Source organism: Pseudomonas sp. LBUM1643 (assembly GCF_059716215.1).
On the sequence record NZ_CP166813.1, the window covers coordinates 3958780 to 4417222 of the forward strand.

The window sequence follows — 458443 nt, forward strand, 5'->3', positions numbered from 1 at the left end:
TTGGCGAAGGCATTCTCGGTGGCGTGTACATCAGGATATACCCGCCCCATCAGATATTGCACGGTGAAAACAGCCAGGCCAACTGGCTGGAACGCATTAACCAATACTGGTTCTGGGATGACGACAAAGAACTGATGCCCAAGGAAAAGGCCCTGCAGTGCATCATCATTGGCGACACCTACGACGGTGACGAACTCATCATTCACCCTGGCGATCCTGAGCGCATCTATGTGTTGCCGCGCCATAGCGAAGCCGCGCTGGTTGCCGGCCACGGGCTGGTGGAAGCCATTGAATGGCTGTGCAGTTCAAACATCCTGACAGAAGCCTTTACCGAGCGGGATTTCGAACCGTTTGACAGTCTAGGCGAAGCCTCTTAATGCATCACAGGCCCCGGTAAACGCATTGCAGGAAAACAGGATGGATCACCGGTCGAAGGTGTTTGAAAATTTTGTAGCTCTGTTTAATACATGGCCAAACTCCCTCGGCCAACTGAAATTCAACGAGGCCCCAGCCAATATTTCTGCCATCGCAGAAGTCCCTAAAAGCGGGGTAATGCGCGATTATTTCGAACGGATAGGCTTCTCTGCTCGACCGATGATCGGTGCGGACTTCGGCTTGCAGCTTTACGGTCCCGAGAACTTGGCAAAAGCGCAACAAGGCTGGCATACCATGGAGAACGAAGATCCGGCATGGGGATGGAAGGACGGCTTCACGGTCTTTGCCGATCGAAATGGCGATGTGCTGGTTTTTGATCGCGGCGATGAGCATTCGCCGATCTTCGGCTCGATTCAGAAAAGGTCGTTCAAGGTAGCGGCAGACATACTGTCGTTGATCGGCGCGTTGCAGGCGGGCATATCCGTGCAAGTTCAGGAATTCAACGACGAAACAATCGATGAAGAGCAGAACTACAAACCCGCCTTCCTGCACAGAGTCAGGGAGGTTGTGGGCACCGTTGCAGGTGCAGACGTGGACGGATTCATGAAGTTCTTTTTTGAATAAGTGGGCTAAAAACCCTTCATCTGGTGCATCCGAATGAACGTGCGTTACACAGAAAAAAACCCGCCTGCAGACGTTGAAAAGATCACCCGCACAGCGCAGCAGCTATCCATCAACCCAGGTTCATGGATAACCAGATTCTGGTGGTCCTGCGACGGCGCAATGATCGAAGACCTCGTAAAAATCTATTCGACGGATGAAATAGCCGAGCGTCAACAGACATACGAAATAGCCGAGTACTTCCCCGGGTATCTGTTGATCGGTGATGACTCAGGCGGCCGACTGATACTGGTGGACAGATCTGCGATAGAACGTTTTTATCTGCTGGACTCGGGATGCCCGTCCATCACCGACGGGCTGACCTTTTCATCCATGGATGCCTTGATCAAAGAAGTTGTGGGCTAATCAATTTCGCAAGGACTTCCCGAACCCAGAGGTCTACGGATTCGCGTTGTATTCAGACGCCGCTGCGCGAAGCCTGGCACCGGCCTTTAGTACCAAAGACCACCTGACACATGGTCAGGCTGAAAACCCCACCCTTGAGCGGGCCGGCGAATTCAAATCGTCGCCTGGAGCAACACTCGCACGGGTGAGGTATCGATGTAGATAAAAGGGTATCGAAACACAACCACAATTTGCAATCTGACTGTTGTTACCCCATTGGCCTCAAGTTCAAGGAAGAATACTGCGATGTACGCTAACGCTTCCAGCTCAGGGCATGTCTATGGATCAAGGACCTTTCAATGAATCTGCCACAGTTCACCTACCACCCAGACCCAGTTATAAGCGGCTCGGTACAACCCTCCACAAACACCTGCATCAGCTGCGACCAGGCTCGTGGCTACATCTATGTGGGGCCGGTATACGCCGCTGAAGATTACGAAGCCTGCATCTGTCCCTGGTGCATTGCCGATGGGAGCGTTCACCGACGGCTCGGCGCAACCTTCATTGATGAAGACAGCATTGGACTGGATGCTGAAGAAGAACTCGATGAAGCGCTGGTCGCCGAGTTGAGCCAGCGCACACCCGGTTTTAATGGCTGGCAGCAGGAGCGGTGGTTTACCCATTGCAATGACGCAGGCGCGTTCATCGGCAAGGCAGGCTATGCAGAGCTGCTTGCGTTAGGGGCAGAAGCAATAACTGCCGTACAGGACGCGACGGGGCTGGAGGATGGGCCTCAATGGCACACATTCTTCAGTGCACTGAACAAGGACCACGGCCCTACCGCCTACCTCTTCAGATGCCGCCATTGCTCTGCGTTGGGTGCCTATCAAGACAACCATTGAACGAAAAACCAAGCGCATTGAGTCCGATCCAAGTAGTCATGTGCTTTTGGCTGACTTCGGCCACCGCCAATTTCGAGGGAGTATCGAGTGGATTTACGAACTTTGCTATTAAGCGGCGACTATCAGTATGAAGGCGATGCGCCAGCTGCGGAATCTTCCATCGCAGCCCTAGTCGCCGCAACTCCCGCTTCGTTGCCGTGTGAGTATGTGGAGTTGCTTCGGCTGAGCGACGGCGGCGAAGCACATATGTTGGGACATCCAGGATATGTCCGTATTTGGCCGGCGTTGAAAGCGATCGAGAACAATCGTGATTACGAGGTTGAAAAGTGGTTGCCAGGATTTATTGGGTTTGGCGATAACGGTGGCCCAGAGATGGTCGGGTTCGATACGCGCTCCGGACCACCTTTCCGAGTGTGCTCAATAATGTTTGCTCCAATGGAGTGGGAAGGCGCCATGGGTGAAGTACCCAATTTCGGTATATTTATTCGGCAGTTGCTAAAGCAAGGACAATCAGCAGATCCAGATGAATGCGGCGGCGAGAGCAACGAATGAAGAGAAGCGTTCCGAAAGCTTGTCGTGCCGGGTGGCGATCCGACGAAAATGCTTGATGCGGCAGAAGAAGCGTTCGACCACATAACGCGATAAAAAAAAGCTACACCGCACCGAACACTCCAGATCTATCGTCTACTTTTAGTTAAGCCATTCGTTTTTTTGAGGAAAAAATATGCGAATTGTCATCCCTTCGGTTGCTGTTCTTGCACTGTTCGGCTGTGCGACGAACTCAGGCATCGTTGACCTCGGAGGAGGCAATTATGTTTACGAAAAGGAGGACTCGATGGCCTATAACGGTAGCTCGGTGAAGGTAGAGATACTAAAAGAGGCTGCTGCGTTTTGTAAAAAACAAGGCAAGCAACTTTCTGTACAAAGCTCATCTGCGAAACCTTATGACCCTTACTCTTCGTATGCCGGTGCGGAAGTACAATTTAGCTGCATTTAATCTGCCTGCCCTTCCTAACGAACGCTATGAATGGAGTTGGCTAGAAGCTGGATTAGCCAGCATCACAACATTATTCAACGTCCGCTATGGTCGATTGCAGCCCTCGCGACGGGCAGCAATCGGCCAGAAGCAGCCTCTCGGGATTGATCCCTTTTCACCCAAAAGAGACATACGTCTTGCGCCAAAGCGGCCATACCCATCCATAGATGATACTGATGGCTGACTGTTCACAGGCATGGATGGGCGGTCAATACTCTCTTTTGATTGAGGCGTCCAAAGAGCCTTGTTGGCCTTCACAAAAGAGCCGCCTGTATGCAGAGGGTGACGTGTGCAGCTGGCTTGCAAAGTGTTGACGCAGTGACAGCGCGGTGCCAAAGCCTACCTCGCTCGCAACGCGCTCAATCGACAAATCCGTGGTTTCCAGTAACTGCTGTGCCCTCGCAATACGCTCGGCAGCCAGCCACTTGACGAAGGTGGTGCCCGTAGCCTCACGAAACCGTCGGGTGAAGGTTCTCCGGCTCATGCGCGCTATGTCGGCCAATACATCCAGCGACAGCGGCTCCGACAAATGCTCGCGTGCCCACTCCAGCACGCCGGGTAAACGGTTCTCGCTGGGCAGTGCAGGCACCGGCTGCTCTATGTATTGCGCTTGTCCCCCCTGGCGGTGCGGTGGAGTCACCAGCAGCCTCGCCACGCGGTTGGCAACGTCAGCACCATGGCGCTGACGCACAAGGTTCAAGCAGCAGTCAATCGCCGCAACCGTCCCTGCAGACGTAATGACGTTGGCGTCGTCCACATAAAGCACGTCAGGGAGAAAGTTCGCCAGCGGAAAGCGCTTGGCGAAGAGGTCGCGGCAGGCCCAATGGGTCGTCGCGCGCCGCCCGTCCAATAAGCCTGCATCACCCAGCACGAAGGCGCCCAGGCACAGGCCGACCACCTGGGCACCGCGAGCGTGGGCTTTGCGCAGGGCGTTCGACAGGACAGCGGGGGCAACGTTTTCGGGATGGTTCCAAGCAGGAACGATGACAAGGTCGGCATCCTCCATGGCGTCGAGGCCGCCAGGCACCTCAATCTCCATGCCTTGGTCGCAACGAACACGGCCAGGCGTCGGCGCGCAGTACCGCACTTCGTACGGAGGCAGTCCGCTGGGTGCCGGCGCCACGCCGAACACGATGCCAGGCACCGAGAGGTGAAAGAGGCTGACACCTTCGAAAGCAAGCACTGCGACACGGACGGGCTGCATGGAGCCTCCAGAAACAAGTGAACAAAAAAAAAAAAAAAATGGCCCAATTATACCTATCAATGTCATTTGGGCCAATGGTGCAAAATCCTGCCGATCCGCAAAATTGACCTCACCGCACAAACGAAACCTCTATTGCGCGCAATCAGCAAATTATTGAAAAGGAAAACCCCATGAAAGTCTTGAACCCTTTGCACAGCGGCATTGCCCTGAGTGGCATCGCTATGCTCCTCGCCTGCGGCACCGCCTACTCTGGCACCAGCGACCCGGCAGCGTCCACGTCTGTGGCGAACGCAGTCCAAGTCCAGCAAATTCGCAACGCTACCGTCAAGATCGACTTCTCTGGCACCACGTTTCTGGTCGATCCCATGCTCTCAGCCAAGGGTGGGTTCCCAGGCTTTCCAGGTACCTACCGTAGTGAATTGCGCAACCCATTGGTAGACCTGCCTTTCTCGGTTGATGAGGTGTTGAACAGCGTCGAAGCCGTCGTAGTGACCCACACCCACACGGACCACTGGGATGAAGCTGCGCAAAAGCAGATTCCCAAGAACATGCCTGTGTTTGTGCAAAACGAAGTCGATGCCAAAACAATTCGGGGTCAAGGCTTTAAGGATGTGCGTGTCCTCAAGGGCACAACCACGTTCAACGGCGTGAAGCTGAGCAAGACCGGCGGCCAGCACGGCAGTGATTTGTGGTTTGCAGACCCTGAACGTGCTGAAGCGATGGGCCCCGTCATGGGCGTCGTGTTTTCTGCTCCCAAAGCCAAAACGGTCTATGTCGCCGGCGACACCGTATGGCGCCCGGAAGTGGATCGAGCATTGAAGCAGCACAAGCCAGACGTGGTGATCCTGAACACGGGCAACGCTCTCATGAGCGGTTTTGAGGAGCATCCCATCATCATGGGCAAGCAAGACACACTGCAAGCCACCAAGGCAGCGCCTAATGCGGCCATCGTTGCCGTACACATGGATGTCGTGAACCACATGTCGCTCGGCCGTAAGGAATTACGCGCTTTTGTGCAAGAAAACAAAATTCAGGATCGGGTTATGATTCCTGAGGATGGTGAGTCCATGAAGTTCTGATGAAACAAGGCTGCCTAAAAATTTAGGCAGCCTCTCAGACTCTACAAATGACTTCATCGACCAAACACCTCAAGACTGCTTACATTGCCTGATACGGCATGACCACTTCCCTGCGTTCATTGCTCTGTCTCGGGGTCCGCACAAGTTTTAAAAGTGACGAGAAACCGACGGCCCAAAAGTCTGCTTTTGGCGATGCTGGAGGTCAGGTCAGAAGGTCCGGTTGTGGCCGTTTACTACCGGTACTGACCGGCAGCTATGGGTCGTTTTCTGCCTCTCGCGACGGGCTGAAATCGGCCAAAAGCAGTCACTCCAGACAGCGCTACGAACGAACGCGCGCTATGTTCGCCAGCGAACAGACGAACAGCCCTCCAAGTCAGCACACTCAAGCTGAAAAGCTACGTCCTCCCAGCGCTGCTCGGTACTGCAGCTATGCGTTGGTGCACCTATAAAAAGTACGCAATTGTATGATGCGATTCAGGCTCAGGACCTTATGAACAGCATATGGACACGCCTACAGAAGGTACTTTACCGCTGGCCCGGCGCATGGCGAACCCGTCTGTTTCCCCCACCTCGATTCAAATACGAGCCAATTTTGCGCTCGGAGCTTTTCAGTGCCGATCAGATGGCCAGTCACGGCATCGCCCTGGCCGGGCAGCATCGCCTGACAACGCTGTCCGCAAAGGATTCGATGCTACACAGGCTCGATGATAACGAGGAGCTGCTCAAACGCAGCAGCACGGCGTTGGCCAACGCGCAAGTGTCCAGCCGACGAGTAACGCCGGCGGCGGAATGGCTGCTGGACAATTACTATTTGATCGAGGAAAACATTCGCACCGCCCGAACGCACCTGCCCAAAGGTTATAGCCGTGAGTTGCCACGCCTGATCAATGGCCCGTCGGCAGGGCTGCCTCGCGTCTATGACATCGCGCTGGAGACCATCTCCCACGGCGACGGTCGAGTCGATGAGGAAAGCCTGAGCCGCTTCATTTTTTCCTATCAGACCGTGATGCCTCTGGCGCTGGGCGAACTGTGGGCGATACCGATCATGCTGCGACTGGCGTTGATCGAAAACCTGCGGCGAGTGGCCTCCAGGGTCATGGCCAACGCCAACGAGCGCAATCTGGCCGATGACTGGGCCGAACACCTGATCGAAACCTCGGAACGAGACATCAAAAGCGTGGTGCTGACCGTTGCCGACATGGCCCGCTCCGCACCGCCGATGACTGCCGCCTTTGTCGCCGAATTCACCCGCCGCCTGCAGGGCCAGAGCGCAGCGCTGGCCCTGGCGCTGAACTGGATGGAGCAGACGCTGAGTGAGACAGGCTCCAGCATCGAACGCCAGGTGCAGCTCGATGCGCAACAACAGGCAGCGGATCAGGTGTCGATTGGTAACAGCATCGGCAGTTTGCGCCTCCTGTCCGCCACGGACTGGCGCGAGTTCGTCGAGTCTTTGAGTCATGTCGAGCAGATTCTCACTGAAGACCCGGCAGAAATTTACCTGGCGATGGATTTCAGTACCCGCGACAGCTACCGGCATGTCATAGAACGCCTTGCCCGAAGAAGTCCCCAGCACTCGGAAATCCAGGTTGCCCGCGCCGCGATCCAGCTTGCCGCGGCCGGAACCGCTTCATTCCCCTGCGAGTTGCTGGCCCGCCATGTCGGGTATTACCTGATCAGCGCAGGGCTGCCGACGCTGGAGCTACGACTCAAGGCCAGGGTGCCGCTTCATGAGCGCTGGAAACGGTTGTTGCAGCAGTCGCCGCTGATGTTTTATCTAGCGCCGGTGGCTGTTCTGACGCTCATCTTCGCCTGGCCTTTACTGGCCTCCGCGCAGCGCGACGGGATGCCCGATGTGGCGCTTCTGATGATGGCGATTCCCTGCCTGATCATGACCAGCCGACTGGCGATCAGCCTGATCAACTGGTTGGTGACATTCAGTTTGTTGCCGACGACGCTGCCGAAAATGGATTTTGCCAACGGTATTCCCGATTGCGCGCGAAGCCTGGTGGTGATTCCGACGCTGATCGCCAGCCTGGCCGATGTGGACGAACTGGTGGAAGGTCTTGAAGTGCGGTTTCTCGCCAACCGCGACAGCAACCTGTATTTCGCGTTGCTCAGTGATTTTCTGGATGCGCCTGAAGAGGCTCAGCCGCAAGACGCCGAACTGCTCACACAGGCCTCCCGTGCAATCACCCTGCTCAACCGAAAATACGAGGACGGACTCAGCGACCGATTTTTTCTACTGCATCGGCCGCGTCGCTGGAACGCCAGCGAACGCGTGTGGATGGGCCACGAGCGCAAACGCGGCAAGCTGATTGAACTCAACGCCCTGTTGCGTGGCCATGGAGAGGAGCGCTTCAACGCCATCGTCGGCGACATCAGGCCATTGCGCGGGGTGCGATACGTGATCACGCTGGACACCGACACCCTGCTGCCGCGCGATGTCGCTCGCCAATGTGTGGCGGCCATGATGCACCCGTTGAATCGTCCGTTGTTCGACAGTGACGGTGAGCAGATCATTTCCGGCTACGCAGTGTTGCAACCGCGAGTGGGCATCAGCCTGACCAGCGCCACGCGTTCGATCTACGCCAGGCTGTTTGGAAGTGATGCCGGCGTCGATCCCTACACTCGGACAATATCCGACGTTTATCAGGACCTGTTCCACCAAGGTTCCTTCATAGGCAAGGGCATCTACGACGTGGACGCGTTCACCTGCGCCTTGGAAGGTTGCTTGCCGGATAACCAGATTCTCAGCCACGACCTGATCGAAGGGTGTTATGCACGATCCGGCCTGCTCAGCGACGTGCAAGTCTACGAGCAGTATCCCTCGCGTTACGGTGCCGATGTCAAACGACGGCATCGCTGGGTTCGCGGCGACTGGCAACTGCTGCCGTGGACATTGCCCTGGGCGCGCAACGCCGACGGCAAGTGGGTGCGCAACAGGCTGAGCGTCATGGCACGATGGAAGATTCTGGACAATCTGCGACGTAGCCTGGAACCGCTGGCGCTGTTGCTGATGTTCGCATGGGGCTGGTTTGCCAGCAGTCAGCCAATGAACTGGACCCTGACAGTCATCGGGTTGATGGTGATTCAACCGTTGCTGCGAGCGTTGACCGATCTGATGCAGCCCCCCGTTGTTAATGTGCCGTATGGACAATACCTCAGGGCTCTGCTGGGTGATTTGGCACAAGACCTCGCCCGGGCAGGTCTGACGCTCGCCTGGCTGCCCTTCGAGATGTTCTACAGCGCTGACGCCATCCTGCGCTCGCTCTGGCGAATCGGCTTCAGCAGACGCCGGCTGTTGCAATGGCAGCCCTCGCGCGAGGTGGAGCGCACCACCGAAAACCAGCTGCCCGGCCTCTATCGCCAGATGTGGATCGAGCCCGTGTCGGCCCTGATCTCACTGGCGCTGCTGGTGAAGGATCCCCAGACGCTGGCCATCGCCAGTCCGCTGCTGCTGTCTTGGTTAGCGGGCCCCTGGATCGCTTGGTGGCTCAGTTCGGCACCCAAGCAGTCGGTGTTCGCACCGTCGACGGATGATTTGCGCTTCCTGAGGTTGCTGGCGCGCAAGACCTGGGCGTTCTTCGATCAATACGTCGGGCCCGAGGATCACTGGCTGCCACCGGATAACGTGCAGGAAGAACCCAGACCTGCCATTGCCCATCGCACCTCGCCGACCAATTTGGGCATGTCACTGCTCGCCCACCTGGCCGCTCACGATTTCGCCTACCTGAGCACTGAACGACTGCTGTCCCGGCTTGCGGCATCACTTGAAAGCATGGACGGTCTGGAGCGTTATCGGCAGCATTTCTATAACTGGTACGACACGCAGACCCTCGAGCCGCTGCGTCCGCATTACGTCTCCACCGTCGACAGCGGCAACCTGGCAGGCCTGCTGCTGACCTTGAGCACCGGCATTGCGAAGCTGGCAGACGCCCCGATGTTCGGCCCTGCCGTGATCAATGGCCTGCGCGATACCCTGGATATCCTTGCAGATGCCCAACGCGCCTCGGGGGCGGATGAATACGCCCTGCCATTGAGGAAAGGCCTTGAACCGGTCACGCAAATTGCGAACCCTGATGCGCTGGCAGACCTGCTGCAGACGGCTCGCGTCATGGTCACCAGCCAGCCAGCGGACATCGACGAAGAAAGCCTCTACTGGCGAGAAGCGTTCATCCGTCAATGCATCGACTGGACAGAAGAACTGCAGCGTTATCGCCTCCCTGCCCCCTCGGTCACGATTGAATCGCCTCGCACCTTGCGTCAACTGGCCGACCTGAACCCCGCCGACTGGGCCGCCGAGCATCATCCTGAGATCGAGCGGGTCCGCAGTGGCGCCGCGCAGCGTCTGGAAACCCTGAAGCGTGTGGCGTTATTGGCGACGACGTTGGCGCAGATGGATTTTTCGCTGCTTTACGACAATCAGCGTGACCTGTTTGTCATCGGTTACAACGCCGAGGAACGCAGGCTCGACACCGGTTACTACGACCTGCTGGCGTCCGAGGTGCGGCTGACCAATTACGTGGCCATCGCTCAAGGACAAATCCCCCAACGCGCCTGGTTCACCTTGGGAAGGCTGCTGAGTGAAAACGCCGGCGTACCGACGTTACTGTCCTGGTCGGGTTCGATGTTCGAATACCTGATGCCCATGCTGGTGATGCCCAACTTCGAGGGCAGTCTGCTGGACCAGACTTGCCGCGCCGCCGTGTCGGTGCAGATCGAACAGGGCAACAGGCTGGGTATTCCCTGGGGCGTTTCGGAGTCGGGTTACTCCACCGTCGACGCGCACTTCAATTATCAATACCGCGCCTTTGGCGTTCAGGCCCTGGGGCTCCAACGCGGGCTGAGCAATGACGTCGTGATAGCGCCCTACGCCAGCGTCCTGGCGTTGATGGTCGATGCCGATGCGGCCTGCAAGAACCTGCAACGCCTCGCCCTGCAGGGCTCCGCTGGACGTTTCGGTCTGTATGAAGCCGTGGATTACACCGAGGCCCGCTTACCGCGCGGCCAACACTTCGTCGTAGTCCGGTCGTTCATGGCTCACCACCAGGGCATGAGCATGCTGGCCTTGACCAGCCGACTGCTCGATCAACCCATGCAACAGCGATTTGAGGCCGACCCGGCGCTGCGATCAGCCCTGCTGCTGCTACAGGAACGGGTGCCGAAATCCGCCGCGCCGTACCTGCAGACCGCACAATCACCAGTACTCGGCGATGTCGGCCAAGGCCAGGATACGGGGCTTCGGGTGTTCTCCGATCCGGGGCGCAAGCGTCCGGCCGTGCAGTTGCTCTCCAACGGTCGCTACCACGTCATGCTGACCAGCGGCGGCGGTGGTTACAGCCGCCGTCATGAAATGGCGATCACCCGTTGGCAGGAGGACACCTCACAGGACAATTGGGGGATGTTCTGCTACCTGCGCGACGTCCAGAGCAACACGGTCTGGTCGGCGGCGCATCAACCGACGATGCATCAACCCGAGAGCCACGAGGCGATTTTCTGCGATTCCCGTGCAGAGTTCCGTGCGCGCAACCTGGATTTCGACACGCATATGGAGATTGTTGTCTCGCCTGAAGACGACATCGAACTGCGCCGCCTGCATGTCACCAACCGAGCATCATCGGCCAAGACACTGGAGATCACCACTTACGCCGAAGTGGTGCTGACAACCCCGGTCAGCGACGCGATGCACCCGGCGTTCAGCAAGCTGTTCGTGCAGACCGAATTACTGCCTGCGCTTCAGGCCATAGTCTGTAGCCGCCGCCCCCGGGCGAGCGATGAACCGACACCGTGGATGTGCCACTTGCTGGCGGCACACGGGGTGGACATCGATGCGATCTCGTACGAAACCGATCGCGCCCGGTTCATCGGCCGAGGACGCAGCCTTGTGTCACCTGCCGCCCTTGATGCCGATTGCCAGCGCTTGTCAGGCAGTGCAGGCCCGGTGCTCGACCCGGTGATCGCGATTCGCTGCAGGATTACCCTGCAACCCGGACAACAGGCCACCATCGACCTGGTCACCGGTGTCGCTGACAGCCGTGATGACTGCCTTTACCTCATCAACAAATACCGCGACCGCCACCTCGCCGACCGCGTGTTCGATCTGTCCTGGACCCATAGCCAGGTGCTTCTGCGTCAGCTCAACGCCTCGTTGTCCGATGCCCGTCTGTTCGAGCAGATGGCCTCGTCATTGCTTTACGCGAACGCCTCGATGCGCGCCAACCATGCGGTGCTGATTGCCAATCGCCGCAATCAGTCGGGGCTGTGGGGGCAGGCCATTTCTGGCGACCTGCCCATCGTGTTGCTGCAAATCCAGAGCCTGGACAACATCGCCCTCGTGCAGCAATTGATTCAGGCCCACGCCTACTGGCGGCAAAAAGGGTTGGTGGTCGATTTGTTGATCTGGAACGAAGATCAGGCGGGTTATCGCCAGCAACTGCAAGACGCGATCCTGGGCCTTATCACCTCAGGCAGTGAAGCCACTCTACTGGATCGTCCGGGCGGGATTTTCGTGCGCCCCGCGCAGCAGATATCGAATGAAGATCGCGTGCTGTTCCTATCGGTTGCCAGGCTGGTGCTGAGCGAAGATCTGGGCAGCCTGGCGGAACAGATTCATCGCCGCAAAGTATCACCGGTGCACGCGCCGTTTGTGGCGACCCGGCAATTTCAGGCTCGGCCCGCATTGGTACGACCGAACCGTCCCTTCCTGCTGTTGAGCAACGAATATGGCGGCTTCAGCGCCGATGGCGGTGAGTACATCATCACCGGGCTCGCGCCCGATCCGACACCCGCGCCCTGGGTCAACGTGATCGCCAATGCACACCTCGGCACGGTGGTCTCGGAAGCTGGCAGTGCCTATACCTGGGCCGAAAACGCCCATGAATTTCGCCTGACGCCCTGGCACAACGATCCGGTCACCGATCGCAGCGGCGAAGCCATTTACCTGCGTGATGAAGAGACCGGGCACTTCTGGTCTGCAGCGCCTCAACCCTGCCCCGGACAAGGCCCGTACCAGACCCGTCACGGTTTCGGTTACAGCGTATTCGAGCATGAAGAAGACGGCATTTACAGCGAGCTGTGGATCTACGTGGCGCTGGATGCGCCAATCAAATTCTCTCGGCTAGTGTTGAGCAACCGCTCGGGACGCCGCCGGTCATTGTCGGTCACCGGGTATGTGGAATGGGTGCTGGGCGATCTGCGCAGCAAATCGGCGATGCACGTGGTCAGCCAATCGGATCCCTCCAGCGGGGCCTTCTTCGCCCGCAACGCCTATTCGTTGGAGTTTTCCGAGCGGGTGGCGTTCTTTGACACCGACACGATCGATCACGGTGTCAGCGGTGACCGTACTGAATTCATCGGCCGCAATGGCACCCTCGCCTCACCGGCAGCGATGCAGCATGCCGGTCTGTCCGGGCGCATGGGCGGTGGTCTGGACCCTTGTGCCGCCCTGCAAGTGTCGATCGACCTCGGCGAGGGCGATACCCGGGAAGTCATTCTGCGCCTGGGGGCAGCGTCTTCCAGTAACGCCGCCACCCAGCTGGTGCAGCGTTATCGGGGCAGCCTGGTGGCCGCCGAGGAATTGCATAAAGTACGGGAACACTGGCGCTCATTGCTCGGGGCGATTCGTATTGAAACGGGGGCGCCTGAGGTCGACGTCATGGTCAACGGCTGGTTGATGTATCAGGTCATCGCGTGCCGTTTCGAAGCCCGAAGCGGCTACTACCAGTCGGGTGGCGCCATCGGTTTTCGCGATCAGTTACAGGACAGCATGGCGATGATCCATGCCGATCCGGCAGCCGTGCGCGCGCACCTGTTGCTGTGCGCCAGCCATCAGTATGAGGAAGGCGATGTGCAACACTGGTGGCACCCGCCGATGAATCGAGGGGTCCGCACCGCTTGCTCCGACGACTTTTTGTGGCTGGTGGCCGCCACCAACCGCTATGTCGAAATGACCGCGGATGTGGGTGTACTGGAAGAGGACGCCGGGTATCTGGAAGGACGCCAACTGGTGGCCGGCGAAGAGTCCTACTATGACCTCCCCGGTGTATCGCCCCTGCGAGAGTCCCTGTATCAACATTGCGTGCGAGCCATCGAACACAGCCTGCGCCGCGGTCATCACGGATTGCCGCTGATGGGCTCTGGTGACTGGAACGACGGCATGAATCGCGTCGGCCACCTGGGTGCGGGTGAAAGTGTCTGGCTGGGCTTCTTCAGCTATCAGGTGCTGGAGCAATTTGCAGTGACCGCTCGCCTGCACGGTGATCACGCATTTGCCAAACGCTGCAACGACAGCGCGGTGACACTGCAACGCAACCTCGACCAGACTGCCTGGGACGGCGCCTGGTATCGCCGTGCCTGGTTCGATGACGGACAAATGCTCGGCTCGGCGAGCAATGAAGAATGTCGTATCGATTCCATTGCTCAAAGCTGGTCAGTGCTCTCGGGGGCCGGCTCTGCCGTCCGCCAGATCAAGGCCATGCAGGCATTGGATGAGCATCTGATCAAACGTGACATCCGCGCCGTGCTGCTGCTGGATCCCCCGTTTGACAAGGGCGCCCTGGATCCCGGCTACATCAAGGGCTACGTGCCTGGCGTGCGCGAGAACGGAGGTCAGTACACGCATGCTGCCGTTTGGACGGGTATGGCTTTTGCACAGTTGGGTGAAGCCGGCAAAGCCTGGGAACTGTTGAATCTGATCAACCCCGCCACCCCTGCCAACAACGCTAAAATCGACACCTATAAGGTCGAGCCTTATGTCATGGCGGCGGATGTCTACGGCGCGGCGCCCCATGCCGGTCGAGGTGGCTGGACCTGGTACACCGGTTCAGCGGGCTGGATGTACCGGCTGATAGTCGAGTCGTTATTGGGCGTACAACGCAGCGGCCGCACGCTCAGAATCGAACCGCTGATACCCGTCGACTGGCCGGGCTTTATCTTGCACTACCGCTTCGGCAAAACCCTTTACCACTTTGATGTGCGTCAGGGCAGTTCGACCTTCACCTCCATGACACTCGATGGCCAGCCATTGATTAACGCTGCGCTGATACTTGATGACGGAGGTCTGGAGCATTGGGTGCGGGTAGATTGTCGCGCCCGGTCGCCCAGGCCTCAGGCGCTGGAATACGAACATGCCGCCGATGAATAGACATTGATCACCAGCCTTGGCATGCATGGGAGTACCCTGAGCCGGTACACCCCTGTTCCGCCACGGATGCTCTGTCATGCTTGCCTCGCCCAATCCAAGCCACAATCATTTACTGGCGGCACTCCCGGCCGTCGACCTCCAGCGTCTTGCTCCGCACCTGGAGCAGGTAAGTCTGGCGCTGGGCCATGTGCTATATGAACCGGGGGACACCTTGCGACACGTTTACTTTCCGACCGACGCCATCGTTTCCCTGCTGCATGTCACGGAAAACGGCTCGTCAGCGGAAATCGCCGTGGTCGGAAACGAGGGTTTGATCGGCATTGCGCTATTCATGGGCGGCGAAAGCACCTCCAGTCGGGCGGTGGTGCAAAGTGCCGGAATTGCCTTTCGCCTGCCAGGGCAACAGCTCAAGAAAGAGTTCAACCGGCATGGCGATCTGCTTCTGCTGATGCTGCGTTACACCCAGGCGCTGATCACGCAGATGTCACAGACCGCCCTGTGCAATCGCCATCATTCAATCGATCAGCAATTGTGTCGATGGCTGCTGTTGTCGCTGGATCGTCTGCATGGCAATCACCTGAACATGACCCAGGAGCTGATCGCCAACATGCTGGGCGTGCGCCGAGAAGGCGTCACGGAAGCGGCTGGCAAACTGCAGCGTCAAGGCGTCATCGAGTACAGCCGAGGCCAGATCACGGTTCTGGATAGAGCGCGCCTTGAACGACTCAGCTGCGAGTGTTACCTCGTGGTCAAGACCGAAACCGATCGGCTGTTGCATTACACCCGTCGTCAAGACGAGTGAAGCGTTCGAATTGAATGCCGGCAGCAATACCGGCTGTCCCTTAAACCTGTCGACGAGCGGATAGTGCGCCCGCTAACCTCGCATAAGGATGCTCGTTGCGGGTTCGCCGTTGCGGTTCGCGACCGCTGAACGAAGGGGGGCGCAACTGCACAGTTACAATACTTGATGGACACCGCCACTCGGGCTTCAGCAATCTCGGCAATGCATTCAACAGATAACGAGGCGATGCACGGCTTGGCGATGAATATGGGATTTACCAGAAGAATGGATGATCAGCAGGGGCCGCAGATTCTTCAACAGCAGCGGACGCGGGGAAATCGTTTCGATATCAGTGAATGGATAGAAATTCACGAACTTGACTTCACTGGTCAAGGCGCGGTTTTGCGTCAGTTCCAACGTACTGCCATGAGGGATACGGATGCCGCGTGGCGTGCGATAGAAGTCCCAAAATTCGCGAGTTACCGGGTCGGTTTCCTTGCCAGGCTGCGCAGGCAGATAGTTCGGAAATTGCAATGTTCCGGTAGAGAACTCGTCATAGCGTTGCTCGGCGGCTTTGGCGAGCATGGCCTGGCGTTGCTCGACAGTCACTGAGTGCCTTAGACCCTGATGGGGAACAGCGCCCATGTCGTACATGCTGACGGTGGCCACGGCTTTCAAACGCAGATCCATCTTGGCCGCACTGATGGCGAAGCCACCGCTGCCACAGATACCCAGTCCGCCGATACGGTTGCGATCGATAAAGTCTCGCGTGCCAAGGTAGGCAACGGCGCCACTTAACGAGGTAACGTTAGGCAATCGGCACCTTTACGAGAAAAGTGGTGCCTTGCTCCAAATCAGAAATAACGTCGATGGATCCTTTATGTGAGGAGACGATTTCTGAAGCAATAAAAAGGCCCAAGCCCAGCCCCTCTGAAGGGGTGTGATCGACAATCGAATGTTGCGAAAACCGCCCCATGGGATTGAAGATAAACGGCAGTATATCCTCTGGTATTGGCTCGCCGCCATTCTTGACGCTAAAGAGCGCGAAGCCGTCAGAGGCCGCTAACTCAACCAGTATAGGAGACTGGGCTTCCCCGTGTTGTACAGCATTGCTGATTATGTTGGAGAACACTTGCTCCATACGTGGCCCATCAAATCTGCCTACGATCGGAGCCTTCGCTGTGAACACCACACTGGCTTCAGGATGAAACGCGCGGATTTCTTCGACGATGCGTACGCATAGCGGCGACAGGTCTAATTCTACTGTTTTGACGGGAATTCCTGGGCCCATTTGGCAACGTGTTAGATCTAACAAATCGCCGTAAGCGTCCGGCGAACACGGCTCGGCGAGTCAATAACACATGTCTCCAGCGTGGGCACGGAGAACTCCGGGTAGCCTTCCATTGGGGTGATGAAACCGAAGATGGGCCGAGCCTTCCCCGCTGGATACCCGCGCATAGCCGATGCTATGTGCGGTCGGGGGGCCGAGAGCCTGTCCCAATCGGATTTATGCCGCGGCTCCCACTTCTTCATGCGCACGCGATCGACCCAGCAAAGCGAACACTAGCAGCGCAGTCAGTGCCGAAGATGCAGCCAGGATGTACAAGACCCAGCGGAATGCCCGGTCGTAGGTCGCCAGCAGCAAGACGCGCTCGCCGCTGACAAGGGCACTGGCATGCGCCAGATCGCCGAGCGCGGCGCGATTGGCGGCCTCGATCACAACGGCTGGATCGGCCGCGGCTAAAGTGCCGAGCAATCCGCCCTGAATTAAGAACGCCAGCATCGCGCCCGCCACCGCGATGGCAATCCCATCGGCCGAAACACGCACGCAGTTGAAGATGCCGGTCGCCATACCTGCACGTTCTGTCTCCACCACGCTCACGGCCATGCCATCCATCAGCCCCCAAGGCAGGCCAATGCCTGCGCCGATCAACGCCAGCGGCGCTACCAGCGCAGGGCCGGCCCCGCCGGACAACACCTGACCCACCCAGACCAGTCCGGCCGCCACCAGCAGCAGCCCGACGCCAGACAGCATGCCGGAGGTGAACCAGCGCGACAACAACGCGGTAAGGAACGGCACGACCAGCAGCGGCGCAGCTAGGGCGATCATCATTTGGCCCGCTTCCAATGCGCTCAGTCCGTCGATTCCGATGAAGCGGCCCGGCAGCATCACGATCAGTGTGACAAAGAAGAAGGCCGGCGATGCGGCCAACACCTGCACACCGACGAAGCGCCCACTGCCGAATAACGAAAGGTCGAGCATCGGGCGCGCGACACGGCGTTCGATGCGTACAAATGCGATGAATAGCACGACTGAGGCCAATAACGTGCCGAGCACCGAAGCGCTGCGCCAGCCTTCTTCCGGCGCCAGCAGGATGCCGTAGGTGAACAAGCTCAGCGCGGCGGTGAAGCTGAGGGCGCCGGGCCAGTCCAGGCCGGTAGAGTCTGGGTCTCGGGACTCTGTGGCGCTGACCCACACCAGCAGGAAACCGGCCACGCCGATCAGCGCCGTCGCCAGGAACACCCAGCGCCAGCCCGCCACCTCCACCAGCCAGCCTGCCGCCAGCGGGCCGAAGGCCAGGCCGATGCCAAACGTGGTGCCGAGCAGGCTGAACACACGTGTACGGATCGGGCCGTGGAAGGTCTGTGCCAGCGAGGACATGGCGCCCGCGAAGGCGGCTGCGCCGCCCAGCCCTTGCGCCAGGCGCAGCCCGTCGATCCAGCCGACCGTCGGCGCCAGCGGGATTAAGAACGTTATCAGCACGAATAGCGCCAGGCCGACCAGCCACACGCGCTTGCGGCCATAGGTGTCGGTCAGGCTGCCGGCCGCCATCATGGCGCTACCGTAGGTCAGGATGTAGCCGTTGACCACCCAGTTCAGTTGCACCGCCGTCCCGCCCAGTTCCTGACTGATGGACGGCAGCACGACGGCCGGCCCGGTGAAGCACAGCGGGATCAGGATGCCGGTAAGGCAGGCGGCAAGCAGTTGCAGCAAGTCGCGTCCGGTGGTACCGCTTGTGGCGGTCAGGGCTTGTGTCATGGGAAACATCCGCAAAGAGTCATTAGAGGGTCAGGCAGGCGTCCCATATCTCGAAAGCCAAGACAGCCGCATCCAACCTGTGCAGCCGTCAGAGTAAGTGCGGGCTCGATTAAGAAAAATGGGCTAAGGTTCCGAACATATCGGACAAATTTTCTTAGAACGGTGAAGAATGGACTCCCTCAATGGCATCGCGTTCTTCGTGCAGGCGGCGGAAGCCCGTAGCTTTTCGGAAGCCGGGCGCGTGCTCGGCGTCTCGTCTTCCGCCGTGGGCAAGAGCGTGGCCCGGCTGGAGGAGCGGCTGGGCGTGCGCCTGCTCCACCGCAGCACGCGCAGTATCACGCTGACCGCCGAGGGCACGCTGTTCCTGGAGCGTTGCCGGCGCATCCTCTGCGAGGTCGAGGCGGCGGAATTGGAACTGTCGGAAACCCGGCAAGCGCCCCAAGGCAAGCTGCGCGTGAGCATGCCGCTGGTAGGCAGCTTGGTCATGCCGGCGCTGACGGCCTTCATGCACCGCTACCCCGCCATCGAACTGGACGTGGATTTCTCGGATCGGATGGTCGATGTAATCGAGGACGGATTCGATGCCGTCATTCGCACCGGAGAGCCGACTGATTCCCGGTTGATGTCCCGTGCACTGGGCACTTTCAAGCTGCTGCTAGTTGCCTCGCCCCGGTACTTCACCGCGCGCGGCACTCCGCGCGAGCCCGCCGACCTGACGGGCCACGCCTGCCTGCAACATAAGTTCCCGAGTACCGGCAAGTTCGAGTCGTGGCCCTTGCGCAGGCAGGAGGGCGAGGCAGAACCCGTCCTCTTGGCCTCGATGGTATGCAACACCACCGAGGCCCTGTTTCACGTCGCCCGCGATGGCCTTGGAATCGCCTGCCTGCCGGACTTCATGGTGCGTGATGCCATTGCGGCCGGCGAACTGGTGACGGTGCTGGACGACTTCAACCAGCATCAGGGCACCTTCCGCATGCTTTGGCCATCGAGCAAGCACCGGGCGCCGAAGCTGCGCGCATTCATCGATTTCATGGGCGCGGAGCTTTTCAAAACTTGATCCGGACTGGGCCACGTAAGCGCCGATGCCCATCACCTGCGCCAATCCAGGAACTTCGACGCGATGCGCTGACGCCTGCCGCGTCTGCTAAAGCATCAGTGCGATCCCCAGGCCCACGGCAACCGTCAGCGTGCCGTCAACGCACTTTGCGAAAGTCAGATAGGCACCCACTGATGTGGCAACAGTTGCCCAATCTCACTCGCGCGCTGAGTTGGCAGGCGCGTGAGTACATCCTTCAAATAGGCATACGGATCATGCCCGTTGAGCCGCGCAGACTGGATCAAGCTCATGATCGCTGCCGCCCGTTTGCCGCTGCGCAACGAACCCGCAAAGAGCCAGTTCTTGCGCCCAAGTGCCCACGGACGGATCTGGTTCTCGCACCAATTATTGTCGATGGGTACGGCCCCGTCATCGAGGTAGCGCGACAGCGCTGCCCAGCGTTTCAGGCTGTAATCCAACGCTCTGCTGATAGCCGAACCCTCGGGCACAAGATCTCGCTGGGCGTTCATCCAGGCATGCAGCGCATCCATCACCGGGACGGCTTTTTCTTTCCGTATTCGACGCCTTAAATCCGGTTCAAGGTCGCGCACTTCACTTTCGATTTCGTACAGCAACTGGATGGAACGCAGGGCTTGCTCGGCGAGCTGGCTCTTGTTAGTGGCGTGCAGCTCGAAGAACTTGCGCCGCGCATGAGCCATGCAGCCGATCTCGGTCACGCCGAGTTCGAAGCTAGCTTTGTAACCGCCAAAATCATCGCAGACTAGCTTGCCACTCCAGTCTTGCAGGAAGCTGCGAGCATGCTCACCGGCACGGCTGGGGCTGAAGTCGTAGACGACAGCTGCCGTTTCGCAGAATTGGCTGGTGGCGTAGGCCCAAACATAGGAGCGGTGGGTTTTCTTTGAGCCTGGCGCGAGCATCTGTACCGGTGTTTCATCGGCGTGGACGACCTGCTGCCCGAGCACTACGTCGCGTAGTGCATCGACCAAAGGCTGCAACTGCACGCCCGTCAAACCTACCCATTGAGCCAACGTTGAACGTGGAATCGCCAAGCCAGCACGACCAATAATCGACTCTTGACGGTAAAGCGGAAGATGGTCAGCAAACTTCGCGATCATGACGTGGGCCAGCAACCCGGCCGTCGGGATGCCCTTGTCGATGACCTGCGCCGGAACGGGTGCCTGGATCAGCTTTTCGCAGTCATCGCATACCCACTTGCCACGGACATGGCGTTCAACGGTAAAGACGCCGGGCGTGTAGTCCAGCTTTTCGCTGATGTCTTCACCGATGCGCTTGAGTACGCAGCCACATTGGCAGTGAGTGTTGTCCGGTTCATGGTGGATCAACGTGCGCGGAAACTCTGCCGGCAATGCAGTGCGTTTGGGCTTCTGCTTTTTTTCGGTTGGTGCTGGAGCCGTTTGCAAGGCTTGAAGCTCAGCCTCAATCGTCGCGATATCGGTATCGATCAGATCATCGAGCAAGCTGGCCTGCTCAGGATTCATCTGCTCGCTGCGCTTGGCAAACTTCAAGCGCTTGAGCTGCGCAATCTCGTGGGTCAGCTTCTCGATCACCGTTTGATCTCGGGTGATCTTCTTGCCCATGGTGTCGACTTGCGACAGTAACTGCGCAGCGAATGCACGCAGTTGGTCAGGGGTCATTTGATCGAGATTGGGTGAAGAAGTCATGCCTTGGATTTTACCAAAGCAGACCGCTCGCAACAGCAGCCAAGAAGCAAATTACAGTTTTTAAAGCAGTGTGATTGCCCCGCCAGTTCCAACACGTTGCCAAGGCAGGCCGAGCACCAAGGCCCGAAGTTGCTCGGCATCCAGCTCCACTTCGCGACCTTGTCGAATGCCTGGCCAGTGAAACTTGCCCTGGTTCAACCGGCGTGCAGCCAGCCAAACGCCAATCCCATCGTGTATCAGCACTTTTATGCGATTGGCGCGGCGATTGGCAAACAGATAAGCGCAGTGCGGCTTCGCCGCACCGAACACCGCAACCACCCGCGCCAGCGCGGTTTCAGTGCCAGCGCGCATATCCATGGGCTCGGTGGCGAGCCAGATAGAGTCGATGCGGATCATCGCAACAGGTCTCGAAGAAAGGTCGCGCAAGCGGCTGCGCTGTTGGCTGGCCAGTTCACTTTGATCGTGCCGCGCGGGTGTGGGATTTCGAGGCAGATAGTCAATGACGCGGCTTCCGACCTTGCCCCGATAGGCTGCATGGGCAGCGGAATGAAAGCAGGTTGCAGCGCCATGGTTTTCTGCGTTTGCACTCGAATCCATTTATGGACGAGGTTCGCGTTGAGGCTGTGGGTCAGCGCAACATTGGCAATCGAGGCACCGTGCTGGGCACACTCTTGAATGACCTGGGCCTTGAAGGATTTGGAGTAGGAACGGCGTTGTGGCTGCATGAAAGACCCGCTTAAAAGGCTAGAACTGGTGTCCACTTAAATTTAAGTGCACACCATGTCTTGGCTTTGCAGGCCGGGATAGATGACTTCGCCGGACGGATACAATGGTCTCAAGCAAATACTCCCGGAGCACACTCATCAGGCGAAAGGAATCAAAGCTAGCCTCCGCATCTGATTTTTCCTTAAAAGCTTCCGCCTGCTCGGGAGTTTTGCGCCGGTATCGACATCCTTCACGGTCTATCGCTTCGCCATAGAAAACATCGCCATCAGGATTGGTAAGCCTCACTACCCAGGTCATAGCAGCTCCAACGAGCACCTAGCGTCAGCCTCAAACATGAGGTGAAACACAGTTGGGATCAGCCTCGGCAGGCGTACTTAGAAATGCGTCCCAAAGTGCATACGCATTGCGCTGTCTCTTGGCCGCCAGATCCCATTCATGCCCTGAGACACATTTTGATGCAACCAGTGTCATCATTCGCATCGTAGCGGCGTCAAGCTCAATCAAAAGCTCGTGAGCCTTGATCCTGAAATCTTTGATCGATGCCATTGTCATTTCCTCGCCTGGAAGTTGAGCTTATGAACAGATGTCTCATAGGCAGTTGAGTATGACGATTCGAAAATCATTCAAGCGGCCCGACCGCCGGCTTTCTGAATTACTCCAAAGAAATCTGTCACAGCTAATCACCGGCGCAGGGGCATGAATCCATCAGCGAAGTACAAGGCGCTGCATGGTTTAGGATTTACCAGCAGAAATGATGACCAGCGTGGGCCGCAAATTTTTCATGAGGACATTTTGGCGCCCTAATATGCTGACAATTCCCGCTTTGAGGGTTGATAAAAGCGGACGCGAATGTCTGGTGAGCTACGCGGGCCGACCGAGCAAGATAGCTTAGGCGAGGCAACTAGCCGATGACTGTGACCGCTGAGATTTGATCTCGAATTTCTATGACTTATCGCTTTCATAACGGGAAAGTAGCCTTGAATGTTGTCCCTACATCAATTTTGGAGGTAACTGAAACCGTGCCACCGTGTGCCTTCACGATTTCGCTTACGATGAAAAGCCCCAGACCTACGCTGCGGGTGTCCTGAGGTAGATTGACGCCGCGAGTCATCGGACTGAAGACAGTGGCAAGGAAGTCCGGAGGAATCGGTTTCCCCCAGTTGTGCACCATCAACTCAAAGCCCAGTTCCGTAATGGAGGATGTAACCGTCACGGGACGATTTTCCGCACCGTAAGTGACTGCGTTAGAAATTAAGTTACCTGCCAATTGCGCAAGCCTATCGCCGTCCGCACTACACAAACCGTTGCCATGTGTTGAATGGACAAGCTCTCGTTTGGGATAAACAATTCTGAGTTGCTCGACGGTTCCTGCAATGAGCAGATGAAGATCGGTGGTCGCTTTCGTAATTCCGATACCACGCCCTATGCGCGCCTGCGTGAAATCCAACAAATCGTTGATGAGCCTGCGCGCTCTTTGCGCCGCTTCCTGAGCGTGACGAACAAATTTTTGCTGCTTCGGCGTCAGTCCCTGGCGATCAAGCATTTCCGTGACCATCGATATCACCGAGAGAGGATTACGCAGATCGTGACTTACGATCCCGATCATTTGCTCGGAAAAAAGGGCGCGGTCTTCAGCCGCAGCTTGCTCACGTTTTACGTCGGTTATGTCATGAAGGATGCCAACAAACTGTACAAGCTTATTATCGGGATCGAATGCGGCGCGACCAGTTGAGAGCACAGTACGCTGAACGCCGTCAATTCCGTTTAATCGGTAGATGCAGCGATACTCCTGAGCTACCGACTCAAGAGCCGCCGAAAAGAGTCCGGCTTCCCGCTGCTGGTCTTGGGGCTCAATGAAGCTTGAGTAAGCGGTTGCGGAAACAAACTGGCTTAACGGGTAACCAAGCAGGCGCGCGACGCTCTCATCGTAACGGCGCTCGCGTGTCACAGGGTCGACATCCCAGACATGCATCTGGGCAGATTCTAACGCAATCCGCAGCCTGGCATCGGCTACCGAAAGATCTCGCTGGAGGGCTAAGTGTGCTTCAAGTGAATCCTCCGCCTGCCGCTTGGAAATCAATACTTCTTGCTCGAATCGGTGCCTCTCGATCACCACAAATGCCGAAACCTCATCGAAAGTGCCACCTGGGTGCTCTCTTCTTCTCACGTTGAGAATCATCGGCACTTTTTTTCCGTCAGACGTTGCAAACTCAAGCTTTACCTCGGAAATGGAACCTTGCATTTCCAATAAAGGTATCCAATGAGTTTGATGAAAAATTCGCCCTCCGATGGTAAGCAATTCTTGCAGCTTACGATGGCCAATTAGCTGGTCTTTCGGGTATCCCAGCCATTCGCAAAAAGTGGTGTTCGCCCTAAGGATTACGCCAGCCTTGCTCGTGATAATCAGGGCACAGGGAGCGTGCTCATAAAGTGAGTCAGCACCAGGAAGCGAGTCGGCATCAGCCTGCATCAGCAATTCGACTCTGGACGCTTTCAATAAAGCTTTGGATCGCATTGATGCAGAGATCCGGAGCGCTGAGGTGCGGACAGTGGCCCATGTTTTCAATCACCTCAAGTCGATTATCTGGAATCACCTTATGAAGGTATTGACCAACCTCTACAGGCGCGATGATGTCCTCGGACGACTGAATAATCAGTGCTGGCGCCTGCAGCTTGGCAACGTCTCTGCGATTGTCCGAAAGGAATGTCACCCTCGCGAATCGCTTCGCAATGTCTGGGTCTGTCTGGCAGAAACTGTTAGTCAACTCGACGCCAAGGTGTGGTTGTCCAGGCGCGCCCATGATGACGGGAGCCATGGAACTCGACCAGCCAAGGTAATTGCTTTCCAAAGTCTCCAAAAGAGAGTCGATGTCTTCCCGGCTGAATCCGCCGAAGTAATCACCATCGTTGATATAGGAGGGAGAAGGCCCAACCATCACATGCGCGCCGATAAGGCCCGGACGCATATTGGCGGCGATTACTCCAGCCATAGCACTGACTGAATGCCCCACAAATATGACCGGGCCGCAGGCAAACTCGTCGATGATTTCGACGATGTCCTGTGCGTACCCTTTCAAAGTTGAGTATCTAGCAACATCGTAAGCCGAAAGGTCAGACTTGCCACACCCTACAACGTCGAAAAGAATGGTTTGATAGCTTTCTGAAAAAGCTGGTTCAACCAGTCTCCACATATTCTGATCGCATCCAAAACCGTGCGCAAAAACAAGAGTGGCAGGGCCAGAACCTCGGACACGGACGTTGTTGCGAATTTGTACAGACATTTTTGTTCCTGCGTCGATGGGCAATGGAATCGTTGAAGCGGGTTTTAGCAGTCTACGTCGTGCGCCACAACTGCCGCTGACACGTCTGCATTGAATCGCTGGATACCGACTGAAGGACGGCATACCTTCTTCCCCCGAGGTCGTTAGGCACGTTCATACAAGCACGACGTTCATTGAATCGTTATAGGTAACGGGCGATCAAAGGGGCAGGAATAGACATCAGACATACAAGACGCCAATGAATTCATTTGAGCGGATGGCGAGCAGTAAGCGTCCAGTATCACACCTTGTCACCCGGGGCTGAGCCGACGCGACTCACTGGACAGTAAGCGTTTTGCATCTAAAGCTTTCCCTTCCGGCGGAAGCTCCGAATCTCGCAACTGATTGGCCGGCCACAGAACCGGCCCTCCCAAAGCTGGAAGACCAAATTGCGGGTCAAGGGCGCACGACATCTCCAGCAGCGCTATCTGATTTTTCCACCGAACCAGCCTTGCTCCATCCATCACAATAATTTCACATTTATCGGTATACGGTGGTGACAGCTCCTTTAGTGACTCCTGGCCCGCTCCCCCATCGCGGGCCTTTTTTTTGTGCCGAAGAAAGGGACCAGTTGCGAAGCGCTCTCCAGTGCTTGGCTCCTCATGTAGCTCTGACGGGCTAGGCTTTCCCTAAAATAGCTTTGTTCACGAGTGGAACAGCAGTATTCCGTATACACCGTCAGCGAGGATCCCGCTGGTTATCCATCACCGCATTATCCGTTTCTTCCCGCACCCGCCCAGGATCTAACCCGGCGTCGTCATCATCAAGCGGACGCTCGCCTTCATTATCCGGAAGCTCGTCAATCCCCTCCTCTTTCATCGGGTCAACTTCAGTGCGCCCCGGACTCAATGGATCAGGTGACGTGGGCATTGGGTCATCCTCACCCATACCGCCTTGCAGCTTCGAATCGCTATTCATACACACCTCTCAGTACCCTCAGTGGTGAGGGTAATAGCTTGGAGAGGGTTTGGATTTCGAGTGTTCGATTTATCGGCTTACCAATCGTCGACATCCTGCCATTCAGCCTTTCAGTCATCTCGATGGAACGTTGCGCCAAATCCCATCATCTATCGCAACACCAGCGAATCTGAGGGCTTCATCATGATTGACCCAGCAACCGGTATGAAGGCGGGCGAGCGTTACATCGTAGAAAGTCTCGAACGCACACTACATTTCCCAGGCTTCTTCCTCGACGGGAAATATTACCTTTGCCCCGAATTAATGACGGCCATAGGTTGGCTAGAAGGACAGCAGTTTTATTACGATGAGCTTGATCCCACGGGTAAGCCGGTATTTCCCAATCGACTCGCCGGCACTGTCGAAGCCCTCACCCTGATTCTCGCGGACGGTGCGCGTTTGCCGTTAAACGAAATGCCATACAAAGCAGATATGGACTCCACTGACAACTCAATCAGCCTTGATCCATCGTCTTCAGGAAATCCACCTAGTCCGGCAAGCGATCAGCAGAGAGTCGTGAGCAGCAGGCGATCAGGCAAGCATCCATATTCAATACTCCTGGCGGCGGGCGCTGCGCTGATCGTGGGTATATTGCTTGGAGTTAAACAAAGTAAACGCCGTGCTATCCGAAAATTCCGGTAGTCATCAATCGTGAATCCCTCTAAACCAGAGCCCTTGGAAGATCGGAGGTGAGAAATGAATCTGATGACACCTGACGGGCGTTACTTCGTTGTCAAAGGCCAGCTATGTCGATGTTCCAATCCATCGCTGAACGAAGATGCGCCAGCGCCTCGTGGATGAGCTCAGGACTGCTCGACGAGAGGTGAAGGAAGCCAAAGCTTCGAGCGACACAACTTAGATCCACTTGGCTCGGAAAAAGCATAAAGGGCAATGGTAGCGCTCGGTGAATGAGGCCCTGTTTAGTGGGAGGATGGCAATCGTGACATCAACATGCGCCAAGTCACCAATTCGCCCCATGCTGGGTGGTTCAGCTCGGTTCATGAATGTGAAGTCTCGGGGTCGAGCCGGGCTTAAGCCCGTAGGAGCGATAGCCGTAGTAGATTTAGCTCCACAGTCTAACAATTCACCTGTTGAAACTCACACAAGAACTCCCCTCTGCACTCGGTCGATAAGATCGAGCACCGCGATCGTCTCAACCCTCGTCCTTAACATCTCCAGTGGGCGCTTTGAACCGAGCCCTCGAGACGGCGAGTTCATTCATTCCGTTGCAGCGGCGACGTCGTCCTCGAACAGGGTGAAGGCTTTCACAAAGACAGCAATCAATTCCCTCAAAGGATCGCTTTCAACGGTGCTGAAGCGACCCGTTTTTGCCCGACGTGCTAGTGATGCCGGGGATACGGCGATGGCCTGAGAAATGACCTTTCGCTCGACCTGCAGAATGCTCGTCATCCGATAGAGACACTCGAAAGGAAGCCCCCCGTGTATGAGGTCATGAAAGGGTGTGCCGCGCGAGGGCAGTCCTAAGGTTGACCAAATATTCCGAGACGTTGGTGGGCTTCGTCGGTACTCTTTGATCGATGACAACATCTGTACCTCCATCAGAAAACCTGAAGCTTAGGCGGGCCCTGCTGGGCCGAAGCATCGAGTGTAGGAAATTGCTCGATCCGGCACCTGCTGCAAACCCCTGCTTCATGCGGTGTGGTGGGATTCCGTCATAACTTGTCTCAGCTTAAGCCCGCCCAATTCTTGAAATCGTCTCTTTTTACCGGTACTTGTAAGTCAACCATCTCATGCACGGAAAGCAACCATGCACGCAAGATTTAGAGTGATTGAGACCACCACACTGGACGATGGAGGCAAGCTATACAGGGTTGTCGACCTTGTTGAAGAGTGAATGCCTATAGCGCAGTCACGGATTGCCTTTCCGAAAAGACGTCTTGAAGCCACTCAAGGTTAAGCCGCTGACACTCCACCTCGGCTTCTAACCGGGTCTGATAGGTAGTCTTCAGCCGAAGCTTCTCCTCATTGTCATAGAGGCTGAAGCCTATAGGTGCAGTCTGGCAGTAAAAGCGCGATCCGTTACGCATTGATCCCGTTTCCGTTGGGATTGCAGGGACAACAACAAATCTCGAAATCATCTTCACATCCTCTCCAAGCACCTCCTCACTAATAGCGGCTATAGGCCACCATCACAAGCGACCGCAGTCAATTTCCGATGAGAAGCACGAGTGGAAGCATCGTAAAAAAGGTTTAGAGTTTGATCATCCCTTCCGGGTAGAGCAGCAAATGGCAGTTTTGCATCGGTTCATCCTGCAGGCGGAAGCCACGGCGAAAGCGCGGTACACAAGACTGGATGGATTGGTTCAAATTGAAAATTCCGTCATCGGGTGCGCCGTAAAACGTTGCACCATTTGGGTTACTCGATGCGTAGGGTGCGCAGTGCGCACCAGCAAACGCCTGGGGTCACTGGTGCGTATGCTGACCCAATGCGTCCGTCATCCGCGCGGTTCACTTGACTATCCCACGGAGCCAGACACGTTCGGCCGTCACCGTGTGATACGGCGCGCGCTCCAGTTCGTAGGCCATGCTCATGCATGAGGTCTGCTTTGGGACTGGAAACCCCGGCGTACCGGGGCTCGGATGATCAGCGGTTGGCGAAATACAGGGTGACTTCGAAACCAAGGCGCATGTCGGTGAAGTTGGGTTTAGTCCACATGGGTAGATCCTCTTTTTATTGGCGCCGGCACATGCCGACAGGTAGAGTTAATCACGAGGCCCGCCCTCCCCGAATGATACTTCCGGAGGAGTTGCGGCCCTGATTTTGAAGCGGGTGCACGACAGTTGCTCGCCCTCCCGCTACAGCTGTCGCATTTCTGCGACGACTACGAAAACCACCGCCGATTCCGCTGATCAAGGGCGCGGCGCTCAAGCGCGGGCCCTGCAGCGGTGTGGCCCGACGCCGGCATATGCTTTGCTGGGTGGCTGCTGTCGACGGATGGATGACTGCACGCAACGTCGTAAGAGGCTATGGTTGCAACATTCGCCAGGCCTGCGGCCAAGGCCGACCACAACAACAAGATGCCGGTGCGCGACTCGCCACGCCGGCCACATGGAGCGCCCATGCCCCTGCATGCAGTGGAAACCAGCCCCAGCGAACTCGCTGCCTTCGTCAGCGATCACTTCCCCGAACGCAGCATCCTCCCGGACGGGCTGATCGCCCAGTCGTGGTACCGCAGCGTCACCCAGCACAACCTCAACCCGCGCGGGCGCTGCATCAAGAACATCCTCTCCGCCGAGGAAATTCGCCTGCACCAGGCCCAGCACGAGGAGTACCTGAAGGTCGCCAGCCAGGGCGTCACCGGCCTGGCCAAGCGTGTGGTAAAGGCCGGTTTCGCCGTGCTGCTCAGCGACGAACATGGCATTACCCTCGATGCGCGCCTGCCCAGCAAACGTGACCCGTACACCGAGTCCGGGCTGATCGTCGGCGCGCGTTGGGACGAATCGGTGGCCGGTACCAACGGCATCGGTACCACCTTGGCCGCAGCTCAGGCGATGACTATCCACCGCGAGGAACACTTCCTCACTTCGAACTTCCGCCTGAGCTGCTCGGTGTCCCCGATCTTCGACGCCCAAGGCCATCTGCGCGGTTGCCTCAACGCTACCTGCCTGAACAGCGACGGGCCGAAGGAAGCGCAGTACCTGACTCTGCAACTGGTGATCATGTACGCGCGGCTGATCGAAAACGCGCACTTTCGCCAGAGCTACCGCGACGGCCTGACCCTGGCGATCAAGCCGCGCGACGACATCACTGATCTGGTCAACGAACAGTTGCTGGCCCTCGACGACCAGGGCCGGGTAATCGGTGCCAACCACGCCGCCTTCGTCGCCCTTGATCACACAGGGCATAATCTGCTCGGCCGGCGCATTGACAGTCTGCTGCCGGTCGGCGTGGATGAACTCCTCAGCCTCACCAGTGGCGGCGCCCGTGGCGTACTGCTGCGAACGCTGGACGAGCAGGCGCTGGTGGATGTCGGGCTTCGAATCCCGGCCGGTCGCCTGCCCCCCGCTCCGCCGGCAGCAAGCCGCAGGCATCTTCCGGTCGGCAACCACCCGGACCTCAACCAGCTCGGAGGCAGCGACGCGCAACTGCAGCAGGGCGTACGGCGCATTCGCAAGGTGATAGACAAGGGCATCCCGATCCTCATCACCGGCGAGACCGGCACTGGCAAGGAAGCCTTCGCACGCGCCATCCACCAGGCCAGCAGTCGTCGCGCCGGGCCGTTCGTGGCGCTCAACTGCGCGGCGATCCCGGAAACCCTGATCGAGAGCGAACTGTTCGGCTACCGCAGCGGTAGCTTCACCGGCGCCAACAAAAAGGGCATGAAGGGCAAGCTGGAACTGGCCAACGGCGGCACACTGTTCCTTGATGAGATCGGCGATATGCCGGCGCATCTGCAGACCCGTCTGCTGCGCGTGCTGGCCGAGCGCGAGATTTCCCCACTTGGCGCCGAAGCGCCGGTGGAGCTGGATGTGCAGGTGGTATCGGCAACGCACCAGGACCTCGGCCAGATGATCCACGCCAAGCAGTTCCGCGAAGACCTGTTCTACCGTCTCAGCGGCATGACCCTCGCCCTGCCGGCTTTGCGCGAACGCAGCGATCGCAGCGAGCTGATCGATACCCTGCTCGCCGCCCAGCCGGGCACCAGCAACCTGCGTCTGGATGCCCAAGCTCGTCAGCGCCTGCATACCTACTCCTGGCCGGGCAACATCCGCCAGCTGCTCAATGCCCTGCGCTACGCCGTGGCACTGGGCGAGGATGGTCGTATCGATATCGATTGCCTGCCTGCCGAACTGCATAACCTTGACCTCACCGATCTGAGTCCAACTTCTGACAATTTCGCCAGCCTGGCTGATCACTTGGGCGACGCCGAAGCGCGCCACCTGTACGCGGCGCTGCGTCAGCACCGCTGGAACATTAGCGCAGCCGCCGACTCGTTCGGCATTTCGCGCTCGACCCTGTACCGCAAGATGAAGAAGCACGGCATCGTCCAGCCCAACGAGCTGTTCTAGCCGGCCCTCCTTTGTGATTCGCAGGGTGCGCCTTACACACCGGGCAGGCCCGCGCAGCCCCTCGGCGCGCGCGGCACAAGCCTACGATTCGAACCGCTCCTTTTGCCTGACGTCGCACGCAACGCCAGGCAAAAGGAGCGGAGTCCGGCCGAAGCCTTTCTCCACTCAATTCACGTGCCCTTTGGTTCCTGCCCGTATGCCACATGGATCATGAGTGAGTCCCCGCGGCAGACCGCGATGTATCCGTGCATCTCGGCTTCCTGCCCCACCTCCACTTAGGGCCGGCGCAGGCACGGCCCTTCCCTTCACGCCTGCATGTACACCACATGGGTATGAGTAAACTCGTACAACCCGTGCTTGCCATCCGCGCCGCCGATGCCAGATTTGCGCGTGCCGGCGTGGAAGCCCTGCATGGCCTCGAAGTTTTCGCGGTTGACGTAGGTTTCGCCGAAGTCGATCTCGCGACTGGCCTTGAGCGCCGCACCCAGGCTGCGGGTGTAGATCGACGAGGTCAGGCCGTACTCGCTGTCGTTGGCGAGGGCGATGGCCTCATCGAGATCTTCGACAATCTGAATCGGCAGCACCGGACCGAAAATTTCCTTGCGCATGATCTCCATGTCCGCGCTGCAGCCAGCGAGCACGGTCGGCTGGTAGTGGAAGCCCTTGCCCTTGTCCGCAACACTGCCGCCGGTGATGACCTGGGCACCGTGGCCGATCGCGGTCTTGACCATCTGCGCGACCTTGTCCAGGCCGGCCTGGTTGATCAGCGGGCCCATGTCCAGGTCATTGTCCACCGACGGGTCGCCGTAGCGCGTGGCGGCCATGGCCGAGGCGATCTTGTCGATGAACTGGTCAGCGACCTTGCGCTCGACGTAGACACGCTCGGCGCAGTTGCACACCTGCCCGGTGTTGATCACACGCGACGCGGTGATGGCGGTCACGGCCAGCTCAAGATCGGCATCTGCGAGGACGATGGCCGGTGCCTTGCCACCCAGTTCCAGGTTCAGCTTGGTGATGTTTGGCGCGGCAGCGGCCATGATCCGCGAGCCGGTGCCGACACTGCCGGTGAAGCTGATCAGGTCGATGCCGGCGTGGCTGGTCAGCACACTGCCGGCACCCGCACCGGTGCCGCTGACGACGTTGAATACACCCGGCGGCAGATCGGTTTCGGCCACCAGTTTGGCGAACTCGAAGCAGTTGATCGGAGTTTCTTCGCTCGGTTTGATGACGATGGTGTTGCCGGTGATCAGCGCCGGCGCCATCTTGCGGGCGATGAGGAAGAACGGGAAGTTCCACGGCAAGATGCCAGCAACCACGCCCAGCGGCTTGCGCAGCAGGAAGATGTGTTCGTTGACCCGGTCGCTGGTCAGCACTTCCCCTTCGAGACGGCGCGCCCACTCAGCCATGTAGTCGAGGTAATCGGCGGTGAAGTTGACTTCCACCAGCGCCAGCGCCGGCACTTTGCCCTGCTCGCGGGTAATGATGCGCGCCAGGCGCTCGGCGTTGTCTCGCACCTTTCTGGCGATTTGGCGCAGGTAGCCGGCACGTTCGATGGCCGGCTTGGCCGCCCAGCCGCGTTGCGCCTTGCGCGCAGCGGCGATGGCCCGCCCGACCTGCTCACCGCTGGCGTCCGGCACCCGGGCCAGCAGCGCGGCATCGGCCGGGTTGTACACCTCGATCAGGCTATCGCTGCCGACGAAGGTGTTGTCGATATAATTCTGGTAGGTAATCTCGCTCATGATCCGGTCTCGCTATTGCTTAAATTCGGGGGGATTCAGGGCAGACGAGCGCACCTCGCGGCGCGCCCGTTCGGTGGTTTACTGCGCGGTGAACTTGTCCCAGGCGCCGCCTTCGGTCTTAAGGTCGTGGGCACGCTTGATCAAGTACTGATGGATCTGGTCGACCTCCTTGGCATCGAAGGCTTCGGCGAACGACGGCATGCCGTCCGGTACGCGACCGCCATACACGATGCCCAGGAACATCTGGTGCTTGTCGGTGGTGAGCTTGCGCAGATCCGGCAGCACGCCGCCGCTGACCGCGTGGATGCCGTGGCATTGCGAGCAGTGGCCGTCGTATAGCTTGGCGCCGGCTTCCACAGTGGCCGCATCGGCAATCAGCGGTGGCGGTTCCGGGGTGTCCGCTGGTGGTGCCGGTTCCTGTAGCTTGGCGATGCCACCAAGCTTGTAGGTCAGCACCTGAGAAAACGGCTGCACGCCGGCGCGCAGGGACAGAGCCCCGGCGAAGGTGGAGAAGGCGCCGCCCCAGCCGGCCATGAAGGTCACGTATTGCTCACCGTCCACCGAGTAGGTTATCGGTGCGGCCATCACACCGCTGGCGGCCGGCTGCTCCCAGAGTTTCTTGCCAGTGTCGGCCGCGTAGGCGATCACCCGACCGTCGGAACTGCCCTCGAATACCAGGTTGCCAGCAGTGCTCAGGGTGCCTCCGTTGAAGATGGTCACGTACGGCACTTCCCAGGCCGGCTCCTGCTTCACCGGGTCCCAGGCAATCAGCTTGCCAGACCACGTCTTGGCCATTTCCAGCAGGCCGTCCGGACCTTCGGGCATCATTCCGGTCTTCAGGCCGAGCTGGTACACGCTCTTGAATGGGTTGCGCTTGGGCGCATCCGGGATGTGCTCGTAGTAAGCGGACATGATGTGCGCGGGGATGTACACCAGGCCAGTCTTCGGGTTATACGACATCGGGTGCCAGTCGTGAGCGCCCCAGAATGCCGGGGTCACCAGGTTGCGCTTGCCGTTCTTCCAGTAAGCGGCGTTTTCCTCGTCGACGATGGGCCGGCCGGTCTTCATGTCCATGCCCTTGGTCCAGTTCTGCGGGACGATGCCCTTGGCCGAGAGCAGCTCGCCGGTGGCGCGGTCGATGACGTAGAAGAAGCCGTTTTTCGGCGCCTGCATCAGCACCTTGCGCTGTTTACCCTTGATCTCCAGTTCGGCGAGGATCATGTGCTGGGTGGCAGTGAAGTCCCAGGCATCGCCCGGCGTGGTCTGGTAGTGCCAGACGTATTCACCAGTGTCGGCGTTGACTGCGACGATAGACGAAAGGAACAGGTTGTCGCCCTTGGCCTGGCTGCGCCATTTCGGGTCCCACAGCGAACCGTTGCCGACACCGATGTAGAGCAGGTTCAGCTCCGGGTCGAAGGCAAAAGAGTCCCAGGCGGTGCCGCCACCGCCCTGCTCAACGAAGGCGTCGCCGTACCAGGTCTTGGCGGCGATTTCCATGCCCTTGCCTTCTGGCGGCAGCTTGGGGTCGCCGGGTACGGTGAAGAAGCGCCAGGCCTGCTTACCGCTCTCAGCGTCGTAGGCGGTGACGTAGCCACGCACGCCGAACTCGGCGCCGCCGTTGCCGATAATCACCTTGCCGTTTACCACACGCGGCGCGCCGGTGATGGTGTAGCTGCGCTTGTGGTCGTTGCGCGTATCGACCGACCAGACCTTCTTGCCGGTTTTGGCGTCGATGGCTTCCAGGCGGCCGTCAAGCACGCCGACGTAGACCTTGCCGTTCCACACCGCGACGCCGCGATTGACCGCGTCACAGCAGGCCTCACCGGCCCGAGAGCGGTCCGACTGCGGGTCGTACTTCCAGATCTGTTTGCCATTGCGTGCATCCAGCGCATAGACCACCGAAAACGGCCCGGTGGTGTACATCACGCCGTCGACAACGATGGGCGTGGCCTCCACGCCGCGGTCGAGGTCGAGTTTGTAGCTCCAGGCCAAGCCGAGCTGGCCGACGTTGCCGTCGTTGATGTTTTCCAACGGGCTGTAGCGCTGTTCGTCGTAAGTACGCCCGTGGCTCATCCAGTTACCCGGTTCGTCGTCGGCAGCGATGATGCGCTTGCCATCGACATTGGCTGGCACGTCGGCAGCCCAGGCAGGGGTTACCAACACACCGAGCAACAGGGCGGTCAAAAGGGGTTTGAGCGGAACGCCTGCGGGGGTGAGCCGAGAGGCGACGTGCGAAGTCAGGCCAATCTGTGTCATGGGGGTCTCCCGATTCTTATTAGGTGCCGGCGTCAGCGCGCTCCGGTATCAGGGATAGAGCAACCACCATGCCAGCGCCTCCAAATCGGCCAGACACCAGCATTCATGGGGCCTGTACAGTTTTATTGGGGGGCAAATGGAGAACCTGTGACTGCGACAGGTGTCGCACCAGGCGCGGCAGGTGTCGCGCGCATGAAGCAGGCAGGAGGGATAACACGTTCAATAATGTGGCCGGTCAGGACCGTATCCGGGCATCGTCATGACAGTGCTCGAAGGCAGTGCTAACGACATCAGCCAGCGTCTGCAAAATCGCGAAATCGACGTGGTCTTACTCGAAACCCGCCGCGTCGAAACCACTTGGGACTCAGTACTGCTTGGCACCGATGCAATGCTGCTGTGCATGAACGAACAGCATCCGCTGGTCGGCCAACCCTTATTCGAAGCGCACCAGTTACGGGACGAGGACATGGTGGTGTTTGATAAGACCTTTCTGCTACGTCATCTGCTCGATGCGTACTGTGACGCCGGCGGCGTGAAATATCGGATCGCCCTGCAAAGCAATTTCGGTTCCCTGGTGATCAAGGCGACACGTGACGGCATGGGCATTTTCCAACCTGCTGCGCTCCGTGCAACGACGTGAAAACGACGTGAAACGGGGATTCTGGGGGTGCCGTTCCGGCCGGCACAAACCATGAGTTTCAGCCTTTGCTGACGCGTCAGTGAGTACTTCGGCGAATCAGCGGTTTACCGAGTGAGCCCAGAAGGCAGGCTTTTTCAATAGACCAGTGGACTGAGAGAGTATTTGCGAGGCATTGGTTTACCGAGTTCGCCCCGCAATTGAAGTTCGATTCAGATGGAATTCGCCCTTTTCGACTGTCAGCTTCGGGTCGAATTTAGCCAGTCTCGACAGGCAGAAAGCGGCCAATAGCAACCGTTCCGCGGTAGGTAAGATCGAAGGCCAAAAAAACGGCGTACCAATTCGATCTCCCTGGCTGATGCGCTCACGATTCTCATGGTCCAGGCCCAGACGTGTTCGGCTTTTCATACAGCAAGCACGTGTGGCGAAGTCCTAACACGCTGACGGATGAGGTACTTTTAAAACAGCACTCTAGGATGCTGTTCAATGAATAGTTGGTCGCACTTTTTTTAATGAGCAGCGCGGCTATTTCGACTACGCCCGAACTGACCCGGTGTAGCGCCCATGATTGACTTGTACACCCGGGTCAAATGCGGCTGATCGGCGAAACCAGAAGCCATCGCTACCTCAGCCAGACCCAGGCCTGTTCTCAATAGTTTGTGCGCTCGTCGCACCCGTGCCTGTAGTTGATATACGTGCGGTGTCACCCCACATTTCTGACGGAACGCCCTCATCAGCTGGAACGATGGCAATCCGGTCAATTTGGAGAGGTCATCAAGCGTCACTTTGTCCGACAGATTTTCATCAAGATAGGAACGCGCAAGGGTGATCGCTGACGGCTCAGAGCAGGTCGTGTCAGGCAACCACATTCGACTGCCGTGCACCGTGAGCAAACGGATGATTATTTCAGTGATTCGGGACTGGCGCTCAAGCGACGAACAATGAGTCTCCGAGAGACGATGAAGTTCCAGAAGGTTTGTAGTCAGCACGGGATCTTCAATCACCGGACTGGCAAACATCGGTAGCCCGGATATCCCGAAGGTGCTCATGGCTATCTCCAGAAACACGTGCGGATGGATATGCAACGTTCGGCACAACCAACCGCCCGTATCTGGCCGTCCGCAATGGAGATCGTCTGGATTAATCAAGACAAAACTTCCGCGCCTGGCGATGCCGTCTGAACGGAGAGTTCTCAGATGAACGCCTCCGGCAAGCACCACCCCCAGACTGAGTTCTTCATGGGTATGCCACGGATAGCGATGGTCGAAGTAGGCGCCTTTTAACAGCTCGGCGTCGTAAAGATCCACCATCGTCCAGACATTGACGGAATTCTTTCCGGCATCGGTACCGAAATCATCATGCACGAAGCCTTTCTCCTGCCATCGGGGTTATGAAACCAGGCGATTGTACGCAGATGCAAATGTACTGGCCTGCAAGATTCTTCAAGATCTATCGGGAAATGCTCGGCTAATCTCTGTGACCTCTATAGCAGTCGTAGCTTTCATTTGTTAGCACCTGCACAACACCCATAAAAAAATCCATTGCTGGAGCATCTGTCATGGCGAGCGTTACGCGCGCGTACTGTTTACCAAACGCTGAACATTCGGATAAACAAAACGACGTAGGAGAAGTGGGCGGACTGACACTTTGGCGGCAACGGCTGGCCAAGCAAATGATCGTGGATAATTTGGGCGGCGATCTAACCGTGGTGCAGTTAGCCGTAGCCTGCGCGATGTCACGCAGTCATTTTTCCAGGGCGTTCAAACGCAGTATGGGCTTGGCGCCGCAGGACTGGATCAACCGCCAGCGCATCACCCAGGCAAAGCACATGATTGTCGATTCCGATATGACGCTTACGCAAATCAGTGCCGAATGTGGATTCTGCGATCAGGCGCATTTTTGTCGCAGCTTTCTGAAAGTCGAGGGGATTAATCCAAGCGCCTGGCGTGTTGGGGGGGCTTCAGGTGACCAACAGGGGGATAGTAAGGACGTACTTGATTCAGTCGCCTGTTAAGTTCGTCGGACTTCGTCAGGATGGGCTTGATTGTACGCACCACCACCAGGCTGAATTGTTGCACGCTGATGAACAAGCTTGGACCGCGCTACGCGAAGGGAGGGGCACGGGAGACTGACTGCGCTTTCTCAGATAGGACTAAGGGGTAAAATCGCTCGAAGTTGGCCGATTTATCCTGTAGCCACCTCAGCTGTGGGTCGATCTCTGCCCGTCGCCAAGGGCGGCAAACAACCCAGATGTGCCCGTGGCGACAGGCAGAAATCGGCCAGAAACATCCGTTGAGCGCCTACGGAACTAGGGACGATTCATCTTCAGAGTTTCCCTAGAGCATTAGCGTGCATATTTTCAGTTGCCTGATAGTCTCCAGGATTATCTAAAAGAAACCGGTATGACGATAAAAGGCTACTTCTCTACTGCGGTCTGCGCTTGTGTACTTTCTTGCATGACGCTGCGCTCTAGCGCCGAGAATCTGGTGATCTATGGCGACAATAGCTATCCGCCGATTATTTACCTAGATCACGATCAGCCCGCTGGAATCTTGCCGGCGATCTTCGCCAGATTGGAAAAAGATACCGGCGATACCTATGAGCTGCGCTTACTGCCGTGGAAGCGAGCATTGAAGAATGCAAAAAATAGCAACGGCGGCATCACCAATATTTCGCGTAACAAGGCGCGCGAAAAATTCTACGATTTCTCACTACCGATTTACGACGACGACATCAGTTTGGTGGTTTTGAAAGGCCACGAGTTTGACTTCAATACGCTCAAAGACTTGCAGGGTAAGCAGCTCGGCGGCCTGTCTGGTGCCAGCTATGGTGAAGACGTTGACCAGGCCATCAGTAACGGCGAGCTGCGTGTTGAACGTGAACACGGTGAGCAATCGAGGCTGCTAAAGTTACTGGTCGGCCGCATAGATGTGGCGATTATTGGCAATGGCGTTTCCGGGCTTGAGGTAATCCTGGCCTCGGACCCTAGGCTGAAGGCCAATCGAAGCCAATTTTTGCTGTTACCCAAACCGCTGGTTCGCGATTCTCTGCATTTGGCCTTTAGCAAAGCTATGAAATTGCAGCCAGCACTGGAACGCTTCAATAAGGCGCTAGTGGCGCTAAAGCAAACAGATGAATATCAGCAATTGGTCCAGTCGGCCACCGCAGTGTTGATGTTGAAGCCCTTACGCACGGCCTGCTCGAATTGCTGGTGAATCTAAAGGTCGCGCGGATGGCATTTGACGTCCGCTTTTGGCCCAGAGTGTGTAAAAACGCTTTCGTATCTTGAGTGCGTCAACCAAGCGCTCCTGGCCGATGCGATTGCCCAAGCGTTTGCCGTGATAAGCATTACTGACGTTCCAAAGCGGTTATGGCGGTTTAGCGCCTTCTGGAGCAGAGAAAACCGAGGCTTTACGCTGCCATCGCCTTCAGCAAGCTTGCTGTACCGATGATGTTCATAACCCGCTTCATGTTGTAGGCGAGTACATTCAGACTCATCTCCGCGCTTACCCCGACCAATTTGCGCGTCAGGAAATGCGTTGAGCCCATCCATTGTTTGAGCGTCCCGAAGGGATGCTCAACTGTCCTTTTTCGGATTCGCACCATGTCCGGAGTATGGTTCAACCGACGCTGCATTTCGTCCAGCACCGCTTCATGTTCCCAGCGTCTTACTCGACGATTTTTGCTCGGCGTGCACTGCGTTTTCAGCGCGCAGCCCTGGCATTTCGAACTCCAATAACAGTGCATATTCATGCCTTTCTCAATACTGGAGAAGCGCCAGGGCAGCGCCTCTCCCGCCGGACAGATGTATTCGTTTTTCGTCGCGTCGTAAACGAAAGCATCTTTGTTGAATCGACCATCCGCCTTGGCGCTTGAAGTCATCGGCTTTGGCACGTAGGCAGTGATGTCCGCGTCGTGACAGGCAAGGATTTCTTCACTCTTGAAGTAACCTCGGTCAGCTACCACCGCCAGCGTTTCCGACGCCATGGCATCGCGAGCCTGCTTCGCCATCGAGCTGAGTTGATCGCGGTCGGAACCGAAGTTGGTGACCTCATGAGCAACGATCAAATGGTTCTGGGTATCGACCGCTGTTTGCACGTTGTAGCCGACGATTCGCGTGCCGCGCGTCATCATGGAGCGGGCGTCTGGATCGGTCAGTGAAACCTGTTTATCCGGCGATTCGTTGAGCTGGATTTCTATCGCTTGAAGCTCTTTCATTTGCGTCTTCAGCTTGGCAATTTTCTCTTCTAGCCTCACGGCGCTTCGCTCGGAGGCTGTTGGTTCTTGCCGATCGGCAGCATCGAGTGCCGTCAGGTAACGGTTGATGCTCGATTCAATTTCTTCCATTCGCCCCTTCAGTTTGGCGCTGGTGAAATTGCGGTCGCGGTTGTTGACTGCTTTGAATTTACTGCCATCGATGGCGACCAGATTTTCTCCGAACAGCCCCAACTGCTGACAGAGCACAACGAACTGGCGACAGACGCCTCGGATGGCCTTGCTGTTGTCTTTTCGGAAGTTGGCGATGGTCTTGAAATCCGGCATCAAACGCCCGGTCAGCCACATCAGTTCGACGTTGCGCTGGGCTTCTCGCTCCAAACGTCGGCTTGACTGGATGCGGTTGAGATAGCCGTAGCTGTAGATCTTCAGCAGGATCGCGGGGTGGTAAGCAGGCCGGCCAGTATCAGCTGGAATGGCACTTTCAAAACCCAGATTGACCAGGTCGAGTTCGTCGACAAAGAAGTCGACTATGCGCACCGGATTGGTGTCGCATACGTAGTCGTCGAGGCTCTCGGGAAGTAAGGTGCCTTGGCCTCGATGTTCACCTTGGATAAAGCGCTTCATGGGGGCGATCCCTGCGATGAAATCCACAGAAATCATAGCAAGGGTTCGCGGAGGCGTTTTTACACACTCTGGGCCGATTACTGTCCTTCACAAGAGGCAGCTATGTGGCGCTCGCTTCTATCAGAAAGAAATCATTCCGGTGTCATGAGCACCGTAAGCGTCATCGAGATGAACTCCTCATTTTTGCTGATCGTTTCCAGCGCTCCACGCACGTTGCCTCCAACCTCGCGCGATTCACGCTGCTCGATCCCAAATTGCAATCTCCATTATCGCGGCTTCGAGAGGCAACTGGTTTTGACTGATTTTGAAAAGTAGGGAGGGGAGTAGATCTGCGTTTGACATCGTAAATCCTCCTTGGAAAATACGAACATCGGTCGATATTTTTCGTAGTTCGCGCTACCTGCAGCGACTCTGTGGGTTTAGCTGCGTCTAGAATGTCTGGCTTACCCGTATATCAATGGATAGGTATCGTGTGAACAGCGTGCGGGATATCGAGGAGCGCATGATTAGCTTCCTCCAAAGCCAAGCCCATGTGACGCCTCTCGATGGTCATGTTCCTCAACCTGACCGGGTCAAAATCGCCGATTATTTGTTCTTCAACAAGCGAGCGGTTGTCGAACTCAAAACGCTGAAGATTGACCCGAAAGATAAGATTTTGGATGGTGCCAAATCGCTAATGGAGTCTGACGATTTTCCACTGATCTTTGGTGCCTATGACCTTGAAACTGCGATGAAGAACACACCGGGAGGGCAAGAGCATCTAGACAAAATTTTTTCTAGCGCAACCAGAATGGTTGAGGGGGTGCTTAGAAATGCCAAACAGCAGATTGCCTCATCCAAAAGGCTATTGAGTCTTGATCCCGACACCCCAGGGATCGCGCTCATATTGAATGACACCGTTGAGAGCATTCCTGCCTCTCGGCTCGCTGACAAGTTCAGCTCACGGCTCACTGGTGATGGCAAATATCCTGGCCGGTTCTCGGAGATTGATTTTATTATTTTGATCCAGACTACCTACCGGCTACAGCTAGGTGCTGGAGGATCAACGCGCCTGCCGACCTTCATTTATAAGCAATCCCTTCAACGCTCATCGCCATCATGAAATTGAGCAAGAAATTCAAAGTTTTCTGCGCGCTTGGGCCGACTCGCAGGGGCATAATTATGAAAGTACGAGTGAAACGTCCAATCTCAAATTTGAGCATAACCACGGCCCTCGGCTGGCTCCCCAGTCGTTACAGGAGTTGGTTGAGGCGGAGTACCGAATGCATAGGTATATGCAGGAATGGAGCGAAGAGAGGCTGATCACAAATGGAAAGAACGTGATTCAGAAAATGCTTCCCATATTCCTCAAGGGTGCAGAAAAGTCCTCAGAAACAGATTCGCATCTTTACATAAAGCAATTTACGGAGCTGCTTGAAGAGGGGCGGATGAGGGGGTTTGATTTTAACCAAATTCTAAAAGAGATCCCTCGGGCCACATAGTCACTATCCTTCTATTGCTTTGATTCTGAGTACTGTCGTAGTAGAGCATTTGGCGTGCCTAGCTGTGGCGCGGATTCCTAGGCCGGCCTCTAACAGTCCTTACACTCGCTTGTGTAAATCGGCATCTGGTGGTCGACCCTGGTACTTGCCGGCGGTCTTGGCCTTCTCGATGCTCTGGGCTTGGCGGTCGCGGCGTTGCCCGATGCTCAGTCCTAAACTAGCGGGTAGATCAGGCGGCAAATCAATGATGACGTCGCGACTTCCATCCGCAGGGTCTTGGCATTTAACTGTCCAGCGTTGGGCTTCGGTCATGATGTTACTCACACTTTTGTTTTGGCGGGGACGTTTCGTCTTCGCAATGTTTTCGCAAGCTGAAGCGTGATGCTGACCGCTGAGGATTCCCTCTGGCCGTTTTCTGCCTGCGGCGACGGGCTGAAAACGGCATAAGCGGTCGGAGGTTGCATACCTATTTCAGGACTAGACGTTTAACTTTATTGAGGACCGTTCAGCAGTACCCATTGCTGGTTTTGCACACTGACAAGCGCACGAGCGCGTTGGTCGTGCCCGAAATGGTCAGTTGGGCTTAAGTTGTAAACCCCATGGGTACCAACAACGTTGTCGGTTTTTTCCAGCTGATCACGCAAGCTTTGGCGGAACTCGGGGCTCCCGGGCTGAGCGGCTTGCAGTGCGCCAGGTATTACGGCTTCTACCAGACGCATGGCGTCATACAAATAGGCTCCAAAAGGAGAAAGGCTATTGGGACCAAACTGTGCTTCATAGCTTTGGGCGTATTGGCTCGCGATAGCCTTGGAGGGATGATTGGCCGGTAGCTTGTCCCACACCACTACCGGACCGACGGGCAGGATGGCCCCATCGAGGGCTTTGCCCCCGATCCGCAGGAAGGCGCTATTGGCAGCGCCATGAGTGTGGTAAATCGCGCCCTTGTAGCCGAGCCTGCGCAGTTCGGTATGGGGCAGCGCAGCAGGAGCGCCGGCAGCACCGATCAGCACTGCGTCAGGTCGTGTGCCGATCACTTTCAACGCTTGGCCACTGACAGAGGAGTCAGTACGGTTGAAACGCTCATCGCGCACCAGTGTGATACCGGCTGCGGGAGCCAGTTCGCCGAGGGCCTTGAACCAGTCCTCACCCCAGACGTCGTTGAAGCCGATGTAGCCCAGTGTTTTTACGCCGTTGTGCTGCATGTGCTCGATGAGCGCCTTGGCCATGAGGGTATTGGTTTGAGCGATCGTGAAGATCCAGCGATTTTCGTTGTTTGGCGGGACGTAAGGAGCAAGGGCGATCTGCGCTGTGCTGCTTTCCTTGGCGACTTGGGCGACCGCCGAGGAGGTTGGCACCGTGGTGGAACCGATCAGCAGGTCAACCGCATTTTCGCTCACCAGTTTGCGAGCGTTTTTGGTGGCCGCGGTACTGTCGCTACCGTCGTCCAGGACGATGTAATTAACGGTTTGCCCGGCGATCTGTTTGGGCAGTAGTTGCACGGTATTACGCTCTGGAATGCCCAGGGAGGCACCAGGTCCGGTTGTCGAAAGGATGATGCCGATCGAGAGGTCGGCATGCGCTGCTGTTGTCATCGATGCAGCTAAACACAAGGCAATGTGGCGTTTCATGGAAGCTCCAGGTGGTTTTGTTGTTGTTCTATTTGCGGGGGACTTTGATCCGCAGGTTTTTGCTTTTATCAAGCATCGACCGCCTCGGTTTTTGGGGGGCCGAATGCAGTGGGTTTACGGCCCAGGTAGGTCTCGATGACTTTGGGATTCTGCGCCAGGTCTTCAGCTCGACCTTCCAGAACCAGTTCCCCCAGTTCCATGACATACCCGTAGTCCGAAATCTTGAGCGCGGCTCTTGCGTTTTGCTCCACCAAGAGGATCGAAACGCCGCTGCGTCGCAGGTTCTGGATAATCGAGAACGTCTCGTTGATCACCCTCGGAGCTAGACCCAGGCTGGGCTCGTCAAGCATCAGCAATCGGGGTTTGCCCATCAACGCGCGCCCAATGGCAAGCATCTGCCGCTCGCCGCCCGAGAGGGTGCAGGCTGCCTGCTGGCGACGTTCATGCAGTCGTGGAAATAACCCGAACACCTCATCGAGGCCTTGGGCGTGATCCCGCAGCCCGCGACAGTGGCGGCTGAACGCGCCCAGTCGCAGGTTGTCCTCCACGCTCATCGGGCCGAACAGTTCGCGGCTTTCCGGCACCAGCGCCATGCCCATGCCAACGCGTTGCGCAACGCCCTTGTGGGCCAACAGCGGGTGGCCCAAGTAGCGCACTTCGCCGGTAGCGGGCAGCAAACCCATCAGGGCTGCCATCAAGGTGGTTTTACCCGCTCCATTGGGGCCGATCAGGCTGACGATCTGACCTTCCTCGACATGCAGGTCGAGTTTGCGCACGGCTTCGACCTTGCCATGACTGACCGACAAATTACGTACTTGCAGTAGATGGCTCATTCCACTCCTCCGAGATAAGCGGCCAGCACCGCCGGGTTGTCCTGTATTTCATCGGGGGTCCCGGCAGCAAGGCGCTGGCCGAACTCCATCACCACGACGTGGTCAGCCAGGCGCATGACGAAGTCCATGTCGTGCTCCACCAACAGCACGCCCAGGCCTTCGCCGCGCAATTGTTCGAGCAGACCGGCCAACGCTTGTTTTTCGCCATAGCGCAGACCCGCCGCGGGCTCGTCGAGGAGCAACAGCAAGGGATCGCTGCACAGGGCCCGAGCGATCTCGACAATGCGCTGCTGTCCCAGAGCGAGGCTGCCGGCAGGGGTGTGGATGAATTGACCCAGTCCGACGCGTTCGATTTGTCGCGCGGCTTCGGCCAGAATCCGTTTTTCTTCCTCGCGCTCTGCGTGCAGCAGTGAACGCAGGAGTCCTGCATTTGCCCGGCTATGGGCGCCTAGAGCGACATTCTCCAGAACACTCATTTGCGGCAGCAGGCGCACGTGCTGGAAGGTGCGGCTCACGCCCAATCTGGCGATTTTGCGTGGCGGGAGGCCATCGATGCGCTGGCCCAGAAACAGGATCTGGCCGGCAGTGGGAGGTAATACCCCCGACAACAGGTTGAACAATGTGGACTTGCCCGCGCCGTTCGGGCCGATCAGCGCTGTGATTTCGCCTGATTTGACCGCTAGGCTCATATCATTATTTGCGACAAGCCCGCCGAAACGCTTCACCAGGCCTTCGGCTATCAGCAGCGGGGAGCCATTCGTGGGTGGCTGGCGCCGAGGCAATCTAGTTGCATCGGCGAGGGGCAGGATGGAAGCGCGAAGTGTCGGCAGGCGATTGCGCAAAAGTGGCATCAGACCTTCCCGGGCATACTGCAGTACAAGAATCACCAGCAGACCGAAGAAAATCATTTCGAAGTTGTCGGCGTGCCCGAACAACAGCGGCAACACGTCTTGCAGCACCTGCTTGATCAAAGTCACCAGCGCTGCGCCAACCAGCGCGCCCCATAGGCTCGCAGTGCCGCCCAGGACGATCATGAACAGGTATTCGATACCCATGTTTACCGAAAAAGGTGTCGGGTTGACCACGCGTTGCATGTGCGCATAGAGCCAGCCGGAGAGCGAAGCGAGCAAGGCTGCCAGCACGAACGCGATCAATTTGCTGCGTGCCGTGTCCACACCCATGGCCTCGGCCATGCCGCCAGCTTCTTTAAGACTGCGGATTGCGCGACCCTGCCGACTGTGCAAGAGATTGTCGAGCAGCCAGAGGCTGGCGATCAGCAAGGCTGCGATCAGTAGGCTGAAATCTGCTGCGCTGTCGATCCGCCAGCCAAACAAAGCGATTGTCGGCAGATCTTGGATGCCGCCAAAACCTCCCAGCCCCGGCAAATTGCCAAACAGGTAATAGATCGCCAACCCCCAGGCCAGGGTGCCGATGGGCAAGTAGTGACCCGCCAGGCGCAGGGTCAACAGGCCGAGTATCAAGGCGACGACCAAGGTCATACTCAAGCCGGCCAGAAGCCCTAGCCAGGGTGATAAATCCAGCGTGGTACTGAGCACTGCGGTGGCATAAGCCCCGATGCCGACGAATGCTGCCTGGCCGAACGACGTCAGGCCACAGACCCCCGTCAGCAACACCAGGCCCAATGCAACCAGGCTGTACAAACCGATGTAGTTAAACAGGCTAACGTAAAAGGACGGCAATACCTGAGGGGCAATACAGGCCGCCAAGAACAGAAGCAACAGTGGTATGAGACGACGGGCCATTAGTGTTGCTCCTCGATGTTGGGGTGTTTCAGCGAAAGCCAGAGCAACACGGGTATGACCAGCGTAAACACGATGACCTCCTTGTAAGCCGATGCCCCGAAGGTTGCGAAACTCTCCAGCAGGCCTACCAGGAAGGCACCTGCGGCGGCCAATGGATAGCTGATCAGACCGCCAATGATTGCGGCAACGAAGCCCTTGAGGCTGATGAGAAAACCGGAGTCGTAATACAAGGTTGTCAGTGGGCCGATGAGGATGCCGCAAATGGCCCCGATGAAGGCTGCCAGCGCAAAAGCGCTCTTGCCGGCGAGTTGAGTGGGGATGCCCACCAGTTGCGCGCCTGTGCGGTTGAATGCAGTGGCTCGCAGGGCTTTGCCATACAAACTGCGGCCAAAGAAAACGTAAAGCAGGCCGATCAACAGCAACGCACAACCCACCACCAGCAGACTTTGCAGGCTGATCGACAGTTCACCGAACATCAGACCGGCATCACTGTAAGCCTCGGTTCGCACGCCTTCAGCACCGAACATCCACAGGGCCACACCGATCAGCACGATGTGCACAGCGACTGAAATGATCAGCAGCAGTAACACCGAACTTTGGGCGACGCGCTGATAAACCAGGCGATATAGCAGCGGTCCCAACGGTGTCACGATTGCCAGTGCAAAGATGATTTTTATCAAGCCAGGAAGGCTTTGCAGGTCAAAAGTCTTAAGCATGACAAGCAATGCAAATGGCAGTGTCAGGTAGCTGAGCGCGATTCGTGGCAATTGCCATGGTTGCCGGTGTTTCAATGCGATTGCACTGTCGAGCAGGCACGCCGCGATTGAGCAACCGATCAGCAACCACAACGTGCCAGGCAAAAGGCCGGACTGGAGCGTGGCTAGTGTCAGGGCGCTGAAGGTCACGAACTCGCCCTGGAACACCAGGATCGTCCGAGTAACCGAAAACACCAGAACCAGTGCCAGAGCCACCAATGCATAAATGGCGCCTGTGGTCAGCCCGTCCTGGGTAAGAAATGCCAGTATTGAAAAGTCCATGAGTGATCCTCAGTGGAATGCGAGCAGGACGGATGTGGCTTCGGAGTGCGGAGCGCTGTAGGTGCAATAACCGGAAGGACGGCTAGGGAGAGGCGCCGCGACCATTCGATTTCGATGTGTCGGAACGTCGTATACACGCTGCTGCATGATCAGTAATCCAATGTTGTTGTTCTTGTTGTTCTTGTTGTTGTGGTGGTGGGGAGCGGCCAGGCGCTTGATGGCGCCCGTTCGGCCAGTCGCTGCCTGGACTACCAGAGCGCCAAGGTGTAGTCGATGTTCACCCGTGTCTCGTTGTCATCGCGGAAGGAAGCCGCCGGGGCGAAATCGTTGCGATACCAGGCATGACGCAGACGTACGCTGACCCCTTTGAAAGTGCCCGACTGCACGACATAGGACAGCTCGACATCTTTTTCGCTTTCACTGAGGCCATCGCCACCCAAAGCCGTCGGCAGTTGGATATTGCTGCCTTCCAGGTAGCGCACCATGCCTTTGAGGCCCGGCACTGCGACGCCCGCAAAGTCGTAGTCGTAGCGCACTTGCCAACTGCGCTCCTTGGGGTTGAGGAACTCGGAACTGAGCGACCCTTCGGACACTACCAGGGGTTCGGTCCCGGTCAGATAAGGCATGGCGGTAGCGCCGTTAAGCTGCATATAACCGGCCCCCAGGCTGTGGGCGCCCACCGAATAAGTGAACATCATCCCCAGATTGCGGTTGTCGACATGCCCAGCCTTGGCCGCGCCGTCTTCCCCTGTGATGAAATAGCGCACATCCGTCTTCAGCTTCCCGGGACCGATAGGCTGTATCTGCTCGAAGCCGAAGTAGTCCTTGCGATACATTTCGTCCAGCACAGCGTGGTAGTACTTCAGGGTCAGGCTATCGGACCATTTGTAATCACCGCCCAGAAAGACGAACCGGTCCGATTCTGCGGTGGGGTTGAAACGGCCGTTGGGCGATGCGACGGTCATTTTTTGGTAACTGGTGGAATCGCGCAGGTTGATGCGGTCCAACCAGCCGACACTCAACGTCAGGTTGTCCAGATCCTGCGAACGCAAATAGGCACCACGAAAGGTCTGCGGCAACAAGCGTGTGGGGCTGGCGAAGGCGATCGGCAGGAACGTACTGATGGTCCCGGCTTGCAGTTCCGTCTTCGATATTTTCATTTTTCCGGTCAGTCCGAGCTCCGAATAATCGTCGCGTGGCTCTCGGCTGGGCACGTCGTACGGTAGCAAACCTGTGCCCGTACGATCCGGCGATGAATCGAGCTTGACACCCAACAGCCCCATGGCATCGATACCGAAACCCACAGGCCCCGGGGTGAAGCCCGAACTGTATTTGAGAATAAAGCCCTGGGCCCACTCGCGGGCTGCCGATTGCGCGGACGTGCCTTTGTAGTCGCGATCGAAGTAGTAATTGCGCATCGTCAGACTGGCTTTACTGTCTTCGACAAAACCGGCTGCCCTTACTTGCCCAGCAAGAACGGAGAGAACAAAACAAACAGCGATACTCGAGGGAACGCGAACTTGAGCTTTCATGGTTTTCTCTATTTTTATTAGTATTGAACGGGTCCTTACTGCTGGCGTGTCCCTGCCCCCGAACCTGTTGAGCGACCACGCAGGCGTGCCCAATAAAGTTCGGGTGTAGCTCGTTCTAATCCGTTAGTTAACGTTGTTGCGGTTATACGAATGCATCAGCGTAGAAATTGGTTTCCAGCAACTCTCGCTGCCCGATAAAGTCTCGACGGGCGGAATCCACAACGATCGGTGCCCCACAGGCATACACTTCAAAGCGCTTCAACGAAGCAAAGTCGGACAGGACCTGCTGGTGTACAAATCCACAAGCGCCTTGCCACTGACAGGCATCGTTCGGTTCCGAGAGCACCGGGATGTAATTCAACCAGGGTAATTCGGCCTGCCACTCGAGCAACTGCTCGTGATGGTAGAGATCCTTGCGCTGCCGTCCTCCCCAATAGAGATAAACCGGACGTGTGTTATTTCCCCGTTCACGCAGTTGCTCAAGCAACGCCTTGATCGGCGCAAAACCGGTACCACTGGCGAGAAAGATCATCGGTTGATCGTTCTCACGCAGATAGAAAGAACCGTAAGGACCTTCCAGACGAAGCAGTTCGCGCGGCTTCAACGCATTGAATACATGCCCGCTAAAACTGCCCCCTGGCATATGACGGATATGCCACTCAAGTTGATTGTCCACTGTCGAATGTGTAGCCATTGAATAACTGCGACGACTGCCGTCCTTGAGCAATACTTGCGCATATTGGCCGGGGTAATAGTTGAACGTGACCGTAGGCGGCAACATCAGTCGAACGACGATGACATCGTCGGCGACCTTTTCGATGCTGGCCACGCGGGCGGCCGTCTGCTGAATCGAAATACCGCGAAGTTCGGTCACTTCCGGGGCATCAATGACCAGGTCCGAGGTCGCTTTGGCACAGCAGAACAAAGCGAGTCCGGCAGCACGTTCCTCTTCGCTCAGAACCTCCAGCGGACTGTTGGCATGATCGACACTGCCGCTCACCACCCTGCCCTTGCAACTGCCACACGTCCCTTCACGGCAACTGTGCTTTAGCATCAGCCCGTCCGCCAACGCACCATCCAGGATGGTCTTGCCCGCATCCAGATCGAATTGTTGCCCAGCTGGTTGAATATCTACGTGATAGGTCATGGCATTTGCTCATTCACTGTGTGATGAAAAATTAACGGCGCCGGGCCGTCTGCAGATCGAGCGCGACATCGACGATCATGTCTTCCTGGCCGCCGACCATCCGGCGTTTGCCCAGTTCGACGAGGATGTCGAGGGTTTTGAGGCCGTACTTCGCGGCGGCGATTTCGGCGTGGCGCAGGAAGCTTGAGTAAACCCCGGCATAACCCAGCGCCAGGGTTTCGCGATCCACCCGTACCGGACGGTCTTGCAACGGACGAACGATGTCGTCGGCGGCGTCCATCAGCGTGTAAAGGTCGGTACCGTGGTTCCAGCCCAGGCGTTCAGCGGCGGCAATGAACACTTCCAGCGGCGCGTTGCCGGCACCGGCGCCCATACCGGCGAGGCTGGCGTCGATGCGGTCGCAACCTTCCTCGACCGCGGTGATCGAGTTCGCCACGCCCAGGCTCAAGTTGTGGTGGGCGTGCATGCCGGTCTCGGTTTCCGGTTTGAGCACGGCTTTGAACGCACGGAAGCGGTCGCGGATGTCCTGCATGTTCATCGCACCACCGGAGTCGGCCATGTACACGCAGGTGGCGCCGTAGCTTTCCATCAGCTTGGCTTGGGCGGCCAACTGCTCGGCCGGGATCATGTGGCTCATCATCAGGAAACCGACGGTGTCCATGCCCAGCTCACGGGCGTACTCGATGTGCTGTTTCGACACATCCGCTTCGGTGCAGTGAGTGGCGATGCGCACCACCCGGGCTCCGGCGTTGTACGCGGCTTTCAGGTCGTGCACCGTGCCGATGCCCGGCAACAACAGGGTGGTGATCTTGGCGTGGCTGATGACGTCGGCGGCCGCTTCGATCCACTCCAGGTCGGTGTGCGCGGCGAAGCCATAGTTAAAGCTCGACCCTTGCAGACCGTCACCATGGGCGACCTCGATCGAGTCGACCTTGGCCTTGTCCAGGGCGCGGGCGATGTCCTGCACGTTCTGCAGCGAATATTGGTGACGCACCGCGTGGCTGCCGTCGCGCAGGGTCACGTCGGAGATATAGAGTTTTTTGCCGGGGTTAAAAGTCATGTCGGTTTCCTCAGGCGTTCAGCATCGACTGCGCCATGCGCTCGGCGGTGGCCAAGGCTGCGGAGGTCATGATGTCGAGATTACCGGCGTAGGCCGGCAGGTAATGGGCGGCGCCTTCGACTTCGAGGAACACCGAAGTTTTCAGCCCGGAGAACGTGCCCAGGCCCGGAATGTGCAGCGGAGTGTCTTCAGGGATAACGTCGAACTGCACGTGTTGTTTCAGGCGATAACCTGGCACATAGGCCTGTACGGCAACGGCCATCTCGAGAATGGACGCCTCGACCTCAGCCTGATCGGCTGCCTCGGACAACACAAACACCGTGTCGCGCATCATCAGCGGGGGCTCGGCCGGGTTCATCACGATGATCGCCTTGCCCTTGGCCGCGCCGCCGATCACTTCGATGGCCTTGGAGGTGGTTTCGGTGAATTCGTCAATGTTGGCGCGAGTGCCGGGGCCGGCCGATTTGCTGGCAATCGAGGCGACGATTTCGGCGTAGTGCACCTTCGCAACACGTGACACGGCGGCGACCATCGGGATCGTTGCTTGCCCGCCACAAGTGACCATGTTGACGTTGAGCTGAGCGAGGTTCTGCTCCAGGTTGACCACCGGCACGCAGTACGGGCCAATGGCCGCGGGCGTCAGGTCAATCAGGCGGATGCCGGGTTTGATCGAGCGCAAAAACGCGTCGTTCTTCACATGGGCGCCAGCCGAAGTGGCATCGAACACGAAGTCGATGTCCTTGAACGCGTCCAGGCGAGTCAGGCCTTCAACGCCTTCGTGGGTGGTGGCCACGCCCATGCGCTGGGCACGGGCCAGGCCATCGGAGGCCGGGTCGATGCCGACCATGACGGCCATTTCCAGGTGTTTGGCGTTGCGCAGGATCTTGATCATCAGGTCGGTGCCGATGTTGCCGGAACCGATGATGGCGACTTTCATTTTTCTGGAACTCATTTTCTTTCTCCATAAGCTTCGTCGAGAAGGATCACGGCCGGGTCCAACGTTTCGGCATACAGACGCTTGACCGCATCAGAACGCAGGCCAAGTGCAGCGCGTTGGTTGATGTAACCTTTGTCAGTAATCTCCCCATCATCGAGGCTCGGCGGTGAGTCGAGGATGACCATGCGCACGGCATGCTGCGAGGACGCAGGAAACTGCTGGGCCAGTGTTTGCAAGCCCACACTCAGGGCCCTGCGAACGGCAGGTTCCAGAGCCAGTTGCTCAGCGGTCATGCGCTTGCCGGGGGCTCCGGACAAGGCGCGCAACGCCGGCGTCGGATAGATCAATGCGCCAATAAGGTCTTGATCGTGACCGCAAATCACACAGTCAGAAGCGTAAGGTGCCAAGGCACTCACCAGCCGTGGGCGCAACGTGCCGACGGAAACCCACGTGCCCGTGGTCAACTTGAAGTCTTCGGTGACCCGCCCGTCAAACACGATGCCCTTCTCCGGGCGCTCGGGATCGAGCAGTCGACCGGCATCGCCAATCTGATAGAAGCCCTGTTCATCGAACGCCTCAAGGCTGCCTTGCGGGTCATTGAGATACTGCTGAAACACTGAGGGTCCGCGCACACGCATTTCCAGCTTGTCGCCGCTGGGCACAAACTTGATCTCTACGCCCGGTACTGGCAGGCCGATGTTGCCTGGCTTGTCCAAACGGTAATGAACATTGGTGAGCACTGGAGAGGTCTCGGTCGCGCCCCATTCGCTGGTAAAGAAAAGGGGCTTGTCCCGCACCTTTTCCGCACAGGCCATCAACCGGTCCCACGTATTCTGTGGCAAAGCCGCAGCGGCATAGAACAGCATGTCCAGGCGACCGAAAAGTGCGTGCGCCAACTCCTCGTCGCGCTCCAGGTAAGGCAGTAGCGCTTCATAGCCACGAGGGACGTTGAAAAACACCGTTGGCTGGACGGATTTGATATTTTCCACCGTCCGCTCGATGCGCCCGGTCACCGGCAAACCATCATCGATATAGAGCGTGCCGCCATTGCGCAGCACCATATTGAAGTTATGGTTCGCGGCGAAGGTATGACTCCACGGCAGCCAATCCACCACGACCATTTCACTGCCTTCGATGAAGCGCCAGCATTGGGCGATCGATTGCTGGTTGGCGCACAGCATGCGATGGGTATTGATCACCACCTTAGGCGTACCAGTGGAGCCGGAGGTCAGCATATAGCGAGCGGGGACATCGCCATCGAGACGCTGAAAAGTCTCCATGACCTGCGCACTTTCGCCCCGGTAAAGCATGGGCAGCGGTAGCGCGCCAGGAACGGCCTGGGCGTTGCGCGCAACCACGACGGGACAGTCCGGTTGGATCAATTCGATGGTGCGGCGATAGGTGTCGCCATCATTGATGAAGATCAACGCGGGTTGCAGCTGCGCCACGATAGACTTGAGCTTGCTGCAACCGCTCTGTGTATTGCGCGAATAAGCGACCGAAACGGTGGCCACCGCAATCCCGACATGCATGGCTGCCAGCGTAATCAAAGCCTGGTCGATGTCGTTCTCCGACAACACCAGCACCGGTCGACCGGGCACCGTATCGAGCTCCAGCAAACCCTGGGCCAGCGCGCCGACGCGTTGGCGAACCTCGCTGTAGTTCAAGGTGAACCAGACGCCATTGCGACGCTCGGCCAAATAAGGGCGCAGTGGAGCCTCGCGCGCCCATTGCTCCAGCCACTCGCCGATACAACGGGCATAGGGTTGCAGTTGTTCAGCGGATCGCAGTATGAAACTACCCGCCTCACCTGGCTCGACAGTCACGTGAGCAGGTGCCAACTTGGCAGGATCGTCGAAAAAGTCGTACACGGCACGCCCTCACGAGATCAACAGACAGGTCTGCTGTCTCATCATCATTATTTTTGTTGTTTCGGTGCCGGTTTATCAACCCGGCACCCTTTCGCATGACGCCAAACGATCAGCGACCTTCACTTCATACGAATCGGCAGCTCACTTCACCCAGCCGGGTCAGTTTCAAGCGCAGGCTGTCACCGGTGGTCACGGGCACCATGGGGCCCAAGGCTCCGGATAACAGCACGTCGCCTGCACGCAGTGGCCGGCCAAATTCGGCCATGGTCCGCGCCAGCCACAGGCAGGCGTCCAGCGGGTTGCCGAGGCAAGCTGCGCCCACACCGGTCGACGCCTGAGCACCATTTTGTTCCAGCAGCATGCCTTCCAGCGCAAGGTCCAGATTGGCCAGGCGCACGGGACTCTTGCCCAGGACGTAGAGGCCCGAGGAAGCATTGTCGGCCACCGTATCGACCAAGGTGATTTTCCAGTTCTCAATCGCCGAATCGACAATTTCCAGCGCCGGCACCAGGTACTCCACCGCGCTCATCAGCTCGCCCAGGGTGGTGTCCGGATTGGGCAAGTCACGCCCCAACACAAAAGCGATCTCACCCTCGGCCTTGGGCTGAATCAGGCGGGAGCTGTCGATGGCCTCGCCATCGCCGTATTCCATATCGGCAAACAACATGCCGAAGTCTGGCTGATCGACGCCCAACTGTTCTTGCACGGCCAGTGAGGTCAAGCCGATTTTACGCCCGCTGAGGCGACGCCCGGCGGCCAGCGCAGCCTGGGTATTGAGTTCCTGTACGGCATAAGCATCAGCCAGCGTGGAAATCTGGAAGCGCTCGGAGATGCGCCCGCAGGGGGTTCGTGTCATGCGCGCTTGCGCCAAAGCCGAGGCGGCAGCCTGAATGGAATCGTGGTTCATGGAGTAGCTCCTCAACAATTGGTAGTCACCGCTCAATGCGAACGTTGCTGACTGGTCAGGTAACCCTGATGCAACTCATCGACCAGCTCGGCGACGCTGTAGCTGCGCTTGATCTGCCCTACACCCTGCCCCGCTGACCACACGTGTTTCCACGCTTTGTTGGCGGAGGCAATGTCACCGGAAAAATCGATACGCGTGTTGTTCTCGGCGTCTGGGTCAATACCGGCCTTTTCCAGGGAAGGTTTCATCCAGGTCGCGAGTACGCCACTGACCGCTTTGGTGGTAGCCACGTCATCTATAGAGCAGTCGACCAGCATGTCCCGGTAGGCGTTTTCGACCAGGCTCTCGTGGGCCGCGACCAAACGAGTACCCACTAGGGCAAAATCGCAGCCCAGAACTTGCGCCGCATGGATGTCGCGCCCATTCGAAACAGCGCCGGCCAAGCCGAGCGGCCCGTCCCAGAACTCGCGGACTTCAGCGACGAAGGCAAAAGGGTTGTAGCTGCCGGTATGGCCGCCGGCACCGTTACAGACCAACACCAGACCATCGACCCCCGCATCGACCGCCTTGCGTGCCAGGGCCGGAGTGATGACGTCAGCGATCACTACGCCGCCATAACCGTGGACCGTGTCCAGCACGCGCTTGGGGCTACCCAGGGCCGTGGAAACGATCTGCGGCTGATAGTGTTTGACCAGCTCCAACTCGGCGTCAAACCGATCATAGGTGCTGTGCACGATCATGTTCAGCATCCAGGGTGCCCAGATCTGGCCATGTGTTTTCGCGGCCTCACGCTCGACAACGATCTGAGTCAGCCACTGGTCCAGTTGCTCGACGGTGCGCGCATTGGGCGCCGGCAGGCTGCCGACGATGCCTGCCTGACAGCAGGCATTGACCAGCTGTGGCCCGGAAACCAGAAACATCGGCGCGGCCAGCACCGGCAAAGGTAAGCCAGCAAACAGATCCAGCAACTTCTGTTGGGGTGCACTCAAGGAACGGCTATTGACGCTCATCGGTCTTTTCTCTTGTTATGGATTACACGGACAGGCCTGGCATCAGACCTTTCTGTGACTGGCCGCGCCCGGGCTGCGGACTTCCCAGCCACCATCGCTGTGGATGATGTTGGCGGTGGTCAACCCTGAGTTTTCACGGGAGGCCAACAGCACATAATGGCCCGTGTGATCTTCCGGTTCCGCGATGCGCTGAAGCGGCACCGCCTGCGCAGCGCCTTGCTCGAAACCCGGGATCTGGTTGAGCGGGACACTGCGCGTATTGAGCCCATCCAGACTCTTCATAGGCGTATTGGTCGCCCCTGGCGCTACACCATTGACGCGGATGTCCGGTGCCAATTCGTAGGCCAGCTGACGGATCATGCCGACCAGCGCATGTTTGGCAGTGACATAGAGAATGCCCCCACCGCCGGCATAAAAAGCACTATTGGACAGGGTGAAAATCATGCTGCCGCGACTGGCGCGCAAGGCATCAGTACTGCATCGTGCGCCCAGCATGTAGCCTTGAACATTGATGGCGAACAAGCGCTGAAATGCACTTTCAAAATCTTCAGGGGCTATACGGTCCAGGCGAGTGAAGTAATCAAACACCGCCGCATTGCCGACAAACGTGTCGAGCTTGCCGAACGCATTCAGTGTGGCCGCCACCGCGCGTTGATTGTCTTCATATTTCGAGACATCGCCCTGCACCGTGATGATGGCGTCGCCCAGTTCGCTGCGCAGTGCGCTCAGCTGTTCGTCGTCACGCGCCATGACGCACACCCGTGCGCCTTCGTTCACATAACGTCGAACGATGGCGCTACCGATGCCGCCAGTGCCGCCAGTGACCAATGCTGCTTGTCCTTCGAGCCAACCCATGTGCGTATCCTCAGAGGAAAGTGTTGATGTTCTTGCACAACAACATCGCGTTTGGAATCAGGATCTTGCGCTTCAGCAACTTCAGTCCGTCGGCTTCGCGGCGCAACACATCCTCACGGCGCCCGACCAATTGATGGGACTCGTCCAGCCCACGGCTGCGGATGTTCATGAAGCAAGAGAACGCAATGAACTCGCCCTCCTGTTCACCGGCAAATACCTCGATATTGCTGATCAGGTGAACGTTGCGCGTCGGTGGATTTTCAGCCCAGGCCGACGGCTGCTTGAACCGTGCGACCCGACGCTGAAGATCGCGCATGCCGTCGTCGAAGAAGGCCATGTGTTCCAGTCTGTAGGGGCCAGACTTGTCTTCGCGTCGGCGGTTCTCGATACCGGGCATCCAATAGTGGATGGTCTCGCTGAGCGACTGCAGCCACTCATCCCAGGACTCGTTGTCGAGCAGGCGAGCCTCACGCAACAAAAAGGCCTCGACGGCGCGTTTGTCTTCGAATGCAACGGGTTGTTCCATTGGCAAAGCATTCATTTCGGTCCCCTCAACGCATCTTGCCGTTACGATCTGGTACGTCCGCCCAGGTGGGCGATTGCAACAGGTCTTTCCAGCGCTGATAGAACGCGCGCGAGTTGCATTCGTTGAGTTGCCCCTTGAAGACATTGCCAGGCAGTTCGCTGTTTTCGATGCGCGTATCCATGCCAAGGCCGACGTACAAATCCTGATAGCGCGTGACCATCCCGCGGCTGGTCTTGGTGCAGTACTCCCAGTTCTCGCCGTCGTCCATTTCGAATACGCCGGTCGGAGAGAAGGTCATCATCGCGCCACGGCGCCATTTGTCCTTGATGTCCTGTGGTGCATTTTTGTTGACGATGACCCAGGTAAACAGCTCTATCTTGTGGGGCCCTCGCGGTTGCCAGATGCGAACCGTGTTCTGCCCCGGCAAGAAAGAGAAGTTGGGGAACACGGTGAACGATGAAATCGAACCGATCAGCTTGGAGCGGAACTCGCCCAGACGCTCCGCCACTTTCGGGCGCAATACGTGCAGGTATTTGTTGATGTCTTTTTCGCCCAGGGTTGCAGCGTTGCCCACCACATCGGTGGCGAACTCGTAGCCGTGGCCATTCCAGTTCACTGAATACGATTCGGGAAGGTCGCCGACATTGGCCACCGGCCCGCCGAGCATGGCCTTGGCCGCGGAGTCGTGTGTCCAGCCACCGTGGAGAATGTCGCCGACGAAGTTTTCAGCCGCGACCTTCCAGTTGCATTCGATGGTTGAACGGATGCAACCACCGAGAAACTCACTGCCGCCCTCGTCCATGTCGAGCATGACATCCAGGTACCAGGTCATTGGCCCCAGGTACTCTTCAAGTGTCGGTGCATCGTCGGCAAAGGTGGCAAATACCAGGCCCTTGTAGGTCGCAACACGTGCTTCGCGCAGTCCATGTTTTGACTTGTCGAAATTGCTTTCCTCATAGCACTTGGATTCGTGCATACCCAGCAACCGGCCGCCATCGGCACCGAATGACCAGCCGTGGTAGTTGCAGATAAAACCACGCGCATTACCCGCCTCGGCGAAACAGATCTTGTTGCCACGGTGTGGGCAGGCATTGAGGAATACCTTGAGCGATGCGTCCTTCTGGCGTACCACCAGGACCTCGTCCTCGCCCATGCTGGTGGCGAGATAGTCACCCGACTTCGGCAACTGCGATTCATGGGCGACGAACAGCCAGCAACGCGCGAAAATCTTCTCGAGTTCTTGTTCGTAGATGGCCTGATCCCAGAACACCTTGCCGGACAAGCGGCCTTCCTCCATGTCGCATACCCGGTCAAGGTTGGGCAGGCTGGGTGTAGGCTCAATGGTTCTGAGTGGTATATGTTTGCAGTTATCCATTGTTCTGGACTCACAAGGAATACGGGTGGAAAGACAGGCCTTCGTGCCGGGCGTCAGGCGTCAGCCAGTGCGGCATCGCTGGCATGTTCGAGGTCGGCGAAAACCTCTTTGTCGGTAACGATGATCCGGTACGTGCGAAGGTGCTTTTCACAGGGGAAGGTCACTGCTTCGCCCGTCCGGATATCAAACTGCCCCCAATGCACCGGGCAGGTGATCAGGTGGTCTTCCAGATCGCCTTCTGCCAGGGAAGCCGTGGCGTGTGTGCACATGTCAGAGGTGGCATAGAACGTGCCGCCCAGGTTGTACACACAGATATCTTCTGCAGCGCCATGGCTGACTTTTTTCAACTCACCTGGCGACAGTTCATCGCGCTGGCACAGCAATACTCGGCTCATGACTTTTCCTCACCAGCAAACAGTTGCAAGAAACCCAACCCGGTGACCCAGGCAGGCACGGCTTCATAGGCGATGACTTCACCGGCCGGATTGGCGACGGCAGCCATGGCGCAGGCGAAATTGCGGATTTCCATGGCGCCATTGCCGGCGCGGCGCAAAATCTCTTCATCCGAATAGGCGCATAGCGCTTGCAGATCGCCGTTGACGCCGTGAGCAAGAATCTCTCGGTCGAAGTCCTCGGCCACCCGGCCCATTTCCGCCGTCCCTACCCAGTGGCTGATGCCGCCGCTACCGATAATGACGACGCGCTCGTCAGCATCGAACGACTCCACCGCCGCACGGATCTGGCGACCCAGGTCGGCAGCTCGCTTGAGCGAAATGTATGGGTCCACGCCACAGGCCAGGTACACAGGAATAGTCGGCAACTCTCGACCGAGAATCTGCTCAGCCGGCTTGACCGTCAGCTGATGTGGAATCGAGAACGAGTGATCCACGGTGAAGCTGCGCGCCACTGTCCAGTCGATGCCCTGCCCTTCGCCATGCGAGACGATATGACCGGCCAGTTGTTCCTGGTTGCGCACCACACCTCGTTCCAGCCCCGGCAACCGATCCAGTGGACCATCGACATCACCGGTACCGATGACATAGCGCGGCAGGCACTGGGTGCCGAACAGGATGTAATGATCGCAGCCGACGATGATCACCGAGGTCGGCGCCAACTGCGCCAGGCGCTGGGCACATTGCTCGTATGCATCCCAGACCGCATCACCTTGGGCCTGCGGCGGCGCGTTGGGGGCGACGAACATGACCGGGTCATGCGGCATCCAGAAACCACCTACTATCTTGCCCATCGGATCACCCCTTGAGTGCGGCGGAGAAAGCCGCGCGTTGTTCGTCGGTTGCACCCAGGCGCTGCTTGTACAGCGACATGCTTCGCTGAGGTGCCAACTCCTGCCAGAAGCCCATGGTCAACATCGGATTGACCCCGACCGCTTGCAGAGCGGCGACATCGAAACCCACGACCATTTCAACTTCTTCTTCACTCAATGCGAAACGCCCGAGAAAGCCTTTGGGGTCTTCGCGAAAACGCTCTTTGGAGGCGCGATCAACTGAGAGTTGCCACAGCGCTCGCTCCAGTAGATTTCGGCTCATGTCGGATCACTCGCTCAGGAAGTCGCGAACCAGCGCCACGAAGCGACGCGGTTGCTCGCTTTGCACCCAGTGGCCGCAACGGCCGAACAGATGCAAATCGGCATTCGGTACGCTATTGGCGATCAGCATTCCGCAGGAGGGCGGCACCACGCGATCTTCACGGCCATGCACGACCAGGGTCGGCGCGATGATCTTGGCCAATGCCGCGGCAGGGAAACCCTTGACCAGCGTTTCGCCCTCGGCGGCTGGCTTGGGAATGAGCTTGCGCAAGGCTTCCTGGGAACCGGCGCGGGCACTGGCTTCGTAACGCGCCTTGACCAGCTCGGGTGTGATCAAGGCCTCGTCGTATGGGAACAGCGCCATCAGCCGCTGCATGTTTTCCAGGGATGGTTCGTACTCCCATGCACCGCGTAGCCCCGGCGTCTGCACGAATTCACCGGCAGGCGTTCCCAACAGGACCAGCTTGTCGACCCGCTCCGGGGCGAACACCGCCAGGCCAATGGCGACCGCGCCGCCAAAGGAATTGCCGACGAAAGAGGCCTTGGCAATATCCAGCGCATCCATGATGCCGACCAGGTGGTTGACCCACAATTTGATGTCGTACTTGGCCTCTTCCTGGAACTCGGTGAAACCGAAACCGGCAATGTCCGGCACGATGACCCGCCATTTGTCAGAGAAGGCCGACATGCTCCGGGACCAGTTGGTCCAGCCCGAAACGCCAGGACCGGAGCCATGGAGCAGAAACAGAGCATCGCCCTGACCTGCTTCGTGATAGTTGGTCTTGTGTCCTGCTGCCAGCAGGGTTTTTCCAATACCGTCCATAAGGCCTCCGGTTGTTTTTATTTATGAAGATACAGATGTGTATCTGTATGCTAGAGAGGAAACCCAGGCACGTCAACACGCAAAATACAGACATGTATGTCTGTATTGGGCGCAGAATCAGGTGCTAGAGCGGGAAAATGATTTTTCTTGTAGGATACATAGCTGTATCTTTATGATGAACGGTCAGCCGTATACAAAAAGAACTGTTCAATACACCTGTGAATTGCGGCTGCCTGGAAAGCCGCCAGGCGTTAGAATGTTTTTCCTTGCCCGAGGCGCCCTACCCGCCCCCGGCACTCATCCAGTTGGTTGGACAAGGCCCTAGCACAATGTCAACACGCACCAGTCTCACTCGAGAAGATTGGATTCATGCCGCACAGCATGTCCTGGTTACCAGCGGCGTAGACGCCGTTCGGGTCGACACTTTGGCCAAGGAGTTGAAGATCACCCGTGGCAGCTTTTACTACCACTTCAAAAGCCGTGGTGAATTACTCGAAGGCATTCTGGGCAACTGGCGGTCCCGTGCGACCGAGGATGTCATCCTTCAACTGCGTACCGCGCACACTTCACCGCTCCAGCAATTGCAACGCTTGCTAGAGCTGCCCTCCCACGGCCAGACCGCTCGCGAAGCCGCCGCCATTGAATTGGGGATACGCGCCTGGGCACGCCGGGACGATAAAGCCCGGCAAGCCATCGACGAAGTCGACCGCTATCGCCTGAACTATATCGAGGGCCTTCTGATACAAGCTGACGTGACGCAGAGCGAAGCCTGCGATCGCGCTTATCTGATCTATGCCTATCAAATCAGCTTGTCATTGCTGCACAGCGAAGACACTGCGCAAGACCGCAAGGATCGCAGCGCTCGCATGGCACGCATTCTGATTCCTGAATTACTACCTGCGTGACATGGACAGCGGTGGCCCCACACACATTCAGGCACTAATAGGCGCTCCCCCCTGAAACCCAGGGAAGAATGAACCCTGCAAATACCTCTCGTGCGCCGTACAGAACAGACGTTGCGGCCGGACTACCAAGTCAGCACCGGCGAACATGTGATGAGGAATTATCGACAGGCAGGCAAGGCCCCGGATAGGCGCTGGTGGCGAACGGGCTTTTCAGCAAAACCGCAAAACAGAACCCTGTGAGTTGACTGTCAGACGCAGGCGACATCAACCCAATTGAACCTGGATCTGTTTCACTACGCCCTGCATCGCGGGCAGATAACGGCGCGCAGCTTCCTCAATGGGCATCGCCTTGGCGATGTAGACCAGATTCAGGCAGCCCATCACCCGCTCCTCGTGCATGACCGGGATCGCAATGGCGGCGATCTTGCGCTCCTTGCCCCAGTGTGAATTGTTTTCGCCATACCCCTTCGCCAAGGTGTGTTCCACCAGTCGCTCGACAAAACGACGGTCGGCGGCCAGCGGTGATTGTTCATCTTCGCGGCCGATCATCAATTCGATCAGCTCTTCCCGCTCGGCGGGTGGGCAGAACGCAAAGTATGCACGTCCGGTCGCGGTCATCAGCAACGGCAGGCGCCGGCCAACCATGGATCGGTGAAACGACAGGCGGCTGAAGCGATGGGTGGTCTCGCGAATGACCATGGCATCGCCGTCCAGCGTGCACAGGTCGGTCGGCCAGATGACTTCCTGCAACAACTCGCCGAGCAAGGGGGCGGCGATGGAGGAAATCCATTGTTCATCGCGAAAACCTTCACTGAGTTCGCGAACTTTCAGCGTCAATCGATAGCTGTCATCCGACTCGCTACGCCGTACATAACCTTCAGCCTGCAAGGTCTCCAACAGCCTGCGCACGGTGGTGCGGTGCAGCCCGCTCTGCTCCGCCAGTTGCGCGGTGCTGGCGCCGCCGTCGAAGCGGTTCAAGCCGTTGATCAGTGCAAGACCTCGCATCAGGCCACGCACGGCTTTGTATTCGGTCTCGCTCATGTTTTGGTCCTTTATTGTTGTAAATCAATCATGTGCACTCAGTGCACACTAACAAGGGTTGTCGTTGTCGACCAGCCTTGTGATTTCCATACTGCGCCCAACAAGAAATCCAAAAGCGCTGTACGGAGATGACCATGAGTTCTGCACCCACTCCATCCACATTGGACCTGACCACCGACGTCGCCATCGTTGGTGCCGGACCTGTCGGCTTGATGATCGCCAATTACCTGGGCCAATGTGGTGTGAACGTCACCTTGGTGGAAAAGCTCGACAGCCTGATCGACTACCCCCGCGCCATCGGTCTGGACGACGAAAGCCTGCGTACTTTCCAGGCCGTCGGCCTGGCCGACAACGTGCTGCCGCACACCACTCCCTGGCACGCCATGCGCTTCCTGACCCCCAGGGGTCGCTGCTTTGCCGATATACAGCCCAAGACCGATGAGTTCGGATGGTCGCGCCGCAACGCCTTCATCCAGCCCTTGGCCGACCGCGTACTGTTCGAAGGCCTGCAGCGCTTTGACAACGTCAAGGTGCTGTTCGGCCGTGAGCTCGAAGGCTTCGAACACAATGACAGCGGCGTAGTGCTGAACCTCAAGGATCAGAACGGTCGCGGTGAGCGCCTTCAGGCCCGTTATCTGATTGGTTGCGACGGTGGCAACAGTCTGGTGCGACGCAGTCTGAACATCAGTTTCGAGGGTAAGACCGCGCCTAATCAGTGGATCGTTGTCGACATCGCCAACGACCCGCTGAGCACGCCCCATGTTTACCTGTGCTGCGACCCGGTGCGCCCTTACGTTTCAGCCGCCCTGCCCCACGCTGTTCGCCGTTTCGAATTCATGGTCATGCCTGGCGAGACCGAAGCCGAACTGAGCAAACCCGAGAACATGCGCAAGCTGCTGGCCAAGGTGCTGCCAAATCCGGATCGCATCGAATTGATCCGCAGCCGCGTCTATACCCACAACGCTCGCCTGGCCGGTCGGTTCCGTGAGGGCCGGGTGCTGCTGGCCGGCGATGCCGCGCACATCATGCCGGTATGGCAGGGACAGGGTTACAACAGCGGCATGCGCGACGCCTCCAACTTGGCCTGGAAACTGTCACTGGTGATCAAAGGCCTGGCCGCCGACAGCCTGCTCGACAGCTATGAACAGGAACGCCGTGACCACGCCAAGGCGATGATCGACCTTTCGGTGCTGGCCGGCCACGTGCTGGCACCGCCAAAACGCTGGCAAGGCACCTTGCGTGATGGTTTGTCGTGGCTGCTCAACTATGTGCCGCCCGTCAAACGCTACTTCGTGGAAATGCGCTTCAAGCCGATGCCGCAATACACCGAGGGCGCCTTGATCGTACCCGGCGAAAAAGGCTCACCCGTGGGCAAGATGTTCATTCAGCCCCGGGTACTGACCGAAGCTGGCGAAACCGTGTTGCTGGATGAGGTGATCGGCGAGAACTTCGCGATTATCGCCTGGGGCTGCGACCCGACCTGGGGCCTGACGCCTGCACAGATCGATCAATGGCAAGCACTAGGCACGCGTTTTATCCAGGTACTGCCGGACGTCCAACTCAAAGCCGCCAGTGACGTCAGCCAAGGGGTGATCCGCATCGGTGACAGCACCGGCCGCCTCAAGGAATGGTTCGCCCGCGGTTCGGCCTCGATTGCCCTGGTGCGTCCGGATCGCTTCCTTGCCGGCCTGGCCATTCCGCAAACCGTCGGCCAGGCCTGTGATGAATTGGCCCTGGCCATCAAGGCCCTGCCGCAACCCGAAGTGGCGATCCCCGCCAGCAAGGTGGCCTGACATGAGCGCTTATCTGCATTGCCTATCCCATACGCCGTTGGTGGGCTACGTCGATCCGACGCCCGACGTGCTGGCCGAGGTCGAGGGCATGATCGCTGATGCCCGTGAGCGCATCGCCCGCTTCGAGCCGGAGCTGATCGTGCTCTTCGGCCCCGACCACTACAACGGCTTTTTCTACGACGTGATGCCGGCCTTCTGCATCGGCATGGCCGCCCACGCCATCGGTGATTTCGACACCGCCGCCGGCCCCTTGGACGTGCCCAAAACGCTGGCCGAATCCTGCGCCCAGGCGGTCCTGGATGCCGGTGTCGACGCTGCCGTTTCCTATCGCATGCAGGTCGACCACGCGTTCGCCCAACCGCTGGAGCTGTTGCTGGGCGGTTTAAGGGAATGCCCGGTGATTCCGGTGTTCATCAATTCGGTCGCCGTGCCGTTGCCCGGCTTCAAGCGTGCTCGCCTGCTCGGTGAAGCGATCGGCCAGTGGGCGCAGTCGCTGAACAAGCGCGTGCTGTTCCTGGCTTCCGGGGGACTGTCCCATCAACCTCCGGTGCCGGAACTGGCCAAGGTCGATGCGCGTATGGCCGATCGACTGATGGGCAGCGGTCGCCAATTGCCGGCTGATGAGCGACAGGCGCGCCAGGAGCGCGTGATCCAGGCCGCCCGGGATTTCGTTGAAGACCAACGCAGTCTGCATCCGCTTAATCCCACGTGGGATCAGCAGTTTCTCGACACCCTGGAACAGGGTCGCCTGAGCGACCTCGATGCCCTGGGCAATGACGAACTGTCGTCACTGGCCGGCAAGTCCACTCACGAAGTGAAAACCTGGGTCGCCGCCTTCGCGGCCCTTTGCGCCTTCGGCCCTTATCAGACCGAAGGGCGCTACTACCGTCCGATTCCCGAATGGATCGCAGGCTTCGCCGCCCTTGGCGCCCAGCCGCTGAACAACAACCACTGAATCTGAGGAACACTGCCATGACTGCCACTGCGCCAGCTTTCACCGAAGCCTCTACCAGCCGTTTTGTCGACATCAGCGAAGGCGAGTTGAAGCTGCGACTGCATTACAACGACGTGGGTCAGGGAGCCGAGACCGTGGTCATGCTCCACGGTTCCGGACCCGGTGCCAGCGGTTGGGCCAATTTCCATCGCAACATCGAACCGTTGGTTACCGCCGGTTTCCGCGTGATCCTGATGGATTGCCCGGGCTGGAGCAAAAGTGACCCGATTGTTTGCGACAGCTCGCGCTCAGACCTCAACGCCCGTGCCCTCAAGGGGCTGGTTGATGCGCTGGATCTGGACCGTGTGCACATCATCGGCAACTCCATGGGCGGCCACAGCACCGTAGCCTTCGCCCTCGCCTACCCTGAGCGCATCGGCAAACTGATACTGATGGGCGGCGGCACCGGCGGCCCAAGCGCCTTCGTGCCGCAACCTACCGAAGGCATCAAGCTGATCGGCGCGCTGTACCGCGAACCGACCATTGAAAACCTGAAGAAGATGATGAACGTCTTCGTCTTCGACGCCAGCAGTCTGACCGAAGAGTTATTCCAGACCCGCCTGGACAACATCCTGGCGCGCCGCGATCACCTGGAAAATTTCGTCAAGAGCAGCACCCTCAATCCCAAGCAATTCCCGGACTTCAGCCACCGCCTGCACGAAATCACCGCCCAGACGCTGCTCGTCTGGGGCCGCGAAGATCGCTTCGTGCCCATGGACACCGGCCTGCGCCTGCTGGCCGGCCTGCCCCAGGCACAACTGCACGTGTTCAATCGCTGCGGCCACTGGGCCCAGTGGGAACACGCCGAGACCTTCAACCGCATGGTCCTGGACTTCCTGACCCACTGATCACCGAGGCTGACATGAACCCTATTCAAGACACCCTGGAACAGCTCGCCGCCGACCTGCGTCAGGCCGAAGCCCGCAACGAAGCCATTGCGCCCCTGCGCGAGCAGATCGGCGAAGACAACGCCGAGGCCGCTTACACCATCCAGCGGCTCAACGTCGCCCACGGCGTGGCCAGCGGCCGACGTGTAGTCGGGCGCAAGATCGGCCTGACCAATCCCAAGGTGCAGGCGCAGTTGGGCGTCGACCAACCGGACTTCGGCACCCTGTTCGCCGACATGTGCTACGGCGACAACGAAAGCGTGCCCGTAGATCGTGTGCTGCAACCGAAGATCGAGGCGGAAATAGCCTTGATCCTCGACCGCGATCTGCCCCGGGCCGACACCACGTTCGCCGATGTGATGGCGGCCACCGGCTGGGTCGTCCCGGCACTGGAAATCGTTGGTAGCCGGGTGCAGAACTGGAACATCCGCTTCGTCGATACCGTGGCTGACAACGCCTCCAGTGGCTGCTTTGTATTGGGTGGCCCGGCTCGACGTATCGATGGGCTCGACCTGCGCCAGGCCAGCATGCGCATGACCCGCAATGGCGAAGAAGTGTCCAGCGGCAGTGGCGCCGAATGCCTCGGCCATCCACTCAATGCGGCCGTGTGGCTGGCCTGCACCATGGCTCGCCTGGGTGATCCGCTGCGGGCGGGCGACATTATTCTCACCGGCGCACTCGGTCCGATGGTGCCGGTCGCTGCCGGTGATCGTTTCGAGGCAGAGATCGAAGGCCTTGGCCGGGTTGGTGTGGACTTCACTGCCGAGTGATCGGCGATTTGCGTGCAAATGAGGCATCAACAATGAACAAACTCAAAGTCGCCATCATCGGTTCCGGCAACATCGGCACCGACCTGATGATCAAGATCCTGCGCAACGCCAAACACCTGGAAATGGCCGTCATGGTCGGCATCGACCCGGCCTCCGATGGCCTGGCCCGTGCCCAGCGCATGGGCGTGGCCACCACCCACGAAGGCGTTGAAGGCCTGACTCGCCTGGACGCGTTCAAGGACATCGACTTCGTGTTCGATGCCACTTCGGCTGGCGCCCATGTGAAGAACGACGCGTTTCTGCGCTCGATCAAACCCGGCATCCGCCTGATTGACCTGACGCCCGCGGCCATTGGCCCGTACTGCGTGCCGGTGGTCAACCTGGAGCAGAACCTCGCTCAGCTCAACGTCAACATGGTCACTTGTGGCGGGCAAGCAACGATCCCGATGGTCGCCGCCGTGTCACGTGTTGCGAAGGTGCACTACGCCGAAATCGTCGCCTCGATTGCCAGCAAATCGGCCGGCCCCGGCACTCGCGCCAACATTGACGAATTCACCGAAACCACCTCCAAGGCCATCGAAGTGATCGGCGGCGCGGCCAAGGGCAAGGCGATCATCGTGATGAACCCGGCCGAGCCCCCGCTGATGATGCGCGACACGGTGTTTGTGTTGTCCGAGGCAGCCGATCAGGCTGAGGTCGAGGCGTCCATTCTCGAGATGGCCGTTGCCGTACAGGCCTATGTGCCAGGTTATCGCCTGAAACAACACGTGCAGTTCGACGTTATCCCTGAAGACACTCCGCTGCACATTCCGGGCCTGGGCACGTTCTCCGGGCTGAAAACTTCGGTGTTCCTCGAAGTCGAAGGCGCCGCCCATTACCTGCCGGCCTACGCCGGTAATCTCGACATCATGACCTCCGCAGCCTTGGCCACCGCCGAGCGCATGGCGCAGTCGATGCTGAACGCCTGAGGAAACCGACATGACTTTTAACCCCGGCAAAAAACTCTATATCTCCGACGTGACCCTGCGCGACGGCAGCCACGCGGTGCGTCACCAATATTCGCTGCAGAACGTGCAGGACATCGCCCGCGCCCTGGACAAGGCCAAGGTCGACTCGATCGAGGTCGCCCATGGTGACGGTCTGCAAGGGTCGAGCTTTAACTATGGCTTCGCCGCGCACACCGACCTGGAGTGGATCGAAGCGGCCGCCGACGTCATCAGCCACGCCAAGATCACCACCCTGTTGTTGCCGGGCATCGGCACGGTGCACGACCTGAAAGCCGCGTACAACGCCGGAGCCCGGGTGGTGCGCATCGCCACTCACTGCACCGAAGCGGATGTGTCGAAACAGCACATCGAGTACGCCCGTGAGCTGGGCATGGACACCGTCGGTTTCCTGATGATGAGCCACATGATCCCGGCCGAGCAGTTGGCCGCCCAAGCCAAGCTGATGGAAAGCTACGGCGCCACCTGCGTGTACATGGCCGACTCCGGTGGTGCGATGAACATGCAGGACATCCGCGACCGCTTCCGTGCGTTCAAAGCCGTGCTCAAACCGGAAACCGAGACCGGCATGCACGCCCACCACAACTTGAGCCTGGGCGTGGCGAACTCGATCACCGCGGTCGAGGAAGGTTGCGACCGCATCGACGCCAGCCTCGCCGGCATGGGCGCCGGTGCCGGCAACGCGCCGCTGGAAGTGTTCATCGCCGCCGCTGAACGCCTGGGCTGGAACCACGGTACCGACCTTTACACGCTGATGGACGCCGCCGACGACATCGTTCGTCCGTTGCAAGACCGTCCGGTACGGGTGGATCGCGAAACCCTGGCGCTGGGTTATGCCGGGGTTTACTCAAGCTTCCTGCGCCACGCTGAAATCGCCGCTACCAAGTACGGCCTCAAGACCCTCGACATCCTCGTCGAGCTGGGCAAGCGCCGGATGGTCGGCGGTCAGGAAGACATGATCGTCGACGTGGCGCTGGATCTGCTCAAACGCTGAACCGCGCATCACCCCCGGCTGGTCGCCCACGTAGCGGCCGGACGGGTTTGCTTTGCCCACTACAACAATAAAACGGGTATTCCATATGACATCGCTAAACGTGATAACACCGTTACACATGGCGCGGACCATCGGTCTGTGTTTCCTCGTCGCGCTAATGGAAGGCCTGGACCTGCAAGCCTCGGGGATCGCCGCCCAAGGTATGGCGGCGGCTTTCCAACTGGATAAATTACACATGGGCTGGGTCTTCAGCGCCGGCATTTTCGGCTTGCTGCCCGGTGCCTTCCTAGGCGGCTTGCTGGCTGATCGTATCGGCCGTAAACGTGTATTGATGGCGTCGGTAGCCCTGTTCGGATTGTTCTCGCTGGTCACGACCATGGCCTGGGACTTCAACAGCCTGCTGGTCGCCCGTTGCCTGACGGGTGTGGGATTGGGCGCTGCTTTGCCAAATTTGATCGCCCTTAGCAGCGAAGTGGCTGGCCCACGCCTGCGTGGCACCGCCGTGAGCCTGATGTATTGCGGTGTGCCGCTGGGTGCTGCGCTGGCGGCCTGCATTGGCATCGCCGATCTGACCGGTGGCTGGCAGGTGGTGTTCTACGTCGGCGGCGTCGTACCTCTGTTGATCTTGCCGATGCTGGGGCTTTACCTGCCGGAGTCGGCGCTGTTTCGCAGCATCAAGGACACGGCGCCCGTCAGTGTGGTCCAGGGTCTGTTCCGCGATGGCGCAGCGCTGCCAACGGCAATGATCTGGGTCAGCTACTTCTTTACCCTGATGGTGGTTTACATCCTGATCAACTGGCTGCCCAGCTTGCTTATCGGTCAGGGTTTCAGCGGTCGCCAGGCCAGTTGGGTGATGCTGGCGCTGCAAATTGGCGCAGCGACCGGCACCTTGCTGCTGGGCTGGGTCATGGACCGCTTGCCGGCCTGGGCGCTGTCGGCACTGATCTATCTCGGCATTCTCGCTTCGCTGACCGCCTTGGGTCTGGCCAGTCAGCTGCAGAGCATGCTGGTGGCCGGGTTCGTTGCCGGCTTTTTCGCCACGGGCGGGCAATGCGTGCTGTATGCCCTGGCACCGCATTTCTATCGTCCGTCCGTGCGTGCGACAGGTGTCGGCTGCGCGGTCGCCATCGGCCGATTGGGCGCCATGAGCGGCCCGTTGGTGGCCGGCAAGATGCTCGCCTTGGGCACCGGCACCACCGGGGTGATGCTGGCCTCGGCACCGGGGATTGTCATAGCGGCGCTGGCGATGTTTTACCTGTCAGTGCGGCGCAACGGCTCGCAAGCCGACTGACTTTCTACCCGTTACACCCCGCGTCGCGATGGGCGCGGGCTTATTCCAACAACAATAAAAGTGAACACTGCCATGCTCAGGAATTCTCTTGGGGCGCTCAGCGCCGGCGCCTGCGTTTTATCCCTTGGTCAGGCTTGCGCCAGCGGTTTTGTCGACGACAGCCACGCCGATCTGGTGATGCGCAACTATTACTTTGACCGCAATTACGTGAATGCCACGCCTCAGGCCGCCGCCCGCGAATGGGCGCAGGGCTTCATTCTCAATGTGCGTTCCGGTTTTACGGAAGGGCCGGTGGGGTTCGGCCTTGATGCTCAAGGTTTGCTGGGTGTGCGCCTGGATTCCTCACGCGCTCGCACCGGTACCGGCCTGCTACCGTTTAGCGGCACCACCCGTGAGCCAGCCGATGAATATTCGGAGCTGGGCCTGACGGCCAAAGTCAGGGCGTCGAAAAGCGAGCTGCAATTGGGCACCATCAGCACGTTCCTTCCGATCGCTTTCGCCAGCCCTACTCGCCTGCTGCCACAGACGTTTCGCGGCGCGTACCTTAAGTCCCAGGAAATCGACAAGCTGACCCTGCACGTCGGCTGGCTCGACCGCATCAACCTACGTGACTCCACCGACTACCAGAAAATGTCGGTGGCCTCGCCCAACGGGCGCTTCAAGGGTGCGGCTGAGTCCGACCGCTTTTCATTCCTCGGAGGCGACTACGCCTGGTCACCGCAACTGACGCTGAAGTACTACCACGCAGAACTCGCGGACCTGTACCGCAAGGACTTCTATGGCTTTGTCGACAATCGGCCGATGGGCCCCGGCAGCCTGAAAAGCGACTTCCGCCTGTTTGTCACGGGTGAGGACGGCGCGGCCAAAGCAGGCACAGTGGACAACCGCAACGCCGCCCTGATGCTGACGTACAGCCTGGGAGCCCACAAATTCGGCGCCGGCTACATGCAACTGAGCGGCAAGACAGGCATGCCGTACCTGTTCGGCACCGAGCCGTTGGTGATCACCGAGGGCTCCCTGAGCTCCGACTTTCTGAATCCCAAGGAGCGCAGCTGGCAGGTGCGCTATGACTACAACTTTGTCGCCCTGGGTCTGCCCGGACTCAATGGCGTGCTGCGCTACGTTAGCGGCGATAATATCGAGTTGCCCAAGTTGGGCGGCAGCAACCTGAAAGAAAGCGAAAAGGACATCGAACTGAACTATGTGCTTCAGGGCACGCCTCTCAAAGGCCTGGCCCTGCGGGTGCGCAACGCCTGGTACCGCAACGACTTCAGCGCCCAGGCCAGCCATCGGGATGACAATGAGCTGCGGGTGAATGTCGATTACACATGGAAGTTATGGTGAGTTCCCGCCGGTTCCCGGGTGAGGCGCCAATACTTGCATCACGAAGATGCGCGTACACCGTCACTGGATCAAGCCGCCTCCATAGGCCAGATTCATGGTTTGCAGGTAGCGCCAAGCGCTTGCTGCAGATCGATTTCGGCTCGTCGTGACCGGCAGAAATCGGCCAAAAGCGGACGGTCGCGACAAGCAGCTATGGGCAAAAGCAGACGATCACCGGAATCAGCCCGCGTATACCCAGGCTCCGCTCTCCTGGCTTACGCAGAAAGCTAGCCATACCTTTTTTCGCTTTCGGCCAAGACGGCCTCAAGCTTGGTGAGCGCGGCATCGAAGTCGATGTTCTGGATTGCTCGCGAAACCGGCACAAGCGCCTGAGCCAAGGCCAGGCCTTCAGCGCTCAGACGTTCGATCAGCGCATCAAGCAGATCGCCTGCCTCTGAATCGCAGTCCAGCAGCAGTTGGCGCAGTTTGCCCAGCATTGCAGTGGTCTCGGCTGATGGGGGTACGCTGGGCCGGCTCGCGGGGGCTTGCGATACGGTCGCCGACGCCACTCCCTGCAGCCCTGCGAGCACCGGATGGAGCACGGCAAGTGTCTTTGCAAGCAAAACCCCAATCTTCTCGTCGCTTGCGCCTTGCGTGCAGGCTTGCTCTAGCGCCGCTGCGGCGGAGGCTACGTCCATCGCGCCGATATTGCCCGCCACGCCGCGTAGGGTGTGCGCACAGCGGATCGCCGCATTGGCTTCGCTGCGGTCCTGCCGGGCCTGGGCAAAGCTCTCGGCAAAGTGGGCTTGGCCCGTGGCGAACTTGGTTAACAGACGCCGGTACAAGGCCATGTTCTGCTGTGAGGTGGTCAGGCCAGCTTGTACGTCGATGCCGGGTAGAGGCGGCAGTTCTTCAGCCGCGGACGACGGCACAAAGACGCCAAGGGGTTGAGGCCTCGCCGGCTTGATCCACTTCGCCATACAGCCCAACATATCGTCCACTCGCAGCGGCTTTGCGATGTGATCCGTCATGCCCGCAGCGATGACCTTTTCGCGGTCACCCGCCATCGCGTTGGCCGTCATCGCAATGATCGGAAGTTGAGCGAACTGCGGCTGTGCACGCAGATGACGCGTCGCTTCGTAGCCATCCATCACGGGCATCTGGCAATCCATCAACACGCCGTCGAAGACGCTGTCGCGCGCCAAGATGTCCAGCGCCTCCTGGCCATGCTGGGCCAGAACCACTTCGATGCCGGCCTGGCCCAGAAGCTCCTGCGCCAGTTCCTGATTCAAGTCATTGTCCTCTACCAACAGAACGCGGGCGCCGCGCAGTTGCGCGGTGAGTTGTTGTTGTCCCTGGGCCTTCGATTCAGCGCGGCTGTGCAAAATCCGTCCCTTGCCCAGTGCCTCACCCACGGCTTCAAGAAGGGTCGAGGCCGTGATCGGCTTGGTCAGCACCGCGCTGAGGTGGGTGCCAGTACTGAGCGCCGAGCTCACGGCCTCATCGCGACCGAAGGCGGTCACCATAATGGCCGCGGGGCCGGTCACGTGGTCCAGGGCCTGAATCCGGCGTACCGCTTCGACGCCGTCCATGCCGGGCATCTTCCAGTCCATCAGGACGAGTTGATAGTCCAATTGCCGCTCATGGGCGGCCTGGATCATGCGCAGACTTTCCGCGCCGTCATGTGCCACATCCACCTCCAAGCCGAAATGGCGCGACATGGTGGAAAGAATCTCGCGCGCAGCAGCATTGTCGTCAACTACCAAGGTGCGAACCCCGAGCAATTCCTCGGCGCAGAACATGCGCCGCGGCATCGGCTCAGCCTGCAGGCCGAAGCGGGCCTGGAAGTGAAAGATCGAGCCGCGACCCGGTTCGCTCTCCACCCAGATGCGCCCATTCATCAGCTCCACCAGCGTGCGCGAGATCGCCAAGCCGAGACCCGTGCCGCCGTACCTGCGCGTGGTGGAGCTGTCGGCCTGGCTGAAAGACTGGAACAGTCTGGCGCACTGCTCGGGTGTCATGCCTATGCCGGTGTCGCGGACCCAGCCATGCAGATCAACCTCGCCGCACTCCTGGCTGGCGACCTCAATGCCGAGGATGACTTCGCCGTGCTCGGTGAATTTGAGCGCGTTGCTGCACAGATTGACCAGCACCTGGCCCAGGCGCAGCGGATCTCCCACGAGAGCGGTCGGCACATCGACCCCGCAGTTGAACAAGAGCTCCAGGCCTTTGTCCTCCGCCTTCATGCCGATCAGATTGGCCACATGGTCCAAGACATCCTCGAGCCGGAAATCCACCTGCTCAATGGACATCTTGCCGGCCTCGATCTTTGAGAAATCGAGGATGTCATTGATGATGCCCAGCAGGTTCTCTGCCGAGCGGTGCACCTTCTCCACATAGTTGCGCTGTTTCTTGTCCAGCGCGGTTTGTAGGGCGAGGTGCGACATGCCGATGATCGCGTTCATCGGTGTGCGGATTTCGTGGCTCATATTGGCCAGGAAATCGCTCTTGGCTTTGGTAGCTCCCTCGGCGATCTCCGTAGCCTTGACCAGCTCCTGCTGGATCCTGATGTATTCAGTCACGTCCTGGGTGACGCCATACATGTCCGTGGCCTTGCCATCCGCGTCGCAGAACACCGTGCCATAGGCATGAATCCAGACAATGCGTCCGTCGATTGGGCGCTTATAGGCGAAAATGGAATCATAGGCCGGAACCTTGCCGTCAATGGCATCCTGGAAGTTTTGTCCTGTTGCTGCGGCATGTGCCGGGTCGCCGGCGGCGACATTGGCGAGCCAGTCCTCGGCCACGCGATAGCGGAAGTTTTCGTTCGGAATGTCGCCAAAAATGTCAGCCGCACGCTTGGACGAGTTGTACCAACCGGAGCCATCGAGCGGGACATGCCAGTAGCCCGACCGGGTCAGGCCCAAGGCCTGATCGCTGAGGAAATTGATTCTCCTGAGCTCTTCCTCTGCCCGGTTGCTCTCCGTGAGGTCGGTCTGGGTGCCCACGATTCGAATGGCCTGCCCCGAATCGTCACGCTCAACAACCTGGCCCTTAGCCATGACCCAGGTCCACTCACCGGAAGTGTTCTTCAACCGAAATTTGCTCCGGAAATCAGATTGCGGCCCAGCAACGACATGCGCCAGGCCTGCTTCCACGCTGGAAGCGTCTTCCGGATGGAGGATGGCCTTGAAGCGTTCATAGGTGTGCCCGTATAGGACATCCAGGTCCTCGGGCAGATAGCCCACCATGGTCGACCAGGTCGCATTGGTGTAAAGCTCGCCGGTGACGGCATTCAAGTCCCACAGGCCGATATTGCTGCTGCTCAGGGCGAGGTCCAAGCGCTGTTCGCTGATCGCCAATGCACTGGCCATCGCGCGAAACTCGGTAATGTCATGAATCCAGCTGATCAGTTCTACCGTTCCCTCCTGAACCAGGCGGTTGGCACTAACCAATACGTTGCGCGACTGGCCATCCTGCCCCACCAGCTCGGCCTCATAGTTCTTGACGATGCCATCCCGCCCCAGCAGCGCGACGAGATTCTCGCGGCTCCGGGCGGTCTGCCACAGCGACGCCATATTGCTTTGGAGCAGCTCCTCCTTGCTCAGGCCAATCAACTGCGTCATCTGGTGGTTTGCGAAGATGGAGTGCCCATCCTCGGTGGAAATGGCAACAGCCACGGGGCTGTTCTCCAGTATTTGCTGAAGGCGTTGCCGCTCATTGCTGAGCATCTGCTCCGCGGTCTTACGTTCGGTAATGTCCTCCAGCATCCACACCGTGCCCTTGGACAAGTCGTTGAAGTCTATGGCCGCTCCACTGGCTTGGCACCAGAAGCGCGTGCCGTCAGCACGCACCAGCACCTGCTCGCGCCGGTATATTTCGCCACGCCCAAGTCGTTCGTAGATGGCTCGTCCTTCCTCGGCAAATTGTTCGTCCGAGGGATACCAGGCGCGCGTGGATTGGCCAATCTGCGCGCCTTCGTGAGTTCGAAACAGCGCATCGAGATTGCGGTTGCTGCGTACGATGGTGCGAGCTCTGATGAAGACGATGCCCAGTGTTGCGGAATCGAATATCGCCGACTGCTCAGCGTTGGCGATGCGCACAGCTTCTTCGTTCTTCTGCCGTTCCGTCACGTCATAAATCCAGCTAACCAAGAGGCTGGCCTCGCCTTGCCAACTACGGCTGGTGCTGACCAGCACGGAGTGAGCTTCGCCGTCCTTGCCCACCAGTTCCGTCTCGAAGTCCTTGACGATGCCTTCGCGGCGCAGCCGTTCGACAAACTGCTCGATGCTCTGCGGATGCTTCCACAACGAAAAGCTGTTGCCTGCCAACAGCTCTTCCATAGACCGGCCCAGCAGCTGCGTCATCTGATGATTCGCAAAAACGGCGTTGCCATCTTCCGAGCTGATGACGACGCCCACCGGACTGTTTTCGAGGATCTGCAGCAGCCGCTCTCGTTCGTCGGCAAGCGCGTGCTCCGCGGCTCTGCGTGCCGTGACGTCACTCAGCACCCACACCGAACCCTTGCTCAGGTCCTGAGGGTCGATGGCCGAGCCGCTGAGTTCGCACCAGAAGCTCGTTCCATCGGTCCGCGACAGTTCCTGTTCACGCTGGTAAGTGGCCCCGGTTGATAACTGTGCGTAGACCTCGTCGAGGCTCTGGACAAAGGCCTCCTCTGAGTCGTACCAGGAGCGAGCAGACTTGCCGATTTGCCCACCGGGCCCGCAGCGGAACAGCGCATCGCATTGGCTGTTGCAACGCACGATGACCGCGCTCTTGAAAAATACAATGCCGAACGTGGCAGCCTCGAACATTGCCGTCTGTTCAGCGTTGGCAGTGCGCGTGGCTTGCGTCAGTGCCGCTTGCTGCTGAAGATTGCGTTCGATCGTATTGGCCATTTGGCGCAGTACCAACGCAACCGCTGCGCAGAGCAGGAAGACGGCCAGCAGGCCTAGGCCGACGATGGAGTTGCGGATCGTAGCCTCGGCCTCGGCTTCGAGGCCCGCGCGATACGGATCCAGCGCGCTGACCAAACGCTCGACCGCCGCGCGGTTGTTTTCATAGTGCGCCGTGAGACGCCGATAGGATTGGTTGATGGTTGCCGTGTCATCGTGCGTCAGAGCCGGCAGAAAGACGGTCTCCCATTCGGTGAAGAAAGCATCGGCGGGCGTGAACACGTCACGGTTGATGTTGTCCTTCAACGACTGCGGAAGTTGGCTATGGGCCCACTGTCGCTGTCCGCTGTAGAAGCGCTCGCGCTGCTGTTCCAGCCGCGCAATCAACTCGGGGCGCTCGGCCGGGGCGGCGCCGCGCAACTGATTCGCGACGAAGAAGCTCTCGATGATGTACTGCGGCGGCGGAAGGACATCTGCTTCGAGGTTCTCGCCGGCGAGAATTCGGCCGTACAGGTCGCCGTTAACTGCGACCATATTCAGCGCGCGGTAGGACCAAAGAGACAGTACCAGCAAGGCGGCGACCACACCGGCCAGCAGCAAGCCAAACTGCGTCTTGATGGACCTCCTGTGCAACGGAATCTGATTCATGGTCTTTGTTCCGAACAATTGGGTGGTAGTGCAGTTCTCGAGAACGATCCCGATCGGAAGGTCCGCTGTCGACTTTCAGAGAATCGGCCGCTTTTCTCTGCGCTTGGCAATAGGCGAACTCGTGCGGGTTGGTTTCGCGGCCCTGCTTGCGGTGGGAGTCATTCAGTCGGCGAAGCTGCCGTCGCCCTTGGCCAGGGCCAGGTCTTGCGCCTTCTGGGCGATGTCCGCATCGGAATCAACAAAGCGTTCCGCGATCCGCCGAAACTCCTCTGCCAGAGCGAGGAACACGTCGAGGATGTCCGGATCGAAATGCGAGCCGCGGCCCTCGCGCATGATGCCCAGCGCCTGCTCGTGCGACATTCCGTCCTTGTAAACGCGACGGCTGATCAATGCGTCATAGACGTCGGCGACGGCCATGATCCGGGCCGACAGTGGGATCGCTTCGCCAGACAGGCCTTGCGGATAGCCGCTGCCATCCCACTTTTCCTGGTGGCTGTAGGCGATCTCCTTGGCACATTGCAGGAACTCCACGGGCACGCCGAGCATGTCCTCAGCATGCTGGATGGCGTCGCGGCCCAGTGTGGTGTGCCGTTTCATGATCTCGAATTCGTGTGGCTCGAAGCGACCCGGTTTTAGCAAGATGCGGTCCGGGATCCCGATCTTGCCGATATCGTGCAGTGGCGCCGACTTAAACAGTAAGTCGATCCTGTGATCGGAGAGCTGCTCACGCAATCGGGGGACCCGCTCGCGCAAGGCCTGGGCCAGTACGCGCACATAATTCTGGGTGCGCCGGATGTGGTTGCCGGTCTCGTTGTCGCGCGTTTCGGCAAGCGAGGCCATGGCCAGGATGGTGACGTCTTGGATCGCGGTGATCTCGCGCGCACGCTTTTGCACCTCTTCTTCGAGGAACTTGTTCTGGTCGCGCAAAAAGTCAGCCCCGGCCTTGGCCTGCAGTTGGGTGGCGACTCGAGCCAACACGATGGGCGGATTGATCGGCTTGGTGATGAAGTCTGCCGCACCCAGCGCCAGACCTCGTTCCTCGTCTGCCGTGCTGGTCATAGCGGTCAGAAAGATAATCGGAACGTGCTGCGTGGCCGGATCGGCCTTGAGCTGAAGGCAGACCTCGTAACCAGACAGGCCGGGCATCATCACGTCGAGCAAGATTAGGTCCGGTACCTCACCGCGCGCAATCGCCAGGCCCTTCTCGCCGGAGCCGCAAAGCTTGATCCGGTATTGATCCTTCAGCAGGCCGGACAGTAGCCAGAGGTTGTCGGGCGAGTCATCAATCGCAAGAATAGTGGGCTTTTCGGAGAAGCCGAAATTGCTTGATGTTGTCATCACCGCTCCTTCTGAGGCGTCGGTCTCTTGGCCGTCATGCAGACTATTCCGTAATGCCAAATGAATGACAAGGCCGCGCCAAGCCTCTTGGACATGAATTGTTCCAAGCCCCCTGGGTTACGCTGCCCCCGTCAGATGGACACTGAGAGCGAGGACCGTTTCCGCGATGATGGACGTAGCTCCGCTGAAATCACGCACACGAGTGCTGGTGGTGATGACAGCGATGCCATGTCCAAGGTCACGGCCGATCATCTGCGTGGAGGTGGTGTCGAGCGGATCATGACCGCGAGGCATGTGCCCAAGGCCTTACCCTATCTGAATATAGCCTAGCAATTGGGCGGCGATGTGTGAGAAGTCGCGATCCCACGACGTTTTTAGGCCTAAGGATCTCATTGAAGCCGTTGCCGCCCTCACAATGCGCCAGCGGGCAATGGCTAGGGGTGGCCTAAGGCGCTCAGAATTTCCTCTCCAGAGGATTTTGTTGATCGTTCAACCCGTCGGAATCACGGCAGCTCGCCGCAGCTCGCTCGCCCAAAATTAGCATGCGCACCAAGCGGTGGTCAGGCTAACGCAATGGTGCGCACAGCACACCCTACGGGGGTAGCGTTTCCAGGTGAACTGGATGTCTGCTTCTGGCCGGTCGCAGCCTGCTCTCGAAGTGCCGCAACCGACTCTTGGCGGACACTCACCTAGGCTTCTTTTCTGGCATCACAATGTTCGCCTCGATCTTTTTCCCCATGCTGATGCGCGGTTCGGTCGAGTAGCCCAGAAACTCGTAAAAGGTTTTGACGCTTTCATCTGTGCTGACGATTTGCAGGTTGATTTTCATGCAGCCACGTACAGTCAAGGCGTCCTCAGCATGATGCACAAGTTTTGCGCCAAGGCCCTTTCGACGATGTGCGGGATGCACCGCAACCGAGTACAGCCAGCCACGATGGCCGTCGTATCCCGCGAGAACGGTGCCGACAACCTCATTTCCTGCCAATGCGACAAAAAAGAGACCGTCCTTAACGGCTAGTTTTTTGTCGATAGCAAGGCTGGGGGTGTTATGCGCGGTTTCGTAACCGAAAACGTTTTCCCAGAGATCCACGACACAAGGGCGATGGTGTTCATTTGAGTAGTGGGCAATAACATCCATGGTGTAGCCCTCGAGTTGAAGGGGCTGACGCTAGCGCCTTGAAATGGGTAATGTCCACTGTCTCTTTTTGGCCGTTTTCAGCCGGTCGCGACAGGCAGAAATCGGCCAAAAGCAGGCGCTCGTGAGCATCTCTTACGACACCAAGAGTGCGATGTCGCTCCAGCTTTTCACTCAACCTGAATGGCTCCGAAGCAGAATTGGCGTTAGCATTCCATTAACTTGGTATAAATAGATTGTTTTTCGGATCAGGGTCGCATTGTGGAAAAGCTAAAACGCCTTCAAAGCGGAATAGAAGGGCTCGATGCTCTGCTCAAGGGCGGGCTGGTCGAGGGGGCTTCATACATAATCCAGGGACGCCCGGGGTCTGGAAAAACCATCCTCGCGAACCAGCTTGGGTTTCATCATGCGAATAACGGGGGGCGGGTTCTGGTCGCCACCCTGTTGGCTGAATCGCATGACCGTCTTTTTCAGTTTCTTTCTACCCTTAGCTTTTTCGACTCATCTAAGGTCGGCGTCGAAATTCAGTTTGTCAGTGCTTTTGACACCTTGGAAAACGAAGGCCTGGATGAGGTTGTGAAGCTGCTTCGACGCGAAATAAGCCGCCAGAAAGCCACGGTCATGGTCGTAGATGGTTTGCTCAATGCGCGGTCGAAAGCTGATTCGCCCATCGATACCAAGAAATTCATTTCAGAGCTGCAAGGTCATGCTGCTTTCGCTGGTTGCACGGTGCTGTTTCTTACCAGCTCTCGCCTCGACGATGGCAGTCCTGAGCACACCATGGTTGACGGCGTGATAGAGATGGGTGAGGAGCTATATGGCACTCGTTCAGTGCGTCGAATTCAGCTTCGTAAAACTCGCGGCAGCTCCGCAATGACTGGTCTTCACGAGTGTGAAATAACCGAAAATGGCTTGGTGGTTTACCCACGACTTGAAAGTCTCTACAGCCACCCGTCGTCCCCCGACAGCGCCGACATGACCCGTATCGCCAGTGGAATTGAATCACTGGACGACATCTTAGGCGGAGGCTTGCACAGTTCCAGTGTGACTCTGGTAATAGGCCCGTCCGGGATTGGTAAAACAACACTGGGCCTCAAATTTCTGGCTGAGTCGACTGTGGAGGCGCCGGGTCTACATTTTGGTTTCTACGAAAGCCCACAACGGTTGCGACTCAAAGGCCAATCCCTGGGTATCGATATCAAAAAAATGGAAGACAGCGGCGCCCTGAGCATTGCTTGGCAGCCTACTACTGAGGGATTGCTGGATGGGTTGGGTGCACGACTACTGAGTCTTGTTGAAGAAAAGGGCATCAAGCGCCTGTTCATCGATAGCCTTAGTGGTATGACGCGAGTCTCGACAAATCCGGCGCGGATTACTGACTTCTTCAGCGCTTTGATGAACGAACTGCGATCCAGGGGCGTTACGGTATTTGCCTCTTGGGAAATGCGCGATCTTTTTGGCTCCGAGGTCAGCGCACCGAACTCTGATCTGTCCAGTATCGTCGACAACCTCATGCTCATGCGGTTCTCTGAGAATCAGTCTGAACTAAGAAGGACGCTTTCCATTCTTAAGGTACGAGACAGCTCTTACGACCCTTCGCGCTTCGAGGTCGTCATTCGTGATCAAGACGTTTTCCTGAAAAAGGCTTCAAGATATGAACCATCAGTCCCCGCTGAGTCATCGCCCGGTTCAACATCTTAAGCCTTTGTGCGGGTTGAATTAACATGACAACCATCCTGGTCGTCGACGACGAGTATTTGATCGCTGACATTCTCAGCTTCGCGCTGGAGGATGAAGGGTTCATGGTGGTAACGGCGAGTAATGGTCGAAAAGGACTTGAGGTGCTGGATAGAGAACGGCCTGCCTTGGTCATTACCGACTTTATGATGCCGGTCATGGACGGCCTGGAATTCGCCACAGCTGTCCGAGCCCTTCCTTCCAACAATCATTTGCCGATCATCTTGATGAGCGGTGCTCAGGCGCACATCGGTATGCAGAGATCGGACCTGTTTGATGCGGTGTTGGCAAAGCCATTCGACATTGACTTGATGATTGCCGAAGTTAGAAAGCTACTATCTTCGAAATAGTCAACAATACTTCGATGCACGTTCTGGACGTGGATAAATTCGTTTGCTTGCCCCTTCTGCCCTATGTGAGCAACCATTTATCTTATTTCGTGCGGATTGAAGGATTCTTCCAGACGCGCCATTAACTGATGGATCAGCGCGGTTTACTGTGAGTTCCCCCAAGCCCGCCCACGTGGGCTTTTTCATGTTAGGCAACAGCAGTTAGTGGGATGAACGTTTCTGGGTCGCTTGTAGACGATGAGCCGAAAGCGATCCCATTCAAGCGGCTGCTTCTGGCCGTTTTCTGCCCGTCGCCACCGTCCGCTTCGGGTCGATTCCACGGAGAGCGAAATGCTTGCTAGCTGGTCTCGCGTCACTGTTGGCGTTGATCACGAAGGCCTTACCACGCTGACCTTCGTATGGGGTTGGTTGTCGGGAGCCACAGGTGGGGGTGAATCCAGCTACGTCGAGCTTCCCGACTAGCCATTCAACGTTGCGACGGTGTCGAAGACCACAAAAAAACGGGCACCTTCAAGGTGCCCGTTTTTATTTACTCCGACGCCTGCGCCCGTATACGTTTTCCAATCACTTCCATCAAATCACAACCATCACGCAGTGGAATGGCCAGCAGTTTTGAAAAGTCCGCCAGCACGACAGTGTCGCAACCAATCTCGGCGCGGAAGGCGATGTTTTCCAGCACCTGCGTGACCGTGCGAATGCGGTAATGGGCCATGGCCTGGAGGACGTCGAGTGGGGCTTGGGTATCGATGAGCAGCGCAGCCGGAATCTCGTCGAGTCCGGAAAGGGGGGTGTATCTGTCCATAGGTAAAACTCCGATCAAGCAAAAGTTGACTGCCCCCAATCGTCGCCAAACGAATGGGTGACAGCTGTACGCAGGTTGGCGAACCGGGATCGGAAAACCGGCAGACCCGAAGGTCTCCCGCGCACAGCTGCCATAAAGGACAGCTTTTGCGAGCGTGCAACAGCACCTGCAAAAAGCACAGAGCTGTCGCACCCGATCGATCAAGTCGCCAAACCTGAATCGCCATTGTGGGCGACGGGGCGGACTATAAGCTTCATCGGAACAGCGGGCAAGGTCAGGTCCAATCAGCAAAGAGGAAGTGGCCGACTACCTGCGCTTCAGCGGTGCCGCCAACTTTCGTTGCTCATTCAAAAGTTCGACGGGCTACACACCAAACCTGATCCGCCCCCGCTCACCGTCCCTTCACCAGCGCAACTCACGCTCTGGGATGTGAGGTTTTCGCATCTGCCTAAAAAAGATTGCCGATCATTGTCAGGTGACTTTTTTACGCCTATCTTGAATAAAACCTATACAACAAACTAAATTTCGTACAACTTTTTCGCTATCGATTGACCTTTACGCATCAATGCTAGGCGCCTTTCGCGACAGTTCGACGACACGCCAAGAGTTCCTGCAAATCATTGGACGGCGACAGAACTGTACAGATACTGCCAACTGTACAACCACATAGTTCGCCAATTCACCCTCATCACCTGTGCACTCAGGAAGTAAGGCAATGACCCGATTACTGTTGTTACTGACACTGGTACTCAGCGTCGCGAGCTGCGGCAGCGTGGACGTCGCCCGTTATGCGGATCAAAAACCAGCATTGGATCTGGCGCATTTTTTCAGCCAGCCCGTCAAAGCCTGGGGGATGTTTCAGAAGCGCGGTGGTGAGGTGGCCAAGCGTTTCGAGGTCAATATCGTCAGCCGTCGTGAGGGCAACAACCTGATTCTCGACGAGCGCTTCCTGTACAGCGACGGCACCCGCCAACGCCGTGTCTGGACCCTGACGCCTGAGGGCCAGGGCCGCTGGAGCGGGCGCGCGGACGATGTGGTGGGTGTCGCCGAGGGCCAGGTCGCTGGCAACACGTTGCACTGGCGTTATCGCCTGAACCTGCCGGTCGACGACTCGACCTACGAAATGAGCATGGACGACTGGATGTACTTGATGGACGAGGACACCTTGATCAACCGCACCAGCATGTCCAAGTTCGGGGTAGAGGTCGGTCAGGTGACGTTGTTCTTTCGTCGCCAGGGCGCCGGAGCGAGTCCATGAACCACGCGTTGTCCATGGTCTCGCTTGGCGAGGGTTATCGCGCGCTGGTGATCGGCGCCAGTGGAGCCCTCGGCACGGCTTTTTGCGCAGCTCAAACAGGATCTGCGCTGTGCCGGGGTTCGCGCGTTGGGGCGCCGTACCCTCCCCGCGCTAGACCTTGAACGACCCGAGACGATTGTCAGCGCCGCCGCCGAACTGGCCCGCGTTCGACCGCACAGACGCTTGCTCAGTCTGCACCCAGGCACGGTGGTGTCGCTCATTCAAGCGCTGCGGCGCAATTGCAATGAGTAGGCTAAGGTTCAAGCGGGCGCGTGCCCTGACGTCCGTGAATGGCAAAAACAACAAAAGGATAGGTTATGCACTCCTCCGCTATTTCTCGTCCGGCTGCGCCTGGTCGGTCGCTGCTTCTCTCGCTGGGTCTGCTCGCTGCGGGTATATCCTCGGGCGCATGGGCTGACGATTATCCCCACGCCCAGGAACCGATTGGCACCGTGGAGCAGATCTATGACGGCGCCATGCTCCCCGATCTGGCAGTCAGTACCTACCGGAACATAGACCGGCTGTTCCCTACCCACAGGATCAAAGCCGGCGATCACCCGTATGCGCTGCCGAAATCGGACAAACAATTGCCCAACGTTCGCTTCACTGTCGGAGACAAAAAGTACGACCTGTATGACTTCGTCGCACTGGACAGCATCACGGCGATGCTCGTGCTCAAGGACGGCAAGATCGTGTTCGAGACCTACCAGCGCGGCAACACCGAGAAAACCCGGTGGATGTCGATGTCGATGGCCAAGTCCATCACCTCCACGCTGGCGGCTGCAGCGATCAAAGACGGCCTTATCAAGGGCCTCGATGCGCAAGTGGTGGATTACGTTCCCGAGCTCAAGGGCAGCGCCTATGAAGGCGTGACGGTGCGCAACGTGCTGATGATGTCTTCGGGCGTGAAGTGGAACGAGACCTACACCGATCCGGCGTCTGATCGTCGCGCGCTCCTCAAGGCGCAGATATCGCAGAAACCACGTTCGGCCATGGCGTTGATGGCAAGTTTGCCGCGAGCGGCTGAGCCCGGCACGGTCAACAATTACAGCACTGGCGAAACGCAGGTACTCGGCGAGATTGTTCGTGGCGCTGTGAAGATGCCACTGGCCGACTATCTATCGCAGAAGATCTGGCAGCCGTTCGGTATGGAGAGCGATGCCCGGTGGTGGCTCGATTCGCCTGACGGCGTCGAAATCGGTGGCAGCGGTATCAGCGCCACTTTGCGCGATTATGGACGCTTCGGGCTGTTTTTCATGAATGGCGGCAAGATCAATGGCGAGTCAATTCTGCCCGAGGGCTGGGTCAAGGAGGCGACGCTGCCGACCACCCTCAAAGGCGGCAAGTCCCTGGACTACGGCTACATGTGGTGGACGGCGTGGACCGAGCCTTCGGTGAAAGACGGCGCTTATTCGGCGGTCGGTATCCAGGGCCAGAATATCTACGTCAACCCCGCCAATAACGTGGTGATTGTCACCTTCGGTGCCCAGCCAAAGCCGGTTGATAAAGAGCCGATCGACCCGATGGCATTCTTCGATGCCGTGGTAGCTGCGTTGAAGTAACCTTGCCCGTCGGATGACGTTAATCTCATCCGACGGAAGACTGCAGCAACTGTGGTGTTACGCCTGATGCGCTGGGCCTGTAAGGCCTCGCGTATATTCGCGCCTGAAACGTATGAGCACGATGCTGGAAAGGCAAAAACCTGGCGGAGCCGCCTTGGTCTCTCCAGGGTCAGGGAAGAGGTCGGCGAGTTTCATGAGGTTCTTTTTTGAATGAGCGACTCGGGCCAGATAAACAACGATTTTCACCGAGATATTCAGGTAGCGTGCAAGAAGGCCATCGAGCAATTTCGCAAAGCGCATCCCACTGCAGATGTCTGTGGTTTTGCGCTGTACTCAGACGCCGACGCGCGAACGCTGGTACCGTCGTTCAACACGGCTGATCACTTGGCGCGCGTGCAGGCTGAGGAACCTTCTGAGCAGACGTACTTCAAATGGTCGCCTGCTGAATGGAGTCATGAAGCGTTCGGTGGCGAACATTTCAACGCCCTGTCGAGCCTGTTGTGGGACTTGGCTGATTCAGTTCCCAACGAGGATTTTGAACGGCACCGTGCGCTTGTCTTCGAGCACTGTGTTGCGGCCTTGAAGCCGCTGACGACGTGCGCGTTCGAGAACGCCATTTATGTATTCGCAGTCTCTGACTTTCAAAGCGTGCCGGAAGAAATCGACTGGATTACGCAACTCAATACCCCCGAGCAGGCCTTCGAATTCAAGACTTGGTTAGAGCAGGTCGAGGGATGAAAGGCATGCATTTAGCAAGGATGCCATGCAAAGTTGCTTGAACTGAGCAAAGACGCCATCGCCGCCGTACATGACTCAACCGGACTGGAGGACGGTGCGCAGTGGCATGCGCTCTACACTGCCTTGAACAAGGATCATGGCCCTACTGCCTACCTGTTCAAATGTCGCCACTGCGCCACGCTGCGCGCTTATCAAGACAACCATTGACGCCCAAAATTGAAGCCTATGAATAAAACCGAATGGCCAGCCCTTAAGCTCAGGCTTAAAAAGTACTTCGCAATTATCTTCATGCTCTGCTTCGTGGGGGCGCTTACCTATGGCTACGTGCACAAACCGGAGCTTCCTCCGCAAATAGTCCTCAAGCAAAACTTCATACCTGGGGAGTGGCTTTATATCGTCGAGGAGGCCAGGGACCGTTCAGACCCCAAATCGCTAAAGTTCTATATGGATCACCGTGAATCGACTGACGAAGCGATGAAGGTGCTCCTGGGCAAGACCCCGCCCTTCCTTGTCTCGGACACCGACTTGAAAGACGTGGTCATCCAACCCGTTGCCAACGGCCTGCACATCAAACTCAAAGGCGCGGTCAGCACTTACCGGAGCAATCTCTACCTGAAGGACGGCGACACTTACACCACCTACCGTGTCAGCCTCGAACAGGTCGAAACCCGACCGCCCTTGCCGAGCGGTCGGTAAGCTTGTTTCAGCAAGGCGATCACCGCGCAGACGAGCATGATCGCCAGTGCCGGCCACTCCCTCGTTAGCGCCAATGCTCCCGGTGCGTGAACAGGTCGGATTTACAGCCAAACCCTAATAGCGTTCCCACGCGGAGCATGGGAACGATCACTCAGTCAAACCCGCACGTTACGCCCTGGCAATGACGTGCGCTGACTGTTTTCCCAGTTCTCCACCAGCCCCACCGGCACATCCGCCGCCGGCAACATATTCATCCCGCGCACCAGATCCGACGCCCGCTCGGCGAGCATGATGGTCGGCGCATTGAGGTTGCCATTCGGTTCGGTCGGGAACACCGACGAGTCGATCACCCGCAACCCCTGGATGCCATGCACCCGCAACTCGGAATCCACCACCGCCATGTCGTCCTCGCCCATGCGGCACGAGCCACACGGATGGTAGGTGCTTTCGAGGTTGTCACGGACAAAGGCATCGAGGTCCTCATCACTGGTCACCAGCGCTCCGGGAGCGATTTCGCCGTCGCGGAAACGGTCCATGGCTTTCTGGCCGATGATCTCCCGGGTCAGGCGGATGCAGCGGCGGAAGCCTTCGCGATCCTCTTCGCGCTCCAGGTAGTTGAAGCGGATTTCCGGATGCTCGTACGGATCGGCCGAACGCACCCGCACATAACCCCGGCTTTTCGGTTTGTTCGGGCCCGTCAGCACCATGAAACCGTGGCCCTTGATCGGCTTGTTGCCGTCGTAGCGCATCGCTGCCGGCAGGAAGTGGAACTGAATGTCCGGCCAGCGCAGGCCCTTCTCGGAGCGGATGAAACCACCGGCCTCGAAGTGGTTGGTGGCGCCCAGGCCATCCTTGAACAGCAGCCAGCGCAAGCCGATCATCAGTTTGCTCAACGGGTCCATCTTGCTGTTGAGGGTCACCGGTTCCTTGCAGCCGAACTGGATGTACACCTCGGCGTGATCCTGCAGGTTCTCCCCTACCCCCGGCAGGTCATGGCGCACGCCGATCCCGGCCTTGCGCAAAACCTCGGCCGGGCCAATGCCCGAGCGTTGCAGCAGGTGCGGCGAGCCGATCGGCCCGGACGAGATCAGCACTTCGCGGTCGCAGTACACCTGATGGGTCTTGCCACCGTGGTCATACAGGACCCCCACCGCGCGCTTGCCTTCGAGGATGATCTGGCGGGTCATCGCATGGGTGATCACCGTCAGGTTCGGACGGTCCATCGCCGGACGCAGGTAAGCGTTGGCCGTGGAACAGCGCACACCGTTCTTCACGGTCATGTGCATTGCCCCGAAACCTTCCTGCATGTAGCCGTTGCAATCTTCGGTCTTGATGTAACCCGCCTCGGCACCGGCTTCGATCCAAGCCCCGTACAGCGGGTTCTTCATGTTGTTGCCGTTGGTGGTACGCAGCGGCCCGGTCTGCCCGCGATAGCTGTCGCCACCAGACTCGTAGCTTTCGGCACGCTTGAAATACGGCAGGCAGTTTTTGTAGCCCCAGCCCTGGGCGCCGAGGGATTCCCACTCGTCGAAATCCAGCGCGTGGCCGCGGATGTACACCAGGCCATTGATCGATGACGAACCACCCAGGACCTTGCCCCGCGGGCAGTGAATGCGCCGACCATTGAGGTAGGTTTCCGGCTCGGTTTCGTAGCGCCAGTTGTACTTTTTGGTGTTCATCGGAATCGAGAATGCGCTGGGCATCTGGATCACTACGCTCTTGTCACTGCCGCCGAATTCCAGGACCAGCACCGAGGTGGCCGGGTCTTCGCTCAAGCGGTTGGCCAACACACAACCTGCCGAGCCTGCGCCAATGATGATGTAGTCGTATTTTTGCGTGGTCATGATGATCTCCCGACCGTCGATTCAGTGAATACCGGCAGCGATTGCTTGTGCGTCAGGGTGTCGCCGGTGGTGTATTGCGGGGAGTGTTTCTCGATCTGCTGGATCACCGCTTCTTCGCGTTTCAGATCAATCGAGCGGCTCAGCCAGTAGTACGCCAGGCCCGAGACGATCAGCCCCACCAGCCAGGCGATGTCGATGCTGCCCAGCGCCTTGGCCAGCGGGCCGACATAGACTTCGCGCTGCTCGACGCCGTCGTAGATGTAGAAGAACGGGATCATCGAGATGAAGCCGATGGCATAGGCGGCGATACCGCGCAGGCCCCAGCTGCCGTAGATGTTGCCGTGGGGCATGAAGAAGTGCGGGATGGCGTAGCGGCCCTTGCGCACGAAGAAGTAGTCGGTGAGGTTGACCGAGGTCCAGGGCACCAGGAAGTACAGCATCACCACCAGGTAGATACCGAGCACCGACAGGCCTTTGCCGGAACTCTGGATGCTCAGGGCCACGCCCAGTTGCAGCAGGATCACGAACGCGATGGCGAGGATCCGCGCCTTGCGGGTCGGCTCGATGTGCTTGATCGAATCCACACAGGTCAGGGTGGTCAGCTTGGCGCTGTAGATGTTCATCGCGATCACCGGCAGGAACGCCAGGATGGTCACCACCACGACCGCGGTGCCGATCAGCGGCGACACGGTGTTGCCGACTTGACCCAAGGCCACCAGCACATCGGTTGAGTGCAGGTGATCGGCCAGCCAGCCGCCGACGGAAATCATCCAGGCACCGGACAGCGAAGCGCCGAGAAACACCACGGCAATCAGCTTGCCACTGGAGGTGTTCTTCGGCAGGTAACGTGAGTAGTCCGACACGTACGGGGCATAGGCGATGTTGTAGCTCGCCGCCGCCGCGAACTGCGCGATAAAACCGGTCCAGTTGAAGCCCAGCGGCGCCCGGGCGACCTCGCCTGGTGCCAGTGCCGGCAGCACCGCATCCGGCACCCAGCCCATCACCACCGCCAGGGTCACCAGGCCGTACAACGGCAGCGACAGGTACAACGCCCATTTGAAACTGCGGTGCATCCAGTCATGGCCGAGGATGGCCAACACCGCCGCCGGGAGGGTCACCGCCACCGCGATCACCGCGGGGTTGAAACCAAACAGCGTGTGCAGGCCCTGCATCATCAGGACCAGGTTGACGATGTTGAACCCTGCGAACACAAACAGCGTCGCCAGCAGCACCAGGATCACTCCGCGGTAACCGAATTGCGCACGGGACTGGATCATCTGCGGCAAGCCAAGGTGCGGGCCCTGCGAACCGTGAAACGCCATGAACAGCGCACCGAACATGATGCCCAAGGTGCCGGCGAGCGTGGTCCAGAGCGCGGTCAGGCCGACGCTCGGGCCGACGAAACCGATGGTCATGGTGAAGAAGGTGAAGTTGCCGAGAAACCAGAACGGACCCTGGCTCGACAGTTTGTCGGTGCGTTCGTCCTCGGGGATGAAGTCAATCGAATGCCCCTCGACGACGGATTTGTCATCGAGGGAGGACACACTCGTGGCGGACTTGGCGTTTGTGTTCATGATGGACTCTTATTGTTGGAAGATCATGACGAGATAACCGCATTCTTTCGGGTGAACGATGCCTGATGGGCCTCCTTGCCGTTCTCGATTGGCGAATATTCCTCGATCCCTGTAGGAGCTGCCGCAGGCTGCGATCTTTTGATCTTGATCTTGAAAAAAACAAGATCAAAAGATTGCAGCCTGCGGCAGCTCTTACATGGGCCGGGGTCAGCCCGGTAAGGTGATCCACACCGCCTTGGTTTCGAGCAGATAATCGAGCTGCTCGGCGCCCAGGTCCTTGCCGAACCCGGACTGCTTGTAGCCACCGAACGGCATCGACGGGTCGAGGGTGCCGTGGGCATTGACGTAAACAGAGCCGGCCTTGAGCCGTGGAATCAGGCAGTGCACCTTGCCCAGGTCATTGGAATACAGGGCGGCTGCCAGGCCATAGAGCGAGTCATTGGCCAGGGCAAGCGCCTCTTCCTCATCATCGAACGGCGCGGTCACCAGCACCGGCCCGAAGATTTCTTCCTGGACGATGCGCATGTCGTTGCGGCAGTGGGCAAAGATGGTCGGTTCGACGAAGAAACCAGGGCCATCGACGGCTTGGCCGCCGTAGACCAGTTCGGCGCCTTCAGCCTTGCCCGTCTCGATGTACTCGGTCACGCGCTGCTTTTGCAGGGCCGACACCAGTGGGCCGATGAAGCAGTCCGGGTCCAGGCCCGGGGCCATTTTCAAGGTGCGTGTGTAGGCGATCAGCTCACTCAGGAATTGCTCGTAGACGCTGCTATGAATATAGGCCCGCGTGCCGGCGTCGCATACCTGCCCGGAGTTGAAAAACACCCCGTTGGCGACCGCTTGTGCCGCCGCCGGAATATCGGCATCGGCAAACACGATGACCGGTGATTTTCCGCCGAGTTCGAGGGTCAGTCGCTTCATCTCGTCCAGCGCCGCGCGGCCAACGGTAATGCCCACCGGGGTCGAACCGGTGAAGGTCAGTTTGTCGATGCCGGGGTGGGTGGCCATGGCCGCGCCAACCACGCTGCCGCGTCCGGTGACGATGTTGATCACTCCGTCCGGAATGCCCGCTTCTTGCACCAGTTCTGCGAAACGCAGAGCCGACAGCGAGGTCAGTTCGGCGGGTTTGACCACCACGGTGCAACCGGTGGCCAGCGCCGCGCCGAGTTTCCAGGCCATGGTTTGCAGCGGGAAGTTCCACGGCACGATGGCACCGACCACACCCACCGCTTCCTTGCGGGTATAGGCCAGGTAATTGCCCGGCAGCGACGGCTCGACCGTACGCCCGTGGAGCTTGGTCGCCCAACCAGCGAAATAGCGCAAGGTATCAACGGTGCCCTGGATGTCGACGTCTTTGGCGAAGGCGACCGACTTGCCCATGTCGATCGATTCGATTTCCGCCAGTTCGGCGGCGTTCTGTTCGATCAAATCCGCCAGGCGCTGGATCAGGCGTTCGCGCTGCGCCGGTTTGGCCTGGCTCCATGCGCCACCGTCGAACTGCGCACGGGCAGCTTGCACGGCGCGGTCCAGATCAACAGTAGTGCCCATCGGAATACGGGTGATCAGGCCTTCGGTCGATGGCTCGATGACGTCGGAAGTCTGGCCGTCACTGGCTTCGACCCAGGCACCGCCGATGAACATCTTCTGCACCTTGCTGAGGAAGGTCTGGGTGGCTTCGCTGACGCCGAATTTCTGCAGGTAACTCTTGACGATCGTGTCCATATTTATTCTCTCTGCCCGGCAGTCAGGTCCTGCCGGGACTCTGTGGTTTCGATGATCAGGCTGGCGTGGTTTCGCTGGCGGCGGCCGCCCGCACCTTGCCCCGCTCGTGGAAGATGAAACCGATACTGTTGAGCAGCAGTTGCGCGGCGAGGATCGAGGTCATGCCGGTCGGGTCGTACACCGGTGCAACTTCCACCAGGTCCATACCGACGATGTTGCCCTTGCTGCGCTTGGCCAGGGCCTGGATGATTTCCAGCACTTCGTAGTAGAGGAAGCCGCCGTGGCTCGGGGTGCCGGTACCCGGGGCGATGGACGGGTCGAAGCCGTCGATGTCGATGGTGATGTAGTAGTTGATGTTCTGCGGGATCAGCGCCAGTACACCGTCGACGCCGAGGCGACGCACATCGCGCACCGAGAGGATCTTCGAACCGGCTTCGTGGGCCGCTTCGTAGTCGTCGCGGTTGGACGACGAGACATTGCGGATGCCCATCTGGGTCATTCCGACGATGTGGTTCATTTCCGAGGCGCGACGCAGCGGGTTGCCGTGGCCGTAACGCACGCCGTGGCGCTCGTCGACGAAATCCAGGTGCGCATCGAAGTGGATGATGTGAATCGGGCCCCGGCCTTCGAAGGCCTTGATCACCGGCGCGTGAACCGAGTGATCGCCGCCGAGCACCACTGGCATCACACCGGCATCGAGAATCTTGCGCACGGCGTATTCGGTGTTCTTGTTACTGGTGACCATGTCGGTGTGGACGATGTCGGCATCACCGACATCGACCATGCGCACGTCCGAGGCGGTGAGGTACATCACGTCATCTTCGTGGTCATAGGCGCCGGCGTGGCCGAAGGAAAACAGCGTCGATGCTTCGCGAATACCGCGTGGTCCGAAGCGTGCCCCGGAGCGCCACTGGGTACCCATGTCGTTGGGCACGCCAAGCACCGCGACGTCGGCATCCAGGGCATCCCAGTCGGTGCACACCGGGGATTTGCCAAAGGTGCAATGACCCACGAATGGCAGGTTCAGACGACCGGATTCATAACCGTTGTTCGACATTTCTAGCCTCTCCACTTCTTGTTATCGGCTTGGCGGAACTGCAAGGCGACCGCCGTTGAAAGAGACTATGGGCGCAGGTTTTCGTGGAAAAAATGCCAAACATCAGATACTCATATCGGCATTACCGATGCATCCACAGGCCGGAGGTCAACGTGATTCAACTGCACGATGTCGATCTGAAGTTGCTCAGGGTGTTTGCCACCATTGTCCGCTGCGGCGGCTTCTCGGCCGCCCAGGCGGCGTTGAATGCCGGGCAGTCGACCATCAGCGAACAAATGACCCATCTGGAAACGCGCCTTGGGGTCAAACTCTGCCAGCGCGGGCGCAGCGGTTTCCGCTTGACCGAGCAAGGGGTGGCGATTCACGAGGCCACCCAGCGCCTGCTGTCGGCGGTGGAAAATTTCTGCATGGACGCCGACGTGCTCAAGCAGCACATCAGCGGCAAGCTCAACCTGGGCATCATCGACACCACCATCACCGACCCGGACTCGCCCATTCCGCGCACCACCCAACGCTTCGTATCGCGCGGGCATGATGTGCACCTGAACGTGTATGTCGGCACCCCGGCCGAACTGGAGGAACGGGTGCTCGACGGCCGCTTGCACCTGGCCATCGGGCACTTTCCGATCCATGTGCCGGGCCTGCTGCAATCGCCGCTGTATCAGGAAGCACTGGGGCTGTATTGCGGGCGCCGGCATCCGCTATACGGGAGCAAGGCTGAGGGCGAGGAACTGCTCGAAGAAGTCGCGGCCGGGCGCATCGTCGTGCGCGGCTACATGCAGCAATACGACCTCGAACACCTGGGCGTGAGCAAGGCCGCCGCCACCGTGGACAACATCGAAGCCACGGCGATCCTGATCATTTCCGGCGCCTACCTGGGTTTCCTGCCGGAGCACTTCGCCGCCCAATGGGTCAAGAGTGGCGAGATGCACCAGTTGGCCCCGGAGAGTCTGCGCTTGCGATCACCCTTCGACGTGATCACCCGACGCGGCGTGGCAGCGCCGCCGATCCTCCAGGCGTTCCTCGAAGACCTGGCGGCCAGTGCACGCAAACCGTCTAACGGATGACGTGACACTCGCCAAATTCAAATTCGCCCCGGCATACTGATTTTCGTTTGCCAATCTTGCAGGTCCGTCATGCGCATCCACGTCACCTTCATCGACCGCGTCGGCATCACCCAGGAAGTGCTGGCCCTGCTCGGCGGACGCAGCTTCAACCTTGATGCCGTGGAGATGGTGCCGCCGAACGTCTACATCGATGCCCCGACCCTCGGCGCCGAAGTACTGGAAGAGTTGCGCGAGGCACTGTTCGGCGTGCGCGGCGTGCAGGCGGTGACCATGGTCGACATCCTTCCCGGGCAACGTCGACGCCTGCAACTGGATGCCCTGCTCGCCGCCAGCTCCGACCCGGTGCTGGCGGTGGATGATCGCGGTCACGTACTGCTGGCCAATCCAGCGTTGATCGCTTTGTGCGGTCGCGAACCGGCCGGTGAATCGCTGAGCGCGCTGTTCGACGATGCCGAGTTGCAACGCACCTTGATCGCCCACCATTTCCGCCTGCCCATGCACGAGGTCAGCCTCGGCGGCCACACCCTGCTGCTCGATGCCATGCCGATCACCGACGCCGGCGCCCTGCTCACCCTGTATCAACCCAACCGCATCGGCGAACGCCTTTCGGCGCTGCACCATGATCACGCCGAAGGTTTCGATGCGCTGCTCGGTGACTCACTGCCGATTCGCTCGCTCAAGGCCCGCGCGCAACGGGTGGCGGCCCTCGATGCGCCGCTGTTGATCCAGGGCGAAACCGGCACCGGTAAGGAACTGGTGGCCCGCGCCTGCCACGCGATCAGCGGGCGGCGTGAGAAGCCATTCCTGGCCCTCAACTGCGCGGCGCTGCCCGAGAGCCTGGCCGAAAGCGAGCTGTTCGGCTACGCCCCCGGCGCGTTCACCGGCGCGCAACGGGGCGGCAAGCTCGGGCTGCTGGAATTGGCCGACCAGGGCACGGTGTTTCTCGACGAAGTCGGCGAAATGTCGCCGTATCTGCAAGCCAAGTTGCTGCGTTTCCTCAGCGATGGCTGCTTCCGTCGCGTCGGTGGCGATCGTGAGGTCAAAGTCAACGTGCGGATCCTCAGTGCGACTCACCGCGACCTGGAAAAAATGGTCAGCGAAGGGCACTTTCGCGAAGACCTGTTCTACCGTCTCAATGTGCTCAACCTGCAAGTACCGCCGCTGCGCGAACGTGGCCACGACATCCTGTTGATGGCCCAGCACTTCATGCAGCAGGCCTGCGCGCAGATTCAGCGCCCGGTCTGTCGCCTGGCGCCCAGCACCTTTCCCGCCCTGCTCGGCAACCGCTGGCCGGGTAACGTACGGCAACTGCAGAACGTGATCTTTCGCGCGGCGGCGATTTGCGAAAATCCGCTGGTGGACATCGACGATCTCGACATTGCACGCACGGCGGTAGAGCGCAAGAACGATGGCGAGGTGGGCAGCCTGGAAGAAGCGGTGGGAGGGTTTGAAAGGAATTTGCTGGAACAGCTTTACCAAAGTTATCCGTCCAGCCGACTGCTCGCGGCGCGGTTGCAAACCTCCCACAGTGCGATTGCCATTCGACTGCGCAAGTACGGCATACCCAACAAAACTTAAACACTGACGCGATCCCCTGTAGGAGCTGCCGCAGGCTGCGATCTTTTGATCTTGATCTTTGGTGGCAGGGGGAAAATCAAGATCAAAAGATCGCAGCCTGCGGCAGCTCCTACAGGGGGATGTGTGTAAATCAATACAGCGTATCGAAATCAAGACAAAACTCGCTCCACCTGCCTGTTCCGGGCTTCGGACCTTTCCCCTTGTATGTCTGTATTGATTTCAATACGGAATCAGTACTCTAAACATCCAAAAATCAATACAACTACTTGATTTAAAACAATTAAATAAGATTGGCATTGCCTTTGCTATCTCTCCTCCAGCCAAGCTTGCTTCCCGACACGAGCCTGCCGAATCGTCATCCGCCACCTGTAGCGGTTGAGTCAGAACAATGAGGAGTTGATATGAGCGAATTGCGTTTTACCGTCGAACACGAATGGCTGCGCACCGAAGCTGACGGCAGCGTCACCGTTGGCATCACCGCGTTTGCGCAACAGGCGCTGGGGGATGTGGTGTTTGTTCAAGTGCCTGAGTTGGGAAGCTTCCGCGCCGGTGCTGAAGTGTCGGTGGTGGAATCGGTGAAAGCCGCCAGCAGCATCAGCATGCCGCTGGACGGCGAGATGCTGGAAGTGAACTCGGTGTTGGACAACAGCCCGGATCTGGTCAACGAAGATCCGCTGGGCGAAGGCTGGTTCTTCCGTTTCAAACCCGCTGACGCTGCCGCTGTCGGCCAACTGCTGGATCAGACCGCCTACGACCGTCTGATCCAAGACCAAACCGACGCGTGAGGGCTGCCCATGACCACTCTCATCGACACCCATGACGAATTCATCGCCCGCCACATCGGCCCGCGTTCCGGCGATGAGCAAGCCATGCTCAACAGCCTCGGCTTTGATTCCCTGGAAGCCTTGAGCGCCAGCGTTATCCCGGAAAGCATCAAAGGCACCAGCGTCCTGGGCATGGACGACGGTTTGAGCGAAGCCGACGCCCTGGCGTTGATCAAAGGCATCGCGGCCAAAAACCAGCTGTTCAAAACCTATATCGGCCAGGGTTACTACGGTACGCACACGCCGTCGCCGATCCTGCGCAACCTGCTGGAAAACCCGGCCTGGTACACCGCTTACACCCCGTACCAACCGGAAATTTCCCAGGGCCGTCTCGAAGCGCTGTTGAACTTCCAGACCCTGATCAGCGACCTGACCGGCCTGCCGATTGCCAACGCTTCGCTGCTGGATGAAGCCACCGCGGCTGCCGAAGCCATGACCTTCTGCAAGCGCCTGAGCAAGAACAAAGGCAGCCACGCGTTCTTCGCGTCCGTGCATTGCCACCCGCAAACCCTGGATGTATTGCGTACCCGCGCCGAGCCGTTGGGCATCGACGTGGTCGTCGGCGACGAGCAAACACTGACTGACGTGACGCCATTCTTCGGCGCCCTGCTGCAGTATCCGGCGAGTAACGGCGACCTGTTCGATTACCGCGAGCTGACCGAGCGCTTCCACGCGGCCAACGCACTGGTGGCGGTCGCGGCTGACCTGTTGGCCCTGACGGTGCTGACCCCTCCGGGCGAATTCGGTGCTGACGTCGCCATCGGCAGCGCGCAACGCTTCGGCGTACCGCTGGGTTTCGGTGGCCCGCACGCCGCGTTTTTCTCCACTAAAGACGCGTTCAAGCGCGACATGCCTGGCCGTCTGGTCGGTGTCTCGGTGGACCGTTTCGGCAAGCCGGCCTTGCGCCTGGCGATGCAGACCCGCGAGCAACATATCCGCCGTGAGAAAGCCACCAGCAACATCTGCACCGCACAAGTGTTGTTGGCCAACATCGCCAGCATGTACGCCGTGTACCACGGCCCGAAGGGCCTGACGCAGATTGCCCAGCGCATTCATCACCTGACCGCGATTCTGGCCAAGGGCTTGAACGCTTTGGGTCTGAGCGCTGAACAGGACAGCTTCTTCGATACGCTGACGATCAACACCGGCGCGCAAACGACAGCCGTGCATAGCAAGGCGCACGCGCAGAAAATCAACCTGCGCGTGGTCGATGGCGAACGTCTGGGCCTGTCCCTCGACGAAACCACTTCCCAAGCCGACGTTGAAAGCCTGTGGAGCCTGCTGGCCGACGGCAAGGCGCTGCCAGACTTCGCCGCCCTCGCCGAGTCGATCGTCAGCACGATCCCGGCCTCGCTGGTTCGCCAGTCGCCGATCCTCAGCCACCCGGTGTTCAACCGTTATCACTCCGAAACCGAGCTGATGCGCTACCTGCGCAAGCTGGCCGACAAGGACCTGGCCCTGGATCGCACCATGATCCCGCTGGGTTCGTGCACCATGAAGCTCAACGCCGCCAGCGAAATGATTCCGGTCACCTGGGCTGAATTCGGTGCGCTGCACCCGTTCGCCCCGGCCGAGCAAAGTGCCGGCTACCAGCAGTTGACCGATGAGTTGGAGGCCATGCTCTGCGCTGCCACCGGGTACGACTCGATCTCGCTGCAACCGAACGCCGGTTCCCAGGGTGAGTACGCTGGCCTGCTGGCCATCCGTGCGTACCACCAGAGCCGTGGCGAAGACCGTCGCGACATCTGCCTGATCCCGTCGTCCGCCCACGGCACCAACCCGGCAACTGCCAATATGGCCGGCATGCGCGTGGTTGTGACCGCCTGCGATGCTCGCGGCAACGTCGACATCGAAGACCTGCGTGCCAAGGCCATCGAGCACCGCGAACACCTCGCCGCGCTGATGATCACCTACCCGTCGACCCACGGTGTGTTCGAAGAAGGCATCCGCGAAATCTGCGGGATCATTCATGACAACGGTGGCCAGGTGTACATCGACGGCGCCAACATGAACGCGATGGTTGGCTTGTGCGCGCCGGGCAAGTTCGGCGGCGACGTGTCCCACTTGAACCTGCACAAAACCTTCTGCATTCCCCACGGCGGTGGCGGCCCGGGCGTCGGCCCGATTGGCGTGAAAGCGCACCTGACGCCGTTCCTGCCGGGCCACGCCCAGATGGAACGCAAAGAAGGCGCGGTCTGCGCGGCACCGTTCGGCAGCGCAAGCATTTTGCCGATCACCTGGATGTACATTCGCATGATGGGCGGCGCCGGCCTCAAGCGCGCTTCGCAGTTGGCGATCCTGAATGCCAACTACATCTCCCGTCGTCTCGAAGAGCACTATCCCGTGCTGTACACCGGCGCCAACGGCCTGGTGGCCCACGAGTGCATCCTCGACCTGCGTCCATTGAAAGACAGCAGCGGCATCAGCGTCGATGACGTGGCCAAGCGCCTGATCGACTTCGGTTTCCACGCGCCCACCATGTCGTTCCCGGTGGCCGGCACGTTGATGATCGAACCGACCGAAAGCGAATCCAAAGAAGAACTGGACCGCTTCTGCGACGCCATGATCCGCATCCGCGAAGAGATTCGTGCAGTGGAGAACGGCACGCTGGACAAGGACGACAACCCGCTGAAAAACGCCCCGCACACCGCTGCGGAGCTGGTCGGCGAGTGGTCGCATCCGTATAGCCGCGAGCAAGCGGTTTACCCACTTGACACCTTGATCGACGGCAAATACTGGCCGCCCGTAGGCCGCGTCGACAACGTCTTCGGTGACCGCAACCTGATTTGCGCCTGCCCTTCAATCGCCGACTACGCATAACCCCCTGTAGGAGCGAGCTTGCTCGCGATGGACGTGAAGCTGACGCGTTTCGTCAGAAAGCCAACGTCATCGTTAGCGACCATCGCGAGCAAGCTCGCTCCTACAGGTCGACCCCATTTGAGAACAACAGAGGACTTTCACCATGTTCAGCAAGCACGACCAGATCAAAGGCTACGACGACCAACTGCTGGCGGCGATGAACGCCGAGGACGCACGGCAGGAACACCACATCGAGCTTATCGCTTCGGAAAACTACACCAGCCGACGGGTGATGGAAGCCCAGGGCAGCGGCCTGACCAACAAGTACGCCGAAGGGTATCCGGGCAAGCGTTACTACGGCGGCTGCGAGCATGTGGATGTGGTCGAACAACTGGCCATCGACCGCGCCAAACAGCTGTTCGGCGCCGACTACGCCAATGTCCAGCCGCACTCCGGCAGCCAGGCCAACGCGGCGGTTTACCTGGCGTTGCTACAGGCCGGCGACACCGTGCTGGGCATGAGCCTGGCCCACGGTGGTCACCTGACCCACGGCGCCAAGGTGAGTTTTTCCGGCAAGCTCTACAACGCCGTGCAATACGGCATCGACACCTCGACCGGGTTGATCGACTACGACGAAGTCGAACGCCTGGCCGTCGAGCACCAGCCGAAAATGATCATCGCCGGTTTCTCCGCTTACTCGAAGACCCTCGACTTCCCGCGCTTCCGCAAAATTGCCGACAAGGTGGGCGCCTACCTGTTCGTGGACATGGCTCACGTCGCCGGGCTGGTCGCCACCGGTCTGTACCCGAACCCGCTGCCCTACGCCGACGTGGTCACCACCACGACCCACAAGACCCTGCGCGGTCCACGCGGTGGCCTGATCCTGGCCAAGGCCAATGCGGAACTCGAGAAAAAGCTCAACGCCGCCGTGTTCCCCGGTGGTCAGGGCGGCCCGCTGATGCATGTGATCGCGGCCAAGGCCGTGTGCTTCAAGGAAGCGCTGGAGCCGGCGTTCAAGACGTATCAGACGCAGGTAATCCGCAACGCCCAGGCAATGGCGCAAGTCTTTACCGAACGCGGTTACGATGTGGTGTCCGGTGGCACCGACAACCACCTGTTCCTGGTCAGCCTGATCCGCCAGGGCCTGACCGGCAAGGACGCCGACGCGGCCCTGAGCCGTGCCGGTATCACCGTGAACAAGAACGCCGTGCCCAATGATCCGCAGTCGCCGTTCGTGACCTCGGGCTTGCGCATCGGCACCCCGGCGATCACCAGCCGCGGTTTCAAGGAAGCTCAGAGCATCGAGCTGGCCGGCTGGATCTGCGACATCCTCGACCACCTTGGCGATGCCGATGTCGAGGCTCAGGTCGCCCGCCAGGCTGCCGCGATGTGCAGCGATTTCCCGGTCTACCGCGACTGATCGCACATCACAAAACCCTGTAGGAGCGAGCCTGCTCGCGATGGCGGCATGACAGTCAGCATTGATATCGACTGACACGGCCTCATCGCGAGCAAGCTCGCTCCCACAGGTTCCGTGTCCTGCCTGATTAGCTGCCTGCACAAGGAAAAACCATGACTGCCATTGTTGAAGCAGCGCAAAAAAAAAGCCCCGCCAAAGTGGAGGTCGGCACCAAGCTACGCGGCGCAGAAAAGGTCGCGCGGATTCCAGTGAAAATCATCCCCACCGATGAATTCCCGCGCAAACCCGAATGGATCCGGGTACGCATGCCGACCTCCCCCGAGGTCGACCGGATCAAGCAATTGCTGCGCAAACACAAGCTGCACAGCGTCTGCGAAGAAGCCTCGTGCCCGAACCTGGGCGAGTGTTTTTCAGGAGGCACCGCGACCTTCATGATCATGGGTGACATCTGCACCCGGCGCTGCCCGTTCTGCGATGTCGGCCACGGACGGCCGAAACCGCTGGACGTCAACGAGCCAACCAACCTCGCCGTGGCCATCGCCGAACTGCGCCTCAAATACGTGGTGATCACCTCGGTGGACCGCGACGACCTGCGCGACGGAGGCGCCCAACACTTCGTCGACTGCCTGCGCGAGATCCGCAAGCTGTCGCCGGGCATCCAGCTGGAAACCCTGGTGCCGGACTATCGCGGACGGATGGACGTCGCCCTGGCTATCACCGCGTGCGAGCCTCCAGACGTGTTCAACCACAACCTGGAAACCGTGCCGCGCCTGTATAAAGCTGCGCGACCGGGCTCGGATTTCGAGTGGTCGCTGGACCTGCTGCAGAACTTCAAGCACCAGGTGCCGCAGGTCCCGACCAAATCCGGTCTGATGCTGGGTCTCGGAGAAACCGACGACGAAGTCATAGCGGTCATGCGGCGGATGCGCGAGCACGACATCGACATGCTCACCCTCGGCCAGTACCTGCAACCCTCGCGCAGCCACTTGCCGGTGCAGCGTTTCGTGCACCCGGATATGTTTGCGTGGTTTGCCGAGGAAGGCGCGCGGATGGGCTTCAAGAACGTCGCATCCGGGCCCTTGGTGCGTTCCTCGTATCATGCCGACCAGCAGTATGGGGTTGGTAGTCGGGTGCCACTGGTGGGGGTAAATCCAGCTACGTCGAACCTCCCGCCTAGTCTTTCAACGCTGCGAAATGTATGAGCAATGTGTGTAAAGGCATCGGCGATGCTCTTGGTGTCGCCTTGGCGATCATCGGCCGTCAAAGTCGATGAATTTTGATATGAAGCCCCTCCTGCTCCTCGGGAACCCGAAAATAGCTTGTGATCAAATCAAACTCCGCGTCGGTCGCCGCGAACTCATGCTCTGCGCGGCCATTACGACGATGTAGCCGGTCTCGGCAAATATCATCGTCCACTTCGATGTAGTGGAGGCAGTGGTCAGCCTCGGCGGCTTCGGCCAAACCGCGCAACCATTGACGATCCCCGACTGTATTGGCAGGGAAATCCAGGACCACGCTGACGCCTGCATTCAGCACATCGATAACAAGCGGGCCCACAACCTCCCGAATCTGATGTGCAAGTCTTACATAGTCGGCGACTGACTTGATTTGGTCAGGATAAAGCCGTGAGAGCCAACGATCTTCACTCAGCAGAATCGTCGAATGCTCGGCAGCCAGAGACTGAGCCAGCGTGGATTTGCCGGATGCAATTTTGCCAGACATGAGATGAAGTGTTGGTGTGGGCACGGGACGTTTCCTTATTGTCGAATACTGATGAGGATAATCGGAACGGTTGCAACCCGAAAGAATGCCCGAGGCAATGGCTTTCACGGAGCGCTGGCTGAGATGAGCGACTGAGTGTGAGCGTGGTTGTTTGCTTAATGCAAAGGGGCCCGAGTGGACGGCGCTCTGGCACCTGGGGTAGGTTTCGTATCCGCTTGTATTTTGGGCTCCACGACCATGACTGATCGTCAGATCATTGTTCCAGACAGCATGAAACTGCTCTGCGAGCAGGCTGGTTATGCGCCAGCGGTAAAGGTAGGAAAAACGCTCTACTGCGCAGGTCAGGTAGGCCGGACGCCGGAATTAACGGTTATCGAAGATCCTGAGCAGCAGTTTTTAGCCGCGTGGGAGAATCTGCGGCTCGTCCTGGCAGCCGGTGGCTGCGAATTTAAGGATGTCGTCGAAATGACGACGTATCACGTCGATATGCAACGCCACATGCCAATCTTCAGACAAGTGAAGGATGAGGTCTTTCCGAGGGGCACGTGTGCATGGACATGCATAGGTGTCGCGGAACTGGCTCGACCGGGCCTGCTCGTGGAGATCAAATGCATCGCCGTGCAGCGATAATTTCTTAGATCGCCACGTAAATATGTGGAGCCGCCATACAATGTCAGAAGCCCCTCACAACCCCGACTTCAACCGACTGAACGCCCGCGTCAACGCGCGGTTGAACGCCTTCCCATTATCGTTCTTGCTGTACAACGTCGCCTTCACCGCTTGCGAAGGATACGTTCCCGGATCATTGCGAATCGCTGGATCGATCAAGCCATCCGCCGCCGTAATTGCGTTGGCGTAGTGAATGGTGTCCGTGATCGGCGCGATCACTTCAGGCATCATCAGGTAGTCCATCAACGCCAGCGCCGCCTCGGGATGCGGTGCATCCTTGGGGATGACCATGGCGTCAAACCAGATCAATGTGCCTTCCCTGGGTATCCGGTAGTTCAGCGTAAAGGGTTTTTTTGCGGCCTGAGCCTGGGCCTCTGCGATCGCCACGTTGCCGTTCCACGACATCGCCACACAGGTGTTGCCGTTGGCGAGGTCGCTAATGTTCAGGTCGTTGTCGAAATAGCGAATGTACGGACGTATCTTCGCCAATTGCTGTTCCGCCAGTTTCAGGTCATCAAGGTTTTGGCGGTTGATGTCCAGGCCCATGTACTTCATGACCGCTGCGAATACTTCGTTAGGGTCATTCAGCAAGCTGACGCCGCAATCGGCAAATTTCGACACCACGGCCGGATCGAACAGCATCGCCCAACTGTCCCGTGGCGCATCGGGGAGGCGCTTTTCAACCGCCTCGTCCTGGTAGCCGACGCCCGTCGTGCCCCAGGCATAAATGCCGGCGTAACGATTGCCCGGATCGAACGCCGCCATGTGCTGGCGGAATTCATCACCGACGCCTTGGAAATGTGGCAGTTGCTTGTGGTCCAGCGTCTGGATCGCGCCGCTCTGGATCGCTCGGGACAGGTGTTGCCCGGCCGTCAGTACCAGGTCATAGCCGCTGCGACCGGTCAGCAGTTTGGTCTCGGCGGTTTCCAGTGAGTCAAAATGATCGGCTACCACATGAATGCCGGTCTTTTTCTCGAAGTTGGTCAGTGTGTCCGGCGCCAGGTACTCGCCCCAGATGTACAGATTGACCACCGGTCTGGCCGTTTCGGCTGCCTGCACGCACAGGGGTGCCAGCACCAGCAAAAGCGCTTGAGTCAGTGTGTGCAGGCCCATATTCATACCCCTTTGCCGGCGTATTGCGGCATGGTGATGCAGGCGACGTTGCCACCGCCGAGGAGGATTTCCCGGGAATTTTCGATGCCGACGATTTTGTGCTGCGGGAACAGTTCGGCGAGCGTCGCCATCGCGACTTGATCACTACGATCACCAAACAGCGGCACCACAATCGAGGTGTTGCCGGCGTAGTAATTGATGTACGACGCGCAGATTTGCGTTCCAGCCTGACGCGTATGCGTGCTCTCTTGCTGATCCAGGCCTTCGGCTTCTTCAGCGGTCCATTCCAGCACGTCCGGTTGCGGGAGTTTGTGCACGATCAGTTCACGGCCGCGGCTGTCGCGGGTGCTGCGCAGAATGTCGTAGGCCTCTTGATAGATTTCCCACTGCGGGTCATCGCGGTTGTCGGTCCATTGCAGCACCACTTCGCCCGGACGGACGAAGCACGCGAGGTCATCGATGTGCCCGTCGGTTTCGTCGAATTTGCAGCCACGTGGCAGCCAGATGACTTGCTCGGCGCCCAGGTAATCGGTCAGGCGGCGAGTGACTTCCTCCTTGCCCAGATGCTGATTACGATTGCGGTTGAGCAAGCATTGCTCGGTGGTGAGGACACTGCCTTGGCCGTCAGTCTGGATGCCACCCAGTTCGGCAATCAACGGTGCGCGATAACGGTCGAAACGTTCGATTTCGAGGATTTTGCTGGCGATCTGATCATCCTTGTCCCAGGGGTAGTACAAACCACCGTCGAGGCCGCCGTAAGCGTTGAATTCGAAATCAACGCCGCGCACTTCGCCGCTGTTGTCATTGACCACAAAGCACGGGCCGCTGTCGCGGAACCAAGTGTCGTTGCAGGTCATCTCCACCACACGCACTTGCGGCGGCAATTGGCGACGTGCTGTGGCGAATTGCGCGGCCGAGGCGCAGACGGTGACCGGTTCGCTGTGTGAGATGGCGGTGACAATTTGCACCCAGACTTTCTGTGCGGGCTTGGCGCCGTTGCGCCAGACGTCGGTACGCTCCGGCCAGCCGAGCCAGCAGCCGGACTTGTTTTCGAATTCGCCGGGCAAGCGAAAACCGTCTTGCTTGGGGGTGGAGTCGAGCAAACGTGCCATGGTCAAACCTCATCAGCCGGGATTGGAATGACCACAGGCTATGGTCGCCGACACCCTTCCCGCCAACGATGATTATTGCGGAACAGTTGAATTCAACTCATCAATCAGTCAGTTGATCATTGAACCACTCCAGCATCTGCGCCACCGCCGGGCGCTCCAGCCGCACCCGCTCGCACACGAGCGCGTATTGCCCGAGGGCGGTCATGCTGGAAGTGAACGGCCGGACCAGTCGACCGCTCAGCAAATCTTCCTGCGCCGTCAGGTTATCGCCCATGGCCACGCCCTGCCCTTGCGCTGCCGCTTCCAACGCCAGGCCTGCGTGGGCGAAATACAGCTGGCGCTCTGGCCGCTGATCACCGGCATGACTGGTCAACCAGGCGGTCCAGGTTTTGCCATCCTGATCGTCGTGCAGCAAGCAATGGCGTGCCAGATCCCTGGGCGTCTTCAGCGTGCCCTGGTTGAACAGGCCGGGACTGCACACCGGGAAGAACTGCAACGCCGGCAATGGCCTGACGAAATACGCGCTGCTGTCCACCGGACCGGTGCCGTAAGTGATCGCCAGGTCGATGTCTTCCCCTGGCGCAGTCGCATCAATCGGTTGTTCGTAGAGGTGCAGCGTGATGTGCGGATAGCGCGCGTAGAAATCCGTGAGGCGGCTCATCAACCATTTTTGCGCCAGCTCGGCGGTGACGGCCAGGCGCAACACAGCCAGCGATGACGGGTCGCGCAACTCATCGCAGGCGTCACCGATCAGTTCAAAGGCCTGCTGCAAGCTTTGCATCAGTCTGCCGGCAGCCATTGTCGGGCGGATTTGCCGGCCTTCGCGGATGAACAGCGAAACGCCCAACTGTTCTTCGAGTTGGCGGATTTGATGGCTGACAGCACTGTCAGTCACACACAATTCGGTGGCAGCCCGGCCGAAGTGCGCATGACGGGCGGCGCATTCGAAGGTTCGCAGTGCTGCCAGTGAAGGTAGTCGTCGCATAAGCCAGCCCCGGTAGTGGAGCGCGCATGCTGCCTTGGCTGTTCGCGGACGTCCATCAGGTTGTATGGCTTTGCGTCAACCGTGAAGTCATAAGCCAGCAACGGGGCAACGCTGAACGATGATCGGCCGGCCAGAAGCTTTCTCTCGAACAGGTCTACAAATGTGCGGCCGGCTCAGTCATTGGAAGCCTGACCAGAAAAGTGGTGCCGCCACTCCAGTCAGAGCTGACATCGATTGATCCGTTATGTGAGGCCACAACCTCTGAGGCGATAAACAGGCCCAAGCCCAGCCCCTCTGTCGGCCCGTGATCAATTGCAGATCGCTGAGAGAAACGACCCAAAGGGTTGAATATAAACGGGAGAACGTCTTCTGGTATGGGCTCACCGCTGTTGTGAACGGTGAAAATAGCGCCGTCTTCCGAGGCCTTTAACTCCACCTTGATCGGGAGTTGATTATCGCCATGCTGTACAGCGTTGCTGATTATGTTCGAGAAGACCTGTTCCATTCTGGCGCCATCGAATTGCCCTTGAACTGGAGTCTTCGCTTCGAACAGGACCACGGCCTCTGGATAAAACGCTCGGATTTCTTCGACAACACGTTCGCAAACGCGCGAGAGATCTAAATCCGCCTTCTTGACGGGAATGCCTGGGCCCATTTGGCAGCGGGTCAAATCAAGCAGGTCTCCAACAATTTGGCTCGCGCGCCGCACGCTTGTGTATATCTGGTTGGCAACCTTGGTATTCCGTTCTCCAGCCCCTTCCGAGCGCCTCAACATGTCGGCACCCAGCAAGATCGCTCCAAGCGGAGTGCGCAGATCGTGGCCGAGAATGCCTAAAAATACGTTGCGTGACGCCTCAACCGCGCGTGAATAACTGGCGATGGATTCGGCGAGAGCCTGATCGATGGCCTCGTGGAATCGGGTCATGTCGTCGACATTGATCGGCGTGCCATCCTTCACTTGCCTCATCCATTGACTGACGACACTCGTTCTCAGTGCTCGATATTCCGACACCATTTGATCGATCGTGAAACCTGCCATCAACCGCGTAATTGCATGCGTTTCAGCTGCTGTTTCTTCATCGTTTACCGGGGCTTGGCCTTGAGACTTGGCAGCTTGCTCTCGCTTCGTCTGCTTTGTCCGCAGGTCACTCACAATTGCCCGCAACATTTGTTCGGCATGATCTCGCAGAGCTTCACTATCGAGGTCCTCACCCGGCGTATCGATAGTTCTGGCGAAATCTTCCCAAGCCTGCAGAATCGGCTCAAGGTTCTCAAGAATGAAATCAGACAGGCGCATGTCAATAATCCTAATGGGAGGCGATGCAGACGCCGGCAGGAGAGCGAGGCTGCGCAGATTGGGTGTGGGCGGGTGTCAGCAGTGTAGGAGGTTGTGTATGGCTTTTAAAGCTCGGTCCGTTTCAGGCCCGCCTGGTCGATACGCACGATCAAGGCATCAACAGCTTTAACACCGACCCTGATCTCTTGCGTCCATTGCCAGGGGCACCCCTGCGCAAAAGTGACGTACTTCATCCTGTCACCTGGTTCTTCTATCAAGCCCCGACTGCCTGTCAGGGCTTGCCTCGTTTCAAACAATTTTCTCCCGCAAACCCGCGCTCGACTCACGAACCACAAGTGTGGCCATCGGCGCATCAATGCGCTGACGCTGGTCGGTGCCAGATTCGTTTATCTGTTCGAACAGCAACTCGATGGCCAGCGCAGCCACCTCTTCCAGGTGCATGTTCAGTGCCGTCAGGGGCGGCGTACATTCCCGCGCGCGGAAGCCGTCATAACGGGTGACCACCTTCACATCCTGCGGCACCTTCAGACCTTTTTCGTTCAGCGCCTGCACCGCGCCAATCGCGAACGCATCGACCGGCACGCATAGACCATCCAGGTCCGGATACTCGTCCAGCAATTGCGCACAGGCAGCAGCGCCGGCCGCTTCGCCCCCCGCTTCGTCGGCGCGAACGATCGCCGGGGTCAGGCCATGGGTCGTGCAATAGGCGCGATACGCTTGTTCCATGTCGAGGTAGGAATGCCGGGATTGAATTCCGATCACCAGGCCGATCCGTTTCGCGCCCTGCTCGTGCAAATGATCGAGCAGCAAGGCGCCCGCCGCTGCGCCATGCATGTCGATATACGGCAAGTCGAAACCGGCCTCGGGCTGGCGTCCGATCGATACCAGTTTCACCCCTCTTTTACGCAAGCGCGCGATGTGCGGGTCGTTGGCGACCGGCTCGATGATCACTGCGCCGTCGATATCCAGCGTATCCAGCAAGGCCTTGGCCTCGTCCATGGGCGGCACCAGCACCAGTGCCACGCCCCGACGCAGGGCCGCTTCCGTCGCGGTCGCCGCGATCTCCATCAGAAAGCCCAGGCGCGAGGATCCTCCTGCTACGGCAAAGGGCATCGAGGACAGCAGCGCAATGGCATTGGCCTTGCCGGTGCGCAGGCGCTGGGCGCGCAGATTGGGGGTATAGCCAAGGCTGGCGGCGACTTCTTTGACTCGCGCGCGGGTCACCGGATCGACCTGGCCGCGGTCATTAAGCGCGTGGGAAACGGTGGTGCGCGACACGCCGGCAGCGTCCGCGACGTCGGCAATGGTAGGGCGGTGGTTGTCGTTATTTGGCATCGGTTGGGGCAACTCAGTCAGCAATGCTGCCGAGTTATACGCGCACCGACGGTTCTCGGCCACTCAGGGACATCGGCGACGGATGGACCGTTGACAGTCTTTCAGAACGGGAATACATTTCACCCAAATCGATTTGGGCACATCACAAAATCGATTTGGTTTGGGATTTACCTGCACGATCCCGACCGAAACTACGTGACGTTTAAAACAATAATCAAAAAGCCGTTGATGCTGGCTTTACGTAGAGGTGGGATATGCCGGATAACAAGAAAAACCCCGTTTCCCCTGTTGATGAGCGACTGCCCTGGCGGCAGCTGCTGATTTTTGGCGCGCAGCATGTGCTGGTGATGGCGGCCTCGCCAGTTGCGTCGGTCTTCCTGATGGCCACGGCGTTGGGCTTTTCCAGCGAGCTGACCCTGCAATTACTTAGCGCGACCTTTTTGGTTTGCGGGCTGGGTACGCTTATCCAGTCGTTAGGATTGCGCGGCTGTGGCGCGCGCTTGCCCTTCATCATGCTCCCCGGTGGGGCGCCGATCATGTTGTTCATCCTGATCGCCCAGCAAAACGGCGTGGCCACTGCGTCCGGGGCGGTCATTCTGACGGGCGTCTTCTACTTCGTGGTATTGCCGATCTTTCGCCGGCTGCTGCGTTTCTTTCCCTCGGTGGTGGTTGGCACGATGCTGCTGCTGGTGTCCGTCAACCTGATCAAGCTGTCGGGCGAGCTGATCGTCGGCCGGTCTGGCAGCGCCGACTTCGCCGCCCCGCAGCAACTGCTGCTGGCGTTCTCGACGATCGTCATCACGGTGCTGTGTTCTCGTCTGTTGCGTGGAACGCTCGGCCAGTTATCCATCTTGCTCGGACTGGTCGGCGGCAGTCTGCTGGCGGTCGCCCTGGGCGCTTTTGACAGCTCCCAGTTGAGCTGGTTGCCATTGCTGAGCCTGCCGGCACTCATGCCGTTCGGCGTGCCTCAATTCGATCTGTTTGCCTCGATTCCGTTGATGCTTTTTTGTCTGGTGTCCATGGTTGAAGCAACGGGGCAAACCGTGGCGATCAGCGAAGCCGTGGACAAGCCGCTGGATATCAACAGGGACGTCACCCGCACCATTCGCGGCGACGCCCTGGCGTCCATCCTCGGCGGATTCATGGGCACTTCTTTGATCATCACCAGCGGCGAAAACATCGGCGTCATCCGTGCCACCCACGTTCGCTCGCGCTACGTCACCGCGGTGTCCGGCGTATTGCTTCTGCTGTTTGCGCTACTGGCGCCCCTGGCGCGGTTGATCGGCGGCGTACCGGAAGCGGTCGTCGGCGGCACCAGCCTGATCGTGTTCGCCATCGTCGGCACCATGGGCATCGACATGCTGCGCAAAGTGGACCTGCGGCACCACGGCAACATGTACGTGGTGTCCGTTGCCCTGGCGGTGGGCTTGCTGCCGATTCTGGTGCCTGGGGTCTACAGCCATTTCCCGAACGGCCTGGCCGGGCTGCTCGGCAATGGCGTCGCCATGGGCGCCGTCACCGCCGCCGTGATGAATTTCCTCTTCCATTGTGTGGGTCGCCAGGACAAAGCCGCGGACGCCAAGGCCAAGCTGACTCACTCACCACACTCTCACTAAGGTTGCTCCATGGATCGCACAGTTACTACGCACCTGCCCTCTTCTCCTGAACAACTGCTTGCACCGCAGCAGCTGTTGGCACCGGACTGGCTGATGTTGCCGCAAGGCCCGCAGCGCGATCAGGCCGTGCTGGTGGTCGAGGGCAAATTCGCCGACGTCGGACCGCTGCCAGTGTTGCAGGCGCGTTATCCCGCGCATCAGGTGCGGCGTCTTGAACAGCAGTTGTTGATGCCGGGGTTCATCGATACCCATCACCATCTCAGCCAGAGTTTCGGCAAAGGCCTGGTGTTCGGCGAACCCTCGGAAATTTTTCGCCGGGTATGGATTCCCCTCGAGGGCTCGCTCGATTCGGAGTTGCTGTACCTGACGAGCAAACTCGCGGCGTTTGAATCCCTGCGCGGCGGCTTCACCACGGTGTGCGATGCCGGCACGCGCTCGATGGAAGGCGTCGAAGCCATCGCCAAGGCCGTTCATGAAGTCGGCATCCGCTGCGTACTGGCGAAGACCTGCAACGACATTCAAGGCAAGCAGGTGCTGGATGCGCGGCAGATTCTCGCGGTGGCGGAACGGCATTTGTCCCAGTGGAATAACGACGCGCTGATCACGCCTTCGCTGGCCGTGCCCATTCCTGAAATCGCCACTGACTCGACCCTCAACGCGGTCTACCGCTTATGCGAAGAGTCCGGTCGGGTGTTCCAGAGCCACGTCAACGAGCACCTGGTCGCCGTCGAACGCTCCCTGGAACTCTACGGCGTCAGGCCCTTGGAGCAACTGCACCGTGCCGGCGCGCTCGGCCCGGCGGCGCTGCTGGCCCACGCGACATTACTGACGCCGAACGAGATCTGCCTGTTGCGTGATAGCGGCGCCGCAGTGAGTTACAACCCGGTAGCCAGCGCCTGGAAAGGCAATGCCGTGGCCCAGGCGCACCTGATGCACTGCCTGGGCATCCCGGTGGCCCTGGGGACGGACGGCACCCGCGGCGACGGCTTCCGCCTGCTGGATTACGCCGAAGCCGCCCAGCGTTTTGCCCACGGTATCGCCGTCGGGGATTCGGTCTGCGGCGGTGGGCAACTGTGGCTCGACATGGGCACCAAAAACGCTGCGCAGGCGCTCCACCTCGGCCAACTCACCGGACAGATTGCGCCCGGCCACGCCGCTGATTTCCTGCTGGTGGACCTCGCGGTGCCGGAACTGCTGCCGTCCTGGAACCTGACATGGGACCTGGTGCGCCTGGCGAACAGGGATCAGATCCACGCCGTCGTGGTGCAGGGCAAGGTTCGTCTGTGGCAAGGCTGGCCGACCGACTGGGACGCCCGTGAACTGATGCGTCAGGTCGATGCGCTGGCACGGGACATCGTCAGCCAGGCGCCGATCCACAAAGTCCATCCACTGCCCTCCGTGGCTTAACACTTTTCGTGATTGGGTAAAAGATGACCTTACCATTCGACCCGCTCTACCTCATTGCGCTTGCCGTTGCGTGCGGTGCGCTTATCCAGGGGACAACGGGCATGGGCTTCGCCCTCATTGTTGCGCCGGTGATGGGCTTGCTGGCGCCAGAATCCCTGCCGGTCAGCCTGTTGATTCTGATGTTGCCCTTGAACGCGGCGATCGCCTGGCGCGAGCGTGAGGCGATCGACTTCCGGGGCAGTTCGTGGATTACCGTCGGGCGTTTTGTCGGTACGTTCGGCGGCGTCTGGATACTGTTCTGGCTGCCGCTCTCACAACTCAACGTGCTGATAGGCCTGTCGACGATCGCCGCGTGCCTGGCGACCTGGATGGCGCCCTCCTTCGTACCGGGACGCCGTGCGCTGATTTCCACCGGACTGATCACCGGCATCACCGAAACGGCCACCGGCGTCGGCGGCCCGCCGTTGGCGCTGGTGTATCAGCACTCGCCGGTGGCCACTTTGCGAGGCTCGGTCGCCCTGTGCTTCCTGGTAGGCGAAGTGATTTCCCTGGTGGTGCTTGCGCTGGGCGGGCATTTGCACGCCGCGCAGGTGACACCGGTATTGAGCCTGTGCCTGCCCTTGGCGCTTGGTGTGATAGCCAGCCATTGGGCCCGGCACTTCATCAATGAAGCGCGTCTGCGCCGATTTGTCCTGATATTCGCCTTCGTGTCCGGATCACTGTTACTGGTGCAATAACCACCGAGTCGTTTTAGCGGCTCGTTCAGGGCCGCTGCCGCACGCCATTCAATTTGAACTCACTGCATTCGCGCTGACGGATGCAGCGGATTTCTACAGCCAGAAATTGGATAAAAACAATAATGAAAATGACCGCCAATCTTCGAATCGCCCTCACGCTTTCCATCGTCGGCACGCTGCCAGTCAAGGCAATTGCAGCCGGTTTAATCGACGACGCCAGTGCTACCCTCAACCTGAGAAACTTCTACATCAACCGCAACTTTTCCAACCCGGCATCGCCCCAGGGCAAGGCCGAAGAGTGGACTCAGAGTTTCATTCTCGACGCCCGCTCCGGATTCACTCAAGGCGCAGTAGGCTTCGGCGTGGATGCCCTGGGGCTCTACTCGATCAAGCTGGATGGCGGTAAGGGCAGTGGCGGCACGCAGCTGTTGCCGATCGATCACGACGGGCGTCCCGCTGACGATTTCGGTCGCCTGGCGCTGGCCGGAAAAATGAAAATCAGCAAGACCGAACTCAAAGTTGGAGAGTGGATGCCGGTGCTGCCGATCCTGCGCTCCGACGATGGTCGTTCGCTGCCGCAGACGTTCGAGGGGGGGCAAATCACGTCACGAGAGATCGAGGACCTGACCCTGTACGGCGGTCAGTTTCGCCAGAACAGCCCGCGCAACGACGCCAGCCAGCAGGACATGTTCATGCTGAGCAAAACGGCTTTCGTCTCTGACCGCTTCAATTTCGTCGGCGGTGAATACAGCTTCAACGACAAGCGCACGATGGTTGGCGTGTGGAACGCCGAACTCAAAGACATCTACCAGCAGCAATACCTGCAGGTCGTCCATAGCCAACCGCTGGGCGCCTGGACCCTGGGCGCCAATCTTGGCTATTTTCAGGGCCGCGAAAACGGCAGCGCCCGCGCGGGCGAACTGGACAACCGCACGATGTCGGCATTGCTGTCCGCTCGATATGGCGGCAGTACGTTCTATGTCGGTTTGCAGAAACTCGCCGGCGATGACCCCTGGATGCGCGTCAATGGCACCGCCGGTATTTCACTGGCCAACGACAGCTTCAACAACACCTACGACAACGCCAGGGAACAGTCATGGCAACTGCGCCACGACTACAACTTCGTCGCGCTCGGCATACCCGGCCTGGTGTTGATGAATCGCTATGTCAGCGGCGACAACGTGCACATCGGCACGGTCACCGATGGCAAGGAGTGGGGGCGCGAAACCGAGCTGGCGTACACCGTACAGAGCGGTTCATTGAAGAACCTCAACGTGCGCCTGCGCAACGCCAGCATCCGCCGCGATTACAGCAGCAACGAGTTCGATGACAATCGGGTGATCGTCAACTATCCGTTCAGTCTGTTTTGAGATAACGCGTTTTACGCACATGGAGATGACGTTGGCCGGGTAAACTTGTTGTCCGCCAGAACAACAACGCCCGGCACCAGACCGGGTTTCAGGATGAGCACGATGAGCCGAATCCGCCACATCTGCCTGATGGCAACCTATAACGAGTGGATGAACGCAAAGATCTACGAGGCCGCCAGAAGCCTGCCAGATGACGAGCTTTCTGCGGACAGGAAAGCGTTTTTTGGCTCAATTCTCGGCACGCTGAATCACTTGGTGGCCGGCGATACCGTCTGGCTGCAGCGATTCGCCAGGCACCCGGCAAACCACCTGGCTCTGCAGCCCATTCTTCAGCGCCCTACCCCCACTCGCCTCGACCAATTGCTGTACCCCAATATCCGCGAGCTTTCCGCACAACGCGTGTGGCTCGATCAGATTATTGTCGAGTGGTCTCGCTCCATTGCAGAGTCAGAACTGGATCACGTCCTCAGTTACGCCAGCATGAAGGGAGTACCGGCCGACAAGGACTTTTATGGCCTGGTCATGCACTTCTTCAACCACCAAACGCACCACCGCGGACAAGTCACGACCTTGCTTTCACAGGCGGGCGTCGACGTAGGTGATACGGACCTGGTCATCCTCATCCCCTCCGGGCACACCCCATAGCATCCGCGCACACCCCGCCCCTGTAGCAGCTGGCGAAGCCTGCGTTGGGGCGCGAAGCGGCCCTGCTTTTCAAGCAAACACCAAAGCGTCCGGAAAGCGACCGCTTCGGTCGAGCGCGACCCCGGAGCGAACGCAGCCTTCGGCAGCTGCTACACAAACCCGCACACACCCCGCCCCCTGTAGCAGCTGAGTTTGAGCCAACTGCTGATCGCGCCCTGCCCCCCCCAGAAAGTTGCCCACCAGCGGACAGGCTGACGTGATGTTGCTAATCTGACGCGTCGACTGCTCAGGACAAACGGCACATGGAAATTGCCCCGCACTTCATCGTTCATGAAACCGACCACTGGATTATCAACCACCACCTGGCGAGCGCACTCCCCGGCTACCTGATGTTGAGTACGAAGGTGCGAACCACATCACTGACTCAGCTATCCCCCGATGCGCTTGCAGAGTTGGGCGTTCTGCTCGCCAGGACCCAGCAGATCATCGAGCAGCAGCTCGCGCCCAAGCGCCTCTACATCGGGCGCTTTGGCCATGAGCCGGGTTGGCCCCTGCACTTTCATTTCATACCGGTCTATCAATGGGTCGAAGACCTGTTCTGGAACGATGCCCGCTATCGGCTACTGCAGAACTTTGCCTACGCTGAAGACGCTCTGTCATCCACTGACGGCGCAGAGTTGACCTTGTTTATCTGGCGAGAATTTGGTGAAAACCCGGTACCACCAGAGACTCAAGGCCCCTCTGTTGACGAGGTGATCAGAGAGTTGCGTGGCGCTTTTCTATGATGGGCTCAATCCGTAAATTGAAGTCCCGTGAATCTACAGATCCGTGATCACCGTCCCGGCGATGGTACTGGCGAATCCAACGCCGAATACGCTTGCAGGGGTCGTAAATCCAGCCTGCCGATCACCGTCCAACACTCTTCTTGCCGCCTCAACCGCCGCCTGCGGCGTGAAGGTGTAGCCGTTGACCGTCTCGATCACTGAACGCAGCACGCTACCGTCAGCACCGGTCACTTGCGCCACTGCGCGGGCACGATTGGCGTCACGTTCCTGCGCGCTGGGGCCATCGGGTAACTGTGACAAATCACCTTCGGGAAAGGCATCACCGGCGACATGCACGAACATCGCAATGTTCGGTATAAGTGTCGAATGCCAGGCGGTCACCAGATCACCGAATGACAATGGCGCACACGGAACCGGGCCGTCTCCGAAATCAAACTGGCGTGGCTGCGCGTCCGGTGTCGGGACAAGCTCCCCGTCGATTCGCCTCAGCACCCCTGCGCCGATGATCTCGCTGACGCTCATCGCCGAACCTCGGGACATCGACCCCGGGACCTGCAGCGCAATACTCAACGCCACGGGATTCGCGACGCGCCGTGCAATATGCACAGCCAGGCTGTCGGTGGGGACAACATCCCAGCCAACGCCCGGCAACAGCATCACGCCTGATGATGCCGCGTCGGAACCCAAGCGCTCGGCCAGCCGATAGACATTGATCTCGGCCGTGATGTCCAGGTAATCGACACCGGCTTCAATACACGCGGCCATCAAGGCAGGCGCCGTGTGCGCAAAAGGACCCGCGAAGTTCAGCAATACACGGATGCCAGACAGCGATTGCACCGAGTCGGGGCCCGCCTCGAACACGCGCCAGGGAACGTCCAGTTGTGCAGCAAGATCGACCAGCTGTTGGCGATTGCGGCCAGCTATTTCGAACGGCAAGCCGAGCGCCTTGGCCCGTTGTGCAGCCATGCGACCGGTATAGCCCGTCGCGCCATAGATCAGGAGAGTGTTCATTGGACGTGCTGCCAGTTCTTGTAGACGAATTCCAGGCTGTACCCGTCCGGGTCCAGCACATTGGCGGCGTAGTAATCGGGGTCGTAGTGCAAACGCGCGCCGGGGGCACCGTTGCCGACAGCGCCATGGGCCATCGCGGCGGCATGGGCGGCCTCCACTTCGGCCTTGCTACGTGCCACAAATCCGACGTGTACGGCTTGCCCCTCCACTACGCCTTCGCGCAACCAGAAGAATATCCGGCCATTGGCGCCAAAGCCTTTCAGATCGGGATGCCCGGGCGGGCCATCCTTGCCGTCGTAGTCCAGCCGCGCAGTAATGTCCAGCGGCGCAAGGGTTGCCTCGTAGAAACGGATGGAGCGAGAGATGTCGCTGACGGACAGAAAAATGTGATCCAGCATGGTGTGGCCCTCGATGGTTCAGATGATGTAGCCGCCCGCGACTTCGATGCTCTGCGCATTGATCCAGGCGCCCTCTGGCGACAGCAACATGGCGATGACTCGCGCCACGTCATCGGGCTCGCCCACTCGGCCCAGTGCCGTTTGCCCGGCCAACAGGGCTTCAAACTCATCATTGAGCCCGCCCCCCAACCCGGTACGAATCGCTCCCGGTGAAACCGCATTGGCCCTGATGCGGCGTTCACCGAATTCCTTGGCCATGTAACGCGTGAGTACTTCCAGGCCGCCTTTGAAAGCCGCATAAGGCGCAACCCCTGCGGTGGCCACTCGCGTGGTGGCGCTGGTGAGGTTGACGATGCTCGCGTTCTCTTCAAGCAACGGCAGCAAGGCCTGAGTCAGAAAGAACGGCCCCTTGAGATGGACATTGAAAAGACCATCGAACTGCGCCTCGCTGACCGACGCCAGTGGATTGAACAGGCCGTAGCCCGCGTTGTTCACCAGGCCTGAGAGGGTACTGGCGCCCCAAGTGGTCTCGAGGCTCACGACAACTGCCTTGCGAAATGCCTTGAAGCTGGCGACATTGGCAACGTCGAGTTTCAGCGCAACTGCTTTGCCGCCTGCCTGGTCGATACGCCGCACCACAGCGTCTGCAGCGTCCGGACGCGTGTTGTAGGTGAGGATGACCCCCATGCCACGCTGAGCTGCATGCTCCGCCGCACTGGCGCCTATGCCACGACTGCCACCGGTAATGACGATAACGCCCATGTGCCCGCTCCTCTATCGATTGAATGAGCCTCCACGGTAAAGGACAGCGTCTTCGCCAGCGTGGCGGTTCCTGCTCGAAACCTGCCTGTTTCTGCTTTTTGCTTGCGCTGGACATCCTCGCCACGTCAGCATGCCAACCATGAACAGCCCACTGAATGAACTCCGCGCCTTGGCCGCCAACGCCGAAAACCGTCGTACGGAGACGGGAATTCCCCGCGTCGCCATGGTCCAGGGCGAGATCCCCGAGCACATGCTCGCGGCGGTCTACGACCCGATGATCAACCTGATCCTGCAAGGCAGCAAAACCATGACCGTGGGTGACCGCACACTGCGGTACGACCCGTCGACCTACTTCGTCATGTCCATCGAACTGCCCGCCGTGGGCTCGGTGCACCCTGCCACCACCGGCGAGCCCTACCTGGCTGTCAGCCTGACGCTTGATCCCCTGGTGTTATCCACGCTGCTCGCGGACTTGCCCAAACCTGCTGGTCGTCACGACAACGATCCTGGCTTCTCGGTCGCCGCCACCACGCCCGAGTTGATGGACGCCTGGGTACGGATGTTGCGATTGATGGGCAAGCCTGAGGATATCGCGGCGTTGGCGCCCGCCTACGAACGCGAGATTCTCTTCCGCGTTTTACAGGGGCCGCATGGCTGGATGTTGCGGGAAATCGCAGCGCCCGACACGGCCATGGCCAGGGTGAACCAGGCCATTCAGTGGATTCGCCGCGACTTCGCCCATCCCATCCGGGTGGAGAGCCTGGCGCAACGAGCGGCCATGAGCGTCTCGGCCTTCCATCGCCACTTTAAGGCGGTCACGACCCTGAGCCCCTTGCAGTATCAGAAGCGAGTACGCCTGCTTCAGGCGCGGATGCTCATGCTTGCCAGTGCCAAAAGTGTCACGACGGCGGCATTCGAGGTGGGCTATGAGAGCGCGACCCAATTCAGCCGCGACTACGCGCGAGTGTTCGGACTTCCCCCCGCGAAAGATGCGGGGAGAATCCGGGAGGCGACAAAGGCCTGACAAGAATTGCGCCTCTGTTGTGTTGTTCCGAGAGCCACTGTTAAACATTGGCAATGGCACTGGCAGGCTGCTCCACCATTACCTCCACAAGGAAACCCAAATGCCACCCGGAAAACGTGAACTGGCGCGGATCGAACGCCGGTTGATTATCACGCTTACTGAAGCGTGCGAAACAGCAAAAGGTGAAATCAAGGGCTTTACCTGGCTCACCCACACGGCGGACCTGAATGCGTTGGCGCAAACCCTGAAGGTCATTTGGGTGTTCGAAACCGAGGCTGACAGAGAGCTCGCCAAGGTCGACGCAAAGATGCGCATCTTTGAGCTGACGGCCATCGCGTTGAGTGAGGCCGACATCGATCTGAAGCCTTCCGATCGCAATGTCCGCTTCGATTCCGAGCAAGCGTGCCAACGCATCCACGGTGGCGACTGGAACGCTCGCCTGGCTCAATCGCGCGGGGCCAAAGGTGGCTGACAGTGGCGAAAGAACCCTACGTCTACGTGCGAAACGGCGCTTCATCAATGCCAGAGGTGCTTGCTGAATTCGACCGATGGTTGATTCGGTTTGATAAACGTTATCTTCACCTGGACTCCGGTGGTGACAATTACGATGGTTTTATTGTTGACGCTGACCGGGTGGAAGCAACCATTGAGCTGGCCGGTCGTGCGGGTATTAAAGTCAGTCTTGAGACCTTCTGACGCTGACAGTGCCTATACGAAAATGGGCGATGCGACGACCGTAGTTCCAGGGTTGACGGGACTTGGAAAGCCTTTCGGCAGCGGTCAGGCGTCGCGGAACCCGCCTCGTCAAAAGCGTCTAAGGTTCATAGAGACATCCCGCCCTTGCGAAGGAACAACTCATGCCCAGAACTCGCTCACTCATTGCCGCGTTTACCTGTCTCACGCTCATCTGCGGCTCAGCAACTGCATTGGCCGATCCCGGTAATGGGAAGGGCCAGGGAAACGGCCAGGGCAATCAGCAAAACGGCCAAGTCCATGGCAATCAGCAAGGGCATGGAAACAAAGGTAAAAACGCTGGGGGCGATTGGGATCATGGCCCAAGCGTTAATCACGGTAGCGTGCTCGGCATTGTGGGCGACTATCGAAACTACTGGAGCGCAGGGCCTGCTTTACCACCCGGCATTCAAAAGAACCTCGCGAGGGGCAAACCGCTTCCACCCGGAATTGCAAAGAAGCTCGATGGTCGATTGGTCGGCAGGCTGCCTCATTACGATGGATACGAATGGCAGCAAGCGGGCACCGACCTGATACTGGTCGCGCTGGCAACCGGGCTCATCTACGAAGTTCTCAACGGTGCATTTGAGTAGCACACGGCGGAGATTGCGGTCGGCGGTAAACGATCAACCCGCAACGCATCAACGACCAGTGAAAACGCTTGGGAAGGTTGTCGACGGCTGGGGTAGTACAGATGAAAGCCGCCGAAGGGTTCACACCAGTCCTCCAGTACCCGAACAAGCCGTCCTTCGGTCAGATGCGGGGCAAACTCGTCCTCGGGCAGATAGGCGATGCCCAGCCCACTCACCGCAGCATCGGCGATATGGGTGGTGGAGTTGAATATCAACTGGCCGTCTACACGAACCTTGAGCTTCTTGCCCAGGCGTTCGAATTCCCATGCATCCACGCCGTCATAGGTGGGAAAACGGATATCGATACAGCGGTGTGCTGCCAGATCGCGAGGGTGTACCGGGGCGGGGTGTTTCGCAAAATAGCCTGGCGCAGCCACTACAGCCATTCGTATCGGCGGGCCAATGGGGACAGCGATCATATTTTGGGCCACCGTGTCGCTGAAGCGCACGCCGGCATCGAAGCGGTCGGCGACGATATCGCGAAAGCCATAGTTGATATCGAATTCCAGCTTGATATCCGGGTACATCTGTAGCAACGGCGCCAACTTGGGCAGCAGGGTTGTCTTGATCACGTTGTCGCCGCAGGTAATGCGTACCGTCCCGGCCGGCTTGTCGCGCAGCTCGGTCAACGCTTCCACTTCTGCCTCGATTTCATCGAAGCGATGGCCCACTGCGTCCAGCAACCGCTCCCCCGCCGCTGTCAGCGATACGCTGCGCGTGGTGCGGGTAAGCAAGCGGATTTTCAGACGCGCTTCCAGTGCGGACACCACCTGGCTCACTGCCGATTGCGTCACTCCAAGCTGTACCGCTGCGCGGGTAAAGCTGCCCACCCGCGCCACGGTCACGAAAGCCAGCAGATCATTGAAATTGGGTTTGGCCATGGCGGGCAGCTCGACTTATTGATTAGTCATACTTATATCTTTATTAAGCATTCATTAGCTAATCAAAATCTCATTATTGCGTAACACTACTCCGCACCCAGCCTCTCGCCATGAAGAGGAGCGAGCCTCGCGCTGCGTCACCTTCAGCTTTTCCTCAAAAGGACGCTCCCATGAAAAGACTTCTCGTCATGCTCGGGTTGCTAATCAGTTCATTCACCGCGTCAGGAGCCGATATGCCTAACGATGCCGATAATTTCTTTAAAAGTGACCAGGTGACCCTGCAAAAGGTCAGCTTCAAGAATCAGTACCAGCCCAACGCAGGCCAAGTCGATCAGTACGATCGCGTCGACCTGATTACTTTCGCACAGCTGACCCGATTTTTTCAGGACCACCTGAAATGACTGCTGACGTCCACCTGCCAACCAACACCTTGAGCGAGACAGGTAAGCGTACCGGTCATTGGGGTGGCGTTTATGCAATGACGCTATGCGTATTCGCGCTGATCGCCTCGGAGTTCATGCCCGTTAGCCTGCTGACACCATTGGCGAACGACCTGCAGGTCAGCCAGGGCTTGGCGGGCCAGGGGCTTGCCATCTCTGGCGCGTTTGCGGTGTTGGCGAGCCTGTCGATCAGCTGGATCGCCGGCACCCTGAACAGAAAGACCCTACTGCTGGCCTTGACCGGTTTGATGGCCCTATCGGGGTTCATTGTGGCCCTTGCCCCGAACTACCTGATCTACATGACTGGGCGAGCCCTGATCGGCGTCGTGATTGGCGGGTTTTGGTCGATGTCGGCAGCCACTGCAATGCGCCTGGTGCCGGCTGCGCAGGTGCCCAGGGCACTGGCCGTTTTCAACGGAGGCAACGCCTTGGCGACGGTGGTGGCGGCGCCACTGGGCAGTTATTTGGGCTCGATTGTGGGATGGCGAGGTGCGTTCTTGTGCTTGGTGCCGGTGGCGTTGATTGCGCTGGTTTGGCAGTGGATTAGCCTGCCAGACATGCCAGCACAGAAGCGTTCGCCGGGCGCTGGCAATGTTTTCAAACTGCTGAAAAATCGCAAGGTGGCGTTGGGCATGGCCGCCGCGGGCTTGTTTTTTATGGGCCAATTTACGCTGTTCACCTACCTGCGCCCGTTTCTGGAAACGGTCACCCAGGTCAGCGTGCCCATTCTTTCTCTGCTGCTATTGGTGATAGGCGTCGCTGGCTTTTGCGGCACAGCGCTGATCGGTGTAGTCCTCAAGCGCAGTCTATACGGCACCTTAAGTACCATCTCACTACTGATGGCGGTTATCGCAGCAGCCCTGATTCCTGCAGGCACCTGGGTTATCGCTGTAGCGGTATTGCTCGGACTTTGGGGCTTTATCGCGACGGCAGCACCAGTGGGCTGGTGGAGCTGGATTGCAAATGCCTTGCCTGATCATGCAGAGGCCGGCGGCGGCCTGATGGTGGCGATTGTTCAATTGGCTATCGCAGTGGGCTCTACCGTCGGCGGGGTACTGTTTGACGCGCTCGGCTACCAGAGCACGTTTATCGCCAGCGCCGCGATGTTGATGCTAGCCGCGTTGCTGACCTTTCTAACCGCTCGTTCGCCGGTTCCGCACACCCGATGACCCCTCTATTCCAAGGAGCAAGGCCATGTTTATCGATCGTCCCTCTGGTTGGAAGAGCCTCTGGTTCGCGGCCTTGATACCTTTTGCCCTATCGGCTTTGCCCCTTGCTGCTGCGACAGATTCGGAGAAAAAGAGGGTGACTGAACAAACCCTGACTGCAAAACAACTGGCTGTCGCCCCTGTCGGCGCCAGCATGGCCAGCGGCGATATGCCCCGTTTGCGCGATGCACTCAATCGCGGTCTCGATGCCGGTCTGACGATTAGTGAGTGCAAGGAAATCCTGGTCCAGCTTTATGCGTATGCCGGGTTCCCGCGCAGCCTCAATGCGCTTTCGCAACTGATGAGCGTGTTGCAAGAGCGCGAGACACGCGGCACTCACGACGAACCGGGACGGGAACCGGGCCCTGTGCCGTCGGGGCATGCTTTGCTCGAACTGGGTACAGACAATCAAACCCGTCTGGTGGGTGCACCGGTCTCAGGACCGCTGTTTGAGTTCGCCCCTGCGATTGACCAGTTTCTGAAGGTTCACCTGTTCGGCGATATCTTCGCCCGAGACAACCTCGATTGGGTTGCTCGTGAACTGGCCACTGTCGGGGCACTTGCCGCGATGCCAGGGCTAGAGGCGCAGTTGGAGTCGCACCTGAAGATCAGTATGAATGTTGGCCTCACGGCGCAGCAGTTGAACCAAGTGGCTAGCGAACTCAAACACCGTGGTGACCAGGGTGCGGCCGAGCGCATTGTTTTGGCCCTGGAAAAAATCAGAGGCTGACCAGGCCACCGATGGCGAGGGGCTATCCAGCGGGACTCTGCATTGCCAGATGTTCGGTCAGTTCAAGGCCCACTGAGATCATCCCAATGGGAGGAACGCCAATCGCACTGATGAAGTAGTCCAACACCAAGCGAACCTTCTGCGAGCGGAGTCGATTCTCGGGGGAATCAAACGATGTACGTTTACACGCTCTTGCCCTCGCCGGGATGGACTAAAATCGGTGATCCGACAGGAGTGATCGTCATGCGCAGTTTTTCAATTCAACGTATAGACCATGTTGTACTTCGGGTGCAGGACATTGAGCGCAGCCTCGCGTTTTACACATCAGTCCTGGGATGTGAGGTCAACAAGCGCCGTGACGACCTTGGGATGATTCACCTGAGCGCAGGCACATCCATGATTGACCTGGTTGATGTGAACGGGCCGATCGGTCGTCAGGGTGGTCAGCCGGCGGGCAAGCAAGGACACAACGTCGATCACGTCTGCCTTCGGGTTGAGCCGTTTGATGAACAGGCTATCCTCCACCACTTGGCGGAGAGCGGTGTATCCGCTGAGAAGGCGGAGATGCGCTATGGCGCAGAGGGAACAGGATTGTCCATTTACCTCAATGACCCGGATGATAATCAAATCGAGCTGAAAGGCCCTGCTGTGCAATCTTGATGAAAATCGCCAGCCGATGAACGTGTAAACGTCGCCATATTGAACCACGCCCGAACTGATGAGAAAGCCGGAACTATCATCCAGAAGCAGACATTCCTCTCAGACGCGTTCGACCCAAAGAAGCCCTTGAGGTATGTTTTGCTGGTTATTGGCATTCATGGAGGATTCTGACTGATGGCACGCGTGGGATTGGTACTGACACCCGGTTTTGCGGACTGGGAATATGCGTTCATTGCGGGTACTGGCACTCCGTTTTACGGGATCGACGTCAGGTTTTTTGCTCCCTCTACGGGACAGTTCAGCTCTCAGGGTGGACTGGCGGTCACTGTCGATGGCAGCTTGCAACAATGCCTGGATTGGAAACCGGACGTGGTTGTCGTTATTGGTGGAATGATCTGGGAAGGTGCAGAAGCACCGGACATTCGAGGCTTTCTTCAAGCCAGTCATTCAGGTGGAGCGACAATTGCCGGTATCTGTGGGGGAACGCTGGCACTTGCCAGGGCCGGGCTTCTCGACACGGTTCCTCATACCTCGAACAGCGCTGATTTCTTACAACAGAACGCCTTGAATTATGAAGGCCGCGCGCTGTTTCAAAACAGTTTGGTAGCCGTGGTCGCAGACCGCATCATCACTGCCCCAGGCCCTGCCCCGGTTAGCTTCACCTGCGCAGTGTTCGACAGTGCCGGGCTATCTTCAGAGATCGTTACTCAGTTCAGGTCAATGCTGGCAGCAGAACATCGGTGACCGCGTCGCCCCAGCATGTCGGGCACATTCTCAGGAGATGATTTATGAGCGCTGATGACGTGCCCGTGGGGCAAGTGATACGAGGCTACGTAACCTTTCTGGGGAGTGAGGGACCGTGGATCGGAGCAAGGTTCATGAGCTTCAGCTATAGCGTCAATGGCAAGCGGTATCACAGGTCTCTCAACGAAACCATTGACGCGTGGTCAACCGAAACCCTCAATAAAGCCTCGTACGGGTTGAAGGTCGGCGACCCGGTTTCGGTCTGGTGCTCTCTCAGCGACCCGCAAGTGTGTTGCATCGGAGAACAACCCGCCGAAAAACCAGCATTGTTGCGTTTGATTGAGTCTTTGGCACCGTTCGGTTTTTTATGAAATCGATCCACACAGTTCAGGCCGAAGTCCTGTTTTGTGCTGGTTTCTGAGGAATTTGCTGTGGGGTTGCACGGATCATTCGATGCCTGAATCTCGGCGCCAATGGTCGATTCAGCCAATAGCCGCCATCCACGAACGGACGCTAGCATCACTCTGCGGCAGATTGGAATCGGCCGATAGCGGCCTTGTAAGCGGCCTCACTACACTTGAAGGAATCGATCGGGCCGGCATGGGCTAAAGGCGCTGGATACCTTGTCGTCGATGATTTCCTCGCTGGCAAGACGTCCCACTATCGCCGCCAAAGTGACTCCAGGATGCATGACACACACATAGACGCCGCCCACTTTTGGCAGATAACCGATGATGGGTAGGCCATCCGCAGGAATGGGCCTGAGTCCGACACAAGCCAATTGCACATCGATGGAACCCGTCCCATGGAGTTGGTTCCGGATTGTCTTGGCAGTTCGAAGCGCTATCGCTGCGGGCTGATTCTCAATGGCGTCGTCCAGATAATCTTCTGCTGCCAGCAACGCACCCTCCGCACTTTGTCGCACTTCCATCTCAGCGCTGGATATGAGGGTGTGCACGAGGTCGGGTTGAGACTTGTAACGGATGAGAATGGCAGGCGAGGCTTCTATTGGAAGAGACACCGCAAGCTTATCTGTCAATGTCGTGATGCCTGTTCCGGCCGCAAGTACGACCACATCAGCATCGATGATACCCAATGTCGTTTCAACGCCCGTCACCGTGGCGCCCCGGGTTACAAAGCCCAGAACACGCGTCTGAGTGAGAATCTTCGCCCCATTTGCCTGGGCACCTGCGATCAACGCATGGGTCGCTGCCACTGCGTCCAGCGCCCCTTCATCAGCCGCATACACAGCAGATTGAGGAGGATTCTTGAGATTTGGTTCAAGGCCGAGAATCTGCGATCGATCTACCAGATTTGCCGAAACCTGATGACCTGAAGCTGGCAGCGCTTCACTTGCCGTCGCGTTGAAAGACAAAGCACCTGTCCATCGTATGTTCAGGTCAGGTAACCGGGATTCGAGTTGACGATAGGCCTTGATTGCAGCTGCGCGCAGTTCTGCAATGGGGTCGGGTTTTCCGTGTTGGGTGTTGATCCATGCGAATGAAGTTCCAGTCACTCCCGACGCGATATCTTCAGCCTCAACCACGGTGATATTTGCGCCTTTATCAGCCAAATGATACGCCAGCGAAGCACCCACGATGCCTGCACCAATGACAACGACTCGTTTGTCCTGAGCATTTCCCATATCAACCTCCATTCTGTCGACCTGCCCATGGTACGACGGCTGGAGCATTTCACCAGCTGAAAACCTGATCGTTCAGAGCGCGGTTTCAGTGTCTGCTCCTGGTCGGCTGCGGCCCTTCGCGACAGTCAGAAAACGGCCAATAGCGGACATTACTGACTATTCATAGTCTTGGAGTTTCAAAAAATATGTTCTAACTTCATTTGTGCTGATTACTGAATATTTCTGAACATGCTGCATTGGGAAAGTTAAATCAGAACTTTCCGACCTTATTAGCACTACGCATGAAATCGACAAACGCACGCAGCTTGCCTGGCATGTGTTTACGATGGGGGTAGTAAAGATGAAACGCATCGTCCATGCCGCTGTGCTGCTTCAATATCTGACTAAGCGTACCGTTTTCTAACGCTTGCTTCGCGAAGTCCTCGAAAACGAACCCAATGCCTTGGCCTTGTATTGCCGCATCAAGGACGGATCTCATTTCGTCAAAAATAAAACGCCCTTGAATATCGATTTGAACCATTTGCCCGCCATCTTCGAACTTCCATTCAAAGAATCTTCCGCCAACTGAATACCGCTGGCGAATGCAGTTGTGCTTCAGCAGTTGCTCCAGCGTCTGCGGCTCAACCCGCGTGCTGAAGTAATCCGGCGCAGCCACCACAATTCTTTTTTGTGCCGCTCCCAACTGTACCGCGACCATGTCGTTTTGCACTCTTTTCCCCATGCGCATGCCGATATCGAAACCGGCATTAACGATATCGCCAAGTTGGTTATCCAGTGATACCTCGACATTAATCAGCGGGAATTTTTCCATGAAGGCGGTTAGATGCGGTTCGATCAAGATGCGGTATGCAACGTACGAAGAGTTGAGGCGTACTGTGCCAGATGGTTGATCAGTCGCGAGCAAGACTTGTGACAAGGAATCTCTAATCAAAGCAAGCGCAGGTGCTAATGCTGCGTTCAATGACGCGCCGGCCTCGGTCAGGCTGACACTGCGTGTTGTTCGATTGAATAGCCGCACATTGAGTTGCGCTTCCACACTTTTGATCGTGCGTGATACCGCAGTTGGCGTGACACCGATTTCTGCGGCGGCGCGAGCGAAGTTCAAATGTCTGGCGGCAGCCTCAAAGGTTAAAAGACCGGGAAAATGCACCGACGGTGAAGGAAGTGAACTCTCTATGCCCTCAGAGCGCGTCGGGCTCTGCATTATGACTTTTTTGCTCATACTGTATCTACACCTATGACTATTTACGTCATTATCATTGACCTCCATAGTTGATATAGCAAGGAGTTTCATCCGGCAGAACAGTTATCACTAGGAATCACAATGACGCTCAACAGTCCATCAACGGATCTTTTCACTCCAATGACTTTAGGAGCCTTATCTCTGGCTAACCGTATTGTCATGGCCCCGTTAACGCGCAGCCGCATGGGGCCAAAAGGCGTACCCAACGAAATGCACGCTCGCTACTACGCACAACGTGCCAGCGCCGGTCTGATCATTAGTGAAGCGACCAATATTTCCGCGCAAGCGCGTGGGTATGCATTGACGCCAGGCATCTGGACTGAAGAGCACGTAGCAGGCTGGAAACAGGTAACAGATGCGGTGCATGCCGCTGGTGGACTTATTGTTTGCCAACTGTGGCATGTGGGGCGCTTCTCGCATGTGGACCTGCAGCCCGATGGCACGGCACCGGTAGCGCCCTCGGCGATTAAAGCCGAAGGCCAGACCTTCACTGAAACTGGAATGATGGACGTCTCCATGCCGCGAGCGCTGGAAACATCCGAAATCCCAGGCATTATCGAGCAGTACCGACACGCCGCCGCATGCGCAAAACGCGCCGGCTTTGATGGTGTTGAAGTGCACTCTGCCAATAGCTATTTGCTCGATCAGTTCCTGCGCGACTCTACCAATCAGCGAACCGACCAATATGGTGGTTCGATTGAGAATCGCACACGACTCACGCTGGAAGTAACCGCCGCAGTCGTCGAGATCTGGGGTCATGACCGCGTTGGCATTCGCCTCTCTCCCGTGACGCCAGATGCCGGCAACACGCCCTTGGACAGCCAGGTAATGCAAACCTATGGCTATCTGATTGAGCAACTGAATCGCTTCCAGCTCGCCTATATGCATTTTGTCGAGGGCGCCACCGCTACGTCACGCACTGTTCCCGAGAACGTAGATCTCGATGCGTTACGTGCACGGTTCAAAGGCCCATACATCGGCAACAACAATTACGACATCGAACTGGCCGTTACCCGCCGTGCTGAAGGCAAGGTCGATGCAGTGGCTTTTGGTCGCCCGTTTATTGCTAATCCGGATTTGGTGCGTCGATTAAAAGAAGGTGCAGAACTCGCTGTTGCGCCACGCGAAACCTATTACGGTAACGGCGCAAAGGGTTACACCGATTGGCCTACGCTCGCAGGATAAGCCAACTGAGCAACACTTCAAAAGTGAGACCTTTGGCCCCAGCGGTGGACGCCGCTGCGGATGGTCGCAGGGGTTGATCTCAATGCCGGCCAAAAGTGGCCGGTTTTTTTAACATGACTCGAATTACAACCAGGAGTACAAGCATGAACAAACCTACTTATGTGCCGGAATATCAAGCCATCGTCGAGGTACTGAACAAATACAACGAAGGCTGCAAGCAGGCCAAAAGCAGCATCATGAAGCCAGCTTTCAGTGAGCAAGCAACGATGTTTAGCGTCGATGGCGACGGTAAGCTGACCGGCGGCCCGATTCAGACATTGTTCGATGGCATTGACAGCGCGTTCCGCCCGTCTCCTGAAGCTCAAGGTGTAATCGTCAAAATCGACATCGTAGGCACCGCTGCCAGCGCGCGCATCGACACCAATGACGTATCGGGCTTTTGCTTTACAGATTTCTTCAACCTGCTGAAAGTCGATGGCAAGTGGACGGTCGTCAGCAAGATCTTCCACACCCACGTCGCGCCTTGAATATCTACCTTCCTTGAGCACGCGGCAGATGAGGCTTTCAACCCTATCTGTCGTGTTTTTATTTGCAGCCGAGCGGCGCTGCACCTGTGCGTCCGGCACACCGCCTGAAATCCGCTGACTTCGATCGCCTAACCGCAGGCGAACAAAGTAATAAAACAGGCCGCTATTTAATGACGCACACACTCAGGCGATAAAAAGGAAAAATCATGAAACCTCTCACCCCCGATTTCGCCCTGTCCGTCGTGGCCCTGTCGCTTGGTAGCGTCTCTGCGGCCGAACGGCCCGGCGTCGAACACAACGTAGCAAAATTCTTGCAGTCCCTTGAGGGCGGCCAGACGCTCGACAGCATGTCGCCGACCGATGCCCGCGCAGCGCTGGCGGGTGCCCAGGCCGCCTCCAACGTGGCCTTGCCGGCAGCTGAGGTCAGCGAGAAGACAATTCGTATCAATGACAGCGACCTGAAACTTACCATCGTGCGCCCGGCCGGCAGCCAACAGAAGACCCTGCCCGTGTTCATGTACTTCCACGGCGGCGGCTGGGTGCTGGGCGACTTCCCAACACACGAACGGCTGGTGCGTGACCTGGTGGCAGGCTCTGGCGCGGTGGCGGTGTTCGTTAACTACAGCCTGTCGCCTGAGGCGGGATACGGCGTTGCCATCGAGCAAGCCTATGCCGCAACCAAATGGGTGGCCGAGCATGGCCAGGCGATCAACGTCGACGGCAAGCGCCTGGCCGTAGCGGGTAACAGCGCAGGTGGCAACCTGGCCGCAGCTGTTGCCCTGATGGCGAACGAGAAAGGCTCACCTGCACTGCGTTCGCAGGTATTGCTGTGCCCGGTAACGGATGCAAACTTCGACACGCCGTCGTACAAGGAGTTTGCCAGCGGCTACTTCCTGACCAAAGATCTCATGGTGTGGTTCTGGGACAACTACACAACCGACGCCGAGGCACGCAAGCAGATTTACGCATCGCCGCTGCAGGCGACGCGCGAGCAGTTGAAAGGCTTGCCGCCAACGTTGATCCAGACTGCTGAATTCGATGTCCTGCGCGATGAAGCCGAAGCTTACGGCCGCAAGCTCGACGCTGCGGGTGTGCAGGTGAGGTCGGTGCGCTACAACGGCATGATTCACGATTTTGGGCTATCGAACGCGTTCAACCATCTGCCGGCAGCGCAAAGCGCGATCACGCAAGCATCACAAGAACTCAAAACGAACCTAAGCCAGTAATTGCAAAACGAATGAACCCGCAGGTCACGGCAACGCTGCGGCATTCATGACAAAAAACACGCCACTCATTTCATCGCGAGGCTACAGCGGCACAAAGTGTCTCGCGATGTCGCTGCGTTTTTTTGCAGCTGAACATTAATCAGCACATGCAACCCTTAGTTAGGAGCAACTAAATGAAAACAACTATTCTCAAGGCCTTATTTTTCGTGGCAATGGTTACCAGCCTAAGCGCGACTGCTCAAGCAGAAGAACTACCGCGCGACCAACACGCTATCAGTAGTAAAGCCATGAACAACCCTACCTATGTACAAGAATACCAAGCCATCACCGAAGTGCTAAGCAAGTACATCGAGGGCTGCAAGCAAGCCAAGAGCAGCATCATGAAGCCCGCATTCAGCAAGAATGCAACGATGTACAGCGTCGGCGCCGATGGCCAGCTGGTAGGCGGCCCGATTCAAAGCCTCTTCGATGGGATCGACAAGGATTTCCGACCCTCTCCTAACGCACAAGCCGCTATCACCAGCATCAATATCGTCGGTACCGCGGCGAGTGCTCGCATCGACGCCAACGACATGTCAGGTATTTCCTTCACAGACTTCTTTCATCTGCTGAAGGTCGCTGGCAAGTGGACTGTGGTTAGCAAGATTTACTACACACATCCAAATCCACAATCAGCGCGCTCAATTCACAAGCACATCTAAAAGAACAAATCATAACCAAGAAGCTACGACACGCATCGAAGCACTTTCAATTACACCGATCAATACAAGGCATCAGCCATACAGGGGCGTAAAGTGAAACTACGGTGCATCAATCCGGCATCACATATTGCCCGTGCGCTTATAGAAGCGATGAATACGACCAGCCATTCGTAGCGGGATGCTCAGCATGGCTGGCCTGCAAACTGATTACTGAGCCACATAACCAGCAGACGTACGATCTGTTTATTGGCGAGATCGTTGGCGCATGGTCAGATACCCGTGTATTCAAGAATCGGCATTGGCAATTCGAAAAAGCGGATCCCGCTTTAAGAAGTCTGCATTACATCGCCGGAGGGCATTTCTATGGCATTGGCGACGCACTATTAGTCCCCAATCCGACAAAACCATTCTGAAATTGGCTTTGTAAATGCGTGTGGTTAATGTCCGTTTTTGGCCGATTCTGTCGAAAACAGTCGGGCTTGGTTTCCGTAGCTGAAAAGTACGCGTTCGAGATTAAAATCTTTATTTTGAGGAGAGGTTTCCGGGGTCAGATTTCACATAGCAGCGTGCCCTTGATTCCACTCGATCAAGGGCCCGAAGCAGAGATGCTGCTTTTCCAAAAGCGCAAGAGGCGGTCGATTTAACACCGGAGCAGGAGATCCAATTTGCGCATATTCGTATGGCCCATGACCGGCTGCTTTGGGTCCAGAGTGTGTAAAAACGAAAGCCGTCAGAGTCGCAAGCGAATAAATCAACATTGCTGCTGCAGGTAACTAGTAGTACCCAAGCGTTTGCAACGTTCTGGCAAGATTCAGGACAGGCTGTAATTTTTCATCAAGTAACGTCCACCACTCGTGCTCAACCCATTCACCAGTCTCTATCTGGTGCATGGGTGGCATCCAATCTTTATGTCGATCGAAAACATCCGGGATGGCTCGCGCCAGGGCTGATAGTTCATTTTGGGTAAAGCCCATTTTTTGAAGCTCAACGGCCTTCGCCAGCGCCTTACGATAATCTTCAACGTAAGTCATCGCTGGAGTGGAACTAGCGACCCGTATCAGTTCGGGCAATGCTGACTCCAGTTTCTTAAGCTGACTCAATCTATCCGCGTTCGTGTAACGGTATTCAGCCATTGTGATTCCCCTACTATCTGTTGCTCGGTGCTCGCTCAAGTACCCGCGAAACCTGATGTGAATCCAATCACAAATGACGCGGTCAATATGGCATCTATGCCTACTACCACCGCAGCAAAAACTACAGTGACCAGCGACGCTGGAGCATTGAACGAATGCTACAGCACCATTGGCGATCAACCCCGGACAGCGTTGTAGTCTTGCCTTGAGCGTAAGACTCGCGAAGTCACGTCACAAATGAATATCGCCTACAAAAAACTGAAAGCCAAGACAAAGGAAATCGATTCGAGTGCGACGGCCAAAGCCCTTGCCTCGCTATTCGCCTCTCAGAAGGCTTTCGAAAAATTCAAGGATGCTCAGTGTCAATGGGAAGGTGACTCGGCGATGGACGGCTCGGGCGCTGGAGATATTTTAAGTTCTTGCAAAGTCGATTTGATGCGCTTCAGAACCAAGCAACTTTCCGATTGGATTTATTGACATAGACGGCTGGCTATCCCACTAACGAGAACCAGCTCGCCATTGAAGCAGCCATCATAGAGCTATCGAGCAGGGGTTGAGGCGCGCGGTTCGGCCGACTTGCAAGACCCGCGCTTCAACGTTAAGGTCTGCGTCATGACTACACCACGCAGCAAATCGACCACCACCCTCACGACCGCCACAGGCGGGTCGCGGGGGGTTGTGTGAGTTAAAACAACGCATTACCCGAAGACCCGCCAGCAATGGACCGGGTCTTTTTTTTGCCCTGGATTTTTTGGCACAACCGTAAGGAAACGCACATGTATGCACTACTGATTCTCGACATGCAGGTAGGCCTCGTTCACGGCCCGGACAGGCCCAGGGGCGGTGAAGCGCTTTTAGGCACATTGAATAGGCTGATGAGTAACGCGCGGGAGGCCGGTGCCCCCATCTTTCTCGCCCGCCACCTCGGTCCGGTTGGCTCCCCTATCGAGCCGGGCAGTCCGCTCACCGAGCTTGTCCAGGAGTTGCAGCTGATGGGAGACGAAGTGATTTTCGAGAAAAATCGTCCCAACGCCTTTGCAGCGACTGAGCTGGCCTATCAGCTACGCGAACGCGGCTGTGAAGGCATCGTCGTGACCGGCATGAAAACTCAATACTGCGTAGACAGTACTTGCCGCGCCGCCCGGGATTTGGGTTTCGACGCTGTGCTCATCGCCGATGGACATACCTGCTCTGATACGCCAACGCTCAAAGCTGAGGCCATCATTGCCCACCACAATGCAACGTTGGCGGGGCCATTCTGCCGGGTCGTCCAGGCTGAGGAATGGCGTTTCTCGAGACAGACCGCCAACGGCCATTGACCGACACCCCGTCCATGCCGCCGCCCTGAATCCATAAGGCTTGGAAAACCTTCCGTTTCCCCTTTTCAACGAGGAGAATCGATCCAGACAGCCTCCCAAACTCCCTCCTGATTGAGCTTGGGCATCATTGAGCAGGGAGTTGGACACATGAACTGGAAGGAAGGTCTGAGACAATCGGGTGTACTGGCCGCGCTCGGGGCCGCCGTGCTATTCGGTGCCGGTACACCGCTGGCGAAACTGCTGCTGGACAGTGTCAGTCCCTGGCTGCTGGCAGGTTTGCTTTATCTGGGTTCCGGACTTGGAATGACGCTATATCGAGTGCTGAGCCGCGCGCCCGGCGTGCGTCTGCCGCGCCATGAAGTGCTCTGGTTCGCCGGTGCAATTGCGGCGGGTGGTGTTGCCGGGCCGGTTTTGCTGATGGTGGGATTAACGGGCATGCCTGCCTCGGGGGCATCACTGCTGCTTAATGCCGAAGGTGTGTTTACCGCCCTGCTCGCGTGGTTTGCCTTCAAAGAGAACTTTGACCGGCGTATTGCGCTGGGCATGGTCGCCATCGTGGCCGGCGCGCTGGTTCTGAGTTGGCCCACTGAAGCGAGCTTTGCCGGGTTGTGGCCAGCACTGGCGGTCCTTGGCGCCTGCTTTGCCTGGGGCATTGATAACAACCTGACTCGCAAGGTGTCCCTGACGGACGCAACCTGGATTGCCTCGGTCAAGGGTTTGGTCGCGGGTTCAGTCAACCTGGTCCTGGCTTTTTGTGTGGGGGCGACGTTACCGCCACTGCCCAACCTGGCAGGAGCCCTGGTCGTAGGCTTTCTGGCCTATGGCGTCAGCCTGGCGTTGTTCGTCATCGGCTTGCGCCATCTGGGCACCGCCCGTACGGGCGCTTACTTCTCGGTGGCACCGTTTTTAGGGACATTGCTGGCCGTCGCCATGGGCGATCCCGTCACGCTACCGCTGCTGATTGCCGGATCGCTAATGGCCATTGGCATTTGGCTACACCTCACGGAACGCCATGAACACGAGCATCGGCATGAGGTCATGGAGCACAACCACGAGCATGCACACGACGAACACCATCAACATGATCACGATGAACCCGTCGCGCCCGGCACGAAGCACCAACATTGGCACAAGCACGAGCCAATGAAGCACACCCACCTGCACTTTCCAGACGCGCACCACAGGCATGAACATTGAGTGCGATTGAAGACAGCCCAAAGGCGAACCTCTCCAGCCGGGCAAGCGTGTTCGTTTTTTGCCGCGTCATACATGAAGCCATCGTTATTGAAACCCCCGCCTGCTTCTGCTTCAGAGGTCATCGGCGGGGGCAGTATCGATTGCTGCCTGCCACAACCGGCTGAAACCGCAAGCTACTGCCCGGCAAAAACAACACCGACCTTCCTTGCATACTGCAACCACGCATCCTTGAGCCGTTGTACCGTCTCTGGTCTGGAGGCAGCCAGGTCCGCGGTTTCGCCGCGATCCTGTGCCAAATCAAATAATTGCCATTGCAATGGTTGCGCGTTTTCACCAAAGCCTGTCTGGGGTCGAAGGCCCAACAGCTTAAGATTTCCCTCTCGATAATAGGCATTACCAAACAGTTCGCCAGCCAGGCTGTCAGTAGTGTGCGGGCTGCCATTACCGGTAAGCATTGGCAGCATTGATTTACCAGTGATCGGGTGTTTACGCGCATCCGTTGGCGCTTCGCTTGGCAATGCGATACCCGCCAGCTCTAAAAAGGTCGGGGCCAGGTCATCTACTCGCGCAACGCCGCGCTCCATGCCTTGGCGACGCAGGACCTTGGGCAACTGGATGATCGCCGGCACGCTGATACCGCCCTCTGCGGTGGTGCCTTTGAACAAGTGGAATGGCGCTGCGCTAACCTCAGCCCAGCGCAAGCCATAGTCGATCTGAGAACCCTTTTGTCCGAGGTTGGCAAAGCTATTGTCAGTGAGTGCGCCCGGCGGATAGAACTGTGCATGGTTCTCCCCCGCCGCACCGTTGTCCGACATGAACACGATCAAGGTATTGTCGTATTGCCCGCTTTGACGCAAGTAATCGATCAGTCGGCCAATGTTATGGTCGAGGTTATCGACCATGGCGGCATAAATTTCCATCTTGCGCGCTTCAATTCGCTGCTGCTCAGGGCTCATTTGTTGCCACCCTGGCAGCTTGGGATTAACCGGCAGTGGCTGCGCAGGTCGGGCATCGTTGGCCATGACACCGAGGCTTTTCATACGCTGGATACGCGCCACGCGCACGCTGTCATAGCCCTGATCAAATCGTCCCTGGTACTTGTCGAGATATTCCTTGGGCGCTTGCAGTGGCCAGTGCGGCGAGGTGTAAGCGGCGTAGGCAAAAAACGGCTTACCGTCCTTTTTGCTGTTTTGCAGGTAACTGATCAGCTTGTCGGTGTAGAAATCCGTGGAGTAAAAGTTGTCCGGCAGCCCCACGGCCTTACCGTTTTCGCGATAGTGCACTTGCTCAAGCTTGCTGGGGTCTACGCTGGCAGGTTTAAAGTGCGATGCGCCGCCCTCGAGCAGGGTGAAAGACTGCTCGAAGCCGCGATGATCCGGGCCTTGATCCGCCTCAAGGCCCAGGTGCCATTTGCCCACCATCAACGTGCTGTAGCCGCCCTTTTTCAGCAGTTCGGCTATCGAGTACGAGTGCTGGTTCAGATAGCCCTCGTAGCCCGGCTTGCCACGTTGGAACGGTTGCAACGCTTCAGCCATGGTGCCGAGTCCGACCAGGTGATTGTCGGTGCCGGACATCAGCATCGAGCGTGTGATCGAACAGGTCGGCGCCGCGTACATGTTGGTGAACTGCAACCCGTCTCTGGCCAGTTGATCCAGGGTTGGTGTGCTGATTTCGCCGCCATAACTGCCCAGGTCGGAATACCCCAGGTCATCCGCCAAAATCAGCAAAATATTCGGCTGCGCCGTATCAGCACTAGCCGCCAGGACCAGACTGCTGCCCAGCGCCAGCGCTGTCGCCAGTAATGTTTCAGGCAGACAAAAAAGTGGCATGTTCTTTTCTCTTATTGTGTTGGTCCGAGGCCTGTTTCTGCATTTTCCACAGGCGCCTTACTCTTCGAATATCGCCACTGCCCGAACAAACCCGGCCGATGCGTGCTTGATCTTGTAAGGGAAACACGACACCACGAAGCCACTCGATGGCAGGGACTCCAGGTTGGCCAGTTTTTCCATTTGCCCATACCCGATATCGCGTCCGGCCTTGTGCCCTTCCCAAATAATCGAGGCATCGCCGTCGGCTGCAAAACGTTCACGGGTGTACTTGAACGGTGCATCCCAACTCCAGGCGTCGGTGCCTACGACACGCACCCCTCGCTCAAGCAGATACATCGTGGCTTCACGACCGATGCCGACGCCGGCATCGAGATATCCCGGCTGGCCGAACAACGCGCCGGCACGGGTGTTGATCAGCACGATGTCCAATGGCTGCAACGCGTGGCCAATGCGCGCGAGTTCAGCTTCTATTTCGTCAGCGGTCACCACATGACCATCGACCATGTGCCGAAAATCCAGTTTCACACCGGGTTGCAGGCACCAATCGAGCGGCAGCTCATCGATACCAAAAGCCGGCTGCCCCCCATTGGTGGTCGACGCGTAATGCCAAGGCGCATCCATGTGCGTACCGCTGTGTGTAGTGATGTGCAGTCGCTCTGCGGCCCAGGATTCGTTGCCCGGCATCTGCTCAAGTTGCAAGCCTGGAAACATTGCGGCCATTTCGGGCCATCCTTGCTGGTGATCCATGTAATCGATCTTCGGCAGTAACGGTGGCGGATCGGTGTAGGGGTTATTGTCGAGTGTGACCGAGAGGTCGACGAGACGACGTTTTGGCTTAGTTGGCTGCGACATGAAACGTGTCTCCGTTCAGTGGCGAATGTCGGGAATTCGAAGGATTAAGGGCATTGCGGACCAGCGTTGCAGCATTGCGGTCATGGTTGAAACCGGCGGCGCGCGCCTGCGGCGTTTTCAATGGCGGCATACGTCCGAACAATGCTTCCAGCCTGGCGTCGGGCGCATGGCTGATCAATGCGCGGCGCTCTTGCCCATAGCGCTCAGCCAATGCGTCGATGACCTGGGCAATCGACAAATGCAGCACCGGCAACTGCCATACACGCTGTGCCGCGAGCAAGGTACCTTCCAGTTCTGCAGCGTGGATCAGGTTGTTCACGCAACAGCGGGAGGACATCCACCACGCTGTTGCCTCTGGTGAGACCGGGCATTGATAGGGCTCATCTTCAGCAAAGGCCCGCATCAGGTCGCTCATGAATGCAGAGCGCAACCCATTGGGTTCGCGAGGCCGGGCGACGATGCCAGGCAGGCGCAACACACGACCGTCAACATCTCCCCGTCGGGCAAGGTCACTGATGACGCTTTCCACCATGGCTTTGTGGGTGCCATAGGACAATTCGGGATGCAGTTCGGCTGTCTCGTTCATTCGCGCGGGAAGAACCCCGCCGTACACCGCAACACTGCTCGCATACACCAAAACTGGCGGCCGGGTTTTGTTGCGCAGTTGGTTGAGCAATTCCAGGCTGGCCAGCAGATTGACCTGGTAACCGAGTTCGTAATGCTCTTCTGCGGCGCCACCTGGAACACTGACCAGATGGAATACCACATCAATGCCGTCGGCCAATACCCGACGCATCAAGGCCGGATCAGTCACGCTGCCGAAATGACGGCGAAGACGTGTGTCCTCCGGCAAGTCCTGCAAGTCTTTATCCAGTACCAGCAACGAACCAATGGCCTGCCCTCGCAAGCTGCCAACCGCCAGCAGGCAACGCACCAGCTCACGCCCGACAAACCCATTGGCACCGGTAATCAACACACGCATATGCCGCTCCTCAGTCCTGAGCCTGAACGACGCACTGATCGATTGCACCGAACAGCGACTGGCCATCGCTGCCCGTGACATCCATGTGCACGCGGTCTCCAAAGCGCATGTAGCCGGTCTGAGCGGCACCATGCTCAATCATCTCGATGGCGCGACGCTCGGCGATGCATGCCGATCCCGCGCTTCTTTCGGCATTGGAGACCGTTCCGGAACCCATCAGCGTACCTGCACGCAGTCTTCGAGTGAGCGCGGCGTGAGCGATTAACTGACCGAAACTGAAGTTCATCTGCCCGCCGTGCGGATGACCAAACCACTGGCCATTCCAGTGCACCTGCAAAGGCAAATGCACACGGCCGTCGCGCCAGGCATTGCCCAATTCGTCCGGTGTGATGGCCAGCGGAGCGAAGCTGGAGGACGGTTTGGCCTGCAAGAATCCAAAACCCGTACTCATTTCCCGAGGGGCCAGGGCGCGCAAACTGACGTCGTTAATTTGCAGGATCAGCTTGATGTGTTGCTGCGCCTGCTCGGCGTCGCAGCCCATAGGCACATCATCCACCAGCACCACAAACTCGCCTTCGAAGTCGATGCCCTGACTCTCGCTCGGCAAAGCGATATCGTCGCGTGCGCCAATGAAATCGTCGCCGGCCCCCTGGTACATCAGCGGCGTGCGTTCGACCCCGTCGATGGGATCGAGATTGAACGCTTTCTGCATCAGCGCACCGTGGCTGAGAAAGGCCGAGCCATCGCACCATTGATAAGCACGGGGTAATGGCGCCATCGCCTGGGCGGGGTCGAAGGTAAAGGCATCCGCCGCCTCGCCCGCATTCAACTGCTTCGACAGCAGCTGCAAGCGAGGCTCGGCGCTACTCCAGTTTTCGATGGCCTCTTGCAGGGTAAGCGCCACAGAACTGGCATCCAGCGCCCAGGCAAGATCCCGCGAGACCACCACGAGCTGACCATCGCGATTGCCGTTTTTCAGGGTGGCGAGCTTCATGCCGATGCTCCCTTGAGGTTGCTCAATTCAGCGGCATAGCGCCCGTCGAGCAGGATGAAGACCATGCGCGCCATCGCTTCGGTGCGGTTGCTCCAGGCGTGATTGGTGCCGCGTTGAACCACCACATCGCCGCGTTTGAGGTGCACCTCCTCCTCATCCAGCACCAGCCACACTTCACCTTCGGTGACGATGCCGTAGTCGAGGGTCTCGGTGCGGTGCATCAACTTATGTTTGGAGTCACGTTGGCCGGTGCCTGCATGGACTTCACCTATTTCGGCGAAGACCGCCGCGGCATCGTCGGCGCTGACCTGGTTCTGCACGCTGTCCGGTGGAATATCCACCACCCGGATGACACTGCCCCGTGCCACGGGGCTGAGTTGCAATGGCTTGCTGCTTGGATCACTGGCGTTGTCGAGCAAAGCGGGGCTGGCAGTACTGTTCCACAGTTCATAAAACACCGTGCCCGGCACCGCCGTTAGCGGGAAAACGTTAGGCGTCGGCCCGTTGCTGGCGATGATGGCCTGGCCCTGCTGATCGTGACCGGTGACCACTCGTTTGAATTCAGGAAGCGCTTGCATGGAAAATCCTCGTTCAGTTTTCGTCGGCGATGGTCGTGCCACCGGCCCGGTTTGCGTCGTGCAGCAGACCACCAAGCCTGGGCACGGCCAGACAAAACACCGCCACCAGCAGTTGCAGGCTACCCACGATGGCCAATGCCAGAGGAAGCGCCGTGGAGTCACCACGGGTGATGCCAAGAACAACGAGAGGGCTGATAAATTCGCCGGCAAAGATGGCGGCGGTGAAACACCCGGCCGCCCGCCCGCGGTGATGGAAACTGACGTGTGACATGATCCAGGTGATCAAAGTCGGCAGCATCAATCCGATGCCCAGACCATTGATCGTCACTGCAACCACGACCTGCATATGGCTTGTGGCAGCCGCCATCAACAACCCGCCGATGCCCGCCAGTGCGTAGGCAACGAGCAGCAGGTACTGCCCACGAAACCCGCTGAACAAACGAAAACTCAGCGCACCGACGAGCACGCCCAGTTGGTTGGCCCCCATGGTCATGCCGATTTGTTGCGGAGCATCCACATGCAGCAGATTAAGCAGATAGCCGGCCTGTACCGGCACGATGAACAAGCTCAAACCGGCCAATAACGACAACACATACAGGGGCGTAAGCACGCGCCACGGAAATTTCCCGGTCGACAATGGCTGCTTCGGTTGCTCAGGCTGCGTGCGGGCTTGCGGCTCCCACAGCTGCCAGGCCATCAGCGGCAGAAAAATCAGCCCCACCGCGTACAACGCAAACGGCGTACGCCAGTCGTTTTGCCCCAGGAAGCCACCCAACGCGATGAACGCCGCCGCCGACAACGACGTCGCAACCATCTGCAAGGCAAACAGACGCTCGCGTTTGGCACCGCTGTAGTAGTCGCCCATCAGCGTGGTGCAGCAGGTCATGATGCCCGCCTCAGCCAAACCAATGCCCGCCCGACTCAGCACGATAGCCTGCAGCGAGTCGAGCCATAGCGGCAACACGCCACAGAGGACATACAGCACCATGCTCGCCAGCAATAACGGCTTACGCCCCAGTCGATCGGCAATCAGCCCGGCGAACGGCGCCAGCAACGCAATCACCAATGCCGGCAGCGTCAGTACGATAGGGACCAGCACGGCGCTGCCGTCTACGCTTGCAAAATGCGCCTGCATCCTCGGCAACACAGGGGCCAGCAACACGGCGCCCAACACTGGCAAGCAGCTGCCCAACAGCAGCAACAGCGATTGCGCCAGTCCGGCTTGCCGGACCGGCTTTACGAAGGTATCAGCGACCAAGACAGTGCTCCTTGTTTTCCAGGTGTTGAACGTCCGCAACCACTGCCCTCCCAGGACCCGCCACGATGTGTATCGGCGTAACAGCCCCCTGCACCTTGCGGCGCGCGGGTAGCAGGAAGTACGCCAGCGCCGGCAGCAACACCAAAGCGCCGACCATGTTCCAGACAAACATGAAGGCCAGCAGCACGCCCATGTCGGCCTGGAACTTGATGGGTGAAAACGTCCAGGTCGCTACACCGATGGCCAAGGTGATACCGGTCAGCATCACCACCTTGCCGGTGGAAACCAGTGCGCGGTAATACGCTTCGGACAGGCTCGCCCCCTGACGCAGATGGCCCAGGAGAATGCTCATCACGTACAACGCATAGTCGACGCCGATGCCGACACCCAAGGCGATGACCGGCAGCGTCGCGACTTTGACCCCGATGTTCAGCCAGACCATCAAGGCTTCGCAGAGGATGGACGTCAGCATTAGCGGAATCACCGCACAAAGCGTTGCGCGCCAGGAACGGAAAGTAATCAGGCACAGCACAATGACCGCGCCGTAGACCCACACGAGCATCTCGCGGTTGGCTTGCTTGACCACGATGTTGGTCGCCGCTTCGATGCCGGCGTTGCCTGCCGCCAGGAGGAATTGCACTTCCCCGGTGTTGTTCTCGGCGGCAAATTTTTCCACGTGGTCGACCAGGCGGGTCAGCGTTTCGGCCTTGTGGTCGGTGAGATAGGCGTACAAGGTCAACAGGCTGCAATCTTCGTTGTACAAGCCCCGCGGCGCGCTGGCGGTAATCATATTGAGCATCGCCTGATTGTTCTGCAGCTCGTACCACTTGGGATTGCCTTCACTAAGGCCCACCAGCATCCGCCGGTTCAGCAACGCCAGTGAATTGGTCGAATCAACGCCCGGCAAGGCGCGCAGTTGCCAGTCCAGGGCATCGACTTTAGCCAGGATGTCGTAGCGCGCACAGTTGCTGGCCGGGGTTTTCACCATCACCGCGAACAGGTCGCTGCTGGCGCCGTAATGACGAGTGAGAAAGGCATCGTCCTGGTTGTAGCGCGAGTCCGCACGCAACTCCGGTGCACCGGCGTCGAGGTCACCGATTTTCAGTTGCAGGCTGACCAGGAAGCCGACGACTGCCAATGCGAGGCTGATGGCGATGCACAGGCTGGCCCAACGCCGATGAGTGAACAGGTCCAGAAAACGCCAGAACGCATGGCGCGTCTGACCCGTTTGCTCGGCTTGCTCACTTTTGAGGCTCAGTTGCGCGGCGCGGGGCGTCACACCGACATAAGAGAGCAACACCGGCAGCAAAATCAGGTTGGTGAAAATCAGCACGGCCACGCCGATACTCGCGATCACCGCGAGGTCTTGAATGACCTGGATTTTGATCAACATCAGCACCGCAAAACCCACGGCATCGCACAGCAGCGCTGTCAGCCCGGCAAGGAACAGGCGTCGAAAGGTGAATCGCGCAGCCACCACCCGGTGCATGCCACGCCCGATGTCCTGCATGATGCCGTTCATTTTCTGCGCGCCGTGGCTCATACCAATGGCAAACACCAGAAACGGCACCAACACGGAATACGGGTCCAGCTGGTAGTTCAGCAATGGCAGCAACCCGAGCTGCCAGACCACCGCCACCAGCGAGCACAGCACCACCAGCAGCGTACTGCGCAGGCAGCGGGTGTACCAGAACAGCACGGCGGTGGTGATCAGGATCGCGACGGCGAAGAACAGCAGGATCTGCTTCAGGCCGGCAATCAGATCGCCGACTTTTTTCGCGAAACCGGTGATACGAATGTCGATGTTATCGCTTTGATAAGTGCTGCGCAGCGTCTCCAGTTGCCCGGACAAAACCGCGTAATCCAGCGGCCTTCCGTCTGAAGTGGCGGCCAGTAGCGGCACGTAAATGATGCTGGAGGTCTGGTCGAGGGCTACCAGTTGGCCAAGCTCGTTAGAGCGCTGCACATTGCGCCGCAGCGCATCGAGGTTAGCAGCGGTGCCGCTGTAGTCATCCGGTATCACCGGGCCGCCATCAAGACCCTCTTCAGTCACCGCGACCCAGCGCGTGGCCGGTGTCCACAGCGACTTCATGTACGCTCGATCGACACCCGGCATCAGGTAGAGTTTGTCGCTCAGGGCTTGCAGGGTTTTCAGGTACTCGGCGTCGTAGATATCGCCGTGTTTGTTGGCTACGACGATCCGCAGTGCGTTGCCTAAACCCGTGAGCTGTTTCTGATGCTCAAGATAATTCGCAATGTAGGGCTGCTGCGTGGGGATCATCTTTTCGAAGCTGGCATTGAGCTCGATACGAGTGGCTTGATAACCCAGCACCAGGGTCGTCAGTACACATAACACAAGGACCCACAGGCGGTGATTGAACAGCGTGCGTTCTACCACTGAACCGGAGCGTGGATCGAAATTCGCCAGGCTTGCCGTGGCGTTGTCGAAAGACTTCATAACCTCACTCCGAAGCGTTGGCGACTGACGGCGACAGGCGCGTCAATCCAGTGAAACCCGCCAGCGTCAGGCTGCCATCGGCGGCCTGGATAACGCTGGAGACGGGCTTGCCGAGCGGTTTGCCATAGGGCACAAGCGTTGCGCCGGACGGGTTGTCGGTGCGAAACAAGGCGCCACTCTGATTGACCAGCAACAACTGGCCGTCGTCGGTGCGAATGGCATCGCTGAAAGACACCGGCATCGAGACCGGTGCAGGCTGAAAGCTTTGGCCCAGGTCACTCGAGACAAACGCATTGCCCTTTAACCCGGCCACCAGCAACACACCGTTGTCGCCCGTTTGCGCGGTGAAGAAGCTCCCGGTGTAAGGACTGTCCAACTGCGTGAATGAATGGCCGGCATCGTCGGAGCGAGCGAGGTAGCCCTGCTCGCCCGCCAGAAACCAGTGTTGTCCCTGTCGAGTGATCGCAGACAAGTGCGCACCCATCGGGTTATCAATGTTCCCCATGATGGAATGCCAGGTGGTGCCGCCATCGTCGGTTCGAAAGGCAAGGCCATACGCACCCACGATCAGGCCGTGTCGGTCGTCAACAAATTGCACAGCGAGAAACGGCTTGTCAGCCCCCTCGCTGACCAGTCGTTCAGCCGTTTGCACCCGTGCAGCGGCGGCAACCTGATCGTTGGCCGATGGCTGTTGCTCACGAGCGCTTACCAGCTCCAGCTGTGCGGCACGCAGGCCATCGAGTTGCACCACCCAGTGCTCTCCACCGTCATGCGTGACCAATACAACACCCGCGTGCCCGACGGCCCAGCCCGTAAGGGCGTCGACAAACTGCACGGCCGTCAGGCTGACGGAAACCGGTACCGCCGCTTGACGCCAGCTCACGCCGTGGTCATCGGAAAGCAGCACGATGCCCCGCTCACCCACCGCCACCAGCCGCGCATCCGCCCGAGCCAGGTCCAGCAGCACCGCTGATTTCGCTTGCGGCGCCTGCATTGCCGGTGTATCGAGCGTGTCGCCCACCGATGCGGCATGCGCCAAGCCCCATGGCAATGCCATCAGACACATCAGCCGACCAACCACCTGACAGATTCTGTTCATTACCGACCTCGAAAAACCTTTTGAAACCGGATCAGGGTTCGTAAACCGCGACCCGGTCTTTCTCAACGAACGCCGGCACCCGCCATCGCCGCCGGTGAAAACTCGGAGGCCTTGTAGCGATCAACCATGCCGTACTGTTCCGACTGGCCGGTGTAGACGTTCTGGATAAACCAGGCGCCGGAGGTCAGGTCGTAGAAGCCCGAGGACAACTGCGCTTGTGCGGGCAGGTCAGGGAGTACCGCCGGCAACGACCACAACGTCTTGGCCAGTTGGCCGTTGGCATCCCAACGGTCGCCCAACATGGCTTGCCAGGTGTCCTCATCAAGGTAGTAGCGGCCCTTTGGCAACTGGTGACGCTTGCCCGGTGCCAGGTCCGCTTCCACGACCCACACCCGGTGCAGCTCCCAGCGCACGTAATCTGGATTCATGTGGTGAGCGAGAAACAGGTCTTCCGGTTTGGCGGCGGTTTGCACCTTGTTCGTGTTGTAGGGGATGTACATCTCCTGCTTACCCACGAGCTTCCAGTTGAAGCGGTCAATGCGGCCCTGGAACACGCTCAATTCGTCGAACGACATCACCCCGGCAGTCGCAGGTGTCGGCGTATCGCAGCAGGCATTGGGCAATTTGCGCACACGGCGTTGGCCGGTCAGATAAACGTGCGCCTGGGACAGATCGCCGTTGATGTTGGTGCGCCCCATGATCTGCTCGCCAGCGCGCAATGGCGGACCGACGTTGAGCAGTCGGAATAGCCAGTAATCACCGGCAAACGATTCCGGCGTCCCATCCTGGTAGTAATACGGCATCTCCTGAATGGCCTGACCGTCGGTCGTCATGACCTGCTTGCCGTCTGCAGTCATCAGGTAATGACGGAAATGCATCGATACCGAGGTGCCACGCCAATTCAGTACGTGGTTCCACATGGCTTCGGCGCCGTTTTGCGGGATCGGAAACGGAATGCCGCCAAACGCGCCTTGAGGTACCGGACCAGCGCTGCTGTCCACCAGTTTGGCGCGCGTGGCGTTTTTCAGGGTGTTGTCATACACCCATTGCGGTGCGGCAGCAGTACGACGTGTCGGGTAAACGTCGATGCGATACGTGTCCGGGAAACGCTTGAACATCTCCTTGGTGCCATCGCTGAGTTTGCCAGCGTATTGGGCGAGATTTTTTGACGTGATGCTGAACAACGGCTTGTCTGCCGCGAACGGATCGCTACGCTTGCCGCCTTCCTTGTACGACGGGTCGACCTTGGTGTAACCACCGTCCCAGGCGGGAATCGAGCCGTCAGCGTTACCGGCGCGCTCGGCACCGAACGGTGTCAGGCTTTTCGACAGCTTGGCCGCGTCTTCAGCCGTTGCGGCCAGCGTGACCTGGCTGAAAATGGCCAGGCTACCCAGCAGTGCGAAGCAAAGCGCTTTGAGCTTGAAAGCTCCGATTTTCTTGTTGTGAGTCATGCGCAAGTCCTCTTAAAACGTGGTCTTGACGGAGAAAGCCAGGTAGTCCCGGTCTTTCAGCGATTGCTTGTAGTTGAACTGGCTGGCCGCATTGAGGTTGGTGTCCTCGGCGCCGTAGAAATGCGTGTAGGTCAGGCCGGCGGTAACGCGATCCAGGTAGGTCGCGGTAATACCGATGTTCATATCGCCGCCGTTGTCCGGGCCGAAGGAGCTGACCACGGCCGATTTACCCAGCGGGAAGTAGCTGAGACCGACAGGGATACTGATATCGATACCGGAGAAGAACTGGCGATAAGTCGGGGTGTACACCACCTTGAAACCAAGGCCGTCATCGGTGGCATTGGGATCGAGGGCGGCACGGTTCTTCGTGACGTTCAGGAGTCGGTTCCAGGCGATCTCACCGACCAGCCCCGACTCCCTTGCGATGAAGTTCGGCCCGAACGAGGCCAGGACGTTGAGGTTGACGTGAGCCGTACGGCCGACCGCGTAGAGCGCATCGTCATCGTTGTCAGCGACCACGCCAGGCAGGACGGTTTGACCGTTGGAAACCAGCGGCATGTTCCAGCGCATCGAGGCTTCACCGGCGAAGCTGTATTCGTCGACAGTAGTCGAAAAACTCGCTCCAAAGGCGCGAATGTCCTCCGGGTACACCCAGTAGTATTCGCCGATCTGGCCGGTACTGAAGTTCGGCGTACCGGTGGACGGCTTGAGGTACAGCTTGGGTGTTTTGTCGTGATACTGAATCGCGTACAGGCCGTACTCCACCGTTTCCGCGCTGTACTTCAATTGCAGGCCACCCTGCCCCGAACTTCTCGCTTCCTTGTCATTGCCATGGAAGAACGCTGCCGGGCTGCCGGGATTGCCACCGAGGAAAGCAGGAAATGGCGCTCCCACGATCAAGCGTTCGTTGCCTTCACCAATGGTGTCGCTGGTGGAGAAGTAACTGCCGGCCCCCGGCAGGCGCGTCTCTTCCCACTCGAGTTGGTAGTAAGCGCCAAGCGACACATCATCTGTCAGCTGGAGGGTCCCCGACAGTTGATTGACCGGGCGGGTAATTTCCTTGAACTGGGTGTTCGGCACGGACTGCGCCTTCACCACATCGACCGGGCCCATGCCACCGGCAATGCCGTTGGCACCGAAGAACAGGCTCTCGCCCCAGATCAATCCGTGGCGCCCGACACGCACGGACGTGGCGTGATCGGCCAGCTCACCGTTCCAGTACACGAACGCATCGAGCAATTCGCCGTCGCCGCCGTGCAGGTGACGGGTGTCGTCGGTGAATTCGTCGTAGGCCACCGACCGCGCGTTGGCCCGTGCCGGGTCGTCATTATCGTTGTCGTGCTGGTATTCGGTGTCGTACCAGGCGGCGCCGCTGAGGCGTGCGCCGACGTTTTTGAACGACATATCGAGCTCGGAGAGGATGTCCGTGCGATTGGAAATCAGACCCTTTTTGAAGGCCCGATCGCCATCGTCCTGATTGAGTGCCACCTGCCCCTCGGTCAGTTTGCTGCTGGGATTCTGGGTTCGCCAGGCGGCGCTGTACTTCACCGTGTTATCCCAGCGCAGGTTGAAATCCGGATTGCCGGTATCCACCTGAAAGGCATGGACAGCCTGGCTGCACAGCACCAACGCTGCGGCCAATGTGAAACCAAAGGGTGCAGACGTGCAGACCGGGCGGCGCGCAAGCGTCGCAGTCGTGGAACTAACCATCGCGTTAACCTCTTGTTTTTATAGTGGTAACAGCTGTGGGTGAAGGATCTTTTGGATCAGATGGGCTCTGCCGTGCGCGCCAGCATCTGCTTGACCAGGCCGATGCGGTCGAATGCACGGTCGTGTTGCATTTCCTTGTCCCCAGCCAGTACAGAGCTCTCGCTAATGTACTTGCAGCGCTCGAAACGGCGCGTCATGAAGCGCTGGAGCTGTTGCTCGACGCTGCCGTCGCGGGTCAGTTCTTCACTGAGCACGATGGCGTCTTCGATCGCCATACCGGCCCCTTGACCAAGGTGCGGCGTAGTCGCGTGTGCAGCGTCGCCAATCAGCAGGACGCGACTGCGATACCAGGGCTCATCGACAAAGACCACCTCCATCGGCTTGTAAACCACTTGGCTGCTGTCGGTGATTTGTTCGCGCAGCTCACCGATGAGGCCGGTGAAACCCTGTAGGCGTTGGCGCATCTGATCGGCCAGCGTCGCCGGGTCCATCCACGGGTTGGACGGTTCGTGGGACGTGAGAAACAGGTACATCAGGTCACCAGCCAGCGGCACCAGGCCGGCGTTGCCTTCGGCGCTCTGGTAGTTGGCGAGGTGATCGATCTGCGGATCACGCGGGAAGTTGTAGCGCCACACCGACTGGCCGGTGAAACGCGGGGTGTAGGTGTCACCGAACAGCAAATCGCGAACCCTGGAGAACAGACCGTCGGCGCCGACCACCAGGTCGTAGGCAGCGCTAGTGCCATCGGTGAACACTACATCGACGCTGTCGCCTTTATCGTCCAGGGATTCAACGCTCAGACCCAGGCGTACTTGCGCGCCCAGTTCCAGCGCCGTTTCACTGAGGACCTTGTGCAACGCCAGGCGTGAAATGCCAACGTTGGCCGGGTACGCTGGCCCTGCCAGTCGTTGACCGGGGATGCGCGCCAGTTGCTGGCCGCCAGGGCCATAGATGGCGACGTCCTCGAAGGCATACGCCGCATCGAGATACCCATCCAGCACACCCAGCTTGGCCATCTCGCGGACAACGTTGCTTTGCTGGATGATCCCGACGCCGTACACCGTCCACTCCGACTTGAGTTCGATCAGATCGACCTCAATGCCCTTGCGCCGCAGTGCAATGGCGGCACACAAGCCACCAATACCACCGCCCACGATCAGAACTTTGTTCACTGCACTCATGGTTTTCTCACTTTTTTATTCTTGTGATTCGATACAGCGTCGGGCACTGCGTCGTTAGGTCCAGCTTCCCGTCAAAGCAGGGATTTGACTAATCGCGAGTAGGGATGCGATGTATCTCCAAACGCGATACCTCAAGGTGGGTCGATGCGCACTCGGTGCCGGGCATTTGCAGCACCAGCCAGCCCTCCTCCAAACGCCACTGCAACGCCTCCAGTGTCTGGCCCAGACAGGGGCCGTAGACGCATTCACCCGTGCTCGGCAGAAACTGTGCACCGTGCGCGTAACAGACAATCAACTGGCCGTCGGCCGATAAAAAACGATCCTTGCGGTACTCCAGGCGCACGTCCAGATGCGGGCAGCTGTTGCGATAAATCCGCACCTGCCCCTCGTGCACCAAGGCAAAAACACTGTCCCTGCCGCGCTGCAATGGATCGAATCCGCGGGCCTGCCCTTCCACTAGCTCGTCCAGCCGGCACAGGAAAAAATCACTTTGGCTCCTGGCTGACATCTGCACTCAACCTTGCTTGGGTGGTGGACCGCCGGGCGCCCATTTTTCTTTTGAGCTGAACAGAAACAGTTGCGAGTTATCGGCTGACAACGGTGCGCGACGGGCCTCCCAGGCGTCATCGTGTTTGTCCATGTCGGCGTCGTATTCAATATGGCAACCGAGCGGACTGTTGAAGTACCAGAACCAGTTGGAGCCAAAGAGGTGACGGCCAGGGCCCCAGAAACTGGTCCAGCCTTTTTGCTCGAAACGAGTACCGGCCAACAGCACTTCGGTGCCACTGCCCATGTGAAAAGTGAAGTGCTCGCAGCCCTTCATGTGTGGCGGGGTCTGAATCATGAACAGGCAATGGTGATCATCGGAACCTGCCGGGCGCATGAACGGGCCGGCGCCGATGAAGGTGTCCGTGGTCCGAAAGCCCAGGCGCTCGGCATAGAACGCTTCGGCCTTGGCCGCGTCGGGGACGAAATACACCACGTGGGACAAGGTGCGTGGCACCGCGCTCATGTCGAGGGTGATACCGGGCTGGTTCAGCGGGCGTTGTGGCGCATGACCGGCGGCGTTGGTCAGGTCGTCCGGGGCGTCGTACGCCTTGCGCACGGTGACCTGGAAAGCGATCGCGAATCCCATGTCATCGACGCTGTGCAGCACGCCATTTTCCCGGGAGACCTGGCGGTCTCGCGCCAACTCGTCCTCGATGGCGTCGAGGTCCGCCGCGCTGGCAACGCCGTAGACGGTTTCGCGAATCGACGGCGCCGGGCCAATGGCAACCGGCAAGGCTGGATCGTCCGCACGGCGAATGATCACGGCCGTGCCGTCCAGTGCTTCAAAACGCCCGCCATCGCTGTCGACGTCAACCGGCGCAAGGCCATAGTCACGCAGGCAATCGGTACAGGCTTGGATGTCATCGACGCCAAAGATCAGGGCATCAAGGCCAATGATGTTCATGGCTTACCACTCCATTGAAATTATGATCCGGATACTGCTCGACCAGGCCGTTCAGCTGCGCATGGAATCCGGTGGTGGTGTCGGCCAGAGGTCCGACTGCGGCGAAGATTGACGCGCGGTTTGGCAACTGACTAATCGCGAGTGGGGATGCGACCTATCGGCAAACGCGATACCTGATGGCGCGGGATGACCGCGTGAAGACGGGGTTGACGGGACGATCAATTCACCGGAATGTATCGTGAAAATAAATACAACAGTGGGCATGCCTGATGCGCTTCAACCACCTGGATCTCAATCTGTTGGTGGCACTTGATGTATTGCTCGAAGAGCAGAACATCACCCGTGCCGCCGAACGCCTGCACATGACTCAATCCGCAACCAGTGGCGTGCTCGGACGTCTGCGCAGTTATTTCGAAGACGAACTGTTGGTGCAGGTGGGGCGCAAGATGCAGCCCACGCCCTATGCCCAGGAGCTCGCCAAACCGATCCGCGAAGTGCTGCTGACGATTCAGTCCTCAATCACCGCCAAGCCGGTGTTCGACCCCACCACCAGCAAGCGCCATTTTCGGCTGGTGACCTCGGATTACCTGATCAGCGTGCTGTTTGCCCAGGTGATCCAGAAGATCCATCAGGAAGCGCCGAACATCACATTCGAGATGCTTGGCCCTGGTGACAACTCCGGTGAATTACTGGTTCGCGGCGAAGTCGACCTGATGATCGTGCCTGAGCGCTACATCATCGAGGGTCACCCTCACAAGCTGCTGTTCGAAGAAGAACACGTCTGCGTGGTGTGGAACGGCAATACTCAGGTCGGCGATAGCTTGAGCCTTGAACAGTACATGGACATGGGCCACGTCTCCGTCGGTTTCGGTCGCACCCGGCACTTGAGCATCGAAGAGTGGTTCATGAATCAATACGGCTTCAACCGCCGTATCGAGGTCATCACCAATGACTTCAACACCCTGCCGCAACTGGTCGTCGGCACTCAACGCATCGCCACCATGCACCAGCGTCTGGCGCGGTTGTATGCCGAACACCTGCCGCTGCGCATCCTCAATCCTCCCGTGAAAATTCCTGTCATGCGCGAGGTCATGCTGTGGCACCGCAGCGTGGACGGCGATCCGATGCACCGCTGGTTGCGCGAGCGAATCAGCGAATTCATCCAGCATCTGGAGCACGATCATATCGCCGCGCGCGATACCTCTCATCCTGAGTCACGATTGGTCAATTAGCCGGAGCGTCCTTAACGTGTCTTGTTAATGCTCAAGGCAACCATAAGGACAACAACAATCATGTTCCGTTATTTCCCGAACAATTACGTGTGGAATCTCTCCGTCGACCTGGCCATCGAGATGGGCGCCCGCATGGGTGAAATCGAAGAGATGTGTGCGCCGCTGCAGGAAGCCGCCCAGCAGCCCGACGCCGCCGGGACCAAGGCGTTTCGCGAAACCTGGGCCAAGATGGCCGACAAACTCTGCGGCCTGGCCGAGGAAGACGAAGGTAATGGTCGTCTTCTTTCCGCTGGCGAAAAGTACAACCGCGCTGCCACTTATTACCTCACTTGCGAACGACTTCAGGCCCACGGCGCGCCTGGCCGTACCGAGTTGTACCAGCGCTTTTTGCAGACCTTCAAACGCGGTATCGAACTGTCGCGAGAGAACTGCGAGCGCGTTGAAATCCCCTACGAGGGCAAACACATTTCCGGTTTGCTGGTGCGTGCAGAAGGCGTAACCGGTCCCGCCCCGATCCTGGTGCAGGTCAATGGACTGGACTCTACCAAAGAAATGAAATATCGCGTCGGACTGCCGGCGTGGTTGGCAAAACGCGGTGTCTCATCGTTGATCATCGACCAGCCCGGGACAGGCGAAGCCCTGCGCTTGCACAATCTGATTGCCCGTTTCGACAGCGAGCACTGGGCCAGTCGCGTAGTCGACTGGCTGGAGACCCGTAGGGACGTGGATGCCAAACGAATTGGCCTGGAAGGTGTTTCACTGGGCGGCTATTACTGCCCGCGTGCAGTGGCGTTCGAACCACGGTTTGCCTGCGGTGTGGTGTGGGGCGCCAACCATGACTGGCGCGATGTGCAAAAACGTCGCCTGGAGAAAGAAGGCAGCTTCCCCGTCCCGCACTATTGGACGCACGTGCGCTGGGTGTGGGGTGCAAAGGATATGGATGAGTTCATGGCCATTGCCGAGAACGTGCACCTGGACGGCGTACTGGACCGCATCAAGGTTCCGTTCTTGGTGACCCACGGTGAAAAGGATTCGCAGATCCCGCTAAAGTGGGCACAACGCACTTACGAGCAACTGGTCAACAGCCCAAAACGTGAACTTAAAATCTTTACCGAACGCGAAGGCGGCGTGCAGCACTCCAGCTTTGATAACAGCATCAACGCGGGTCACTACATTGCTGACTGGATTGCCGAAACCTTAGGGGGCCACACCGCTTAAAGCGCTTCACACTACACAAAAACGCCGGAAAGCCCTGGGGCTCTCCGGCGTTTTTTCACTGATCGGTAAGTGGATTCAGTTGGGTGCTCGTGTGCCGTGGAACGAGGTGATCTGCCATCCTTGCGCGCCAAACGCCCAGACCTGCGTGGCAAAACCTTCTCCTCGAATCGACTGGTCATCGCCGCGCTTGCGCAAGGTGTTGCACTGCGAACCGGTCATGACCGCCAGATGATCGCCATAAAAGCGGATCAACAGCTCACCTCGCTCAATGTCCAGATACTCCACGGCACATTTCGCGTACTCCAGATACTCCGGCTTGCCCTGCACCAGGCCCGTGGTGTGGACGTACACCAGATCATCGGCGAACAGCTGCGCGACACGCGAATAATCTTCCTCTACTAATGCCCGACGGCGTTCTTGCTCAAGTGCCAGGAGTTCGGCTTTTACGGTTGCGGTGGTCATTGGACTGCACTCAGTAAGTGATGAGCGCGCACCTTAGACGCTCGATCGGGCTCTTAAAAAATCGCCGATCACGATGCCAGCCATCGTGACTCGCGATACCCGCCACCTGATGGTATTCATCGCCGCAAAACCACGGCAGTGCTGCGCCGCAGCACGTATCGACGCCATCAATACTCGAGCATTGATACAAGTTGCTGGTGGCTACCAGGGTCCTGCCCTAGCTTCGCTTTGCATAACAATCCGCAAAGTGAAAACGCCATGTCTGCCCTGCACCTGAAATGCCAGACCCTGTTCGACGGTACTGGCCTGAAAACCCGTCAACAGCAAACCCTGATCGTGGAAAACGGCCTGCTGTCGTATGTGGGACCGACCGCCCTCGCCCCGCAGCTGCAACCGGGAGACAACCTGCTGGACGCCGGCGATAGCTTTGTCATGCCGGGTCTGGTGGATGTGCACACCCATCTGGCTTTCGGCAACGCGCAAAGCGAAGAAGACATTGATATCTGGACCAGTGACGAATTCCGCGCATTGCGTGGCATGTTCTTCGCCCAACATGTGCTGGCCGCCGGCGTGACCAGCATGGTCTGTCCGGGTGATAGCGGCCAACTCAGCATCGCGGTGCGCAACGCGATCGCTGCCGGTTTGTTCGAGGGCCCGCGGATTGCTGCCAGCAGCCGGGTCATCACCAATCGACAGAGCCTCAACGACTGGTTCCCGAGCCGCGTAGGCGCTCCGGAATATTTCACTGCGCGCCTGGTGACCAGCCGCAGCGAAGCGTTGGCTGAAATCCGCAAACAGGCCAAGGATGGCGTGGACCTGATAAAAATTGCCATGGACGGCACGCACCGCCGGCCAAATGGCGAAATCATCGCCGCGTTCACTGCCGAAGAAACCCATGAGATGGTGCAAGAAGCCCATCGCCTGGGCTGCAAAGTGGCGACCCATGCCTATGGCCGTGAGGCGGTGATGTACGCCGCACGCGCCGGTGTCGACCTGGTGTTTCATGCCTTTTACATGGACGACGCGTGTATCGAGGCTCTGCTCCAAGCCGGCAGCATCCTTGCGCCGACCATGACCTTCCCGCAAAACACCGTGGACTTCTGCCAACCCCACGACCCGGCCATCAGCACCGGTTACGCTGGCTACTGTGCCCGCACCCTGGAAATCGGTTCGGCAGTGCTCAAACGTGCCAAGGCCGCTGGCGTGCCTTTCGCGTGTGGCAGCGATAGCGGCTTCGCGGTAACGCCTTACGGGGAGTGGCACGCGCGTGAGCTGGAACTGTTGGTCACCCGACTGGGCTTCACGCCGGCAGAAGCGTTGTATGCCGCCACGGCGGTCGGTGCACGCTGCATGCCTCGCGGTGAGACGATCGGTTCCCTCGAAGTGGGCAAGCAAGCGGACTTTTTGCTACTCGACGGTTCCCCCTTGCACGATATCCGCATTTTACAAGACCGCTCTCGCCTGAAAGCCGTGTACAAGGCTGGCCAGCCTGCGCGTATGGAACGCAGCCCCTACAACCCCAAACAGGTATCCGATTTCAACTCGTTGAAATGGACTGACCTGTACACGCGAGACCGCGTAACCCAATTGGGCAAGTGGGCACAATGAGGATCAACACCATGCAGCAACTCGACTTGATGACCGCCACCGACCTCGCCAGTAACGCCATCCGCATCGCCCGGGAAACGGGCATCAACCCCCTGGCGGTCGCCGTGCTGGATGCCGCGGGTCATCCGTTGGCTGTCTTGCGTGATGAAGGTGCGAGTTTCCTTCGACCACAAATCGCCACTGGCAAGGCACGGGGTTGCCTGGGAATGGGCTTTGGCGGACGCGAACTTGCCCGGCGCGCGCAAGCGATGCCGGCGTTCTTCGATGCCATCAACAGCCTGACCGGCGGCGGGGTAATACCCGTCGCCGGCGGCGTGCTGATCCGCAACGCCGAAGGACTGATTCTGGGCGCCATTGGCATCAGCGGTGACACCTCGGACAACGACGAACGATGCGCCTTGCACGCTATTGCACTGGCTACGCTAGTGGCGGACAACGGTGATCAGATCGTGCGCTGATCAAGCAACGCGGCCTGCTCCGACAACAGGCCGCGAAACCAGAACATGGCCGGGTCATGGTCCTGATAAGGATGCCACTGCAGGACTTGAACGGCGTCGGGAAATGCGAGCGGTGCCGGGAGAATACGCAGTGGATAATGTTGGGCGAAGCGCTGCGCCTGTCGTCGAAATACGGTGGCAATGCGTGAAGTACCGATGATGAATTCCGGTATCAATACGAAGCTTTCAAGAGCCACCGCCACTCGACGTTGAACACCCAACTCATGCAAATGCGCTGCGTCCATCGCCAGGTTTCGGCCATCGGCAAATTCACGAACCACGTGCTCAGCGTTGCAGTAATCGTCCAGGCTCAAACCGTCGCGGAACCGGGTTTGCCCAGCGCAGACGATGCAACAGAGCTGGTCGTTCATCAGCGGTACATGGGGGTAAGCCGGATTCAATCGTCGCTGAGGCACAATCACACAATCACTGCGGCGATAATCGAGCGCTTCGCTGACCACGTCGCCGTCACGCGGTACAGGCATGTCCCGCAAACTCAAGCGCACGCCAGGTGCGATTCGAGCCAGTTCAAGACTGACGGCTGGCAGCAGCACCCCGGCCACGTAGTCGGAAGCCACCAAAGTGAAGTGCCGAACGCAGCTGGCCGGTTCAAAGTTGACCGGTGCATCGACAATTTCCCGGGTCAGTGCCAACGCTTCACGCACTTTTGGAAGCAGCGCCAGACCTAATGCAGTGGGCTCCAGTCGCCGCCCAACCTGGGCCAGCAATGGATCATTGAAATGCTCACGTAAACGTCCTAGCGCCGAACTGGTTGCCGATTGCCCCAGGCACAATCGCTCGGCAGCCCTGCTGACGCTGCATTCACTCAGCAAGGCTTCCAGCGCGACAAGCAAGTTCAAGTCAAGGCGTCGATAACGCATGTTGTGTCCAGTTTTGGTTGATCGGCCGCCATGCCCATCGTGCAGATCAGATCAGAACCAGACCGAAGCCGAGCGACAATTTGCCACCGACACTGAGACGGTTCAGCAAAGCACCCAATAGAGGGCTTCTGACTTGCTCGACCTGGACGCGGCGATAAAGCGATTAGCCATCGACTGAGCCCCTTTATTGTTTTAATTGGGGTCAAAGTTTGACGTGACACAGGGGGGCTGACCAATCGCTTGTCGGGATGCGACCTATCGGTAATCGCGATACCTGAAAAGCTGGAGAGCGCGTCGCCGAGGCGAAGCGTCAAACGTCCTGCGGGTCGTATTCGTTCACGTTGGCGACTTGGGAATGCAGCCGGCCCAACAACTCGACGAGGGTGTCCACTTCCGAAGCAGAGAGCCCGCTGAGCAAGCGCCGCTCTCGCTCCAGTGCAACCTTCAATACTCGTTCATGCAAGGCTTTGCCGCTGTCCGTCAAGCTGACGGTGTAGCGCCGCGCATCCGTCGAATCCACTTGGCTACGAATGTGCCCTGCTGCTTCCAGGGACTGGAGTGAGCGACTGACCGCGCTCTTGTCGAGCCCGATCGTCTGACAGATTCGGTTGGCGGTGATGTCATTTTCAACGGCGAGCATCGAAAGCATCCGCCACTCGACCACACCGATACCGAAGTGTTTGCGATAGCAATGCGAGGCCCCGGCAGAGAGTTTGTTGGACAAAAAATTCAACAGGGCTGGGACATAACGCGTCAGGTTCAGTTGGGATTCTGCGGACATTCAGTGAACACCTATCGGCGGAGCTTTTGAATATTAGTTGACACCGCAACTAAATAATCGGAGGATTTCTCAACCGAACGTCACGGGCGATTCGCTGCATGATATGCCGTCGCCGTGCCTCATAAAAATAATTATCAGGTGTTGGTCATGAAGTCCTCCAATCTCATCGACTCTTCCTTCCTCGTTCCAGCGCCCGGCTGATCCGTCCCCGGCCAGAGCTCTCACCGACGCTTTTTTTCAGCAGCCACTTCAGTGTGGAGGGACAAGTCATGCTTCAAGTCAACGTCACTCGCAAAGCAGACGAAGCCGAAGGCATCTGCAGTTTCGAATTATGTGCGGCCGATGGCAGTACGCTGCCAGCGTTCGAGGCCGGGGCCCATATCGACATTCACATTGCCGATGGCCTCACCCGACAGTACTCCTTGTGCAACGACCCAAGGGAACGTCACCGCTACCTGATCAGTGTTCTCAAGGACCCGAGCTCACGGGGCGGCTCCATAGCCATGCACGAGCAGGTACGGTCGGGGCAAACGCTGACCATCAGCGCTCCGCGTAACCTTTTTCCGCTTGATAGCTCGGCGCAACGACACCTGCTGTTTGGCGGAGGTATCGGTATAACCCCCATGCTGGCCATGGCTTGGGAGCTATCACATCAAGGGGCCGACTTCGAGTTGCACTACTGCTTCCGATCAAGCCAACGCGCTGCGTTCGTGCAGATGCTTGCTCAGACCCCATTCGCTGATCGCATAAGGTTGCATGACGACAGCGGCCCCCAGATCCAGAAGCTCGATGCGTCTGCCCTGCTGAAAGCCCCGGATGACGTCACCCATCTTTATGTGTGCGGGCCGGCCGGATTCATGAATTACATCCTCGATGCCGCGCATAGCGCTGGCTGGCCGCAGGACCGGGTACACAAAGAGTTCTTCGCCGCGGACCCTGTTGATCAAAGCGCCAATGCGCCCTTCGAAGTTGAATTGGCAAGCAGTGGCCAGGTTTTTTGGATCCCTGCCGAACGTACGGTGTTCGAAGTGCTCGACGAGGCTGGCATAGCGATCGAGTCATCTTGCGAACAAGGCGTTTGCGGCACCTGCGTAACCCGCGTACTGAAGGGTATTCCAGAACATCGGGACAAATTCCTGACGGTAGCCGAACACGCCGCAAACGACCGCTTTACCCCCTGCTGCTCACGCGCCAGATCATCGCGCCTTGTTATCGATCTGTGATTTCAAAAAACAACAACATCAACCGTGCCTTCTGGAGAACACCATGAACACCTCCACTCTCCAACACCTTGCCGAAGAAATTCCGGCGCCTGCCTTGCCCAGCTTTCCCCTCAACCAGTGGTACGTCGCCGCCCTGGGTTGGGAGTTGAAGGACAAACCGGTGGGTCGGACATTGCTCAACAAGCCTGTGGTGCTGTTTCGCAAAGCCAACGGCGAGGTCGCGGCGCTGGAGGACCGCTGCTGCCACAGGGCAATGCCACTGTCGCACGGCACGCTCGAAGCATCGGGCATTCGTTGCGGCTATCACGGGTTGCTGTTCGATGACCTTGGAAAATGCGTCGAAATTCCGGGTCAGGACAAAGTCCCGAGCAAGGCCAAGGTTCCTGCTTATCACGTACGTGAGCAGGACCAGATCGTGTGGATCTGGTTTGGCAGCGTGACTCAACCTGAGCCGAACTGTGAGCCACCGATTTACCAGGTTCACAGCAACGGCAAATACCTGTTTGACGGCAGCGTGTACCACTACGATGCGCCTTATCAACTGATTCACGACAATCTGATGGACTTGAGTCACCTGGGGTATGTCCATCTGCACACCATCGGTGGCAACGCCAGCATTCACATGAATGCGCGGATGAATGTGGAGAGTGAAGACAACGTCGTACGGGTCGTGCGCCACATGCCCGACTCTGTTCCACCACCGACCTACACCGCCGCCTACCCCTTCAAAGGCAACGTGGACCGCTGGCAAGAAATCGAATTTCACGTCAGTCATCTGCGTATCTGGACCGGTGCGGTGGATGCCGGTACCGACTCACTGGATAACCCCGATCGCGGCGGCTTCCACATGCGCGGATTCCACGGCGTAACGCCAGAGACCGACACCACCACTCACTACTTCTGGACCATTGCAACCAACCCGGCGAGTGACCCGGAAGCCATCAAGGCCAAGGTCGTTGAACAAACCATCCTGACCTTCGATGAAGACAAGGAAGTGATTGAAGCCCAATACCAGAACATGTGTCGGTTCGGTGCGCGCCCGATGATCGACATACACGTCGATGTCGGCGCCAATCGCGCCCGCCGGATCATTGAGCAACTTCGCCAATCCACCTGTTGAGTCCGTCAAACCAGACTCAACGCTCCCGGAATTTTTGCTGCTCCGAAGGCAGCACTTTGCACCGCTACATAACAACAACATTCCTCGAGGGAAAAAAGCATGTCAGGCAATCGTGGTGTGGTGTATCTCGGCGCTGGCAAGGTCGAAGTACAAAAAATCGACTATCCGAAAATGCAGGACCCGCGCGGTCGCAAGATCGAACATGGGGTCATTCTCAAAGTTATTTCCACCAACATCTGCGGCTCCGACCAGCACATGGTGCGCGGTCGCACAACGGCTCAAACCGGCCTGGTGCTGGGCCATGAGATCACCGGTGAAGTGATCGAGAAAGGCAGCGACGTCGAGAACCTGAAAATCGGTGACCTGGTGTCCGTACCGTTCAACGTGGCTTGCGGGCGCTGCCGTTCCTGCAAGGAACAACACACCGGCGTCTGCCTGACCGTCAACCCGGCCCGTCCCGGTGGTGCTTACGGTTATGTCGACATGGGCGACTGGACCGGTGGCCAGGCCGAATATGTGCTGGTGCCATACGCCGACTTCAACCTGCTGAAACTGCCGGATCGCGACAAGGCCATGGAGAAAATCCGTGACCTGACGTGCCTCTCCGACATCCTGCCGACCGGTTACCACGGTGCCGTCACTGCCGGCGTCGGCCCGGGCAGTACTGTTTACATTGCTGGCGCTGGTCCTGTCGGCCTGGCCGCTGCCGCCTCGGCGCGTCTGCTCGGTGCAGCGGTGGTGATCATCGGCGACGTCAACACCATTCGCCTGGCCCACGCCAAGGCGCAAGGGTTTGAAATCGTCGACCTGTCCAAAGACGCGCCGCTGCACGAACAGATCGCCGCACTGCTGGGCGAACCGGAAGTGGATTGCGCAGTGGACTGCGTCGGCTTCGAAGCTCGCGGCCACGGCCATGACGGCGTCAAACACGAAGCCCCGGCTACCGTGCTCAACTCGCTGATGGGCGTGGTGCGGGTTGCCGGCAAAATCGGCATCCCTGGCCTCTACGTCACTGAAGACCCGGGCGCTGTCGACGCTGCCGCAAAAATGGGCAGCCTGAGCATTCGCTTCGGCCTCGGCTGGGCTAAATCCCACAGCTTCCACACCGGCCAGACCCCGGTCATGAAGTACAACCGCCAACTAATGCAGGCAATCATGTGGGACCGCATCAACATCGCCGAAGTGGTGGGCGTGCAGGTCATCAGCCTGGATCAGGCGCCTGAGGGATATGGCGAGTTCGATGCCGGTGTGCCGAAGAAGTTTGTGATCGATCCACACACATCTTTCAGCGTGCCCTGAATGACAGGCTTCCCGACCGGACCAGGCGCGCCCGCGTCCTGAACCCGTCGCCGCCCCGGAGCCGTGTAGCAGGCTCCGAGGCGCCTTGCATGTACCACTGACCAACAAAAACAAAAAGGTATCGACATGTACACACTGCACCCCTTGCATAGCAGGGCGGCTTCGGCTGCCCGTCGTTCACAGCATTTCTCTACCCACAGCTGCGGAGTCTGACGCCATGAGCCAGACGATTGGACAACAGCTGGACGAGAAACCCATGGTCAGCTTCCAGTGGGGCGTGATTGCGCTCTGCTTTCTGATCAACATGCTGGATGGCTTCGATGTATTGGTGATGGCCTTCACCGCGGCGTCCATTTCCGCCGAATGGGGCCTGAGCGGTATTCACCTCGGCTACCTGCTCAGTGCAGGGCTTGTCGGAATGGCAATCGGCTCGTTGTTCATTGCCCCCTGGGCTGATCGCTTCGGTCGACGTCCACTCATTCTGTTGTGTGTGGGTATCACCGGGCTCGGCATGCTGGCATCTTCGAAGGCGACGTCAGCCGAGATGCTCGCGGTGTTGCGCCTGATTACCGGACTCGGCATCGGTGGCATCCTGGCGAGCAGCTATGTCATTGCGGGAGAGTACGCCAACAAGAAATGGCGCAGTCTGGCCATCAGCCTGCAATCAACGGCCTACGCACTGGGCGCAACGATCGGCGGCCTCATCGCGGCGCAGATCATTCCGTCCCTGGGTTGGCGTTCGGTGTTCTTTTACGGTGGCGTAACAACGCTGCTGATCCTGCCGATCCTTGCATTATGGCTACCCGAGTCCCTGGCTTTCCTGTTGTCTCGCCAACCCAGGCGCGCGCTGGTGCGTATCAATGTCCTGCTGCAGCGAGTAGCGATCACTGCGCTGGAACAGTTACCCGCGGCGTTGCGCGAATCCAGGAAACCGCTACGCGCCACGTTTGCCGAGCTCTTCTCGCCGGCTCTGCTGCGTTCAACCTTGCTGGTGTGGAGCGCGTTCTTTCTGGTGATGTTCGGTTTCTATTTCGTGATGAGCTGGACGCCGAGGCTACTGGTTTCGGCCGGTTTGTCGAACACCCAGGGAATCACTGGGGGTGTACTACTCAACGTCGGTGGCATTCTCGGCACTTCGCTGATCGGTCTGCTGGCGGCGCGCTTTCGTTTATCCCAAGTACTAATGACCTACCTGCTGGTCAATGCAGTATTGCTGGCCGTCTTTGTGCAATTCACTGCCAACCTGACGCTGGCCTTCGCCCTGGTGTTACTGATCGGTATTTTTGTCAACGGCTGCGTCGCCGGGCTGTATGCACTTACCCCTGGCATCTACAACGCCACCCAGCGCGTTACTGGCTTGGGTTGGGGCATCGGCATCGGGCGCGTCGGTGCGATTCTCTCGCCATTAGTGGCTGGCCGACTGATCGATGCGCAGTGGCAGCCAGCCGACCTTTACCTGTTATTCGCCCTGTCCTTCGTCCTCGCCGCCCTCGCCGTTTGGCTCTTAAAACCGCAAAAAATGCTCCAGCTCAACACCGTCAGTAACACCTGAGTCGACCGTCCATAACAATAAAAGCAGGACACATCACATGCAAAAAACCCTTGAATGGCCTTGGCGTTGCAGCCTGGGCATGGCGATAGCCTTTGCGTCTTCCACCGCCTGCGCAGGGTTCGTGGACGATAGCAGCGCGACCCTTACCACGCGCAATTACTATCTGGACCGGGACTACAAAGGCGACAGCCCTTATTCGGCCGCTCGCGAGTGGGCACAGGGATTCATCCTCAAAGCCAACTCCGGATTTACCGGCGGGACCGTCGGCTTCGGCGTTGATCTCACGGGGATGTTAGGACTCAAACTTGACTCGTCGCCCAATCGGACCGGCACTCAACTCCTGCCTTTTGACCCGACGACCCGAAAGGCCGAAGACGAATATTCTGAACTGGGCGTGGCGCTCAAGGCGAAAATCTCAAAGACCCGGTTATCCGTTGGAACGCAGTTCCCTGCCCTGCCGGTCATCACCGCGAGCCCTGCTCGTTTGGTTCCGCAATCCTTTCGCGGCGCGTACGCGATTTCCGATGACATCAATGGCCTTACGTTACACACGGGTCGAATGGATCGAGTGAACCTGCGTGATTCCACTGACTATCAGCCAATCACACTGGCGTCGCCCAATGGCCGCTTCAAAAAGGGCGCCAGCTCGGAGCGTTTTGACTTCATTGGCGGCGACTATCAGTGGTCTGACACGTTAACCCTTCGCTATTTTCACGCCGAGTTAAAGGACCTGTACACCCAGGACTTTGGGGGAGGCATCCACGTGCTTCCCCTCGGCCCAGGCAAACTGAAGACAGATGTGCGGGTCTATAACAGTCAAGAAAATGGCCATGCCGAAGCCGGCAAGGTAGACAACTTGAACGTCGGAGCCATGTTCAGCTACCAGGTCGCTGCCCATACCCTGGGAATGGGTTACATGCACCAGACAGGCGACACGGCAATGGCCTACATCGCCGGCGGGGAGCCAACAGTGCTCAGCGACGGCACCATGAGTGCGGACTTCGTTAACCCGAAGGAGCGGACCTGGGTGGTGCGGTATGACTACAACTTCGCGGCCGTCGGTTTGCCGGGGTTGACCGGCATGGCCCGCTATCTGAGGGGGAGTAACATCGACCTGCCACACTTGGGAGGTAGCAATCTGACAGAGTCGTCGAAGGATCTCGAGTTGGCTTATGTCATACAGTCAGGCCCGGCAAAGGGTCTCGCTCTGCGCCTGCGCCATGCGTTTTATCGCAATGAGCAGAGCGAGGAATCGACATTCCGGAGTGATAACGAAACCCGGATTAACGTCGACTACACGCTTAAAGTCTGGTAGTTGATGGTAAAAACCACACGCGAGATCAAGGCATGCCAGTGCATTGACAGGGAAGCGATTTAGCTGGCCGGCTTTACGGCGGGGGACTTGCGATAGATCGTCTAGCCTGTTCCCTGTACCTGCCGGACACTCGCTCCAAAACGCCATCGCCTGGCGCTACTCCTGCGTCAGACCGGGTCTTCAGCCCGGCCTCAAATAAACGCCAATTCTGCTCGCGCCCCACGCACCGCAGCCATGTGCTGCTCGGTTTGGGGCAGCAGGTAGCTGAAGAAAAACCCGGCTGTTTCAAGTTTAACGGCACGCAGTGGATCGTCCTCAGGCAATTGCCGCGAGACCCGAGCCGCCCGCGCCCAGGCCAGCGCGAGCAGGGTCAGGCCGCAAAGCTGAAGGAAACTCCCTGCAGCTCGATACGGGTACTCAATATCTTTGAGTGATCGTTCACGCACCTCGCGAACCAGCACGTGAAGCTCACCACACAGCTTCACCAATTGCTCAGCAAAGCCGGCGCACTGTGGCGTTTCGGCGCCCTGCCTGGACTCTTCGCGCAATTGCGCCAGCAACAGGTCAAATGTTTGGCCCTGGTCGCCCAACACCTTGCGTAACAGCAGGTCGTTGGCCTGAATCTCGTTGCTGCCTTCGTAAATCATGGCGATGCGGCTGTCACGCAGTGTTTGCTCGATGGCAAATTCGCAGACGTAACCGTAACCACCAAACACCTGCAAGGCGTTGCTGGCCTGGCGAAAACCCTGTTCGGTAAAAAACGCCTTAATGATCGGTGTCAGCAGTTGCGCCAGTTGCCCGGCTTGTTGTCGAGCCAGTAGCTGTGGGTCATGTTCGGACTGGTCCAACAGGTGCGCGGCCCAATAGCCAATAGCGCGCATGCCTTCGCTGGTGGCGCGTAATTCGAGCAGGACGCGGCGCATTGCCGGATGGTAGTGGATCGGGTCGGCTGCCTGCGCCACAACCCCGGCCGGTCTTGACGGTGCGCGCATCTGCAGCCGTTCACTGGCGTAGCTACGACAGTTCTGCCAGGCCGCTTCGCTGTGCCCAAGACCCTGTAGGCCTACATGAAGACGTGCTGAATTCATCATCACGAACATCGCCTTCAGACCATGATTGACCTCGCCAATCAACCAGCCCTGAGCCGCTTCGAACACCATGGAACAGGTGGAACTGCCCTTAATCCCCATCTTGTGCTCGATACCGTTGCAGGCCACACCGTTGGCCTGACCCTGACTCAATAACTTCGGCACCAGAAACAGCGAAATCCCGTGGCTGCCAGTTGGCGCTCCCGGCACGCGAGCCAGCACCAGATGCAGGATGTTTTTGGTGAGGTCGTGCTCGCCGCCAGAGATAAACAGCTTGTTGCCGCTGAGCCGATAACTGCCGTCGTCCTGGGGTTCGGCGCGACAGCGTAGCAGGCCGACATCACTGCCAGCCTGGGGCTCAGTCAGGCACATGGTGGCCAGGCTTTCGCCACTAATTATTGCGGGAAGAAAGCGCTCCTGCAGCCACGCGTCTGCGTGGACCTTCAGACAAAGATAAGCGCCGTGGGCAATGCCGGTGTACATGGCCCAAGCGTGGTTACTGGCGTACAGCATCTCTTGCAGTGCCGCGTCGAGCACTTGCGGCAAGCCTTGTCCACCGAGCGCTTCGGCACAGGCCAGGGCCGGCCAACCGCCTTCGACATAAGCCCGATAGGCATCGGCAAAGCCATCCGGAGTGGTGACCTGCCCCTCGGCCAAACGGCAACCCTGACGATCTCCAATGCTGTTTAACGGCGCCAGGATGTCACTACTGAAACGCCCGGCCTCCTTCAGCACCTGCACGGCCAGCGGTAAATCCAGCGCCTTGAATACCGAACTCCGACGCCACGCCTTGGGCGCCTGCAGCCAGTGCTCAAGAACAAATTGCATATCGCGCAAGGGCGCCTGATAGCTCCACATGTGAAACCTCATAGGGTAGAGAACAAGTGACATCCGTCGTTACGAGTGGGCTACTAATGTCGCACGTGCCAGGACGGGTTCTCGATCAGCAGGGCCATGCCCTGCCCGCCACCGACACAGGCTGCGGCAATCCCATAGCGCAAATTGTGCTCGCGCAGCTGCCGGGACAAGGTCAATACCAGGCGCAGACCACTGGCTGCCAACGGGTGACCGAGGGCCAGCGAGCCGCCCTGGACGTTGAGAAGGGAGCGGTCCAGCTCCAACTCCTGAGCCACGGCGAGGACCTGGGCTGCCTGGGCTTCGTTGATTTCAAAGCGGCCAATCTGATTCAGGCTCAGGCCGCTGCGCTGCGCCAACAGACGAATCGCCCGTGCAGGACCGATGCCCATGAACTCCGGCGCCACCCCCACCACAGCGCTGGCCCGCAGCAAGGCTAACGGCGTATCGCGGCTAGCCGAAGCAGGTCCGACCAGCGCCGCTGCCGCACCATCAACTACCGCACAGCTGTTTCCGGCGGTCTGTACGCCTCCCTCGTGCACGGCGCGCAGCCGGGCCAAGGCGGCCAAATTTCCGTGTCGTGGGTGGCTGTCGTCACTTACCGAGTCGACACCACGTGGCAGGCGAATACTTCGAGATTGATAGCCTTTGAGTTCAAAGATTTGAGGAACTACATCAACAATCTCAGGCGCCAACCATCCTGCCCGCTGCGCCGCAAACGCCCGCTGATGGCTGGCATAGGCGTAGGCGTCCACGGCCTCGCGACTCAGCCCATAGCGCCGCGCCAGATTGTCGGCGGTGGCGATCATGTCCACCCCGGGAGCCGGGTCGTACAATGCTTCCCAGAGAAAGTCCTTGAACTGCACCCCGGCGCCAAGACGGAAACCGCCGCGATGGGTATAGGCCGCGATCGGATTGCGTGACATTGATTCGGTAGCCACGCACAGCGCCAGTTGCATGTCGCCATCCAGTTGCCTGGCGGCCTGGTGCAGCAGTTCGAATCCGGTGGCGCAGATACGCTGCACGCCCAGTGCCGGAACCGATTGCGCCACACCGCTATAGAGACCGATATGCCGTGGCAGCAGATAGGCATCGAAGCTGGCCTGGGCCATGGAACCCGCCAGCACGCTGTCTACCGCCAGCGGATCGACACCGCAACGCGCCAGTACTTCGCGCCCGACCTTGATGCCCAAGTCAATCGGCGAGACCTCGGCCAGCGCACCACCGAGGTCGACCCACGGCGTTCGCACCGCATCGAAAATCGCCGCGTCGGCATAGGCCGAGTACTGCCCGCCACTGTTCATGACTTCGCGCCGGCGCGCAGGATCGTCGGATCGAGACCGCGATACAGGGCCTCGACCTGCTCCGCGCGCCACTGCAACACCGCTCGCTGATTGATCGAACCCTTGTCGGTGATTTCTCCGCGATCAATGGAGGCCGGCTCGTCGAGCAAGGCAATCCACTCCAGGCGACTGGCATTGCCGCCGGCTTCGCGATTGAGCCGCTGCAACCAATCGACGAACCACTCGCGTACCGGTGCGCTTGCCAACACCTGGGCGTCGCTGGCACGGGTCGTCAGCCCCGCCAGGCCTCGGCATTCGTACATTCGCGGGAACACCAGCGCGCCGAGGCACTCACGGTCCGGCGCGGTCACCACCAGGTCCTGGACATAGGGTGAACCTTCCAGTACCGCACGATTGCGCAGCGGGCCGACACTGACGAACACCCCTGAAGACAGCTTGAAGTCCTCGGCGATGCGTCCATCGAACATCAACCCCAGTTGCGGGTCATGCGGGTTGGCTAACTTGAGCGCATCACCGGAACAGTAAAAGCCTTGTTCGTCGAACACCTCGGCCGTCTGCTGCGGCGACCGCCAGTAACCGGGCATGATGTGCGGCCCACGAAAGCGCCCTTCCAGCTTGCCGTCCTTCGGTACCAGACGGACCTCACAACCCGGCGCCGGCAAGCCGATATAACCGGCCATGGACAATGGCCCGGTAGTAAAAGTGCAGGATGGCGCGGCCTCGGTCATACCGAGCCCGGCCATCATCCGAATGCGTTCGCCACAGTGTTGTTCGGCTACCCGGTCCAGGCGATCCCAGACGCTTTGCGACAGCCCGGCAGCGGCGAAGAAGAACAGGCTGACGCGCTTGAAAAAACACGCCCGTAGCTCCGCGTCCTGTTCCAGGGCCGAGACCAGTTCTTCCCAGCCCTTGGGCACGGTCAGGTAGGCGGTGGGAGATATCTCCTTGAGGTTGCGCAGAGTCTGGGCAAACCCCTGCGCGGTAGGTTTACCGTCGTCCAGGTAAAAACTGCCGCCGTTGTAGAGCACGATGCCGAGGTTGTGGCTGCCGCCAAAAGTGTGGTTCCACGGCAGCCAGTCCACCAGCACCGGAGGCTCTTCGCCGAACACCGGAAAAGTCTGCAACAGCATCTGCTGATTGGCGCAGAGCATGCGTTGCGTGGTGATGACTGCCTTGGGCAGCTTGGTCGAGCCGGAAGTGAATAGAAATTTTGCAATGCTGTCCGGGCCGGTGGCGGCAAAAGCGGCTTCAGCCTCGGCGCCGCCAGGTTGTTCAAGCAAGCTGGAAAAGCTCGCCTGGCGGCGACCCGTGACTTGGCCACGGACGTTAATCAATGGCGTATCGGCTGGTAACACGGCGTCGATGGCGCGCTGGTACACTGGGGCGTCACTGACGAAAACAAGGCCTGGTTGCAGCAGGTCGCAAACGTGGCGCAGCTTGGAGAAATCCTGGGACAACAGCGAATAGGCCGGCGACACCGGGCAGTAGGGAATGCCCGCATACATGGCACCGAAGGCGACTTGCAAATGCTCGATGTCATTGCCCGAGAGTAGCACCAGGGGCTTATCGGCCGACAGACCATAGCGCAGCAGGCCTTGGGCGATAGCCCGGACACTGTCGAGCATTTGCGCGTAACTCACCCGACGCCATTCACCGTCGGCCTGGCGGGCGGCGATAAAGGTTTGCTCGGGACGCACTTGAGCCCAATGCACCAGACGGTCGAGCAACCGCCTGGGCATCTCGGCCAACGGTTCCAGGGAGCGCATGTGCAGTACACCCTGCTGCTCCGTAACTTCGACCGGCGCGCAACCGATGGACACGTGGCGATAGCGCAGTGCGCTGGCTTCGGCATGTGATTGCAAATTGAATTCGGAACTCAAGTGCTTGTTCTCCGTCGAGGCACGCTAAATCAAGCCACACACCGGTGACTCATCGTTAGCGTGGCAGCCGATGGCTGCAGCCTTGTTATTGTTATTTCGGCCTTGCACGCGAGCGATTCGCTTCCGGGGAAGTCGATGCCCGACGTGGCGACGCCTATTCAGATCGGGTAGTGCCGCGGTCCATTCTGCAAGGTGACCCAACGCAACTGGGTGAAATGCTCAATGGATGCCTTGCCACCGAAACTTCCGTAACCGCTGGACTTGACCCCGCCGAAAGGCATTTGCGCTTCGTCGTGCACGGTCGGGCCGTTGATATGACAGATGCCCGACTCGACTCGTTGGGCCAAGGCGAGGGCTCGTCCGCAATCGCGGCTGAAAATCGCCGCCGACAAACCGAACTCGGAGTCGTTGGCCAAGTGCAGCAGTGCTTCGTCCCCCTCACCGCGCAGCACCACGGCCACCGGTCCGAACGACTCCTCGCGGTACAGACGCATGCTCGCGTCGACGCCGTCGAGCAGGGTCGGCTGCAAAATGCTGCCGTCCAGTTGCCCGCCGACCACCAGTCGCGCCCCCTTGGCCAAGGCATCGTCGATCAACCCCTTGATGCGCATACCGGCGCTTGCGTCTACCAGCGAACCTAACACTGAGCCCGCAGCCGCAGGATCGCCCGCGCGCAGGGTGGCAACCTTGGCCGCCAACTTGGCGACAAAAGCCTCGGCAACCTTGGCATCGACGATAAGGCGCTCGGTGGACATGCAGATCTGCCCCTGATTGAAATAGGCGCCAAAGGCGGCCGCCTCAACCGCAGCATCCAGATCGGCATCATCGAGTACCAGCAACGGTGCCTTGCCGCCCAGTTCCAGCAAAGCCGGTTTAAGGTGGCGCGCACAGAGTTCGCCGACAATGCGTCCGACATGTGTCGAGCCCGTGAAATTGACCCGTCGCACCGCCGGGTTGGCGATCAACCGCTCGACAATCGCCGCGGCATCCGCTGGTGCGTTACTGATGACATTGACGACGCCATCGCCCAAGCCTGCGTCTTGTAATACCTGGCCGATCAAACGGTGCACCGCAGGGCTAAGTTCGGAGGCCTTGAGCACTACGGTGTTGCCGCAAGCCAATGGCATGGCGATTGCGCGTGTGGCAAGAATCACCGGGGCGTTCCATGGCGCGATGCCCAACACTACGCCGCAGGGTTGGCGCAGGGCCATGGCGAAACTGCCCGGCACATCCGAGGGGATGACTTCGCCATTGATCTGAGTGGTCATCGACGCCGCTTCACGCAGCATATTGGCCGCCAGCCGCACGTTGAACGCGTACCAGTTGGACATCGCGCCGGTCTCGCCTGCTGCCTCGATGAACTCGGCACTGCGCGCTTGCAATTGTTCGGCAGCCTTGAGCATACGGGTTCGACGTTCATTGGGTGCCAGCGCAGCCCAAACGGGAAACGCCGTCTGCGCAGCGGCCACCGCGGCGTCGGCATCTTCCAGGGTGGCGGCCGCTACCCGCGATACCAACTCGCCGGTCACCGGGTTACGGCGCTCGAAGGTTCGACTGTCACGAGCGTGGCACGACTGGCCGCCAATCAGCAGGGGCACGTCCAGCATGGTGATTCCTCTTTATAGACTTTAACGGGAATGCATAGGAACGATTTGAACGTAGCACCTCAGCGTTTGTACGCTTGCAGGCCTGGCTTGATGCTCTTGTCGTCGAGGAATTGCTTCATGCCTTGTTCACGGCCGCCTTCGGTGTCAAGCAGGCGTGACTGATCGAGCTTGGCATACAGGTAATCCTCGTTCTGCTCCCAGGTCAGTTCACGGCAGCGTTTGAAACCATGCTTGGCCGCTCGCAGTACCACCGGGTTTTTCTCCAGCAGATTACGCGCCAGCTCCACGGTGACTTCGCGCAGTTGCACCAGAGGTACGCTTTCATTGACCAGGCCCATCTGCGCGGCTTTCTGCCCACCAAATGTCTTGCCCGTCATGATGTAGTAAAGCGACTGGCGATGGCCCACGGTGTCGGCCATGGCCTTGCTTACCAGGTTGCCCGGCGGGATACCCCAGTTGATTTCCGAAAGACCGAATGTCGCTTCGTCAGCGCAAATCGCCAGGTCGCAGGCCACCAGGGGGCTGAAGCCGCCACCGAAACACCAGCCGTTGACCATGGCTATGGTCGGCTTGGCGTACATGCGCAACAGTTTCCATTGCCATTGCGAGGCTTCACGGCGGATTTTTTCCTGAAGAATCTCCGGGCCAGCGTCCACCTCGCGGAAGTATTCCTTGAGATCCATCCCGGCAGTCCAGGCTTCGCCCGCACCGGTCAGCACCAGTACACCGGCGTCCGGATCCTGCTCCAGCGTTTCCAGAACATCGATCATCTCGCGGTTCAGGGTCGGGCTCATGGCGTTGCGTTTTTCCGGACGGTTGAGGATGACCCACGCGATGCCTTCCTCGATTTCCACTTTGACCGTTGTCCAGCGACCTTCGTAATTACTCATGACGATGCTCTCTTGTTCTGGGAGTGAAGATGACTGGAAATTAAATCACCAAATTAGTTATGTCAATTAACTATTAATATAATTAACCATTTTTTGTCCCACTGAAAGCCCCCGATTTTTAGACGCCAAGCAACATTGGTCATAGCAATCACCGGTCAACGCCGGCAAAATCGATAGCCTTGTTAACTCCCAATACTCAGGACTCACCTGCAATGGCCAAGCCCTCCCCCCTCGCCGAATCGATCGAGGCACCGTCGACCAACGTCGAGATGCAGGCACCTCTCGATTCGGCGCTGAACGACCTGATCGGCTATGCCATGCGCCGCGCGCAACTCAAACTGTTCCAGAACCTCATTAGCCGCCTGTCGGCCCACGATCTGCGACCCGCTCAATTCTCGGCCCTGGCGATCATCAATCAGAACCCAGGCCTGATGCAGGCAGATCTGGCACGGGCACTGACCATCGAGCCGCCCCAAGTAGTGCCGCTGCTCAATAAACTGGAAAGCCGTGCGTTGGCAGTGCGCGTGCGTTGCAAGCCAGACAAGCGCTCTTATGGGATTTTTCTTAGCAAGACCGGCGAGACCCTGCTCAAGGAACTGAATCAGATCGCCGCGCAAAGCGACCTGGACGCCACCGCAGCCCTGGACAATCAAGAACGTGAAGAGCTACTGCGTCTGCTGAAGAAGATTTATCAGGAGTGACGGCGCAGCGCCGACACGCCCCCTCAAAAAAAGGAACGTGCCGGTGAGAGACCTGGACGACCCACGGGTTACCAGATCGGCAAGGTGTAGATCACCAGAAACCGGGTCTGGTTTTCATCGCGAAATGCAGCACCGGTCGGGAAATCATTGCGGTAGATCGCCTTGCGCGCCACCAGTGCAACGTCTTTCAGCGGACCGCTCTGCACCACGTAGCCCAGCTCCATCTGAAACTCACGCTCCTTGCGGTCCTCGGCGTTGAAGGCTTGCAGCTCGATATTGTCAGCGCGCAGATAACGCAACCGGCCTCTCAGCCCGGGGACTCCGGACGCGGCAAAGTCATAGTCATAGATGGCCTGCCACGTGCGCTCCTTGGCATTGAGAAAGTCCGACGCCATGGTCAGCTCACTCATCCCCATCAACTCTGTCCCAGAGATGTAGGGTGTCGCCGTGTCGCCACTGGAATGCATATAGCCGACACCAAAACGGTGCCCGCCATATCGGTAGCTGAACAGTCCAGAGACGTTGCGATTGTCCACTTCACCTGCTTTGGAACTGCCGTCCTCGCGACTGAAAAAACTGCGCAGGTCGCTGGTCAATACCCCCCCGCCCAGCGGCAAGTCATGCAATAACGCAAACGTGTCCTGCTGATACAAGTCGCTCACCTCGGCGTGGTAAACACGCAGGCTCAGCGCCTTGTTGACCTGATAATCGCCGCCCAGATAAGCCATGTGCGAGGTCGTGGCAGCAGCGTTGAATCTCCGATTGGGCGCAGCGATGGTCATCGCCTCATAGTTCGTGGAATTGCGCTTATCGATGCGATCGATGTACCCGGTGTTCAACGTCAGGCCATCGATGTCCCTGGAGCTGAGAGTAGTACCGCGAAAGGTTTGGGGCAGCAGTCGCGAGGGACTGGCAAAAGCAAAGGGCAGGAAGATCGACACATCCCCGGACTTCACCGTGGTTTGAGCAAAACGCAGCTTGCCGGTCGGTGCCAGGCGCGAATAGTCATTCGCCGCTCGGTTGTCGCTGGCCGACACCGGCAACAACTCGGTGCCGCTACGATCCGGCGCGGAGTCGAGCTTGACCCCCAGCAGCCCCCGAACGTCCAGTCCGAAACCCAGCGGCCCTTCGGTAAATCCCGATTCCATGTTCATGATGAAACCCTGAGCCCACTCCTGGGCAGCGGTCTTGGTTCCATCGTCTTTGTATTGGCGATCCAGGTAGTAATTACGCAGGGTCAAGGTGCCATGGCTGTCTTCGATAAAGCCCCCGGCGCGGAGCTGGGTGGGCAGAACGCTTAAACCGAGCAGTGCCAGGAGCAACCCTCGGTTGATACCAGGCACACAGGTGGCTGGCGTCGTCGCAACGGTGTCCAGAGGGAGTTTTGGCATGTTTGTTTTCCATTTTTATTATTGTTAGTGCTGCCAGGGAGCGCTGTGCAACCGGCTTCGCGAACAGAGAATGGAAACAGCCAATGACACCTGTCAATCGTAAATGACCGATAATCGAACATTAATATTATTATCTATTTTTATGATTAACTATTGATCAGAACCTATCTTATTGATTTAGCTGAAATTTTTACTGTTTTTTCAAATTTTATTGGAGCGCTTCATCTTTTAGTTATCTTTGTTATCTTAATAATCAGCAGCCAACTTCAGCCCCAGCGCGATGTGGCGGCTCGACTCCACAAAAAAAATAACAATGAGGTTCATCCATGGACAGTCCATCGCGTCGTTCGACGCTGACAATCGCTTTGTGCTTTATCGTTGCGCTGATCGAGGGTTTCGATCTGCAGGCCGCCGGCACCACTGCCGCCGGGCTGCGCCAGAGTTTTGCCCTGGACCCGAAGATGATGGGGTGGGTGTTCAGCGCCGGTATCATCGGCCTGCTGCCCGGGGCATTTTTTGGCGGCTGGATCGCCGATCGCATCGGCCGCAAGAAAATCCTCGTCGGTGCAGTGCTGCTGTTCGGCTTGTTTTCCCTTTGCACTGCCTATGTCGGGAGCTACTCCAGCCTGTTGCTGGTGCGCTTCATGACCGGTTTGGGCCTGGGTGCCGCCCTGCCCAACCTTATAGCCTTGTGCGCCGAGGCCGTGAGCGAACGCAACCGCGGCACCGCCATCAGCGTCATGTATTGCGGCGTGCCCCTGGGCGGCGCGCTCGCTGCGGTAGTGGCGATGTTTTCCAGCGAACACTGGCAAACCACCTTCATCATCGGCGGCCTGGTGCCCTTGCTGGTGGTACCGCTGATGGCACTGCTGCTGCCCGAGTCCACCGCCTTCCGCCAGCAAAATTCCGCAACTGGCATCCCAAGGCCCTCCACCGCACAGGCGCTGTTCGGCGAAGGCCGCACACGCAACACGCTTGCCTTATGGATGAGCTATTTCTTCACCTTGACCGTGATGTACATGCTGCTCAACTGGCTCCCTTCATTACTGCTGGAACAGGGCTTCAGCAAACCACAGGCGGGCATGATCCAGATGCTGTTCAACATCGGTGGCGCCCTCGGCTCGCTGCTCGGCGGCCTGCTTCTGGACCGTTGCAACGGACTGAAGGTCGTGCTGTTCGTGTATGTCGGATTGCTGGCGGCGCTGGCCGGGGTCGGCCTGTCTATCGGCATCGTGTCAATGTCGATCGCAGGGTTTGCCGCCGGGCTTTTCGTCATGGCTGCGCAACTGGTGCTCTATGCCCTGGCACCACCGTCCTACCCGACCGCAGTGCGTGCCACCGGCGTCGGCGCGGCCGTGGCCATTGGTCGCTTGGGTTCAGTGGCAGGCCCCTTGGCCGCCGGGCAACTCCTTGCCGCCGGTGCCGGCACTACTGGCGTGCTGTTGGCGACTTCACCCGGACTGGTGATCGCCGCCTTGTCGATCATCACCGTGATCGCCCGCTCCAGTTCTACCACTGAAGCACCACTGAATACCGCCAATTGAGCCCCCCTTCGAAGTTTTCAACTTTCTAGCGAAATCAGGCGGTTTCACAACCGCCGTCCTCTCTTGAGCGTCAACGTGCGCCGGCCTTTACGCAGCGCCAATGGATCCTTTCGAAGCAACATCCATACATGATCGATAATCGAACACTTTATGTTTAATATAACTATCTGTTTTTAAACGTATTTATATATCTATAAGACAAAATACAACAACAACCTTTCCGCAATCACTTTTCAATGGATCCATAAATTGATTGACTGGCGCCACACGGTGTCAGGTGTAGCGCCTGCCCGCTCATAAAAATAACAAGGGTGTCGTGATGAGTGATTTCTCAATCGGGTCCAAGCTTCGGCTTGCATCCAGCTTCGTGTGCCTTTCTCGCTTTACCTTTACCCAGCCTCATATCGAGGGGCAGCCATGAGTGTCGACCTGAAGAGCGTACTGGATGAGCAGCCAATGGCGCGTTTCCAATGGCTGGCCGTGGGAATCTGTATTGTCCTGAACATGATCGATGGCTTCGACGTGCTGGTGATGGCCTTCACGGCCTCATCGGTATCCGCGGAATGGGGCTTGAACGGTGCACAAATCGGCCTGTTATTGAGTGCCGGACTGTTTGGCATGGCGGCAGGCTCTCTGTTCATTGCCCCATGGGCGGATCGCTTTGGTCGTCGGCCGCTGATCCTCTTTTGCTTGCTGCTCTCGGGGGTCGGCATGCTGTTGTCAGCCCTGAGCCAGACGCCCGTACAACTGGCGCTACTGCGTGGGCTGACCGGCCTGGGTATTGGCGGAATACTGGCCAGCAGTAACGTGATTGCCAGTGAGTACGCTAGTAAACGCTGGCGAGGGTTGGCAGTGAGCCTGCAATCCACTGGTTATGCCTTGGGCGCGACGCTTGGGGGCTTGTTGTCGGTATGGCTGCTGACGCACTTTGGCTGGCGATCGGTATTCATCTTTGGTGGCGCCGCGACCTTGGCGGTGATTCCCCTGGTGTTGCTGTACTTACCTGAGTCGCTGGACTTTCTGATCGCCCGCCGCCCCGAGAATGCCTTGGTGCGCATCAATCGACTGGCCGCCCGCCTGGGCCAGCCCGTACTGCGCGAGTTGCCCGTCGCCACCTTGGCGCCGACTTCTGGCCGCGGCCGCCTGGCGCAGTTGCTCTCGCCTGATTCACGGCGCACTACCCTGCTGATCTGGTTGTTGTTTTTCCTGGTGATGTTCGGCTTCTACTTCGTGATGAGCTGGACGCCGAAGCTGCTGGTCTCGGCAGGGCTATCGGCACAGCAAGGCATCAGCGGCGGCGTACTGCTGAGCGTCGGCGGAATCTTTGGCGCCGCGCTGATTGGCGGCCTGGCCTCGCGCTGGCGGCTGACTCGCGTGCTGTCGCTGTTCATGCTGATTACCGCAGGGCTGCTGGTACTGTTCGTCGGCTCCGCTTCATCGGTATCGATGGCACTCGGCCTGGGTCTACTGATCGGGCTGTTCGCCAACGGTTGCGTGGCTGGCTTGTACGCCTTGTCGCCGATTGTCTATGACGCGTCGGTGCGCGCGACGGGGGTTGGTTGGGGCATCGGTATCGGACGCATTGGCGCGATTCTTTCGCCGACCGTCGCAGGACTGTTGCTAGACAGCGGCTGGCAACCCCTGCACCTGTATGGGGTGTTTGCCGTGGTTTTCGTCATCGCCGCCGCTGTGCTTCTGGCATTGCGGCCTGCCGCCCAGCCACAGCCTGGCGCCCAACTCAGCCGGGCCTGACACCTGTGCAATGAGGTAGCGGGGGCCGCCCCCGCTACTGACTACATCCTCCAGGAAAAAAAACAATAATGACTTACTTTTCTCTCCCTCCCCGGGCGCTGCTCGGCGGTGCAATCGCGCTTGCCCTGATTCCTTCGGCGCACGCTGAAAGCGGTGGTTTTTTTGAGGATTCCAAGACCAGCCTGATGCTGCGAAATTACTATTTCAATCGTGATTTCAACGATCCTGGCGCCAGCAAGAGCAAGATCGAAGAATGGGCCCAGGGCGCGATCCTCAAGTTCAGTTCCGGTTATACCCCAGGCTTTGTCGGCTTTGGCCTTGATGGTATCGCGATGCTGGGCGTCAAGCTTGACAGCGGCCCGCAACGCAGCGGTTCGGAGCTGCTACCGGTGCAGGACGATGGACACTCCGCCGATGACTACGGGCGCGCGGGACTGGCAGCAAAAATGCGTATTTCCGACACAGAACTGATGCTAGGCGAGCTCATGCCGGATATTCCCCTACTGCGCTACGATGACGGACGCCTGCTGCCACAGACCTTTCAGGGCGCCATGCTGGTGTCCCGGGAGCTTCCCGGCCTGAACCTGCAGGCAGGTCAATACACCGCTGTGAGCCTGCGCAACTCTTCAGACATGCAAGACCTCTCGGCTTGGGCTGCACCCACCGTCATGTCGGACAGCTTCAACTATGCGGGTGCCGAATACCGCTTCAACGAACAACGGACCCTGATCGGCGCCTGGCACGCGCAGCTCGAAGACATCTATCAGCAAAGCTACCTGAACCTGCTGCATAAAGAGAAATTCGGTGACTGGACCCTCGGCGCGAACCTGGGCTATTTCAACGACAAGGATGACGGCAGAGCCCTGATCGGCAATGTGCAAAGCCATACCGCCTACGGATTGTTCTCGGCCAATCTGGGTGGCCACACGCTGTACCTGGGGTTGCAAAAGGTCAGCGGCGATACCGGCTGGATGTCCGTATATGGCAGCAGCGGGCGCACCCTTGGCAACGACATGTTCAACGGCAACTTCAGTAACGCCGACGAGCGCTCCTGGCAGGTCCGTTACGACTACAACTTCGTCGCCGTCGGCATCCCAGGCTTGCTGCTGATGACCCGCTACGGTCATGGCGACAACGCCAGCACCAAGGCCGGCAGCAATGGCAAGGAATGGGAACGTGACACCGAGGTCAGCTACACCCTGCAAAGTGGCCCGCTGAAAAACCTCAGCATGCGGGTCAACAACGCTACCAACCGTCGTAGTTTCAACAGCGACTTCGATCAGACCCGCGTGATCGTCAGCTACCCGTTGTCACTCTGATCCTATTGCCCGGGGGCGCTTGTCGCCCCTGCATCTCCCCCCTCCTTGCGTTACTATGGCGAACCCCCTCTGGAAGTCGCCTGCATGAGCAAACCGGGTCAAATGGTGCTAGTCGCACTGCGAAAAATGATCGCCTCGGGCGAGCTGGCGGCCGGCGAACGGCTGATGGAGATTCCGACGGCGGAACGCTTCGGCGTCTCGCGCATGCCGGTGCGCATGGCCTTCCTTACCCTGGAACAGGAAGGCTTGCTGGTGCGCCATGGTGGACGGGGCTATCAGGTGCGCTCGGTGAGTGCCGAAGATATCGCCGGCGCCGTGGAAGTGCGCGGAGTTCTGGAAGGTCTGGCGGCTCGGCAGAGCGCTGAACGCGGATTGAGTGAACAAGCACAGGCGGCGCTGCGCGAATGCCTGGTGGAAGGCGATACCTTGTTCGAAAAGGGCTACGTGACTGAAGAAGACCTCGAGGTATTCCATGACCTCAACATGCGCTTTCACCATGTGATCGTCGAAAGCAGCGCCAACCCGGCGATTGCCGAAGCCTTGGCGCGCAACGACCATCGTCCCTTTGCTTCAGTGTCAGCGCTGGCGATCGACCGGCAGGATATGGCACGTGAATACCGGCGCTTCAACTTCGCGCACATGCAACATCACTCGGTCTTCGACGCACTGGTCAGCCGCCAGGGCGCACGCGCTGAGGCCATCATGCGTGAACACGCCAATGCCACACTGAGATACGCCGAGGTATTCGGTGCGATCAGCAACACCGATCGGATGAAGGTGATCGCGCGGGGCGAATGATTGACTGGTTCAGAGGTCCAGCACCAATAGCGCCGACCTGGACCTTGAGCAACAGGGCGTAAATTGATCATTTGCCGCTTGCTCTGCCTCGGTAAGGAACAGGTCACGGTGATCCGGCACCCCCTCCAGCACTCGGGTCAGACAGGTTCCGCAGATGCCCTGCTCGCAGGAAAGCGCAATCTCGACGCCGTGACTTTCCAGCACCTGGACCACCGTCTTGTCGGCCGGAATGTCGAACACCTGCCCGCTACTGCCTAGCTTGATCTGGAACGCCCCGTCGGCGGCGGTATCCACCGGCGCCGCGGCGAAGTATTCCCGGTGCAACTGCCCATCGCTCCATCCCTGAGCCCTCGCGCTGTCAAGTACATGCTGCATGAAACCTGACGGACCGCAGACGTACAGATGCAAATCAGGCCGCGGATTGGCCAGGACCCTGGCAGCATCCAGTCGCGAATCGGCTTGCTCATCGAAGTGCAAATGCACGCGATCGGCAAAGGATGCCCCTTTGAGTCGCTCGACAAAAGCCGCCCGTTCACTGGAGCGAGCACAATAGTGCAGCTCAAAATCGGCTCCGTGGTGGGCCAGTTGCTCGGCCATGCACAGAATTGGGGTAATGCCGATACCGCCTGCAAACAACAGGCTGCGCCGCCCCTCGGCCACCAGCGGGAACAGGTTGCGCGGCTCACTGATGAACAGCCGATCTCCGCTGTTGATCAGCTCATGCAGACTCTGGGAACCGCCACGCGAGGCGACGTCTTTGAGCACGCCAATCAGGTAGCGGTGGCGCTCTTGCGGGTGATTGCACAGCGAGTACTGGCGGATAAGTCCGCCGGGCAGGTGCAAGTCGATATGGGCCCCGGCGCTGAAGCCGGGCAATAGCCCACCTTGGGCACAGGTCAACTCGTAGCTGCAGATATCCAGCGCTTCGTAGTTGCGGGATGTCACGACGACTTCAATCATGGCGCACCTTCAAGACTGGCCACCGCAGTGGCCATGAGCAAGATCAATGGGAGTGGACTGGCGTAGCGCTCAAGGGCGCTGCCCTTCGCTATTTGGTCGTGGCAATCAGCTCGACAGACGGCGCTCGCTCGCGGGCGATGAGGCGTTCCAGCACGCGCCGGGATTGCACACCACCGGCATCGATATTGAGCTTGAGCAGGTTGCGTTCGGGATTGGCCAGCAGATTTTTCTGCTGCTGTTCGAGCATGTCGAGGTCTTCGCTGAAGATCTTGCCCTGGCCCTCTCGGATGGTGGCCGTCAGTGCTTCGTCGCGGGGATTGAAATTGCGCGCCATCCCCCAGAAGTACCAGATTGACGTGTCGGTCTCCGGGGTAATGAAGTCGACCACGATACTGGCCGCCTTGTACTGCGGCTCGGCGTTGTAACCGCCCTTGCCGGCGTGGGCTACGCCCACCTCGATTAACACGTGACTGGGCGGACTGAAACGGCAGATCTGCCAACGGTCTACAGGCACGTCGTCGGCCAGATTGTTGCCACGCAGGGCCATGCGCCAGAACGGCGGCGCCATGATGTTTTCCATGTGCCGCGCGGTGACCACCTCGTCACCCTGGACAGTGGTGACCGGCGCCACTTCATCGATCTCTTTCTGGCCAATACTCGAGGCGTGCACGTAGGTTTCGTGGGTGAGATCCATCAGGTTATCGATCATCAGTCGATAGTCGCAATTGATATGGAACATCCCACCGCCGTAGGCCCACTCATCACTGACAGCCCATTCCAAATGATGGATCAGTGCAGGATCAGCCTTGTCCTGCTCCCCAGGCCAGACCCAAATGAAACCGTAACGCTCTTCAACCGCGTAAGTCTTGTTGCACGGAAAGCCCCGTACGCGCTGACCTGGCATTTCGACGGTCTTGCCATCACAGCCCATGACCAGGCCGTGGTAGCCACAGACCAGGTTGCCATTGTCGACATAACCAAGGGAAAGGGGCGCGCCGCGATGCGGGCAAAAATCCTCGACGGCGGCAACGCGCCCTTCAAGGCCTCGATAGAAAACGATTTTCTCACCGCATATTCGCCGCCCCAATGGCTTTGAGGCGATCTCGTCGGGGGTGCAGGCAACATACCAGGTGTTTTTTGGATACATGCAGATCTCCAGCACAGGCTTGTTATTATGGATCCATTAAATTGCATAATCCTAACCGAAGTCAACATAAACGCTTTATAAATAATTTAATGGATCCATAGATAATAATTGGGTGTGAGACATCCCCCTTGCCGGGTTGGCAATGACGAGGCTGCAATTCGAGATCGCAGTAAACACGGCGCACTGAATGACGCATTCGACGCTGTAAGCGTGAAGCAGGATTGGAGGAAGTGCAGGCACGACTGGTGAGCGCGCAAGAGACACTGAGAATGCGAACCGAATGACGAGATCCATTCGGACGCTAATTTTATGGATGGGGTTGCCGCATTTCCTGGGATTCTCAATGCGCACAACAAAGGTGTACCGACATACCAGTTGACTAATGGAGAGCCCTTCATCGCAGGCAACCACTGATGTGCTCAGGAGCGTCCTGAATGGCGGCTTGGGGTCGAAACCAGCCCTTCGCGACAGACAGCATTCAGCCAAAAGCGGTCTTTCACGACGGCCATTTAAGACGTGCGGACGACCCATCAATGCCAGAGCTCACGATTGTTCCAGTAAGGCAAACCGCCTATTGATAGTGCACCCAAAAATGTTTTGGTCACTTCAACATCACAAGTACCCGGAAATATTATCTTACGCCTCCGCTTACATCCGGTGATGTTCCAGCAAGAAGTCCACGAACAACCGCACCCGCGCCGGCATTGCCGAGCCACCTGCGAACACCGCATGAATCGGTTCCTGGTCGCCAGGGTTCCAGGCTTCCAGCAGTGGTATCAGATCACCGCGCTGCAGATCCTCGCTCACGCTGAACTCGCCGATACGCGCAATGCCGGCACCTACTCGCGCGAGTTGTGCCAGCGCTTCACCACTGCTGCATTCGATGTTGCCGCTGACCTTCAGGGAAAACTCTTTTCCTTCGCGGATGAACGGCCAGTTGGGTTCGGCACGCCGGAAGTTGAAGCGCAGGCAGTTGTGCCGTAGCAGGTCTTCTGGTTCCTCGGGGATGCCGTGGCGCTGCAGATACTCGGGCGATGCCACCACTACCTGGCCGGTGTCGCCGATCCTGCGCGCGGTCAGCGGGCTGTCGGGCAGATGGCCAAAGCGTACCGCCACGTCGGCCTGCCCGCCGAGAATGTCGACCACTTCATCGCCGAGGGTGAGGTCGACGACGATGTTCGGGTAAAGGGCGCTGAATGCTGCCACCAAGGGAACGATGGCCAGCCGCCCATGGCCAAGGGCGGCGCTGACCCGCAATCGCCCCCTGGGTACGCCCTGGTCGGCGATGGCTTCTTCGACCTCGGCCATGTCGGCCAGGATACGTCGGGCGCCGCGCAGGAAAGCCTCGCCCTCGGCGGTGAAGGTGATCGCTCGGGTGGTGCGCAACAGCAGGCGGGTGCCAAGACGTTGTTCGGTACGCGCGATGATCCGGCTGACCGCCGAGGGCGTCAGCCCCAAGGCACGCGCCGCGGCCGACAGGCTGCCTTCCTGCGCCACGGTGGAGAACACGTCCATTTCTCCTGACCTGCCGTTGAAATCCATTTGTGCTCCTTACGCAAAGGTGATTGCCAGAAATGACGTCTAGTGCCTTAAAAGCTTGGATCGTAGCATTGGCGGCATAGATAAGGAGCCTTCCTTGCGTATCAATCCACCACTTGTCGCACTCGCCATTGGTGCCTTTGGCATCGGCGTTACCGAGTTCGCCCCCATGGGCATGTTGCCGGGCATCGCTGCGGATCTGGGCGTTTCCATTCCCGCCGCAGGTCTGTTGGTCAGTGCTTACGCCTTGGGTGTATTGCTCGGAGCGCCGCTGATGACCCTGACCACCGGCAGGATTCCCCGACGCTATCTGCTGATCGGACTCATGGCGATTTTCACCCTGGGCAATCTGATGTCAGCCCTGGCCACCGATTACTACAGCCTCATGGTCGCCAGAGTGGTGACCTCACTGAACCACGGTGCGTTCTTTGGGGTTGGCTCCATCGTCGCCGCCAGCGTGGTCGCCCCGGAGAAACGTGCCGGGGCGGTTGCGGCAATGTTCATGGGCCTGACTCTGGCGACCATCGGCGGTGTGCCGCTGGCCGCGTGGTTTGGCGAATTGTTCGGCTGGCGCACCGCTTTCTGGGGAATTACCGGCCTCGGCGTGATGACCATGGCCGCGCTGTGGTTTGCCCTGCCTAACCTGAAGACGCCGCAAAGCGTCGGTGTAATGGCCGAAATTCGGGTACTGGGCCGTGGCCCGGTGCTGGGGGCGCTGGCCCTGACCGTAGTCGGCTCGAGTGCAATGTTTACCGTCTTCACCTACATCGCGCCGATCCTCAGCAGCGAGACCCATGCGTCCACCGCCTACATCACCGCCATGCTGGTGCTGTTCGGTGTGGGGTTGACGCTGGGCAACACGTGGGGCGGCAAGGCCGCTGACCGCTCGATAGATCGCACCCTGATCGTTTCGCTGAGCGTGCTGATTCTCGTCTTGCTGGCGTTCACCGTACTGATGCGTTGGCCGCTGCCGACCGCCGTTGCCATCCTGATATGGGGTATCGCCAGCTTCGCCCTGGTGCCGCCGCTGCAGATGCGCGTCATGGAGGCTGCCAAGGACGCGCCCAATCTGGCCTCGGCGATGAACATCGGTGCCTTCAATTTCGGCAACGCGATCGGTGCAGCACTCGGGGGAGCGGTGATCAATGCCGGGCTGGGTTATCCGGCGATTTCCCTGGCCGGAGCGGCAATGGCGGGTCTGGGGCTGCTGATGGTATTGGCGTTTACCTGGCGTTCCAGATCGATTGCAGCGGCGGTGGCGTGACGATGATGTGAGGGGGCTGTTAGTCAACCTTGATGAATGACGATTAGACCAGCTCGAGCGCGCTGTGCTGGCCAACCCCTTTATTGCCGGTGAGTGCTTCACCGCTGCGGACGTGTATGTCGGCTCGCACATCGGCTGGGGACTTGCCATGAACACGTTGCCGCCCAGGGCCGCTTTTCTCGCCTACGCCGAGAAAGTCACCGGCCGCGACGCGTATCAACGAGCGGCAGCAAAGGAAGAGGCGCTGCTTGCCGCGGGCTGATTAACGGAAATTGCCGGAGAGCCATCCGAAGGAGCTATGCACGGGCCGCCGCCTGCAAAAGCTCCTTCGCCCGCAACGCGATGGATGACAAGTAGCCGCGCCGCCAGACCATACCGATGGGGCAACGGATGTGCTCCGAGCGAATCGGCAGCATCACTACGTTGGCGGGCAGGCTTTCCGGTAACACCGCATGGGAATTGATCATGCTCACCAACGGCATGCGTGACACGGCCAACAGCAGTGCCGGCAGGTTGTTCGATTCCAGTACCAGATTCGGCAAGGCAATCGCCTCCAACGCAAAGGCACGCTCGAGCTGCACACGCGCAAATTCCTGCTTGCTTGAGCCAGCCCATTGGCAACCGGCCAAATCGCCCATCGACACACTCTGCAAGGTCGCCAGCGGATGCTGATCGTTTACGACAATTCGATAGTCGTCTTCAAGCAGATGCAGCATGTCCAAGCTGGGGTCCGTCCGCTCGGGCAAGGGCAACAACGCTAGTTCGACATCGCCGTTGGCCACTGAATCCAGCAGGGCGTCGCTGAAACCTGAGACAAAATTGATGCGCGCCGCAGGCCGCTCCTTGATCAAGCGAGGTAACAGTGAACCCAGGGCAAAATTCGCCGCCGCCGGGGTGGCACCGATACGCAGTAACCCCGCATGGCCACCGGCGACATCACGCGCTTCCTGCAAAGCGACTTCCAACTCGCGCGAGATGGCACGACTGCGCACGAGAAAGGCCGTGCCGGCGTCCGTCAGCTCGATCCCGCGTGAAGAGCGCAAGAGCAATTTGACCCCCAAACGTCGCTCCAGCCGTTGCACTGATTTGGTCAATGCCGGTTGTGACACGCCCAGGCGCTCGGCAGCACGAGCCAGGCTGCCGGCGCTAGCCACGGTAGAAAAATAAACCAGGTCGTCCTCAAGCATCGCCATCCCATTTGGTTATTGCAAAGTGGTTCGTATGTTATTTCAGTTTATAGCCTGGCGCGCTCATGATTGTTTCCCTGTCTGCCCTAATCAACCGGAGCCGCCACCATGAGCAGCCAATCGCTTCTCGATATGCCCCATCCAACCACCAGCCTGCGGGGCCTCGTCAGTGATGCCGAGTGGGCCGCACGGGTGGAATTAGCAGCGGCCTATCGGCTGTACGCCCACTTCGGCTGGGATGACTTGGTCTTTACCCATATCTCGTGTCGGGTGCCCGGCGAGGCCGGCCATTTCCTGATCAACCCCTACGGCTATCTGTTCGACGAAATTACGGCGAGCAGCCTGGTCAAGGTCGATTACCAGGGGCGCCACGTGGCCGACTCACCCCATGACGTAAACCCCGCGGGCTTCACCATTCACAGTGCCGTGCACGCGGCTCGACCGGATGCCCATTGTGTGATGCACGCCCATTCCATCAATGGTTGCGCCGTTTCGGCACAAACGGGTGGCTTGTTGCCGTTGTCGCAGCAGTCGCTATTCGTGCTCGCCTCCCTGGCTTACCACGACTACGAAGGCGTAGCGCTGAACGACGATGAAAAGCCCCGCTTGGTCGAGCACTTCGGCGACCGCACCTTCCTGATGCTGCGCAATCACGGCTTGCTGACCGTAGGCGCCAGTGTGGCCGATGCCTTCCTGGCGATGTATGTGTTCGAAGCCGCCTGCATGATCCAGGTACGCGCTTTGTCTGGCGGCGTGCCGGTAGCGCCAATTGGGGAAGATGTTTTGGCGGGCATAGCCGCTCAAGCCAAGCAGGTAACCCATGGCCTGGGCGGAGCACTGGCCTGGCCAGGACTGCTGCGTCGGCTTGACCGCATCGATCCCGGCTTTCGCCTTTGACAGGAGCCCCGCATGAAACCAACTCTACAAGCCGCCTTTCACCATATGCGCGACGGTACGCTAGACGATTGGCGCGTGATTGCAGACGAGCAAAAACTGCATGCGCTCAAACTACCCGACCGCCTGCTTGACCACCTGCGCTTGCTGAATGGTGACTATGGTGGTTTCACCGTAGATCGGCTGACCCATAGCCTGCAAACAGCGACCCTGGCGCACCTCGATGGCAAAGATGATGAGTACGTGGTGTGCGCATTGCTGCACGACATTGGCGACACGCTCGCCAACTACAACCACGCGGACATGGCGGCGGTCATCCTGCAGCCATTTGTCAGCATGGAAAATCACTGGATGATTGCCAACCACGGGTTGTTTCAAGGCTATTATTTTTTTGAACACCTCGGGCTGGATCGTCACTCACGTGATCGTTTTTCGCACTTGCCTGACCTGTACCAGCGGACTGTCGAATTTTGCGAAAAATATGATGCAGCGGCTTTCGACCCAACCGCACACACTCTGCCGCTGGAGTTTTTCGAACCCCTGTTACGCCGGGTGATGGCTACGCCCAAACGCAGCATCTATATGGAATCAAACCGTAGCTGACAGCGCAGTCTTGCGCTCACGCTTTAACGCCCTAATCACAACGATCGCGCCGCAACGACGGCGCTTGGGAGATTGCCTTGTCTGGTGACCAACTCGCGACGGTATTGATGCCGCTGTTGCTGGCATTAATCATGTTTTCACTCGGACTGGGCCTGGTGCCCGCCGACTTCCGGAGGATCGCCGCACAACCACGCGCATTCCTGCTCGGCTTCGCCTGCCATTTCGTTCTGCTGCCCTTGGTCTGTTTTGCCTTGCTATCGATGTTTCCACTGCCGGGCGCAATCGCCGTTGGTTTTATGCTGATTGCGGCATGCCCGACCGGTACGACGTCCAATCTGCTGACCTATATCGCCCGCGGAGATGTGGCTCTGGCGCTCAGCTTTACCGCCGCCGCCAGCCTGATGACCATCATCACGTTGCCGTTGATTGTGACCCTTGCCATGGGGCATTTTCTGGGCGCGCACCAGCAAATCGACTTTCCGGTTGGCTTCATGATGATTCAAGTCTTCGCAATGCTCGGATTACCGGTCGCGCTGGGCATGCTGGCTCGCCGCGTTTGGCCGCGCGCGGCGCAGCGCTTCGAACCGCTGGCGACACGGCTATCGACGCTGGCTTTCGCGATCATCGTAGTCGGCGCGCTGGTGAAAAACTGGAGCCTGTTCGAACAGAACTTTAGTGTGGTGGCACCACTGGCCTTGGCACTCAACGTACTGATGCTGATCCTCGGCTTTGTAGTGGCCAAACTGGGGCGCCTGGAACGCCGTCAGGCCGTCACCATTGCCATAGAAACGGCGATGCAGAACGCCACACTTGCCATCGTCATCGGCAGCACGGTGTTGCGAGACGATGCACTGGTTGTCCCTGCCGCGATCTACGGCGTACTGATGTATGTGGGCGGCCTAGTTTTCGCGTTTACTGTGCGCAGAAGTTACGCCCCTGTTGCGGCAGAAAAAGCGGATGGGTCTATTGCTCCACGCTAGACCAATGGCGCCAACGCGATCATTACCCCCCTCGCATCACCCAAATTTGCAGCACACCTGCGGAGCTTTGCCATGTCAAACACTACACCGGACTTCACCGAGCGCCTGCTTACCGATGCCGGAATCCGCGAAGGGATGCGCGTACTGGACGTCGGCTGTGGTTCTGGCGATGTCACGTACTTGCTTGCGCGCCTGGTCGGCAGCACCGGGGCGGTGGTTGGTGCGGATCACGACGCCAGCGCACTTGCCATTGCACGTCAACGCAACGCCCCACGGCACCATGCCCACCCTACGTTTATCGATAGCGATCTGCTCGGACTTGCCGAGTCGCTTGGCGTGTTTGACGCAATCGTTGGTCGGCGGGTGTTGATGTATCAGGCTGATACTGTCGCTGCTGTGCGAGCGCTTGCGCAACATCTGAGGCCTGGAGGCACTATCGTATTTCAAGAGCACGACACCACTCTGGTTCCTGCGAGCCTGGACGGATTTCTTCTACACAAAAAAGCCCAGGGCTGGATACAACACATGATCGAGCGTGAAGGGGCTGATCTGCATATCGGCTTCAACCTTCATCGCATATTTACCCAGGCCGGTTTAGCCGTGGAAGCGGTACGCGGAGAATGCCTTATACAAACGTCCAGCAGCCCATACGCGCTGGGACATATCGTGCGAGCCTGCCTGCCGCGAATCCTTGCACACGGCGTTGCCACCGCAGAAGAGGTCGAAATAGAAACCCTGCAAGCGCGATTAGACGATGAGCGCACCCAATCTCAAGGTATCTATATCGGAGACATGATCTTCGGCGCTTGGGCGAAAAATCGCATTGAGGGGAGTAGCCGAGTTTGACCGATAGCCACCAGCCCCAATCGCCGCGATAGGCCACTAACGGCCGTTCTACTGCAAGTTTCGACGTACGTGTTTGACTGGTTCGATTGACGGCTACCAATCGAGAAAACGGGACCGATTAATTTGCCCTACTCCAAAAGTCCGCTTCTGGCCTATTGCCGATGAAAAGCGGCACACCCTGGGTGGTGAAGGCAGCACGTTCAACGCTCAGAGACTAAACATGCGCTGGTTCGCATAAAAGTCAGAAAGATGCGTCCGGTAGCGTAGTCTGGGACTTCGCTCGGCAGTCCAGTGCTTCGGCTCATGGCTCGGAGAGTCCACTTTCATAAAGGAAGCACCCCATGCGCCTGGCTGATTTCATCCTGCAAAACATGGAACCCATCCTTCAGCAGTGGGAAGACTTCGCCAGGACGCTGACGCCTGCCGCCGAGGGAATGGATACGCTGGCCTTGAGAGATCACGCAGAGCAGATGCTGCGGACCATTGCCGTTGATCTCCAAACCGCCCAGAGCCCTGAAGCAAGGATACTGAGATCCCATGGAAATGCGCCCCGATCAAAAGACATTACCTCAGCGCAAACACACGCAGACGTCCGACATGCTTCGGGCTTTACCATCGGACAGGTGATTGCAGAGTACAGAGCCCTGCGTACCAGCGTGCTCGCGTTGTGGCTGCCGCCTGACCATGTGTCCAGGGATCAGGAAGTTCACGATGTCATTCGATTCAATGAAGCCATTGATCAGGCGCTTGCAGAGTCTGTGGTGACTTACGCCACGGCGGTAGAGACCGCGAGAAACGTGTTTCTCGGCGTGCTCGGTCACGACTTGAGAAGTCCTCTGGGTGCCGTACTGCTCAGCGCTGAAGTGCTTTTGCGCGCGGGGGATCTCCCGCCCAAATCCACCAAAAACGTGTCGCGTATTTATACGAGCGTAAAGCGCTCGATAAAAATCGTGGGCGATCTTCTGGACTTCACCCGCACTCAATTAGGATCCGGAATCCCGATACGTATTGAACGCGATGACCTCGTGGATACGTGTAAAGCAATGGTTGAAGAAGCCAAAGCGTATCACCCGGACCGACAGATAGAATTGCTGTCGGAATACACCCTGCCCTGGCGGTTCGATAAATCCAGAATTGAACAGGTGATCGCCAACCTGATCGGGAACGCGATTCAGCACGGAGAGGCTGACAGCCCGGTCACCGTCACGCTAAAAACTCTCGATGGATATGCATTGCTGTCTGTCCATAATGCCGGACTTCCGATTGAGGACAGCGCCAAGGCAAACCTCTTCAGTCCGTTGATTCGCCACCTGCCAGGCGGCGTCGAATACGGCGCTGATGCGGGGCTCGGGCTAGGACTCTATATAGCCTCAGCGATCGTAAGCGCCCATCAAGGCAGCATTGAAGTCGAGTCGAAAGCCGGTAGTGGTACGACGTTTACGGTTCGTATTCCATCGGTTGTCAATTAGGTGGGCGTGGCGCGAGCCTCGTGCAACGAAAAAATGCGCCCCCCTTGTCTGATCCAAAAACAGGTGAGCGCAGCGGTTTTCACGTATTGGTTTTCAGCTTGGTCCACAGCCGAGTAGTCAACCGCGCGATGGAAGCCGGTAGATCCTCGACGGTGAACAACTTGTCCATGACGTCTTTCGGCGGGTAGATAGCCAGGTCCTCTTTCACCGCTGGCACCACATAAGCATCGGCCGCCGCATTGGGGTTGGCGTAGTGGATGCTGTTGCTGATGTTGGCGATCACTTGCGGGGTCAGCAAGTAGTTCATGTAGGTGTAGCCGTTCTTCTCATGAGGCGCATTCTTGGGCATCACCACCATGTCAAACCACAGTGTCGAACCTTCTTGCGGAATCGAGTAGGCAATGTCGATTCCGTTTTTGGCTTCCTTGGCGCTGGCGGCGGCCTGCACGATGTCGCCGTTGAAACCGATCACCGCGCAGACGTTACCGTTGGCCAGATCGCTGATGTACTTCGAGGCGTGGAAATACTGCACGTAAGGCCGGATCTTGAGCAGCGCCTGCTCGGCTTTCTTGTAGTCCTGCGGCTCGTGGCTGTGGGGTGGCAGCCCCAGGTAGTTGAGCGTGATCGGCAGGACTTGCGTCGGGTTGTCGATGATCGCCACGCCGCATTCGCTGAGTTTCTTGATGTTGGCTTCGTCGAAAAACAGGCTCCAGGAACGGGTCACGTCGGTATTGCCGAAGAGGGCCTTGATCTTCTCTACGTTGTAGCCGATGCCGGCGGTGCCCCACATGTACGGATAGCCGTACTGGTTGCCGGGATCGTTGACTTGCAGTTTTTGCATCAGCGCCGGGTCAAGGTTTTTCCAGTTCGGCAGCTGGCTGCGATCAAGCTTCTGGATCGCACCGGCCTTGATCAGGCGGGACAGGAAGTGGTTCGACGGGCTGACCACGTCATACCCGGTGTTACCCGTCATCAACTTGGACTCCAGCACTTCGTTGCTGTCGTGGATGTCGTAGGTGGCCTTGATCCCTGTTTCCTTGGTGAAACTGGTCAGGGTGTCGTCGGCAATGTAGCCGTTCCAATTGGAAATATTGACGGTTTCGTCAGCGTAAGCGCCCGCGCAAAACGTCGAGAGAAGTGCCACCAGGGAAACTGTGTTGACGCGCATGTTCGATCACCTTCGTTATGAAGTGCTTTTATTGTGGGTGTTAACGGGGTTTCAGACTTCTGATCTGGCTCGAGCGGCCTCGACGCGCATGCGCAGCATGGCACCGATGTCGAGAAAAGGTTTGGGCGGGAGCCAGCCGGGCTGGGCGCGCTCGATGACCGAATGCAGCATCGGTGATTCGGCTCCGGATGCCAGTTCCGCCAGCAACCGGCCCCAAAGCGTGCCGCGCGCTACGCCGGAGCCATTGCACCCGGCCACGGCGAACACGCCCTCCTCGACCTTGCCAAAGTACGGTTGGCCGGAGCGTGAAGCGCTGAGGTGTCCGGTCCAGGTGTACTGGATGTCCTGCTCGCCAAGCATCGGAAAACGGCGCTGAAGACCCAGCACATGGTGCTTGCGGCGAGTGGACAACTGCGCGAGAGACAAGTCGTTTGAACGGTACTCCGCGGTATTGCGAATCATCACCCGACGATCCGGGGTCAATCGCACCGTGGCACCCAGTGGCCGGGTGGACAGCACGCCCCATGGCTCGACGGCACCGAGTGCCTGGAACTCTTCGTCACTGAGTGGCCGCGTCAAACTGGCGCTCAGTTCCATCGGGAAAGTACCGCTGTCGCTGATACCGGCGCGGGAGATGAAGGCATTCAGGCAAATCACCACCTGCTTGGCTTCAATGCTGCCATGACGACCGTTGGCGCGAATGCGGCCGTGGCTCGTACGCTCCAGACCGGTGATCTCGGTGTTTTCGAACAGCGTTACGTTCTCCGGGAGGGCGTCGAGCAAACCTTTCACGTATTTCGCCGGTTGCAGCAGCGCATTGCCATTGCCGCACCAGATCGCGGCCTGGTAGTGCCGGGTGCCCAGCTTCTGCACGAGTTGCTCACCCTGCAGAAACTGCGCAGAAGCGCCTACGGCCCTCAGTGTTTGCAGCTTGGCCTCGACATCGGTCAATTTGCGCGGATCGCTGACCGCGAAAAAATAACCCGATTCACGGAAATCGCACTCGATGCCATGTTGGGCAATGCGTTTGCGCACTTCGTCGCTGGCAGCGCGAGAAATCGAGGTGTCCACCTGAAAGCCGGCAAATCCTGCGTTGCCCTGAAGTTCAGCAGTGGCCGGGTGTTCATGGGCCACGACGAAACCTGAATTGCGCGCGGACGCCCCTTGCGCGGCCCGTTGCCGGTCGACAATGACGATGCGCGCCTGGGGATGCATTTCCGCGAGTGCGTGAGCGGCACACAGCCCGGTGATGCCGGCGCCGATGACCAGCCAATCTGCCTGCTGCCGACCACTCAGTGGGTCGCGAGCCGGTGAATCCCCGGCCTGTGCAATCCAGCCACATACGTTTTCCATGCATCACCTCTTTGACTGTCTTTGGCCACCCACCCGATTACGTTAGCTCATGCAAAATTCGCATGACTGGTTGGAGATGACGGTAGCTATGACTAGAATCTAAAGGGTGATCACGGCGACAACCAACGTTATTAAATCATCAAGGCATTCAGAAAACGCATGGATAAAATTCGCCACCTTCCTTCGCTCCAAGGCTTGCAGGCATTGGTGGAAGTTGCAGGCTCCGGCAGCTTTACGCAAGCAGCGCAGACGCTGTGCCTGACCCAAAGCGCGGTGAGCCGGCAAATTCAGCAATTGGAGAATCACTTTGGCGTTTCGATGTTCCTGCGCAACAGTCGCAGCCTTCGACTGACGCCGGAGGGCGAACAGGTACTCGCGAGTGCGCGGCATATCCTCGAACAGCTGAAAAGCCTCGAGGATCGCCTGGCACCGCAAAAGCGCCCGTTCCGTATCCGCATGCACGTGTCGCTCGCGGTTCGTTGGTTGCTGCCAAAGTTGAGCGACTTCTATCGCCGTCACCCGGACGTTTCCCTGTCGATCGAAACCGTGGCGACCGAGATCGTCGAGCCGGCCAGCGACAGCGACGCCTACATCCTTTATCTCCCCGAGCCATCGAGCGATCCCTCCTGCCTGACGTTATTCGAGGAAGCGCTGGTGCCGGTGTGCGCCCCCGGCTTTGGCAACTCAACCCATCCCCTGGAATCAGTGGACGATCTTGTACGCTACCCCCTGCTCCATCGTTCGGCGGACAAGCAAGCATGGATTGATTGGCTGGCAGCCAATAACGGCAAGTCGCTGGAGGACTACCGGCACATCCACTTCAACCTTGATGAGTTGGCGCTCGATGCCGCGGCGCGAGGTCTGGGAGTGGCCATGACCGACATGACCTTGGCAGAAGAGTCTATCGAACGAGGAGTGTTGCTTATCCCGTTCGGCCGCCCCTTGAGGACCAGAGGAGTCTATTCGCTGTGCCCTCAACCATCAGCCGCGTCTCATCCAGCGTGCTCGCTGATCATGGGATGGTTCGCCCAGCAGGCCGGGCAGCACCAGGGCGAACATTGAGTTTTACGCCCATCTCAGATCAATACTGCTCACTCAAGAAGAGCTTCAGGCGTGCACTCAAGAAGAGCTTCAGGTGTGCTCAATACTGTTCAGGCGTGCTCAATACTGTGGCGAGGGGATTTATCCCCGTTCGGCTGCGCAGCAGTCGTAGAACCACCACATGCGGTGTACCTGACACCCCTCGGTTGCAGGTTCTGGGGCAGCTTCGCAGCCCAACGGGGATAAATCCCCTCACCACAGATAAATCCCCTCGCCACAGATAAATCCCCTTACCACAGGTGTAGGGCCAAACTAGCTCACTAGCTCACTAGCTCACTACGATCGATCAGTTAACCACTCCCGGCCAACCCGCCTGATGCAAGGCTTTGAGCAGCGTCTCACTGTCCAGTCCCGGCACGGCATGGCCGTTACCTTCCGCGGTATCCGCAGCTAACAAGGCATTGATAATGGCTTCTTCCACCGCTTCAGTGGCAGCCAGGAACAACTCGCTGATGTGGTCGTTGTTGACCATGCTCAGGTGGTCGGTGGTGGGCGCGCGCTTGCGCTCATAAGCGGCCGGTGGCACCTGGTTACCGGTGGCAAAGGCGATGAAGATGTCGCCGCTGTGGTCTTCATTCCCCCCGCCGGTACGGGCGAGACCGAGGCTGGCACGTTGCGCCAGCCGCGTACATTGGTGCGGCAACAACGGCGCGTCGGTGGCCAGGCACACGACGATCGAACCCATGCCCGGGTGCGGCAGCGAAGCCTTGAGGAACGGCGAGTCGATCTGTTCCATGTAGCGTCCGACCGGGTAGCCGTCGACGCGCAGTTCGTTGCGGATGCCGTGGTTGGCCTGAACGATGGCGCCAACGGTCCAGCCGCCCTGCGCAGCACTCAGACGCCGTGACGCCGTGCCAATGCCGCCCTTGAATTCGTGGCAGATCATGCCGCTGCCGCCACCGACATTGCCCTCAGCGACCGGACCACCCACCGCCGAGTGCACCGCTTCAGCCACGTGTTCGACCTTGACGTGAAAGCCGTTGATGTCGTTGAGCAAACCGTCGAAGGTCTCCAGCACCACCGGCATGTTCCAGTAGAGCCGCCCGTCCTCCGGTTGCTGCTCGCGGTCCACCACGATCAGTCCATCACGCACCACGCCAAGGCTGTGGGTGTTGGTGAAGGCAATCGGGCTGGTCAACAGGCCGGCCTCGCGAATCCACTCCAGGCCGGTGGCGTCGCCGTTGCCGTTCAACACATGGACGCCGGCAAAACACGGTTGCTGGCTGGTGGAACCGGCACGCGGTTCGATGACCGTGACACCCGTCAGGATGTCGCGGCCGTTCGCGGTGCGTCCTCGCACATTGCTGTGACCGACCCGTACCCCCGGCACATCGGTGATGGCATTGAGGGGACCGGGTTGCAGTTGGCCGAACTGAATATTCAAATCGCGGGCACGTGGCTTCATCGTCTCTTTCATGACCTTTCTCGTGTTTGATTTTTTAATGACGGGCCTGGCTGACCATCAGCAGAATCGTGTCTACCATCAAGCGCCGGTCTTGACCGTGTTCCAGGTGCGGGTTCGTACGCGTTCCATCTTCAGCGGGAGGGGTTCCAGCGGGAACAGCGTGTCCAGGACCTCCTTGGACGGATACACCCCTGGGTTGTCGCGGATCTTCTTCTCGACAAGCGCGGTGGCATCCTTGTTGGCGTTCGGGTAGCTCAGGTAGTTGGATGACTCGGCGATGACTTCGGGGCGCAGCATGTAGTTGATGAAGGCCAGGCCTTGCTCCGGGTTCGGCGCATCGTTGAGCTGCACCAGACTCTCCACCCACACCGGGGCACCTTCGCGAGGAATGCTGTAGACGAGCTTGCGATCGTTGCCCGCCAGCTCGGAGGCTTTCTGCGCATCGGCGACGCCACCCGCCCAGCCCAGCACGACGCAGATGTTGCCATTGGCCAGATCAGAGATGAACTTGGACGAATCGAAGTAGACGATGTGGGGACGCAGTTTCAGCAGCAGCGCCTGGGCTTTTTTGTAATCGTCCGGGTTCTGGCTGTTGTAGGGCAGTCCAAGGTAGTGCAACGCGATGGGAATGACCTCGCTGGGAGCGTCCAGCATGGCCACACCGCATTGACTGAGTTTGGCCAGGTTTTCTTCCTTGAAAATCAGGTCCCAGGAGTTAACCGGCGCATCGGGACCGAGTATCGATTTGACCTTGTCCGCGTCATAGCCGATGCCCGTGGTACCCCACAAATAAGGGGCCGCATAGTTGTTTGCGGGGTCGTTGCTCTGCAACTTGGCAAGGATATCGGGATCAAGGTGCGACCAGTTGGGCAGCTTCGAGCGATCTAGTTTTTTCAGAACGCCCGCCTTGATCAGGTTCGGTAGCAGGTCACCACTCGCCACCACAACGTCGTAGCCACTGCGGCCAGCCATAAGCTTGCTTTGCATGACGTCGCTGTTGTCGAACACATCGTACACAGCGCTGACGCCCGCTTCTTTTTCGAAGTCTTTCATGGTGTTCGGGGCGATGTAGTCATACCAGTTGTAGATATGAACACTGCGCTTGTCAGCCTCGTCGGCTTCGGCGCAGACCAGGCCGAAACTGAACAGCGAGACCAGCGCAAATTGCATACAGCGAATGGGTTTCATGGGGATGCTCCAGAGCGTTAGCGCCGAGTCCAGGGATCCGGACACTGCTCCTGCTGGTGTGTGAATTATTGTTGTGGCAGCGTCAAAATCGGCGGTGAGACGCAACACTCGCTGTGGCGCGGTGCCCCCTCGCGCCTGCATCAAGGAATCAATAGTTCCCGTCGTCCATCCTCGTGTTCGATCTGTTCGCCGCTCAGATGCAGGCGCCGATCACGCAGGTAGTCGTAGTCACAGCGGGCGGTGCGGAGCAAATCCAGGTCCAGCTCCACCACCTGACGGCACTCTTCACGCCCTGCTTCGAACAAGGTGCGTCCGAAGGGATCGATGGCGGCACTGCCACCGGCAAAAACCAGGCCTTCATCGCCGCCGCCGACTCGATTGACCATCACTGCAAATGTCTGGTTTTCCTGAGCTCGGGCCATGATCGCGGTGCGGTGGACAGGGCCGTAAGGGTCCATGTTGCCGTTAGTCACCAGGATCAACTCGGCGCCAAGCTGGCCAAGCGCCCGGGCACTCTCCGGCAACTCAATGTCGTAACAGATCAGAATGCCCACCCGGATACCCTTCCAGAGCGCAGTGACATAACGGTCTCCTGGTTGGAACAGGCCGCGCTCCGACGGCCAAAGGTGCGTCTTGCGATAACTCAAGGCGATCCCTTCCGGGGTCACCAGCAAGGACGTGTTGTAGAAGGTGCCGGCGTCATTCTCGGCCAGCCCCACCACGACTGAGACATTCCGTTCGCGTACGGCGCGTTGCACGGCCTGCACGCTTGGCCCGTTCAGCGGCTCGGCGACTTCAGGGAGCTGTTGCGCGCTGGCAAACCCCATCAACTGGGTCTCTGGAAAAATCAGCAGATCGGTATCCGCTGCGCAGGTAGCGATGGCCTGCAGCGTACGCTCCAGGTTATAAGCGGTATCGCCATCGCGACCGTTAATTTGTACAAGCTCAATCTTCATCGGTGATCCTTCCACGTGTCTGTAAACTCGCAATCGCCAACCTGAAAGCACCCGCCAGGGCTGAATGGAGTATGGAGAGCCATAAAGCGGAAAGTAATCACATCGATGGGGTAACCCCGTATGGGTAGAAACGTGAGCATTACCTTGCAGGACATGGCCTGGCACCAGGCGATTGGCAGGCTGATCGAGGCACTCGACCGTCCCGGTTTCTGGCTGGCCCTGGTGCGTCAGTTGGACAGGTATATCCCGGTGGACAGCTGGGTCGTGCTGATTTTCAGTAATGGCCGTCCGCAGGTGCTCGCAGAATGCCCGGGCAAGGATGGCGGACCGGACCCGCTCTTTCAGGATTACCTCAAAGGCCTGTATCTGCTCGACCCCTTTTACCTGGCCAATCGGGAAGCACCGCAAAACGGTTTGTTCTGGCTGGCCGATGTGGCGCCGGAGTGCTTCGAACAAACCGATTACTACCAGCGCTACTTCCGCCTCAATGTCGTTGCCGACGAAGTCCATATCAACGTCCAGCTCGACGCGGAGCGCACCCTAAGCCTGTCGTTGGGAAGTGAATGTCGCTTCAGTGCAGAGCAGACCGCGCTACTCACACTCATTCAACCCTGGGTTGGCGCTTTGATGCGTCAACGCATGGCGTTTGAGCGCGAGACGCTGGAGCAGAACGCGTCGCCGACACCGAGCTGGCAGAGCATGCTGGACTCCACTGACCAACAGCTGGAAACACCGCTTTCCGCCCGCGAACTGGAAGTCGGCCGGCTGATGCTCAGCGGCTGCTCGAACAAGGAAATCGCGCGCAAGCTGGCAATTTCTGCGGAGACGGTGAAGGTCCATCGCAAGCACATGTACAGCAAGCTCGGCATCAAATCCCAGACCGAGCTGTTTGCACTGTTCTTGAACGCGCAAAGCTGAGACCGTCGCTTCACGAGGGTGTCATTTCAGGTGAGCGGTTCACCCGACGTGAACATCAATTCCCACGGTAAGTGGAAAAGCCATACGGGCTGAGCAGCAACGGAATGTGGTAGTGCGGGACCGTGCCGTCCACTTCGAAAATGACCGGGACTTCCGGAAAGAAGCTGGCGATCTTGTGGGCGGTGAACCACTCACCGGTTTTGAACGTGACGCGGTAAATGCCTTTCTCCAGCGCCTTGCCCTCTGGATAGAACGCCGGGATACGCCCTTGTTCGTTGGTCGATGCGGTATTGAGCATCTCCCAGCCCTGGCCATTCTTCTTTTCCAGGGTCACGTTAACGGCCGGGGAAGGCAGTCCGTCCTGCAGGTTCAGCACGTGAACGCTCAGGGGATTGGCCGCTGCCGATGCCAGCGAGGACAGAACGCTCAATACGGCGCCTGCAAAAAACAACTTCAATACTTTCATGTTTATCTCTTCAGTGAGTGGCCGGTAAGATTTTTGCAACGGCGGCAAGTGCGCAGCCTTCGTCGAATGCAGCCCCGCCGGCACCCGCGACACCGAGCGCGCCGACAACTTCTCCCTCGAACAGCAACGGCACACCGCCGCCGAGCAGCAGTAGCTCATTCACTGTATTGAGGTTTTCGGCGTCCGCCGTACTGCGGGCACGCTCGGCCAATAGCCGGGTGGGCGTCTTGGTCGACAGGGCGGTATAGGCCTTGCGTTGAGCCGCCAGGGTGTTGTGCGGGCCGACGTTGTCGTCGCGTTGCAGGGCGACCAGATTGCCGCCACGGTCGACGACCGCCACCACACCGGTTCTCCCCTGCGCATGGCAGGCCGACAACGCCGCATTGGCCAGATTATTGGCCGTCGCCAACGTGACATCCTTGCGCTGTGCAACCTGAGCATCGGTGGCCGCGACGGCAAACGTAGAGCCCATCGCCAATGCGAGCAGCAATGGGGTTGATCCGGTGATACGCATGCTTTTTCCCTTGGCTGAGTCTGGCTGAACAACAGGCCGGGATAATGAACCGCTTGCTCCGTCAGAATGATTGCCTGCGGATTACCAATTTGTAATGTGCAAACACAGCAGATCGGCCTAGCCTGTATCCCGGTTCCGGAGGAAAAAATGCGTATCCTTGTCGTTGAAGATGAAGCGAAAACTGCCGACTATCTGCACAAAGCGTTGAGTGAGTCCGGCTATCGGGTGGAGATCGCCCTGAATGGTCTGGATGGCCAGCATCTGGTGCAGGAAAGTGAATACGACCTGATCATTCTTGACGTGATGCTGCCGGGCCTGGACGGTTGGCAGTTACTGCAGATCATCCGGCGCAAGTGGCAGACGCCGGTGTTGTTTCTCACCGCTCGCGATGCCATCGATGATCGGGTCAAGGGGCTGGAACTGGGCGCCGATGATTACCTGGTCAAACCCTTTTCCTACGCAGAACTCCTGGCCCGCGTGCGCACCTTGCTGCGCCGGGGTCCGCCCCGGGAGGTCGAGCAGTTCCAAGTGGCCGATTTGAGTCTGGATCTGTTGCGGCGCAAGGTCACTCGCAACGGCCAGCGCCTCACCCTGACCAACAAAGAATTTGCGCTGCTGCATCTGTTGCTCAATCGGGAGGGAGAGGTGCTCTCGCGCTCGCTGATTGCCTCGCAGATCTGGCAGATGAACTTCGACAGCGACACCAACGTGGTGGACGTGGCCATCCGCCGACTGCGGGCCAAGGTCGACGACCCTTTCCAGCTCAAGCTGATCCATACCGTTCGCGGCATTGGCTACCTGCTTGAGGTGCAATCTTGAAACTAATGCCCCGCGCCCTGAGTCTGCGCCTGGCCGCCATGTTCGCGCTGGTCAGTATGCTGTTGATGGGCGCTATCGGGTTTTATCTGTATGAGTCGTTGCAGCGTGAGATCGCCTGGCGCGATGACCAGGCTCTGCTCGGACGCTTGCAACGCATGCAAGCGTTGATCAGCGACAGCGACAGTATCGAAGCGCTACGCGCCCGCCCCAAGCTCTACGAAAACATGCTGGGCAACCGTGACAACCTGCTGTGGATTGTCGATGACGCTGGCAAGGTGTTGATTGAAATCAACCCTGCCCATTTACCGCTGCCCTCCTTGCAAGCGGCCCCAGTGGCGCAACTGGGTGACGGTCATTACGCTGAGCCCGTCCGGCTTGCCTGGCTGGATGTGGTCAACGGCGACCGCCCTCTGACCCTGATCGCCGCCAAGCTGCTGAGTGAGCGAGAGCAGATGCTTGGCGCTTACCGACTCAAACTTTGGCTGGCCCTGTCCGTCGGTGCCCTGCTCGCCTTTGCGCTCGGTGGCTGGGTGAGTCAGCGCGGCTTGCGCCCGGTGCGCCAACTGGCTGCGCGGGCGGCTGGTATTGATGTTCAGCATCTGCATTTGCGGCTGGATGACTTCAACGAAGTGAGCGAGCTGCAAGTGCTCAGCAAAGCCCTCAACCACATGCTGGCGCGCCTGGAAGACGGGTTTGCCCAACTCTCCCGTTTCTCGGAAGACCTTGCCCATGAGATGCGCACGCCGTTGAGCAACCTGATGGGGCATACCCAACAAACCCTCAGGCACGGTCGCACGATTGAGGAGTATCAGAACCTGCTGGTGTCCAATCAGGAAGAGTACGAACGTCTGGCGCGGATGATCGACAGCATGTTGTTTCTCGCACGTACCGAGCAGTCGCATATTTCGATCAAGCCCGAACAGTTCGATCTGCACGATCTCAGCACGCAGTTGTGCGACTACTTCGAAGGCGTGGCGCAGGAGCGCGACATTCAGATTATCGACCACACCCGTGGTGAGTTAATGGCCGATCCGATCCTGGTCCGCCGAGCAATGGCCAACCTGCTCGCCAACGCGCTGCGCCATGCAACGCCCGGTACTGAAGTGACCCTTGCAAGCGCCACATGGGAAGACAGGTTCGAGCTCAGCGTGCACAACCAGGGCGAACCGATTGCCCCGCAACACCTGCCGCGTTTGTTCGAGCGCTTTTACCGGTGTGATCCATCGCGTAATCAACCGGACGATTCCGGTGGCCTGGGCCTGGCAATCGTCCGTTCGATCATGCAAATACACGGTGGCCGCGTGAGCGTTGACAGCGCTGAAAGTGGCACTCGCTTTTGCCTGGAATTTCCGCTGAAAAAAGGCTCGTCCGGGTGTTAGTCACCTGCAGGAAACCCGGCGCCCTCAATGTGGTAAACCGTCGGCTCATCGGAAAAATAGTTCTCCAGGCCCATCATGAACAACCGATGGTCTTCACTCGCTTCGAAGCCCGGTGTGTGATCCTCGAGTGATTGCCATCGCACGATCAGGTTGAATTGCTCGGGCGTTTCGATCCCTTGCGCGAGCATGTGGCCGCCGTAACCCTTTGCGCGGCAGAGCAGCGGCGCGACCTCGGCAAATGCCCGTCTGAAGGTTTCGATGTGTTCTTTGTGAACGGGGAGCAGCGCGATTTCATAAATCATGGCGTTCCTTGAATTCAGGTTTATCGATTGAAAAAACACAGGGTCGAGGTGAGCCTACGGCGCGACTGAAATCGCGATTTTCCCCTGGATACCGTTGTTGGGAGTCTCCAGCCGGGCATGGGCGAGCGGAATATCGGCAAGCGAATAGACCGCGCCAACGTGTGGCCGCAGCTGACCGCGCTCGATCAATGCGCTCAACTCATCCAGCTTGCCGCGGTTTTGCCGGGTGAACACGAAGTGATAACTCGCGTTCTTGCCCCAGGCCTGAACGACGTTTTGTGGCTGTGCGATGTCCACAATCGAGACCACGCGGCCCAGTTGTGCGAGCACGTCGGGGCTGCGCGACAACGTGTTGCCGCCAATGGTGTCGAACACGACATCAACGCCGTGGCCGCCGGTTTCCCGATTGATGGCGTCAACATAATCATTCTTTTCGTAGTCGATGATCACGTCGGCACCCAACCCTCGTACGAACTCGATATTCGCTTCGCGCACGGTCGTGAATACCCTGGCGCCCATGGCTTTGGCCAGCTGGATCGCCACATGACCGACGCCTCCCGCACCGCCGTGCACCAGGATGCTCTCCCCTACCCTGAGCGCCGCCCGCACGACCAATGCTTCCCACGCTGTCCCGCCCACCAGGGTCAGGCTCGCCGCCTCGAGGTGGCTCAGCGAAGACGGCTTCTTCCCGATAATGCTTTCGGCAGCAACGTGGTACTCGGCATAGCTGCCCGGGCCGTCAAATATTTGCGGGGTGTACCAGACTTCGTCGCCTGGAACGAAACTCGTCACACCGGGGCCGACGGCTTCGACAACGCCCGATACGTCATGCCCGGTAATGGCCGGCAGTTGCACCAGGTCAGGGTAATCGCCTCGTCGAACCTGGAAATCCAAAGGATTGATGGAGGTGGCGTGGACCCGCACCAGGACTTGTCCAGCTTGAGGTACCGGCTTGGGCACGTCGCGCAGTTCGAACGATTCCGGGCCACCAAATGAGTTGAGTATCAGCGCTTTCATTGTGCATCCTCGTTTCGATAAAAAGGGATATCGAGATTTTTCGATATACCGGGGTAAAAAAACGGACCGTTCTTTCCCTATGGTTTCAGCATCTTGTGCATACTTATTTCGATAAAACGGGATATCGTGATTTACCGATACGTCGAGTTAAAAAATTACAAATCTTTGCCGATGATCTCGGCAAGCAAACTGATGGCTGCTTCATTGCGCTTGTAGTACGTCCACTGACCGATGCGTCTGACTTCGACCAGGCCCGCTCGTTGCAGGGTCGCCAGATAGTCAGACACCGTCGACTGCGACAGCCCGACGCCTTCCTGAATACTGCTGACGCAGACGCCCACCGTATGAACGTCACCTTCGTCCTGCGGAGGAAAGTGCTTCACGGGGTCCTTCAAACCTTTGAGGATTTCAAGTCGCGTACGGTTTGAGAGGGCTTTGAATATTTCGAGTAATTCCATGGGCCGATCATATCGACATTTACCGATATGTCAATGCAGAAAATCGAGTTACGCCTAGACTGGAGAACGGAAGAAAAAGTCGATGGCTTTTTTCTAGAAGGTGTCTCTTCCTGAATAACCCGGTACCTGTAGGAGCTGTCGAGTGAAACGAGGCTGCGATCTTTTGATCATTTCTTTAAAACAAAATCAAAAGATCGCAGCCTCGTTTCACTCGACAGCTCCTACAAGGGATTGAGGTTCTGCTCCAATTCGGTGGTGCGCCGGACGTCAGGGTGAAACAGGTGTAAACCTATTTCAGGACTAGAAACGGCGACGAAAAAAACCATCGCCTTTTTCTGTCACCGTTTTACCTACGTAGTTTTTGAGTAACACCTGACGACGCGCACTGCGGTAAAGATGGCGAGGATTGGCGCGAATGCGAACAGGCCAAAGAGCCAGACCGCAGCATTGGCGATGCCCGCGATGCCTCCGGGATCCGTGAGGCCGGCGACGTTTGCCACCATGCCTGCGAGTGCTGCGCCGAGCGCGGTGGCGAATAGCTGCACCGTGGTGATAGACGCCGCTGCCAGGCCCTGCTCCCCCGTCGGCGCGACCTGAAACACGCGGGTGAGCAGGTGCGGCCATGCCATCCCCACGCCCACTCCGATTGCCACCAGTGCCAGGCATATGGGCATGAGCGCGGGCCAGCCACCGGCACTATCGCTGGGCATCAAAACGGCCAGCGCGATCATGCCCGCCATGCCAAGCATCGGGCCGGCGAGAATTGCGCAGGTGATGCCCTTGCCGCTCGCCCCTGCGCTGGCAATGGACCCCAGCGTCCACCCGGCCGCCATCAGCGCTGCGAGGTAGCCGGCAATGAGCGGGGATTGTTGATGGAGAACCTGGAGGAACAGCGGCACGAATATTTCGCCACTGGTCACAGCGACCGCCAGTAGCGACATCGTTGCGTACAGCGCTCCCAACGCTGTGGTGATGCGCAAGGCACCGGCGGGCAGCAGCCGATGGCGTGCGCGGCTTTCTGTGCCGATCAGCAGGAGGGTCAGAATGACGGCGGCAGCCAGCCCCGCGATGTTCCAGAGGAGAACAGAGGAAACGCTGCCGAATGAAACGGCGAGCACTGCCGACGTCAACAGGACGAGTTGGGCGAGTGGCAGCGGCGAGCGTTCGATTTCATCCGTGCTGCGTTTGGGCAGCACGATCACAGCCAGCACGGCAAACAGCAGGGCGACGGGAATGAGCGACCAGAACGCTGCCCGCCAAACGTCCAGTTGCGCATAAATGCCACCGACGGCCGGACCGACCAGAGTGGCCACACCCCACATACCGGAAACCAGCGCCATCGCGCGCGGCCATAAAGCTTCATCGAATACCAGCCGGATCATCGCGTAGGAAAGCGCGAACAAAAAACCGCCGCCTAACCCCTGGACAAGGCGACCGGAGAGCATGACCGGCATTGACGGGGCAACGGCACAGATGAACGTGCCGATTGCGAACACCAACGTGGCGATAACGTACGCGCTACGCGGCCCTGAACGGGCGAGCAACCTCGCCGACAAAGCCGAACCCAGAATGGAGGCGGCGACGAAAAGCGTGGTATTCCAGGCGTAGTAGTCGATACCGCCGATGTCCCTGACGACCGATGGCAGAATCGTGGTGGCGATATAAACATTGATCGCATGCAGGACGACGCCCCCGGCAAGGGCGAGCGAGCGCACGCCATTCCTGCCAGACAACAAGGCGGCCCAACCACTTTTTGGCGGATTGATATCCCTGAGGGCGACGGCCTCTGCCGACGATGGCGAAGGTTGGCCCGATGCAACGTGACGCTTATCCATATGTGCTCCCTTTCCCAATGTCACCGCTGCGGCGAATGAAAGCTGCCAAGGCAACGCGACACTCTTTATAAAACCTCATGTGTGGATGAGGTCAATAGAAAGGTAGAAATTCATGATCGATGTGAGCGCCCCGCTATTGGTAGGAGCACAGGTATCCCCTTGGAACCGCCCCAACCGCGTGAGTGAATCGCACCTGAACAGGCTTCGTGACGGCTACGTAAACGTCATCGCCCATGTGATGAAGCCTGCAACCCCCGTCGTCCAGGTCAGCGCGGCCAGGAAAAGTCCGTCAGTGAACTTTTCCAGCAGATGATTTCGGCTGAATTGTCGGGTTCGCAATGACCAGTACGACAGAATCGTTGTGAGCAGGTAGAAAATGGCGTTGATTGCAAGCAGGTCATCCCCCAGGGATCCCTCTTTTCTCAACGTGGTCACCACTTGAAAAATACCGATAACCGTAAGGCAGACGCCCACCATGGCGGATGAGGCGACGAAGATATGGACACAGATGTCTTCATTCAGACGGATGGATGACTTGGTTTCGCTCATGGCATTTGCCCTCGAAGGGGTTAAAAAACCTGATATCCGCCAGGCCCCATCCCTCTGGCTGATACAGATCAGTCAGGCCGGCGCATCAGCCAGTGTAGCGACTCCTTCAACCAGCCCTTCATGAACATCGGCAACCGTAGCAAGGGTCACTCCGGCGATGATGTTGCGCGCCTACATGCCGTCGTCAGCCGATGAGAATCGTGCCGGCGGCAATCACCACGCACGCCAGCACCTTGCGGACAGTCAGGGTCTCGCCCAGGAAGAAATAACCGATCAACGCCGCGAACAATACGCTGGTTTCGCGCAATGCCGAGACCGCTCCCATGGGGGCGTGGGACATGGCGTAGATGACGATTCCGTAGGCCAGCAGCGAGACCAGTCCGCCGAAGAAAGCCGTGAAGAAACCGGGACGCAACGTAAACAGACTGGGGGCGCCGCGCAGGCCGATGTACACCAGTGGCATCAATATGCCCCACAAGGCGCACATCCATACCGTGTAGGCGATCGGTGCGCCGGACAGGCGTGCGCCAATCCCGTCGGTGACGCTGTAAGCGGCGATAAAACATCCGGTGCCCAAGGCGTAAGGCAGGCTCGGTACCGCCAGCCTGCGCCCTTTGAACGCCAGCGAAATAATCCCGCCCGACACCAATGCAATGCCCAGCAGCGCCGCTGCCCCGATACTTTCTCCGGCAAAAACCGATGCGCCGAGGGTGATCAGGATGGGCGAAGAGCCTCTCGAGATCGGATAGGTTTGCCCCAGGTCTCCGACCTTGTAGCTCCTGACGAGAAACAGGTTGTAGCCCACATGCAGGACCGCTGAAAGCACGACATAAAACCAGCTGACTGGCGCTGGTGGCGTGAGGAACAAGGCCGCCGTTGCGCTGACGATGGCGACCGCCAGACACATGACCGTCATCGACCAGAGTCTGTCGGCACCGCCACGCAGCAGCGCATTCCAGCTGGCGTGCAGGAGTGCGGCGAAGAGTATGAGCAGGATGATGTGTAAGGGCATGCGTCATCCTAATCATCCCGGCGTCTGGATGAAAGCAAAGTCCCCTCCCCGATCATGCCAGCTCGACACTCATGATGGGGCCAACAACTCTGAACAGCCGCATCGATCGAATCGCGCCTGACTCGACACGTTTGACTGGCTGCTCCCGCATTGAAAATAGTCGAGCAACAGAGAAACTGCTCCCATCAACTAATGAGAAGCATTATCATGTAATTCTTTTGTCAGCGCCTTCCTGGAAACCTGTCTATGTCTTCCTCCCCTGCCACCCACCATGCCGTAGGCGAACTCTATGTTCAGCACCACAGCTGGGTGGTGCAGTTGCTGCGGCGAAAACTGGGCAGCCAGGAGCAGGCGCTGGACCTCGCGCAAGATACCTTCGTGCGCATTCTGACCAGTGAAAACCTGCCGCTTTTTCGCGAACCCCGCGCCTACCTCAACACGGTGGCGAGCCGTCTCTGCGGGCAGTATTTCCGCCGTCAGGCGTTGGAGCGAGCGTACGCGCAAACACTGGCTGTTCTCGAACCGGAACTGTCGCCTTCGCCCGAAACCCGACTGCTGGTGCTGGAAGCCCTGGACGCCGTCGGCAAGGTGCTGGACGGTCTGGGCACCAAAGTGCGGGAGATTTTCCTGTTGTCGCAACTGGATGGCCTGACCTATCCGCAAATTGCCGAGCGCCTGGACCTCAGCATCAACGTGATCCAGAAAGCCATGCTCAAGGCCTATCGGCACTGCTACTCGGCGGTGTACGAGGCATGAGTGTGTTCGAACCTGAAGACAACCAGCCGCTGGACAAAGCAGTCGTCGAGCAAGCCATGTTGTGGATGGTCGCGTTGCAGTCGGGAATCAGCGGCGCAGCCGAACAACAGGCCTGCCAACACTGGCGCAAGGAACACCCGCAGCATGAGCTGGCCTGGCAACGTCTGACCGGGCTCAACCGTGATGTACGCGACAGCACCGCCGCCCTGCCCGCTTCCAGCGCCCGGCGGTTGTTGCAAGCGCGCAGCACGCCTTCACGCCGAACGCTGCTCAAAGGGTTGCCGGCCTGGGGCTGGCGACAGCCACCGGTTTCAGTGTGCGTGAACGGGTGTTGTTACCCGAGCTGTTCAGTGATTACCGCACCCCCACCGGCGAGCGCCGACAGGTCCAACTGGCAGGTGGCATTCAGTTGAATCTGGATACCTACACGGCGCTGGATGTTCGCGACACCTCCACCGCCCCGGTACTGACATTGAACCTGGGCCGCGTTTTGCTGGCGGTGGGTGCCGGCGCCACGGTGAGGGTGAAAACCGTCAATGGCTGGGTGCAATCGGCGCCCCTGTCGCGGCTGATCATCAGTCACGACCTCACAGAACAGGCCGGCACCCAGGTGCAAGTACTGGCAGGCAGTGCCACGGTGAAACCGTTGCGCGGTGGCAGTTTTACCGTGGGCACTCACCAGCAAGTGGCTTTCGATAGTCACCGAACCGGACCACTGGAAAGCGTCAAGGCCAGCGCTGAAGCCTGGACGCGCGGCTTGTTGATTGCTGAACGCATGCCACTGGCCCAGGTGATTACCCAGCTCAATCGCTATCGACGCGGCGTGCTGCGTTGCGACCCGGCCATTGCCGGTTTGCAAGTGTCTGGATCGTTCTCTCTGGACCGCCCGGATGACAGTCTCGATCTATTGAGCAGCGTACTGCCCATCCGCGTGCAACGGGTATTGGGCTACTGGGCCACGGTGGTTCCGGCCTAGCCAGAAATATATTTCACTGCAACCGGCAGTTTTTTCCAACTCGTGCATCAAGACCAGGGAAGACGCTGAAAAAACAGCGCACCGCCGACCCTTCTCATCATGGACAGTCTTTATGCACAGTCGCCTTACCCCGCTTGCCAGTGCCTTGCGCACAGCCCTCCTCGGCCTCTCTATTGCCACCGCCAGTCAGCTCGCCAGCGCCGCCAGCGCTACAGGTTCCAGTGAGCAAGCGCAACGTCACGCCTTCAACATTGCGCCGGGCAGCCTGGACAGCGTACTCGGTGCCTTCGGCCAACAATCGGGCGTGATGATTGGCGCGGACTCGGCGCTCACCACCGGCATTCGGAGTACGGGCTTGAACGGCAGTTTCGCAGTCAATCAGGGCCTTGAGCTGATTCTCGATCCGCTGGGCCTGCAGGCTGTCAGCGAGGGCAGCGGTTACCGGTTGATCGCCAAACCGGCCAGCGCGCAGCTGGAATTGCAAGCCACCGAGGTCAGCGCCAACCAGTTGGGCACCATCACCGAGGGCACCGGGTCGTATACGCCCGGCACAATAGCCACGGCCACTCGCCTGGTCCTCACGCCCCGGGAGACACCGCAGTCGATCTCCGTGATTACCCGCCAGACCATGGATGATTTTGGCCTGAACTCCATCGACGATGTGATGCGCCACACGCCGGGGATCACGGTGTCCACCTATGACAGTGAACGCACCAACTATTACGCGCGCGGTTTCTCGATCCAGAACTTCCAGTACGACGGTATTCCCACCCTGCGCAACGATGCCTTCTCGGCCGGCCAGACGTTGACCGACATGGCGATCTACGACCGTGTCGAAGTGCTCAAGGGCGCCACCGGATTGCTGACAGGCGCGGGAGGCCCTGGCGGGACAATCAACCTGATCCGCAAGAAACCGACGTCCGAGTTCAAAGGCAATATCGAGTTGGGCGCCGGCAGCTGGGACAACTACCGGTCGCAGATCGACGTCAGCGGCCCGTTGACCGAAACCGGGAATGTGCGCGCACGGGGGATTGCCGCTTACCAGGAAAAGCATTCGTTCATGGACCACTATGAACGCAAGACCAGTGTCTACTTCGGGACCGTGGAAGTTGACCTGACACCCGACACGCTGCTGACGTTGGGCGCCGACTATCAGGACAACGACCCTAAAGGTTCCGGCTGGTCCGGCAGCCGTCCGCTGTTTGACTCCAATGGCGATCGAATCAGCCTGCCGCGGTCTTTCAACAACGGCGCGAAATGGAGTGGATGGGAGGAATACACGCGGACGGTATTTGCGACGCTGGAACATTCCTTTGCCAATGAATGGGTCGCCAAGGCCCAGTACAACCACCAGATCAACGGGTATCACGCTGAGCTGGGTTCGGCTCAGAGCAGCCCGAATGCCGTGACCGGGCAATCCAGCGTGTATGCCAACAAGTTCACCGGAGAAACCACCAGCGACACCGGTGATGTCTACCTGTCTGGCCCCTTCAATCTGCTAGGCCGTGAGCATCAGCTGGTGGTGGGGACCTCCGCCTCGAACTCGCACTGGAAAGGCAAAAGTTATTACAGCCCGACGTACACCAACAACGTCATCGATTTCTATCACTGGGACGGCGACAGCATCAAACCGGATTGGGGTAATGCCACCCTGACGGATCAAACCACGCGCCAGACCGCCGGGTATGGCACCGCTCGTTTCAGCGTGACCGATGACCTCAACGTCATGCTCGGCGCACGCGTGGCGAACTATTGGCTGACCGGTACCGACGACACTCGTGAGACGGGCAAGGTGGTGCCTTATGCCGGCGTGACTTACGACCTCAACCAGAACCTGACGGTGTACGCCAGCTACACCAGCATCTTCATGCCGCAGCTGTATTACATGGACAGTCAGAACAAAATCCTGGAGCCAGACGAGGGCAAGAACTACGAGGTCGGCATCAAGGGCGAATACTTCGAGGGTCAACTCAACACCAGCCTGGCGTATTTCGAAATCCACGAAACCAACCGCGCCGAGGCCGACAATGCCTACAACGCGGCCCCGACCAACCCCGCCGTTGAATACGCCTACAAGGGCATCAAGGCCACCACCAAAGGCTACGAGGCAGAAATTTCCGGCCGGTTGGCGCCGGGATGGCAAGTGCAGGCCGGCTATACCCACAAGGTCGCCCGGGACGAAAACGACAACAAGGTTTCAACCTGGGAACCTGAGGATCAGCTCAGTTTCTACACCAGCTACAACTTTCAGGGCAACCTGGACAAACTCACGCTCGGCGGTGGTGCCCGCTGGCAGGGGCAAGCCTGGCAGGTCCTGAATAACCGGGCCAAAGGCACCGACGAGGAATTTTCCCAGGACGCTTACTGGCTGGTGGACGTGATGGGGCGCTATCAATTCACTGACCATCTTTCTGCAACGGTCAACGTCAACAACCTGTTCGACAAGTACTACTACACCAACATCGGCTTCTATAACTCGTCCTATTACGGCGACCCGCGTAACGTCATGCTGACGACTCGTTACGACTTCTAAAACGCTGCCGCCCCATCCTCAAGCCAGCAGCTCGGTGATCCACCGGGCCTGTTGGGCGACTTCCTGAGTCTTCTCCTCGGGTACGGCCTGCCGCGCCCGGGTGAAGTGGGTCAACGTCTGCTGCTTGTGGCGCAGTATGCGCTGCCACTTCACCAGAAACGCCGGGCTGCGTGCCCGCATCTGCAACGGCCCAAAGTACAATTCTTCGGCGCTGTACAGCACGGGCCCGGTGCGTTCGGCCACGATGATTTCGTAGTAGAAACGGTTTTCCTGCAGCAGCTCCTCGCAGACGATGCAGTAGCCGTTTTCCATCAGCCATTGGCGCAGTGGCTGTTCACCGCCGTTGGGCTGCAGAATCAGGCGCTCCTGCCCGGTCAGGTGCGCCTTGCCGCTGTCGAGGATGTCGCGAATCGTCTCACCGCCCATGCCACAGACCGTGATCGTCGTAATCTCGTCTCCCGGCTCGATCGCTGCCAGGCCATTGGCCTGGCGCACAGTGATCTGCTGCTCCAGGCCATTCTCGCGCACGGTACGTTGGGCGCAGAGAAATGGCGTCAATGCCACCTCGCCAGCCACCGCTGCGACGATCACACCCCGGCGCATCAATGCTACTGGGAGATAGCCGTGATCCGAGCCGATATCGGCCAGGCGCGCAGCAGCGGGCACATGCGCCGCCACGCGTTCCAGGCGCATGGACAATGTGTGTTCGTTCAACTGCAGTTCCTTTTCACCACGAATGCCCGGCACCTTCGGCCGGATCGGGACGCGATTGTGTCGGGCATCGTCGTGCAATTCAAATTCAGGCGACCACGGCCATGGAAATGCCGTTGCTGACAGGTCGCAATCAGCCGCAGCAGATCGTTATGGCATTTATGCAGTCTGTCGACGCATGGTCAGGATGGCCGCGCCAAAAAAGATAAATGTCGACCCCACGACCCGGCTGACCCACCGGGACAGCTCGGGCCGCGTCAACACGCCCTTGGCCCGGGAAGCCAGCGCGGCGTAAAGGCTCAGGGAGACCACCGACAACGCCATGAAGATCGAGGTGAGGATGAAGAACTGCGGCAACAGCGTTGCGCTCTGATCGATGAATTGCGGGAACAGCGCGGTGTAAAACATCGTCGCCTTCGGGTTGGTGACCGCCGTCAGGAAGGCCGACTTGTACAGTTTGAAAGGCGTGGGCCTGCTCTTCTTCGAGTCATCCCGGACACCGTCCGCAAGCATCGGACTCTTGTTGAACAGCTGCCGGGCCCCCAGGTAAAACAGATACCCCGCACCCAGAATCTTCACCGCGTTGAACAGCCACTCGGAACTGGCCAGCAACGCCCCCAGCCCCAACATCGCAGCAGCCGACAGGCAGAACAGGCCACTCGCGTTACCCAGGGATGACCACACCGCACTGCGTTGCCCGTAAGCCAGGCTGTTGTTGATGGCCATCAAGGTTGCGGGTCCAGGACTGGCGATGGCAATCGCGGCGACGAGGGTGTAGGTAAAGATCGAGTGAGAATCCATTTTCAATGCTCGTGAAGGTGGGAGGGGTACATCTTACAGAATGTAAACAGACCACCAGTCTATCTGCTTGCGTGAAACAGTGGGCAGTGACGCGAAGGTTGGGCCCGGCTTCCAGGCCCAGTTGCTCAGGACTGCTTCAAGGCACCCTCAAACGCCGGCGTCAGCCCCGACAGTTCCAGCTTGCGCACGAAGTCGCCGAGGCGCTGTTGCTTGTAGGCGTCCACATCCATGTCGCGGTAGTCGTAGAAGCCCTGGCCGTCTCGCAGGCCATTGCGGCCGTTTTGCATATTGTCGGCGATCACTTGTGGCGATTCGAAACGCGGTGCCAGCGCGCCGCTCAGGTAACGCGATGCGTAGTAGAGAATGTCGCCTCCCCCCCAGTCGATGAACTCGAGCAGGCCCAGGACCGAGAAGCGCAGGCCGAAACCCACGCGCACCGCAGTGTCGATATCTTCCGCGCTTGCCACGCCCTCCTCGACCATCCGTGCGGCTTCGTTCATCGCCAGTGCCTGGATGCGCGGGACGATGTAGCCGGCGACCGGATTGCACACCACGGCCACTTTGCCGATGCGTTTGAGCAGTTGCAGCAGCCGCTCGACCACGTGCGGGCACGTCTTTTCGCTGCGACTGACTTCCACCAGCGGCATCAGGTACGCCGGATTCAGCCAGTGCGCGTTCACGAAACGCTTCGGCTCGCTGACCATTCCACTCAGCTCGGTGACCAAAAAGGTCGAGGTCGTCGAGGCAATGATGGTCGAGGCCGGAACATGCTCGCTGACCCAGGCGAAGGTCTCCTGCTTCACCGCAATGACTTCCGGCACGGCTTCGAACACCAGGTCGCACTCGCTCAGTGTCGCTGCAGCGCGGGATCTGGCTTGCAGCGTCAACCGTGACATCGCGATGTCCGCCTGGTCCGGCAGGAGCACGCCGAGGCGCACCAGCATCTGCAGTTCGCCGCGGACATTGTTTCGCACACGCTCGAAGTAGTCGCGCCGCTCATCCTCGGCGCGCTCCTTGATGTCGATGAGGGTGACGGGCAGGCCCGCGTGGATGAACGCCAGCGCAATGCCCTCGCCCATCCGGCCGGCACCGACCACGCTGACAGACGGCAGCGCCGCGTTCATCAGTTGTAGCCCCGGGTCAGGAGCTCGATCATTTGCGCCCGGTCAAGACTGGCCAGACCCAGGTTCTCCAGGGTGCGGCCTTCGGCGTAGAGGTCGCGTGCCGCCACCACTGAGGCGATGCTCAGCAGGCCTTGCGCCACGGGGGTCGGGACACCGGCCCAGCGCCCCACGGAAACCAGAAAGGACAGGCCCAGGCGAGTGTCTTCCAGCATGTAGCGATGGGTCTGCAGGTCGATGTCTTCGCGCCAATCGCCGCTATCGGTCAGCTTGCCATGGGCACCCCGTCCGTACATCCACTCTTCGCCGTCGGTGGTGTTGTAGTGATCGGCCAGCGGAAAGTGCGGCGCGCCATAGGTCAGCGCTTCGCGCACAGCCATGCGCTCGGCATCCAGCTGGTTGGTCACGCGGCGAATCGACGGCTGGGTGCCCTCGTTGTGAATGTCCCAGGCGTCGAAATGCTCAAGCGGACCGGCGTTCATCATGATCAGCGGCGGATGAATGATGGGGCCTGCGTTCATCAGCGCACCGCTCAAGGCGTCTTCAATCGGCTCGACACTCGGGTAAGCTTCGCGCAGCACAGCGAAGGCGTGTTCGGACAGGTTGCTGGGGAATACGCCGGTCGGCAGGCGGGTGGCGTAGCCGCTGATCACCAGGTCGCTGGCGCCGTGCTTGCGCACCAGATAGGGCAGCGTACCGGTTTCGGCGAAGGCGACTTTGCTCTGGTTGCCCGCATCGGCCATGGCCTTGGCGAACACGTAGCTGCCGAAGGTACCCGGTGGCAGGAACACCACTTGACCATCGCGCAGGTGCGGCGCGACGTGTTTGGCGAGGTCTTCGTGGGAGGTCGACGGCAGCGGGATGATGACCAGTTGCGCATCACTCAGGGCTTCGGCGAGGTCGTCGATCAGCGACAGCTTGTCTCCCTGCTGACCGACAGACAACTGACGAGTGCCCAGGTAGTCCCTGATCGTCAGCGTGCCGATGGCCAGCAATTCCTTGAGGGCTGCGCCGTCACGACGCCACAGGCGAGTCAGGTGGCCTTTCTCGGCCATTTCGACAGCAGCGGCGTAACAGCCGTGACCACCACCCAGCACGGTAATATTCATCGAGATGCTCCTTTTGTAAGAGACTCGATCCTAACGAGCCCTGCCGCCATCGACTTATCCGATTGCGCAACCGACTGACCCATTGCGCAGAAGTCTCAATGCTTGTGCCGTCGCAGGGTATCCGACGGCAGGCAGCCGTAGCGTTGCCGGTAGCCGCTGGAGAAATGTCCGAAGCTGTTGATGCCGTGACGCAGCAGGATATCGGTGACGGTTTCCCCGACCCTGGCCTGCTTCAGTGATTCGTGGATCAGCGCCAGACGGCGGTCGCGAATGTAGTCGACCGGCGCCTGCTGGAGGAACTGGTTGAAGCCGTTCTGCAAGGTGCGCACCGAGACGCCACAGAGTTCACTCAAGGTCGCCAGGCTGATCGGCTCGTCGAGATGTTCCTCGATGTAGTCACGGGCTTTTTTCACGTGATGCGGCAGCGGTGCGCGGGCGTCGTTCAACAAATCCGCGGAGTAGTTGTGCGGCAGCTGGGTCAGCAGCAATTGCATCAGGTAGTCGGACAGGCTGCTGGCAATGCGCGAGCCGTCGACGCCGCTGCCGTACAGCCGGCAGATATAGTCCAGGGTGTGATAAAGGCTGACGGCACCGGCGCTCAGATGGTCGACCCTGACATCAAAGATCACCGACTGTCGCAGGCTGCGATCCAGCAAGCGTTGCAGTTGCCTCTCCAGAGCGTCACGATCGACGCGCAGGATCAGGTTGCGGCATTGGCCATCGGTGACGATACGGCTTTGCGCGAACGGCGAGGAAACGCTCAGGTAGCCCGACTGCATCGCCGCGCTTTGCCGTCCGTGCGCCACTTCGCACTGCCCCTGCAAGGTAATGCGAAACAGGTACTGATCGGCAATGTCGCCGATGGTGATTTCCACCGGGGCGCCGTAACGCAAGTCGAGCAATGCCAGGTCGCCGAAAAATACCCCATTGAGCCGGGTGTAGATGGGTGCGTCGCGCAGCACGTTGAAGCTGTGCGGGCACAGGTAATGGCTGACCTTGGCTTTGATCTCACGGTAATCGGTTGAGCTGAGCAGGCTGTGCCGCTCCAGCAGGTGTACATCATTCAACATCGAGGGCTCTCCTGATCTGGAGCGAATCGGCCCCGCTGCGTTTGCACGAAGCGGGGCCGTGGTGTCGATCATGAACGATCGCACATCACGCCGGGGTCGGGTACTCACGGGTATAGCTTTCGCGGAAATGACGGCAACCTCGCCACAGCAGAAACACCGTCAACAACGACGCGCCAGCGATCACCAGCGACATGGACGAGCCCACCGCCGCCGGCGAACCGAAGTAACGATCGGTCAACAGCGCCACCAGTGTAGTGCCCACGCCCAGACCGAGCAGATTGCTGATGAGCAGGAACACCGCCGAGACCTGCGCACGCACCTGATTCGGCGCGAGAATCTGCATCGCTGCGGTGGACGCCGGCATCGGAAACGAGGCGAAGAACATCGCCGGTACCAGCAGGGTCACCGACAGCCACAGCTGATCGACTTGCGGGAACAGGATGGCGGGTATCACCATGCCCAGTGCGCCGATCACCCCGGTGCGCATCGCGGCATCCTGATGTCCGCGCTTGGCGAGGAAGTCGGTGAGCCATCCGCCGAACAACACCCCGGTGGTGTTGGCCAGCAACAGCACCGTACCGAGCATGTAGCCCGCCTCGACCGGCGTCAGGCCGAACTTGCGGATGTACAACGCCGGGCTCCAGCTCATCATGCAGAAAAGGGCCATGGCGTAGAACGAGAAGCCCAGGTAATGGCAGGTGAAAGTCGCACGGTGACGTCCGAGAAAGCGGATGCCATCGCTCATCGCAACCTTCTTCGGCCGCCCCTGCGCATCAACCTGCAAGCCTTTGCGCGCTGGGTCGCGCACGGTGAGCCAGATCAAAATGCCGACCAGAATGCCGGGCAGACCGACAATGAAAAACGCCAGCTGCCAGGCTTTCATGGCGCCGAGAACCGCGACCTCGATGGTGTGCATGTCCTTGAGCAGCGCAATCACATAGCCCCCCACCAGGAAGGCCAGGCCGCCACCGACGAACGAGCCGATCGAGTAGATGCCCACCGCGCGGCCCAGTTTTTCCTTGGGGAACATGTCGCTGAACATCGAATACGCAGAGGGCGACAGGGCCGCTTCGCCGACGCCCACGCCAATTCGGGCGAGGAACATGTGCAGGAAGTTTTTGCTCAAGCCACACGCGGCGGTCATCAAACTCCAGACCACCACGCCGACGGCGATGATCTTCGGCCGGGAGAAGCGGTCAGCCAGGTAGGCGATGGGCATGCCCATGAAGGCATAGAACAACGAAAACGCCAGCCCGTGCAGCAGGCTGAACTGGGTATCGCTGATCTGCAGGTCGGCTTTGATCGGCTCGATCATCAGCGCGAGGATCTGCCGGTCCACGAATGAAAAGATGTAGGCGACCATGCATAGCCCCACCACATACCACTCGTAAAGGTAAGTCTTCTTCTTTTGCAGGACCGCATTATTGACCTGGACGTTCACGGGTGTTTGCTCCTCTTGGAATACGCTCATGTGCGCAGCGCGCCAGCTAACGGCGAACAGGACACCGACGGGGAAGTTGCGGGGCAGATGCAAAAGACGTTGGGTTCGAACATGGCCGGGCCTCTTATTGTTTTGGGGTCTAACCCTGGTTGGATCGGGCTTACCAGAACTTCCAGGTGTAGGTCGTGGCGACACGGAATTCGTTGTAGTCGTAGCCGTACTTCTGCTTCACGTCGATGTTGCGCAGGTCCAGCCCAAGGCCTTGCAGCGGCCCGCTCTGCACCACGTAGTTGAGCCCCAGATAGCGTTCGCTTTCCTGGTTGTCACTCAGGTCTGCACCGCGGTTCCAATGGGTCCCTTTGGTATAACGGGTGTAGAACTTCAGTCCCGGCATCCCCATCGCGGCAAAGTCATAGCCGTAGCGCGCCGACCAGGATCGTTCACCCGGGCGAACAAACCCCAGGGACGACCAGTGCACCAGGTAGGGTTGCGGGATATAACCGTTCATGGTCGGGAATACGCTGTCACCGAGCATGCGCTGGTAACTGACGCCAAACATATGGGCACTCTTGAGCAGGGTGAACAAGGCACCGTAAGAGCGGTTGTCGATCTCACCGTTCAACGCCTCGCCCTCTTCGTTGTTATTGAAGTAGCGCAAATCGGTTTTGAGTTTGTAGCCATTCCCCAGCTCAGCCATATGCATCAGGCCGACGTAGTGCTGCTGATAAATATCGTGAAGCACGCCATAGAAATAACTGGCTTGCAGGTTTTTGCTGATGTCGTAAGTGGCGCCGCCGAAGTCCAGGCCATCACTGTCGAGATTATCGGTGGAGCCGTACTTGTACAGTTTCTCGTGGTTGGAAGATTCCCGCGTTACGGCAGACCAGAAACGGCCGCCGGTCAACGTCAGCCCATCGATTTTCCTGGACTCCACCACGGCCCCCTGATAGAGGGTGTCCAGCTGGCGACTGGGGTCATCGAACGCAACCGGCAATTGCGGGCGAAGATCACCGACCTTCAACTCGGTCTTGCTGTAGCGCATCTTGAAGGTGGCCCCGGCCCGACTGTAGTCGTCGGCGGTCTGCCCGTCACGGACGCTATAAGGCAGCGAACCGTCATTGCCCGACGAGTCCAGGCGCACGGCGTATTGCGCATCCACATCAAGACCGATGGCCAAGGCGGTGTCGGTGTAGCCGGACGTAAATTGCGCATCGAAACCCTGAGACCAACTGTGCACTTCAGAATCCGGTGCCTGGGTGTTGGTGTAGTTACGGTGCAAGTAGAAGTTGCGCGTATCCACTTTGAAGTGACTGTCTTTAATAACATCAGCCTGTGCGGCCAGTGGCGAACAGATGCCCAACACACTGGCAATACCTATTCCACGGCATGACTGCCTTACTTGATACATCTGACATCTCCACATCTGTATGTGCCTGGGCACTGTTTTTATAGGAGCAGAATCAAACCAAAAGACCACCGGGGGTGGTGCGAGCAGGACTTTTTGTTGTTATGGGGTTAAAACGCCTCGCGGGCTCAATGGAACAGCCCGCAACGACGACAACTCGTGTCTGTCCAAGGTAAGTCAGCAGGCGCTGCGCCGATATCAAGAAGAACAGCATCCGAAGGAGGGAAATCTCCCACCCCGCTAAAGGTTTCTCTTAGGCGGCTCTGAAGCGGAAGATGATGGTGCACGTGTTCTGCCTGGCAGCCTCCCCGATTGCGCAGGCACTTCTCCAATTGCGCAGCCCGGTGCAGACAACCGGCCGAACGGTCGCTGGCACAAGAATTACGCTGTGTCGGCATTCGCGACGCAAAAAAAACCCCGCAACCGAATGGCGTGCGGGGTAAAAAATTGGTTGGTTGCGGCCAACCAAAGGAGCTCTGTAGAAAACGTCAAGGCGCCGGGTTCAGATGCAATCCTGGGCAGCGCGTTCAAAACTCGAAGGCAAAAAGTTCGAGGCCAGCAAATGTCGTTCGTAGATGAACACCTTGCCGCCGCTGCCGGCCTTGTACGCCTCCAGCACATTGTCTGCCGTCACCTTGCTCGGCACCACGATCCGGTAGCTGCGCTGGGTTTGCGAAACAGTGGGATTCAACGCGCTGCCCTGCAATTTCGGTACTACGCAGTCGGCGTACTGGGCGGGGGTTTTGCTGGTCTTCAAGGTCATGGTCGGGTCGTTCGGTGCGCTGGCACAACCGGCGAGCAACAACGTGCCAAACGCCATGGCAGACACACAGGTGGAGCGCATCAATCTCATCCTCAACATAAAAATACGGGTTATCAGGCAGCAGAACCGCGTCGAGCGGGTCGCCGTCGTCATTCGATGCAGGGGATTGTCCGGCTATAGTCATCAAAGTAGAACTTGCGTTTCGTGATGGTCACTATTACTTCTAACAATAGTTGCGCGACGCGCAGACGGGTAAACACTCAATCATCACTGAAAAAGATTGAAGAGGATCTCTCCTTGAGGACTTTTGACTTCATCCGCGACGCCGTTCTGCCCGATTTCCGAGACCGGGTGGCCGAGTACCTGGTCCAGTACGAATCCGTGCTGTTGGGCGAACAAACGCCCGACCCCGAGCTCGCACGGGCTACTGCCAATCAATTGCGCGGCTATTTACGTGGTTTGAATACCACGCGGGTGTTGGGGATGGCGGATTGGGAAGAGCTGGATCGGCGAGTGGTGGACCTGTGGCTTGGGCCAACGTCCACTGAGCTGTAAGCCGGCGGACGGTCCAGGCAAGGTGCAGCAGCGGTCTAGACTAAACAAAGCTACACGCCTCCAGCCTCTTGATTCAGGGGAAACGGGATGATCGGGAAAACAGCGCGCCAGTGCTCGTCATGGCTCCTCCCCACCCTCCTCGCCATCAGCCTGGCGCTGACGACGGGGTGTTCCGGCAAATCAAAAACGGCGCGTTATTCCACGAGCGTCGGCTCAAACTGTTATGCAAAAGCACTTCCCACGGCTGGCGAAGGTGGATTGGCCTGGGGCAACACGTTAAGCATGGCCCGCAAAAAATCCATGGACAATTGCATGCGCTATGCCGGCCGATCCGGTGGCACCCCGAACACCTGTCAGGTGGTGTTATCGGAGTGCCGGCATTGATAGCGCGACATGTTGTTTACCAGAGAACTTTTGAACTGAATGCGCTCCCTGTGGCGAGGGAGCTTGCTCCCGCTGGACTGCGCAGCAGGCCCCTGCTAAGTGAGGCCCTGCTAAGTAGGGCCGCTTCGCGCCCCAGCGGGAGCAAGCTCCCTCGCCACAGGTAAGGTGGCGTGTTTGTGGAATAGCATCGAGCTTCGGACGCCTGTCAACACTCCTTGATGCGGTCCCACAGTTGAGCAATCTGCTCGGCACTGCTGGCGTCGACCCGAGCCAGGTCGACGGGGTAGTCGACGCCCTGGTTCTCGGCAAACCGTGTCGCGGTGAATTGGCCATTACTCGCACGCAAAATGTAGCCGGTGTCCTGACACAGCTCCGAAGCCAGGAAAATCACGCCGGGCGCGACCCACTCGGGTTTGAGGTTTTGCGGTTCTTCGGTCACGCCCCACATTCTGGTTTTGGCGACCGGCGACACGGCGTTGACCAGGATGCCCTCGGCGGCGCCTTCCATGCTCAGCGCGTTCATGATGCCCAGTTGCGCCATCTTGCCTGCGGCATAAGCCACCAGACCTGACTGAGCGTATTGCTGGTACATCGCACGGTCCGAAGTCGTCAGCACGATGCGCGCGGCAGCGGATTGCCTGAGGTGCTTCCAGGCATGCTTGCACAACCAGATGGGCGTATAGATATTGATATCCAGCGCACGCTCGATGAACGATAACTCGGCCGCTTCAATCGGTTGATAGCCAACCCAGCCGGCGTTATGAATCAGGATATCGAGTTGCCCAAACGCTTCGACAGCCGTCTCGATCAGTTGCTGGCAACCGTGCTCGCTGGCCAGGTCGCCGTGATGACCGACAACGCTGTACCCCTCGGACTGAAGCACTCGTGCGGCATCGAGGGCGATGGACGTATCCGCCCCCGCACCGATGTTGTCCGCGCCAAGATCACTGATCACGACATTGGCACCCAGCCTTGCCAATTCACGTGCATAAACGAACCCCAGGCCTCTACCTGCGCCCGTCACAATCGCGGTCTTTCCCGTAAAATTCATTGAAGCCTCCTGTTGATTGCCACCCCACCTTAACAATGAATACTCGATTTGTTTAATGATGACGGGTGAGGCGATGCTGCTGCGCATAGCCACAGCGATCAAAAAAACCTACGATATTTTCAATCAAAGGAGAGACCTGAATGGAATTCATCAATCAACTGCAACCCCAAGCATGTGCCGGCATGGAGGACATCCGACGCGAAATCGATGCCCTCGATCAGGCTGTTATCAAGCTGTTGGGCAAGCGTTTTCAATATGTTCTCGCGGCCTCGACGTTCAAGACCTCCGCGGCATCGGTGCGCGCACCGGAACGCTTCAAAGCGATGCTGGCAACACGTCGCGAGTGGGCTGAGGCAGAAGGCCTGAGCCCTGATGCAATCGAAAAGATGTACAGCGACCTGGTGAGCCATTTCATTGCCGAAGAAATGAAGCACTGGGCAGCTCATTCGACCACCCCCTGATCAACGGGTGCCCGGCCCGGCTCGTTCCAGCCCTTTCTCCAGCAGCGCCCTGGATACCGCCGGGCGCTGACGGCCACCAGATGAAGTGCAGGCGGGCGAAGACTGACAGGCATTACTTGACGAGCCGCTTCTCCTTGGACGGCCGGTAACCGAAATACGCGCTGTAGCACTTGCTGAAATGACTCGGCGAAACAAACCCGCACGCCACCAGCACCTCGACCTGTGACAACTCCGTGTGCTGCAGAAGTCGGCGCGCTTCGGTGATGCGCAGTTCCAGGTAATAGCGCTGCGGCGTTGTACCCAGTTGCTCTTTGAACAGACGCTCGAGCTGGCGACGGGAACGGCCCGCATAGACCGCCAGTTGCTCCAGTTCCAGAGGCTCTTCGAGGTTGGCGTCCATGAGCTTCACCACCTCGCGTAAAGGTGCGCTGACGCAGATGTTTTCCGCCGGTTTGATACGCCGGTAACGCGATTCTTCGAACGCCAGGATGTCCTCAACCCCTTCGACAAGCGCTTTGTCGTACAGGCTTTTGATCCAGTCCAGCGCCATATGAAACGCGCCGGAAGGACTGGACGCCGTGAGCCGGTCGCGATCAATGACGTAGGGTTCGCTGCTGACGTGGGTCGCTCTGGAAATCTCCGCGAGCGCCGGGCGATGCTCGGGGTGAATCGCGCAACGATAGCCATCGAGTAAACCGGCCTTGCCCAGGAACCAGGCGCCATTCCACAACCCGGCCAGCATCACGCCCTGCTCGGCTGCCGTTTTCAGTAGCGTGATGAACGCCTCATTGGCTTTCAGCTCGGTTCGGTAACCGCCACAAATGACCAGCAGGTCCAGCGCTTTGGTCGCTGAACTGTCGATCACGGCATCTGGACGGATCACTAGCCCCAGATCGCTGATGACCTCCCCTTCGCTCAAGCCAAACGTGCGGGAAGTAAACAAACCGGGGCGCAAAAGATTGGCGGTGATGATCGTATCGAGCACCTGCGTGAACGCAGGCAACGAGAAATGTTCGAGCAGCAAAAATCCTGTGCGGACCACTTGCGGTGCTTCGCCGGGGTTCTCATTCAAGTAGCGAAGGTTTTTGCCCTTCATGCCTCCGCTGAATTGGCGTCGTTCGATCAATGTTCGACCTGCTCTGTCAAAAATGAACACGTTATGGGGTGCGTTGCCAAAGCGCAATGTTGGCGACGAGAAGAAACGCGGACCTTTTCCTCTTGCATCTTGATGCTACGCTTTGAAAGCGACGCCCTCAAAAACTCCACTGCTCACGCTCGAGAGTGAAAACATGAAGCGGATCCTGATCGGTGGCATCACCATAGCAATCATCGGCACGCTGACCCACGGGATCATCCAATGGAAAGATGCCGAAAAACATACCCAGGAGTTACGCTGCGGTGAGGCCAGGGAGGCGCTAAAGGGCGTTGAAGTCAGAGCACGCGCGCTGGCTGCAGGAATGACCGTGGATGCCTACGCCAAGGCCGAAGAAGATGAAGTGGCGAAACTGATCGGCGCGCTCGACGCCGCCAACAATGACGTTGAAATTGATTCGGTCATAGAGTCCCACGCGTCGGCCATTGGTGCGGAGGACGCGGCGATTGACGCTGAAGTCGATACGCGGGGCAATCAGGCGTTCCTGGAACAACGACTGCGCAAGCAACGAATCCCGGGGGACGTCAAACAAGAACTCGAACGCGCCGCCAAGGCCGTCAAACTCACTTGCAGTTGAGATCCGGCATCATTCAACAGCTACTTTCCCCCGCCCTCCTGACGCACGTTGATCTTGCTCCTCTTGCCGGTTCGGAAATCAACCGCCGAAGTCCTGCTCCAGTTCCGTCTGCAACCATTCGATAAACCACGCCACATCTGCCGACAACTCGACCGAAGGGGTCAGTACCCGATAGCTTTCCAGCTTGACCTGGCTGTCCAGCGCCCGTACCAGTCTGCCGGCGTCGAGCTCTTCGCGCACCAGCACTTCGTTGGCCAGCGCGATGCCCTGCCCGCTCTCGGCCACCGACAAAGCGTGGTCGTTGTTGACGTAGAGCATGTCCGAATTGAGATGAAAATCCAGGCCATGGGCAGCGAACCACAGGTTCCACCACTCGCCGTCATCGACGTGGATCAAGTTGTGCTTCACCAGATCGGCCGGGCTTTGGATGGGGTCGATGCTGTCCAGGTAAGCCGGCGTGCAGATTGGGAACACCCGAGGACAAATCAGCGTGGCACGGGAGTCGGCATATTGCCCGTCCAGGCCATAGACGATCCCCAGGTCAGCGGACTTGCCGTCTACTTCGGTGAACGTAGAGTTGGGCTCAATGGCAAATTTCAACCCCGGCCGCAGGTGACGCATCGCTTCAATCCGTGGCATCAGCCAGCGTTTGGCAAATCCCGGAACCACCATGATGCGCAGCCACCGTTCGGTAGCCTTGGGGCGTGCTTCCTTGCCCGCTTCAATGATGAGCTGCAAGGCCGCCGAAATCTTGCGGTGATACTTCTCCCCCGCGATCGTCAAGGTGACCCCGCGAGACGTGCGCTCAAACAGCTGCGTGCCCAACCACTCCTCCAGCAGCTTCACATGTCGGCCAATGGCGGGCTGGGTTACATGCAGGGCCTTGGACGCCTCGACATAGCTGCCCAATCGGGCTGCGGCGTCAAAGGCACGCACCGCATTGAGGGGTGGCAATCGGTGGTCAGGCATGGTTTCTGGACGCCTTTCGCTATTAAATTATTTAACAACAGCTATGTTAAAACTGAAGTTTCGCTCTCGCAACCGCTCACTGATAATCGACCCCACAGCACAATAAAAAAACACCTGAACGCAATTCGATCCTGCCCAAAAAAACAATATCCAGCGCTCGCAGGCTTAGCTGTTTACAGCACATCCGCAAGCGGTGGGGGAATCGGAGGTAACGCATGAATGCCCTGCATTCGCTGCAAACGCTGGCGGTGTCCATCCGCTCAGTGCGTAAAGTCTACGGTGATCCACAGACGGGCCCGGTGGCGCTGAAAAGCATCGACCTGGACATTCAAGACAACGAATTCTTCACCCTCCTCGGCCCTTCCGGCTGCGGCAAAACCACCCTCCTGCGGATGATCGCCGGGTTCGAATTTCCGACCCAGGGCGAGATCCTGCTCTACGGTGAAAACATCGCCGACCGCCCGCCGTTCGAGCGTCCGGTCAATACCGTGTTCCAGCACTACGCCCTGTTCCCGCACATGACCATCGCCGAAAACCTGGCCTTCGGCCTCGAATCGCACCCGATGGGCAAGGTGATGAAGAACGCGCAAATCGCTGAACGAGTGCGCGAGATGCTCGCGTTGGTGCAGATGGAACGGTTCGCGACACGCAAGCCGGCCCAACTGTCCGGCGGTCAGCAGCAAAGGGTCGCCCTGGCCCGTGCCCTGGCGCCGCATCCCAAGGTGCTGCTGCTGGATGAACCGCTCTCGGCCCTGGACCTCAAATTGCGCCAGGCCATGCGTGAAGAGCTCAAAAGCATTCAGGCGAGGACCGGCATCACCTTCATTTTCGTGACCCACGATCAGGAAGAAGCCCTGACCATGTCCGACCGTATTGCGGTGTTGTCCGAAGGCGAAGTGCAGCAGGTCGGCCGCCCGGAAGACATCTACGAACGGCCGCGCAATCGCTTTGTGGCGGACTTCATTGGCGAAACCAACTTCATCGACGGCACGGTCACCCGTGTCGAAGCGGGCCAGGCCTGGTTCGCCGGCCCCGCTGGGCACCCGCTGCCGGCGCAACCGTGCAGCGACGTTCACGTCGGCGCCCCGGTCGCGTTGTCCGTACGTCCCGAACGTCTGCACCTGGTGCCAGCGAGCACCGAGGGCGCGCTGCCCTGCCGGGTCGACACGCAAATCTACCTCGGCACTGACTTGCAATATCAAGTCAGCCTCAGCGACGGCTCGCGCCTCACCGTGCGCACGCCCAACAGTGTCGACCGCAGCTTGCGCTTCGCCGTGGGCACTCAAGCCGGTCTGTTGTTTGACAGCGGCAGCGCCAGCGTCCTGCACGATTGAGCACGAGGAATTGCCATGCAAGCTCTACCGATTGCCAACACCCTGGAACGCCGCAAAGCCTTCCAGAGCTTCCTCGGCGTCAGCCCGGCGCTCATCGCCATCAGCCTGTTCCTCATCGTTCCGATTGTGATTGTCATCGGTTACTCGTTGATGGAGGCCAACCCCTATGGTGGGGTAAACAAGGTCTTCAGCACGGAGGCCTACACCTCGCTGCTGTTCGAACGACAGCTGGATGACAGTCTGGCCTTTGCCGACTCCTATCTGCTTATCGCGCTGCGTTCGATCGGCATTGCCGGGTTGACCACCCTCATCACCCTGCTGATCGGTTTCCCGGTGGCGGTGTGGCTGGCCATGCAGCCGGCGCATCGGCGGGGGCTGCTGATCTTTCTGATTACCGTACCGTTCTGGGCCAACCTGTTGATTCGCACCTACGCCTGGATTTTGCTGCTACGTAACACCGGGGTGATCAACAACAGCCTGCTGGGACTCGGCGTGATCGACCAGCCGTTGCAACTGCTCTACACCGACGGCGCAGTATTGCTGGGGCTGGTCTATACCTACGCGCCCTTCGTCGTACTGCCGATTTACGCCACCCTGGAAAAAATGGACATCCGTCTGCTGGAAGCGGCGCAGGACCTCTACGCCGGGCGCCTGCGCACCTTGCGCAAAGTGGTATTGCCCATCGCCAAGCCCGGCATCATGGCCGGCGCCATCCTCACTTTTGTGCCGTGCCTGGGGGCGATGATCGCGCCGGAATTATTGGGCGGAGGCACCCGAATGATGCTCGGCAACCTGATCTTCAGGCAGTTCAGCGATGCGCGTAACTGGCCCTTCGGCGCGGCCCTGTCGCTGGTGCTGATGGCCGCGGTGATGCTGGTGCTGACGGTGTATGCCCTGCGTGCCGAGCGCCAGCGTGTCGCCAAGGGAGGTGCGTGATGCTGGGTCTATTCAAACGAAACGCGTTGCAGGTGCAGGACTTTCCGGGCTTTGGCGGTTTCAGTTTCCTGTTCTACCTGTACCTCTACGCACCGATCGTGGTGCTGGTGGTGTTCTCCTTCAACGCCAACCAGTCCGCGACCGTGTGGACCGGCTTCAGCCTCGACTGGTACCGCGCCGCGTTCGCCAATCAGGCCCTGCGCCAGGCAGCGGGAAACAGCCTGTTGATTGCCGTCTGCGCCAGCATGATCGCGACGGCCATCGCCACCCTTGCCGCCCTCGGCACGTCCCGGGGGGCCAAATTCAAGGGCCTGCAACTGTCGATGGGGGCGATCATGTTGCCTCTGGTGCTGCCGGAAATCGTGGTCGGCGTCGCCACCCTTGCGTTGTTTTCCACCATTGGCCTGTCCCTGGGTTACGGCAACCTGATCATCGCTCATACGGTGTTCTGTATCCCTTTCGCCTACCTGCCGATCCGGGCGCGGCTCAACGACATGGACCTCTCGCTCGAACAGGCCTCGGCTGATCTTTACGCCGGCCCGTGGCGGACCTTTCGCAAGGTCACCTTACCGCTGCTGATGCCGGGCATTGTCTCCGGGCTGATGCTGGCCTTCATCGTTTCGCTGGATAACTTCGTGATCTCGATGATGGTCTCCCAGGCGGGCACCACCACTTTGCCCATCTTCATCTTCGGCCTGCTGCGCATGGGCGTGACACCTGACGTCAACGCCGTCTCGACCCTGATCCTGGGCGTCTCGGTGCTGTTCGTCAGCCTCTCGTACCTCTTGGGCAAAAAGAACACCTGAACCTTTTACGAACCGTGGGGAATTAGCATGAGCACGTGGATAAAAAGCATCAGCACTTCGTTGTTCCTGACCTTACCGCTGACCTTGGTCGCGAGCGTTCAGGCCGCGGAAAAACTCAACGTGGTGAGCTGGAGCGGTTACTTTTCACCAGAAATACTCGCCAAATTCCAGAAGCAGAGCGGCATCGAAGTCACGGTGGATTCCTATGATTCCAACGAGACGCTACTGGCCAAGCTGAAACAGGGTGGCGCCGGCTACGACGTGGCGATTCCGTCCAACCAGTTCATTCCGATCCTGATCAAGGAGCAGTTGCTCGAGCGCTTCGACCCGGTCAACGAGCCCTACTACGCCAGCGTCGTGGACAACCTGAAAAAGCCCACATGGGACCCGCAAGGTGCCTATTCCATGCCGTTCATTTGGGGCACCACCAGCGTCGTGATCAACGCCGAGCGCTACAAAGGCCCCGCCGACAGCTACAAAGTGCTGTACGAGCCGCCGGCCGAGTTGCAGGGCCGGATCAACATGTTCGACTCGGTCAGCGAAGTCATCGACATGGCCAGCCTGTACCTGAACATCCCGTTGTGTACCGAAGACCCGAAACAGATGCAGCAAGTGCTGACCCTGCTCAAGGCACAGAAACCCTTCGTCAAAACCTACAGCTCCAAGGCCGGCTCGATCCGCGAAAACCTCGCCTCCGGTGAAGTCGACATGTCGATGTTCTGGGGCGGTTCATCGATGCGTGCCCGGGAAATGAAGCCCACCCTGAAGTACCTCTACCCCAAGGAAGGCGTACTGGCCTGGGTCGACAATATGGTCATTCCCAAAGGCAGTAAAAACCCGGCAAACGCCAAGGCGTTCATTGCGTTCCTGAGCCAGCCTGAAAATGCGGCGATGACGCAAAACTTCCTCAAGCACCAGAGCCCGATCAAGGGCGTGGAACCCTTCCTCGACGCCAGTCTCAAGGATGCACCGGAACTGCATATTCCCGAAGGCACCCCGGTGGTGTTCAGCAAGACCTGCGGTGAAGGCGCGATTCGCCTGGCCGATCGTCTCTGGACCAACCTGATGCGTTGATCCCTGCCGCCCCGTCACGGCGACGGGGCGATTCTCCAGCCGTCTGAAAGGCCGCTTGCAATGACTTCCAATACCATCAGCGAACTGGTCCTGTTGCAGGCCCATGAACTCGCCGAACGCATCCGCCTGCGCCAGGTTTCCTGTCGAGAAGTGATGCAGGCTTATCTTGCCCATATCGAACGCTTCAACCCGCGGGTCAATGCGCTGATCAGCCTGCAAGCGCCAGAAGGTCTAATGGCCCAGGCCGACCTGCGCGACGCCGAACTGGCGCGGGGCGAATACAGAGGCTGGATGCACGGCCTGCCCCACGCGGTCAAAGACCTGTCCTTGACCCAGGGTATCCGCACCACCCTGGGTTCACCGCTGTACAAGGATTTTATCCCTGAACGCGACGGCATCATGGTTGAGCGCATCAAGGCGGCGGGCGCGATCATCATCGGCAAAACCAACACCCCGGAATTCGGCCTCGGTTCCCAGAGCTACAACCCGCTGTTCGGTGCCACCGGTTGCGCGTTCGATCCGGGCAAAACGGCCGGCGGCAGTAGCGGTGGCGCGGCGGCAGCGCTGGCCATGCACCTGGTGCCGGTGGCTGATGGCAGCGACATGATGGGCTCGTTACGCAACCCGGCCGCGTTCAACAACATTTTCGGCTTCCGTCCATCACAAGGACGCGTGCCGTTTGACGACAGCGCCGACCTGTTTTTCGATCAGCTCGGCTACGAAGGTCCCATGGCGCGAAGCGTGCGAGACGCAGCCTTGCTGTTGTCCGTCCAGGCCGGCGGCGATGCCCGTGCGCCACTGTCCATCGCTGAGCCTGGCAGTGTTTTCGCCGCGCCACTGGAACGGGACTTCAAGGGCACACGCTTGGGCTGGCTCGGCGACTTCAACGGTTACCTGCCGATGGAAAAAGGCATCGTGGCTCTGTGCGAGAAAGCCTTTGCTGACTTCGAAAGCCTGGGTTGCCACATCGAACCGGTGCAGCCGGCGTTCGCCCCTCAACAGCTGTGGAGCAGCTGGCGAACCTTGCGCCACTGGTCAGTGGCTGGCTCGCTGGGGGCCGCCTATGCCGACCCGCACAAACGCGTGCAGCTGAAACCGGAGGCCTGCTGGGAAATCGAAAACGGTTTGCAACTGTCGGGCAGCGACGTCTACGCCGCCACCGTTGTGCGCAGCGACTGGTACCGCGCGCTCTCGCGGCTGTTCGAACGCTTCGACTACCTGTTGTTGCCGAGCGCCCAGGTCTTCCCGTTCGACAAAACCGTCCCATGGCCAAGTTCCATTGAAGGCGTGGCCATGGACACCTACCACCGCTGGATGGAAGTCGTGATCCCGGCCACGCTGTCCGGGTGCCCGGTGGCCAACGTGCAAGTGGGCTTCAATGACAACGGGCTGCCGATGGGCGTGCAAATCATCGGGCGGCATCAGGCCGATTTTGCCGTGCTGCAATTGGCCCATGCCTATGAGTCGGCAAGCCGCTGGTTCACTCGGCACCCGTCGCCATTGCTGACTACGACGCCGCGCTAGCCTCGGCCATCCGTGAGTCCTCACTGATCGTCGACGTCACCATCGTTGCGATAATCGACTTCAGGGCCAGTTGTCCCACGGGCTGGCCCTGATCGTTGGTGACCACCATCTCATCCAGCCCCGCCTCCACCAGCCGCTTGACCGCCGCCTCCAGTGACGTGCCCACGGGCATGGCCAGCGTTGCGCCGGGCTTGACCCGTACAAACGGGCGCATGATCGCGTCAACGCTGATCACCCGTCCGCGATTCACTTCCTTGACGAAGTTGGCAATGTAGTCGTCGGCGGGACTCATGACGATCTCCTGCCGGGTGCCTTGCTGCACCACTTCACCATCGCGCAGGATGGCGATTCGGTCACCGATGCGCAGGGCCTCATCGAGATCATGGGTGATGAACACGATGGTTTTGCGGATCTCTTTTTGCAGGTCCAGCAGCACCGATTGCATGTCCATGCGGATCAGCGGATCAAGCGCCGAAAAGGCCTCGTCCATCAACAGGATCGGCGCATCGTTGGCGAGTGCCCGGGCCAGGCCGACACGCTGCTGCATGCCCCCGGAGAGCTGATTGGGGTAGTGATTCTCGTAACCTTGCAGCCCGACCCGATCCAGCCAGCGCCGGGCGATTTCCTGTTGCCGGGCACGGGGCAGGCCCTGGATTTCCAGCCCGTAGACCGCGTTGTCCAGCACCGTCCGGTTGGGCAGCAACGCGAACTTCTGGAACACCATCGACACATGATGCCGGCGGAATTCGCGCAGGTCGTTGCGGTTCATTTTCAGGACATCAACGCCCCCCACGATGACTTCACCGGCGGTGGGTTCGATCAACCGGTTGATATGGCGGATCAAGGTTGATTTGCCCGACCCGGAAAGCCCCATGATCACCTGGATTCCACCGGACGGCATGCTGATGTTGATGTCCTTCAAACCCAGCACATGGCTGTGATTGCTCAGCAGTTCGGACTTGCTCATGCCCTGCTTGACCCGCTCGATACTGGCCTGCGCCTGGTAACCGAAGATCTTGTAGAGATGGCGGATTTCGATGCCGAAGTCGCTGCTCGGATTAGTGGCCATGAACCTTCTCCAGATGCTTTTGCAGCCGTCTGCCATACGCCTGGCTGACCCGATCGAAGATCACTGCAATGCCGACAATCGCCAGGCCGTTGAACATGCCCAGGGTGAAATACTGGTTGGAAATGGCTTTGAGCACCGGTTGCCCCAGGCCCTGAACGCCGATCATCGAGGCGATCACCACCATGGCCAACGCCATCATGATGGTCTGGTTGATGCCGGCCATGATCGAGGGCAGCGCCAGCGGCAGTTGAACGTTTTTCAGTTTCTGCCAACTGGACGAACCGAAGGCATCGGCGCATTCGAGCATCTCGGCGTCGACGTGGCGGATGCCCAGGTTGGTCAGGCGAATCATCGGCGGCAAGGCGTACACCACCACCGCAATCAAGCCCGCTACCTTGCCGATGCCCAGCAACATCACCACGGGTATCAGGTAGACAAAACTCGGCAGGGTCTGCATCACGTCCAGAATCGGACTGACCAGATTGCGCAATCGATTGGAGCGAGCCATGGCAATGCCCATCGGCAAACCGATGACAATGGAAATCACCGTGCACACGAAGATCATCGACAGCGTTTTCATGGTGTCGGACCACATGTCCAGGTACCCGATCGCCATCAGCGTGAACACGCAACCCAGCACGATTTTCCAGCTGCGACTGCCGAACCAGGCAATCAAGGCGACCAGCAAAATAATGATCGGCCATGGCGTGGTGGTCATGAATCGCTCGGCCTGATTCAGAAAGTATTGCAACGGCTGGAAGAAGCTTTCGAAGCTATCGCCGTAGGTGCTGGTGAAGTTGCGAAAGGCCCCGTCGATGGACTTTTTCAAGGCCCGGAGCCGTTCGTCCTCCATGTGTGGAAAGCTTGATAGCCATTCCATGAGATTCCCCTTTTGTTGAAGACCTGGCAGTCGATTCAATACATGGGTGTTCTTATTTTTATCGGCGCCCTGTGCGATGCAGCTCGACGTATCGGGCTGCATCGGCTCATGGGATTAAAGCGCAGCTTTGATCTTGCCGCTCGCTTCAGGGGTCACCCATTGGCTCCACAGCGCTTCGTTGTTCTTCAGGAAATACTTCGCGCCCTCCTCGCCGGTTGCCTGGTTATCGGTCATCCAGGCAATCAGTTTGTTCACCGTTTCGTTGGACCAGGCGCGCTTGTTCAAGTACGCCATGACGGTGGGCGAGCGGGCGGCGAAGGACTTGGTGGTCAGGGTGTACACCCGATCGATCGGCCAGCCATTGGGTTTGGGGTCAGGACAGTCGGCGACCGTGTTGCATCGCTTCCACTCCGCCGCATCCACAGGATGGCCATTGTCCAGTTTCACCATCGGGTATTTGCCCAGTAGTGCCGTCGGTGCCCAGTAGAATCCGAGCCACGGCGCCTTGCGTTCGTAGGCTTTGGCGATAGAGCCATCCAGCGCCGCTGCCGAACCGGTGTCGACCAGTTCAAAACCGGCTTTCTCGAAACCGTAGGCCTTGTAGAACTGCGCGGTGACGACAGTGCCGCCCCAACCTTGCGGGCCGTTGTAGATCGCACCTTTTTTCTTGTCGTCGGGGGCCGGGAACAGTTCCGGGTGTTTTTTCACATCGTCGAAACTCTTGATGTCCGGATGAGCGTCAGCGATGTATTTCGGAATCCACCAGCCCTGGGATCCACCGTCACTCAACGAGTTGGCGGCCTGGATCAGGTTGCCGCTTTGAATGCCCGTTTTGGCGACCTCCGGGACCAGGTCGATCCAGCCCTCGGGTGCAATATCGGGCCGACCCTTTTCGACCATGGAGGTGATGGTGGGCACCGTATCGCCCGTCACCAGATCCGCGTTACAGCCGTAGCCGGCATTGAGGATCAGCTTGTCGACGTTGGCCATCACTTCGGCGGATTGCCAGTTCATGTTGGCAATCGTCACATCCCCGCACTCAGCCGCTGCTACCCAGCCACTGAAGGCGACCATCGCCAGCGCCAGTCCCGTCTTCGAGAAAGACTTTACATTCATAAACGCACCCTCGATTGCGGCTGGAATTAATGAAGGGTCAACTACCGCGTCATTGGACCTTCTTTCTTGTCAGCAGAACGGGCAAAAGGACTCATTGAACGTGCGACCCGGGTCGCGGCGTCCAGACCTGCTTTTATTGTTTTATCGAAACCGTTTGTCATCATGGCCTCGAGGCCCGCAGCGGTGACGCCGCGGTAACTGCTCAGCATCTCCAGAAGTTCATCGACCGAGTGTTCCTGGCCGATCAGCTGGCTGGCTTCCACGACCACGGCATGCGCGGCACGGCGGGCAACATCAGGCGCCAGGCCTCGGTTCAAGGCGTCATCACACAGGCTGCGCGCCAGCAACGCGGGGTAGGCAGGCCCGGTGCCGACCAGTGCCGTCAGGTAATCCATCTGGTGCTCTTCGAAGACTTCATCGGCGCTGCCGAAGGTCTCGAACAGCCGCTGTGCAAACGTTTTTTGTCCGGCGCTGACGTCCGGCGCGGCAAACCACGGCGTATAGGATTTGCCGATCTCGGCGGCTGCATTGGCCATGGCGCGAATCACCTGCCGGCTGCCGGTTTGCTGCATCACCTCGTCGACGGACACGCCGGCCATCAAGGAAATCACCAGACTGTTTTCAGCCGCAATCCGTACCTGGGCAAATTGCTCCGGACGTACCGACACGATCACCACATCACAGCGATCCACCAGCGCCTGGTTATCCTGCGTGAGCATCACCTGTGGCCACTGAACCGTCGATAACGGATGGCGGGCGCTGCGGTTCGACAGGACCAGCGCCTCAGGCCCGATAAACGACTTTTCGAGCATCGCCAGGGCAATCGAACGGCCAAGCCATCCCGATCCACCGATAATGCCTATCGTGGGTTCTTCAAACATTTGAACCTGCCTTCGTCAGTCGGAAGACGCCGGTGACACCTCGTCCATCTCGTAGCCATGGCGGGCGTAGAAGCGTTTCAATTCGCGCTCCAGGGGTTCCTGGCCGGTGAAAATCTTCACGTATTCGGGAATCCGCCGCATACGTTCCCCGACGTCCTCTCGGGTGTTGGTGCTGATGTAGCCAATCTGTGTCAGGTAGATCGTTCGAGCCCGCACATCGGCGGCGTTGAAGTCGTAGTCGAAGCGCACGAACATGCGGATCAAGGCTTCGCGCCTGGCGATGTCGGCCACCCTGATGTGCTCGGACACTTCAGCGGACTGCAAGGCCCAACTGCGCATGGCGAATTCGAACTGTGAATCAAACAGGTCCGGGTCCAGCCAGCAGTCGAAAACGTTGAGCATCGCCTCGGCAATGCTCTCGGCGTAACACTCGGTCTGGGCCACCAGATTGCCGGTGTTCTTCACCCGCCAACGCTCGATCAACGCACTGAGCAGCTCTTCGCGATCCTTGAAAAACCAGTAGAAGCTGGTTCTCGACAGCCCGAGTTTTTTCGCCAGCGGCATCACCCGCACGGTGTCCACACCACACTCGGTGAGGCTTTCGTACGCGGCATCGAGCCACCCTTCCGGTGACCCTCTCCAGCCTGTGTCCAGTGCTTTGGTTTGTTCGTTCATGGCTCGATCCTAGTCGCTGATCCGACGTCACGCAAGTAAAATGTACACCTGTGTCCAGCTTGTTGACACAGGTGTACATTTCGCCCTAACGTAATTTCAAACCTGGTCCGCTGTCGCTTCCGGAGAGTCTTGACGATGCTGAATGATCCGCTCCTCCAGCCCTATCAGTTGAAGCACCTGACACTGCGCAATCGCATCATGACCACCGCCCACGAACCGGCGTATCCCGTGGACGGCATGCCCAAGGACCTCTATCGCGCCTACCACGTCGAACGGGCAAAGGCCGGAGTGGCCTTGACCATGACGGCGGGCTCTGCGGCGGTTTCCCGGGACAGCCCACCGGTGTTCAACAACATCCTCGCCTACAAGGATGAGGTGGTTGGCTGGATGAGGGACCTGACCGACGCCTGCCACGAACATGGCGCGGCGGTGATGATTCAACTCACCCACCTGGGTCGCCGCACCCGTTGGGACAAAGGTGACTGGCTGCCCGTGGTGTCGCCGTCGTTCGAGCGCGAGGCGTCCCATCGTTCCTTTCCGAAGAAGATGGAAGACTGGGACGTGGAGCGCATCATCAAGGACTACGCCGACGCGGCCGAACGGATGAAAGCTGCAGGCCTGGACGGCATCGAACTGCAGGCCTACGGGCACTTGATGGATCAATTCTGGTCACCGCTGACCAATGATCTCGATGCACCGTACGGGGGATCGATCGACAACCGTCTGCGTTTTACCTTCGACATCCTGCGCGCCATTCGCCAGCGCGTCGGCCAGGAATTTATCGTCGGCGTGCGCTACACCGGCGACGAGCAATTGCCCGGCGGACTGACGCCCGCGGATGGCCTGGACATCTCCAGACGCTTGAAAGACAGCGGCATGGTCGACTTTCTCAACGTCGTCCGTGGGCACATCGACACCGACGCCGGTCTCACTGACCTGATTCCAATCCAGGGCATGCGCAACTCCCCGCACCTGGATTTCGCCGGAGAAATTCGCGCCGCCACCGACTTCCCGACCTTCCACGCCGCGAAGATTCCCGACGTGGCCACCGCCCGCCATGCCATCGCCTCGGGCAAGGTCGACATGGTCGGCATGACCCGCGCGCACATGACCGATCCCCATATCGTGCGCAAGATCATCGAAGGCCGTGAAGAGGACATCCGCCCTTGCGTCGGCGCCAACTATTGCCTCGACCGGATTTACCAGGGCGGCGCGGCCTATTGCATCCACAACGCCGCCACGGGCCGTGAAACCACCCTGCCCCACGACATTCCAAAGGCAGCAAAGAAACGCAAAATCGTCATTGTCGGCGCGGGTGTCGCCGGGCTGGAAGCCGCGCGAGTGGCGGCCGAACGCGGTCATGAGGTGGTGGTTTTCGAAGCCGCCAACCAGGCGGGCGGGCAGGTTCGGCTGACGGCGCAGTCCGAGCGGCGGCGGGAAATGATCAGCATCGTCGAATGGCGCATGGCCCAGTGCATGGCGCGGGGTGTCACCTTCCACTTCAACACCTGGGCCGAGGCCAGCACTGTCCACGACGAGAACCCTGACGTGGTCATCGTCGCCACCGGCGGCCTGCCCCACACCGAGATTCTCTCGACCGGCAATGAGCTGGTGGTCTCGACCTGGGACATTATTTCCGGGGACGTGAAGCCTGGGCGCAATGTTTTGCTGTTCGATGACGCCGGCGACCACGCCGCACTGCAAGCGGCAGAATTCATCGCCAGGAGCGGCGCAAAGATCGAGATCATGACGCCGGACCGAACCTTCGCCCCGGAAGTCATGGCGATGAATCTGGTGCCCTACATGCGCTCGCTGCAAGCGCTGGACACGACCTTCACCGTGACCTTCCGCCTGCTTTCCGTTGAGCGTGACGGAACAGACCTGCTGGCGACCATCGACAGTGACTATGGCAGCGCGCGCAAGGTTCGACGGGTCGATCAGGTGGTGATCAACCATGGCACCCGCCCTCTGGACGAGCTGTATTTCGAATTGAAACCCGCTTCCAGCAATGGTGGCGTGGTTGAGCACCACGACCTCATCGTCGGAAATCCCCAACAGGTCGTGACGCATCCCGAGGGGCGGTTTCAGTTGTTTCGCATTGGTGATGCGGTTGCTGCGCGCAATACCCATGCAGCGATTTACGATGCGTTGAGGCTGGTCAAGGATTTGTAGTCACGCAATCCGTGGCGAGGGAGCTTGCTCCCGCTGGACTGTGCAACAGTCCCCTTCCTTTCAAGTAAAAAGAAGGGGGACGCTTCGCGACCCAGCGGGAGCAAGCTCCCTCGCCACAGGATCAGTCCTGACGGAATGTTTCAGCGCTTACAGGTAAACACTCATGCCAAACAAAGAAACCCTCTCCTGGAAAATCGCCGGCAAAAACGGCGTCCAAGGACCGGTGGCGGGCTCACAGTATTACTGCGCGGCCACCGATGACTGGCAGCCCACCGCCACGCCAGGCTTCTGGATCAAACCGCTGTTCGAGGACACCACGCGCGGTGAAAAAACCATGCTGATGAAAGTCGACCCCGGCGCCTATGCCGCCAGCCATACCCATGAGGGAGAGCTGGAGCAGTTGTTCGTCCTCCAGGGCTCGTTCTTCGATCAGAATCGAACGCTGAACGTCGGCGATTACTGTTGCCGCGCCCCCGATGCGGCCCACAGCGGCGGTTCGGTCGACGGTGCCGTGCTGATGGTGGTGTACACGCGATGCTGAGTTGAACCCTGAGTTCGCCCTTCTATTATTCACAATACGTGCGCAACGCCTTCACTTAACCGCTCTTGATGCTAGATCTGCGATGAATATGCTGTCAGTACATCGACACCGTGATCTCGCATAAGACCAACAAGAGCCCACTTCATGAACAGCCCCAGAACGCTCTATCAAAAGCATATCGACAGCCATACCGTCTGCGCCCTCGACGATCAGGGCCATGTGCTGTTGTACATCGATCGTCAGGTCGCCAACGAGTACACCAGTCCACAAGCCTTCAGTGGCATGCGTGAAGCCGGTCGCGCTGTCTGGCGCCCTGCCGCAACACTGGCCGTGGTCGATCATGTCAACCCGACGACACCCACGCGCATTGCCACGATGCCCGATGCCGGCGGTGCCCGGCAGGTGTCTTACTTCGAAGAAAACTGCCGGGATTTCGGTATCGAACTCTTCGACGTTCTCGACAAGCGCCAGGGCATCGAGCATGTCGTGGCCCCCGAGCAGGGTTTTATCCTGCCCGGCATGGTTGTGGCCGCAGGTGACAGTCACACCACGACCTATGGCGCACTGGGCGCGTTTGGCTTCGGTATTGGCACGTCGGAAATCGAGCATTTGCTGGCCACGCAAACCCTGGTCTACAAGCGCTTGAAGACCCTGCGCGTCACGGTCAGCGGGTTGCTGGGGACTGGGGTCACGTCCAAAGACATCATCATGGCGCTGATCGAAAAAATCGGCGCGTCGGGCGCCACGGGTTACGCGATCGAATTCGCCGGGGCGGCGATCGATGACCTCAGTGTCGAAGCCCGAATGACCATCTGCAACATGGCCGTGGAAGCAGGCGCTCGGGGTGCATTCATGGCACCGGACGACAAGGTATTTGCCTACCTGAAAACCAGACCCCGTGCGCCTCAAGGAGAGATGTGGGATTCGGCCGTCGCGCAATGGCGAGGCCTGCGCAGCGATGACGGTGCGGTGTTCGATCGCGAAGTCAGCCTCGATATCGGTGCGCTGGAACCCATGGTGACCTGGGGCACCAGCCCGGATCAGGCCGCGCCGGTGGGCAGCCATGTACCGGACCCCGCCGACCAGCCGGACCTGATTCTGCGCCAGGGCATGCAACGGGCGCTGCACTACATGGGCCTGAAGCCCGGCATGCCGCTCAGTGATGTGGTCATCAGCCATGCCTTTATCGGCTCCTGCACCAATGCCCGCATTGAAGACCTGCGCGACGTTGCACGCGTTGTGCGTGGCAAGCGCGTGGCGGCGCATGTGCGGGCAATGATTGTCCCGGGCTCCACGTTGGTCCGTGACCAGGCTGAACAGGAAGGCCTGGCGCAGATTTTCTTGGACGCGGGTTTTGAGTGGCGCCAATCCGGCTGTTCGATGTGCCTGGCCATGAACGATGACGTCCTCGCACCCGGCGACCGTTGCGCCTCAAGCACTAACCGCAACTTCGAAGGACGCCAGGGGGCCGGTGCGCGCACCCACTTGATGAGCCCGGCGATGGTCGCGGCCGCCGCCATCACCGGACACCTGACTGACGTTCGCTCATTCGCCCAGGAGGCTTGAAGCATGCAACCTTTCGATACCGTCAGCGGCAGCGCTGCACCGTTCCTGGCGTCCAACATCGACACCGACGTCATCATGCCCAAGCAGTTTCTCAAAGGCATTGATCGCAAGGGCCTGGATCGGGGTTTGTTTTTTGACCTGAGGTTCCTTGAGTCTGGCGCCCCCAACCCTGAATTCATTCTCAACCAACCCGCCTGGAGCGACGCAGCCTTTCTCGTGACAGGTCCCAACTTTGGCTGCGGATCAAGCCGCGAGCACGCTGTCTGGGGCTTGAAGCAAATGGGCATCAGGGCTCTGATCGGCACCAGCTTTGCCGGCATCTTCTATGACAACTGCCAGCGAAACGGCGTGCTCGCGATCCAGGTTCCCGAGACTCAGCTGAAGCAGATCGCAGGCGTGATCAGCCAGGTACTGACGGCGAAGATCTGCGTCAACCTGCCCGACCAAATCATCGAACTGGCAGACGGCACCGTCATCCCGTTCGACATCGATCAACTGCGCAAGCAATCGCTGCTGCTCGGACTGGATGCCATAGGCGCCACGCTGCAGAGAGCCGAACAAATTCGAACCTTCGAAGCCCGGCACCTGGCGCAAAATCCGTGGTTGTGAGGTAGCTGTAAACGCGGTGGCAATCGATCGCTCGGTACTCAACCTCATCATCGCCTGACACACCGCCATCGCTGGCAGGCCAGCTCCCACAGGGGATGTGTGGTCGGACACAGATTTTGTGGCCGCTGCAGTCCACTGTAGGAGTGAGCCTGCTCGCGATGAGGCCCATGCATCCAACATCATCTTCGCCTGACACACCGCCATCGCGAGCAGGCTCACTCCTACAGTGATTTCTGTGGGGCGATTTACTCAACCGACAGATCGCGAAAGTACTCTTCCAGAAACTCCACGCACACCCGCAACTTTGCCGATTGGCTCAGCCGGGTTGGATACACGGCCCAGACGTTGGCGCTCTGGGTGTATTCATGCAGCACCTGCACCAGTCGCCCCTGCTCCAGCATCGGTTTGACGTCCCACATCGACCGCAACAGCACCCCGCCACCGCTGAGTGCCCATTCCAGAACAATCTCGCCATTGTTGGAAGACAGCGGACCGCTGACCCGAACCGATTCCTCATGCCCGTTTTTTGTCAGGTTCCAGATCCCGAACGCGTTGTTGCGCTCTTTGAGCACCAGACAATCGTGATCCTTCAGATCATCCAGCGACTGCGGCACGCCCCGCCGCTCCAGGTACTGCGGCGTGGCGCACAGTACCCGCCGGTTGCTCACGAGCTTTCGCCCCAGGTGCTGACCTGGCAGGTCGTCACCCACGCGGATCTCAAGGTCGAACCCTTCGCTGACGAGATCAACCACGCGATCAAACACGTCCAGGCGAATATCGAGCTTGGGATAGGTCTGCGACAGTTTGCAAATCGCGGGGGCGACATGATTACGTCCAAACCCGAAGCTGCTGCTGATGTGCAGCGAGCCGCTGGGCTGGTGCCGCGCTTCGGAGATTTCACCGACAAAATCGTCGTAGTCGCCCAGCAGTTTCACCGCCCACACCCGCACGCGCTCGCCGTCGTCGGTCAGCGCAATGCGTCGGGTGGTTCGGTGCAACAAGCGGGTAGAGAGCGTCGTTTCGAGGACGGAAATGCGTTTACTGATGTACGCCGGCGAGTACCCCAACTCCTCGGCGGCGCTGGCGAAGCCGTTTTTACGAATGACGGTGAGGAACACCTTCAAGTCTTCGGGCAGGGGAAATTGATCACGATTCGTGTTCATACGCTTCAGACTTCCGCGGTTTATCTCATTATTCGCGAAGGATACCATCGTTCAACACAAGGGTAAGCCGTGTCCTGGTGAACCGTGAGTTCCTTCAATCCTCGATAAAAAAAACATGAGGAAGTAGCGACATGAACAAGTCTTATGAGCCGTCCCTGAAAATCGACGACACCCGTGATAGCGGGTTTCGTCAGCGCCTGCGCAGCGTGCTCGCCTATGAAATAGGCGTCATCCCCCTCCCGGTCTTTCTTGGCATTGCCGCGATCGTTTATCTCTCTGCACACCTGGGTTTCTTGCCGAAAAACATGATCGGCGGACTCGCGGTCATCATGACAATGGGTGTGTTCTTCGGCCAACTCGGCTCACGTCTGCCGATTCTCAAGGAAATCGGTGGCGGCGCCATTTTGTGCCTGATGCTGCCCTCGGTGCTGGTGTTCTACGGGTTCTTCGGACCCGCCACGATTGATGCAACCAAGATGCTCATGAAGGAAGCGAACTTCCTCTATTTCGTGATTGCCAGCCTGGTCGTCGGCAGCATTCTGGGAATGAGTCGTTTCATCCTGGTCCAGGGCATGATGAGGATGTTTATCCCGTTGCTCGTGGGCACGCTGGCGGCAGTTGCCAGCGGACTTATCGTGGGCAAACTCGTCGGCTACAGCTTCTATCACACGTTCTTCTTCATCATCGTTCCCATCATTGGCGGGGGCATCGGTGAAGGGATCCTCCCGCTCTCACTGGCGTACTCGGCGATCCTCGGTGGCACACCGGATATCTATGTCGCGCAACTGGCCCCGGCTGCCGTGGTTGGTAACATCGCAGCGATCATCTGTTCCGGCTACCTGGCCCGCCTGGCCCTCAAGCGCCCTCACCTCAACGGCGAAGGCTCGCTGATTCGTGCCAAGGACGAAAACGACAAATTCCAGGTCAAGGAAGAAACAGGCTCGATCGTCGACTTCCGCATCATGGGCGCCGGCGTGCTGGTCATCTGCGCGTTCTTCGTGCTTGGCGGCCTGCTTGAGAAAGTCGTCGGCATCCCGGGCCCGGTCATGATGATCCTCGCCGCGGTCGTGTTTAAGTACATGCGCGTGCTGCCGGAGAATCTGGAGAAAGGCGCGAATACCTTTTACAAACTGGTATCCGCCGCGTTCATCTGGCCGGTCATGATTGGTCTGGGCATGCTCTATGTGCCACTGGACAGCGTCGTCAAAGTGTTCTCGATCGGCTACGTGCTGGTGTGCGTATCGGTTGTGGTGTCGATGACCGTTGCGGGCTTTTTCATTGGCAACCTGATGAAGATGTACCCTATCGAATCGGCCATCGTGACCTGCTGCCACAGCGGTCTCGGCGGGACCGGGGACGTTGCTATCCTGTCGGCGGCCAACCGCATGTCCCTCATGCCGTTCGCGCAGATTTCAACACGCATCGGCGGTGCTTCGACGGTGATTCTGGCAACTATTCTCCTGGGGATTTTCGCCTGACGCCTGCGCAAAAAAACCTTTGCATTTGGTTGATGGTTTGCGGCCTCCACTGCAAAAAATCTCGAACTCCAGCCCTGTCGCTGCATCCAATGAACAGACAACTGGAGGTAACGACATGAACAACGACGACCGTTATACCGATGGCAAAGCACCTGCAACGCCAAACGCTCCGCCACAGGATACGTCTGGCAAACCGGTGAACGTGGTTGAGAGAGACCTTGAGGACACCGACAGCGACACCAAAGGCGTCGATGAAGCCATCACGCCTTCTTCGACCCGAACCAAAGAGCAGGACGCCGAAGAGCTCAATCGAAAAGTGGACGAGATAGAACGCAAGGTTGCCGACGGCAACTGATCCCCCACTTGACGCGGAAGGCCATCGCAGGCCTCCCGCGTCGGGTTTTTTAAGAGGTACCCAATCCTCGTGACAGGTCAGCTGGAGTATCACTGGCACTACGTTGTTGCCCCCCCGCGTTTACGTCCTCATCCGAATGATCAGTGGTTTTGGTCACGGTATCGCGGACTGCTTCGAAGCCCTCACGAGCCTGTTGTTTGACCTTATCGGTCAGTCCCGCACTGGTCTTGCCGAGATAGCGCTGCTCGGTCGCCGTCGACGGCAACGCAGCCCCGAGCATGGCGCCCAATGCAATGCCAGCAGCCGCGACCATCAAAGGCTGTTCCTTCAACAACTGCGTGAACTGATTGCTCATCACCTGGGTACTGCGCACCAACCGATCGCTCGCATCATGCATGGCGTGGCTGATGTTATCGGTGGCGGCGCCCAGGTTATCGGTCAGGTTTGCCGCTTTGCCTTTGACGGATTGATAGCCCTCCTTGAGCGAATCGGCGGTGTCGTGCAAATGGTGACGCGCGCTGTCGATGCCGTCCGCCAGACCATCGGCCCACTCGCCCACGGTGTTCTGATCCGGCCCGACCTTATATCCGGGACGCGGCGCAGGTGGACGATTCTGACTCATCATCAACCACAACAATCCCACCGACGTCAGCACGGCGGGCACGGGATTGTTGCGCACGCTGGTCCCCAAATTGGACAGGAACACCGTGCCATTGCTTTGCATCAAACCCAGCGCCTGGTCGAACATCTGACCCGGAGTGAATTTGCTCTCCAGTGCGTCCACGATGTTGCCGATACTGGCACGCTGCGCGTCGATTTCACGCTCGATCGTTTCCGGGCTTTTTTCCGATTCAAGTTCGAATTCACTGTTCATGAGACTTTCCTCCGCAGCGCTTCCTGATCTTTATTCAGCGCGTCCAGTGTGCGATCCGGTTTGAAGCGGGACGGCTCGAATTGTTTTTTTCCTGACTGCAACATGGCGAACCCGATGATCATCACCACGACACCGACGATCAACGCCGCCAGCCACGGCGCCATCACCATGGCCAACGCGTAGACCGCCGACATCAGCAAGATGATGAACCCGGCCAACAGCACAATCGCACCGCCCGCGACGCCGGCAATCCCGGCCTTGAGTGTCGTGAGGCTGGCCTGAAGTTCAGCTTTGGCCAACGCCAGCTCCTTGGTAAACAGTGCAGGCACTTCTCGCGACAGCTGCCGCAACAGCCCCACCACCGAAGCGTCATTATCGACCGCAGGCACCGGTCTTGAGCCCGGCAACTCAGTATCTTCTCTGTTCATCACAATGCTCCGTTGAAGTCGGACGTTGGTCTGGCAGGCGTCGCGAAGTCCGAAGGGTGGTCTTGCTCATTTGGCGAAGCTGGCGTGATGCCGGTGGCCAAACCAGCACCCGAATCGGTGCGTGACGGGACGGAAGTTTCATACGGACGCTGCGCCCCGAAACCACCGGACGGAGGATTGGAGCTGCCCATGGCGGGGTCACTGTCGCGGGTGCTGGTATAGGCGGCAGAGGTGCCGGCTTTCAGGAATCGCGACAGGCCGAAGCCCAGGGCAACACTGCCGGCAATGAACAGCGTGGGGTTGCTGCGCGCCAGATCGGCTGCATCGTGCAGCAGCTGTTCGGCACTTTTGCCACGCAGATTGCCGGCCAGCCCGCTCATGGACTCGGCCATATCGGCCAGGTAGTCGGACATACCGAGCGTGTCCTTGCTTTCTATCTCGGAGACAAAAGATTTCGCCCCCTGGGCCAGTGCCTCGATCTGGTCTGCTGCTGTGTCACGGTACTGCCCGAACTGCGCATCCGCTTGCTGCCGCGCATCACCAAGGGCCTCGGTAACGCCCTCCTTCAAATGTTGAAAATCGGCTTCCGGTCTTCCGGAGTCCTGACGATCGGTCTGACCGTCAGTCCTGCTGTCTGAACTATTCATGACGTCCCTCGCTGTTCAAAAAAAAGCGTTATCGGGTACGCCACGAGCGCTCGCAGCCCCCCTCAGTTCAGATGACGGAGCGACGTTGAAAGGAGTTCCAACAAAATGATGAGCGACGTGAACCCTCGGATACACGGGAGGAAAATGCTCGCTGATGAAAGAGAATGAAAAAGAATTTCAAAGAATCACTGCGGTCTATCACTGACCATCGCAAGAGTAGGTACTCATGAAATTCTCACAATTCTGCCAGGCACTCTCCAATCGAGCCGGCAGCTCAAAAACCTTCCTCACCGCCATTGTCCTGATCATCGTATGGGCACTCACAGGTCCCTATTTCCACTACAACGACACGTGGCAACTGATCATCAACACCTCCACCACGATCATCACGTTCCTGATGGTCTTCCTCATCCAGAACACCCAAAACCGCGACAACGATATCTTGCATCTGAAAATCGACGAGCTGATTCGAGCCACCCAAGAAGCGCAGAACGCTACCTTGTCACTGGACAAAATGGGGAGCCGGGACCTGAGGAAGCTGCGTAAGCATTACAGCTCTTTGGGGGATGTTGAGGCGATCAAGGTGAGTGATTGAAGCCTACGGCGAACGCAACCAATACCTGGAAAAAACGCAGTTCGGTCCGCTTTTGATTTGCACTTGATTTGCTTTTGATGTGCTTTTGATTTGCTTTTGATCTTCTTGCCCCCTCGTAAGGCCGAGCGCAGGTTCTGCGCAGTGGGTAACCCGGCAAGGATGCCGGGTTAGCCGCGCACGGCCATGGATGGCCGATCGCGGCGGGCCCACGGAGCAGGACCGGAGCGAGGGTATGCCGAGCCTTAGCGAGGCACCGCACGAAAGGGGCAAGAGCCCTTGGTTACTTGGGGCTCTTCCAAGTGACTCGCTGTAAAAGCGAAACCAATAGTAGCCATGACCGCAGAAACGGATATGTACACCAACAACAATCCCACCGCCGATCAGGCCGCCATCGCCGGCAAGCCAGCTCCCACAGTTTGATCGGTGTACATATGGGAGAAACTTGTTGCCTGACAGGTCGTCATCGCGAGCAGGCTCACTCCTACAGTTAATCCGGGTGCATCTGGGGGATGTGGCTTGGTTGTCAGGACGCCATCGCGAGCAAGCTTTGCTCCTACAGTAGATCTGGGTGCATCGGGGTTAGACAGGTTCCCCTCGGACGGTCTGATCGACTACCATGCCGCCGCCGGTTTCCACATGGGATTAATAGGGAATCCGTGATGCTCACACAGCATCAAACGGAACTGCCCCCGCAACTGTAGATGCTGAGCCTGCTCCACGAACGCCACTGGGATCACCCCCGGGAAGGCCGGAACCAGGCGATGACGCATCAGTCAGGAGACCTGCCGGCCAAGCAAATCACTAACCGGCGGGGTGTCCGGGAAGGACATCCTTGTCGCGTGCGTCACTTCGGTGATCGGCCTTGCACTGCCCTTGCCGCAGCGTTCGATGATGTGTTTCCAGACCGTATACCTCTGCTCCGTGTACGGTTCAAATGGAGATCGCCTCATGCTGCTGCCCCGCTTCGCCACCCTCCTCTCGGGCCTGGGTCTTTGCGCCCTCGCCCAGGCGAACCCGACACAGTATCCCCTCACCGTCGAAAACTGCGGTAGCACGCTGACGTTCCAGCACGCGCCTGTCCGGGCCGTGACCATTGGCCAGGCCGGCACTGAAATGCTCTATGCCATGGGCTTGAGCGACAAGCTGGTCGGCACATCGTTGTGGTTCAACGATGTCCTGTCCACGTACAAGACCCAGAACGACAAGATCGAACGCCTGGCCGACAACGAGCCGAGTTTCGAAGCGGTGATCGGCAAACGTCCTGAACTGGTGGCGGTGGAGCTGGAATGGATGGTCGGTCCGCAAGGCGCAGTGGGCACTCGCGAGCAGTTTCATGAGCTGAATATTCCGACCTACCTGATGCCCTCCGATTGCGAAGCCAAAGACAACCTGGTCGGCGCCGATGGCACGCGGCTGGAGGCGTTTCGCATCGACAGCATTTACAAAAGCATCAGCCAATTGGCGCAGATCTTTGATGTTCAGGCCCGTGGCGAGCAGTTGAACGCCGAACTCAAGGCCAGCCTGGCGAAGTCGATGGCTACGGTGCAGAACAAGGACCTGAAGCACACCAGCGCGCTGTTCTGGTTCTCCAGCGCCAGCCTCGACATCGACCCGTACGTCGCCGGCCACAAGGGCATCCCGGATTTCATGCTCAACACCTTGGGCGTGCGCAACGTCGTTGAGTCCAACGAGGAATGGCCGACAGTGGGCTGGGAAACCATCGCCAAGGCCAACCCGACGTTCCTGGTGATTGCGCGCATGGACCGCCGGCGATTCCCTGCTGACGATCATGAAAAGAAACTGCAATTCCTGCGCAGTGACCCGGTGACGCGCAACATGGACGCGGTGAAAAACAACCGGATCATTATCCTCGACGCCATGGCGATGCAGGCCAGCGTCAGAATGTTCGACGGCCTTGAAACACTGGCGACCGCCATCAATGGCTACGACCTGCCGCAATGACCAGGACGCTGATTCGCACGCTGCTGGCGCTCGCGACACTGCTGCTGGCAGTGATCGCTGGCGTGGCCATTGGTGAAACGCCGATCGAGCCGAGCGTGGTGTTCCAGGTGTTGGCCAACAAGCTGTGGGCAGCCGGGCATGTGCTTGATCCCATCGACGAAGGCATCGTCTGGAACTACCGCCTGACCCGCGCCCTGGTGGCCGCTGCCTGTGGCGCCGGGCTGGCGACTTGCGGGGTGATCCTGCAGTCGTTGTTGCGCAATCCGTTGGCTGATCCTTACCTGCTCGGCATCTCCGCCGGCGCGTCCACAGGTGCCGTGCTGGTGGCGTTGCTGGGTGTGGGGGCTGGCGCGGTTTCGTTGTCCGCCGGGGCGTTCGCCGGCGCCGTCGCGGCCTTTGCCCTGGTGATTTTGCTGGCGCGTGTCAGCGGATCGTCCAGTGGCACCGGGCAGATCATTCTGGCGGGGATCGCCGGCTCGCAATTGTTCAATGCGCTCACGGCGTTTCTGATCACCAAGTCGGCCAGTTCCGAACAGGCGCGCGGCATCATGTTCTGGCTGCTGGGCAATCTGAGTGGCGTGCGCTGGCCATCGGTGTGGTTGTCGGTGCCCGTGGCGTTGCTCGGTCTCGGGGTGTGCCTGTGGCACCGGCGAGCGCTGGACGCCTTCACGTTTGGTGTCGACTCCGCCGCGTCGCTCGGCATTGCGGTACGTCGGGTGCAGTTTTTGCTGGTGGGGTGCGCGGCGCTGGTGACGGCGGTGATGGTGTCGATTGTCGGCTCCATCGGGTTCGTCGGGCTGGTGATTCCCCATGCCGTGCGCCTGCTGCTGGGGACTCGACATGCGCGCTTGCTGCCCTACAGCGCGCTCGGGGGTGCGCTGTTCCTGATTGCCGCCGACGTGTTGTCGAGGACGTTGATCAAGGGCCAGGTCATCCCGGTCGGGGTGATTACCGCGCTGGTGGGTGCGCCGGTGTTCGCACTGATCCTGGTCGGTTGGAGGAATGCGCGATGAGTGCCTGTGAGTCTGTATTGAGCTGTACGGGGCTGGGCTTCGATGTCCGTGATGCGCAGCTGCTGCACGACATCCACCTGGACATTCGGCGCGGGGAAACCCTGGGTGTCGTCGGGCCGAACGGCTCGGGCAAATCCACCTTGCTCAAGCTGCTCGCGGGTGTGCGGGTGCCCACTCGGGGCGAGGTCCGGCTGGGTGAACAGCGCCTCAAGGACTTGTCGCGCCGCACGGTCGCGCAGATGCTTGCTGTAGTTGAACAGCAGGCGGATACCGATGATTCGATCAGTGTGCTCGATGCCGTTTCACTGGGAAGAACCCCCTGGCTGTCGGCGTTGCGTCCGTGGTCGCGCCAGGACGACGAGATCGTCCAGCAAGCGCTGCATGATGTCGATGTCACGCACTTGAAAACCCGTACCTGGCGCAGCCTGTCGGGGGGTGAGCGGCAGCGCGTGCACATCGCCCGCGCCCTGGCCCAGCGCCCGCAAATACTGTTGCTGGACGAACCCGCCAATCACCTGGACATCCAGCACCAGCTGGCGATTTTGCAGGTGGTGCACGCCCTGCCTGTGACGACAGTGATCGCCCTTCACGATCTCAATCAGGCACTCGGCTGTGATCGCCTGGCGGTGCTGGAGCGAGGCCGGCTGGTGGCGTTGGGTAATCCGCTTGAAGTGCTGACCCCGCAACGCCTGCAAGACACGTTTGGGGTGCAGGCGCACTATCTGATTGATCCTTATGACGGTGCGCGGATTTTGCGGTTTCGCAGTGCTCCGGTTGCCTGACACTGCTGCTTTGCAAATACCTGCATAAACCTGCAAAACCTGTAGCAGCTGCCGAGCCTGCGAGGCTGCGTCCGGCTGCGCAGCAGTCGCAATCCGGCAGATAGGGTTTACCTGAAAAAATGCGGACCCAGAATTTACGACTGCTGCGCAGCCGGACGCAGCCTCGCAGGCTCGGCAGCTGCTACAGGGAGATGTGATGGGGCTAATCAGGAATACGCCTCCACCATCCATTTCACCCTCGCCAATGCAGCCTTGAGCGTATCGATATCCACCGACCCGAGCGCCAGGCGAATCGCATGGGGTACGTGCACCGAGGTGGCGAAGGGTTCGGCGGTTGAAACGGCGATATTTTCTTCCATCAACGCCTTGGTGATCTGGTCCGCCCTGGCGTCCTCCGACAGCGGCAGCCACAGGAAATACGACGACGGATGGGTCACACAACGCAAGCCGTCCAGCGCTTGTGCTGCGACGATCTGCCTGGCCTGGGCATCCCGGCGCTTCTCCGCTTCCAGCTGCATGACGGTGCCGTCGTCGAGCCAGGCGCAGGCAATGGCCGTCATCACACCCGGTGTGTTCCAGGTGGTCGACCGGATCGTTCGTTCGATGGCGGCGACTTTTTCGATCGGCGCGGCAACGAAACCCACGCGCAATCCGGTGGCGATGCTCTTGGATAAACCGGAGACGTAAACGGTTCGCTCCGGCGCCAGTACCGCCACGGGCAGCGGTGGGTTTTCGGCCAGAAAAGCGTAGGCAGCGTCCTCGATAATCAATAGGTCATGCTTGCGCGCGAGGGCTACCAACTGTTCGCGTTGTTCCGCGTTCATTACCCAGCCCAAGGGGTTGTGCATCGTCGGCATGGTGTACACCGCCCGCACGCGCCGACTGCGGCAGAGTTTTTCCAGCGCATCGAGACTGGGGCCACCTTCAGCGGCGGGAATCGGCGCGATTTCAAGGTGCAGCGCTTCAGCCAGCACTTTGAAACCGGAATAGGTCAAGGCGTCCGCGGCAATCACGTCACCGGGTTTGAGAAAAGCCATCATCGTTACCGCCAACCCGTGCTGGGCGCCGCTGACCATCAGCACCTGTTCGGCCCCGACCGTCAGCCCCCGAGCGCCCAAATGCCGCGCCACCGACACTCGCTCGTGCAAGCGCCCCGCGTGCGGCTGATAACGCAACAGCGCTTCCAGATCGCCGCCCGCTGCCAGTTGGCGCAGGCCACTGCGCAACAAATCACCCTGGCCCGGTAGCGAGGGATAATTGAAGTTGAGGTCGATCATCCCTGCGGCCACGTCTTGCTGATCGATGCCAAGGTTGGGGGGCAGCGAGGTCTCCCTGACAAACGTGCCCCGGCCCGTTTCCCCACTGACCAGACCCATGGCTTCCAGTTCGCCATAGACGCGGCTGGCCGTTACCAGTGCCAGCCCTTCCCGGCTCGCCAGTTCACGGTGGGTGGGCAGCCGTGTGCCCGGCAGTAATCGGCCGGCGCGGATATCGGCAGCGAAGGCATCGACCAGTGATTTGTAGCGGGATCGGGGCATCGGGATGTATCCATGACAATTTTTTGATTGTCTTTATTCTCGTCCCTAGGATGGCGTTCTGCAAATGTGAGAGTGACGAAATGGAACGCGCATCGAACCTGCAAAACCTTCCCCTGGAAAAGACCGCGAGCGGCTGGCTCAACGGGTTTATCGGCGTGCTGATCTTCAGCGGTTCGCTGCCTGCCACGCGGGTCGCCGTCCTGGAATTTGACCCGGTCTTCCTGACAGTCGCCCGCGCCAGCATCGCCGCAGTCCTGGCGTTGTGCCTGTTGCTGGTGTTCAAGGAGCAGCGCCCTGCCCGGTCTCAACTGTTGTCCTTGGCCATCGTCGCGCTAGGCGTCGTTTTAGGTTTTCCGTTGCTGACGGCGCTGGCGTTGCAGTACGTAACGTCGGCGCACTCAATTGTCTTTGTCGGCCTGCTGCCGTTGGCCACGGCGATGTTCGGCGTGTTGCGCGGTGGCGAGCGTCCGCGTCGAGTGTTCTGGCTGTTTTCGATTCTGGGCAGCCTGCTGGTGGTCGGCTTTGCGCTGTCCCAAGGCCTCACCGCGTCGCCGATCGGCGACCTGTTGATGCTGCTGGCGATCCTCGCCTGCGGGCTGGGTTATGCCGAAGGGGCGAAGTTGTCCAGAACGCTCGGCGGCTGGCAAGTGATCTGCTGGGCGTTGGTGCTGTCGCTGCCGGTGATGGCACCACTGGCCTGGTGGCTGGCGCCGCCCTCCTTCTCGGGAGTGACCACGCCCGCGTGGTTCAGCCTGGCGTACGTGTCGCTCTTCAGCATGTTGATCGGCTTCGTGTTCTGGTATCGCGGGCTGGCACAGGGCGGCATCGCAGCGGTCGGCCAACTGCAACTCCTGCAACCGTTTTTTGGCCTGGCGCTGGCGGCAACGCTGCTGCATGAGGCTGTCAGCCTGGGCATGCTGGGCGTGACCGTTGCGGTGATTGCGTGTGTCGCGGGGGCGAAAAGGTTTTCGACGTAAATGCTTATGGCAGCCTCACGACTCTCGCGTCCGGTCTAAGCTCATGGCTCCCGCCCCTGACGGAGTTACCGCCATGTTCCGTGTCCTGCTGAGCGTTTTTACACTGCTGGTTTTGAGCCTCCCGGTAAAGGCCGCGGTACCGGCGTTTCCAGCGACCTTTCGAACCCAGGACATCGCGGTCGACGGCGTGAAAATGCATGTGCGCGTCGGCGGCAAGGGACCGGCCGTGGTGCTCCTGCATGGCTTCGGAGACACCGGTGACATGTGGGCGCCATTGGCGGCAGACCTGGCCAAGGATCACACCGTCGTAGTGCCGGACCTGCGGGGCATGGGGTTGTCGTCGATCCCTGACGGCGGCTACGACAAAAAGACCCAGGCTGCCGATATCCGTGGAGTGTTGGCGGCGTTGGGGATTGAACATTCAATCGTCATCGGCCACGACATCGGCACCATGGTCGCCTTCGCGTATGCCTCGCGTTATCCAGAGCGTACGGATCGCCTGGTGGTCATGGATGCGCCCGTGCCAGGCATTCCGCCCTGGAACGACATTGTCCGCTCGCCGATGCTGTGGCATTTCGATTTCGGTGGACCGGACGCCGAGCGGCTGGTGGCCGGACGTGAACGCGTTTACCTGGACCGGTTCTGGAATGAATTTGCCGGCGACCCGAGCAAGATCGACGAAGAAACCCGCCAACATTACGCCAAACTCTACGCCCGCCCCGGCGCCATGCACGCAGCCTTTGCCCAGTTCCGCAGCATTCGCCAGGATGCCGTGGACAACGAAGCGTCCATGGCGAAACGCCTGAGCATGCCGGTACTGGCCATCGGCGGTGAGAAATCCTTCGGCAACAACGAAGCGATCGTGATGCGCAATGCCGCTGACACCGTCACGGAAGTGGTGATACCGGACGCAGGTCACTGGTTAATGGAAGAAGCGCCGGTGAAGACCATTGCAGCGATTCGTGAATTTATTGCACCCTGATCACTCATCTTCATGGACGATTCACGCATGCTACGCACCACCGCTCGACTGATATTACGCCCCCCAAATGCTGAAGACCTGGAATCCCTGTTCGTGATCCACAGCGATCCGGCGACTAACCGGTTCAACCCCGCAGGCCCGATGTCGGACAGGAATCAGGCCGCCGCCGTGCTTGATGAATGGATGCGTCACTGGTCCGAAAAGGGCTACGGACAGTGGGCGATTGCGACCCGTGAAACAGCGGATGAAGTTATCGGGTTCGGCGGCATTGCCATGCGTAAATACCTCGACGCTGAACGACTGAACCTGGGCTACCGCTTCGGCGTGAATGCATGGGGCAAAGGTTACGCCACGGAATTGTCCCGCGCCGGGCTGGATTTTGGTTTTGATGAACTGCAGGCCAAAGACATTTTCGCGCTTGTCAGGCCGGCCCATTTGGCTTCTATTCGTGTGCTGGAAAAAATCGGCATGCAACGCATCGATACACTGGACGATGTACCGGGGCAACGGCCTAGCCTGGTGTACAGAGCCAGCCGAGGCGGCAATGAAAGCCTGTAAGGGCACATAACCCAAGAGGAAAAAACGTGGTCACTTGCTATCTGAGGTATGTGCTTGATCCCTACCAGATCAAGGCGTTCGAACACTACGCAAACTTGTGGATTCCGCTGGTGGAGAAATTCGGCGGCCAGCATCACGGCTACTTCCTGCCGTCCGAGGGCGCGAACAACATCGCCATGGCGATGTTCACCTTTCCCAGCCTTTCGGATTACGAGCGCTACCGGCAGGACTCCATGAAGGATGCGGCGTGCATTGCAGCCTTCAAGTACGCCGAAGAGACAAAGTGCATCCTGAGTTATGAACGCAGCTTTTTCCGGCCGGTGTTTGGGGATCAGCAGCAGTAGGTGATGATGCGGTGGTTTGTTCTGGCCTCATCGCGAGCAGGCTCACTCCCACAGGGATTATGGGTGGCAGGGGATTTTGTGCTGTGCCTGGATCTTGTGGGAGCGTGGCTTGCCCGCGATGGCGGCAAGCCTGCTGCTGAAAACTCAGGTTTCCAGTGATCCCCGCCGCGCCTTAATGGCTGAATCGATGATGGTGCGCGCGGGGACATTGATCCAGGTGGCGACATCGATGTCGCCTGTCGATGCCAGCCATTGTTCGACCATCTGATAACCCAAGGTGTAGCCCAGCCATTTCGGGTGAGCACCGAAACCAAAGAACCATTCACTGTGGTTGTAATGCGTTGACTCGAGGGTCTGCGGGTCTATCGGTGTTTGCAGGAGTTCGGCCGGTGTGACGGCTCTTTCCCAGGGTTCCGGTTCGCTGCCGAGCAGATGACCGACAAACTGGCCCGCCAGTCCTTCGCTGACCAGGGCTTCACCCAGCGTCCAGCCGTAGCCGGGGCCTGCCATGCGCAGGCAATGATGAACCTCATGGATAATTTGTCGGTGCAGCGTGCCGTTGCGCAGGCTTGCGAGGAAGTTCGGGTTGTCGGGATCGAGGGTCATAGAAAACAGGGTACTGCGAACGGCCCGCCCGACAAGGCCCATTTCAGGGATGGTTTCGCCGGGCAGCGTCTGGATCAGAATATCCAGCCGTGGTGGCGGCATCAGCCGGGAGATGGATTGGTAAGCGGCGGCGAATTCGCCAATCACCTGGGCTCGAAAGTCGTCAAGGTTTCCCGAGGCTTCCAGCCAGTGCAGTGTCCATGCGTCCATTGATATCTCCTTGAATTCGTTGCAAAGGCTAAGCTCACTGAGCCAAGCGGCCCATCATATCCACCGGAAGACACCCTGACCATGCGCCCCAACACGTCACTTTTTTCCTCGCTTCTGCTGCTGGGCCTCGCCCTCGCGACCATGGCCGGTGCCGAGACCCGGCCCGATCACATGGTCTATCTGCGCACGATCGATCCAGGCATCGAGCAGGATGTCCGCTACGCCAGCGCTCACAACTTCACCGGTCATGCGCTTGACGGATATGACGCCGCCGAGTGCCTGCTGACGGTGGACACGGCCAAGGCGCTCGCCCGGGTGCAAACGGCATTGCGCGCCGAGGGCTATGGCTTGAAGATTTTCGATTGCTATCGCCCGAGCCGCGCCGTGGCGGATATGGGCCGGTTCGCTACCGAACCGGGGGATCCGCGCAAGGCCGAGTTTTACCCCCGTGTGGACAAGCAGGATTTCTGGCGCCTGGGCTATGTGGCGCGGGTATCGGGGCATTCCAAAGGCTCAACCGTGGACTTGACCCTGACCGGACCGCACGCGCTGCCTGCCGACAAATGGACGACCGCAGCCGCACCGGTCGACTGCACGGCGCCTTACGAGCAGCGCTGGCATGACGGCGGGGTCGATATGGGCACCGGTTTCGATTGCTTCGACGAGCGCGCGCACCCTGACAATCCGACGATCAACGCAACGGCGAAGGCCAATCGGCAGCGCTTGACCAGTGCGATGGAAAAAGAAGGTTTCAGCGGATACTCGAAAGAGTGGTGGCATTTCACCTACGCGGGCGAGGCAGCCAAAAAAGAGGTCATGGATTTCCCCATCACGCCTCTGGCCACCCGCGATGTGGTCGACGCCAGTCAGCAGTTGATCGTGGTCACGTCGAAAAATTGGGACGACATACAGGGCAGCGCTCAGCGTTATGAGCGCGACGGCAGCACCTTCAGAAAGTCCGGCGAGGCCTTTGCGGTGGTGCTCGGCAAAACCGGAATGGCCTGGGGCAAGGGACTCTTTGAACCTGGCGAAGGTCCGGTCAAACGCGAAGGCGACGGGAAAGCGCCTGCCGGGGTCTTCAAGCTCGGAACGGCATTCGGCTTTGATCCGGTTGCGCAGACAAAACTGCCCTACCTCGCCCTCAAGCCGACCACCGAATGCGTGGATGACAGCCAATCCAGTCGCTACAACGAACTGGTCGATGGCGCGGTGATTTCGAAGGACTGGAGCAGTTCCGAACACATGCGCAATGAGGATGTGTTGTACCGCAAAGGCATCGTCATCGATCACAACACCCCGGCGACGCGCGGCTCAGGATCCTGCATTTTCTTGCACATCTGGCGCGGCCCCACCGCCCCGACGGCGGGCTGCACTGCTATGGATCAGGCCGATATCTCCCGGTTGTTCAACTGGCTGGACCCTCGCGAAACGCCGCTACTGGTGCAAATGCCCGAAGCGCAATACGCGCAGTTCCGTGAACCCTGGGGCCTGCCGCTGCGTTGAACCTCAGCCCTGCTTCAAGTCGAGACAGTAGGTGTAGTAACCCGTGTCACGCACATAGCCCAACGACTCGTACAACCGCTGCGCGCTGAGGTTGTCGGTCGCGGTTTCCAGCGTCATACCTTTACCGCCCGACAACACGACCCAGGTTCGCGCCGTATTCATCAGCAACGTCCCCACCCCGCGTCCTCTCGCGTTGGGCGTTGTGAACAGGTCCCCGAGCAGCCAGGTGCGGTGTGCGTCGATAGAAGAAAACGTCGGGAACAACTGCACAAATCCCAGCGCCTCGCCCGCCTCGTCCTGAACGAAGAAAATCATGGACTCATCCCGGGCGATGCGCTCGGCGATGAAGTCGCGAGATTGGGGCAGGTTTGAAGGTTGGCCGTAGAAACCGCGGTAGGCGTCGAATAGAGGGGCGATGAGGTCGATGTGACTGGCGTCGGCGCGCTGGATTTGGAGCGGCATGTTGATCGTCTCCGTACGGGGGGACTGGGTGGTGGGTGGAATGGGAATGATAGATCAAAAGATTGCGGCCTCGGCATGGCTTTATAGGCACCTGCCAGCATCCTTTAAAGCTCATGCAAACTGTGATAACAACAACCATAATCAAGCGAAGCGCAGTTTGTGTTCAAAGAGAACTGAATATTCAAAAACTAATGAAATGTTTAAAAATCAGACATCCGAATGCAGGCGCCGCCACAACTGAGCAGCCGTTAATCCGACGCGCTGATTTCCACGCGCCCATTTCGATCTTCCGAATTACTCCGGGCCGCCACTGTTACTGCGAACATTGCAGACTGGAACGGCCTCTTCGCCACCGGACAGCGGTATATATTTCAGATACTCAAAACCACCACCTGCTTTACTGTTAACGCAAAACACGACCCGGTAAGTATCAGTTGACTTATACGCACCACTCAGCCGGAACACATACGTTTGATTGACTTCAAGCCGTAGGGGGTATTCTTTTGACCCGGGCAATTCTGACGCATACCCATTCGGAACAACACCAAATACGAAACATTCACCCGGCTTCAACATCAAAGGTTCTTCACCTGGTTTAAGGGATACTCCCCAGAAGCCGGTGTTTTTTGTATAGCTTTGCGATAGTGATACCCACCCGACCGAAAATGACTTTTCCGCATCACCTGGTATGCATATCGACGGCTTGCCATCCACAGACTCAATATCGGCGTATTCCATGCGACCCAACGATGTTGCATGCGCAGATAGCCAACCTGCACTGCACAACCAAACGACTATCAATATTTTAAACTTCATATAATTAGTGCTACCCAGGAAGATTCGATGTATCAGCCGGATTCGTCAGTAGGCGTTCAACCGTTACCGCAAGCAAATCAGCACTTTTATTAGAGTTGGCTGGATCCCACACACTGTGAGGCTTTCCTTCTATACATATCATGTAGTAGTCAGAAATAATTTCACCTTGCTGTTCCATATTGTAGTCGGAGAGCACTCCGCTTTCTTTCAATGTGTACTTATATACATCAGCCCCGCGACTGGTCAAAGACAAACCGGCCGATTTAACCGGATAGCCTAGCTGGTACTGCCATACATGGGTCATTTCATGCATGAACAACGCCTTATCTCTATTATCTTCAGTGTTGGAAAAATCCTCTCTGTAATACTTGGTGCTCTCCGGAAAGTACATCTCACCATTAGGCGTCACGGCGGTATTCTGAAATCCAAAGAACAACCACCATCCGCCGTGATGCACCTTGACTTTGGTGTAATCAATGGCATCCCTGAAGACAGTACCCGCCATGGCGATTTCACCTGGCGTCAGAGGACGCTTCTTGCCTTTGGGCAGGGGGACATGGTGTGTTGAACTGCCCACGTCAGTGTCATGGGTGGAGATGTTGCTGGCCGTCAGGTCAATCTCCATTGGGGCCTGGGCATTTTGTGCGGCACAACAAAAAGGCGCGACCTCCTCTGGCGGGTGGAGCGTCAAGTGCGTAATCCGGGCAGGCTGCGGAGTAACCAAGCGTTGCGTGTAACCCTGCGAATCCGTCACGCCATCCATCACGCTACCGTCTGACAACGTGATCGAGTACTTCAGATTACTCGGCACCTCACCATTCGGACCCAGCAAGCGAAGTTGTTCGTCATAAGTTGGAAACGCTATGTTCAAAGCACCCGGCAACAACGTGTGCACACTCATGGTGTGGCCGTCCTTGTCGGTCACTGCGCTGAATACCTCTCCCTGCTCGGTGGTGATCTTGTAACGGTTAAACGGCGTTGGTGCCTGAGCCTCGTCCTTCAAGCGATAACCAGCGGCATACCCTTTCGGCAACGGTGTCACGGGTGTCTCCAGACTGGCAGCACCCATTTTTTGCACATGCGCAGCCTTGAGGTAGATGTTGCCGGGCGCCACCAGCTCGATCTCGCCACCCTTCAAGCGAATGTAAGCGCCGCCACAGCTGAGCAGCAGCTCATCCGGCGCACTGATTTCAACGCGTCCCTCGACGCTTTCGATCTTGATAGCGGACTTTGCCAAAGCGTGGAGGTGGCTGCCTTGAGCATGCAACTCGACCTTGCCTTGGGCGGCTTTTAGCTGCATATCAGCCTTGTGTGCGAACAAGCTCACACCACCGTCCGCGGTGGCTGTGAAGTTGTGACCGGCGCTGATGTCGGTGTTGTGGGCGGCCACGATGGCGACGCTTTCAGTGCCCGAGGACAGGCACACGGCTTCCGGGCTGACCAGGCCAATGCCCGCCGGGGCATGCAGCAAGACGCCCGGTTGCGCCAATCCGTTCAGCGCTTGCAACAGGCGCCGCTGGCTGTCGGTGTCGTTCGGTGTGGTTTGTGCACTACGGGCGGCATCAGCTAGGGAGCGCGCCAGCGATAACGCACTTTCCAGTTGTTCAATGGCCGCCGTCATGTCGAGCTGCTCACCCTTTGCCTTGGGCTGTCCATCAGCACTGATAAAGATCCCTTTACCCGCGCGGAGACTCCCCCAATCATCGGTTCTTAACTCAAACCCCTCCCCGCGTTTCTGCTTTTTGGCATCCACCAGATGCCCCAGATTCAGCTGACTTTTCCCGCCATATTCCGTACTGAGCTTGACGTGCTCCTGACCGCGTCGGTCTTCCATTCGCAATTTGTTGTTGGCGGGTGTGCGCAGCACGTTGCGGCTGTGGTCGCGTTTGGCCAGGGTGACGTGGTCCGGGTGCTGGCTGTCGTGCAGGGCGTGGGCGATGTAGGGGCGGTCGGGGTCGCCCTGTTCGAAGGCCACCGCCACTTCGGTGCCGGCGAGCAGTGGCAGGTGCAGGCCGTGGGTGTCGCCGGCGTAGGGTCGGGCGAGGCGTAGCCACATGCTTTCCAGGTCGGGGTTCCAGGTGTCGCGGTCAAACAGGAAGTTGACCCGGTAGCGGCCTTCTAGGTCGATTTCGGCGTAAGGATCGTTGGCCTGGGGGTTGGTGATGCGGGCGGGGATGGTGCCGGCGATTTGTGGTTTGGCCGGCAGCGGTGGACGAAAGCACACAGTTTGCGAGTAGGGGATGGCCTGGAAGTGCGCTTCGAAGCTGCGGTCACGGGCGGCCTGAGTGATGAGTTGGGTGATGACGCTGCCGGGCTCGAAGGCCTGGGGCGCGCCGCCGGAGATTTTCAGCACCTGGCCGGGTGCCAGGGTGGCGCCGCTGCTGGTGCCGCTGAGCAGGGTCTGGGCATTGAGGTAGCGTTCGTGGCGCAGGCGGGCGTAGAAGTAGCCGCTTTCGCTTTGCAGGTCTTCGTCCTGGTCGTAGCGGTCGCCGAGCACGGTGTAGGGTTCGGCGTAATGGTAAGCCTCGCCGTAGGTGGTCGGGGCGCCGCGGGTCTGGTCGATGTCGCCGTCCAGATGGGCGCGGGCGTCACGGTGGTGGTAGGCGCGGATGTTGACGTGTTGTTCGACCACGGCGTGGCTCGATTGCAGCTGCCAGACGCCGTCTTGCTGGTGGCTGTTGAGGCCGGAGGGCGGGCGGTACGGCAGCTCGACGTCGAACTGGTAGGCGCGTTGGTCGTCGTGGAATTCGACGACGTCGATGTGCAGGCGATCGTTGCTGGTGAAGCGGTACCAGATGCCGACTTCAGCCAGCAGGCGGTCGATGAAGGCCAGGTCGCTTTCGCCGAACTGCATGACCTGTTCGCGCTTGGGGTAGTCGCGGTGCAGGTGGAAAAGGAAGTCCTGGCCTTCGAAGTCGTGACGACTGCGCAGGATGTGCTCGACGATTTCCGGCACGGATTGGTGTTGGTAGATGCGGAACTGTTGGCCCCTGACCAGCCGTGCGAGGCGCGGTTGCAGGGTGATTTCGTAGCGGGCTTCGTCGTTGGAACCGGACAGGCGTTTGAAGCCGGTGATCACCCCGCGCAGGGTGCGCAGGGGGTTGATCTCGGGCTTGGGCAGGCCGCGAATGAACAGCGGTTGCACGGCGGCGAAGAGGCTGAACTGGGCGTGCTTGTTGAGCAGCTGCTCGGCGCCGATGTCGAGTTCAGTGGAGGTGAATTCGATGAGGTAAGTAAAGGGTTGGCTGAGGCGTTCTTCACCGTGGAAGGCCAGGACGTCGAGGGGCAGGTCGACGCGGCGGACCTCAAGTTTGTGGCGGCTGTGGTCAAAGAAAGCGGGGAGTTGGGTGAGCATGTTCAGGCCTTCCTGGTCTGTGATGAGGCGTCAGGAAGGGAGTCCTTCCACCCTGTTCCGAGGGGAAGAAAGCATTCAAAAAATGGGTGCATTTTTATATAGGATGTTTCCGCGTGACGCGTAGGACGGGTCCGGGTTTCGGGGCGCTGTGGCTGTAGGAAAAATCGTGTTCTGGCGGGACTATTTGGCGGGTTGGGCTTATTACTGTGGGGCTGTTAGGGCCCCATCGCGAGCAGGCTCGCTCCCACAGTTGACCGAGTTTTTAGGAGATTTTCTGTCTGGCTGGGAAATGGTATTGGACATGCTGAACCGCTTTCTAGATGGCCCTGTTTAATCGCAGTCAGCTTCACTTCTTGAAAGCTACATCACCTTGCGTGGATGCCTACAGGTACGCCAGAATCCGCCGGCTTGTGCGCCTTGGGTGCGGGCTCTATCGTGGGTCGGTCGCTGAAAAAAAGGCGATCGGGTTTGGTAGCCCGGTACCTGGTGCATAGCGCGATCTAGATCGGAGGCTTTTTTTGATCCTCTGTATTTATGGTGGCCATGCGCAGGGCGTCCTCGGACGCGCCGGGTTTTCCAGGTGTACCGGTCTACCAACCTACGTATGGCCGCCACCCTCGTTTGGTAGCGAGGTTGATGGCTCCACATTCCAAACCTGGAGTTTCATCCATGCCCAAGGTAACGCCCAATCCGCCGGACACCGATCCCGCAGCATCCAGTGAAAAGCCCGATTCAAATAATCCTCAAAACAAAGCCAATCGCGCGCCCTCAATCGCCGACATCAAAGCCACCCCGCACAAACTCTGCACCTTCTTCACCGTCAACCCCGACCTCGATAACGAAACCCTGCTGGCCTACGCCTGCGAGTCGCTGGCATCCGCCAATGTGATGGCTACCGATCTGGTGGATCATCTGGAAGGAACGTCGCGTAATGCGTTGTTGGGCATTGCGCAGGTGATCATGCTGGGCGAGCTGGTGGTGAATCGGGTGCTGGATCGAATCGAGGCGTCCGAGTAGCGGTCGATTAGAAGATCAAAAGATCGCAGCCTCGTTTCACTCGACAGCTCCTACAAGGGAATGTCGAGTGAAACGAGGCAGCGATCTTTTGATATTGTCTAAACCCCTCAAGAAACGGAGTTCAAATGAAAACTGACTGGCAACAAATCCGAGACATGATGAACACCGTCATCGACAGCTGTGAGCAGCTCGAAGCGGCAGGTTTCAGTGAGGAACATCGCAAAGCGACCGTGCACATCAACGGCGTCGATTACTCTGTTCAGGAGTTTCTGATCAGCGCCTGGACATTGCCGGAGAATATCCGCTACCAGATCATTCGCGAGCGACACGACGCCGGGAATGATCTGCCCTACGTGCCAGAGGCGGCGCGGATTCTGGTCGCCATGGCGCAGGCGTGTGCGGAGCTTGTGGGGGCTCAGAACAGTGCTCCGGCCAAGACAGCCATTGAAGGGATGCAGCATTGGTACAAGGCGTATGCGGTGCCTCATATGATTGCGGCGATTGAGGGGGCCGGGAAGTAAGGGCGGGCGGCTGCGATCATCAAGATCAAGATCAAGATCAAGATCAAAAGATCGCAGCCTCGTTTCACTCGACAGCTCCTACACAGCTCGCAGCGCCTACACAGCTTCTAGCACCATCACCGTTTTCCTGGCCAGTACGTAGTAGACAATCCCCGGCACCACCAGCCCCACGATCCACGAAATATCGACGCCGCCCAATTGCGCGACCATCGGGCCGGAATAGAAGTGCGTGTCGACAAAAGGCAGCTGCACCAACACGCCGATGACGTACACGCTAATCCCCGTCCTGTTCCAGCGACCATAACGACCGTCCGGGTTGGACAGTGCCGGGATGTCGTAGCGTTCCTTGTTGATGAAGTAGTAATCCACCAGGTTGATCGCGCTCCAGGGGGTGAAGAACGTCAGCAGGAACAGAATGAAGTACTTGAAGCTATTCAGGAACGAATACTGGCCCAGCAATGCCAGGGTTGTGGAGGCTGCGACAATCACCAGCACAAACAGCATGCGCTGCTTGGCGGAGATCTCCAGGCGGCCCTTGAACCCGCTGATGATGGTTGCCACGCACATGAAGCTGCCATAGGCGTTGAGGGTGGAGACGGTGACTTTGCCGAACACGATGCTCAGGTACAGCAGCGAGGCCATCAGGCCGGTGCTGCCCAGGCCGACGATGGTTGCCACTTCATGCCCACGGAAATTCGCACCCGCCAGCGCCGCCGCGAACACGCCCAATACCATTGACGCCTGGGCGCCCAGCACGGTCCCCAGCCCCACGGCGGCGAAGGTTTTCCAGGAGGACGTCTTGCTGGGCAGATAGCGCGAATAGTCGGCGACGTAGGGGCCGAAGGCGATCTGCCACGAGGCGGAAAGCGACACCGCGAGCAGGAACGTGCTCCAGCCGAAGTGACGGTTTTCCAGCAGCAGGCCGATATCGTTGAGTGTCAGCAATCGGGTAAACAGGTAGACGAAGGCGATGATGCCCAGCACGCTGGCGACTTTGCCGACCAGGTGAATCACTCGATACCCGAACATCGTCAACAGCGCGATGGCGGCGGCGAACAGCAGGATGCCGGTGCTGTCGCTGACCTGGATCAACTGGGCAATCGCCTGCCCGGACAACACCGCTCCCGTGGCGCTGAACCCCAGGTACATCAGGCACACCAGCACGATCGGGATGGCCGCGCCGTAGACCCCGAACTGCACGCGACTGGAGATCATCTGCGGCAAGCCAAGCTTGGGCCCCTGCGCCGCGTGCAGGGCGACGACGGCACCGCCCAGAACCTGGCCGATCAACAGGCCGATGAGTGACCAGAACACATCGCCGCCCAGCACCACGGCCAATGCGCCGGTGACGATCGCGGTGATTTGCAGGTTGGCGCCTAGCCAGAGGGTGAATTGACTGTAGAGGCTGCCATGACGCTCGGCCTCGGGAATGTAATCGATCGAACGGGTCTCGATCAGGGGGTTGCGTTGCGGACTGTCGCTGACCTTGGTCATTGCTGTGTGCTCTTCTGAGGAAGACGGATGTGGGGCGCGCAAGCTCATGCTTAGAACGTCTTGCTGACGCTGGCGACGACCGTGGCGTTGCACAGATCGCCGTAGCCGTACCAGCTCGTGCATTCGCTTTTGGACAGGTCGGTATCGACGTAACTGAGGCCCCAGGTCACGCCGACGAAATCCCGGCTGACCTTGGCTTCCCACTCGTAGTAGGCGTTGCGGTTGTCGCCGCTGCCCGACCAGTAGGCCGGGTCTTTGACATCGCTGCGACCGACGCGCAGGTCGAGGCCAACCTCGGCTGGCAACGCGATTTTGTAGGCGAGGTAGGTGTAGAGCGTGTCCTGGTCTTCGCCGAAAACATTGGGGGTATCGTTGGAATAGTGGACGCCGAGCTTCACGCCATAGACATCAAGAATCCCGTAAACCTCACTGAAGTTGAACTGCCCTTCCTTGGGAAAGCTGTACTTGAGATAGCCCAGATCCAGGCTGATGGCGTCGGTCGCCTGCCAGTAGTAACCGGCGTAGTACTCGAGCTCCTGGCGGGTTTTGAATTCGCCGCCGAAATCGACGTTCGAGGTCCAGGTGCCGACGTACAGGCCGCTGCTGTGCACCAGCGTGGCGCTCGCCTGGATCGCGGGGTCGCCGAGGGTTTGCGAGACTCCGCGGGAGCGATAGTCGCTGACGGCGGCCAGGCTCATGTCCAGGCTGAAGTCGTCGTTCAGGGCCATGGCGTGGGAGGTCAAGGGTGCCAACAGCAAGCTGGCGAGGGTGCAGAGTGAGCGCGCGTTCATACAAATCTCTTATTTTTATGGAGGTACAGGAATGTCGGGCATGCCGCTGCCGAACCCCTCGCAGAACGAGGAGCCGGGCAGTTTTTTGGGGTGTTGCGGGTGAAGGAGCGATCAGGACGCGGGAGCGTAGACCTCTTTGCCGGCGAAGAAAGTTTTCAGCACTTGCGTGTCGAACAGCTCATCGTCGCTGACCTTGAACACGTCGCGGTCGAGGATGATCAGGTCCGCCTGTTTGCCCGGCAGCAGAGAGCCGATTTGCTTCTCCAGTCGCAAGGCTTTGGCCGCATTGAGGGTGTAGGCGTAGAACATGGTCTGGCGATCAATGCTTTCCTTGGCATTCAGCACGCCCAGCGGTCCTTTGCGGGTGCTGGCCTGAGCGATGGCGTTCCACGGATTGGGGCTGGACACCGGCCAGTCGCTGGCGCCGGCGATGACAGCACCGGCGTTATGCAGTGATCGGGCGGGATACTGATAGCCATAGGCAAACGCGCTGATGTACGGCTTGACGAGCTCCACGGTGTAGCTCTCGCCAGTGGCCCACAGCAGCTGCATGGAGGCGATCACGCCCAGTTGCTTGAAGCGTGGAAACTCTTTGGGGTTGACCAGTTGCAAGTGGCTGATGCTGTGCGCCATCGGCGTCGGGTTCAGCTTGCGGGCGTATTCGAAACCATTGAGTGATTCACGCACCGCGCGGTCCCCGACAGCATGCATGTGCACGATCCAGTCACGCTTTTCCGCCGCCACGACCAGCTCGCCGAAGTGCGCGGGATCAATCAGCAGTTGACCGTCCTTATGACTGTTTTTGAATGGCACGATCACCGCCGCCGTCTGCCCGGGAAACTCCAGCACGCCGTCAGCGAAGACCTTGAGACCGGGGAACGTCAGGTTGGGCACGCCCTCGAATTTCTTCATGACCTTGGCCAGCACTTCCAGGTCAGCCGGTGTGCTTTTCGGATTGGTCAGCAGCAGCGCGGCCACGTGGGCGCTGAGTTCGCCCTTCTGCGCCAGTTCGCGGTACAGCGGCAGGACGCCGTAGCTCTGTTCGGTGGCCTGGAAATCGAACAATGAATCACCGCTGCCGGCATTCGCTGCAGCGTCCATCCAGGCGGTGACGCCGTATTGATTATTGACCCTGACGGCTTCGCGGGCCGCCTTAAGCATGACCTCGTCACTCGGTGCCGGAATCTGGCTGCGTACCAGGTCCCAGCGCGACTCGGCAAAGTAACCCGTGGGCGTGAAATCCTTCTCGTGCCCGACGTAGCTGCGCTCTTTTTCCGACAGGCCCTTGACCAGTGCGGCGTCTATTTTCAGGCGCTTGAGCATGGCGTTGTTGGCCCAGCCGGTGTGCCCGTCAATACCGCTGAGCACCAAGGGCTGATCGGCCCAGCGGCCCTGATTGAAGCGCTGGCCGAGCTCACGGCTTTTCTCCCAGTAGGCCGAACTTACGCCCGCGATGCTGACCACATCACCGGCCCGAGCACGCCCCGCCTGCTCCTGTTCGATGATCCATTGTTCAAGTTCCGGCAGTGGCTTGACCTCGTCCAGCAGCGTCGCGCCCATACTGTCGAATGCGGCGACGATCGGGTGGCTGTGACTGTCGATCATGCCGGGCATCAACACTTTGCCCGCCAGATCGATTCGCTGGGTGCGCTCATCCGCCAGGGCGTTGATTTGGGCGTCAGTGCCCACTTGGAGAATCTTGCCGTCTTGTACGGCGACGGCCTGAACCAGCGCCTGACCCGGTTCGGCGGTGAATACTTTGCCGTTGAACAGGACCAGGTCTGCGGCGGCCATCGCTTGCACGGACGACAACGCGAGGGCTGCGGCCAACAGGTTTGGAATGAATCGTTGCATGGGAACGCTCTCTTATAGGTTTTTATTGAGCCGTCGAAATGACTGACGCCTGTGACAACGCTTTCGGATCAAGGCTCGCGAACGGCGCCTTGGCCCACACGACCTTGCCGCCGACAACGGTCAACAGCACCTCGTTACGGCCCAACGCTTCCTCGGGCACCTGCATGAAGTTCTTGTCCAGGACGATCAGGTCGGCGAACTTGCCCACTTCGAGCGAGCCAACAACGGTGTCCAGTTTCAGTTGCTCGGCGGCGTTCATCGTGATGGTCCGCAGCACCTCGGTGCGGGACAGCGCCGGGTCGGCATTCAGCTTGCCGGCATAGTTGGGCCCATAGCTGTGAGGGTTCTGAGGGTCGCCAGCGCGGGTAACGCCAATCTTCAGTGCAAGGAATTCGTCGAGCGGATCGACCGGCCAGTCGCTGCCATAGGCCACGCGACCGCCAGCATCGGCAATGCTGCCCGAAGGCTCCATGCGGGCAAACCGCGCCGGGCCCAGATGGTCGCTGGTGCCGTCAATGGTGGACGGTGCCTGCTGGGCCCACTGGAAGGACATGGTGGCCGTCACGTCCAGCGCCTTGAAGCGCGAATAGTCCGCGGGATCAACCGATTCGGCGTGGGCGATGGCCGGACGAAAACCGTTGCCCGGCAGTTGCTGGCGCACGTATTCAATGCTGTTGAGTGAATCACGCACGGCGCGTTCGCCGGTGGCGTGAAGATGCGGATCAAGGCCGGCCTGGACGGCTTTGAGCATCAGCGGATTGAGTACTTGCGGCGGGAAGTACAGCTCGCCGAGGTTTTTGCCGGGCGCCCACTTCGGCGCCTTTTCGGTGCCGGTGTTGTGCAGGTACGGCGTCAACATCGCGCCCGTGTCAGCCGGTGCGTTGATGATCCCGTCCATGAACAGCTTGACGTGGCGCATGCTCACGCCTGGTGCTGGCTTGGCGTCTCCCTGGTCGTAAATGTCGGCCAACGCCTTCGCCTCGGCAATGGTTTTCGCCGGGTCCGCCGCCGCCGTGGACGGGTCCAGCTTGATCGCCAGCAGCGCTCGCGCAGTGAGTTCGCCCGACTGTTGCAACTGAGTGAAAGCCTTGCCGCTTTCGGGACCCGACAAGGCATCGAAGAAACTGGTGATCCCTTGCTGGCGCATGGCGTCGAGCGCGGCGCGTGTCTGCTTCAACTTCTCGGCGTCAGTGGCGGGTGGCACCACGAGCGCCATGGATTCGGCGGCACCGTCCTCGCAGATACCGGTCGGATTGCCCGCACTGTCACGGGCATACTTGCCGTCACCAGGATCGGCTGTGCGCTTATCGACGCCGGCAACCGCCAGGCCGCGGGAGTTGACCAGCACGGTATGGAAATCACTGGAGCGGACCTGAATCGGACGTTGAGTCTTGAGCGCGTCCAGGGTCGACTTGTCGGGGTCGCCATCGAGTCCGTGCATGCCCATTCGGTCCCAGCTGCCGACTTCCAGCCACACATCGGGTCCTTTGTCCTTCTCGGCGTCCAGGCATGCCTGAATGGTTTGCTGAAAGACCTTGCGGGTCATCGTCTGGTACTTCAGATCGCACAGGGTCATGGCGCGACCGCCGTCGCCCGGATGCATATGCGCATCGACGAATCCCGGCATCACCATGCGTCCAGCCAGGTCGATCAACCGGGTGTGTGGGCCGATAAATGATGAAACGCCGGCATCGCTGCCGACGTAGACGATCTTGCCGCCCGATACCGCGATCGCCTGCTGCACCGAATTCTGACCGTCGACGGTGTAGACATAACCATTGCGCATGACCGTGTCTGCGGCGCTCGAACCTTGTGTCTGACACCCCACCAACGCCACACAGGAAAATGCCGTTGCCGCCGTCACTGCGATACACAGCCTGGAGAATTTCACCTGCCTCACCTCTGTTTTTATAGTTTTGGAAGCGCCCGAACAGACTGCCGTGCAAGCCCCTGATATGCAGGGCATACCCTATAGGGTGCGGCAGTCGAATGGACCTCTACAAATGAGGAGGGTGAGGTTAATAAACCGCAATGCAGGGCATGTTACTAACCGGGTCTATTCGGATTTGACCAGCGGGTTTGCGGCGGGCGAGCGCAGCGCCGAGCCCAGTTCAACCTTGCTCTTCACACCAAGCTGCACATAGCAGTTGCGCAAATACGTGCGAACGGTCGCCGGGCTCAATACAAGGATTTTGGCGATTTCCTTGTAGGAATGGCCAGCCGCGAACAGCATCGCCGCGGTGCGTTCACGGGGTGCAAGCACGACGCCACGTGACAGTGTTTCGAGGGACAGAATCACATGATCGCCGTTGGGTGTGAGCGTCAGCGCACAGCGGCCCAGGCGTATCACGCAAGGCGCTTTCGCCAGCTGTGCAATCACCTCGAGGGGCAGCGTTGAACCGCTCCACCGAGGCAGTTCGTGCTGGATCGCCGCACACAACGATGCGCCGATGTACAGCAAGCTGCCGTCCAGGCGGGCCACCCCGAAATCGCTGGCGCCATTCACCGTGTCGAAGCGAATCATGTCCTGCACCTGGAACCGCCACAGTTGCAGCAAGTGATCGCAGAATGCCGAGAACAAACCGGCCTCGCCTTCATCGAACGCGAGCTCATGCTGGCCCCGATACAGGCAGACGAAGAACATCAATCCACTCTCGGGCAACTCGAAGGTGATGCACATGGCGTGGAACAGATCGTGACGCCGCGCGAACGCACTGACACCCTCGTCGATATCGTCGTATCCGCTTTCGCGCACGACCACGCCAGGTTGGCTCAAGGTGTCGTGAGAAAAACTGTCCGCATCCGCGCCCTTGTGCCACTCGACGGCGAAGGATTCGGGCAGGTCGATTCGTCCGTGCATCCAGCTCTTGGGAGGGATATTGCCCCCCGAAGCGGACATCTCGCCCCACCAGGCTGATGCGAAGGGCACCAGCGAGCGAAAGGCTTGCAGGCCCTCGTCGATGAATCGGGAAGAGCCGTTGTCCCGAGCGAGCCGGCCCAATTGCAATACACAGAGATTGAACGCCTTTAGCGTTGCCATCGATACCTGCGCATCGACCTGATTGCCCTCCGCCATTGCTTCTGATCCTGTGCACTACACGTCGTATTATTTTGACGATGACATAGGCGTAGCAAGTGCGTCCAGCCCAAGGTAGCCAAGGGCAGCGATTCGGTACGTCTGGCGTCAACGAGGGGCTTGGCCGAACGAACCTTGCTGGCGATCTCCGAAAAAGGCGTGACGATCAGGCTGTAGATCGACCCATACCGGTCTCGGTCTTGATCGCCGATGCCAAACCGCAGCGCTTCGGGCTTCGACGTGGTCACGTACAGCGTGCCGAACATCCAGTCCCACAGGGACAGGTTGATGCCGAAGTTCTTGTTGAAATGTCGCGGTGCATCGCTGTAATGGATCTGGTGCTGGGCCGGGCTGTTCAGCACATGTTCGACCAGCGGCCCGAACGAGCACCACACGTGGCTGTGACGCAGGTTCGCCGCCAGACCGTTGAGGATGAACACCATGTAGGTCACGCCGAACAACGTGTAGCGGCTGACTTCCCCGCCACAGGCGTACCAGAAGACGCCGGCATAGAGGCTGATGACGATTGTGGAAGAGAGCTTTTCCACGACCTTTTCCACGAAATGCACCCGGCTGGCGGTCGCGGGTACGAGGACACGCGCCGAATGATGGACTTTGTGGAAAGCCCAGAGCCATCGGGTGTGAAAGGCGCGATGGGACCAGTAGTTGATGAAATCCTTCAGCAGGAATACGCCCATGCCGTAGAGCAATGAGAGTGCGAGGTGATCCTGCACGTGCACGCGGGCGCCCCAGAGGTTTGTGAAGAACGCGATGTAGTCGCCGGAGCGCAGGATGAGTGGGTCTACCAGGCCGACAATGGGCAGCACCAGCGCGACTTTGAGGATGGCGCGCACGAAGTAGTAACGGTAATCCAGCAACGCGGATTGGTGAAAATGCACCCGGTGCCCGCCGATGAATTGCCAGAAAGATTGCGCCAGGGTCAAACCGCAATGCTTTCTGTATCGGTACAGGCAATAGGCAATGGCGTAGGAGATGGACAGGAACAGCACACCTAACCGGCCGTTCATATCAAAGAGGCTAAGGAACTGGTGGCTGACAGGCTTGATCACCCACGAGACCAGGTAGTCAAAGAGCGCTGTGAATGCATCCACGACGAGTTCGCCTCCTTCAAGGGAAGGGCGTGGGGTTCGATGAAGCAGGCGATAAGTGTAGCCCCGCCTCTACCGCTTGCACCCTCCTTCGCTCTTCACTTGATCAATAAATGCCGTACCTGCTGGCTCTTTCGCTATGTAGTTTTGTATATTGCGCCACTCAAATCCCCAAGACAGCCGTTCATGAGCCGCATTCGTCAGCACAATCTGCACGTCATTCTGGAGGCCGCCAGCGCAGAGTTCGCCGCCAAAGGCTTCGATGCCACCCAGACGCGGGACATCGCGGCGCGGGCGGGTGTGCCTAAAGCCAATCTCTATTACTACTTCCAGAGCAAGGAAAGTCTGTACGCCAAGGTGTTGCTCGGGTTTGTCGAGCCACTGCTGGAGGCCTCGGCGGTGCTGCGCGAGAGTGATGATCCGGTTACTGGGCTGCAGGCCTATATAGCCGCACGGATCCGGATCGCCCGGGAACATCCGCCTATTGCGAAGGTGTTCAGTGGGGAGTTGTTACTGGGAGGCAGGCAATTGCCCGAAGAATGTCGGGACCTGTTGTATGCCGAGGCACGACGCAATGTCGATTGCCTGCGCAGCTGGATTGATCGGGGGTTGCTGGCGACGGTAGACCCGGAGCACTTGATGTTGTTCATTTGGTCGGCGACGCGCACCTACACCAACCTGGGTTGGCAGATGGCGCATATCACAGGCCGGGAGACGCCGCGGGATGAGGATTATCGGGATGCAGCGGCGACCATTACCCGCTTGGTGCTGGGCGGGGTGGGGCCGGTTGCAGTGGATGAGGGGAAGCGGTTGATGTTTGCGACTTGAGATTGTTGGGGATTCTCGGGGACATCCCCCTCGCCATCGATAGCTATCAGAATTTGATTTCGCCGGCCGGTATAACGTCGATTCGGGCGACCGAGCCCGTCAAGTGCGCCAGATCTTTGTTATGTTCGGCAACAATGTCTTCGGCGGCCATATTCCCATTGTCCACCGTCGAATGAGCATCAGCAGCAAGCACCACGTCATAGCCCAAGGTCAGCGCCTGGCGCACGGTGGCATTTACGCAATAGTCGGTTTGCAGCCCGCAGATGATCAGGCGGTCGACATCCCTCTTTTGCAACAACGCCCGAAGATGAGTGTGGTAGAACGAGTCTCCCGTGGTTTTGCGTACGCGCAGGTCCTCATCTGAGGTCATCAGCCCTTCCGCGAGTTGCCAGCCTTCGCTTTCGAATTGCAGCAAGTCGCCCCCTTCCTCGTGCTGGATGAGGATGACGGGGATGTTGGCTTTTCTGGCCTTGGCACTAAGTCCGTTGATGGTGTCGATGATGCGCTTGATCTCGAAGCATTCGTACTCGCCGGCGCACAGGGCGCGCTGGACGTCGATGATCAGCAAGGCGGTGCTCATGGTCTTCCTTCCTTGAAATGTCGGTAGGACAAGGGGACAGAAAATAGATCCGTCCCCTTCTAAAAACAACCCTTAATAACCGAGCGACAACCCGGTGTTACGTCGTGGGTCGTTCGCGCCGTAGAAACGGTTTTTGCCGACCGGTTTGCCTTCCAGCGAAGGGGCGCCGACCAGAATGGCCGCCACGTGGTTGGCATCCTGTGGCCCGGCGAACTTGTGGCCCATGGCTTCGAGCATCTTCACCGTGTCCGGACTGGTGGTGAAGGTTTCCAGGTTGGTTTCTTCAGGCAGCCATTGCTGGTGGAACCGTGGGGCATCGACCGCTTCCTGGATGTTCATGCCGTAATCGATCACGTTGAGGATGGTCAGCAGCGTCGCGGTGATGATGCGGCTGCCGCCTGGGGTGCCGACGACCATCACGACCTTGCCGTCCTTGGTGACGATGGTCGGGCTCATCGACGACAGTGGCGCCTTGCCGGGCGCGATGATATTGGCTTCACCCTGGACCAGGCCGTACATGTTCGGCACGCCGATTTTCGAGGTGAAGTCGTCCATCTCATCGTTGAGGATGACCCCGGTTTTACTGGCCATGACGCCAGCGCCGAACCAGTCGTTGAGGGTGTAGGTCACCGACACCGCGTTGCCCCATTTGTCGACGATGGAATAGTGCGTGGTGTTGCTGCCTTCATGGGGCGCGACGCCGGGTTTGATCTCGCGGGAAACGCCGGCCTTTTTAGGGTCGATGGCAGCGCGGATTTTGGTCGCGTAGTTTTTGTCCAGCAGGTGCTCGATCGGATTCTTCACGAAGTCCGGGTCACCCAGGTAGCTGTTGCGGTCCACATAGGCGTGGCGCATGGCTTCGATCTGGTAGTGCATGCCCTGGGCCGAACGGTAACCCAGGTCTTTCATCGGGTAGCCGTCAAGGATGTTCATGATCTCGCAGATCACCACGCCACCGGAGCTTGGCGGTGGTGCCGAAACCACGTGGTAGCCGCGATAATCGCACTCCACCGGAGCCAGTTCGCGAGTCTTGTATTTGTCGAGGTCAGCCTGAGTGATGATGCCCTTGTTGGCCTGGCTGGACGTGACGATGGCGTCGGCTACCCAGCCTTTGTAGAAGCCGTCAGCGCCTTTCTCGGAAATTTCCCGCAGGGTTTTGCCGAGGTCTTTTTGCACGAGCTTCTGGCCGACCTGCATCGGTTCGCCATTGCTCAGGAAGATCGAGCCCGAATCCTTGATATCTTTCTTGAAGACATCCGTGGCGTACTCCAGCAAGTCAACATCACCCTGCTCCAGCACAAAACCGTCTTCCGCCAGTTTGATCGCCGGGGCGATCACGTCCTTGCGGGGTTTGGTACCGTATTTGGACAGCGCCAGCTCCATGCCCGATACAGTGCCCGGCACGCCAACCGCCAGGTGGCCGCGGGTGCTCAGATCAGGGACGACATTGCCCTCTTTGTCGAGGTACATGTCGGCAGTCGCGGCCAGAGGGGCTTTTTCGCGGAAATCGAGGAAGGTCTTGCGTCCATCGGCCAGCTGGATGGTCATGAAACCACCGCCGCCCAGGTTGCCCGCTGCGGGATACACCACCGCCAGCGCGTAGCCGACCGCGACGGCTGCATCGACAGCGTTGCCGCCATTCTTGAGCACGTCGACACCCACGTGACTGGCCAGGTGCTGGGCAGTGACGACCATGCCGTTTTCGGCCGCGACCGGGGCCACGGAAGCCGCGTAAGTACTGAGGCAGCTGAGCGCCAATGAGGTCGCTATCAGCGATTTGGCAAAAGGTTCGAACTTCATGATTCGGTCTCTTTTTTGTTTTTCAGGCTCTGCCCAGGACAGAGGGAACGCTTCAGGAGCAGTAGCCAGTATGGCTAAGATTGCGTATTGCGCCTCCCCGACCAGGCAGTATCCTTAACGCTTGTTCAACAAATCGGCGCGGCCTGCGATATGACCTACACCTGCACAACCCTGGCGTCCCCGGTTGGTGAGCTGAAGCTTGTCGCGAATGGCTCACGACTGGCCGCCATCCTCTGGGAAAACGACACACCGGGCCGCGTGCGACTGGGGCCCATGAGCGAAGCGACGGACAATCCGATCCTTTTGCGCACCGCCGAACAGCTGCGCGAATATTTTGCCGGCACCCGTGATCACTTCGAGCTGGAGCTGGAATTTGCCGGTACGGAATTTCAGAAGAAGGTCTGGGCGGCGCTGTTGACGATTCCGTTCGGCGAGACCCGCAGCTATAGCCAGATCGCCACGCAGATCGGCAACCCGAGCGCGGTCCGGGCAGTGGGGGCGGCGAACGGGAAGAATCCGATATCGATTGTCGCGCCGTGCCATCGGGTGATTGGGGCGTCGGGGAAGTTAACAGGGTTTGCCGGAGGGCTGGAGGCGAAGGCGTTGTTGTTGCGGCTTGAGGGGGGCGATGGGTTGGCGGTTGGCCGGACGGGACATTTGTTTTGACGAAAGAACTCCTGTGGCGAGGGAGCTTGCTCCCGCTCCAGTGCGCAGCGCTGGCAAGATGCCTGAACAGGTCCAGGCATTTTGGGTCTGCTTCGCAGACCAGCGCGAGTAAACTCGCTCGCCACACAAGCGTACGATTCAGGATGCAAAAAGGTTTTTCATCGCCGCGTACTGCAACAGCATGATGGTCTTGGCGTCGCAGATTTCACCGCGGTAAAACGCTTCGAGCGCGTCGTCGAAGGTCCATTCCAGCACTTCGAGCTCTTCGGCTTCTTCCTCCAGTCCGCCGCCCTCGCTGACCTTCGAGGCGACGTCATATTCGGCGATGAAGAAATGCAGTTTTTCAGTGACTGAACCCGGGCTCATGTACGCCTCGAACACCTTCTGCACATGGTGCACGCGGTAACCGGTTTCCTCCTCCGCTTCATCGCGGATACGCTCTTCAGGTGCTGCACCTTCGAGGAGCCCCGCCGCGACTTCGATCAGCAACCCGTCATGCCCGTTGACGAACACCGGCAAGCGGAACTGGCGAGTCAGTACGACAGTTTTCTTTTCCCGGTTGAACAGCAGGATCGCCGCGCCATTGCCACGGTCATAGACCTCGCGGGTCTGGCGCTGCCATTCGCCATTGTTGCGAAGGTAATCGAAGGTAATTTTCTTCAGCAAGTACCAGTCGTGGGACAACACCTCTGATTCGATGATGTTGACCCGCTCGGCTGTGTTCGACATGACTGCGCATCCCTAATCCATGAGAAAGCCCACATCTTAGGTGAAAACGCAGCTCAAGAAAGCTGTGCTTCGTACTCCTTCACGTACTGCCCCGCTAGCGTCTCCTTCTGCTTCTCGTCCAGGAGTTTGCCGGCCATCTGGAAGAACTTCTGCTCTTCCTCCTTCAGGTGGTGATGGACCTTTTCGGACAGTTTCTTCGCCATGGCGAGCCAGGCCGGGCTGGACATCTCGGTCTCGTCCAGGGTTTCCATCATCTCGTCCATCTCGTGGTGTTCAGAGATGGCATGGCGGCTGAGGTCGACGCCGTTGTCGAACTCCATCAACGGGATGTAGAAATGCCGCTCTTCTGCGGTTTCGTGGGCCTGCAATTCCGCCTTCAGTTGCTTGTAAGCTTCGACCCGTTCGGGGGTGTCGCCGCTGGTCTTGATCAGCGCGTCGGCATAGGTACGTTGACGGTCGTGGCTTTCACGCAAGGCTTCAAAAATATTCACGGAGTGTCCTCATCGGCAGCGTTCTCGAATGACGCTATGTAGGCTAGACATTCGCGCCACAGCGACAGTTCCACGTGAAGATCTGGATCAATCACCGGACGCCGCGTTACGCTTGCGCCTTTCTCTCATAGCCATAAGGATTTAGCTGATGACACTGCGAATTGAACAATCGCAAGACCCCACGGACGACGAGCGCCAGGCGATCCTCCTGCCCTTGCGCGCCTACAACGCCTCGAAGGCTGGCGTCACGGTCGCCGAGCCGATTGCTTTACTGGTGCGCGATGAGCACGACGACATTCTCGGCGGGTTGTACGCCAAGGTGTTTTATCGGTGGCTGTTTATCGAGTTACTGTCGGTGCCGGAACACGCGAGGGGTCAGGGATTGGGTTCAAGGCTGATGCAGATGGCTGAAGACCTGGCACGGGAGAAGGAATGCGTCGGTATCTGGCTCGACACCTTTGAATTCCAGGCGCCGGGCTTTTACAAGAAGATGGGTTACAGCGAGCTGGGGCATATTGCCGATTACCCGCCGGGGCACAAGCGCTTCTTCTTTCAGAAGCGGTTGATCAACGACGTTTAGTGACTGCCCCAATCATGTAATCGACACCTGATCCTTGTAGGAGTGAGCCTGCAAGGGGGTCAGGCTGAATTCAGAGGCAGGTCGCCAGCGCCGCCAACCGGCGCTTGGCAACAAAATCATCCTGCTGCGCGTAGTAGCTCAACACCGTCCCCGAAGCATCCAGGGTCACGTCAACGAAAGACTCCGCCGCACGGGTGTAAACGGTGGTCCCGCCCTTCTCGCCCGGCTGCAGATACGCGCCGGCATCGTCACCGAACACCGCTTCGTCCTGCCAGGAAAACTGTACGCACTGGGCTACGACTTTTTCCGGCTTGTCCGACTTCAGGGTTTTGTACGGAGTTTTGGTGCGAGCATCGTTCATCACCGAGCCGGCGCAACCCGCCAGCAAGGTTGCGGCCAGCGCCACCATCAAAATTCGCATTGCATTCGCTCGTCAGGAAAAAGCGGACTGTATCACCCAGGCACGGCGTTTCGTTCTGCTTTACTTCATATATAACGCGACACCGGATGGCGATTCGCGCACCCTGTCGCGCCATTAACCTCGCAACGCCCAATTTCCGGGCGCATTTTCTGGAAAGGCCATGACACCCAACGCCGAATACTACAAACCCACCGCTGAATATGCCGACAAGCTGATCAGCCAGATTGGCCAGACGCCGTCCTGGATCGCCAAGCGCATCGGGGTGACCGACAAGCGCATTCGCTACATTCTCGACGGCGAACGCACCGTCAAAGGTGAAACCACACCGATCCAGATGACCTATCCCGAGCAGTTTGCCCTCGAATGCCTGGCCGCAGCAGCCAAGGCCAGCAAAAAGCAATCCACGTAGTTTCGTTAACAAGGAGCGACCATGGCGGCAACCGAACAGCAACACGAGCAAGCGCTAAAGAAGTTTCTCGATGAGCGTCCTGAACTGCGCGTCGAACTCGACAACCTCAATCCGCTGTTGGCTCAGGCCAAGGGCGAAACCGCGGCGCAGTTTCGCGACGAACGTTTGCATGAAGCCTTTGAAGCCGAGGCCGAGCGGCTTGGATTGTTTGCCTGGGAGCTGACGCTGCGACTGACCGCTGTGACGGACGAGGACTATCAGGCGCAGCGTCTGGAAGTGCACAAGGAAGTGGCCGAGATGGCGGGGATGGACTGGCTGGAATATTGCGAGTTATATGGACTGAGTAAGTAACCCTGTTTACTGCTACCTGAGGTCGACCTTCGCCAATGCTGCCATCCCTCTCCACTGAACGCGCCAGCCCGGGCCATCTGCATGCCAGGAAATGGCGCGGACGTATCGGCCTGTCGCTGGTTGCCGGCCTGTCGGTGCTCGCTGGCATGACCGACGCCATCGGCTTCATGGCCAGTGGCGATTTCGTCTCGTTCATGAGCGGCAACACCACCCGCCTCGCGGTGGCCATCAGCGACGGGGACATGGGGCTGACCCTGCGTTTACTGATCCTCGTCGCCACCTTCATCCTCGGCAACGCGTTGGGCATTGTCGTCAGCCGCCTCGGTAGGCGCCGGGCGCTGCCCTTGTTGCTGTGCATCGCCATGCTGCTCTGTGGTGCCGCAGCCTGGCCTTATGACGACCAATTACCGGCGCTGCTGGCCGCGATCGTCGCCATGGGCATGCTCAACGCTGCCGTGGAAGAGGTGAATGGCCTGCCGGTCGGGCTGACGTACGTCACCGGTGCGTTGTCGCGGTTTGGTCGTGGGCTGGGCCGATGGATGCTGGGCGAACGACGCAGCGGCTGGCGGGTGCAGTTGATCCCGTGGACCGGGATGTTTGCCGGCGCGGTGCTGGGCGCGTTGCTCGAGCATCATCTCGGGCTCAAGGCACTGTTTGTAAGCGGACTGCTGGCTGGGGGGATCGGGGTGTTGTCCTTGATGATTCCGCGCCGCTGGCAGTTGGGTTATATGCCGCGCTGAGCCCAATGTAGGAGCTGCCGCAGGCTGCGATCTTTTGACTTTGTTTTTGAAGAACAAGATCAAAAGATCGCAGCCTGCGGCAGCTCCCACAGGTGATCCCTGTGTATCTGACAAGTAGCTTCCAGGCAAAGCCCCTTAGCCGCCCCACCGATAAAGCTTTATCATGCTTGCAGTTTTGCTGATCGAGTCCGCCATGAAGTTCGCCATTGCGCTGTTTTCCGCCGCCCATGCGCCCTCCTCGCGCCGCGCCTTGCTGTTCGCCCAGGCTGCGTTAGCGGGGGGGCATGAGATTGTCCGGCTGTTTTTCTATCAGGATGGCGTCTACAACGCGTCCGCCAGCGTGGTCACCCCGCAGGACGAGCTGGATGTGCCCCGGCAGTGGCGCGCCTTTGTCACCGACCATCAGCTCGACGGCGTGGTGTGCATCGCCGCGGCCCTGCGCCGTGGGGTGCTGAACGAGGAAGAGGCCAAGCGTTATCAACGCGACGCTGTATCGGCAGGCACACCTTGGGAATTGTCCGGCCTGGGCCAGTTGCACGACGCGGTGCAGGACGCCGACCGCCTGATCTGTTTTGGAGGCGCGTGAGATGCCCAAATCCTTGTTGATCATCAGCCGCCAGGCCCCCTGGTCCGGGCCGAGCGCGCGGGAAGCACTGGACATCGTCCTGGCTGGCGGCGCCTTCGATCTGCCCATCGGCCTGCTGTTTCTCGATGACGGCGTGTTCCAGCTCGCGGCAAAACAGGACGCCAAGGCCCTGCAACAGAAAGACCTGAGTGCGAACCTGCAGGCCTTGCCGATGTTCGGTGTCGAGCAATTGTTCGTCTGTGGCGACAGCTCGGCAGCGCGGGGGCTGGAGGTTTTTGCACTGGCAGAAGCCCAGGTGCTGTCCGCCCCTGAAATCACCGCACTTATTGACCGTTACGACCAGGTGATCACCCTCTGATGTCGACTTTGCATGTGTTGTCTCATTCCCCTTTCGGCGACGATCGCCTGCCCAGTTGCCTGCGAGTTATCGGCGCCGACGATGGGCTGCTGCTGTCGGGCGATGCGGCGTACGCCTTGCAGCCAGGCACTGCACCCTTCGCCGCCTTGAGCGCCCGTGGCCTGAAACTGTTCGTGCTGGCAGAAGATGCTCAGGCACGCGCGATTTCGGTTCCAGACTGGGCGATCGGCGTGGATTACCCGGCCTTCGTCAACCTGTCGATCCACTACGACAAGGTCAACAGCTGGCTATGAATTCGCTGACAGTCGGCGCCCGCGCCATCGATCTGGACAAGGACGGTTTTCTGGTCGAACTCAGTGACTGGTCTGCCGACGTGGCAAGTGCCCTGGCGGCGGCAGAAGGCATCGAGTTGAGTCCTGATCACTGGGAAATCCTCGAATTGTTGCGCAGCTTTTACGCCGAATTCCAGCTGTCCCCGGCCACGCGTCCGTTGATCAAGTACACCGCATTGAAGCTCGGCCCGGAAAAAGGCAACAGCCTGCACCTGAACCGACTGTTCAAAGGCACCCCTGCCAAACTCGCCGCAAAACTGGCGGGTCTGCCCAAACCGACGAATTGCTTATGACCGACTATCCAGCGCTGACCCTCGAAACGCCCGCCGAGCATCCGTTCGCCCAATTCGTGCGCATCCTCGGCAAAGGCAAGCGCGGCGCTCGTGATTTGACCCGAGAGGAAGCTCGCGAAGCCATGGGCATGGTGCTCGACGACAAGGTCGAGGAGACCCAGCTGGGCGCATTCCTGATGCTGTTACGGCACAAGGAAGAAAGCGCCGAGGAAATGGCCGGGTTCACCGAAGCCTTGCGTCAGCGCCTGAATCCGCCGGCAATGGCCGTCGATCTGGACTGGCCGACCTACGCAGGTAAAAAACGTCACCTGCCGTGGTACTTGCTGGCGGCCAAATGCCTGGCGCAGAACGGCCTGCGGATTTTCATGCACGGCGGCGGCGCGCACACGGCCGGTCGGTTGTACAGCGAGCAACTGCTGGCGCAATTGCAGATCCCGCTGTGCCGCAACTGGCAACAGGTTGGCGCCGCGCTGGATAACGGCGGCCTGGCATTCATGCCGCTGGTGGACTGGGCACCGCAGTTGCAACGGATGATCGACCTGCGCAACACCTTGGGGCTACGTTCGCCCATCCATTCATTGACGCGAATTCTTAATCCGCTGAGCGCTCGTTGTGGCTTGCAAAGCATCTTCCACCCCGGCTATCAGGCGGTGCATCGTGATGCCAGCGGCTTGCTCGGCGATACCGCGATCGTGGTGAAAGGCGACGGCGGCGAAATCGAGATCAACCCGGATGCCGACAGCCACTTGTACGGCACAACGGGCGGCCAAAGCTGGGACGAGGAATGGCCGCAGTTGTCCAGCCAGCGTCACGTCAAACCCGCCTCGCTCGATCCTGCGCATTTGAAAGCGGTATGGCGTGGTGATGTGGTCGACAGCTACCCGCAAATGGCATTGATTGCGACCATGGCCCTGGCGCTGCGCGGCCTCGGTGAAACCCGCGAGCAGGCCTTTGAAACGGCTCAACACTACTGGAATGCTCGGGACAGATCGATTTAACCGATCATAACTGCCCAACCTTTGCGCTTTTTGTTCGAACCTATGCGCATAGACTCCTCTCCAACGCTTATTGATTGAGGAGTCTTGAACATGGGTTTGTTAGTAGAAGGACGCTGGCAGGACCAGTGGTACGAAAGCAGCAAGGACGGCGCGTTCCAGCGTGAGCAGGCGCAGCGTCGCAACTGGGTGACCGGCGACGGCCAGCCCGGCCCGAGTGGCATCGGGGGCTTTGCGGCTGAAGCCGGGCGCTATCACCTCTACGTCTCCCTTGCCTGTCCGTGGGCGCATCGCACATTGATCCTGCGCAAGCTCAAAGGCCTCGACAGCGTGATCGACGTGTCGGTGGTCAGTTGGCTGATGCTCGAAAACGGCTGGACCTTTGACCAGTCGCTCGGTTCTACCGGCGACAAACTCGATCACTTCGACTTCATGCATCAGCGCTACACCGCCGATACCGCTAACTACACCGGGCGTGTGACCGTGCCTGTGCTGTGGGACAAGCAACAAAATCGGATTGTGAATAATGAATCGGCAGAGATCATCCGCATGTTCAACAGTGCATTCGATGAGTTGACCGGCAATGACCTGGACTTCTACCCGGCGCCATTACGTGGCGAGATTGATGCGCTGAACGAGCGTATTTATCCAGCGGTTAACAATGGTGTGTATCGCGCAGGCTTTGCCACTTCGCAGCAGGCGTACGAAGAAGCGTTCGATGAGGTGTTTGCCGAGCTGGACCGGTTGGAGTCGTTACTGGGCGCCAATCGTTACCTGGTCGGGGAATATTTGACCGAGGCGGACATTCGGCTGTTCACCACGCTGATTCGCTTTGATGCGGTGTATCACGGGCACTTCAAATGCAACCTGCGGCGGATTGCCGACTATCCGAACTTGTCGAACTGGTTGCGCGAGCTTTATCAGTGGCCGGGGATTGCCGATACGGTGAACTTTGAGCACATCAAAAAGCACTATTACGGCAGTCACAAGACGATTAATCCGACGGGGATTGTGCCTAAAGGGCCGGCGCAGGACTTTAATGCACCGCATGATCGTGCGCGGTTGAACGGGAAAGGGGTTTGGCAGAAAAACTGATCGAAGCGTTCGTGGCAAGGGGTTTATCTGCGGTGAAGGGATGGTCTGTGGCGAGGAGATGGTCTGTGGCGAGGGGATTTATCCCCGTTGGGCCGCGAAGCGGCCCTTGCCCTTGAGTTTTAAAGACGGGACTGCTGCGCAGTCCAACGGGGATAAATCCCCTCGCCACAGATAAATCCCCTCACCACAGATAGATCCCCTGGTCACAGATAAATCCCCTAGCCACAGATAAGTCCCCTAGCCACAGATAAATCCCCTAGCCAAAATACCTATCCTCACCACAGATAGATCCTTACCACTGAGTCAAACCTGCGCCTGAGCCCCTTCAAACCACGCCAGTTTCTCGCGCAGTTGCACCACTTCCCCGACGATCACCAAGGTTGGCGCATGCACTTCGTGCTCCGCCACCAGCCGTGGCAGGTCCGCCAGGGTGCCGGTGAATACCCGCTGATTGACGGTGGTGCCCTGCTGGATCAGCGCTGCCGGCGTATCTGCTGCACGGCCATGCTTGATCAATTGCTCGCAAATGATCGGCAAGCCCACCAGCCCCATGTAGAACACCAGGGTTTGCGCCGGTGCCACCAGATCGGCCCAAGGCAAATCAGTAGAGCCATCCTTCAGGTGCCCGGTGACGAAACGCACTGACTGCGCGTAATCGCGGTGAGTCAGCGGAATACCGGCATACGCCGCGCAACCGCTGGCTGCCGTGATACCCGGCACGACCTGGAACGGGATGCCATGGGCCGCCAGTTCTTCGATCTCTTCACCGCCACGACCGAAGATGAACGGATCACCGCCCTTCAGCCGAACGACGCGCTTACCTTGCTTGGCCAAGTCCACCAGTTGCTGGTTGATCTGATCCTGAGGCACGGCATGATCAGCGCGGCGTTTGCCGACGTAGACCCGCTCGGCATCACGACGGCACAAATCCAGAATGGCCGGCGCCACCAGACGGTCATACAGCACCACATCAGCTTGTTGCATCAGGCGCAAAGCACGGAAGGTCAGCAGGTCGGGATCACCCGGGCCTGCACCGACCAAATACACTTCGCCGGTTTTTTTCGGCGGCTCACCAGCGATCTTCGCCAGCAATAAGCGCTCGGCTTCAGCGCCCTGCCCCGCCAGTTGCCGGTCAGCAATCGGGCCTTGGAACACATCTTCCCAGAACGCCCTTCGCTGCTGCACATCCGGCAGCAGGCCTTTGACCTGACTGCGAAAACGCGCCGCAAGACCGGCCAGTTGGCCGTAGGTGGAAGGAATCCAGGTTTCGATTTTGGCGCGGATCAGCCGTGCCAGCACAGGCGCATCGCCGCCGCTGGAAATGGCAACAATTAGCGGGGAACGATCGACGATCGCCGGGAAGATCACGCTGCACAAGGCTGGCGCGTCCACCACATTGACCGGGACACAGCGCCGATGGGCATCGGCGGAGACTTGCGCGTTCAGCGGCTCATCATCGGTGGCGGCGATGATCAGCCCGCAACCGTCCAGGTCCGTCTCGACGTAACCGCGCAACACGCACTCGCCACCGCTGCCGGCAATCAGTTCGCGCAATTGCAGTTCGATTTCAGGTGCAACCACGCGCAGCAGAGCACCGGCTTCGGCCAGCAGGCGGGATTTGCGCAAGGCAATCTCCCCCCCACCGACGACCAACACACGACTGCCGCGAAGGTTGTGAAACAGCGGCAGATAGTCCATTTAGCCGATGACCTCCAGGCCACCCATGTACGGCTTCAGCACGTCCGGCACACGGATCGAACCGTCGGCCTGCTGGTAGTTTTCCAGCACGGCAACCAGGGTACGACCGACCGCCAGGCCGGAACCGTTCAGGGTATGAACCAGTTCAGGCTTGCCGGTTTCCGGGTTGCGGAAACGCGCTTGCATACGACGGGCCTGGAAGTCGCCGCAGTTGGAGCACGACGAAATCTCGCGGTACTTGTCCTGGCTCGGAATCCACACTTCCAGGTCGTAAGTCTTGACCGCACTGAAACCCATGTCGCCGGTGCACAGCGCCAGGGTGCGATAAGGCAGCTCCAGCAGTTGCAGGACTTTCTCAGCGTTGGCGGTCAGGCCTTCCAGCGCTTCCATCGACGTCGACGGCTCAACGATCTGGACCATTTCGACCTTGTCGAACTGGTGCTGACGAATCATCCCGCGGGTATCACGACCCGATGCACCGGCTTCACTGCGGAAGCACGGCGTGTGCGCGACGAACTTGATCGGCAGCAATTTCGAATCAACGATTTCGCCGGCAACGATGTTGGTCAGCGAGACTTCGGCCGTCGGAATCAGGTACAGATCCGCTTCACCTTCGCGGGCGATCTTGAACAGGTCTTCTTCGAACTTCGGCAGCTGACCGGTGCCTTGCAGCGCCGGCGCCTGGACCAGATAAGGCGTGTAAGCCTCTTCGTAACCATGTTCGGTGGTGTGCAAATTGATCATGAACTGCGCGAGGGCGCGGTGCAGACGAGCGATCGGGCCGCGCAGCAGGGCGAAACGGGCGCCGGACAATTTGGCGGCGGTTTCGAAGTCCAGCCAGCCGAACTTCTCGCCTAGGGCCACGTGGTCCTGAACCGGGAAATCGAACGCGGTCGGGGTGCCCCAACGGCGCACTTCGACGTTGTCGTCTTCATCCTTGCCGACCGGCACGGATTCGTGTGGCAGGTTCGGGATGCCGAGCAGGATCGAGTCCAGTTCGGTCTGGATCGCGTCCAGCTCCACTTTACCGGCGCTCAACTCATTCGCCATGCGCTCGACATCAGCCATCAGCGGCGCGATATCTTCACCGCGCTGCTTGGCCTGGCCGATGGATTTGGAGCGCGCATTACGTTCAGCCTGCAGTGCTTCGGTGCGGGTCTGGACGGTCTTGCGCTGTTCTTCCAGCGCTTCGATGCGCGCAACATCCAGGGCAAAGCCACGGGATGCCAGGCGGTCCGCTACGTCCTGAAGGTTGCTACGTAACAGTTTGGAATCGAGCATGTCGGTCTCTCGTTATCAAAGTTTGGTCAAGGACAGGCCAGCCCACGTGGCGAGCAGCCCGCCGAATACGCTGATGGCAGCATAGCCCAGGGCCAGCAGCACCTGCCCGCTTTCCAGCAGGCGCACCGTATCCAGTGAAAAGGATGAAAAAGTCGTCAGCCCCCCGAGGAAGCCGACCATCAACCCGGCACGCACCTCGATGGGCACCTCCGGGCGTATCAAAAACAGACCGTATAAAACGCCGATCAGCAAACAGCCGACGATATTAACGGCCAGCGTCGCGGTATAGAAGTGCCGCGGCCAATTAGCGTTGACCCAATTAGCGGTGCCGAAGCGCAACAAGGTGCCAGCAATTCCGCCGACGGAAACCGCAACGATCAAAGGAATCATTATTTTCTCCGCTGCCGGGGGCTGAGACGGTCCAGCTGCGCGAGGTGATTGAGCTTCTCGCCGATCTTCAATTCCAGACCTCGCGGCACCGGCTGGTAGAACGGCTGGGGCTCAAGTTCTTCTGGAAAGTAATCTTCGCCGGCGGCGTAGGCGTCCGGCTCGTCGTGGGCATAACGGTATTCGTCGCCGTAACCCAGTTGCTTCATCAGCTTGGTCGGCGCGTTGCGCAGGTGCAGCGGCACTTCGAGGGAACCGTGTTCGGTGGCGCTGCGCATGGCCGCTTTAAAGCCCATGTACACCGCATTGCTTTTGGGTGCGCACGCGAGGTAGGTGATGGCCTGGGCCACGGCGAGTTCGCCTTCGGGACTGCCGAGCCGTTCTTGCACCTCCCACGCCGCCAGGCACAGGCTCAGGGCGCGCGGATCGGCGTTGCCGATGTCTTCACTGGCCATGCGCACGACGCGCCGGGCCAGGTACAACGGATCGCAACCGCCATCGATCATTCGCGCGAACCAGTACAGCGCGCCATCGGGATTGGAGCCGCGTACGGATTTATGCAGCGCAGAAATCTGGTCGTAGAACGCTTCGCCACCCTTGTCGAACCGCCGACGGGTATCGCCCAGCAGGCTCTGCAACAAGTCCGTGCCGATTTCGCTGCTGTCTTCAGCCAGGTCCGAGGCATTTTCCAACAGGTTGAGCAGACGCCGACCGTCGCCATCGGCGGCCGACAGCAGCATCTGGAAGCCTTCGTCGCTGAGGCTCAACTGGCGTTTGCCCAGACCCCGTTCTTCGGTCAGCGCGCGATGCACCAGTTTACGCAGGGCCGCTTCGTCGAGGCTCTTGAGCACATACACCCGGGCCCGAGAGAGCAAGGCGTTGTTGAGTTCGAACGAGGGGTTTTCGGTGGTGGCGCCGATGAAGATCAGCGTGCCGTCTTCGACATACGGCAGAAAGGCATCCTGCTGGGACTTGTTGAAGCGATGCACTTCATCAACGAACAGGATGGTGCGCTTACCGTATTGCCCGGCCTGTTGCTTGGCAATTTCCACGGCCTGACGGATTTCCTTCACGCCGGCGAGTACCGCCGAGACAGTTTCAAAGTGCGCGTCCGAAACTTCCGCCAGCAGCCGTGCAAGGGTGGTTTTGCCGACCCCTGGAGGCCCCCAGAAGATCATCGAGTGCAGCGCACCCTGCTCCAGCGCTTCGCGCAAAGGCTTGCCACGGGCGAGCAGGTGTTCCTGACCGACGTACTCATCCAGATTGGCAGCGCGCAGGCGGGCGGCCAAGGGTTGAGCGATCGGGGCGCTGCGAAACAGGTCCATCACTGCTTTTCTATAACCTCTTACTTAAGATGCCAATCAGTCAAACATGGCGTAGATCCTGTGGCGAGGGAGCTTGCTCCCGCTGGGTCGCGTAGCGCCCCCTCTTTCTGTCTGAATAGAAGGGGGACTGCTGCGCAGTCCAGCGGGAGCAAGCTCCCTCGCCACACAAGCCCGCTCCCGCAGGTACTGTGGTTACTCCTGGATCACGTCCGCACCCTTGGGGATGTCGAACTTGAACTTGGACGCCGGAATCGGCTCGTTGGCCTTCACGCCGGTGAACAGGATATTGGTGCGCTGGCCGACACTGTCGATCAGTTGCATGTCATTGACCAGGCCATTGCGGAACGACAGGCGCAGGCTGTCGAACAGCGTGTCCTTGGTTTTCGGCTTCAAGGTGAAGTCGATCACGCCGCCGGCTTCCTTGGCGCTGATGTCGAAACTCTGGCTGATCTTGGAAACATCACCGGACAACAAAAGTGCCGGCGTCTGGGTCAGACGCTGATCGAGGTTCTTGATCGTGACCTGTTCCAGGTCCGGGTCCCACAGGGATACCTTCTTGCCATCGGATACCATCAGTTGTTCCTGCGGCGCATCGGTGTGCCAGTAGAACAGGCCGGGACGCTGCAAGGACATCTGCCCGGCGGTTTCCTGCAACTGAGTGCCGCTGCCATCAAGGGTCAGCTGGGAAAAACGGGCGCTCAGGGTCTGGGATTTTTCCAGCAGTTGGGTCAGACGTGCCACGTCCTTGTCATCGGCGTGGGCCGAGAGCGTGGTCAAAGCCAGTACCGGCAGCAACAGCATGCGGATAAGACGCATGGGAGTCCTCATAACATTCGTGGGAGTGCGGGCGACGTCTGATGACGCCGCCCTTTTCAATAGCTGATCAGTCGCGAACCGGGCCTGGCGCCAGGACTTCGCGGGAACCATTGGTGTTCATGGACGTCACGACGCCGGCCATTTCCATGGCTTCGATCATGCGTGCGGCACGGTTGTAGCCGATCTTCAGCTTGCGCTGTACTGCGGAAATGGAAGCACGGCGGCTTTCCAGGACGAACTGCACGGCTTCGTCGTAGAGTGCGTCGGTTTCGGCATCGTCATCACCGCCACCACTGCCGCCATTTTCAAAGCCACTGCCGGCCTCTTCGACACCGGCGAGAATGTCATCGTTGTATTCCGGCGCGCCGCGCAGTTTCCAGGCTTCAACCACCCGGTGAACCTCGTCATCGGACACGAACGCACCGTGGACGCGAATCGGCAGACTGGTGCCAGGCGGCATGTAGAGCATGTCACCGTGGCCCAGCAATTGCTCGGCGCCACCCTGGTCGATGATGGTCCGCGAGTCGATCTTGCTCGACACCTGGAACGCCATACGGGTAGGAATGTTTGCCTTGATCAGGCCGGTGATCACGTCAACCGACGGGCGCTGGGTTGCAAGGATCAAGTGAATACCAGCGGCCCGCGCTTTCTGGGCGATACGGGCGATCAGTTCTTCGACCTTCTTGCCGACGATCATCATCATGTCGGCGAATTCGTCGACGACCACCACAATGGTCGGCAGCTTGGTCAGCAGCGGCGCTTCATCGTGAATGCTTTCGCGTTTGTACAGCGGATCGGTCAACGGCTCGCCGGCATCCTGGGCTTCCTTGACCTTGGCGTTGAAGCCCGAGAGGTTACGCACGCCCATCTTCGCCATCAGTTTGTAGCGGCGCTCCATCTCCGCCACGCTCCAGCGCAGGGCGTTCGCAGCGTCCTTCATGTCGGTCACGACCGGGCACAGCAAATGCGGAATGCCTTCGTAGATCGACAGCTCAAGCATTTTCGGGTCGATCATGATCAGCTTGGCGTCTTCCGGGCCAGACTTGAACAGGATCGACAGGATCATCGCGTTCACACCCACCGATTTACCGGAACCGGTCGTACCGGCCACCAGCAGGTGCGGCATTTTCGCCAGGTCAGTGATGACCGGCTTGCCGCCGATATCGTGTCCCAGCGCCAACGTGACCGGCGACTTGAAGTTGTCGTACTCGGGGGTCGACAGCACTTCGGAGAAGCGCACGATCTGGCGGTCTTCGTTAGGGATCTCAATACCGACCGTGGTCTTGCCCGGAATCACTTCCACCACACGCACGCTGGTCACTGCCAGCGAACGCGCCAGGTCTTTCGCCAGGTTGGAAATGCGGCTGACTTTGACGCCGGCTGCAGGCTGGATTTCGTAACGGGTAATCACCGGGCCCGGGTGAATCGAATCCACCGAGACTTCCACACCGAATTCCTTGAGCTTGATTTCAAGCAAGTGGCCAACTGCAGCCAGGGATTCGGGCGAGTAATTGAGTTGTTTCTTTTCCGCAGGATCGAGAATCGAGATCGGTGGCAATGTGCCTTCCACCGCGCTGTCCACGAACAACGGCGCCTGTTTCTCTTTTTCCACGCGCTTGCTTGGGGCGGCAGGTTTCGGTGGCGCCGGGGCAATCACCGGCGGCACTTGCTTCTCGCGGTCGGACATGTGCTTGCTCAGGGCCTGCTCACGTTCGATCAGGCGTTCCTTGACCTTGGCCTGTTCACGCTTGTCGGTCACGGTTGGCGCGACCACGTCGTGGACGCGGTCATCGACTTCACGCAGTTGCGCGACCAGTTGCTTGCGTTCGACGCGAGCGGCCCACCAGCGATTGGCGGCACCCTGGAACAGTTCGAACAGGTCGAGCGTAATCTTGCCAGTGACGTCCATCACCTTGAACCATGACAGGTCGGTGAACACCGTCAGGCCGAACAGGAACAGCGCAATGAACAGCAACGTGCTGCCCTGGATGTTCAGCGCATTACGGGCCAGATCGCCAAGGCTCTCGCCCAGCGCTCCCCCGGCACCGGCGGGAAGACCGGTCGCGGCATGGAAATGGATATGAGCCAGGGCAGCGCCCGACAGCACCAGGAACACCAGGCCGATAAGCCGCCAGGAAAACAGCCAGCCGCTCCACTGCCACGGCTCGTGACGCTGACGGAAAATCTGCCAGGCCTTTACCGCCAGCAATAACGGGAAGATGTACGCGAAGTATCCCAGCACCATGAACAGGATATCGGCGCTGTAGGAACCGGCGGGGCCGCCGAAATTCTGCACATCATCGATTTTGCTGTTGTGGCTCCAGCCCGGATCGTCCTTGCCATACGTCAGCAAGGCCATCATCAGGAACAGGCACAAGGCACCGATGGCGATCAATGCACCTTCCTTGAGTCGGTAGTGCAATTGCTGCCGCCAGAGCGGAACGACGACTGTTTTAGGTGCTGCGGTGGATTTCTTCAAAACGCTACTTTTCCTGCGCCAATGGCGCGTCCATCTGTTGAATGACTATAAAAACTGCCCAATCCAGGCAGGTAAAAAAAGTGAACAGGCGTAACTGGGACTACTTTTAACACTGCACCCGGGTTTTTATAAACACGGGACGCACTGCTTTTTTTAAAACATGCACTGTTACAAGCAGTCATTGTACGGGTTTGTTCGTCTGATGCCATGCTCGCAACCCCTGGAAGCAACATAGCAACCGGCACATATCCTATCGTTCAATTTGAGCATGCATTCTCTTTTGTGACAAAGGCTTATGAGGTGTATTTATGAGCGAAGCGAAGCATTCCCGCCTGATCATTCTGGGTTCCGGCCCGGCCGGTTACAGCGCCGCTGTGTATGCCGCCCGCGCCAACCTCAAACCTGTTGTCATCACCGGCATACAGGCAGGAGGCCAGCTCACCACCACCGTGGAAGTCGATAACTGGCCCGGCGACGTAGAAGGCCTTACCGGCCCAGTGCTGATGGAGCGCATGCAAAAACACGCCGAGCGCTTTGACACAGAGATCGTTTACGACCACATCCATACCGCCAAGTTGCAGCAACGCCCGTTCGAGTTGATCGGCGACGGCGGGACTTACACCTGTGACGCGCTGATCATTGCCACGGGCGCCTCCGCGCAGTACCTGGGGTTACCCTCGGAAGAGGCGTTTGCCGGCAGAGGCGTCTCGGCCTGTGCCACGTGCGACGGGTTCTTCTATCGCAATCAGGTGGTCGCAGTGGTGGGCGGTGGGAATACGGCGGTTGAAGAAGCCTTGTACCTGTCGAACATTGCCAAGGAAGTGCACCTGATCCACCGTCGCGATAAATTGCGCTCGGAGAAAATCCTTCAGGACAAACTGTTCGAGAAAGCCGCCAACGGCAATATCCGCCTGCACTGGAACCAGCATCTGGACGAGGTGCTGGGCGACGCCAGCGGCGTCACCGGCGCCCGCCTGCGCGACAGTCTCACCGGGGAAACCAGTGATCTGCCGGTGACCGGCGTATTCATCGCCATCGGACACAAACCCAATACCGACCTGTTCGAAGGGCAGCTGAGCATGCGCGACGGCTACCTGCGGGTTAAAAGTGGCAGCGACGGCGACGCCACTGCCACGCAAATTCCCGGTGTGTTTGCAGCGGGCGATGTCGCCGACCATGTCTACCGCCAGGCAGTGACGTCTGCCGGCGCCGGCTGCATGGCCGCGCTGGACGCCGAAAAATTCCTCGACGACATTCCCGCCGTTTGACGGCAAACTTCACGACGGGCCTGACAACCCGCCCCCGCCCTCCCCTTCTGCAAGCCCGGATGCCATGCTGACTTGGTTACAACGCAACACCCTGACCTTCCCGCCGCTGGACAAAGCCATGCGCGACCCCAACGGTCTCCTGGCCGCGGGTGGCGATCTGTCCGCCGACCGTTTGATCCAGGCTTACCGTCATGGGTGCTTTCCCTGGTTCTCCGAAGGCCAGCCGATTCTCTGGTGGTCGCCGGACCCTCGCACTGTCCTGTTTCCCGACGAACTGCACATCTCGCGCAGCCTGAACAAACTGCTGCGCCAACAGCGCTATCAGGTGACGTTTGACCAGGATTTCGAAGCGGTCATCCGCGCCTGTGCCGCGCCGCGGGATTACGCGGACGGCACCTGGATCACCGAAGCGATGCAAAACGCTTACCTCGAACTGCACCGACGTGGTTACGCGCACTCGGTCGAAGTCTGGGACCAAGGCGAGCTGGTTGGCGGCCTCTATGGATTGGCAATGGGTCAGCTGTTTTTTGGCGAGTCGATGTTCAGCCGTGCCGACAACGCGTCAAAATTTGGCTTTGCCACACTGGTCCAACACCTGAAAGACTCAGGGTTTGTGCTGATCGATTGCCAGATGCCGACCGACCATCTGCACAGCCTTGGTGCGCGTGCCATTCCACGCCGCGAATTTGCCGACTATCTGGCGCAGCACCTGGACCAACCCAGCCGCGCCACATGGGTTTGCTGAGCGACTTTGACGCGCGTGGCTTACACTTATTCAAAAGCGCTTACACTTATTCAAAAGATTATCGAGGGTTGATCATGACCGAGTTGGCGCGCTTGAAGTTTTATGCCACTCAGCCCCACTCTTGCAGTTATCTGCCCGAGGAGCAGGCCACCACCCTGTTCCTCGACCCTAGCCAGCCCATGGATGTGCATGTCTACGCAGATCTGTCCGAAATGGGTTTTCGGCGCAGTGGCGATCATCTCTATCGGCCCCATTGCCAGAATTGCAATGCTTGCGTTCCAGCGCGCATCCCTGTTGCCAATTTTTTACCCAACCGCCAGCAGAAGCGCATTTTCAAACGTAACCTCGATGTGCAGGTACGCCCCGCCAAACCCAAGTTCACCGAAGAATACTTCGATCTCTATCAGCGCTATATCGAACAGCGTCACGCCGACGGGGACATGTACCCGCCGAGCCGCGATCAGTTTTCCACGTTCCTGGTACGCGACCTGCCGTTTTCCCGGTTTTATGAATTCAGGCAAGAAGGCCGGCTGCTGGCCGTCGCCGTGACGGACCTGCTGCCTAACGGGCTTTCGGCGGTTTATACCTTTTACGAACCTGCCGAAGAACGCCGCAGCCTGGGGCGCTACGCGATCCTGTGGCAAATCGCCGAGGCCCAGCGCCTGGGGCTGGAAGCGGTGTACCTGGGTTACTGGATCAAAAACTGCAAAAAGATGAGCTACAAGACTCAATATCGCCCTATCGAGCTGCTGATTAATCAGCGTTGGGTCATCCTGAACTAGAGCAAACCGTAAACCCCTTGGCTTAAACCCCATTTTTCGGGCACAATGCACGCCGCTTTTGCCTGGCGCAGTTGCACCGGGCCATTCATTGGACACCGAGGGCTTTACTGCATGTCGAAAGAAGACAGCTTCGAAATGGAAGGCACTGTCGTCGACACCCTGCCCAACACCATGTTTCGTGTGGAGTTGGAAAATGGGCACGTCGTAACCGCGCATATCTCCGGCAAGATGCGCAAGAACTACATTCGTATTCTTACCGGTGACAAAGTGCGCGTCGAGCTGACGCCCTATGACTTGAGCAAAGGGCGCATTACTTACCGCGCTCGCTAATCAAGTCAATACAAGACGCCCGGTTTATGCCGGGCGTTTTTGTTTGTCTGCGATTTGCCTACCACACTTCAAACCTTGCACAGCCCCCTGTGGGAGCGGGCTTGCCCGCGATTGCGGTGGGTCAGCTTGCATTGATGTTGAATGTGCCGCCGCCATCGCGGGCAAGCCCGCTCCCACAGTGGGTTGTGGTGATGGCTTGAAATCCGGCACACAGCAAAAAGGCGCCTTTCGGCGCCTTTTGCTTTGTCGCGGTTAACGTCAGGCCATTTCTGCCGTGGTTTCGAACTCGAAGGTCAGCTCGCCGTCCTTGAGGTCGATGTGAACCACACCGCCATGGTCGGCCAGTTCGCCAAAGAGAATCTCTTCCGCCAGCGGACGCTTGATCTTGTCTTGAATCAAACGCGCCATTGGCCGGGCACCCATCGCCGAATCGTAGCCACCGGCTGCCAGCCAGCTGCGCGCCGCGTCCGTCACTTCCAGCTGCACACGCTTGTCTTCCAGCTGCGCCTGAAGCTCGGTAAGGAACTTGTCCACCACGCTTTTGATGACCTCATGGCTGAGGCGACCAAACTGGATAATGGTGTCCAGACGGTTGCGGAACTCTGGCGTGAAGCTCTTCTTGATCACTTCCATCGCATCGGACGAGTGGTCCTGATGGGTGAAACCGATCGAAGCACGTGCTGCAGTTTCGGCACCGGCGTTGGTCGTCATAATAACGATCACGTTACGGAAGTCCGCTTTGCGCCCGTTGTTATCGGTCAGCGTACCGTGGTCCATGACCTGCAACAGCAGGTTGAAGACTTCCGGATGCGCCTTCTCGATCTCATCGAGCAACAGCACGCAGTGAGGCTGCTTGGTGATGGCTTCGGTCAGCAGGCCGCCCTGATCGAACCCGACATAGCCAGGAGGCGCACCGATCAGACGCGATACGGTGTGGCGCTCCATGTACTCGGACATGTCGAAGCGAACCAGTTCGATGCCCAACGCCTTCGCCAGCTGACGCGCCGCCTCGGTTTTACCGACACCGGTCGGCCCTGCGAACAGGAACGAACCGACAGGCTTGTCAGGCGACTTGAGGCCGGCGCGGGACAGTTTGATCGCCGTCGACAGCGAGTCGATGGCAGCATCCTGACCGAACACCGTGAGCTTCAAGTCACGCTCAAGATTACGCAGCAGCTCCCTGTCAGAAGTGTTGACGTGCTTAGGCGGAATCCGCGCTATTTTCGCGACAATATCCTCGACATGAGGCACTTCGATGCGCTTCACACGCTTCTCGATCGGCTGCAGACGCTGATAGGCACCCGCTTCGTCGATTACGTCGATGGCCTTGTCCGGCATGTGCCGGTCGTTGATGTAGCGCGACGCCAGTTCCGCAGCGGCACGCAAGGCCTCATCGCTGTATTCGATGTTGTGGTGCGCTTCGAAACGACCTTTCAGGCCGCGCAGGATACCGATGGTGTCTTCCACCGAAGGCTCCGACACGTCAACCTTCTGGAAGCGCCGAGCCAAGGCACGGTCCTTCTCGAAGATCCCGCGAAATTCCTGAAAAGTGGTCGAACCGATGCACCGGATATCGCCCGAAGAAAGCAATGGCTTGAGCAGGTTTGAGGCATCCATGACGCCACCGGACGCGGCACCCGCACCAATGATGGTGTGAATCTCGTCGATGAACAGGATGGCCTGCGGACGTTTTTTCAGCTCATTGAGCAGCGCCTTGAAACGCTTCTCGAAGTCACCACGGTATTTGGTACCGGCCAGCAAGGCGCCCAGGTCAAGGGAATACACCACGCTGTTGGCCAACAGGTCAGGCACCTGGTTGTCGACAATGCGTTTGGCCAGGCCTTCGGCAATCGCGGTTTTACCCACGCCCGCCTCGCCCACCAGCAACGGATTGTTTTTGCGACGACGCGCCAGAATCTGCGCGACACGCTCGACTTCCAGCTCACGGCCTACCAATGGATCGATTCGACCCTGGCGCGCGAGTTCGTTGAGGTTGCTGGCGTAAGCATCCAGAGGATTGCCTGAAGATGAAGACTCACCGCCCTCGTCATCCTGCATATCCTGCTCACCTTCAGAGTGATCGCCATGCCCGGGCACCTTGGAGATGCCGTGAGCGATGTAATTGACGACATCGATGCGCGCAACGCTCTGCTGTTTCAGCAGGAACACTGCCTGACTCTCTTGCTCACTGAAGATCGCAACCAGCACATTGGCGCCGGTCACTTCGCGTTTGCCCGAGCTCTGTACGTGAAAGACAGCACGCTGCAGAACACGCTGGAAGCCCAATGTAGGCTGGGTCTCGCGATCCTCGTCATGAACAGGGATCAACGGCGTGGTGGAGTCGATGAACTCCTGCAGATCATGCTTGAGTTTGTCGAGGTTTGCGCCGCAGGCACGCAAAACGGTGGCGGCAGCCTCATTGTCCAATAGGGCCAGCAGGAGGTGTTCGACGGTCATGAACTCATGACGCTTCGAACGGGCTTCCTTGAAGGCAAGATTGAGGGTGACTTCGAGCTCGCGGTTTAACATAGCTTCACCTCATACCCAAGTGGTCGGCGATTAACCGTCCTTCTCGATTTCACAGAGTAGCGGATGCTGGCTTTCCCTGGCGTACTGGTTGACCTGCATGGCCTTGGTCTCGGCGATGTCGCGGGTAAACACTCCACATACTGCCCGTCCTTCTGTATGGACGGCCAGCATGACCTTGGTCGCCAGCTCCCGATTCAGGTTAAAAAACACCTCGAGCACTTCGACGACGAAATCCATCGGTGTGTAGTCATCGTTGAACAAAACCACCTTGTACATCGGTGGTGCCTGTAAAGCAGGCTTAGCCTCCTGAACAGCAATGCCTGCAGAATCGTCGTCGTGTGTCCCCGGGTCTTGATGGAGAACCGGGCGATCCTGATTGAATGTTAGTCGAATCTGGCTGATTGCATGCATGGAAAGAAAGGTTCGTCAGTTGTGCGAATACAGTGGTGGGGGCGGTCATGGACGATTTCAACTCCGACTGCCTGGTCACCTTGACTATCGGCAAAACGGTGTTACAACCAATAGAGCCCACAGTGGGTAAAAAAGGTCCGCGGAGTCAATCTTATTTATGAGATTCGACTGCGGATGAACTGGATGATACTCCAGTGATGGAGTCTGTTGCAGAGGGAGTTGGGTATGTCAGGTGTGAAGGTCAGCGGCAAGGTGAAATGGTTCAACAACGCCAAGGGCTACGGTTTCATCAATGAAGATGGCAAAAGCGAAGACCTTTTTGCTCATTACTCGGCCATCCAGATGGACGGCTATAGAACCCTGAAGGCCGGTCAGGCTGTCGTCTTCGAGATCATCCAGGGACCCAAAGGGCTGCATGCCGTGAACATCGGCGCGCGTCAGGCTGTCGAGGAAGTTGCCTCACCTGCTGAGCAACAAACCGTTACAGCTTAATTTCATATCTTCCCTCCAGACGATCCCGAACTGGAAGAAAAAAAACCGCCCGGCTCAATCACTCAAGCCGGGCGGTTTTTCGTTTCGCGCAAATGTTACATATGCGAAATCAGCGCATCACCGAACGCTGAGGACGACAGGAGCTTGGCGCCTTCCATCAAACGCTCGAAGTCATAGGTCACGGTTTTGGCGGAGATCGCGCCGTTGGTGCCCTTGATGATCAGATCGGCCGCTTCGGTCCAGCCCATATGGCGCAGCATCATCTCTGCGGACAGGATCAGCGAACCCGGGTTGACCTGGTCCTTGCCGGCGTATTTCGGCGCAGTACCGTGGGTCGCTTCGAACATCGCGATGGTGTCGGACAGGTTCGCACCTGGCGCGATACCGATACCGCCCACTTCAGCCGCCAGGGCGTCAGACAGGTAGTCGCCGTTCAGGTTAAGAGTTGCGATCACGTCGTATTCTGCCGGGCGCAGCAGGATCTGCTGAAGCATGGCGTCGGCGATGGCGTCCTTGACGATGACGTTCTTGCCGGTTTTCGGGTTCTTGAACTGCATCCACGGTCCGCCGTCGAGCAGCGTCGCGCCGAACTCTTCAGCCGCCACTTCGTAGGCCCACTCCTTGAAGGCACCTTCGGTGAACTTCATGATGTTGCCTTTGTGCACGATGGTCAGCGAGTCGCGATCGTTGTCGACCACATACTGCAACGCTTTGCGCGCCAGACGCTTGGTACCCTGCAGGGACACCGGCTTGATGCCGATACCGCAGTTCTCGTCGAAACGGATCTTGGTAACACCCATTTCTTCTTTGAGGAATTTGATGACCTTGGTCGCTTCCGGCGAACCGGCTTTCCACTCGATACCGGCGTAGATGTCTTCCGAGTTCTCGCGGAAGATCGTCATGTCGACGTCGCCTGGTTTCTTGACCGGGCTAGGGACGCCTTCAAACCAGCGTACCGGACGCAGACACACATAAAGATCGAGTTGCTGACGCAGGGCCACGTTCAACGAACGGATGCCGCCACCGACCGGCGTGGTCAGAGGGCCCTTGATGGAAACCACGTAATCCTTCACCGCGTCCAGGGTTTCCTGAGGTAGCCAGGTGTCCTGATCGTAAACCTGAGTCGCTTTCTCCCCGGCGTAGACTTCCATCCAGGAAATTTTGCGATCGCCGCCGTAAGCCTTCTTAACAGCAGCATCGACAACCTTGATCATGACCGGGCTGATATCAACGCCGATACCATCGCCTTCGATGAAGGGGATGATCGGGTTGTTAGGAACATTGAGAGAATGGTCCGCGTTGACGGTGATTTTGTCGCCGACTGCTGGAACCTGAATCTTCTTGTATCCCATGCTGAACTCCATTGTTTGGATTGAACATCTGGCTTCGTTCGAGCGTACCCCAGTTAAATCGGCGCGCAAACCCTATGTTCCAACCATCTGCCGCAAAGCTGCGCAGTTCGCAACGTACAAGCCTGAAAGCAAAGGGAAAAGCGCCAAACTCAAGCACGGTGCAAGACTCTACGCCCCACACTCCCCTGCGACCTTTAGACCAATGGACGATGTTCGTTACGTATGAACCATCGGCAGATTGCCAGCTACCTATGTATAATGCCGCCCGCTGACCACAGAGTCACGACGGCCGACCCTCTCCTGCCACTGAACAAGTAGCCGAGATTCTGGGCCTGAAAAGCAGGACTGTTACCGCAGTCCACCCGCTTGCCGCTCGACTGATGCACCCAACATCACCGCGCACAAACCTCGACATTCGGCTCATGGATGACTTTGAACGAACGCGCTTACCCGGCGCCCCTCGAGTTTCTGCGCACGCTTTAGCAAAGAAGAGAGAGTTAATCCGAATATGCCCACCCGCTCGAAGATCATCTATACCTTCACCGACGAAGCTCCAGCCCTCGCCACCTATTCACTGTTGCCTATCGTAGAGGCTTTCACTGCCTCGGCTGATATCGCCGTTGAAACCCGCGATATCTCTCTTGCAGGGCGCATCCTGGCCAGCTTCCCCGAGCAATTGGGTGACAAAGCCGTAGCCGACCACCTCGCCGAACTGGGCGACCTGGCCGTTACGCCTGAAGCCAACATCATCAAGTTGCCGAACATCAGTGCTTCGGTTCCGCAACTGCAAGCGGCGATCAAAGAGCTGCAAGCCCAGGGCTTCGCACTGCCGGACTACCCGGAAACCGTGACCACCGACGCCGACAAGCTCGCCAAGTCGCGCTACGACAAGATCAAGGGCAGCGCCGTAAACCCGGTACTGCGCGAAGGCAACTCCGATCGTCGTGCACCGCTTTCGGTCAAGAACTACGCTCGCAAGCACCCGCACAAAATGGGCGCCTGGGCTGCAGACTCCAAGTCCCACGTCGCGCACATGAGCACCGGTGATTTCTACGGCAGCGAAAAAGCTGCCCTGATCGACGCCGCTGACGCCGTCAAAATCGAATTGATCGCTCAAGACGGCACCACCACCGTCCTGAAAGAAAAAACCACCGTGCAAGCCGGTGAGATCCTCGATTGCGCGGTCATGAGCAAAAACGCTCTGCGCAGCTTCATTGCTGCCGAGATCGAAGACGCCAAAGCCAAAGGCGTGCTGCTGTCGGTTCACCTGAAAGCCACCATGATGAAGGTCTCCGACCCGATCATGTTCGGCCAGATCGTTGCCGAGTTCTATAAAGACGCACTGACCAAGCACGCCGACGTGCTGGCACAGATCGGCTTCAACCTGAACAACGGCATCGGCGACCTGTACGCTCGCATCAAAGCCCTGCCGGCTGAGCAGCAAGCGCAGATCGAAGCGGACATCCAGGCGGTCTACGCCGTTCGTCCGTCGTTGGCCATGGTCAACTCCGACAAAGGCATCACCAACCTGCACGTGCCGAGCGACGTCATTGTCGACGCCTCGATGCCAGCGATGATCCGTGACTCCGGCAAGATGTGGGGCACCGACGGTCAGCTGCACGACACCAAGGCCGTGATCCCGGATCGCTGCTACGCCACGATCTACCAGGCGGTGATCGAAGACTGCAAGGCTAACGGCGCCTTTGATCCGACCACCATGGGCAGCGTGCCTAACGTCGGTCTGATGGCGAAGAAAGCCGAAGAGTACGGCTCGCACGACAAGACGTTCCAGATCAAATCCAACGGCGTGGTTCGGGTTTCCGACAGCGCTGGTCGTACCTTGCTGGAGCAGTCGGTCGAAGCCGGCGACACCTTCCGCATGTGCCAGACCAAAGACGCGCCGATCCAGGACTGGGTCAAACTGGCCGTCAACCGTGCTCGCGCCAGCGCCACTCCGGCCATTTTCTGGCTCGACCCGATGCGCGCCCACGATGGCGTCGTGATCGAGAAAGTTCAGGCTTACCTGAAGGATCACGACACCAACGGCCTGGACATCCAGATCATGGCGCCAGTCGACGCGATGAAGTTCACCCTGCAGCGCACCCGCGAAGGTAAGGACACCATCTCGGTGACCGGCAACGTACTGCGTGACTACCTGACTGACCTGTTCCCGATCATGGAACTGGGCACCAGCGCCAAGATGCTGTCGATCGTGCCGCTGATGAACGGTGGCGGCCTGTTCGAAACCGGCGCTGGCGGTTCGGCTCCGAAGCACGTTCAACAGCTGCTGGAAGAGAACTTCCTGCGCTGGGATTCCCTGGGCGAGTTCCTGGCCCTGGCCGCTTCCCTTGAGCATTTGGGTGTGACGTACAACAACCCCAAGGCGCTGGTTCTGGCCAAGACCCTGGATCAGGCCACTGGCCAGTTCCTGGACAACAACAAGTCGCCATCGCGCAAAGTCGGCAACATCGACAACCGCGGCAGCCACTTCTACCTGGCGCTGTACTGGGCACAAGCCCTGGCGGCCCAGACTGAAGACGCTGCACTGCAAGCGCAGTTTGGCGAGCTGGCCAAAACCTTGACCGAGAACGAAGCAACTATCGTTGCCGAACTCAACGCCGTTCAAGGCAAGCCAGTGGACATCGGCGGTTACTACCACGCCAATGCCGACCTGATCAGCAAGGCCATGCGTCCAAGCAACACCTTCAACACCGCGATCGCTGCACTGGTGTAAGGTTGTAAGGAAGCAAAAAAGCCCCGGCCCAGTGCCGGGGTTTCTGTTTTCGGGATCCACACAATTCAATTGTAGGAGTGAGCCCGCTCGCGATAGCGGTATACCATTCAACAACTGTGGTGCCTGACACTGCGCTATCGCGAGCAGGCTCACTCCTACATTTGATCGTGTTTCAACATTGGAATCTGAGGAGGCTTTATGGACTGGAAACCCCACATCACCGTCGCCACCATCGTCGAAGACAACGGCCGCTTCCTGATGGTCGAAGAGCACAAGCACGGGCGCAACGTGCTCAACCAGCCCGCCGGCCACCTCGACCCGAACGAAACCCTGATCGAAGCCGCCGTCCGCGAAACGCTGGAAGAAACCGGCTGGGACGTCGAAGCCACCGGGGTGGTCGGAATTTACCTGTATACCGCACCAAGCAACGGCGTGACCTACCAACGGGTTTGCTTCACTGCAAAACCGCTGAAACACCACCCCGATTATCAACTGGACGACGGCATCGTCGGCGCCAAGTGGCTGACGCGGGACGAATTACTGGCGCAGCGCGAAAACTGGCGCAGTGAGCTGATCATCCGTTGCATCGATGATTATCTGGACGGCCAGCACTTCGGCCTCGAATTGATCCGCCCTTCTCTTTAGCCTTGTGGCCTTGAGCCTGCTAGAATCGCGTCCTTTTTCAAGACACTCATTGAATCCCTATGCGTGATCCAGCCCCTTCTGATACACAAAAGAAGCGCGTCATTGTCGGCATGTCCGGCGGCGTGGACTCTTCCGTTTCCGCCCTTCTGTTGATCGAGCAGGGTTATGAGGTGGAAGGCCTGTTCATGAAGAACTGGGAAGAAGACGATGGAACGGAATACTGCACCGCCATGGACGACCTGGCGGACGCCCAGGCCGTGTGCGACAAGATTGGCATCAAGCTGCATACCGCCAACTTCGCCGCCGAGTACTGGGACAACGTGTTCGAGCACTTCCTGGCCGAATACAAGGCCGGTCGCACCCCGAACCCGGACATCCTCTGCAACCGCGAAATCAAGTTCAAGGCGTTCCTCGACTACGCCATGATGCTGGGCGCCGACCTGATCGCCACCGGCCACTATGTGCGCCGACGTGACGTTGACGGTCGCACCGAGCTGCTCAAGGGCCTGGACCCTAACAAGGACCAGAGCTATTTCCTGCACGCCGTGGGCGGTGAACAGATCGCCAAGACCCTGTTCCCGGTCGGCGAGCTGGAAAAACCCGAAGTGCGCGCGATTGCCGAGAAACACGATCTGGCCACCGCGAAGAAAAAGGACTCCACCGGGATCTGCTTTATCGGCGAACGCCGCTTCAGCGATTTCCTCAAGCAATACCTGCCCGCCCAGCCGGGTGAGATCAAGACCACCGAAGGTGAAGTCATCGGCCGTCACCATGGCCTGATGTACCACACCATCGGCCAGCGTCAGGGCCTGGGCATCGGCGGCTTGAAAGACGCCGGTGACGAGCCGTGGTACGTGCTGATCAAGGACCTGGAAAACAACGAGCTGATCGTTGGCCAGGGCAATGACCATCCGTACCTGTTCTCCCGCGCCCTGCTCGCCTCGGACATTTATTGGGTCAACCCGATCGACCTGTCCGGGCCGCGCAAACTGACCGCCAAGGTCCGTTATCGCCAGAGCGACCAGCCCTGCACCCTGGAAAAGACCGCCACCGGTTACCGCGCGACCTTCGATGACCCGCAACGCGCCGTTACCCCAGGCCAGTCCGTGGTGTTCTACGACGGTGAAATCTGCCTCGGCGGCGGCGTGATCGAAGTGGCCGAGCCGTGGACGAGCAAGGGCCAGGCCCAATGAACCCGACCCAGGAGCAACTGACGGCGCTGGGTGGTGTGTTTCTCGCCGCCGTACTGGTCGACAAGATCGCCAAGACGGGGCAAACCAGCGAAGCAGGCCTGACGTGCATGCTCGGTAGCCTGTTAATTCGCGACCCCAAGGACACGCTGGAAGTGTACGGCGGTGACGACCTCAATCTGCGTGAGGGCTACCGCGCATTGATCGGCGCACTGGAACGCGATCCGAGCACTTTGCAACGTGAGCCACTGCGTTACGCCCTGGCGATGCTCGGTCTCGAACGCCAGCTGGCCAAGCGTGAAGACATGCTGGACGCGATCGGCAAGCGCTTGCCGCAGATCCAGTCCCAGGTCGAGCACTTTGGTCCGGCGCACGAAAATGTCATCGCCGCCTGTGGCGCGCTGTATCAGGACACGCTGAGCACCCTGCGCCAGCGGATCCAGGTGCATGGCGACATGCGCAACCTGCAGCAACCGAGCAACGCCTCGAAGATCCGCGCCCTGTTGCTGGCCGGCATTCGTTCGGCACGGCTGTGGCGACAATTGGGCGGCCATCGCTGGCAACTGGTAATCAGCCGTCGCAAATTGCTTAAAGAGCTTTACCCGCTGATGCGCAGCAGCTGAACCGCGCCCGCAACATAGCTTTTGGTCTGTAACGCGTAATACGCCGGTCAGTTGGCAACGGACCGGCGGATTTTTTCATGTATGATACGCGCCCCATTTCGTTGCCCGACTGTCCGAGAACACCCCATGCAGCTTTCTTCGCTCACTGCGGTTTCCCCTGTTGACGGCCGCTACGCCGGCAAAACCCAGGCCCTGCGCCCAATTTTCAGCGAATACGGCCTGATCCGTGCTCGCGTTCTGGTGGAAGTGCGCTGGCTCCAGCGCCTGGCCGCCCACCCTGCCATCAGCGAAGTGCCGGCGTTTTCTGCCGAAGCCAACGCTGTGTTGAACACCCTGGCAGAAAACTTCGCGCTCGAGCACGCCGAACGCGTCAAAGAGATCGAACGCACCACCAACCACGACGTCAAGGCCATCGAATACTTGCTCAAAGAGCAAGCCGCCAAGCTGCCTGAGCTCGCCGCTGTCAGCGAATTCATCCACTTTGCCTGCACCAGCGAGGACATCAACAACCTGTCCCACGCCCTGATGCTGCGCGAAGGCCGCGATGATGTAATGCTGCCACTGATGCGCCAGACCGCCGAAGCGATCCGCGAACTGGCCATCCGCTTCGCTGACGTACCGATGCTGTCGCGCACCCACGGTCAACCTGCCTCGCCGACCACGCTGGGCAAAGAGCTGGCGAACGTGGTTTATCGTCTGGAGCGTCAAATCGCCCAGGTCGCTGCCGTTCCGCTGCTGGGCAAGATCAACGGCGCCGTGGGCAACTACAACGCCCACCTGTCGGCCTACCCTGAAATCGACTGGGAAGAGAACGCCCGCGCTTTCATCGAAGACGAGCTGGGCCTGGGCTTCAACCCATACACCACGCAGATCGAGCCGCACGACTACATTGCCGAGCTGTTCGACGCGATCGCTCGCTTCAACACTATCCTGATCGACTTCGATCGCGACATCTGGGGCTACATCTCCCTGGGTTATTTCAAACAGCGCACCATCGCTGGCGAAATCGGTTCGTCGACCATGCCGCACAAGGTCAACCCGATCGACTTCGAAAACTCCGAAGGCAACCTGGGTATCGCCAACGCACTGTTCCAGCACCTGGCGAGCAAACTGCCGATTTCCCGCTGGCAGCGCGACCTGACCGACTCCACCGTTCTGCGTAACCTCGGTGTCGGCTTCGCCCACAGCGTGATCGCCTACGAAGCAAGCCTCAAAGGCATCAGCAAACTCGAGCTCAACGCACAGAAGATTGCTGCCGACCTGGACGCTTGCTGGGAAGTGCTGGCCGAGCCGATCCAGACCGTGATGCGTCGCTACAACATCGAAAACCCGTACGAAAAGCTGAAAGAATTGACCCGTGGCAAGGGCATCAGCCCTGAAGCACTGCAAACTTTCATCGACGGCCTGGACATGCCTGCTGCCGCCAAGGCCGAGCTGAAACTGCTCACCCCGGCGAACTACATCGGCAACGCTGTAGACCAAGCCAAACGCATCTGATCGACCGTTGTACCCGTTTGAGACGCCCGGCAGCGCCGGGCGTTTTTATTCCCGTCTGAAAAGTGCTTTTTTTCAATAGGTTACACATGAATCCTGACATTCCTCTTCAACTTCTGGGCGGCATCACGGCGCGTGAATTCCTGCGTGACTACTGGCAGAAAAAACCGCTGCTGATCCGTCAGGCGATCCCTGATTTCGAAAGCCCGATCGACGCCGACGAACTGGCCGGCCTGGCGCTGGAAGAAGAAGTTGAATCGCGCCTGATCATCGAGAACGGCGAGCGTCCTTGGGAAATGCGTCGCGGCCCGTTCGCCGAAGACGAATTCAGCAAGTTGCCGGAAACCGAGTGGACCTTGCTGGTTCAAGCCGTTGACCAATTCGTGCCGGAAGTCAGCGAACTGCTGGAACAGTTCCGCTTCCTGCCGAGCTGGCGCATCGACGACGTGATGATCAGCTTCGCCGCCCCAGGTGGCAGTGTTGGCCCGCACTTCGATAACTACGATGTGTTCCTGTTGCAAGGTCACGGTAAGCGCAACTGGAAAATCGGCCAGATGTGCGATTCCGAGAGCCCGCTGCTGCCACACGCGGACCTGCGCATCCTCGCCGACTTCGAAGCCACCGATGAGTGGATTCTGGAACCCGGCGACATGCTCTACCTGCCACCGCGCCTGGCTCACTGCGGCGTCGCCGTCGATGACTGCCTGACCTACTCCGTCGGTTTCCGCGCGCCAAGCGCTGCTGAAGTGCTGACCCACTTCACCGACTTCCTCAGTCAGTTCCTGACGGACGAAGAGCGTTACACCGACGCCGACGCCTTGCCAGCGGTCGATCCGCACCAGATCCAGCACGATGCCCTTGATCGCCTGAAAAGCTTGCTGGCCGAGCACATGAGCGACGAGCGTCTGCTGCTGACATGGTTCGGCCAGTTCATGACCGAGCCGCGCTACCCGGAACTGGTGGTGGGTCCGGAAGAAATCGAAGAAGACGACCTGCTCGCCAGTCTTGAAGAAGGCGCGATCCTGATCCGCAATCCGAGCGCGCGCCTGGCCTGGTCCGAAGTAGATGACGACTTGCTGCTGTTCGCCAGCGGTCAGAGCCGTTACCTGCCAGGCAAGCTGCGCGAGCTGCTGAAGATGATTTGCGCCGCCGATGCGCTGCACGCCGAAAACCTCGGCGAGTGGCTGAGCGATGAAGACGGTCGCGGCCTGTTGTGCGAACTGATCAAGCAAGGAAGCCTGGGGTTTGCTGATGAATAAAATCCACGTTCGTGTCGCAGACTGGCAAAAGGACAACGCCGAGATCCGGCGCATTCGTGAGACGGTGTTCATTGCCGAGCAAAACGTTCCACCTGAGCTGGAATGGGACGCCGATGATGCGACTGCAGTGCATTTTCTGGCCTTCGAAGGCGACTTTCCAATTGGCACCGCCCGCCTGCTGCCCGATGGACACATCGGCCGGGTTTCGGTCCTCAAGGACTGGCGTGGATTGAAAGTCGGCGATGCGCTGATGCAAGCAGTGATCGGTGAAGCTGAAAAGCGCGGCCTGAAGCAGCAGATGCTCAGCGCACAGGTGCAGGCCACGGCGTTCTACGAGCGCCTGGGTTTCAGCCTGGTCAGCGAGGAGTTCCTGGAAGCAGGGATTCCGCATGTGGACATGGTGCGTCACTCCGCCTAAGCCCATATGGCACTGTGGCACTGTGGCACTGTGGCACTGTGGCACTGTGGCACTGTGGCACTGTGGCACTGTGGCACTGTGGCACTGTGGCACTGTGGCGAGGGAGTTTACTCCCGCTGGGTCGCGAAGCGGCCCCAGTATTTTAGGGCTGCTACGCAGCCCAGCGGGAGTAAACCCCCTCGCCACAAAAGCCCCAAAACGCCCCGCCATCTCCGGATGCCGGGGCGTTTTGCTGTCTGCGATTCAACTAGCGCCACTGCGGGCCGACAAACTGGCAAACTCAGATCACTTGTAGGAGCGAGCTTGCTCGCGATGGTCGTCAACGAGAATGCTGCAAGCCTGACACTGCGCGGCGCTCTCACGTCCATCGCGAGCAAGCTCGCTCCTACAGACACACCACAAAGTCGGAGATAACGGACATGTCCCTACGCACCCTGCTCGCCACATTGCTGATGACTTGCAGCTTTTCAGTCATCGCCGCCACCGAGGTCGTGCCGTTGAACTATCACACCAGCGCTGACATGCTGCCGATGGCACAGGATTTTATCGGTAAGGATGGCCAGGTCAGCGCCTACGGCAACCAACTCATCGTCAATGCCGATCAGCGCAAGATCGACGAACTTAAAGCACTTATCGCTCAACTCGACACCCAGCCCAAGCGCCTGCTGATCACCGTCGACACCAGCGAAAACAACTTTCAGGGCGACCAGGGTTACTCGGTCAATGGCAACAATGCCGGCCAGACGCGAATCATCAATCGCAGCACCGACAGTCGTGACGGTGGCATCCAGCAGATCCAGGCCAGCGAAGGCGCACCGGCACTGATCCAGGTCGGCCAGAGCGTACCGCTGACCAGCACCCAGTCCGATTCCTATGGCGATCTGCGCAGCCAGACCGAGTACCGCAACGTCACCCAGGGTTTCTATGTTACCGCCAGCATCACCGGCGATATCGTGCACCTGGACATCAGCACCAACCGCGACCGCATGAGCCAGGAACGGCCCGATGTAGTGAATGTTCAAAGCACCGACACAACCGTCACGGGCCGCCTTGGCGAATGGATTACCCTCGCCGGCGTGAACCGCCAAAGCCAGGCCGACAAACAGGGCCTCACCCGCAGCTACTCGACTCAAGGCCGGGATGACATGACACTGCGAGTGAAAGTCGAGACTTTGGACTAAACCACCGAAAACTGACTGATTAGTCTTATTAGACCAAAGATGTAGTGCTTTAAAAAAAGCACTACAAAACGTTTGACGATCTAAAAAAGCAAAGGCATGATGGCCTCGCTCCCGCTAATCAGGGGCCCTGGCAAGGGCCTTCGAGGCGATGTTCGCATCTACCCCGCGAACCGCTTCGTGTCTGTACCGCCCACAAGGTGTGTTTGACGAGATTGCCGACTGGAACGAAGTTGTCCCGAGGGACGGAAGCGTAATTAGGTAACCCGGCTCCACACTGAAGTTTGCACCACGGCCCACGATGCCCGAATGCGTTCGCCAGTTCGCCCTTACCTGCTCACTTCCCCTCGAGCCCATCGTTCATCCCGTCGCCAATCCCGCCGAATCCGACTTGACCTCCTAAGCTTCTGGTCAGCGAGCGCATGAGTTTTCCACCGCAGAACAACTTTCCGTAAAAGACGCGACGAGGTTTATCTCCATGGCACTGACACGCGAACAGCAAATTGCAGCCCTCGAAAAAGATTGGGCTGAAAACCCACGCTGGAAAGGCGTGACACGCGCTTACTCCGCTGCTGACGTCGTCCGCCTGCGTGGCTCGGTTCAACCTGAGCACACCTTTGCAAAACTGGGCGCCGAGAAGCTCTGGAACCTGGTGACCCAGGGTGCCAAGCCGTCCTTCCGTCCCGAGAAAGATTTCGTCAACTGCATGGGCGCCCTGACCGGCGGCCAGGCTGTGCAACAAGTCAAAGCCGGTATCCAGGCGATCTACCTGTCTGGCTGGCAAGTCGCTGCGGACAACAACTCCGCAGAATCGATGTACCCGGACCAGTCGCTGTACCCGGTGGATTCGGTTCCTACCGTGGTCAAGCGCATCAACAACTCTTTCCGCCGTGCTGACCAGATCCAGTGGAAAGCCGGTAAAGGTCCAGGCGACGAAGGCTACATCGACTACTTCGCGCCAATCGTGGCTGACGCTGAAGCCGGTTTCGGCGGCGTACTGAACGCTTACGAGCTGATGAAGAGCATGATCGAAGCAGGCGCCGCCGGCGTTCACTTCGAAGACCAGCTGGCTTCCGTGAAAAAATGCGGCCACATGGGCGGCAAAGTACTGGTTCCTACCCAGGAAGCCGTACAGAAGCTGACCGCTGCTCGTCTGGCTGCTGACGTTGCCGGTACCCCTACCATCATCCTGGCTCGTACCGACGCTAACGCTGCTGACCTGCTGACGTCCGACTGCGACCCGTACGACCAGCCATTCGTGACTGGCGAACGTACCCAGGAAGGTTTCTACAAAGTACGCGCCGGCCTGGACCAGGCTATCGCTCGCGGCCTGGCTTACGCTCCGTACGCCGACCTGATCTGGTGCGAAACCGCCAAGCCGGACCTGGACGAGGCTCGTCGCTTCGCCGAAGCGATCAAAAAGGAATACCCGGACCAACTGCTGTCGTACAACTGCTCGCCTTCCTTCAACTGGAAGAAAAACCTGGACGACGCGACCATCGCCAAGTTCCAGCGCGAACTGTCCGCCATGGGCTACAAGCACCAGTTCATCACCCTGGCCGGCATTCACAACATGTGGCACAGCATGTTCAACCTGGCGCACGACTACGCCCGCAACGACATGACTGCCTACGTGAAACTGCAAGAGCAAGAGTTCGCTGACGCTGCCAAGGGTTACACCTTCGTGGCTCACCAACAGGAAGTGGGCACCGGCTACTTCGACGACATGACCACCGTGATCCAGGGTGGCTCGTCTTCGGTTACCGCGCTGACCGGCTCGACTGAAGAAGAACAGTTCCACTGATACTGAGTAAACGGCCGTTGCGGACCGAGTAAGAGCTAACCGCAACGTCGCACCTCTGAGACGCCCCGACTGGTTCGGGGCGTTTTTTTGTCTGCTATTTCCAGACTTGTCTCATAGCCCTGCATGAGCTGTGTAGGAGCCATGTAGGAGCCATGTAGGAGCCGTGTAGGAGCTGTCGAGTGAAACGAGGCTGCGATCTTTTGATCTTGCTCTTTCAAAAACAAAATCAAAAGATCGCAGCCTCGTTTCACTCGACAGCTCCCACGAAGTAACCGCTATATAAGACAACTTCCCGCCCGCTCACCCGATAAACAGTTTAAAAACCATCATTAACGATATTGATTATCATTTAGCTACAACTATGTTCGTTACATTCCCAACAAAACAATATTGATGAAATAACCCGTAATGCCCGCAACGCATGGGCCGCCGGGGTTTTGAGGTGCGCCATGTCCTTATTCCATTCAATAATTTCGCTATCTGAATTTTACTTGCACCGTGTTGTGCCATAAAATCAGCGGGATTGATTGCTGCGACATATCGTCACTGCGTTGTTTCTTTTTCAAGCTCAGAGACCTTTGCTCTCTGTTAAGGATTTCCAGCATGCCCGAAGCGACAGGACTCATGGCCCACAACTGGGGCTTTGCCATTTTCCTTCTGGGCGTCGTCGGCCTCTGTGCCTTCATGCTTGGCGTCTCAAGCCTCCTTGGGTCAAAAGCCTGGGGCCGCAGCAAAAACGAACCGTTCGAGTCCGGCATGCTACCTACAGGTGGCGCCCGCTTACGGCTCTCAGCCAAATTCTATCTGGTCGCGATGCTCTTCGTGATCTTCGATATCGAAGCCCTCTTTCTCTTTGCCTGGTCTGTGTCCGTCCGCGAAAGCGGCTGGACCGGATTCGTCGAAGCTCTCGTTTTCATAGCAATTCTGTTGGCAGGTCTTGTCTACCTGTTCCGAGTGGGCGCCCTTGACTGGGCTCCGGAAGCGCGGCGCAAGCGGCAGGCGAAGCTGAAACAATGAGGCTTTGGCAATGCAATACAATCTCACCAGGATCGACCCCGATGCTCCTAACGAGCAGTATCCGATCGGCGAGCGGGAAACCGTTTCCGATCCGTTAGAAGATCAAGTCCACAAAAACATCTTCATGGGCAAGCTCGAAGACGTGCTTAACGGCACGATCAACTGGGGGCGCAAGAACTCCCTGTGGCCGTATAACTTCGGTCTTTCGTGCTGCTACGTGGAAATGACTACCGCCTTCACGGCGCCCCACGACATCGCACGCTTTGGCGCCGAGGTTATCCGGGCATCGCCGCGTCAGGCGGATTTCATGGTTATCGCCGGTACCTGCTTCATCAAGATGGCGCCGATCATTCAGCGTCTTTACGAGCAAATGCTCGAACCTAAATGGGTTATCTCCATGGGTTCGTGCGCCAACTCCGGTGGCATGTACGACATCTACTCCGTCGTTCAAGGGGTGGACAAGTTCCTGCCCGTGGACGTCTACGTGCCTGGCTGCCCGCCCCGTCCTGAAGCTTTTCTGCAAGGCTTGATGCTGTTGCAGGAATCGATTGGACAGGAGCGTCGTCCGCTTTCCTGGGTCGTCGGCGATCAAGGCGTGTATCGCGCCGAGATGCCTTCGCAAAAGGAACAGCGCCGCGAACAGCGAATCGCAGTCACCAACCTGCGCAGCCCCGACGAAGTCTGATCCAGATCTGCTTCTTTAATAGAACGAGACACTGGCTTCATTCTTTACGTTGACCGAAAGCGATAAATAACCATGACTACAGGCAGTGCTCTGTACATCCCGCCTTATAAGGCAGACGACCAGGATGTGGTCGTCGAACTGAACAACCGTTTTGGCCCCGAGGCGTTCACCGCCCAGCCTACGCGCACCGGCATGCCGGTGCTTTGGGTTGCCCGCGCCAAACTATTCGAAGTCCTCAGCTTCCTGCGTAACTTGCCCAAGCCGTACGTCATGCTCTATGACCTGCACGGCGTGGACGAGCGTCTGCGCACCAAGCGTCAAGGGCTGCCAAGCGGCGTCGACTTCACCGTGTTCTATCACCTGATGTCGATCGAACGTAACAGTGACGTGATGATCAAGGTCGCCTTGTCCGAGAGCGACCTCAGCGTACCGACCGTCACCAGCATCTGGCCTAACGCCAACTGGTACGAGCGTGAAGTCTGGGACATGTACGGCATCGACTTCAAAGGTCATCCGCACCTGACCCGCATCATGATGCCGCCGACCTGGGAAGGTCACCCGCTGCGCAAGGACTTCCCGGCTCGTGCCACCGAGTTCGACCCGTTCACCCTGACCCTGGCCAAGCAACAGCTTGAGGAAGAAGCTGCACGCTTCAAGCCTGAAGACTGGGGCATGAAGCGTTCAGGCGCGAACGAGGACTACATGTTCCTCAACCTCGGTCCGAACCACCCTTCTGCTCACGGTGCCTTCCGCATCATCCTGCAGCTGGACGGTGAAGAGATCGTCGACTGCGTGCCTGACGTCGGTTACCACCACCGTGGTGCCGAAAAGATGGCCGAGCGTCAGTCCTGGCACAGCTTCATCCCGTACACCGACCGTATCGACTACCTCGGCGGCGTGATGAACAACCTGCCGTACGTGCTCTCGGTCGAGAAGCTGGCCGGCATCAAGGTGCCCGAGAAGGTCGACGTCATCCGCATCATGATGGCCGAGTTCTTCCGTATCACCAGCCACCTGCTGTTCCTGGGGACGTATATCCAGGACGTCGGCGCCATGACCCCGGTGTTCTTCACGTTCACCGACCGTCAGAAGGCGTACACGGTGATCGAAGCCATTACCGGTTTCCGTCTGCACCCGGCCTGGTACCGCATCGGTGGTGTCGCTCACGACCTGCCACGCGGTTGGGAAAAACTGGTGAAAGACTTCGTCGAGTGGATGCCAAAGCGTCTGGACGAATACCAGAAAGCCGCCCTGGACAACAGCATCCTGAAAGGCCGGACCATCGGCGTCGCCGCCTACAACACCAAGGAAGCCTTTGAATGGGGCGTCACCGGTGCAGGCTTGCGTTCGACCGGTTGCGACTTCGACCTGCGTAAAGCTCGCCCGTACTCCGGTTACGAAAACTTCGAATTCGAAGTGCCGCTGGCCGCCAATGGCGATGCCTACGACCGCTGCATCGTGCGCGTCGAAGAAATGCGCCAGAGCATCAAGATCATCGAGCAGTGCATGCGCAACATGCCGGAAGGCCCGTACAAGGCGGATCACCCGCTGACTACGCCGCCACCGAAAGAGCGCACCCTGCAGCACATCGAGACCCTGATCACGCACTTCCTGCAAGTTTCGTGGGGCCCGGTCATGCCGGCCAACGAATCCTTCCAGATGATCGAAGCGACCAAGGGCATCAACAGTTATTACCTGACGAGCGATGGCGGCACCATGAGCTACCGCACCCGGATTCGCACCCCAAGCTTCCCGCACCTGCAGCAGATCCCTTCGGTGATCAAAGGCAGCATGGTCGCGGACTTGATTGCGTACCTGGGTAGTATCGATTTCGTTATGGCCGACGTGGACCGCTAAGCATGAACAGCACGCTTATCCAGACAGACCGTTTCGCCCTGAGCGAAACCGAGCGCTCGGCCATCGAGCACGAGTTGCATCACTACGAAGACCCGCGCGCGGCGTCGATCGAAGCACTGAAGATCGTCCAGAAGGAACGTGGCTGGGTGCCTGATGGCGCGCTCTACGCCATCGGCGAGATGCTCGGCATCCCGGCCAGCGACGTTGAAGGTGTGGCGACGTTCTACAGCCAGATCTTCCGTCAGCCCGTGGGCCGTCACATCATTCGCGTCTGCGACAGCATGGTCTGCTACATCGGCGGCCACGAATCTGTGGTCAGCGAAATCCAGAGCAATCTGGGCATCGGCCTGGGTCAGACCACCGCCGACGGTCGTTTCACCCTGCTGCCGGTCTGCTGCCTCGGCAACTGTGACAAGGCGCCGGCGTTGATGATCGACGACGACACTTTCGGTGATGTGCAGCCTGCCGGCGTTGCCAAATTGCTCGAGGGCTACGTATGACCCTGACTTCCTTCGGTCCAGCCAACCGCATCAAGCGTTCGGCCGAGACTCATCCGTTGACCTGGCGTCTGCGTGACGACGGCGAAGCTGTCTGGCTCGACGAGTACCAGGCCAAGAACGGTTACGCCGCTGCGCGCAAAGCCTTCGCCGACATGGCCCAGGACGACATCGTCCAGACCGTGAAAGACGCCGGCCTGAAAGGTCGCGGCGGTGCAGGTTTCCCCACGGGCGTTAAGTGGGGCCTGATGCCCAAAGACGAATCCATCAACATCCGCTACCTGCTGTGCAACGCGGACGAGATGGAACCGAACACCTGGAAAGACCGCATGCTGATGGAGCAACTGCCCCATCTGCTGATCGAAGGCATGCTGATCAGTGCTCGCGCCCTGAAAACCTACCGTGGCTACATCTTCCTGCGTGGCGAATACACCACCGCCGCCAAGCACCTGAACCGTGCAGTGGAAGAAGCCAAGGCAGCGGGCCTTCTGGGCAAGAACATCCTGGGCAGCGGCTTCGATTTCGAGCTGTTTGTCCACACCGGCGCCGGGCGTTACATCTGCGGTGAAGAAACCGCACTGATCAACTCCCTCGAAGGCCGCCGCGCGAACCCGCGCTCCAAGCCACCCTTCCCTGCCGCCGTTGGCGTGTGGGGCAAGCCGACTTGCGTGAACAACGTTGAAACCCTGTGCAACGTGCCGGCGATCATTGCCGACGGCGTGGACTGGTACAAATCGTTGGCCCGTGAAGGCAGTGAAGACATGGGCACCAAGCTCATGGGCTTCTCCGGGAAGGTCAAGAACCCGGGCCTGTGGGAATTGCCATTCGGCGTCACCGGTCGCGAGTTGTTCGAAGACTACGCTGGCGGCATGCGCGATGGCTTCAAGCTCAAGGCCTGGCAGCCAGGCGGCGCCGGTACCGGTTTCCTGTTGCCGGAACACCTCGACGCACAAATGTACGCCGGCGGCATCGCCAAAGTGGGCACCCGTATGGGTACCGGCCTGGCCATGGCGGTGGACGACAGCGTCAACATGGTGTCCCTGCTGCGCAACATGGAAGAGTTTTTCTCCCGCGAGTCCTGCGGTTTCTGCACCCCTTGCCGTGACGGTCTGCCGTGGAGCGTCAAGCTGCTGCGTGCAATCGAGAACGGTGAAGGGCAAGCCGGCGACATCGAGACCCTGCTGGGTCTGGTCGGTTTCCTTGGCCCTGGCAAGACCTTCTGTGCTCACGCACCGGGCGCCGTGGAGCCGTTGGGCAGCGCAATCAAATACTTCCGCTCGGAGTTCGAAGCCGGCATCGCGCCTACCAGCGCCGCCGTCCCGCCTCTGGCAAGGCCGATCGTAGTCGGCGCGTAAACGCTTAAAAAAACGAAGGGTCCCGTGCCCTTCGTTTTCTCGTGTGATGACGCCTTTAACGGCTGTGTTGATTCACGCGAACAACAAGATTCCATTAGCCACGCCCGCTGACACCGGGCCAACGAAGAACTTTGAACCATGGCCACTATCCACGTAGACGGCAAAGAGCTCGAAGTCGATGGGGCAGACAACCTGTTACAGGCATGTCTGTCGCTAGGCCTCGATATCCCGTATTTCTGCTGGCACCCTGCCCTGGGCAGCGTTGGCGCTTGCCGCCAGTGCGCGGTCAAGCAGTACACCGACGAGAACGACACCCGTGGTCGCATCGTCATGTCGTGCATGACACCCGCTACCGACGGTAGCTGGATCTCCATCGAAGACGAAGAAGCGAAAGTGTTTCGCGCCAGCGTCGTCGAATGGCTGATGACCAACCACCCACACGACTGCCCGGTCTGTGAAGAAGGCGGTCACTGCCACCTGCAAGACATGACCGTGATGACCGGTCACAACGAACGCCGCTATCGCTTCACCAAGCGCACCCACCAGAACCAGCAACTGGGCCCGTTCATTTCCCACGAAATGAACCGCTGCATCGCTTGCTACCGCTGTGTGCGCTTCTATAAAGACTACGCCGGCGGCACTGACCTTGGTGTATTCGGTGCCCACGACAACGTGTACTTCGGTCGCGTTGAAGACGGCACCCTGGAAAGCGAGTTCTCCGGCAACCTCACCGAGGTCTGCCCGACCGGTGTGTTCACCGACAAGACTCACTCCGAGCGCTACAACCGCAAGTGGGACATGCAGTTCTCGCCGAGCATCTGCCATGGCTGCTCCAGCGGTTGCAACATCTCCCCGGGTGAGCGTTACGGTGAACTGCGTCGCATCGAAAATCGTTTCAACGGTTCGGTGAACCAGTACTTCCTGTGCGACCGCGGCCGTTTCGGCTACGGCTACGTCAACCGCGAAGACCGCCCACGTCAGCCATTGCTGGCCAACGGCGCCAAGCTGAGCCTCGACGAAGCGCTGGATAAAGCCGCTGACCTGCTGCGCGGTCGCAACATCGTCGGCATCGGATCGCCCCGCGCCAGCCTCGAAAGCAACTACGCGTTGCGCGAACTGGTGGGTGCCGAGCACTTCTATTCCGGTATCGAAGCCGCCGAGCTGGAACGCATTCGCCTGGTGATGCAGGTGTTGAAAGACAGCCCGCTGCCAATCCCGAACATGCGCGACATCGAAGACCACGATGCAATCTTCGTCCTCGGTGAAGACCTGACCCAGACCGCCGCCCGTATGGCGCTGTCCCTGCGTCAATCGGTCAAAGGCAAGGCCGAAGACATGGCCGACGCCATGCGCGTTCAGCCTTGGCTCGACGCCGCCGTGAAGAACATCGGCCAGCACGCGCTGAACCCGCTGTTCATCGCCAGCCTAGCTGAAACCAAGCTCGACGACATCGCTGAAGAATGCGTTCACGCCGCGCCTGACGATCTGGCCCGCATCGGTTTCGCCGTGGCTCACGCCCTCGACGCCAGCGCGCCTGCCGTTGAAGGCCTGGACACTGAAGCACTGGACCTGGCCAAGCGCATCGCCGACGCCCTGCTCGCGGCCAAGCGTCCGCTGATCATTGCCGGTACATCCTTGGGTTCCAAGTCGCTGATCGAAGCCGCCGCCAACATCGCCAAAGCCTTGAAGCTGCGTGAGAAGAACGGCTCCATCAGCCTGATCGTGCCAGAGGCCAACAGCCTCGGCCTGGCCATGCTCGGTGGCAACTCGGTCGACGAAGCGCTGCAAGCGGTGATCGACGGCCGTGCCGACGCCATCGTCGTGCTGGAAAACGATCTGTATACCCGTACCGACAAAGCCAAGGTCGATGCCGCCCTGAACGCCGCGAAAGTGGTGATCGTGGCGGACCATCAGAAGACCGCCACCAGCGATCGCGCGCACCTGGTTCTGCCAGCGGCCAGCTTCGCTGAAGGCGACGGTACGCTGGTCAGCCAGGAAGGCCGTGCCCAGCGCTTCTTCCAGGTGTTCGACCCGAAATACATGGACGCGAGCATCCTGGTTCACGAAGGCTGGCGCTGGCTGCATGCCCTGCGCGCAACCCTGCTGAACCAGCCGATCGACTGGACCCAACTGGACCACGTCACCGCAGCCGTGGCTTCGAGTACGCCGCAACTGGCGCGTATCGTTGACGCAGCACCATCCGCCGCGTTCCGCATCAAGGGCATGAAACTGGCTCGCGAACCGCTGCGTTACTCCGGTCGTACCGCCATGCGCGCCGACATCAGCGTGCACGAACCGCGTACCCCGCAAGACAACGACACCGCGTTCAACTTCTCGATGGAAGGTTACTCGGGCTCGGTCGAACCGCGTCAGCAAGTGCCATTCGCCTGGTCTCCGGGCTGGAACTCGCCGCAAGCCTGGAACAAGTTCCAGGACGAAGTCGGTGGTCACATCCGTGCTGGCGACCCGGGCACCCGCCTGATCGAAAGCACCGGTGATTCGCTGAACTGGTTCGCCGCTGTTCCACGGGCATTCAACCCGGCTCCGGGTACCTGGCAGGTCGTGCCGTTCTTCCACCTGTTCGGCAGCGAAGAAAACTCTTCGAAAGCCGCCCCGGTTCAGGAACGCATTCCAGCCGCTTACGTCGCTTTGGCCAAATCCGAAGCCGACCGCCTGGGTGTCAATGAAGGCGCCTTGCTTAGCTTGAACGTGGCTGGCCAGACCCTGCGTCTGCCGCTGCGTATCAACGAAGAACTGGGTGCCGGTCTGGTTGCATTGCCAGCGGGTATCGCCGGCATTCCACCGGCGATTTTCGGCAAATCCGTTGACGGTCTGCAGGAGGCAGCTCAATGACCTGGTTCACGCCTGAAGTGATTGACGTGATCATCGCGGTCCTCAAGGCCATCGTGATCCTGCTCGCCGTCGTGGTGTGCGGGGCGCTGCTGAGCTGGGTCGAGCGTCGTTTGCTCGCCCTCTGGCAGGACCGTTACGGTCCGAACCGCGTCGGCCCGTTCGGCGCGTTCCAGATCGCGGCCGACATGATCAAGATGTTTTTCAAGGAAGACTGGACGCCGCCGTTCGCCGACAAGATGATCTTCACCCTGGCACCGGTCGTGGCCATGAGCGCCCTGCTGATTGCCTTCGCGATCATCCCGATCACCCCGACCTGGGGCGTGGCGGACATCAACATCGGCATCCTGTTCTTCTTCGCCATGGCGGGCCTGTCGGTGTATGCCGTGTTGTTCGCCGGCTGGTCCAGCAACAACAAGTTCGCCCTGCTGGGCAGCTTGCGGGCCTCCGCGCAAACCGTGTCGTACGAAGTGTTCATGGGCCTGTCGCTGATGGGCATCGTGATCCAGGTTGGCTCGTTCAACATGCGCGACATCGTTGAATATCAAGCCCAGAACCTGTGGTTCATCATTCCGCAGATCTTCGGTTTCCTGACCTTCTTCATCGCTGGCGTCGCCGTGACTCACCGTCACCCGTTCGACCAGCCGGAAGCGGAACAGGAACTGGCTGACGGTTACCACATTGAATACGCCGGCATGAAGTGGGGCATGTTCTTCGTGGGCGAGTACATCGGCATCGTGCTGATTTCGGCGCTGCTGGTGACCCTGTTCTTCGGTGGCTGGCACGGCCCGTTCGGCATTCTGCCGCAGATCCCGTTCATCTGGTTTGCACTGAAAACCGCGTTCTTCATCATGATCTTCATCCTGCTGCGCGCTTCCATTCCGCGCCCACGGTATGACCAAGTGATGGACTTCAGCTGGAAGTTCTGCCTGCCGCTGACCCTCGTCAACATGCTGGTGACCGCTGCGATCGTGTTGCTTAACACGCCCGCCGTCGCGGCTCAGTGAGGATAGAGAATCATGAAGTACATTTTTGACATCGTGCATGGCTTCTTCACCCAGCTTCGCAGCCTGGTGATGATCTTCGGCCATGCCTTCCGCAAGCGTGACACGCTGCAGTACCCGGAAGAGCAGGTCTACCTGCCGCCGCGCTACCGTGGCCGTATCGTCCTGACCCGTGACCCTGATGGCGAAGAGCGTTGCGTAGCCTGCAACCTGTGCGCCGTGGCTTGCCCGGTGGGTTGCATCTCGCTGCAGAAAGCTGAAACCGATGACGGTCGCTGGTACCCGGAGTTCTTCCGCATCAACTTCTCGCGCTGCATTTTCTGCGGCCTCTGCGAGGAAGCCTGCCCGACCACCGCGATCCAGCTGACACCGGATTTCGAGATGGCCGAGTTCAAACGTCAGGACCTGGTTTACGAGAAAGAAGATCTGCTGATCTCCGGCCCCGGCAAAAACCCTGATTACAACTTCTATCGTGTTGCAGGTATGGCGATTGCCGGTAAGCCCAAAGGCGCCGCGCAAAATGAAGCCGAACCGATCAACGTGAAGAGCTTGCTGCCTTAAGGAAGAAAGATGGAATTCGCTTTCTATTTCGCATCGGGTATTGCAGTGGTGTCCACGCTTCGCGTGATCACCCACACCAACCCTGTGCACGCCCTGCTCTACCTGATCATTTCGCTGATCGCCGTGGCCATGACGTTCTTCGCCCTCGGCGCACCGTTTGCCGGTGTCCTGGAAGTGATCGCCTACGCTGGCGCCATCATGGTGCTGTTCGTGTTCGTGGTGATGATGCTGAACCTGGGCCCCGCCTCGGTTCAGCAAGAGCGCGTCTGGCTCAAGCCCGGCATCTGGATCGGACCGGTCATCCTCGGCACCCTCCTGCTGATCGAACTGCTGTATGTGCTGTTCGCCCACCAGAGCGGCCAGGCCATCGGCCATACCACCGTAGATGCCAAGGCCGTAGGCATCAGCCTGTTCGGTCCTTATCTGCTGGTGGTCGAACTCGCCTCGATGCTGCTGCTCGCTGCAGCCGTGACAGCGTTCCACTTGGGCCGTAACGAAGCCAAGGAGCAATGACGATGCCTGCTATCCCTTTGGAGCATGGTCTGGCGGTCGCCGGCATCCTGTTCTGCCTCGGTCTGGTCGGCCTGATGGTCCGCCGCAACATACTTTTCGTGCTGATGAGCCTGGAGGTCATGATGAATGCCTCCGCTTTGGCCTTCATCGTCGCCGGTAGCCGCTGGGGTCAGCCGGATGGACAGATCATGTTCATCCTGGTGATCAGCCTGGCCGCCGCCGAGGCCAGTATTGGCCTGGCGATTCTGTTGCAGCTGTATCGCCGCTTCCACACTCTCGATATCGACGCTGCCAGCGAGATGCGCGGATGAATCTTCTCTATCTGACTTTCGTATTCCCTCTCATCGGTTTCCTGCTGCTGTCGTTCTCCCGGGGACGCTTTTCGGAAAACCTGTCGGCGCTGATCGGCGTCGGTTCCATCGGCCTGTCTGCCATCGTCACGGCTTATGTGATCTGGCAATTCAACGTCGCGCCCCCTGAAGGCGGTCACTACACCCAGGTGTTGTGGCAGTGGATGGCCGTAGAAGGCTTCACGCCGAACTTCGCGCTGTACCTGGATGGTCTGTCCGTGACCATGCTGGGCGTGGTGGTTGGCGTTGGCTTCCTGATTCACCTGTTCGCGTCCTGGTACATGCGCGGTGAAGACGGTTACTCGCGCTTCTTCGCCTACACCAACCTGTTTATCGCCAGCATGCTGTTCCTCATCCTGGGCGATAACCTGTTGTTCCTGTACTTCGGCTGGGAAGGCGTGGGCCTGTGCTCGTACCTGTTGATCGGTTTCTACTACAGCAACCGCAACAACGGTAACGCGGCACTCAAAGCCTTCATCGTGACCCGCATCGGTGACGTGTTCATGGCCATCGGCCTGTTCATCCTGTTCCAGCAACTGGGCACGCTGAACGTCCAGGAGCTGCTGGTCCTGGCACCGCAGAAGTTCCAGGTCGGCGACTTCTGGATCGTCCTGGCGACCCTGATGCTGCTGGGTGGCGCTGTCGGTAAGTCCGCGCAACTGCCGCTGCAAACCTGGCTGGCGGATGCGATGGCCGGTCCTACCCCGGTTTCGGCACTGATCCACGCCGCGACCATGGTGACCGCGGGTGTCTACCTGATTGCCCGTACCCACGGTCTGTTTGCGTTGGCGCCGGACGTTCTGCAGCTGGTCGGCATCGTCGGCGGTGTGACCCTGGTGCTGGCCGGTTTTGCCGCATTGGTACAGACCGACATCAAACGTATCCTCGCCTACTCGACCATGAGCCAGATCGGCTACATGTTCCTGGCACTGGGCGTTGGCGCATGGGATGGCGCGATCTTCCACCTGATGACCCACGCCTTCTTCAAGGCGCTGCTGTTCCTTGCTTCAGGTGCGGTGATCGTTGCCTGCCACCACGAGCAGAACATCTTCAAGATGGGCGGCCTGTGGAAGAAACTGCCACTGGCCTACGCCAGCTTCATCGTCGGCGGCGCGGCGTTGTCTGCCCTGCCACTGGTGACCGCAGGCTTCTACTCCAAGGACGAGATCCTCTGGGAAGCGTTCGCCAGCGGCAACCATGGCCTGCTGTACGCCGGTCTGGTGGGTGCGTTCATGACCTCGCTGTACACCTTCCGCCTGATCTTCATCGCGTTCCACGGTGAAGCGAAGACCGAAGCACACGCCGGTCACGGCATCGCTCACTGGCTGCCTCTGTCGGTGCTGATCGTGTTGTCCACCGCCATTGGCGCGATGATCGTTCCGCCACTGCACGGTGTGCTGCCGCAAAGCGTCGGCCATGCCGGCGGCGAAGCCAAGCACAGTCTGGAAATCGCCTCGGGCGCCATCGCCCTGGCCGGTATCCTGCTGGCCGCGCTGCTGTTCCTCGGCAAGCGTCGTCTCGTCACTGCAATTGCCAACAGCGGCATCGGCCGCTTCCTTTCGGCCTGGTGGTTCGCTGCCTGGGGCTTCGACTGGATCTACGACAAACTGTTCGTCAAGCCATACCTTGCGATCAGCCACGTACTGCGCAAAGACCCGCTGGACCAGACCATCGGCCTGATCCCGCGTATGGCCAAAGGCGGCCACACCGCCCTGAGCCGTACCGAAACCGGTCAACTGCGTTGGTACGCGGCATCGATGGCAGCCGGCTCCGTGCTGGTCATCGGCGCCATCGTGCTGGTAGCGGTCTGAATATGAACCTTGCGAACTTGCGAAAGGAATTGAGCCCGTCATGATTCTGCCTTGGCTAATCCTGATCCCCTTCATCGGCGGCCTGCTGTGCTGGATGGGTGAGCGCTTCGGCGCTACCCTCCCCCGCTGGATTGCGCTGTTGACCATGACCCTGGAACTCGCTCTCGGCCTCTGGCTGTGGGCCCACGGTGATTATTCATTTGCACCGGCGCCTGGCGCCGATCCGACCTGGGCGCTTGAGTTCAAGCACATCTGGATTCAGCGCTTCGGCATCAGTGTGCACCTGGCCCTCGACGGCCTGTCGCTGCTGATGATCCTGCTGACCGGTCTGCTGGGTATCCTCTCGGTACTCTGCTCGTGGAAAGAGATCCAGCGTCACGTTGGCTTCTTCCACCTGAACCTGATGTGGATCCTGGGCGGTGTCGTCGGCGTGTTCCTCGCCCTCGACCTGTTCATGTTCTTCTTCTTCTGGGAAATGATGCTGGTGCCGATGTATTTCCTCATCGCGCTCTGGGGTCACAGTTCTTCGGACGGCAAGAAGACCCGGATCTACGCAGCGACCAAGTTCTTCATCTTCACTCAGGCTTCCGGCCTGATCATGCTGGTGGCGATCCTGGGCCTGGTACTGGTCAACTTCAACAGCACCGGCGTGATCACGTTCAACTACGCCGACCTGTTGAAAACCAAGATGTCGCTCACCACCGAGTACATCCTGATGCTCGGCTTCTTCATCGCCTTCGCGGTGAAGCTGCCGGTCGTACCGTTCCACTCCTGGTTGCCTGATGCTCACGCCCAGGCGCCGACCGCAGGTTCCGTGGACCTGGCCGGTATCCTGTTGAAGACCGCTGCTTACGGCCTGCTGCGTTTCGCCCTGCCGCTGTTCCCGAATGCCTCGGCCGAGTTCGCGCCGATTGCCATGACCCTGGGTCTGATCGGGATCTTCTACGGTGCGTTCCTGGCCTTCGCTCAAACCGACATCAAGCGTCTGATCGCCTTCTCTTCCGTTTCCCACATGGGCTTCGTGTTGATCGGCATCTACTCCGGCAGCCAACTGGCGCTGCAGGGCGCAGTGATGCAGATGCTGGCGCACGGTGTTTCGGCCGCCGCACTCTTTATCCTGAGTGGTCAACTGTACGAGCGCACCCACACCCGTGACATGCGTCAGATGGGTGGCCTGTGGTCGAAGATCGCTTACCTGCCGGCCATCAGTCTGTTCTTCGCTGCAGCGTCTCTGGGCTTGCCGGGTACCGGTAACTTTGTGGGTGAGTTCCTGATCCTGATCGGCACGTTCGCAGCGGCTCCATGGATCACGGCGATTGCGACGTCCGGCCTGGTGTTCGGTTCGGTCTACTCGCTGATCATGATTCACCGTGCCTACTTCGGCCCGTCCAAGTCGGACGCGGTACTGCACGGCATGGATGCTCGCGAACTGATCATGGTGGTCGGTCTGGCGGTGCTGCTGATTTACCTCGGCGTGTACCCGCAACCGTTCCTCGATACCTCTGCCGCTACGATGCATGGCGTGCAGCAATGGCTCGGCACCGCCTTCACTCAACTCGCTTCGGCCCGGTAAGAGCGCTATGGAATTCACGACTCAACACTTTATCGCGCTAGCGCCGATATTGATCACCACCATCACGATCATCGTGGTGATGTTGGCCATCGCCTGGCGTCGCAACCACTCGCAGACCTTCCTGATTTCCGTGGCGGGCCTGAACCTGGCGTTGCTGTCGATCCTGCCAGCCTTGAAAGTCGCGCCTCTGGCCGTGACCCCACTGCTGCAAATCGATAGCTTCGCGTGTCTGTACATGGCGCTGATCCTGGTCGCCACCCTCGCTTGTGTAACCCTCGCCCACGCCTACCTCGGCGATGGCGGCTCGGGTTACCCCGGCAACCGTGAAGAACTGTACCTGCTGATCCTGATGTCCGCCCTCGGCGGGCTGGTGCTGGTCAGCGCGCAGCACCTGGCCGGCTTGTTCATCGGTCTGGAACTGCTTTCGGTACCGGTCTACGGTCTGGTGGCGTATGCCTTCTTCAACAAGCGTTCGCTGGAAGCCGGTATCAAGTACATGGTGCTGTCGGCCGCCGGTTCCGCGTTCCTGTTGTTCGGTATGGCCCTGCTCTACGCCGATTCCGGCAGCCTGAGCTTCGTCGGTATCGGCCAGGCCCTCGCGGCTACCGGCCTGCCGAGCTCGCTGGCGCAACTGGGCCTGGGCATGATGCTGGTCGGTCTGGCCTTCAAGCTGTCGCTGGTACCGTTCCACCTCTGGACCCCGGACGTTTACGAAGGTGCTCCGGCACCGGTGGCCGCGTTCCTGGCCACCGCGTCGAAAGTCGCCGTGTTCGCGGTGATGGTGCGTCTTTTCCAGATCTCGCCAGCGGCGAGCAGCGGTGTACTGAGTGACGTGCTGACCATCATCGCCATTGCGTCGATCCTGTTCGGTAACCTGCTGGCCCTGACCCAGAGCAACCTCAAGCGTCTGCTCGGTTACTCGTCCATCGCGCACTTCGGTTACCTGCTGATCGCCCTGGTGGCGAGCAAGGGCCTGGCGGTGGAAGCCATCGGCGTGTACCTGGTCACCTACGTCATCACCAGCCTCGGCGCCTTCGGCGTAATCACGCTGATGTCCTCGCCGTACAACGGCCGTGACGCGGACGCCCTGTACGAATACCGTGGCCTGTTCTGGCGCCGTCCGTACCTGACCGCCGTCCTGACCGTGATGATGCTGTCCCTGGCCGGTATTCCGCTGACCGCGGGTTTCATCGGCAAGTTCTACATCATCGCTACCGGCGTCGAGTCGCACCAATGGTGGCTGGTCGGTTCCCTGGTACTGGGCAGCGCCATCGGCGTTTTCTACTACCTGCGTGTGATGGTTACGCTGTACCTGATCGAGCCGAACCTGCGTCGCCACGATGCACAACTGCACTGGGAACAACGTGCAGGCGGCGTGATGCTGCTGGCCATCGCAGTGGTTGCGTTCTTCCTCGGCGTTTACCCACAACCGTTGCTGACACTGGTTCAGCAGGCTGTGCTGGCGGGTTGATCGCTTGAGCGGTAATCGGTAGAAAACAGAAACGGCACCTTCGGGTGCCGTTTTTGCGTCTGGGCGATCCTGCCTCAAGGTGCTCGCGGCCTGTCTGCCACCTGAAATTACGGATGCCCCCGATCCCTGTGGGAGCTGGCTTGCCTGCGATGACGGCCTGATAGCCGATGAGTATTTCCCTGACGTACCCGGATCAAACTGTGAGAGCTGGCCTGCCGGCGATGACGGCCTGATCGGCGGTGAGATTCTTGCTGGTGTACATATCCGTTCCTGCGGTACGGCTGCTATTGGTTCCGGTCTTACAGCGAGTCACTCGGGAAGCACGGAATGAATCGAGATCAAAAGATCGCAGCCTCGTTTCACTCGACAGCTCCTACAAAAGATTGCGTTCTGCCGCACCCACGCACATGACGAAATTGTAATTCCCTCATCACCTTCGCGTTATCCGCAGATTGCAACGATGTCACCCGGCAACCCTTCGGGCGGGCCCTGCTCTCCCGTCGAACAATAAAACCACGCCGGAGAACGTTTCAGTTCTGCAGATCTCAAGGAGTGCTTGATGGTTAACAATACAAAAATGTCGATGGCCGCTTTAGCCGTGGTTGTCAGTTCGGGGGCGTCTGTCGCGCAGGCGGAAGAGAAAGCCGAGGGTTTTATCGCGGGCAATAGCCTGACCGTGCTCAATCGCAACTTCTACTTCAATCGCGATTATCGTAACGGCCAGTCCAGTCCCACCGGCAATGGTTATTCCGAGGCCTGGGCGCACGCGATCATCAGCAAGTTCGAATCCGGATTTACCCAAGGCACTGTCGGGGTCGGTGTCGACGGGTTTGCGATGCTCGGGCTCAAACTCGATACCGGCGATGGTCGCAACGGTGGCCGCAGTTCGTTCGATGTGTTGCCGGTCAACAGTGAAGGCCGGGCAAGCGACGAATACACCAAGGTCGGTGGCGCCGCCAAAATGCGAGCCTTTGATACGGTGATCAAGGTGGGCGATGTGTTTCCTGCCACCCCGGTTGTCGCGGCGGGTGACTCACGGCTGTTGCCGGAAAGTTTCCGGGGTGTCACGGCCACCAACACCAGCATCGAGGGCTTGTCGGTACAGGGCGGTCGCCTGCATGCGATGAGTCAACCGGTTTCCAGCGACATGCGCGAAAACTTTGCGACCTTCTATGCCGGGCCGGTCAATTCGCCGTGGGTCGGCTACTTTGGTGGCGACTACGCACTGAACAACAACCTCAGCTTCAGCCTGTATTCCAGCCGTCTCAAGGATGCCTGGAATCAATACTATGCCGGCACCGCGTGGACTTACCCGCTATCGGATGACCTGTCACTGTTTGGTGACTTGAACTATTACAAGGCCACTGACGAAGGCAAACAATTGCTCGACGAGTTCGACAACACTATCTGGAGCGGTCGGGTCGGCGTGAAACTCGGGGCCCACTCCGTCGCCCTGTCCCACCAGCGCAACAACGGCAGTGACGACTTCGATTATCTGCGCCAGTCCGACTCGATCTTCCTCGACAACTCCATCCAGTACAGCGACTTCAACTCACCCAAAGAGCGTTCGTGGATGGTGCGTTATGACCTCGACATGAGCAGCTACGGCGTTCCAGGGCTGTCGTTCATGACCCGCTACGCCCGCGGCACCGATGCTGACTACTCCAACGCCAACGCCGTGTACATGCGCCGCGATGCCGATGGCAATCCATTGACCGACCAGAAGCGCTGGGAGCGCGACATCGAAGTCAAATACGTCGTCCAGACCGGCTCGCTGAAAGACCTGTCGCTGCGCCTGCGTCAGGCCAACACCCGCGCCACGGCGTTCGAATCGGAACTGGATGAAGTACGCGTAATCGTCGAGTACCCACTGGCCATTCTGTAAAAAGCAGCCCTGTGCACATTCACCTTTAGAAGCTCCTTGCTCCTTTGGAAGAGGTGAATTTTTTGGCGTCCTTCGGGGCGCCTTTTTTTGCCCCACAAAATCACCGCCATAAAAAACCCGGCTCACTGAACATGAACCGGGCGCTTCTCGCAGCTGCTGCTCAACTGCCACGATTGCGACACGCGCCCAGCACGCTGTACTTGAGCGTATTGAGTTGCCCCTCAGAGTCTTCATAGGTCATTGCAGCCGGCACCACGCCGCACATAGTGGCCGGCCGCACGACACTCACGACCTTGACCACATCGAGCTTCATTCCGTACTCATAGTTTTTCACGAGCGGTGTGCGCTTGCCCTGGTCGGCAGCGTATTGCTCCATGGCTTTGTTGCTCGCGCCCAGCATCTTTTCGAACGTTCTGTCCCCTCCCCCTTCAGCCAGTGCATTCAAGGACATCGCCAGCGCACCGGCGAACGTGAAGGCTTTAATGAAACTCATGGCAGTTACTCCAAAAAAGAAGACTCACAAAAAAGCCCACCATCGAGATCGATGACGGGCCTGTTCAAGTGCGACACGCTTACAAGTCTTTGGTCGTGTCTTCCTTCTTCTCTTTGGTTACCACGGAGTTACGCATTTCTTCCTTCGCGACAAACTGCTCCATCGCTCGGTCTTTGGTCGCCATCATTCTTTCGAACGTCCTGTCGCCGCCATCTTCGGCCAAGGCGGCAGAAGAAATAACAGACGCCATTACCAGTGCACCCAATTGAGCAAGTTTCATGTTTGAGACCTCATTTAATTAACGAGATCAGGTTATCAATCCGCACCTTTCGCCACGGTGGCGCCGAAATTACATATCCGTTATGTGCCAAAAACCTGTGAGAGAACCTGTGGGAGCGAGCCTGCTCGCGATGGCGGTGAGTCAGTCAACATCATTGCTAACTGACCCACCGCTGTCGCGAGCAGGATCGCTCCCACAAGGGCAACTATGCGGCGGATGTCACCTCTTCCTCACGCCGATGAGCCATCTGATAGAGCGCGGGCAATATCAGCAGCGTCAGGATGGTCGAGGACAGAATGCCGCCGATCACCACCGTCGCCAATGGACGCTGTACTTCCGCACCCGTGCCGGTCGCCAGGGCCATGGGAATGAAACCCAGGGAGGCCACCAGCGCCGTCATCAACACCGGTCGCAGACGTGTCAGGGCGCCTTCGTTGATCGCATCGCCGAGTGAGCTTCCCTCCTCGCGAAGATTGCGGATGAACGCAATCATCACCAGACCGTTGAGCACCGCCACCCCGGACAACGCAATAAAACCGACGCCTGCGGAAATCGATAGCGGTATGTCACGCAACCACAACGCCACGACGCCACCGGTCAAGGCGAACGGAATCCCGGTGAACACCAACAGCCCGTCCTTCAGATTGTTGAACATCATGAACAGCAGCCCGAACACCAGCAACAGCGCAACCGGCACCACAATCTGCAAGCGCTTGGCCGCTGACTGCAACTGTTCGAACTGGCCGCCCCAGCCGATCCAGTAACCGGCCGGTATCTCGACGTCCCGTTCAATGGCATCCCCCGCCTCGTTGACGAAGGAACCAATGTCCCGCCCCCGCACGTTGGCGCTGACGATCACCAGGCGCTTGCCGTTCTCGCGGCTGACCTGATTCGGCCCCAGTACGAGATCCAGGCTGGCAACGTCCTTGAGAGCGATAAAGCCGATGCGGTCGGCACTGCCATTGAGCAGCGCCGGCACCGGAATCAACAGCGCTGATAGCCCTTCAATGTCCTTGCGCATTGCGTCGGACAGTCGCACCACCATGTCGAAACGCCGGTCACCTTCATACAACGTACCCGCCTGCCGCCCACCGACCCCCACCGCGATGGTGTCTTGCACGTCGCCGACGTTTAGCCCATAGCGCGCGGCCTTGTCGCGATCGATATTGATGGTCAGCACCGGCAGGCCGGTGGTCTGTTCGACCTTGACCTCGGACGCTCCGTCGACGTTTTGCAACGCCACGGCGATCTTGGCGGCCGTGCTATTGAGCACTGTCATGTCATCCCCGAACACCTTGACCGCCACGTCACTGCGCACGCCGGAAATCAATTCGTTGAAGCGCAATTGAATTGGCTGGGACAGTTCATAGTTGCTGCCCGGCAGCGTCGCAGCGGCTTTTTGCAATTCGTCCATCAGGGTCTGCCGGGACTTGCCGGGGTCAGGCCACTGCTCTTTAGGCTTGAGCATCACATAGCTGTCAGAGATGTTCGGTGGCATGGGATCTGACGCAATTTCGGCGGTGCCGGTGCGGGCAAACACCCGCTCGACCTCCGGTACTTTTTCCAGGATCAACGTCTCCAGACGCTGCTGCATATCGACCGATTGCGTCAGGCTGGTGCCCGGTACTCGCAAGGCCTGCAAGGCAAAATCACCTTCACTGAGACTCGGCACAAATTCGCTGCCCATGCGGCTGGCCACGACGCTACTGGCGGCTACCACCCCGAGCGCCAGCGCCACGGCCAGCGCCCGGTGGGCCATGACCCACGCCAGCGCCGGTGCATACATCCGGCGCGCGCCGCGCATCACCAGGCCTTCCTGTTCCTGGACCTTGCCGGTGACGAACAGCGCTATGGCGGCCGGGACAAAGGTCACCGACAACAGCATGGCGGCCAACAGTGCGATCACCACGGTGAACGCCATCGGGTGGAACATTTTCCCTTCGACACCGCTGAGGGCGAAGATCGGCAAGTACACGACCATGATGATCAACTGGCCGAAAATCAGCGGCCGCCGCGCTTCCTTGGCCGCTGCAAAGACCTCATGAAACCGTTCGCTGCGGGTCAACAGGCGCCCGTGACGTTGCTGTGCATGGGCCAGCCGTCTCAGGGTGTTTTCCACGATCACCACCGCGCCGTCGACAATGATGCCGAAGTCCAGCGCGCCGAGGCTCATCAGGTTGGCACTGACCTTGTTGGTGAACATGCCGGTAAAGGTGAACAGCATGGACAGCGGAATCACCATCGCGGTAATGAGTGCGGCGCGGATGTTGCCGAGGAACAGGAACAGAATCGCGATCACCAGAATCGCGCCTTCGATAAGGTTTTTCTTCACCGTGGCAATCGCTTTGTCGACCAAGTGCGTGCGGTCGTAAACCGGCACAGCGATCACCCCGTCAGGCAAGGATTTGTTGATCTGTTCGAGTTTGCCGGCGACGGCTCGGGAGACGGTGCGGCTGTTCTCGCCGATCAGCATGAACACCGTGCCGAGCACCACTTCGCGACCATTTTCCGTGGCCGCGCCGCTGCGCAATTCGCGGCCAATGTCCACGCTCGCAACGTTCTTCACCCGGATCGGCATGCCGTCGACATTGGCCATAACGATGTTGGCAATGTCCTCGATACTGGCCACCTGACCGGGCGCACGAATCAGCAATTGCTCACCACTGCGCTCGATGTAACCGGCGCCGACGTTGGCGTTGTTGCGTTCAAGCGCCGTGACCAGATCGGTGAGTGTCAATTTGTACGCCGCCAGCCGTTTCGGGTCCGGCGCAATCTGGTATTCCTTGGCGAAGCCGCCGATGGTATTGATCTCGGCAACACCAGGGACGTTGCGCAATTGCGGCTTGATGATCCAGTCCTGAATCACCCGCAGATCGGTTGGCGTGTAGGCCGTGCCGTCATCCTTCAGCGCACCTTCTCTGGCTTCGACCGTCCACAGGAAAATCTCCCCGAGCCCGGTGGAAATCGGTCCCATCATCGCTTGCGCACCTTCGGGCAATTGCTCCTTGGCGATCTGTAAACGTTCGTTGACCAACTGACGGGCGAAGAACAGGTCGGTGCCTTCCTTGAAGATCACCGTGACCTGCGACAGCCCCGAACGCGACAGCGAGCGGGTCTGCTCCAGCGCTGGCAAACCGGCCATCGCGGTTTCAATCGGGAAGGTGATCCGCTGCTCGGTTTCCAGCGGTGAAAACCCGGCGGCGCCGGTGTTGATTTGCACCTGCACGTTGGTGATGTCGGGCACGGCGTCGATCGGCAGTTTTTGATAACTGGCAATGCCGAGGCCGGCCATGAGCAGAACGGCGAGCAGCACGATGATGCGCTGCTCGATGGCAAACTGGATCAGGCGTTCGAACATGAGAACCTTCTCGTCGAATGGGACGTGTTAGTGAGAATGCTCGGCCGAAGCCTTGCCCAGTTCCGACTTGAGGATGAAGCTGCCGGCGCTGGCGACTTGCACGCCCGCTTCCAACCCTGCGGTGACTTCCACCTGGCCGTCCGCGCGGCTGCCCAACTCCACGGCTCGTGCTTCGAAGCCGTCGTCGGTGCGCACGAACACCGTGGGTTTGTCCTCGACGGTCTGGATCGCGGTTTCCGGTACGGCAACCCTGGCCTGGCGGCTGTCGGTGGCAACCCTCGCGGTGACGAACAATCCAGGGCGCCACGAACCCTGGGGGTTTTCCAGCGTGACGCGCACGGTGGCGGTACGCGTCTGCTCGCCGAGCAAACTGCCGACGTAAGCCACGCTACCGACCACTTCGGCATTCAGTTCCGGGGCGCTGACGGTGACGGATTTACCTACCTGCACCTTGTTCAAATCCTTGGGCGAAACACCAAACGTCACCCACACGCGCGACAGGTCCGAGAGCGTAAAGGCCGCGGAAGATTCATCGACCACTTCCCCCGGCGTCAGGTGTTTTTCCACGACAACGCCGTCAAATGGCGCGCGTAACTCATAACGATTGCCCCCACTGGCGACCACGCTGCCACTGAGGGCACTGATCTTTTGCCGGGCATTGTCCATCGCGATTTCCGCTTCCTGCAGCGCCTGGCGGGCCTGGAGAAAATCCTGTTCGGCGGAGATTTTGTCCTGCCACAGTTTCTTCTCGCGCTCGTAGGTGGTGCGCGCCAAGGCCAGACGTCGCTGCGCGGCAGCCTGCTCACTGCGCTGCTCGGAAATCTGCTGGCTGGCGATCACCGCCAGCAATTGGCCCTTTTTCACCGTCTGCCCGAGGTTGACCTGAACCGACTCGACAACACCCGGCACCCGTGGCACCACATGCGCCGTGCGGTCGTCGTCAAAGCGCACTTCACCGGGGAACGGCAACGCCAGCGCCATGTCCTGCGCGCGTGCCTCGATCAATTGAATACCCGCTGCTGCGATTTGTTCGTTGCTGAGGGTCAGGTGCCCTTCTTCGCTTTCGCCTTCGGCATGCCCGCTGGCAGCTGCACCTTCGTCCGCATGCTCGGCATGACCGGAGGCTTCATCGGCATGGGAAGCGGGGGTCGAGATCGCCGAACCGCCCATCCACAACGCGCCCATTCCAATCCCCAACACCAATGTCGCCGCAGCGACGCCTATCAGTTTTTTATCCATGGAAACTCCTCTGCATCGTACGGTCGGCAGCCACGGGTTCCCGTGTACTGCGCGGTCGGGCAGTTGTTTAAACAAGGTGGGATGAGGTTCAGCGGCTAACGCCGACATCACCGAAAATGCGTTCGATGCGCACTCTGGCGTCTGTCGCCTCGGCAACCGCCTGCAGGTACTGCGTGCGGGCGCTGATCAAGGTTCGCTGCGCGTCGAGTACGTCGAGAAAACCGAATTTGCCCATTTCAAAACCACGGGTGGCGCTGTCCACGGCGCGTTGCGCGGCAGGCAAGATGGTTTGGTCGAACGCGTTGGCTTCACCCGCAGCGGTCTGCCACTGCGCCAGGCTGGTCTGGATCTCCGTGCGCAGGCGCAGTTCGGTGGCGTTGCGCAGGTCCCGCGCCTGATCGGTGCGGCGGGCAGCCACCAGCACATTGCCCTGGTTGCGGTTGAACAACGGAATGGGCATCGACAGCCCGACGACGTTCACCCGCTCACGCTCCAGTTCGCTATATTGGCTGCCGACACTCACTGTGAGGTCCGGGATTCGTTGCGCTTTCTCCAGCCCCAATGAAGCTTCTTGCTGATCGATCTGCAACCGGGCCAGACGCAGTTCGGCGGTTTCGTTCAGGCGCTCGAGCAGTCCGGTCGGCATGGGTGCTGCGGGCAACGTGCGGTCGGCGGTTTGTACATTGCCGAATGATGGCAACGGAGCGCCCATCACTTGCGCCAATTGCTGGTAGGCATTGGCCTGATCACGCTCGGCACGGCTCAACTCCAGTTGCACCTCCGACACCTGTACCTGCGCCCGCGTGCCTTCGACCGGTGATGCCTTGCCGGCGTCGATACGTCCTTGCGCGACCTCAAAACCGCGCTGCGCCAACGCCAGGGATCGACGCGACAACTGCACCCGTTGCTCCGCCGTCTGTGCGCTGGAAAACGCCTGAAACACATCCGCCCGCAAGGCATTGCGCTTGCGCTCCAGCTCGATCCCCGCGGCGTCCTGTGCCCGGCTGGCGACATCAATGCGCGCACCGCGCTTACCCCCCAATTCAATTGGCTGATTGATCATCACGGTGGTCGTTCGCGAGTTGCGGCGGGTGTCTTCGGCCTCCCAGGACACTTCGGGATTAGGTATCAAACCGGCCTGCCGTCGCTCGCCTTCGGCTATATCGATTTCCCATTGCACCGCCGCCAGGTCGGGATTGCCGGCAAACGCCGCTTGCAGGGCTTGATCGAGGGTCAGCGTCGAGGCCGAAGAAACGGTCGCAAACAAGGGTCCTGCGAGCAACAAAAAGCAGGTCGCGGTCACCCGCCGTCGCGTTTTTTTAAGGCGTGAGTGCGCCGTCAGTTCTCTAAACCCGGGCAATGGAATACTTCCTTTTTAAATCAAGATTCTTCGATACCGCCACGGTAGGGTTTTGAACTTATCGACAAGGTGACTGGAACATTACAAATACGTTATCCGCGCCTCTGGTTATTGGATTTGCACTAGCATTGAAGCGCCGACATCGAAAATGGCAATACAAAGAAACATATGGACTTTATTAATCTGCCGAACAGCGCTTGCCCGTTTTTGGTTTCCATGAGGGTCGAGAATTTTTAACACCTTCACCCGTGCTTTTCTGCGACACGCTGTCGCAGACGCCCTGTTTAAAGGCTGAAAACTGAGGATTATGTTTGACTCTGTAGCTACTACAGACTTTACCTTGACGCCCTCACATGCAGATTTGTCTGTAGGAAAGCAGCACAAACGCCATACAGCTGTCATTGAACCTTGTTCGGAAGTATTACAAAAACAATAACTTTCCCGACCACATTAATTATTGAATCATTAAAAATAAGTGGTGACTGACCATGCGAATCCTTGTCATTGAGGACGAGCTTAAAACTGCCGAGTACTTGCATCAGGGACTGACGGAAAGTGGATATATAGTTGATCGAGCCGCCACCGGCGCCGATGGACTTCATCTGGCCCAACAACAGGTTTATGACCTGGTGATACTCGATGTTAACTTGCCGGAACTGGATGGCTGGGCCGTGCTTGAGCAACTGCGTCGAACCCGCGCCACCCGCGTGATGATGCTGACCGCACGCGGTCGCCTCGCCGACAAAATCCGTGGCCTGGACCTGGGCGCCGACGATTACCTGGTCAAACCGTTCGAGTTCCCGGAGCTGCTGGCACGCGTGCGTTCGTTGCTGCGGCGCAGCGAACAGATTCAGGTGCCACAGGTGCTCAAGGTCGCCGACCTGGAACTCGATCCGGGGCGTCATCGCGCATACCGCGGTGAGCAGCGCATCGATTTGACCACCAAGGAATTTGCCCTGCTGCACCTGCTGATGCGCCAGTATGGCGAAGTGCTCACCCGTACCCAGATCATTTCACTGGTCTGGGACATGAACTTTGATTGCGATACCAACGTGGTTGAAGTGTCGATCCGCCGTCTGCGCGCGAAAATCGACGACCCGTTCGACAGCAAGCTCATCCATACCCTGCGCGGTGTCGGCTACGTATTGGAGGCACGGGAATGAAGCCGGCCAGCCTGTCGTTACGACTAGGCCTGACGGTCAGTTTGCTGGGTGCCCTGCTGGTGGTGTTCCTCGCGGTACTGGCCTTTTTTGCCCTGACTCATGAATTGAACACGCTCTCCAGAGACAGCCTGGCCAAGAAGATGGAACAGGTTGAACACAGCCTGTCGCTGTACGGCACTGCGAGCGAAATCAATACCCAGCCGCACACCCTGCTTGATCAAGTCATGGGGCACGACAACCTGACGCTGACCATCTACAACCAGGCCAACCTGCGCGCACCACTGTTGAAAACAGGCTCCGGCATGGCCGATCCGCGCATTGAAATGAAAGCGGCAATCTCGGTGACCGACGCACTTTCCTATGCCACACACACCGATGCAGAAGGTGGTCGATTTCTTACCGCATCAAAGCTCATGCGGCTCAAGGACGGGACGGACGCAGCCGTACTGCTGTCGATGGACAGCGCCAACGATGACGCCCTGCTCAACGCGTATCTGCACTCGACGCTCATTGCATTGCCGCTGCTGCTGATCCTGATCGGTCTCAGTGCCTGGGCCGTGGTGCAGCGGGGATTGGCACCGCTGCGCGAGTTTCGCAAAGTGGCGGCGATGGTCTCGGCGCAAGACCTCAGTCACAGACTTTCAGTGGTCAAGATGCCCCAGGAACTCAGCGAGCTGGCACAGGGCATCAACTTCATGCTGTACCGCCTCGACAGCGGTGTGCAGCAACTGTCGCAATTCTCCGACGATCTGGCCCATGAATTACGCTCGCCCATCAACAACCTGATGGGCAAGGCCCAAGTCACCCTGTCCAGGGAGCGAACGACGGAGGAATACAAAACCGTGCTGGCCTCCTGTACCGAGGAGCTGGAGCGCGTTGCGCGAATTGTCTCGGACATGCTGTTTCTGGCACAGGTCAGCCAACCCTTGGCGCTCGCGCCTTTCGAGTCGATTCAACTGGAAAATGAAGCGTTGAAAGTCGCCGACCTGTTCTCCCTGTCAGCGCAGGAAAAGCAGATCAGCCTGAACGTCGTCGGCAGTGGGCGGGTGCTTGGCGATTGCTTGATGATTCAGCGGGCGATCTCGAATTTGCTGTCCAATGCGTTGCGCCACTGCCCGTGCGGGGAAACTGTTTCTTTGGTCATTGAACAGGATACGGCGCAGGTTTCGCTGTCAGTCAGCAACCCTGGAGCAGGGATCGAAGCACAGCATTTGCCGCACCTGTTCGACCGTTTTTACCGGGTCGACAGCAGCCGTTCACGGGCACAGGGCAGCACCGGATTGGGCCTGGCGATTGTGCGTTCGATCATGAATCTGCATCAGGGTATGGCGGAGGTCAGGAGTGTGCCGGGCGAGATGACTGTGTTTCGGTTGGGGTTTGTGAGTGATGATGGAAGGTTACGTTGAGCGGGTGGCGTTGCAGGTTGAACTTTATGCGTCCCATGTAGCAAAATTAATTGTTGTACCAAAAGCCGTACGGCACCTAAAAGTTGTATGACCGGAGCAATAAAGTGGAAATCAGGATTGATATATTGGATTCGCCAACAAAAAAGGATCAAGGAGTTCTGAATAATAGGTTTTCAGAATATCTTCGAATTCAATATCCAAATCTACCGCCAGAATCGGAAGATAAAATATTTATGGTGGTTGCACACGATGAAGCAGGCGACTACATCGGTGCAATAAGCTGTAATTGTTACTGGGACGGCTTAGAAATTGATACTTTTTGGGTAAAGGAATCTTATCGCGGTAAAAAAGTCGGTTCTATGCTATTGGAAAAAGCAGAAATGATTGGCGCCAACAATGGGGCAGTGGTGGCATTCTTAAAAACCTTTGATGCTAAACACTTCTATGAGCGGCATGGGTATGAGATTTATGGTGTTCTTGAGGATCGCCCCATCGGGACTAACCTGTATCATTTAAAGAAACGGCTAGTAAAACATGCATAACAACTGGTTCAAACCGTTCGCTTCGGTCACTGGGACGGGCTAAAGCCCTCCCCTTAACCAAATGCTGGTCAGCGTTCGAATTGGGTAGATTCCGGCCTTTCAATAAGGGCAACAATCAGACAAAAACGGACGTCCCCTTTCTAGAGCCAACGTCTAACCCGGCTGCAGTATTGCGTGAATTCGCTCCCGAAAAGACTGGCAAGGGCCCGCTCCTCAGGCCGGATCTGGAAAAGATTCATATACATCACGAAGCCCAGTACGCCTAGGAGTGCCGGCGGCCAGGCGAGGAAGATTGACCAGGCTATCAGGACTGTGGCGAAGCCTAAGTACATGGGGTTGCGTGTATATCTGTAGACGCCCGAGCTGACCAGGGCCGACGCCGTTTCCGGCTTCAGCGGGTTGACCGTGGTGCGGGCGCGGCGGAAGGACAGCACGCCGGCGAGACAAGTAGCGACGCCTGCTAGTAACACCACCAGCATCAAGCCAGTACGCCACTCCATCGTCAGCTCCAACGCTCCCGGTGAGTCAGGAGCAGCGAGCCATGTCAACAGGCCGAACAGGATAGCAACCAGCGGCGGAGGGATGCGGTTGTCCATGATGAATTCCCATTAGATAAGAACGTGCTACTAGAGTGAGGGTTATAGCTACTATAGGGTCAAGCACTATGAGCACGATGGAGAATGAGGAAAAAGGAAGCCAGTATCATCGAGCTCAAAGCAGTGATCATCCGTGACTACAATCAGTGAACCAGCCCGGATTTCTTAGACAGTGAACGACCGCTTTGGCCACATTCTGCTGGTCATCACTGCGGCGTAATCCGGTCAGTTCGAATGAAATTGACTGAACAGTGGCGCGCAAATGGAGGGTCACGTTCAGGCAATGACGTAACTGCCCTACTCCTCTTCACCTCATGGTAAATAACGACCCGTCCTAGCGTCATCAAAGACGCTTCCTACAGCCACGAATTGCCACGTTCGTTAACGTCGCGCAGCCCTTAACGGGGCTGTCGATGGACGTACTCACAAGGACAATCAGTGGCTGGCAAACCGGGCATACCCCAGATTCAGAACCCGCCGTCCGGCGACGGGCATCACATTTCTTACCGCGACATGACGACTGCCGAATTGGCAACGCGGGACGCCAGGCAAAAAGCTTATGACGACATGCTCGCGAGGCAAAGAGCCTATGAGGACAGGCTTCCCGTTCCCATAGAAAAGCAGAAAGTCATTCGCACTGGCTGCGTCTTCGCCAAGTCCTGCAATTTGCCGGACGCCATCATCGACTACTCGTATCCATCGGGCATGGTGCCGGTCGATAGCCTCAAGGATTACGGAGAGATCGCCTGGCTTGGGGGTCGCGAAGCGGACGATGCCGGGCTGCTGGATCTGCAAACAATCAGCGGCAACGTCACAGCACTCGGCATCGGCCGACTTGCACTTCGCGCGCCGACGATCGCCGCTTCTACCCTAAGCGTCGGGGCCGTACTCGGCGCAGCTGGCGCTTCAGTGCTGGCCGGCGTAGTGGCAGTGTTCTGGACGCCAAGCCTTGGCGACAGCGCGCTTTATTCCGACGAACAATTGCGGGCACTGAAACAGGCCCGTACCCGCGTTCGGCTGAACGTCGAACAGCAGGCTGACGGCAGTCTCAAGGGTTACGGTTTTTACACAGGCAAGAACCGCGATTGGGAAATGGTCGATGTCGTGCAGTTCACACTGCGCGGCACTCAGCAAGTGGCCGACCTGGGGGATGGTGTCGAGCTAATCTGGACTCCTGCCGAGGACGGATCCGACATTCGTGGGATCCCGGCACTGCAAGCTGCGCCGCAAGCACCGCACATCTGGGTTTATCCGCCGACGGAACTCGCCGGCAGCATTATCGTTAATCCGATTTACCCGCCTGAGTACAAGGATTTCATTCTTGTGTTCCCGGTGGGGTCGGGGGTTAGGCCGGTTTATGTAGTACTAAGCTCGCCTCAGGTCACCTATCACCAAAAGCCTGATTTTCTTCCAGCTTTTCCGGACACTAGAAGGGCGCCCCCAAAAACTATAATTCAAGGCGGCGGGGGATTACGCCCCCGCTGGAAGGATAGAAAAGGAACGATTTACGAGTGGGACTTCCGGCATGGGGCAGTGGAAAAATACAACAAGCGCGGAAAACATCTTGGAGAGTTCAACCATGAAACGGGTGTCCAAAATAAACCTGCAGACCCAACAAGGACAGTAGAACCATGAAATTTATCGTTATGGGAGTTCCGGAAGGTGAAGACTTCCCTTCCTTTGAAAAGGAAATCCCGATTGCGCTTACTGAACTCGCGTTGATCATGGGCTGGAAAACTGATGAAGACCCATTACATGATTACCTGCTAACAGAGCAACACCTCGCCGCGATAGAAAAAGCCTGTTCGATCGCGCTGCCTAAAAATCTTAATTTTTTCCTGACTTCTTACGATTAACGATTACCAAAAATGGAGTTCCCAAGTGCTCTCCCCGACAGGACATAAATATGACGGTAACTATGGAGACGGCATGGGTTTGAGAATCAGAATGGAATGGTACGACAAAGAATCCGAGCTGGGCGTCGGGGAGGAGATGTCAAAAGATTTTGGTCAGGACCCCTTTGTGTTGGATGCGCTAGGCATCCCCATTGAGAACAATATTAACAACGGGGGATTCGATGTCGGGGAAGATTGGGTCGCTCATCTTCAACCTCATTTTCAGCATGCTATCGATCTGTCCGCCTACGACTATCAGGTGGCGTTTGACTATCGTGATGTCTGGTAACTCGAGGAAGCAATGGGAATAAAAGTCAGATTGAACTGGTACGACAAAGAAACGGAAATAGGAGTTGGCAAGGAATACTCCGTGGACCTCGGCGATGATGGTTCGGTAATCGAAGCATTGGGACTCATGGCGGAACCAGAGATATACGACGGAGGGTTTGACGTCTTAGCCGCGTGGATTCCTGAGCTTCAATCTTTGTTCAAGCACCAAATTGAACCTGCCGTTTTTGATTACCAAGTTTCATTTAGGTATCGGCACGTATGGTAGTAACCCGTCGTGTTGGGAGATCAAAAGATCGCAGCCTGCGGCAGCTCCTACAGGGGCCACACCCTATATCCGGGTCAATTGTCTGACAGAGTTGGCTGACGGCATCAGTGACAGGTAAAGAAGAAAATGCGCCACCTATCCATCACCGGTTTTTACCCGGACGAAAAGCAGGACGATTCATTGCAGTTTGAGCTGACGGTAAAAGAGCAGGCGTTAAACCAGGTACTTACTCAGCTGACTGAATCAAAAACTCTAGAAGAAATAGAACCTGGCGAGCTTGAGCTGACGGGCAGCCAAGTGGCTCAAATTTCAAGACTTCTCAAAGTGGATTTCCCCGAAGGCCTGGAGTACTTCATCGGTACTCGGGCGCCATCCTGAATGCCTCAACCACAAATCGCCCCTATACCCGGTTGCTCAACCAGGAGACCTTGTTTGGCTGATGAAATTTCGCGACTGAACTGGCCTCATCGCGAGCAGGCTCGCTCCTACAGTGGATCTGCGGTGCACACAAACTCTGTGCATGACACAGCCCCATGTGGGAGCGAGCCTGCTCGCGATTGCGATCGAACAGACACCCACAAAAAACGGCACCTTTCGGTGCCGTTTGCCTTTTAAAACACAACCAGCCTACTTACGCGCATCCGCCCACGATTTCAGCAGTTCGGTGTAGCTCACGGTTTCGCCTTTAGGCTTTTCGTTCGCCAGTTTCGGTTTCGGTGCGCCAGGCTGATCGAACCAGTATTGCGCGTCCCGCTCCGGGTTCATTTTCGGTCCGCACACCGTTTGCACCTTGGAGCGTTCGAGCCGCGTCATGATGGCGTCCTGGTCCTTGGCCAGACCGTCGAGTGCCTGTTGTGGGGTTTTCTCGCCGCTGGCCGCTTCGGCGATGTGGCTCCACCACAGTTGCGCCAGGCGTGGGTAGTCAGGCACGTTGGTCCCGGTCGGGGTCCATTGCACGCGCGCCGGGCTGCGGTAGAACTCCACCAGGCCACCGAGTTTCGGTGCCAGGTCGGTCATGGCTTGCGAGTTGATGTCCGACTCACGAATCGGTGTCAGGCCGACGATGGTTTTCTTCAGCGAAACGGTTTTCGAGGTCACGAACTGCGCGTACAGCCAGGCCGCGAGTTTCTGTTTCTCCGGCGTGGATTTGAGGAAGGTCCAGGAGCCTACGTCCTGATACCCCAGCTTCATCCCCTCTTCCCAGTACGGGCCGCGCGGCGAAGGCGCCATCCGCCATTTCGGTGTCCCGTCAGCATTCATCACCGGCAGGCCCGGCTTGGTCATGTCGGCGGTAAACGCGGTGTACCAGAAGATCTGCTGGGCGATGTTGCCTTGGGACGGTACCGGGCCGGATTCGGAGAAGGTCATGCCCGCCGCTTCCGGTGGCGCATAGGCCTTGAGCCAGTCGACGTATTTCTGCGTCGCGAACACCGCAGCCGGGCCGTTGGTGTCGCCGCCTCGGGTCACGCTGGAGCCGACCGGGTGGCAGTCCTCGACGCGGATGCCCCACTCGTCCACCGGCAAACCGTTGGGAATGCCTTTGTCGCCGCCACCGGCCATGGAGAACCACGCATCGGTGAAACGCCAGCCCAGTGACGGGTCTTTCTTGCCGTAGTCCATGTGCCCGTAAATACGTTTGCCGTCGATTTCCTTGACGTCTTCGCTGAAGAATTTGGCGATGTCTTCATAGGCTGACCAGTTCACCGGCACGCCCAATTCGTACCCGTACTTTTCCTTGAATTTGGCTTTCAGGTCAGGCCGCTCGAACCAGTCGGCGCGAAACCAATAAAGGTTGGCGAATTGCTGGTCGGGCAGTTGATAGATCTTGCCGTCCGGCGCGGTGGTGAAGGAAATGCCGATGAAGTCTTTGATGTCCAGGGTTGGCGAGGTGAAGTCCTTGCCTTCGTTGGCCATCAGGTCGGTGATCGATTCGGTCTTGCCGTAGCGAAAATGGGTACCGATCAAGTCGGAGTCGTTGACCCAGCCGTCATAGATGCTCTTGTCCGACTGCATCACGGTTTGCAGCTTTTCCACCACGTCGCCTTCTTGCAGCAGGTCGTGGGTCAGCTTGATCCCGGTGATCTCGGTAAAGGCCTTGGCCAGCACCTTGGACTCGTATTCATGGGTGGTCAGGGTTTCCGAGACGACCTTGATGTTCATCCCGCGGAACGGCTCGGCCGCCTTGATGAACCACTTCAGTTCCGCGAGCTGCTGCTCTGGCGTGAGGGTGGACGGTTTGAATTCGCTGCCTATCCATTTCTTCGCGGCATCTTCATAAGCATCGGCCCAAGCCGCAGCGCTCAACCCGCTGAGTGCCAGCATGGCTGCCAATGAAACGCTATGTCGCAGCTTATTGTTTTTGTCGAACATAGAGACCTCCTGTTTGATTTTCGGAGCAACATTGCCGATCGATTCGACTAGCCCCAGCGCATCACAGCCAACAGCCACACCAGGGACAACGCGGACGCGACCCAGATGCTCCAGTCGGTGACGCCGATTACCAGCAGATGCAGGTAGGCGCTGCCGAGAAGACCGATAAACAGCCGATCGCCACGAGTGGTGGCAATCGGTAGAAAACCTCGCCGCAGAATGCTCGGCGAACGCAATTCCCAGGTCGTCATGCCTACCAGAATCAGGCCAATGACGATGAAGAACACCGCGGTGGGAACCGTCCAACTCATCCATTCCATCATCAGTTCCTCATACCCGGCCGAGGGCAAAGCCCTTGGCCACGTGGTTACGGACAAACCAGATCACCAGCATGCCGGGCAGGATGGTCAACACCCCCGCCGCTGCAAGCACGCCCCAGTCGATACCGGACGCCGAGACCGTCCGGGTCATCACCGCCGCAATCGGTTTGGCATTCACCGACGTCAGCGTGCGCGCCAGCAGCAATTCGACCCAGGAAAACATGAAGCAGAAAAACGCCGTAACCCCGATGCCGGAGCCAATCAGCGGAATGAAAATCTTCACGAAGAACTTGGGAAAACTATAGCCGTCGATGTAGGCCGTTTCGTCGATCTCCTTGGGAACGCCCGACATGAACCCTTCAAGAATCCACACCGCCAACGGCACGTTAAACAAGCAGTGAGCCAAGGCCACTGCAATGTGGGTGTCAAACAGGCCGATCGACGAATACAGCTGGAAAAACGGCAGCAGGAACACCGCAGGCGGCGCCATGCGGTTGGTCAGCAGCCAGAAGAACAGGTGCTTGTCGCCGAGAAAACGATAGCGCGAGAACGCATAAGCTGCCGGCAACGCGACGCTCAGGGAGATCACCGTGTTCAGGCTGACGTAATACAGTGAATTGAGGTAACCGGTGTACCAGGCCGGATCGGTAAAGATCACCTTGTAATTGGCGAGAGTGAAATCCTGCGGAAAGAGTGTCAGGCCACCGAGGATTTCGGTGTTGCTCTTGAACGACATGTTCAGCAGCCAGTAGATCGGGACCAGCAGGAACAGGATGTAGACGAGCAGCGGGATCAGCTTTCTTTTGCTCATGGCAGACCTCAGCGGTTGGCGTCAGAGTGAGTCATGGCGGTGTAGAACAGCCAGGACACCAACAGGATGATCAGGAAGTACACCAGCGAGAACGCCGCGGCCGGACCGAGGTCGAACTGCCCGATGGCCATTTGGGTGAGGGTCTGGCTGAGGAAGGTCGTGGCATTCCCCGGGCCGCCACCGGTCAGCACGAACGGCTCGGTGTAGATCATGAAGCTGTCCATGAACCGCAGCATCACCGCGATCAACAGCACGCTCTTGAGCTTGGGCAACTGGATGTGCCGGAAGACCGCCCACGCCGACGCCCGATCAATTCGCGCCGCCTGGTAATACACATCCGGAATGGCGCGCAGGCCGGAGAAGCACAGCAGTGCCACCAGGGACGTCCAGTGCCAGACGTCCATCACCAGCACCGTGACCCAGGCGTCCATGGTGTTCGCCGCGTAGTTGTAGTTGATGCCCATGGCGTTGAGGCTGGAGCCCAGCAAGCCAATGTCGGCGCGGCCGAAGATCTGCCAGATGGTGCCGACCACGTTCCACGGAATCAGCAGCGGAATCGCCAGGATGATCAGCACCAGCGAGGACCAGCGGCCCTTGGTCGGCATGGTCAGGGCAATGGCGATGCCCAGCGGGATTTCGATCAGCAGCACGCAACCGGAATAGATGAACTGGCGCAGCAGCGAGTCATGCAGGCGCGGATCGAGCAGTACCTGCTTGTACCAATCGGCGCCGACGAAGTAGCGGCTGGACTGGTCGAAAATGTCCTGCACCGAATAGTTGACCACGGTCATCATCGGGATCACCGCACTGAAGGCCACCAGCAAAAACACCGGCAACACCAGCCACCAGGCCTTGTTGTTCTGCACCTTATTCATGGCTGCTCCCTGTTATTGGCTTGCGCTGGCAACAGGTAGTCATCGGCATAGACCATCAACCATTGCGCCGGAAAACTGATGTACGCCGTGCCTTCCGGCACCGGTTTGTCTTCGGCGAGGCGCACTTTTAAGGGTGCGCCGTCGAGGTTGAGCGTCATGATCTTGTAGGTGCCGAGGTCTTCGACGTGTACGACGTCTGCCTGCATGGCGTCATCAAAGGGCTCGTCCCACACATGGATGAACTCCGGACGGATGCCGACTTTCAGGGTGTGCCATTCGGACTCGGCGATGCGCTGTAGCTGGGCGTCGGACAACGGTAGATGGGTCGACGCGAAACCCACGCCCCCCGGCTGCGGCTGCACTTCGATCAGGTTCATACCGGGGCTGCCAATGAAGTAACCGACAAAGGTGTGGCTTGGCCGCTCGAACAATTCTCGTGGCGTACCGAACTGCACGATCTGTCCGCCATACATGACCGCGATCTTGTCGGCGAAGGTCGAGGCCTCCAGTTGATCGTGGGTGACGTAGACCATGGTGATGTTGAACTGCTCGTGAATCTGCTTGAGCTTGCGCCGCAGCTTCCATTTAAGGTGCGGGTCGATCACCGTCAGCGGCTCATCGAAGAGGATGGCGGAAACGTCATCGCGCACCAGCCCGCGCCCCATGGAGACTTTTTGTTTTTCGTCAGCGGTGAGGTTGCGTGCCTTCTTGTTCAACAGCGCCTGCAGGTCGAGGACCTCGGCGATTTCCTGAACCTTGCTGTGGATTTTCGCCTCGCCCATGCCTTGATTACGCAGCGGGAAGGCGAGGTTGTCGAACACGGTCATGGTGTCGTAGACCACCGGAAACTGGAAAACCTGGGCGATGTTGCGCTTCTCAGGTGTCAGGTCGTTGACCACTTTGTTGTCGAACAGCACCTGGCCCTGGGAGGGACTCAGCAAACCGGAAATGATGTTGAGCAAGGTCGATTTTCCGCAGCCCGAAGGCCCGAGCAACGCGTACGCACCGCCCTGCTCCCAGATGTGGTCCATCTCGCGAATCGCGTAATCCTCCGGACCGGTCGGTGTGCGGGTGTAGCTGTGGGCGAGGTTCTGTAAACGGATTTCGGCCATCAGGCAACCCTCGCAATACGGCGACCGGGCGCCTGGACCAGCCGCCCCTGCGCATCGAAGACAAACAGTTTATGGGTCGGTATATAGATGCGAATCGGCGCATCCACGTCGTATTCATGAACGCCGGGCAGGTGCAGCACCAACAGGAAATGTTCGTTGCGCACGTGCAGGAAGGTTTCCGAACCACTGATCTCGGCCACCTCGACGGTCACCGCCAGTTCCAGGTCATCGTCGTTGCTCGGCACCAGCGAGATATGGCTGGGCCGCACGCCGAAGCGGAACTCGCCCTCGCCCACCGGTCGCAGGTCGACGTTCAGCGGAAAGTGCACAAAGTTGGCGAAGCTGACTTCGTTGCCGGCGATGCGTCCCGGCATCAGGTTGATTGGCGGCTCGGAGAACAGCTCGGCGGCCAGCACGGTTTGTGGCTGGTGATAGACCTCGGAAGACTTGCCGCTCTGGATCACCCGCCCCTCGTGAAGAATGGTCGTGGTGCCGCCCAGGGCCAGGGCTTCGTTAGGTTCGGTGGTGGCGTAGATGGCAATGGTGTGCCGAGCCTTGAACAGCTCGCGCATTTCCTGACGCAGCTCTTCGCGAAGCTTGTAGTCGAGGTTGACCAGCGGCTCGTCGAACAGGATCAGCTCGGCATCCTTCACCAATGCCCGGGCCATGGCGGTGCGCTGTTGCTGGCCACCGGAGAGTTCGAGGGGATGGCGCTGGAGGAATTTCTCGATGCGCAGCATCTTCGCGGTTTCGAGCACTTTGCTCTGGATCATTTCGTTGGAAACACCGCCCTGGCGCAACGGCGAGGCGATGTTCTCGAACACGGTCATGGTCGGGTAGTTGATGAACTGCTGATAAACCATCGACACGTTGCGCAGGCGCACCGGCCGCTGGGTGACGTCGACACCATTCATCAGGATGCGGCCACTGTCGGGCTTGTCCAGACCGGCCATCAGGCGCATGAGGCTGGTTTTGCCGGAAAGGGTGCGACCGAGCAAAACGTTGAAGGAACCAGGTTCGAAACTCAGGCTGGCATCGTCGATCCAGATCTGGCCCTCGACGGTGCGGCTGACGTGTTCCAGGGTTAATGACATGGCTCGGCCTTTTTATTATTGGAGTCAAGCGACCGAAGCTACAGAGCGACATTCGTGCCAGAAATTGTAAGTGATTGATCCGCTTCAGAATCCTCTGAAACGGTGTTGATATCGCTTTCGATGCTGAACAGAAATGAACAATCGCACTTGAACAATTGAACAGTTCGAACGTTGACAATGAACAATAGTGAACAACACTGTACGGATGCTTTTAGCGTGGCCCGCCACATTCATCGCGCAATGCACGCGGTCCCTGTAGGAGCTGCCGCAGGCTGCGATCTTTTGACTTTCAGGTTCTGTACAAATGCCGAAGATCAAAAGATCGCAGCCTTCGGCAGCTCCTACAGGTATTGTTTTCGGCGTGATATCGCGGCGGCCGAAAGAGGCGCTGTAGCGTTCTGAATGTTCTGCAAGCCCCATAAAAACAATAAAAGCCCAGAGATCGACTGCCATGGCCGCACCTGCCCAGCCGCTGTCCCACGACGCCATCATTCAGGATTCATGGTCCCGATGCCGCGCGTTTGGTCTCAATCATCAAAGCGCCCCGAAATTCGACCAACTGCCCGCCGAGGGCATTGCGCAGTTGCTCGAGAGCCAGCACTCGCTGGTGCAGACCACTCACCAGGAAGTGCTGCCGTATTACGAGAACATCCTCAGCAACTCCAACTGCCTGATCATGCTCGCCGACAATCAGGGACAGGTGCTCACGTCCTGGGGCACCCAGCGGTTTATCGAGCCGAAACTGACCCATGGCTTCAGTGCCGGCGCGAGCTGGATGGAACGTTGCAGCGGCACCAATGCCATCGGCACCGCACTGGCGTGCGAGCAGGCAGTGCACATCGAGCACGATGAGCATTTCCTCAAGGCCAACCGCTTCATGACCGGTTCCGCCGCACCTATTTTCGATGCCGAGCGCAAGGTCATCGCGGTGCTTGACGTGTCCAGCGACAGCTATTTGCCGCCCTCCCACACCCTGGGCATGGTCAAGATGATGAGCCAGACCGTGGAGAACCGGTTGATCCTTAACCTGTTCCATGGCCAGCATTTTCAACTGACCTTCAACACCGGGTTGAACAACCTGGACAGCCAATGGGCCGGGCTGTTGATTTTCGATGAGACCGGTCAGGTGCTGTCAGCCAATCGAAGGGCCGACAATTTGCTGGGCATCAGCCTGTCGCGGGTCAGCGTTGAAAGTCTGTTCAAGGTCTCGCTGCTGGAGCTGCTGAATCAGCCGGACGATCTACCGTTCGCCCTGCAGACGTCGGGGCGCAACCGCTTTCAGTGCCTGTTGAAACGACCTAAACAAGTACCGATCCAGGCACGGCTGTTTTCCGAACCGAAAAGCGCCGAACCCGCCGTGGCCGCACCGGCAGCGATCAGCCTGAGCACCCTGCACTTCGGTGACAGCCGCGTGGAAAAGGCCGTGCGGCAGGCCGAGCGCTTGCTGGAAAAAGACATTCCACTGCTCATCCACGGTGAAACCGGGGTCGGCAAGGAAGTGTTCGTCAAAGCCCTGCATCAAGCCAGCTCTCGAAGCAAACAGGCGTTTATTGCCGTGAACTGTGCAGCGATCCCCGCCGAACTGGTGGAATCGGAATTGTTTGGCTACGAGAAGGGAGCGTTCACGGGAGCGAACCAGAAAGGCAGCATCGGGCTGATCCGCAAGGCCGACAAGGGCACCCTCTTCCTTGATGAAATCGGCGACATGCCGCTGCCGACACAGGCCCGACTATTAAGGGTATTGCAGGAACGTTGCGTGCAGCCGGTGGGCAGTAGCGAGTTGTTCCCGGTGGATATCCGGATTATTTCGGCGACCAACCGTTCGTTGCGCGAGCAGGTGCAATTGGGGCGGTTTCGTGAAGACCTGTATTACCGGATTGGTGGTTTGACCCTGGAATTACCGCCACTGCGCGAACGCAGCGACAAGCAGGCGCTGTTCACACGGATCTGGGAACAGCATCGCGAGACGTCGCAATGGGCGGGGTTGAGTCGTGAGGTGATGGACTTGTTCAGTCGTCATCCGTGGCCTGGGAATTTGCGTCAGGTCAGCAGCGTGATGCAGGTGGCGCTGGCCATGGCCGAGGAACAACCGGTGCGGCCGGAGCATTTGCCGGATGATTTTTTTGTGGACCTGGAGATGGAGCCGGTGGATTCGCCGGAGTCGCTGACGGTGGATTTGAATGATGCCGAGGATTTGAATCGGCAGTTGGCGGCGGCCGGGGGGAATATTTCCCATTTGGCCCGTCGGCTTGGGGTTAGTCGCAATACCCTTTACAAGCGGTTGCGCCAGTTAGGGGGTTAACGCCGAAAAGCAAAAGATCGCAGCCTTCGGCAGCTCCTACAGGGGTATGCATTCCAACTGTAGGAGCTGCCGCAGGCTGCGATCTTTTGATCTTGAAGCAAACAAAAACCCGCACGAGGCGGGTTTTGTTTGTAGCGAACAATGCAATCAGTCAGCCAGACGCCAGGTCGTGCCACCCTTGCCGTCTTCCAGCACCACGCCCATGGCGGTGAGCTGGTCGCGGATGCGGTCGGACTCGGCCCAGTCTTTACCGGCACGCGCCGCCAGACGCGCGGCGATCAGTGCATCGACCTCAGCCGCGTCAACCCGCCCTTCAGCACCCGCCTGAAGGAAGTCGTCCGCTTGCAGCTGCAACACACCCAGCACGCTGGCCAGCTCTTTCAAGCGAGCCGCCAGACCTGCTGCTGCATCGATATCGCTCTCGCGCAGACGGTTGATCTCGCGAACCATCTCGAATAACACCGCGCAGGCTTCCGGCGTACCGAAGTCGTCGTTCATCACCTGGGTGAATCGCTCCACAAAGGCTTCACCGCCAGCCGGCGCGACGCTCGGCAGGCCTTTCAACGCGTGGTAGAAACGCTCGAGTGCGCCCTTGGCGTCCTTGAGGTTGTCTTCCGAATAGTTGATCGCGCTGCGGTAATGGCTCGACACCAACAGGTAACGCACGACCTCCGGGTGGTATTTTTCCAGCACGTCGCGAATGGTGAAGAAGTTGTTCAAGGACTTGGACATCTTCTCGCCATTGATGCGAATCATGCCGCAATGCATCCACGCGTTGGCGTAGGTCTTGCCGGTGGCCGCTTCGCTCTGGGCGATTTCGTTTTCGTGGTGCGGGAACTCCAGGTCGCTACCGCCGCCATGAATGTCGAAGGTCTCGCCCAGGCAGCACGTCGACATCACCGAGCACTCGATGTGCCATCCCGGACGACCGTCGCCCCACGGCGAAGGCCAGCTTGGCTCGCCCGGCTTGGTGGCTTTCCACAGCACGAAGTCCAGCGGGTCCTGCTTGGACTCGTCGACTTCGATGCGCGCGCCGATGCGCAGGTCTTCGATCTTCTTGCGCGACAGTTTGCCGTAGCCCATGAATTTGGCGACACGGTAATACACGTCGCCATTGCCCGGTGCGTAGGCGTAACCCTTGTCGATCAGGGTCTGGATCATGCTCAGCATGCCCGGAATATGATCCGTGGCGCGCGGCTCCATGTCCGGCTTGAGGATGTTGAGGCGCGCCTCGTCCTCGTGCATCGCGGTGATCATGCGCTCGGTCAACGCGTCGAACGGCTCGCCATTCTCCTTCGCCCGATTGATGATCTTGTCTTCGATGTCGGTGATGTTACGCACGTAGGTCAGGTTGTAACCGCTGAACCGCAACCAGCGGGTCACCAGGTCGAACGCGACCATGCTGCGGCCATGGCCAATGTGGCAGTAGTCGTACACGGTCATCCCGCAGACGTACATGCGCACATTGTTGCCATCCAGCGGCTTGAAGACTTCTTTGCTCTTGGTGAGCGTGTTGTAGATCGATAGCACTTTAGTCGTTTCCTAGAATCACTGGCCCCACGAATCACGCAAGGTCACGGTACGGTTGAATACCGGATGACCTGGTTTCGAGTCCTTGATATCCGCGCAGAAGTAACCTTCGCGCTCGAACTGGAAACGGTCTTCCGGCTGTGCATTGCCCAGCGAGGGTTCAGCACGACAACCGGTGAGCACTTGCAGCGATTCAGGGTTGATGTTGTCCAGGAAACTGGCGCTGTCTTCAGCCTTTTCAGGGTTCGGCGAGCGGAACAGGCGATCGTACAGACGCACTTCGCACTCGACGCTGGCAGCGGCCGGGACCCAGTGCACCACGCCTTTGACCTTGCGGCCTTCAGGGTTCTTGCCCAGTGTTTCCGGATCGTAGGAGCAACGCAGCTCGACGATGTTGCCATCGGCGTCCTTGATCGCTTCGTCGGCGCGAATCACGTAGCTGCCGCGCAGGCGCACTTCGCCGTTCGGTTCCAGGCGCTTGTAGCCTTTTGGCGGCTCTTCCATGAAATCTTCACGGTCGATGTAGATTTCACGGGCGAATGGCAGAACACGCACGCCCATGTCTTCTTTCGGGTGGCATGCCAGTTCGAGGTTCTCGACCTGACCTTCCGGGTAGTTGGTGATCACGACTTTCAGCGGACGCAGCACGCACATTGCACGCGGGGCGCTGTGATCGAGGTCGTCACGGATGCTGAATTCCAGCATGCCGAAGTCGACCACGCCGTCGGAGCGGTTGGTGCCGACCATGTCGCAGAAGTTGCGGATCGATTTCGGCGTGTAGCCACGACGGCGGAAGCCGGACAGCGTGGACATGCGCGGATCGTCCCAACCGTGAACGTGCTTCTCATCGACCAGCTGCTTGAGCTTGCGCTTGCTGGTAATGGTGTAGTTCAGGTTCAGGCGGCTGAATTCGTACTGACGCGGTTGTGCCGGCACTGGCAGGTGCTCGAGGAACCACTCGTACAGCGGACGATGGCTTTCGAATTCCAGGGTGCAGATCGAGTGTGTGATGCCTTCGATGGCGTCCGACTGACCGTGGGTGAAGTCGTAGTTCGGGTAGATGCACCACGCGTCACCGGTCTGGTGGTGATGGGCGTGACGGATGCGGTACATGATCGGGTCGCGCAGGTTCATGTTCGGCGAAGCCATGTCGATCTTCGCCCGCAGCACGCGTGCGCCGTCCTGGAATTCGCCGGCCTTCATGCGGGCGAACCAGTCCAGGTTCTCTTCGACGCTGCGATCACGGAACGGGCTGTTCTTCCCCGGCTCGGTCAGGGTGCCGCGGTATTCCTTGGCCTGTTCCGGGCTCAGGTCGTCGACGTAAGCCTTGCCGGCCTTGATCAGTTCAACGGCCCAGCTGTACAGCTGGTCGAAATATTGCGACGCGTAGCGCACTTCACCGGACCATTCGAAGCCCAGCCATTTGATGTCGCTTTCGATCGCGTCGATGTATTCCTGGTCTTCCTTGGCCGGGTTGGTGTCGTCGAAACGCAGGTGCGTGACGCCGCCAAACTCCTGGGCCAATCCGAAGTTCACGCAAATCGACTTGGCGTGACCGATGTGCAGGTAACCGTTGGGCTCAGGCGGGAAACGAGTAACGATCTGCGTGTGCTTACCCGAGTCCAGGTCCGCCTGGATAATCGGGCGCAGGAAATTGACCGGCACGGCAGGGCCAGTCTTGGAATTCGAAACAGGTTCGACAGTGGGCTTGCTCATAGGATCCTTGAACGTACAGGTGCGCGGCCGCAGACGGGGCCTGACAAAACAAAGCCGCTATCATAGCCGAAGCCGTCAAGCCGCTGACAGGAGCAGGCCCGAAAACGGCTGCATTTAATCGGATGCAAATGAAAAACAGCCTCGAAATTCACGCCTGTCGCGCTAAACTGCGCTACTTGGTCATTGCTGGCCAAACCGGTTGGGGGCTTCGAGGCCCCAAAAACCACGAATTCCCAGAAAACGCATTTTCAAAAAAGAGTCTCCGATCATGACCCAAGTCAAACTGACCACCAACCATGGCGACATCGTCCTGGAACTGAACGCTGAAAAGGCACCGCTGACCGTTGCCAACTTCATCGAATACGTCAAGGCCGGCCACTACGAGAACACCGTGTTCCACCGCGTCATCGGTAACTTCATGATCCAGGGCGGCGGTTTCGAGCCAGGCATGAAAGAAAAGAAAGACAAGCGCCCAAGCATCCAGAACGAAGCTGACAACGGTCTGCCGAACGTGAAGTACAGCGTTGCCATGGCCCGCACCATGGAGCCGCATTCGGCTTCCGCGCAGTTCTTCATCAACGTGGCTGACAACAGCTTCCTGAACCACAGCGCCAAGACCACTCAGGGCTGGGGCTACGCCGTTTTCGCCAAAGTGGTTGCCGGCGAAGAAGTGGTCGACAAGATCAAAGGTGTTTCCACCACCATGAAATCCGGCCACCAGGACGTACCTGCAGACGACGTGATCATCGAGAAAGCCGAGATCATTGAGTGATACTGCTGATTTCAGACTTACATCTGGAAGAGGAGCGCCCGGACATCACCCGGGCGTTTCTGGATTTGCTCGCCGGACGCGCCCGCTCGGCGAGTGCGTTGTACATTCTGGGCGACTTTTTCGAAGCGTGGATTGGCGACGATGCCATGACCCCGTTCCAGCGCTCCATCTGCCAGGCCCTGCGCGATCTCAGCGACAGCGGCACGGCCATTTTTCTGATGCACGGTAACCGCGACTTCTTGCTGGGCCAGGCCTTTTGCAAACAGGCCGGCTGCACGTTGTTGAAAGACCCGAGCGTCGTGCAGTTCTACGGCGAACCGGTGCTATTGATGCACGGCGACAGCCTCTGCACCCGCGACGTCGGCTATATGAAGCTGCGTCGCTACCTGCGCAACCCCGTCACCCTGTTTATCCTGCGGCACTTGCCCCTGAGCACTCGCCATAAGCTGGCGCGCAAGCTGCGCAGTGAAAGCCGCGCGCAGACGCGCATGAAGGCCAATGACATCGTTGATGTCACGCCTGAAGAAGTACCGCGGGTGATGCAGGCATTTGGGGTGAAGACGCTGATTCACGGACATACCCATCGTCCTGCGATTCACAAGCTGCAGATTGGCGAGCAAGCGGCCAGGCGCATTGTGCTGGGGGATTGGGACCGTCAGGGCTGGGCGTTGCAGGTGGATGAGAACGGCATGGCGCTGGCGCCGTTCGACTTTGCCCCACCCCCACAATTGGCAGCACCAACTCACTAACTGTCGAACGAAGAACCTGTGGGAGTGAGCCTGCTCGCGATAGCGGATTCATATTCAACACTTTTGTTGACTGATCCACCGTCATCGCGAGCAGGCTCACTCCTACAGGGGGTTTGTGTTTGGGTTAGTGACCAGAGGCAGCCGGGCCCGCCTTCGCCGCGAAGGGTGGTTTCGCCAGCCACACGAGCAGGATCAATCCCATGAACCCCCACCCCAGCAACGTGAAGTAATCCACGGTCGAGAGCATGTACGCCTGACTGGTCAGCACATGATCGAGTTGCGCATACGCCGGATTACCTGCCCCGCCCAGGGAGTTCAACGCATCCCGGGTCGCCGGCTCATAGGTGGAGATGCTTTCGCTCAGGTACGCATGATGCTGGTCGGCCCGGCGAATCCAGATCCAGGTGGTCAGCGACGCCGCAAAACTACCGCCCAGAGTCCGCAGGAATGTCGCCAAACCGGCGCCATCGGCGATCTGGCTCGGTGGCAGGTCCGACATCAAAATGCTCAAGGTCGGCATGAAGAACAGCGCCACCCCAATCCCCATGAACAGTTGCACCAGCGCGATGTGCTGAAAGTCCACTTCGTTGGTGAACCCGGCACGCATGAAGCAACTCAGGCCGATCGCCAGGAACGCCAGCCCCGCCAACAGCCGCAGGTCGAATTTGTGCGCATATTTGCCGACAAACGGCGACATCAGCACCGGCAGAATGCCGATTGGCGCTACCGCCAGACCGGCCCAGGTGGCGGTGTAACCCATCTGGGTCTGCAGCCATTGCGGCAGGATCAGGTTGATTCCGAAGAACCCGGCGTACCCCAGCACCAGCACAATGGTGCCGATACGAAAATTGCGATGGGCGAACAGCCGCAGGTTGACCACCGGGTGCTTGTCAGTCATTTCCCAGATGATGAACACCGCCAGCGCAATCACCGAGATTGCGGCGCCGATGATGATGAAGTTCGATTCGAACCAATCCAGGTCATTGCCCTTGTCGAGGATCACCTGCAAGGCGCCCACACCAATGATCAGAGTGATCAGACCGACGTAGTCCATCGGTTGGCGACTGGTTTCCACCGGGCGCGCCTTGAGCTGCTGGCGCACGACCATCACCGCGAAAATCCCGATCGGCACGTTGATAAAGAAGATCCACGGCCAGCTATAGCTGTCGGTAATCCAGCCGCCGAGGATCGGACCGGCAATCGGCGCCACCACCGTGACCATCGCCAGCAACGCCAGGGCCATGCCTCGCCTCGCGGGGGGATAGACCGCAATCAATAGCGTCTGCGTCATGGGATACAGCGGTCCGGCGACCAGGCCCTGAATGACACGGAACAGAATCAGCTCCGGCATCGAGGTGGAGATGCCGCACAGGAACGAGGCGATGACAAACAGAATGGTCGCCCAGAGAAACAGCTTCACTTCGCCGAAACGCCGACTGAGCCAGCCGGTCAACGGCAGCGCGATGGCGTTGCTCACCGCGAAGGAGGTGATAACCCAGGTGCCCTGCTCCGAACTCACGCCCAGGTTGCCGGAAATCGTCGGCAACGCCACGTTGGCGATGGTCGTATCGAGCACCTGCATGAAGGTCGCCAGCGACAGCCCGATGGTGCTGAGCAGCAGGCTGGGTGGCGTGAAAGACGCTTTATTGCTCATCGCAGATCCTTTGAAACATGGCGGGCGCTGCGCCTGTTACAGACGCATCTGACCTTGTGGAAGCCGGCTTTGGTGGTGAGAGGATTTACTGTGGTGAGGGTTTACTGTGGTGAGGGGATTATTGTGGTGAGGGGATTTATCCCCGTTGGGTCGCGAAGCGACCCCAAAAGCTTTGCGACTGCTTCGCAGCCGAACGGGGATAAATCCCCTCACCACAAAAGCTCTCTCACCACAGAGGATCCCTCGCCACAAAAGCTCGCTCCTGCACGGTCGGTGTCAGCGCTGCGCGGTTTTGCTGACCGCAGCGCTGTTGTCGTGGATCAATTGAGCGATCATCGCGTCGGCTTCGGCCAATTGACGGTCGTAGACGTTGGTGCTGAACGAGGCCTTTTGCGGCGGCTGTTGCGCCAATACCGGACCGCTCTGGTCATGCAGGTTCACATCGACCTGAGTCGACAGCCCCACACGCAACGGGTGCTTGGCCAGTTCTTCGGCATTGATGTGAATGCGTACTGGCACGCGCTGGACAATCTTGATCCAGTTACCGGTGGCGTTCTGTGCCGGCAACAGGGCAAACGCGCTGCCGGTACCGGCGCCGAGGCTGTCGATAGTGCCGCTGTATTTCACGTCGCTGCCGTACAGGTCGGCTTCGATGTCCACCGGCTGGCCGATGCGCATGTCACGCAGCTGGGTTTCCTTGAAGTTGGCGTCAATCCACAGTTGATCCAATGGGATGACGGCCATCAGCGCCGTGCCCGGCTGCACCCGTTGACCCAATTGCACGGTGCGTTTGGCCACGTAACCGGTGACCGGCGCGATCAAGGTGCTGCGCGCATTGGTCAGGTAGGCCTGACGCAGTTGGGCGGCGGCGGACATCACGTCCGGGTGCGACGACACCACGGTGTCATCCACCAGCGCGCTGGTGGTCTTGAGTTGCTGCCTGGCGTTGGCCAGGGCGTTTTGCGCCGAGGTCAGGTCGTCGCGAGCATGGGACAGTTCCTCCTGGGAAATCGCCCCGCCAGCCGCCAGATTCTTCCGGCGATTGAAGTTGTCCTGCGCTTTTTGCACTTCGGCCTGTTGCGCGTTGACCTGGGCTTTCATGCCGTCGACGTTGCTGTACAGACCGCGCACCTGGCGCACGGTACGCGCCAGATTGGCCTGGGCACTTTGCAGGCCGACTTCGGCATCGTTCGGGTCGAAGTTGATGAGCACCTGGCCTTCATGCACCAGGTCACCATCGTCCGCGCCGATGCTGACCACGGTGCCCGTGACCAGCGGGGTGATCTCCACCACGTTGCCGTTCACATAGGCGTCGTCGGTGCTTTCGTTCCAGCGTCCGTAGAATTCGTGATACCCCCACACGCCAAGTCCGGCGAGGATCACCACGACCGCCAGCACCACCAACATGATCTTGCGTTTGCGTGGATTGCTGGTGTCCTGAGCGTTGTCGGGCGCTTTATCAGTGGGAGCAGAGGTGTTTTGGGCAGTGGCCATGACAAATACCTTGAATTAGTTGTTCTGCGTGGCGGGGGCCGGATTGGCTGCGGTCAGGGTTTCACCCTGGAAGCCGCCGCCCAGCGCCTGCATCAGTTGGATCGACAGGTCGATTTGCTCGGCATTCAGGTTGGCCAGCTGACGCTGGGCCTGGAGCAGTTGCTGCTCGATGCTGAGCACGTCCAGGTAGTTGCCGATGCCGGAACCGTACCGCTGGACCACGGTGTTGTAAGAGTCCTGGGCAATGTCGGTGGCGTGTTGCTGCGCCCCGATCTGCCGCCCGATGTCGTGCAGCTGGTTGATGGTGTCGCTGACATCACCGAGTGCTTTCACCAGGCTTTTGTTGTACTGCGCCACGGCGAGGTCATAGTCGGCATCGCGGGAATCGAGGTCGGCTCGCAAGCGCCCGCCGTCGAAAATCGGCACCGAAATCGTTGGCCCGACATTGAAGAAACGACTGGCCGAACCGAACATCGCATCGCCCAGCAATGACTCGACACCCGCCGCAGCGCTCAGGTTGAGGTTGGGGTAGAACCGGGTCTTGCCGGCGTCGATGTTCTTGCTTGCCGCTTCGACGCGCCAGCGCGCCGCGACCAGGTCCGGACGGCGGCCGAGCAATTCAGCGGGCAGTACCGACGGTAATGCCACGGCGCTGGTATGGAGGATTTTCGGTCGGGCGATTTCATTGCCGCGATCCGGCCCTTTGCCGAGCAAGACCGCCAAGGCGATTTTTGCACTTTTCAGGCGTTTCTCGGCGTCGATCAGGCTAGCCTGAGAACTGGCTTCCAGGCTTTCGGTTTGCTGGAACTGGTACTGGCTGTCGATGCCCGAGCTCAGACGACGCTGACTCAGGTCGAGCATTTGCCGGGTGCGTTTGAGGTCTTCGTTGGCCAGGTCATAAACGATGTGCGCCTGACCCAGGTCGCTGTAGGCGCGGGCGACGTCGGCGGACAAGGTCAACTGCGCGGCCTGCTGATCGACCTCGGCGGCACGGGCTTCGCCGAGCGCGGCTTCCCAGGCGTCGCGCTGACCACCCCAGAGGTCGAAGTTGTAGTTGAAGCTGGCGCCGAGACTGCGCAGGGTCGAGTACGTGCCGCCCTGCCCGCTCGGGTCCTGATCCCGGGCCAGACGCGAACGGCTGACGCCGGCACTGGCATCCAGGGTCGGCATGCGCTCGGCATCGGCGGCATAAGCGGCGGCGCTGGCCTGGTGGGCGCGGGCGTCGGCGATCTGCATGTCGGGGCTGTCCTGCAGCGCTTCACGGATCAGGCCGTCCAGCTGCGGATCACCCAGGCTTTTCCACCAGTCGTTTTTCGGCCAGGCCGCCGGTGTCAGGGTGACGCCGCTCAGGGATTGGCCAGCCTTGAGGGTTTTCGCATCGAGGCTTTTGCCCTCGGTCGTCAAGCCGCTGTAGCTGGCGCAACCGGCCAGGGTCATGGCGGCGAGCACCAGGCCCAGGCCGGTACGCAAGGTTTTGCTGCTCATTTGTCACCTACCCGCAGCAAGGTGATCGAGTCACCCGCTGCCACCAAGATTTTCTTCAGGATCTGCTCAAGGGTTGCCAATTCTTGCGGAGTGATAGCGCCGGCCAGCTCATTCATGGCGTCAGCGCCGATGTCCGGGAGACGGTCGGCGAGTCGCTGGCCCTCATCGGTCAGCACCAGTTGCACCTGGCGGCGGTCCGCCTCGGAGCGCTGGCGGGCGAGGAAACCTTTCTGCTCCAGGCGATCGAGCATCCGCGTCATCGAACCGCTGTCCAGGGACAGGTGTCGGCACAGTTCGGCCGGGGTGTCGACGCCGAACTGGGCCATGATGATCAGCACTTTGAACTGTGCGGCAGTGATGCCGTGGGGTTCCATGTGGGTGTCGATGATCCGGTCTTTTAGCAGCGCGGCGCGCCCGAGCAGGAGCCCGAGGTGGCAATTCTTGAAGTCATCCGGAGCAAAATGTTTCATCTGAACACCAATTAGCTGCCTAGGCAGAGAATGTATGTCGAGATGTTACTGCCTAGGCAGCGAATGTCAACGTAATAGTTAGGATGCTTTGTATTTGCTGGATGAGTGGTGCACTGAAAAAGCAAAAAGATCGCAGCCTCGCTTCGCTCGACAGCTCCTACAGGTGTGGTCCAAACCCTGTAGGAGCTGTCGAGCGCAGCGAGGCTGCGATCTTTTGATCTTCCGTTCCTAAAAATCGCGCTTGTAGAAGATATCCAGCGAACTGGCGACGCCGCCCGCGGCTTCCAGGTACACCTTCTTGCTCAGCTTGTAGCGCAGCGCAATGGTGTTGGCCGGCTCGAACACCCCCACCCCATAACGCAAGCTGAGTTTTTCCGAGATGTTGCCGCTGGCCACCACGGCGGTGTCGTTGCCGCTGCCCTCGGTGTCGAGCTGGAAATCATCGATACCCAGATGATTGGCCAACCCGCTGGTCACGCCCGAGCTGCCCATCAGCCCCAAGCCGAGGGCGGCCTGGGCGAGCATGTTGTTGTCTTCGCCGTTGGTGCTCAAGGGGCGACCCAGCACCAGATAGGACAACGCCTGTTCCTGGCTCATGGCCGGTTCGGAGAAGATTTGCGTGGTCGGCTGCTCCGCGCTGCCGCTCAGGCGAATCCCGGCGATGATGTCGTCGGTCTGGCGAATCGCTTCAATGTCCAGGTACGGTTGATCGATAGGACCGGCAAACAGCAAGCGCGCCCGGCGCACCGTCAAACGCTGACCGTAGGCACGGTAACGGCCGTCGTTGAGCCAGAGTTCGCCACGGGTGTCCATGTTGTCGCTGATGTGCACATGGCCTTGCAGGTTGGCGGTCAGGCCAAATCCGGCAAAGCTCAGTTTGTCCTCACCCACGACCACGTCGATGTCCATTTTCATGGCGATCGGCGGTTTCCCTTCTTCGGTTTGCTGCCCGACGATGACCGTATCGCTGGAGACCTTGACCGTCGATGGCGGCAGTTCGCGCACGGTGATGTCGCCTTTGGGCACCAGTACCTTGCCGGCAATCGCCAGTTCATCGTCCTTCATCGATATCTTCAGGTCCGGCGCCACCTCCAGCTTGGCGTAGGGTTCGACGGTCACCGGCAGTTGAGAGCCCTTTAGTGCCAGGTCCACCACTAGCGCCTGGCCCCACGCGATGTTGCCGTTCAGACTGCCCTGCCCGGCCTTGCCGCTTTTCCAGCCACCGTTCACTTGCACCTTTTCGCCAGCAATGACGGCTTGCAGCTGCAACGCCTGAATCTCCATCGGCAGTTCCGGCCCGGACACTTCGCCATTGCTCAGCAGCAGATTGCCGTTGACCAGAGGCGCCATCAGCGTACCTGCGATGGTTCCGCTGCCATTCAGACGCCCCGTGAGTTTCTCGACCATGGGTAAAAACGGTCGAGCCACGGAAAGGTCCAGGCCATTAAGGCGGAACGTGCCGGTGATGGGCTTGTTCGCCGGCAGCGGATTGATCTGCGCCTGAACCCTCAACTCACCCAGTTTTTCACCGACAAAATTGAGGTCGGTATCGATGCGTTTTGGCGTGAGTTTGCTGGTAAGCAGCAGGGTCTGGTAAGGGAAGTCCAGCCACTGGTCCTTCTCCCGCACACGCAGCGTGCCGCCGCTGGCATCAAGGGTGATCTGACCGTTCGGGCCGCTCGCCGGCAGGTCCAGTTGCAGGTCGGCGTTGAGCCGGCCTTTCCACGCAAAATCTTTCGGCAACCATTGCGCCAGGCTGTCGATCGGGAATTGCTTGAGGTGGTATCGCAGCTTCGGTTCAGGCATCAAGCGCTGGTCTTCGCCGCACAAGCTGGCCTGGCCTGACATCCAGCAATGGGCGCCGAAATTGATTTTGCCGTCGGCCAATCGCTCAAGCTTCGCCGGACCTTGCAGCTTCCAGTCCTGTCCGCCGGACTGAATGTCACCGCTGGCCAGGCGTCCACGCCAGTTGCCTTTGTCCAGCGCCCCGTCGAGGCCGAGCGCGAGTTTGAGCTGCGGGCCTTGCAGATCGAGGCTGAGTTTCTGGCTCTTGATGTCGCCCTGGCCGCTGGCAGTCAACGTGCCCAACGAGGTATCGCCGGCTTGAATGCCACTGCCCTTCAGGTCGATTTTCGCCCGTTGTGCGCTGTCCAGCGTTGCGTCCAGGTTGAGGCTTTGCAGGCGATTGTCCTCGAACGCCAGTCGAATACCTTGCAATCCGAGTTTGCCCTGGGGCGCCTTGAGCGTGCCGGCAACGTCGACACGGCCATTGAGCTGGCCACGCAGTTGCGGCCACAGCTGGGCAAGACGCGGCATCTTGATATCGATCTGGCCGGCGAGTTTCTGATGCAGGCTGCCCTTGCCGTTGATGCTGTTGTCACCCAGGCGCACTTGCAGCGCGTTGAGGTTCCATTGCTCGCCGCCGCCATCGGCCTTCGCCTGGATCACCGCCGGTTGCCCACGCAGCTTGCCCTTGAGGTCGAGATCCGCGTTCAGGCTGAGTTTTTCATTTTTCATTTCACCGGTGCTGCGCAACGGGCCGGCCAGGGTGCCTGGCAACTCCGCGACCCAATACGCCGGGTTGATCGCCGACAGGTCCAGCGCCGTGTCCCAGGCAATGCCATCGGCGAATTGCAGGTTCAGGTGGCCTTCGGCTTTGCCCTGCCCGGCTTCGAGTTGAATTTGTTGCAGGTAGATTTTCGTCAGGTCGCCTGCGAACGGACTGCTCAGGCTGAATGCGCCTGCCGGACCATCCAGTGCGGCCTTGAAATGGCCCAGGTATTTGCCGTCGGTATAGGACACTTCGCCATTGAAGCTGCGCAACGCCACTTGCGGCTCATCGATCAGTGGATAGAGGCGATGCCAGGGGAAATCCACCCAGTCTACGGTCGCTTCGGCGCTCAGGCCTTTGCTCCAGTCGAGGTTGCCGGTGAGCTTGAGGCTTTGCTTGTCATTGGCGGTCAGATCCAGGCCAGCGATCTGCGCGCCCTTGCCGTCGACCTTGCCCTGGAGCAACAACGCGACCGGGCCTTTTTCGGCCGGCAGGTTGGCTTTACCGAGCAGTTGGTAACCGCTTTTCAGGTCGCCGGTGCCTGTGAGCTCCAATTGATTGAGTTGCAGGGTATCCGGCAGATCGGCGCTGGGTTTGAACCCGTCCGCGGTGATCCGCACCTTCGCGGGCAGGTTTTCCACCAAAGGTTGCAACTCACCGGTCAACTGCCCGTTGAGGTAACCGCTGCTGTCGGCCTTGAGGTTCAGGGTCTTCAGCAAATCGCCGTCGACGTTCAGGGCCAGCGCCCAAGGCCCGGTGCCGGGTGCCGGCAGGGTCAGTGTGCCTTCGGCCTTGAGCGGCCAGTTGCCCGAAGGTTGCACCAGGCCGGACAGGTTCAGGCTGAGCTCATCGCGCTGCAACTTCACCGTATCGATCTGCAGCCCTTGCGCGGTCCAGTGCGCCGCCAGTTGCAAGCCCTTGAGCTCTTCGCTGCCGTTGAACAGCAGGCTGGCGACCTTCACGTCACCCAGTTCGATGGCCAACGGCAGGCTCAAGTCCGGAAGACTGATCGGCCCGCTGCTGGCTTCATCGGTGCCGGGTGGAAATTGCAGGCTGACCTGATCGGCTTGTAGCTGGTCAATGCATAGGGTTCGGCGCGCCAGACATGAGGGCGACCAGGCGAAAATCGCTTTGGTCAACTCGACCCGGCTGGTGTCCTGCTGCCAAACGAGATGGTCGGCGCTCCACTGTCCGCCCAGGCGACCCTGGAAATTGTCCACGGTCAGGCCCGGGACAAAACCCAGCGCCCAACGACTGCCCGCCGCCGTCCCGAGCACGGTGGTCAGCGCCAGAATCACCAGCATCAGCAAGGTCAGAATGGCGAGCAGCGTTATTTTCAAACCACGATTCAAAGCTCAGGCCCCATGGAAAAGTGCAGTCGGATGCCGCCGGGGTCGTCCAGCGCATGGGCCAGGTCGAGGCGGATCGGCCCTACGGGCGAGACCCAGCGCACGCCAATACCGACGCCGGTCTTGAGGTTCGGCAGTTCGAGCGTATTGAAGGAGTTGCCCTGGTCGACGAAGGTCGCGACCCGCCATTTTTCGGCGACGGAATATTGGTACTCAGCGCTGGCAGTGACCATGTAACGGCCGCCTATGCGATCGCCTTCGGAGTTTTCCGGGGACAGGCTCTGATAGTCGTAACCGCGCACGCTCTGATCGCCACCGGCGAAAAAGCGCAGTGACGGCGGGATCGATTTATAGCCATTGGTGGCGCTGCCGCCGACCTGCACCCGGCCGAGGAACCGGTGTTTGTCGAGCACGGTGGTCAGGCCTTTGACCAGTGCGGTGCCATACAGCAGGTTGTTGTCGGAACCCAACCCCTCCTTGGCCACTTTGCTCTCGAACTGCAGGCGATAGCCATTGTGCGGATCGATGCGGTTGTCGCTTTTCAGGTACGAATAACTGATGCCGGGCATGAGCAAGGTGCTGAGTCCCGAGTCATCGCCCAAGCGATATTCCTCGCGTTGCCACTTGAGCGACACCACTCGCTGCCAACCGCTGGGCAACTTGCTGTGCCACTCAGGACCGATTGTCAGCAGTTTGCTGAGGGAGTCCTTGTCGGCAATTTCTTCGCTTTGATAGCCACCGGCGAAGCGCAGTTTGTCGGTGAGCGGAGGGTCCAGGGGAATGTCGTAGAAGATCCCGACGTTCTGCCGGGGCGCCGAGATTTCGGTCTCCCAGCCATAGCTATGCCCTTGGGGATTGACCCAGTGGCGTGTCCAGTTGGCCTTGACCCGTGGGCCGACGTCGGTGGAGTAGCCGAGGCCCAGGCCCATGGTCCGCGGCTTGCGGGTGTCGAGTTTGACGTCCACCGGGATCACATTGTTCTTGGATGCGGTGGGTGCCGCATCGACCCGGACGCTTTCGAAATAGCCGCTCGACTGCATCGCCTGGTTGAGTTCGGCGATCAGCTCGGAGTCGTAAGGCGCGCCTTCCTTGAACGGCACCATGCGCTTGAGCAGGTCTTCATCGAACGGCGTGTCGCCCTCGAAACTGACCTTGCCCAGGGAATAACGCGGGCCGCTCTCATAGACCAGATCGATGTCCGCGACACCGGCTCGCGGGTCGACCGATAACGTCTGGTGCGAGAAGTGACCACTGAAAAAACCGTAGCGCGAGGCTTGGTTCTGGATCAGTCGTTTGGCGTCTTCGTAGTGCCCATGATTGAGCACCGCACCGGTTTTCAGCGCAGCACTCTTGGGCACCCGAAAGGATTTGAGCGAAGCGGCAGGCCCTTCGACACGCACCGTGACGTTGCGCAGATGGATAGGCTCGCCCGGGTCGATCGTGAGAATCAGGCGTGGCGACTTGCCGCCCTGCACGTCCGATTCGATCTGGGGCTGGTAATAACCCAAGGCCTGGGCAGCCTTGCGCGCCTGTTCCTCGGCACCGCGACTGAAGCGCAGCAAGGCTTCCTCGTCGCGATCGCCGAGACTGCCGATATAGCCCTCTATATTGGCCTTCAGTTCATCGTTGGACGGTTTGATCCGCACATCCAATTCACTTTGCGCCAGCGCCGCGCAGCTGGTTAACAGCATCAGCACGCCGCTGGTAATTCTTCCTGGAAACTTCATAGGCGCGGATGCTATCACGAGCTTGGGAGCGTGATAGAGCCTTGGGTGCGCCGAAAGTTCGACCTTTATGCGGTGGCGGTTTGCAGCACCTGTGGATTGGCGTGAAAAAATACGTGTTCGCGTACAGGCCCTATGGCCACTTCGCCGATCTCCTCATAGCCCTGGCGCTTGTAGAACTCAAGGTAACGAGGATTGCCGGTGTCGAGGACCACGCCCTGGGAATGCTCATCGACCGCGCACCAGTTGTGCACCGCTTGCAGCAGCTGTTCGCCGAAGTGCTTGCCTTGAAACTGCGGATGAATGCCCAGCAACGGCAGCAGGTGAACCGAGTCGGACGGCACGCAGGCCATGACCGCATCGTGGTATTCCAGATAACGACGGGTGCAGCGGAATCCGGTGCTGAGCACCATGCGCAGACGCCAGGCCCAGCTCTCCGTGATGCCCAGGCGACGTTGCGGCGGCGCGATCAGGGCAATGCCGATCAACCGGTCGTTGACCAGCAGGCCGATGGCCGGCAGGTCCTGAAGGAAATGCTGCTTGACCAGCTCACGCACGGTGGCGCGCACGCGCTGCTCATAGCCGGGACGCTCCGCTTCGAACAGATAGCTGAACGTTGGCTCATGTCGATAGGCCTGGTACAGCAACGAACGGGCTTCACGGGAATAGCCACTGTCGAGCATGTGGATATCGGCAATGGCGGTCGAGGTTTCGGGCATAACGGTCAATCTCCCCAGGGCGCCGCTCAAAATGGTGGCGCTCTTGTTATTACGAGCCTACATGGGTTGGCACAGTTCCTTGCTGACTGAAATCAGTGTCGACACGGGGCTGACATCGCTAGCAGTTATAGTCCAGGTTCTTGCGCAGGTACTCAGAACCTGCGGACGCCCGGAACAAGCTTTGCTCCTACAGGAGGAAGTCGGCTAGCATCGCCCTTTTTGCCAGGACTGCCGACCATGAAGATCGTCTCCTTCAACATCAACGGGCTGCGTGCTCGCCCGCATCAGCTGGCGGCGCTGATAGAAAAGCATCAGCCCGACGTGATCGGACTGCAGGAAACCAAGGTGCACGACGACCAGTTCCCGCTGGCCGAGGTTCAAGCGCTGGGCTATCACGTGTATTTCCACGGTCAAAAAGGTCATTACGGCGTTGCCCTGCTCTCGCGCAAGGAACCCCTTGAGCTGCATAAAGGTTTCACGACCGATGACGAAGACGCTCAGCGTCGCTTCATCTGGGGCAAGTTCGCCGACGAGAATGGCGTACCGGTGACCATCATGAACGGTTACTTCCCACAGGGCGAAAGCCGCGATCACCCGACCAAATTCCCGGCCAAGGAACGCTTCTACAGCGACTTGCAGCAATTGCTGGAAAGCCAGTTCAGCAACGATCAGCCGGTCGTGGTGATGGGCGACGTCAATATTTCTCCGGAAGATTGCGACATCGGCATCGGCCCGGACAACATGAAGCGCTGGCTGAAAACCGGCAAATGCAGCTTCCTGCCCGAAGAGCGCGAGTGGATGGCGCGCCTGAAGAACTGGGGTCTGGTGGACAGCTTCCGGCACCTGAATCCGGACGTGGCCGACCGTTTCAGCTGGTTCGACTACCGCAGTCGCGGGTTTGAAGACGAGCCCAAGCGCGGGCTGCGAATCGACTTGATCATGGCGTCCCATGGTTTGCTGCCACGGGTCAAGGATGCGGGCGTGGACTACGAACTGCGCGGGATGGAGAAACCCTCGGACCATGCGCCGATCTGGCTTGAATTGAGCTGATTGCTGTTTTGTGGTGAGGGGATTTATCCCCGTTCGGCTGCGAAGCAGTCGTAAAGCTTTTAGGCAGCTTCGCAGCCCTACGGGGATAAATCCCCTCACCACAAAAGCTCGCCCACAAAAGGATTGTTGTCATCTTTGTGAAACCCTACTGACTTAATCTCCCGGCACCTCCTTTTGCTTATTAGGGTGCCGGCATGATGCTGCGCGTTTTGTACCTGTGGATACTGGGCATCCTGGCGCCTGCGTCAGTATTCGCCGCAGCGTTGCCGATACCTGAAAACGGCCCGGCTTTGCGCATCCAGGGTTCCAACACCATTGGCGCTGCGCTGGGCCCGGCGCTGGTCGAAGGGCTCATGCGCGAACAGGGCCTGATCAAGGTTCACCGCGAAATGCCTGGCACCACCAATGAACTGCGCATCGCGGGCGAAACGGCCCAGGGTCGCCGGGTTGTGGTGGACATCGCCGCCCACGGCTCCAGCACCGGTTTCACCGCCTTGCAAGCGGGGACCGCTGACCTCGCCGCGTCCTCCCGTCCGATCAAGGACAGCGAGCTGGTCAACCTCCGCTCCCTGGGCGATTTGAAAAGCCCCGTCGCCGAGCAGGTCATTGCCATCGATGGCCTGGCGATCATCCTTCATCCGCACAACCCCCTGACCCAACTCAATACCGATCAACTGGCGCGGATCTTCAGCGGTGAAGCGAAAAGCTGGGAAGACGTCGGCGGTGTCGGCGGGACCATTCATCTCTATGCGCGGGATGATCAGTCGGGCACTTACGACACGTTCAAGGAACTGGTCCTCAGTGGTCGTGGGAAAGCCCTGAGCGCCACCGCAAAACGCTTTGAATCCAGCGAGCAATTGTCCGACGCCGTCAGCCAGGATCCGCAAGCCATCGGTTTCATCGGCCTGCCCTACGTCCGTGCAGCCAAAGCCGTGGCCATTGCCGACGGCCCATCCCAGGCCATGTTGCCGCTTAACAGCCTGATCGCCACGGAAGACTATCCGCTGTCTCGTCGATTGTTCTTTTACCTGCCACCCAACAATAAAAATCCCTGGGCCGATGCACTGGTGGCCTACGCCCAAAGCAGTCAGGGTCAGGGGATTGTCGCTGCCAACGGTTTCATCGCCCAGACCGTACAGGCGATGGCCGTCACGCCCAACGCGCTGATGCCCGAGGGTTACCAGGCGCTGAGCCGGCATGCCCAGCGCCTGACGGTGAACTTCCGTTTTGAAGAAGGCAGCGCAACACTGGACAACAAGGCCCGGCAGGACCTCTCACGGGTGCTCGACTATATAAAGCAACGGGACAAAACCAATCGGCAGGTCACGCTGGTGGGGTTTGGCGATGCCAAGACTGATCCGGCACGTGCCGATCTGTTGTCGAAACTGCGGGCCATGGCGGTACGGCGGGAGTTGGTGAAGCGTGGCGTGGTGTTTCGCGAGATTCGCGGTTTTGGCGCCGAAATGCCGGTGGCGGCGAACAGCGCGGATGAGGGACGGATCAAGAATCGGCGGGTTGAAGTTTGGGTGTATTGAGGGTTTGGAGAGCAGAGCCTCAATATCCGGCAGCCCCCCCCCTGTGGCGAGCGAGCTTGCTCGCGCTTGAGTGCGCAGCACTCACAGAAATCGGTGTATTTATCAAGTTTCCGGGGCCAGTACGCAGCCCAGTGCGAGCAAGCTCCCTCGCTCGCCACAAAGTCCGGGGGCGGTCACGCAATGCGTAATCAGCCCGGCAGCTTCTCAAGCTGTGCGGTCGTGTCGACCGCGCCCATGGTCCTGGCAGCGTCCAGCGCAGAAACGCCATTGGCATCCTTGGCTTTCGGATCGGCCCCTTTGCTGATCAGGTAGTCGACGATTTCCACGCGATTGAACATCGCAGCCATCATCAGTGCCGTACGACCGTCGAAGGACGACCCTTCGACCTGTGCACCACTTTCGACCAACGCCTTGACCACTGGCAGGTCGCCCTTGAACGCAGCGCCGGCTATCGGGCTCTGGCCGTTGTCGTTGCGGATTTCCGGGTCAGCCTTGTGCTCGAGCAGGACTTTTACCGTCTCCAGATGACCGTGGTACGCCGCCAGCATCAGCAGGGTATCGCCCTTGTGATTGCGCAGGTTCGGTGGCAGGCCTTTGGACAGCAGTGCCGCCATCATGGCCGCATCACCCTCACGTGCCTTGTTGAAAACCTGCTCGGCAAATTCAGCGGCTTCTTCGGGGGTCATCTGGCGGCTTTGGTCTGTCATGGGAAACTCCACTTCGGTGTCATCGCAAAAGGGCGACAGTTTCCGGAGCAGCCTGGAAACTGTCACTTCTTTTTTCTCATCAAGGGTCATAGCCACATTCAATAACGGTATTTGCCATCATGAATCTCGGCCAGCAACTCTTCAGTCACTTGCACGTAGGTGTGAGTTCCCGGCAACCAGGCATAAATGGGATCGTCGCCGGTTTTTCCAGGATCAAACCCTTCGTCCTTGAGTCGGGTCTTCTGATATTTGAAGGTGCCGGTGGTCTCCATTTTCACTTTCACCCGCAAGAACAACGGCACCGCGTACGCCGGCATTTGCTCGCGGGCAAACGTCAGCAGTTCGCTGAAATCCAGGGTGGCCAACGATTCGGCCGGGGTAATCGCCGCCATGCCCGCGCGACCGTTGGTGTTGCGCACTTCCACCCCGTAGGCCACGGCTTCAGAAATATTCGGGTGCTGGAGCAGAATGTTTTCGACTTCAGTGGTCGAGACGTTTTCGCCCTTCCAGCGGTACGTGTCGCCCAACCGATCAACAAACTGCGCGTGGCCGAAACCGATGTTGCGCAGCAGGTCACCGGTGTTGAAGTAACGGTCACCCTTTTCGAACACGTCGTGCAGCACGACTTTCTCGGTTTTCTGCGGATCGGTGTAGCCGTCCAGTGGCGCTTTTTCATCAATCTTCGCCAGCAGCAACCCCTGCTCGCCTTTGCCAACTTTGCGCATGAACCCCTTGGCATCGCGAATCGGCAAGCCGCTGTCATGGTCGTATGCCGCCAACTCCCATGACATCAGGGAAAAACCGACGGTGTTGTCGAAGTTGAGAATATTGGTGAAGCCGATGTTGCCGTCGCTGGCGGCGTACAGCTCGCAGATGTGATCCACCGCAAAGCGGGTTTTGAACTGGGCCCACGCGCCAGGCCGAAGGCCGTTGCCGATCATCTTCGTGACCCGGTGCTGGTTGTCCTCGACACTCGGCGGTTGATCCACGAGGTAGCGGCACAGCTCGCCGACGTAACCGAGCGTGGTTGCGCGGTACTTGCGCACATCGTTCCAGAACTGACTGGCGCTGAACTTGCGGCGGATAGCAAACCCCGAGGCGCCGCTGATAGCCGAGCCCCAGCACACGCACAACCCCGTGGCGTGATACAGCGGCAAGGTGCAATAGACGACGTCATCCGGCCCCATATTCAGGGCGATCATGCCGAAACTGGCCGAACTACGCATCCACCGCCCGTGCTTGAACACCCCGGCCTTGGGCAATCCCGTGGTGCCGGAGGTGTAGATGTAGAAACACGGGTCGTCGAAGAAAATCTGCTGACTGCTGGCGGGATTGTCATCCGGGCTGTCGGCTGTGGCGGTCATCAAGTTGATGAAACCCTCGGGGGCATCGCCGGGATGGCCGATAGCGGCTCGATCGGCAACGAACCAGGTGCGGTTCGTCTCAATCGCTACCCGTGCGTGAACGGCGGCGTACGCCGGAACCAACTCTTCCCCGACAATGATTGCCGCCGGCGAAACCAGGTTCAGGCTGTGGGCCAGGGTGTCGCGGGTTTGCGAGGTGTTGAGCAATGCACTGATGGCACCGGTCTTGGCCACCGCCAGGATAGTGACTAGCAGTTCCGGGCGGTTCTCGATGAACACCGCCACCACGTCGCCCTTGCGGATGCCTTGTGCCGTCAGGTGATGGGCGATGCGATTGGCCCACTGGTTGACTTGCGCGTAGCTCAAAACCACCTCGTCCTGCAGCAGTGCCGGGCCATCGGGGTTACGCAGGGTTGCCTGTTCAAAACTCCAGCCCAGACCGCACGATTGGGTCGGGTCCGTGACGTTGGCAGCTTTCATGCCCTTGACCACGCGAGGAATGGCTTTGGCGATGGAGGGCAGCTTGCGGAGCATCATGCCCCAGGTAATCGTGTCGTTCTGCGTGCGGCTCATAGTTGCTCCCGTTCGATCTTTTTATTGTCGGGTGGCGATGTCTGAGGCCGAAAGTACGTCAGCGGTTCCTGAGCTGTACACGCGGTTTTTGAAATGTTTTGTATCCGCGAAAACCCTGAGTGAAATCGAGAGCGCGGGTTTCTCGAATGGTTCCGTAAAAACCTCATCAACCACGCAAAATGCAGGATGCACGATGGCCATTCATGCACATTGCACGAAAGCAAAAAATGCTCAAAAATCCAAATTGTTGATTTATAAGGATTTTTTTATTTTCAAATGCTGGCACAAAGGGTGCAACTACCTCTCCATGCTTGCCAATCAAGTGCTAACGGAGCTGATAGACATGAGCCTGATCCAAGAAAAATTTACCTCCCTGTTCTCCAACTTCGAAGTCAACACCCAGCCTCGTCCTGACGGTGGCATCCTGCTGACGCTGCGCAGTCAGGAAGGCAAAGTCTTCAAGCGTTCGATTTCCTACCAGCAGTTGCACGCTGGCGACCAGTTGTCGTGGGTGATCAGTGCAATTCGCCGCGACCTGGCTGAACAAGCCAGCGAACTGCCACAGATTTCCATGCTGCAAAGCCAGCAACGGTTCGCTCTGCCGACTTATCATTCGGCGTAAATCGTTGCAGGGCTACAAACAAACAGGCCGTGAGCGCTTTCGCTTCACGGCCTGAATTGTTTCTGGAGTGCTTCCTCGATCGCCCTGTGCAAGCCTAGCTTGTGTGGGAGCCGAGCTAGATAGGGATAGCGGTCTATCAGTCCATACTAATGTGTCTGACAGGCCCGCCTCGGCTCAGTCATCAAGGCCCGGGAATCGGCTGGCGATGTCTTCGCCAGTGAACTTGACGGGCGAGCCCTCAGAACGACTGATCATCCGGATCGTAATGAAATGCGGATGCTCGCCCATGTCGAACCAGTGCCGGATGCCGGCGGGCACTGTGATCAGATCATTCTTTTCACATAGCACTGCATAGACGTAATCGTCGATGTGCAAGTTGAACAAACCACGTCCCGCGACAAACAACCGGACTTCCTCCTCGCCGTTACAGTGCTCGTCGAGCAGCTCTGCGCGCAGCTCGGCTTTTTGCGGGTGGTCGCTGCTCAGGCTGATCACATCGACGGTGACGTACCCGCGTTCGGTCATCAACTGGTCGATTTGCTCCTGATAGGCGCCGATCAGTTCTTCCTGGCTGGCACCGGGCTGGATTTTTGCCGCTGCGTGCCAGCGGTCGAAGCGCACGCCCTGTTCGGCCAGGGTCGAGGTAATGTCTTCTAAATGGGTCAGCACCTTGTTGGGAATGTCAGGGCTTGAGACGTGGTAGACGGACAGGCTGCTCATCAGGCAACTCCTTAACGGTTCATTCTTTACAGGTTCGAGCGCGAGCGCATTGTTATCTCGCATTCGAACAAACATTCAGCGGCGTCGGTCTGCGCTCATGGCCTGTCCTCTTGCATGCGAACGGCGATGATAACGGCAGCCGCTAACGCTGCGAGGCTTGCAATACTAAAAGTCCACTGTGATCCCAGGGCATTCCAGCTGTAACCGGAATAGAGGGCACCCAATGCGCCACCCGTGCCAGCCAGCGCGGCGTACAACGCCTGACCCTGCCCTTGCTGGCGTGCACCGAAGCTACGTTGCACGAACTGGATGGCCGCCGCGTGAAAGCTGCCGAACGTCGCCGCGTGCAGCACCTGGGCAAACAGCAGCACCCAGAGATATTCGGCAAACGAGCCGAGCAACAACCAGCGCAGCGCGGCCAGGAGGAAACTCGCCATCAGCACCCGGCGCACCGAGAAACGCGCAAGAATCCCGCTCATGGCCAGGAACATCAGGACTTCGGCAACGACGCCAACGGCCCAGAGCATACCGATCAGGCCACGGGTGTAGCCGAGGCGTTCCAGGTGCAGCGTCAGAAAGGTGTAATACGGGCCGTGGCTCATCTGCATCAGCGCCACGCAACCGTAGAAAGCCAGCACGCCCGGACTGCGAAGTTGCTTCAGAAAGCCGTCCCCGGCGATACGCTCGGTCTGCACCGGCTGGGCGTTTGGCACCCACAGGCTGCTGACGACGATGCCCGCCATGATCAGCACCAGTGCCGCCGGATAGATGTCCAGGCTCAGCCATTCAAACAGCCGGCCCAGCGCGACGACCGTGATGATGAAGCCGATCGAACCCCACAAGCGGATCTGACTGTAGCGCGACGTCTGCCCTTTCAAATGCGCCAGGGTAATGACTTCGAACTGCGGCAGCACGGCATGCCAGAAGAATGCATGCAAGGCCATGACCATCGCCAGCCAGGCGTAGGTCTTGCTGACGAAAATCAGCGAAAAGGTCAGCAGCGTGCAGACCGCGCCGAAACGCACGATGGCCAGGCGGCGGCCGGTGTAATCACCGAGCCAGCCCCAGATATTCGGCGCCACGCAGCGCATCAGCATCGGTATCGCTACCAGTTCACCGATGCGCGCGCTGGAAAAACCCAGGTGATCGAAGTACAGCGCCAGAAACGGCGCCGTCGAACCGAGCAAGGCGAAATAGAACAGATAGAAACTGGAGAGCCGCCAGTACGGGAGCGTCGCCACGGTCCTCAGACCGCAGCGACCGAGAGGTCAGCCATTAAAGCTGACCCAGCACCGGCGTGCTCACTCGCACATCGGCATTCTGCCCGCGGTGGCGCAGCAGGTGATCCATCAGCACGATGGCCATCATCGCTTCAGCGATGGGCGTGGCGCGGATGCCGACGCATGGGTCGTGGCGACCCTTGGTGATGACGTCTACCGGATTGCCATGCACGTCGATCGAACGGCCCGGCGTGGTGATACTGGACGTAGGTTTGAGCGCCAGGTGCGCGATGATCGGCTGACCGGAGGAAATGCCGCCCAAAATGCCGCCCGCGTTGTTGCTGAGGAAACCTTCAGGGGTCATCTCATCGCGGTGTTCGGTGCCGCGTTGAGCGACGCTGGCGAATCCGGCGCCGATTTCCACGCCTTTGACGGCGTTGATGCTCATCAGCGCATGGGCCAGTTCGGCGTCGAGACGGTCGAAGATCGGCTCGCCGAGGCCCGGCATGACGCCTTCAGCAACCACGGTGATCTTCGCACCGACCGAATCCTGATCCCGGCGCAACTGGTCCATGTAAGCCTCCAGCTCCGGGACCTTGTCCGGATCGGGGCTGAAGAACGCGTTCTCCTCCACCGAATCCCAGGTCTTGAACGGGATTTCAATCGGGCCGAGCTGGCTCATGTAGCCACGAATGACAATGCCCTGGGTGGCAAGGTACTTCTTGGCAATCGCGCCGGCAGCGACACGCATGGCGGTTTCCCGCGCCGAACTGCGACCGCCGCCGCGGTAATCGCGCTCGCCGTATTTGTGGTGGTAGGTGTAATCGGCGTGAGCCGGGCGGAACAGGTCCTTGATCGCCGAGTAGTCCTTGGACTTCTGGTCGGTGTTGCGGATCAGCAGGCCGATGGCGCACCCGGTGGTACGACCCTCGAACACGCCGGAGAGGATTTCGACTTCGTCGGCTTCCTGGCGCTGGGTGGTGTGGCGACTGGTGCCGGGCTTGCGGCGATCGAGGTCGCGCTGCAAATCCTCAAGGGAAATTTCCAGACCCGGCGGGCAGCCGTCGACAATGGCGACCAACGCCGGACCATGGCTTTCGCCAGCGGTGGTGACAGTGAACAGCTTGCCGTAGGTATTGCCGGACATGCAGGACGCTCCGTGAAATGAACCTGAATACGTAATGCGCGCCAGTATACGCAGGCTACCCAAGTAGTTCATCCTCGAACCTTATGGGTGCCCGCGAGTCCAACCGGCATCTTCGTGAATGATGGCGTGATGATGCTGCGAGTTCTAGCCTTGAGTCTTACCTTGTTTACCGGCTTTGCCCAGGCCACTGTCCTGCAACGCCCGATCACTCTCGACACCGGCCACGGCGAGCTTTTCGGCTCGCTGCTTCTGCCCAAATCCGACACGCCCGTGCCCGTCGTCCTGATTATTTCCGGCTCCGGTCCGACGGATCGCGACGGCAATAATCCCGACGGTGGGCGCAACGACAGCCTCAAACGCCTGGCCTGGGTACTCGCCAAGCACAATATTGCCAGCGTGCGTTACGACAAGCGCGGCGTGGCAGCGAGCCTGGCCGCCGCCCCGGACGAACGTAATCTGTCGGTGGAAGGCTATGTGTCCGACGCGCAAGCGTGGGGCCAGAAACTTAAAAACGACCCTCGATTTGGCCAGTTGATCCTGCTGGGGCACAGCGAAGGTGCGTTGATCGCCACCCTCGCTGCGCCGAGCGTTGATGCGGCAGCGGTGATTTCCATGTCCGGCAGCGCTCGCCCGATTGATCAGGTATTGCGCCAGCAACTGAGCAATCGCCTGCCGCCACCGCTGATGTTGCGCGCCAATGAATTGCTCGACAGCCTCAAGGCCGGCCAGACCGACGACAACGTGCCGCCGCAGCTGCAGGTGATTTTCCGCCCGAGTGTGCAGCCGTATCTGATTTCGTTGTTCCGCCAGGATCCGGCGGCGGCCTTCGCCAAACTCAAGATGCCGGCGTTGATCATTCAGGGCAGCAACGACATTCAAGTGGGTGTCGGCGACGCCAGGTTGCTCAAGGCGGCCAAACCGGACGCTGAACTGGCGCTGATTGAAGGAATGAACCACGTGATGCGCATCGTGCCCAACGATGTAAAACGGCAGCTGGCCTCTTACAAAGACCCGCAATTGCCGTTGGCCGCCGAACTGGGCGCACGAATCCTCGGGTTTATTGACGGACTTCGCACCAGTTAAGCTCTTTTTGTCCTCCAGTCCTGACAAAAACGGCCGATAAGCCTTTGTCGCCAGCGCCAAGACTGGCGACAAGCAGAGCTTGGACAGGATCTCGCCGTTATGACCGACACCCCGACTTCACCCGACACCCCTGCTGAACAAGAGGCACCGCCGGCGGTTGAGCTGCCGTGGGCGGATGTGCACGTCGAGCACCAGAAAATGCTCCGCCTGGCGCCGTTGCAGACCGATCGCAACACCGGTGGACGCCCTCTGCGCTTTGTCGAATTCGGTTACGCCGAACGCCACGACAAGGAGCGCAGCCTGATGCGCATGACCATCACCCTGCCCGGTCAGCGCGTACGCAAGGAACAGAATCATCTGGATGTGTGGGTCGATCACGTCGACAAAACCGTGGATTTCGGACCTGACAGCGGCTTGCAGATTGAACCGATGAACCGTGGTATCGGCCGTTTCATGGCCGCCCACGCAATTAACTGGGCGAAGAAACGCTGGTCTGGCTACACCATCGACGGCACGGACCTGAACAACAAGGACGCGCTGAACGAGGACACTCGCTTGCGTCGCGACTACTTTCTGAAGGGCCACGGTTTTGAAGTGGTGTACGCCGATGCCCAGCATCTAAAGGGCAGCGTCAAAGACGTGCGGGTCGGTGACCTGAAAGCAGACTGGAACCGCGAAAAGCTTCAGGTGGTGGAAGTTATCGAAGCGGCGCACATGCTTCAGCAAGCCGAGCACAACCTGGCCGAGCAGGAAGTGAAACTCAAGAAACACGAAGAAAAAGTCAGCAAGTACATGCGTGAAGATGCGGCGCTGCGGTTCACCATTACGTGTTTGGTGGCGTTTGCGATGTTTCAGGCGGGATTGCTGATCTGGATTGCTACGCAGCGCTGAGGCTTGGCCAGTGACTGACGGTGGCTAAGGTGCTTGCTGTGGCAGGGGAGCTTGCTGTGGCGAGGGAGCTTGCTCCCGCTGGGCTGCGAAGCAGCCCTCAAACCTGAGTACACAATCTTGCAGTTAAACCGCGGCGGCCTGTTTTGCGACCGCTTCGCGCTCGAGCGGGAGCAAGCTCCCTCGCCACAGCAAGTTCCCCTGCCACAGCAAGCACCCCCGCCACATAGATCAAGGTCAGACGCGGGAGGCGAACACTGCCTGATGGTTTCGGCACTGCTCTGCCGTGAGCATGAACACCCCATGCCCACCGCGCTCGAAATCAAGCCAGGCAAAATCGACTTCCGGGTACAGTGCCTCGACGTGAACCTGGCTGTTACCCACCTCGACAATCAGCAAACCCTTCTCGGTCAGATGATCCGCGGCTTCGGCGAGCATGCGACGTACCAGGTTCAAACCATCGTCACCGCAGGCCAGACCCAGTTCCGGTTCGTGCTGGTACTCGTCCGGCATGTCGGCAAAATCCTCCGCATCGACATAAGGCGGGTTTGACACGATCAGGTCGAAACGCTGACCCGGCAACCCGTCAAAACCGTCGCCCTGCACGGTGTACACACGTTCATCGACGCCGTGACGCTCGATGTTCTGGTTGGCGACTTCAAGCGCTTCGAAAGACAGATCGGCCAATACCACTTCGGCGTTCTGAAATTCATACGCACAGGCGATGCCGATGCAGCCAGAGCCGGTGCACAGGTCCAGAATGCGTGCGGGCTCGGCGGCCAGCCAGGGTTCGAAACGTTTTTCGATCAGCTCACCAATCGGTGAACGCGGGATCAACACGCGTTCGTCGACGATGAACGACATGCCACAGAACCAGGCCTCGCCCAACAGATAGGCAGTCGGAATGCGCTCTTCGATACGACGCTTGAGCAAACGCTGCAAGTTGACCAACTCATCGTCTTCCAGCGCGCAATCTAGGTAGCTGTCAGCCATTTCCCACGGCAAGTGCAAGGCACCCAACACCAGTTGACGGGCTTCGTCCCAGGCGTTGTCGGTCCCATGGCCGAAAAAAAGATCCTCCCCATGGAAGCGGCTGACGGCCCAACGGATATGGTCGCGCAGGGTACGAAGTCGGGAAGTGATCACGGGGGGCAAACTCCAGAAAAAACGACTGGCGATTCTACCAGCCAAAACGCATCACGACGACGCCGTAAAAATACAGGGGCAGTTGTAGGATTTTTCTGTTTTTCTAGCCGGCTATTGAACAATACGAGCCACTTGACAAGGCTACGAGCCAACAACGACGGCCTCTACGATGGTAGCGATTCACAGAAGCGCTCAGCCAGAGGACAATGTCGCAAAAGCCCCACCCGAAGGAGCCCCAGAATGTCCGTTCCAAAAACGATGTTTCAACTCAGCGGCCGCGGTTATGCAGCAGCCAATCTGAGTCACGCGACGCTTGTGATCATCGATGCCCAGAAAGAATACCTCAGCGGCCCGCTGGCCCTGGTCGGCATGGATGCTGCCGTCGCGAACATCAAGCAACTGGTGGCCGCTGCCCGTGCAGCCGGTCGGCCGATCGTGCATGTCCGCCATCTCGGCACTGTCGGTGGGTTGTTCGACCCACAGGGCGAGCGCGGCGAGTTCATCCCGGGGCTGGAGCCACAGGTCGACGAAACGATCATCGGCAAATTGCTGCCAAGTGCCTTCCACGGTACGGAACTGCTGGATCGCCTGCAGAACCTGGGGTCACTGGACCTGATCGTCTGCGGCTTCATGAGCCATTCAAGCGTCAGCACCACCGTGCGTGCGGCGAAAAACCTGGGCTTTCGCTGTACCCTGGTTGAAGACGCCTGCGCCACCCGTGATCTACCCTACAAGGGAGGAGTGCTCAGCGCCGAGCATGTGCAGCAGACCGAGATGGCGATCATGGCGGACAACTTCGCCACCCTCGCGCTGACGCACGAACTGATTTGATCCACGCTCGATGAGCGGCCAACATCGCCGCTCATCCGCAAAAGCCTCTCATTAGCTGTAATTGTCTTAGCCTCAGGAACATCCCGGACAACTCCCGGTCGAAGGGCCGATACCCATTGAGGAAGGTCGGAATGAAGTTATCCGATGGTTTTGACGCTCGCCGCTTGCGGCCCAAAGGCCAAAGCAACTGGCGTTTTCGATTCGGCGCAGCGTTTGCGGCGTTGCTTGCCATGTGCGGCGTGTTACTCGCCATGGCCGGTGCAGCGAGCCTGCTCGGCCGTCCGCCGGCACTCGGCGAACTGAATGCAAGTCCGCTGGGGTCGGCAATCATCCTGGCGGTTGGCCTGTTCGTGCTGTACATCGGTGTCTGGCTGTGGCGCCGATGCCGGCGTCGCTCTCGCCAATCCCGTGAACTCAACATGTCTCCGCACTTGATGAAAAAACACGACTGAATTGGAGGCCTGACCTGACGGCGGGCCTTCATTTGTATGGCTGAAGCCTGGACTTGGGTAAACTGGCCGCCCTTCGCGGAGGCTGACATGCAAGACGACGATTTTTCCCTGTTCAAAAGTGCGATCCAAGGCGTCAAGCCGATCAAGCACGATCGCGCCGAAACCGGCAAACCCAAAGCCGACCGCGCGCAAATTGCCAAACTGCGTCAGGCCGCCACCGTGCGCACCGATGCCACCACCGTTGACGGGCTCTCCGATCAGTTCGTGATCGACGTCGGACCGGAAGACGAGCTGATGTGGGCACGCGACGGCGTGCAGGAAAGCCAGATGCGCAAGCTCAAGGTCGGACAGATTCCGTTCGAAGGCAGCCTCGACCTGCACGGCATGAACGTGGAAAAAGCCCGGGAAACGCTCTGGGCCTTCCTGGCAGAAGCCACCAAATTCGAAATCCGCTGCGTGCGCGTCACCCATGGCAAAGCCGTGCGTCTGGACGGCAAGCGCCCGATGATCAAAAGTCACGTCAACACCTGGCTGCGCCAGCATTCACAGGTTCTTGGCTTCACCTCGTGCCAGGCCAGACATGGCGGCGCCGGGGCGGTGTACGTGATGCTTAAACGAACCATGATGGAAGGTCGCGACGAGTAATGCTGCCGCTTCACGCGCGCTTCTGGCTGTTGTTGTCTTTCTTGAATGCGATGAGTAGGCTTTGAAACCTCAATATTGCTTGAGCTCGACAGCCATGAAGGAAAAAGTCACCGACCATCAAAATCTAAGCGTGGGCCAAGTCGCAAAACGCAGTGGCTTGTCCGTTTCCACGCTGCATTTTTATGAGTCCAAAGGCTTGTTAGGGTCGAAGCGCACAGCCGGCAATCATCGGGTCTATGCTCGCGGCACGCTTCGTCGGATCGCGATTATTCGAATAGCGCAAGCCAGCGGGATTTCACTGGCGGAGATCAAGACAGCGCTTGAACCCATTCCCCATGATCGCAAAGCTTCAGCCAAGGAATGGGAAATGGTATCGAAAGCGTGGGCTTCCTCTCTGAAACGACGGATCGAGCAACTGACCAAGCTGTCCACCAGCCTTGAAGGTTGCATCGGTTGCGGCTGCCTGACCATGGGTGCATGCCCGTTGCTCAATCCACAGGATTTGCTGGGCGAAACCGACTCGGGCCCGGTGATTTTCGACCAGGCACTTGAGAAAACACTGGAAACTTGATCAGCGCCCCTCCCCGTTATCAGGCCAGCACAACTGCAAACCCTTCATGACGGCAGTGCTCGCTCTGAACATCAGAGCCAGACGGCAATACAACTGCCGGCACACTTACGCTACCATGTGCCCAATGACAGGCATGAACCTCGGGTTCATTGCGAATCAGCTCGGCCACAGCGTGCAAATGCTGCTGACGACTTATAACCGGCGGTCGACTCCAGACAAGACTGAAGCGGAGCCGGGAAGCTGGAGCAACGCCTGATTGGTACAAAATTGGTACAGACAGAAACCGTACCCCTCTAGAACCTATACGGAATAAAGCTCTGTGACATTGGAACAGAATTACACCGCGATTCTCGGCCAATTGGGCGAGGACGTCTCCCGCGAGGGCCTGCTCGACACGCCAAAGCGTGCCGCCAAAGCCATGCAGTACCTCTGCCGCGGCTATGAACAGACGCTGGAAGAAGTCACCAACGGTGCCTTGTTCAGCTCCGATAACAGCGAAATGGTGCTGGTGAAGGACATCGAGCTCTACTCGTTGTGCGAACACCATTTGCTGCCGTTTATCGGCAAGGCACACGTCGCCTACATTCCGAGCGGCAAAGTACTGGGCCTGTCGAAAGTCGCGCGGATTGTCGATATGTACGCCCGTCGCCTGCAGATCCAGGAAAACCTCAGCCGTCAGATCGCTGATGCCGTACAGGAAGTCACCGGCGCCCTGGGCGTTGCCGTGGTGATCGAAGCCAAGCACATGTGCATGATGATGCGCGGTGTGGAGAAACAGAATTCGTCGATGATCACTTCGGTGATGTTGGGTGAGTTCCGCGAAAACGCGGCGACCCGCAGCGAGTTTCTCAGCTTGATCAAGTAATTCGCACCACGAAGAAAACCGGTATTCATCGCCGGTTTTTTTTCGTCTGTGAAAAATCAGGTAAGCTGCGCGCCTTCCGCTCGCCCCTGTGAGGCTTATACCGTGTTCGTAAAAGCGCTTCGTGTCGGCTTAGGCCAACTGATCATCTTCATCGACTTCATTACTCGCCCCGGCAAAAAACAGCGCCCGGCCGAAGTTCAGGCTCAGGTCAACACCGCAGCCAAGGGCCTTACCCTGTATCAATTCCACGCGTGCCCGTTCTGCGTAAAAACTCGCCGTACCCTGCGCCGCCTGAATGTTCCGGTCGCATTGCGCGATGCGAAGAACAACGAACAGGATCGCCAGACGCTGCTGGAACAGGGCGGCAAGGTCAAAGTGCCGTGCCTGCGCATTGAAGAGAATGGCCAGACCACCTGGATGTATGAGTCCAAGGTGATCATTGATTATCTGGACAAGCGGTTTGCGGCGGCTTGATGTATATGCGGTGCGCTGACTGACGCCATCGCCAGCAGGCTGGCTCCCACAGTGGATTAGCGGCGCTCACAAAACCTGTGGGAGCCAGCCTGCTGGCGATGAGGACAGCCCAGTCACTGTTGATTAAAAAACCGGCCCCTGATCCGGTTTATTCGTATCTCAAGCGGCTTTTTCCATCAGTGCCTGGCGCACCACCCCCGCCAAACGCTTGAGCCCTTCATCGAGCCGTGCCGGATCGATATGGCTGAAGTTCAGTCGCAAATGCCCCGGATGATTGTCCGGCTCAGGGAAAAACGGCTCCCCCGGCATGAACGCCACATCTGCCGCCAGCGCGTTCTTGAGCAACGTGCGGGTGTCCAGCGGTTGCTTGAGCGTCAGCCAGAAAAACAACCCGCCCTGCGGCACATTCCAGTCTGCCAGGTCGGAAAAATGGGTTTCCAGTGCCCATTGGAACGCGTCTCTTCGAACCCGATAGAAGTCCCGCAGCTCGCTCAAATGGTGCTGGAATTTCTCGGTGCCGATCCATTGCAATGCCTGCCACTGCCCTACCCGATTCGTGTGCAGGTCAGCCGATTGCTTGAGTTTCAACAAATGCGGGAACAAATCCGAGCTGGCAATCAGGTAACCGACACGCAACCCCGGCAGAAGGGTTTTCGACACGGTGCCGGTATAGATCCAGCTGCTTTTCTTCAAACGACTGACAATCGGTGTAGCGCTACCGCCATCAAAAGTCAGCTCGCGGTACGGCTCGTCTTCGATCAGCGTGACGGCGAATTCATCGAGCAACGCCGCCACGGCATCACGTTTGGCTTCGCTGTAGCGAACCGCTGAAGGATTCTGGAACGTCGGGATGAGGTAGATGAAAGCCGGACGGTGTTTTTCCAGACGGCTGCGTAATGTCGCCAGGTTGGGTCCATCGGCTTCCAGCGGAACCGTGATGCAGTCTGCCCCGAACAACTGAAAAATCTGCAGCGCGGCGAGGTAGGTCGGCGCTTCAAGCAGGATTTCAGTACCTTGGTCGATGTACAGCTTGGCCGCGAGGTCCAGGGTCTGCTGCGAACCGCTGACCACCAATACCTGGCTCGCTTCGCACGGTACGCCCAAGGCGCGCGCTTGCGCAGCCAACACTTCACGCAATGCTGGCTCCCCCTCGCTCATGCCGTACTGCCCCATGGCCACCGGCATGTCGGCCCATTCGACTTTCGGCAGCATCGCCTCAGCCGGCAAGCCGCCCGCGAACGACATCACTTCGGGGCGCTGGGCAGCGGCAAGGATTTCACGGATCAGAGAACTTTTAAGGCGCGAGACACGTTCGGAAAAAGCCATGGGGGTCACCGGTAGCGAGGCCTGAGGAAAATGAGTCAAACTGGTTGACCGAAATTACGACACCCCGAACGGATACGTCAATATGCTTGACCTTAAAAACCCATCCACTCAGCAACAGGCCATGGAAGCGTTTTTCTTCGGCTATCAAGCGTTCACCGCCAAGGCTGACGAAATGCTTGAGCGGCGCGGCCTGAGTCGAGTGCATCAGCGCATCGTATTTTTCATCGCCCGTTATCCGAACCTGAGCGTCAAGGAACTGCTGGAACTGTTGGGTGTGACCAAGCAAGCGTTGAACATGCCGCTGCGTCAATTGGTGGAAATGCACTTGGTCGACAGCGTCGCCTCCGAGACAGACAAGCGTAAGCGGTTGCTCGAATTGACCGAGGATGGCGCGCGTTTCGAGCAGTCACTGCGGCGTGAGCAGGTCAAGTTGCTGGAGCGGGTATTTGCCGAGGCTGGAGAGGCGGCGGTGGATGGGTGGTTGGCGGTGAATCTGGCGCTTGGGAAAAGTCAGACTGTTGATTGAATATTCTGCCCCCATCGCCAGCAGGCTGGCTCCCACACTGATCCGTGGTGAACACAAATCCTGTGGAAGCCAGCCTGCTGGCGATGCGAGCACAGTGATCTGTGCTGCACCTAATCCCTGTGGGATCCATCCTGTTGGGGGGCACAGTGATCCGTGGTGAACACAAATTCTGTGGGAGCCAGCCTGCTGGCGATGGGGCCCTCGAAGGCCATATATCCCTATCACCAAACTTTTCGTCTACAAAATCAAAAACAATATTTGCTTTATTTGTACACAAAAGCATAATCCACTTCGTGCGAGTTCTTGACCAAGCGGTCAACAAATTCGCAAGTGCCTCAAAGGACCGCTGCCGCCCTCATGGGTCCGGTCCTGGAAATAACAATAAAACTCTTGAGGAGTACTCGCTGTGGAAAGCCGCAAATCCGAAGCATCGACGCTGGATCTCTCGCCGCCCGTGCCTAATGGCTGGCTGGAGCGCATCTTTAAACTCACCTTGCATGGCACCACGGTGAAGACCGAACTGATTGCCGGTCTGACAACCTTCATCACCATGGCTTACATCATCTTCGTCAACCCCAACATCATGGCCGATGCGGGGATTGATCACGGCGCCGCGTTCGTTGCCACCTGCATCGCCGCTGCGCTGGGCTGCCTGCTGATGGGCCTTTACGCCAACTGGCCGGTGGGCCTGGCACCGGGCATGGGACTGAACGCTTTCTTCACCTACACCGTGGTCGGCACCATGGGCTACAACTGGGAAACCGCCCTTGGCGCGGTGTTCGTGTCCGGCGTGCTGTTCATGATCCTGACCTTCTTCCGGATTCGCGAATGGCTGCTCAACAGCATCCCCGTGAGTTTGCGCTACGCCATGGGCGCGGGTGTGGGCTTGTTCCTCGGGGTGATCGGTTTGAAAACCGCAGGCATCGTCGTCGATAGCCCGGCTACCCTGATCAAGCTTGGCTCCCTGAGCGAGCCCGGCCCGCTGCTCGCCGCCATCTGCTTCCTGATGATTGCCGTGCTCAGTTACCACAAAGTCTTCGGTGCGATCCTCATCAGCATCATCACCGTGACCCTGGCCGGTTGGGGCCTGGGCCTGGTGCACTACGAGGGCATCATGTCGGCCCCGCCGAGCCTGGCACCGACCTGGATGGCGATGAACATCGCCGGCGTCTTCAACGTCAGCATGGTCAGCGTGGTACTGGCCTTCCTCTTCGTGCACATGTTCGACACCGCCGGCACCCTGATGGGCGTTGCCCAGCGCGCCAATCTGGTGAACGCGGACGGCAGTATCGAAAACGTATCCAAAGCCATGAAGGCCGACAGTGCCTCCAGCGTGTTCGGCGCCATGGTCGGCGTACCGCCGGTCACCAGCTACGTAGAAAGTGCCGCCGGTGTGGCTGCGGGTGGTCGGACTGGTCTTACCGCAGTGACGGTAGGTGTGCTATTTATTGCCGCGATGTTCTTCGCACCGCTGGCCGGCATGATCCCCGCCTACGCCACCGCTGGCGCGCTGATTTATGTCGCAATGCTGATGATGGGCGGCATGAAGCACATCGAATGGGACGAAGCCACCGACAGCATCCCGGCAATCGTCACGGCGATCATGATGCCCCTGACCTTCTCGGTCGCTGATGGCATCGCGCTCGGCTTTATCACCTACGTGGTAATGAAGGCTTTCACCGGCAAGCACAAGGAAATTTCCGTCAGCCTGTGGGTGCTCTGCGCGATCTTCATCGCCAAGTTTGTTTACTTGTAACCGTTACGCATAAAGCGTTTCGAACAAGCCTCACCCCGTCGGGTGGGGCTTTTGCACAAATGGAGGAAAGTGATGAGTCTGGAAACCTGGCTGCTGTTCAGCGGCGCTGCGCTGGTAGTGATCCTGATCCCGGGGCCACTGTCTTTGCTGATGATCAGCAACAGTCTGAATTACGGTCTGCGTCGTTCTTACCCGGCGTTCCTGGGCGGTGTGATTGCGTCGATCTGTTTGTTGAGTGCTTCGGCATTGGGGTTGGGCGCGTTGCTGCTGGCCTCGGAACAGCTGTTCAGCGCGCTGAAGATTGTCGGCGCGCTGTACCTGTTTTACCTCGCCTGGCAGAGCTGGCAGCAATCGCGACAGCCTTCGGTGGGCGCTGAAGTGCCCCAGGCGGCGGCTGTTCCGCGCTTTCGCGCGCTGTTCGGGCGCGCGTTTGTGTTGGGTGCCAGTAACCCGAAAGACATTCTGTTCTTCGCCGCGTTCCTGCCGCAGTTCCTGAGCGCCGAGCAACCGTTCCTGCCGCAGTTGCTGGTGATGATCGCGACGTGGACGGTGCTGGATCTGCTGTGCAAGCTGGCTTACGGGCTGGGAGCCCACGGTGCCGCGCGTTATCTGCGCAGCGGCAAGGGGCAGAGTTGGTTTAACCGGGTGAGTGCCGGCCTGTTCAGTGGGGCGGGTGCGGCGTCGCTGTTGAGCCGCTAAGCCGTTAAGCAAAGCAAGATCAAAAGATCGCAGCCTCGTTTCACTCGACAGCTCCTACAGAAGATTGGGGTTTAATGCAGGCGCTGGGCTGCGTCGCTGTTATGCCGTTCAAGCATAGAAAGATCGAAAGATCGCAGCCTCGTTGCACTCGACAGCTCCTACAGAGGATTGGGGTTTACTGCAGGCGTTGGGGCTGCGTCGCTGTTATGCCGTTTAAGCATAGAAAGATCAAAAGATCGCAGCCTCGTTGCACTCCGCAGCTCCTACATTTGAAATGCAATCCCCTGTAGGAGCTGTCGAGTGCAACGAGGCTGCGATCTTTTGACTTTCCCGCAGGCAAAAAAAAGCCCGCAGTGTGAGCGGGCGAAAGACCAAAGAAGCTATATGCGCAGTCGCTTCCAGGTTGAGGCAGCTGCTTGGGGGATCAGCTGCCGCGGTACGTGGAATAGCTGTACGGCGAAATCAGCAGCGGTACGTGGTAGTGATCCTGCTCCGCAGAGATGCCAAACCGCAGCACCACCACATCCAGAAAGGCCGGCTCCGGCAACTGAACACCACGGGCGCGATAGTAATCGCCCGCATGGAACTGAACCTGATAAACCCCGGTACGGTAATCATCACCTTGCAGCAGCGGTGCATCGACACGGCCATCGCTGTTGGTTATCGCGCTGGCGACCAATTCCAGCTGCGAGCCTTCAACGCGGTACAACTCGACCTTGATCGAGCTGCCCGGGCAACCGTGTGCAGCGTCCAAAACGTGTGTAGTCAAACGTCCCATTGATTCTGCGCGCCTGCCTGCCAAGAGCAGTCAGGCCTCGCGCCTCCCGAAGTCAGTTGTAAAGGAGACCGCACCGATTCGGAGCACGAAACGCTGCGGCGAGCGATTGATTAAGACACTTTTCAAAAAAATTGTACACAATAAAAACGACATTTTTCCATCCGACAACGCCATTGCAAATTTTGTGATGCATAGACAGCCAAACCATAGGATCAGCGGACCTTCCATCCATTAGCTGACCGGTCAGGCAGGTTTCTTGCAGTAGCATCCTTTGATGACAGTCAATGAAAAATGCGAAAATTCAGGCTTACAAAGTGGATATAAAGTTGTATACAATCAGCCCATCGCTGTGACGCCAGCCTGTCATTCACTAACAGGCACGCCACATCTACCTGACATTGATATGCCACGAACAAGAAGGAAGACTGCAGTGAGCGCTGACTACCCACGCGACCTGGTCGGTTACGGCAGTAACCCTCCGCACCCACACTGGCCGGGCAATGCCCGCATCGCCTTGTCCTTCGTACTCAATTACGAAGAAGGTGGCGAGCGCAACATTCTGCACGGCGATAAAGAATCTGAAGCCTTCCTGTCGGAAATGGTCTCGGCGCAGCCTTTGCAAGGCGAGCGCAACATGAGCATGGAATCGCTCTACGAGTATGGCAGCCGTGTCGGTGTCTGGCGGATCCTGAAACTGTTCAAGGAATTCGACATTCCGCTGACCGTCTTTGCCGTGGCCATGGCCGCACAACGCCACCCGGACGTGATCCGCGCAATGGTCGACGCCGGCCACGAGATCTGCAGCCACGGCTATCGCTGGATTGACTACCAGTACATGGACGAAGCCCAGGAACGCGAGCACATGCTCGAAGCGATCCGCATCCTCACCGAAATCACCGGCGAACGCCCGCTGGGCTGGTACACCGGCCGCACCGGCCCGAACACCCGTCGCCTGGTGATGGAAGAAGGCGGTTTCCTCTACGACTGCGACACCTATGACGACGACCTGCCCTACTGGGAACCCAACAACCCGACTGGCAAGCCGCACCTGGTGATTCCGTACACGCTGGACACCAACGACATGCGCTTCACCCAGGTCCAGGGTTTCAACAAGGGCGACGATTTCTTCGAATACCTCAAGGACGCGTTCGACGTGCTGTACGCCGAAGGCGCAGAAGCACCGAAGATGCTGTCGATCGGTCTGCACTGCCGCCTGATCGGCCGTCCGGCGCGCCTGGCCTCGCTCAAGCGCTTTATCGAATACGCTAAAAGTCATGAACAGGTGTGGTTCAGCCGCCGCGTCGACATTGCGCGCCACTGGCACGAAACCCACCCGTACCAAGGGGCTGTAAAATGAGCACCTTCAAAACGCTGAAGCCATCGACCCTGAGCCGCGACGCGTTCGTCGCCGCCTTCGCCGACATCTACGAACATTCGCCATGGGTGGCCGAAAAGGCTTTCGACCTGGGCCAGGACCCTTCGATCGACCAGATCGAAACCCTGCACCAGCGCATGAGCGACATCCTGTTGAGTGCTGATCACGAAAGCCAGCTGGCCCTGATCAACGCTCACCCGGACCTGGCCGGCAAAGCTGCCGTCCAGGGCCAACTGACCGAAGCCAGCACCAATGAACAAGCTGGCGCCGGTATTCACCAATGCACGGCCGAAGAGTTTCAGCGCTTCACCGAGCTGAACGACGCCTACAAGGCCAAGTTCAAGTTTCCCTTCATCATGGCGGTAAAAGGCAGCAACCGGCATCAGATCCTCGCGGCGTTCGAAACGCGCATTCACAACTCGGCAGACACCGAATTCAAATGCGCGCTGGCGGAGATCAACAAGATCGCCCTGTTCCGATTACTGACCCTATAGCGAGCCTTGCCCTAGTGTTCCAAACGCGAAAACACTCAGGACACTGCAAGCATCCCAAGCCAACTTATTAAAGGCAGACAAGAAGAATGAAAGCTTACGCCGTACCTTTCGAGAAGTTCGTCAACCTGGCCGACGCCCGCCTGGGCACCAAAATCATCTCGGTCACCGATGACTGGTTTGCAGACGCCAATCGTCTGTTTCAGCCGACCCCGGCCGTATGGAAGGAGGGCGTGTTCGATGACAACGGCAAGTGGATGGACGGCTGGGAGTCGCGCCGCAAGCGCTTCGAAGGTTACGACAGCGCGGTGATCCGCCTGGGCGTTCCGGGCTCGATCAAAGGCGTGGACATCGACACTTCATTCTTCACCGGCAACTTCCCGCCGTCGGCCTCCCTGGAAGCCTGCTTCCTGGCCTCGGGCGAGCCGGACGAAAACACCCAGTGGACTGAAGTGCTGTCGGCCGTCGAGCTGCAGGGCAACAGCCACCACTACCACGAGATCAATAACGACCAGTCGTTCAGCCACCTGCGCTTCAACATCTACCCGGATGGTGGCGTGGCCCGTCTGCGCGTTTACGGTATTCCGTTCCGCGACTGGTCCGCTGTGGGTGACAACGAGCAAGTGGACCTGGCTGCAGCCCTGAACGGTGGCCGCGCCCTCGCCTGCTCCGACGAACACTTCGGTCGCATGAGCAACATCCTCAACCCGGGCCGTGGCATCAACATGGGCGATGGCTGGGAAACCGCACGTCGTCGCACACCTGGCAATGACTGGGTGATCGTCGCACTGGGTCATGCCGGCGAGATCGAGAAAGTCGTCGTCGACACCCTGCACTTCAAAGGCAACTACCCGGACACTTGCTCGATCCAGGGCGCGTTCGTGAAGGGCGGTACCGACAGCCAGATCGAAACCCAATCGCTGTTCTGGCGTGAGCTGTTGCCGGCACAGAAACTGGAAATGCACGCCGAACACACCTTCGCCGAGCAGATCAAGGCTTTGGGCCCGATCACCCACATCCGCCTGAACGTGTTCCCGGATGGTGGTGTGAGTCGTCTGCGCGTTCTCGGCAAGGTCGCTAAATAAGCGCTGAACCCGATCGCCAGCAGGCTGGCTCCCACAGGGGAACGCATTCCAACTGTGGGAGCTAGCCTGCTAGCGATTGCGATAGAACAGACAACAACGAATTCAAGGTAAGAAGAACAGCATGCGCACATTGACGATTGAACCGCTGACTAAAGAAGCCTTCGCCCCTTTCGGTGACGTGATCGAAACCGATGGCAGCGATCACTTCATGATCAACAACGGTTCGACCATGCGCTTCCATAAACTGGCGACGGTGGAAACCGCCAAGCCAGAAGACAACGCGATCATCAGCATCTTCCGCGCCGACGCGCAGGACATGCCGCTGACCGTTTGCATGCTGGAGCGTCACCCGTTGGGCAGCCAGGCTTTCATTCCGCTGCTCGGCAACCCCTTTCTGATCGTGGTCGCGCCAGTTGGCGATGAACCTGTATCAGGCTTGGTCCGCGCCTTCGTCACCAACGGCAGGCAGGGCATTAATTACCATCGCGGCGTTTGGCACCATCCGGTGCTGACGATCGAAAAGCGGGATGACTTCCTGGTGGTTGATCGCAGTGGCACAGGCAATAACTGCGATGAGCATTTTTTCAAAGAGGATGAGCGTTTGATCCTCGCCCCCCACCAATAAGAGAAGGTCTGATCACTCGACAACAGAGTGACAGGCGAGAGGTAAAGACTGTGGAAGCACATCTGTTTGAATGGCTGAACCTGAGCGTGCGCTGGGTTCATATGATTACTGGCGTGGCCTGGATCGGCGCGTCGTTCTATTTCGTCTGGCTGGAAAACAACCTCAATCGGGTCAACCCGAAAAGTGGTCTGGCAGGTGATTTGTGGGCGATCCACGGCGGCGGTATCTATCACCTGGAAAAATACAAACTGGCCCCACCGACCATGCCGGACAACCTGCATTGGTTCAAATGGGAAGCCTACTTCACCTGGCTATCGGGGATCGCGCTGCTGTGCGTGGTGTTCTACTCCAACCCGACGCTCTACCTGCTGGCTCCCGGCAGCACCCTGAGCGGTCCTGAAGGCGTGGCCATCGGTATCGGCTCGCTGTTCATCGGCTGGTTCATCTACTCCTTCCTCTGCGACTCGGCCCTGGGCAAACGCCCTGCCCTGCTCGGTTTCATCCTGTTCGTCCTGATCATCGGCGCGGCTTACGGCTTCAGCAAAGTGTTCAGCGGTCGTGGTGCTTACCTGCACGTCGGCGCGATCATCGGCACCATCATGGTCGGCAACGTGTTCCGCATCATCATGCCGGCGCAACGTGCACTGGTGGCGGCGATTGCCGAGAACCGCACGCCCGATCCGGCATTGCCGGCCAAAGGCTTGCTGCGTTCGCGTCACAACAACTACTTCACCTTGCCGGTGCTGTTCATCATGATCAGCAACCACTTCCCGAGCACCTATGGCAGCCAATACAACTGGCTGATCCTGGCCGGGATCGCGGTGCTGGCGGTGTTGGTGCGTCACTACTTCAACACCCGTCACGACAGCCACAAGTTCGCCTGGACCCTCCCGGTTGCAGCCGTCGGCATGATCAGCCTGGCGTACGTGACTGGTCCTGCGCAGATGCCGAGTGCACCTGAAGTCGCCAAGTCTGCTGGCACCATCGAGTACCAGCCACTGCCGGAAACAGCAGTGGGCGGTGGCTTGAAACCGGCTGAAGCAAAACCTGCCGAGGCCCCTGCTACCGCACCGGCTCAAGCGTCCAATGCGGGCCCTGGTTTCGACAAGGTGCACAGCGTGATTCAGGAACGTTGCGCGGTGTGCCACTCGGCCAAACCGACCAGCCCGCTGTTCAGTGCAGCACCCGGTGGCGTGATGTTCGATACCCCCGAGCAGATCCGCCAGAACGCCCCGCGCATTCAGGCGCAAGCGGTCACCAGCCAGATCATGCCGTTGGGCAACATCACCCAGATGACCCAGCAGGAACGTGACCTGATCGGTGCCTGGATTGTGCAGGGAGCGTCGACCAACTAAGCAACACGAAAGCCTGCGCCGAGCGGGCTTTTGAGGTGAATGGATTTACCTGGTTTGAGGATTTACCTGTGGTGAGGGGATTTATCCCCGATCGGCGGCGCAGCCGTCGCAAAGCCTGCAATTGCCATCTGCCTGATGGACGCGGTTGCAGGATTTGGGGCTACTACGTAGCCCATCGGGGATAAATCCCCTCGCCACAAAACACCTCTAGCCACACATATCAATGATGCAAAGAAACAGCTGCGAGCAACCCGGCAGCTGTTCAATCACAAGAATAAAAAAGATCCGAGGTGTTGCATGTCCGAGCTATCCCAAGCGCGCATCCCCGACGCACCCGCTATTCAGCGTTTGCCCCTTTTGCAATTGATCCTGGTCGGGCTGCAACACGTTCTGCTGATGTACGGCGGAGCCATTGCGGTGCCGCTGATCATCGGACAGGCCGCTGGCCTGAGTCGTGAAGAAATCGCCTTCCTGATCAACGCCGACCTGCTGGTCGCCGGGATCGCCACCATCGTGCAATCCATGGGCATCGGCCCCGTGGGAATAAGAATGCCGGTGATGATGGGCGCCAGTTTCGCCGCCGTCGGCAGCATGGTCGCCATGGCCGGCATGCCCGGTATCGGTCTGCAAGGGATCTTCGGCGCGACCATCGCCGCCGGGTTCTTCGGCATGATCATCGCGCCTTTCATGTCCAAAGTCGTTCGTTTCTTCCCGCCTCTGGTGACCGGCACGGTCATCACCTCGATCGGTTTATCGCTGTTCCCCGTGGCCGTTAACTGGGCCGGTGGCGGTGCTGGTGCCACTCAATTCGGTTCCCCCATTTACCTGACCATCGCCGCACTGGTGCTGGGCACCATTCTGTTGGTGCATCGCTTTATGCGCGGTTTCTGGGTGAACATCTCCGTGCTGATAGGCATGTGCCTGGGCTACGTGCTCTGTGGTGTGCTGGGCATGGTCGACCTCAGCGGCATGGCCCAGGCGCCTTGGTTGCAGTTCGTCACCCCGCTGCATTTCGGCATGCCGAAATTCGAACTCGCGCCGATCCTCTCCATGTGCCTGGTGGTAGTGATCATCTTCGTCGAGTCCACCGGGATGTTCCTTGCACTGGGCAAGATTACCGGCCAGGAAGTCTGCCCGCGCATGCTGCGTCGCGGCTTGCTCTGCGATGCCGGCGCCTCGTTCGTCGCCGGTTTCTTCAACACCTTCACCCACTCCTCTTTCGCTCAGAACATCGGCCTGGTGCAGATGACCGGCGTGCGTTGCCGTTCGGTCACCATCGTCGCCGGCGGCTTGCTGATCGTCTTGAGCCTGCTGCCGAAAGCCGCGTTCCTGGTGGCCTCGATTCCGCCTGCGGTACTGGGCGGCGCCGCGATCGCGATGTTCGGCATGGTCGCCGCGACCGGGATCAAGATTCTCCAGGAAGCCGATATCGGCGATCGCCGCAACCAGTTGCTGGTGGCGGTGAGCATCGGGATGGGATTGATCCCGGTGGTGCGTCCGGAGTTTTTCGCCCACCTGCCGATGTGGATGAGCCCGATCACCCACAGCGGGATCGCCATGGCGACCCTCAGTGCGCTGACGCTGAACCTGCTGTTCAACATCCTTGGTGGAAAGGAACGTGCGGCAATCAACGACTGCCACGCACACCAGCAATAACAGAGACGCCACGAACCTTGTAGGAGCGAGCCTGCTCGCGATGACGGTATGACATTCAACACCTGAGTTGACTGATTCAACGCTATCGCGAGCAGGCTCACTTCTACAGGGTTAAGGGCTGTCTGCGCCTCAAACAATAAAAACAAGAGGGAGCAACAGATGATTCGGACACAGACAAACATGCTGTTGGGCGCTGGTCTACTGGCCGCCAGTCAGGCCATGGCCGGCGATTTATTGCTGTGGCAGACCAACAGTTTGAGCTATCTGTACGGCAAGGATTTTGCGGTCAACCCGTCGATCCAGCAGACAGTGACGTTCGAGCATGCCGACAAATGGAAGTACGGTGACAATTTCCTGTTCGTCGACAGTACGTATTACAACGGCGAGAAGGATCGCAATAAGGGCTCTCACGCCTATTACGGCGAGTTCAGCCCGCGCCTCTCCTTCGGCAAAATCCTCGACCGCCGTCTCGAGTTCGGTCCGATCAAGGACGTGCTGCTGGCCATGACCTACGAGAACGGTGAAGACGACACCGAGGCCTACCTGATCGGCCCCGGTTTCGACCTCGCCGTACCGGGCTTCAACTACTTCACCTTGAACTTCTATCGTCGCCAGACCGAAGGCAGCCGCCCCGGCGATGATGTCTGGCAAATCACACCGGCCTGGTCCTACACCCTTCCCTTGGGTAACTCGACCGTATTGATCGACGGCTACATCGACTGGGTCGTGGACAACGACCAGAACTCACACGGTACCTATCACGCCAACGTGCACGTCAACCCGCAGGTGAAATACGACCTGGGCAAAGCTTTGGGCTGGCGTGAGAAACAGGTGTACGTCGGCGCCGAATACAGCTACTGGAAAGACAAATACGGCATCGAGAACACATCCAGCTTCGACACCAACGAAAACACCACCAGCCTGCTGGTGAAGGTGCATTTCTAAGATGACCCGCAACCGTGCGCCAAACCTGTCGTCGGTGCTCTGTTGCGGGGCACTTGAGACCTGGTCAAGGAGTCAGTATTCTCCGCGGCCGCCTGAATCCGCTTTAAAAAAAAGCCCGGATTTAAATCCTGACCAGAAAGCCAACTTATCCCGGCGCCGGTCAGCATCAAGGCAATCCAAAACCCCTCTCAATCGACTGTTTTTGAGCAGCCGAGCGGGAGTTTTTTTGCTTTTTGAAAGCCTTGGCTCAGCTCTTGCTAACAGCACTAAAGCTGACCGAATGGATGACTTTTGCAGCGACAGAAAAAGGCGCCACACCAGAGCGCCGAACTTAGAAAAAAAACGTGGAACACCAACTTTTTGGGAGCAACCGAATGAAACGTACGTGCACTAGCCTGATGCTTGCCACGACCTTGCTGGCCGGGGGCCAAGCGATGGCCGGCGACTTGCTGCAATGGCAGAACAACAGCCTGAGCTATTTGTATGGCAAGGACTTCAAGGTCAACCCGGCCATTCAGCAAACCGTCACCTTCGAACATGCCGACGCGTGGAAATATGGGGATAACTTCTTCTTCGTCGACAAGATCTTCTACAACGGCAAGGACGACAACACCGTCGGCCCGAACACCTACTACGGTGAGTTCCAGCCGCGCATTTCTCTGGGCAAGGTGCTGGACCAGAAGATCGAGTTCGGCCCGATCAAAGACGTGCTGCTGGCCATGACCTACGAGTTCGGCGAAGGTGATACCGAGGCCTACCTGATCGGTCCTGGTTTCGACCTGGCGATCCCTGGTTTCGACTACTTCCAGCTGAACTTCTACCAGCGCCACACCGACGGCGGCCGTCCGGGCGACAACGTCTGGCAGGTCACGCCCGTGTGGTCCTACACCATTCCGGTCGGCGACTCGAACATCCTGATCGATGGTTACATGGACTGGGTGATGGATAATGACACCAATTCCAAAGGCGACTACCACGCCAACCTGCACTTCAACCCACAGGTCAAATACGACCTGGGCAAGGCGCTGAATGTCGGCGAGAAGCAGTTGTATGTGGGTGTGGAGTACGACTACTGGAAGGACAAGTACGGGATCGACGATACCCGTGCCTTTACGACCAATCAGAACGTGACGAGCTTCCTGGTGAAGTTCCACTTCTGATCATTGTTTTGCGGCGTCTGCAAAGACGCCATCGCTAGCAGGCTAGCTCCCACAGTGGATCTTCAGCGTCACTCAGATCAACTGTGGGAGCTAGCCTGCTAGCGATGGCCGCACCGCCAATCTCAGGCCGAAACCACCGGCTCTATCAACCCGAGAAACCGGCACAACTCAGCTTTCTTGGCCAACGCATCCCGCCGCCCCAGATCAATCAATTCGCTGCAATACCCCGCCTCGAACAGCAGATAGCTCAGCACCCCTGCCCCGCTGGTTTTCGTGGCTCCCGGCCCGCGCAGGAACAGCCGCAGCGCCGCCGGCAATTCCTGGCGATGCCGTGCAGCAATTTCATCGATCGGCTGGCTCGGTGAAATCACCAGCACTTCGACCGGCGCCACGCCCAACGCACGGGTCGGCGTGCCATCGGGCATCAGGTGGCTGAACTGGTTCAGACGCTGCAGCAGCTCGATGTCGCTTTCCAGGCTATCGATGAACGTACTGTTGAGCATGTGCCCACCGATCTGTGCCAGGGTCGGCTGCTGGCCTGTGTAGGCGCGTTGCAGCGGTTGCTCCGGATCGACTCCTCGCGGATTGCCACTCACGCCCACCACCAGCACACGGCTCGCGCCCAGGTGCAGGGCCGGGCTGATCGGTGCGGATTGGCGGACAGCGCCGTCGCCGAAATACTCCTCGCCGATTTTTACCGGCGCAAACAGCAGCGGAATAGCGGAGCTGGCGAGCAAGTGTTCAACCGACAATTGAGTCGGAACGCCGATACGCCGATGGCGCAACCAGGCGTCGATGGTGCCGCCGCCCTGATAGAACGTGACGGCCTGGCCGGATTCGTAGCCGAACGCGGTCACCGCCACGGCCTGCAATTGTTTTTGCGCGATGGCCTCAGCGATGCCGTTCATGTGCAGTTTTTCGTTGAGCAATCCGCGCAGCGGCGAACTGTTGAGCAACGCCACCGGTACCTGCGCACCGATGCCCAGCAAGCTGTGACCGACAAAGCGGCTGGCCTGATGGATCACCCCTGGCCAGTCGCTGCGCAGCACCAGATGGCTGCGAAAGCCCTGCCAGAAGGCCGTCAGACGCTCGATAGCGCCACGAAAGTCCATCGCCCCGCTGGCGAGGCTCACCGCATTGATTGCTCCGGCCGAGGTGCCGACGATCACCGGGAAGGGATTGTTTGCACCCTCGGGCAGCAACTCGGCAATCGCCGCCAGCACCCCGACCTGATAGGCCGCCCGAGCCCCGCCGCCGGATAGAATCAAACCTGTAACCGGTTCAGCAGGACTCATCGCAACACTCCCTGGTGCTTGTGGGTTTTAACCGCGCTTGGCGTAGAGCTTGGGCTCGCCGGGTGGACGGCTCTTGAAGCGGCGATGGGCCCAGAGGTATTGCTCGGGACACTCGCGCAAGACGCCTTCGACCCATTGATTGATGCGAATGCAATCGGCCTCTTCGCTCTCGCCCGGGAAGCCTTCGAGCGGGGCATGAATCACCAGTCGATAACCGCTGCCGTCTGCCAGACGCTCCTGGGTGAACGGCACCACCAGCGCCTTGCCCAGGCGCGCAAACTTGCTGGTGGCAGTGACGGTCGCCGCCTGGATACCGAACAACGGCACGAAGATACTTTGCTTGGCGCCGTAGTCCTGATCCGGCGCATACCAGATAGCCCGGCCGGCACGCAGCAGTTTGAGCATGCCGCGCACGTCATCGCGCTCCACCGCCAGCGAGTCGAGGTTGTGCCGCTCGCGGCCACGGCGCTGGATGTAATCGAACAGCGGATTTTTGTGCTCGCGGTACATGCCATCGATGGTGTGCTGCTGGCCGAGCAATGCCGCGCCGATTTCCAGCGTGGTGAAATGCACCGCCATCAGGATCACCCCTTTGCCTTCGCGCTGGGCTTTTTGCAAATGCTCCAGGCCTTCGACATGGGCCAGTTTCGCCAGACGCTCGCGCGACCACCACCAGCTCATGGCCATTTCAAAGAAGGCAATGCCGGTAGAAGCGAAGTTTTCCTTGAGCAGGCGTTTGCGCTCGGCAGCGGATTTTTCAGGAAAACACAGTTCGAGATTGCGCTTGGCGATGCGCCGTCTGTCGCCGGCCAGCCGATACATCAGCGCACCCAGCAAGCGACCGATAAACAGCAACGCGCGATAGGGCAGCTGAACAATCAGCCACAACAGCCCCAAGCCACACCACAGCGGCCAGAAACGCGGAGAAAGAAAGGCTGTTCGAAAACGCGGGCGATCCATTAAAGCTTCCGTCAAGACAATGGCCGCGCATTCTACATCGTTCGACCCGGCTTGCGGCTCGCGGGCGTTCTCGTTATAAGTCTCGGCACTTTTAGTGACAAGTCGTTGTATGCCGACCATGAGCCAAACCGAACCGCTAGACAAAGATCCCGTGTTCCAGTTGAAGGGCAGCATGCTTGCCATTACGGTGCTGGAACTGGCCCGTAACGACCTCGAGAACCTCGATCGACAACTGGCCGCCAAGGTCGCCCAGGCGCCCAACTTCTTCAGCAACGCCCCGCTGGTGCTGGCCCTGGACAAACTTCCACCCGGCGAAGGCGCCGTGGATTTGCCCGGCCTGATGCGCGTGTGCCGTCAACATGGCCTGCGCACGCTGGCGATCCGTGCCAGCCGCATCGAGGACATCGCTGCCGCCATTGCCGTGGATTTGCCGGTGCTGCCACCGTCCGGTGCCCGGGAACGTCCTCTGGACCCGAATGAAGGCGTCGTGGTGAAAAAACCGGAAAAGCCACCGGAGCCGACGATCAAGCCAACGAAAATCATCACGTCACCGGTACGCGGTGGTCAGCAGATTTATGCCCAGGGCTGTGATCTGGTGGTGATCTCCTCGGTGAGCCCGGGGGCGGAACTTCTGGCCGATGGCAACATCCATGTATACGGCCCGATGCGTGGTCGCGTTCTGGCCGGGGTCAAGGGCGACACGAAAGCCAGGATTTTCTGTCAGCAAATGAGCGCTGAACTGGTCTCCATCGCGGGCCATTACAAGGTTTCGGAGGATCTGCGACGCGACCCTTTATGGGGTTCGGGCGTACAGGTCAGCCTGTCGGGCGATGTGTTGAACATCATTCGGCTTTAACGGATACTGCCGCATTTTCCAAGCATCTCTAAAACGTAGCGAAAACGGCTTGAACGAAGTCGGAAAATGGCCAAAAGCAGTGTTTACCGAAGGTAATCGCCGTTCAGGGCCGGATTCCAGCCAAGGCTGTCCGACTGCAGTAGTTTTCTAGAGATGTTTTTCAGGGGCTAAATGTCCTTTTTCCTTAGGGGTGAAACACCTTGGCCAAGATTCTCGTGGTTACATCCGGCAAGGGTGGTGTGGGTAAGACCACCACCAGTGCCGCTATCGGTACCGGCCTCGCACTGCGCGGTCACAAAACAGTTATCGTCGACTTCGACGTGGGCCTGCGTAACCTCGACCTGATCATGGGTTGCGAACGTCGCGTGGTGTATGACTTCGTCAACGTCGTCAACGGCGAAGCGAACCTGCAACAGGCCCTGATCAAAGACAAGCGCCTGGAAAACCTTTACGTCCTCGCCGCCAGCCAGACCCGCGACAAAGACGCGCTGACCGTCGAAGGCGTGGAAAAAGTCCTGATGGCGTTGAAAGAAGACTTCGAATTCGTGGTCTGCGACTCCCCGGCGGGCATCGAGAAAGGCGCCCACCTGGCCATGTACTTCGCTGATGAAGCGATCATCGTGACCAATCCGGAAGTGTCCTCGGTACGTGACTCGGACCGTATGCTCGGCCTGCTGGCCAGCAAATCCCGCCGCGCTGAAAAGGGCGAGGATCCGATCAAGGAACACTTGCTGCTGACCCGCTACAACCCGCAACGCGTGAACGACGGTGAAATGCTCGGCGTCGAAGACGTCAAGGAAATCCTGTCCGTCACCCTGCTGGGTGTCATTCCGGAATCCCAGGCAGTGCTCAAGGCTTCCAACTCGGGTGTACCGGTGATTCTCGACGACCAGAGCGATGCCGGCCAGGCATACAGCGATGCCGTCGATCGTCTGCTGGGCAAAACCGTAGAGCATCGTTTTCTCGATGTCACGAAGAAGGGATTCTTCGAGCGCCTGTTTGGAGGTAGGTAATGAACCTTTTTGACTTCTTTCGTGCCAACAAGAAGACAAGCACAGCCTCGGTAGCGAAAGAGCGTCTACAGATCATCGTGGCGCATGAACGCGGCCAACGCAGTACACCGGACTACCTGCCAGCCTTGCAGAAGGAACTGGTCGAGGTGATTCGCAAATACGTCAATATCGGGTCCGATGACGTGCATGTCGCTCTGGAAAACCAGGGCAGCTGCTCGATTCTGGAACTCAATATCACCCTGCCTGACCGCTAGTCGATCAGACAGGAGCCACGGCGGCTCAGCACCCAAGGGCCCCTGTAGGAGCTGCCGAAGGCTGCAATCTTTTGATTTTGTCTTTTTTAAAAACAAGATCAAAAGATTGCAGCCTTCGGCAGCTCCTACGGGGGATCGTGGGTTCTGAGTCGCCGTTGGCATTTGTTACGAGGCTGTTTTAATGCCGTTGTCCAACGTCCACATCATTTATCAGGACGCCGCCGTATTGGTGGTGAACAAGCCTACGTTGCTGCTTTCCGTCCCTGGCCGGGCTGATGACAACAAGGACTGCCTGATTACCCGCCTGCAAGAAAACGGCTACCCGGAAGCGCGAATCGTCCACCGACTGGACTGGGAAACCTCCGGCATCATCCTGTTGGCGCGTGACCCGGATACTCATCGCGAGCTGTCCCGGCAATTTCACGACCGCGAAACCGAAAAAGCCTACACCGCACTGTGCTGGGGCCAGCCGGAACTCGACAGCGGCAGCATCGATTTGCCGTTGCGCTACGATCCGCCGACCAAACCACGTCATGTGGTTGACCATGAATTCGGTAAACACGCCCTGACCTTCTGGCGCGTACTGGAGCGATGCGGCGACTGGTGCCGGGTCGAACTGACGCCCATCACTGGCCGCTCCCATCAACTGCGCGTGCACATGCTGTCCATTGGTCATCCACTGCTGGGCGACGGGCTTTACGCCCACGAACAGGCACTGGCTGCCTGGCCACGACTGTGCCTGCACGCGAGCATGCTGAGCTTCACCCATCCGCAAACCGGTGAACGCCTGCGCTTCGAGTGCCCGGCACCGTTCTAAAACCCTTTAGCGATTTATTGGGGCGAAGAGGCTTTCGTGGCGAGGGAGCTTGCTCCCGCTGGACCGGGCTGGCGCTCCAGTGCGAAGCGCTCCCAAAACCAGCAACGACATTTTCTTTGGCGCACCGCCGGATCTACGACTGCTGCGCAGCTGAGCGGGAGCAAGCTCCCTCGCCACAATAATTTGCGCTCGACAGTCGCTGACCGGCCGCCGCACTTTGCGCTTTCAATACGTTAAACTGGCGCCACTGCTGTCTGGAGCTACTTATGCGCGAAGAGTTGAACCAAGGCCTGATCGACTTCCTCAAGGCCTCCCCTACCCCGTTTCATGCCACTGCCAGCCTAGTACAGCGCCTGGAAGCGGCGGGCTTTCAGCGCCTTGATGAGCGTGAGCCCTGGACCACCGAAGCCAACGGCCGATACTACGTCACCCGTAACGACTCCTCGATCGTCGCCATCAAGATGGGCCGTCACTCACCGCTGCATGGCGGTATTCGCCTGGTGGGCGCCCATACCGACAGCCCGTGCCTGCGCGTCAAGCCGCAACCGGAACTGCAACGCCAGGGTTTCTGGCAACTGGGTGTCGAAGTCTACGGCGGTGCGCTGCTGGCACCCTGGTTTGACCGTGATCTGTCCCTGGCTGGCCGAGTCACCTTCCGTCGTGACGGCAAGGTCGAGAGCCAACTGATCGATTTCAAGGCGCCCATCGCGACCATTCCCAACCTGGCGATTCACCTCAATCGTGAAGCCAACATGGGCTGGGCGATCAATGCGCAGACTGAACTTCCACCGATCCTCGCGCAATTTGCCGGCGACGAGCGCGTCGACTTCCGTGCAGTGCTCACCAATCAACTGGCACTGGAACATGGTCTGAACGCCGACGTGGTGCTCGACTATGAGCTGAGCTTCTACGACACCCAAAGCGCCGCGGTTATTGGCCTGCACGGCGACTTCATCGCGGGCGCGCGCCTGGACAACCTGCTGTCGTGCTACGCCGGCCTGCAAGCATTGCTGACGGCCGAGACCGACGAAACCTGCGTGCTGGTGGCCAACGACCACGAAGAAGTCGGCTCCTGCTCGGCGTGCGGCGCCGATGGCCCGATGCTTGAGCAAACCTTGCGCCGCCTGTTGCCCGACGGTGACGAGTTCGTGCGGACCATCCAGAAGTCCCTGCTGGTGTCGGCCGATAACGCCCATGGCGTGCATCCCAACTACGCCGACAAGCATGACGCCAACCACGGCCCGAAACTCAACGCCGGCCCGGTCATCAAGGTCAACAGCAACCAGCGCTACGCCACCAATAGCGAAACCGCCGGGTTCTTCCGCCATTTGTGCATGGCCGAAGAAGTACCGGTGCAGAGCTTCGTGGTGCGCAGCGACATGGGTTGCGGCTCGACCATCGGCCCGATTACCGCCAGTCAGCTGGGCGTGCGCACCGTGGACATCGGCCTGCCGACGTTCGCCATGCATTCGATCCGTGAACTGTGCGGCAGTCATGACCTAGCCCACCTGGTGAAAGTGCTGAGCGCGTTTTACGCCTGCCAGGAATTGCCTTAATCCCCGAGACAGCCGCTGCCCATGGCAGCGTTTGCAGATGCGCTCTCTCTGTAGGAGCTGCCGCAGGCTGCGATCTTTTGATCTTGATCCTAAAAAACAAGATCAAAAGATCGCAGCCTGCGGCAGCTCCTACAATTAAGTTATTCCTTTTGACAAGGCAGTCGCCATGATCTCGATGCAGTCCTTCCACGCCATGCTGATTCCGATCCTGTCCGGGATGATCCTGCTAGCCATTGGCTTCAATTTCCGTGACAAGAATGCCGGCGTGTTCGCCATGTGGATCGGCATGCTGACGATCCTCGCCACCGTGGTGTTCAAGATCCTCGCCAAACTTAACGAATAAATCCGCTCCCCGGCTCGCATTGATTTTAGCGGGCTCGTACACTCGGTCGATCTGCTCATTCCAAGGTTGACCGCCTAGTGTTCGCTCGTCTTTTCGCCCTGCCGTATTTCCTCCTCGTCTGCCTCATGACGCTACTGCCAATGGCGCCAGCCCAGGCCGTCGGTCTGCCGAGCCTGCTCAACGGTTCGGCGAAAGCCCAGCCAGAAGCACAAGAACCGCTGGGGCAATCCCTGGACGAAGTCATCAAGTCGCTGGAGAACGATCAACAGCGGACCAAGTTGCTCGCCGACCTGAAGAAGTTGCGCGATGCCACCAAAAAGGCACAGCCCGCTGCCGAACAGGGTGTACTCGGGTTGATCGGCGGGACACTGGCAAGTCTCGAGAAGCAGTTTTCCGGCGCCGACAGCCCGCTCACGCGCTGGTCCGAAGAGTACGAACTGACCAAGGAAGAACTGAAAGCCTTGATAGTGCCGGCCAATGAATGGCTGCCGATCATCTTTGCCTTTGCCATGATCCTGATGGTCTGGAGTTTGCTCGCCGCCGTGCTGATCTGGCTCAGCCACCGGGTGCGAATGCGCTTCGGCCTGACCGAAGAATTGCCGCAACATCCCAGCGCCCTGGACATGTTGCGCTTCGCCTTGCGCAAGCTCGGGCCGTGGCTGATTGCACTGGTGATGACGGTCTACATGACCTACGCCCTGCCCTCGTCATTGGGCAAAAGCCTGGCCATGGTGTTGGCGTATGCGCTGGTGGTGGGCACCTGCTTTTCGGCGGTCTGCGTCATCGCTTTCTCCCTGCTCGACGGCCCACACCGTCACCGCGCCCTGTACATCCTGCGGCATCAGGCCTTTCGGCCGTTGTGGCTGATCGGCAGCTTCGCCGCATTCGGCGAAGCCTTGAGTGATCCGCGACTGGTTGAAAGCCTCGGCACCCACCTGGCACACACCGCCGCAACGATTGCCAATGTCCTGGCCGCGCTATCCACCGGCCTGTTCATTCTGCGCTTCCGGCGTCCAATCGCTCACTTGATCCGCAACCAGCCACTCTCACGTCGCCTGACCCGCCGCGCACTCAGCGACACCATCGATATCCTCGGGACCTTCTGGTACATACCCGCCCTGGTACTGGTGGGCATTTCGTTGTTTGCCACTTTCGTGTCAGCTGGCGACACCAGCACTGCGTTGCGTCAGTCGCTGATCTGCACGGTGCTGTTGGTGCTGTGCATGGTCATCAATGGGCTGGTGCGCCGCCACTCGCTCAAACCGCAGCGAGGAGTGAAGCGGCATGCACTGTATTCGGATCGACTGAAAAACTTTTTCTACACCCTCGCCCACCTGCTGGTGTGGCTGGCGTTCATTGAGCTTGGCCTGCGCGTCTGGGGAATGTCACTGATTACCTTCACCGAAGGCGAAGGTCATGAAGTCAGCGTCAAACTGTTCAGCCTCGCGGGGACGCTTATTTTTGCCTGGCTGATCTGGATTCTCAGTGACACCGCAGTGCACCACGCCCTCACCCGCTCGCGCAAAGGCCTGGCGAATGCCCGCGCGCAGACGATGATGCCGCTGATCCGCAACGTGCTGTTCGTGGCGATTTTCATTGTTGCGCTGATCGTTGCGCTGGCGAACATGGGCATGAATGTCACGCCACTGCTGGCCGGTGCCGGCGTGATCGGCCTGGCCATTGGTTTCGGCGCCCAGTCGCTGGTTGCCGACCTGATTACAGGGCTGTTCATCATCATCGAGGATTCCCTGGCCATCGATGACTACGTGGACGTTGGCGGCCACCTGGGCACGGTTGAAGGGCTGACGATTCGCACCGTGCGCCTGCGAGACATCGACGGCATCGTCCACACCATTCCGTTCAGCGAAATCAAAAGCATCAAGAACTACTCCCGGGAATTCGGTTACGCGATTTTCAGGGTGGCCATCCCTTCCGCCATGAATATCGATGACGCGATCAAGCTGATGCGCGATGTGGGGCAGAAGATGCGGACGGACCCACTGCAACGGCGCAACATCTGGTCGCCACTGGAGATTCAGGGCGTCGAGAGTTTCGAGTCGGGCAACGCAATACTTCGCGCCCGATTCAAGACCGCACCGATCAAGCAGTGGGAAGTCTCCCGGGCGTTCAACCTGTTACTCAAACGGCAACTGGATGAAGCCGGGCTTGATCTGGCGACACCGCGCATGAGTGTGCAAGTGATTACGGCGGGTGGCGGACCGGTAACGGAATAAATGCCGCGACCCGATCGCCTGTAGCAGCCGCCGAGCCTTCGACGCAAACCTGTGGCGAGGGAGCTTGCTCCCGCTGGGTCGCGAAGCTGCCCCTCTCTCTATCTGAAAAGATGGGGACTGCTGCGCAGTCCAGCGGGAGCAAGCTCCCTCGCCACAAAGCTACAAAGCTACAAAGCTACAAAGCTACAAAGCTACAAAGCTACAAAGCTACAGGGACCGTGCGGACTCAAAAAAACGCAGGCATAAAAAATCCCCGAACCAGTCGGGGATTTTTTATGTTCGATCAATCAGCTCGGGAGCGGATCAATCTTCGCGGTAGCGACGCAGCTTCAACTGCTTACCGGCAACGCGAGTGTCCTTCAGCTTGGTCAGCAAACGCTCCAGACCATCTTCCGGCAGCTCAACGAGGCTGAAGCTGTCACGCACCTGGATGCGACCGATCGCTTCACGAGCAAGGCCGCCTTCGTTCAGGATGGCGCCCAGCAGGTTCTTGGCAGCGATACCATCACGCGCGCCCAGCGCGGTACGGCAACGAGCACGGCCTTCAGCCAATGGAACCGGAGCACGACGCTCGCGATCACCACGGTCCGGACGATCACCGGTACGCTCAGGACGATCGCCACGCGGTGCATTGTTCGGCACCAGTGGACGTTCTTTCTCGATCGCAGCCAGGGTCAGTGCTTGACCGTTGGTAGCCTTGCGCAGCAGGGCTGCGGCCAGGGCACGCGGGCTGCAACCGATATCGGCCGTCAGGCGATCCAGCAGGTCACCGTGAGTCGATTCAGCATCAGCAACCAGCGGCGACAGGCTGTTGGTCAGTTTCTTGATGCGGGCATCGAGAACGGCCTGAGCATCCGGCAGGCGGACTTCAGCCACTTTCTGACCGGTTACACGCTCGATCACTTGCAGCATGCGGCGCTCACGCGGAGTCACCAGCAACAGTGCGCGACCTTCGCGACCGGCACGGCCAGTACGGCCGATACGGTGAACGTAGGATTCCGGGTCGTACGGCATGTCAACGTTGAACACGTGAGTGATGCGCGGAACGTCCAGGCCACGAGCAGCAACGTCGGTCGCCACAACGATGTCCAGACGGCCATCCTTGAGGGAGTCGATCACGCGCTCACGCTGGTTCTGAGCAATGTCACCGTTCAGCGCAGCGGCTTTGTAGCCTTTGGCTTCCAGGGCACTGGCCAGGTCCAGGGTCGCTTGCTTGGTGCGCACGAACATGATCAGGGCGTCGAAGTCTTCGACTTCCAGCAGGCTCAATACAGCCGAGGTCTTCTGGTCAGCGTGAACCAACAGGTGAGCCTGTTCGATCGCGGTAACGGTCTGGGTCTTGGTCTGGATCTTCACGTGCTGCGGGTCACGCAGGTGACGTTCGGCAATGGCACGGATCGACTGTGGCAGAGTCGCCGAGAACAGTACGGTCTGACGGGTCGCTGGCAGAGCCTTGAAGATGACTTCCAGGTCGTCCATGAAGCCCAGCTTGAGCATTTCGTCAGCTTCGTCGAGAACCAGGTGGTTCACGGTCGACAGGACTTTCTCGTCGCGACGCAGGTGGTCGCACAGACGGCCCGGGGTGGCGACAACGATCTGTGCGCCGTTACGGATTGCTTTCAGTTGTGGGCCCATAGGCGCGCCGCCGTAAACGGCCACAACGGTAACGCCCGGCATTTGCTTGGCGTAGGTTTCGAAAGCGGTTGCTACTTGCAGCGCCAACTCACGGGTTGGCGCCAGGATCAGGGCTTGCGGCTCGCGCTTGGCAGGATCGATGCAATGCAGGATCGGCAGGGCGAAAGCGGCGGTTTTACCCGTACCGGTTTGCGCTTGGCCAATCATGTCGTGGCCGGCCATGATGATCGGGATCGATTGCTGCTGAATAGCCGAAGGCTCTTCGTAGCCAGTCGCAATGACGGCTGCAAGAATATTCGGATTAAGATTAAAAGCGGCGAAGCCGCCGGTTTCCTGGGTCATGGGTCTGCCTCTAAGTGCATCCGCAAAGACCCATGCTCCAAAGCTGCGCATGCCGTGTAAGACTCAAGAGTCGCCCTGGCTGCTTTGTCGGCGGGGATTTGCGAAAACGAATGAATGAAAAAGATTCGTCAAGGGAGAGTCCGGTGTGCGGACGTGCAGCCGAAGCTGACTTCGGGGAATTGCGCTACCTAAACGCGGCCCGGTTAAAGGCCGGCGCGCACTATACCGGAATTCGCCCAAAAAGGGAGCATTATTTGTCGGAAAACTGACGGATACACCGTTATGTCACAGGCTTTGCGGATAATCGCGCAACGGTCTATTTTTCAAAGGCCCGGCCCTGCTGGAGTTGGCGCTAAAACGGTTCACCCTGAAGACTAAAACCTGCGGTCTCACTGACGCCTTCCCACCTCTCCCCGCCCGAGGAAATGTTCCATGGATCAGCCCAGCTGCAGTCGAGTCAGCCGCGAACGCCGCGGTCATGTTCTATTGATCGGTCTGGACCGGGTGGCCAAGCGCAACGCCTTCGATCTGCAACTGCTCAACGAACTCAGCCTGGCCTATGGCGAGCTCGAAGCGGACAGCGAAGCGCGGGTGGCCGTGGTGTTTGCCCATGGCGAGCATTTTACCGCCGGGCTCGACCTGGTCAGTGCCAGCGCGTCCCTGGCTGAAGGTTGGCAGGCGCCTCCGGGCGGCTGCGATCCCTGGGGTGTATTTGCCGGGCCAAGGGTGAGTAAACCGGTGATTGTCGCTGCACAAGGTTACTGCCTGACCATCGGCATCGAGCTGATGCTGGCCGCTGACATCAACCTGTGCGCCAGCAACACCCGTTTCGCCCAGAAAGAAGTGCAACGGGGGATCTTTCCGTTTGGCGGGGCCACGCTGCGCCTGCATCAGCTCGCGGGCTGGGGCAATGCCATGCGCTGGCTGCTGACCGGCGATGAATTCGATGCCCACGATGCGTTGCACCTGGGGTTGGTGCAGGAAGTCATGGCCAGCGAGGATTTGTTGCCACGGTCGATCGAGCTGGCCGAACGGATCGCCCGGCAGGCGCCGCTTGGGGTTCAGGCGACATTGATGTCGGCTCGCCAGGCACGGCATGAAGGGGAAACTGCAGCGGCGCAGGCGTTGCCGCCGCTGGTGAAGAAGCTGATGGCGAGTGAGGATGCCAAGGAAGGCGTGCGGTCGATGGTGGAGAAGCGGCCGGGCGTTTTCAAAGGCTGCTGAAGCCATTTGTCCCCACACTCCCCCTGTAGGAGCTGCCGCAGGCCGCGATCTTTTGATCTTGATTTTCCGCCTGTTGGACGACGTTGAAAGACCAGGATCAAAAGATCGCAGCCTTCGGCAGCTCCTACAAGGGACTTATATCGCCTTCAAGTAGCCGGGCGAATCGCCTTAATCAGCGACGACAACGAATACCCCAGCTGTGGCGCCAGCCCTTCAGCTCGCGCGATCAGACCGTCCATGTCCAGCTCCTGGTCCAGCTCCGAAGGCACGAGCAGGATCACATTGCCCTCCTTCACCGGCAACTCCCAGTAATGGCGGTGGTACAAACCGCGTAGCAACGCCGCGCCCAAGGGTTTTCCATCATCGGTGGCCCATTGGTTGATCACCAGCCAGCCGCCTGGATTCAGGCGCTTCTGGCAGTTCTCCAAAAAGCTCCAGGCCAGATGCCCGACACCCGGACCGACATCGGTATACAGGTCGACGAAAATCAGGTCGGCAGACTCGGCGGTGTCGAGCAGCTCCAGCGCATCGCCCACACGGATATACAGCCGGGGATCGTCGTCCAGCCCAAGGAACTCGATGGCCAGGCGCGGTACATCGGGACGCAGCTCGATAGCCTCGACGTCTTCCAGCGGCAGAAACTTCAGACAGGCCTGGGTCAAGGTCCCTGCACCGAGCCCCAGAAAGAGCGCACTCTCCGGCTGATCGTGGCACAACGCGCCAATCAACATCGCGCGGGTGTAGTCGTATTCGAGCCAGCTGGGATCGGCAGTAAACACGCAACTCTGTTCGATGGCATCACCGAATTCGAGGAAACGGTAATCGGCCACTTCCAGCACGCGTATCACGCCGAACTCATCCTGTACCTCGGCGAGCAGATGCTCGACGCGCTCCTCAGTCATTTCGTCTCCAGATCATTACCGGGCCTGCCGCAGCTTGAAGCGGCAAAGGCGCGATTGTCCGCGAAGCAACGGGAACAGGTCACGCATTAATTGCTGATAACATGAAGGTCCGAGCGTAAACCAACCGAGACCGTGATGAGCCAACCCTGGAGTCCTGACAGCTGGCGCGCCTTGCCGATCCAGCAACAACCCCACTACCCCGACGCGGCGCATTTGCTGCACGTCGAGCAAACGCTGGCCAGCTATCCGCCACTGGTGTTTGCCGGTGAAGCCCGGGAGTTGCGCCGTCAGTTTGCCGAGGTAACCCAGGGCCGCGCGTTTCTGTTGCAGGGCGGCGACTGCGCCGAGAGCTTCGCCGAGTTCTCCGCCGCGAAGATTCGCGACACGTTCAAAGTGCTGCTGCAAATGGCGATCGTCATGACGTTTGCCGCCGGATGCCCGGTGGTCAAGGTCGGACGCATGGCCGGTCAATTTGCCAAGCCACGATCAGCCAACGACGAAACCATCGACGGCGTGACCTTGCCGGCGTACCGCGGTGACATCGTCAACGGCATCGGTTTCGACGAGAAGAGTCGTGTGCCGGATCCGGAGCGCTTGCTCCAGTCCTATCACCAGTCCACGGCTACCTTGAACCTGCTTCGGGCCTTTGCCCAAGGCGGCTTTGCCGACCTGCACCAGGTGCACAAGTGGAATCTGGACTTCATTGCCAACTCGGCGCTGGCTGAAAAATACAGCCACCTGGCCGATCGCATCGATGAAACCCTGGCCTTCATGCGCGCCTGCGGCATGGACAGCTCGCCACAGCTGCGCGAAACCAGTTTCTTCACCGCCCACGAAGCGCTGCTGCTGAACTACGAAGAAGCCTTCGTGCGTCGCGATAGCCTGACCAACGATTACTACGACTGCTCGGCCCACATGCTGTGGATCGGCGACCGCACCCGTCAGCTCGACGGCGCTCATGTCGAGTTCCTGCGGGGCGTGAATAACCCGATCGGGGTCAAGGTCGGGCCAAGCATGAACCCCGAAGATCTGATTCGTCTGATCGACGTGCTCAACCCGGACAATGATCCAGGACGTCTGAACCTGATTGCCCGGATGGGCGCGAACAAGGTGGGTGATCATCTGCCTGCGTTGATCCGCGCCGTGCAGCGCGAGGGCAAGCAGGTGCTCTGGAGCTCCGATCCGATGCACGGCAATACCATCAAGGCTAGCAGCGGCTACAAGACTCGCGACTTTGCGCAGATTCTTGGAGAGGTGAAGCAGTTCTTCCAGGTTCACCAGGCGGAAGGCACTTACGCAGGCGGCATCCACATCGAGATGACCGGGCAGAATGTGACCGAGTGCATCGGTGGCGCGCGGCCGATTACCGAGGACGGTTTGTCGGACCGGTATCACACCCATTGCGATCCGCGGATGAATGCCGACCAGTCGCTGGAATTGGCGTTTCTGATTGCCGAGACGTTGAAACAAGTCCGGCGGTAAACCACTTTGAAACAATCGCTAGCGGGCTAGCTCCCACATGTTGACCGCGTGGTTCCGCCAAACGCATCAACTGTGGGAGCTAGCCTGCTAGCGATCAGGCCAGCTCAGGCACCCTCAATCGCAGCCAATGCTACCCGCAACCTGGCCGCACTCACCCGCTGACAATTCAACTGCACCCGCGCCAGCCCCAGCCAATCCGCCATCCGCCGCAAATTCATCGCCAAAGCCCGCATTCCCTCGTCATCCAGCCCCGGCTCTTCCTCGTGTACCGCGTGCACCGCCAATCGCCCCAAGGCCCTTTCCGCGCGCAGATCCACCCGGGCCGCGATCCTTTCGTTGTGCAAAAACGGCAGCACGTAATAACCGTACACCCGCTTGTCCTGCGGCGTGTAAATCTCCAGTCGATAACGAAAGTCGAACAACCGCTCGGTGCGGCTGCGCTCCCAGATCAGTGAATCGAAGGGTGAAAGCAACGTACTGGCCTCGATCTTGCGCGGCACTTTGGGCTCGGGCAGGCAGTAGGCCGGTTGCCGCCAACCCTGCACATCGCAGGTCACCAATACCCCCTCCTCAACCAGTTCGGCAAGTCGCGGGCGAGCATCACCCGGGCTCAGCCGGAAGTAATCGCGCAGATCCTTTTCCGTCGCCACGCCCAAGGCAGTCGCGGCATGCAGCAACAGCCCCCGCTGGGCCGCCGCTTCCTCAAGGACAGGTTGCTGGAGAATCGCCGAGGGGATCACTCTTTCCGGCAGATCATAAAGCCGTTCGAATCCACGTCGCCCCGCTACGGTCACTTCACCTGCAGCGAACAACCATTCCAGCGCATGCTTTTCAGCGCTCCAGTCCCACCAGGGTCCGGCCCGCTCTTCGCGAGTCGACAGGCTGCCGGCACCCAGCGCGCCAAGCTCTTCAACCGAAGCCAACACCCGGCGGATCGTGTCCTGTTGCTCACGACCAAACCGCGCCAGTTGCTGATAGATGTCCTCGCCACGGGTCGCGCGCAGCATCCGCCAGCGCATCAACGGGTACATCGACAAGGGCAGCAGCGAGGCTTCATGGCCCCAGTATTCGAACAGCGTGCGTCGCCGGCCCTGACTCCAGGCAGCCTGGTCGAGCAAGTCGGAGGAGTAGTTGCCGAGGCGGGAAAACAGTGGAAGGTAGTGCGAACGCACCAGCGCATTGACCGAATCGATTTGCAGAATGCCCAGACGTTCAATCAGGCGATTGAGCTGCGTCGCCTTGATCGTCGCTGGCGGCTGGCGCCCGTTGAATCCCTGGGCAGCCAGCGCCAGACGCCGAGCCTGTTTGATGGAGAAGGACAGTGTTGCGGGCATGAGCATCTCCTTGTCTGCTCGCAACCTACCTCACCGGAAGAGGGTTTGTGTAGTTGTGAATGACTCATTTGTGCATCGGGTCATCCCAGAATGGACGGACCACTTCGTGCTCGACATCTGCACGACTCAGGCCGATGTCCTTTAGCGCCTCGTCGCTCATACCCGCCAACAGTTCACGTTCACGGTGCAATTCGTACCAGCGAGTCAACTTGTGCAGCAAATCAGATACGACATGGATGGAATGTTTTTCTGCCGCTACGACTTCGTTTTGACCTTTCATCTTGTTGCCCTCCGTTTGGGATGGCTCAAGTGTCGCGCTGTCGCTAAGATCAATCCAACGAATGTTTCTTATGCAACACATCTCGGAGATTGATGTATGTCAGCCTTCCCAAGTATCGACACCGAAGTGCTGCGCACCTTCGTCGCCATTGCCGACCAAGGTGGTTTTACCCGTGCAGGGGAGCTGGTCAACCGCACGCAATCTGCCGTTAGCATGCAGATGAAGCGGCTTGAAGAGGATGTGTTGCAGCGCCAGTTGTTCCAGCGCGACGGTCGCCAGGTGCGGCTGACGGCTGAAGGCCAGGTATTGCTGGGTTATGCCAGGCGCATCCTCAAGTTGCACAGCGAGGTGTTCAACACGCTGCGTGAACCGCACATGGTCGGCATGGTGCGTATCGGCACGCCCGACGATTATGTGATGCGGTTTCTGCCGGGGATTCTGCGGCGGTTTGCACAGTCCTACCCGCTGATCCAGATCGAGGTCCATTGCGAATCATCAAAACAATTGCTGCTGCGCCAGGACCTCGACTTGTCCATCGTCACCCGCGAGCCGGGCAACGAGATCGGCCAGTTGTTGCGCAAGGAGCGTTTTGTCTGGGCCGAAGCGCAATGTTTCAGCGCCCATGAGCAAACGCCGTTGCCCTTGGCGATGTTCAACAGTGATTGCTTCTGCCGGTTGTGGGCCTGCAATGCGCTGGACGCCATGGGCCGGGATTATCGGGTCGCGTACAACAGCTCCAGCCTGTCGGCGATCATGGCGGTGGTCAGCGCCGGCCTGGCCGTCACCGCACAATTGGAAAGCCTGATCACGCCGGACATGCGCATTCTGGGTGAAGCCGAGGGCCTGCCGGAGCTGCCCGAGGCGAGCATCATGCTGGTGCGCAACCTGCACAATCCGTCGCCGATCACTGAAAGCCTGGCCGAACACATCGTCGAAGGCTTCAAACTTTAAAGGCGAGCATCACCGCGCACAGCACCAGGAAGGCGCAAAACAGCCCGCGTAGCAGCCGCTCCGGCATGGCGTGGGCGATCTTCACGCCCCAGCTGATGCTCATCAGGCCACCGACGGCCAGCGGCACGCCGATCATCCAGTCGACTTGATGGTGCACGGCGTACGTCACCAACGTCACGCCAGTGCTTGGCAACGCCAGTGCCAGCGATAAACCCTGGGCAACCACCTGGCTTGTACCAAACAGACTGGTCAACACCGGAGTTGCCACAACCGCCCCGCCGACGCCAAACAGCCCGCCCATGGAGCCGGACGCAGCGCCGAGGATACCCAGCCACGGCCAGGAGTAACGCATCTGCGACGACGCGGGTGCGTTAGCGGTGAACATGCGCACCAGGTTGTAAGCCGACAGGGCAATCAGAAAGGCGACGAATCCTATGCGCATGGTTTGCGCATCAATGCCCACTGCCCAGATCGAACCGAGCCAGGCGAAGCAGAATCCCATCGACGCCAGCGGCAAAGCGTGGCGCAGTTCGATTCGGTTGCGCTGGTGATAACGCCACAGTGCCAGCATCACGTTCGGTACGACCATGACCAGCGCCGTGCCTTGGGCAATTTGCTGGTCGAGACCGAACAGCACGCCCAACAGCGGAATCGCGATCAAGCCGCCGCCAATCCCGAACAAACCACCCAGCGTACCGAGGGCAGCGCCAAACACCAGGTATATCAAAAACTCGATCACGGCCGATTTCCCTTCCTGTCAGAAGGCTCATCCTACGCAGTCACTGCTGGCAGTGAAACGCACAGCAACGCACAATGGCTGTGCCAACTTCGCATAAGCAACGCTCATGAACCCAAATCAATTGACCGAACAGCTCGGGATGTTTCTTGATGTGCTGGAAACCGGCAGCTTTTCCGCCGCCTCCCGCCGTTATCCGCTGACGCCCTCCGCAGTGGCGAGGCGCATCGACAGCCTGGAACACGCCGTCGGCAGCCAATTGTTCATCCGCAGCACCCACGCTGTGCGTGCGACACCGGCAGGCCTGGCTTTTGCCGAACGTGCACGGCGGATCGTGGCGGAGTTACGCCTCGCCAGGGCGGAAGCGGTTTCCCTGAGCAGTGCGCCGGAAGGATTGATCCGGATTGATGCGCCGGCCGCGTTCGGGCGTCGGCACCTGGCCCCGGTGATTGCCGACTTCCTGATGCTCTATCCGGGCCTTGATGTGCAGTTGCACCTGATCGACAGCTTTGTCGACATGCAGGGCCTGAACCTGGGCAAAGTCGACCTGGTACTGCGTGCCGGGCAAATGGCCGATACGCGTTTGGTGGCCACGCCATTGGCGAGCATGGTGCGCATCGCCTGCGCCAGTCCCGATTATCTGAAGCGCCGGGGCGTACCGAGTGAGCCGGCGCAACTGGTTGAACATGACGGTCTCGACTGGGAGGGTCTGGCGCCACTGTTCGCCTGGAGATTTGAACGCAACGGCCAGCTGCAAGTGCATCGCCCCGCGCGTATCCGTATGAGCGCAAACAATGCCGAAGCATTGGTCTGCGGCGCGCTTGCCGGGCTTGGCGTTGCGCACTTGCCTACCTGGCTGGCCAGCGAATACCTCGTGCGCGGCGAGTTGCTGCCCTTGTTCTGCGACAACGGTTTGCCCGAGCCGGAAAGCACCGGGATTTATGCGTTACGCCTGGAGCAACAACCCAATCCACGCAGCCGACTGCTGCTGGAGTATCTCAAGAGCCGGTTCAGTCCAATCCCGCCGTGGGATCTGGCGCTTCAGAAAAACCTGGAACGGCACTAGCCGAGAATTATCTGGCGCATTAAAGATTAGCCCGCTAGATTCATGACGATCATTGATCAAGGCTTCGACATGACCAAAAAACACACCACTCCCGATAACTGTGACCACCTGCTGCTGGATAATCAGGTCTGCTTCGCCCTGCATTCCACGTCGCTGATGATGACCAAGGTCTACAAGCCGCTGCTGCAAGCATTGGGCCTGACCTATCCGCAGTACCTGGCGATGATGGTGTTGTGGGAACGTGACGGGTTGACCGTCGGTGAAATCAGCACGCGCCTGCTGACCGATCCTGGCTCGTTGACGCCTCTGCTCAAACGCCTGGAAGTCGAGGGATTGCTGAGTCGTACGCGCAGTCGTGAAGATGAACGGGTGGTGATTGTCGAACTGACGGAGCAAGGTCGCGCGCTGCGGGAAAAGGCGCGTGATGTTCCGCAGTGCATCCTCGGCGCCAGTGGGCAGCCGCTGGAGCAATTGCAGAAGCTGCAGGCGGATTTGCAGGCATTGCGTCGGCATTTGCAGGACAGTCTCTAAACCCTCGCCCTACCGAGTCACCTGTGGGAGCGAGCCTGCTCGCGATGGCAGTGAGTCAGTCAACACATCATGTACCTGTCATACCGCCATCGCGAACAGGCTCGCTCCCACTTTTGTTTTGTGGTGCTCTTGGCATTTAAACCGCTCTATTGCACCGCTCTGCGTCTCACGGCTTCGTCGAAGGGAAATTCTCTCAAAAATTTATCTTGCGCACTAAATATTAGCGAGATACATTTATCTCGCACTTACTTAGCGCGCAAACATTTAGCGCAAACAGTCAATCCAGATCGAGGCTCTCACCATGCAAACTCTCTACACTGCAATTGCTACCTCCACTGGCGGCCGTGACGGTCGTGCGGTGTCCAGCGACAACATTCTCGATGTCAAACTGGCCACCCCGAAAGAACTCGGCGGTGCGGGCGGCGCGGCGACCAACCCTGAGCAACTGTTTGCTGCCGGCTACTCCGCCTGCTTCATCGGCGCACTGAAGTTTGTGGCCAGCCAGACCAAACGCACCATCCCGAACGACGCCTCGATCACCGCCCATGTGGGCATCGGCCAGATTCCTGGTGGTTTCGGTCTGGACATCGACCTGCACATCAGTCTGCCAGGCCTGGAACAAGCCGATGCGCAATCGCTGGTTGAAGCCGCGCACCAAGTCTGCCCTTACTCCAATGCGACCCGTGGCAACGTCGACGTGCGTTTGCATGTAACGGTTTAAGCGCGGTAAAGCGAAAGATCGCAGCCTCGTTTCACTCGACAGCTCCTACAGGAAATCCGGGTAGTCCTGTAGGAGCTGTCGAGTGAAACGAGGCTGCGATCTGTTGACCTTGCAGGCACAAAAAAGCCCGACTCAATGGTCGGGCTTTTTCATTCCTGAAGCTGTGCTTATTTGGCACGGCCTTTGTAGGAACCGCCATCGCGGGTATCGATTTCGATCTTGTCACCGATTTCGATGAAGTCAGCAACTTGCAGCTCGGTACCGTTGCTCAGCTTGGCAGGCTTCATCACTTTGCCGGACGTGTCGCCACGAGCCGAACCTTCGGTGTAGTCAACGACGCGCACGATAGTGGTCGGCAGCTCTACGGATACCAGGCGCTCTTCGAAGAAGATCGCTTCGCAAACATCGGTCATGCCTTCTTCAACGAAAGGCAGAACGGCTTCGATGTCTTCAGCGTTCAGCTCGTACATGGTGTAGTCAGTGGTGTCCATGAACGTGTAGGTGTCGCCGCTGATGAAGGACAGGGTCGCTTCTTTGCGGTCGAGGATCACGTCGTCCAGCTTGTCGTCAGCGCTGTAAACGATCTCGGTCTTGTAACCGGTCAGCAGGTTTTTCAGCTTGGTCTTCATGATCGCGCTGTTACGACCAGACTTGGTGAATTCAGCTTTCTGAACCAACCATGGATCGTTTTCGAGACGGATCACGGTACCGGGTTTCAGTTCTTTACCAGTTTTCATTGCGAATATCCGAATTTGGATGGGATTTACAAAAATCTAGGCCGCGTATCATATCCAATTTACATAAAACTGTACCAGCGCTGCGGCAAGATCATCCTGCAAGGCCTGTTCCAGACACCACGCTTGCGCATGTTTTTCTAGCTCTGGCCCGTGTTTACGGGTGGATTGCCAGTGGTCGGTCATTTTCTCACCGGAATTCCAGGCGCGCCAAAGGCCGCTGATCGCGTCGCTGGCGGGCGCCGACAGGCCCTTTGTGTACAGAGCGAGGAACGCTTCGAGCTTGTCGAGGTGAATATCCTCGTCTTGCCGGTAGATGTGCCAGAGCAATGGCCGCCCCGCCCATTGGGCGCGGACGAATGAATCTTCACCCCGCACGGCATTGAAGTCGCAGCACCACAGCAACAGGTCGTATTGATCCTGCCTGACGAATGGCAGCACCTGGATCGTCAACGCATCGCGCATGTGCACGGCACCGGCCATCAACCCCTCGACACCGAGCCAGCGCTCCACGTCACCGAGAATCCGCCCTTCCGGTACCAGCAGATGCGTGGGCGTCGCATCGCTCGCCATGGCGTCGAGCCAACTCGCAAGCCCGGTATTTTCGTAGGCAAACAACGAGATCAACTGGGCTCCCGGGACGCGATCAACCCCCAAGCCTTTCAGAAAGGTTCGCTGTTGCTCAGAATTTTGTTGAAATTGCTTACGCCGTTCCAGCAACCCGCTTTCACGCAGCAAACCGCCGGTCCCCTTGCGGAACCCCGGAAAGAAAAAGAACTTCTGCACGTTCTTGTATTTGACCGACGGCAAGCCGTGACAACCAACGACCCAGTCTTCAGCACTCAGATAATCGAGGTTCAACCACAATGGCGGTTTTTCCCGAGTGGCCATGGCATCCATGTAAGGGCTCGGCAATTGGCAGGCAAATGCGGCAATGACCACATCGGCGGATTCGGCAGGCTGCCAGTCGGCGGGCCAATGTCGAACCTCGACACCTTGCTGCCATTGTTGCGAACGCGCGACGTCGATGTCAGGGCACAGGCGCTCGAAGGCGCGCAGATCATCAACCCATAAACGCACAGCCACATCGTGCTCGGCCACCAACTGTCGAGCCAGGCGCCAGGTCACACCGATGTCGCCAAAGTTGTCGACCACGGTGCAAAAAATATCCCAGCGGGTTTTCATTTCAGACATTCCAGGCTCCCGTTGGCAAAGGCGCCGATTGTCCGCATAAATTACTCCGTGCAGAAGAGCCAACGCCGATTAATCTTCATGCGACAATCGCCGCTCGCCCGCAATCATCGCCAGGAGGCAGCCATGCCCTACCGTCCCGCCACCCGCCGCCTGATTTCGATACAGCTCAACATGCTGAAACTGAGCGGCAGCATCGCCCTGGGATTATGGCTGGGATTTATCGCCATAGCGCTGACCTGCTGGCTTGCCTCGCGCCTGTTTTTTCCGGAGCAACTGGCCCCTGTCACCTCCGCTGTCGAGCACTGGGTCAAACCGCCCGTGCCAGAGCAAATGGAACTGCAGCCACGGCCGGACATTCCTGCGCAGAGCCCGCTGTTCGAACAGTACGAAGAAAACCTGCGCAAAAACGAGCAGCAGCAACGGCTCGATCAGGCGCGTGGCAGCAGCCGTAATCTGGCCAATCCGAAATGCCAGTTCTGGCTGCAACAAGACCAGAATGCGCCCAGCGAAAAAAGCCGCGCCAACGTCCAGCAATTTTGCGATTGAACATGAACAAGAAGATCGTCCACCAACTGATTCTCGACAAGCTGCGCGTCGATCTCGACATCGCCGAGCGTGCCGCGCAAACCGCCTACGAAACTGCGACTCACGAAGAAAATATTGCTGAAAACAAATACGACACCTTGGGTCTGGAGGCTTCTTATCTTGCTGCCGGCCAGGCCAAGCGCGTTGAGGAAATCAGGCATTCACTGACGCTGTGCCAGAACCTGACATTGCGCCCCTATGACGATCAACGGGGCATTGAAGTCGGCGCCCTGCTGGGCCTGGAAGACGAGAAAGGTCGTGAGCAGTGGTTGTTTCTGGCGCCCGACGCCGCTGGACTGAAAGTCGATCTGGTGGGGCAACTGATCACGGTCATCACCCCTCGCTCGCCTTTGGGCAAATGCCTGCTGGGCAAGTTCGAAGGCGATGATGTGGAGATTCTGGTGGCGGGTGCTCGGCAACAGTTTGCTGTTACCGAGGTGGTGTAGGCTGCAAAACCCTATTAATGAACCGGCAGTTCGACGCCGTCGAACAGCTCTTCCAGTTCCTGCTTGTTGTGGCACTGAATGGCTTTGGCCATGACTTCGCGCGTCAGGTGCGGGGCGAACTTTTCGATGAAGTCGCACATGAAGCCGCGCAGGAACGTGCCACGACGGAAACCGATCTTGGTAATGCTGGATTCGAAAAGGTCGCTGGCATCAAGCATCACCAGATCGCTGTCGAGTTTGGCGTCGACCGCCATTTTCGCCACGATGCCGACACCCAGCCCCAAACGGACGTAGGTCTTGATGACGTCGGCGTCAGCGGCGGTGAACACCACTTTTGGCGTCAGGCCACGATGGCTGAAGGCTTCATCGAGCTTCGAGCGACCGGTGAAACCGAACACGTAAGTGACGATCGGGTATTCGGCCAACGCTTCAAGCGTAAGTTTCGATACTTTGGTCAGCGGGTGCCCCTGAGGCACGACGACGCAGCGGTTCCAGCGGTAGCACGGCATCATCACCAGATCACCGAACAGCTCCAGGGCTTCGGTGGCGATGGCGAAATCCACGGTACCGTCAGCGGCCATTTCGGCGATCTGCATCGGCGACCCCTGGTGCATATGCAGGGCCACATCAGGGTATTGCTTGATGAAATTGCTGATCACCGGCGGCAGTGCATAACGCGCCTGGGTGTGAGTGGTAGCGATCGACAGGGTGCCTTTCTTCTCGTTGGAGAATTCCTGGGCGATCTGCTTGATGCTTTCAACTTTGCGAAGGATCTCGCCAGCGGTGGTGATAATGCGTTCGCCGGCCGGGGTAACGCGGGTCAGATGCTTGCCACTGCGCGCGAAGACTTCGACGCCAAGTTCATCTTCCAGCAGTCGGATCTGTTTACTGATGCCCGGTTGCGAGGTGTAAAGACTCTGGGCTGTAGCGGAAACGTTGAGGTCGTGGTGCGCCACTTCCCAGATGTAGCGCAATTGTTGAAGCTTCATATGTATCCCTCAAAGCAGGTAGACGCCACGGGCATCAGCGACGGTATATAACTATATTAATGGTTTGAAGAATAAATCTAGAACTTTTTCATCAAAGTGCCAGTATTCCTGTACTAGCGATCCCCTTGACGACGACGCTCAACCAGCGGCACCAGATAGACGGGCACCCTCGCCAGCTGTAATACCCGCGCAGCAGTCCGGCCCAGAGGTGTCTCCGCGCCGGCGCCATGGCTGTGACTACCTACGATCAGCAAATCCACAGAGAGTTTCTGTGCCTGGTCGAGAATCACCTGTGAAGGATCCCCCTGTATCACCCGTACCGCTTTGATTCGCGCCAGGTCCTGATCCCCCTCATCCCCCAACTCTTCGCGAAAGCTGTCGAGCACCCGCTGCTCGATATTGGCAATCACCGTGTTCAGGCCCTGACTGTGAAAATCGCTTAATGCCTGTTCATCAAGGTAGCTCTGCAGCACCGACTCGGCGAACAATCCCATCGGCTCTACTGCATGCACCACATACAGGTCAGCATCGAATGTGCGCGCCATCGCCAAGGCATGCTGCATCACCAACGGTGCGTACAGGCCGAGGTCAGTGGCATACAGCATCGACCGAATCATATGACCTCCTCAAGTGCCAACATGGCGGAGATTGATTCAGCTTAGCAGTGCCTTGGCGAGTACGACGTCCGGTGTAACGCGTTGAACCGTGGACTTAAACCTTTTGCTCGTTGCTTATGCCATGAGGCACGTGACCCGTGGCGACTACTTCGCGGGCCAACTCGCAGTGGCCGGCCTGATCGTCGAAAAACACGTCGGCGGCAAACGCTTCGAGAAACGCCGACTTTGTCAGCCCCCCGAGGAACAGTGATTCGTCGAGACGGATATCCCACTCACGCAACGTGCGGATCACCCTTTCATGGGCCGGTGCCGAGCGTGCCGTTACCAGCGCCGTGCGGATCGGACAGGCATCGTCCGGGAACTCGCGCTGTAACAAGTTCAGGGCCGCCAGAAACCCTTTGAACGGCCCACCGCGTAAAGGCTCGCGGGCCGATTCGCGCTCGCTGGCCTGAAAGGCTTCAAGGCCACCGGATTGATAGACACGTTCCGATTCATCGGAAAACAGCACCGCGTCACCGTCGAAGGCGATGCGCAGTTCGTCGCTGGCCGCTCGGCTGGCACCGCCTGACAGAATCGTCGCCGCCGCAAATCCGGCGTCCAGCGCACTGCGAACATCTTCGGCATGGGTCGACAGAAACAGGTCACACCCAAAGGCTTTGAGATACGGATAGGGACTGCGACCACCGACAAACGCCGCGCGGGAAATCGCCAGGCCGTAGTGGTGGATCGAGTTGAACACTCTCAAACCGGTATCGGCACTGTTGCGTGACACCAGGATCACTTCGACCCGGGCGCGACCAAGATGGGTGTTGAGGTTGAGGAGTTTTTGCACCAGCGGGAATGCATCACCGGGCTCGAGAATCTCGTCTTCATGCTCGATCTGATATTGCCGGTAGGCTTCGACACCGCTGGACAGATAGACCTTGTGGCTTTCGCTCAGGTCGAACAGTGCCCGCGAAGAAATCGCCAGCACCAGTTTATCGTCGATAGTTTTCGCCATGCCCTTCCCCTCTGGTAGATCGACTCAACGGTTACGTCGATCGATGAAACTCAAACTCTGGAACAAGGCTTCGATGCGCGGCATCTCGCAACCTGCCGCCTTCGCTGCCGCCAAGGGCCGGGCATAGATCGCGGCGAGCTCCAGCGGTCGCTTGTGCAGGAAGTCGTGGTACATGCTCGGCCAGTAGTCGGGCATCTTTTCGGTCATCATGAACAGGTGTTCGGCATAGCCTTGCGGGACCTGGTGGCCACAGGCGATCGCGCCATGAACCACTTCTGTCATCAGCGCCTTGATCAGTTCGCGGCTGTCGGTATCGGCCATCAGAGGCGTCGTGCTTGCCCCGAGCAGGACCGACAGACCGTTATAGGGAATGTTCCAGACAAGCTTCTGCCAACGGGCCTGGTGCAGATTCGGCATTGGCTGGGAGTCGATGCCGGCGGCGCGGAACAGGTCGGCGCCCTCCTCCGAGATCGCCGAACGCGACTGCTCCGAGGTGGCAGGACCACTGTGATAGCCAATGTTCACCGCGCCAAGCGCCTGATGAGTGATGACACCTGGGCCCTCGCGATGGACGCAGATGTAACACAAGCCGCCGAGTACGTGCAGCGCATCGGGGAGACATTCGCGCAGGCTGTCTTCCACATCAAGGCCGTTTTGCAACACCAGCACCTTGGCATTCGGTGCTGCGGCCTGAATGATCGCCGGCGCCAGATCGGCGTTGCTAGTGGTTTTGGCGCCCACCAGTAACCAGTCGCAGGGTGGCATGTCGGCGGCCGAGGAGTAGGCCTGAACCGGATCGAGCGTCAGCGCACCGTGTTGCGCGCTGTTGACCTGTAACCCGCGTTGCGTCACGGCGGAAAACTCACTGCGTAACAGAAAGTGCACATCGAAACCGGCACGGGCCAGCATCACTCCGTAAAACCCGCCGATCGCACCGGTACCGATAATGCCGATTGTCGGTTTGACAACTGCCCCCATCATGGCAACTCCTCTGCTGTTCTCGTGAGCGCCTGCGCCACGGCGTCGTTCAGCTCAGTGGTCGTCAGGCGCGATTGCAATGCACCAAAAAACTCACCGTCGCGCACCACAAACAGCGACGGTAAATGAAAGACCTGATACCGCTCCACCAAGCCGCCATTGTTGCCGGCATCAATCCAGCACAGTCGATCGACCGCCAGATCCAGTTTCGGCAATTGCGCTCGGGCGAAACGACAGCTGGCGCAGCCCACGCTGGTAAAAATCACCAGCGAAACTCCGCTCATCGCCAGCAGCCGTTGGTCAGCATCGAAATCGGTCAGTTCCGATTCGACCACTATACTGGGGGAAACAATGTCAGCTGGCCGACACATGGAGTCCGTGTTCATGGGACGTTTTCTTCCTCACCCTGACGATGTGCCCGTCGAATTAACGTTGCTCAAGCATGAATGTATATCGCGGCAACGGCTGCACACTATCAGCCTCGGGGGCATGGCTTGCAATTACCACCGTGCCTGGCGCCACGGCACGGCGCTGGAGGTGCGCATGCCGACTTTGAACCCCGACTTGCGCTATCTGGGTTACGTGGCCTGGTGCCTGCGACGCAAGCGAGGCTATCTGGTGGGGATTGCCTTTGTCGATGAACAGATGCTGTTCAGCGCCCGGATGGGTGAGCAGGTGTGTCAGATCGAGCGATATTGCCGCCTGCATGACGCCCAAAGTGGCCTGCAGGAATCGCAAGCCCTGGCCCTCGAATGGGTCCAACAGCACGCCGACGAGTTTTCCCACGACACCGTTCACAAGGCATTTGCTCAGGCTGTGGGGGATTAGCGGACATTATCAATTAGTGGAGAATGCCCCTAAAACCGGCGTCTGCCCATTGTCGAGCCACGGTGTAACGCGCTAAGGTTCCGCTCCCCGACGCGCTTAATTTGCTGTGCTCCGCCGCGCGGGTTCGCTGGCGGCCGGCACCCGTGACCTGACGAGTAAACGATGGCTGATTTACCGATCAACGACCTAAACGTCGCTTCCAACGAGACGCTGATCACTCCTGATCAGCTCAAGCGTGATATCCCTCTGAGCGACGCTGCCCTGCGCACCGTCACCAAGGGTCGCGAAGTCATTCGCAACATTCTTGACGGCACCGATCACCGCCTGTTTGTTGTCATCGGGCCTTGCTCGATCCACGACATCAAGGCTGCCCACGAATACGCCGAGCGCCTGAAGGTCCTCGCCGCTGAAGTGTCGGATACCCTGTATCTGGTCATGCGCGTGTATTTCGAGAAGCCACGCACCACCGTCGGCTGGAAAGGTTTGATCAACGACCCGTACCTCGACGACTCCTTCAAGATCCAGGATGGCCTGCACATCGGCCGTCAGCTGTTGCTGGACCTGGCGGAGATGGGCCTTCCTACCGCGACTGAGGCCCTCGACCCGATCTCTCCGCAGTACTTGCAGGACCTGATCAGCTGGTCGGCCATCGGTGCGCGCACCACCGAATCCCAGACTCACCGTGAAATGGCCTCCGGCCTGTCCTCGGCTGTCGGCTTCAAGAATGGTACCGATGGCGGCCTGACCGTAGCGATCAACGCGCTGCAGTCGGTTTCCAGCCCGCACCGTTTCCTGGGTATCAACCAGGAAGGTGGCGTATCGATCGTGACCACCAAGGGCAACGCCTACGGCCACGTCGTGCTGCGCGGCGGCAATGGCAAGCCGAACTATGACTCGGTCAGCGTTGCACTCTGCGAGCAAGCGTTGAACAAAGCGAAGATCAAGCCGAACGTCATGGTCGATTGCAGCCACGCCAACTCCAACAAGGATCCGGCCCTGCAACCGCTGGTGATGGAAAACGTCGCCAACCAGATCCTCGAAGGCAACCAGTCGATCATCGGCCTGATGGTTGAGAGTCATCTGAACTGGGGTTGCCAGGCGATTCCCAAAGACCTCGCCGACCTGCAATACGGTGTGTCGATCACCGATGCCTGCATCGACTGGTCCGCCACCGAAACCACCTTGCGCAGCATGCATGCCAAGCTCAAGGATGTGCTGCCGAAACGCGATCGCGGTTGATCGCCACTTCTGTACGCAAAAAACGCAGACAAAAAAACGCCGGGCTAAACCCGGCGTTTTTTTATGCGTTCGATTCTTGAAACGTCATTGACTCAGTTTGGCCGCATGCCGCTGGTGACGCTCCATGTAGCGCTCCACGTAGGAGCACGACGGAATGACGGTGTAGCCCATTTCCTCGGCGTACTGCAGCGCCTGCTCGGTCAATGCCGCAGCAATGCCACGACCCCGTAGCGCGTTCGGCACAAAGGTACGATAAATATCCAGGGTCTGTTTTCCCAGATCCATATAGGTCAGGTAGGCACGATGACCGTCCACATTGGTCTCGAACTGATGACCAGCCTGGTCATGGTGGATGGACAACGCCTCGCTCATCACTACTCCTCGCGGGTCTTGAATTCTGACCCCTACCTTACCGATGTTTTTCCGGCGAAGGAACATCTACGCCACCCCGTGCCTGAATGGACACCGAGAAGAGCTGCACCAATCTCGCGCAACCGGGCACGTCTAAATAGTAGGCACCAATGGCAAAAATGCTCAAGGTGCGCTCGTCATCACGCAGGTTGGCGGGTGCGGCTCCGGGTGGTGCAGTGACTTCTCGACCACAGATTTTACAGGGTCGATGGCCTGAACATTGCCGGATGTTGAGACTTAAGACGAGCGCCCCTTCTTAAAGTCACCTGAACTAGCAGAAAGAGTTGAGAAGCGCTGCTCAATTCGCGAACAAAAGTGTAGACGAAATGATATAGACAGACTTTACCCGAGACCGAAAAAACAGGCTTCGCGAACGGGAACTTTTTTTGGGCGGATCGCTCAGATCGGGGCTTGCAGCTGGATATTTTTTAAACAGCGCAGTTAAAAGTTGCTCGAAAAAGAATCAACGCCTACAATTTTTTTTGCTTCTTGCTACACGTCAGTTTACTTACTACAAGTAATGGGTAGTATGTACGCCGGCTATTTCCTCACTCTGAGGAGACAGCTACTTAATAGAAAGTCCTTGAAGGGGAACACGATGAACAACGTTCTGAAATTCTCTGCTCTGGCCTTGGCCGCAGTTCTGGCTACCGGTTGCAGCAGCGCATCGAAAGAAACCGAAGCACGTCTGACTGCAACTGAAGACGCAGCAGCTCGCTCCCAGGCTCGTGCAGACGAAGCTTACCGTAAAGCTGATGAAGCTCTGGCTGCTGCTCAAAAAGCACAACAGACTGCTGACGAAGCTAACGAGCGCGCTCTGCGCATGCTCGACAAAGCTAGCCGCAAGTAATAGTCCTTCGGGATTGTTATCAAGCCGACCCATTTATGGGTCGGCTTTTTTATTGCCCGCAGTTTTCTACGGGCAATAAAAAACCCGCCGACGTGGCTAACGTCGGCGGGTCCTTTTAGCCGTTACTGCTGCAAATCAACCGGTGTACTTGTCACCATCGGCGCAGCACCATTGGGCACAGCGATTTCCACTGGCAAGCCATCTTCAGCGGCGACCACATCACGCACCACATCCCAGTTCATGCGCAGGTTGTTGGTGATGTCCTCACGCTTGAGCATCGCGTTGATCACGGCAGTGTGCTTGTCGACGACCGACGGGTTGCCGTTATCGTCCAGCGGCGTGTGTGCCTCAAGATAGACCTTGCCCGCGCTTACACCGAACTTGTACGGATCATTGATGATGCGTACCGACGTACCCACCGGCACCATGCCCGCCATTTCCAGCACATTGTTGTTGAACATGCGGAAGCAACCGTGGCTGGTACGCATGCCGATACCGAACTTCTTGTTCGAACCATGGATCAGGTAGCCAGGAGTGCCCAGATTGAATTTGAACGGCCCCAGGGGGTTGTCCGGGCCTGCCGGCACCACGTTTGGCAGCGGATCACCGTCTGCCAGGTGTTCGGCCTTGATCGACGCTGGAGGGGTCCATGTCGGATTAGGCGTCTTGGCGGTGATGGTCGTGTGGGCGATAGGCGAGCCCCAGCCCTCACGGCCAATCCCCAGCGGGAAGGTGTAAACCACGTCCCGGCCTTTCGGGTAGTAGTAAAGACGGTATTCAGCCAGGTTGATCACGATGCCTTCACGAGGTCCTGGCGGCAGGATGAAACGTGTTGGCAAAATGATTTCGGTGCCGGCACCGGGCAACCAGGCGTCGACACCCGGGTTGGCCGCGACCATTTCCGAATAGCCCAGATCGTAGGTGGTACCAAGGTCGGCGAAGGTGTCTTCGTACTTGGCCTTGATCACTTGCACCTGGCCGATGATGTCTTCACCAGGTGGCGGGAGAGGCAACTCCAATGCTGCAACGGGACCCGCCGCACACAGAGCGGCAAGAGTCAGGCAGCGGGTGACGGCGGGAAAGCGCGGCAACATCCGGAAAATCCTTCGCATGATCGACATGGGTATAAAAACGGGATTGTACACCGGCGTTTCGGTATTCGGGGAGACGCACCGATAGAGCGCGTCAATGCTGGAAACTTTATGGATTGCAGGACGTTTCGAACGCATACCGCTTTCAGCGGGAGCCGGACTGCCCCTGCAAGGAAACTGATCGACGGCTGGCTGCAGATTAAAGCTCGAACCGCAATTCCGGCCAGATCGGCGAGGTACCGCGTTTTTGCGACTCAAGAATGGCGCGACACAGCGAGCACAGGCGCTGATCCTGAAACACCCGGCGGTCAACGCTCGACCAGCGAGGCTGAGCCGGCAACAGGCTGCCACACAACGTTCGGTCTGCGGAACCACCCAACTCCAGCTGCCGGGTCACCAGATGTACGCGCACTTCCTGGCAGGCGAACAGATCCAGCTGTTCGTCAGGCTCGATCAGTTGATAGGCGAAAAGTGACCAGGCGGGACGCGGCATCGGGGGCTCCAAATAGGGGGCGCCACCTTAGCCGAAACATCGCGACTAGAAAAGCGTCAAAGCAGCGGTTTCAGTGCCGGCCAGACATTTTCCAGTAACTTGTCCTGCGCCCCTGCCGCCGGGTGCAGACCGTCGGCTTGCATCAGGTCCGGATGACCGCCTACGCCATCAAGAAAAAACGGTACCAAGGGGATTTTTTTCTCGGTTGCCACATTGCCGTAGACCTCGGCAAATGCCTTTGTGTAACGAGCACCATAATTGGGCGGCAACTGCATGCCGAGCAGCAACACTTTCGCTCCACTGGCGCGGGAGCTGTCGATCATCGACGCAAGATTTTGTTGCAATTGCGTTGGCAGCATCCCGCGCAAGCCGTCGTTGCCACCCAACTCGAGGATCACCAGCTCGGGTTTATGCTCTGCAAGCAGCGCTGGCAGGCGTGCCTGGCCCCCGGCACTGGTGTCGCCACTGATGGACGCATTGACCACCTTATCGTCGAAACCTTCGCGCTTGAGCCGCTGCTCAAGCAAAGACACCCACCCCAACCGGGTATCCAGGCCGAAACCGGCGCTGATACTATCGCCAACGATCAGGACTGTACCCGCCGCTGCGTTCTGGGCCATGCACATCAAGGCCAGGCCAGCACTCAAAAACCACACTCGCATCGGATTCTCCATGGGCGCAAGCATTCTCACCGCGAAGAACCTCAGCAAAGTGGTACCCAGCGCGGAAGGTGAACTGACTATCCTGCACGAACTCAGCCTGGAACTGAACAAGGGCGATAGCCTGGCTATCGTCGGCGCCTCGGGTTCGGGCAAATCCACCCTCCTCGGCTTGCTCGCCGGTCTCGATCTGCCGAGCAGCGGCGAAGTCACGCTCGCCGGCCAGGCCCTGAGTAATCTCGATGAAGACCAGCGCGCTCGTATCCGCGCCGAACACGTCGGCTTTGTCTTTCAATCATTCCAATTGCTCGACAGCCTCAACGCGCTGGAAAACGTCATGCTGCCGCTGGAGCTTGACGGCCGTAAAGACGCTCGCGAGCGCGCTACGGAGCTGCTGCAACGGGTTGGGCTGGGCCAACGATTGACCCATTCGCCAAGGCAACTCTCCGGAGGCGAGCAGCAGCGAGTGGCCATTGCCCGTGCGTTTGCCGCCGAACCCGACGTGTTGTTCGCCGACGAACCCACTGGCAACCTCGACAGCCACACGGGCGAGCGGATCAGCGATCTGTTGTTCGAACTCAACAAGGAACGCGGCACGACCCTGGTGCTGGTAACTCACGACGAACGCCTGGCACATCGCTGCCGGCGCCTGATCCGACTTGAAGCCGGCCTGCTGGTCGCCCCCCTGGAGCCTTGATGGCACGCCTGCCGTTTTTGCGTTTGTTCAGCCTCGCCATTCGTCAACTGCTGCGCGACGCCCGCGCCGGTGAGTTGCGCGTGTTGTTCTTTGCTTTGCTGGTGGCAGTTGCGGCGAGTACCGCGATCGGATACTTCGGTGCCCGTCTCAACGGCGCCATGATGCTGCGCGCCACGGAATTCCTCGGTGCCGACCTGCTGCTCGAAGGCAGTTCACCGGCAAGACCCGAACAAATCAAAAGCGGTACGGAGCTGGGGCTAGAACATGCTCAGGTCGTCGAGTTCTCCAGCGTCATTGCCACTGACAACGGCATTCAACTGTCGAGCATCAAAGCCGCCGATGACGCCTACCCCCTGCGAGGAGAGCTGAAAAGCGCCCCTGCGCCCTTCGCTCCGGAAGAATCCGGTGGCGGGCCTGAATCCGGGGAAGCCTGGGTCGAAGCACGACTGTTGACGGCGCTGGACCTCAAGATCGGCGACAGCATCGACGTCGGCATGAAAACACTCAAGCTGGCTCGAGTACTGACCTACGAGCCCGATCGTGCTGGCAACTTCTATAGCCTCACACCACGCGTGATGATCAACCTCAGCGACCTCACGGCGACCGGCGTAGTACAACCCGGCAGCCGGGTCAGCTACCGCGAACTCTGGCGTGGCAAAGCCGAAGCGCTGGAAACCTATCGTCAACTGATCAAACCCGGGCTGGCCGCAAACCAGCGCCTGCAGGATGCCCGCGATGGCAACCGGCAGATCGGGGGCGCGCTGGGCAAGGCCGAACGTTACCTGAACATGGCCAGTCTCGTGGCGGTGTTGCTATCCGGTGTGGCGGTCGCCTTGTCGGCAACTCGCTTTGCAACTCGCCGGTTCGACGCCAGTGCGTTACTGCGTTGTCTCGGTCTGTCCCGGCGGGAAACCATGGTGTTGTTCAGTTTGCAGCTGACAGTGCTGGGACTGCTCGCGAGCATCAGCGGTGCCGTTATCGGCTGGCTGGCGCAGCTCGGACTGTTTGCACTGTTGCATGATCTGTTGCCGAGCGATGTGCCACCGGGCGGCCTGTTTCCAGCCGTCGCCGGTATCGGCACCGGGCTGGTGGCACTCGCCGGGTTCGCCCTGCCACCGTTGGCCGCCCTGGGTCGTGTTCCACCATTGCGGGTCCTGCGCCGGGACATGCTGCCCATTCCATCCAGCACCTGGATGGTTTACGGCGCCGCGCTGGGTGCGCTGGGATTGATCATGTGGCGGCTGAGCCTGGACCTGGTGCTGACCTTTGCCCTGCTCGGTGGCGGCGTCATTGCCGCCGTGGTCCTGGGCGGATTGCTGTTACTGCTGCTCAAAAGCCTGCGCCGTATGCTGGCCCGCGCGTCGTTGCCGTGGCGACTGGGGTTGGGCCAATTGCTGCGCCATCCACTGGCGGCTGCGGGACAATCCCTGGCCTTCGGCCTGATCCTGCTGTCCATGGCATTGATCGCACTGCTGCGAGGTGAACTGCTGGACACCTGGCAGAATCAACTGCCCAAAAACGCTCCCAACTATTTTGCGCTGAACATTCTGCCGGCGGACAAGCAGGCGTTTACCGATCGCCTGATCGAACTGTCCGCACAAGCGGCGCCGTTATACCCGGTGGTGCCGGGGCGTTTGATCAGCATCAATGGCGAGCCGGTTCAGGAAATCGTCAGCAAGGACTCTGCCGGTGACCGGGCGATCCAGCGGGATCTGAGCCTGACGTGGGCAGCGGACCTGCCTCCAGGCAACACACTCACGGCGGGCAATTGGTGGATAGAACAGGCCCCCGAGGATATCCCCGGCGTGTCCGTGGAAGGCAAGGTTGCTGAAAGTCTTAAGCTCAAGCTCGGCGATCATCTGGTCTTTACCGTCGGCGGGGTCAATCGCGAAGCGAAAGTCACCAGCTTGCGGGACATCAACTGGGACAACTTCCAGCCCAACTTTTTCATGATCTTCCAGCCCGGCACATTGAAAGATTTACCGGCGACCTATCTGACCAGCTTCTATCTGGCAGCCGGTCATGATCAGCAAATCGTGGACCTCTCCCGCAGCTTCCCCGCGGTGACCATCCTGCAAGTGGAAGCCCTGCTGGAACAGCTGCGCAGCATCCTCGCCCAGGTCACCCTGGCGGTGGAGTATGTCCTGTTGTTTGTATTGGCGGCGGGTATGGCGGTGCTGTTTTCCGGGTTGCAAGCCACACTGGATGAACGTATTCGCCAAGGCGCCTTGCTGCGCGCACTGGGGGCGGAGCGCAAATTGCTGGTCAAGGCCCGACGGATCGAGTTCGGTCTGCTGGGCGCAGTCAGTGGATTACTGGCAGCGCTGGGATCGGAACTGGTTAGCCTGGTGCTATATCGCTACGCATTCGACCTGCCTTGGCATCCGCACCCGTGGTTGCTGGTCCTGCCATTGATCGGTGCCGTGCTGATCGGCGGTGCCGGAGTTTTTGGCACACGTCGAGCCTTGAACGCGAGCCCACTGACCGTACTGCGCGAGGGTTGATGTAAGTCACCTCGCGTTACCTCACAAACCCTGACACCGCGCGGTTACTTCTGGAAAGTGAAGCGCGGCCAGGTTTGGTGATTAACTGCGGCTACTGCGGATAAGAAACCTGGTTGATCCACCACAACATTTCACCGTTCGGCGTCTGCACAACGGCCTCATCGCCCACTTCCTTCTTCAATAGTGCACGCGCCATCGGAGAGTCGATCGAGATGTAATCGTTGCGACCGTAGATTTCGTCATAGCCGACAACCCGAAATTTCTTGATGTCCCCCGCTTCGTTTTCAATCTCGACCCAAGCCCCGAAAAAGACTCTTCCTTCCTGCTCAGGCGAGTACTCGACCACCCGCACATCTTCAAGCCGCTTGCGAAGGTATCTGACCCTGCGATCAATTTCCCGCAGCAGCTTCTTGTTGTACTGATAGTCGGCATTTTCACTACGGTCACCCAGTGACGCTGCCCAGGTCACCTTGCGAGTGGTGTCCGGACGCTTTTCTCGCCAAAGAAAATCGAGCTCATTTTTCAGGGCCTCATGACCTTCCTTTGTGATGATGTTGGTACTCAAGTCGGGCGTCTCCTGGGGCGATCACGAACTGGCGGGGAGTAACGCCAGGCTTTCCACTAACCTGAAAGGTAGCGGGCACTGCAACATTCTAACTTCCGTGCAGCAAGCCAAAAAGGAATCGTTTACGACTCAATCAGATAGCTCAGAAAACTCAATCGATTCTATTTTTTGGTACAAAGTATCGGTGGTTTTATGACGCTTTTCCGAGCAAACAAAATTTAACTAGCTAACATCTTGTTACAAAGGACAAAAAACTGGCATTTGATCGTCATGCATATTGCCTTTTCCATCCGGATATTTTTTGTGGAGGACGCCATGATCGTGCAGCAGCTGCTTCAGAAAAGCCAAACGAAGATTCGTAAGAACGGGTTATCCAACGCGATTCACCAGCTGTTGTTGAAGACGGTCAACGCCTTCATGCTGTTCAAGATACTGCGCGGCGTAACGCTGCAGAAAGTCGACAGCAAATTTCTCGACTACCCCTCGAACTTCAAGCCGATGTTTCTCAGTGAACAGATGATGCGCCACTACTCGCGCGATCCAGTGAACGAGATGCCCGAGAGTTTCATTGAAGAGTCCATAGCCAAGGGCGATCAGTGCTTTGGCATCTTCGATGGCGCGGTACTGGCCTCCTACGGCTGGTACTCGCGGCAACCCACGCATATCGATCCGCCGGAGCTGTTCCTGCACTTCGACTCGTCCTTCGTGTACATGTACAAGGGTTTCACCCATCATGACTATCGCGGTCAGCGCCTGCATGCGATCGGTATGAATCTCGCGCTCAAGCACTACCTTGAGGAAGGTCACAAGGGCCTGGTCTCCTATGTCGAGTCGAGCAATTTCGATTCGTTGAAGTCCATCTACCGCTTGGGCTACATGAACGTTGGCTCGATCTACCTGATCCGCCTGTTCGGCCGATACCGGAGCTTCACCAGCAAAGGCTGCGAGCCCTACGATCTGGCCTTGAAAGGGCTTGTCTGATCAGTCGAGAAAAAGAAGCCGGCACGCTCGCTCATCGGTCTGCGCTGAGATTCAGCGACGGGTAATGAGCCCCTGCCGAGCTACACGGGTCAGTTGCTTGATGACTTCCACCGCGTCTTCAAGGCTTGGAGATTGAATCACCGCCAGGTCGAAGCTGTCGTTGGCGAATCGAGCAAGTGATTCACCGTCTTCGACAAACTGGATCAGAAAAGCAGCTGGACCGCCGGTGCGGCGAGGCCATCCATCGAGATAACGCAAAAGCGTCGGCTGATGTTTACCGCCAAGCAGGATTTTTGGATTGCGCTGGGTGAGATGTGCCGTGATCGGCGCGGGACGTATAACGGGGCTTAGTGCATTCATCGTGTCGTGTCTCTGCCTCAAAAGTCTGCATGGCAGGTGAGAGGCAACACCGAACCAGCGCTTTAGCGGTATTTCGAAGCCCGTTTCAAGCTTCTATCGGCAACTGAATGAGTCACCTGGCGCCCCGCAAGTAGCTGTTTAAATCGGCGCATGAGCAGCATCCTAGAGAAGCTGACGCAGGAGTGTCAAGAATATCGAGCAACAAAAAAGGCCTGCGAAATGCAGGCCTTTTCGTTGAACCAGAGCGGTCAGCCCGCGATGGCACGGTCCACCGACAGCTTGCCGGCACCTTCGATCAGTACCGCGATGCTGCCACCCAACAAGGCCAGGGCAAATTCATAACCGTTATTGGCCATGAACAGACCGTGGCTGATATGCACGGTAAAGATTGCCACCAGGGAAAGGAACGCCAAACCCAGCGCCGCAGGACGAACCAATAGCCCGATGATCAGGGCAAGACCCGCGAAAAACTCGGTACCACCGGCCAATGTCGCCATCACGTAGCCCGGTGTCAGGCCGAGGCTTTCCATGTATTGCGCAGTGCCGGCCAACCCGTACCCACCAAACGCGCCGAACAGTTTCTGCGAGCCGTGGGCAGCGAAGATGATTCCGACGAAGATCCGCAGGACCGTCAGGCCGTAGCCGGCGCGGGTAAACAGTACCTTGTTGATCAGTGTGCTCATGCTGTGTCATCCATTTTTGGGTTGTAGGTTGGTTGGCCGCTATATTAATCGGAAAAGCTCATGTTAAAAGCGCAAATACTCCACCATAACAATCAGTTTAGTCGATCATTTACGTGAGGCAACTTTTTGCCCCGGAGGCTCCAACGATTCCCGCTCCCGATCGAACGCCAAGTAATACTTGTTCACGCTATTAACATAGCTGACAGGGCCCATTCCCACCTGCTCCATGGCAATGCGCTCAACCTGGAAGAACCACTGATTGGGGTTCAAGCCGCGTCGTCGTGCTTCGGCGCGCATACCTTGAACCCGTTCCGGCCCAATATTGTAGGCCGCCAGCACGAACGCCATGCGCTCACGCTCATTGAGTTTGGGACTTGAAAAGAACTTGCGACGAATCATCGCCAGGTACTTCGCCCCGGCCTGCACGTTGGCATCGAGCTCCTGGATATTGTCGACGCCCACCCGCTGGGCCGCAGAGGGGGTGATCTGCATCAGACCGGTAGGGCCGCTGCCACTTCGGGCATTGGGTTGCAATGCGGATTCCTTGAACGCCAGTGCCGCCAGATTCAGCCAGTCCATGCCCTGGGCATCGGCATGTTTCTGCAGCACAGGTCTTAGCTTCTCCAGCCGCTGGCGATTGGCCTTGGCGAGCGGATAGTGCACCTGATAGAGGCGTCGGTAGATACGCAGGAAAGCCACATCCTGATCCGAAGGTTTCTTGTAGGTCAGCAGAAAGCGATCAATGCTCGCCCGCAACATCGACGCATCGCGGCGCACGAACCAGAACTCCTCGCCCGGATCGCTGATCAGAACCTGCCGGTCAAATCGCAGTTTCGGCAGGATTTTGCCCCACCGTTCGGCGATAGGTTGTTCGACGATGGTCAGGTGAAAAATTCCGCCCTGAACCATTTCCAGCACGTCCTCGACCGCCAGGCTGGGATCGACCCACTCGATTTTCACCGGTGGCAGTTTATGCAGGGCAAGTTTCTGGTTGATCTGACTGACCGCGTCCCCGGCAGCGCTGCCTGTAGGCAGCGCCAGGGTTTTGCCGGACAGTTGCTCAAGACGGGTGTAACGGCGCTCGCCCTTGATACCGACCAAAACCAGCGGAACATTGCTGGCGATCGGCTCACTGGTACTGACGGCATGGCCGGGCTGCAGATCGAGCAGCTCACCTGGCGCCACCAGGTCTCCCTCTCCTCGCTGCAAGGCACCAATCAGCTGATCCTTGCCTTTGGGGATGATCTTGAACGTGATTTCCTGACCGTCACGGGCGTGGCCGTTGAGGTATTGCTCGAAGGCGCGCAGGCGATGGTATTCGACACCGATGGGCTGGCCCTGGACTTCGCCGGAGCTGTTACGGCTTTGATTGACCAGTACCCGCAGTACGCGACTGCTGCGAATTTCCGCCAAATCACGCACCTTGGCCGACGGCACGACTTGCGAAGGTCCGGCCAGACGCGCCTCTGCCGGCATCGGCAGCAGCAAAGCACCACACAGCAGTAACAAAATCGAGGGACGTATCATCCACTCTCCGAAAAGAATACTGGCCGATTTCAAGATTTCGCGAAATCGAACGACAGAAACAGAGCTGACAAAGCGCGTAAAACTGGCGTCGCGGTAGCAACCTGACCAGCCCGACCTGCCTCGCGGCATCAAAAGACAGCTTCAACTCGTTGTAGTTCTTGGCTTTTCTTATAAATCTACAGCTCTGATATGCTTTCCGGCCTTTGGTCCGAGGTAGCACCATGCAACTCATCGATATCGGCGTCAACCTGACCAACCCCAGTTTTGCCGGCAAACACCAGGCTGTACTCGACCGCGCGTACGCCGCCGGCGTGTGCCAACTGGTACTGACCGGGACCAGCGTAGAAGGCAGCGAACAGGCGCTGGAGCTGTGCCAGCAACTGGATGAAAGCACTCAACGGCTGTTCGCCACCGCCGGCATTCACCCTCACTCCGCCAGCGACTGGAACGCCGACAGCGCTCAGCGTCTGCGCAGTTTGCTCAGGGAGCCAAACGTGGTGGCCGTGGGTGAATGCGGGCTGGATTTCAATCGAGATTTCTCCCCCCGCCCACAACAGGAAAAAGTCCTGGAAGAACATCTGGCGATGGCGGTCGAGCTGCAAATGCCGGTATTCCTCCACGAACGTGATGCGAGCCAGCGCTTGCTGGACATCCTGCGTGACTACCGCGATCAGTTGCCTGCCGCCGTCGTGCATTGCTTCACCGGAGAAAAGAAAGCGCTGTTCAGTTACCTCGACCTGGATTTGCACATCGGCATTACGGGATGGATTTGCGACGAGCGTCGAGGCACGCACCTTCATCCGTTAGTGAAGGAAATCAAACGCGGGCGGTTGATGCTGGAAAGCGATGCGCCGTATCTGTTGCCGCGCAGCTTGCGGCCCAAGCCTAAAAATGGCCGAAACGAACCGGCGTACCTGACCGAAGTCTTGCGCGAAGTGGCGGTGCATCGAGGGGAAAGCGAGGAAGATCTGGCGGCCCACAGCACCGCATGCGCGCGGGCTTTCTATGGACTTCCGACCATCGACTGACGAATTGAAAAATGTGTTGGAGCGAGCCTGCTCGCGATTGCGATCGGACATTCAATGTTGAATGAATGTCAGTCCGTCATCGCGAGCAGGCTCACTCCCACATAGACCCCGATTATCTTCAAAGAGGGAATCAGTGACTGCTGCGCATCATTTCCTTGGGTACATATTTACCGATCTCGAACTTGCCGATTGCTGCACGGTGCACTTCGTCCGGGCCATCAGCCAGTCGCAAGGTGCGCTGCATCGCATACATGTAGGCCAGCGGGAAATCGTTGGACACCCCTGCCCCGCCATGGATCTGGATCGCCCGGTCGATCACCCGCAACGCTACGTTGGGGGCGACAACCTTGATTTGCGCAATCTCGCTCTTCGCCACCTTGTTACCGACGGTGTCCATCATGTACGCCGCTTTCAACGTCAACAGACGCGCCATGTCGATTTCCATCCGCGAATCGGCAATCTTGTCGATGTTGCCACCCAGACGCGCCAATGGTTTGCCGAACGCGGTACGGCTCACCGAGCGCTTGCACATCAGTTCCAGCGCCCGCTCAGCCATGCCGATCGAGCGCATGCAGTGGTGAATTCGGCCAGGGCCGAGACGACCTTGTGCGATTTCGAAGCCCCGACCTTCGCCCAGCAGGACGTTCTCGTAAGGCACCCGCACATTCTCGAACAGGACTTCTGCGTGACCATGCGGTGCATCGTCATAACCGAATACCGGCAGCGGACGCACAATCTTCACGCCGGGAGCGTCCACCGGCACGAGAATCATTGAGTGCTGGGCATGACGCGGCGCGTCAGGATTGCTCAAGCCCATGAAGATCAGGATTTTGCAGCGTGGATCGCAGGCACCTGAGGTCCACCATTTCTTGCCATTAATGACCCACTCGTCACCATCGCGCACAGCACGAGCAGCCATGTTGGTGGCGTCAGACGAAGCCACGTCCGGCTCGGTCATGGCGAACGCCGAACGGATTTCACCGCGCAGCAGGGGTTCGAGCCAGCGTTGTTTCTGCTCTTCGTTGGCGTAACGCACCAGCACTTCCATGTTTCCCGTATCGGGTGCCGAGCAGTTGAAGGGCTCAGGACCGAGCAGCGAGCGGCCCATGATTTCTGCCAGCGGTGCGTATTCCAGGTTGGTCAGGCCGGCGCCGAGCTCGGACTCAGGCAGAAACAAATTCCACAGGCCTTCGGCCTTGGCCTTGAGTTTGAGTTCTTCCATGATCGCCGTCGGCTGCCAGCGATCGCCCTCGGCGACCTGGCGCTCGAACACAGCTTCAGCAGGATAAACGTAGGTGTCCATGAACGCGGTCACGCGCTCACGCAGTTCTTGCACCTTGGGCGAATAAGCGAAATCCATGGGCAGCTCTACCTTTTAACGGGGGTTTCGAGGAGTTGTTCAGGTCATGCAATCGATGCTAGAACAGCTACGAATATTTACCTAGCCTATTCTCGGCGTGTATTAACATTCATCACCGATATATGATCGACTGATCGAGCCACCCTTCTATAACAAGAGCAGAGAGCCCAGCGCCATGAATCTGAGCAAGGTCGACCTCAACCTTTTCATCGTCTTCGACGCGATCTACACCGAAGCTAACCTGACGCGCGCGGGGCAAATCGTCGGCATTACTCAACCTGCTGTTTCCAACGCCCTCGCCCGCTTGCGCGAAACCTTCAACGATCCGTTGTTCGTGCGCACCGCCCAGGGCATGGTGCCGACCCCCATGGCCCAGAACATTATCGGCCCCGTGCGTAATGCGCTTTCCCTGCTGAGGGTCTCCGTGCAGGAAAGCCGTATTTTCAACCCGCTGCAGGCGGCCAAGACCTATCGAATCAGCATGACCGACCTCACCGAGGCGGTGATTCTGCCACCGCTTTTCCAGCGTCTGCGTCGCCTTGCCCCGACGGTGATCATCGAGAGCTTTTTGTCCAAGCGTCGAGAGACCACAAAGGAACTGGCGGCCGGTCGTCTGGACTTCGCCGTCGACGCTCCGCTCAATACCGACCCACAGGTACGTCACGTCAAGCTGATGGAAGACCGGTACGTGTGCGCCATGCGCAAGGGCCATCCCTTGGTGGGGAAGGAAAAATTCACCCTGGATGATTACCTGTCCCAGACCCACATCCATATTTCCAGTCGCCGCAGTGGACTGGGGCATGTCGACCTGGCGCTGGGCAAAATGGGGATCCAGCGCAAGATCGCCCTGCGTTCCCAGCATTACCTGATGGCTTCACAAGTCTTGCAACAGACTGACATGGTGATGACCGTGCCGGAGCGCTTCGCCCGCCGCAATGACTTGCACGCCTTCACTTTGCCGGTGAACGATGTGCCACCGGTGGAAACCCATCTGTACTGGCATGAAAGCACCGATCAGGATCCAGCCAACCGCTGGATGCGCGAGCAGATGATCGAGTTGTGCCAGCAGGTGACGGCGCATGAGAAGAAGCTCGACAAGGCATAGGCCGTTGTACCGTAGCAGCCTCAATGCTGAAATACGGAAAGTGCGTTCGCCATAGAGGTGGACGCGCCTGCTCGCGATGAGGCCTGCAAGGTCATCCAAAATTCACGCCCCTTGACGTAAACGTCAACCTGACATTAGCTTAGCGCAATGACCTTTTTCGAGCGCGCCCATGAGCAGCCAGACCTACAGCATTTCCGACCTTGCCCGCGAACTGGACATCACCACCCGGGCCATTCGCTTTTATGAAGAGCAAGGCTTGCTGAGCCCCGAGCGGCGCGGGCAGGAACGTATTTATTCTCCGCGGGACAAAGTCAGCCTGAAGCTGATCCTGCGAGGCAAGCGCATTGGCTTTTCGTTGGCAGAATGCCGCGAGCTGATCGAACTCTACGACCCCACCGGCGGCAATCAGAAGCAGCTGCAAACCATGTTGAACAAGATTGCCGAACGCCGCGACCAGCTGGAACAGCAGATGCTCGACATTGAGCAGATGAAGCTGGAGCTGGACACGGCGCAAGAACGTTGTGTGCAGGCGCTGGAGCAGACGATCAAGAGCCAGGAAGCACGCCAGTAACCGCACCCATCCATACCGTGGGAGCAAAGCTTGCTCGCGATGAGGGTATGACCTTCAACCTTGATGTCGACTGACAGGCCGCCATCGCGAGTAAGCGTTGCTCCCACGGGGTCATTCGAAAATTCAGACACCACAGGTCGATTCCCATGTCCCTTCCTACCCATGTACGCCTGGTCGAAGTCGGCCCTCGCGATGGTCTGCAAAACGAAGCCCAACCGATCAGCGTCGCCGACAAGGTGCAACTGGTCGATGCACTGACCGCCGCAGGTCTGGGCTATATAGAAGTCGGCAGCTTCGTGTCGCCCAAATGGGTGCCGCAGATGGCCGGTTCCGCTGACGTCTTCGCGCAGATCCAGCGCAAACCAGGTGTTACCTACGGTGCACTGGCCCCCAACCTCAGAGGGTTTGAAGACGCGATTGCCGCCGGGGTAAAGGAAGTGGCTGTATTCGCAGCAGCGTCCGAAGCGTTTTCCCAGCGCAACATCAACTGCTCGATCAGTGAAAGCCTGGAGCGTTTTGTGCCGATCATGGACGCCGCCCGGCAACACGGCGTGAGCGTGCGGGGTTACGTTTCTTGCGTGTTGGGATGCCCATACGAAGGCAACGTTGAACCGGCACAAGTGGCCCGTGTAGCCAGGGAGCTTTACGCCATGGGCTGCTACGAAGTGTCTCTGGGCGACACCATTGGTACCGGAACCGCTGGCGCGACCCGCAAGATGTTCGAGGTGGTGTCGGCTGACGTGCCACGGGAAAAACTCGCTGGGCACTTCCACGACACCTATGGCCAGGCCATGGCCAATATCTACGCCAGCCTGCTGGAAGGCATCGCGGTGTTCGACAGTTCCATCGCCGGGCTAGGTGGCTGTCCATATGCCAAAGGCGCCAGCGGTAACGTGGCGACTGAAGATGTGGTTTACCTGCTCAATGGCCTTGGCATCGAGACCGGCATCGACCTGGACGCGTTGATTCTGGCCGGGCAGCAGATCAGTGCGGTGCTGGGGCGAGCATCCGGCTCACGCGTGGCAAAGGCTCGCAGCGCGCAGTGAGTCCTCGGGTGTGTCCGGGTGTTACCGCTGCATCTGAAACGTGGGCGGAAACGAGTAACACGGAAACAAAATGTCTGGCTTGAGCTAAGTGAAAAATCCGACAAATACTCAAGCCATTGATTTTAAAGGTATTTTAAAAGTTGGCACGGCTCCTGCTATCTCTATGGCATAACAAGAATAAAAAGCGGCAAACCAATAAAAATAAGATGAAACGTATCTGACATAACAAGAACAACACGGCAGAAACGTAGCTAACAGATTTTTTTGGAGAAGGTGTGCTTTTCAGGGTGCTTTTCGGAGTAACCCGCAACCGGGCAGAGAACAATAAAACTACCTTCAGGTAGCTCCCGAACTGGTTGGATCGCTTGGCGAAAAAGCAGATCAGCGCTCAAAAAAATACGTTTGCTCTTGATCCCGGATGGGGATCGAAAAAAACAGCGGTAAAAGGGTCACGGTTTCCAAAAACAATAAATGACCGCCCCTCAATAATAAAAAAAGAGCACACGCAACGACAAATTAAAGGGGAGCTTAGGCTCCCCTTTGTGCTTTCTGGCATTTGGATTTCTGCTCAACATCGCCCTCTGACACAACACAAATCCCCCGTAGGAGCTGGCGCAGCCTGCGATCTTTTGATCTTCAAAAAAGCAAAATCAAAAGATCGCAGGCTGCGCCAGCTCCTACGGTATCGCTTTGAGCTCCTCGATACTGATCTCACGCATCCGAAACTTCTGAATCTTCCCGGTCACCGTCATCGGGAACTCTTCCACAAACTTGAAGTACCGCGGTGTCTTGAAGTGCGCGATGCGCTCCTTGCACCACACTTGCAGCTCCTGCTCGGTAGCGCTGTGGCCCGGATGGAACTTGATCCAGGCAACAATCTCTTCACCGTACCGCGAGCACGGAATCCCGATCACTTGCACATCGGCCACCGCCGGATGGGTAAAGAAGAACTCCTCCAGCTCGCGCGGGTAAACATTCTCGCCCCCACGGATGATCATGTCCTTGTTACGCCCGGCAATGCAGACATAACCCTCCTCGTTCATGCTCGCCAGGTCCCCGGTATGCATCCAGCCGGCCTGATCGATGGCCTCGGCGGTGCCTTGCGGGTTGTTCCAATAGCCGAGCATCACGCTGTAACCGCGAGTGCATAACTCGCCAATGGTGCCTCGCGGCACCAGGTTACCGGCCTCATCGATAATTTTGCTTTCCAGTTGCGGTTGGGTACGACCGACAGTGGTAACGCGCAATTCGAGTTCGTCCGACGGACCGGTCTGCAAGGACACCGGACTGGTTTCCGTCATGCCATAGGCAATCTGCACTTCGCTCATGTGCATTTCATTGATAACCCGGCGCATCACCTCAATGGGACAGGTCGCCCCGGCCATGATCCCGGTACGCAGACTCGACAGATCGAATTCGGCGCGCTGCGGCTGATCAAGCATGGCAATGAACATGGTGGGCACGCCGTACAACGCGGTGGCTTTTTCTTCGGCGACCGTACTGAGCGTCAACAGCGGATCAAATGCGTCGTTGGGGTAAATCATGGTGCTGCCGTGAGTGATGCAACCGAGGTTGCCCATCACCATTCCAAAGCAATGGTAAAGCGGCACCGGAATGACCAGTCGATCATCAGCGGTCAGACCGAGGCTTTCACCGACCATGTACCCGTTGTTGAGAATGTTGTAATGACTGAGGGTCGCGCCCTTGGGGAAGCCCGTGGTGCCGGAGGTGTACTGGATGTTGACGGCCTGGTCGAAATGCAGGCTTTCCTGACGTTCGTGCAGCTGCTGTACCGATACGCTGGCGGCCAGATCCGCCAGTTGCGACCAAGGCAGAAAGCCGGAAGGCGGCTGTGCATCAAGGCTGATGACGCCGCGTAACTCAGGCAGGCGCTCGCTCTGTAATTTCCCGATGGATTGCTCTGCCAGTTCGGGCACCAGGCTCTGAAGCATGGCGTGGTAATCAGAGGTTTTGAACGCACTCGCGCAGACCAGCCATTGGCAACCCGACTGCTTGAGCACGTACTCGAGTTCAGAGCTGCGATACGCCGGGTTGATGTTGACCAGGATCACACCAATCTTCGCGCTGGCAAACTGGCTGATGCACCACTGCGCACAGTTCGGCGCCCAGATGCCGAGACGGTCGCCGGTCTGCAAACCTAGCGCCAGAAGCGCCCTGGCGTGCAGGTCTACGGCTTCGGACAATTGCTGCCATGTGTAGCGCAACTTCTGATGGCGCACGACGAGCGCTTCCCCATTCGGGTACTTCGCGACGGTGCTGTCAAAGGCCTGACCTATAGTCATCGCCAGCAAGGCTTTGTCCTGGGAACCGCGGGTATAGCTGCGCTGCGGGCTTGCACTGGGTTGATCCATGACGACCCCTATTGTCTTTATTAATGGGCGTTACGGCGGCCCCGATGGGAGGTCCGCTGTTCTATCTTGAACTGGCTCTACTCTCGCTCAAGTTGACGTTAACGTAAAGGGTGATTGACAGCCATTCGTCACAGGCTTACGTTAACGTAAAGGTGAGAGCTGATTCACTGTCCTCCCCGCCCAACAAAAAAGCCAAAGGTGACCCATGAGCTACCCATCCCTGAACTTTGCCCTCGGTGAGACCATCGACATGCTGCGCGATCAGGTCCAGTCCTTCGTCGCCAAAGAGGTCGCCCCGCGCGCCGCTCAGATCGACATCGACAACCTGTTCCCTGCCGACCTGTGGCGCAAATTCGGCGACATGGGCCTGCTCGGCGTCACTGTGCCGGAAGAGTACGGCGGTGCTGGCCTGGGTTACCTGGCCCACGTGGTGATCATGGAAGAAATCAGCCGGGGATCGGCCTCGGTGGCGCTATCCTACGGCGCGCACTCCAACCTCTGCGTCAATCAGATCAACCGCAACGGCACTCACGAACAGAAAATCAAATACCTGCCGAAGCTGATCAGCGGCGAGCACATCGGCGCCCTGGCCATGAGTGAGCCAAATGCCGGCTCCGACGTGGTCTCGATGAAACTGCGTGCCGACAAACGCGGCGATCACTACGTGCTCAACGGCAGCAAAACCTGGATCACCAACGGCCCCGACGCCAACACTTACGTGATCTACGCCAAGACCGACCTGGAAAAAGGTCCTCACGGCATCACCGCATTCATCGTCGAACGCGACTCGAAAGGCTTCAGCCGCAGCAACAAATTCGACAAGCTCGGCATGCGCGGCTCGAACACCTGCGAGCTGTTCTTCGATGACGTCGAGGTGCCGGAGGAAAATATCCTTGGCGTGCTGAACGGCGGCGTAAAGGTGCTGATGAGTGGCCTCGATTACGAACGCGTTGTGCTCTCCGGTGGCCCGACCGGGATCATGCAATCCTGCATGGACCTGATCGTTCCCTACATTCACGACCGCAAACAGTTCGGTCAGAGCATCGGCGAATTCCAGCTGATCCAGGGCAAAGTCGCCGACATGTACACCCAACTCAACGCCAGCCGCGCCTACCTGTACGCAGTTGCCCAGGCCTGCGAGCGCGGGGAAACCACCCGTAAAGACGCCGCGGGCGTGATCCTCTACAGCGCCGAACGCGCCACGCAAATGGCCCTCGACGCGATCCAGATTCTCGGTGGCAACGGTTACATCAACGAATTCCCGGCCGGTCGTCTGTTGCGTGACGCCAAGCTGTACGAAATTGGCGCCGGGACCAGTGAGATCCGTCGCATGTTGATCGGTCGCGAACTGTTTAACGAAACCCGCTAACCGGAGCTGCCCATGGCTATCCTGCATACCCAGCTCAACCCCCGTTCAGCGGAGTTCGCGGCTAACAGCGCGGCGATGCTCAAACAGGTGGACGCCTTGCATACCCTGCTCGCTCAAGTACAGCAAGGTGGCGGCGCAAAGGCTCAAGAACGCCACACCTCGCGGGGCAAATTGCTGCCCCGTGAACGGATCAACCGACTGCTCGATCCGGGCTCGCCGTTTCTCGAAATCAGCCAGCTCGCGGCCTATGAGGTTTACGGCGAAGACGTTCCAGCCGCCGGCGTGATTGCCGGGATCGGCCGCGTGGAAGGCGTCGAATGCATGATCGTCGCCAACGACGCCACCGTTAAAGGTGGCTCGTACTACCCGCTGACCGTGAAAAAACACCTGCGCGCCCAGACCATCGCGCAGCAGAACCGCTTGCCGTGCATCTACCTGGTGGACTCAGGCGGCGCCAATTTGCCGCGTCAGGATGAAGTGTTCCCGGACCGCGAACACTTCGGTCGAATTTTCTTCAACCAGGCCAACATGAGCGCCATGGGCATTCCGCAAATTGCAGTGGTCATGGGTTCCTGCACTGCAGGCGGCGCTTATGTGCCGGCGATGGCCGATGAAGCAATCATGGTGCGCAACCAGGCCACTATCTTCCTCGCCGGCCCGCCGCTGGTGAAGGCGGCGACCGGTGAAGTGGTCAGCGCCGAAGATCTGGGTGGTGCCGATGTGCACTGCAAGATCTCCGGGGTGGCCGATCACTACGCCGAGAGCGATGAACACGCCCTGGCCATTGCCCGGCGCAGCATCGCCAACCTCAACTGGCGCAAACTGGGTGAAGTGCAACAACGCACCCCGATCGCCCCGCTCTACAACAGCGACGAGCTGTATGGCGTGGTGTCGGCGGATGCCAAACAACCCTTCGATGTGCGTGAAGTGATCGCGCGGTTGGTGGACGGTTCGGTGTTCGACGAATTCAAAGCATTGTTCGGGACGACCCTTGTGTGCGGTTTTGCCTACCTGCACGGTTACCCGATCGCCATCCTGGCCAACAACGGCATCCTCTTCGCCGAGGCCGCGCAGAAAGGCGCGCACTTTATCGAACTGGCTTGCCAGCGCGGCATTCCACTGTTGTTCCTGCAAAACATCACCGGTTTCATGGTCGGTCAGAAATACGAGGCCGGCGGGATTGCCAAGCACGGCGCCAAGCTGGTGACTGCGGTGGCCTGCGCAAAAGTACCGAAGTTCACCGTGATCATCGGCGGCAGCTTTGGCGCCGGGAATTACGGCATGTGCGGACGGGCCTACGACCCACGCTTCCTGTGGATGTGGCCGAATGCGCGCATTGGCGTAATGGGTGCCGAACAGGCAGCGGGTGTGCTGGTGCAGGTCAAGCGCGAGCAGGCTGAACGCAGCGGTCAGGCCTTCAGCGCCGAGCAAGAAGCCGAGATCAAGCAACCCATCCTCGATCAGTACGAAGAACAGGGACACCCCTATTATTCCAGCGCCCGGCTGTGGGACGACGGCGTCATCGACCCCGCGCAGACCCGCGATGTGTTGGCCCTGGCGTTGTCCGCCTCGCTGAATGCGCCCGTCGAGCAGAGTCGCTTCGGCGTGTTCCGGATGTGATCGGACCTTGTAGGAGACGGATGAACATGAACGACTTCAATACCCTGGAACTGCAAACCGATCCTCGGGGTTTCGCCACCTTGTGGCTCAACCGCGAAGCAAAGAACAACGCGTTCAATGCCGAGATGATCCGCGAATTGATCCTCGCGCTGGACAAGGTGTCGAGCGATACCAGCCTGCGATTTTTGTTGCTGCGCGGACGCGGCAAGCATTTCAGCGCCGGTGCTGATCTCGCGTGGATGCAGCAGTCGGCCGAACTCGATTACCACACCAACCTCGACGACGCCCGGGAACTGGCAGAGTTGATGTACAACCTCGGCAAACTGAAAATCCCGACACTGGCGGTGGTGCAAGGCGCAGCATTCGGCGGCGCCCTGGGCCTGATCAGCTGCTGCGACATGGCGATTGGCGCCGATGACGCGCAATTCTGCCTGTCGGAAGTACGCATCGGCCTGGCGCCAGCCGTGATCAGTCCGTTCGTGGTGCAAGCCATCGGCGAGCGGGCGGCACGTCGCTATGCCCTGACCGCCGAACGTTTTGGCGGCCAACGGGCACGGGAAATCGGTTTGTTGTCGGAGAGCTATCCGCTGGCAGACCTGGAGCAGAAAGTCGCACAGTGGATCGACAACCTGCTCCTCAACAGTCCGGCCGCCATGCGTGTCAGCAAAGACTTGCTGCGTGAAGTCGGCAACGGTGCACTGACCCCGGCGCTGCGGCGCTATACAGAAAACGCCATCGCCCGCATCCGCGTCAGCCCCGAAGGCCAGGAAGGTCTGCGGGCCTTTTTGCAAAAACGTCCGCCGAGCTGGCAAGCCGCAATCACCCCCCAGGAGCCACGCTGATGAGCACACCTGTTATCACCACCGTGCTGGTCGCCAACCGCGGTGAAATCGCTTGCCGGGTGATGCGTACCGCCAAGGCGTTGGGCCTGACCACCGTGGCTGTGCACAGCGCTATCGACCGCGAAGCCCGACACAGCCGCGAAGCGGATATCCGCGTCGACCTGGGTGGGAGCAAAGCCGCCGACAGCTACCTGCAAATCGACAAACTGATCGCAGCGGCCAAGGCCAGTGGCGCCCAGGCGATTCACCCCGGTTATGGCTTTCTCTCGGAAAATGCCGGCTTCGCTCGCGCTATCGAAAGCGCCGGTATGGTCTTCCTCGGCCCACCCGCCTCGGCGATTGACGCCATGGGGAGCAAGTCCGCTGCCAAAGCCCTGATGGAAACCGCTGGCGTGCCACTGGTGCCCGGTTATCACGGCGAAGCACAGGACCTGGATACCTTCCGCGAGGCCTGTGAGCGAATTGGCTACCCGGTGTTGCTCAAGGCGACGGCAGGGGGTGGCGGCAAAGGCATGAAAGTGGTCGAAAGCGTCAGCCAACTGGCAGAAGCCCTCGCCTCGGCCCAGCGTGAAGCCCAATCCTCGTTTGGCGATTCGCGCATGCTGGTCGAAAAGTACCTGCTCAAACCGCGCCATGTGGAAATCCAGGTCTTCGCCGACCAGCACGGCAACTGCCTGTACCTCAACGAGCGCGACTGCTCGATTCAGCGTCGGCATCAAAAGGTTGTTGAAGAAGCACCTGCTCCAGGCCTGAGCCCGGAACTGCGTCGCGCCATGGGCGAAGCGGCTGTACGTTCCGCGCAGGCGATCGGATACGTCGGCGCCGGCACCGTGGAATTCCTGCTGGATGCGCGCGGTGAATTCTTCTTTATGGAGATGAACACGCGCCTGCAAGTGGAACATCCGGTGACCGAGGCCATCACCGGCCTCGACCTGGTGGCCTGGCAGATTCGAGTGGCGCAGGGTGAAGCGCTGCCGATGACTCAAGAGCAGGTTCCACTGATCGGCCACGCGATTGAAGTGCGGCTGTACGCAGAAGACCCGGGCAATGATTTTCTACCTGCCACCGGTCGTCTGGAGTTGTATCGCGAATCTGCCGAAGGTCCGGGGCGTCGTGTCGACAGTGGCGTGGAAGAAGGCGACGAGATTTCGCCCTTTTACGATCCGATGCTCGGCAAGCTGATTGCCTGGGGTGAAGACCGGGAGCAGGCGCGGTTGCGGTTGTTGAGCATGCTCGATGAGTTTGCGATCGGCGGTCTCAAGACCAACATCAACTTCCTGCGCCGCATCATCGGCCATCCCGCCTTTGCAGCAGCAGAGCTGGATACCGGCTTTATCCCGCGCTATCAGGAACAGTTACTGCCAGCGCCCGCCGACCTCAGTGACGAATTCTGGCAAGCGGCCGGGCAAGCATTTGCCCAAAGCCTGACATCTTCTACGCGCACTGATGACCCGAGTTCGCCATGGAGCAGCAGAACAGGCTTGCGGTGCGGATTGCCGAAAGAGATCACCCTGCACCTGAGCTGTGAAGGACAGGACCGGGCGCTGACGTTGGGCGATACGCGCTCGGCACAGCTTCGGGGCGAGCACCTGCTGACCGAGCAAAACGGCATGCGCCTGCAGCATCGGGCGATCCGCCGGGACGGCATTGTCTACTTGCAATGGGAAGGTGAATTGCGTCGCATCGAGTCCTACGACCCGATCAGTGCCGTCGAAGCCAGCCATAGCCATCAGGGCGGGCTCACCGCGCCCATGAACGGCAGTATCGTGCGGGTCCTCGTAGAGGCCGGGCAAACTGTCGAAGCCGGCGCGCAACTGGTGGTGCTTGAAGCCATGAAGATGGAACACAGCATCCGTGCACCCCACGCGGGCGTGATCAAGGCACTTTATTGTCAGGAAGGCGAGATGGTCAGTGAAGGCAGTGCGTTGGTCGAGCTGGAGGGCGCCTGAAATGAAGATCGGTCCTACGCATGACCAGGACCGATCTGATTAGAATTTGAAGGTTGCCTGTACGACCACGCCGATCATACGGCAGTCATCGGTGAACAGCATTTTCGGATACGTGGGATTGAGCGGGACCAGGTAACGCTGCCCGCCCTCTTCGACCAACTTGCGAAAGGTCGCACTGGCGCTGCTCGGCCACCGGGCGATCACCAGTTTGCCGGGGATCGCTTCGACGTTAGGGTCCACCAGAATCAACATGTCTTCGCCGATACTGAGGCCGCTGGGTGCTGTCATGGCGTCGCCCTCGACCCTCAGCCAGAACGCCCCCTCTCTAGCATGGTAATCGGACAGCTCGAAACGCCTCTCGCCGTACACCGGCAACTCACCATCACGCACGTGTCCCGTTTCCCGCCAGTCACTGACCGGGTAGCGAAAGTAAGGGTTATATTTCTTCGTCAGAGACAGCTCGTCATCTTCTGAAGCCTCGGTTTCTCTGATGACCATCGCCACTTCGAGAAACTCCAACCCCAGTGCCTGCAAGACCCGGTTCATGTCTTCAATGCTGGGCTGGCGGCGTTTTTTCAGCCAGTGACCCACTCCACCCTGGGACATCCCGAGACGTTCAGCGAGTATCTCTTGAGTGATGTTGAGGTCACTCATCTTGGCCTTGACCAATTCAATCCATTTATCCATGTGCGGCACGATACGGCGGCTCCTGCCTGGCTGCAAAACACAACTTGTATTATTTCAGTTCTTGTAACAAATACATAACGTATTAGGATTTATTCAGGGATCTGAACCTACTACGGAGTCTACAAACACCATGACCTTACCCGGCATAGAAGCACCCGGCATGCTCGACACAACCCTGCACTCTCCTCAAGGCAACGCCGCCGCACAGCGGGCACTGGACTATTACCTGAAACCCGCTGTTCTGGATGAGGTGACTGAAGAACGCTTTTTCGATGTAAACCGCAGCATCAGCGGCGAAGAAGCTCTGGTCCACGCTTCGGACCTGATGCGGTGTGCGGCTGCGATTGCCTACGAATCCGCCAGCAATCTGCAAGGCGCCAGCCGCGATCTTGCGTTCTCGACGGTCCACATGATCGACATGGCAAGGGCAATGGTTGACCGTGCACTCAAGTCTGATCAGATCAAATAAAAAGGAAGGGCACGGACGACGACGGGAAAGAATATTCCCGTCGGGCAGGTAAAATCATTTGACTTGTAAACGAGAATGATTATTATTGCATCAGCTGATCGCGAGATCAGTCGATGGACCAAGAGGCCTTAGGTCGGTCTCCTGGACTATCTCCTCATCAGGCTAATCACGGTTTTTGACCCGGCTTTTTGCCGGGTCTTTTTTTGCCGGTTCAACCGGCTTATGGCTTCAGGCTAATGAAGTCTTTACGTGTTGCAAATTCGATGGCGCGGATGATATCAAAAGAATATCCGTTGGCAAGAGAAGCCCGGCTACATTGGCCCAAACTAATGAAAAATAGCACTTGAGAATCAATCGCACAGTCTCTAAGCTGCGTCGGCGTCAAGGAAGACGCCCCCCATTTCCCCCGTTTCACCCCTCTCCAGCCGCACCAAAAACGCTTACGTTCACAGGCTCATAAGCCGCTGTTTTACCTCCGATTCCCACGCGCATCTCGAAACACCTCATCAAAAACTGTTTCTATCGGCCCAACAACAGATAGACAGTTGGACGCGTGCGGCCAATGATGAAAGCGACAGGCCTCTTATAAAAACAAAGGAGTGTCGTGAAACGCCTATGAACATCCTCTACGACGAACGCGTCGACGGTGTCCTGCCCGACGTTGATAAAACCGCGCTGTTGCACGCGCTGCAAACGCGACTGCCGAATCTGGAAATCCTGCATCAGCAGGAAGAACTCAAACCGTACGAGTGCGACGGGCTGTCAGCCTATCGCACCACGCCTTTATTGGTCGTTCTCCCGCGTCACCTGGAAGAAGTACAAGCTGTACTTCAGGTCTGCCATGAACGGCGGGTGTCGGTTGTCGCCCGTGGCGCCGGAACCGGTTTGTCCGGAGGTGCATTGCCCCTGGAAAAAGGCGTGTTGCTGGTGATGGCGCGCTTCAACAACATTCTGCAGATCGACCCTGCCGCCCGCACCGCACGGGTTCAACCGGGTGTGCGCAATCTGGCGATCTCTCAAGCTGCAGCCCCTTATGGACTTTATTACGCGCCGGACCCTTCCTCACAGATCGCCTGTTCCATTGGCGGCAACGTTGCGGAAAACGCCGGTGGCGTGCATTGCCTGAAGTATGGTTTGACCGTGCACAACGTACTCAAGGTCGAGATCCTGACGGTCGACGGTGAACACCTGACGCTGGGCTCGAACGCGCTCGACTCCCCGGGTTTCGATCTGCTGGCATTGTTCACCGGTTCCGAAGGCATGCTCGGGGTCATCACCGAAGTCACGGTCACACTGCTGCCCAAGCCGCAGACCGCCAAAGTGCTGCTGGCGGCGTTCGACTCCGTCGAGAAAGCCGGTCGCGCGGTCGGAGACATCATCGCCGCGGGCATCATTCCCGGCGGACTGGAGATGATGGATAACCTGGCAATTCGCGCCGCCGAAGATTTCATTCACGCCGGTTATCCAGTCGATGCCCAGGCTATCCTTCTGTGTGAACTCGACGGCGTTGAAGCGGACGTGCACGAGGATTGCGACCGCGTGCGCCAGGTGCTGGAACAGGCCGGGGCGACCGAAGTCAGGCTCGCCAAAGACGAGGCCGAACGGGTGCGCTTCTGGGCCGGACGCAAGAATGCGTTCCCGGCGGTGGGTCGACTGTCTCCGGACTACTACTGCATGGACGGCACCATCCCCCGGCGTGAGTTGCCGGGCGTACTGCAGGCGATTGCAGCGTTGTCGACCGAATACGATCTTCGCGTGGCCAACGTGTTCCATGCCGGCGACGGCAACATGCACCCGCTGATCCTGTTTGATGCCAATCAACCGGGCGAGCTTGATCGCGCCGAAGCCCTGGGCGGCAAGATCCTTGAGTTGTGCGTGAAAGTCGGCGGCAGCATAACCGGTGAACATGGCGTGGGTCGGGAGAAAATCAATCAGATGTGCGCGCAGTTCAACAGCGATGAATTGACCGTGTTCCATGCCGTCAAGGCCGCGTTCGATCCGAGCGGTTTGCTCAATCCTGGCAAGAACATTCCAACCCTGCACCGCTGCGCCGAGTTCGGCGCCATGCACGTTCACATGGGCCAGTTACCCTTCCCCGAACTGGAGCGATTCTGATGCGCAGCGAACAGGATTTCGATGACAGCGGCGCGCTGCTGGAGCAGGTCAATCAGGCGCTGCAGAACGCCACACCATTGCGCATTCAAGGCTCAAACAGCAAAGCGTTCCTGGGGCGCATCGTCGCAGGTGAAGTTCTCGACACGCGCGCCCACCGGGGCATCGTCAGCTACGACCCGACTGAACTGGTCATCACCGCACGGTGCGGCACACCTTTGTCGCAGCTCACTGAAGCATTGGACGCCGCGCAACAGATGCTGCCCTGCGAACCGCCTTCCTTTGGCGAAGGCGCGACCGTGGGCGGCATGATCGCCAGCGGGTTGTCGGGGCCAAGGCGGCCATGGTCAGGCTCGGTCAGGGATTTTGTACTGGGCACTCGCGTCATCACCGGCCATGGCAAGCATTTGCGATTTGGTGGCGAGGTGATGAAGAACGTGGCCGGTTATGACCTGTCGCGGCTGATGGCTGGCAGCTTTGGCGCCCTTGGGGTGATCAGCGAAGTCTCGCTCAAAGTCCTGCCGAAACCGCGTCAATGCCTGAGCATCAGCCTGGAAATGGACAGCGACCGCGCCTTGCTGCGCCTGGCGGAATGGGGCCAACAACCCTTGCCGATCAGCGCCGCGTGTCACGACGGTCAGCGTCTGCACTTGCGGCTGGAGGGGGGCGAAGGTTCGGTGGCGGCGGCGCATGACCGCTTGGGCGGTGAGCGGCTGGATTCTTCCTATTGGGCGGATCTCAATGAACAGCGCTTGAGCTTTTTCGATGAAGTCCAGCCGCTCTGGCGACTGTCCGTCCCCCACAACACGCCTCGGCTTTCCCTGCCGGGCACGCAAATCATCGACTGGGGCGGTGCGCAACGCTGGCTCAAATCCGACGCCGAAGCGGCGTTCATTCGCCAGGTTGTCGAGGAAGTCGGCGGGCATGTGACCTGCTACAGCCATGGCCTGATCGACAGCCCTTTCCAACCGTTGACGGCATCATTGATGCGTTACCACCGGAGCCTCAAGCAACAACTCGACCCTCGGGGAATCTTCAACCCCGCACGCCTGTATGCGGAGCTTTGAGCCATGCAGACCACCTTGAGCGAACACGCCCGCCAGCTACCCCGTGCCGAAGAAGCAGAAAGTATCCTGCGCTCGTGCGTGCACTGCGGTTTCTGCAACGCCACCTGCCCGACATATCAACTGCTTGGCGATGAACTCGATGGACCCCGGGGCCGCATTTACCTGATCAAGCAAGTGCTGGAAGGTAACGAGGTCACGCAGAAAACCCAACAGCACCTTGATCGCTGCCTGTCCTGCCGCAACTGCGAAACCACCTGCCCGTCTGGCGTCGACTATCACAACCTGCTGGATATCGGCCGCGCGGTGGTCGATGCAGCGGTGCCGCGCCCACTCGGCCAACGGTTGCTGCGCGAAGGATTGCGCGGTGTCGTGCCCAATCCGGGTCTGTTCAAGGGGCTGGTCAACAGTGGTCAAGTGTTCCGCGCCCTGCTGCCCGACAGCCTGCGAGTCAAATTGCCACGCAACAGGGCGCCCGCCAAACCACGTCCGACTACGCGACACGCTCGGCAGGTGCTGATACTCGAAGGCTGCGTTCAGCCAGGCCTGTCGCCCAATACCAATGCGGCGACATCGCGGGTCCTGGACCGATTGGGCATCAGCATCACGCCAGCGCGGGAGGCCGGATGCTGCGGTGCGGTGGACTATCACCTGGATGCTCAGTCCGCAGGGCTGGACCGCGCCCGACGCAACATCGATGCCTGGTGGCCGAGCATCGAAAACGGCGCCGAAGCCATTGTGCAAACCGCCAGCGGTTGTGGTGCCTTCATCAAGGATTACGGGCATTTGCTCGAAAGCGATCCGGCGTATGCCGACAAGGCGAAAAAAGTCAGTGCCCTGGCCAAGGATCTGGTTGAAGTGCTGCGCGATGAGCCGCTGGAAAAACTCGCCGTACACAGTGACCAGCGCCTGGCTTTCCATTGCCCCTGCACGTTGCAGCACGCACAAAAACTCGGCGGCGCCGTTGAAGCGGTCCTGCTTCGGCTAGGCTTCAACCTTACTGCCGTGCCTGACAGCCATTTGTGCTGCGGTTCGGCGGGCACGTATTCGATCACCCAACCTGAACTGTCCAGACAATTGCGCGATAACAAACTCAATGCCCTGGAGAGCGGCCATCCCGACGTCATCGTCACGGCCAATATCGGCTGTCAGTCCCACCTGGATGGTGCAGGTCGAACCCCCGTTCGGCACTGGATCGAACTGGTCGAAGCCGCGTTGCCTTGACCGACCACTGGAGATTCACATGAAAAGCAAAGCCGTGTTGAGCCAGACCGAAGTCAGCCAGATCCTCACTGCCGCCCGCACTGAAGCCCAGAACAATCAATGGGCCGTGACCATTGTCGTCGTCGACGACGGCGGTCATCCCCTGGCGCTCGAACGCCTCGACGGGTGCGCCCCGATAAGCGCCTACATCGCCACGCAAAAGGCTCGCACCTCCGCCCTGGGCCGTCGCGAATCAACCGATTATGAGGAGATGGTCAACGGTGGGCGCTTTGCATTTTTGTCCGCCCCCATGCTCACTTCACTGGAGGGCGGCGTGCCGATCATTGTCGATGGCCAGGTCATCGGCGCGGTGGGGGTGTCCGGCGTGAAAGCCGAACATGATGCACAAGTGGCCAGAGCGGGCGCCCACTGCATCAGATGATCGGGGGGGGATTTTTTCTACCCGCCGGACCGCTTCCCAGCGTGTAAAGTACCAGCCATAAAATCAAATTCAGGAATCGACGATGGCCGTGGCTAAATCCTCTTTTGACATCAGCGCAAACTTCGACAGCGGCAACATTGAAGTGCTGGATATCAGCAATCCGCTTCACGCGCTCCTGGCCATCAAGCCAGACACGCGCAGCCCTCATTTTCAGTGGTTCCACTTCAAGGCCAGTGGTCTGCACGTCGGTCAGGAGCACTGGTTTCGCCTGAGCAATGCCAGTAAATCCTCCTACAACAAAGCCTGGGATGGATACCAGGCAGTCGCGTCCTACGACCACGTCAACTGGTTCCGGGTGCCGACCATCTTCGAAGGCGACTGCCTGCGCTTCAGCCTCGAAACCACCGCCACCCATGCCTGGTTCGCTTACTTCGAACCCTACAGCCGTGGCCGCCATGACTGGTTGATCGAGCAGGCGCTGAACAAGGCCGGCACCGAACTGCTGGCCACTGGCAAGAGCGTCGAAGGCCGGGACATTCAGTTGCTGCGCAAAGGCACCCGTGCCGAGGGCCGGCGCAAGGTCTGGATGATTGCCCAGCAACACCCGGGCGAGCACATGGCCGAATGGTTCATGGAAGGCGTGATCGAGCGTCTGGAGCATCACGACGATCCCGTGTTGAACAAACTGCTGGCCAGCGCCGACCTTTATCTGGTCCCGAACATGAACCCGGACGGCGCCTTCCATGGTCACCTGCGCACCAATGCAATGGGCCAGGACCTGAACCGCGCGTGGCAGAGCGCCAGCCAGGAGATGAGCCCGGAAGTGCTGTTCGTTCAGCAGCAGATGGAAAAACATGGCGTCGACCTGTTCCTCGACATCCATGGTGATGAAGAAATCCCTTACGTGTTCACCGCCGGTTGCGAAGGCAATCCCGGTTATACGCCAAGGATCGAGCAGCTCGAAACCCGCTTTCGCGATCATCTGAAGCATCTGACCAAAGACTTCCAGACCAAACACGGCTACACCCGAGACAAGCCGGGCGAGGCCAACATGACCCTGGCGTGCAACAGCGTCGGCGAAAAATTCGACTGCCTGTCGCTGACCCTGGAAATGCCCTTCAAGGACAACAATGATGCGCCGAACCCGATCACGGGTTGGTCGGGGAAACGTTCGAAGCAGTTGGGCAAGGATGTGTTGACCACCGTGGCGGACATGGTCGATACGCTGCGCTGATCCTGTTTCAAAATTAAAAGATCAAAAGATCAAAAGATCAAAAGATCAAAAGATCAAAAGATCAAAAGATCAAAAGATCGCAGCCTGCGGCAGCTCCTACAGGAGCGCCGCAATCCCCTTTTGCCGTTCAATCGGCAGCGATTCGCACACAATCCTCGGGCCCCAGCAACCGCCCATCCTCGGCACGCAATTCCAGGGGCCGCAGAGGCAGACCGTGTTCGCGGTCAACCAGCCGCGAATGCGCCTCCCCTTCCTCAAAGAAAAACGCCTCCCCCCACTGCCGCAATCCGATGATCAGCGGGAATAAACCCTTGCCCTTCTCAGTCAGCACATATTCCTGATAAGCGCTGCCATCCGAAGCCGGCACCAGGTCGAAAATTCCGTGGGCCACCAGTGCGCGCAATCGCACCGACAGGATGTTCTTCGCCATGCCCAGACTGCGCTGGAACTCACCAAACCGGCAAATGCCGTCAAAGGCATCGCGCACGATCAGCAACGACCAGCCATCGCCAATGGCTTCCACGGATCGTGCGACCGGGCATTCGGCGTCTTCGATGCTTATACGTCTGACCATGTCCGAATCCACTGAAACAAATGTGGTTGCAATATAAAACCAGATTCCCTACCGTACAACTGGTTTTAATTTGAAACCACTTTGGGAGTTCGGCATGAAGCCTGATCATCATGTACTCAGCAGCGCCGTGGTGCTGCTGTTCGCTGTCGCCTGCGGACTGGCAGTCGGTAACGTTTACTTCGCTCAGCCCCTGCTCGATGCCATGGCCGTCGCGTTTGCCATGGATCCTGCAACCATCGGCATTGTCGTCACACTGACCCAGGTCGGGTACGGCGCGGGTCTGTTGCTGTTGGTGCCGCTCGGCGATTTGCTGAATCGCAGACGGCTGATCATCACGCAAACACTGCTGTCAGCCGTGGCCTTATTGATGATTGCGTGCGCGTCGAACAGCACCTGGCTGTTGATCGGGATGACGTTGACCGGGCTACTGGCGGTGGTGACGCAGGTCCTGGTGGCTTACGCCGCGACACTGGCACTCCCGGCGCAGCGAGGGCGCGTGGTGGGCGTGGTCACCAGCGGCATCGTCGTCGGCATTCTGCTGGCCAGGACGGTAGCTGGCGGCATGGCGGATCTGGCCGGCTGGCGCTCGGTGTATCTGTTGTCGGCGGGCTTGACCCTGGCCATGGCGCTGCTGTTGTTTCGCGTGCTGCCCAAGCACGAGGACAGGCAGCCCGACAGTTCTTACGGCGCGCTGCTCGGCTCGGTTTTCACCTTGTTCAAGGAAGAGCCCGTGCTTCGTCAGCGGGCGATTCTCGCGCTGCTGACCTTTGCCAGCGCGATGGTGTTGTGGACGCCGATGGTGCTACCGCTAAGCGCCCCGCCGCTGTCGTTGTCTCATACCCAAATCGGCTTGTTCGGCCTGGCGGGCGCCGCCGGCGCGCTGGCAGCCGCTCGCGCCGGGCACTTGGCTGATCGGGGTTGGGGCCAATGGACCAGTGGCTTGTCCCTGTTGTTGATGTTGGCCTCCTGGCTGCCGATTGCCTTCACTCAATCTTCTTTATGGGCCTTGTTGCTGGGCGTGATCACGCTGGACCTGGGTTTACAGGCCGTGCACGTCACCAGCCAGAGCATGATCTACAGCGTGCGCCCCGAAGCCCAAAGCCGACTCACCGCCGGGTACATGCTGTTCTATTCGATAGGCAGCGCCTTGGGCTCGATCGGCTCGACGGCAATGTATGCCTGGGGTGGCTGGCTCGGGGTGTGTTTGCTGGGTGCAGGGATCAATGCCGTGGCGTTTATTTACTGGTGGAGCACGCTCGCCCCCAAAAACAAACCCGCTGAAGTGGCGTTACTCTGACAATGTAGGAGCTGCCGCAGGCTGCGATCTTTTGATCTTGATCTCAAAACAAGATCAAAAGATCGCAGCCTGCGGCATCTCCTACAGGGACCGGATCATGTGCAATGTCAAACCCGATCCTTGCCCCGCAACATGCTGTCCAGCACATCGTCACGGCGTACCCAGCCATGGAACAACGCCGCCGCCAAATGCAGCAGTACGGTCAGAAACAGCAGATACGCCAAGTAGCCGTGTGCCTTGCGCAAGATCGCAAACATCTGAGCGTTGGCCGGCACGATCGATGGCAGTTGCAATGAGCTGCTGAGCATCACCGGATCACCCGCCGCCGAGATCATGGCCCAGCCCAGCAACGGCAAGATCAGCATCAAGGCGTACAGCAACACATGAGATGCCTTGGCCGCCAACACCTGCCATCCCGGCAAATCCGCGGGCAATGGCGGCTGCCGGGTGGAGAAGCGCACCACCAGACGCACGATGACCAGCAGCAGAATGGCGATGCCCAAGGGTTTGTGCAGATGGATCAGCCACTCATGACGCTCTGACACCGAGGCGACCATGCCCGCGCCAATAAAAAGCATGGCGATGACCATCAGTGCCATCAGCCAATGCAGCAGCCGCGCCAACGGTGCGAAATGGTTCGGTTGAGTGCTCATTGTTGAGCCTCCTGTTTGGCGGCGGGCAACTGATTCACTTCGCTGGTGCGTCGCAGATAGGAACTGGCGTACCCGGCTGAACGAGCGGCAAGCAATGGATCATCCGAACCTTCGATGCCGGCAGGTAATACCAGCGGGTCATAGTTGATGTCGCGGCATTCGCCATTGAGTTGCGCCTGGGTGCTTTCAAGCACCAGCGTGCCCGCGTTCAGTACTTTGCGCCCGTCAGGCCAGGGCTTGCTGGCATCGTTCACCGGGTCACCCGGGTTGGCCAGCGTGATGTTCAGCTGCCAGCGCAACGGTCCTGCGGCGATCCGCTGGACCAGGTCTTTCTCCAGAAAATCCCCACCCGCCGGTGCCGTCGCACCCGCGGCGTCCTGCGCCACCGGCACCATGCTCCAGCGCACGGCCTGACGTTGCCCGGCGGCGTTGACCAGATAGAACGCATTGACGCTGTTATAGGTTTCCGTCACGTAGCTGGCGGAAGGCTTGGCCGTTTTAACCCATGTCAGAAAAGGTATGGCTTCCGGGTGTGAAGCAAAAAACGCCGGGACTGCCGCCGGGTCCGGTTTGCCGGTGGCCGGGACGGGAGACTGGGCTTGTTGAAATTGATAGAACGCTTCAGGGGTACCCACCGGGAACACCGGCATGCTGTTCATCCCGGTGCGCCACTGCTGCCCGTTGGCCTGGGTGAAACGCAGGGCCATGCTGCGGATCGGCACGCTGTTGTCCGGGGCATACGGGTTGCCGGCCGGCAAGGCAAAACGCCCCACCACGGGGGTGCGCTCCTCATTGAACACCTGCGCAGTGGAGTAATTGCGCGCCTCGCTGCTGCTCTCGAAATGACCGATCACACACACGCCTTTGGAGTGGTTTCGCCGGAACCCCGGGTGCACGCCGTTGTTGGTTTCCAGAACATTGATCAACTTTTTCGGCGTCAGCCGTTGTGGGTCAAACGTGCCGTTGACGTAGGCAAAAGCCCCGGCCACGACCGCGACGATCACGGCGATACCGGCCAGACGAAACACCAGGCTTGCAGCACTCAGCGGTGGTCGAGTGGGCGGTGATGAGCGATCTACCATGAATGACTCCAGGGCCATCGGCCACAAGTGAGAAGAATCAAGCAGACGAACGCCCGGGCGGTTTATTCCATTGCCCGGTATTTATTTGTTCAGGCGTGGAATAACCTCCAATGCCGGACGTCTCCCATTCACAGAGCGTAGTGACTGGTTAGAAATTCATGAGCGATATCGACGAACAACTGAGTGAAATCATTCCCAGACTGCGACGGTTTGCGCTTTCGCTCACGCGCAACCCCAGCAGCGCCGATGACCTGGTGCAGGCCAGCCTGGAGCGGGCATTGTCGCGCTGGAACGACAAACGCCCCGAAGGCGATTTGCGCGCCTGGTTGTTTTCGATTCTGTATCGACAGTTTCTCGATGCGCATCGGCGCACCCGGCGATACGCACG

427 protein-coding genes, 10 pseudogenes and 1 riboswitch (2 of these 438 running past the window's edge) are annotated in these 458443 nt (G+C 58.8%); of the genes and pseudogenes, 229 read left to right on the forward strand and 208 right to left on the reverse strand.

The features are described from left to right. The 5 genes from ACA063_RS17730 to ACA063_RS17750 form a co-directional block, all read left to right on the forward strand. Window positions 1-377 carry the 3' portion of an SMI1/KNR4 family protein gene (locus ACA063_RS17730; RefSeq protein WP_497662719.1) on the forward strand. The gene continues 124 nt to the left of window position 1, outside the view, so the window shows 377 of its 501 coding nt (coding positions 125-501); its start codon lies beyond the left edge, outside the window; it ends in the stop codon at window positions 375-377. Window positions 378-417: 40 nt separating this feature from the next. Continuing rightward, on the forward strand, window positions 418-999 hold the full coding sequence (locus ACA063_RS17735; RefSeq protein ID WP_497662720.1) for a hypothetical protein: 582 nt from the start codon (window positions 418-420) through the stop codon (window positions 997-999). 33 nt (window positions 1000-1032) lie between these two features. Then, on the forward strand, window positions 1033-1401 hold the full coding sequence (locus tag ACA063_RS17740; RefSeq protein WP_497662721.1) for a hypothetical protein: 369 nt from the start codon (window positions 1033-1035) through the stop codon (window positions 1399-1401). 338 nt (window positions 1402-1739) lie between these two features. Continuing rightward, window positions 1740-2282, forward strand: a complete 543-nt coding sequence (locus ACA063_RS17745) for a CbrC family protein (RefSeq protein WP_497662722.1) — start codon at window positions 1740-1742, stop codon at window positions 2280-2282. Window positions 2283-2369: 87 nt separating this feature from the next. Then, window positions 2370-2834 carry an SMI1/KNR4 family protein gene (locus ACA063_RS17750; protein ID WP_497662723.1) on the forward strand — a complete coding sequence of 155 codons (465 nt, stop codon included), beginning with the start codon at window positions 2370-2372 and terminating at the stop codon, window positions 2832-2834. On the opposite strand, the pseudogene ACA063_RS17755 reads toward ACA063_RS17750, so the two are convergent. Further along, window positions 2793-2930, reverse strand: a pseudogene (locus tag ACA063_RS17755) (IS5/IS1182 family transposase); the annotation flags it as partial. The gene ACA063_RS17750 and the pseudogene ACA063_RS17755 overlap by 42 nt on opposite strands. Before the next feature lie 76 nt (window positions 2931-3006). Here ACA063_RS17755 and ACA063_RS17760 point away from each other — a divergent pair. After that, entirely contained in the window at window positions 3007-3279 is a 273-nt protein-coding gene (locus ACA063_RS17760; protein ID WP_497662724.1) for a hypothetical protein, read from the forward strand. Between the two features lie 247 nt (window positions 3280-3526). Here the strand turns inward: ACA063_RS17760 and ACA063_RS17765 are convergent, their stop codons facing one another. Next, a complete protein-coding gene (locus tag ACA063_RS17765; RefSeq protein ID WP_497662725.1) occupies window positions 3527-4522 on the reverse strand; it encodes a GlxA family transcriptional regulator in 996 nt (331 codons plus the stop codon). Window positions 4523-4692: 170 nt separating this feature from the next. On the opposite strand from ACA063_RS17765, the gene ACA063_RS17770 reads away from it, so the two are divergent. The 3 genes from ACA063_RS17770 to ACA063_RS17780 all read left to right on the forward strand — a co-directional run bounded on the left by ACA063_RS17770 (window position 4693) and on the right by ACA063_RS17780 (window position 15545). After that, on the forward strand, window positions 4693-5601 hold the full coding sequence (locus ACA063_RS17770; protein ID WP_497662726.1) for an MBL fold metallo-hydrolase: 909 nt from the start codon (window positions 4693-4695) through the stop codon (window positions 5599-5601). Window positions 5602-6091: 490 nt separating this feature from the next. Beyond that, on the forward strand, window positions 6092-14743 hold the full coding sequence (locus tag ACA063_RS17775) for a GH36-type glycosyl hydrolase domain-containing protein (protein WP_497662727.1): 8652 nt from the start codon (window positions 6092-6094) through the stop codon (window positions 14741-14743). Window positions 14744-14819: 76 nt separating this feature from the next. Next, window positions 14820-15545: a Crp/Fnr family transcriptional regulator gene (locus ACA063_RS17780; RefSeq protein WP_497662728.1), complete on the forward strand. Its 726-nt coding sequence runs from the start codon at window positions 14820-14822 to the stop codon at window positions 15543-15545. A 207-nt stretch (window positions 15546-15752) separates the two neighbouring features. On the opposite strand, the gene ACA063_RS17785 is transcribed toward ACA063_RS17780, so the two are convergent. The 3 genes from ACA063_RS17785 to ACA063_RS17795 all read right to left on the reverse strand — a co-directional run bounded on the left by ACA063_RS17785 (window position 15753) and on the right by ACA063_RS17795 (window position 18564). Further along, the gene (locus ACA063_RS17785) at window positions 15753-16340 is read right to left on the reverse strand and encodes a hypothetical protein (RefSeq protein WP_497662729.1); all 588 of its coding nucleotides are present in this window, start codon (window positions 16338-16340) and stop codon (window positions 15753-15755) included. After that, on the reverse strand, window positions 16333-16815 hold the full coding sequence (locus ACA063_RS17790) for a sensor histidine kinase (protein WP_497662730.1): 483 nt from the start codon (window positions 16813-16815) through the stop codon (window positions 16333-16335). The genes ACA063_RS17785 and ACA063_RS17790 overlap by 8 nt, the downstream gene beginning before the upstream one ends. Window positions 16816-17031: 216 nt before the next feature. After that, a complete protein-coding gene (locus ACA063_RS17795; protein WP_497666545.1) occupies window positions 17032-18564 on the reverse strand; it encodes an MFS transporter in 1533 nt (510 codons plus the stop codon). Window positions 18565-18733: 169 nt separating this feature from the next. On the opposite strand from ACA063_RS17795, the gene ACA063_RS17800 reads away from it, so the two are divergent. Continuing rightward, window positions 18734-19621, forward strand: a complete 888-nt coding sequence (locus ACA063_RS17800; RefSeq protein ID WP_038997926.1) for a LysR family transcriptional regulator — start codon at window positions 18734-18736, stop codon at window positions 19619-19621. Window positions 19622-19776: 155 nt separating this feature from the next. Here the strand turns inward: ACA063_RS17800 and tnpC are convergent, their stop codons facing one another. The 7 genes from tnpC to ACA063_RS17835 all read right to left on the reverse strand — a co-directional run bounded on the left by tnpC (window position 19777) and on the right by ACA063_RS17835 (window position 26267). Continuing rightward, window positions 19777-21303, reverse strand: a complete 1527-nt coding sequence (tnpC, locus tag ACA063_RS17805) for an IS66 family transposase (protein WP_497662731.1) — start codon at window positions 21301-21303, stop codon at window positions 19777-19779. Between the two features lie 60 nt (window positions 21304-21363). Then, on the reverse strand, window positions 21364-21699 hold the full coding sequence (tnpB, locus tag ACA063_RS17810; protein WP_497662732.1) for an IS66 family insertion sequence element accessory protein TnpB: 336 nt from the start codon (window positions 21697-21699) through the stop codon (window positions 21364-21366). Beyond that, the gene (tnpA, locus tag ACA063_RS17815) at window positions 21696-22028 is read right to left on the reverse strand and encodes an IS66-like element accessory protein TnpA (RefSeq protein WP_497662733.1); all 333 of its coding nucleotides are present in this window, start codon (window positions 22026-22028) and stop codon (window positions 21696-21698) included. Before tnpA ends, tnpB begins: the two co-directional genes overlap by 4 nt. A gap of 328 nt (window positions 22029-22356) precedes the next feature. Next, window positions 22357-22575: a hypothetical protein gene (locus ACA063_RS17820; protein ID WP_497662734.1), complete on the reverse strand. Its 219-nt coding sequence runs from the start codon at window positions 22573-22575 to the stop codon at window positions 22357-22359. Between the two features lie 412 nt (window positions 22576-22987). Continuing rightward, a complete protein-coding gene (locus tag ACA063_RS17825; protein WP_497662735.1) occupies window positions 22988-24544 on the reverse strand; it encodes a sensor histidine kinase in 1557 nt (518 codons plus the stop codon). Next, window positions 24489-25310, reverse strand: a complete 822-nt coding sequence (locus ACA063_RS17830) for an alpha/beta fold hydrolase (RefSeq protein ID WP_497662736.1) — start codon at window positions 25308-25310, stop codon at window positions 24489-24491. Before ACA063_RS17830 ends, ACA063_RS17825 begins: the two co-directional genes overlap by 56 nt. A 717-nt stretch (window positions 25311-26027) precedes the next feature. After that, entirely contained in the window at window positions 26028-26267 is a 240-nt protein-coding gene (locus ACA063_RS17835; protein WP_497662737.1) for a hypothetical protein, read from the reverse strand. 183 nt (window positions 26268-26450) lie between these two features. On the opposite strand from ACA063_RS17835, the pseudogene ACA063_RS17840 reads away from it, so the two are divergent. Together ACA063_RS17840 and ACA063_RS17845 are read left to right on the forward strand one after the other, a co-directional pair. Beyond that, window positions 26451-26709, forward strand: a pseudogene (locus ACA063_RS17840) (short chain dehydrogenase); the annotation flags it as partial. 293 nt (window positions 26710-27002) lie between these two features. Continuing rightward, a pseudogene (locus tag ACA063_RS17845) lies at window positions 27003-27341 on the forward strand (hypothetical protein). A gap of 63 nt (window positions 27342-27404) precedes the next feature. Here ACA063_RS17845 and ACA063_RS17850 read toward each other — a convergent pair. The 5 genes and pseudogenes from ACA063_RS17850 to pqqA form a co-directional block, all read right to left on the reverse strand. After that, the gene (locus ACA063_RS17850) at window positions 27405-27524 is read right to left on the reverse strand and encodes an antitoxin Xre/MbcA/ParS toxin-binding domain-containing protein (protein WP_497662738.1); all 120 of its coding nucleotides are present in this window, start codon (window positions 27522-27524) and stop codon (window positions 27405-27407) included. Next, window positions 27525-27716 (reverse strand): hypothetical protein, encoded by a 192-nt coding sequence (locus tag ACA063_RS17855; protein WP_497662739.1) that lies wholly within the window; start codon window positions 27714-27716, stop codon window positions 27525-27527. A gap of 804 nt (window positions 27717-28520) precedes the next feature. Continuing rightward, window positions 28521-28634, reverse strand: a pseudogene (locus ACA063_RS17860) (pyrroloquinoline quinone biosynthesis peptide chaperone PqqD); the annotation flags it as partial. 141 nt (window positions 28635-28775) lie between these two features. Next, window positions 28776-28859, reverse strand: a pseudogene (locus ACA063_RS17865) (pyrroloquinoline-quinone synthase PqqC); the annotation flags it as partial. A gap of 52 nt (window positions 28860-28911) precedes the next feature. After that, the gene (gene pqqA, locus ACA063_RS17870; protein ID WP_080725296.1) at window positions 28912-28983 is read right to left on the reverse strand and encodes a pyrroloquinoline quinone precursor peptide PqqA; all 72 of its coding nucleotides are present in this window, start codon (window positions 28981-28983) and stop codon (window positions 28912-28914) included. A gap of 404 nt (window positions 28984-29387) precedes the next feature. Here pqqA and ACA063_RS17875 point away from each other — a divergent pair, with 404 nt between their 5' ends. After that, window positions 29388-31337 (forward strand): sigma-54-dependent Fis family transcriptional regulator, encoded by a 1950-nt coding sequence (locus ACA063_RS17875; protein ID WP_497662740.1) that lies wholly within the window; start codon window positions 29388-29390, stop codon window positions 31335-31337. 305 nt (window positions 31338-31642) lie between these two features. On the opposite strand, the gene aldA is transcribed toward ACA063_RS17875, so the two are convergent. Next, the gene (gene aldA, locus ACA063_RS17880; protein WP_084929316.1) at window positions 31643-33076 is read right to left on the reverse strand and encodes an aldehyde dehydrogenase; all 1434 of its coding nucleotides are present in this window, start codon (window positions 33074-33076) and stop codon (window positions 31643-31645) included. Between the two features lie 78 nt (window positions 33077-33154). Next, window positions 33155-35332: a PQQ-dependent dehydrogenase, methanol/ethanol family gene (locus tag ACA063_RS17885; RefSeq protein ID WP_497662741.1), complete on the reverse strand. Its 2178-nt coding sequence runs from the start codon at window positions 35330-35332 to the stop codon at window positions 33155-33157. A 259-nt stretch (window positions 35333-35591) separates the two neighbouring features. Between ACA063_RS17885 and ACA063_RS17890 the strand changes: the two genes are divergently transcribed. Then, the gene (locus ACA063_RS17890; RefSeq protein ID WP_497662742.1) at window positions 35592-35972 is read left to right on the forward strand and encodes a LysR family transcriptional regulator substrate-binding protein; all 381 of its coding nucleotides are present in this window, start codon (window positions 35592-35594) and stop codon (window positions 35970-35972) included. A gap of 506 nt (window positions 35973-36478) precedes the next feature. On the opposite strand, the gene ACA063_RS17895 is transcribed toward ACA063_RS17890, so the two are convergent. Beyond that, window positions 36479-37333 carry a helix-turn-helix domain-containing protein gene (locus ACA063_RS17895; protein WP_497662743.1) on the reverse strand — a complete coding sequence of 285 codons (855 nt, stop codon included), beginning with the start codon at window positions 37331-37333 and terminating at the stop codon, window positions 36479-36481. Between the two features lie 194 nt (window positions 37334-37527). Between ACA063_RS17895 and ACA063_RS17900 the strand changes: the two genes are divergently transcribed. Both ACA063_RS17900 and ACA063_RS17905 read left to right on the forward strand, forming a co-directional pair. Continuing rightward, window positions 37528-37983, forward strand: a complete 456-nt coding sequence (locus tag ACA063_RS17900; protein ID WP_497662744.1) for a helix-turn-helix domain-containing protein — start codon at window positions 37528-37530, stop codon at window positions 37981-37983. 388 nt (window positions 37984-38371) lie between these two features. Further along, window positions 38372-39184 carry a substrate-binding periplasmic protein gene (locus tag ACA063_RS17905; protein ID WP_497662745.1) on the forward strand — a complete coding sequence of 271 codons (813 nt, stop codon included), beginning with the start codon at window positions 38372-38374 and terminating at the stop codon, window positions 39182-39184. 196 nt (window positions 39185-39380) lie between these two features. On the opposite strand, the gene ACA063_RS17910 is transcribed toward ACA063_RS17905, so the two are convergent. Then, on the reverse strand, window positions 39381-40811 hold the full coding sequence (locus ACA063_RS17910) for an IS1182 family transposase (protein ID WP_497662746.1): 1431 nt from the start codon (window positions 40809-40811) through the stop codon (window positions 39381-39383). 131 nt (window positions 40812-40942) lie between these two features. Next, window positions 40943-41153, reverse strand: a pseudogene (locus ACA063_RS17915) (hypothetical protein). 130 nt (window positions 41154-41283) lie between these two features. Between ACA063_RS17915 and ACA063_RS17920 the strand changes: the two are divergent. Next, window positions 41284-41913: a hypothetical protein gene (locus tag ACA063_RS17920; RefSeq protein WP_497662747.1), complete on the forward strand. Its 630-nt coding sequence runs from the start codon at window positions 41284-41286 to the stop codon at window positions 41911-41913. 382 nt (window positions 41914-42295) lie between these two features. Here ACA063_RS17920 and ACA063_RS17925 read toward each other — a convergent pair. From ACA063_RS17925 to ACA063_RS18015, 19 genes and pseudogenes are all read right to left on the reverse strand, one after another. Next, window positions 42296-42490: pseudogene (locus tag ACA063_RS17925) on the reverse strand (helix-turn-helix domain-containing protein); the annotation flags it as partial. Window positions 42491-42783: 293 nt separating this feature from the next. Then, entirely contained in the window at window positions 42784-43920 is a 1137-nt protein-coding gene (locus tag ACA063_RS17930) for an ABC transporter substrate-binding protein (RefSeq protein ID WP_497662748.1), read from the reverse strand. A 68-nt stretch (window positions 43921-43988) separates the two neighbouring features. Further along, a complete protein-coding gene (locus ACA063_RS17935) occupies window positions 43989-44753 on the reverse strand; it encodes an ABC transporter ATP-binding protein (RefSeq protein ID WP_497662749.1) in 765 nt (254 codons plus the stop codon). Further along, entirely contained in the window at window positions 44750-46516 is a 1767-nt protein-coding gene (locus ACA063_RS17940) for a branched-chain amino acid ABC transporter ATP-binding protein/permease (protein WP_497662750.1), read from the reverse strand. The genes ACA063_RS17935 and ACA063_RS17940 overlap by 4 nt, the downstream gene beginning before the upstream one ends. Next, entirely contained in the window at window positions 46516-47553 is a 1038-nt protein-coding gene (locus ACA063_RS17945; protein ID WP_497662751.1) for a branched-chain amino acid ABC transporter permease, read from the reverse strand. The genes ACA063_RS17940 and ACA063_RS17945 overlap by 1 nt, the downstream gene beginning before the upstream one ends. Window positions 47554-47801: 248 nt before the next feature. Beyond that, entirely contained in the window at window positions 47802-49085 is a 1284-nt protein-coding gene (locus tag ACA063_RS17950) for an OprD family porin (RefSeq protein ID WP_497633837.1), read from the reverse strand. Between the two features lie 142 nt (window positions 49086-49227). Continuing rightward, complete coding sequence (locus tag ACA063_RS17955) at window positions 49228-50232, reverse strand: CDP-6-deoxy-delta-3,4-glucoseen reductase (protein ID WP_497662752.1); 1005 nt, start codon at window positions 50230-50232, stop codon at window positions 49228-49230. A 31-nt stretch (window positions 50233-50263) separates the two neighbouring features. Further along, window positions 50264-51292 carry a 4-hydroxy-2-oxovalerate aldolase gene (gene dmpG, locus ACA063_RS17960; protein ID WP_497662753.1) on the reverse strand — a complete coding sequence of 343 codons (1029 nt, stop codon included), beginning with the start codon at window positions 51290-51292 and terminating at the stop codon, window positions 50264-50266. Window positions 51293-51302: 10 nt separating this feature from the next. After that, window positions 51303-52244, reverse strand: a complete 942-nt coding sequence (locus tag ACA063_RS17965; protein WP_497662754.1) for an acetaldehyde dehydrogenase (acetylating) — start codon at window positions 52242-52244, stop codon at window positions 51303-51305. Next, window positions 52241-54100 carry a feruloyl-CoA synthase gene (locus ACA063_RS17970; protein WP_497662755.1) on the reverse strand — a complete coding sequence of 620 codons (1860 nt, stop codon included), beginning with the start codon at window positions 54098-54100 and terminating at the stop codon, window positions 52241-52243. Before ACA063_RS17970 ends, ACA063_RS17965 begins: the two co-directional genes overlap by 4 nt. Window positions 54101-54224: 124 nt before the next feature. Continuing rightward, window positions 54225-55007 (reverse strand): 2-keto-4-pentenoate hydratase, encoded by a 783-nt coding sequence (locus tag ACA063_RS17975; RefSeq protein WP_497662756.1) that lies wholly within the window; start codon window positions 55005-55007, stop codon window positions 54225-54227. Window positions 55008-55039: 32 nt separating this feature from the next. Then, complete coding sequence (locus ACA063_RS17980) at window positions 55040-56017, reverse strand: NAD(P)H-dependent flavin oxidoreductase (RefSeq protein WP_497662757.1); 978 nt, start codon at window positions 56015-56017, stop codon at window positions 55040-55042. A 42-nt stretch (window positions 56018-56059) separates the two neighbouring features. Continuing rightward, window positions 56060-56872, reverse strand: a complete 813-nt coding sequence (gene hcaB / locus ACA063_RS17985; RefSeq protein WP_497646057.1) for a 3-(cis-5,6-dihydroxycyclohexa-1,3-dien-1-yl)propanoate dehydrogenase — start codon at window positions 56870-56872, stop codon at window positions 56060-56062. A gap of 10 nt (window positions 56873-56882) precedes the next feature. Beyond that, window positions 56883-57413: a 3-phenylpropionate/cinnamic acid dioxygenase subunit beta gene (locus ACA063_RS17990; RefSeq protein WP_497336621.1), complete on the reverse strand. Its 531-nt coding sequence runs from the start codon at window positions 57411-57413 to the stop codon at window positions 56883-56885. Between the two features lie 10 nt (window positions 57414-57423). Next, window positions 57424-58695 (reverse strand): aromatic ring-hydroxylating oxygenase subunit alpha, encoded by a 1272-nt coding sequence (locus ACA063_RS17995; RefSeq protein ID WP_497336619.1) that lies wholly within the window; start codon window positions 58693-58695, stop codon window positions 57424-57426. 131 nt (window positions 58696-58826) lie between these two features. Next, on the reverse strand, window positions 58827-59168 hold the full coding sequence (locus tag ACA063_RS18000; RefSeq protein WP_497336617.1) for a non-heme iron oxygenase ferredoxin subunit: 342 nt from the start codon (window positions 59166-59168) through the stop codon (window positions 58827-58829). Continuing rightward, complete coding sequence (locus ACA063_RS18005; protein WP_497336615.1) at window positions 59165-60019, reverse strand: DODA-type extradiol aromatic ring-opening family dioxygenase; 855 nt, start codon at window positions 60017-60019, stop codon at window positions 59165-59167. Before ACA063_RS18005 ends, ACA063_RS18000 begins: the two co-directional genes overlap by 4 nt. 4 nt (window positions 60020-60023) lie before the next feature. Next, window positions 60024-60320: an extradiol ring-cleavage dioxygenase gene (locus ACA063_RS18010; RefSeq protein ID WP_128607770.1), complete on the reverse strand. Its 297-nt coding sequence runs from the start codon at window positions 60318-60320 to the stop codon at window positions 60024-60026. A gap of 6 nt (window positions 60321-60326) precedes the next feature. After that, on the reverse strand, window positions 60327-61142 hold the full coding sequence (locus ACA063_RS18015; RefSeq protein WP_497441006.1) for an alpha/beta fold hydrolase: 816 nt from the start codon (window positions 61140-61142) through the stop codon (window positions 60327-60329). 329 nt (window positions 61143-61471) lie between these two features. Here ACA063_RS18015 and ACA063_RS18020 point away from each other — a divergent pair, with 329 nt between their 5' ends. Continuing rightward, the gene (locus ACA063_RS18020; RefSeq protein ID WP_223503034.1) at window positions 61472-62047 is read left to right on the forward strand and encodes a TetR/AcrR family transcriptional regulator; all 576 of its coding nucleotides are present in this window, start codon (window positions 61472-61474) and stop codon (window positions 62045-62047) included. 264 nt (window positions 62048-62311) lie between these two features. On the opposite strand, the gene ACA063_RS18025 is transcribed toward ACA063_RS18020, so the two are convergent. Beyond that, on the reverse strand, window positions 62312-63088 hold the full coding sequence (locus ACA063_RS18025) for a DNA-binding transcriptional regulator (RefSeq protein ID WP_223503036.1): 777 nt from the start codon (window positions 63086-63088) through the stop codon (window positions 62312-62314). 134 nt (window positions 63089-63222) lie between these two features. Here ACA063_RS18025 and ACA063_RS18030 point away from each other — a divergent pair, with 134 nt between their 5' ends. From ACA063_RS18030 to ACA063_RS18065, 8 genes are all read left to right on the forward strand, one after another. Continuing rightward, a complete protein-coding gene (locus tag ACA063_RS18030) occupies window positions 63223-64881 on the forward strand; it encodes a bifunctional 3-(3-hydroxy-phenyl)propionate/3-hydroxycinnamic acid hydroxylase (protein WP_497336610.1) in 1659 nt (552 codons plus the stop codon). A gap of 1 nt (window position 64882) precedes the next feature. After that, window positions 64883-65836 (forward strand): 3-carboxyethylcatechol 2,3-dioxygenase, encoded by a 954-nt coding sequence (mhpB, locus tag ACA063_RS18035; protein WP_497336608.1) that lies wholly within the window; start codon window positions 64883-64885, stop codon window positions 65834-65836. 17 nt (window positions 65837-65853) lie between these two features. After that, on the forward strand, window positions 65854-66723 hold the full coding sequence (locus tag ACA063_RS18040; RefSeq protein ID WP_497662758.1) for an alpha/beta fold hydrolase: 870 nt from the start codon (window positions 65854-65856) through the stop codon (window positions 66721-66723). A gap of 14 nt (window positions 66724-66737) precedes the next feature. Further along, window positions 66738-67532, forward strand: a complete 795-nt coding sequence (gene mhpD / locus ACA063_RS18045; protein ID WP_497336604.1) for a 2-keto-4-pentenoate hydratase — start codon at window positions 66738-66740, stop codon at window positions 67530-67532. Between the two features lie 32 nt (window positions 67533-67564). Further along, on the forward strand, window positions 67565-68500 hold the full coding sequence (locus ACA063_RS18050; protein ID WP_497662759.1) for an acetaldehyde dehydrogenase (acetylating): 936 nt from the start codon (window positions 67565-67567) through the stop codon (window positions 68498-68500). Window positions 68501-68510: 10 nt separating this feature from the next. Then, entirely contained in the window at window positions 68511-69530 is a 1020-nt protein-coding gene (gene dmpG / locus ACA063_RS18055) for a 4-hydroxy-2-oxovalerate aldolase (protein WP_497662760.1), read from the forward strand. Window positions 69531-69615: 85 nt separating this feature from the next. Then, on the forward strand, window positions 69616-70821 hold the full coding sequence (gene mhpT / locus ACA063_RS18060; protein WP_497662761.1) for a 3-(3-hydroxy-phenyl)propionate transporter MhpT: 1206 nt from the start codon (window positions 69616-69618) through the stop codon (window positions 70819-70821). A gap of 72 nt (window positions 70822-70893) precedes the next feature. After that, the gene (locus tag ACA063_RS18065; protein WP_497662762.1) at window positions 70894-72165 is read left to right on the forward strand and encodes an OprD family porin; all 1272 of its coding nucleotides are present in this window, start codon (window positions 70894-70896) and stop codon (window positions 72163-72165) included. Window positions 72166-72431: 266 nt separating this feature from the next. Here the strand turns inward: ACA063_RS18065 and ACA063_RS18070 are convergent, their stop codons facing one another. The 4 genes from ACA063_RS18070 to ACA063_RS18085 all read right to left on the reverse strand — a co-directional run bounded on the left by ACA063_RS18070 (window position 72432) and on the right by ACA063_RS18085 (window position 80163). Continuing rightward, entirely contained in the window at window positions 72432-77687 is a 5256-nt protein-coding gene (locus tag ACA063_RS18070) for a PAS domain S-box protein (RefSeq protein WP_497662763.1), read from the reverse strand. Window positions 77688-77849: 162 nt separating this feature from the next. Continuing rightward, on the reverse strand, window positions 77850-79025 hold the full coding sequence (locus ACA063_RS18075; RefSeq protein WP_497662764.1) for an HD domain-containing phosphohydrolase: 1176 nt from the start codon (window positions 79023-79025) through the stop codon (window positions 77850-77852). 117 nt (window positions 79026-79142) lie between these two features. After that, complete coding sequence (locus tag ACA063_RS18080; RefSeq protein ID WP_497662765.1) at window positions 79143-79319, reverse strand: hypothetical protein; 177 nt, start codon at window positions 79317-79319, stop codon at window positions 79143-79145. 391 nt (window positions 79320-79710) lie between these two features. Continuing rightward, on the reverse strand, window positions 79711-80163 hold the full coding sequence (locus ACA063_RS18085; protein ID WP_497662766.1) for a GNAT family acetyltransferase: 453 nt from the start codon (window positions 80161-80163) through the stop codon (window positions 79711-79713). Between the two features lie 258 nt (window positions 80164-80421). Here ACA063_RS18085 and ACA063_RS18090 point away from each other — a divergent pair, with 258 nt between their 5' ends. After that, window positions 80422-81861, forward strand: coding sequence for an ATPase domain-containing protein (locus ACA063_RS18090; RefSeq protein ID WP_497662767.1), 1440 nt, complete (start codon window positions 80422-80424; stop codon window positions 81859-81861). A gap of 23 nt (window positions 81862-81884) precedes the next feature. Next, window positions 81885-82247, forward strand: coding sequence for a response regulator (locus tag ACA063_RS18095; protein WP_497662768.1), 363 nt, complete (start codon window positions 81885-81887; stop codon window positions 82245-82247). 529 nt (window positions 82248-82776) lie between these two features. On the opposite strand, the gene ACA063_RS18100 is transcribed toward ACA063_RS18095, so the two are convergent. After that, window positions 82777-83049: a hypothetical protein gene (locus ACA063_RS18100; RefSeq protein ID WP_497662769.1), complete on the reverse strand. Its 273-nt coding sequence runs from the start codon at window positions 83047-83049 to the stop codon at window positions 82777-82779. A 715-nt stretch (window positions 83050-83764) separates the two neighbouring features. Between ACA063_RS18100 and ACA063_RS18105 the strand changes: the two genes are divergently transcribed. The 5 genes from ACA063_RS18105 to ACA063_RS18125 all read left to right on the forward strand — a co-directional run bounded on the left by ACA063_RS18105 (window position 83765) and on the right by ACA063_RS18125 (window position 87342). Continuing rightward, window positions 83765-84307 (forward strand): DUF3833 domain-containing protein, encoded by a 543-nt coding sequence (locus ACA063_RS18105; RefSeq protein ID WP_497662770.1) that lies wholly within the window; start codon window positions 83765-83767, stop codon window positions 84305-84307. A gap of 356 nt (window positions 84308-84663) precedes the next feature. Continuing rightward, window positions 84664-85908, forward strand: coding sequence for a serine hydrolase domain-containing protein (locus tag ACA063_RS18110; protein WP_497662771.1), 1245 nt, complete (start codon window positions 84664-84666; stop codon window positions 85906-85908). A gap of 210 nt (window positions 85909-86118) precedes the next feature. Next, window positions 86119-86646 carry a DUF4303 domain-containing protein gene (locus tag ACA063_RS18115; protein WP_497662772.1) on the forward strand — a complete coding sequence of 176 codons (528 nt, stop codon included), beginning with the start codon at window positions 86119-86121 and terminating at the stop codon, window positions 86644-86646. A gap of 33 nt (window positions 86647-86679) precedes the next feature. After that, complete coding sequence (locus ACA063_RS18120; RefSeq protein WP_497662773.1) at window positions 86680-86853, forward strand: CbrC family protein; 174 nt, start codon at window positions 86680-86682, stop codon at window positions 86851-86853. Window positions 86854-86871: 18 nt separating this feature from the next. After that, window positions 86872-87342 carry a hypothetical protein gene (locus ACA063_RS18125; RefSeq protein WP_497662774.1) on the forward strand — a complete coding sequence of 157 codons (471 nt, stop codon included), beginning with the start codon at window positions 86872-86874 and terminating at the stop codon, window positions 87340-87342. A gap of 155 nt (window positions 87343-87497) precedes the next feature. Here ACA063_RS18125 and betA read toward each other — a convergent pair whose 3' ends face one another. The 4 genes from betA to speB form a co-directional block, all read right to left on the reverse strand. Continuing rightward, on the reverse strand, window positions 87498-89186 hold the full coding sequence (gene betA / locus ACA063_RS18130; RefSeq protein ID WP_497662775.1) for a choline dehydrogenase: 1689 nt from the start codon (window positions 89184-89186) through the stop codon (window positions 87498-87500). Then, a complete protein-coding gene (locus tag ACA063_RS18135) occupies window positions 89183-90760 on the reverse strand; it encodes a purine-cytosine permease family protein (RefSeq protein ID WP_497662776.1) in 1578 nt (525 codons plus the stop codon). Before ACA063_RS18135 ends, betA begins: the two co-directional genes overlap by 4 nt. 207 nt (window positions 90761-90967) lie before the next feature. After that, the gene (locus ACA063_RS18140; RefSeq protein WP_497662777.1) at window positions 90968-92479 is read right to left on the reverse strand and encodes an aldehyde dehydrogenase family protein; all 1512 of its coding nucleotides are present in this window, start codon (window positions 92477-92479) and stop codon (window positions 90968-90970) included. Window positions 92480-92534: 55 nt separating this feature from the next. Beyond that, window positions 92535-93536 carry an agmatinase gene (gene speB, locus ACA063_RS18145; protein ID WP_162441161.1) on the reverse strand — a complete coding sequence of 334 codons (1002 nt, stop codon included), beginning with the start codon at window positions 93534-93536 and terminating at the stop codon, window positions 92535-92537. A gap of 152 nt (window positions 93537-93688) precedes the next feature. Between speB and ACA063_RS18150 the strand changes: the two genes are divergently transcribed. The 6 genes from ACA063_RS18150 to lipA all read left to right on the forward strand — a co-directional run bounded on the left by ACA063_RS18150 (window position 93689) and on the right by lipA (window position 102426). Next, window positions 93689-94603, forward strand: coding sequence for a LysR family transcriptional regulator (locus tag ACA063_RS18150; protein WP_497662778.1), 915 nt, complete (start codon window positions 93689-93691; stop codon window positions 94601-94603). A gap of 69 nt (window positions 94604-94672) precedes the next feature. Next, window positions 94673-96181 (forward strand): transcriptional regulator GcsR, encoded by a 1509-nt coding sequence (gcsR, locus tag ACA063_RS18155; protein ID WP_497662779.1) that lies wholly within the window; start codon window positions 94673-94675, stop codon window positions 96179-96181. Window positions 96182-96582: 401 nt separating this feature from the next. Beyond that, window positions 96583-96966, forward strand: a complete 384-nt coding sequence (gene gcvH, locus ACA063_RS18160; protein WP_497662780.1) for a glycine cleavage system protein GcvH — start codon at window positions 96583-96585, stop codon at window positions 96964-96966. Window positions 96967-96975: 9 nt separating this feature from the next. Next, window positions 96976-99825: an aminomethyl-transferring glycine dehydrogenase gene (gene gcvP / locus ACA063_RS18165; protein WP_497662781.1), complete on the forward strand. Its 2850-nt coding sequence runs from the start codon at window positions 96976-96978 to the stop codon at window positions 99823-99825. 142 nt (window positions 99826-99967) lie between these two features. Beyond that, window positions 99968-101224, forward strand: a complete 1257-nt coding sequence (glyA, locus tag ACA063_RS18170; RefSeq protein ID WP_497662782.1) for a serine hydroxymethyltransferase — start codon at window positions 99968-99970, stop codon at window positions 101222-101224. A 152-nt stretch (window positions 101225-101376) separates the two neighbouring features. Continuing rightward, on the forward strand, window positions 101377-102426 hold the full coding sequence (gene lipA / locus ACA063_RS18175) for a lipoyl synthase (RefSeq protein WP_497662783.1): 1050 nt from the start codon (window positions 101377-101379) through the stop codon (window positions 102424-102426). A 58-nt stretch (window positions 102427-102484) separates the two neighbouring features. Here the strand turns inward: lipA and ACA063_RS18180 are convergent, their stop codons facing one another. Further along, entirely contained in the window at window positions 102485-102970 is a 486-nt protein-coding gene (locus ACA063_RS18180) for a P-loop nucleotide/nucleoside kinase family protein (RefSeq protein ID WP_497662784.1), read from the reverse strand. Between the two features lie 213 nt (window positions 102971-103183). Here ACA063_RS18180 and ACA063_RS18185 point away from each other — a divergent pair, with 213 nt between their 5' ends. Further along, the gene (locus ACA063_RS18185; protein WP_497662785.1) at window positions 103184-103576 is read left to right on the forward strand and encodes a RidA family protein; all 393 of its coding nucleotides are present in this window, start codon (window positions 103184-103186) and stop codon (window positions 103574-103576) included. A 54-nt stretch (window positions 103577-103630) separates the two neighbouring features. Here the strand turns inward: ACA063_RS18185 and ACA063_RS18190 are convergent, their stop codons facing one another. The 6 genes from ACA063_RS18190 to ACA063_RS18215 form a co-directional block, all read right to left on the reverse strand. Continuing rightward, window positions 103631-104728, reverse strand: a complete 1098-nt coding sequence (locus ACA063_RS18190; RefSeq protein ID WP_497662786.1) for an extracellular solute-binding protein — start codon at window positions 104726-104728, stop codon at window positions 103631-103633. A gap of 2 nt (window positions 104729-104730) precedes the next feature. Then, window positions 104731-105840 (reverse strand): agmatine deiminase, encoded by a 1110-nt coding sequence (gene aguA, locus ACA063_RS18195; protein WP_497662787.1) that lies wholly within the window; start codon window positions 105838-105840, stop codon window positions 104731-104733. 100 nt (window positions 105841-105940) lie between these two features. Continuing rightward, window positions 105941-106825: a LysR substrate-binding domain-containing protein gene (locus ACA063_RS18200; RefSeq protein WP_497662788.1), complete on the reverse strand. Its 885-nt coding sequence runs from the start codon at window positions 106823-106825 to the stop codon at window positions 105941-105943. Between the two features lie 154 nt (window positions 106826-106979). After that, window positions 106980-108122: an ATP-binding protein gene (locus ACA063_RS18205; protein ID WP_497662789.1), complete on the reverse strand. Its 1143-nt coding sequence runs from the start codon at window positions 108120-108122 to the stop codon at window positions 106980-106982. A gap of 104 nt (window positions 108123-108226) precedes the next feature. Continuing rightward, a complete protein-coding gene (locus ACA063_RS18210; protein ID WP_497662790.1) occupies window positions 108227-108355 on the reverse strand; it encodes a hypothetical protein in 129 nt (42 codons plus the stop codon). Between the two features lie 55 nt (window positions 108356-108410). Beyond that, window positions 108411-109457 carry a substrate-binding domain-containing protein gene (locus tag ACA063_RS18215; RefSeq protein ID WP_497662791.1) on the reverse strand — a complete coding sequence of 349 codons (1047 nt, stop codon included), beginning with the start codon at window positions 109455-109457 and terminating at the stop codon, window positions 108411-108413. A 254-nt stretch (window positions 109458-109711) separates the two neighbouring features. On the opposite strand from ACA063_RS18215, the gene ACA063_RS18220 reads away from it, so the two are divergent. The 6 genes from ACA063_RS18220 (at window position 109712) to ACA063_RS18245 (ending at window position 116017) form a co-directional block, all read left to right on the forward strand. Then, window positions 109712-111073: a uracil-xanthine permease family protein gene (locus tag ACA063_RS18220; RefSeq protein WP_497662792.1), complete on the forward strand. Its 1362-nt coding sequence runs from the start codon at window positions 109712-109714 to the stop codon at window positions 111071-111073. Window positions 111074-111082: 9 nt separating this feature from the next. Then, entirely contained in the window at window positions 111083-112480 is a 1398-nt protein-coding gene (locus ACA063_RS18225; RefSeq protein ID WP_497662793.1) for an amidohydrolase family protein, read from the forward strand. Window positions 112481-112503: 23 nt separating this feature from the next. Then, entirely contained in the window at window positions 112504-113217 is a 714-nt protein-coding gene (locus tag ACA063_RS18230) for a sulfite exporter TauE/SafE family protein (protein ID WP_162438992.1), read from the forward strand. A 122-nt stretch (window positions 113218-113339) separates the two neighbouring features. Beyond that, window positions 113340-114587, forward strand: a complete 1248-nt coding sequence (locus ACA063_RS18235; RefSeq protein ID WP_497662794.1) for an OprD family porin — start codon at window positions 113340-113342, stop codon at window positions 114585-114587. A gap of 102 nt (window positions 114588-114689) precedes the next feature. Continuing rightward, window positions 114690-115232 (forward strand): DinB family protein, encoded by a 543-nt coding sequence (locus ACA063_RS18240; RefSeq protein ID WP_497662795.1) that lies wholly within the window; start codon window positions 114690-114692, stop codon window positions 115230-115232. A gap of 302 nt (window positions 115233-115534) precedes the next feature. Continuing rightward, window positions 115535-116017 carry an HIT family protein gene (locus ACA063_RS18245; protein WP_497662796.1) on the forward strand — a complete coding sequence of 161 codons (483 nt, stop codon included), beginning with the start codon at window positions 115535-115537 and terminating at the stop codon, window positions 116015-116017. A gap of 33 nt (window positions 116018-116050) precedes the next feature. On the opposite strand, the gene ACA063_RS18250 is transcribed toward ACA063_RS18245, so the two are convergent. Genes ACA063_RS18250 through ACA063_RS18260 form a run of 3 tightly spaced genes read right to left on the reverse strand, consistent with a single transcriptional unit; the run spans window position 116051 to window position 118188 of the window. Continuing rightward, complete coding sequence (locus ACA063_RS18250) at window positions 116051-117028, reverse strand: saccharopine dehydrogenase family protein (RefSeq protein WP_497662797.1); 978 nt, start codon at window positions 117026-117028, stop codon at window positions 116051-116053. Next, window positions 117025-117426, reverse strand: a complete 402-nt coding sequence (locus tag ACA063_RS18255) for a VOC family protein (RefSeq protein WP_497662798.1) — start codon at window positions 117424-117426, stop codon at window positions 117025-117027. Before ACA063_RS18255 ends, ACA063_RS18250 begins: the two co-directional genes overlap by 4 nt. 18 nt (window positions 117427-117444) lie before the next feature. Beyond that, window positions 117445-118188, reverse strand: a complete 744-nt coding sequence (locus ACA063_RS18260; protein ID WP_497662799.1) for an SDR family NAD(P)-dependent oxidoreductase — start codon at window positions 118186-118188, stop codon at window positions 117445-117447. A gap of 139 nt (window positions 118189-118327) precedes the next feature. On the opposite strand from ACA063_RS18260, the gene ACA063_RS18265 reads away from it, so the two are divergent. The 4 genes from ACA063_RS18265 (at window position 118328) to ACA063_RS18280 (ending at window position 120537) form a co-directional block, all read left to right on the forward strand. Beyond that, complete coding sequence (locus ACA063_RS18265) at window positions 118328-119212, forward strand: AraC family transcriptional regulator (protein ID WP_497662800.1); 885 nt, start codon at window positions 118328-118330, stop codon at window positions 119210-119212. A gap of 100 nt (window positions 119213-119312) precedes the next feature. Then, complete coding sequence (locus tag ACA063_RS18270; protein WP_497662801.1) at window positions 119313-119684, forward strand: hypothetical protein; 372 nt, start codon at window positions 119313-119315, stop codon at window positions 119682-119684. 2 nt (window positions 119685-119686) lie between these two features. Continuing rightward, on the forward strand, window positions 119687-119908 hold the full coding sequence (locus tag ACA063_RS18275; protein ID WP_497662802.1) for a DUF6630 family protein: 222 nt from the start codon (window positions 119687-119689) through the stop codon (window positions 119906-119908). A 161-nt stretch (window positions 119909-120069) separates the two neighbouring features. Next, window positions 120070-120537, forward strand: coding sequence for an anti-virulence regulator CigR family protein (locus tag ACA063_RS18280; protein WP_497662803.1), 468 nt, complete (start codon window positions 120070-120072; stop codon window positions 120535-120537). Here ACA063_RS18280 and ACA063_RS18285 read toward each other — a convergent pair. Continuing rightward, entirely contained in the window at window positions 120507-121457 is a 951-nt protein-coding gene (locus tag ACA063_RS18285; RefSeq protein WP_497662804.1) for a LysR family transcriptional regulator, read from the reverse strand. The genes ACA063_RS18280 and ACA063_RS18285 overlap by 31 nt on opposite strands. A gap of 170 nt (window positions 121458-121627) precedes the next feature. Here ACA063_RS18285 and ACA063_RS18290 point away from each other — a divergent pair, with 170 nt between their 5' ends. From ACA063_RS18290 to ACA063_RS18315, 6 genes are all read left to right on the forward strand, one after another. Continuing rightward, window positions 121628-121858 (forward strand): hypothetical protein, encoded by a 231-nt coding sequence (locus ACA063_RS18290; RefSeq protein ID WP_497666604.1) that lies wholly within the window; start codon window positions 121628-121630, stop codon window positions 121856-121858. Further along, window positions 121855-123066, forward strand: coding sequence for an MFS transporter (locus ACA063_RS18295; RefSeq protein ID WP_497662805.1), 1212 nt, complete (start codon window positions 121855-121857; stop codon window positions 123064-123066). Before ACA063_RS18290 ends, ACA063_RS18295 begins: the two co-directional genes overlap by 4 nt. 25 nt (window positions 123067-123091) lie before the next feature. After that, window positions 123092-123835, forward strand: coding sequence for a carboxymuconolactone decarboxylase family protein (locus ACA063_RS18300; protein WP_497662806.1), 744 nt, complete (start codon window positions 123092-123094; stop codon window positions 123833-123835). Between the two features lie 243 nt (window positions 123836-124078). Next, a complete protein-coding gene (locus tag ACA063_RS18305; RefSeq protein WP_497666546.1) occupies window positions 124079-124495 on the forward strand; it encodes a VOC family protein in 417 nt (138 codons plus the stop codon). Window positions 124496-124669: 174 nt separating this feature from the next. After that, window positions 124670-125239, forward strand: a complete 570-nt coding sequence (locus ACA063_RS18310) for a DJ-1/PfpI family protein (protein ID WP_497662807.1) — start codon at window positions 124670-124672, stop codon at window positions 125237-125239. A gap of 44 nt (window positions 125240-125283) precedes the next feature. Continuing rightward, entirely contained in the window at window positions 125284-125610 is a 327-nt protein-coding gene (locus ACA063_RS18315) for a hypothetical protein (protein ID WP_497662808.1), read from the forward strand. A 200-nt stretch (window positions 125611-125810) separates the two neighbouring features. Here ACA063_RS18315 and ACA063_RS18320 read toward each other — a convergent pair whose 3' ends face one another. Together ACA063_RS18320 and ACA063_RS18325 are read right to left on the reverse strand one after the other, a co-directional pair. Beyond that, on the reverse strand, window positions 125811-126896 hold the full coding sequence (locus ACA063_RS18320; RefSeq protein ID WP_497662809.1) for an NAD(P)/FAD-dependent oxidoreductase: 1086 nt from the start codon (window positions 126894-126896) through the stop codon (window positions 125811-125813). A 238-nt stretch (window positions 126897-127134) separates the two neighbouring features. Beyond that, window positions 127135-128106, reverse strand: a complete 972-nt coding sequence (locus ACA063_RS18325; protein WP_497662810.1) for a LysR family transcriptional regulator — start codon at window positions 128104-128106, stop codon at window positions 127135-127137. 102 nt (window positions 128107-128208) lie between these two features. Here ACA063_RS18325 and ACA063_RS18330 point away from each other — a divergent pair, with 102 nt between their 5' ends. The 5 genes and pseudogenes from ACA063_RS18330 to ACA063_RS18350 all read left to right on the forward strand — a co-directional run. Further along, window positions 128209-129312: an alkene reductase gene (locus ACA063_RS18330; RefSeq protein WP_497662811.1), complete on the forward strand. Its 1104-nt coding sequence runs from the start codon at window positions 128209-128211 to the stop codon at window positions 129310-129312. Between the two features lie 143 nt (window positions 129313-129455). Beyond that, window positions 129456-129839: a nuclear transport factor 2 family protein gene (locus ACA063_RS18335; protein ID WP_057711794.1), complete on the forward strand. Its 384-nt coding sequence runs from the start codon at window positions 129456-129458 to the stop codon at window positions 129837-129839. Window positions 129840-130045: 206 nt separating this feature from the next. Further along, window positions 130046-131065, forward strand: coding sequence for an alpha/beta hydrolase (locus ACA063_RS18340; RefSeq protein WP_497662812.1), 1020 nt, complete (start codon window positions 130046-130048; stop codon window positions 131063-131065). A 287-nt stretch (window positions 131066-131352) separates the two neighbouring features. Beyond that, window positions 131353-131766 carry a nuclear transport factor 2 family protein gene (locus tag ACA063_RS18345; RefSeq protein WP_497666547.1) on the forward strand — a complete coding sequence of 138 codons (414 nt, stop codon included), beginning with the start codon at window positions 131353-131355 and terminating at the stop codon, window positions 131764-131766. Between the two features lie 155 nt (window positions 131767-131921). Beyond that, window positions 131922-132179: pseudogene (locus ACA063_RS18350) on the forward strand (flavin reductase); the annotation flags it as partial. Between the two features lie 360 nt (window positions 132180-132539). On the opposite strand, the gene ACA063_RS18355 reads toward ACA063_RS18350, so the two are convergent. After that, complete coding sequence (locus ACA063_RS18355; protein WP_497662813.1) at window positions 132540-132899, reverse strand: hypothetical protein; 360 nt, start codon at window positions 132897-132899, stop codon at window positions 132540-132542. Window positions 132900-133112: 213 nt separating this feature from the next. Between ACA063_RS18355 and ACA063_RS18360 the strand changes: the two are divergent. The 3 genes and pseudogenes from ACA063_RS18360 to ACA063_RS18370 form a co-directional block, all read left to right on the forward strand. Then, window positions 133113-133376, forward strand: a pseudogene (locus ACA063_RS18360) (lysozyme inhibitor LprI family protein); the annotation flags it as partial. A 299-nt stretch (window positions 133377-133675) separates the two neighbouring features. Beyond that, on the forward strand, window positions 133676-134218 hold the full coding sequence (locus ACA063_RS18365; protein WP_497662814.1) for a cysteine hydrolase family protein: 543 nt from the start codon (window positions 133676-133678) through the stop codon (window positions 134216-134218). 147 nt (window positions 134219-134365) lie between these two features. Continuing rightward, window positions 134366-135415, forward strand: coding sequence for a DMT family transporter (locus ACA063_RS18370; RefSeq protein ID WP_497662815.1), 1050 nt, complete (start codon window positions 134366-134368; stop codon window positions 135413-135415). Between the two features lie 173 nt (window positions 135416-135588). On the opposite strand, the gene ACA063_RS18375 is transcribed toward ACA063_RS18370, so the two are convergent. From ACA063_RS18375 to ACA063_RS18435, 13 genes are all read right to left on the reverse strand, one after another. After that, the gene (locus ACA063_RS18375) at window positions 135589-137244 is read right to left on the reverse strand and encodes an arylsulfatase (RefSeq protein ID WP_497662816.1); all 1656 of its coding nucleotides are present in this window, start codon (window positions 137242-137244) and stop codon (window positions 135589-135591) included. A 57-nt stretch (window positions 137245-137301) separates the two neighbouring features. Next, window positions 137302-138096 (reverse strand): cyclase family protein, encoded by a 795-nt coding sequence (locus tag ACA063_RS18380; protein WP_497662817.1) that lies wholly within the window; start codon window positions 138094-138096, stop codon window positions 137302-137304. Further along, a complete protein-coding gene (locus tag ACA063_RS18385) occupies window positions 138080-139078 on the reverse strand; it encodes an NAD-dependent epimerase/dehydratase family protein (protein ID WP_497662818.1) in 999 nt (332 codons plus the stop codon). The genes ACA063_RS18380 and ACA063_RS18385 overlap by 17 nt, the downstream gene beginning before the upstream one ends. A 10-nt stretch (window positions 139079-139088) precedes the next feature. After that, window positions 139089-140072, reverse strand: a complete 984-nt coding sequence (locus tag ACA063_RS18390; RefSeq protein WP_497662819.1) for a fumarylacetoacetate hydrolase family protein — start codon at window positions 140070-140072, stop codon at window positions 139089-139091. Beyond that, window positions 140069-140650, reverse strand: a complete 582-nt coding sequence (locus tag ACA063_RS18395) for a cupin domain-containing protein (protein WP_497662820.1) — start codon at window positions 140648-140650, stop codon at window positions 140069-140071. Before ACA063_RS18395 ends, ACA063_RS18390 begins: the two co-directional genes overlap by 4 nt. 13 nt (window positions 140651-140663) lie before the next feature. Further along, complete coding sequence (locus tag ACA063_RS18400) at window positions 140664-141908, reverse strand: MFS transporter (protein WP_497662821.1); 1245 nt, start codon at window positions 141906-141908, stop codon at window positions 140664-140666. Continuing rightward, window positions 141898-144366 (reverse strand): efflux RND transporter permease subunit, encoded by a 2469-nt coding sequence (locus tag ACA063_RS18405; RefSeq protein WP_497662822.1) that lies wholly within the window; start codon window positions 144364-144366, stop codon window positions 141898-141900. The genes ACA063_RS18400 and ACA063_RS18405 overlap by 11 nt, the downstream gene beginning before the upstream one ends. 4 nt (window positions 144367-144370) lie before the next feature. Then, the gene (locus tag ACA063_RS18410; protein WP_497662823.1) at window positions 144371-145465 is read right to left on the reverse strand and encodes a WD40/YVTN/BNR-like repeat-containing protein; all 1095 of its coding nucleotides are present in this window, start codon (window positions 145463-145465) and stop codon (window positions 144371-144373) included. A 62-nt stretch (window positions 145466-145527) separates the two neighbouring features. Continuing rightward, window positions 145528-146916, reverse strand: a complete 1389-nt coding sequence (locus tag ACA063_RS18415; protein WP_497662824.1) for a DUF1329 domain-containing protein — start codon at window positions 146914-146916, stop codon at window positions 145528-145530. 12 nt (window positions 146917-146928) lie between these two features. Continuing rightward, window positions 146929-148626 carry a DUF1302 domain-containing protein gene (locus ACA063_RS18420; protein ID WP_497662825.1) on the reverse strand — a complete coding sequence of 566 codons (1698 nt, stop codon included), beginning with the start codon at window positions 148624-148626 and terminating at the stop codon, window positions 146929-146931. Window positions 148627-148682: 56 nt separating this feature from the next. Further along, on the reverse strand, window positions 148683-149807 hold the full coding sequence (locus ACA063_RS18425) for an FAD-dependent oxidoreductase (RefSeq protein WP_497662826.1): 1125 nt from the start codon (window positions 149805-149807) through the stop codon (window positions 148683-148685). Between the two features lie 88 nt (window positions 149808-149895). Further along, on the reverse strand, window positions 149896-150315 hold the full coding sequence (locus ACA063_RS18430; protein ID WP_497662827.1) for a Rieske (2Fe-2S) protein: 420 nt from the start codon (window positions 150313-150315) through the stop codon (window positions 149896-149898). Window positions 150316-150321: 6 nt separating this feature from the next. Beyond that, window positions 150322-151260 (reverse strand): VOC family protein, encoded by a 939-nt coding sequence (locus ACA063_RS18435; protein ID WP_497662828.1) that lies wholly within the window; start codon window positions 151258-151260, stop codon window positions 150322-150324. Window positions 151261-151529: 269 nt separating this feature from the next. Between ACA063_RS18435 and ACA063_RS18440 the strand changes: the two genes are divergently transcribed. After that, window positions 151530-152492 (forward strand): LysR family transcriptional regulator, encoded by a 963-nt coding sequence (locus tag ACA063_RS18440; protein ID WP_497662829.1) that lies wholly within the window; start codon window positions 151530-151532, stop codon window positions 152490-152492. Window positions 152493-152552: 60 nt separating this feature from the next. Beyond that, window positions 152553-153710, forward strand: a complete 1158-nt coding sequence (locus ACA063_RS18445) for an alpha/beta hydrolase family protein (RefSeq protein ID WP_497662830.1) — start codon at window positions 152553-152555, stop codon at window positions 153708-153710. 75 nt (window positions 153711-153785) lie between these two features. Here the strand turns inward: ACA063_RS18445 and ACA063_RS18450 are convergent, their stop codons facing one another. Beyond that, window positions 153786-154172: a nuclear transport factor 2 family protein gene (locus ACA063_RS18450; RefSeq protein WP_497662831.1), complete on the reverse strand. Its 387-nt coding sequence runs from the start codon at window positions 154170-154172 to the stop codon at window positions 153786-153788. A gap of 258 nt (window positions 154173-154430) precedes the next feature. Here ACA063_RS18450 and ACA063_RS18455 point away from each other — a divergent pair, with 258 nt between their 5' ends. Further along, window positions 154431-155780, forward strand: coding sequence for a metal-dependent hydrolase family protein (locus tag ACA063_RS18455; protein ID WP_497662832.1), 1350 nt, complete (start codon window positions 154431-154433; stop codon window positions 155778-155780). An 11-nt stretch (window positions 155781-155791) separates the two neighbouring features. Next, window positions 155792-156238, forward strand: a complete 447-nt coding sequence (locus ACA063_RS18460; RefSeq protein WP_162438994.1) for a GlcG/HbpS family heme-binding protein — start codon at window positions 155792-155794, stop codon at window positions 156236-156238. On the opposite strand, the gene ACA063_RS18465 is transcribed toward ACA063_RS18460, so the two are convergent. After that, window positions 156223-157158, reverse strand: a complete 936-nt coding sequence (locus ACA063_RS18465) for a LysR family transcriptional regulator (RefSeq protein ID WP_497662833.1) — start codon at window positions 157156-157158, stop codon at window positions 156223-156225. The genes ACA063_RS18460 and ACA063_RS18465 overlap by 16 nt on opposite strands. Window positions 157159-157468: 310 nt before the next feature. After that, entirely contained in the window at window positions 157469-157939 is a 471-nt protein-coding gene (locus tag ACA063_RS18470) for a MarR family winged helix-turn-helix transcriptional regulator (RefSeq protein WP_497662834.1), read from the reverse strand. A 269-nt stretch (window positions 157940-158208) separates the two neighbouring features. On the opposite strand from ACA063_RS18470, the gene ACA063_RS18475 reads away from it, so the two are divergent. From ACA063_RS18475 to ACA063_RS18495, 5 genes are all read left to right on the forward strand, one after another. After that, a complete protein-coding gene (locus tag ACA063_RS18475; protein ID WP_497662835.1) occupies window positions 158209-159162 on the forward strand; it encodes a PDR/VanB family oxidoreductase in 954 nt (317 codons plus the stop codon). A 43-nt stretch (window positions 159163-159205) separates the two neighbouring features. Continuing rightward, a complete protein-coding gene (locus tag ACA063_RS18480) occupies window positions 159206-160282 on the forward strand; it encodes a Rieske 2Fe-2S domain-containing protein (protein ID WP_497662836.1) in 1077 nt (358 codons plus the stop codon). 99 nt (window positions 160283-160381) lie between these two features. Then, a complete protein-coding gene (gene fdhA / locus ACA063_RS18485) occupies window positions 160382-161581 on the forward strand; it encodes a formaldehyde dehydrogenase, glutathione-independent (RefSeq protein WP_162438951.1) in 1200 nt (399 codons plus the stop codon). Between the two features lie 217 nt (window positions 161582-161798). After that, window positions 161799-163133, forward strand: a complete 1335-nt coding sequence (locus ACA063_RS18490; RefSeq protein WP_497662837.1) for an MFS transporter — start codon at window positions 161799-161801, stop codon at window positions 163131-163133. Window positions 163134-163170: 37 nt separating this feature from the next. Beyond that, window positions 163171-164448: an OprD family porin gene (locus ACA063_RS18495; protein ID WP_497662838.1), complete on the forward strand. Its 1278-nt coding sequence runs from the start codon at window positions 163171-163173 to the stop codon at window positions 164446-164448. Window positions 164449-164639: 191 nt separating this feature from the next. On the opposite strand, the gene ACA063_RS18500 is transcribed toward ACA063_RS18495, so the two are convergent. From ACA063_RS18500 to ACA063_RS18520, 5 genes are all read right to left on the reverse strand, one after another. Continuing rightward, window positions 164640-166394, reverse strand: a complete 1755-nt coding sequence (locus ACA063_RS18500) for an acyl-CoA dehydrogenase family protein (RefSeq protein ID WP_497662839.1) — start codon at window positions 166392-166394, stop codon at window positions 164640-164642. A 53-nt stretch (window positions 166395-166447) separates the two neighbouring features. After that, window positions 166448-167695: a thiolase family protein gene (locus ACA063_RS18505; protein WP_497662840.1), complete on the reverse strand. Its 1248-nt coding sequence runs from the start codon at window positions 167693-167695 to the stop codon at window positions 166448-166450. Further along, window positions 167692-169575 (reverse strand): feruloyl-CoA synthase, encoded by a 1884-nt coding sequence (locus ACA063_RS18510; RefSeq protein ID WP_497662841.1) that lies wholly within the window; start codon window positions 169573-169575, stop codon window positions 167692-167694. Before ACA063_RS18510 ends, ACA063_RS18505 begins: the two co-directional genes overlap by 4 nt. Before the next feature lie 158 nt (window positions 169576-169733). After that, entirely contained in the window at window positions 169734-171182 is a 1449-nt protein-coding gene (locus tag ACA063_RS18515; RefSeq protein ID WP_497662842.1) for an aldehyde dehydrogenase, read from the reverse strand. A gap of 59 nt (window positions 171183-171241) precedes the next feature. After that, on the reverse strand, window positions 171242-172072 hold the full coding sequence (locus ACA063_RS18520) for a p-hydroxycinnamoyl CoA hydratase/lyase (RefSeq protein WP_497662843.1): 831 nt from the start codon (window positions 172070-172072) through the stop codon (window positions 171242-171244). A 212-nt stretch (window positions 172073-172284) separates the two neighbouring features. On the opposite strand from ACA063_RS18520, the gene ACA063_RS18525 reads away from it, so the two are divergent. Continuing rightward, window positions 172285-172773 carry a MarR family transcriptional regulator gene (locus ACA063_RS18525; RefSeq protein WP_490146916.1) on the forward strand — a complete coding sequence of 163 codons (489 nt, stop codon included), beginning with the start codon at window positions 172285-172287 and terminating at the stop codon, window positions 172771-172773. A 68-nt stretch (window positions 172774-172841) separates the two neighbouring features. Here the strand turns inward: ACA063_RS18525 and ACA063_RS18530 are convergent, their stop codons facing one another. Continuing rightward, complete coding sequence (locus ACA063_RS18530) at window positions 172842-174164, reverse strand: OprD family porin (protein ID WP_497662844.1); 1323 nt, start codon at window positions 174162-174164, stop codon at window positions 172842-172844. Between the two features lie 326 nt (window positions 174165-174490). Here ACA063_RS18530 and mhpT (ACA063_RS18535) point away from each other — a divergent pair, with 326 nt between their 5' ends. From mhpT (ACA063_RS18535) to ACA063_RS18550, 4 genes are all read left to right on the forward strand, one after another. Further along, window positions 174491-175708 (forward strand): 3-(3-hydroxy-phenyl)propionate transporter MhpT, encoded by a 1218-nt coding sequence (gene mhpT / locus ACA063_RS18535; protein ID WP_497662845.1) that lies wholly within the window; start codon window positions 174491-174493, stop codon window positions 175706-175708. A 417-nt stretch (window positions 175709-176125) separates the two neighbouring features. Beyond that, window positions 176126-177460, forward strand: a complete 1335-nt coding sequence (locus ACA063_RS18540; RefSeq protein ID WP_497662846.1) for an MFS transporter — start codon at window positions 176126-176128, stop codon at window positions 177458-177460. A gap of 68 nt (window positions 177461-177528) precedes the next feature. Further along, window positions 177529-178779: an OprD family porin gene (locus tag ACA063_RS18545; protein ID WP_497662847.1), complete on the forward strand. Its 1251-nt coding sequence runs from the start codon at window positions 177529-177531 to the stop codon at window positions 178777-178779. Between the two features lie 84 nt (window positions 178780-178863). After that, window positions 178864-179577 carry a GntR family transcriptional regulator gene (locus ACA063_RS18550; RefSeq protein ID WP_497662848.1) on the forward strand — a complete coding sequence of 238 codons (714 nt, stop codon included), beginning with the start codon at window positions 178864-178866 and terminating at the stop codon, window positions 179575-179577. 9 nt (window positions 179578-179586) lie between these two features. Here ACA063_RS18550 and ACA063_RS18555 read toward each other — a convergent pair whose 3' ends face one another. The 3 genes from ACA063_RS18555 to ACA063_RS18565 all read right to left on the reverse strand — a co-directional run bounded on the left by ACA063_RS18555 (window position 179587) and on the right by ACA063_RS18565 (window position 183226). Continuing rightward, window positions 179587-180537, reverse strand: a complete 951-nt coding sequence (locus ACA063_RS18555) for a PDR/VanB family oxidoreductase (RefSeq protein WP_497662849.1) — start codon at window positions 180535-180537, stop codon at window positions 179587-179589. A gap of 88 nt (window positions 180538-180625) precedes the next feature. Continuing rightward, window positions 180626-181684, reverse strand: a complete 1059-nt coding sequence (locus tag ACA063_RS18560; RefSeq protein ID WP_497662850.1) for a Rieske 2Fe-2S domain-containing protein — start codon at window positions 181682-181684, stop codon at window positions 180626-180628. A 648-nt stretch (window positions 181685-182332) separates the two neighbouring features. Continuing rightward, window positions 182333-183226, reverse strand: a complete 894-nt coding sequence (locus ACA063_RS18565; protein WP_497662851.1) for a LysR family transcriptional regulator — start codon at window positions 183224-183226, stop codon at window positions 182333-182335. A 94-nt stretch (window positions 183227-183320) separates the two neighbouring features. On the opposite strand from ACA063_RS18565, the gene ACA063_RS18570 reads away from it, so the two are divergent. After that, window positions 183321-184487: an MFS transporter gene (locus tag ACA063_RS18570; protein WP_497662852.1), complete on the forward strand. Its 1167-nt coding sequence runs from the start codon at window positions 183321-183323 to the stop codon at window positions 184485-184487. A gap of 64 nt (window positions 184488-184551) precedes the next feature. Next, complete coding sequence (locus ACA063_RS18575) at window positions 184552-184749, forward strand: glutathione S-transferase family protein (RefSeq protein WP_497662853.1); 198 nt, start codon at window positions 184552-184554, stop codon at window positions 184747-184749. A 34-nt stretch (window positions 184750-184783) separates the two neighbouring features. Here the strand turns inward: ACA063_RS18575 and ACA063_RS18580 are convergent, their stop codons facing one another. Continuing rightward, the gene (locus tag ACA063_RS18580; protein WP_497662854.1) at window positions 184784-185674 is read right to left on the reverse strand and encodes a LysR family transcriptional regulator; all 891 of its coding nucleotides are present in this window, start codon (window positions 185672-185674) and stop codon (window positions 184784-184786) included. Between the two features lie 108 nt (window positions 185675-185782). On the opposite strand from ACA063_RS18580, the gene ACA063_RS18585 reads away from it, so the two are divergent. The 5 genes from ACA063_RS18585 (at window position 185783) to ACA063_RS18605 (ending at window position 190466) form a co-directional block, all read left to right on the forward strand. Then, a complete protein-coding gene (locus ACA063_RS18585; protein ID WP_497662855.1) occupies window positions 185783-186571 on the forward strand; it encodes a class II aldolase/adducin family protein in 789 nt (262 codons plus the stop codon). A 12-nt stretch (window positions 186572-186583) separates the two neighbouring features. After that, a complete protein-coding gene (locus ACA063_RS18590) occupies window positions 186584-187171 on the forward strand; it encodes an HD domain-containing protein (RefSeq protein WP_497662856.1) in 588 nt (195 codons plus the stop codon). Between the two features lie 107 nt (window positions 187172-187278). Next, the gene (locus ACA063_RS18595) at window positions 187279-188151 is read left to right on the forward strand and encodes a bile acid:sodium symporter family protein (protein ID WP_497662857.1); all 873 of its coding nucleotides are present in this window, start codon (window positions 187279-187281) and stop codon (window positions 188149-188151) included. A gap of 72 nt (window positions 188152-188223) precedes the next feature. After that, window positions 188224-188997, forward strand: coding sequence for a methyltransferase domain-containing protein (locus tag ACA063_RS18600; protein ID WP_497662858.1), 774 nt, complete (start codon window positions 188224-188226; stop codon window positions 188995-188997). A 341-nt stretch (window positions 188998-189338) separates the two neighbouring features. Next, a complete protein-coding gene (locus ACA063_RS18605) occupies window positions 189339-190466 on the forward strand; it encodes a sensor histidine kinase (RefSeq protein WP_497662859.1) in 1128 nt (375 codons plus the stop codon). A 79-nt stretch (window positions 190467-190545) separates the two neighbouring features. On the opposite strand, the gene ACA063_RS18610 is transcribed toward ACA063_RS18605, so the two are convergent. Both ACA063_RS18610 and ACA063_RS18615 read right to left on the reverse strand, forming a co-directional pair. Next, window positions 190546-191634: a polyamine ABC transporter substrate-binding protein gene (locus ACA063_RS18610; protein WP_497662860.1), complete on the reverse strand. Its 1089-nt coding sequence runs from the start codon at window positions 191632-191634 to the stop codon at window positions 190546-190548. A 51-nt stretch (window positions 191635-191685) separates the two neighbouring features. Continuing rightward, window positions 191686-192987, reverse strand: a complete 1302-nt coding sequence (locus tag ACA063_RS18615) for an NAD(P)/FAD-dependent oxidoreductase (protein WP_497662861.1) — start codon at window positions 192985-192987, stop codon at window positions 191686-191688. A gap of 159 nt (window positions 192988-193146) precedes the next feature. Here ACA063_RS18615 and ACA063_RS18620 point away from each other — a divergent pair, with 159 nt between their 5' ends. Further along, on the forward strand, window positions 193147-194049 hold the full coding sequence (locus ACA063_RS18620; protein WP_497662862.1) for a LysR substrate-binding domain-containing protein: 903 nt from the start codon (window positions 193147-193149) through the stop codon (window positions 194047-194049). 325 nt (window positions 194050-194374) lie between these two features. Here ACA063_RS18620 and ACA063_RS18625 read toward each other — a convergent pair whose 3' ends face one another. The 3 genes from ACA063_RS18625 to ACA063_RS18635 all read right to left on the reverse strand — a co-directional run bounded on the left by ACA063_RS18625 (window position 194375) and on the right by ACA063_RS18635 (window position 197637). Continuing rightward, a complete protein-coding gene (locus ACA063_RS18625) occupies window positions 194375-195493 on the reverse strand; it encodes a DmpA family aminopeptidase (protein ID WP_497666548.1) in 1119 nt (372 codons plus the stop codon). A gap of 78 nt (window positions 195494-195571) precedes the next feature. Continuing rightward, window positions 195572-196681 (reverse strand): polyamine ABC transporter substrate-binding protein, encoded by a 1110-nt coding sequence (locus tag ACA063_RS18630; RefSeq protein WP_497662863.1) that lies wholly within the window; start codon window positions 196679-196681, stop codon window positions 195572-195574. Window positions 196682-196821: 140 nt separating this feature from the next. Continuing rightward, on the reverse strand, window positions 196822-197637 hold the full coding sequence (locus ACA063_RS18635) for a carbon-nitrogen hydrolase family protein (protein ID WP_497662864.1): 816 nt from the start codon (window positions 197635-197637) through the stop codon (window positions 196822-196824). A gap of 132 nt (window positions 197638-197769) precedes the next feature. Here ACA063_RS18635 and ACA063_RS18640 point away from each other — a divergent pair, with 132 nt between their 5' ends. After that, complete coding sequence (locus ACA063_RS18640) at window positions 197770-198555, forward strand: helix-turn-helix transcriptional regulator (RefSeq protein ID WP_497666549.1); 786 nt, start codon at window positions 197770-197772, stop codon at window positions 198553-198555. A gap of 55 nt (window positions 198556-198610) precedes the next feature. Here the strand turns inward: ACA063_RS18640 and uraH (ACA063_RS18645) are convergent, their stop codons facing one another. Together uraH (ACA063_RS18645) and ACA063_RS18650 are read right to left on the reverse strand one after the other, a co-directional pair. Then, window positions 198611-199021, reverse strand: coding sequence for a hydroxyisourate hydrolase (gene uraH, locus ACA063_RS18645; RefSeq protein ID WP_497662865.1), 411 nt, complete (start codon window positions 199019-199021; stop codon window positions 198611-198613). Between the two features lie 10 nt (window positions 199022-199031). Next, window positions 199032-199535 (reverse strand): GlcG/HbpS family heme-binding protein, encoded by a 504-nt coding sequence (locus tag ACA063_RS18650; RefSeq protein WP_497662866.1) that lies wholly within the window; start codon window positions 199533-199535, stop codon window positions 199032-199034. 147 nt (window positions 199536-199682) lie between these two features. Here ACA063_RS18650 and ACA063_RS18655 point away from each other — a divergent pair, with 147 nt between their 5' ends. Together ACA063_RS18655 and ACA063_RS18660 are read left to right on the forward strand one after the other, a co-directional pair. Beyond that, window positions 199683-200354 carry a heavy metal response regulator transcription factor gene (locus tag ACA063_RS18655; protein WP_497662867.1) on the forward strand — a complete coding sequence of 224 codons (672 nt, stop codon included), beginning with the start codon at window positions 199683-199685 and terminating at the stop codon, window positions 200352-200354. Further along, window positions 200351-201733, forward strand: coding sequence for a heavy metal sensor histidine kinase (locus ACA063_RS18660; RefSeq protein ID WP_497662868.1), 1383 nt, complete (start codon window positions 200351-200353; stop codon window positions 201731-201733). Before ACA063_RS18655 ends, ACA063_RS18660 begins: the two co-directional genes overlap by 4 nt. Here the strand turns inward: ACA063_RS18660 and ACA063_RS18665 are convergent. The 6 genes from ACA063_RS18665 to ACA063_RS18690 form a co-directional block, all read right to left on the reverse strand. Further along, window positions 201730-202035, reverse strand: a complete 306-nt coding sequence (locus tag ACA063_RS18665; protein WP_497662869.1) for an antibiotic biosynthesis monooxygenase family protein — start codon at window positions 202033-202035, stop codon at window positions 201730-201732. The genes ACA063_RS18660 and ACA063_RS18665 overlap by 4 nt on opposite strands. A gap of 54 nt (window positions 202036-202089) precedes the next feature. Continuing rightward, window positions 202090-203052, reverse strand: a complete 963-nt coding sequence (locus ACA063_RS18670; protein ID WP_497662870.1) for a zinc-dependent alcohol dehydrogenase family protein — start codon at window positions 203050-203052, stop codon at window positions 202090-202092. A 155-nt stretch (window positions 203053-203207) separates the two neighbouring features. Further along, complete coding sequence (locus ACA063_RS18675; protein WP_497662871.1) at window positions 203208-203510, reverse strand: ArsR/SmtB family transcription factor; 303 nt, start codon at window positions 203508-203510, stop codon at window positions 203208-203210. A gap of 350 nt (window positions 203511-203860) precedes the next feature. Continuing rightward, window positions 203861-205345 (reverse strand): MFS transporter, encoded by a 1485-nt coding sequence (locus tag ACA063_RS18680; RefSeq protein WP_497662872.1) that lies wholly within the window; start codon window positions 205343-205345, stop codon window positions 203861-203863. Window positions 205346-205558: 213 nt separating this feature from the next. After that, complete coding sequence (locus tag ACA063_RS18685) at window positions 205559-205894, reverse strand: hypothetical protein (RefSeq protein WP_497662873.1); 336 nt, start codon at window positions 205892-205894, stop codon at window positions 205559-205561. 184 nt (window positions 205895-206078) lie between these two features. Next, complete coding sequence (locus tag ACA063_RS18690; protein ID WP_497662874.1) at window positions 206079-206906, reverse strand: EamA family transporter; 828 nt, start codon at window positions 206904-206906, stop codon at window positions 206079-206081. A gap of 246 nt (window positions 206907-207152) precedes the next feature. On the opposite strand from ACA063_RS18690, the gene ACA063_RS18695 reads away from it, so the two are divergent. From ACA063_RS18695 to ACA063_RS18710, 4 genes are all read left to right on the forward strand, one after another. Then, on the forward strand, window positions 207153-207662 hold the full coding sequence (locus ACA063_RS18695) for a sigma-70 family RNA polymerase sigma factor (RefSeq protein ID WP_497662875.1): 510 nt from the start codon (window positions 207153-207155) through the stop codon (window positions 207660-207662). After that, a complete protein-coding gene (locus ACA063_RS18700) occupies window positions 207659-208075 on the forward strand; it encodes a FecR/PupR family sigma factor regulator (protein ID WP_497662876.1) in 417 nt (138 codons plus the stop codon). Before ACA063_RS18695 ends, ACA063_RS18700 begins: the two co-directional genes overlap by 4 nt. Continuing rightward, window positions 208072-208638 (forward strand): FecR family protein, encoded by a 567-nt coding sequence (locus ACA063_RS18705; RefSeq protein WP_497662877.1) that lies wholly within the window; start codon window positions 208072-208074, stop codon window positions 208636-208638. The genes ACA063_RS18700 and ACA063_RS18705 overlap by 4 nt, the downstream gene beginning before the upstream one ends. A 112-nt stretch (window positions 208639-208750) precedes the next feature. Further along, window positions 208751-211171: a TonB-dependent siderophore receptor gene (locus ACA063_RS18710; RefSeq protein WP_497662878.1), complete on the forward strand. Its 2421-nt coding sequence runs from the start codon at window positions 208751-208753 to the stop codon at window positions 211169-211171. An 18-nt stretch (window positions 211172-211189) separates the two neighbouring features. Here the strand turns inward: ACA063_RS18710 and ACA063_RS18715 are convergent, their stop codons facing one another. The 8 genes from ACA063_RS18715 to ACA063_RS18750 all read right to left on the reverse strand — a co-directional run bounded on the left by ACA063_RS18715 (window position 211190) and on the right by ACA063_RS18750 (window position 219673). After that, window positions 211190-211885 (reverse strand): tRNA (adenine(22)-N(1))-methyltransferase, encoded by a 696-nt coding sequence (locus ACA063_RS18715; protein ID WP_497662879.1) that lies wholly within the window; start codon window positions 211883-211885, stop codon window positions 211190-211192. Between the two features lie 156 nt (window positions 211886-212041). After that, window positions 212042-212683, reverse strand: a complete 642-nt coding sequence (locus ACA063_RS18720; RefSeq protein ID WP_194692294.1) for a LysE family translocator — start codon at window positions 212681-212683, stop codon at window positions 212042-212044. Window positions 212684-212808: 125 nt separating this feature from the next. Beyond that, on the reverse strand, window positions 212809-213807 hold the full coding sequence (locus ACA063_RS18725) for a 3-hydroxybutyryl-CoA dehydrogenase (RefSeq protein WP_497662880.1): 999 nt from the start codon (window positions 213805-213807) through the stop codon (window positions 212809-212811). Beyond that, on the reverse strand, window positions 213807-214913 hold the full coding sequence (locus ACA063_RS18730; RefSeq protein ID WP_497662881.1) for an NAD/NADP octopine/nopaline dehydrogenase family protein: 1107 nt from the start codon (window positions 214911-214913) through the stop codon (window positions 213807-213809). The genes ACA063_RS18725 and ACA063_RS18730 overlap by 1 nt, the downstream gene beginning before the upstream one ends. A gap of 95 nt (window positions 214914-215008) precedes the next feature. Continuing rightward, entirely contained in the window at window positions 215009-215983 is a 975-nt protein-coding gene (locus ACA063_RS18735; protein ID WP_497662882.1) for an AraC family transcriptional regulator, read from the reverse strand. 85 nt (window positions 215984-216068) lie between these two features. Then, window positions 216069-217424, reverse strand: coding sequence for a spinster family MFS transporter (locus tag ACA063_RS18740; RefSeq protein ID WP_497666550.1), 1356 nt, complete (start codon window positions 217422-217424; stop codon window positions 216069-216071). Between the two features lie 160 nt (window positions 217425-217584). Next, a complete protein-coding gene (locus ACA063_RS18745) occupies window positions 217585-218832 on the reverse strand; it encodes an OprD family outer membrane porin (RefSeq protein WP_497662883.1) in 1248 nt (415 codons plus the stop codon). A gap of 499 nt (window positions 218833-219331) precedes the next feature. Then, window positions 219332-219673 carry a hypothetical protein gene (locus ACA063_RS18750; protein WP_497662884.1) on the reverse strand — a complete coding sequence of 114 codons (342 nt, stop codon included), beginning with the start codon at window positions 219671-219673 and terminating at the stop codon, window positions 219332-219334. A 216-nt stretch (window positions 219674-219889) separates the two neighbouring features. On the opposite strand from ACA063_RS18750, the gene ACA063_RS18755 reads away from it, so the two are divergent. Both ACA063_RS18755 and ACA063_RS18760 read left to right on the forward strand, forming a co-directional pair. Continuing rightward, the gene (locus ACA063_RS18755; protein WP_497662885.1) at window positions 219890-220147 is read left to right on the forward strand and encodes a hypothetical protein; all 258 of its coding nucleotides are present in this window, start codon (window positions 219890-219892) and stop codon (window positions 220145-220147) included. 87 nt (window positions 220148-220234) lie between these two features. Further along, the gene (locus ACA063_RS18760) at window positions 220235-220531 is read left to right on the forward strand and encodes a hypothetical protein (protein ID WP_497662886.1); all 297 of its coding nucleotides are present in this window, start codon (window positions 220235-220237) and stop codon (window positions 220529-220531) included. Window positions 220532-220736: 205 nt separating this feature from the next. Here ACA063_RS18760 and ACA063_RS18765 read toward each other — a convergent pair whose 3' ends face one another. Beyond that, on the reverse strand, window positions 220737-221582 hold the full coding sequence (locus tag ACA063_RS18765; protein ID WP_497662887.1) for an SDR family NAD(P)-dependent oxidoreductase: 846 nt from the start codon (window positions 221580-221582) through the stop codon (window positions 220737-220739). A gap of 140 nt (window positions 221583-221722) precedes the next feature. Between ACA063_RS18765 and ACA063_RS18770 the strand changes: the two genes are divergently transcribed. Further along, on the forward strand, window positions 221723-222043 hold the full coding sequence (locus ACA063_RS18770) for an isochorismate lyase (RefSeq protein WP_497662888.1): 321 nt from the start codon (window positions 221723-221725) through the stop codon (window positions 222041-222043). A 112-nt stretch (window positions 222044-222155) separates the two neighbouring features. Here the strand turns inward: ACA063_RS18770 and ACA063_RS18775 are convergent, their stop codons facing one another. Further along, a complete protein-coding gene (locus ACA063_RS18775; RefSeq protein WP_497666551.1) occupies window positions 222156-223139 on the reverse strand; it encodes a GlxA family transcriptional regulator in 984 nt (327 codons plus the stop codon). A 193-nt stretch (window positions 223140-223332) separates the two neighbouring features. Between ACA063_RS18775 and ACA063_RS18780 the strand changes: the two genes are divergently transcribed. Then, window positions 223333-223773 carry a hypothetical protein gene (locus ACA063_RS18780; RefSeq protein ID WP_497662889.1) on the forward strand — a complete coding sequence of 147 codons (441 nt, stop codon included), beginning with the start codon at window positions 223333-223335 and terminating at the stop codon, window positions 223771-223773. Window positions 223774-223851: 78 nt separating this feature from the next. Here ACA063_RS18780 and ACA063_RS18785 read toward each other — a convergent pair whose 3' ends face one another. Then, a complete protein-coding gene (locus tag ACA063_RS18785) occupies window positions 223852-224742 on the reverse strand; it encodes a LysR substrate-binding domain-containing protein (RefSeq protein ID WP_497662890.1) in 891 nt (296 codons plus the stop codon). A gap of 215 nt (window positions 224743-224957) precedes the next feature. On the opposite strand from ACA063_RS18785, the gene ACA063_RS18790 reads away from it, so the two are divergent. The 5 genes from ACA063_RS18790 to ACA063_RS18810 are packed head-to-tail and all read left to right on the forward strand — an operon-like array spanning window position 224958 to window position 230416. Then, window positions 224958-226076, forward strand: coding sequence for an ABC transporter ATP-binding protein (locus ACA063_RS18790; protein ID WP_497662891.1), 1119 nt, complete (start codon window positions 224958-224960; stop codon window positions 226074-226076). A gap of 15 nt (window positions 226077-226091) precedes the next feature. After that, the gene (locus tag ACA063_RS18795) at window positions 226092-227012 is read left to right on the forward strand and encodes an ABC transporter permease (RefSeq protein WP_497662892.1); all 921 of its coding nucleotides are present in this window, start codon (window positions 226092-226094) and stop codon (window positions 227010-227012) included. Then, the gene (locus tag ACA063_RS18800; protein WP_497662893.1) at window positions 227012-227818 is read left to right on the forward strand and encodes an ABC transporter permease; all 807 of its coding nucleotides are present in this window, start codon (window positions 227012-227014) and stop codon (window positions 227816-227818) included. The genes ACA063_RS18795 and ACA063_RS18800 overlap by 1 nt, the downstream gene beginning before the upstream one ends. Before the next feature lie 27 nt (window positions 227819-227845). Beyond that, window positions 227846-228892, forward strand: a complete 1047-nt coding sequence (locus tag ACA063_RS18805; protein ID WP_497662894.1) for an ABC transporter substrate-binding protein — start codon at window positions 227846-227848, stop codon at window positions 228890-228892. Window positions 228893-228952: 60 nt separating this feature from the next. Next, window positions 228953-230416, forward strand: coding sequence for an amidase (locus tag ACA063_RS18810; RefSeq protein WP_497662895.1), 1464 nt, complete (start codon window positions 228953-228955; stop codon window positions 230414-230416). Here the strand turns inward: ACA063_RS18810 and ACA063_RS18815 are convergent. From ACA063_RS18815 to ACA063_RS18835, 5 genes are all read right to left on the reverse strand, one after another. Beyond that, window positions 230400-231485: a quaternary amine ABC transporter ATP-binding protein gene (locus ACA063_RS18815; protein WP_497662896.1), complete on the reverse strand. Its 1086-nt coding sequence runs from the start codon at window positions 231483-231485 to the stop codon at window positions 230400-230402. The genes ACA063_RS18810 and ACA063_RS18815 overlap by 17 nt on opposite strands. Next, window positions 231475-232338, reverse strand: coding sequence for an ABC transporter permease (locus tag ACA063_RS18820; protein WP_497666552.1), 864 nt, complete (start codon window positions 232336-232338; stop codon window positions 231475-231477). Before ACA063_RS18820 ends, ACA063_RS18815 begins: the two co-directional genes overlap by 11 nt. Before the next feature lie 141 nt (window positions 232339-232479). Continuing rightward, window positions 232480-233481 (reverse strand): ABC transporter substrate-binding protein, encoded by a 1002-nt coding sequence (locus ACA063_RS18825; protein ID WP_497662897.1) that lies wholly within the window; start codon window positions 233479-233481, stop codon window positions 232480-232482. Between the two features lie 41 nt (window positions 233482-233522). Beyond that, the gene (locus tag ACA063_RS18830; protein ID WP_497662898.1) at window positions 233523-234362 is read right to left on the reverse strand and encodes a pyrroline-5-carboxylate reductase family protein; all 840 of its coding nucleotides are present in this window, start codon (window positions 234360-234362) and stop codon (window positions 233523-233525) included. Window positions 234363-234377: 15 nt separating this feature from the next. Beyond that, on the reverse strand, window positions 234378-235037 hold the full coding sequence (locus tag ACA063_RS18835; RefSeq protein ID WP_497662899.1) for a TetR/AcrR family transcriptional regulator: 660 nt from the start codon (window positions 235035-235037) through the stop codon (window positions 234378-234380). 135 nt (window positions 235038-235172) lie between these two features. Here ACA063_RS18835 and ACA063_RS18840 point away from each other — a divergent pair, with 135 nt between their 5' ends. The 4 genes from ACA063_RS18840 (at window position 235173) to leuD (ending at window position 239925) form a co-directional block, all read left to right on the forward strand. Beyond that, a complete protein-coding gene (locus tag ACA063_RS18840) occupies window positions 235173-237209 on the forward strand; it encodes an oxidoreductase (RefSeq protein WP_497662900.1) in 2037 nt (678 codons plus the stop codon). Between the two features lie 163 nt (window positions 237210-237372). Continuing rightward, window positions 237373-237750 (forward strand): cupin domain-containing protein, encoded by a 378-nt coding sequence (locus tag ACA063_RS18845; RefSeq protein ID WP_497662901.1) that lies wholly within the window; start codon window positions 237373-237375, stop codon window positions 237748-237750. Between the two features lie 144 nt (window positions 237751-237894). After that, window positions 237895-239316: a 3-isopropylmalate dehydratase large subunit gene (gene leuC / locus ACA063_RS18850; RefSeq protein WP_497662902.1), complete on the forward strand. Its 1422-nt coding sequence runs from the start codon at window positions 237895-237897 to the stop codon at window positions 239314-239316. Window positions 239317-239319: 3 nt separating this feature from the next. Next, entirely contained in the window at window positions 239320-239925 is a 606-nt protein-coding gene (gene leuD, locus ACA063_RS18855) for a 3-isopropylmalate dehydratase small subunit (protein ID WP_497662903.1), read from the forward strand. A 245-nt stretch (window positions 239926-240170) separates the two neighbouring features. Here the strand turns inward: leuD and ACA063_RS18860 are convergent, their stop codons facing one another. Next, a complete protein-coding gene (locus ACA063_RS18860; RefSeq protein WP_497662904.1) occupies window positions 240171-241088 on the reverse strand; it encodes a LysR substrate-binding domain-containing protein in 918 nt (305 codons plus the stop codon). A 131-nt stretch (window positions 241089-241219) separates the two neighbouring features. Between ACA063_RS18860 and ACA063_RS18865 the strand changes: the two genes are divergently transcribed. Both ACA063_RS18865 and ACA063_RS18870 read left to right on the forward strand, forming a co-directional pair. Then, window positions 241220-242566 carry a 2-hydroxycarboxylate transporter family protein gene (locus ACA063_RS18865; RefSeq protein ID WP_497662905.1) on the forward strand — a complete coding sequence of 449 codons (1347 nt, stop codon included), beginning with the start codon at window positions 241220-241222 and terminating at the stop codon, window positions 242564-242566. Between the two features lie 115 nt (window positions 242567-242681). Next, complete coding sequence (locus ACA063_RS18870; protein WP_497662906.1) at window positions 242682-242921, forward strand: hypothetical protein; 240 nt, start codon at window positions 242682-242684, stop codon at window positions 242919-242921. A 49-nt stretch (window positions 242922-242970) separates the two neighbouring features. Here the strand turns inward: ACA063_RS18870 and ACA063_RS18875 are convergent, their stop codons facing one another. Genes ACA063_RS18875 through ACA063_RS18885 form a run of 3 tightly spaced genes read right to left on the reverse strand, consistent with a single transcriptional unit; the run spans window position 242971 to window position 244870 of the window. Next, window positions 242971-243795, reverse strand: a complete 825-nt coding sequence (locus ACA063_RS18875; RefSeq protein WP_497662907.1) for a DUF3618 domain-containing protein — start codon at window positions 243793-243795, stop codon at window positions 242971-242973. Continuing rightward, window positions 243792-244223: a phage holin family protein gene (locus tag ACA063_RS18880; RefSeq protein WP_497662908.1), complete on the reverse strand. Its 432-nt coding sequence runs from the start codon at window positions 244221-244223 to the stop codon at window positions 243792-243794. Before ACA063_RS18880 ends, ACA063_RS18875 begins: the two co-directional genes overlap by 4 nt. Beyond that, entirely contained in the window at window positions 244223-244870 is a 648-nt protein-coding gene (locus ACA063_RS18885) for a hypothetical protein (protein WP_497662909.1), read from the reverse strand. The genes ACA063_RS18880 and ACA063_RS18885 overlap by 1 nt, the downstream gene beginning before the upstream one ends. A gap of 226 nt (window positions 244871-245096) precedes the next feature. Between ACA063_RS18885 and ACA063_RS18890 the strand changes: the two genes are divergently transcribed. From ACA063_RS18890 to ACA063_RS18905, 4 genes are all read left to right on the forward strand, one after another. Then, a complete protein-coding gene (locus ACA063_RS18890) occupies window positions 245097-245465 on the forward strand; it encodes a low affinity iron permease family protein (protein WP_497662910.1) in 369 nt (122 codons plus the stop codon). Window positions 245466-246074: 609 nt separating this feature from the next. Then, window positions 246075-246269, forward strand: a riboswitch (cobalamin riboswitch). 144 nt (window positions 246270-246413) lie between these two features. Then, window positions 246414-247427, forward strand: coding sequence for an ABC transporter substrate-binding protein (locus ACA063_RS18895; RefSeq protein ID WP_497662911.1), 1014 nt, complete (start codon window positions 246414-246416; stop codon window positions 247425-247427). Next, window positions 247424-248440: a FecCD family ABC transporter permease gene (locus ACA063_RS18900; protein ID WP_497662912.1), complete on the forward strand. Its 1017-nt coding sequence runs from the start codon at window positions 247424-247426 to the stop codon at window positions 248438-248440. The genes ACA063_RS18895 and ACA063_RS18900 overlap by 4 nt, the downstream gene beginning before the upstream one ends. After that, on the forward strand, window positions 248437-249222 hold the full coding sequence (locus ACA063_RS18905; protein ID WP_497662913.1) for an ABC transporter ATP-binding protein: 786 nt from the start codon (window positions 248437-248439) through the stop codon (window positions 249220-249222). The genes ACA063_RS18900 and ACA063_RS18905 overlap by 4 nt, the downstream gene beginning before the upstream one ends. A 206-nt stretch (window positions 249223-249428) precedes the next feature. Here ACA063_RS18905 and ACA063_RS18910 read toward each other — a convergent pair whose 3' ends face one another. Beyond that, complete coding sequence (locus tag ACA063_RS18910) at window positions 249429-250760, reverse strand: aminotransferase-like domain-containing protein (RefSeq protein WP_497662914.1); 1332 nt, start codon at window positions 250758-250760, stop codon at window positions 249429-249431. An 80-nt stretch (window positions 250761-250840) separates the two neighbouring features. Between ACA063_RS18910 and ACA063_RS18915 the strand changes: the two genes are divergently transcribed. The 4 genes from ACA063_RS18915 to ACA063_RS18930 all read left to right on the forward strand — a co-directional run bounded on the left by ACA063_RS18915 (window position 250841) and on the right by ACA063_RS18930 (window position 253621). Beyond that, complete coding sequence (locus ACA063_RS18915) at window positions 250841-251737, forward strand: DMT family transporter (protein ID WP_497662915.1); 897 nt, start codon at window positions 250841-250843, stop codon at window positions 251735-251737. Between the two features lie 73 nt (window positions 251738-251810). Then, window positions 251811-252719, forward strand: a complete 909-nt coding sequence (locus tag ACA063_RS18920; protein WP_497662916.1) for an alpha/beta fold hydrolase — start codon at window positions 251811-251813, stop codon at window positions 252717-252719. Between the two features lie 27 nt (window positions 252720-252746). Next, window positions 252747-253277, forward strand: coding sequence for a GNAT family N-acetyltransferase (locus ACA063_RS18925; protein WP_497662917.1), 531 nt, complete (start codon window positions 252747-252749; stop codon window positions 253275-253277). 26 nt (window positions 253278-253303) lie between these two features. Continuing rightward, a complete protein-coding gene (locus ACA063_RS18930) occupies window positions 253304-253621 on the forward strand; it encodes an NIPSNAP family protein (RefSeq protein ID WP_497662918.1) in 318 nt (105 codons plus the stop codon). 144 nt (window positions 253622-253765) lie between these two features. Here ACA063_RS18930 and ACA063_RS18935 read toward each other — a convergent pair whose 3' ends face one another. Then, complete coding sequence (locus ACA063_RS18935) at window positions 253766-254437, reverse strand: DUF2268 domain-containing putative Zn-dependent protease (RefSeq protein WP_497662919.1); 672 nt, start codon at window positions 254435-254437, stop codon at window positions 253766-253768. Between the two features lie 81 nt (window positions 254438-254518). Here ACA063_RS18935 and ACA063_RS18940 point away from each other — a divergent pair, with 81 nt between their 5' ends. Then, the gene (locus ACA063_RS18940) at window positions 254519-255940 is read left to right on the forward strand and encodes a M15 family metallopeptidase (protein ID WP_497662920.1); all 1422 of its coding nucleotides are present in this window, start codon (window positions 254519-254521) and stop codon (window positions 255938-255940) included. 3 nt (window positions 255941-255943) lie between these two features. Here ACA063_RS18940 and ACA063_RS18945 read toward each other — a convergent pair whose 3' ends face one another. The 3 genes and pseudogenes from ACA063_RS18945 to ACA063_RS18955 all read right to left on the reverse strand — a co-directional run. Continuing rightward, window positions 255944-256402 carry a GNAT family N-acetyltransferase gene (locus ACA063_RS18945; RefSeq protein ID WP_497662921.1) on the reverse strand — a complete coding sequence of 153 codons (459 nt, stop codon included), beginning with the start codon at window positions 256400-256402 and terminating at the stop codon, window positions 255944-255946. A gap of 294 nt (window positions 256403-256696) precedes the next feature. Beyond that, a complete protein-coding gene (locus ACA063_RS18950; protein ID WP_497662922.1) occupies window positions 256697-257140 on the reverse strand; it encodes a hypothetical protein in 444 nt (147 codons plus the stop codon). Window positions 257141-258227: 1087 nt separating this feature from the next. Beyond that, window positions 258228-260573 (reverse strand): annotated as a pseudogene (locus ACA063_RS18955) (type VI secretion system Vgr family protein); the annotation flags it as partial. Window positions 260574-261242: 669 nt separating this feature from the next. On the opposite strand from ACA063_RS18955, the gene ACA063_RS18960 reads away from it, so the two are divergent. Beyond that, window positions 261243-261590, forward strand: a complete 348-nt coding sequence (locus tag ACA063_RS18960; protein ID WP_497662923.1) for a DUF6124 family protein — start codon at window positions 261243-261245, stop codon at window positions 261588-261590. Between the two features lie 125 nt (window positions 261591-261715). Continuing rightward, window positions 261716-262111 (forward strand): hypothetical protein, encoded by a 396-nt coding sequence (locus tag ACA063_RS18965; protein ID WP_497662924.1) that lies wholly within the window; start codon window positions 261716-261718, stop codon window positions 262109-262111. 96 nt (window positions 262112-262207) lie between these two features. Here the strand turns inward: ACA063_RS18965 and ACA063_RS18970 are convergent, their stop codons facing one another. The 6 genes from ACA063_RS18970 to ACA063_RS18995 form a co-directional block, all read right to left on the reverse strand. Further along, a complete protein-coding gene (locus ACA063_RS18970; RefSeq protein ID WP_497662925.1) occupies window positions 262208-263605 on the reverse strand; it encodes a purine-cytosine permease family protein in 1398 nt (465 codons plus the stop codon). Between the two features lie 50 nt (window positions 263606-263655). Further along, the gene (locus ACA063_RS18975) at window positions 263656-264396 is read right to left on the reverse strand and encodes a TorF family putative porin (protein ID WP_497662926.1); all 741 of its coding nucleotides are present in this window, start codon (window positions 264394-264396) and stop codon (window positions 263656-263658) included. Between the two features lie 111 nt (window positions 264397-264507). Continuing rightward, window positions 264508-266250 (reverse strand): amidohydrolase, encoded by a 1743-nt coding sequence (locus tag ACA063_RS18980; RefSeq protein ID WP_497662927.1) that lies wholly within the window; start codon window positions 266248-266250, stop codon window positions 264508-264510. 22 nt (window positions 266251-266272) lie between these two features. Continuing rightward, a complete protein-coding gene (locus tag ACA063_RS18985; RefSeq protein WP_497662928.1) occupies window positions 266273-268141 on the reverse strand; it encodes an amidohydrolase in 1869 nt (622 codons plus the stop codon). Window positions 268142-268306: 165 nt separating this feature from the next. Further along, entirely contained in the window at window positions 268307-269326 is a 1020-nt protein-coding gene (locus ACA063_RS18990) for a helix-turn-helix transcriptional regulator (RefSeq protein ID WP_497662929.1), read from the reverse strand. Then, entirely contained in the window at window positions 269278-270438 is a 1161-nt protein-coding gene (locus tag ACA063_RS18995; protein WP_497662930.1) for a sterol desaturase family protein, read from the reverse strand. The genes ACA063_RS18990 and ACA063_RS18995 overlap by 49 nt, the downstream gene beginning before the upstream one ends. Window positions 270439-270621: 183 nt before the next feature. Here ACA063_RS18995 and ACA063_RS19000 point away from each other — a divergent pair, with 183 nt between their 5' ends. Next, a complete protein-coding gene (locus ACA063_RS19000) occupies window positions 270622-271263 on the forward strand; it encodes a TetR/AcrR family transcriptional regulator (protein WP_497662931.1) in 642 nt (213 codons plus the stop codon). A 46-nt stretch (window positions 271264-271309) separates the two neighbouring features. Here the strand turns inward: ACA063_RS19000 and ACA063_RS19005 are convergent, their stop codons facing one another. Together ACA063_RS19005 and ggt are read right to left on the reverse strand one after the other, a co-directional pair. Then, a complete protein-coding gene (locus tag ACA063_RS19005; protein ID WP_497662932.1) occupies window positions 271310-271843 on the reverse strand; it encodes a cysteine hydrolase family protein in 534 nt (177 codons plus the stop codon). 72 nt (window positions 271844-271915) lie between these two features. Continuing rightward, the gene (ggt, locus tag ACA063_RS19010; protein ID WP_162438526.1) at window positions 271916-273643 is read right to left on the reverse strand and encodes a gamma-glutamyltransferase; all 1728 of its coding nucleotides are present in this window, start codon (window positions 273641-273643) and stop codon (window positions 271916-271918) included. A gap of 150 nt (window positions 273644-273793) precedes the next feature. Between ggt and ACA063_RS19015 the strand changes: the two genes are divergently transcribed. Further along, on the forward strand, window positions 273794-274309 hold the full coding sequence (locus ACA063_RS19015) for a methylated-DNA--[protein]-cysteine S-methyltransferase (protein ID WP_497666553.1): 516 nt from the start codon (window positions 273794-273796) through the stop codon (window positions 274307-274309). Between the two features lie 138 nt (window positions 274310-274447). Here the strand turns inward: ACA063_RS19015 and ACA063_RS19020 are convergent, their stop codons facing one another. Both ACA063_RS19020 and ACA063_RS19025 read right to left on the reverse strand, forming a co-directional pair. Then, a complete protein-coding gene (locus tag ACA063_RS19020) occupies window positions 274448-275038 on the reverse strand; it encodes an NUDIX domain-containing protein (protein ID WP_497662933.1) in 591 nt (196 codons plus the stop codon). Window positions 275039-275091: 53 nt separating this feature from the next. Beyond that, window positions 275092-275529 carry a hemerythrin domain-containing protein gene (locus ACA063_RS19025; protein ID WP_497662934.1) on the reverse strand — a complete coding sequence of 146 codons (438 nt, stop codon included), beginning with the start codon at window positions 275527-275529 and terminating at the stop codon, window positions 275092-275094. A gap of 148 nt (window positions 275530-275677) precedes the next feature. On the opposite strand from ACA063_RS19025, the gene ACA063_RS19030 reads away from it, so the two are divergent. Next, window positions 275678-276109: a GNAT family N-acetyltransferase gene (locus tag ACA063_RS19030; RefSeq protein WP_497662935.1), complete on the forward strand. Its 432-nt coding sequence runs from the start codon at window positions 275678-275680 to the stop codon at window positions 276107-276109. Window positions 276110-276179: 70 nt separating this feature from the next. Here the strand turns inward: ACA063_RS19030 and ACA063_RS19035 are convergent, their stop codons facing one another. Continuing rightward, the gene (locus ACA063_RS19035) at window positions 276180-276530 is read right to left on the reverse strand and encodes a hypothetical protein (protein WP_162438530.1); all 351 of its coding nucleotides are present in this window, start codon (window positions 276528-276530) and stop codon (window positions 276180-276182) included. A 160-nt stretch (window positions 276531-276690) separates the two neighbouring features. On the opposite strand from ACA063_RS19035, the gene ACA063_RS19040 reads away from it, so the two are divergent. The 9 genes from ACA063_RS19040 (at window position 276691) to ACA063_RS19080 (ending at window position 281689) form a co-directional block, all read left to right on the forward strand. Then, window positions 276691-276939 carry a hypothetical protein gene (locus ACA063_RS19040; protein WP_162438531.1) on the forward strand — a complete coding sequence of 83 codons (249 nt, stop codon included), beginning with the start codon at window positions 276691-276693 and terminating at the stop codon, window positions 276937-276939. A gap of 21 nt (window positions 276940-276960) precedes the next feature. Continuing rightward, on the forward strand, window positions 276961-277290 hold the full coding sequence (locus ACA063_RS19045) for a DUF6388 family protein (protein WP_497662936.1): 330 nt from the start codon (window positions 276961-276963) through the stop codon (window positions 277288-277290). 35 nt (window positions 277291-277325) lie between these two features. Further along, window positions 277326-278030 (forward strand): YoaK family protein, encoded by a 705-nt coding sequence (locus ACA063_RS19050; RefSeq protein WP_497662937.1) that lies wholly within the window; start codon window positions 277326-277328, stop codon window positions 278028-278030. A 193-nt stretch (window positions 278031-278223) separates the two neighbouring features. Then, entirely contained in the window at window positions 278224-278616 is a 393-nt protein-coding gene (gene tusD, locus ACA063_RS19055) for a sulfurtransferase complex subunit TusD (protein ID WP_497666554.1), read from the forward strand. 1 nt (window position 278617) lies between these two features. After that, window positions 278618-278974, forward strand: a complete 357-nt coding sequence (tusC, locus tag ACA063_RS19060) for a sulfurtransferase complex subunit TusC (RefSeq protein ID WP_497662938.1) — start codon at window positions 278618-278620, stop codon at window positions 278972-278974. Next, entirely contained in the window at window positions 278974-279267 is a 294-nt protein-coding gene (gene tusB, locus ACA063_RS19065) for a sulfurtransferase complex subunit TusB (protein WP_497662939.1), read from the forward strand. The genes tusC and tusB overlap by 1 nt, the downstream gene beginning before the upstream one ends. Next, window positions 279264-279599 (forward strand): TusE/DsrC/DsvC family sulfur relay protein, encoded by a 336-nt coding sequence (locus tag ACA063_RS19070; RefSeq protein ID WP_497662940.1) that lies wholly within the window; start codon window positions 279264-279266, stop codon window positions 279597-279599. The genes tusB and ACA063_RS19070 overlap by 4 nt, the downstream gene beginning before the upstream one ends. Beyond that, window positions 279596-280597, forward strand: coding sequence for a glycosyl transferase family protein (locus ACA063_RS19075; RefSeq protein ID WP_497662941.1), 1002 nt, complete (start codon window positions 279596-279598; stop codon window positions 280595-280597). The genes ACA063_RS19070 and ACA063_RS19075 overlap by 4 nt, the downstream gene beginning before the upstream one ends. Before the next feature lie 90 nt (window positions 280598-280687). Next, window positions 280688-281689 carry a glutathione S-transferase family protein gene (locus ACA063_RS19080; protein ID WP_497662942.1) on the forward strand — a complete coding sequence of 334 codons (1002 nt, stop codon included), beginning with the start codon at window positions 280688-280690 and terminating at the stop codon, window positions 281687-281689. A gap of 303 nt (window positions 281690-281992) precedes the next feature. Here the strand turns inward: ACA063_RS19080 and cysG are convergent, their stop codons facing one another. The 7 genes from cysG to ACA063_RS19115 form a co-directional block, all read right to left on the reverse strand. Further along, the gene (cysG, locus tag ACA063_RS19085) at window positions 281993-283387 is read right to left on the reverse strand and encodes a siroheme synthase CysG (RefSeq protein ID WP_497662943.1); all 1395 of its coding nucleotides are present in this window, start codon (window positions 283385-283387) and stop codon (window positions 281993-281995) included. Beyond that, window positions 283388-284668 carry a serine--tRNA ligase gene (serS, locus tag ACA063_RS19090; RefSeq protein WP_497662944.1) on the reverse strand — a complete coding sequence of 427 codons (1281 nt, stop codon included), beginning with the start codon at window positions 284666-284668 and terminating at the stop codon, window positions 283388-283390. Between the two features lie 15 nt (window positions 284669-284683). Next, window positions 284684-285058, reverse strand: a complete 375-nt coding sequence (gene crcB / locus ACA063_RS19095; RefSeq protein ID WP_497662945.1) for a fluoride efflux transporter CrcB — start codon at window positions 285056-285058, stop codon at window positions 284684-284686. Beyond that, window positions 285058-286380: a replication-associated recombination protein A gene (locus ACA063_RS19100; RefSeq protein WP_497662946.1), complete on the reverse strand. Its 1323-nt coding sequence runs from the start codon at window positions 286378-286380 to the stop codon at window positions 285058-285060. Before ACA063_RS19100 ends, crcB begins: the two co-directional genes overlap by 1 nt. Before the next feature lie 192 nt (window positions 286381-286572). Next, entirely contained in the window at window positions 286573-287196 is a 624-nt protein-coding gene (gene lolA / locus ACA063_RS19105; protein ID WP_162438543.1) for an outer membrane lipoprotein periplasmic chaperone LolA, read from the reverse strand. A gap of 67 nt (window positions 287197-287263) precedes the next feature. Next, window positions 287264-289675, reverse strand: coding sequence for a DNA translocase FtsK (locus ACA063_RS19110; protein ID WP_162438544.1), 2412 nt, complete (start codon window positions 289673-289675; stop codon window positions 287264-287266). Further along, a complete protein-coding gene (locus tag ACA063_RS19115; RefSeq protein WP_497662947.1) occupies window positions 289672-289884 on the reverse strand; it encodes a hypothetical protein in 213 nt (70 codons plus the stop codon). The genes ACA063_RS19110 and ACA063_RS19115 overlap by 4 nt, the downstream gene beginning before the upstream one ends. A gap of 99 nt (window positions 289885-289983) precedes the next feature. On the opposite strand from ACA063_RS19115, the gene trxB reads away from it, so the two are divergent. The 4 genes from trxB to infA all read left to right on the forward strand — a co-directional run bounded on the left by trxB (window position 289984) and on the right by infA (window position 292800). After that, window positions 289984-290943, forward strand: a complete 960-nt coding sequence (gene trxB, locus ACA063_RS19120) for a thioredoxin-disulfide reductase (protein ID WP_497662948.1) — start codon at window positions 289984-289986, stop codon at window positions 290941-290943. A 64-nt stretch (window positions 290944-291007) separates the two neighbouring features. Next, the gene (aat, locus tag ACA063_RS19125; RefSeq protein WP_497662949.1) at window positions 291008-291688 is read left to right on the forward strand and encodes a leucyl/phenylalanyl-tRNA--protein transferase; all 681 of its coding nucleotides are present in this window, start codon (window positions 291008-291010) and stop codon (window positions 291686-291688) included. A 74-nt stretch (window positions 291689-291762) separates the two neighbouring features. After that, window positions 291763-292470 carry an arginyltransferase gene (locus tag ACA063_RS19130; protein WP_162438547.1) on the forward strand — a complete coding sequence of 236 codons (708 nt, stop codon included), beginning with the start codon at window positions 291763-291765 and terminating at the stop codon, window positions 292468-292470. Between the two features lie 111 nt (window positions 292471-292581). Beyond that, window positions 292582-292800 (forward strand): translation initiation factor IF-1, encoded by a 219-nt coding sequence (gene infA, locus ACA063_RS19135; RefSeq protein ID WP_002553999.1) that lies wholly within the window; start codon window positions 292582-292584, stop codon window positions 292798-292800. Window positions 292801-293058: 258 nt separating this feature from the next. On the opposite strand, the gene clpA is transcribed toward infA, so the two are convergent. Both clpA and clpS read right to left on the reverse strand, forming a co-directional pair. Beyond that, on the reverse strand, window positions 293059-295329 hold the full coding sequence (gene clpA, locus ACA063_RS19140; protein ID WP_497662950.1) for an ATP-dependent Clp protease ATP-binding subunit ClpA: 2271 nt from the start codon (window positions 295327-295329) through the stop codon (window positions 293059-293061). A gap of 30 nt (window positions 295330-295359) precedes the next feature. Then, entirely contained in the window at window positions 295360-295740 is a 381-nt protein-coding gene (clpS, locus tag ACA063_RS19145; protein WP_162438548.1) for an ATP-dependent Clp protease adapter ClpS, read from the reverse strand. A gap of 225 nt (window positions 295741-295965) precedes the next feature. Here clpS and cspD point away from each other — a divergent pair, with 225 nt between their 5' ends. Further along, window positions 295966-296232 (forward strand): cold shock domain-containing protein CspD, encoded by a 267-nt coding sequence (gene cspD, locus ACA063_RS19150; protein WP_497662951.1) that lies wholly within the window; start codon window positions 295966-295968, stop codon window positions 296230-296232. A gap of 95 nt (window positions 296233-296327) precedes the next feature. Here the strand turns inward: cspD and icd are convergent, their stop codons facing one another. After that, window positions 296328-297584 (reverse strand): NADP-dependent isocitrate dehydrogenase, encoded by a 1257-nt coding sequence (gene icd, locus ACA063_RS19155; protein WP_162438550.1) that lies wholly within the window; start codon window positions 297582-297584, stop codon window positions 296328-296330. Window positions 297585-298092: 508 nt separating this feature from the next. Here icd and ACA063_RS19160 point away from each other — a divergent pair. From ACA063_RS19160 to ACA063_RS19270, 23 genes are all read left to right on the forward strand, one after another. Further along, window positions 298093-300318, forward strand: a complete 2226-nt coding sequence (locus tag ACA063_RS19160; RefSeq protein WP_497662952.1) for an NADP-dependent isocitrate dehydrogenase — start codon at window positions 298093-298095, stop codon at window positions 300316-300318. A 198-nt stretch (window positions 300319-300516) separates the two neighbouring features. Then, on the forward strand, window positions 300517-300963 hold the full coding sequence (locus ACA063_RS19165; protein ID WP_497662953.1) for an NUDIX hydrolase: 447 nt from the start codon (window positions 300517-300519) through the stop codon (window positions 300961-300963). A gap of 59 nt (window positions 300964-301022) precedes the next feature. Then, the gene (mnmA, locus tag ACA063_RS19170; RefSeq protein ID WP_497662954.1) at window positions 301023-302156 is read left to right on the forward strand and encodes a tRNA 2-thiouridine(34) synthase MnmA; all 1134 of its coding nucleotides are present in this window, start codon (window positions 301023-301025) and stop codon (window positions 302154-302156) included. Beyond that, the gene (gene hflD / locus ACA063_RS19175; RefSeq protein WP_497662955.1) at window positions 302153-302776 is read left to right on the forward strand and encodes a high frequency lysogenization protein HflD; all 624 of its coding nucleotides are present in this window, start codon (window positions 302153-302155) and stop codon (window positions 302774-302776) included. Before mnmA ends, hflD begins: the two co-directional genes overlap by 4 nt. 126 nt (window positions 302777-302902) lie before the next feature. Continuing rightward, a complete protein-coding gene (gene purB, locus ACA063_RS19180) occupies window positions 302903-304273 on the forward strand; it encodes an adenylosuccinate lyase (RefSeq protein WP_162438555.1) in 1371 nt (456 codons plus the stop codon). A gap of 86 nt (window positions 304274-304359) precedes the next feature. Then, complete coding sequence (locus tag ACA063_RS19185; RefSeq protein ID WP_497662956.1) at window positions 304360-305529, forward strand: ribosomal protein uL16 3-hydroxylase; 1170 nt, start codon at window positions 304360-304362, stop codon at window positions 305527-305529. After that, window positions 305522-305947, forward strand: coding sequence for a GNAT family N-acetyltransferase (locus ACA063_RS19190; protein WP_497662957.1), 426 nt, complete (start codon window positions 305522-305524; stop codon window positions 305945-305947). The genes ACA063_RS19185 and ACA063_RS19190 overlap by 8 nt, the downstream gene beginning before the upstream one ends. Window positions 305948-306366: 419 nt before the next feature. Next, window positions 306367-307128, forward strand: coding sequence for a secretin N-terminal domain-containing protein (locus tag ACA063_RS19195; RefSeq protein WP_497662958.1), 762 nt, complete (start codon window positions 306367-306369; stop codon window positions 307126-307128). Between the two features lie 475 nt (window positions 307129-307603). Then, window positions 307604-308929 carry an isocitrate lyase gene (gene aceA, locus ACA063_RS19200; RefSeq protein WP_008032724.1) on the forward strand — a complete coding sequence of 442 codons (1326 nt, stop codon included), beginning with the start codon at window positions 307604-307606 and terminating at the stop codon, window positions 308927-308929. 603 nt (window positions 308930-309532) lie between these two features. Beyond that, complete coding sequence (locus ACA063_RS19205; RefSeq protein WP_003223812.1) at window positions 309533-309946, forward strand: NADH-quinone oxidoreductase subunit A; 414 nt, start codon at window positions 309533-309535, stop codon at window positions 309944-309946. Between the two features lie 10 nt (window positions 309947-309956). Beyond that, window positions 309957-310631 carry a NuoB/complex I 20 kDa subunit family protein gene (locus ACA063_RS19210; protein WP_008146035.1) on the forward strand — a complete coding sequence of 225 codons (675 nt, stop codon included), beginning with the start codon at window positions 309957-309959 and terminating at the stop codon, window positions 310629-310631. A 72-nt stretch (window positions 310632-310703) separates the two neighbouring features. Then, the gene (nuoC, locus tag ACA063_RS19215; RefSeq protein WP_497662959.1) at window positions 310704-312488 is read left to right on the forward strand and encodes an NADH-quinone oxidoreductase subunit C/D; all 1785 of its coding nucleotides are present in this window, start codon (window positions 310704-310706) and stop codon (window positions 312486-312488) included. 2 nt (window positions 312489-312490) lie between these two features. Further along, window positions 312491-312988: an NADH-quinone oxidoreductase subunit NuoE gene (nuoE, locus tag ACA063_RS19220; RefSeq protein ID WP_162438560.1), complete on the forward strand. Its 498-nt coding sequence runs from the start codon at window positions 312491-312493 to the stop codon at window positions 312986-312988. Next, window positions 312985-314340, forward strand: a complete 1356-nt coding sequence (nuoF, locus tag ACA063_RS19225; RefSeq protein WP_162438561.1) for an NADH-quinone oxidoreductase subunit NuoF — start codon at window positions 312985-312987, stop codon at window positions 314338-314340. The genes nuoE and nuoF overlap by 4 nt, the downstream gene beginning before the upstream one ends. Window positions 314341-314478: 138 nt before the next feature. Further along, complete coding sequence (nuoG, locus tag ACA063_RS19230) at window positions 314479-317193, forward strand: NADH-quinone oxidoreductase subunit NuoG (RefSeq protein WP_497662960.1); 2715 nt, start codon at window positions 314479-314481, stop codon at window positions 317191-317193. Beyond that, a complete protein-coding gene (gene nuoH / locus ACA063_RS19235) occupies window positions 317190-318197 on the forward strand; it encodes an NADH-quinone oxidoreductase subunit NuoH (protein WP_028623953.1) in 1008 nt (335 codons plus the stop codon). The genes nuoG and nuoH overlap by 4 nt, the downstream gene beginning before the upstream one ends. Before the next feature lie 12 nt (window positions 318198-318209). Beyond that, the gene (gene nuoI, locus ACA063_RS19240) at window positions 318210-318755 is read left to right on the forward strand and encodes an NADH-quinone oxidoreductase subunit NuoI (RefSeq protein WP_205892400.1); all 546 of its coding nucleotides are present in this window, start codon (window positions 318210-318212) and stop codon (window positions 318753-318755) included. A gap of 9 nt (window positions 318756-318764) precedes the next feature. Beyond that, entirely contained in the window at window positions 318765-319268 is a 504-nt protein-coding gene (gene nuoJ, locus ACA063_RS19245; protein ID WP_162438563.1) for an NADH-quinone oxidoreductase subunit J, read from the forward strand. Window positions 319269-319270: 2 nt separating this feature from the next. Beyond that, window positions 319271-319579 (forward strand): NADH-quinone oxidoreductase subunit NuoK, encoded by a 309-nt coding sequence (gene nuoK / locus ACA063_RS19250; RefSeq protein ID WP_007905077.1) that lies wholly within the window; start codon window positions 319271-319273, stop codon window positions 319577-319579. Then, window positions 319576-321429 carry an NADH-quinone oxidoreductase subunit L gene (nuoL, locus tag ACA063_RS19255; RefSeq protein WP_162438564.1) on the forward strand — a complete coding sequence of 618 codons (1854 nt, stop codon included), beginning with the start codon at window positions 319576-319578 and terminating at the stop codon, window positions 321427-321429. Before nuoK ends, nuoL begins: the two co-directional genes overlap by 4 nt. A gap of 40 nt (window positions 321430-321469) precedes the next feature. Then, window positions 321470-323002: an NADH-quinone oxidoreductase subunit M gene (nuoM, locus tag ACA063_RS19260; protein ID WP_497662961.1), complete on the forward strand. Its 1533-nt coding sequence runs from the start codon at window positions 321470-321472 to the stop codon at window positions 323000-323002. 7 nt (window positions 323003-323009) lie between these two features. Beyond that, entirely contained in the window at window positions 323010-324473 is a 1464-nt protein-coding gene (gene nuoN / locus ACA063_RS19265; protein WP_497662962.1) for an NADH-quinone oxidoreductase subunit NuoN, read from the forward strand. 559 nt (window positions 324474-325032) lie between these two features. Beyond that, window positions 325033-326358, forward strand: coding sequence for an OprD family porin (locus ACA063_RS19270; RefSeq protein WP_497662963.1), 1326 nt, complete (start codon window positions 325033-325035; stop codon window positions 326356-326358). A gap of 160 nt (window positions 326359-326518) precedes the next feature. Here ACA063_RS19270 and ACA063_RS19275 read toward each other — a convergent pair whose 3' ends face one another. The 5 genes from ACA063_RS19275 to ACA063_RS19295 form a co-directional block, all read right to left on the reverse strand. Continuing rightward, on the reverse strand, window positions 326519-326851 hold the full coding sequence (locus ACA063_RS19275; RefSeq protein ID WP_497662964.1) for a DUF2790 domain-containing protein: 333 nt from the start codon (window positions 326849-326851) through the stop codon (window positions 326519-326521). Window positions 326852-326930: 79 nt separating this feature from the next. Further along, window positions 326931-327131 carry a co-regulatory protein PtrA N-terminal domain-containing protein gene (locus ACA063_RS19280; RefSeq protein WP_497662965.1) on the reverse strand — a complete coding sequence of 67 codons (201 nt, stop codon included), beginning with the start codon at window positions 327129-327131 and terminating at the stop codon, window positions 326931-326933. A gap of 205 nt (window positions 327132-327336) precedes the next feature. Continuing rightward, entirely contained in the window at window positions 327337-330489 is a 3153-nt protein-coding gene (locus ACA063_RS19285; RefSeq protein ID WP_497662966.1) for a CusA/CzcA family heavy metal efflux RND transporter, read from the reverse strand. 27 nt (window positions 330490-330516) lie between these two features. Continuing rightward, window positions 330517-331728: an efflux RND transporter periplasmic adaptor subunit gene (locus ACA063_RS19290; RefSeq protein WP_497662967.1), complete on the reverse strand. Its 1212-nt coding sequence runs from the start codon at window positions 331726-331728 to the stop codon at window positions 330517-330519. Window positions 331729-331816: 88 nt separating this feature from the next. Further along, the gene (locus tag ACA063_RS19295; protein WP_497662968.1) at window positions 331817-333088 is read right to left on the reverse strand and encodes a TolC family protein; all 1272 of its coding nucleotides are present in this window, start codon (window positions 333086-333088) and stop codon (window positions 331817-331819) included. Between the two features lie 488 nt (window positions 333089-333576). Here ACA063_RS19295 and ACA063_RS19300 point away from each other — a divergent pair, with 488 nt between their 5' ends. The 3 genes from ACA063_RS19300 (at window position 333577) to ACA063_RS19310 (ending at window position 336199) form a co-directional block, all read left to right on the forward strand. Next, window positions 333577-334251, forward strand: coding sequence for a heavy metal response regulator transcription factor (locus ACA063_RS19300; RefSeq protein ID WP_497662969.1), 675 nt, complete (start codon window positions 333577-333579; stop codon window positions 334249-334251). After that, window positions 334248-335657: a heavy metal sensor histidine kinase gene (locus ACA063_RS19305; protein ID WP_497662970.1), complete on the forward strand. Its 1410-nt coding sequence runs from the start codon at window positions 334248-334250 to the stop codon at window positions 335655-335657. Before ACA063_RS19300 ends, ACA063_RS19305 begins: the two co-directional genes overlap by 4 nt. A gap of 104 nt (window positions 335658-335761) precedes the next feature. Beyond that, window positions 335762-336199, forward strand: coding sequence for a GNAT family N-acetyltransferase (locus ACA063_RS19310; RefSeq protein WP_497662971.1), 438 nt, complete (start codon window positions 335762-335764; stop codon window positions 336197-336199). A 140-nt stretch (window positions 336200-336339) separates the two neighbouring features. On the opposite strand, the gene ACA063_RS19315 is transcribed toward ACA063_RS19310, so the two are convergent. Beyond that, entirely contained in the window at window positions 336340-336795 is a 456-nt protein-coding gene (locus ACA063_RS19315) for a methyltransferase family protein (RefSeq protein ID WP_497662972.1), read from the reverse strand. 438 nt (window positions 336796-337233) lie between these two features. Between ACA063_RS19315 and ACA063_RS19320 the strand changes: the two genes are divergently transcribed. The 5 genes from ACA063_RS19320 (at window position 337234) to ACA063_RS19340 (ending at window position 339624) form a co-directional block, all read left to right on the forward strand. After that, entirely contained in the window at window positions 337234-338430 is a 1197-nt protein-coding gene (locus ACA063_RS19320; protein WP_497662973.1) for a colicin E3/pyocin S6 family cytotoxin, read from the forward strand. Further along, entirely contained in the window at window positions 338427-338651 is a 225-nt protein-coding gene (locus ACA063_RS19325; RefSeq protein WP_497662974.1) for a DUF7683 domain-containing protein, read from the forward strand. The genes ACA063_RS19320 and ACA063_RS19325 overlap by 4 nt, the downstream gene beginning before the upstream one ends. Window positions 338652-338724: 73 nt before the next feature. Then, the gene (locus ACA063_RS19330) at window positions 338725-338979 is read left to right on the forward strand and encodes a colicin E3-like toxin immunity protein (protein WP_497662975.1); all 255 of its coding nucleotides are present in this window, start codon (window positions 338725-338727) and stop codon (window positions 338977-338979) included. 12 nt (window positions 338980-338991) lie between these two features. After that, a complete protein-coding gene (locus ACA063_RS19335) occupies window positions 338992-339246 on the forward strand; it encodes a colicin E3-like toxin immunity protein (protein WP_497662976.1) in 255 nt (84 codons plus the stop codon). A gap of 126 nt (window positions 339247-339372) precedes the next feature. Beyond that, a complete protein-coding gene (locus ACA063_RS19340; protein WP_497662977.1) occupies window positions 339373-339624 on the forward strand; it encodes a pyocin S6 family toxin immunity protein in 252 nt (83 codons plus the stop codon). A 249-nt stretch (window positions 339625-339873) separates the two neighbouring features. Here the strand turns inward: ACA063_RS19340 and ACA063_RS19345 are convergent, their stop codons facing one another. The 7 genes from ACA063_RS19345 to ACA063_RS19375 all read right to left on the reverse strand — a co-directional run bounded on the left by ACA063_RS19345 (window position 339874) and on the right by ACA063_RS19375 (window position 346281). Further along, window positions 339874-341616 (reverse strand): ABC transporter substrate-binding protein, encoded by a 1743-nt coding sequence (locus ACA063_RS19345; protein ID WP_497662978.1) that lies wholly within the window; start codon window positions 341614-341616, stop codon window positions 339874-339876. Window positions 341617-341663: 47 nt separating this feature from the next. Continuing rightward, on the reverse strand, window positions 341664-341936 hold the full coding sequence (locus ACA063_RS19350) for a DUF2160 domain-containing protein (protein WP_497662979.1): 273 nt from the start codon (window positions 341934-341936) through the stop codon (window positions 341664-341666). Between the two features lie 10 nt (window positions 341937-341946). Then, window positions 341947-342747, reverse strand: coding sequence for a carbohydrate ABC transporter permease (locus ACA063_RS19355; RefSeq protein ID WP_497662980.1), 801 nt, complete (start codon window positions 342745-342747; stop codon window positions 341947-341949). Window positions 342748-342755: 8 nt separating this feature from the next. Beyond that, on the reverse strand, window positions 342756-343622 hold the full coding sequence (locus tag ACA063_RS19360) for a carbohydrate ABC transporter permease (protein WP_008032762.1): 867 nt from the start codon (window positions 343620-343622) through the stop codon (window positions 342756-342758). After that, entirely contained in the window at window positions 343619-344734 is a 1116-nt protein-coding gene (locus tag ACA063_RS19365; protein WP_497662981.1) for an ABC transporter ATP-binding protein, read from the reverse strand. Before ACA063_RS19365 ends, ACA063_RS19360 begins: the two co-directional genes overlap by 4 nt. Continuing rightward, window positions 344734-345828, reverse strand: coding sequence for an ABC transporter ATP-binding protein (locus tag ACA063_RS19370; protein ID WP_497662982.1), 1095 nt, complete (start codon window positions 345826-345828; stop codon window positions 344734-344736). The genes ACA063_RS19365 and ACA063_RS19370 overlap by 1 nt, the downstream gene beginning before the upstream one ends. A gap of 84 nt (window positions 345829-345912) precedes the next feature. Beyond that, window positions 345913-346281, reverse strand: coding sequence for a hypothetical protein (locus ACA063_RS19375; protein ID WP_497662983.1), 369 nt, complete (start codon window positions 346279-346281; stop codon window positions 345913-345915). Here ACA063_RS19375 and ACA063_RS19380 point away from each other — a divergent pair. Continuing rightward, window positions 346280-348130, forward strand: coding sequence for a sigma-54-dependent Fis family transcriptional regulator (locus tag ACA063_RS19380; protein WP_497662984.1), 1851 nt, complete (start codon window positions 346280-346282; stop codon window positions 348128-348130). The genes ACA063_RS19375 and ACA063_RS19380 overlap by 2 nt on opposite strands. A 147-nt stretch (window positions 348131-348277) precedes the next feature. Here ACA063_RS19380 and cysS read toward each other — a convergent pair whose 3' ends face one another. Both cysS and ACA063_RS19390 read right to left on the reverse strand, forming a co-directional pair. Next, on the reverse strand, window positions 348278-349660 hold the full coding sequence (gene cysS / locus ACA063_RS19385; protein ID WP_497662985.1) for a cysteine--tRNA ligase: 1383 nt from the start codon (window positions 349658-349660) through the stop codon (window positions 348278-348280). A gap of 18 nt (window positions 349661-349678) precedes the next feature. Continuing rightward, window positions 349679-351376: a glutamine--tRNA ligase/YqeY domain fusion protein gene (locus ACA063_RS19390; RefSeq protein WP_497662986.1), complete on the reverse strand. Its 1698-nt coding sequence runs from the start codon at window positions 351374-351376 to the stop codon at window positions 349679-349681. 268 nt (window positions 351377-351644) lie between these two features. On the opposite strand from ACA063_RS19390, the gene ACA063_RS19395 reads away from it, so the two are divergent. Both ACA063_RS19395 and lpxH read left to right on the forward strand, forming a co-directional pair. Continuing rightward, a complete protein-coding gene (locus ACA063_RS19395) occupies window positions 351645-352148 on the forward strand; it encodes a peptidylprolyl isomerase (protein WP_162440763.1) in 504 nt (167 codons plus the stop codon). Then, window positions 352145-352897: a UDP-2,3-diacylglucosamine diphosphatase gene (gene lpxH / locus ACA063_RS19400; protein WP_497662987.1), complete on the forward strand. Its 753-nt coding sequence runs from the start codon at window positions 352145-352147 to the stop codon at window positions 352895-352897. Before ACA063_RS19395 ends, lpxH begins: the two co-directional genes overlap by 4 nt. A gap of 124 nt (window positions 352898-353021) precedes the next feature. Here the strand turns inward: lpxH and ACA063_RS19405 are convergent, their stop codons facing one another. From ACA063_RS19405 to ACA063_RS19435, 7 genes are all read right to left on the reverse strand, one after another. Beyond that, window positions 353022-354551, reverse strand: a complete 1530-nt coding sequence (locus ACA063_RS19405) for a DHA2 family efflux MFS transporter permease subunit (RefSeq protein ID WP_497662988.1) — start codon at window positions 354549-354551, stop codon at window positions 353022-353024. Between the two features lie 276 nt (window positions 354552-354827). Beyond that, complete coding sequence (locus ACA063_RS19410) at window positions 354828-356045, reverse strand: HlyD family secretion protein (protein WP_497662989.1); 1218 nt, start codon at window positions 356043-356045, stop codon at window positions 354828-354830. A 15-nt stretch (window positions 356046-356060) separates the two neighbouring features. Further along, window positions 356061-357530: an efflux transporter outer membrane subunit gene (locus ACA063_RS19415; RefSeq protein WP_497662990.1), complete on the reverse strand. Its 1470-nt coding sequence runs from the start codon at window positions 357528-357530 to the stop codon at window positions 356061-356063. Continuing rightward, on the reverse strand, window positions 357527-358000 hold the full coding sequence (locus ACA063_RS19420; RefSeq protein ID WP_497662991.1) for a MarR family winged helix-turn-helix transcriptional regulator: 474 nt from the start codon (window positions 357998-358000) through the stop codon (window positions 357527-357529). The genes ACA063_RS19415 and ACA063_RS19420 overlap by 4 nt, the downstream gene beginning before the upstream one ends. Window positions 358001-358228: 228 nt before the next feature. Next, window positions 358229-361903, reverse strand: a complete 3675-nt coding sequence (locus tag ACA063_RS19425; RefSeq protein ID WP_497662992.1) for a translocation/assembly module TamB domain-containing protein — start codon at window positions 361901-361903, stop codon at window positions 358229-358231. Further along, window positions 361900-363627 carry an autotransporter assembly complex protein TamA gene (locus tag ACA063_RS19430; protein WP_497662993.1) on the reverse strand — a complete coding sequence of 576 codons (1728 nt, stop codon included), beginning with the start codon at window positions 363625-363627 and terminating at the stop codon, window positions 361900-361902. The genes ACA063_RS19425 and ACA063_RS19430 overlap by 4 nt, the downstream gene beginning before the upstream one ends. Before the next feature lie 65 nt (window positions 363628-363692). Continuing rightward, entirely contained in the window at window positions 363693-364343 is a 651-nt protein-coding gene (locus ACA063_RS19435) for a GNAT family N-acetyltransferase (protein ID WP_045059166.1), read from the reverse strand. A 237-nt stretch (window positions 364344-364580) separates the two neighbouring features. Here ACA063_RS19435 and xthA point away from each other — a divergent pair, with 237 nt between their 5' ends. Together xthA and ACA063_RS19445 are read left to right on the forward strand one after the other, a co-directional pair. After that, window positions 364581-365393 carry an exodeoxyribonuclease III gene (gene xthA, locus ACA063_RS19440; RefSeq protein ID WP_194692371.1) on the forward strand — a complete coding sequence of 271 codons (813 nt, stop codon included), beginning with the start codon at window positions 364581-364583 and terminating at the stop codon, window positions 365391-365393. A gap of 194 nt (window positions 365394-365587) precedes the next feature. Next, window positions 365588-366928 (forward strand): substrate-binding domain-containing protein, encoded by a 1341-nt coding sequence (locus ACA063_RS19445; protein WP_497662994.1) that lies wholly within the window; start codon window positions 365588-365590, stop codon window positions 366926-366928. Between the two features lie 188 nt (window positions 366929-367116). On the opposite strand, the gene ACA063_RS19450 is transcribed toward ACA063_RS19445, so the two are convergent. Both ACA063_RS19450 and ACA063_RS19455 read right to left on the reverse strand, forming a co-directional pair. Then, window positions 367117-367635 carry an ankyrin repeat domain-containing protein gene (locus ACA063_RS19450; RefSeq protein ID WP_497662995.1) on the reverse strand — a complete coding sequence of 173 codons (519 nt, stop codon included), beginning with the start codon at window positions 367633-367635 and terminating at the stop codon, window positions 367117-367119. A gap of 98 nt (window positions 367636-367733) precedes the next feature. After that, the gene (locus ACA063_RS19455) at window positions 367734-369572 is read right to left on the reverse strand and encodes a long-chain-acyl-CoA synthetase (protein ID WP_497662996.1); all 1839 of its coding nucleotides are present in this window, start codon (window positions 369570-369572) and stop codon (window positions 367734-367736) included. Between the two features lie 343 nt (window positions 369573-369915). Here ACA063_RS19455 and ACA063_RS19460 point away from each other — a divergent pair, with 343 nt between their 5' ends. After that, a complete protein-coding gene (locus tag ACA063_RS19460) occupies window positions 369916-370194 on the forward strand; it encodes a DUF3509 domain-containing protein (protein ID WP_045059161.1) in 279 nt (92 codons plus the stop codon). Window positions 370195-370368: 174 nt separating this feature from the next. On the opposite strand, the gene ACA063_RS19465 is transcribed toward ACA063_RS19460, so the two are convergent. The 3 genes from ACA063_RS19465 to aroC all read right to left on the reverse strand — a co-directional run bounded on the left by ACA063_RS19465 (window position 370369) and on the right by aroC (window position 373281). After that, window positions 370369-370914: a 1,2-dihydroxy-3-keto-5-methylthiopentene dioxygenase gene (locus tag ACA063_RS19465; protein WP_497662997.1), complete on the reverse strand. Its 546-nt coding sequence runs from the start codon at window positions 370912-370914 to the stop codon at window positions 370369-370371. Between the two features lie 95 nt (window positions 370915-371009). Next, window positions 371010-372155: an MFS transporter gene (locus ACA063_RS19470; RefSeq protein WP_497662998.1), complete on the reverse strand. Its 1146-nt coding sequence runs from the start codon at window positions 372153-372155 to the stop codon at window positions 371010-371012. Window positions 372156-372189: 34 nt separating this feature from the next. Further along, window positions 372190-373281: a chorismate synthase gene (gene aroC, locus ACA063_RS19475; protein ID WP_497662999.1), complete on the reverse strand. Its 1092-nt coding sequence runs from the start codon at window positions 373279-373281 to the stop codon at window positions 372190-372192. Between the two features lie 129 nt (window positions 373282-373410). Between aroC and ACA063_RS19480 the strand changes: the two genes are divergently transcribed. Both ACA063_RS19480 and ACA063_RS19485 read left to right on the forward strand, forming a co-directional pair. Further along, entirely contained in the window at window positions 373411-374364 is a 954-nt protein-coding gene (locus tag ACA063_RS19480; protein ID WP_497663000.1) for an alpha/beta hydrolase, read from the forward strand. Between the two features lie 99 nt (window positions 374365-374463). Continuing rightward, window positions 374464-375255 carry a hypothetical protein gene (locus ACA063_RS19485; protein ID WP_497663001.1) on the forward strand — a complete coding sequence of 264 codons (792 nt, stop codon included), beginning with the start codon at window positions 374464-374466 and terminating at the stop codon, window positions 375253-375255. A gap of 234 nt (window positions 375256-375489) precedes the next feature. Here the strand turns inward: ACA063_RS19485 and prmB are convergent, their stop codons facing one another. Continuing rightward, the gene (gene prmB / locus ACA063_RS19490) at window positions 375490-376398 is read right to left on the reverse strand and encodes a 50S ribosomal protein L3 N(5)-glutamine methyltransferase (RefSeq protein WP_194692378.1); all 909 of its coding nucleotides are present in this window, start codon (window positions 376396-376398) and stop codon (window positions 375490-375492) included. A gap of 240 nt (window positions 376399-376638) precedes the next feature. Between prmB and ACA063_RS19495 the strand changes: the two genes are divergently transcribed. The 6 genes from ACA063_RS19495 to ACA063_RS19520 all read left to right on the forward strand — a co-directional run bounded on the left by ACA063_RS19495 (window position 376639) and on the right by ACA063_RS19520 (window position 380236). Then, complete coding sequence (locus ACA063_RS19495; RefSeq protein ID WP_497663002.1) at window positions 376639-377229, forward strand: cysteine hydrolase family protein; 591 nt, start codon at window positions 376639-376641, stop codon at window positions 377227-377229. Window positions 377230-377360: 131 nt separating this feature from the next. Further along, window positions 377361-377681 (forward strand): hypothetical protein, encoded by a 321-nt coding sequence (locus ACA063_RS19500; RefSeq protein ID WP_162437480.1) that lies wholly within the window; start codon window positions 377361-377363, stop codon window positions 377679-377681. An 87-nt stretch (window positions 377682-377768) separates the two neighbouring features. Further along, window positions 377769-378326: a Smr/MutS family protein gene (locus ACA063_RS19505; protein ID WP_162437481.1), complete on the forward strand. Its 558-nt coding sequence runs from the start codon at window positions 377769-377771 to the stop codon at window positions 378324-378326. A gap of 94 nt (window positions 378327-378420) precedes the next feature. Beyond that, entirely contained in the window at window positions 378421-378897 is a 477-nt protein-coding gene (gene soxR / locus ACA063_RS19510; protein WP_497663003.1) for a redox-sensitive transcriptional activator SoxR, read from the forward strand. A 319-nt stretch (window positions 378898-379216) separates the two neighbouring features. Continuing rightward, window positions 379217-379762, forward strand: coding sequence for a GTP cyclohydrolase I FolE (gene folE / locus ACA063_RS19515; protein WP_162437483.1), 546 nt, complete (start codon window positions 379217-379219; stop codon window positions 379760-379762). Between the two features lie 102 nt (window positions 379763-379864). Next, complete coding sequence (locus tag ACA063_RS19520) at window positions 379865-380236, forward strand: glutathione S-transferase N-terminal domain-containing protein (RefSeq protein WP_162437484.1); 372 nt, start codon at window positions 379865-379867, stop codon at window positions 380234-380236. A gap of 159 nt (window positions 380237-380395) precedes the next feature. Here the strand turns inward: ACA063_RS19520 and ACA063_RS19525 are convergent, their stop codons facing one another. Continuing rightward, a complete protein-coding gene (locus ACA063_RS19525) occupies window positions 380396-381562 on the reverse strand; it encodes an aminotransferase-like domain-containing protein (protein ID WP_497663004.1) in 1167 nt (388 codons plus the stop codon). Between the two features lie 82 nt (window positions 381563-381644). Here ACA063_RS19525 and ACA063_RS19530 point away from each other — a divergent pair, with 82 nt between their 5' ends. The 3 genes from ACA063_RS19530 to ACA063_RS19540 all read left to right on the forward strand — a co-directional run bounded on the left by ACA063_RS19530 (window position 381645) and on the right by ACA063_RS19540 (window position 384543). Continuing rightward, window positions 381645-382088, forward strand: a complete 444-nt coding sequence (locus tag ACA063_RS19530) for a MarR family winged helix-turn-helix transcriptional regulator (protein ID WP_162437486.1) — start codon at window positions 381645-381647, stop codon at window positions 382086-382088. A 406-nt stretch (window positions 382089-382494) separates the two neighbouring features. Next, on the forward strand, window positions 382495-383844 hold the full coding sequence (locus tag ACA063_RS19535; RefSeq protein ID WP_497663005.1) for an NCS2 family permease: 1350 nt from the start codon (window positions 382495-382497) through the stop codon (window positions 383842-383844). A gap of 72 nt (window positions 383845-383916) precedes the next feature. Further along, window positions 383917-384543, forward strand: a complete 627-nt coding sequence (locus ACA063_RS19540; protein ID WP_162437488.1) for a LysE family translocator — start codon at window positions 383917-383919, stop codon at window positions 384541-384543. A gap of 424 nt (window positions 384544-384967) precedes the next feature. On the opposite strand, the gene uraH (ACA063_RS19545) is transcribed toward ACA063_RS19540, so the two are convergent. After that, window positions 384968-385321: a hydroxyisourate hydrolase gene (gene uraH, locus ACA063_RS19545; protein ID WP_008031462.1), complete on the reverse strand. Its 354-nt coding sequence runs from the start codon at window positions 385319-385321 to the stop codon at window positions 384968-384970. A gap of 430 nt (window positions 385322-385751) precedes the next feature. Here uraH (ACA063_RS19545) and puuE point away from each other — a divergent pair, with 430 nt between their 5' ends. The 8 genes from puuE to ACA063_RS19585 all read left to right on the forward strand — a co-directional run bounded on the left by puuE (window position 385752) and on the right by ACA063_RS19585 (window position 394013). Continuing rightward, a complete protein-coding gene (gene puuE, locus ACA063_RS19550) occupies window positions 385752-386678 on the forward strand; it encodes an allantoinase PuuE (protein WP_497663006.1) in 927 nt (308 codons plus the stop codon). Then, window positions 386675-387190 carry a 2-oxo-4-hydroxy-4-carboxy-5-ureidoimidazoline decarboxylase gene (gene uraD / locus ACA063_RS19555; protein ID WP_497663007.1) on the forward strand — a complete coding sequence of 172 codons (516 nt, stop codon included), beginning with the start codon at window positions 386675-386677 and terminating at the stop codon, window positions 387188-387190. Before puuE ends, uraD begins: the two co-directional genes overlap by 4 nt. 86 nt (window positions 387191-387276) lie before the next feature. After that, window positions 387277-388272 (forward strand): allantoicase, encoded by a 996-nt coding sequence (gene alc / locus ACA063_RS19560; protein WP_162437491.1) that lies wholly within the window; start codon window positions 387277-387279, stop codon window positions 388270-388272. 121 nt (window positions 388273-388393) lie between these two features. Next, the gene (locus ACA063_RS19565; RefSeq protein WP_162437492.1) at window positions 388394-388897 is read left to right on the forward strand and encodes an ureidoglycolate lyase; all 504 of its coding nucleotides are present in this window, start codon (window positions 388394-388396) and stop codon (window positions 388895-388897) included. 50 nt (window positions 388898-388947) lie between these two features. Next, complete coding sequence (locus ACA063_RS19570; RefSeq protein WP_497663008.1) at window positions 388948-390252, forward strand: urate hydroxylase PuuD; 1305 nt, start codon at window positions 388948-388950, stop codon at window positions 390250-390252. A gap of 297 nt (window positions 390253-390549) precedes the next feature. Further along, complete coding sequence (locus ACA063_RS19575; protein WP_497663009.1) at window positions 390550-391908, forward strand: nucleobase:cation symporter-2 family protein; 1359 nt, start codon at window positions 390550-390552, stop codon at window positions 391906-391908. A gap of 159 nt (window positions 391909-392067) precedes the next feature. Continuing rightward, window positions 392068-392853, forward strand: coding sequence for an outer membrane protein OmpK (locus tag ACA063_RS19580; protein WP_497663010.1), 786 nt, complete (start codon window positions 392068-392070; stop codon window positions 392851-392853). A gap of 374 nt (window positions 392854-393227) precedes the next feature. Beyond that, a complete protein-coding gene (locus ACA063_RS19585) occupies window positions 393228-394013 on the forward strand; it encodes an outer membrane protein OmpK (protein ID WP_497663011.1) in 786 nt (261 codons plus the stop codon). A 122-nt stretch (window positions 394014-394135) separates the two neighbouring features. On the opposite strand, the gene ACA063_RS19590 is transcribed toward ACA063_RS19585, so the two are convergent. Together ACA063_RS19590 and ACA063_RS19595 are read right to left on the reverse strand one after the other, a co-directional pair. Continuing rightward, window positions 394136-395308, reverse strand: coding sequence for a patatin-like phospholipase family protein (locus tag ACA063_RS19590; protein ID WP_497663012.1), 1173 nt, complete (start codon window positions 395306-395308; stop codon window positions 394136-394138). Window positions 395309-395335: 27 nt separating this feature from the next. Continuing rightward, on the reverse strand, window positions 395336-396268 hold the full coding sequence (locus ACA063_RS19595) for a lipid A biosynthesis lauroyl acyltransferase (protein WP_497663013.1): 933 nt from the start codon (window positions 396266-396268) through the stop codon (window positions 395336-395338). Window positions 396269-396386: 118 nt separating this feature from the next. On the opposite strand from ACA063_RS19595, the gene minC reads away from it, so the two are divergent. From minC to ACA063_RS19630, 7 genes are all read left to right on the forward strand, one after another. Further along, on the forward strand, window positions 396387-397124 hold the full coding sequence (minC, locus tag ACA063_RS19600) for a septum site-determining protein MinC (protein ID WP_497663014.1): 738 nt from the start codon (window positions 396387-396389) through the stop codon (window positions 397122-397124). A 200-nt stretch (window positions 397125-397324) separates the two neighbouring features. Beyond that, window positions 397325-398137 (forward strand): septum site-determining protein MinD, encoded by an 813-nt coding sequence (minD, locus tag ACA063_RS19605; protein WP_045060222.1) that lies wholly within the window; start codon window positions 397325-397327, stop codon window positions 398135-398137. Then, on the forward strand, window positions 398137-398391 hold the full coding sequence (gene minE / locus ACA063_RS19610) for a cell division topological specificity factor MinE (protein WP_162437501.1): 255 nt from the start codon (window positions 398137-398139) through the stop codon (window positions 398389-398391). The genes minD and minE overlap by 1 nt, the downstream gene beginning before the upstream one ends. Window positions 398392-398572: 181 nt before the next feature. Beyond that, entirely contained in the window at window positions 398573-399208 is a 636-nt protein-coding gene (locus ACA063_RS19615; protein WP_162437502.1) for an RluA family pseudouridine synthase, read from the forward strand. 266 nt (window positions 399209-399474) lie between these two features. Continuing rightward, window positions 399475-400764, forward strand: a complete 1290-nt coding sequence (locus tag ACA063_RS19620) for a M18 family aminopeptidase (protein WP_497663015.1) — start codon at window positions 399475-399477, stop codon at window positions 400762-400764. A gap of 166 nt (window positions 400765-400930) precedes the next feature. Next, window positions 400931-401107 carry a hypothetical protein gene (locus ACA063_RS19625; protein ID WP_178114294.1) on the forward strand — a complete coding sequence of 59 codons (177 nt, stop codon included), beginning with the start codon at window positions 400931-400933 and terminating at the stop codon, window positions 401105-401107. 77 nt (window positions 401108-401184) lie between these two features. Beyond that, a complete protein-coding gene (locus tag ACA063_RS19630; RefSeq protein ID WP_497663016.1) occupies window positions 401185-403341 on the forward strand; it encodes a mechanosensitive ion channel family protein in 2157 nt (718 codons plus the stop codon). Between the two features lie 303 nt (window positions 403342-403644). On the opposite strand, the gene ACA063_RS19635 is transcribed toward ACA063_RS19630, so the two are convergent. After that, entirely contained in the window at window positions 403645-405318 is a 1674-nt protein-coding gene (locus tag ACA063_RS19635; RefSeq protein WP_162437505.1) for a DEAD/DEAH box helicase, read from the reverse strand. A gap of 432 nt (window positions 405319-405750) precedes the next feature. On the opposite strand from ACA063_RS19635, the gene ACA063_RS19640 reads away from it, so the two are divergent. Continuing rightward, window positions 405751-406542 (forward strand): crotonase/enoyl-CoA hydratase family protein, encoded by a 792-nt coding sequence (locus ACA063_RS19640; protein WP_497663017.1) that lies wholly within the window; start codon window positions 405751-405753, stop codon window positions 406540-406542. A gap of 146 nt (window positions 406543-406688) precedes the next feature. Here ACA063_RS19640 and ACA063_RS19645 read toward each other — a convergent pair whose 3' ends face one another. Beyond that, complete coding sequence (locus ACA063_RS19645; protein ID WP_497663018.1) at window positions 406689-407444, reverse strand: spermidine synthase; 756 nt, start codon at window positions 407442-407444, stop codon at window positions 406689-406691. Between the two features lie 135 nt (window positions 407445-407579). On the opposite strand from ACA063_RS19645, the gene ACA063_RS19650 reads away from it, so the two are divergent. Beyond that, window positions 407580-408926, forward strand: a complete 1347-nt coding sequence (locus ACA063_RS19650; RefSeq protein ID WP_497663019.1) for a class II 3-deoxy-7-phosphoheptulonate synthase — start codon at window positions 407580-407582, stop codon at window positions 408924-408926. 104 nt (window positions 408927-409030) lie between these two features. Here ACA063_RS19650 and ACA063_RS19655 read toward each other — a convergent pair whose 3' ends face one another. Together ACA063_RS19655 and ACA063_RS19660 are read right to left on the reverse strand one after the other, a co-directional pair. Continuing rightward, window positions 409031-410260 (reverse strand): winged helix-turn-helix domain-containing protein, encoded by a 1230-nt coding sequence (locus tag ACA063_RS19655; protein WP_497663020.1) that lies wholly within the window; start codon window positions 410258-410260, stop codon window positions 409031-409033. A 64-nt stretch (window positions 410261-410324) separates the two neighbouring features. After that, a complete protein-coding gene (locus ACA063_RS19660) occupies window positions 410325-410540 on the reverse strand; it encodes a YjiS-like domain-containing protein (RefSeq protein WP_490147364.1) in 216 nt (71 codons plus the stop codon). Window positions 410541-410636: 96 nt separating this feature from the next. On the opposite strand from ACA063_RS19660, the gene ACA063_RS19665 reads away from it, so the two are divergent. Further along, window positions 410637-411491 carry a LysR substrate-binding domain-containing protein gene (locus ACA063_RS19665; RefSeq protein ID WP_162437511.1) on the forward strand — a complete coding sequence of 285 codons (855 nt, stop codon included), beginning with the start codon at window positions 410637-410639 and terminating at the stop codon, window positions 411489-411491. Here the strand turns inward: ACA063_RS19665 and ACA063_RS19670 are convergent. After that, window positions 411481-412230 (reverse strand): sulfite exporter TauE/SafE family protein, encoded by a 750-nt coding sequence (locus ACA063_RS19670; protein ID WP_497663021.1) that lies wholly within the window; start codon window positions 412228-412230, stop codon window positions 411481-411483. The genes ACA063_RS19665 and ACA063_RS19670 overlap by 11 nt on opposite strands. A 106-nt stretch (window positions 412231-412336) precedes the next feature. Here ACA063_RS19670 and ACA063_RS19675 point away from each other — a divergent pair, with 106 nt between their 5' ends. The 3 genes from ACA063_RS19675 (at window position 412337) to ACA063_RS19685 (ending at window position 414545) form a co-directional block, all read left to right on the forward strand. Further along, entirely contained in the window at window positions 412337-413293 is a 957-nt protein-coding gene (locus ACA063_RS19675; RefSeq protein ID WP_497663022.1) for a LysR family transcriptional regulator, read from the forward strand. Window positions 413294-413362: 69 nt separating this feature from the next. Continuing rightward, window positions 413363-413824: a MarR family winged helix-turn-helix transcriptional regulator gene (locus tag ACA063_RS19680; RefSeq protein WP_497663023.1), complete on the forward strand. Its 462-nt coding sequence runs from the start codon at window positions 413363-413365 to the stop codon at window positions 413822-413824. A gap of 301 nt (window positions 413825-414125) precedes the next feature. Continuing rightward, on the forward strand, window positions 414126-414545 hold the full coding sequence (locus ACA063_RS19685; protein WP_123406683.1) for an organic hydroperoxide resistance protein: 420 nt from the start codon (window positions 414126-414128) through the stop codon (window positions 414543-414545). 167 nt (window positions 414546-414712) lie between these two features. Here the strand turns inward: ACA063_RS19685 and ACA063_RS19690 are convergent, their stop codons facing one another. Further along, window positions 414713-415282, reverse strand: coding sequence for an elongation factor P (locus tag ACA063_RS19690; RefSeq protein ID WP_162437515.1), 570 nt, complete (start codon window positions 415280-415282; stop codon window positions 414713-414715). 48 nt (window positions 415283-415330) lie between these two features. After that, entirely contained in the window at window positions 415331-416473 is a 1143-nt protein-coding gene (earP, locus tag ACA063_RS19695) for an elongation factor P maturation arginine rhamnosyltransferase EarP (protein WP_497663024.1), read from the reverse strand. Between the two features lie 123 nt (window positions 416474-416596). On the opposite strand from earP, the gene ACA063_RS19700 reads away from it, so the two are divergent. Both ACA063_RS19700 and ACA063_RS19705 read left to right on the forward strand, forming a co-directional pair. After that, complete coding sequence (locus tag ACA063_RS19700; RefSeq protein ID WP_497663025.1) at window positions 416597-417019, forward strand: hypothetical protein; 423 nt, start codon at window positions 416597-416599, stop codon at window positions 417017-417019. 2 nt (window positions 417020-417021) lie between these two features. After that, window positions 417022-417504: a GreA/GreB family elongation factor gene (locus ACA063_RS19705; RefSeq protein WP_497663026.1), complete on the forward strand. Its 483-nt coding sequence runs from the start codon at window positions 417022-417024 to the stop codon at window positions 417502-417504. A 14-nt stretch (window positions 417505-417518) separates the two neighbouring features. Here ACA063_RS19705 and cysB read toward each other — a convergent pair whose 3' ends face one another. The 5 genes from cysB to ACA063_RS19730 all read right to left on the reverse strand — a co-directional run bounded on the left by cysB (window position 417519) and on the right by ACA063_RS19730 (window position 421474). Next, window positions 417519-418493 carry an HTH-type transcriptional regulator CysB gene (cysB, locus tag ACA063_RS19710; RefSeq protein ID WP_010461327.1) on the reverse strand — a complete coding sequence of 325 codons (975 nt, stop codon included), beginning with the start codon at window positions 418491-418493 and terminating at the stop codon, window positions 417519-417521. Window positions 418494-418606: 113 nt separating this feature from the next. Continuing rightward, on the reverse strand, window positions 418607-419110 hold the full coding sequence (locus ACA063_RS19715; RefSeq protein ID WP_497663027.1) for a universal stress protein: 504 nt from the start codon (window positions 419108-419110) through the stop codon (window positions 418607-418609). Window positions 419111-419204: 94 nt separating this feature from the next. After that, on the reverse strand, window positions 419205-420110 hold the full coding sequence (locus ACA063_RS19720) for a 5'-nucleotidase (RefSeq protein ID WP_162437520.1): 906 nt from the start codon (window positions 420108-420110) through the stop codon (window positions 419205-419207). Between the two features lie 24 nt (window positions 420111-420134). Next, a complete protein-coding gene (locus tag ACA063_RS19725; RefSeq protein WP_497663028.1) occupies window positions 420135-421091 on the reverse strand; it encodes a putative 2-dehydropantoate 2-reductase in 957 nt (318 codons plus the stop codon). Continuing rightward, entirely contained in the window at window positions 421088-421474 is a 387-nt protein-coding gene (locus ACA063_RS19730) for a thioredoxin family protein (RefSeq protein WP_194692397.1), read from the reverse strand. The genes ACA063_RS19725 and ACA063_RS19730 overlap by 4 nt, the downstream gene beginning before the upstream one ends. Between ACA063_RS19730 and ACA063_RS19735 the strand changes: the two genes are divergently transcribed. Together ACA063_RS19735 and ACA063_RS19740 are read left to right on the forward strand one after the other, a co-directional pair. Next, on the forward strand, window positions 421473-421916 hold the full coding sequence (locus ACA063_RS19735; protein WP_497663029.1) for a PilZ domain-containing protein: 444 nt from the start codon (window positions 421473-421475) through the stop codon (window positions 421914-421916). The two genes, ACA063_RS19730 and ACA063_RS19735, sit on opposite strands and share 2 nt — an antisense overlap. Before the next feature lie 162 nt (window positions 421917-422078). Next, window positions 422079-423155, forward strand: coding sequence for a 3-deoxy-7-phosphoheptulonate synthase (locus ACA063_RS19740; RefSeq protein WP_497663030.1), 1077 nt, complete (start codon window positions 422079-422081; stop codon window positions 423153-423155). Window positions 423156-423239: 84 nt separating this feature from the next. On the opposite strand, the gene ACA063_RS19745 is transcribed toward ACA063_RS19740, so the two are convergent. Next, complete coding sequence (locus tag ACA063_RS19745; RefSeq protein ID WP_020800382.1) at window positions 423240-423527, reverse strand: GNAT family N-acetyltransferase; 288 nt, start codon at window positions 423525-423527, stop codon at window positions 423240-423242. Between the two features lie 637 nt (window positions 423528-424164). On the opposite strand from ACA063_RS19745, the gene oprI reads away from it, so the two are divergent. Continuing rightward, complete coding sequence (gene oprI / locus ACA063_RS19750; protein ID WP_003199355.1) at window positions 424165-424416, forward strand: outer membrane lipoprotei OprI; 252 nt, start codon at window positions 424165-424167, stop codon at window positions 424414-424416. 122 nt (window positions 424417-424538) lie between these two features. On the opposite strand, the gene ACA063_RS19755 is transcribed toward oprI, so the two are convergent. The 3 genes from ACA063_RS19755 to ACA063_RS19765 all read right to left on the reverse strand — a co-directional run bounded on the left by ACA063_RS19755 (window position 424539) and on the right by ACA063_RS19765 (window position 426662). Beyond that, a complete protein-coding gene (locus ACA063_RS19755; RefSeq protein ID WP_497663031.1) occupies window positions 424539-425510 on the reverse strand; it encodes a L,D-transpeptidase family protein in 972 nt (323 codons plus the stop codon). A gap of 196 nt (window positions 425511-425706) precedes the next feature. Beyond that, the gene (locus tag ACA063_RS19760) at window positions 425707-426000 is read right to left on the reverse strand and encodes a hypothetical protein (protein WP_003226812.1); all 294 of its coding nucleotides are present in this window, start codon (window positions 425998-426000) and stop codon (window positions 425707-425709) included. A gap of 56 nt (window positions 426001-426056) precedes the next feature. Continuing rightward, complete coding sequence (locus tag ACA063_RS19765) at window positions 426057-426662, reverse strand: arylesterase (RefSeq protein ID WP_194692400.1); 606 nt, start codon at window positions 426660-426662, stop codon at window positions 426057-426059. Between the two features lie 10 nt (window positions 426663-426672). Between ACA063_RS19765 and ACA063_RS19770 the strand changes: the two genes are divergently transcribed. After that, window positions 426673-427356 carry an ABC transporter ATP-binding protein gene (locus ACA063_RS19770; RefSeq protein ID WP_123510220.1) on the forward strand — a complete coding sequence of 228 codons (684 nt, stop codon included), beginning with the start codon at window positions 426673-426675 and terminating at the stop codon, window positions 427354-427356. Beyond that, the gene (locus ACA063_RS19775) at window positions 427356-429860 is read left to right on the forward strand and encodes an ABC transporter permease (RefSeq protein ID WP_497663032.1); all 2505 of its coding nucleotides are present in this window, start codon (window positions 427356-427358) and stop codon (window positions 429858-429860) included. The genes ACA063_RS19770 and ACA063_RS19775 overlap by 1 nt, the downstream gene beginning before the upstream one ends. A gap of 91 nt (window positions 429861-429951) precedes the next feature. On the opposite strand, the gene greB is transcribed toward ACA063_RS19775, so the two are convergent. Beyond that, on the reverse strand, window positions 429952-430425 hold the full coding sequence (gene greB, locus ACA063_RS19780) for a transcription elongation factor GreB (protein WP_497663033.1): 474 nt from the start codon (window positions 430423-430425) through the stop codon (window positions 429952-429954). 315 nt (window positions 430426-430740) lie between these two features. Here greB and ACA063_RS19785 point away from each other — a divergent pair, with 315 nt between their 5' ends. Next, window positions 430741-431406 (forward strand): GNAT family N-acetyltransferase, encoded by a 666-nt coding sequence (locus tag ACA063_RS19785; protein WP_497663034.1) that lies wholly within the window; start codon window positions 430741-430743, stop codon window positions 431404-431406. 51 nt (window positions 431407-431457) lie between these two features. On the opposite strand, the gene ACA063_RS19790 is transcribed toward ACA063_RS19785, so the two are convergent. The 3 genes from ACA063_RS19790 to ACA063_RS19800 all read right to left on the reverse strand — a co-directional run bounded on the left by ACA063_RS19790 (window position 431458) and on the right by ACA063_RS19800 (window position 433976). After that, on the reverse strand, window positions 431458-431766 hold the full coding sequence (locus tag ACA063_RS19790) for a class I SAM-dependent methyltransferase (protein WP_497663035.1): 309 nt from the start codon (window positions 431764-431766) through the stop codon (window positions 431458-431460). Between the two features lie 248 nt (window positions 431767-432014). Then, on the reverse strand, window positions 432015-432449 hold the full coding sequence (locus ACA063_RS19795) for a DoxX family protein (RefSeq protein ID WP_150712628.1): 435 nt from the start codon (window positions 432447-432449) through the stop codon (window positions 432015-432017). 105 nt (window positions 432450-432554) lie between these two features. Next, window positions 432555-433976, reverse strand: coding sequence for an MltF family protein (locus ACA063_RS19800; RefSeq protein ID WP_497663036.1), 1422 nt, complete (start codon window positions 433974-433976; stop codon window positions 432555-432557). A 221-nt stretch (window positions 433977-434197) separates the two neighbouring features. On the opposite strand from ACA063_RS19800, the gene ACA063_RS19805 reads away from it, so the two are divergent. Next, the gene (locus tag ACA063_RS19805; RefSeq protein WP_497663037.1) at window positions 434198-435004 is read left to right on the forward strand and encodes a TatD family hydrolase; all 807 of its coding nucleotides are present in this window, start codon (window positions 434198-434200) and stop codon (window positions 435002-435004) included. A 130-nt stretch (window positions 435005-435134) separates the two neighbouring features. On the opposite strand, the gene ACA063_RS19810 is transcribed toward ACA063_RS19805, so the two are convergent. After that, window positions 435135-436364, reverse strand: coding sequence for an acyl-CoA dehydrogenase (locus ACA063_RS19810; protein ID WP_162437535.1), 1230 nt, complete (start codon window positions 436362-436364; stop codon window positions 435135-435137). Window positions 436365-436539: 175 nt separating this feature from the next. On the opposite strand from ACA063_RS19810, the gene ACA063_RS19815 reads away from it, so the two are divergent. From ACA063_RS19815 to ACA063_RS19825, 3 genes are all read left to right on the forward strand, one after another. Beyond that, on the forward strand, window positions 436540-437469 hold the full coding sequence (locus ACA063_RS19815) for a LysR family transcriptional regulator (protein ID WP_162437536.1): 930 nt from the start codon (window positions 436540-436542) through the stop codon (window positions 437467-437469). A gap of 169 nt (window positions 437470-437638) precedes the next feature. After that, window positions 437639-438040, forward strand: coding sequence for a MerR family transcriptional regulator (locus tag ACA063_RS19820; protein WP_497663038.1), 402 nt, complete (start codon window positions 437639-437641; stop codon window positions 438038-438040). 146 nt (window positions 438041-438186) lie between these two features. Next, window positions 438187-439086 (forward strand): hydroxymethylglutaryl-CoA lyase, encoded by a 900-nt coding sequence (locus ACA063_RS19825; protein ID WP_497663039.1) that lies wholly within the window; start codon window positions 438187-438189, stop codon window positions 439084-439086. Window positions 439087-439763: 677 nt separating this feature from the next. Here ACA063_RS19825 and ACA063_RS19830 read toward each other — a convergent pair. After that, a complete protein-coding gene (locus ACA063_RS19830; RefSeq protein ID WP_497663040.1) occupies window positions 439764-441458 on the reverse strand; it encodes an AMP-binding protein in 1695 nt (564 codons plus the stop codon). A gap of 205 nt (window positions 441459-441663) precedes the next feature. Between ACA063_RS19830 and ACA063_RS19835 the strand changes: the two genes are divergently transcribed. Genes ACA063_RS19835 through ACA063_RS19850 form a run of 4 tightly spaced genes read left to right on the forward strand, consistent with a single transcriptional unit; the run spans window position 441664 to window position 447238 of the window. Next, entirely contained in the window at window positions 441664-442827 is a 1164-nt protein-coding gene (locus ACA063_RS19835; protein ID WP_497663041.1) for an isovaleryl-CoA dehydrogenase, read from the forward strand. A 12-nt stretch (window positions 442828-442839) separates the two neighbouring features. After that, window positions 442840-444447, forward strand: a complete 1608-nt coding sequence (locus ACA063_RS19840) for a carboxyl transferase domain-containing protein (protein WP_497663042.1) — start codon at window positions 442840-442842, stop codon at window positions 444445-444447. 26 nt (window positions 444448-444473) lie between these two features. Further along, entirely contained in the window at window positions 444474-445289 is an 816-nt protein-coding gene (locus tag ACA063_RS19845) for a gamma-carboxygeranoyl-CoA hydratase (protein WP_497663043.1), read from the forward strand. After that, a complete protein-coding gene (locus ACA063_RS19850) occupies window positions 445289-447238 on the forward strand; it encodes an acetyl/propionyl/methylcrotonyl-CoA carboxylase subunit alpha (RefSeq protein WP_497663044.1) in 1950 nt (649 codons plus the stop codon). The genes ACA063_RS19845 and ACA063_RS19850 overlap by 1 nt, the downstream gene beginning before the upstream one ends. A 39-nt stretch (window positions 447239-447277) precedes the next feature. On the opposite strand, the gene ACA063_RS19855 is transcribed toward ACA063_RS19850, so the two are convergent. Next, entirely contained in the window at window positions 447278-447925 is a 648-nt protein-coding gene (locus ACA063_RS19855) for a LexA family protein (RefSeq protein WP_497663045.1), read from the reverse strand. A gap of 130 nt (window positions 447926-448055) precedes the next feature. On the opposite strand from ACA063_RS19855, the gene ACA063_RS19860 reads away from it, so the two are divergent. The 6 genes from ACA063_RS19860 to ACA063_RS19885 all read left to right on the forward strand — a co-directional run bounded on the left by ACA063_RS19860 (window position 448056) and on the right by ACA063_RS19885 (window position 454449). Further along, window positions 448056-448394, forward strand: a complete 339-nt coding sequence (locus ACA063_RS19860) for a DUF6124 family protein (RefSeq protein WP_497663046.1) — start codon at window positions 448056-448058, stop codon at window positions 448392-448394. Window positions 448395-449009: 615 nt separating this feature from the next. Next, window positions 449010-450509: a glycolate oxidase subunit GlcD gene (gene glcD, locus ACA063_RS19865; RefSeq protein ID WP_497663047.1), complete on the forward strand. Its 1500-nt coding sequence runs from the start codon at window positions 449010-449012 to the stop codon at window positions 450507-450509. Further along, complete coding sequence (gene glcE, locus ACA063_RS19870) at window positions 450509-451573, forward strand: glycolate oxidase subunit GlcE (protein ID WP_497663048.1); 1065 nt, start codon at window positions 450509-450511, stop codon at window positions 451571-451573. The genes glcD and glcE overlap by 1 nt, the downstream gene beginning before the upstream one ends. Window positions 451574-451576: 3 nt before the next feature. Then, window positions 451577-452794: a glycolate oxidase subunit GlcF gene (gene glcF / locus ACA063_RS19875; protein WP_497663049.1), complete on the forward strand. Its 1218-nt coding sequence runs from the start codon at window positions 451577-451579 to the stop codon at window positions 452792-452794. A 19-nt stretch (window positions 452795-452813) separates the two neighbouring features. After that, the gene (locus tag ACA063_RS19880) at window positions 452814-453215 is read left to right on the forward strand and encodes a heme-binding protein (RefSeq protein ID WP_497663050.1); all 402 of its coding nucleotides are present in this window, start codon (window positions 452814-452816) and stop codon (window positions 453213-453215) included. Window positions 453216-453297: 82 nt separating this feature from the next. Then, window positions 453298-454449: a M14 family metallopeptidase gene (locus ACA063_RS19885; protein ID WP_497663051.1), complete on the forward strand. Its 1152-nt coding sequence runs from the start codon at window positions 453298-453300 to the stop codon at window positions 454447-454449. A 127-nt stretch (window positions 454450-454576) separates the two neighbouring features. On the opposite strand, the gene ACA063_RS19890 is transcribed toward ACA063_RS19885, so the two are convergent. Continuing rightward, window positions 454577-455023 carry a winged helix-turn-helix transcriptional regulator gene (locus ACA063_RS19890; RefSeq protein WP_497663052.1) on the reverse strand — a complete coding sequence of 149 codons (447 nt, stop codon included), beginning with the start codon at window positions 455021-455023 and terminating at the stop codon, window positions 454577-454579. A gap of 94 nt (window positions 455024-455117) precedes the next feature. Between ACA063_RS19890 and ACA063_RS19895 the strand changes: the two genes are divergently transcribed. After that, window positions 455118-456320, forward strand: a complete 1203-nt coding sequence (locus ACA063_RS19895) for an MFS transporter (protein WP_497663053.1) — start codon at window positions 455118-455120, stop codon at window positions 456318-456320. Window positions 456321-456427: 107 nt separating this feature from the next. On the opposite strand, the gene ACA063_RS19900 is transcribed toward ACA063_RS19895, so the two are convergent. Together ACA063_RS19900 and ACA063_RS19905 are read right to left on the reverse strand one after the other, a co-directional pair. Beyond that, window positions 456428-456973, reverse strand: coding sequence for a cytochrome b (locus ACA063_RS19900; RefSeq protein ID WP_497663054.1), 546 nt, complete (start codon window positions 456971-456973; stop codon window positions 456428-456430). Then, window positions 456970-458055, reverse strand: coding sequence for a catalase family peroxidase (locus ACA063_RS19905; protein ID WP_497663055.1), 1086 nt, complete (start codon window positions 458053-458055; stop codon window positions 456970-456972). The genes ACA063_RS19900 and ACA063_RS19905 overlap by 4 nt, the downstream gene beginning before the upstream one ends. 158 nt (window positions 458056-458213) lie before the next feature. Between ACA063_RS19905 and ACA063_RS19910 the strand changes: the two genes are divergently transcribed. Then, on the forward strand, window positions 458214-458443 hold the 5' end (the start) of the coding sequence (locus tag ACA063_RS19910; RefSeq protein ID WP_497663056.1) for an RNA polymerase sigma factor. The gene runs 277 nt beyond the window's last position; only the first 230 of its 507 coding nucleotides appear in the window; the start codon lies at window positions 458214-458216; its stop codon lies beyond the right edge, outside the window.

Excerpts from the sequence above, each read along its gene's own strand:
- ACA063_RS18690 (WP_497662874.1), bottom strand. The coding sequence starts at position 206,906 with ATGCCCTTACACATCATCCTGCTCATACTCTTCGCCGCACTCCTGCAC.
- ACA063_RS19805 (WP_497663037.1), top strand. The coding sequence starts at position 434,198 with ATGCAACTCATCGATATCGGCGTCAACCTGACCAACCCCAGTTTTGCC.
- ACA063_RS19330 (WP_497662975.1), top strand. The coding sequence starts at position 338,725 with ATGGGTTTGAGAATCAGAATGGAATGGTACGACAAAGAATCCGAGCTG.
- ACA063_RS18365 (WP_497662814.1), top strand. The coding sequence starts at position 133,676 with ATGTATGCACTACTGATTCTCGACATGCAGGTAGGCCTCGTTCACGGC.
- ACA063_RS18835 (WP_497662899.1), bottom strand. The coding sequence starts at position 235,037 with ATGAACGAACAAACCAAAGCACTGGACACAGGCTGGAGAGGGTCACCG.
- ACA063_RS18675 (WP_497662871.1), bottom strand. The coding sequence starts at position 203,510 with ATGGAATTACTCGAAATATTCAAAGCCCTCTCAAACCGTACGCGACTT.
- ACA063_RS18410 (WP_497662823.1), bottom strand. The coding sequence starts at position 145,465 with ATGAACAGAATCTGTCAGGTGGTTGGTCGGCTGATGTGTCTGATGGCA.
- aceA (WP_008032724.1), top strand. The coding sequence starts at position 307,604 with ATGGCACTGACACGCGAACAGCAAATTGCAGCCCTCGAAAAAGATTGG.
- tusD (WP_497666554.1), top strand. The coding sequence starts at position 278,224 with ATGAAGTTCGCCATTGCGCTGTTTTCCGCCGCCCATGCGCCCTCCTCG.
- ACA063_RS19850 (WP_497663044.1), top strand. The coding sequence starts at position 445,289 with ATGAGCACACCTGTTATCACCACCGTGCTGGTCGCCAACCGCGGTGAA.
- ACA063_RS18530 (WP_497662844.1), bottom strand. The coding sequence starts at position 174,164 with ATGCCAAAACTCCCTCTGGACACCGTTGCGACGACGCCAGCCACCTGT.
- ACA063_RS18380 (WP_497662817.1), bottom strand. The coding sequence starts at position 138,096 with ATGTCGCAGCCAACTAAGCCAAAACGTCGTCTCGTCGACCTCTCGGTC.
- ACA063_RS19080 (WP_497662942.1), top strand. The coding sequence starts at position 280,688 with ATGGGTTTGTTAGTAGAAGGACGCTGGCAGGACCAGTGGTACGAAAGC.
- ACA063_RS18745 (WP_497662883.1), bottom strand. The coding sequence starts at position 218,832 with ATGTATCAAGTAAGGCAGTCATGCCGTGGAATAGGTATTGCCAGTGTG.
- ACA063_RS19760 (WP_003226812.1), bottom strand. The coding sequence starts at position 426,000 with ATGCCGCGTCCCGCCTGGTCACTTTTCGCCTATCAACTGATCGAGCCT.
- ACA063_RS19745 (WP_020800382.1), bottom strand. The coding sequence starts at position 423,527 with ATGAGCGAGGCGTTGTCCATCCACCATGACCAGGCTGGTCATCAGTTC.
- uraD (WP_497663007.1), top strand. The coding sequence starts at position 386,675 with ATGAGCACCTTCAAAACGCTGAAGCCATCGACCCTGAGCCGCGACGCG.
- ACA063_RS19855 (WP_497663045.1), bottom strand. The coding sequence starts at position 447,925 with ATGGATAAATGGATTGAATTGGTCAAGGCCAAGATGAGTGACCTCAAC.
- ggt (WP_162438526.1), bottom strand. The coding sequence starts at position 273,643 with ATGAAGTTCGAACCTTTTGCCAAATCGCTGATAGCGACCTCATTGGCG.
- cspD (WP_497662951.1), top strand. The coding sequence starts at position 295,966 with ATGTCAGGTGTGAAGGTCAGCGGCAAGGTGAAATGGTTCAACAACGCC.
- serS (WP_497662944.1), bottom strand. The coding sequence starts at position 284,668 with ATGCTCGATTCCAAACTGTTACGTAGCAACCTTCAGGACGTAGCGGAC.
- mhpD (WP_497336604.1), top strand. The coding sequence starts at position 66,738 with ATGAACCCTATTCAAGACACCCTGGAACAGCTCGCCGCCGACCTGCGT.
- ACA063_RS18650 (WP_497662866.1), bottom strand. The coding sequence starts at position 199,535 with ATGCGTATCACCGGATCAACCCCATTGCTGCTCGCATTGGCGATGGGC.
- ACA063_RS18615 (WP_497662861.1), bottom strand. The coding sequence starts at position 192,987 with ATGGAAAACGTATGTGGCTGGATTGCACAGGCCGGGGATTCACCGGCT.
- nuoL (WP_162438564.1), top strand. The coding sequence starts at position 319,576 with ATGAATCTTCTCTATCTGACTTTCGTATTCCCTCTCATCGGTTTCCTG.
- ACA063_RS18135 (WP_497662776.1), bottom strand. The coding sequence starts at position 90,760 with ATGAACACAAACGCCAAGTCCGCCACGAGTGTGTCCTCCCTCGATGAC.
- ACA063_RS18385 (WP_497662818.1), bottom strand. The coding sequence starts at position 139,078 with ATGCGTGTGTTGATTACCGGTGCCAATGGGTTTGTCGGGCGTGAGCTG.
- ACA063_RS17950 (WP_497633837.1), bottom strand. The coding sequence starts at position 49,085 with ATGAAAGCTCAAGTTCGCGTTCCCTCGAGTATCGCTGTTTGTTTTGTT.
- ACA063_RS17910 (WP_497662746.1), bottom strand. The coding sequence starts at position 40,811 with ATGAAGCGCTTTATCCAAGGTGAACATCGAGGCCAAGGCACCTTACTT.
- alc (WP_162437491.1), top strand. The coding sequence starts at position 387,277 with ATGAAAGCTTACGCCGTACCTTTCGAGAAGTTCGTCAACCTGGCCGAC.
- ACA063_RS18330 (WP_497662811.1), top strand. The coding sequence starts at position 128,209 with ATGACGCTCAACAGTCCATCAACGGATCTTTTCACTCCAATGACTTTA.
- ACA063_RS18605 (WP_497662859.1), top strand. The coding sequence starts at position 189,339 with ATGCGCCTGGCTGATTTCATCCTGCAAAACATGGAACCCATCCTTCAG.
- ACA063_RS18305 (WP_497666546.1), top strand. The coding sequence starts at position 124,079 with ATGCGCAGTTTTTCAATTCAACGTATAGACCATGTTGTACTTCGGGTG.
- ACA063_RS18655 (WP_497662867.1), top strand. The coding sequence starts at position 199,683 with ATGCGTATCCTTGTCGTTGAAGATGAAGCGAAAACTGCCGACTATCTG.
- ACA063_RS18415 (WP_497662824.1), bottom strand. The coding sequence starts at position 146,916 with ATGACTCACAACAAGAAAATCGGAGCTTTCAAGCTCAAAGCGCTTTGC.
- ACA063_RS19685 (WP_123406683.1), top strand. The coding sequence starts at position 414,126 with ATGCAAACTCTCTACACTGCAATTGCTACCTCCACTGGCGGCCGTGAC.
- ACA063_RS19040 (WP_162438531.1), top strand. The coding sequence starts at position 276,691 with ATGACACCCAACGCCGAATACTACAAACCCACCGCTGAATATGCCGAC.
- ACA063_RS18450 (WP_497662831.1), bottom strand. The coding sequence starts at position 154,172 with ATGACCACCGCAACCGTAAAAGCCGAACTCCTGGCACTTGAGCAAGAA.
- ACA063_RS18945 (WP_497662921.1), bottom strand. The coding sequence starts at position 256,402 with ATGCCGCTCCAAATCCAGCGCGCCGACGCCAGTCACATCGACCTCATC.
- ACA063_RS19625 (WP_178114294.1), top strand. The coding sequence starts at position 400,931 with ATGATCTCGATGCAGTCCTTCCACGCCATGCTGATTCCGATCCTGTCC.
- ACA063_RS18475 (WP_497662835.1), top strand. The coding sequence starts at position 158,209 with ATGCTTCAAGTCAACGTCACTCGCAAAGCAGACGAAGCCGAAGGCATC.
- ACA063_RS18430 (WP_497662827.1), bottom strand. The coding sequence starts at position 150,315 with ATGTCAGCCAGGAGCCAAAGTGATTTTTTCCTGTGCCGGCTGGACGAG.
- ACA063_RS19860 (WP_497663046.1), top strand. The coding sequence starts at position 448,056 with ATGACCTTACCCGGCATAGAAGCACCCGGCATGCTCGACACAACCCTG.
- ACA063_RS19305 (WP_497662970.1), top strand. The coding sequence starts at position 334,248 with ATGAAGCCGGCCAGCCTGTCGTTACGACTAGGCCTGACGGTCAGTTTG.
- ACA063_RS19740 (WP_497663030.1), top strand. The coding sequence starts at position 422,079 with ATGGCTGATTTACCGATCAACGACCTAAACGTCGCTTCCAACGAGACG.
- icd (WP_162438550.1), bottom strand. The coding sequence starts at position 297,584 with ATGGGATACAAGAAGATTCAGGTTCCAGCAGTCGGCGACAAAATCACC.
- ACA063_RS19190 (WP_497662957.1), top strand. The coding sequence starts at position 305,522 with ATGAATAAAATCCACGTTCGTGTCGCAGACTGGCAAAAGGACAACGCC.
- purB (WP_162438555.1), top strand. The coding sequence starts at position 302,903 with ATGCAGCTTTCTTCGCTCACTGCGGTTTCCCCTGTTGACGGCCGCTAC.
- ACA063_RS19715 (WP_497663027.1), bottom strand. The coding sequence starts at position 419,110 with ATGATTCGGTCGATGCTGTATGCCACTGACCTCGGCCTGTACGCACCG.
- ACA063_RS19835 (WP_497663041.1), top strand. The coding sequence starts at position 441,664 with ATGAGCTACCCATCCCTGAACTTTGCCCTCGGTGAGACCATCGACATG.
- ACA063_RS18285 (WP_497662804.1), bottom strand. The coding sequence starts at position 121,457 with ATGGCCAAACCCAATTTCAATGATCTGCTGGCTTTCGTGACCGTGGCG.
- ACA063_RS18070 (WP_497662763.1), bottom strand. The coding sequence starts at position 77,687 with ATGAATCAGATTCCGTTGCACAGGAGGTCCATCAAGACGCAGTTTGGC.
- ACA063_RS18970 (WP_497662925.1), bottom strand. The coding sequence starts at position 263,605 with ATGACCAAGGTCAGCGACAGTCCGCAACGCAACCCCCTGATCGAGACC.
- ACA063_RS18975 (WP_497662926.1), bottom strand. The coding sequence starts at position 264,396 with ATGAACGCGCGCTCACTCTGCACCCTCGCCAGCTTGCTGTTGGCACCC.
- ACA063_RS19380 (WP_497662984.1), top strand. The coding sequence starts at position 346,280 with ATGGCCGCACCTGCCCAGCCGCTGTCCCACGACGCCATCATTCAGGAT.
- ACA063_RS19390 (WP_497662986.1), bottom strand. The coding sequence starts at position 351,376 with ATGAGCAAGCCCACTGTCGAACCTGTTTCGAATTCCAAGACTGGCCCT.
- ACA063_RS19070 (WP_497662940.1), top strand. The coding sequence starts at position 279,264 with ATGAATTCGCTGACAGTCGGCGCCCGCGCCATCGATCTGGACAAGGAC.
- ACA063_RS18025 (WP_223503036.1), bottom strand. The coding sequence starts at position 63,088 with ATGAGCGAGACCGAATACAAAGCCGTGCGTGGCCTGATGCGAGGTCTT.
- ACA063_RS18080 (WP_497662765.1), bottom strand. The coding sequence starts at position 79,319 with ATGCCTCGCGGTCATGATCCGCTCGACACCACCTCCACGCAGATGATC.
- minE (WP_162437501.1), top strand. The coding sequence starts at position 398,137 with ATGAACCTTTTTGACTTCTTTCGTGCCAACAAGAAGACAAGCACAGCC.
- ACA063_RS19160 (WP_497662952.1), top strand. The coding sequence starts at position 298,093 with ATGCCCACCCGCTCGAAGATCATCTATACCTTCACCGACGAAGCTCCA.
- ACA063_RS19615 (WP_162437502.1), top strand. The coding sequence starts at position 398,573 with ATGCCGTTGTCCAACGTCCACATCATTTATCAGGACGCCGCCGTATTG.
- ACA063_RS18470 (WP_497662834.1), bottom strand. The coding sequence starts at position 157,939 with ATGTCCGCAGAATCCCAACTGAACCTGACGCGTTATGTCCCAGCCCTG.
- ACA063_RS17795 (WP_497666545.1), bottom strand. The coding sequence starts at position 18,564 with ATGACACAAGCCCTGACCGCCACAAGCGGTACCACCGGACGCGACTTG.
- ACA063_RS18095 (WP_497662768.1), top strand. The coding sequence starts at position 81,885 with ATGACAACCATCCTGGTCGTCGACGACGAGTATTTGATCGCTGACATT.
- leuC (WP_497662902.1), top strand. The coding sequence starts at position 237,895 with ATGAACAGCCCCAGAACGCTCTATCAAAAGCATATCGACAGCCATACC.
- ACA063_RS18225 (WP_497662793.1), top strand. The coding sequence starts at position 111,083 with ATGGATCGCACAGTTACTACGCACCTGCCCTCTTCTCCTGAACAACTG.
- ACA063_RS19735 (WP_497663029.1), top strand. The coding sequence starts at position 421,473 with ATGGGACGTTTTCTTCCTCACCCTGACGATGTGCCCGTCGAATTAACG.
- ACA063_RS19000 (WP_497662931.1), top strand. The coding sequence starts at position 270,622 with ATGAGCCGCATTCGTCAGCACAATCTGCACGTCATTCTGGAGGCCGCC.
- ACA063_RS18310 (WP_497662807.1), top strand. The coding sequence starts at position 124,670 with ATGGCACGCGTGGGATTGGTACTGACACCCGGTTTTGCGGACTGGGAA.
- ACA063_RS18020 (WP_223503034.1), top strand. The coding sequence starts at position 61,472 with ATGTCAACACGCACCAGTCTCACTCGAGAAGATTGGATTCATGCCGCA.
- ACA063_RS18085 (WP_497662766.1), bottom strand. The coding sequence starts at position 80,163 with ATGGATGTTATTGCCCACTACTCAAATGAACACCATCGCCCTTGTGTC.
- ACA063_RS18890 (WP_497662910.1), top strand. The coding sequence starts at position 245,097 with ATGAAATTCTCACAATTCTGCCAGGCACTCTCCAATCGAGCCGGCAGC.
- ACA063_RS19785 (WP_497663034.1), top strand. The coding sequence starts at position 430,741 with ATGATCGTGCAGCAGCTGCTTCAGAAAAGCCAAACGAAGATTCGTAAG.
- xthA (WP_194692371.1), top strand. The coding sequence starts at position 364,581 with ATGAAGATCGTCTCCTTCAACATCAACGGGCTGCGTGCTCGCCCGCAT.
- ACA063_RS18595 (WP_497662857.1), top strand. The coding sequence starts at position 187,279 with ATGCCGCTGTTGCTGGCATTAATCATGTTTTCACTCGGACTGGGCCTG.
- betA (WP_497662775.1), bottom strand. The coding sequence starts at position 89,186 with ATGACCACGCAAAAATACGACTACATCATCATTGGCGCAGGCTCGGCA.
- ACA063_RS18820 (WP_497666552.1), bottom strand. The coding sequence starts at position 232,338 with ATGGAGGACGAACGGCTCCGGGCCTTGAAAAAGTCCATCGACGGGGCC.
- ACA063_RS18260 (WP_497662799.1), bottom strand. The coding sequence starts at position 118,188 with ATGGGCGTTATCGTCATTACCGGTGGCAGTCGTGGCATAGGCGCCAGT.
- ACA063_RS19075 (WP_497662941.1), top strand. The coding sequence starts at position 279,596 with ATGACCGACTATCCAGCGCTGACCCTCGAAACGCCCGCCGAGCATCCG.
- ACA063_RS19360 (WP_008032762.1), bottom strand. The coding sequence starts at position 343,622 with ATGAATAAGGTGCAGAACAACAAGGCCTGGTGGCTGGTGTTGCCGGTG.
- ACA063_RS18925 (WP_497662917.1), top strand. The coding sequence starts at position 252,747 with ATGCTACGCACCACCGCTCGACTGATATTACGCCCCCCAAATGCTGAA.
- ACA063_RS18870 (WP_497662906.1), top strand. The coding sequence starts at position 242,682 with ATGAACAACGACGACCGTTATACCGATGGCAAAGCACCTGCAACGCCA.
- ACA063_RS18800 (WP_497662893.1), top strand. The coding sequence starts at position 227,012 with ATGCTGGGTCTATTCAAACGAAACGCGTTGCAGGTGCAGGACTTTCCG.
- ACA063_RS17990 (WP_497336621.1), bottom strand. The coding sequence starts at position 57,413 with ATGAATGCTTTGCCAATGGAACAACCCGTTGCATTCGAAGACAAACGC.
- ACA063_RS18910 (WP_497662914.1), bottom strand. The coding sequence starts at position 250,760 with ATGCCCCGATCCCGCTACAAATCACTGGTCGATGCCTTCGCTGCCGAT.
- ACA063_RS19585 (WP_497663011.1), top strand. The coding sequence starts at position 393,228 with ATGAAACGTACGTGCACTAGCCTGATGCTTGCCACGACCTTGCTGGCC.
- ACA063_RS19355 (WP_497662980.1), bottom strand. The coding sequence starts at position 342,747 with ATGAGCAAAAGAAAGCTGATCCCGCTGCTCGTCTACATCCTGTTCCTG.
- ACA063_RS19410 (WP_497662989.1), bottom strand. The coding sequence starts at position 356,045 with ATGGCCACTGCCCAAAACACCTCTGCTCCCACTGATAAAGCGCCCGAC.
- ACA063_RS19185 (WP_497662956.1), top strand. The coding sequence starts at position 304,360 with ATGAATCCTGACATTCCTCTTCAACTTCTGGGCGGCATCACGGCGCGT.
- uraH (WP_008031462.1), bottom strand. The coding sequence starts at position 385,321 with ATGGGACGTTTGACTACACACGTTTTGGACGCTGCACACGGTTGCCCG.
- ACA063_RS18265 (WP_497662800.1), top strand. The coding sequence starts at position 118,328 with ATGAACAGCCCACTGAATGAACTCCGCGCCTTGGCCGCCAACGCCGAA.
- ACA063_RS19730 (WP_194692397.1), bottom strand. The coding sequence starts at position 421,474 with ATGAACACGGACTCCATGTGTCGGCCAGCTGACATTGTTTCCCCCAGT.
- ACA063_RS19795 (WP_150712628.1), bottom strand. The coding sequence starts at position 432,449 with ATGAGCACACTGATCAACAAGGTACTGTTTACCCGCGCCGGCTACGGC.
- nuoI (WP_205892400.1), top strand. The coding sequence starts at position 318,210 with ATGAAGTACATTTTTGACATCGTGCATGGCTTCTTCACCCAGCTTCGC.
- clpS (WP_162438548.1), bottom strand. The coding sequence starts at position 295,740 with ATGCATGCAATCAGCCAGATTCGACTAACATTCAATCAGGATCGCCCG.
- ACA063_RS18240 (WP_497662795.1), top strand. The coding sequence starts at position 114,690 with ATGAGCCGAATCCGCCACATCTGCCTGATGGCAACCTATAACGAGTGG.
- ACA063_RS19450 (WP_497662995.1), bottom strand. The coding sequence starts at position 367,635 with ATGACAGACCAAAGCCGCCAGATGACCCCCGAAGAAGCCGCTGAATTT.
- ACA063_RS17820 (WP_497662734.1), bottom strand. The coding sequence starts at position 22,575 with ATGGCATCGATCAAAGATTTCAGGATCAAGGCTCACGAGCTTTTGATT.
- ACA063_RS17770 (WP_497662726.1), top strand. The coding sequence starts at position 4,693 with ATGAAAGTCTTGAACCCTTTGCACAGCGGCATTGCCCTGAGTGGCATC.
- ACA063_RS18700 (WP_497662876.1), top strand. The coding sequence starts at position 207,659 with ATGAGTGTGTTCGAACCTGAAGACAACCAGCCGCTGGACAAAGCAGTC.
- ACA063_RS18440 (WP_497662829.1), top strand. The coding sequence starts at position 151,530 with ATGCGCTTCAACCACCTGGATCTCAATCTGTTGGTGGCACTTGATGTA.
- ACA063_RS18815 (WP_497662896.1), bottom strand. The coding sequence starts at position 231,485 with ATGGCCACTAATCCGAGCAGCGACTTCGGCATCGAAATCCGCCATCTC.
- ACA063_RS18665 (WP_497662869.1), bottom strand. The coding sequence starts at position 202,035 with ATGATTTATGAAATCGCGCTGCTCCCCGTTCACAAAGAACACATCGAA.
- ACA063_RS19375 (WP_497662983.1), bottom strand. The coding sequence starts at position 346,281 with ATGGCAGTCGATCTCTGGGCTTTTATTGTTTTTATGGGGCTTGCAGAA.
- ACA063_RS18460 (WP_162438994.1), top strand. The coding sequence starts at position 155,792 with ATGCAGCAACTCGACTTGATGACCGCCACCGACCTCGCCAGTAACGCC.
- ACA063_RS19810 (WP_162437535.1), bottom strand. The coding sequence starts at position 436,364 with ATGGATTTCGCTTATTCGCCCAAGGTGCAAGAACTGCGTGAGCGCGTG.
- gcsR (WP_497662779.1), top strand. The coding sequence starts at position 94,673 with ATGCGCATCCACGTCACCTTCATCGACCGCGTCGGCATCACCCAGGAA.
- ACA063_RS18880 (WP_497662908.1), bottom strand. The coding sequence starts at position 244,223 with ATGAACAGAGAAGATACTGAGTTGCCGGGCTCAAGACCGGTGCCTGCG.
- ACA063_RS18935 (WP_497662919.1), bottom strand. The coding sequence starts at position 254,437 with ATGGACGCATGGACACTGCACTGGCTGGAAGCCTCGGGAAACCTTGAC.
- ACA063_RS19035 (WP_162438530.1), bottom strand. The coding sequence starts at position 276,530 with ATGCGAATTTTGATGGTGGCGCTGGCCGCAACCTTGCTGGCGGGTTGC.
- ACA063_RS19315 (WP_497662972.1), bottom strand. The coding sequence starts at position 336,795 with ATGGACAACCGCATCCCTCCGCCGCTGGTTGCTATCCTGTTCGGCCTG.
- ACA063_RS18805 (WP_497662894.1), top strand. The coding sequence starts at position 227,846 with ATGAGCACGTGGATAAAAAGCATCAGCACTTCGTTGTTCCTGACCTTA.
- ACA063_RS19430 (WP_497662993.1), bottom strand. The coding sequence starts at position 363,627 with ATGAAGTTTCCAGGAAGAATTACCAGCGGCGTGCTGATGCTGTTAACC.
- ACA063_RS19130 (WP_162438547.1), top strand. The coding sequence starts at position 291,763 with ATGACCGAGTTGGCGCGCTTGAAGTTTTATGCCACTCAGCCCCACTCT.
- ACA063_RS18425 (WP_497662826.1), bottom strand. The coding sequence starts at position 149,807 with ATGAGTGCAGTGAACAAAGTTCTGATCGTGGGCGGTGGTATTGGTGGC.
- ACA063_RS18775 (WP_497666551.1), bottom strand. The coding sequence starts at position 223,139 with ATGAAGGGCAAAAACCTTCGCTACTTGAATGAGAACCCCGGCGAAGCA.
- ACA063_RS19415 (WP_497662990.1), bottom strand. The coding sequence starts at position 357,530 with ATGAGCAGCAAAACCTTGCGTACCGGCCTGGGCCTGGTGCTCGCCGCC.
- ACA063_RS19005 (WP_497662932.1), bottom strand. The coding sequence starts at position 271,843 with ATGAGCACCGCCTTGCTGATCATCGACGTCCAGCGCGCCCTGTGCGCC.
- ACA063_RS19890 (WP_497663052.1), bottom strand. The coding sequence starts at position 455,023 with ATGGTCAGACGTATAAGCATCGAAGACGCCGAATGCCCGGTCGCACGA.
- ACA063_RS19880 (WP_497663050.1), top strand. The coding sequence starts at position 452,814 with ATGAAAAGCAAAGCCGTGTTGAGCCAGACCGAAGTCAGCCAGATCCTC.
- ACA063_RS17975 (WP_497662756.1), bottom strand. The coding sequence starts at position 55,007 with ATGAACCACGATTCCATTCAGGCTGCCGCCTCGGCTTTGGCGCAAGCG.
- ACA063_RS17995 (WP_497336619.1), bottom strand. The coding sequence starts at position 58,695 with ATGGAGGAAGGCCGCTTGTCCGGCAAGGTGTTCTGGGATCAGGCCATC.
- ACA063_RS19020 (WP_497662933.1), bottom strand. The coding sequence starts at position 275,038 with ATGTCGAACACAGCCGAGCGGGTCAACATCATCGAATCAGAGGTGTTG.
- ACA063_RS18590 (WP_497662856.1), top strand. The coding sequence starts at position 186,584 with ATGAAACCAACTCTACAAGCCGCCTTTCACCATATGCGCGACGGTACG.
- ACA063_RS18480 (WP_497662836.1), top strand. The coding sequence starts at position 159,206 with ATGAACACCTCCACTCTCCAACACCTTGCCGAAGAAATTCCGGCGCCT.
- ACA063_RS18465 (WP_497662833.1), bottom strand. The coding sequence starts at position 157,158 with ATGCGTTATCGACGCCTTGACTTGAACTTGCTTGTCGCGCTGGAAGCC.
- ACA063_RS18785 (WP_497662890.1), bottom strand. The coding sequence starts at position 224,742 with ATGCCTGACCACCGATTGCCACCCCTCAATGCGGTGCGTGCCTTTGAC.
- ACA063_RS18495 (WP_497662838.1), top strand. The coding sequence starts at position 163,171 with ATGCAAAAAACCCTTGAATGGCCTTGGCGTTGCAGCCTGGGCATGGCG.
- ACA063_RS18280 (WP_497662803.1), top strand. The coding sequence starts at position 120,070 with ATGCCCAGAACTCGCTCACTCATTGCCGCGTTTACCTGTCTCACGCTC.
- ACA063_RS19045 (WP_497662936.1), top strand. The coding sequence starts at position 276,961 with ATGGCGGCAACCGAACAGCAACACGAGCAAGCGCTAAAGAAGTTTCTC.
- lolA (WP_162438543.1), bottom strand. The coding sequence starts at position 287,196 with ATGCGTCTTATCCGCATGCTGTTGCTGCCGGTACTGGCTTTGACCACG.
- uraH (WP_497662865.1), bottom strand. The coding sequence starts at position 199,021 with ATGAAAGTATTGAAGTTGTTTTTTGCAGGCGCCGTATTGAGCGTTCTG.
- ACA063_RS18110 (WP_497662771.1), top strand. The coding sequence starts at position 84,664 with ATGCACTCCTCCGCTATTTCTCGTCCGGCTGCGCCTGGTCGGTCGCTG.
- ACA063_RS19505 (WP_162437481.1), top strand. The coding sequence starts at position 377,769 with ATGCAAGACGACGATTTTTCCCTGTTCAAAAGTGCGATCCAAGGCGTC.
- trxB (WP_497662948.1), top strand. The coding sequence starts at position 289,984 with ATGAGCGAAGCGAAGCATTCCCGCCTGATCATTCTGGGTTCCGGCCCG.
- mhpT (WP_497662845.1), top strand. The coding sequence starts at position 174,491 with ATGGACAGTCCATCGCGTCGTTCGACGCTGACAATCGCTTTGTGCTTT.
- ACA063_RS18550 (WP_497662848.1), top strand. The coding sequence starts at position 178,864 with ATGAGCAAACCGGGTCAAATGGTGCTAGTCGCACTGCGAAAAATGATC.
- ACA063_RS18315 (WP_497662808.1), top strand. The coding sequence starts at position 125,284 with ATGAGCGCTGATGACGTGCCCGTGGGGCAAGTGATACGAGGCTACGTA.
- ACA063_RS19755 (WP_497663031.1), bottom strand. The coding sequence starts at position 425,510 with ATGTTGCCGCGCTTTCCCGCCGTCACCCGCTGCCTGACTCTTGCCGCT.
- ACA063_RS19645 (WP_497663018.1), bottom strand. The coding sequence starts at position 407,444 with ATGACTGAGGAGCGCGTCGAGCATCTGCTCGCCGAGGTACAGGATGAG.
- cysB (WP_010461327.1), bottom strand. The coding sequence starts at position 418,493 with ATGAAGCTTCAACAATTGCGCTACATCTGGGAAGTGGCGCACCACGAC.
- nuoM (WP_497662961.1), top strand. The coding sequence starts at position 321,470 with ATGATTCTGCCTTGGCTAATCCTGATCCCCTTCATCGGCGGCCTGCTG.
- ACA063_RS19900 (WP_497663054.1), bottom strand. The coding sequence starts at position 456,973 with ATGAGCACTCAACCGAACCATTTCGCACCGTTGGCGCGGCTGCTGCAT.
- ACA063_RS19650 (WP_497663019.1), top strand. The coding sequence starts at position 407,580 with ATGAGCCAACCCTGGAGTCCTGACAGCTGGCGCGCCTTGCCGATCCAG.
- ACA063_RS18300 (WP_497662806.1), top strand. The coding sequence starts at position 123,092 with ATGTTTATCGATCGTCCCTCTGGTTGGAAGAGCCTCTGGTTCGCGGCC.
- ACA063_RS19530 (WP_162437486.1), top strand. The coding sequence starts at position 381,645 with ATGCTTGACCTTAAAAACCCATCCACTCAGCAACAGGCCATGGAAGCG.
- nuoE (WP_162438560.1), top strand. The coding sequence starts at position 312,491 with ATGAACAGCACGCTTATCCAGACAGACCGTTTCGCCCTGAGCGAAACC.
- ACA063_RS19465 (WP_497662997.1), bottom strand. The coding sequence starts at position 370,914 with ATGAGCAGCCTGTCCGTCTACCACGTCTCAAGCCCTGACATTCCCAAC.
- gcvP (WP_497662781.1), top strand. The coding sequence starts at position 96,976 with ATGACCACTCTCATCGACACCCATGACGAATTCATCGCCCGCCACATC.
- ACA063_RS19595 (WP_497663013.1), bottom strand. The coding sequence starts at position 396,268 with ATGGATCGCCCGCGTTTTCGAACAGCCTTTCTTTCTCCGCGTTTCTGG.
- fdhA (WP_162438951.1), top strand. The coding sequence starts at position 160,382 with ATGTCAGGCAATCGTGGTGTGGTGTATCTCGGCGCTGGCAAGGTCGAA.
- ACA063_RS18105 (WP_497662770.1), top strand. The coding sequence starts at position 83,765 with ATGACCCGATTACTGTTGTTACTGACACTGGTACTCAGCGTCGCGAGC.
- ACA063_RS19445 (WP_497662994.1), top strand. The coding sequence starts at position 365,588 with ATGATGCTGCGCGTTTTGTACCTGTGGATACTGGGCATCCTGGCGCCT.
- ACA063_RS18825 (WP_497662897.1), bottom strand. The coding sequence starts at position 233,481 with ATGAATGTAAAGTCTTTCTCGAAGACGGGACTGGCGCTGGCGATGGTC.
- ACA063_RS18490 (WP_497662837.1), top strand. The coding sequence starts at position 161,799 with ATGAGCCAGACGATTGGACAACAGCTGGACGAGAAACCCATGGTCAGC.
- ACA063_RS19540 (WP_162437488.1), top strand. The coding sequence starts at position 383,917 with ATGAGTCTGGAAACCTGGCTGCTGTTCAGCGGCGCTGCGCTGGTAGTG.
- ACA063_RS17780 (WP_497662728.1), top strand. The coding sequence starts at position 14,820 with ATGCTTGCCTCGCCCAATCCAAGCCACAATCATTTACTGGCGGCACTC.
- ACA063_RS19395 (WP_162440763.1), top strand. The coding sequence starts at position 351,645 with ATGACCCAAGTCAAACTGACCACCAACCATGGCGACATCGTCCTGGAA.
- ACA063_RS19765 (WP_194692400.1), bottom strand. The coding sequence starts at position 426,662 with ATGCGAGTGTGGTTTTTGAGTGCTGGCCTGGCCTTGATGTGCATGGCC.
- ACA063_RS18525 (WP_490146916.1), top strand. The coding sequence starts at position 172,285 with ATGGCCAAGCCCTCCCCCCTCGCCGAATCGATCGAGGCACCGTCGACC.
- ACA063_RS19675 (WP_497663022.1), top strand. The coding sequence starts at position 412,337 with ATGAACCCAAATCAATTGACCGAACAGCTCGGGATGTTTCTTGATGTG.
- ACA063_RS18630 (WP_497662863.1), bottom strand. The coding sequence starts at position 196,681 with ATGAAACCCATTCGCTGTATGCAATTTGCGCTGGTCTCGCTGTTCAGT.
- ACA063_RS18040 (WP_497662758.1), top strand. The coding sequence starts at position 65,854 with ATGACTGCCACTGCGCCAGCTTTCACCGAAGCCTCTACCAGCCGTTTT.
- ACA063_RS17945 (WP_497662751.1), bottom strand. The coding sequence starts at position 47,553 with ATGGACTTTTCAATACTGGCATTTCTTACCCAGGACGGGCTGACCACA.
- ACA063_RS19350 (WP_497662979.1), bottom strand. The coding sequence starts at position 341,936 with ATGGAATGGATGAGTTGGACGGTTCCCACCGCGGTGTTCTTCATCGTC.
- ACA063_RS18200 (WP_497662788.1), bottom strand. The coding sequence starts at position 106,825 with ATGCGACGACTACCTTCACTGGCAGCACTGCGAACCTTCGAATGCGCC.
- nuoC (WP_497662959.1), top strand. The coding sequence starts at position 310,704 with ATGACTACAGGCAGTGCTCTGTACATCCCGCCTTATAAGGCAGACGAC.
- glcE (WP_497663048.1), top strand. The coding sequence starts at position 450,509 with ATGCGCAGCGAACAGGATTTCGATGACAGCGGCGCGCTGCTGGAGCAG.
- ACA063_RS18900 (WP_497662912.1), top strand. The coding sequence starts at position 247,424 with ATGACCAGGACGCTGATTCGCACGCTGCTGGCGCTCGCGACACTGCTG.
- ACA063_RS18270 (WP_497662801.1), top strand. The coding sequence starts at position 119,313 with ATGCCACCCGGAAAACGTGAACTGGCGCGGATCGAACGCCGGTTGATT.
- ACA063_RS18065 (WP_497662762.1), top strand. The coding sequence starts at position 70,894 with ATGCTCAGGAATTCTCTTGGGGCGCTCAGCGCCGGCGCCTGCGTTTTA.
- ACA063_RS18620 (WP_497662862.1), top strand. The coding sequence starts at position 193,147 with ATGGATAAAATTCGCCACCTTCCTTCGCTCCAAGGCTTGCAGGCATTG.
- ACA063_RS19725 (WP_497663028.1), bottom strand. The coding sequence starts at position 421,091 with ATGATGGGGGCAGTTGTCAAACCGACAATCGGCATTATCGGTACCGGT.
- tnpA (WP_497662733.1), bottom strand. The coding sequence starts at position 22,028 with ATGCAGCCACAACGCCGTTCCTACTCCAAATCCTTCAAGGCCCAGGTC.
- ACA063_RS19335 (WP_497662976.1), top strand. The coding sequence starts at position 338,992 with ATGGGAATAAAAGTCAGATTGAACTGGTACGACAAAGAAACGGAAATA.
- ACA063_RS19690 (WP_162437515.1), bottom strand. The coding sequence starts at position 415,282 with ATGAAAACTGGTAAAGAACTGAAACCCGGTACCGTGATCCGTCTCGAA.
- lipA (WP_497662783.1), top strand. The coding sequence starts at position 101,377 with ATGACTGCCATTGTTGAAGCAGCGCAAAAAAAAAGCCCCGCCAAAGTG.
- ACA063_RS19825 (WP_497663039.1), top strand. The coding sequence starts at position 438,187 with ATGTCCCTTCCTACCCATGTACGCCTGGTCGAAGTCGGCCCTCGCGAT.
- ACA063_RS19435 (WP_045059166.1), bottom strand. The coding sequence starts at position 364,343 with ATGCCCGAAACCTCGACCGCCATTGCCGATATCCACATGCTCGACAGT.
- glcD (WP_497663047.1), top strand. The coding sequence starts at position 449,010 with ATGAACATCCTCTACGACGAACGCGTCGACGGTGTCCTGCCCGACGTT.
- ACA063_RS18600 (WP_497662858.1), top strand. The coding sequence starts at position 188,224 with ATGTCAAACACTACACCGGACTTCACCGAGCGCCTGCTTACCGATGCC.
- mhpT (WP_497662761.1), top strand. The coding sequence starts at position 69,616 with ATGACATCGCTAAACGTGATAACACCGTTACACATGGCGCGGACCATC.
- ACA063_RS18730 (WP_497662881.1), bottom strand. The coding sequence starts at position 214,913 with ATGAATATTACCGTGCTGGGTGGTGGTCACGGCTGTTACGCCGCTGCT.
- ACA063_RS19700 (WP_497663025.1), top strand. The coding sequence starts at position 416,597 with ATGCCCTACCGTCCCGCCACCCGCCGCCTGATTTCGATACAGCTCAAC.
- ACA063_RS19680 (WP_497663023.1), top strand. The coding sequence starts at position 413,363 with ATGACCAAAAAACACACCACTCCCGATAACTGTGACCACCTGCTGCTG.
- ACA063_RS18345 (WP_497666547.1), top strand. The coding sequence starts at position 131,353 with ATGAACAACCCTACCTATGTACAAGAATACCAAGCCATCACCGAAGTG.
- ACA063_RS17980 (WP_497662757.1), bottom strand. The coding sequence starts at position 56,017 with ATGAGCGTCAATAGCCGTTCCTTGAGTGCACCCCAACAGAAGTTGCTG.
- ACA063_RS19640 (WP_497663017.1), top strand. The coding sequence starts at position 405,751 with ATGGATCAGCCCAGCTGCAGTCGAGTCAGCCGCGAACGCCGCGGTCAT.
- ACA063_RS18010 (WP_128607770.1), bottom strand. The coding sequence starts at position 60,320 with ATGAGCCGAAATCTACTGGAGCGAGCGCTGTGGCAACTCTCAGTTGAT.
- ACA063_RS17740 (WP_497662721.1), top strand. The coding sequence starts at position 1,033 with ATGAACGTGCGTTACACAGAAAAAAACCCGCCTGCAGACGTTGAAAAG.
- ACA063_RS19015 (WP_497666553.1), top strand. The coding sequence starts at position 273,794 with ATGACCTACACCTGCACAACCCTGGCGTCCCCGGTTGGTGAGCTGAAG.
- ACA063_RS18950 (WP_497662922.1), bottom strand. The coding sequence starts at position 257,140 with ATGGAATACGCCGATATTGAGTCTGTGGATGGCAAGCCGTCGATATGC.
- ACA063_RS18625 (WP_497666548.1), bottom strand. The coding sequence starts at position 195,493 with ATGAAGCCACGTGCCCGCGATTTGAATATTCAGTTCGGCCAACTGCAA.
- ACA063_RS18980 (WP_497662927.1), bottom strand. The coding sequence starts at position 266,250 with ATGCAACGATTCATTCCAAACCTGTTGGCCGCAGCCCTCGCGTTGTCG.
- ACA063_RS18670 (WP_497662870.1), bottom strand. The coding sequence starts at position 203,052 with ATGAAAGCGCTGATACTCAACTCATTTGGTGGCCCGGAATCGTTCGAA.
- ACA063_RS19770 (WP_123510220.1), top strand. The coding sequence starts at position 426,673 with ATGGGCGCAAGCATTCTCACCGCGAAGAACCTCAGCAAAGTGGTACCC.
- ACA063_RS19590 (WP_497663012.1), bottom strand. The coding sequence starts at position 395,308 with ATGAGTCCTGCTGAACCGGTTACAGGTTTGATTCTATCCGGCGGCGGG.
- ACA063_RS19460 (WP_045059161.1), top strand. The coding sequence starts at position 369,916 with ATGAGCCTGATCCAAGAAAAATTTACCTCCCTGTTCTCCAACTTCGAA.
- clpA (WP_497662950.1), bottom strand. The coding sequence starts at position 295,329 with ATGTTAAACCGCGAGCTCGAAGTCACCCTCAATCTTGCCTTCAAGGAA.
- tnpC (WP_497662731.1), bottom strand. The coding sequence starts at position 21,303 with ATGACTTCTTCACCCAATCTCGATCAAATGACCCCTGACCAACTGCGT.
- ACA063_RS18355 (WP_497662813.1), bottom strand. The coding sequence starts at position 132,899 with ATGGCTGAATACCGTTACACGAACGCGGATAGATTGAGTCAGCTTAAG.
- ACA063_RS18210 (WP_497662790.1), bottom strand. The coding sequence starts at position 108,355 with ATGAAGTACGTCACTTTTGCGCAGGGGTGCCCCTGGCAATGGACGCAA.
- ACA063_RS18395 (WP_497662820.1), bottom strand. The coding sequence starts at position 140,650 with ATGCAAGCGCTTCCTGAATTCAAACGAGTGGTCACCGGTCACGATCAG.
- ACA063_RS18455 (WP_497662832.1), top strand. The coding sequence starts at position 154,431 with ATGTCTGCCCTGCACCTGAAATGCCAGACCCTGTTCGACGGTACTGGC.
- ACA063_RS18435 (WP_497662828.1), bottom strand. The coding sequence starts at position 151,260 with ATGAACATCATTGGCCTTGATGCCCTGATCTTTGGCGTCGATGACATC.
- ACA063_RS18565 (WP_497662851.1), bottom strand. The coding sequence starts at position 183,226 with ATGGATTTCAACGGCAGGTCAGGAGAAATGGACGTGTTCTCCACCGTG.
- ACA063_RS18780 (WP_497662889.1), top strand. The coding sequence starts at position 223,333 with ATGAAGCGGATCCTGATCGGTGGCATCACCATAGCAATCATCGGCACG.
- ACA063_RS18405 (WP_497662822.1), bottom strand. The coding sequence starts at position 144,366 with ATGAAGTCTTTCGACAACGCCACGGCAAGCCTGGCGAATTTCGATCCA.
- ACA063_RS18545 (WP_497662847.1), top strand. The coding sequence starts at position 177,529 with ATGACTTACTTTTCTCTCCCTCCCCGGGCGCTGCTCGGCGGTGCAATC.
- ACA063_RS17905 (WP_497662745.1), top strand. The coding sequence starts at position 38,372 with ATGACGATAAAAGGCTACTTCTCTACTGCGGTCTGCGCTTGTGTACTT.
- ACA063_RS19525 (WP_497663004.1), bottom strand. The coding sequence starts at position 381,562 with ATGGCTTTTTCCGAACGTGTCTCGCGCCTTAAAAGTTCTCTGATCCGT.
- mhpB (WP_497336608.1), top strand. The coding sequence starts at position 64,883 with ATGAGCGCTTATCTGCATTGCCTATCCCATACGCCGTTGGTGGGCTAC.
- ACA063_RS17760 (WP_497662724.1), top strand. The coding sequence starts at position 3,007 with ATGCGAATTGTCATCCCTTCGGTTGCTGTTCTTGCACTGTTCGGCTGT.
- ACA063_RS17885 (WP_497662741.1), bottom strand. The coding sequence starts at position 35,332 with ATGACACAGATTGGCCTGACTTCGCACGTCGCCTCTCGGCTCACCCCC.
- ACA063_RS19580 (WP_497663010.1), top strand. The coding sequence starts at position 392,068 with ATGATTCGGACACAGACAAACATGCTGTTGGGCGCTGGTCTACTGGCC.
- ACA063_RS18215 (WP_497662791.1), bottom strand. The coding sequence starts at position 109,457 with ATGCCAAATAACGACAACCACCGCCCTACCATTGCCGACGTCGCGGAC.
- mnmA (WP_497662954.1), top strand. The coding sequence starts at position 301,023 with ATGCGTGATCCAGCCCCTTCTGATACACAAAAGAAGCGCGTCATTGTC.
- ACA063_RS18725 (WP_497662880.1), bottom strand. The coding sequence starts at position 213,807 with ATGAACGCGGCGCTGCCGTCTGTCAGCGTGGTCGGTGCCGGCCGGATG.
- infA (WP_002553999.1), top strand. The coding sequence starts at position 292,582 with ATGTCGAAAGAAGACAGCTTCGAAATGGAAGGCACTGTCGTCGACACC.
- ACA063_RS18695 (WP_497662875.1), top strand. The coding sequence starts at position 207,153 with ATGTCTTCCTCCCCTGCCACCCACCATGCCGTAGGCGAACTCTATGTT.
- ACA063_RS19495 (WP_497663002.1), top strand. The coding sequence starts at position 376,639 with ATGTCCGTTCCAAAAACGATGTTTCAACTCAGCGGCCGCGGTTATGCA.
- ACA063_RS18075 (WP_497662764.1), bottom strand. The coding sequence starts at position 79,025 with ATGACAACATCAAGCAATTTCGGCTTCTCCGAAAAGCCCACTATTCTT.
- ACA063_RS18680 (WP_497662872.1), bottom strand. The coding sequence starts at position 205,345 with ATGGATAAGCGTCACGTTGCATCGGGCCAACCTTCGCCATCGTCGGCA.
- ACA063_RS18915 (WP_497662915.1), top strand. The coding sequence starts at position 250,841 with ATGGAACGCGCATCGAACCTGCAAAACCTTCCCCTGGAAAAGACCGCG.
- ACA063_RS18030 (WP_497336610.1), top strand. The coding sequence starts at position 63,223 with ATGAGTTCTGCACCCACTCCATCCACATTGGACCTGACCACCGACGTC.
- ACA063_RS19420 (WP_497662991.1), bottom strand. The coding sequence starts at position 358,000 with ATGAAACATTTTGCTCCGGATGACTTCAAGAATTGCCACCTCGGGCTC.
- ACA063_RS18895 (WP_497662911.1), top strand. The coding sequence starts at position 246,414 with ATGCTGCTGCCCCGCTTCGCCACCCTCCTCTCGGGCCTGGGTCTTTGC.
- ACA063_RS17875 (WP_497662740.1), top strand. The coding sequence starts at position 29,388 with ATGCCCCTGCATGCAGTGGAAACCAGCCCCAGCGAACTCGCTGCCTTC.
- tusC (WP_497662938.1), top strand. The coding sequence starts at position 278,618 with ATGCCCAAATCCTTGTTGATCATCAGCCGCCAGGCCCCCTGGTCCGGG.
- ACA063_RS18190 (WP_497662786.1), bottom strand. The coding sequence starts at position 104,728 with ATGGGCCTGCACACACTGACTCAAGCGCTTTTGCTGGTGCTGGCACCC.
- ACA063_RS18500 (WP_497662839.1), bottom strand. The coding sequence starts at position 166,394 with ATGTGGAGCTATCAGGCGCCCTTGCGCGATATGCAATTTGTTCTTGAG.
- leuD (WP_497662903.1), top strand. The coding sequence starts at position 239,320 with ATGCAACCTTTCGATACCGTCAGCGGCAGCGCTGCACCGTTCCTGGCG.
- tnpB (WP_497662732.1), bottom strand. The coding sequence starts at position 21,699 with ATGATCCGCATCGACTCTATCTGGCTCGCCACCGAGCCCATGGATATG.
- ACA063_RS18840 (WP_497662900.1), top strand. The coding sequence starts at position 235,173 with ATGCTGAATGATCCGCTCCTCCAGCCCTATCAGTTGAAGCACCTGACA.
- tusB (WP_497662939.1), top strand. The coding sequence starts at position 278,974 with ATGTCGACTTTGCATGTGTTGTCTCATTCCCCTTTCGGCGACGATCGC.
- ACA063_RS19270 (WP_497662963.1), top strand. The coding sequence starts at position 325,033 with ATGGTTAACAATACAAAAATGTCGATGGCCGCTTTAGCCGTGGTTGTC.
- ACA063_RS18860 (WP_497662904.1), bottom strand. The coding sequence starts at position 241,088 with ATGAACACGAATCGTGATCAATTTCCCCTGCCCGAAGACTTGAAGGTG.
- ACA063_RS19885 (WP_497663051.1), top strand. The coding sequence starts at position 453,298 with ATGGCCGTGGCTAAATCCTCTTTTGACATCAGCGCAAACTTCGACAGC.
- ACA063_RS19500 (WP_162437480.1), top strand. The coding sequence starts at position 377,361 with ATGAAGTTATCCGATGGTTTTGACGCTCGCCGCTTGCGGCCCAAAGGC.
- ACA063_RS18515 (WP_497662842.1), bottom strand. The coding sequence starts at position 171,182 with ATGCTGGACGTGCCCCTGCTGATTGGCGGCCAGTCGTGCCACGCTCGT.
- ACA063_RS18940 (WP_497662920.1), top strand. The coding sequence starts at position 254,519 with ATGCGCCCCAACACGTCACTTTTTTCCTCGCTTCTGCTGCTGGGCCTC.
- ACA063_RS17765 (WP_497662725.1), bottom strand. The coding sequence starts at position 4,522 with ATGCAGCCCGTCCGTGTCGCAGTGCTTGCTTTCGAAGGTGTCAGCCTC.
- ACA063_RS18580 (WP_497662854.1), bottom strand. The coding sequence starts at position 185,674 with ATGCTTGAGGACGACCTGGTTTATTTTTCTACCGTGGCTAGCGCCGGC.
- ACA063_RS18185 (WP_497662785.1), top strand. The coding sequence starts at position 103,184 with ATGACTGATCGTCAGATCATTGTTCCAGACAGCATGAAACTGCTCTGC.
- ACA063_RS19205 (WP_003223812.1), top strand. The coding sequence starts at position 309,533 with ATGCCCGAAGCGACAGGACTCATGGCCCACAACTGGGGCTTTGCCATT.
- ACA063_RS19820 (WP_497663038.1), top strand. The coding sequence starts at position 437,639 with ATGAGCAGCCAGACCTACAGCATTTCCGACCTTGCCCGCGAACTGGAC.
- ACA063_RS18555 (WP_497662849.1), bottom strand. The coding sequence starts at position 180,537 with ATGATTGAAGTCGTCGTGACATCCCGCAACTACGAAGCGCTGGATATC.
- ACA063_RS19620 (WP_497663015.1), top strand. The coding sequence starts at position 399,475 with ATGCGCGAAGAGTTGAACCAAGGCCTGATCGACTTCCTCAAGGCCTCC.
- ACA063_RS18005 (WP_497336615.1), bottom strand. The coding sequence starts at position 60,019 with ATGGGCAAGATAGTAGGTGGTTTCTGGATGCCGCATGACCCGGTCATG.
- ACA063_RS18920 (WP_497662916.1), top strand. The coding sequence starts at position 251,811 with ATGTTCCGTGTCCTGCTGAGCGTTTTTACACTGCTGGTTTTGAGCCTC.
- ACA063_RS17935 (WP_497662749.1), bottom strand. The coding sequence starts at position 44,753 with ATGAGCCATCTACTGCAAGTACGTAATTTGTCGGTCAGTCATGGCAAG.
- ACA063_RS19655 (WP_497663020.1), bottom strand. The coding sequence starts at position 410,260 with ATGCCCGCAACACTGTCCTTCTCCATCAAACAGGCTCGGCGTCTGGCG.
- glyA (WP_497662782.1), top strand. The coding sequence starts at position 99,968 with ATGTTCAGCAAGCACGACCAGATCAAAGGCTACGACGACCAACTGCTG.
- aroC (WP_497662999.1), bottom strand. The coding sequence starts at position 373,281 with ATGTCCGGCAATACCTACGGCAAGCTGTTCACTGTCACCACCGCTGGC.
- ACA063_RS18235 (WP_497662794.1), top strand. The coding sequence starts at position 113,340 with ATGAAAATGACCGCCAATCTTCGAATCGCCCTCACGCTTTCCATCGTC.
- ACA063_RS18845 (WP_497662901.1), top strand. The coding sequence starts at position 237,373 with ATGCCAAACAAAGAAACCCTCTCCTGGAAAATCGCCGGCAAAAACGGC.
- ACA063_RS18765 (WP_497662887.1), bottom strand. The coding sequence starts at position 221,582 with ATGAATTTTACGGGAAAGACCGCGATTGTGACGGGCGCAGGTAGAGGC.
- ACA063_RS19480 (WP_497663000.1), top strand. The coding sequence starts at position 373,411 with ATGATGCTGCGAGTTCTAGCCTTGAGTCTTACCTTGTTTACCGGCTTT.
- ACA063_RS18710 (WP_497662878.1), top strand. The coding sequence starts at position 208,751 with ATGCACAGTCGCCTTACCCCGCTTGCCAGTGCCTTGCGCACAGCCCTC.
- ACA063_RS19455 (WP_497662996.1), bottom strand. The coding sequence starts at position 369,572 with ATGAGCCGCACGCAGAACGACACGATTACCTGGGGCATGATGCTCCGC.
- ACA063_RS19345 (WP_497662978.1), bottom strand. The coding sequence starts at position 341,616 with ATGTTCGACAAAAACAATAAGCTGCGACATAGCGTTTCATTGGCAGCC.
- ACA063_RS17835 (WP_497662737.1), bottom strand. The coding sequence starts at position 26,267 with ATGAATAGCGATTCGAAGCTGCAAGGCGGTATGGGTGAGGATGACCCA.
- ACA063_RS18250 (WP_497662797.1), bottom strand. The coding sequence starts at position 117,028 with ATGAACACTCTCCTGATCTATGGCGCGACGGGCTATACCGGTCGCATG.
- dmpG (WP_497662753.1), bottom strand. The coding sequence starts at position 51,292 with ATGACTTTTAACCCCGGCAAAAAACTCTATATCTCCGACGTGACCCTG.
- ACA063_RS19290 (WP_497662967.1), bottom strand. The coding sequence starts at position 331,728 with ATGGATAAAAAACTGATAGGCGTCGCTGCGGCGACATTGGTGTTGGGG.
- ACA063_RS19815 (WP_162437536.1), top strand. The coding sequence starts at position 436,540 with ATGAATCTGAGCAAGGTCGACCTCAACCTTTTCATCGTCTTCGACGCG.
- ACA063_RS19050 (WP_497662937.1), top strand. The coding sequence starts at position 277,326 with ATGCTGCCATCCCTCTCCACTGAACGCGCCAGCCCGGGCCATCTGCAT.
- ACA063_RS18990 (WP_497662929.1), bottom strand. The coding sequence starts at position 269,326 with ATGGCGGAGGGCAATCAGGTCGATGCGCAGGTATCGATGGCAACGCTA.
- ACA063_RS17825 (WP_497662735.1), bottom strand. The coding sequence starts at position 24,544 with ATGCGATCCAAAGCTTTATTGAAAGCGTCCAGAGTCGAATTGCTGATG.
- soxR (WP_497663003.1), top strand. The coding sequence starts at position 378,421 with ATGAAGGAAAAAGTCACCGACCATCAAAATCTAAGCGTGGGCCAAGTC.
- ACA063_RS18865 (WP_497662905.1), top strand. The coding sequence starts at position 241,220 with ATGAACAAGTCTTATGAGCCGTCCCTGAAAATCGACGACACCCGTGAT.
- speB (WP_162441161.1), bottom strand. The coding sequence starts at position 93,536 with ATGTCGAACAACGGTTATGAATCCGGTCGTCTGAACCTGCCATTCGTG.
- ACA063_RS19705 (WP_497663026.1), top strand. The coding sequence starts at position 417,022 with ATGAACAAGAAGATCGTCCACCAACTGATTCTCGACAAGCTGCGCGTC.
- ACA063_RS19365 (WP_497662981.1), bottom strand. The coding sequence starts at position 344,734 with ATGGCCGAAATCCGTTTACAGAACCTCGCCCACAGCTACACCCGCACA.
- ACA063_RS18115 (WP_497662772.1), top strand. The coding sequence starts at position 86,119 with ATGAGCGACTCGGGCCAGATAAACAACGATTTTCACCGAGATATTCAG.
- ACA063_RS19300 (WP_497662969.1), top strand. The coding sequence starts at position 333,577 with ATGCGAATCCTTGTCATTGAGGACGAGCTTAAAACTGCCGAGTACTTG.
- ACA063_RS19030 (WP_497662935.1), top strand. The coding sequence starts at position 275,678 with ATGACACTGCGAATTGAACAATCGCAAGACCCCACGGACGACGAGCGC.
- ACA063_RS18965 (WP_497662924.1), top strand. The coding sequence starts at position 261,716 with ATGAAAACTGACTGGCAACAAATCCGAGACATGATGAACACCGTCATC.
- aldA (WP_084929316.1), bottom strand. The coding sequence starts at position 33,076 with ATGAGCGAGATTACCTACCAGAATTATATCGACAACACCTTCGTCGGC.
- ACA063_RS18325 (WP_497662810.1), bottom strand. The coding sequence starts at position 128,106 with ATGAGCAAAAAAGTCATAATGCAGAGCCCGACGCGCTCTGAGGGCATA.
- ACA063_RS19280 (WP_497662965.1), bottom strand. The coding sequence starts at position 327,131 with ATGAAACTTGCTCAATTGGGTGCACTGGTAATGGCGTCTGTTATTTCT.
- ACA063_RS19790 (WP_497663035.1), bottom strand. The coding sequence starts at position 431,766 with ATGAATGCACTAAGCCCCGTTATACGTCCCGCGCCGATCACGGCACAT.
- ACA063_RS18335 (WP_057711794.1), top strand. The coding sequence starts at position 129,456 with ATGAACAAACCTACTTATGTGCCGGAATATCAAGCCATCGTCGAGGTA.
- ACA063_RS18810 (WP_497662895.1), top strand. The coding sequence starts at position 228,953 with ATGACTTCCAATACCATCAGCGAACTGGTCCTGTTGCAGGCCCATGAA.
- ACA063_RS19800 (WP_497663036.1), bottom strand. The coding sequence starts at position 433,976 with ATGATACGTCCCTCGATTTTGTTACTGCTGTGTGGTGCTTTGCTGCTG.
- ACA063_RS17850 (WP_497662738.1), bottom strand. The coding sequence starts at position 27,524 with ATGAACTCGCCGTCTCGAGGGCTCGGTTCAAAGCGCCCACTGGAGATG.
- hcaB (WP_497646057.1), bottom strand. The coding sequence starts at position 56,872 with ATGGGTTGGCTCGAAGGACAAGCAGCATTGGTCACTGGCGGCACTGGC.
- ACA063_RS18230 (WP_162438992.1), top strand. The coding sequence starts at position 112,504 with ATGACCTTACCATTCGACCCGCTCTACCTCATTGCGCTTGCCGTTGCG.
- ACA063_RS18750 (WP_497662884.1), bottom strand. The coding sequence starts at position 219,673 with ATGCGCTCCACCTGTGTGTCTGCCATGGCGTTTGGCACGTTGTTGCTC.
- dmpG (WP_497662760.1), top strand. The coding sequence starts at position 68,511 with ATGACTTTTAACCCCGGCAAAAAACTCTATATCTCCGACGTGACCCTG.
- ACA063_RS18735 (WP_497662882.1), bottom strand. The coding sequence starts at position 215,983 with ATGTTGAATGATGTACACCTGCTGGAGCGGCACAGCCTGCTCAGCTCA.
- ACA063_RS18295 (WP_497662805.1), top strand. The coding sequence starts at position 121,855 with ATGACTGCTGACGTCCACCTGCCAACCAACACCTTGAGCGAGACAGGT.
- nuoN (WP_497662962.1), top strand. The coding sequence starts at position 323,010 with ATGGAATTCACGACTCAACACTTTATCGCGCTAGCGCCGATATTGATC.
- ACA063_RS18685 (WP_497662873.1), bottom strand. The coding sequence starts at position 205,894 with ATGAGCGAAACCAAGTCATCCATCCGTCTGAATGAAGACATCTGTGTC.
- ACA063_RS18125 (WP_497662774.1), top strand. The coding sequence starts at position 86,872 with ATGAATAAAACCGAATGGCCAGCCCTTAAGCTCAGGCTTAAAAAGTAC.
- ACA063_RS17800 (WP_038997926.1), top strand. The coding sequence starts at position 18,734 with ATGGACTCCCTCAATGGCATCGCGTTCTTCGTGCAGGCGGCGGAAGCC.
- ACA063_RS18885 (WP_497662909.1), bottom strand. The coding sequence starts at position 244,870 with ATGAATAGTTCAGACAGCAGGACTGACGGTCAGACCGATCGTCAGGAC.
- ACA063_RS17930 (WP_497662748.1), bottom strand. The coding sequence starts at position 43,920 with ATGAAACGCCACATTGCCTTGTGTTTAGCTGCATCGATGACAACAGCA.
- ACA063_RS19905 (WP_497663055.1), bottom strand. The coding sequence starts at position 458,055 with ATGGTAGATCGCTCATCACCGCCCACTCGACCACCGCTGAGTGCTGCA.
- ACA063_RS17830 (WP_497662736.1), bottom strand. The coding sequence starts at position 25,310 with ATGTCTGTACAAATTCGCAACAACGTCCGTGTCCGAGGTTCTGGCCCT.
- ACA063_RS18960 (WP_497662923.1), top strand. The coding sequence starts at position 261,243 with ATGCCCAAGGTAACGCCCAATCCGCCGGACACCGATCCCGCAGCATCC.
- ACA063_RS18560 (WP_497662850.1), bottom strand. The coding sequence starts at position 181,684 with ATGTATCCAAAAAACACCTGGTATGTTGCCTGCACCCCCGACGAGATC.
- ACA063_RS19405 (WP_497662988.1), bottom strand. The coding sequence starts at position 354,551 with ATGAGCAATAAAGCGTCTTTCACGCCACCCAGCCTGCTGCTCAGCACC.
- nuoJ (WP_162438563.1), top strand. The coding sequence starts at position 318,765 with ATGGAATTCGCTTTCTATTTCGCATCGGGTATTGCAGTGGTGTCCACG.
- ACA063_RS19285 (WP_497662966.1), bottom strand. The coding sequence starts at position 330,489 with ATGTTCGAACGCCTGATCCAGTTTGCCATCGAGCAGCGCATCATCGTG.
- ACA063_RS19660 (WP_490147364.1), bottom strand. The coding sequence starts at position 410,540 with ATGAAAGGTCAAAACGAAGTCGTAGCGGCAGAAAAACATTCCATCCAT.
- ACA063_RS17855 (WP_497662739.1), bottom strand. The coding sequence starts at position 27,716 with ATGACGAGCATTCTGCAGGTCGAGCGAAAGGTCATTTCTCAGGCCATC.
- ACA063_RS19895 (WP_497663053.1), top strand. The coding sequence starts at position 455,118 with ATGAAGCCTGATCATCATGTACTCAGCAGCGCCGTGGTGCTGCTGTTC.
- ACA063_RS17965 (WP_497662754.1), bottom strand. The coding sequence starts at position 52,244 with ATGAGTTCCAGAAAAATGAAAGTCGCCATCATCGGTTCCGGCAACATC.
- ACA063_RS19665 (WP_162437511.1), top strand. The coding sequence starts at position 410,637 with ATGTCAGCCTTCCCAAGTATCGACACCGAAGTGCTGCGCACCTTCGTC.
- ACA063_RS18760 (WP_497662886.1), top strand. The coding sequence starts at position 220,235 with ATGATCGGGAAAACAGCGCGCCAGTGCTCGTCATGGCTCCTCCCCACC.
- ACA063_RS19115 (WP_497662947.1), bottom strand. The coding sequence starts at position 289,884 with ATGGCATCAGACGAACAAACCCGTACAATGACTGCTTGTAACAGTGCA.
- oprI (WP_003199355.1), top strand. The coding sequence starts at position 424,165 with ATGAACAACGTTCTGAAATTCTCTGCTCTGGCCTTGGCCGCAGTTCTG.
- ACA063_RS19165 (WP_497662953.1), top strand. The coding sequence starts at position 300,517 with ATGGACTGGAAACCCCACATCACCGTCGCCACCATCGTCGAAGACAAC.
- ACA063_RS17890 (WP_497662742.1), top strand. The coding sequence starts at position 35,592 with ATGACAGTGCTCGAAGGCAGTGCTAACGACATCAGCCAGCGTCTGCAA.
- ACA063_RS18505 (WP_497662840.1), bottom strand. The coding sequence starts at position 167,695 with ATGAACAGTGGCGGGCAGTACTCGGCCTATGCCGACGCGGCGATTTTC.
- ACA063_RS18390 (WP_497662819.1), bottom strand. The coding sequence starts at position 140,072 with ATGAAGCTCGCCACCCTGAAAAACGGCAATCGCGATGGTCAGCTCGTG.
- ACA063_RS18445 (WP_497662830.1), top strand. The coding sequence starts at position 152,553 with ATGTTCCGTTATTTCCCGAACAATTACGTGTGGAATCTCTCCGTCGAC.
- ACA063_RS17940 (WP_497662750.1), bottom strand. The coding sequence starts at position 46,516 with ATGGCCCGTCGTCTCATACCACTGTTGCTTCTGTTCTTGGCGGCCTGT.
- ACA063_RS17955 (WP_497662752.1), bottom strand. The coding sequence starts at position 50,232 with ATGACCTATCACGTAGATATTCAACCAGCTGGGCAACAATTCGATCTG.
- ACA063_RS19485 (WP_497663001.1), top strand. The coding sequence starts at position 374,464 with ATGACCGACACCCCGACTTCACCCGACACCCCTGCTGAACAAGAGGCA.
- hflD (WP_497662955.1), top strand. The coding sequence starts at position 302,153 with ATGAACCCGACCCAGGAGCAACTGACGGCGCTGGGTGGTGTGTTTCTC.
- ACA063_RS18015 (WP_497441006.1), bottom strand. The coding sequence starts at position 61,142 with ATGGACGGTATTGGAAAAACCCTGCTGGCAGCAGGACACAAGACCAAC.
- ACA063_RS19100 (WP_497662946.1), bottom strand. The coding sequence starts at position 286,380 with ATGGACCTGTTTCGCAGCGCCCCGATCGCTCAACCCTTGGCCGCCCGC.
- ACA063_RS18100 (WP_497662769.1), bottom strand. The coding sequence starts at position 83,049 with ATGGACAGATACACCCCCCTTTCCGGACTCGACGAGATTCCGGCTGCG.
- earP (WP_497663024.1), bottom strand. The coding sequence starts at position 416,473 with ATGTCTGAAATGAAAACCCGCTGGGATATTTTTTGCACCGTGGTCGAC.
- gcvH (WP_497662780.1), top strand. The coding sequence starts at position 96,583 with ATGAGCGAATTGCGTTTTACCGTCGAACACGAATGGCTGCGCACCGAA.
- nuoH (WP_028623953.1), top strand. The coding sequence starts at position 317,190 with ATGACCTGGTTCACGCCTGAAGTGATTGACGTGATCATCGCGGTCCTC.
- aat (WP_497662949.1), top strand. The coding sequence starts at position 291,008 with ATGCTGACTTGGTTACAACGCAACACCCTGACCTTCCCGCCGCTGGAC.
- ACA063_RS18540 (WP_497662846.1), top strand. The coding sequence starts at position 176,126 with ATGAGTGTCGACCTGAAGAGCGTACTGGATGAGCAGCCAATGGCGCGT.
- ACA063_RS18050 (WP_497662759.1), top strand. The coding sequence starts at position 67,565 with ATGAACAAACTCAAAGTCGCCATCATCGGTTCCGGCAACATCGGCACC.
- ACA063_RS19830 (WP_497663040.1), bottom strand. The coding sequence starts at position 441,458 with ATGGATCAACCCAGTGCAAGCCCGCAGCGCAGCTATACCCGCGGTTCC.
- cysG (WP_497662943.1), bottom strand. The coding sequence starts at position 283,387 with ATGGACTATCTGCCGCTGTTTCACAACCTTCGCGGCAGTCGTGTGTTG.
- ACA063_RS18635 (WP_497662864.1), bottom strand. The coding sequence starts at position 197,637 with ATGAAGATTGAGCTTGTACAAATTAACGGTCGCGATGGCGATACCGCT.
- ACA063_RS18520 (WP_497662843.1), bottom strand. The coding sequence starts at position 172,072 with ATGAGTAATTACGAAGGTCGCTGGACAACGGTCAAAGTGGAAATCGAG.
- ACA063_RS17900 (WP_497662744.1), top strand. The coding sequence starts at position 37,528 with ATGGCGAGCGTTACGCGCGCGTACTGTTTACCAAACGCTGAACATTCG.
- ACA063_RS18205 (WP_497662789.1), bottom strand. The coding sequence starts at position 108,122 with ATGCGCCTGTCTGATTTCATTCTTGAGAACCTTGAGCCGATTCTGCAG.
- ACA063_RS19720 (WP_162437520.1), bottom strand. The coding sequence starts at position 420,110 with ATGGCGAAAACTATCGACGATAAACTGGTGCTGGCGATTTCTTCGCGG.
- ACA063_RS18585 (WP_497662855.1), top strand. The coding sequence starts at position 185,783 with ATGAGCAGCCAATCGCTTCTCGATATGCCCCATCCAACCACCAGCCTG.
- ACA063_RS18905 (WP_497662913.1), top strand. The coding sequence starts at position 248,437 with ATGAGTGCCTGTGAGTCTGTATTGAGCTGTACGGGGCTGGGCTTCGAT.
- ACA063_RS19635 (WP_162437505.1), bottom strand. The coding sequence starts at position 405,318 with ATGACCCAGGAAACCGGCGGCTTCGCCGCTTTTAATCTTAATCCGAAT.
- ACA063_RS19195 (WP_497662958.1), top strand. The coding sequence starts at position 306,367 with ATGTCCCTACGCACCCTGCTCGCCACATTGCTGATGACTTGCAGCTTT.
- ACA063_RS17775 (WP_497662727.1), top strand. The coding sequence starts at position 6,092 with ATGAACAGCATATGGACACGCCTACAGAAGGTACTTTACCGCTGGCCC.
- ACA063_RS19775 (WP_497663032.1), top strand. The coding sequence starts at position 427,356 with ATGGCACGCCTGCCGTTTTTGCGTTTGTTCAGCCTCGCCATTCGTCAA.
- ACA063_RS18320 (WP_497662809.1), bottom strand. The coding sequence starts at position 126,896 with ATGGAGGTTGATATGGGAAATGCTCAGGACAAACGAGTCGTTGTCATT.
- nuoF (WP_162438561.1), top strand. The coding sequence starts at position 312,985 with ATGACCCTGACTTCCTTCGGTCCAGCCAACCGCATCAAGCGTTCGGCC.
- ACA063_RS18790 (WP_497662891.1), top strand. The coding sequence starts at position 224,958 with ATGAATGCCCTGCATTCGCTGCAAACGCTGGCGGTGTCCATCCGCTCA.
- aguA (WP_497662787.1), bottom strand. The coding sequence starts at position 105,840 with ATGGCACGTTTGCTCGACTCCACCCCCAAGCAAGACGGTTTTCGCTTG.
- ACA063_RS19275 (WP_497662964.1), bottom strand. The coding sequence starts at position 326,851 with ATGAGTTTCATTAAAGCCTTCACGTTCGCCGGTGCGCTGGCGATGTCC.
- ACA063_RS18420 (WP_497662825.1), bottom strand. The coding sequence starts at position 148,626 with ATGGTTAGTTCCACGACTGCGACGCTTGCGCGCCGCCCGGTCTGCACG.
- ACA063_RS18220 (WP_497662792.1), top strand. The coding sequence starts at position 109,712 with ATGCCGGATAACAAGAAAAACCCCGTTTCCCCTGTTGATGAGCGACTG.
- ACA063_RS18245 (WP_497662796.1), top strand. The coding sequence starts at position 115,535 with ATGGAAATTGCCCCGCACTTCATCGTTCATGAAACCGACCACTGGATT.
- ACA063_RS19370 (WP_497662982.1), bottom strand. The coding sequence starts at position 345,828 with ATGTCATTAACCCTGGAACACGTCAGCCGCACCGTCGAGGGCCAGATC.
- ACA063_RS18000 (WP_497336617.1), bottom strand. The coding sequence starts at position 59,168 with ATGAGCCGAGTATTGCTGTGCCAGCGCGATGAACTGTCGCCAGGTGAG.
- glcF (WP_497663049.1), top strand. The coding sequence starts at position 451,577 with ATGCAGACCACCTTGAGCGAACACGCCCGCCAGCTACCCCGTGCCGAA.
- ACA063_RS19840 (WP_497663042.1), top strand. The coding sequence starts at position 442,840 with ATGGCTATCCTGCATACCCAGCTCAACCCCCGTTCAGCGGAGTTCGCG.
- ACA063_RS18370 (WP_497662815.1), top strand. The coding sequence starts at position 134,366 with ATGAACTGGAAGGAAGGTCTGAGACAATCGGGTGTACTGGCCGCGCTC.
- ACA063_RS18140 (WP_497662777.1), bottom strand. The coding sequence starts at position 92,479 with ATGGACACGATCGTCAAGAGTTACCTGCAGAAATTCGGCGTCAGCGAA.
- ACA063_RS18340 (WP_497662812.1), top strand. The coding sequence starts at position 130,046 with ATGAAACCTCTCACCCCCGATTTCGCCCTGTCCGTCGTGGCCCTGTCG.
- ACA063_RS19575 (WP_497663009.1), top strand. The coding sequence starts at position 390,550 with ATGTCCGAGCTATCCCAAGCGCGCATCCCCGACGCACCCGCTATTCAG.
- ACA063_RS18720 (WP_194692294.1), bottom strand. The coding sequence starts at position 212,683 with ATGGATTCTCACTCGATCTTTACCTACACCCTCGTCGCCGCGATTGCC.
- ACA063_RS18795 (WP_497662892.1), top strand. The coding sequence starts at position 226,092 with ATGCAAGCTCTACCGATTGCCAACACCCTGGAACGCCGCAAAGCCTTC.
- ACA063_RS19325 (WP_497662974.1), top strand. The coding sequence starts at position 338,427 with ATGAAATTTATCGTTATGGGAGTTCCGGAAGGTGAAGACTTCCCTTCC.
- ACA063_RS18255 (WP_497662798.1), bottom strand. The coding sequence starts at position 117,426 with ATGCTGGATCACATTTTTCTGTCCGTCAGCGACATCTCTCGCTCCATC.
- ACA063_RS18290 (WP_497666604.1), top strand. The coding sequence starts at position 121,628 with ATGAAAAGACTTCTCGTCATGCTCGGGTTGCTAATCAGTTCATTCACC.
- ACA063_RS17745 (WP_497662722.1), top strand. The coding sequence starts at position 1,740 with ATGAATCTGCCACAGTTCACCTACCACCCAGACCCAGTTATAAGCGGC.
- nuoK (WP_007905077.1), top strand. The coding sequence starts at position 319,271 with ATGCCTGCTATCCCTTTGGAGCATGGTCTGGCGGTCGCCGGCATCCTG.
- ACA063_RS17790 (WP_497662730.1), bottom strand. The coding sequence starts at position 16,815 with ATGGGCCCAGGAATTCCCGTCAAAACAGTAGAATTAGACCTGTCGCCG.
- minC (WP_497663014.1), top strand. The coding sequence starts at position 396,387 with ATGAGCCAAACCGAACCGCTAGACAAAGATCCCGTGTTCCAGTTGAAG.
- ACA063_RS19845 (WP_497663043.1), top strand. The coding sequence starts at position 444,474 with ATGAACGACTTCAATACCCTGGAACTGCAAACCGATCCTCGGGGTTTC.
- ACA063_RS18770 (WP_497662888.1), top strand. The coding sequence starts at position 221,723 with ATGGAATTCATCAATCAACTGCAACCCCAAGCATGTGCCGGCATGGAG.
- ACA063_RS18375 (WP_497662816.1), bottom strand. The coding sequence starts at position 137,244 with ATGCCACTTTTTTGTCTGCCTGAAACATTACTGGCGACAGCGCTGGCG.
- ACA063_RS18830 (WP_497662898.1), bottom strand. The coding sequence starts at position 234,362 with ATGTTTGAAGAACCCACGATAGGCATTATCGGTGGATCGGGATGGCTT.
- ACA063_RS17735 (WP_497662720.1), top strand. The coding sequence starts at position 418 with ATGGATCACCGGTCGAAGGTGTTTGAAAATTTTGTAGCTCTGTTTAAT.
- ACA063_RS19565 (WP_162437492.1), top strand. The coding sequence starts at position 388,394 with ATGCGCACATTGACGATTGAACCGCTGACTAAAGAAGCCTTCGCCCCT.
- ACA063_RS18610 (WP_497662860.1), bottom strand. The coding sequence starts at position 191,634 with ATGCGCGTCAACACAGTTTCCCTGGTGGCACTTCTCTCGACGTTTTGC.
- nuoG (WP_497662960.1), top strand. The coding sequence starts at position 314,479 with ATGGCCACTATCCACGTAGACGGCAAAGAGCTCGAAGTCGATGGGGCA.
- ACA063_RS18875 (WP_497662907.1), bottom strand. The coding sequence starts at position 243,795 with ATGAACAGTGAATTCGAACTTGAATCGGAAAAAAGCCCGGAAACGATC.
- crcB (WP_497662945.1), bottom strand. The coding sequence starts at position 285,058 with ATGATTCCTTTGATCGTTGCGGTTTCCGTCGGCGGAATTGCTGGCACC.
- ACA063_RS19340 (WP_497662977.1), top strand. The coding sequence starts at position 339,373 with ATGCGCCACCTATCCATCACCGGTTTTTACCCGGACGAAAAGCAGGAC.
- ACA063_RS19210 (WP_008146035.1), top strand. The coding sequence starts at position 309,957 with ATGCAATACAATCTCACCAGGATCGACCCCGATGCTCCTAACGAGCAG.